This is a genomic window from Pandoraea sp. XY-2 (assembly GCF_004193915.1).
Lineage (GTDB): Bacteria > Pseudomonadota > Gammaproteobacteria > Burkholderiales > Burkholderiaceae > Pandoraea > Pandoraea cepalis.
The window spans coordinates 2,533,256-2,994,628 of the sequence record NZ_CP030849.1 but is presented as its reverse complement, the minus strand read 5'-3'; the positions used below and the strand labels follow the sequence as shown (position 1 = coordinate 2,994,628).

Annotated in this window: 367 protein-coding genes, 4 tRNA genes and 39 pseudogenes (2 of these 410 only partly in view); 241 read left to right on the top strand and 169 right to left on the bottom strand. The window is 64.7% G+C overall.

Going from position 1 to position 461,373, the window contains the following annotated elements; genetic code table 11:
* The 11 genes and pseudogenes from thrS to DRB87_RS13455 all read left to right on the top strand — a co-directional run.
* Nucleotides 1–392: the 3' end of a threonine--tRNA ligase gene (gene thrS / locus DRB87_RS13505; protein ID WP_130026267.1), read on the top strand. 1,516 nt of this gene lie to the left of the window's left edge; only the last 392 of its 1,908 coding nucleotides appear in the window; the start codon falls outside the window, past its left edge; it ends in the stop codon at nucleotides 390–392.
* Between the two features lie 28 nt (nucleotides 393–420).
* Nucleotides 421–963, top strand: coding sequence for a translation initiation factor IF-3 (gene infC, locus DRB87_RS13500; protein WP_017233321.1), 543 nt, complete (start codon nucleotides 421–423; stop codon nucleotides 961–963).
* A gap of 176 nt (nucleotides 964–1,139) precedes the next feature.
* Nucleotides 1,140–1,337 (top strand): 50S ribosomal protein L35, encoded by a 198-nt coding sequence (gene rpmI / locus DRB87_RS13495; RefSeq protein ID WP_010806049.1) that lies wholly within the window; start codon nucleotides 1,140–1,142, stop codon nucleotides 1,335–1,337.
* 25 nt (nucleotides 1,338–1,362) lie between these two features.
* The gene (gene rplT, locus DRB87_RS13490; protein ID WP_010806048.1) at nucleotides 1,363–1,722 is read left to right on the top strand and encodes a 50S ribosomal protein L20; all 360 of its coding nucleotides are present in this window, start codon (nucleotides 1,363–1,365) and stop codon (nucleotides 1,720–1,722) included.
* Between the two features lie 151 nt (nucleotides 1,723–1,873).
* Entirely contained in the window at nucleotides 1,874–2,887 is a 1,014-nt protein-coding gene (gene pheS / locus DRB87_RS13485) for a phenylalanine--tRNA ligase subunit alpha (RefSeq protein ID WP_017233323.1), read from the top strand.
* Nucleotides 2,888–2,973: 86 nt separating this feature from the next.
* Nucleotides 2,974–5,411 (top strand): annotated as a pseudogene (gene pheT / locus DRB87_RS13480) (phenylalanine--tRNA ligase subunit beta).
* 62 nt (nucleotides 5,412–5,473) lie between these two features.
* Nucleotides 5,474–5,866: an integration host factor subunit alpha gene (locus DRB87_RS13475; protein ID WP_017233325.1), complete on the top strand. Its 393-nt coding sequence runs from the start codon at nucleotides 5,474–5,476 to the stop codon at nucleotides 5,864–5,866.
* Nucleotides 5,867–5,945: 79 nt separating this feature from the next.
* Nucleotides 5,946–6,332, top strand: a complete 387-nt coding sequence (locus tag DRB87_RS13470; RefSeq protein ID WP_130026266.1) for a MerR family transcriptional regulator — start codon at nucleotides 5,946–5,948, stop codon at nucleotides 6,330–6,332.
* A gap of 450 nt (nucleotides 6,333–6,782) precedes the next feature.
* Nucleotides 6,783–9,011: an EAL domain-containing protein gene (locus DRB87_RS13465; RefSeq protein ID WP_130026265.1), complete on the top strand. Its 2,229-nt coding sequence runs from the start codon at nucleotides 6,783–6,785 to the stop codon at nucleotides 9,009–9,011.
* Between the two features lie 470 nt (nucleotides 9,012–9,481).
* Nucleotides 9,482–11,065, top strand: coding sequence for a sensor domain-containing diguanylate cyclase (locus tag DRB87_RS13460; protein WP_165385312.1), 1,584 nt, complete (start codon nucleotides 9,482–9,484; stop codon nucleotides 11,063–11,065).
* Nucleotides 11,066–11,289: 224 nt separating this feature from the next.
* Nucleotides 11,290–11,532: a hypothetical protein gene (locus DRB87_RS13455; RefSeq protein WP_240755986.1), complete on the top strand. Its 243-nt coding sequence runs from the start codon at nucleotides 11,290–11,292 to the stop codon at nucleotides 11,530–11,532.
* 64 nt (nucleotides 11,533–11,596) lie between these two features.
* On the opposite strand, the gene DRB87_RS13450 is transcribed toward DRB87_RS13455, so the two are convergent.
* The 3 genes from DRB87_RS13450 to DRB87_RS13440 form a co-directional block, all read right to left on the bottom strand.
* Nucleotides 11,597–11,791, bottom strand: coding sequence for a rubredoxin (locus tag DRB87_RS13450; RefSeq protein WP_130026263.1), 195 nt, complete (start codon nucleotides 11,789–11,791; stop codon nucleotides 11,597–11,599).
* Between the two features lie 190 nt (nucleotides 11,792–11,981).
* A complete protein-coding gene (locus tag DRB87_RS13445; RefSeq protein WP_017233331.1) occupies nucleotides 11,982–12,293 on the bottom strand; it encodes a hypothetical protein in 312 nt (103 codons plus the stop codon).
* Between the two features lie 447 nt (nucleotides 12,294–12,740).
* A complete protein-coding gene (locus DRB87_RS13440) occupies nucleotides 12,741–13,067 on the bottom strand; it encodes a hypothetical protein (protein ID WP_130026262.1) in 327 nt (108 codons plus the stop codon).
* Between the two features lie 870 nt (nucleotides 13,068–13,937).
* Here DRB87_RS13440 and DRB87_RS13435 point away from each other — a divergent pair.
* Nucleotides 13,938–14,171, top strand: a complete 234-nt coding sequence (locus tag DRB87_RS13435) for a DUF3717 domain-containing protein (protein ID WP_130026261.1) — start codon at nucleotides 13,938–13,940, stop codon at nucleotides 14,169–14,171.
* Between the two features lie 226 nt (nucleotides 14,172–14,397).
* On the opposite strand, the pseudogene DRB87_RS13430 reads toward DRB87_RS13435, so the two are convergent.
* The 5 genes and pseudogenes from DRB87_RS13430 to DRB87_RS13410 form a co-directional block, all read right to left on the bottom strand.
* A pseudogene (locus tag DRB87_RS13430) lies at nucleotides 14,398–16,728 on the bottom strand (EAL domain-containing protein); the annotation flags it as partial.
* A 204-nt stretch (nucleotides 16,729–16,932) separates the two neighbouring features.
* Nucleotides 16,933–17,151, bottom strand: coding sequence for an RNA-binding S4 domain-containing protein (locus DRB87_RS13425; protein WP_017233336.1), 219 nt, complete (start codon nucleotides 17,149–17,151; stop codon nucleotides 16,933–16,935).
* 67 nt (nucleotides 17,152–17,218) lie between these two features.
* Nucleotides 17,219–17,800 (bottom strand): TMEM175 family protein, encoded by a 582-nt coding sequence (locus DRB87_RS13420; protein WP_130026260.1) that lies wholly within the window; start codon nucleotides 17,798–17,800, stop codon nucleotides 17,219–17,221.
* A 34-nt stretch (nucleotides 17,801–17,834) separates the two neighbouring features.
* Complete coding sequence (locus tag DRB87_RS13415; RefSeq protein WP_206100020.1) at nucleotides 17,835–19,139, bottom strand: sensor domain-containing diguanylate cyclase; 1,305 nt, start codon at nucleotides 19,137–19,139, stop codon at nucleotides 17,835–17,837.
* Nucleotides 19,136–19,701: pseudogene (locus DRB87_RS13410) on the bottom strand (flavin reductase family protein). The gene DRB87_RS13415 and the pseudogene DRB87_RS13410 overlap by 4 nt, the downstream one beginning before the upstream one ends.
* Before the next feature lie 302 nt (nucleotides 19,702–20,003).
* Between DRB87_RS13410 and DRB87_RS13405 the strand changes: the two are divergent.
* From DRB87_RS13405 to DRB87_RS13395, 3 genes are all read left to right on the top strand, one after another.
* Nucleotides 20,004–21,047 (top strand): DUF72 domain-containing protein, encoded by a 1,044-nt coding sequence (locus tag DRB87_RS13405; RefSeq protein ID WP_130026258.1) that lies wholly within the window; start codon nucleotides 20,004–20,006, stop codon nucleotides 21,045–21,047.
* 130 nt (nucleotides 21,048–21,177) lie between these two features.
* Entirely contained in the window at nucleotides 21,178–21,483 is a 306-nt protein-coding gene (locus tag DRB87_RS13400; RefSeq protein WP_130026257.1) for a panthothenate synthetase, read from the top strand.
* Between the two features lie 177 nt (nucleotides 21,484–21,660).
* A complete protein-coding gene (locus DRB87_RS13395; RefSeq protein ID WP_130026256.1) occupies nucleotides 21,661–22,152 on the top strand; it encodes a cupin domain-containing protein in 492 nt (163 codons plus the stop codon).
* Between the two features lie 75 nt (nucleotides 22,153–22,227).
* Here the strand turns inward: DRB87_RS13395 and DRB87_RS13390 are convergent, their stop codons facing one another.
* The gene (locus DRB87_RS13390; protein WP_130026255.1) at nucleotides 22,228–23,355 is read right to left on the bottom strand and encodes an aminotransferase class V-fold PLP-dependent enzyme; all 1,128 of its coding nucleotides are present in this window, start codon (nucleotides 23,353–23,355) and stop codon (nucleotides 22,228–22,230) included.
* A gap of 285 nt (nucleotides 23,356–23,640) precedes the next feature.
* On the opposite strand from DRB87_RS13390, the gene DRB87_RS13385 reads away from it, so the two are divergent.
* Complete coding sequence (locus tag DRB87_RS13385) at nucleotides 23,641–24,279, top strand: glutathione S-transferase family protein (protein ID WP_130026254.1); 639 nt, start codon at nucleotides 23,641–23,643, stop codon at nucleotides 24,277–24,279.
* A gap of 45 nt (nucleotides 24,280–24,324) precedes the next feature.
* Here DRB87_RS13385 and DRB87_RS13380 read toward each other — a convergent pair whose 3' ends face one another.
* Together DRB87_RS13380 and DRB87_RS13375 are read right to left on the bottom strand one after the other, a co-directional pair.
* Nucleotides 24,325–24,801 carry an OsmC family protein gene (locus tag DRB87_RS13380; protein ID WP_130026253.1) on the bottom strand — a complete coding sequence of 159 codons (477 nt, stop codon included), beginning with the start codon at nucleotides 24,799–24,801 and terminating at the stop codon, nucleotides 24,325–24,327.
* A gap of 29 nt (nucleotides 24,802–24,830) precedes the next feature.
* Nucleotides 24,831–25,700: an IclR family transcriptional regulator gene (locus DRB87_RS13375; protein WP_017233345.1), complete on the bottom strand. Its 870-nt coding sequence runs from the start codon at nucleotides 25,698–25,700 to the stop codon at nucleotides 24,831–24,833.
* Nucleotides 25,701–25,997: 297 nt separating this feature from the next.
* Here DRB87_RS13375 and DRB87_RS13370 point away from each other — a divergent pair, with 297 nt between their 5' ends.
* The 7 genes from DRB87_RS13370 (at nucleotide 25,998) to DRB87_RS13340 (ending at nucleotide 32,925) form a co-directional block, all read left to right on the top strand.
* Nucleotides 25,998–27,098 (top strand): ABC transporter ATP-binding protein, encoded by a 1,101-nt coding sequence (locus DRB87_RS13370; protein ID WP_130026252.1) that lies wholly within the window; start codon nucleotides 25,998–26,000, stop codon nucleotides 27,096–27,098.
* A complete protein-coding gene (locus DRB87_RS13365) occupies nucleotides 27,091–27,996 on the top strand; it encodes an ABC transporter permease (RefSeq protein WP_017233347.1) in 906 nt (301 codons plus the stop codon). The genes DRB87_RS13370 and DRB87_RS13365 overlap by 8 nt, the downstream gene beginning before the upstream one ends.
* A 43-nt stretch (nucleotides 27,997–28,039) precedes the next feature.
* On the top strand, nucleotides 28,040–28,834 hold the full coding sequence (locus DRB87_RS13360) for an ABC transporter permease (protein WP_017233348.1): 795 nt from the start codon (nucleotides 28,040–28,042) through the stop codon (nucleotides 28,832–28,834).
* Between the two features lie 23 nt (nucleotides 28,835–28,857).
* On the top strand, nucleotides 28,858–29,253 hold the full coding sequence (locus DRB87_RS13355; protein ID WP_130026251.1) for a (2Fe-2S)-binding protein: 396 nt from the start codon (nucleotides 28,858–28,860) through the stop codon (nucleotides 29,251–29,253).
* The gene (locus DRB87_RS13350) at nucleotides 29,246–30,670 is read left to right on the top strand and encodes an NAD(P)/FAD-dependent oxidoreductase (protein ID WP_130026250.1); all 1,425 of its coding nucleotides are present in this window, start codon (nucleotides 29,246–29,248) and stop codon (nucleotides 30,668–30,670) included. Before DRB87_RS13355 ends, DRB87_RS13350 begins: the two co-directional genes overlap by 8 nt.
* Entirely contained in the window at nucleotides 30,663–31,799 is a 1,137-nt protein-coding gene (locus tag DRB87_RS13345; RefSeq protein WP_130026249.1) for an FAD-binding oxidoreductase, read from the top strand. The genes DRB87_RS13350 and DRB87_RS13345 overlap by 8 nt, the downstream gene beginning before the upstream one ends.
* A gap of 79 nt (nucleotides 31,800–31,878) precedes the next feature.
* On the top strand, nucleotides 31,879–32,925 hold the full coding sequence (locus DRB87_RS13340) for an ABC transporter substrate-binding protein (RefSeq protein WP_026131833.1): 1,047 nt from the start codon (nucleotides 31,879–31,881) through the stop codon (nucleotides 32,923–32,925).
* 157 nt (nucleotides 32,926–33,082) lie between these two features.
* Here the strand turns inward: DRB87_RS13340 and DRB87_RS13335 are convergent, their stop codons facing one another.
* Nucleotides 33,083–33,478, bottom strand: coding sequence for a BLUF domain-containing protein (locus DRB87_RS13335; RefSeq protein ID WP_130026248.1), 396 nt, complete (start codon nucleotides 33,476–33,478; stop codon nucleotides 33,083–33,085).
* Nucleotides 33,479–33,588: 110 nt separating this feature from the next.
* Between DRB87_RS13335 and DRB87_RS13330 the strand changes: the two genes are divergently transcribed.
* On the top strand, nucleotides 33,589–34,338 hold the full coding sequence (locus DRB87_RS13330; RefSeq protein WP_130026247.1) for a YoaK family protein: 750 nt from the start codon (nucleotides 33,589–33,591) through the stop codon (nucleotides 34,336–34,338).
* A 35-nt stretch (nucleotides 34,339–34,373) separates the two neighbouring features.
* Here DRB87_RS13330 and DRB87_RS13325 read toward each other — a convergent pair whose 3' ends face one another.
* A complete protein-coding gene (locus DRB87_RS13325; RefSeq protein WP_017233355.1) occupies nucleotides 34,374–34,619 on the bottom strand; it encodes a hypothetical protein in 246 nt (81 codons plus the stop codon).
* 284 nt (nucleotides 34,620–34,903) lie between these two features.
* Between DRB87_RS13325 and DRB87_RS13320 the strand changes: the two genes are divergently transcribed.
* Nucleotides 34,904–36,910, top strand: coding sequence for a DUF2849 domain-containing protein (locus DRB87_RS13320; RefSeq protein WP_130026246.1), 2,007 nt, complete (start codon nucleotides 34,904–34,906; stop codon nucleotides 36,908–36,910).
* Complete coding sequence (locus tag DRB87_RS13315; protein ID WP_130026245.1) at nucleotides 36,900–37,376, top strand: DUF934 domain-containing protein; 477 nt, start codon at nucleotides 36,900–36,902, stop codon at nucleotides 37,374–37,376. Before DRB87_RS13320 ends, DRB87_RS13315 begins: the two co-directional genes overlap by 11 nt.
* Nucleotides 37,377–37,414: 38 nt before the next feature.
* Here DRB87_RS13315 and DRB87_RS13310 read toward each other — a convergent pair whose 3' ends face one another.
* On the bottom strand, nucleotides 37,415–38,422 hold the full coding sequence (locus tag DRB87_RS13310) for a citrate/2-methylcitrate synthase (RefSeq protein ID WP_240756310.1): 1,008 nt from the start codon (nucleotides 38,420–38,422) through the stop codon (nucleotides 37,415–37,417).
* The gene (locus DRB87_RS23655; RefSeq protein WP_240756309.1) at nucleotides 38,332–38,676 is read right to left on the bottom strand and encodes a helix-turn-helix domain-containing protein; all 345 of its coding nucleotides are present in this window, start codon (nucleotides 38,674–38,676) and stop codon (nucleotides 38,332–38,334) included. The genes DRB87_RS13310 and DRB87_RS23655 overlap by 91 nt, the downstream gene beginning before the upstream one ends.
* Nucleotides 38,677–38,871: 195 nt before the next feature.
* On the opposite strand from DRB87_RS23655, the pseudogene DRB87_RS24260 reads away from it, so the two are divergent.
* Nucleotides 38,872–39,204: pseudogene (locus DRB87_RS24260) on the top strand (cupin domain-containing protein); the annotation flags it as partial.
* 33 nt (nucleotides 39,205–39,237) lie between these two features.
* Nucleotides 39,238–40,227, top strand: coding sequence for a ferredoxin reductase (locus DRB87_RS13305; protein ID WP_130027863.1), 990 nt, complete (start codon nucleotides 39,238–39,240; stop codon nucleotides 40,225–40,227).
* 154 nt (nucleotides 40,228–40,381) lie between these two features.
* On the opposite strand, the gene DRB87_RS13300 is transcribed toward DRB87_RS13305, so the two are convergent.
* Nucleotides 40,382–40,458, bottom strand: a tRNA-Pro gene (locus DRB87_RS13300).
* Between the two features lie 232 nt (nucleotides 40,459–40,690).
* On the opposite strand from DRB87_RS13300, the gene DRB87_RS13295 reads away from it, so the two are divergent.
* Nucleotides 40,691–42,379 (top strand): AMP-binding protein, encoded by a 1,689-nt coding sequence (locus DRB87_RS13295; protein ID WP_130026244.1) that lies wholly within the window; start codon nucleotides 40,691–40,693, stop codon nucleotides 42,377–42,379.
* Nucleotides 42,380–42,432: 53 nt separating this feature from the next.
* Here the strand turns inward: DRB87_RS13295 and DRB87_RS13290 are convergent, their stop codons facing one another.
* On the bottom strand, nucleotides 42,433–43,206 hold the full coding sequence (locus tag DRB87_RS13290) for a sulfite exporter TauE/SafE family protein (RefSeq protein WP_130026243.1): 774 nt from the start codon (nucleotides 43,204–43,206) through the stop codon (nucleotides 42,433–42,435).
* Nucleotides 43,207–43,478: 272 nt separating this feature from the next.
* On the opposite strand from DRB87_RS13290, the gene gshA reads away from it, so the two are divergent.
* On the top strand, nucleotides 43,479–45,041 hold the full coding sequence (gshA, locus tag DRB87_RS13285; protein WP_240756308.1) for a glutamate--cysteine ligase: 1,563 nt from the start codon (nucleotides 43,479–43,481) through the stop codon (nucleotides 45,039–45,041).
* A gap of 84 nt (nucleotides 45,042–45,125) precedes the next feature.
* Here gshA and DRB87_RS13280 read toward each other — a convergent pair whose 3' ends face one another.
* The 4 genes from DRB87_RS13280 to DRB87_RS13265 form a co-directional block, all read right to left on the bottom strand.
* Complete coding sequence (locus DRB87_RS13280; RefSeq protein ID WP_130026241.1) at nucleotides 45,126–45,449, bottom strand: AzlD domain-containing protein; 324 nt, start codon at nucleotides 45,447–45,449, stop codon at nucleotides 45,126–45,128.
* A complete protein-coding gene (locus tag DRB87_RS13275) occupies nucleotides 45,446–46,159 on the bottom strand; it encodes an AzlC family ABC transporter permease (protein ID WP_130026240.1) in 714 nt (237 codons plus the stop codon). Before DRB87_RS13275 ends, DRB87_RS13280 begins: the two co-directional genes overlap by 4 nt.
* Nucleotides 46,160–46,368: 209 nt before the next feature.
* A complete protein-coding gene (locus DRB87_RS13270) occupies nucleotides 46,369–48,876 on the bottom strand; it encodes a penicillin-binding protein 1A (RefSeq protein WP_240755985.1) in 2,508 nt (835 codons plus the stop codon).
* A gap of 267 nt (nucleotides 48,877–49,143) precedes the next feature.
* Nucleotides 49,144–49,446 (bottom strand): hypothetical protein, encoded by a 303-nt coding sequence (locus tag DRB87_RS13265; protein WP_130026238.1) that lies wholly within the window; start codon nucleotides 49,444–49,446, stop codon nucleotides 49,144–49,146.
* Nucleotides 49,447–49,701: 255 nt separating this feature from the next.
* Between DRB87_RS13265 and DRB87_RS24255 the strand changes: the two are divergent.
* From DRB87_RS24255 to DRB87_RS13255, 3 genes and pseudogenes are all read left to right on the top strand, one after another.
* Nucleotides 49,702–50,145 (top strand): annotated as a pseudogene (locus tag DRB87_RS24255) (Tar ligand binding domain-containing protein); the annotation flags it as partial.
* A gap of 57 nt (nucleotides 50,146–50,202) precedes the next feature.
* Complete coding sequence (locus tag DRB87_RS13260) at nucleotides 50,203–51,282, top strand: methyl-accepting chemotaxis protein (protein WP_370363986.1); 1,080 nt, start codon at nucleotides 50,203–50,205, stop codon at nucleotides 51,280–51,282.
* A 131-nt stretch (nucleotides 51,283–51,413) separates the two neighbouring features.
* The gene (locus tag DRB87_RS13255; RefSeq protein WP_130026236.1) at nucleotides 51,414–51,821 is read left to right on the top strand and encodes a hypothetical protein; all 408 of its coding nucleotides are present in this window, start codon (nucleotides 51,414–51,416) and stop codon (nucleotides 51,819–51,821) included.
* Nucleotides 51,822–51,948: 127 nt separating this feature from the next.
* On the opposite strand, the gene DRB87_RS13250 is transcribed toward DRB87_RS13255, so the two are convergent.
* Nucleotides 51,949–53,673 carry an NADPH-dependent assimilatory sulfite reductase hemoprotein subunit gene (locus tag DRB87_RS13250; protein WP_130026235.1) on the bottom strand — a complete coding sequence of 575 codons (1,725 nt, stop codon included), beginning with the start codon at nucleotides 53,671–53,673 and terminating at the stop codon, nucleotides 51,949–51,951.
* Nucleotides 53,674–53,762: 89 nt separating this feature from the next.
* Nucleotides 53,763–55,604 carry an assimilatory sulfite reductase (NADPH) flavoprotein subunit gene (locus tag DRB87_RS13245; protein ID WP_130026234.1) on the bottom strand — a complete coding sequence of 614 codons (1,842 nt, stop codon included), beginning with the start codon at nucleotides 55,602–55,604 and terminating at the stop codon, nucleotides 53,763–53,765.
* A gap of 403 nt (nucleotides 55,605–56,007) precedes the next feature.
* Between DRB87_RS13245 and DRB87_RS13240 the strand changes: the two genes are divergently transcribed.
* From DRB87_RS13240 to zapE, 4 genes are all read left to right on the top strand, one after another.
* Complete coding sequence (locus tag DRB87_RS13240; RefSeq protein ID WP_130026233.1) at nucleotides 56,008–58,869, top strand: 2-oxoglutarate dehydrogenase E1 component; 2,862 nt, start codon at nucleotides 56,008–56,010, stop codon at nucleotides 58,867–58,869.
* A gap of 90 nt (nucleotides 58,870–58,959) precedes the next feature.
* A complete protein-coding gene (gene odhB / locus DRB87_RS13235; protein WP_130026232.1) occupies nucleotides 58,960–60,222 on the top strand; it encodes a 2-oxoglutarate dehydrogenase complex dihydrolipoyllysine-residue succinyltransferase in 1,263 nt (420 codons plus the stop codon).
* Between the two features lie 97 nt (nucleotides 60,223–60,319).
* Entirely contained in the window at nucleotides 60,320–61,747 is a 1,428-nt protein-coding gene (gene lpdA / locus DRB87_RS13230) for a dihydrolipoyl dehydrogenase (protein WP_017231547.1), read from the top strand.
* 93 nt (nucleotides 61,748–61,840) lie between these two features.
* Complete coding sequence (gene zapE / locus DRB87_RS13225; RefSeq protein WP_130026231.1) at nucleotides 61,841–62,938, top strand: cell division protein ZapE; 1,098 nt, start codon at nucleotides 61,841–61,843, stop codon at nucleotides 62,936–62,938.
* 39 nt (nucleotides 62,939–62,977) lie between these two features.
* Here the strand turns inward: zapE and DRB87_RS13220 are convergent, their stop codons facing one another.
* Nucleotides 62,978–63,265: a hypothetical protein gene (locus tag DRB87_RS13220; protein WP_130026230.1), complete on the bottom strand. Its 288-nt coding sequence runs from the start codon at nucleotides 63,263–63,265 to the stop codon at nucleotides 62,978–62,980.
* 259 nt (nucleotides 63,266–63,524) lie between these two features.
* Here DRB87_RS13220 and DRB87_RS13215 point away from each other — a divergent pair, with 259 nt between their 5' ends.
* A complete protein-coding gene (locus DRB87_RS13215; RefSeq protein WP_130026229.1) occupies nucleotides 63,525–64,175 on the top strand; it encodes a DUF2939 domain-containing protein in 651 nt (216 codons plus the stop codon).
* A 176-nt stretch (nucleotides 64,176–64,351) separates the two neighbouring features.
* Nucleotides 64,352–64,834 (top strand): DUF2147 domain-containing protein, encoded by a 483-nt coding sequence (locus DRB87_RS13210; protein WP_130026228.1) that lies wholly within the window; start codon nucleotides 64,352–64,354, stop codon nucleotides 64,832–64,834.
* Nucleotides 64,835–65,275: 441 nt separating this feature from the next.
* On the opposite strand, the gene DRB87_RS13205 is transcribed toward DRB87_RS13210, so the two are convergent.
* From DRB87_RS13205 to DRB87_RS13185, 5 genes are all read right to left on the bottom strand, one after another.
* A complete protein-coding gene (locus tag DRB87_RS13205; RefSeq protein WP_130026227.1) occupies nucleotides 65,276–66,508 on the bottom strand; it encodes a collagen-like triple helix repeat-containing protein in 1,233 nt (410 codons plus the stop codon).
* 40 nt (nucleotides 66,509–66,548) lie between these two features.
* Nucleotides 66,549–67,280 carry a MarR family winged helix-turn-helix transcriptional regulator gene (locus tag DRB87_RS13200; RefSeq protein WP_130026226.1) on the bottom strand — a complete coding sequence of 244 codons (732 nt, stop codon included), beginning with the start codon at nucleotides 67,278–67,280 and terminating at the stop codon, nucleotides 66,549–66,551.
* Nucleotides 67,281–67,347: 67 nt separating this feature from the next.
* On the bottom strand, nucleotides 67,348–68,511 hold the full coding sequence (locus DRB87_RS13195; RefSeq protein WP_130026225.1) for a collagen-like triple helix repeat-containing protein: 1,164 nt from the start codon (nucleotides 68,509–68,511) through the stop codon (nucleotides 67,348–67,350).
* A 39-nt stretch (nucleotides 68,512–68,550) separates the two neighbouring features.
* Nucleotides 68,551–70,263: a collagen-like triple helix repeat-containing protein gene (locus DRB87_RS13190; RefSeq protein WP_130026224.1), complete on the bottom strand. Its 1,713-nt coding sequence runs from the start codon at nucleotides 70,261–70,263 to the stop codon at nucleotides 68,551–68,553.
* Nucleotides 70,264–70,291: 28 nt separating this feature from the next.
* Nucleotides 70,292–70,612, bottom strand: a complete 321-nt coding sequence (locus DRB87_RS13185; protein WP_130026223.1) for a hypothetical protein — start codon at nucleotides 70,610–70,612, stop codon at nucleotides 70,292–70,294.
* Between the two features lie 922 nt (nucleotides 70,613–71,534).
* Between DRB87_RS13185 and DRB87_RS13180 the strand changes: the two genes are divergently transcribed.
* The 17 genes and pseudogenes from DRB87_RS13180 (at nucleotide 71,535) to DRB87_RS13105 (ending at nucleotide 89,394) form a co-directional block, all read left to right on the top strand.
* The gene (locus DRB87_RS13180) at nucleotides 71,535–71,720 is read left to right on the top strand and encodes a Flp family type IVb pilin (protein ID WP_017235000.1); all 186 of its coding nucleotides are present in this window, start codon (nucleotides 71,535–71,537) and stop codon (nucleotides 71,718–71,720) included.
* Between the two features lie 144 nt (nucleotides 71,721–71,864).
* Nucleotides 71,865–72,065, top strand: a complete 201-nt coding sequence (locus DRB87_RS13175) for a Flp family type IVb pilin (protein WP_130026222.1) — start codon at nucleotides 71,865–71,867, stop codon at nucleotides 72,063–72,065.
* Between the two features lie 13 nt (nucleotides 72,066–72,078).
* The gene (locus DRB87_RS13170) at nucleotides 72,079–72,414 is read left to right on the top strand and encodes a prepilin peptidase (RefSeq protein ID WP_206100019.1); all 336 of its coding nucleotides are present in this window, start codon (nucleotides 72,079–72,081) and stop codon (nucleotides 72,412–72,414) included.
* Between the two features lie 383 nt (nucleotides 72,415–72,797).
* Nucleotides 72,798–73,274, top strand: coding sequence for a TadE/TadG family type IV pilus assembly protein (locus DRB87_RS13165; protein ID WP_130026221.1), 477 nt, complete (start codon nucleotides 72,798–72,800; stop codon nucleotides 73,272–73,274).
* Between the two features lie 155 nt (nucleotides 73,275–73,429).
* Complete coding sequence (cpaB, locus tag DRB87_RS13160) at nucleotides 73,430–74,452, top strand: Flp pilus assembly protein CpaB (protein ID WP_130026220.1); 1,023 nt, start codon at nucleotides 73,430–73,432, stop codon at nucleotides 74,450–74,452.
* A gap of 128 nt (nucleotides 74,453–74,580) precedes the next feature.
* The gene (locus DRB87_RS13155) at nucleotides 74,581–75,915 is read left to right on the top strand and encodes a type II and III secretion system protein family protein (RefSeq protein ID WP_130027862.1); all 1,335 of its coding nucleotides are present in this window, start codon (nucleotides 74,581–74,583) and stop codon (nucleotides 75,913–75,915) included.
* 76 nt (nucleotides 75,916–75,991) lie between these two features.
* On the top strand, nucleotides 75,992–77,332 hold the full coding sequence (locus DRB87_RS13150) for a MinD/ParA family protein (protein WP_130026219.1): 1,341 nt from the start codon (nucleotides 75,992–75,994) through the stop codon (nucleotides 77,330–77,332).
* A gap of 1 nt (nucleotide 77,333) precedes the next feature.
* Nucleotides 77,334–78,707, top strand: coding sequence for a CpaF family protein (locus DRB87_RS13145; RefSeq protein ID WP_130026218.1), 1,374 nt, complete (start codon nucleotides 77,334–77,336; stop codon nucleotides 78,705–78,707).
* Complete coding sequence (locus tag DRB87_RS13140; protein WP_130026217.1) at nucleotides 78,704–79,627, top strand: type II secretion system F family protein; 924 nt, start codon at nucleotides 78,704–78,706, stop codon at nucleotides 79,625–79,627. The genes DRB87_RS13145 and DRB87_RS13140 overlap by 4 nt, the downstream gene beginning before the upstream one ends.
* 19 nt (nucleotides 79,628–79,646) lie before the next feature.
* On the top strand, nucleotides 79,647–80,132 hold the full coding sequence (locus DRB87_RS23645) for a hypothetical protein (RefSeq protein ID WP_240755984.1): 486 nt from the start codon (nucleotides 79,647–79,649) through the stop codon (nucleotides 80,130–80,132).
* Nucleotides 80,120–80,665, top strand: a complete 546-nt coding sequence (locus DRB87_RS23640; RefSeq protein WP_240755983.1) for a type II secretion system F family protein — start codon at nucleotides 80,120–80,122, stop codon at nucleotides 80,663–80,665. Before DRB87_RS23645 ends, DRB87_RS23640 begins: the two co-directional genes overlap by 13 nt.
* The gene (locus tag DRB87_RS13130) at nucleotides 80,662–81,648 is read left to right on the top strand and encodes a Flp pilus assembly protein TadD (RefSeq protein ID WP_130026216.1); all 987 of its coding nucleotides are present in this window, start codon (nucleotides 80,662–80,664) and stop codon (nucleotides 81,646–81,648) included. Before DRB87_RS23640 ends, DRB87_RS13130 begins: the two co-directional genes overlap by 4 nt.
* A gap of 70 nt (nucleotides 81,649–81,718) precedes the next feature.
* Nucleotides 81,719–82,270 (top strand): DUF3613 domain-containing protein, encoded by a 552-nt coding sequence (locus tag DRB87_RS13125; protein WP_240755982.1) that lies wholly within the window; start codon nucleotides 81,719–81,721, stop codon nucleotides 82,268–82,270.
* A gap of 6 nt (nucleotides 82,271–82,276) precedes the next feature.
* Nucleotides 82,277–84,361, top strand: coding sequence for a pilus assembly protein TadG-related protein (locus tag DRB87_RS13120; RefSeq protein ID WP_130026215.1), 2,085 nt, complete (start codon nucleotides 82,277–82,279; stop codon nucleotides 84,359–84,361).
* A gap of 129 nt (nucleotides 84,362–84,490) precedes the next feature.
* Nucleotides 84,491–85,906 carry a sigma 54-interacting transcriptional regulator gene (locus DRB87_RS13115; protein ID WP_130026214.1) on the top strand — a complete coding sequence of 472 codons (1,416 nt, stop codon included), beginning with the start codon at nucleotides 84,491–84,493 and terminating at the stop codon, nucleotides 85,904–85,906.
* Nucleotides 85,907–86,390: 484 nt separating this feature from the next.
* Nucleotides 86,391–87,077 carry a DUF2968 domain-containing protein gene (locus DRB87_RS13110; protein WP_165385310.1) on the top strand — a complete coding sequence of 229 codons (687 nt, stop codon included), beginning with the start codon at nucleotides 86,391–86,393 and terminating at the stop codon, nucleotides 87,075–87,077.
* Between the two features lie 403 nt (nucleotides 87,078–87,480).
* A pseudogene (locus DRB87_RS13105) lies at nucleotides 87,481–89,394 on the top strand (potassium transporter Kup).
* Nucleotides 89,395–89,635: 241 nt separating this feature from the next.
* On the opposite strand, the gene DRB87_RS13100 reads toward DRB87_RS13105, so the two are convergent.
* Entirely contained in the window at nucleotides 89,636–91,984 is a 2,349-nt protein-coding gene (locus DRB87_RS13100; RefSeq protein WP_130026212.1) for a Tex family protein, read from the bottom strand.
* 141 nt (nucleotides 91,985–92,125) lie between these two features.
* On the opposite strand from DRB87_RS13100, the gene DRB87_RS13095 reads away from it, so the two are divergent.
* The 3 genes from DRB87_RS13095 (at nucleotide 92,126) to DRB87_RS13085 (ending at nucleotide 95,646) form a co-directional block, all read left to right on the top strand.
* The gene (locus tag DRB87_RS13095) at nucleotides 92,126–92,968 is read left to right on the top strand and encodes a hypothetical protein (protein ID WP_130026211.1); all 843 of its coding nucleotides are present in this window, start codon (nucleotides 92,126–92,128) and stop codon (nucleotides 92,966–92,968) included.
* 130 nt (nucleotides 92,969–93,098) lie between these two features.
* A complete protein-coding gene (locus DRB87_RS13090) occupies nucleotides 93,099–93,302 on the top strand; it encodes a YdcH family protein (protein WP_130026210.1) in 204 nt (67 codons plus the stop codon).
* Between the two features lie 121 nt (nucleotides 93,303–93,423).
* A complete protein-coding gene (locus DRB87_RS13085) occupies nucleotides 93,424–95,646 on the top strand; it encodes an ATP-dependent DNA helicase (protein WP_130026209.1) in 2,223 nt (740 codons plus the stop codon).
* A gap of 113 nt (nucleotides 95,647–95,759) precedes the next feature.
* Here the strand turns inward: DRB87_RS13085 and DRB87_RS13080 are convergent, their stop codons facing one another.
* Nucleotides 95,760–96,584: an outer membrane protein assembly factor BamD gene (locus tag DRB87_RS13080; protein WP_017234057.1), complete on the bottom strand. Its 825-nt coding sequence runs from the start codon at nucleotides 96,582–96,584 to the stop codon at nucleotides 95,760–95,762.
* Between the two features lie 21 nt (nucleotides 96,585–96,605).
* Here DRB87_RS13080 and DRB87_RS13075 point away from each other — a divergent pair, with 21 nt between their 5' ends.
* The 10 genes from DRB87_RS13075 to DRB87_RS13030 all read left to right on the top strand — a co-directional run bounded on the left by DRB87_RS13075 (nucleotide 96,606) and on the right by DRB87_RS13030 (nucleotide 109,060).
* Entirely contained in the window at nucleotides 96,606–97,766 is a 1,161-nt protein-coding gene (locus tag DRB87_RS13075) for an RluA family pseudouridine synthase (RefSeq protein ID WP_130026207.1), read from the top strand.
* Nucleotides 97,747–98,568 (top strand): peptidoglycan editing factor PgeF, encoded by an 822-nt coding sequence (pgeF, locus tag DRB87_RS13070; RefSeq protein WP_370363090.1) that lies wholly within the window; start codon nucleotides 97,747–97,749, stop codon nucleotides 98,566–98,568. Before DRB87_RS13075 ends, pgeF begins: the two co-directional genes overlap by 20 nt.
* Nucleotides 98,569–99,055: 487 nt before the next feature.
* A complete protein-coding gene (gene phaC / locus DRB87_RS13065) occupies nucleotides 99,056–100,906 on the top strand; it encodes a class I poly(R)-hydroxyalkanoic acid synthase (RefSeq protein WP_240755980.1) in 1,851 nt (616 codons plus the stop codon).
* Between the two features lie 61 nt (nucleotides 100,907–100,967).
* Nucleotides 100,968–102,149, top strand: coding sequence for an acetyl-CoA C-acetyltransferase (locus DRB87_RS13060; RefSeq protein ID WP_130026205.1), 1,182 nt, complete (start codon nucleotides 100,968–100,970; stop codon nucleotides 102,147–102,149).
* A 181-nt stretch (nucleotides 102,150–102,330) separates the two neighbouring features.
* On the top strand, nucleotides 102,331–103,071 hold the full coding sequence (locus DRB87_RS13055) for a 3-ketoacyl-ACP reductase (protein WP_026131972.1): 741 nt from the start codon (nucleotides 102,331–102,333) through the stop codon (nucleotides 103,069–103,071).
* A gap of 164 nt (nucleotides 103,072–103,235) precedes the next feature.
* A complete protein-coding gene (phaR, locus tag DRB87_RS13050) occupies nucleotides 103,236–103,811 on the top strand; it encodes a polyhydroxyalkanoate synthesis repressor PhaR (RefSeq protein ID WP_017234064.1) in 576 nt (191 codons plus the stop codon).
* 256 nt (nucleotides 103,812–104,067) lie between these two features.
* Nucleotides 104,068–105,435, top strand: a complete 1,368-nt coding sequence (gene rimO / locus DRB87_RS13045) for a 30S ribosomal protein S12 methylthiotransferase RimO (RefSeq protein WP_130026204.1) — start codon at nucleotides 104,068–104,070, stop codon at nucleotides 105,433–105,435.
* A complete protein-coding gene (locus DRB87_RS13040; protein ID WP_130026203.1) occupies nucleotides 105,435–106,370 on the top strand; it encodes a sugar kinase in 936 nt (311 codons plus the stop codon). The genes rimO and DRB87_RS13040 overlap by 1 nt, the downstream gene beginning before the upstream one ends.
* Before the next feature lie 238 nt (nucleotides 106,371–106,608).
* The gene (gene bktB, locus DRB87_RS13035) at nucleotides 106,609–107,790 is read left to right on the top strand and encodes a beta-ketothiolase BktB (protein ID WP_130026202.1); all 1,182 of its coding nucleotides are present in this window, start codon (nucleotides 106,609–106,611) and stop codon (nucleotides 107,788–107,790) included.
* Nucleotides 107,791–107,842: 52 nt separating this feature from the next.
* On the top strand, nucleotides 107,843–109,060 hold the full coding sequence (locus DRB87_RS13030) for a cystathionine beta-lyase (protein WP_130026201.1): 1,218 nt from the start codon (nucleotides 107,843–107,845) through the stop codon (nucleotides 109,058–109,060).
* Nucleotides 109,061–109,118: 58 nt separating this feature from the next.
* Here the strand turns inward: DRB87_RS13030 and serB are convergent, their stop codons facing one another.
* The 8 genes and pseudogenes from serB to mfd all read right to left on the bottom strand — a co-directional run bounded on the left by serB (nucleotide 109,119) and on the right by mfd (nucleotide 120,629).
* On the bottom strand, nucleotides 109,119–110,060 hold the full coding sequence (serB, locus tag DRB87_RS13025; RefSeq protein WP_240755979.1) for a phosphoserine phosphatase SerB: 942 nt from the start codon (nucleotides 110,058–110,060) through the stop codon (nucleotides 109,119–109,121).
* A 129-nt stretch (nucleotides 110,061–110,189) separates the two neighbouring features.
* A complete protein-coding gene (locus DRB87_RS13020; protein ID WP_130026200.1) occupies nucleotides 110,190–111,206 on the bottom strand; it encodes a GlxA family transcriptional regulator in 1,017 nt (338 codons plus the stop codon).
* 58 nt (nucleotides 111,207–111,264) lie between these two features.
* Nucleotides 111,265–111,831, bottom strand: coding sequence for a cysteine hydrolase family protein (locus tag DRB87_RS13015; protein WP_130026199.1), 567 nt, complete (start codon nucleotides 111,829–111,831; stop codon nucleotides 111,265–111,267).
* Nucleotides 111,832–111,988: 157 nt separating this feature from the next.
* Nucleotides 111,989–113,014, bottom strand: coding sequence for an ornithine cyclodeaminase family protein (locus tag DRB87_RS13010; RefSeq protein WP_165385309.1), 1,026 nt, complete (start codon nucleotides 113,012–113,014; stop codon nucleotides 111,989–111,991).
* Nucleotides 113,015–113,155: 141 nt separating this feature from the next.
* Entirely contained in the window at nucleotides 113,156–114,184 is a 1,029-nt protein-coding gene (locus tag DRB87_RS13005; RefSeq protein ID WP_130026197.1) for a threonine/serine dehydratase, read from the bottom strand.
* Between the two features lie 103 nt (nucleotides 114,185–114,287).
* Nucleotides 114,288–115,574: an MFS transporter gene (locus tag DRB87_RS13000; protein ID WP_130026196.1), complete on the bottom strand. Its 1,287-nt coding sequence runs from the start codon at nucleotides 115,572–115,574 to the stop codon at nucleotides 114,288–114,290.
* A gap of 218 nt (nucleotides 115,575–115,792) precedes the next feature.
* The gene (gene argE, locus DRB87_RS12995; RefSeq protein WP_130026195.1) at nucleotides 115,793–116,986 is read right to left on the bottom strand and encodes an acetylornithine deacetylase; all 1,194 of its coding nucleotides are present in this window, start codon (nucleotides 116,984–116,986) and stop codon (nucleotides 115,793–115,795) included.
* A gap of 179 nt (nucleotides 116,987–117,165) precedes the next feature.
* Nucleotides 117,166–120,629, bottom strand: a pseudogene (gene mfd, locus DRB87_RS12990) (transcription-repair coupling factor).
* Between the two features lie 108 nt (nucleotides 120,630–120,737).
* On the opposite strand from mfd, the gene ispD reads away from it, so the two are divergent.
* Both ispD and ispF read left to right on the top strand, forming a co-directional pair.
* Complete coding sequence (gene ispD / locus DRB87_RS12985; RefSeq protein ID WP_130026194.1) at nucleotides 120,738–121,460, top strand: 2-C-methyl-D-erythritol 4-phosphate cytidylyltransferase; 723 nt, start codon at nucleotides 120,738–120,740, stop codon at nucleotides 121,458–121,460.
* A 64-nt stretch (nucleotides 121,461–121,524) separates the two neighbouring features.
* A complete protein-coding gene (gene ispF / locus DRB87_RS12980; protein ID WP_130026193.1) occupies nucleotides 121,525–122,046 on the top strand; it encodes a 2-C-methyl-D-erythritol 2,4-cyclodiphosphate synthase in 522 nt (173 codons plus the stop codon).
* Nucleotides 122,047–122,195: 149 nt separating this feature from the next.
* Here the strand turns inward: ispF and DRB87_RS12975 are convergent, their stop codons facing one another.
* The 4 genes from DRB87_RS12975 to ompR all read right to left on the bottom strand — a co-directional run bounded on the left by DRB87_RS12975 (nucleotide 122,196) and on the right by ompR (nucleotide 125,808).
* Nucleotides 122,196–122,723 carry a carboxymuconolactone decarboxylase family protein gene (locus DRB87_RS12975; RefSeq protein WP_130026192.1) on the bottom strand — a complete coding sequence of 176 codons (528 nt, stop codon included), beginning with the start codon at nucleotides 122,721–122,723 and terminating at the stop codon, nucleotides 122,196–122,198.
* 59 nt (nucleotides 122,724–122,782) lie between these two features.
* Nucleotides 122,783–123,331, bottom strand: coding sequence for a peroxiredoxin (locus DRB87_RS12970; protein WP_017234080.1), 549 nt, complete (start codon nucleotides 123,329–123,331; stop codon nucleotides 122,783–122,785).
* 230 nt (nucleotides 123,332–123,561) lie between these two features.
* Nucleotides 123,562–124,902, bottom strand: coding sequence for an ATP-binding protein (locus DRB87_RS12965; RefSeq protein WP_130027858.1), 1,341 nt, complete (start codon nucleotides 124,900–124,902; stop codon nucleotides 123,562–123,564).
* 180 nt (nucleotides 124,903–125,082) lie between these two features.
* The gene (gene ompR / locus DRB87_RS12960; RefSeq protein WP_017234082.1) at nucleotides 125,083–125,808 is read right to left on the bottom strand and encodes a two-component system response regulator OmpR; all 726 of its coding nucleotides are present in this window, start codon (nucleotides 125,806–125,808) and stop codon (nucleotides 125,083–125,085) included.
* 169 nt (nucleotides 125,809–125,977) lie between these two features.
* On the opposite strand from ompR, the gene DRB87_RS12955 reads away from it, so the two are divergent.
* From DRB87_RS12955 to DRB87_RS12945, 3 genes and pseudogenes are all read left to right on the top strand, one after another.
* On the top strand, nucleotides 125,978–126,307 hold the full coding sequence (locus DRB87_RS12955; protein ID WP_240755978.1) for a hypothetical protein: 330 nt from the start codon (nucleotides 125,978–125,980) through the stop codon (nucleotides 126,305–126,307).
* A gap of 111 nt (nucleotides 126,308–126,418) precedes the next feature.
* A complete protein-coding gene (locus DRB87_RS12950) occupies nucleotides 126,419–128,167 on the top strand; it encodes a DUF1800 family protein (protein WP_130026191.1) in 1,749 nt (582 codons plus the stop codon).
* An 85-nt stretch (nucleotides 128,168–128,252) separates the two neighbouring features.
* A pseudogene (locus DRB87_RS12945) lies at nucleotides 128,253–129,476 on the top strand (DUF1501 domain-containing protein).
* 104 nt (nucleotides 129,477–129,580) lie between these two features.
* On the opposite strand, the gene DRB87_RS23960 reads toward DRB87_RS12945, so the two are convergent.
* Entirely contained in the window at nucleotides 129,581–129,922 is a 342-nt protein-coding gene (locus DRB87_RS23960) for a squalene/phytoene synthase family protein (RefSeq protein WP_255501478.1), read from the bottom strand.
* Nucleotides 129,847–130,455 (bottom strand): squalene/phytoene synthase family protein, encoded by a 609-nt coding sequence (locus DRB87_RS12940; RefSeq protein ID WP_255501210.1) that lies wholly within the window; start codon nucleotides 130,453–130,455, stop codon nucleotides 129,847–129,849. Before DRB87_RS12940 ends, DRB87_RS23960 begins: the two co-directional genes overlap by 76 nt.
* A gap of 306 nt (nucleotides 130,456–130,761) precedes the next feature.
* Here DRB87_RS12940 and DRB87_RS12935 point away from each other — a divergent pair.
* Nucleotides 130,762–130,848, top strand: a tRNA-Leu gene (locus DRB87_RS12935).
* Between the two features lie 181 nt (nucleotides 130,849–131,029).
* Here the strand turns inward: DRB87_RS12935 and DRB87_RS12930 are convergent.
* Both DRB87_RS12930 and DRB87_RS12925 read right to left on the bottom strand, forming a co-directional pair.
* Nucleotides 131,030–131,896 (bottom strand): NmrA family NAD(P)-binding protein, encoded by an 867-nt coding sequence (locus tag DRB87_RS12930; RefSeq protein ID WP_130026190.1) that lies wholly within the window; start codon nucleotides 131,894–131,896, stop codon nucleotides 131,030–131,032.
* A 63-nt stretch (nucleotides 131,897–131,959) separates the two neighbouring features.
* The gene (locus DRB87_RS12925) at nucleotides 131,960–133,273 is read right to left on the bottom strand and encodes a serine hydrolase (RefSeq protein ID WP_130027856.1); all 1,314 of its coding nucleotides are present in this window, start codon (nucleotides 133,271–133,273) and stop codon (nucleotides 131,960–131,962) included.
* Nucleotides 133,274–133,560: 287 nt separating this feature from the next.
* Between DRB87_RS12925 and DRB87_RS12920 the strand changes: the two genes are divergently transcribed.
* On the top strand, nucleotides 133,561–134,475 hold the full coding sequence (locus DRB87_RS12920) for a LysR family transcriptional regulator (RefSeq protein ID WP_130026189.1): 915 nt from the start codon (nucleotides 133,561–133,563) through the stop codon (nucleotides 134,473–134,475).
* 602 nt (nucleotides 134,476–135,077) lie between these two features.
* On the opposite strand, the gene DRB87_RS12915 is transcribed toward DRB87_RS12920, so the two are convergent.
* On the bottom strand, nucleotides 135,078–136,757 hold the full coding sequence (locus tag DRB87_RS12915; protein WP_130026188.1) for an ABC-F family ATP-binding cassette domain-containing protein: 1,680 nt from the start codon (nucleotides 136,755–136,757) through the stop codon (nucleotides 135,078–135,080).
* A 317-nt stretch (nucleotides 136,758–137,074) separates the two neighbouring features.
* On the opposite strand from DRB87_RS12915, the gene DRB87_RS12910 reads away from it, so the two are divergent.
* The gene (locus DRB87_RS12910) at nucleotides 137,075–137,329 is read left to right on the top strand and encodes a ParD-like family protein (protein WP_130026187.1); all 255 of its coding nucleotides are present in this window, start codon (nucleotides 137,075–137,077) and stop codon (nucleotides 137,327–137,329) included.
* On the top strand, nucleotides 137,329–138,159 hold the full coding sequence (map, locus tag DRB87_RS12905) for a type I methionyl aminopeptidase (RefSeq protein ID WP_174966597.1): 831 nt from the start codon (nucleotides 137,329–137,331) through the stop codon (nucleotides 138,157–138,159). The genes DRB87_RS12910 and map overlap by 1 nt, the downstream gene beginning before the upstream one ends.
* Before the next feature lie 36 nt (nucleotides 138,160–138,195).
* Here the strand turns inward: map and DRB87_RS12900 are convergent, their stop codons facing one another.
* The 6 genes and pseudogenes from DRB87_RS12900 to DRB87_RS12875 form a co-directional block, all read right to left on the bottom strand.
* The gene (locus DRB87_RS12900; protein ID WP_130026186.1) at nucleotides 138,196–139,023 is read right to left on the bottom strand and encodes a hypothetical protein; all 828 of its coding nucleotides are present in this window, start codon (nucleotides 139,021–139,023) and stop codon (nucleotides 138,196–138,198) included.
* A 226-nt stretch (nucleotides 139,024–139,249) separates the two neighbouring features.
* Nucleotides 139,250–140,364: pseudogene (locus tag DRB87_RS12895) on the bottom strand (HPP family protein).
* 384 nt (nucleotides 140,365–140,748) lie between these two features.
* Nucleotides 140,749–142,329, bottom strand: coding sequence for an efflux transporter outer membrane subunit (locus DRB87_RS12890; protein ID WP_130026185.1), 1,581 nt, complete (start codon nucleotides 142,327–142,329; stop codon nucleotides 140,749–140,751).
* A 12-nt stretch (nucleotides 142,330–142,341) separates the two neighbouring features.
* The gene (locus DRB87_RS12885) at nucleotides 142,342–145,527 is read right to left on the bottom strand and encodes an efflux RND transporter permease subunit (RefSeq protein ID WP_130026184.1); all 3,186 of its coding nucleotides are present in this window, start codon (nucleotides 145,525–145,527) and stop codon (nucleotides 142,342–142,344) included.
* A 64-nt stretch (nucleotides 145,528–145,591) separates the two neighbouring features.
* Nucleotides 145,592–146,929, bottom strand: coding sequence for an efflux RND transporter periplasmic adaptor subunit (locus tag DRB87_RS12880; protein WP_130026183.1), 1,338 nt, complete (start codon nucleotides 146,927–146,929; stop codon nucleotides 145,592–145,594).
* Between the two features lie 29 nt (nucleotides 146,930–146,958).
* Nucleotides 146,959–147,864: an alpha/beta hydrolase gene (locus DRB87_RS12875; RefSeq protein ID WP_130026182.1), complete on the bottom strand. Its 906-nt coding sequence runs from the start codon at nucleotides 147,862–147,864 to the stop codon at nucleotides 146,959–146,961.
* 241 nt (nucleotides 147,865–148,105) lie between these two features.
* Here DRB87_RS12875 and DRB87_RS12870 point away from each other — a divergent pair.
* Nucleotides 148,106–149,118 (top strand): annotated as a pseudogene (locus DRB87_RS12870) (LysR family transcriptional regulator).
* Nucleotides 149,119–149,674: 556 nt separating this feature from the next.
* Here the strand turns inward: DRB87_RS12870 and DRB87_RS23635 are convergent.
* Together DRB87_RS23635 and DRB87_RS23065 are read right to left on the bottom strand one after the other, a co-directional pair.
* Nucleotides 149,675–150,661 carry a glutamate-rich protein 5 gene (locus DRB87_RS23635; protein WP_240755976.1) on the bottom strand — a complete coding sequence of 329 codons (987 nt, stop codon included), beginning with the start codon at nucleotides 150,659–150,661 and terminating at the stop codon, nucleotides 149,675–149,677.
* A gap of 196 nt (nucleotides 150,662–150,857) precedes the next feature.
* Entirely contained in the window at nucleotides 150,858–151,193 is a 336-nt protein-coding gene (locus DRB87_RS23065) for a hypothetical protein (RefSeq protein WP_165385307.1), read from the bottom strand.
* A 706-nt stretch (nucleotides 151,194–151,899) separates the two neighbouring features.
* Between DRB87_RS23065 and DRB87_RS12855 the strand changes: the two genes are divergently transcribed.
* From DRB87_RS12855 to DRB87_RS12845, 3 genes are read left to right on the top strand one after another with little or no spacing between them, the layout of a single operon-like run.
* The gene (locus DRB87_RS12855; protein ID WP_130026181.1) at nucleotides 151,900–152,457 is read left to right on the top strand and encodes a DUF6445 family protein; all 558 of its coding nucleotides are present in this window, start codon (nucleotides 151,900–151,902) and stop codon (nucleotides 152,455–152,457) included.
* A gap of 32 nt (nucleotides 152,458–152,489) precedes the next feature.
* Nucleotides 152,490–152,852: a hypothetical protein gene (locus tag DRB87_RS12850; protein ID WP_130026180.1), complete on the top strand. Its 363-nt coding sequence runs from the start codon at nucleotides 152,490–152,492 to the stop codon at nucleotides 152,850–152,852.
* 25 nt (nucleotides 152,853–152,877) lie between these two features.
* Nucleotides 152,878–154,053, top strand: a complete 1,176-nt coding sequence (locus DRB87_RS12845; protein WP_130026179.1) for a radical SAM protein — start codon at nucleotides 152,878–152,880, stop codon at nucleotides 154,051–154,053.
* Nucleotides 154,054–154,106: 53 nt separating this feature from the next.
* On the opposite strand, the gene cphA (DRB87_RS12840) is transcribed toward DRB87_RS12845, so the two are convergent.
* The gene (cphA, locus tag DRB87_RS12840) at nucleotides 154,107–156,683 is read right to left on the bottom strand and encodes a cyanophycin synthetase (protein ID WP_130026178.1); all 2,577 of its coding nucleotides are present in this window, start codon (nucleotides 156,681–156,683) and stop codon (nucleotides 154,107–154,109) included.
* 152 nt (nucleotides 156,684–156,835) lie between these two features.
* Nucleotides 156,836–159,466 (bottom strand): cyanophycin synthetase, encoded by a 2,631-nt coding sequence (gene cphA / locus DRB87_RS12835; RefSeq protein ID WP_130026177.1) that lies wholly within the window; start codon nucleotides 159,464–159,466, stop codon nucleotides 156,836–156,838.
* 410 nt (nucleotides 159,467–159,876) lie between these two features.
* Here cphA (DRB87_RS12835) and DRB87_RS12830 point away from each other — a divergent pair, with 410 nt between their 5' ends.
* The 3 genes from DRB87_RS12830 (at nucleotide 159,877) to DRB87_RS12820 (ending at nucleotide 163,638) form a co-directional block, all read left to right on the top strand.
* Nucleotides 159,877–162,165 carry an ABC transporter ATP-binding protein gene (locus DRB87_RS12830; protein WP_130026176.1) on the top strand — a complete coding sequence of 763 codons (2,289 nt, stop codon included), beginning with the start codon at nucleotides 159,877–159,879 and terminating at the stop codon, nucleotides 162,163–162,165.
* Nucleotides 162,166–162,183: 18 nt separating this feature from the next.
* Nucleotides 162,184–162,651, top strand: a complete 468-nt coding sequence (locus DRB87_RS12825; RefSeq protein WP_130026175.1) for a DUF1854 domain-containing protein — start codon at nucleotides 162,184–162,186, stop codon at nucleotides 162,649–162,651.
* Between the two features lie 78 nt (nucleotides 162,652–162,729).
* On the top strand, nucleotides 162,730–163,638 hold the full coding sequence (locus tag DRB87_RS12820) for a recombination-associated protein RdgC (RefSeq protein ID WP_130026174.1): 909 nt from the start codon (nucleotides 162,730–162,732) through the stop codon (nucleotides 163,636–163,638).
* Between the two features lie 101 nt (nucleotides 163,639–163,739).
* Here DRB87_RS12820 and DRB87_RS12815 read toward each other — a convergent pair whose 3' ends face one another.
* Nucleotides 163,740–164,444 (bottom strand): SDR family oxidoreductase, encoded by a 705-nt coding sequence (locus DRB87_RS12815; RefSeq protein ID WP_130026173.1) that lies wholly within the window; start codon nucleotides 164,442–164,444, stop codon nucleotides 163,740–163,742.
* Nucleotides 164,445–164,668: 224 nt separating this feature from the next.
* Between DRB87_RS12815 and DRB87_RS12810 the strand changes: the two genes are divergently transcribed.
* Nucleotides 164,669–165,271: a TetR/AcrR family transcriptional regulator gene (locus tag DRB87_RS12810; protein WP_130026172.1), complete on the top strand. Its 603-nt coding sequence runs from the start codon at nucleotides 164,669–164,671 to the stop codon at nucleotides 165,269–165,271.
* Between the two features lie 61 nt (nucleotides 165,272–165,332).
* Here the strand turns inward: DRB87_RS12810 and DRB87_RS12805 are convergent, their stop codons facing one another.
* The gene (locus tag DRB87_RS12805) at nucleotides 165,333–166,238 is read right to left on the bottom strand and encodes a LysR family transcriptional regulator (protein ID WP_130026171.1); all 906 of its coding nucleotides are present in this window, start codon (nucleotides 166,236–166,238) and stop codon (nucleotides 165,333–165,335) included.
* A gap of 181 nt (nucleotides 166,239–166,419) precedes the next feature.
* Between DRB87_RS12805 and DRB87_RS12800 the strand changes: the two genes are divergently transcribed.
* Both DRB87_RS12800 and DRB87_RS23060 read left to right on the top strand, forming a co-directional pair.
* Nucleotides 166,420–167,136 (top strand): SDR family oxidoreductase, encoded by a 717-nt coding sequence (locus DRB87_RS12800; protein WP_174966630.1) that lies wholly within the window; start codon nucleotides 166,420–166,422, stop codon nucleotides 167,134–167,136.
* Nucleotides 167,137–167,358: 222 nt separating this feature from the next.
* Nucleotides 167,359–167,508: a hypothetical protein gene (locus DRB87_RS23060; protein ID WP_165385306.1), complete on the top strand. Its 150-nt coding sequence runs from the start codon at nucleotides 167,359–167,361 to the stop codon at nucleotides 167,506–167,508.
* A gap of 101 nt (nucleotides 167,509–167,609) precedes the next feature.
* Here the strand turns inward: DRB87_RS23060 and DRB87_RS12795 are convergent, their stop codons facing one another.
* A complete protein-coding gene (locus DRB87_RS12795) occupies nucleotides 167,610–167,798 on the bottom strand; it encodes a hypothetical protein (RefSeq protein ID WP_017234163.1) in 189 nt (62 codons plus the stop codon).
* 402 nt (nucleotides 167,799–168,200) lie between these two features.
* Here DRB87_RS12795 and minC point away from each other — a divergent pair, with 402 nt between their 5' ends.
* From minC to minE, 3 genes are read left to right on the top strand one after another with little or no spacing between them, the layout of a single operon-like run.
* Complete coding sequence (gene minC / locus DRB87_RS12790; RefSeq protein ID WP_370363982.1) at nucleotides 168,201–168,899, top strand: septum site-determining protein MinC; 699 nt, start codon at nucleotides 168,201–168,203, stop codon at nucleotides 168,897–168,899.
* Nucleotides 168,900–168,942: 43 nt separating this feature from the next.
* Entirely contained in the window at nucleotides 168,943–169,758 is an 816-nt protein-coding gene (gene minD, locus DRB87_RS12785; protein WP_017234161.1) for a septum site-determining protein MinD, read from the top strand.
* A 9-nt stretch (nucleotides 169,759–169,767) separates the two neighbouring features.
* Nucleotides 169,768–170,022: a cell division topological specificity factor MinE gene (gene minE, locus DRB87_RS12780; RefSeq protein WP_017234160.1), complete on the top strand. Its 255-nt coding sequence runs from the start codon at nucleotides 169,768–169,770 to the stop codon at nucleotides 170,020–170,022.
* Between the two features lie 184 nt (nucleotides 170,023–170,206).
* Here minE and DRB87_RS12775 read toward each other — a convergent pair whose 3' ends face one another.
* The 7 genes and pseudogenes from DRB87_RS12775 to DRB87_RS12745 all read right to left on the bottom strand — a co-directional run bounded on the left by DRB87_RS12775 (nucleotide 170,207) and on the right by DRB87_RS12745 (nucleotide 180,360).
* Complete coding sequence (locus DRB87_RS12775) at nucleotides 170,207–171,205, bottom strand: DUF1571 domain-containing protein (RefSeq protein ID WP_130026168.1); 999 nt, start codon at nucleotides 171,203–171,205, stop codon at nucleotides 170,207–170,209.
* A gap of 14 nt (nucleotides 171,206–171,219) precedes the next feature.
* Nucleotides 171,220–172,933 (bottom strand): annotated as a pseudogene (locus tag DRB87_RS12770) (AMP-binding protein).
* A 117-nt stretch (nucleotides 172,934–173,050) separates the two neighbouring features.
* Nucleotides 173,051–174,367, bottom strand: a pseudogene (locus DRB87_RS12765) (acetyl-CoA C-acetyltransferase).
* Nucleotides 174,364–175,311 carry a MaoC/PaaZ C-terminal domain-containing protein gene (locus DRB87_RS12760; protein WP_130026167.1) on the bottom strand — a complete coding sequence of 316 codons (948 nt, stop codon included), beginning with the start codon at nucleotides 175,309–175,311 and terminating at the stop codon, nucleotides 174,364–174,366. Before DRB87_RS12760 ends, DRB87_RS12765 begins: the two are co-directional and overlap by 4 nt.
* A gap of 2 nt (nucleotides 175,312–175,313) precedes the next feature.
* Nucleotides 175,314–176,765, bottom strand: coding sequence for a 3-oxoacyl-ACP reductase (locus DRB87_RS12755; RefSeq protein WP_130026166.1), 1,452 nt, complete (start codon nucleotides 176,763–176,765; stop codon nucleotides 175,314–175,316).
* A 45-nt stretch (nucleotides 176,766–176,810) separates the two neighbouring features.
* Nucleotides 176,811–179,309 carry an acyl-CoA dehydrogenase gene (locus DRB87_RS12750; RefSeq protein WP_370363980.1) on the bottom strand — a complete coding sequence of 833 codons (2,499 nt, stop codon included), beginning with the start codon at nucleotides 179,307–179,309 and terminating at the stop codon, nucleotides 176,811–176,813.
* A 182-nt stretch (nucleotides 179,310–179,491) separates the two neighbouring features.
* A pseudogene (locus DRB87_RS12745) lies at nucleotides 179,492–180,360 on the bottom strand (TetR/AcrR family transcriptional regulator).
* A 415-nt stretch (nucleotides 180,361–180,775) separates the two neighbouring features.
* Here DRB87_RS12745 and tig point away from each other — a divergent pair.
* The 8 genes and pseudogenes from tig (at nucleotide 180,776) to DRB87_RS12705 (ending at nucleotide 189,827) form a co-directional block, all read left to right on the top strand.
* On the top strand, nucleotides 180,776–182,116 hold the full coding sequence (gene tig / locus DRB87_RS12740) for a trigger factor (protein WP_130026164.1): 1,341 nt from the start codon (nucleotides 180,776–180,778) through the stop codon (nucleotides 182,114–182,116).
* A 126-nt stretch (nucleotides 182,117–182,242) separates the two neighbouring features.
* On the top strand, nucleotides 182,243–182,896 hold the full coding sequence (gene clpP / locus DRB87_RS12735) for an ATP-dependent Clp endopeptidase proteolytic subunit ClpP (protein WP_026131988.1): 654 nt from the start codon (nucleotides 182,243–182,245) through the stop codon (nucleotides 182,894–182,896).
* 235 nt (nucleotides 182,897–183,131) lie between these two features.
* The gene (gene clpX / locus DRB87_RS12730; RefSeq protein WP_130026163.1) at nucleotides 183,132–184,412 is read left to right on the top strand and encodes an ATP-dependent Clp protease ATP-binding subunit ClpX; all 1,281 of its coding nucleotides are present in this window, start codon (nucleotides 183,132–183,134) and stop codon (nucleotides 184,410–184,412) included.
* Nucleotides 184,413–184,606: 194 nt separating this feature from the next.
* Nucleotides 184,607–187,026, top strand: a pseudogene (lon, locus tag DRB87_RS12725) (endopeptidase La).
* Nucleotides 187,027–187,327: 301 nt separating this feature from the next.
* The gene (locus tag DRB87_RS12720) at nucleotides 187,328–187,600 is read left to right on the top strand and encodes an HU family DNA-binding protein (RefSeq protein WP_017234148.1); all 273 of its coding nucleotides are present in this window, start codon (nucleotides 187,328–187,330) and stop codon (nucleotides 187,598–187,600) included.
* A gap of 56 nt (nucleotides 187,601–187,656) precedes the next feature.
* Nucleotides 187,657–187,732, top strand: a tRNA-Val gene (locus DRB87_RS12715).
* 13 nt (nucleotides 187,733–187,745) lie between these two features.
* Nucleotides 187,746–187,822 (top strand) — tRNA-Asp (locus DRB87_RS12710).
* Between the two features lie 82 nt (nucleotides 187,823–187,904).
* A complete protein-coding gene (locus tag DRB87_RS12705; protein WP_130026162.1) occupies nucleotides 187,905–189,827 on the top strand; it encodes a SurA N-terminal domain-containing protein in 1,923 nt (640 codons plus the stop codon).
* Nucleotides 189,828–189,887: 60 nt separating this feature from the next.
* Here the strand turns inward: DRB87_RS12705 and DRB87_RS12700 are convergent, their stop codons facing one another.
* Entirely contained in the window at nucleotides 189,888–190,535 is a 648-nt protein-coding gene (locus DRB87_RS12700) for an arylesterase (protein WP_206100017.1), read from the bottom strand.
* A 52-nt stretch (nucleotides 190,536–190,587) separates the two neighbouring features.
* Here DRB87_RS12700 and DRB87_RS12695 point away from each other — a divergent pair, with 52 nt between their 5' ends.
* On the top strand, nucleotides 190,588–191,310 hold the full coding sequence (locus DRB87_RS12695) for an ABC transporter ATP-binding protein (RefSeq protein ID WP_130026160.1): 723 nt from the start codon (nucleotides 190,588–190,590) through the stop codon (nucleotides 191,308–191,310).
* 23 nt (nucleotides 191,311–191,333) lie between these two features.
* Here the strand turns inward: DRB87_RS12695 and pgi are convergent, their stop codons facing one another.
* The 3 genes from pgi to DRB87_RS12680 form a co-directional block, all read right to left on the bottom strand.
* On the bottom strand, nucleotides 191,334–193,001 hold the full coding sequence (pgi, locus tag DRB87_RS12690) for a glucose-6-phosphate isomerase (protein ID WP_130026159.1): 1,668 nt from the start codon (nucleotides 192,999–193,001) through the stop codon (nucleotides 191,334–191,336).
* Nucleotides 193,002–193,115: 114 nt separating this feature from the next.
* On the bottom strand, nucleotides 193,116–194,858 hold the full coding sequence (locus DRB87_RS12685) for an NAD(P)H-hydrate dehydratase (RefSeq protein WP_130026158.1): 1,743 nt from the start codon (nucleotides 194,856–194,858) through the stop codon (nucleotides 193,116–193,118).
* Nucleotides 194,859–195,160: 302 nt separating this feature from the next.
* Nucleotides 195,161–196,435, bottom strand: coding sequence for a D-amino acid dehydrogenase (locus tag DRB87_RS12680; protein WP_130026157.1), 1,275 nt, complete (start codon nucleotides 196,433–196,435; stop codon nucleotides 195,161–195,163).
* 253 nt (nucleotides 196,436–196,688) lie between these two features.
* Here DRB87_RS12680 and purL point away from each other — a divergent pair, with 253 nt between their 5' ends.
* Complete coding sequence (gene purL, locus DRB87_RS12675; RefSeq protein WP_130026156.1) at nucleotides 196,689–200,720, top strand: phosphoribosylformylglycinamidine synthase; 4,032 nt, start codon at nucleotides 196,689–196,691, stop codon at nucleotides 200,718–200,720.
* Between the two features lie 107 nt (nucleotides 200,721–200,827).
* Here the strand turns inward: purL and DRB87_RS12670 are convergent, their stop codons facing one another.
* The 6 genes from DRB87_RS12670 to DRB87_RS12645 form a co-directional block, all read right to left on the bottom strand.
* Nucleotides 200,828–201,622, bottom strand: a complete 795-nt coding sequence (locus DRB87_RS12670) for a peptidylprolyl isomerase (protein ID WP_130026155.1) — start codon at nucleotides 201,620–201,622, stop codon at nucleotides 200,828–200,830.
* Between the two features lie 70 nt (nucleotides 201,623–201,692).
* On the bottom strand, nucleotides 201,693–201,956 hold the full coding sequence (locus DRB87_RS12665; RefSeq protein ID WP_130026154.1) for a BolA family transcriptional regulator: 264 nt from the start codon (nucleotides 201,954–201,956) through the stop codon (nucleotides 201,693–201,695).
* A gap of 22 nt (nucleotides 201,957–201,978) precedes the next feature.
* Nucleotides 201,979–202,512 (bottom strand): septation protein A, encoded by a 534-nt coding sequence (locus DRB87_RS12660; RefSeq protein ID WP_017234780.1) that lies wholly within the window; start codon nucleotides 202,510–202,512, stop codon nucleotides 201,979–201,981.
* Nucleotides 202,513–202,699: 187 nt separating this feature from the next.
* A complete protein-coding gene (locus DRB87_RS12655; protein ID WP_130026153.1) occupies nucleotides 202,700–203,119 on the bottom strand; it encodes a YgiW/YdeI family stress tolerance OB fold protein in 420 nt (139 codons plus the stop codon).
* A gap of 223 nt (nucleotides 203,120–203,342) precedes the next feature.
* The gene (msrB, locus tag DRB87_RS12650) at nucleotides 203,343–203,765 is read right to left on the bottom strand and encodes a peptide-methionine (R)-S-oxide reductase MsrB (RefSeq protein WP_130026152.1); all 423 of its coding nucleotides are present in this window, start codon (nucleotides 203,763–203,765) and stop codon (nucleotides 203,343–203,345) included.
* Nucleotides 203,766–203,910: 145 nt separating this feature from the next.
* Nucleotides 203,911–205,428, bottom strand: a complete 1,518-nt coding sequence (locus DRB87_RS12645; RefSeq protein ID WP_130026151.1) for a YdiU family protein — start codon at nucleotides 205,426–205,428, stop codon at nucleotides 203,911–203,913.
* 277 nt (nucleotides 205,429–205,705) lie between these two features.
* On the opposite strand from DRB87_RS12645, the pseudogene DRB87_RS12640 reads away from it, so the two are divergent.
* From DRB87_RS12640 to DRB87_RS12590, 11 genes and pseudogenes are all read left to right on the top strand, one after another.
* A pseudogene (locus tag DRB87_RS12640) lies at nucleotides 205,706–206,853 on the top strand (AMP-binding protein); the annotation flags it as partial.
* A 216-nt stretch (nucleotides 206,854–207,069) separates the two neighbouring features.
* Nucleotides 207,070–207,333 carry a hypothetical protein gene (locus DRB87_RS24250; protein WP_370363978.1) on the top strand — a complete coding sequence of 88 codons (264 nt, stop codon included), beginning with the start codon at nucleotides 207,070–207,072 and terminating at the stop codon, nucleotides 207,331–207,333.
* Between the two features lie 291 nt (nucleotides 207,334–207,624).
* Nucleotides 207,625–208,536: pseudogene (locus DRB87_RS12635) on the top strand (branched-chain amino acid ABC transporter permease).
* Complete coding sequence (locus tag DRB87_RS12630) at nucleotides 208,536–209,816, top strand: branched-chain amino acid ABC transporter permease (RefSeq protein WP_130026150.1); 1,281 nt, start codon at nucleotides 208,536–208,538, stop codon at nucleotides 209,814–209,816. Before DRB87_RS12635 ends, DRB87_RS12630 begins: the two are co-directional and overlap by 1 nt.
* The gene (locus DRB87_RS12625) at nucleotides 209,813–210,646 is read left to right on the top strand and encodes an ABC transporter ATP-binding protein (RefSeq protein ID WP_130026149.1); all 834 of its coding nucleotides are present in this window, start codon (nucleotides 209,813–209,815) and stop codon (nucleotides 210,644–210,646) included. Before DRB87_RS12630 ends, DRB87_RS12625 begins: the two co-directional genes overlap by 4 nt.
* Nucleotides 210,639–211,361 (top strand): ABC transporter ATP-binding protein, encoded by a 723-nt coding sequence (locus DRB87_RS12620; protein WP_130026148.1) that lies wholly within the window; start codon nucleotides 210,639–210,641, stop codon nucleotides 211,359–211,361. The genes DRB87_RS12625 and DRB87_RS12620 overlap by 8 nt, the downstream gene beginning before the upstream one ends.
* 113 nt (nucleotides 211,362–211,474) lie before the next feature.
* The gene (locus DRB87_RS12615) at nucleotides 211,475–213,571 is read left to right on the top strand and encodes a 3-hydroxyacyl-CoA dehydrogenase NAD-binding domain-containing protein (RefSeq protein ID WP_130026147.1); all 2,097 of its coding nucleotides are present in this window, start codon (nucleotides 211,475–211,477) and stop codon (nucleotides 213,569–213,571) included.
* A 61-nt stretch (nucleotides 213,572–213,632) separates the two neighbouring features.
* On the top strand, nucleotides 213,633–214,238 hold the full coding sequence (pncA, locus tag DRB87_RS12610; protein WP_130026146.1) for a bifunctional nicotinamidase/pyrazinamidase: 606 nt from the start codon (nucleotides 213,633–213,635) through the stop codon (nucleotides 214,236–214,238).
* 113 nt (nucleotides 214,239–214,351) lie between these two features.
* A complete protein-coding gene (locus DRB87_RS12605) occupies nucleotides 214,352–214,792 on the top strand; it encodes a PaaI family thioesterase (protein WP_130026145.1) in 441 nt (146 codons plus the stop codon).
* A gap of 121 nt (nucleotides 214,793–214,913) precedes the next feature.
* Nucleotides 214,914–215,908, top strand: a pseudogene (locus tag DRB87_RS12600) (NADP-dependent oxidoreductase).
* Nucleotides 215,909–216,184: 276 nt separating this feature from the next.
* A complete protein-coding gene (locus tag DRB87_RS12590) occupies nucleotides 216,185–216,847 on the top strand; it encodes a class I SAM-dependent methyltransferase (protein ID WP_165385433.1) in 663 nt (220 codons plus the stop codon).
* Nucleotides 216,848–216,949: 102 nt separating this feature from the next.
* Here DRB87_RS12590 and DRB87_RS12585 read toward each other — a convergent pair whose 3' ends face one another.
* From DRB87_RS12585 to DRB87_RS12490, 20 genes are all read right to left on the bottom strand, one after another.
* Complete coding sequence (locus DRB87_RS12585) at nucleotides 216,950–218,197, bottom strand: beta-ketoacyl synthase (protein ID WP_130026143.1); 1,248 nt, start codon at nucleotides 218,195–218,197, stop codon at nucleotides 216,950–216,952.
* Complete coding sequence (locus DRB87_RS12580) at nucleotides 218,197–218,676, bottom strand: hypothetical protein (RefSeq protein WP_130026142.1); 480 nt, start codon at nucleotides 218,674–218,676, stop codon at nucleotides 218,197–218,199. Before DRB87_RS12580 ends, DRB87_RS12585 begins: the two co-directional genes overlap by 1 nt.
* 48 nt (nucleotides 218,677–218,724) lie before the next feature.
* A complete protein-coding gene (locus tag DRB87_RS12575; protein ID WP_130026141.1) occupies nucleotides 218,725–219,954 on the bottom strand; it encodes a beta-ketoacyl-ACP synthase in 1,230 nt (409 codons plus the stop codon).
* Entirely contained in the window at nucleotides 219,954–220,679 is a 726-nt protein-coding gene (locus DRB87_RS12570; RefSeq protein ID WP_130026140.1) for a 3-ketoacyl-ACP reductase FabG2, read from the bottom strand. The genes DRB87_RS12575 and DRB87_RS12570 overlap by 1 nt, the downstream gene beginning before the upstream one ends.
* Nucleotides 220,676–221,143: a beta-hydroxyacyl-ACP dehydratase gene (locus tag DRB87_RS12565; protein WP_130026139.1), complete on the bottom strand. Its 468-nt coding sequence runs from the start codon at nucleotides 221,141–221,143 to the stop codon at nucleotides 220,676–220,678. Before DRB87_RS12565 ends, DRB87_RS12570 begins: the two co-directional genes overlap by 4 nt.
* On the bottom strand, nucleotides 221,143–222,348 hold the full coding sequence (locus tag DRB87_RS12560) for a beta-ketoacyl-[acyl-carrier-protein] synthase family protein (RefSeq protein ID WP_130026138.1): 1,206 nt from the start codon (nucleotides 222,346–222,348) through the stop codon (nucleotides 221,143–221,145). The genes DRB87_RS12565 and DRB87_RS12560 overlap by 1 nt, the downstream gene beginning before the upstream one ends.
* Nucleotides 222,345–224,774, bottom strand: coding sequence for an MMPL family transporter (locus tag DRB87_RS12555; protein WP_130026137.1), 2,430 nt, complete (start codon nucleotides 224,772–224,774; stop codon nucleotides 222,345–222,347). The genes DRB87_RS12560 and DRB87_RS12555 overlap by 4 nt, the downstream gene beginning before the upstream one ends.
* Nucleotides 224,771–225,460, bottom strand: coding sequence for an outer membrane lipoprotein carrier protein LolA (locus DRB87_RS12550; protein ID WP_130026136.1), 690 nt, complete (start codon nucleotides 225,458–225,460; stop codon nucleotides 224,771–224,773). The genes DRB87_RS12555 and DRB87_RS12550 overlap by 4 nt, the downstream gene beginning before the upstream one ends.
* Nucleotides 225,445–225,810, bottom strand: a complete 366-nt coding sequence (locus tag DRB87_RS12545) for a thioesterase family protein (protein WP_130026135.1) — start codon at nucleotides 225,808–225,810, stop codon at nucleotides 225,445–225,447. Before DRB87_RS12545 ends, DRB87_RS12550 begins: the two co-directional genes overlap by 16 nt.
* A gap of 81 nt (nucleotides 225,811–225,891) precedes the next feature.
* Nucleotides 225,892–227,529 carry a histidine ammonia-lyase gene (hutH, locus tag DRB87_RS12540; protein ID WP_130027854.1) on the bottom strand — a complete coding sequence of 546 codons (1,638 nt, stop codon included), beginning with the start codon at nucleotides 227,527–227,529 and terminating at the stop codon, nucleotides 225,892–225,894.
* Nucleotides 227,529–229,313 carry a glycosyltransferase gene (locus DRB87_RS12535; RefSeq protein WP_130026134.1) on the bottom strand — a complete coding sequence of 595 codons (1,785 nt, stop codon included), beginning with the start codon at nucleotides 229,311–229,313 and terminating at the stop codon, nucleotides 227,529–227,531. Before DRB87_RS12535 ends, hutH (DRB87_RS12540) begins: the two co-directional genes overlap by 1 nt.
* Nucleotides 229,310–231,241: an AMP-binding protein gene (locus DRB87_RS12530; RefSeq protein ID WP_165385305.1), complete on the bottom strand. Its 1,932-nt coding sequence runs from the start codon at nucleotides 231,239–231,241 to the stop codon at nucleotides 229,310–229,312. The genes DRB87_RS12535 and DRB87_RS12530 overlap by 4 nt, the downstream gene beginning before the upstream one ends.
* The gene (locus DRB87_RS12525) at nucleotides 231,238–231,888 is read right to left on the bottom strand and encodes a hypothetical protein (RefSeq protein ID WP_240755973.1); all 651 of its coding nucleotides are present in this window, start codon (nucleotides 231,886–231,888) and stop codon (nucleotides 231,238–231,240) included. The genes DRB87_RS12530 and DRB87_RS12525 overlap by 4 nt, the downstream gene beginning before the upstream one ends.
* A 9-nt stretch (nucleotides 231,889–231,897) precedes the next feature.
* The gene (locus DRB87_RS12520; protein ID WP_026132055.1) at nucleotides 231,898–232,143 is read right to left on the bottom strand and encodes an acyl carrier protein; all 246 of its coding nucleotides are present in this window, start codon (nucleotides 232,141–232,143) and stop codon (nucleotides 231,898–231,900) included.
* A 20-nt stretch (nucleotides 232,144–232,163) separates the two neighbouring features.
* Nucleotides 232,164–232,439: a phosphopantetheine-binding protein gene (locus DRB87_RS12515; protein WP_130026132.1), complete on the bottom strand. Its 276-nt coding sequence runs from the start codon at nucleotides 232,437–232,439 to the stop codon at nucleotides 232,164–232,166.
* Nucleotides 232,420–233,121, bottom strand: a complete 702-nt coding sequence (locus DRB87_RS12510; RefSeq protein WP_165385304.1) for a lysophospholipid acyltransferase family protein — start codon at nucleotides 233,119–233,121, stop codon at nucleotides 232,420–232,422. The genes DRB87_RS12515 and DRB87_RS12510 overlap by 20 nt, the downstream gene beginning before the upstream one ends.
* A 157-nt stretch (nucleotides 233,122–233,278) precedes the next feature.
* Entirely contained in the window at nucleotides 233,279–234,091 is an 813-nt protein-coding gene (locus DRB87_RS12505; protein ID WP_165385303.1) for a beta-ketoacyl synthase chain length factor, read from the bottom strand.
* Nucleotides 234,092–234,440: 349 nt separating this feature from the next.
* On the bottom strand, nucleotides 234,441–235,274 hold the full coding sequence (locus DRB87_RS12500) for an NRDE family protein (protein WP_130026129.1): 834 nt from the start codon (nucleotides 235,272–235,274) through the stop codon (nucleotides 234,441–234,443).
* Nucleotides 235,265–235,570 carry a DUF4936 family protein gene (locus tag DRB87_RS12495; RefSeq protein WP_130026128.1) on the bottom strand — a complete coding sequence of 102 codons (306 nt, stop codon included), beginning with the start codon at nucleotides 235,568–235,570 and terminating at the stop codon, nucleotides 235,265–235,267. Before DRB87_RS12495 ends, DRB87_RS12500 begins: the two co-directional genes overlap by 10 nt.
* Nucleotides 235,571–235,592: 22 nt before the next feature.
* Entirely contained in the window at nucleotides 235,593–236,708 is a 1,116-nt protein-coding gene (locus DRB87_RS12490) for a folate-binding protein YgfZ (RefSeq protein ID WP_206100016.1), read from the bottom strand.
* Nucleotides 236,709–236,890: 182 nt separating this feature from the next.
* Between DRB87_RS12490 and mltG the strand changes: the two genes are divergently transcribed.
* The 5 genes from mltG to DRB87_RS12465 all read left to right on the top strand — a co-directional run bounded on the left by mltG (nucleotide 236,891) and on the right by DRB87_RS12465 (nucleotide 241,263).
* Nucleotides 236,891–237,886 carry an endolytic transglycosylase MltG gene (gene mltG, locus DRB87_RS12485; RefSeq protein ID WP_130026127.1) on the top strand — a complete coding sequence of 332 codons (996 nt, stop codon included), beginning with the start codon at nucleotides 236,891–236,893 and terminating at the stop codon, nucleotides 237,884–237,886.
* 25 nt (nucleotides 237,887–237,911) lie between these two features.
* The gene (gene tmk / locus DRB87_RS12480; protein WP_130027851.1) at nucleotides 237,912–238,553 is read left to right on the top strand and encodes a dTMP kinase; all 642 of its coding nucleotides are present in this window, start codon (nucleotides 237,912–237,914) and stop codon (nucleotides 238,551–238,553) included.
* A 109-nt stretch (nucleotides 238,554–238,662) separates the two neighbouring features.
* Entirely contained in the window at nucleotides 238,663–239,703 is a 1,041-nt protein-coding gene (holB, locus tag DRB87_RS12475; protein WP_130026126.1) for a DNA polymerase III subunit delta', read from the top strand.
* 29 nt (nucleotides 239,704–239,732) lie between these two features.
* Nucleotides 239,733–240,515 carry a TatD family hydrolase gene (locus tag DRB87_RS12470; protein WP_130026125.1) on the top strand — a complete coding sequence of 261 codons (783 nt, stop codon included), beginning with the start codon at nucleotides 239,733–239,735 and terminating at the stop codon, nucleotides 240,513–240,515.
* 73 nt (nucleotides 240,516–240,588) lie between these two features.
* Complete coding sequence (locus tag DRB87_RS12465) at nucleotides 240,589–241,263, top strand: ankyrin repeat domain-containing protein (protein ID WP_130026124.1); 675 nt, start codon at nucleotides 240,589–240,591, stop codon at nucleotides 241,261–241,263.
* A 95-nt stretch (nucleotides 241,264–241,358) separates the two neighbouring features.
* On the opposite strand, the gene otsA is transcribed toward DRB87_RS12465, so the two are convergent.
* Nucleotides 241,359–242,777: an alpha,alpha-trehalose-phosphate synthase (UDP-forming) gene (gene otsA / locus DRB87_RS12460; protein ID WP_130026123.1), complete on the bottom strand. Its 1,419-nt coding sequence runs from the start codon at nucleotides 242,775–242,777 to the stop codon at nucleotides 241,359–241,361.
* A 55-nt stretch (nucleotides 242,778–242,832) separates the two neighbouring features.
* A pseudogene (gene otsB / locus DRB87_RS12455) lies at nucleotides 242,833–243,531 on the bottom strand (trehalose-phosphatase); the annotation flags it as partial.
* Nucleotides 243,532–243,948: 417 nt separating this feature from the next.
* Between otsB and DRB87_RS23630 the strand changes: the two are divergent.
* The 3 genes from DRB87_RS23630 to DRB87_RS12440 all read left to right on the top strand — a co-directional run bounded on the left by DRB87_RS23630 (nucleotide 243,949) and on the right by DRB87_RS12440 (nucleotide 246,930).
* A complete protein-coding gene (locus DRB87_RS23630) occupies nucleotides 243,949–245,163 on the top strand; it encodes a PepSY domain-containing protein (RefSeq protein ID WP_165385301.1) in 1,215 nt (404 codons plus the stop codon).
* Nucleotides 245,157–246,536: a sulfite reductase subunit alpha gene (locus tag DRB87_RS12445; RefSeq protein WP_165385300.1), complete on the top strand. Its 1,380-nt coding sequence runs from the start codon at nucleotides 245,157–245,159 to the stop codon at nucleotides 246,534–246,536. The genes DRB87_RS23630 and DRB87_RS12445 overlap by 7 nt, the downstream gene beginning before the upstream one ends.
* 109 nt (nucleotides 246,537–246,645) lie before the next feature.
* On the top strand, nucleotides 246,646–246,930 hold the full coding sequence (locus DRB87_RS12440) for an acylphosphatase (protein ID WP_130026120.1): 285 nt from the start codon (nucleotides 246,646–246,648) through the stop codon (nucleotides 246,928–246,930).
* Between the two features lie 16 nt (nucleotides 246,931–246,946).
* Here DRB87_RS12440 and DRB87_RS24035 read toward each other — a convergent pair whose 3' ends face one another.
* Nucleotides 246,947–248,590, bottom strand: a complete 1,644-nt coding sequence (locus DRB87_RS24035) for a methyl-accepting chemotaxis protein (RefSeq protein WP_130026119.1) — start codon at nucleotides 248,588–248,590, stop codon at nucleotides 246,947–246,949.
* A 419-nt stretch (nucleotides 248,591–249,009) separates the two neighbouring features.
* Between DRB87_RS24035 and DRB87_RS12430 the strand changes: the two genes are divergently transcribed.
* Entirely contained in the window at nucleotides 249,010–250,545 is a 1,536-nt protein-coding gene (locus DRB87_RS12430; RefSeq protein ID WP_240756306.1) for a sensor histidine kinase, read from the top strand.
* On the opposite strand, the gene DRB87_RS12425 is transcribed toward DRB87_RS12430, so the two are convergent.
* The 3 genes from DRB87_RS12425 to DRB87_RS12415 all read right to left on the bottom strand — a co-directional run bounded on the left by DRB87_RS12425 (nucleotide 250,536) and on the right by DRB87_RS12415 (nucleotide 252,508).
* A complete protein-coding gene (locus DRB87_RS12425; protein ID WP_130026117.1) occupies nucleotides 250,536–251,180 on the bottom strand; it encodes a hemolysin III family protein in 645 nt (214 codons plus the stop codon). The two genes, DRB87_RS12430 and DRB87_RS12425, sit on opposite strands and share 10 nt — an antisense overlap.
* A gap of 28 nt (nucleotides 251,181–251,208) precedes the next feature.
* Complete coding sequence (locus tag DRB87_RS12420) at nucleotides 251,209–251,766, bottom strand: peroxiredoxin (RefSeq protein ID WP_130026116.1); 558 nt, start codon at nucleotides 251,764–251,766, stop codon at nucleotides 251,209–251,211.
* 265 nt (nucleotides 251,767–252,031) lie between these two features.
* Nucleotides 252,032–252,508, bottom strand: a complete 477-nt coding sequence (locus DRB87_RS12415; protein WP_130027850.1) for an Lrp/AsnC family transcriptional regulator — start codon at nucleotides 252,506–252,508, stop codon at nucleotides 252,032–252,034.
* Nucleotides 252,509–252,680: 172 nt separating this feature from the next.
* On the opposite strand from DRB87_RS12415, the gene ilvB reads away from it, so the two are divergent.
* The 6 genes from ilvB to astA all read left to right on the top strand — a co-directional run bounded on the left by ilvB (nucleotide 252,681) and on the right by astA (nucleotide 259,814).
* On the top strand, nucleotides 252,681–254,531 hold the full coding sequence (ilvB, locus tag DRB87_RS12410) for a biosynthetic-type acetolactate synthase large subunit (protein WP_130026115.1): 1,851 nt from the start codon (nucleotides 252,681–252,683) through the stop codon (nucleotides 254,529–254,531).
* A 204-nt stretch (nucleotides 254,532–254,735) separates the two neighbouring features.
* Nucleotides 254,736–255,515, top strand: coding sequence for a basic amino acid ABC transporter substrate-binding protein (locus tag DRB87_RS12405; RefSeq protein ID WP_017234558.1), 780 nt, complete (start codon nucleotides 254,736–254,738; stop codon nucleotides 255,513–255,515).
* 150 nt (nucleotides 255,516–255,665) lie between these two features.
* Complete coding sequence (locus tag DRB87_RS12400; protein ID WP_017234559.1) at nucleotides 255,666–256,418, top strand: amino acid ABC transporter permease; 753 nt, start codon at nucleotides 255,666–255,668, stop codon at nucleotides 256,416–256,418.
* Nucleotides 256,402–257,124 carry an amino acid ABC transporter ATP-binding protein gene (locus DRB87_RS12395; RefSeq protein WP_130026114.1) on the top strand — a complete coding sequence of 241 codons (723 nt, stop codon included), beginning with the start codon at nucleotides 256,402–256,404 and terminating at the stop codon, nucleotides 257,122–257,124. Before DRB87_RS12400 ends, DRB87_RS12395 begins: the two co-directional genes overlap by 17 nt.
* Nucleotides 257,125–257,331: 207 nt before the next feature.
* Nucleotides 257,332–258,573 (top strand): aspartate aminotransferase family protein, encoded by a 1,242-nt coding sequence (locus DRB87_RS12390; protein ID WP_130026113.1) that lies wholly within the window; start codon nucleotides 257,332–257,334, stop codon nucleotides 258,571–258,573.
* Nucleotides 258,574–258,752: 179 nt separating this feature from the next.
* Entirely contained in the window at nucleotides 258,753–259,814 is a 1,062-nt protein-coding gene (gene astA, locus DRB87_RS12385) for an arginine N-succinyltransferase (protein WP_165385432.1), read from the top strand.
* A gap of 32 nt (nucleotides 259,815–259,846) precedes the next feature.
* On the opposite strand, the pseudogene DRB87_RS12375 reads toward astA, so the two are convergent.
* From DRB87_RS12375 to DRB87_RS12360, 4 genes and pseudogenes are all read right to left on the bottom strand, one after another.
* Nucleotides 259,847–260,823, bottom strand: a pseudogene (locus DRB87_RS12375) (spore coat protein U domain-containing protein).
* On the bottom strand, nucleotides 260,820–263,309 hold the full coding sequence (locus DRB87_RS12370; RefSeq protein ID WP_165385297.1) for a fimbria/pilus outer membrane usher protein: 2,490 nt from the start codon (nucleotides 263,307–263,309) through the stop codon (nucleotides 260,820–260,822). The pseudogene DRB87_RS12375 and the gene DRB87_RS12370 overlap by 4 nt, the downstream one beginning before the upstream one ends.
* A gap of 100 nt (nucleotides 263,310–263,409) precedes the next feature.
* Nucleotides 263,410–264,159, bottom strand: coding sequence for a molecular chaperone (locus DRB87_RS12365; RefSeq protein WP_130026108.1), 750 nt, complete (start codon nucleotides 264,157–264,159; stop codon nucleotides 263,410–263,412).
* A 33-nt stretch (nucleotides 264,160–264,192) separates the two neighbouring features.
* A complete protein-coding gene (locus DRB87_RS12360) occupies nucleotides 264,193–264,720 on the bottom strand; it encodes a spore coat U domain-containing protein (RefSeq protein ID WP_130026107.1) in 528 nt (175 codons plus the stop codon).
* A 747-nt stretch (nucleotides 264,721–265,467) separates the two neighbouring features.
* Between DRB87_RS12360 and dps the strand changes: the two genes are divergently transcribed.
* The 8 genes and pseudogenes from dps (at nucleotide 265,468) to DRB87_RS12315 (ending at nucleotide 277,757) form a co-directional block, all read left to right on the top strand.
* Nucleotides 265,468–265,953: a DNA starvation/stationary phase protection protein Dps gene (dps, locus tag DRB87_RS12355; protein WP_017232245.1), complete on the top strand. Its 486-nt coding sequence runs from the start codon at nucleotides 265,468–265,470 to the stop codon at nucleotides 265,951–265,953.
* Nucleotides 265,954–266,096: 143 nt separating this feature from the next.
* Nucleotides 266,097–268,802, top strand: a complete 2,706-nt coding sequence (locus DRB87_RS12350; RefSeq protein ID WP_130026106.1) for a bifunctional acetate--CoA ligase family protein/GNAT family N-acetyltransferase — start codon at nucleotides 266,097–266,099, stop codon at nucleotides 268,800–268,802.
* A 75-nt stretch (nucleotides 268,803–268,877) separates the two neighbouring features.
* Nucleotides 268,878–269,855, top strand: coding sequence for a magnesium/cobalt transporter CorA (gene corA, locus DRB87_RS12345; protein WP_130026105.1), 978 nt, complete (start codon nucleotides 268,878–268,880; stop codon nucleotides 269,853–269,855).
* Nucleotides 269,856–270,029: 174 nt separating this feature from the next.
* Nucleotides 270,030–271,402 (top strand): annotated as a pseudogene (locus DRB87_RS12335) (CaiB/BaiF CoA transferase family protein).
* Between the two features lie 278 nt (nucleotides 271,403–271,680).
* A pseudogene (locus DRB87_RS12330) lies at nucleotides 271,681–272,468 on the top strand (sulfite exporter TauE/SafE family protein).
* 475 nt (nucleotides 272,469–272,943) lie between these two features.
* Entirely contained in the window at nucleotides 272,944–273,453 is a 510-nt protein-coding gene (locus DRB87_RS12325) for a hypothetical protein (protein ID WP_130026103.1), read from the top strand.
* 210 nt (nucleotides 273,454–273,663) lie between these two features.
* On the top strand, nucleotides 273,664–274,338 hold the full coding sequence (locus DRB87_RS12320; RefSeq protein ID WP_130026102.1) for a response regulator transcription factor: 675 nt from the start codon (nucleotides 273,664–273,666) through the stop codon (nucleotides 274,336–274,338).
* 50 nt (nucleotides 274,339–274,388) lie between these two features.
* Nucleotides 274,389–277,757, top strand: a complete 3,369-nt coding sequence (locus DRB87_RS12315) for a hybrid sensor histidine kinase/response regulator (RefSeq protein ID WP_130026101.1) — start codon at nucleotides 274,389–274,391, stop codon at nucleotides 277,755–277,757.
* A 22-nt stretch (nucleotides 277,758–277,779) separates the two neighbouring features.
* Here DRB87_RS12315 and DRB87_RS12310 read toward each other — a convergent pair whose 3' ends face one another.
* Nucleotides 277,780–278,688, bottom strand: a complete 909-nt coding sequence (locus DRB87_RS12310; protein ID WP_130026100.1) for a LysR family transcriptional regulator — start codon at nucleotides 278,686–278,688, stop codon at nucleotides 277,780–277,782.
* A 113-nt stretch (nucleotides 278,689–278,801) separates the two neighbouring features.
* Between DRB87_RS12310 and hmgA the strand changes: the two genes are divergently transcribed.
* A complete protein-coding gene (gene hmgA / locus DRB87_RS12305) occupies nucleotides 278,802–280,121 on the top strand; it encodes a homogentisate 1,2-dioxygenase (protein ID WP_130026099.1) in 1,320 nt (439 codons plus the stop codon).
* A gap of 100 nt (nucleotides 280,122–280,221) precedes the next feature.
* Entirely contained in the window at nucleotides 280,222–281,505 is a 1,284-nt protein-coding gene (gene fahA, locus DRB87_RS12300) for a fumarylacetoacetase (protein ID WP_130026098.1), read from the top strand.
* A 106-nt stretch (nucleotides 281,506–281,611) separates the two neighbouring features.
* Here the strand turns inward: fahA and ydiK are convergent, their stop codons facing one another.
* The 3 genes from ydiK to astE all read right to left on the bottom strand — a co-directional run bounded on the left by ydiK (nucleotide 281,612) and on the right by astE (nucleotide 286,490).
* The gene (ydiK, locus tag DRB87_RS12295; RefSeq protein ID WP_130026097.1) at nucleotides 281,612–283,165 is read right to left on the bottom strand and encodes an AI-2E family transporter YdiK; all 1,554 of its coding nucleotides are present in this window, start codon (nucleotides 283,163–283,165) and stop codon (nucleotides 281,612–281,614) included.
* 130 nt (nucleotides 283,166–283,295) lie between these two features.
* Nucleotides 283,296–284,837 carry a hypothetical protein gene (locus DRB87_RS12290; protein ID WP_130026096.1) on the bottom strand — a complete coding sequence of 514 codons (1,542 nt, stop codon included), beginning with the start codon at nucleotides 284,835–284,837 and terminating at the stop codon, nucleotides 283,296–283,298.
* Nucleotides 284,838–285,434: 597 nt separating this feature from the next.
* Nucleotides 285,435–286,490 (bottom strand): succinylglutamate desuccinylase, encoded by a 1,056-nt coding sequence (gene astE, locus DRB87_RS12285; RefSeq protein WP_130026095.1) that lies wholly within the window; start codon nucleotides 286,488–286,490, stop codon nucleotides 285,435–285,437.
* A gap of 206 nt (nucleotides 286,491–286,696) precedes the next feature.
* Between astE and astD the strand changes: the two are divergent.
* The 6 genes and pseudogenes from astD (at nucleotide 286,697) to DRB87_RS12255 (ending at nucleotide 291,439) form a co-directional block, all read left to right on the top strand.
* Nucleotides 286,697–288,176: pseudogene (gene astD, locus DRB87_RS12280) on the top strand (succinylglutamate-semialdehyde dehydrogenase).
* A 42-nt stretch (nucleotides 288,177–288,218) separates the two neighbouring features.
* Nucleotides 288,219–289,580 (top strand): N-succinylarginine dihydrolase, encoded by a 1,362-nt coding sequence (gene astB, locus DRB87_RS12275; protein WP_130026094.1) that lies wholly within the window; start codon nucleotides 288,219–288,221, stop codon nucleotides 289,578–289,580.
* A 21-nt stretch (nucleotides 289,581–289,601) separates the two neighbouring features.
* A complete protein-coding gene (locus DRB87_RS12270; RefSeq protein ID WP_130026093.1) occupies nucleotides 289,602–290,171 on the top strand; it encodes an NADPH-dependent FMN reductase in 570 nt (189 codons plus the stop codon).
* 42 nt (nucleotides 290,172–290,213) lie between these two features.
* A complete protein-coding gene (locus DRB87_RS12265; protein WP_240755969.1) occupies nucleotides 290,214–290,672 on the top strand; it encodes a DUF1488 domain-containing protein in 459 nt (152 codons plus the stop codon).
* A gap of 193 nt (nucleotides 290,673–290,865) precedes the next feature.
* Nucleotides 290,866–291,084, top strand: coding sequence for a DUF2964 family protein (locus DRB87_RS12260; RefSeq protein ID WP_017232226.1), 219 nt, complete (start codon nucleotides 290,866–290,868; stop codon nucleotides 291,082–291,084).
* 163 nt (nucleotides 291,085–291,247) lie between these two features.
* Nucleotides 291,248–291,439 (top strand): DUF2964 family protein, encoded by a 192-nt coding sequence (locus tag DRB87_RS12255; protein WP_130026092.1) that lies wholly within the window; start codon nucleotides 291,248–291,250, stop codon nucleotides 291,437–291,439.
* 35 nt (nucleotides 291,440–291,474) lie between these two features.
* Here DRB87_RS12255 and DRB87_RS12250 read toward each other — a convergent pair whose 3' ends face one another.
* Entirely contained in the window at nucleotides 291,475–292,224 is a 750-nt protein-coding gene (locus DRB87_RS12250) for a class I SAM-dependent methyltransferase (protein ID WP_130026091.1), read from the bottom strand.
* A gap of 167 nt (nucleotides 292,225–292,391) precedes the next feature.
* On the opposite strand from DRB87_RS12250, the gene DRB87_RS12245 reads away from it, so the two are divergent.
* Nucleotides 292,392–293,681 carry a TIGR03862 family flavoprotein gene (locus DRB87_RS12245; RefSeq protein WP_370363089.1) on the top strand — a complete coding sequence of 430 codons (1,290 nt, stop codon included), beginning with the start codon at nucleotides 292,392–292,394 and terminating at the stop codon, nucleotides 293,679–293,681.
* Between the two features lie 77 nt (nucleotides 293,682–293,758).
* Here the strand turns inward: DRB87_RS12245 and DRB87_RS12240 are convergent, their stop codons facing one another.
* The 4 genes from DRB87_RS12240 to DRB87_RS12225 all read right to left on the bottom strand — a co-directional run bounded on the left by DRB87_RS12240 (nucleotide 293,759) and on the right by DRB87_RS12225 (nucleotide 298,094).
* The gene (locus DRB87_RS12240; protein WP_130026090.1) at nucleotides 293,759–294,922 is read right to left on the bottom strand and encodes a class I SAM-dependent methyltransferase; all 1,164 of its coding nucleotides are present in this window, start codon (nucleotides 294,920–294,922) and stop codon (nucleotides 293,759–293,761) included.
* A 284-nt stretch (nucleotides 294,923–295,206) separates the two neighbouring features.
* Nucleotides 295,207–297,132: an FUSC family protein gene (locus DRB87_RS12235; protein ID WP_130026089.1), complete on the bottom strand. Its 1,926-nt coding sequence runs from the start codon at nucleotides 297,130–297,132 to the stop codon at nucleotides 295,207–295,209.
* Between the two features lie 20 nt (nucleotides 297,133–297,152).
* Nucleotides 297,153–297,803 (bottom strand): HAD-IB family hydrolase, encoded by a 651-nt coding sequence (locus DRB87_RS12230; RefSeq protein WP_130026088.1) that lies wholly within the window; start codon nucleotides 297,801–297,803, stop codon nucleotides 297,153–297,155.
* Nucleotides 297,804–297,809: 6 nt separating this feature from the next.
* Nucleotides 297,810–298,094 (bottom strand): hypothetical protein, encoded by a 285-nt coding sequence (locus DRB87_RS12225; RefSeq protein WP_130026087.1) that lies wholly within the window; start codon nucleotides 298,092–298,094, stop codon nucleotides 297,810–297,812.
* Between the two features lie 422 nt (nucleotides 298,095–298,516).
* On the opposite strand from DRB87_RS12225, the gene DRB87_RS23610 reads away from it, so the two are divergent.
* From DRB87_RS23610 to DRB87_RS12180, 11 genes and pseudogenes are all read left to right on the top strand, one after another.
* The gene (locus tag DRB87_RS23610; protein ID WP_370363088.1) at nucleotides 298,517–300,001 is read left to right on the top strand and encodes a cellulose biosynthesis cyclic di-GMP-binding regulatory protein BcsB; all 1,485 of its coding nucleotides are present in this window, start codon (nucleotides 298,517–298,519) and stop codon (nucleotides 299,999–300,001) included.
* Nucleotides 299,899–300,750, top strand: coding sequence for a cellulose biosynthesis cyclic di-GMP-binding regulatory protein BcsB (locus DRB87_RS23055; protein ID WP_370363087.1), 852 nt, complete (start codon nucleotides 299,899–299,901; stop codon nucleotides 300,748–300,750). Before DRB87_RS23610 ends, DRB87_RS23055 begins: the two co-directional genes overlap by 103 nt.
* Nucleotides 300,751–301,973 (top strand): annotated as a pseudogene (gene bcsZ / locus DRB87_RS12215) (cellulose synthase complex periplasmic endoglucanase BcsZ).
* 132 nt (nucleotides 301,974–302,105) lie between these two features.
* Entirely contained in the window at nucleotides 302,106–303,077 is a 972-nt protein-coding gene (locus tag DRB87_RS23605; RefSeq protein WP_130026086.1) for a tetratricopeptide repeat protein, read from the top strand.
* Complete coding sequence (locus tag DRB87_RS12205) at nucleotides 302,990–305,809, top strand: cellulose synthase subunit BcsC-related outer membrane protein (RefSeq protein ID WP_370363974.1); 2,820 nt, start codon at nucleotides 302,990–302,992, stop codon at nucleotides 305,807–305,809. Before DRB87_RS23605 ends, DRB87_RS12205 begins: the two co-directional genes overlap by 88 nt.
* A gap of 80 nt (nucleotides 305,810–305,889) precedes the next feature.
* Nucleotides 305,890–306,660: a cellulose synthase operon protein YhjQ/BcsQ gene (locus DRB87_RS12200; protein WP_130026084.1), complete on the top strand. Its 771-nt coding sequence runs from the start codon at nucleotides 305,890–305,892 to the stop codon at nucleotides 306,658–306,660.
* Nucleotides 306,657–308,129 (top strand): glycosyltransferase, encoded by a 1,473-nt coding sequence (locus tag DRB87_RS24245; protein WP_370363086.1) that lies wholly within the window; start codon nucleotides 306,657–306,659, stop codon nucleotides 308,127–308,129. Before DRB87_RS12200 ends, DRB87_RS24245 begins: the two co-directional genes overlap by 4 nt.
* Nucleotides 308,078–309,271: a glycosyltransferase family 2 protein gene (locus tag DRB87_RS24240; RefSeq protein WP_370363085.1), complete on the top strand. Its 1,194-nt coding sequence runs from the start codon at nucleotides 308,078–308,080 to the stop codon at nucleotides 309,269–309,271. The genes DRB87_RS24245 and DRB87_RS24240 overlap by 52 nt, the downstream gene beginning before the upstream one ends.
* A 74-nt stretch (nucleotides 309,272–309,345) precedes the next feature.
* On the top strand, nucleotides 309,346–310,971 hold the full coding sequence (gene bcsG, locus DRB87_RS12190; RefSeq protein WP_130026083.1) for a cellulose biosynthesis protein BcsG: 1,626 nt from the start codon (nucleotides 309,346–309,348) through the stop codon (nucleotides 310,969–310,971).
* 171 nt (nucleotides 310,972–311,142) lie between these two features.
* On the top strand, nucleotides 311,143–312,141 hold the full coding sequence (locus DRB87_RS12185; protein WP_130026082.1) for an aldo/keto reductase: 999 nt from the start codon (nucleotides 311,143–311,145) through the stop codon (nucleotides 312,139–312,141).
* A gap of 268 nt (nucleotides 312,142–312,409) precedes the next feature.
* The gene (locus DRB87_RS12180) at nucleotides 312,410–313,345 is read left to right on the top strand and encodes a universal stress protein (RefSeq protein WP_165385295.1); all 936 of its coding nucleotides are present in this window, start codon (nucleotides 312,410–312,412) and stop codon (nucleotides 313,343–313,345) included.
* An 81-nt stretch (nucleotides 313,346–313,426) separates the two neighbouring features.
* Here the strand turns inward: DRB87_RS12180 and DRB87_RS23600 are convergent, their stop codons facing one another.
* The 6 genes and pseudogenes from DRB87_RS23600 to DRB87_RS12155 form a co-directional block, all read right to left on the bottom strand.
* A complete protein-coding gene (locus tag DRB87_RS23600; RefSeq protein WP_240755967.1) occupies nucleotides 313,427–313,678 on the bottom strand; it encodes an oxidoreductase C-terminal domain-containing protein in 252 nt (83 codons plus the stop codon).
* Nucleotides 313,666–314,685, bottom strand: a complete 1,020-nt coding sequence (locus DRB87_RS12175; RefSeq protein ID WP_240755966.1) for an NAD(P)/FAD-dependent oxidoreductase — start codon at nucleotides 314,683–314,685, stop codon at nucleotides 313,666–313,668. Before DRB87_RS12175 ends, DRB87_RS23600 begins: the two co-directional genes overlap by 13 nt.
* 116 nt (nucleotides 314,686–314,801) lie before the next feature.
* A complete protein-coding gene (locus tag DRB87_RS12170) occupies nucleotides 314,802–315,464 on the bottom strand; it encodes a TetR/AcrR family transcriptional regulator (RefSeq protein ID WP_165385294.1) in 663 nt (220 codons plus the stop codon).
* On the bottom strand, nucleotides 315,451–316,959 hold the full coding sequence (locus DRB87_RS12165; RefSeq protein WP_130026079.1) for an efflux transporter outer membrane subunit: 1,509 nt from the start codon (nucleotides 316,957–316,959) through the stop codon (nucleotides 315,451–315,453). The genes DRB87_RS12170 and DRB87_RS12165 overlap by 14 nt, the downstream gene beginning before the upstream one ends.
* A pseudogene (locus DRB87_RS12160) lies at nucleotides 316,956–320,155 on the bottom strand (efflux RND transporter permease subunit). Before DRB87_RS12160 ends, DRB87_RS12165 begins: the two are co-directional and overlap by 4 nt.
* Nucleotides 320,152–321,362, bottom strand: a pseudogene (locus DRB87_RS12155) (efflux RND transporter periplasmic adaptor subunit). The pseudogenes DRB87_RS12160 and DRB87_RS12155 overlap by 4 nt, the downstream one beginning before the upstream one ends.
* 385 nt (nucleotides 321,363–321,747) lie before the next feature.
* Between DRB87_RS12155 and phbB the strand changes: the two are divergent.
* Together phbB and DRB87_RS12145 are read left to right on the top strand one after the other, a co-directional pair.
* Nucleotides 321,748–322,491, top strand: coding sequence for an acetoacetyl-CoA reductase (phbB, locus tag DRB87_RS12150; RefSeq protein ID WP_130026078.1), 744 nt, complete (start codon nucleotides 321,748–321,750; stop codon nucleotides 322,489–322,491).
* A 41-nt stretch (nucleotides 322,492–322,532) separates the two neighbouring features.
* Nucleotides 322,533–323,123 (top strand): hypothetical protein, encoded by a 591-nt coding sequence (locus DRB87_RS12145; protein ID WP_130026077.1) that lies wholly within the window; start codon nucleotides 322,533–322,535, stop codon nucleotides 323,121–323,123.
* Here the strand turns inward: DRB87_RS12145 and DRB87_RS12140 are convergent.
* On the bottom strand, nucleotides 323,105–324,844 hold the full coding sequence (locus DRB87_RS12140; protein ID WP_240755965.1) for a poly-beta-hydroxybutyrate polymerase N-terminal domain-containing protein: 1,740 nt from the start codon (nucleotides 324,842–324,844) through the stop codon (nucleotides 323,105–323,107). The genes DRB87_RS12145 and DRB87_RS12140 overlap by 19 nt on opposite strands.
* Before the next feature lie 460 nt (nucleotides 324,845–325,304).
* Nucleotides 325,305–326,012 carry a phosphatase PAP2 family protein gene (locus DRB87_RS12135; RefSeq protein WP_130026076.1) on the bottom strand — a complete coding sequence of 236 codons (708 nt, stop codon included), beginning with the start codon at nucleotides 326,010–326,012 and terminating at the stop codon, nucleotides 325,305–325,307.
* A gap of 249 nt (nucleotides 326,013–326,261) precedes the next feature.
* Between DRB87_RS12135 and DRB87_RS12130 the strand changes: the two genes are divergently transcribed.
* The 7 genes and pseudogenes from DRB87_RS12130 to DRB87_RS23595 all read left to right on the top strand — a co-directional run.
* Nucleotides 326,262–327,182 carry a M23 family metallopeptidase gene (locus DRB87_RS12130; RefSeq protein ID WP_130026075.1) on the top strand — a complete coding sequence of 307 codons (921 nt, stop codon included), beginning with the start codon at nucleotides 326,262–326,264 and terminating at the stop codon, nucleotides 327,180–327,182.
* A gap of 64 nt (nucleotides 327,183–327,246) precedes the next feature.
* The gene (locus DRB87_RS12125; RefSeq protein ID WP_206100015.1) at nucleotides 327,247–328,242 is read left to right on the top strand and encodes a metallophosphoesterase; all 996 of its coding nucleotides are present in this window, start codon (nucleotides 327,247–327,249) and stop codon (nucleotides 328,240–328,242) included.
* A 25-nt stretch (nucleotides 328,243–328,267) separates the two neighbouring features.
* On the top strand, nucleotides 328,268–328,657 hold the full coding sequence (locus DRB87_RS12120; protein WP_240755964.1) for a cupredoxin family copper-binding protein: 390 nt from the start codon (nucleotides 328,268–328,270) through the stop codon (nucleotides 328,655–328,657).
* 37 nt (nucleotides 328,658–328,694) lie between these two features.
* Complete coding sequence (locus DRB87_RS12115; protein ID WP_281352568.1) at nucleotides 328,695–329,447, top strand: RNA polymerase sigma factor; 753 nt, start codon at nucleotides 328,695–328,697, stop codon at nucleotides 329,445–329,447.
* The gene (locus tag DRB87_RS23265) at nucleotides 329,434–330,291 is read left to right on the top strand and encodes an anti-sigma factor (RefSeq protein ID WP_206100014.1); all 858 of its coding nucleotides are present in this window, start codon (nucleotides 329,434–329,436) and stop codon (nucleotides 330,289–330,291) included. The genes DRB87_RS12115 and DRB87_RS23265 overlap by 14 nt, the downstream gene beginning before the upstream one ends.
* Before the next feature lie 39 nt (nucleotides 330,292–330,330).
* On the top strand, nucleotides 330,331–331,137 hold the full coding sequence (gene tam, locus DRB87_RS12105; RefSeq protein ID WP_130026073.1) for a trans-aconitate 2-methyltransferase: 807 nt from the start codon (nucleotides 330,331–330,333) through the stop codon (nucleotides 331,135–331,137).
* Between the two features lie 96 nt (nucleotides 331,138–331,233).
* A pseudogene (locus DRB87_RS23595) lies at nucleotides 331,234–332,085 on the top strand (AraC family transcriptional regulator); the annotation flags it as partial.
* Here DRB87_RS23595 and DRB87_RS12095 read toward each other — a convergent pair.
* Both DRB87_RS12095 and DRB87_RS12090 read right to left on the bottom strand, forming a co-directional pair.
* Complete coding sequence (locus tag DRB87_RS12095; RefSeq protein WP_130026071.1) at nucleotides 332,046–333,287, bottom strand: YbfB/YjiJ family MFS transporter; 1,242 nt, start codon at nucleotides 333,285–333,287, stop codon at nucleotides 332,046–332,048. The pseudogene DRB87_RS23595 and the gene DRB87_RS12095 sit on opposite strands and share 40 nt — an antisense overlap.
* A gap of 179 nt (nucleotides 333,288–333,466) precedes the next feature.
* On the bottom strand, nucleotides 333,467–334,393 hold the full coding sequence (locus tag DRB87_RS12090; protein ID WP_130026070.1) for a LysR family transcriptional regulator: 927 nt from the start codon (nucleotides 334,391–334,393) through the stop codon (nucleotides 333,467–333,469).
* 122 nt (nucleotides 334,394–334,515) lie between these two features.
* On the opposite strand from DRB87_RS12090, the gene DRB87_RS12085 reads away from it, so the two are divergent.
* Both DRB87_RS12085 and DRB87_RS12080 read left to right on the top strand, forming a co-directional pair.
* On the top strand, nucleotides 334,516–335,187 hold the full coding sequence (locus DRB87_RS12085) for a glutathione S-transferase (protein ID WP_130026069.1): 672 nt from the start codon (nucleotides 334,516–334,518) through the stop codon (nucleotides 335,185–335,187).
* Nucleotides 335,188–335,416: 229 nt separating this feature from the next.
* Nucleotides 335,417–337,078, top strand: coding sequence for a methyl-accepting chemotaxis protein (locus DRB87_RS12080; RefSeq protein WP_130026068.1), 1,662 nt, complete (start codon nucleotides 335,417–335,419; stop codon nucleotides 337,076–337,078).
* A gap of 38 nt (nucleotides 337,079–337,116) precedes the next feature.
* Here DRB87_RS12080 and dapA read toward each other — a convergent pair whose 3' ends face one another.
* Entirely contained in the window at nucleotides 337,117–338,070 is a 954-nt protein-coding gene (gene dapA / locus DRB87_RS12075) for a 4-hydroxy-tetrahydrodipicolinate synthase (RefSeq protein ID WP_130026067.1), read from the bottom strand.
* 622 nt (nucleotides 338,071–338,692) lie between these two features.
* Here dapA and DRB87_RS12070 point away from each other — a divergent pair.
* Both DRB87_RS12070 and DRB87_RS12065 read left to right on the top strand, forming a co-directional pair.
* Complete coding sequence (locus DRB87_RS12070; protein WP_130026066.1) at nucleotides 338,693–338,941, top strand: hypothetical protein; 249 nt, start codon at nucleotides 338,693–338,695, stop codon at nucleotides 338,939–338,941.
* A 122-nt stretch (nucleotides 338,942–339,063) separates the two neighbouring features.
* Complete coding sequence (locus DRB87_RS12065; protein WP_130026065.1) at nucleotides 339,064–340,464, top strand: diguanylate cyclase; 1,401 nt, start codon at nucleotides 339,064–339,066, stop codon at nucleotides 340,462–340,464.
* A gap of 28 nt (nucleotides 340,465–340,492) precedes the next feature.
* Here the strand turns inward: DRB87_RS12065 and DRB87_RS12060 are convergent, their stop codons facing one another.
* Nucleotides 340,493–341,242, bottom strand: a complete 750-nt coding sequence (locus tag DRB87_RS12060; protein ID WP_232424515.1) for an FRG domain-containing protein — start codon at nucleotides 341,240–341,242, stop codon at nucleotides 340,493–340,495.
* On the opposite strand from DRB87_RS12060, the gene DRB87_RS23050 reads away from it, so the two are divergent.
* Nucleotides 341,241–341,420: a hypothetical protein gene (locus DRB87_RS23050; RefSeq protein ID WP_165385208.1), complete on the top strand. Its 180-nt coding sequence runs from the start codon at nucleotides 341,241–341,243 to the stop codon at nucleotides 341,418–341,420. The genes DRB87_RS12060 and DRB87_RS23050 overlap by 2 nt on opposite strands.
* A 75-nt stretch (nucleotides 341,421–341,495) precedes the next feature.
* The gene (locus tag DRB87_RS12055) at nucleotides 341,496–342,422 is read left to right on the top strand and encodes a 3-hydroxyacyl-CoA dehydrogenase NAD-binding domain-containing protein (RefSeq protein WP_130026064.1); all 927 of its coding nucleotides are present in this window, start codon (nucleotides 341,496–341,498) and stop codon (nucleotides 342,420–342,422) included.
* A 124-nt stretch (nucleotides 342,423–342,546) separates the two neighbouring features.
* Here DRB87_RS12055 and DRB87_RS12050 read toward each other — a convergent pair whose 3' ends face one another.
* Nucleotides 342,547–343,563 (bottom strand): NAD(P)H-binding protein, encoded by a 1,017-nt coding sequence (locus DRB87_RS12050; protein ID WP_130026063.1) that lies wholly within the window; start codon nucleotides 343,561–343,563, stop codon nucleotides 342,547–342,549.
* 96 nt (nucleotides 343,564–343,659) lie between these two features.
* On the opposite strand from DRB87_RS12050, the gene DRB87_RS12045 reads away from it, so the two are divergent.
* From DRB87_RS12045 to DRB87_RS12005, 10 genes and pseudogenes are all read left to right on the top strand, one after another.
* Nucleotides 343,660–344,550, top strand: coding sequence for a LysR family transcriptional regulator (locus tag DRB87_RS12045; RefSeq protein WP_130026062.1), 891 nt, complete (start codon nucleotides 343,660–343,662; stop codon nucleotides 344,548–344,550).
* Nucleotides 344,551–344,645: 95 nt separating this feature from the next.
* Nucleotides 344,646–345,376: pseudogene (locus tag DRB87_RS12040) on the top strand (alpha/beta hydrolase).
* A gap of 61 nt (nucleotides 345,377–345,437) precedes the next feature.
* Nucleotides 345,438–347,063 (top strand): ATP-binding protein, encoded by a 1,626-nt coding sequence (locus tag DRB87_RS12035; RefSeq protein ID WP_130026061.1) that lies wholly within the window; start codon nucleotides 345,438–345,440, stop codon nucleotides 347,061–347,063.
* Between the two features lie 205 nt (nucleotides 347,064–347,268).
* On the top strand, nucleotides 347,269–348,435 hold the full coding sequence (locus DRB87_RS12030) for a PAS domain-containing protein (RefSeq protein WP_130026060.1): 1,167 nt from the start codon (nucleotides 347,269–347,271) through the stop codon (nucleotides 348,433–348,435).
* Nucleotides 348,432–349,079: a response regulator transcription factor gene (locus tag DRB87_RS12025; RefSeq protein WP_130027844.1), complete on the top strand. Its 648-nt coding sequence runs from the start codon at nucleotides 348,432–348,434 to the stop codon at nucleotides 349,077–349,079. Before DRB87_RS12030 ends, DRB87_RS12025 begins: the two co-directional genes overlap by 4 nt.
* A gap of 256 nt (nucleotides 349,080–349,335) precedes the next feature.
* Nucleotides 349,336–350,604: an amidohydrolase family protein gene (locus DRB87_RS12020; RefSeq protein WP_130026059.1), complete on the top strand. Its 1,269-nt coding sequence runs from the start codon at nucleotides 349,336–349,338 to the stop codon at nucleotides 350,602–350,604.
* A 31-nt stretch (nucleotides 350,605–350,635) separates the two neighbouring features.
* A complete protein-coding gene (locus DRB87_RS23590) occupies nucleotides 350,636–350,779 on the top strand; it encodes a DUF1097 family protein (protein WP_240755963.1) in 144 nt (47 codons plus the stop codon).
* Nucleotides 350,776–351,072, top strand: a complete 297-nt coding sequence (locus DRB87_RS23585; protein WP_240755962.1) for a DUF1097 domain-containing protein — start codon at nucleotides 350,776–350,778, stop codon at nucleotides 351,070–351,072. Before DRB87_RS23590 ends, DRB87_RS23585 begins: the two co-directional genes overlap by 4 nt.
* Nucleotides 351,073–351,547: 475 nt before the next feature.
* Nucleotides 351,548–353,098, top strand: coding sequence for a gamma-glutamyltransferase family protein (locus tag DRB87_RS12010; RefSeq protein ID WP_370363972.1), 1,551 nt, complete (start codon nucleotides 351,548–351,550; stop codon nucleotides 353,096–353,098).
* Nucleotides 353,099–353,157: 59 nt separating this feature from the next.
* Nucleotides 353,158–354,045 carry a LysR substrate-binding domain-containing protein gene (locus tag DRB87_RS12005; RefSeq protein ID WP_130026058.1) on the top strand — a complete coding sequence of 296 codons (888 nt, stop codon included), beginning with the start codon at nucleotides 353,158–353,160 and terminating at the stop codon, nucleotides 354,043–354,045.
* Between the two features lie 108 nt (nucleotides 354,046–354,153).
* On the opposite strand, the gene DRB87_RS12000 is transcribed toward DRB87_RS12005, so the two are convergent.
* From DRB87_RS12000 to DRB87_RS11985, 4 genes are all read right to left on the bottom strand, one after another.
* The gene (locus tag DRB87_RS12000) at nucleotides 354,154–354,993 is read right to left on the bottom strand and encodes a bifunctional allantoicase/(S)-ureidoglycine aminohydrolase (RefSeq protein WP_017232174.1); all 840 of its coding nucleotides are present in this window, start codon (nucleotides 354,991–354,993) and stop codon (nucleotides 354,154–354,156) included.
* 147 nt (nucleotides 354,994–355,140) lie between these two features.
* Nucleotides 355,141–355,665 carry an AidA/PixA family protein gene (locus DRB87_RS11995; protein WP_130026057.1) on the bottom strand — a complete coding sequence of 175 codons (525 nt, stop codon included), beginning with the start codon at nucleotides 355,663–355,665 and terminating at the stop codon, nucleotides 355,141–355,143.
* A gap of 79 nt (nucleotides 355,666–355,744) precedes the next feature.
* Nucleotides 355,745–356,248, bottom strand: coding sequence for an inclusion body family protein (locus tag DRB87_RS11990; protein ID WP_130026056.1), 504 nt, complete (start codon nucleotides 356,246–356,248; stop codon nucleotides 355,745–355,747).
* Between the two features lie 355 nt (nucleotides 356,249–356,603).
* Nucleotides 356,604–357,257, bottom strand: coding sequence for a GntR family transcriptional regulator (locus DRB87_RS11985; protein WP_130026055.1), 654 nt, complete (start codon nucleotides 357,255–357,257; stop codon nucleotides 356,604–356,606).
* A gap of 252 nt (nucleotides 357,258–357,509) precedes the next feature.
* Here DRB87_RS11985 and DRB87_RS11980 point away from each other — a divergent pair, with 252 nt between their 5' ends.
* From DRB87_RS11980 to DRB87_RS11970, 4 genes and pseudogenes are all read left to right on the top strand, one after another.
* Nucleotides 357,510–357,815, top strand: a complete 306-nt coding sequence (locus DRB87_RS11980) for a VOC family protein (RefSeq protein WP_240755961.1) — start codon at nucleotides 357,510–357,512, stop codon at nucleotides 357,813–357,815.
* Nucleotides 357,797–357,976 (top strand): hypothetical protein, encoded by a 180-nt coding sequence (locus DRB87_RS23580; RefSeq protein ID WP_240755960.1) that lies wholly within the window; start codon nucleotides 357,797–357,799, stop codon nucleotides 357,974–357,976. Before DRB87_RS11980 ends, DRB87_RS23580 begins: the two co-directional genes overlap by 19 nt.
* A gap of 179 nt (nucleotides 357,977–358,155) precedes the next feature.
* Nucleotides 358,156–359,300 (top strand): annotated as a pseudogene (locus tag DRB87_RS24235) (porin).
* 81 nt (nucleotides 359,301–359,381) lie between these two features.
* Nucleotides 359,382–361,184, top strand: coding sequence for a hypothetical protein (locus DRB87_RS11970; protein ID WP_130026054.1), 1,803 nt, complete (start codon nucleotides 359,382–359,384; stop codon nucleotides 361,182–361,184).
* A gap of 135 nt (nucleotides 361,185–361,319) precedes the next feature.
* On the opposite strand, the gene DRB87_RS11965 is transcribed toward DRB87_RS11970, so the two are convergent.
* On the bottom strand, nucleotides 361,320–362,315 hold the full coding sequence (locus tag DRB87_RS11965; protein WP_130026053.1) for a 2-hydroxyacid dehydrogenase: 996 nt from the start codon (nucleotides 362,313–362,315) through the stop codon (nucleotides 361,320–361,322).
* Between the two features lie 148 nt (nucleotides 362,316–362,463).
* Between DRB87_RS11965 and DRB87_RS11960 the strand changes: the two genes are divergently transcribed.
* The 8 genes and pseudogenes from DRB87_RS11960 to DRB87_RS11920 all read left to right on the top strand — a co-directional run bounded on the left by DRB87_RS11960 (nucleotide 362,464) and on the right by DRB87_RS11920 (nucleotide 371,522).
* Nucleotides 362,464–363,420, top strand: a complete 957-nt coding sequence (locus DRB87_RS11960) for a fumarylacetoacetate hydrolase family protein (RefSeq protein WP_130026052.1) — start codon at nucleotides 362,464–362,466, stop codon at nucleotides 363,418–363,420.
* A gap of 231 nt (nucleotides 363,421–363,651) precedes the next feature.
* Nucleotides 363,652–364,518 carry an ABC transporter substrate-binding protein gene (locus DRB87_RS11955; protein ID WP_240755958.1) on the top strand — a complete coding sequence of 289 codons (867 nt, stop codon included), beginning with the start codon at nucleotides 363,652–363,654 and terminating at the stop codon, nucleotides 364,516–364,518.
* A 34-nt stretch (nucleotides 364,519–364,552) separates the two neighbouring features.
* Nucleotides 364,553–365,881: an ABC transporter permease subunit gene (locus DRB87_RS23570; RefSeq protein WP_240755957.1), complete on the top strand. Its 1,329-nt coding sequence runs from the start codon at nucleotides 364,553–364,555 to the stop codon at nucleotides 365,879–365,881.
* Nucleotides 365,878–366,741 (top strand): ABC transporter ATP-binding protein, encoded by an 864-nt coding sequence (locus DRB87_RS11940; protein WP_130026050.1) that lies wholly within the window; start codon nucleotides 365,878–365,880, stop codon nucleotides 366,739–366,741. The genes DRB87_RS23570 and DRB87_RS11940 overlap by 4 nt, the downstream gene beginning before the upstream one ends.
* A 56-nt stretch (nucleotides 366,742–366,797) precedes the next feature.
* Nucleotides 366,798–367,685, top strand: coding sequence for an alpha/beta hydrolase (locus DRB87_RS11935; RefSeq protein ID WP_240755956.1), 888 nt, complete (start codon nucleotides 366,798–366,800; stop codon nucleotides 367,683–367,685).
* A 245-nt stretch (nucleotides 367,686–367,930) separates the two neighbouring features.
* Entirely contained in the window at nucleotides 367,931–368,734 is an 804-nt protein-coding gene (locus tag DRB87_RS11930; protein ID WP_240755955.1) for a dihydrodipicolinate synthase family protein, read from the top strand.
* A gap of 296 nt (nucleotides 368,735–369,030) precedes the next feature.
* The gene (locus DRB87_RS11925) at nucleotides 369,031–370,095 is read left to right on the top strand and encodes a porin (RefSeq protein ID WP_165385293.1); all 1,065 of its coding nucleotides are present in this window, start codon (nucleotides 369,031–369,033) and stop codon (nucleotides 370,093–370,095) included.
* A 30-nt stretch (nucleotides 370,096–370,125) separates the two neighbouring features.
* Nucleotides 370,126–371,522: pseudogene (locus DRB87_RS11920) on the top strand (amino acid permease).
* A gap of 25 nt (nucleotides 371,523–371,547) precedes the next feature.
* Here the strand turns inward: DRB87_RS11920 and DRB87_RS11915 are convergent.
* The 12 genes and pseudogenes from DRB87_RS11915 to DRB87_RS11860 form a co-directional block, all read right to left on the bottom strand.
* Complete coding sequence (locus DRB87_RS11915; RefSeq protein WP_130026047.1) at nucleotides 371,548–372,876, bottom strand: FAD-binding oxidoreductase; 1,329 nt, start codon at nucleotides 372,874–372,876, stop codon at nucleotides 371,548–371,550.
* Nucleotides 372,877–372,906: 30 nt separating this feature from the next.
* Nucleotides 372,907–373,673, bottom strand: a pseudogene (locus DRB87_RS11910) (ABC transporter ATP-binding protein).
* Nucleotides 373,674–373,744: 71 nt separating this feature from the next.
* A complete protein-coding gene (locus DRB87_RS11905) occupies nucleotides 373,745–374,512 on the bottom strand; it encodes an ABC transporter permease (protein WP_370363084.1) in 768 nt (255 codons plus the stop codon).
* Nucleotides 374,513–374,582: 70 nt separating this feature from the next.
* A complete protein-coding gene (locus DRB87_RS11900; RefSeq protein WP_130026046.1) occupies nucleotides 374,583–375,587 on the bottom strand; it encodes an ABC transporter substrate-binding protein in 1,005 nt (334 codons plus the stop codon).
* 111 nt (nucleotides 375,588–375,698) lie between these two features.
* The gene (locus tag DRB87_RS11895; protein ID WP_130026045.1) at nucleotides 375,699–376,661 is read right to left on the bottom strand and encodes a LysR family transcriptional regulator; all 963 of its coding nucleotides are present in this window, start codon (nucleotides 376,659–376,661) and stop codon (nucleotides 375,699–375,701) included.
* A 568-nt stretch (nucleotides 376,662–377,229) separates the two neighbouring features.
* On the bottom strand, nucleotides 377,230–378,192 hold the full coding sequence (gene hutG, locus DRB87_RS11890) for a formimidoylglutamase (RefSeq protein WP_130026044.1): 963 nt from the start codon (nucleotides 378,190–378,192) through the stop codon (nucleotides 377,230–377,232).
* A gap of 26 nt (nucleotides 378,193–378,218) precedes the next feature.
* Nucleotides 378,219–379,402, bottom strand: a pseudogene (gene hutI / locus DRB87_RS11885) (imidazolonepropionase).
* Nucleotides 379,403–379,448: 46 nt separating this feature from the next.
* Nucleotides 379,449–380,828: an amino acid permease gene (locus tag DRB87_RS11880; RefSeq protein WP_130026043.1), complete on the bottom strand. Its 1,380-nt coding sequence runs from the start codon at nucleotides 380,826–380,828 to the stop codon at nucleotides 379,449–379,451.
* A gap of 141 nt (nucleotides 380,829–380,969) precedes the next feature.
* A complete protein-coding gene (gene hutH / locus DRB87_RS11875) occupies nucleotides 380,970–382,535 on the bottom strand; it encodes a histidine ammonia-lyase (RefSeq protein ID WP_206100013.1) in 1,566 nt (521 codons plus the stop codon).
* A gap of 25 nt (nucleotides 382,536–382,560) precedes the next feature.
* Nucleotides 382,561–384,240 carry a urocanate hydratase gene (hutU, locus tag DRB87_RS11870; RefSeq protein WP_130026041.1) on the bottom strand — a complete coding sequence of 560 codons (1,680 nt, stop codon included), beginning with the start codon at nucleotides 384,238–384,240 and terminating at the stop codon, nucleotides 382,561–382,563.
* Nucleotides 384,241–384,406: 166 nt separating this feature from the next.
* Nucleotides 384,407–385,161: pseudogene (gene hutC, locus DRB87_RS11865) on the bottom strand (histidine utilization repressor).
* A gap of 213 nt (nucleotides 385,162–385,374) precedes the next feature.
* On the bottom strand, nucleotides 385,375–386,532 hold the full coding sequence (locus tag DRB87_RS11860) for a DSD1 family PLP-dependent enzyme (protein WP_130026040.1): 1,158 nt from the start codon (nucleotides 386,530–386,532) through the stop codon (nucleotides 385,375–385,377).
* A 188-nt stretch (nucleotides 386,533–386,720) separates the two neighbouring features.
* Here DRB87_RS11860 and DRB87_RS11855 point away from each other — a divergent pair.
* A pseudogene (locus DRB87_RS11855) lies at nucleotides 386,721–387,422 on the top strand (LysR family transcriptional regulator); the annotation flags it as partial.
* Between the two features lie 30 nt (nucleotides 387,423–387,452).
* Here DRB87_RS11855 and DRB87_RS11850 read toward each other — a convergent pair.
* Entirely contained in the window at nucleotides 387,453–388,748 is a 1,296-nt protein-coding gene (locus DRB87_RS11850; protein ID WP_130026039.1) for an MFS transporter, read from the bottom strand.
* A gap of 61 nt (nucleotides 388,749–388,809) precedes the next feature.
* A complete protein-coding gene (locus DRB87_RS11845; protein WP_130026038.1) occupies nucleotides 388,810–389,784 on the bottom strand; it encodes a LysR family transcriptional regulator in 975 nt (324 codons plus the stop codon).
* Nucleotides 389,785–389,929: 145 nt separating this feature from the next.
* Between DRB87_RS11845 and DRB87_RS11840 the strand changes: the two genes are divergently transcribed.
* Together DRB87_RS11840 and DRB87_RS11835 are read left to right on the top strand one after the other, a co-directional pair.
* Nucleotides 389,930–390,664, top strand: coding sequence for an SDR family NAD(P)-dependent oxidoreductase (locus DRB87_RS11840; RefSeq protein ID WP_130026037.1), 735 nt, complete (start codon nucleotides 389,930–389,932; stop codon nucleotides 390,662–390,664).
* An 81-nt stretch (nucleotides 390,665–390,745) separates the two neighbouring features.
* Nucleotides 390,746–390,955, top strand: coding sequence for a 4-oxalocrotonate tautomerase family protein (locus DRB87_RS11835; RefSeq protein WP_130026036.1), 210 nt, complete (start codon nucleotides 390,746–390,748; stop codon nucleotides 390,953–390,955).
* Between the two features lie 26 nt (nucleotides 390,956–390,981).
* Here the strand turns inward: DRB87_RS11835 and DRB87_RS11830 are convergent, their stop codons facing one another.
* On the bottom strand, nucleotides 390,982–392,283 hold the full coding sequence (locus DRB87_RS11830; RefSeq protein WP_130026035.1) for an aspartate aminotransferase family protein: 1,302 nt from the start codon (nucleotides 392,281–392,283) through the stop codon (nucleotides 390,982–390,984).
* Nucleotides 392,284–392,376: 93 nt separating this feature from the next.
* Here DRB87_RS11830 and DRB87_RS11825 point away from each other — a divergent pair, with 93 nt between their 5' ends.
* Nucleotides 392,377–393,267, top strand: a complete 891-nt coding sequence (locus tag DRB87_RS11825) for a LysR family transcriptional regulator (protein ID WP_130026034.1) — start codon at nucleotides 392,377–392,379, stop codon at nucleotides 393,265–393,267.
* A 277-nt stretch (nucleotides 393,268–393,544) separates the two neighbouring features.
* Here DRB87_RS11825 and DRB87_RS11820 read toward each other — a convergent pair whose 3' ends face one another.
* Entirely contained in the window at nucleotides 393,545–394,237 is a 693-nt protein-coding gene (locus tag DRB87_RS11820) for a C39 family peptidase (protein WP_165385291.1), read from the bottom strand.
* A gap of 405 nt (nucleotides 394,238–394,642) precedes the next feature.
* On the opposite strand from DRB87_RS11820, the gene epsC reads away from it, so the two are divergent.
* Nucleotides 394,643–395,584: a serine O-acetyltransferase EpsC gene (gene epsC, locus DRB87_RS11815; protein WP_130026032.1), complete on the top strand. Its 942-nt coding sequence runs from the start codon at nucleotides 394,643–394,645 to the stop codon at nucleotides 395,582–395,584.
* A gap of 71 nt (nucleotides 395,585–395,655) precedes the next feature.
* Here the strand turns inward: epsC and chrA are convergent.
* Nucleotides 395,656–396,878 (bottom strand): annotated as a pseudogene (gene chrA / locus DRB87_RS11810) (chromate efflux transporter).
* A 367-nt stretch (nucleotides 396,879–397,245) separates the two neighbouring features.
* Between chrA and DRB87_RS11805 the strand changes: the two are divergent.
* The 8 genes and pseudogenes from DRB87_RS11805 (at nucleotide 397,246) to DRB87_RS11770 (ending at nucleotide 411,690) form a co-directional block, all read left to right on the top strand.
* Nucleotides 397,246–400,605, top strand: coding sequence for a deaminase domain-containing protein (locus tag DRB87_RS11805; RefSeq protein ID WP_130026031.1), 3,360 nt, complete (start codon nucleotides 397,246–397,248; stop codon nucleotides 400,603–400,605).
* A gap of 154 nt (nucleotides 400,606–400,759) precedes the next feature.
* Nucleotides 400,760–402,499: an ABC transporter ATP-binding protein gene (locus DRB87_RS11800; protein WP_130026030.1), complete on the top strand. Its 1,740-nt coding sequence runs from the start codon at nucleotides 400,760–400,762 to the stop codon at nucleotides 402,497–402,499.
* A 317-nt stretch (nucleotides 402,500–402,816) separates the two neighbouring features.
* A pseudogene (locus tag DRB87_RS11795) lies at nucleotides 402,817–406,534 on the top strand (nitrate reductase subunit alpha); the annotation flags it as partial.
* A 39-nt stretch (nucleotides 406,535–406,573) separates the two neighbouring features.
* Nucleotides 406,574–408,100 carry a nitrate reductase subunit beta gene (gene narH / locus DRB87_RS11790; RefSeq protein ID WP_017234418.1) on the top strand — a complete coding sequence of 509 codons (1,527 nt, stop codon included), beginning with the start codon at nucleotides 406,574–406,576 and terminating at the stop codon, nucleotides 408,098–408,100.
* Between the two features lies 1 nt (nucleotide 408,101).
* A complete protein-coding gene (gene narJ, locus DRB87_RS11785; RefSeq protein WP_130026029.1) occupies nucleotides 408,102–408,827 on the top strand; it encodes a nitrate reductase molybdenum cofactor assembly chaperone in 726 nt (241 codons plus the stop codon).
* A gap of 24 nt (nucleotides 408,828–408,851) precedes the next feature.
* Nucleotides 408,852–409,535: a respiratory nitrate reductase subunit gamma gene (gene narI / locus DRB87_RS11780; RefSeq protein ID WP_130026028.1), complete on the top strand. Its 684-nt coding sequence runs from the start codon at nucleotides 408,852–408,854 to the stop codon at nucleotides 409,533–409,535.
* A 73-nt stretch (nucleotides 409,536–409,608) separates the two neighbouring features.
* The gene (locus tag DRB87_RS11775; protein WP_130026027.1) at nucleotides 409,609–410,412 is read left to right on the top strand and encodes a peptidylprolyl isomerase; all 804 of its coding nucleotides are present in this window, start codon (nucleotides 409,609–409,611) and stop codon (nucleotides 410,410–410,412) included.
* Nucleotides 410,413–410,422: 10 nt separating this feature from the next.
* A pseudogene (locus tag DRB87_RS11770) lies at nucleotides 410,423–411,690 on the top strand (nitrate/nitrite transporter).
* A gap of 46 nt (nucleotides 411,691–411,736) precedes the next feature.
* Here DRB87_RS11770 and DRB87_RS11765 read toward each other — a convergent pair.
* Together DRB87_RS11765 and DRB87_RS11760 are read right to left on the bottom strand one after the other, a co-directional pair.
* Nucleotides 411,737–412,036, bottom strand: a complete 300-nt coding sequence (locus tag DRB87_RS11765) for a DUF1488 domain-containing protein (RefSeq protein WP_130026026.1) — start codon at nucleotides 412,034–412,036, stop codon at nucleotides 411,737–411,739.
* Nucleotides 412,026–413,482: pseudogene (locus DRB87_RS11760) on the bottom strand (MBL fold metallo-hydrolase RNA specificity domain-containing protein). The gene DRB87_RS11765 and the pseudogene DRB87_RS11760 overlap by 11 nt, the downstream one beginning before the upstream one ends.
* Before the next feature lie 283 nt (nucleotides 413,483–413,765).
* Between DRB87_RS11760 and DRB87_RS11755 the strand changes: the two are divergent.
* The 7 genes and pseudogenes from DRB87_RS11755 to DRB87_RS11735 all read left to right on the top strand — a co-directional run bounded on the left by DRB87_RS11755 (nucleotide 413,766) and on the right by DRB87_RS11735 (nucleotide 417,516).
* Nucleotides 413,766–414,269 carry a universal stress protein gene (locus DRB87_RS11755; protein ID WP_130026025.1) on the top strand — a complete coding sequence of 168 codons (504 nt, stop codon included), beginning with the start codon at nucleotides 413,766–413,768 and terminating at the stop codon, nucleotides 414,267–414,269.
* A 4-nt stretch (nucleotides 414,270–414,273) separates the two neighbouring features.
* The gene (locus tag DRB87_RS11750; RefSeq protein WP_255501191.1) at nucleotides 414,274–414,582 is read left to right on the top strand and encodes a universal stress protein; all 309 of its coding nucleotides are present in this window, start codon (nucleotides 414,274–414,276) and stop codon (nucleotides 414,580–414,582) included.
* On the top strand, nucleotides 414,569–414,739 hold the full coding sequence (locus DRB87_RS23955; RefSeq protein WP_255501190.1) for a universal stress protein: 171 nt from the start codon (nucleotides 414,569–414,571) through the stop codon (nucleotides 414,737–414,739). Before DRB87_RS11750 ends, DRB87_RS23955 begins: the two co-directional genes overlap by 14 nt.
* Before the next feature lie 163 nt (nucleotides 414,740–414,902).
* A complete protein-coding gene (locus DRB87_RS11745; RefSeq protein WP_130026024.1) occupies nucleotides 414,903–415,547 on the top strand; it encodes a response regulator transcription factor in 645 nt (214 codons plus the stop codon).
* Nucleotides 415,548–415,578: 31 nt separating this feature from the next.
* Nucleotides 415,579–416,079, top strand: a pseudogene (locus tag DRB87_RS24230) (cyclic nucleotide-binding domain-containing protein); the annotation flags it as partial.
* 75 nt (nucleotides 416,080–416,154) lie between these two features.
* Complete coding sequence (locus DRB87_RS24225; protein ID WP_370363970.1) at nucleotides 416,155–416,487, top strand: helix-turn-helix domain-containing protein; 333 nt, start codon at nucleotides 416,155–416,157, stop codon at nucleotides 416,485–416,487.
* Nucleotides 416,488–416,523: 36 nt separating this feature from the next.
* A complete protein-coding gene (locus DRB87_RS11735) occupies nucleotides 416,524–417,516 on the top strand; it encodes a zinc-dependent alcohol dehydrogenase family protein (RefSeq protein WP_130026022.1) in 993 nt (330 codons plus the stop codon).
* A gap of 6 nt (nucleotides 417,517–417,522) precedes the next feature.
* On the opposite strand, the gene DRB87_RS11730 is transcribed toward DRB87_RS11735, so the two are convergent.
* Nucleotides 417,523–418,551 (bottom strand): PAS domain-containing sensor histidine kinase, encoded by a 1,029-nt coding sequence (locus DRB87_RS11730; protein ID WP_130026021.1) that lies wholly within the window; start codon nucleotides 418,549–418,551, stop codon nucleotides 417,523–417,525.
* Between the two features lie 8 nt (nucleotides 418,552–418,559).
* Nucleotides 418,560–419,507, bottom strand: a complete 948-nt coding sequence (locus DRB87_RS11725; protein ID WP_130026020.1) for a hypothetical protein — start codon at nucleotides 419,505–419,507, stop codon at nucleotides 418,560–418,562.
* A 228-nt stretch (nucleotides 419,508–419,735) separates the two neighbouring features.
* Between DRB87_RS11725 and DRB87_RS11720 the strand changes: the two genes are divergently transcribed.
* Together DRB87_RS11720 and DRB87_RS11715 are read left to right on the top strand one after the other, a co-directional pair.
* Nucleotides 419,736–420,578, top strand: a complete 843-nt coding sequence (locus DRB87_RS11720) for a universal stress protein (protein ID WP_130026019.1) — start codon at nucleotides 419,736–419,738, stop codon at nucleotides 420,576–420,578.
* 24 nt (nucleotides 420,579–420,602) lie between these two features.
* Nucleotides 420,603–421,637: a zinc-dependent alcohol dehydrogenase family protein gene (locus DRB87_RS11715; RefSeq protein ID WP_130026018.1), complete on the top strand. Its 1,035-nt coding sequence runs from the start codon at nucleotides 420,603–420,605 to the stop codon at nucleotides 421,635–421,637.
* Nucleotides 421,638–421,693: 56 nt separating this feature from the next.
* Here DRB87_RS11715 and DRB87_RS11710 read toward each other — a convergent pair whose 3' ends face one another.
* A complete protein-coding gene (locus tag DRB87_RS11710) occupies nucleotides 421,694–422,638 on the bottom strand; it encodes a ribose-phosphate diphosphokinase (protein WP_130026017.1) in 945 nt (314 codons plus the stop codon).
* Entirely contained in the window at nucleotides 422,599–424,203 is a 1,605-nt protein-coding gene (locus DRB87_RS11705) for a thymidine phosphorylase family protein (RefSeq protein WP_130026016.1), read from the bottom strand. The genes DRB87_RS11710 and DRB87_RS11705 overlap by 40 nt, the downstream gene beginning before the upstream one ends.
* 423 nt (nucleotides 424,204–424,626) lie before the next feature.
* Here DRB87_RS11705 and DRB87_RS11700 point away from each other — a divergent pair, with 423 nt between their 5' ends.
* The 6 genes from DRB87_RS11700 (at nucleotide 424,627) to DRB87_RS11675 (ending at nucleotide 430,806) form a co-directional block, all read left to right on the top strand.
* Nucleotides 424,627–425,136 carry a hypothetical protein gene (locus DRB87_RS11700; RefSeq protein ID WP_130026015.1) on the top strand — a complete coding sequence of 170 codons (510 nt, stop codon included), beginning with the start codon at nucleotides 424,627–424,629 and terminating at the stop codon, nucleotides 425,134–425,136.
* Nucleotides 425,137–425,222: 86 nt separating this feature from the next.
* Nucleotides 425,223–425,930 (top strand): ABC transporter ATP-binding protein, encoded by a 708-nt coding sequence (locus tag DRB87_RS11695; protein WP_130026014.1) that lies wholly within the window; start codon nucleotides 425,223–425,225, stop codon nucleotides 425,928–425,930.
* Nucleotides 425,927–427,012: an HlyD family secretion protein gene (locus tag DRB87_RS11690; protein ID WP_130026013.1), complete on the top strand. Its 1,086-nt coding sequence runs from the start codon at nucleotides 425,927–425,929 to the stop codon at nucleotides 427,010–427,012. Before DRB87_RS11695 ends, DRB87_RS11690 begins: the two co-directional genes overlap by 4 nt.
* Before the next feature lie 49 nt (nucleotides 427,013–427,061).
* On the top strand, nucleotides 427,062–428,186 hold the full coding sequence (locus tag DRB87_RS11685; RefSeq protein ID WP_165385428.1) for an ABC transporter permease: 1,125 nt from the start codon (nucleotides 427,062–427,064) through the stop codon (nucleotides 428,184–428,186).
* 194 nt (nucleotides 428,187–428,380) lie between these two features.
* A complete protein-coding gene (locus DRB87_RS11680) occupies nucleotides 428,381–429,418 on the top strand; it encodes a nitroreductase family protein (RefSeq protein ID WP_130026012.1) in 1,038 nt (345 codons plus the stop codon).
* 74 nt (nucleotides 429,419–429,492) lie between these two features.
* Complete coding sequence (locus tag DRB87_RS11675; RefSeq protein WP_206100012.1) at nucleotides 429,493–430,806, top strand: NRAMP family divalent metal transporter; 1,314 nt, start codon at nucleotides 429,493–429,495, stop codon at nucleotides 430,804–430,806.
* Nucleotides 430,807–430,871: 65 nt separating this feature from the next.
* Here the strand turns inward: DRB87_RS11675 and DRB87_RS11670 are convergent, their stop codons facing one another.
* A complete protein-coding gene (locus DRB87_RS11670; protein WP_165385290.1) occupies nucleotides 430,872–431,699 on the bottom strand; it encodes a universal stress protein in 828 nt (275 codons plus the stop codon).
* A gap of 314 nt (nucleotides 431,700–432,013) precedes the next feature.
* On the opposite strand from DRB87_RS11670, the gene DRB87_RS11665 reads away from it, so the two are divergent.
* From DRB87_RS11665 to DRB87_RS11655, 3 genes are all read left to right on the top strand, one after another.
* Nucleotides 432,014–432,667 (top strand): BON domain-containing protein, encoded by a 654-nt coding sequence (locus tag DRB87_RS11665; RefSeq protein ID WP_130026010.1) that lies wholly within the window; start codon nucleotides 432,014–432,016, stop codon nucleotides 432,665–432,667.
* A 66-nt stretch (nucleotides 432,668–432,733) separates the two neighbouring features.
* Nucleotides 432,734–433,207, top strand: a complete 474-nt coding sequence (locus DRB87_RS11660) for a pyridoxamine 5'-phosphate oxidase family protein (RefSeq protein WP_165385289.1) — start codon at nucleotides 432,734–432,736, stop codon at nucleotides 433,205–433,207.
* A 56-nt stretch (nucleotides 433,208–433,263) separates the two neighbouring features.
* On the top strand, nucleotides 433,264–433,725 hold the full coding sequence (locus DRB87_RS11655; protein ID WP_165385288.1) for a universal stress protein: 462 nt from the start codon (nucleotides 433,264–433,266) through the stop codon (nucleotides 433,723–433,725).
* Nucleotides 433,726–433,788: 63 nt separating this feature from the next.
* On the opposite strand, the gene DRB87_RS11650 is transcribed toward DRB87_RS11655, so the two are convergent.
* Complete coding sequence (locus DRB87_RS11650) at nucleotides 433,789–434,748, bottom strand: universal stress protein (RefSeq protein WP_130026007.1); 960 nt, start codon at nucleotides 434,746–434,748, stop codon at nucleotides 433,789–433,791.
* A gap of 360 nt (nucleotides 434,749–435,108) precedes the next feature.
* On the opposite strand from DRB87_RS11650, the gene DRB87_RS11645 reads away from it, so the two are divergent.
* Nucleotides 435,109–436,164 carry a DUF4010 domain-containing protein gene (locus DRB87_RS11645; protein ID WP_130026006.1) on the top strand — a complete coding sequence of 352 codons (1,056 nt, stop codon included), beginning with the start codon at nucleotides 435,109–435,111 and terminating at the stop codon, nucleotides 436,162–436,164.
* A 125-nt stretch (nucleotides 436,165–436,289) separates the two neighbouring features.
* Complete coding sequence (locus tag DRB87_RS11640) at nucleotides 436,290–436,718, top strand: Hsp20/alpha crystallin family protein (protein ID WP_130026005.1); 429 nt, start codon at nucleotides 436,290–436,292, stop codon at nucleotides 436,716–436,718.
* A gap of 51 nt (nucleotides 436,719–436,769) precedes the next feature.
* On the opposite strand, the gene DRB87_RS11635 is transcribed toward DRB87_RS11640, so the two are convergent.
* Nucleotides 436,770–437,147 (bottom strand): hypothetical protein, encoded by a 378-nt coding sequence (locus DRB87_RS11635; protein ID WP_130026004.1) that lies wholly within the window; start codon nucleotides 437,145–437,147, stop codon nucleotides 436,770–436,772.
* Between the two features lie 41 nt (nucleotides 437,148–437,188).
* The gene (locus DRB87_RS23045) at nucleotides 437,189–437,341 is read right to left on the bottom strand and encodes a hypothetical protein (RefSeq protein WP_165385287.1); all 153 of its coding nucleotides are present in this window, start codon (nucleotides 437,339–437,341) and stop codon (nucleotides 437,189–437,191) included.
* A 460-nt stretch (nucleotides 437,342–437,801) separates the two neighbouring features.
* Here DRB87_RS23045 and DRB87_RS11630 point away from each other — a divergent pair, with 460 nt between their 5' ends.
* Complete coding sequence (locus tag DRB87_RS11630) at nucleotides 437,802–438,449, top strand: response regulator transcription factor (RefSeq protein ID WP_130026003.1); 648 nt, start codon at nucleotides 437,802–437,804, stop codon at nucleotides 438,447–438,449.
* A 64-nt stretch (nucleotides 438,450–438,513) separates the two neighbouring features.
* Here the strand turns inward: DRB87_RS11630 and DRB87_RS11625 are convergent, their stop codons facing one another.
* Entirely contained in the window at nucleotides 438,514–439,299 is a 786-nt protein-coding gene (locus tag DRB87_RS11625; protein ID WP_130027839.1) for a helix-turn-helix domain-containing protein, read from the bottom strand.
* Between the two features lie 366 nt (nucleotides 439,300–439,665).
* Here DRB87_RS11625 and DRB87_RS11620 point away from each other — a divergent pair, with 366 nt between their 5' ends.
* From DRB87_RS11620 to DRB87_RS11560, 13 genes are all read left to right on the top strand, one after another.
* Nucleotides 439,666–440,292, top strand: a complete 627-nt coding sequence (locus DRB87_RS11620) for a phosphoribosyltransferase (protein WP_130026002.1) — start codon at nucleotides 439,666–439,668, stop codon at nucleotides 440,290–440,292.
* Between the two features lie 70 nt (nucleotides 440,293–440,362).
* Entirely contained in the window at nucleotides 440,363–442,153 is a 1,791-nt protein-coding gene (polX, locus tag DRB87_RS11615) for a DNA polymerase/3'-5' exonuclease PolX (RefSeq protein WP_240755954.1), read from the top strand.
* Nucleotides 442,154–442,302: 149 nt separating this feature from the next.
* The gene (locus DRB87_RS11610; RefSeq protein ID WP_130026001.1) at nucleotides 442,303–442,677 is read left to right on the top strand and encodes a YqjD family protein; all 375 of its coding nucleotides are present in this window, start codon (nucleotides 442,303–442,305) and stop codon (nucleotides 442,675–442,677) included.
* A gap of 13 nt (nucleotides 442,678–442,690) precedes the next feature.
* The gene (locus DRB87_RS11605; protein WP_130026000.1) at nucleotides 442,691–443,068 is read left to right on the top strand and encodes a TraR/DksA C4-type zinc finger protein; all 378 of its coding nucleotides are present in this window, start codon (nucleotides 442,691–442,693) and stop codon (nucleotides 443,066–443,068) included.
* A 56-nt stretch (nucleotides 443,069–443,124) separates the two neighbouring features.
* Complete coding sequence (locus DRB87_RS11600; RefSeq protein ID WP_240755953.1) at nucleotides 443,125–443,874, top strand: polysaccharide deacetylase family protein; 750 nt, start codon at nucleotides 443,125–443,127, stop codon at nucleotides 443,872–443,874.
* Nucleotides 443,867–445,135 carry a putative glycoside hydrolase gene (locus tag DRB87_RS11595; RefSeq protein WP_130025998.1) on the top strand — a complete coding sequence of 423 codons (1,269 nt, stop codon included), beginning with the start codon at nucleotides 443,867–443,869 and terminating at the stop codon, nucleotides 445,133–445,135. Before DRB87_RS11600 ends, DRB87_RS11595 begins: the two co-directional genes overlap by 8 nt.
* A gap of 255 nt (nucleotides 445,136–445,390) precedes the next feature.
* Nucleotides 445,391–445,894, top strand: a complete 504-nt coding sequence (locus DRB87_RS11590; RefSeq protein WP_165385286.1) for a BCAM0308 family protein — start codon at nucleotides 445,391–445,393, stop codon at nucleotides 445,892–445,894.
* Between the two features lie 16 nt (nucleotides 445,895–445,910).
* Nucleotides 445,911–447,716, top strand: coding sequence for an adenosylcobalamin-dependent ribonucleoside-diphosphate reductase (locus DRB87_RS11585; protein WP_130025997.1), 1,806 nt, complete (start codon nucleotides 445,911–445,913; stop codon nucleotides 447,714–447,716).
* Between the two features lie 150 nt (nucleotides 447,717–447,866).
* Entirely contained in the window at nucleotides 447,867–448,520 is a 654-nt protein-coding gene (locus DRB87_RS11580) for a nitroreductase family protein (protein ID WP_130025996.1), read from the top strand.
* Nucleotides 448,521–448,630: 110 nt separating this feature from the next.
* The gene (locus tag DRB87_RS11575; RefSeq protein ID WP_240755952.1) at nucleotides 448,631–448,903 is read left to right on the top strand and encodes a dodecin family protein; all 273 of its coding nucleotides are present in this window, start codon (nucleotides 448,631–448,633) and stop codon (nucleotides 448,901–448,903) included.
* Nucleotides 448,904–449,000: 97 nt separating this feature from the next.
* The gene (locus DRB87_RS11570; RefSeq protein WP_130027835.1) at nucleotides 449,001–450,185 is read left to right on the top strand and encodes an acetyl-CoA C-acetyltransferase; all 1,185 of its coding nucleotides are present in this window, start codon (nucleotides 449,001–449,003) and stop codon (nucleotides 450,183–450,185) included.
* Between the two features lie 88 nt (nucleotides 450,186–450,273).
* Nucleotides 450,274–451,548 (top strand): ferredoxin reductase family protein, encoded by a 1,275-nt coding sequence (locus DRB87_RS11565; RefSeq protein WP_130025995.1) that lies wholly within the window; start codon nucleotides 450,274–450,276, stop codon nucleotides 451,546–451,548.
* Nucleotides 451,545–451,916 (top strand): cytochrome b5-like heme/steroid binding domain-containing protein, encoded by a 372-nt coding sequence (locus DRB87_RS11560; RefSeq protein WP_130025994.1) that lies wholly within the window; start codon nucleotides 451,545–451,547, stop codon nucleotides 451,914–451,916. Before DRB87_RS11565 ends, DRB87_RS11560 begins: the two co-directional genes overlap by 4 nt.
* Nucleotides 451,917–452,027: 111 nt before the next feature.
* Here the strand turns inward: DRB87_RS11560 and DRB87_RS11555 are convergent, their stop codons facing one another.
* The 3 genes from DRB87_RS11555 to ftsH all read right to left on the bottom strand — a co-directional run bounded on the left by DRB87_RS11555 (nucleotide 452,028) and on the right by ftsH (nucleotide 456,666).
* Entirely contained in the window at nucleotides 452,028–453,638 is a 1,611-nt protein-coding gene (locus tag DRB87_RS11555) for a methyl-accepting chemotaxis protein (RefSeq protein ID WP_130025993.1), read from the bottom strand.
* A 303-nt stretch (nucleotides 453,639–453,941) separates the two neighbouring features.
* Nucleotides 453,942–454,748 (bottom strand): polyphosphate kinase 2, encoded by an 807-nt coding sequence (gene ppk2 / locus DRB87_RS11550; RefSeq protein ID WP_130025992.1) that lies wholly within the window; start codon nucleotides 454,746–454,748, stop codon nucleotides 453,942–453,944.
* The gene (gene ftsH / locus DRB87_RS11545; RefSeq protein ID WP_130025991.1) at nucleotides 454,720–456,666 is read right to left on the bottom strand and encodes an ATP-dependent zinc metalloprotease FtsH; all 1,947 of its coding nucleotides are present in this window, start codon (nucleotides 456,664–456,666) and stop codon (nucleotides 454,720–454,722) included. The genes ppk2 and ftsH overlap by 29 nt, the downstream gene beginning before the upstream one ends.
* 222 nt (nucleotides 456,667–456,888) lie before the next feature.
* Between ftsH and DRB87_RS24030 the strand changes: the two are divergent.
* Both DRB87_RS24030 and DRB87_RS11535 read left to right on the top strand, forming a co-directional pair.
* A pseudogene (locus DRB87_RS24030) lies at nucleotides 456,889–457,742 on the top strand (YgcG family protein).
* Entirely contained in the window at nucleotides 457,736–458,242 is a 507-nt protein-coding gene (locus DRB87_RS11535; RefSeq protein ID WP_206100011.1) for a TPM domain-containing protein, read from the top strand. Before DRB87_RS24030 ends, DRB87_RS11535 begins: the two are co-directional and overlap by 7 nt.
* Before the next feature lie 99 nt (nucleotides 458,243–458,341).
* Here DRB87_RS11535 and copC read toward each other — a convergent pair whose 3' ends face one another.
* From copC to DRB87_RS11520, 3 genes are all read right to left on the bottom strand, one after another.
* Complete coding sequence (gene copC, locus DRB87_RS11530; protein ID WP_130025989.1) at nucleotides 458,342–458,728, bottom strand: copper homeostasis periplasmic binding protein CopC; 387 nt, start codon at nucleotides 458,726–458,728, stop codon at nucleotides 458,342–458,344.
* A gap of 73 nt (nucleotides 458,729–458,801) precedes the next feature.
* On the bottom strand, nucleotides 458,802–459,692 hold the full coding sequence (locus DRB87_RS11525; protein WP_240755951.1) for a copper resistance protein B: 891 nt from the start codon (nucleotides 459,690–459,692) through the stop codon (nucleotides 458,802–458,804).
* A gap of 17 nt (nucleotides 459,693–459,709) precedes the next feature.
* A protein-coding gene (locus tag DRB87_RS11520) for a copper resistance system multicopper oxidase (RefSeq protein ID WP_130025987.1) crosses the window boundary here: on the bottom strand, nucleotides 459,710–461,373 show its 3' portion. It continues 262 nt past the right edge of the window; 1,664 of the gene's 1,926 nt are visible here — the last part of the coding sequence; its start codon lies beyond the right edge, outside the window; the stop codon is at nucleotides 459,710–459,712.

Sequence of the window (461,373 nt, the reverse complement as noted above, 5' to 3'; positions counted from 1 at the left end):
CGGTCATGCTTCACCGGGCCATCCTGGGGTCGCTCGAGCGTTTCATCGGCATTTTGATCGAGCACCATGCTGGTGCAATGCCCGTCTGGCTCGCTCCGGAACAGGTCATTGTGCTGAATGTGTCCGAAAAAACGGCCGATTATGCCCACGCAGTAACGAAAAAGTTGAAAGAACAAGGGCTTAGGGCTCGGAGCGATTTGCGCAACGAGAAAATTAGCTATAAAATACGCGAGCATTCCTTGCAGAAGGTTCCCTACCTTGTTGTCGTAGGGGACAAAGAGCAGGAAGCGAATACGGTAGCCGTGCGTGCCCGTGGCGGCGTGGATCTGGGTGTGATGCCCGTTGACGCGCTCATCGAACGTCTGGCGCAGGAATGCGCAACGTTCCAATAACGCCTGTCGGACCGCGCGGCTAAATTTTTTGTTTTTTTCGAGGATAAGCAACATCGCTACCGATAAAGCGCATCGCATCAATGGCGAAATCACTGCGCCTGAAGTGCGTCTAACCGGGGTCGACGGTGAACAGCTCGGCATCTTGAAACTTGCCGAGGCTTTCCGTCTGTCCGAAGAGGCCGACGTAGATCTGGTGGAAATCGCGCCGCAGGCGCAGCCGCCGGTGTGCCGCCTGATGGACTATGGCAAGTTCAAGTATCAGGAACAGAAGAAAGCGCACGAGAACAAGCTGAAACAGAAGGTTGTTCAGATCAAGGAAGTCAAATTCCGGCCTGGCACCGACGACGGCGACTACAACGTCAAGTTGCGCAATCTGAAGCGGTTCCTCGAAGAAGGCGACAAGACCAAGATCACGCTGCGTTTCCGCGGCCGTGAGATGGCTCACCAGGAAATCGGCGCTCGCATGCTGGAACGTCTGAAGTCCGATCTCGAAGAGGTCGGCCAGCCGGAACAGATGCCGAAGATGGAAGGCCGTCAGATGATCATGGTCATCGCGCCGAAGAAGAAGTAACGCCGTGGCGGTATCGATCGATACCGCCGGGCTGCAAGGAATTGCCGCCGTGGCCCGCAAGGCCGCGGCAGTGATGCAGGGTGCTGTCTGACCCTGAATACAAGTGGTCTCGGGTTCTACAAGGGGCGCGATTTTGGCGTCACACCTGTGATCATGTTAAAAACTCGGAGTTTTTCATGCCTAAGATGAAAACCAAGAGCGGTGCCAAGAAGCGCTTTCGCGTGCGTCCTGGCGGTACCGTTAAGCGTGGTCAGGCTTTCAAGCGTCACATTTTGACGAAGAAGACCACCAAGAATAAGCGTCACCTGCGCGGTGCCGTCGGCGTTCATGAGTCTGATCTGAACTCCGTACGCGCAATGCTGCCCTTCGCTTAAACCCCGACTTAGATAGGAGAGAAACATGCCTCGAGTCAAACGTGGGGTCACCGCACGGGCCCGCCATAAGAAAGTCATCGCTGCTGCCAAGGGTTTCCGCGGCCGTCGCAATAACGTCTTCCGCATCGCCAAGCAAGCGGTCATGCGCGCTGGGCAGTACGCCTATCGCGATCGCCGTAACAAGAAGCGCGTTTTCCGCGCCTTGTGGATTGCGCGTATCAATGCAGGTGTGCGTCAGCACGGTATGACCTACAGCGTGTTCATCGCTGGTCTGAAAAAGGCCTCGATCGAACTCGACCGCAAGGTGCTGTCCGACATGGCCATCAACGACAAGCCGGCGTTTGCCGCGATTGTCGCCCAGGTGAAAGCCGCCGTCGCAGCCTAAGCTGTAGTTAGCGTATCGCGCGCTTTACCGCGTGCCATTCGCCAGGAGGGGGCTCTCATCGGAGCCCCCTTTTGTTTTTCGCATGCCTTTTCGCTGGTTTTTTCGCTGGCATCTGCGGCCATTCCGACCGCCTAACTTGAGTCTGTAGCATATGGATCTGGAACTTATCGTCAGCGAAGCGCAGCGTGCGTTCGCCGCCGCTCCCGACGCCGCCGCGCTGGAAAACGAGAAAGCCCGCTTTCTCGGCAAGACCGGCCAACTGACCGAGTTGCTCAAGGGCCTCGGCAAGCTTGATCCCGACGCGCGCAAGCATGAAGGCGCACGGATCAACGCGGCCAAGCAACAGATCGAAGGCGCCCTGCAGGCGCGCCGCCAGGCCATGGCCGACGCGCTGCTCGACGCGCGCTTGTCGGCCGAGGCCGTCGACGTCACGCTGCCCGGCCGAGGCCTGGGCGCTGGCAGCCTGCACCCCGTGCTTACCACCTGGGAGCGCGTTGAACAGATTTTCCGTTCCATTGGGTTCGACGTGGCCGACGGCCCCGAAATCGAAACCGACTGGTTCAACTTCACGGCGCTGAACAGCCCGGAAAACCACCCCGCCCGCTCGATGCAAGACACGTTCTACATCGAAGGGAACGACGACGCCGGCAAGCCGTTGCTGCTGCGCACGCACACGAGTCCGATGCAGGTGCGTTACGCGCGCATGAACAAGCCGCCGATCAAGGTGATCGCGCCGGGCCGTACGTATCGCGTGGATTCGGATGCCACGCACTCGCCGATGTTTCATCAGGTCGAGGGCCTGTGGATTGCCGAAGACATCAGCTTCGCCGACCTGAAGGGGGTGTACACCGATTTCCTGCGCAAGTTCTTCGAACGCGACGACATTCAGGTGCGTTTCCGCCCGTCGTATTTCCCGTTCACTGAGCCGTCCGCTGAAATCGACATGCAGTTCGAAACGGGCAAGAACGCCGGCAAGTGGCTGGAGATCTCGGGCTCGGGGCAGGTGCATCCGACGGTCGTGCGCAACATGGGACTCGACCCGGAGCGTTATATCGGCTTCGCGTTCGGTTCGGGTCTGGAGCGTCTGACGATGCTGCGCTACGGCGTGCAGGATCTGCGACTGTTCTACGAGAACGACCTGCGCTTCCTGCGCCAATTCATGTAATCGATGCCGACGGCCCCGGACTGGCGCGCGAAGCCGCTGCCGCCGGGCTCTCGGAAGTGAAGACTTAACTGCGAGCGAACTGATCCATGCAATTCTCTGAATCGTGGCTGCGTACCTTGGTCGACCCGGATTTGTCGACGGACGCGTTGGCGCATGCCCTGACGATGTCCGGGCTCGAAGTCGAGGAAACCGACCCGGTCGCCCCGCCGTTTACCGGTGTGGTCGTGGCCAAGGTGCTCGACGTCGCCCGGCATCCGGACGCCGACCGTCTGAACGTGTGCCAGGTCGACGCCGGTACCGGCGAGACGCTCACCATCGTGTGCGGCGCCCCCAACGTGGCGCCGGGCATCAAGGTGCCGTGCGCGACCGTGGGTGCGGCATTGCCCCGGCCGAGGCCGGTGGCGCCCCATTCCAGATCAAGATCGGCAAGCTGCGCGGCGTGCAGAGTTTCGGCATGCTGTGCTCGGCGCGCGAACTGAAGCTCTCGGAAGACCATGGCGGTCTGATGATCCTGCCGGACGACGCGCCGGTCGGCATGAGCATCCGCGAGTATCTCGATCTCGACGACACGGTGTTCGTCGTCAAGCTCACGCCGAACAAAGCGGATTGCCTGTCGCTGCTGGGCATCGCCCGCGAAGTGGCCGCCATTACCGGCGCGCCGCTCAAGGACTTGCCGGGGCAGGGCGCTCAGCCCGCGACGATCGCCGACACGCTGCCGGTGCGGATCAGCTCGCCGGAAGGTTGCGGTCGCTTCGGCGGCCGAATCATCCGCAATGTGAATGCTGCCGCAGCGTCGCCGCGCTGGATGGTCGAGCGCCTTGAGCGCGCCGGTCAGCGCAGTATCTCCGCGCTGGTCGACATCACCAACTACGTGATGCTCGAATTGGGCCAGCCGCTGCACGTCTACGACCTGAACCGCCTGCAAGGGGGGATCGACGTGCGCTTCGGGCGGGCGGGCGAAACGCTCAAGCTGCTCAACGAACAGACCGTCACGCTCGACGAGAACGTGCTCGCCATCACCGACGCCAGCGGTCCGATCGGGCTCGCCGGCATCATGGGCGGCGACTCGACCAAGGCGGGTCTTGAGACGCAAAACATCTTCCTCGAAGGCGCGTTTTTCTTTCCGCAGGCGATTCAGGGCCGGGCACGCAAGTACAACTTCACGAGCGATGCCTCGCACCGCTTCGAGCGCGGCGTCGACTTCGCCGGTAATGGGCGCGCGCTTGAGCGCGCCACGCAACTGGTGCTGGACATCTGCGGCGGCCAGGCCGGTCCGCTTGAAGACCAGATCGCACAGTTGCCCGAGCGTCAGCCCGTGACCCTGCGCGTCGCCCGTGCCATCAAGATTCTGGGTGTGCCGGTTTCCGAGGCGGAGATGAGCGCGATCTTCACGCGCCTGGGTCTGCCGTTCACCTTGCAGAATGGCGTGTTCAGCGTCACGCCGCCGTCGTATCGATTCGACATCGAGATCGAAGAAGATCTGATCGAAGAGATTGCACGCATCTACGGTTTCGATCGCATTCCGGCCAATCCGCCGGTCGCTGCAAGTGAAATGCGCCCGACGCAGGAAGGCCGCCGCTCGCAACACGCGTTGCGTCACGCCGTGGCGGCGCGCGATTATCACGAGACGGTTGGCTTCAGCTTCGTCGACGTTGAGTGGGAAGCCGATTTTGCCGGCAACGATCACCCCATCAAGCTGCTCAATCCGATCGCCAGCCACCTGGCAGTGATGCGCTCGACGCTTATCGGCAGCCTGATCGCGAGCACGCGCTACAACCTGAACCGCAAGGCGTCGCGTGTACGCGTATTCGAGATCGGCCGCACTTACCATCGAGACAATACGGTCGCCTCGGGCGAACTGAGCGTTGGTGGTTACCGTCAGCCGCTCACGGTTGCGGCGCTGGCCTATGGCCCGGTGTTCGACGAGCAATGGGGCGCGGCAACGCGTCAGGTCGATTTCTTCGACGTGAAGGGCGATCTCGAAGCGCTGTTGTCCCCGCGCACGGCACGCTTCGTGAAGGCCGAGCACCCGGCCTTGCACCCGGGGCGCAGCGCGGCGATCGAGGTCGATGGCAAGCGTGTCGGGATCATCGGCGAGCTGCATCCGCGCTGGCAACAGAAGTACGACTTGCCGCATGCGCCGGTGTTGTTCGAGATCGAGGCGGAAGCGTTGCTGGTGCGCGACGTCGCGAGCTACGAGGACATCTCGAAGTTCCCGCCGGTCACGCGCGACATCGCGCTGGTGGTGGATCAGGCGCAGCCGGTGCAAGGCCTGATCGACGCCATGCTGGCAGCGCGTCACGACGATCCGGCATGCAGCGTCGTGCAATCGGTTCGCCTGTTCGACGAGTTCCGTCCGAAGGCCGGTGCAGCCTCGGGCTCGCTGGGGGCTCAGGACAAAAGCGTGGCGTTTCGTGTTACTCTGCAGGACCCCTCGGGTACGTTGCAAGACGAGACGGTCCAGGGCGCCATCAACGCACTGGTACAACGGGTAGAAGGGTTCGGCGCACGTTTGCGCGCCTGAAACTCAGTCAACATCCGCTTGCGAGTTGGTTATCGCACTGTCATCGCCATCGCGTGGGACGTATGAACGAAATGAATCCTGGTGAATTTGAAGCCATGCTCGCGGCGCAGCGCATCGCGCTGGGTCGCAGCGACACGAACGAGGTCTCGACCGAAGCGCCGACGCTGACCAAGGCCGAACTGGCCGAGTTGCTGTTCGAGCAAGTCGGTCTGAACAAGCGCGAAGCGAAGGATATGGTCGAGGCCTTCTTTGAATCGATCCGCGATGCGCTTGAGTCTGGCGACAGCGTCAAGCTCTCCGGCTTCGGTAATTTCCAGTTGCGCGACAAACCGCAACGACCCGGCCGCAATCCGAAAACCGGCCAGGCGATTCCGATTGCCGCGCGTCGGGTGGTGACCTTCCACGCCAGCCAGAAACTCAAGTCGATGGTGGAATCAGGCGTGCTGGGCAAGTGATTCCCGGCCGCCGCTTTCTGTGGCGGCCGCTGGTCTTTCCTCCGCTGTTTAACCGTCGTCCCATTCCGCTAACGCCGCGATGGATCACGTTGCCTTGCCGCCGATTCCCGCAAAGCGTTACTTCACCATCGGTGAGGTGAGTGAGCTGTGTGGCGTCAAGCCGCATGTACTGCGCTATTGGGAGCAGGAGTTCACGCAACTGCGCCCCGTCAAGCGGCGCGGTAATCGACGGTACTACCAACACCATGAAGTCCTGTTGATCCGGCGTATCCGGGAGTTGCTCTATGAGCAGGGCTTCACCATCAATGGTGCGCGTAATCGCCTCGATGCCGACACGCCGCGTGGCGCCCGCGCGGCTGCGGGGCACGCGGGCGAGTCGGCCGCATTGGCCGAACCCGAGACGACCCTCGACGTGGTTGACTTGCGCCACCGCCTGGAGGCGGTCATCGATCTGCTCAAGTCCTGAACAAGGCGTACGCATCGGTGGTGGCGGTCCTGGCGCGCTTGCGCTGTCTTCTCTTTTGCTGTCAATGCCCGTAGCCACGCGATAGCGAGTGCATGTGACGCATCCCGTGGCATTCAGCTGCTGGGGCGCGCCTCGAACCGTGCCTCGAACTTCGGGATTCTCCTAGTGCGGCGGTCGCCGAAATATCCGTAATCCGACATATGGCACGCCGTGGGGTGGGGCCGTGTTCGCGCCCCCGTCCCCCTGCCGGAACGCGGAAACGCCGAACGACTTCCGGGGGCGCCGCGATTGCCTTACACTTGCCGGAAACCATGGCGTCCGTTGGCGACGACCGCTGGATCCTATTGACGACCGGGCCAACACCGATCTTTGCGCGTTTTGGCACAAAGGCTGAAAGGATCTCCACCTATGGCGGAACCGAGCACAACGGGAGCGCGACACGGGCGTTGGATGACGCCCCATCGCTCGATCGCCGCGATTCTGATTTTTGGTCTCCTGATTCTGATTCTCGTCTGGACGGCGGTGCTATGGCGCATCGCCATCGAGCGTCAGGCCATTCTGCGCGACGCGGCCGCCTCGGCGTCGACCGTGACGACCGCACTCGAGCAGCATACGTTGCGGGCCATCCGTCAGGTCGATCAACTGACCCGTTTCGTGAAATACGAGTACGAGCGACGTCACGGACACCTCGATCTGGCGCAGGCGCTCGCCGAAGGGACGGTCAAAGATCCCTTCATGGTGCAGGTCAGTTTGGCCGATGCGAACGGCAAGCTCGTGGCCACGACGATCGCCGGCGGCGTTGGGGTCAGCATCGCCGACCGGGAGCACTTCCGGGTGCATCAGGAACTGGCGAACGACAATCTGTTCATCAGTCATCCGGTGCTTGGGCGCGTGTCGCGCAAGTGGGTGCTTCAGTTCAGCCGGCGGCTCAATCATCCCGACGGTAGCTTCGCCGGTGTGGTTGTCGTGTCTCAGGCGCCCGACTACTTCACCACGGACTTCTACACAAACGCCGTGCTCGGCCAATACGGCGAGGTCGCCGTCATTGCCGACGACGATGCCATGCTCGCGCGCAGCACCGGCGGCGGCGTTGCCATCGCCGGCACCGGGGAATTGCCGCCGTTCTCGGCCGCCCAACGCCGTTCCGGTATCCAGCGTGATCCCATCGATGGCATCGAACGTATCGTGGCATACCGCCATCTGCGAGACTATCCGCTAGCCGTTCAGGTCGGCCTGTCGCTGGACGAAGCACTGACCGAGCATCGGCATGTCGCGCGGGTCTATTTGACGATGGCCACCTTCGTGTCGGTCGCGCTCATCGTGTTCTTCGTGCTCATCGCCTACCTGATGCAGCGGCTGATCGGACGGGATCAGCAGCTCACGCGACTGATTTCGTTCGACGCGCTCACCGGACTTCCCAATCGCTACGCGCTCATGGAGGCGTTGCGGCGCGCGCTGTCCGTGCCCGATCAGGTCGGCAAGGTGGCGCTGCTGCACATCGACCTCGATAATTTCAAGAGCGTGAACGACACGGTGGGTCATGCGCAGGGTGACGAGATCATCCGTCAGGTGGCCGAGCGCTTTGCCCCGCGCATGCCGCCAGAGGCCATGCTGGCGCGCTTTGCCGGCGATGAATTCATGGTGCTGCTCACAGGCAACGGCGCAACCGACGCCGCCGAGCCGCTGGGCGAGACGCTGCTCGCCACCCTCAAGTCGCCGATGGTGGCGGACGGCACGTCGTTCGCGCTGCACGCGAGTATCGGGGTGACTTTCTGGTCCAAGCCGGAGGAAACCGAAGCCGACCTTATCAAGAAGGCCGATCTCGCCACGTACTCCGCGAAGGAGGCCGGCAAGAGCGTGGTGCGCGTCTATACGCAGCAGATGACGTATCAGGCGCATCAGCTCGTCGTGTGGGAGCGCCAAATGGAGCAGGCGTTGGTCAACGGCGAGTTTTTCCTCGCCTATCAACCCATCGTCGCGCTCGAGTCCGATTGCGTGCGCGGCATGGAGGCGTTGATTCGCTGGCGTCACCCGGAGCGGGGCGTGCTGAGCGCGGGCGAGTTCATTCCCCTGGCGGAGACGACCGGACAGATCGTGGCCATCGGCGAGTTCGTGCTGACGCAGGCGTGCCGCCAACTGGCGGCGTGGCGAGGTACGCCGATGGCGTCGCTGCGACTGGCCGTCAATGTCTCGTCGGTGCAGTTCTGGCGCGGCGACATTGGCGAGCTGGTCGAGCGTCTCATGAGGGCGTACGCCGTCGAGCCGAATCGACTTGAGCTGGAAGTCACCGAGTCGGTCATGGTCAAGAATCCGGCGCTCGTGGAGATGAAGATCAAGCAGTTCAAGCGCGCCGGGGTGCGCATTGCGCTTGACGATTTCGGTACCGGATACTCGTCGTTGTCCTACCTGACACGTTTTCCTGTCGACACGCTCAAGGTCGATCGCTCGTTCGTGGAGTCGATTCCCGATTCGTCACGTTCGTGCCTGATGATTTCGAACATCGTCAACATTGCGCGTTCGCTGGGTATCGAGCTGATTGTCGAGGGCGTCGAGAATGCGCGGCAACTGGATTGGCTGCGTCATTTCGTGCCACTGTGCGCACAGGGCTATCTATTCTCCCGTCCGGTGGAAATCGAACAGATTGATTCGGTCATCGCGCGGTTGGGGATTTGCGAATAAAGCTGACCAATTGAACAACGCGAACAAGCGACGTATTCGGCTAATTAATAGATTAAATAGGTGATCGTAGTAAATTCGTGATTTGATGTTTGGCGGTGCGGGTTCATCGTTGGCGTGCGATAAAATCGGTCGTAGTCATGATGAAGTCGGGCGGCATGAGCGGGTGGCTGTGCGCCGCGCACTGCGCTGGAAAGCGGGGGCGGCTGCCGTTGTCGGGGTGGACAATGTGGAGCCGTCAGGGTCCAGAGGCGTGTGGCGCGACACGCCGTGGATCGCAAAAGGGGGAAAAGGGGAAAAGGGGGAACGAGTTCGACGCGCAGACCAGAATTGGCGGCAATTCGCTGGCACTAAGGATGTCAGTCGCGACCAAAGCTTCTGTCCGGGGAAATGACAGAAGCGCGACACGAACGAAGTGGATACGTCGCCAACGTAAGAAGCGAATAATATTAGAACGAGCGTTTGATTTTCGGATGAGGATTAGGCATTGGCTTTATGCCGCCAGCGTCTCGGTTGCCGTGCTGGTCGCCTGCTGGATGGCGGCGGACAGGACTGCCACGTCGCTGGTCGGCGACAAGCTCGCTCAGAGCGTCGACGCGGGGCAGAGGGTGGCCGACCGCGTCGCCGACGGCATGATTCACGCCATCAACACGGATCTGGCGATGGTGCGCGCCATCCCCGCCACGTTGGCGGAAGTCGGCTTGCTGCGTGACGTGCTGCGAGCGACAGGGGGCGACGCCCCGGCGCCCGAGACCGTGGATCGTGCCAACGAATTTCTGCAAGGCGCTCAGGGATACTTCGGCGTTGACCGGGTGTGGCTGATCGACGCTCATGGCGTGTGCGTGGCCGCAAGCAATTTCCGCGATGAGCCGTCGCCGATCGGGCAGTCCGTGGCCAACATGCCCTATGTCACGAATGCCCTCTTGGGCGGACGTTTCGAGAGTTATGCCGCAGGCTGGGAGCATCAGGCGCCCGGCCTTTATTTCAGCGCCCCGGTGTATCGCGAGGGCGCGCTGATCGGTGTCGTGATGACCAAGATCGGACTCACGCGATTGCGTCACTGGGTGGGCAGCGGAGAGTCGTTCATCGTTGACGGCAATGGCGTGGTCATCATGGCCAACGACCCGCGTTTCGAGGATCATTTCATGCTCGATGGCAAGCTGGGGACGCTATCCGAGGCCGAGCGCATGGCGCTTTACCAGCACGACGATTTCGCGCGCATGCCCATCTCCCCGTTCAAGCGCGCCCCCGGTCGCTCGAACGCCTGGGTGCCTCAGGAATTGCTCGAGCGGATGTCGGCATTCGACGAGTCCCGGAAGCCGTTCGTGATCACGTCGCGTCCGAGTTCGAGCAATGACCTGACCGTCTACGCGGTGGAGGGTGTCGACGCCTGGCAGGCGCTCACGCGCGAGCATGCCAAGGACCTGGTGTTATGTTTTTTGCTGTATCTGGGCGGCGTCATCATCGTGACGCTCGCCGGCTGGACTTACTGGCGTGAGCGTGTGAAGCATCGCGAAGCCCGTCAGTCGAACGAGGTGCTGCGCGCGGCCAATCATCAACTGGCGTTCGAAGCCAGTTATGACGAATTGACGGGCAGTCTGACGCGACGCTACTTCTTCCATCGCTTCGAGCGGTTGCTGGAGAGCACGCAGCGCAAGAACGAGCCGATGAGTCTGATCGTGGCCGATCTCGATCTATTCAAGTCCATCAACGACACCTACGGGCATGCCATCGGCGATCAGGTGCTGTGCCGATTCGTGCTGGTGTGCTCGTCGACGTTGCGCGGCGACGACCTGATCGGCCGCATTGGTGGCGAGGAGTTCGCGATTCTGCTGCCGGGGGCGAGCGAGCGCGATGCGCTGCGCGTGGCGGACCGCATTCGCGAGCGCTGCAAGCGCGAATCTGTAGAGGGCAGTGAGCCGCCGTTGCGTTTCTCGGCGAGTTTCGGCATCACGGAGTGGCAGGACGACGACTCGCCGACAACCATGGTCGAGCGTGCCGACATGGCGTTGTACCGCGCCAAACGCGCCGGTCGCGACCGCTGCTGGGTTTTCTGATGGGACGGGCCCGGCGCCCGTCGAGCGCTCTGCCCGGGGCGCATGCCCGCAGGGTTACCGATGTCACATTTGGTAACCAAAGATGATGTGCCTCAGGTGCATTTCGCGGGAAAACGCATGTCTAATGAGTCAAATCAGGTGCTGCGAAGCTCGACGAGCCGTTGAAGGGCTGACGTCGATCCGTTTCGCGCACGACTCGAACAGCTCATGCGGGAGACTTCATCGTGAAACGCTTACTTTGGCTGGCGGGCGGCGCTGCCGTCGCCGTGATGATGGCCGGTTGCGTGGCCGTGCCTTATGGCGCGCCGGCGTACGGCAACGCCTATTATGACGGATATGGCTATGCACCGGGCTACGCGGTTGCCCCCGCACCGGTCGTGACGTTCGGGATTTCCGGCGGCTATTACGGCGGTGGATATGATCGCGGATGGCACGGCCGGGGCCGCGGATGGGGCTGGCATCACTGAGCTTGCACCGATCGGGCGGACGTCGCGCCCAGCCCCGGCGCCCCGTGGGCGGGCGCTACCGCACTCAGAACTCCGACAGCGCGAAATCCGCCTTCGCCACATCGCATTCCGGGCAACGCCAGTCGGCGGGCACGTCGGCCCAGCGCGTACCGGCCGCCAGGCCGTCGTTCGGTGCGCCTTCGGCTTCGTTGTAAATCCATCCGCAGATCAGGCAGATCCAGTTCTTGAAGTCGGTCGGGGTGTTCAGCGTGGTCGTCATGGTGTCGAGTCAACAGGAAGCGCTTAAGCGACCCGCATTGTAAGGCACACACGGCGCAAGGTCCCGCTCACCCACCAGGGTGTCCGCAAGCAACGTTAATCCAGATCAATGGATCGGCGCGGCAAGCGTGCAAATCAGGATTGAAGCGAAAGAAGCTGCATCGCGCCGGCGACGGCCGGCGCGACAGGCATCACCAGTGAATCTGGTTCAGAAAGATCGGCGCCATCTGCGCGAGCGAATTGATCAGCGAAATGGCGGTGTCGCGGTGCGACACTTCCCGCCACAAGCGGCTTTCCTTGACGACCCGATCACGGTCTTCCGCCGTTTTCACTTCAGGCGAGCGCAACTCGTTGATCAAGTCGATGACGGACGCGCGGTCGACCGTTTCCGTGACCGAGTGACGCGCGAGCAGATCGTCCAGATGGACGCGCTCCGCTTCGGTCGTGGACGCGTCGACAGGCGATGAGGCGGAGGTAACGGACGGCTTGTCGGATTGGGTCATACGAGACGTTCTCCCGGGGTTACTGGAAAGCGAAGCGGCCACTGACGTGCGGATCCGGCGAGGATCCCAAGTCATGCATGGCGAGGTATCGCGCAATTCCATCATAGGCCGATTCGCTTGTGCTGCGAACCCTTCCATGCGTGCGGGGACCCCGCTTTTCACACGAATCGCGGCGGGATTTTCCGCAGGCTTGCGTCACGTCAAAAGGTTTTGCCTGCGCACAGATGCGCGGTGAAACGTCAAGCTTAAAAAATTTATCCAATGCTGATGCTGAAACGGGCAATCCTCTTGACAGCGTGTAACGGCGGGCGTCTCGGCGGGCGAGCGCCCGGTTATCCAGTGGGTTATCCACAGAAGCTGTGGGTAACTCATCGGTCGTTGAGCGCGTAACGAGAAGGGCACGCCGGTCATGGCTTGCCAGCCACACGAACACTCGACGAGGCGTTGTCAACGAAGCAGCGGGCGCAACATCAGCAACGCGAAGAACAGCGCGACGCCGACGGGAAGCAGACCGGTGAAGAAGGCGGGCCATGCCCTTCGTGCGCGGCGACGTGCGCCGAACGATGAGATCAGGCCGGCGCAAAGACACAGTACACCGACGGCCCACGTGGGATGTGGGCTTTTGAGTACCCAGGCGGCAGCGGCCAGCAAGCCGATCCAGGCGAGCGGCAGCGCGCCCGGTGGAGGCATGCCGTCGGCGGGCGAGCGGGGGGTGCCGCGCGACTTGTCGGAAGTGTTGGGCGTGTCGGGCCTGTTGGGCGTGTTGGCGGGCATTGAGGTTCCGGAAACTCTGGGGGCGCAACGACGTGGGCGTGCGAAAGACGCAGGATAGCAAACGTCGTGCGCCGCCGCTCAGGACGCGAGACCGCGCAAAGTGTGTGTCCCGGAAGGCTTGGCGGCCGCGTGCATGTCGCTTGCCGGGGCGTCCACATGCCAGGTGGCGGTTGCGTCGACATCGCGCGTCGGCGCGAACGCGGGCGGTGTTGCGCAGCGGTTGTCGAGGTCGACGTATTGCTTGCGTACCACGCTCCCTGCGGCCGGTATCGTCGCGACGGTCCGAAGGGCAGCGACGCCGTGGCGCATACCGCGTCCTCCCGGGGGGGACGCTTCCGGCGAGGCGCGCACGGCGACACACGGTTGATGAAAGGGATCGGTGGGTGCCGCGCCGGCGGGCGGCACCGATTGGGCATGGACCCGTGGTGCGCCGGATGCGATCAGCACGCAGAGTGCGACGATGCCAAACCTTAGCAGCATCACGCGGCGCACGGCGGATGGGAAAACCGGTAGAACCTGTGGCGTAGCGTGTCTCGGCGGCATGGGTCGGCTCCGTCGGGGCGATCGTTGGGGACGCGAGCAGGGCGAGCATGGCAAGCGGCTGCACGGCGTTTTCACGAAGCTGAAGCCAATATCGTGCCGGAACTGGTAAGTGTTTGATTTTGTGAAGAATGTCGAGGTATGCGGGACCGTTTGTGGCGATGCCCTCGCATCAAGTGTTGCAGTTCCGAAACGCGCGCCTGAGAATCGACGCATGCGCGGACCCGAATCGATCTGGATCGATGCCGGTCATGACATGGGCAACTTACCGATTTCTTGTCCACTGTATATAATCACAGTATTCCACTTCGCGGCGACACAGAACCTCTCATGAAAGCCAACTATTCCATCGCCGAAATCGAGCAGGCGATCAACTACTGGACGGGCCGTCAGGCCGCCGACAGCCACTGGTCGCTGTGCCAGTCGGCGCGCGCGCTGGCCAACATTTATGGCGAGATGATCTACCGTCGTGAGATGAGCATTGGCGCCGACGCGCTCGACGCCGAGCAAAGCCAGGCCATCGAGACGGCCCTGCATCAGATGGAACTCGGACTCGCGCCGTGATGCCCGATGTTTCAGGTGGGGACGGGGTTCGGTGAGGGAGGGCGTGCCGACCATTGTTCGAGCCAGCGTTCGACGTCGACGGCCGACAGGGCGGGGGAGAACAGATACCCTTGCGCGACACGATACCCTTGCGCGAAGAGCAGCGCTCGCTGGGCTTCATCCTCGACCCTTCCGCCACGACCGTCAGGCGCAGATTGCGACCAATGCTGATGATGGCATTGGTCAGCGCCTGCACCGTTTCGTCGCGGGTAATGTCATGGACGAAGCTGCGGTCGAGCTTCAACTCCGAGACCGGCAGGCGGCGCAGATAACCCAGGCTCGAGTAGCCGGTGCCAAAGTCGTCCATCGACAGGCGCACGCCCATGCCGTGGACTTCGTCGATGATGCGCAGCGTGGTCGGATTGTGGTCCATCAACACGCTTTCCGTGATTTCGATGGCGAGGCACGACGGTGGCAGATCGTGATCGGCCAGCGCGTCGGCAATCGTACGCGGCAGGTTGTGATCGTGGAAGTTGGTTGGCGACAGGTTGACCGACACATTGCCGATGCCCACGCCTCGCCGGCGCCAATCCGCCAACTGGCGACACGACTCGCGCAGCGTCCAGGTGCCGAGTTCCCCGATCAGGCCGCACTCCTCGGCCAGTGAAATGAAGCGCGACGGCGACACGTCGCCGTACTGCGGATGCGTCCAGCGCGTCAGGGCCTCGGCGCCGTAGACCGAGTCGTCGGACAGATCGATCTGCGGCTGATAGAAAAGCGCGAGCTTGCCGTGCCGCAGGGCGTCGCGCAGGGCGGTCTCCAGCTCGAGCCGCTCCTGCGCGTGGATGTTCATGTCTTCGTGATAGACGCGTACGCTGCCCGGGCTGGTCATCTTCGCCTGATACATCGCCATGTCTGCACGCTGCAAAAGAATGTCGAATTCCTTGCCGTGATTCGGATACAGGCTGATGCCAAAGCTGCCCGACGGTGCGAGCGTCACGCCATCGATCTGGCATGGCGCGCGCAACGCGCTGCGCATGCGCTCGAGCGCAATATCGAGTCGCTCGGGATCGCACTCGGTGAGCATGGCCACGAACTCGTCGCCAGACAGACGCGCGACGATATCGGCGCCGCGCAGCGAGCGTCTCAAGCGCTGGGCGATCGTGCGCAGCAGGGCGTCGCCTGCCTGATGGCCGAGCGAGTCGTTGACCTGCTTGAAGCGATCCAGGTCGATGAAGATGACGGCCATGCGCGCGTTCAACTCCGCCGCGCTGGCAATGGCTTGTGCCGCGAGCACGCCGAGCATGCTTCGATTGGGCAGACCGGTGAGGTTGTCCGAGAACGCCAGTTGGCGGATGCGCGTGCGCGACTCGTCGCGCTCGAAGGCCAGCTTGCACAGATGCACGCAGACGTCGACGAGTCGTTCATGCAAGGCGTCAGGGCTGCGCGGCGTGCGGTAATAGAAACCGAGCACCCCGAGGACCCGCCCGTCGTTCGCGATGATGGGCATGGCCCACGACGCGGCCAATCCGAATTCGGCCGCCATGTCGCGGAAATCGGCCCAGCGCGGGTCGTTCGCAATGTCGGTCACGATCACCGGGCGCGCATGAAACGCCGCCGAGCCGCAGGTGCCTACGTTCGGTCCAATGGCCAGGCCTTCGATGTTCTTGTGATACTGCGCGGGCAGGCTTGGCCCCGCCTGCGGGCGCAACCGGCCTTCCGAATCGACCCGCACCACCGAGGCCACGACCTCGGGCGCGATCTGCTCCAGTTCGCGGCAGATAAGCGTGAGCACTTCGACGAGGGGCGCATCGCGCACCATCGCGGCGAGCGCCTTGTGTTGCAGCACTTCCTGAATCTTCGATTGCGTGATGTCGGTGAACAGCACTACGGCGTTGAGGAGTTTGCCGTTCGCGTCGAGCATCGGGTTCGTCACGACGGAGACCCACAGCGGCTGGCGCTGCAGCGTACGCACGAGCACTTCGCTATGGCAACTGCGGCCGTCGCGGGCGGCCACGAGGCAATGCGCAAGGGCTTCCTTGATATCGACGGCCGATGCACTGTCGGCGACGTCGCCCGTCGCGGTTTCCCCCAACGGCAGCCGGGTGGACTGGCCGACGACCTCACTCGCGGCGTAGCCGAACATGCGCGTGAACCCGGCGTTGACGTAGCACACGCAACCCTGTGCGTCGGTGATGAGCACGGCATTGTCGGTCTCGTCGACGCCGAGCGAGAGCAGGTGCAGGCGAGCGTCGTCGGCCGCCTGGCGCTCCACGCGCGCGGTCACGTCGACCGCGAGCTTGATCACGAAGGCGAGATTGCCGTCGTCGTCGATGACGGGGTTGTAAGTGGCTTCGAGCCAGATCGGGCGACCGTCGCGGCGGCGACGGCGAACTTGTCCGGTGTGCGAGCGCCGGGTGCTGGCGACGTGGGCCAGGGCGTTGCCGCATGTGGGATCGCCGGGTTCGCACAGGAGTGTGTGCGGCTGGCCAAGCAGGTCGGCGCGCGCGTAACCGAACATGCCGAGCAGCTTGTCGTTGACCTCGACGACGATGCCATCCGGCGTGAGCGTGAGCATGCCCAACGAGTGGTCGAGCGCCGCGAGCAGCGCCTCGCGCCCCGGCGCGGTGCCGGCGACGGACGGTGAACGGGGCACGACCATCGCAACGGCCTCCTCGGACGTCCTGTGGACATTGTCGGGTGTGACTTGGGCTGACACGCCAAAACCGCTTTCAAGTATAGCGGCCTGCGGGGGCAGGCTCACATGGGGGGAAACCGGGTATCAAGCCGCCTTGACGCGAATGCGAACACCGTCGACCGAAACGGTCTGACCTGCGCGGATCTTGCAGGTCTTGCGGGTCTCCTGCCGGCCGTCGACGCTGACCGCGCCGCTGGCTACCATCACTTTGCCCGCGCCGCCCGAATCCACGAGGCCGGCGAGCTTGAGCAAGTCGTTCAGGGCGACGAATTCGCCCGTCAGTTCAAAGGTTACGTTTTGCATGATGGACCGGATACTACGTAAAAACGCGATGCGCGTCGACTGCCACCGTGCTTGCGAGTCCGCGGCGCTACGACTCGATCACCTGTTCGATCCGGCGATCCGGGATCAGCCAGACGGCGGCGACCAGGCCATAGAGCACGAGCGAGAGTGCCGGCATCACGAATGCCAGCCCGATGGCCAGCGCGTAGGCCACGACCGACAGCTTGCCCTTGACGTCGCGCCCCACGGCGGCGGCGAGCTTTGCGTTTCCTCCTGCGCCATGCACGGCGAGCAGTGTTCGCGTGAGGAGGTAGTACGCCACGGCCGCCATGAACAGCACCACGCCGTAGAGCGCCGTCGGCCAGGCGGTGAAATGGTTATCCCCGAGCCAGTGCGTGACGAACGGCACCAGCGACAGCCAGAACAGCAGATGCAGGTTGGCCCACAGTACGCTGCCCGAGACGCGCTGAACCACATGGAAAAGGTGGTGATGGTTGTTCCAGTACAGGCCGACGTAGATGTAGCTCAGGATGTAGGTGAGGAACGTTGGGGCGACCGGCAGGAGATCGGACAGCTCGCTGCCGTGCGGTGCTCTCATCTCCAGCACCATGATCGTGATGATGATGGCGATCACGCCATCGCTGAAGGCTTCCAGTCGGCTCTTGCCCATTGTGTTCGTTGTTGTTGTCAGTCGCGGGTGGGGGTCACATCACGGCCAGGCGGTTGCGCCCGGACTGTTTGGCCGCATACAGTGCGCGGTCGGCGCGTTGCAGCAGGGTGCCGAATTCGGCATCGTCCGGGGTGAGACTGCCGATGCCGATGCTGGCGGAAAAGCGGATGGGTCCGCTGGATCCGCCACTGGGTCCGGGTACGCTGGCGTTGCCGATCGCGACGAGCAGGCGTTCGGCGGCCTGCATGGCGCGTTGGGCGTCGGCCTCGGGCAGCAGCACCGCGAACTCCTCGCCGCCCAGACGGCCGATCGGCGTGCCCTTGCGCAGCGTGGCGCGCAATACCTGCGTCAACTCCACGATGACGCGATCGCCGATGGCATGGCCCCACGCGTCGTTGATCCGCTTGAAATGGTCGAGGTCGAGCATCAGCACGGACAAGCGGCGTTGCTGAGCGCGTGCGGCGGAAAACAGGCGTTCGGCCTGCATCAGGAAGGCGCGGCGGTTGAGTGCGCCGGTCAGCGCGTCGCGCATGGCCATCTCGCCAAGCACTCGATTGACGCGACGCAGCTCGAGCGCGTCGACGACGAGCGCCGACAGATCCGCGAGCAGCGCGCGTTTCTCGTCGTCGAGCGCGCGGGGGCGGCGGTCCATCACGCACAGGGTGCCCAAGCGATGCCCTTCGGGCGTGCGCAGCGGCGCGCCCGCGTAGAACCGGATGTTGGGTTCCCCCGTGACCAGCGGGTTGTCGGCGAAGCGCCGGTCGGCACGGGCGTCGGTCACGACGAGCACATCGTCGCCGAGAATCGCGTGCGCGCAGAAGGCCATCGAGCGCGGGGTCTGCGGCGTGTCGATGCCCTGGCGCGCCTTGAACCACTGGCGCGACTCGTCGATCAGCGAGACGAGCGACATCGGTGCGCCGAACAAATAAGACGCAAGACGCACGATGCGATCGAACGCGGGCTCGGGCGGCGTGTCGAGAATTTCGTACCGACGCAGCGCCGCGAGGCGTTCGGCCTCGTCAACGGGCGCGCCGGGTATCGGCCCATGCCGCGGCGTGGAAGCGGGGGCATGCGATGCGTGGAGGTCGGCTTCGGATGCGGTCATGTCGCGATGGGTGGACGCCAAAGGCGACTCTCGATCGATGATGTCTGTGACGGCGTCAATTCTGCCCCGCCTGTCGTCACTTGGCAAATGCGGCGACGTGGACCCCGTCGTGCCGTGTGTACGCCAGAGCGCGTGGGCGGTCTGCGTGATCGCTTGGGTGAGCTCATCGGCGCCGCGATGGGCGCTGTCGTGCGGCGAGTCGGCGTCACGCGAGGTCGGCGAGGCGTGGCTCATGGCTTGACTTCGAACGCGTCGCCGGTTTCGAAGAAGTTGCCGCCGGCAATATAGTGAAGACTGCGCGCTGCCCCAGGCTCGACCTGCCAGTGTCCGTTGCGGAATGCGCGCGGATCGGCCCAGGCGGCCACGACCTCGCCGAGGAACAGATCGTAGCGATCCTGATTGTGGGGTTCCGGAATGACGCGGCACTCCAGCCACGCGAGGCATCCGTCGATGAGCGGTGCGGCGATGTGCGAGCCTTTGAAGGCCTTCATGCCTGTGCCGTCGGCGAACTTGTCGATATCGCGGCCCGACACCGAGCCGACGGCGAGCGTTTCGCGGGCGATGAGGCGTGTGGGCACGTTCAACGAAAACTCGCCCGAGGCCTCGACCAGTTCGCGCGTGAGCGTATTGCGGTCGATGACGACGGCGACCTTGGGGGCGAGAAATCCAATGGCATGGACCAGGCGGCGGCCATGACGTTGCGGCGCGCGTCGTGCGCACTTCCCACGAGAACGGTCGGGCCGTGATTGAGCAGACGATAGGCTTTTGAGAGTTCGACGGGCAGGCGTTCAGTCATGGCGGGCACTCGGCGGGCGTAACGGGATGACAGGCGTGATGGCAATTGGCCCATGATAGCGTGGCTCAGAACCTGCCGATGGCATCGGTGACGAAAACGGGGATCCGAAAAAGGCGGCCCGCAGGGTGAGCTGCGGGCCGCATAAACGGCACGGTGCGGGTAACGCGTGCCGGATCAGATCAGCGCGCAGTATGGCAGTCGTTCGTCCCAGTCCAGTCCCCATCCACGGCATGCGCGCTCGCCCTATACTGGCGCGACGCAACCCAATGAACGCGACGCTTGCCGCCACGGGAGAATTTGGCATGAGCCGAGTGAAATCGCACACTGCGGGGCCGGCTGATCGGCTGGCGCCCGACGCCTCCGACGCCGACGACGCCTCCGATGCCGCCGACAGCTCCGATGCCGTCGATGCCCCCACAAGCGCCGCGACGGCCGGCCAGAATGTATACATCGGCACGGCGTCGTGGACGGACAAGTCGCTGATTGCGTGCAAGCGGTTCTATCCGCCGGGGCATGCGTCGGCCGAGGCGCGGCTTCGCTATTACGCGAGCCAGTTTCCAATGGTCGAGGTCGATAGCAGCTACTACGCCATGCCGTCGGCATCGAACGCGCAGCTTTGGGCCGAGCGCACGCCGCGCGCGTTCGTCTTCAACATCAAGGCATTCCGTCTGCTCACGGGGCACCAGACGCCCCGCATTGCGCTGCCCAGGGATTTGCAGGCCGAGCTGCCGCCGGGCCCGCGCGCGAACGTGTATTACAAGGACATTCCCGACGCGCTCAGAGACGAGATCTGGCGGCGCTATCTCGAAGCACTCGCGCCGTTGCGGCAGGCGGGCAAGCTGGGGCTGGTGCATTTTCAGTTTCCGCCCTGGCTGACGGGGAATCGCGAGAGCCGCGCGCACGTTGAAGCGTGCGCGCAACGGATGCAGGGTTACGGCGTGGCGGCAGAGTTTCGTCACCGCGGCTGGTTCGACGGGGCGCACGGCGAGGCCACACTGGCGTGGCTGCGCGAGCTGGGCTGGGTCAACACCGTGGTCGACGAGCCGCAGGGTTTCGCGAACAGCATCCCGATGGTCTGGGCGACGACCACGCCGCTCGCCGCTGTCGTCCGCCTGCACGGGCGCAATCAGGCGACATGGAACGCGCGGGATAGCACTGCGGCGTCGGACCGCTTCAACTATGACTATCGCGATGCGGAACTGGCGGCGCTGGTCGATCCGATTCGCGTCATCGCCAAGGAAGTCGCCCGCGTGTATGTGGTGTTCAACAACAATTACGAGGATCAGGGGCAGCGCAATGCAAGGTCGTTGATGAGCATTCTCGGCGCTACTGCCGTCGCGCCGTGAGGGTGTCACTCAGCGACGGGACATGAACGCCCCCGATGGCGCTTTGCTTGCTTGTTGAATAACGCAGCCAATAACGCGACGAACTCCTATCCTTGAAGCGTCCTTTCGGACTCAATCAAGGAGAACGACGATGCGAATGCTTCTCAACATACGAATACCTCACGAGCCATTCAACGGTTTTGTGCGAGATGGCTCCATCGGAGCATTAATAGAGAGGATTCTCGCAGAGATGAAACCGGAAGCAGCCTACTTCACCGAGCAGAACGGTACACGTGGAGCCATTCTCGTCGTGAACCTTGAGGAGCCGTCGCAGATTCCAAAATTCGTGGAGCCATGGTTTCTTGCGTTCAATGCCGACTGTGAGTTTCGCGTGGTGATGGGGGCAGATGACCTCAAGAAAGCCGGACTCGAAACGCTTGGCTCGAAGTGGAAATAGGGAGCGCGGCACGGTGTGTGTGACCTGCCCGGGACAGGCACATCACGCTGCCGCACAACTGGAGCGCCGTGAGTACGCCGTTCAAAAGACTGCGCCGATAGTCGACGTTGTCATGCCGGCGGCGGCGCGACTTGCCATAGAATGGAACGTCACCGTCCACAACGAGCCGCTACTGCAATGAGCACGTACTTGATCAAAAGCGAAGACATCGCCCGGATGGATGGTGTCACGAAAACGCATTTCCGGAACCCGAATGCAATACGTACCAACAAATCGCTGGGCGACGCGACCGGGCTTAGCGGGTTCGGATTTCACCTTGTTGAAGTCGAGCCGGGCCGTGAAACGACGGAGTACCACCTCCATCATCACGAAGACGAGTGCGTTTATGTGTTGAGTGGAACGGCAACCGCCGTGATCGGGGATGAGGCATTCGACATTGGCCCGGGGGATTTCATCGGTTACCGGAAGGGCGGTCTGGCGCATTCGATCCGAAATACCGGTTCAGAGACCTTGCGTTGCATCGTCGTCGGCGATCGACTTCCCCACGATGTTTGCGACTACCCCCGCCAGAACAAGCGGATGTTCCGCAATCCCGGTATCGGGATGCCCTCGAATCTCGTGGATCTTTCAGCGATTGAGGTGGTGGGCGGTAGCGTTGGCAAGAAATGACGCCGTCGGCCGGTCACCCTGGGTTGGAGACCGGCCGATGGGGGGCTGGCGCCTCGCATGCGCCGCAGACGCAAGCTACACAATACTCTGCAACGCCTTGGCGAACCGGGCCACCGCGCCGTCGATGTCATGCAGTTTGTCCAGGCCGAACAATCCGATACGGAAGGTCTTGAAGTCGTCGGGCTCGTCGCATCGCAGCGGCACGCCGGGGGCGATCTGCAAACCGGCATCGGCAAATTTCTTGCCGGATCGAATGCCGTCGTCGTCGGTGTAGCTGACCACGACCCCCGGCGCCTGAAAACCTTCGGCCGCCACGCTCTTGAATCCGTGCCCCGTCAGGAGTGCGCGAATGCGCGCACCGAGTTCAAGCTGTTCCGCTTTCACTTTGTCGAAGCCGTACGCCTCGGTCTCTTTCATGACGTCACGCAATGTCGCAAGACTGTCCGTGGGCATCGTGGCGTGATACGCGAATCCACCGTTCTCATAAGCTTCCATGATCTGCAGCCATTGCCGAAGATCGCAGGCGAAACTGGTGCTCGTGGTGGCGTCGATCCGTTCGCGGGCAAGCGCACTGAGCATGACCATGGCGCAGCAGGGCGGTGCACTCCACCCCTTTTGCGGCGCGCTGATCAGCACGTCGACGCCGCACGCCTGCATGTCGACCCAGACCGTGCCGGACGCGATGCAATCCAGGACCAACATACCGCCGACGGCATGAATCGCGTCGGACACCGCGCGCAAATAGGCATCGGGCAACATCATGCCGGAGGCGGTTTCGACATGTGGGGCAAAGACCAGATCCGGCTTGTGTTCCCGGATTGCCGCGACCACCTCGTCGAGCGGGGCCGGTGCGTAGGCCGCTTGCCTTCCCGGTTCGACGGGACGCGCCTTCAAGACCCGCGATTCGGACGGTATGCCGCCCATGTCGAAAATCTGCGACCAGCGGAAGCTGAACCATCCGTTACGAATGACGAGGCACTTCTTGTTCGTTGCGAACTGCCGGGCCACGGCCTCCATGCCGAACGTCCCGCTTCCCGGGACGATGACCGCCGACTTCGCGTGATAGACGTTTTTCAGCGTATCGGAAATATCGCGCATCACCCCTTGAAAGCGCCGCGACATGTGATTGATGGAACGGTCGGTATACACGACCGAATATTCGAGGAGTCCCTCGCGGTCGACATCGGGAAGTAGTCCTGGCACGTCCGCCTCCGACAATAGACGAGTATGAAAATCAAGCACAGGGGCTCACGAAAGCCGCCTGCAGGTGAGCGGGAAGCCGATTTGCGTCGCTTCAGCGGTATCAAATCATAAATGCGGCTCGCCCGGGGAACAGTTTCGTTCGCTATCTTCGCACGCGAGCGCCGGACCTGTCGGCCAGCGCCCGACGCGATGCAGTAAGATTTCCCGAAATCCGACGGCGGTCGCCTGGGCTCCTTGCCGCCCCGGACATGCCGCTCCCCCTGGCGCTGGACTGGAGACAAGCCCATGACGACTGACCGACGCATCACGTTCTATCACGCCCCCAACACGCGCTCGTCAGGCGTTTTGGTGCTGCTCGACGAACTGCAGGCCGAGCATGATCTTCATCTGCTGCGTTTTGCCACCGGCGAGCAACGCGGCTCGGAGTATCTGGACGTCAATCCGATGGGCAAGGTGCCGGCCATCCGTCATGGCGACGCAATCGTCACCGAGCAGGCGGCGGTCTACATGTATCTTGCCGAGCTGTATCCGGAGAAAGGGCTGGCGCCGATGCCGGGCGATGCGCGTCGCGGCGCCTATCTGCGCTGGATGGTGTTCTACGGCTCGTGTGTCGAGCCGGCCGTGGTCGACAAGTCGCTGGGGCGCGACGGCGCCGAGCGCTCGCGCTCGCCGTATGGCGACTACGATGCCGTCATGTGGACGCTGGAGCGGCATCTGGCGCAGAACGACGGTCCGTGGTGGCTGGGCGAGTCGTTCACGGCGGCCGATGCGTTGTGGGGCAACGCCATGCACTTCCTCACGCAATTCAAGCTCGTGCCGCCGACCCCGGCCGTGATGGCCTACGTGGAACGCTTTCGCGCCCGCGACTCGTTCGTGCGGGCGCAGCAGCGCGATGCCGAGCTGGCGAGACAACTCGCGGCGTAATGACCGGCCAAGCCGGGGCGGGCAACCCATCACCCCATCACCCCATCACTCAGCCAACACGTCGATGCGCGGCTCGCACTCGATGGGGAAGTTGACCGAATTGGCGATGTAGCACTTCGCGTGGGCCTGATGATGGAGTTCGGCCGCCAGCGCGGCGTTACTGCCCGCGCGGATCGTGACGTGCGGGTGCAGCATGATCCGCGCGAAACGGCCTTCCTGTGCGGTGTCGATCATCGTGCCCAGGGCGTGGTCGGTGTATCGCTCGACGATCACACCGGCTTCGGCACACAGGTGCAGATACCAGAGCTTGTGGCAGGCACTCGCGGACGCGACCAGCAGGTCCTCGGGATTCCAGCGCGCGGCGTCGCCACGAAAGGCGGGGTCGGCGGAGCCGGGGATCGTCGGTTTGCCATCGGCGCGAATGTCGTGATTGCGCCCGTACGCGCGATAGCCCGACGTACCGCTGCCCTGATTGTCGGTCCACTCGACGTCGACCTGATATTGATGTTCGCCTGATGCCACGAAGTATCTCCCTGGTAGGCCAGCGTGAGTTACGCCAGCGGTTCTGTCGTCAACGCCCGTGTAAGGCCATGCATCGGGCGGCGCATCGCAACGTCGAACGGGTTCGTTTGCGGGCCGATCAACTCGGCCTGACGCCGCAGCAATTCCACCACCATCGGCAGACGATCCTGCGACAGCCGAGCGGCGAGCGTGCCCACGCTCAGCGCGGCCACCGCGTGCCCGGTGCGGTCGAACACAGGAACCGCCACCCCGGCCATGCCGTCGAGCACGCCGCTGTTGCTGCCCGCATAGCCCAATTGACGCACACGCTCGATTTCGGTGCGCAAATAGACCTCGTCGAGCACCCCATACCCGCGCAAACGCGGCACGTTAAAACGAATGATCTCTTCGCGCTCGGCCTCCGGCAGGAAGGCGAGAATCGCCAGACTCCCCTGGCCGACGCCCAGCGCCACGCGACCGCCGATGTCGCCGGTGAACGAGCGGATCGGGAAGGGCCCTTCGCACATATCGAGGCACACGGCATCGAAGCTGCTGCGCACCAGCAGGAAGATGGTGTCGCCGAGGCTCGCGCAAAGCCGTAGCAGCGACGGACGGCACAGCGTGCGCATGCCGCTTGGGTTGCCAGCCTGCGCCGCCATCGCGAAGAAGTCGATGCTGAGCCGGTAGAGCTTGGAGGTCTCGTCCTGTTCCACAACCTGCTCGGCGATGAGCGCATGCAGAATTCGGTGCACCGTCGCCTGACTGAGGCCCACGGCCTTGGCGAGGTGGGTCACGCGCTCGCCCTCGGGCTTGGCGTCGCCCAATGCGCGGATGACGGCAAAGGTGCGTTGCAGAATGCCCGCGCCAGCCGCGTCCGACGACGGCGACGTCGGCGTGCGGGGTGAATCGATGGTGTTCATTACTGTCTCGAATATTCCGTCAAACGGAATACTAGCGTAAGCCAATACCTCTTGAAAACAGGTGCGATCCGCCGAAACCGTAAAAAACATCCAATATTCACGTTAGCTTAGGGATTGTACCGAGGCGGTGACGCGAAATGAATTCATGTGTTCATTCGTCAAATATTCCATCAAACAAAATAATCTGAATATTTATCTCATTTCACGGAATCGTTATCTTGCGGCGGGCAATTTGGCTCGCTACTGTTCGATGCAATTGCATTTCTTGCGGCGTGTACGCGCCCGAAGGTCGTAACCATGTCTTTTCTGACTTTGACGGATGTTTCCAAGACGTTTGGCGAGCTGAACGCCGTCTCGAACGTCAATCTCTCGGTGGAGAAGGGCGAGTTCGTCTCGCTGCTGGGGCCCTCGGGCTGCGGTAAGACCACCACCTTGCAGATGATCGCGGGCTTTGTGGAAACCACCACCGGGCGCATTACCCTCGATGGGCGCGACATCACGCACATGCGTCCGAACAAGCGGGGCCTGGGTATTGTGTTCCAGAGCTACGCGCTGTTCCCGCATATGACCGTGGCGGATAACGTCGGCTTCGGCCTGGAGATGCGCGGTATCGACAAGGCCGAGCGTCAGGCGCGCATTCGCGAGGCGCTGGCCCTTGTGCGCCTCGATGCGCTCGGCCATCGCTTCCCGCGCGAACTCTCCGGCGGTCAGCGCCAGCGCGTGGCAATCGCGCGCGCGGTCGTGATCGCGCCGCCCGTGCTGCTGCTCGACGAGCCCATGTCGAACCTCGACGCCAAGCTGCGCGAAGACATGCAGTTCGAGCTGCGCGCGATCCAGCGCAAGATCGGCACGACCACGATCATGGTCACGCACGATCAATCGGAAGCGCTGTCGATCAGCGACCGGGTCGTGGTGATGGAGGCCGGGCGCATCACTCAGGTCGACACGCCGTATCGTGCCTACGAGCGTCCGCAAACGCCGTTCGTCTCGAAGTTCATCGGCAAGGCCAACATGCTGGCTGGCCGTGTGGCGGCGCGCGACGATGAGCACCTGCATGTCGAGATAGGCGCGCAACTGACCCAGCGCGCGCGGCTGTCGGACCTCTCGCCACGTGAGCGCGCGATGGCCGTGGGCGATGCAATCACGCTGTGTCTGCGTCCCGAAAAAGTTCGTCTGTGCGCACCCGCCGACGGCCGGATGGCGGCCACGGTAACGAGCCGCTTCTTCCTCGGCAGCCAATGGCTGTACCGCGTGGACAGTCCGCTGGGCGAAGTGCTCGTGTGCTGCCAGAACGAAGGCGGCGAGCCGCTCTCCGAAGGCGCGCCGGTCGGCCTCGACTGGCAGGCCGAGGCCGTGCGCTTCATTACGCCGAACGCCGGAGAACACGCTCATGGCTGAGACATTGCAAGTGGCCAGCCCCGAGACGGCGCCGGCGACGCGTGCGCCCTGGCATGCGTATCTGCCGATGTGGTTGATGAGCGCCCCGGCCATGCTGCTGTTCGTGGCGCTGGTGCTCATTCCGCTGCTCATGACGCTCGCGCTCACGTTCTATCAGTTCGATCCGTCGAGCGGCCCGATCGCGGCGTTCCAGTTCGGTAACTACGCCGAGGTCCTGTCCGACGCGTACTTCCACACGATCTTCCTGCGCACGTTCGGCATCTCGCTCACCGTCACGGCGGTGTGCGCCGTGGTGGGCACGTTCGAAGCCTATGTGCTCTCGCGCATGGGCGACCCGTGGCGGTCGCTCTTCTTGCTGGTGATTCTCTCGCCGCTGCTCGTGTCGATCGTGGTGCGGGCGTTCGGCTGGAGCATGCTGCTTGGCTCGGGCGGCCTGATCAATCAGACGTTCGGCCTCCTCGGCATGGGCCCATACAAGCTGGAGTACACCCACTTCGCGATCATCGTCGCGCTGGTGCACGTGATGCTGCCGTTCATGGTGATTCCCGTTTGGACATCGCTGCAACGCCTCGACCCTCAGACCGAGAACGCCGCGCTGTCGCTGATGGCGTCGCCGGCCACGACGTTGCGCCGCATTGTGCTGCCGCAACTGGTGCCGGGCATTCTGTCGGGCAGTCTGATGGTGTTCGGCCTGTCGGCGAGTGCATTCGCGATTCCGAGCTTGCTGGGCGGACGCCGTCTCAAGGTCGCCGCGACCGCCGTGTACGACCAGTTCCTGAGTTCGCTCAACTGGCCGCTGGGCGCGACCATCGCCGTGCTGCTGCTCGTGGCGAACCTGATCGTGATGCTGACGTACTACCGCCTGCTCGATCGCCGCTATTCGCGCAGCATGGGCTAAGGCCAGGACACGGTCTCCCGCAGAACAGAACCCAATCGCCATCATGCGTAAAAACAGCCCCCTGGCGCTCGCGTTCCATACGCTCGTCATCCTCTTCGTCCTCGCGCCGATGATCATCGTCGTGCTGGTCGCGTTCACGCCCGAGCAAACGCTCTCGCTGCCCACGCGCGGCGTGTCGCTGCGCTGGTTCCGCGCGATTCTCGACTACCCCGACTTTATCGCGTCGTTCTTCACGAGCCTGAAGCTGGCGTTCCTGTCGGCAACGCTCTCGCTGGCGATTGCGTTGCCCGCCGCCCTGGCCATCGGCCGCGCGCGCTTTCCGGGACGCAACTTCCTCAACGGTTTGCTGCTGTCGCCGCTGGTGATCCCGGGCCTCGTGCTCGGTATTGCGCTGCTGCGCTTCTTCGCCATGCTGGGCGTGAGCGGCTCGTTCGCGGCGCTGACCTTCGCGCACATGATCGTCGTGACGCCGTTCATCATGCGCCTCGTGCTGGCGTCGATCAGCGGGCTCGACCGCAGTGTCGAGCATGCGGCAGCCTCGCTCGGCGCGGGCGCATGGACGACCTTCCGCCGCGTGACCATGCCGATGATCCTGCCGGGCATTACGGGCGGTTGGTTGCTCGCCTTCATCAACAGCTTCGATGAGCTGACGATGTCGGTCTTCATCACCTCGCCGCAGACGGTCACGCTGCCCGTGCGCATGTACATGTACGCGACCGAGTCGATCGATCCGATGATGGCGTCCGTCTCGGCGCTCGTCATTGCGGTGACGCTGGGCGCGATGCTGCTGCTCGACCGTGTCTACGGCCTGAACCGCATCCTGATCGGTCAGCATTGAACGTGCGCTCCAAGACGAATCTCATGTCTCACTCTTCCCACGCTTCCCGCGCGTCGCAAGACACCTGCGCGCCGGGGTATCCGCAATTGGCGCGCCTGGTCGAGACGGCGCGCGCGCCCGTCACGTTCTATCTCGACGGCGCCCCGGCGCAGGCGCTCGCGGGCGACACGCTGCTCACGGCCATTCTCATGCACCAGCGCCATGTCCGGATCAGTGAATTCGGCGGCGCACCGCGCGCGGGTTTTTGCCTGATCGGTGCATGCCAGGATTGCTGGGTGCGCTGCGAGACGGCGTCTGGCACCGGTGGCGATGCCCAACTGACGCGTCTGCGCGCCTGCTCGACACCGGTGCAAGCCGGCATGCGGATTCTCACGCGGGCGGCCGATGCCGACGAAGCGCATGGAGGCTCGCATGGTTGAGCATGCTGAGATCGTGATCGTCGGCGCGGGTCCAGCGGGCATTCGCGCTGCGCAGACGCTGGTGGCAGCGGGACAGCGTCCGGTGGTGCTCGACGAAAACATGCGCTGGGGCGGGCAGATCTACCGACAGCCGCCGGTCGGCGCGGGCTTCACACGGACCAAGCAAGCGCTGTATGGCTTCGAAGCGGCCAAGGCCGATGCCATCCACGGCACCATGGCCGCGCTGTTGCCTCAGGTCGACTATCGACCCGAGACCCTCGTGTGGGCTTGTGATCCGGCGCGGCTCCATACGATCCACGACGGTCGGGAAAAGCCGGTGCCGTTCACGCATTTGATCATTGCCAGCGGTGCGACCGATCGCGTCTTGCCGCTGCCGGGCTGGACGCTGCCGGGCGTGTATACGTTGGGCGGCGCGCAAGTCGCGCTCAAGGCACAGGGGTGTGCGATTGGCGAGCAGGTGGTGTTCGCGGGCACGGGGCCGTTGCTGTATCTCGTGGCGTACCAGTACGCGAAAGCGGGCGCGAACGTGGCCGCGGTGCTCGACACGAGCGCGTTTGCCGGCCAGGTCAAGGCCACGCCGCGGCTGCTGAATCAGCCGGCCACGCTCGCCAAGGGGCTCTATTACGTGGGATGGCTGCGCGCGCATGGGGTGCGCATCGAGCATGGCGTCACGCTCGACGGCATTGACGGCACCGCCGGGGTGCGCGCGATTCGCTGGCGGCGCGACGGCCGCGAACACACGCTTGCGTGCAGCGCCGTGGGGCTGGGCTTCGGCCTGCGTCCCGAGACACAACTGGCCGATTTGGCCGGGTGCCGTTTTGTCTTCGACGACCTCAATCGTTGCTGGCTACCCGAGCGCGACGCCGCCGGTCGCAGTTCGCAATCCGGCATCTATGTGGCGGGAGACGGCGCGGGTATCGCCGGCGCCGACGCGGCGGAACTCGCCGGCCGTCGTGCAGCGCTTGCTTTGCTCGAGGATCTCGGCATCGCCGCCCCCGCAATGCCCAACGCGCCCGACGCCGACGCCATCGAACGCAAGCTCGCGAGCATTGGGCGCTTTCGTGTGGGGATCGAGCAGGCGTTTGCGTTGCCCGACGATCCGTCGGCGCGATGGCCGGACGACATGATCGTGTGTCGATGCGAGGAAGTCGATGCGCGCACGCTGCGTGACTGCGTGCGGGAGGACGGTGTGACCGACATCAATCGGCTCAAGGCGCTCACGCGTGTCGGCATGGGGCGCTGCCAGGGCCGCATGTGCGGCGAGGCGGCCTGCCATCTGCTCGCGCGCGAGAGCGGCCAGACGCTGGCACAAGCGGGGCGTCTGCGGGCACAGGCCCCGATCAAACCGATTCCGATCGCGCCGATGTTGTTCGATGAAAACGTTGCGGCCATTCCTGAGGAGGCGCGCGATGAGTGAGACCCTGCATTACGACGTTGTCGTCGCCGGTGGTGGGCTGGTGGGCGCCTCGGCGGCGCGTGCGCTGGCCGAGCGTGGTCTGCGTGTGGCGTTGTTCGAGCGGCGTTATTGTGGGGCGCAGGCCAGCGGCGTGAACTACGGCGGCGTGCGCTGCCAGGGCCGCCCGGAAGAACAACTGCCGCTCGCCATGCGCGCGCGCAAGCTATGGGATCGCCTGCCCGAATTGATCGGGATCGACGGCGAATTCGTGCGCTCGGGACACTTGCGTCTCGCTCGTCGCGAGAGCGATCTCGAACCGCTCGACGCCTGGTCGGCAATGGCCAGCCGCTACGGTCTCGCCTCGACCGTGCTGCGTGGGGCGGCGTTTCGCGAGCGTTTTCCGTGGCTGGGCGACGGCGCCGTCGGCGGCTCGCTGTGTCTGAGCGACGGCCACGCGAACCCGCGTCTCGTATCGCCCGCGTTTGCGCGCGCCGCCCGCGCGCTCGGCGCGGACGTGCACGAACGTACGCCAATCACCTCCGTGGCGCACGATGGCGTGCGCTTCCAGCTCACGGCAAAGCCAGTCGAAGGCGAGCCATTGCACGTGAGCGCCGACTGGCTTCTCAATACGTCCGGCGCGTGGGCGAATCACATCGCGGGCACGTTCGGCGAGCGGGTGCCGATGCATGCCATCTATCCGAACATGTGGGTCACCGAACCGCTGCCGAAGTTCATTGGCCATAACCTCGGCGTGTACGGCGGCGGCGTGTATGCGCGGCAAGTCGAGCGCGGCAACTGTGTGATCGGCGGCGGACGCGGCACCGGCGACGGCGAGTACGCCCAGCCGTCGGCCGATACCACGCGCGCGGTGATGCGCGAGGCATGTGCATTGCTGCCGGCACTGCGCCATGCGTTGCTCATTCGCACCTGGAGCGGCGTGGAGGGCGAGACGCCCGACAACAATCCGATCATCGGCATGAGTCGCACCACGCCGCGTCTGGTGCATGCCTTCGGCTTCTCGGGGGGCGGCTTTCTGCTGGCCCCCGGCGTAGGCGAAGTGCTGGCGGATCTGGTCACGCACGGCGAGACGGCGACACCGATCGAGGCGTTTGCCGTCGACCGGTTCGCGCCAGTCACGGCCGACGCGTGATCGGCAAATGAATCCCGTACGTCCCGAGTTCGTCACAACACTACCTTCCTCACACCCAGGAAACACAAGGAGAACCACGATGAAGCTATCCCGAAAGGTCGTCATGTGCGCTGCGGCGCTGGCATTGGGCGCGAGCAGCGCGGCCTGGTCGCAGTCCAAAACACTGTACGTCGGCATGAATGGCGGCTCGATGGAAAAGGCCTACACGACGCAGGTCTTCCCCGAGTTCGAAAAGGCCAACAATGTGAAGGTCGTGGTGGTGCCGGGGACGTCGTCCGACGTGCTGGCCAAGCTGCTCGCGAATCGGAACAGCCCGCAGATGCACGTGGTGTTCCTGGACGATGGCGTGATGGCGCGCGCGATCAGCATGGGGGTGTGCCAAAAGCTTGACGATTCGCCTACGCTCAAGGAACTGTATCCGTTCGCGCGCGTGAAGGACGACATGGCTGCCGGTGTGCAGCTGGGCATGACCGGTATAGGCTACAACACCAAGATCTTCAAGGAAAAGGGCTGGGCCGCACCGACGTCGTGGAGCGATTTCGCTGATCCCAAGTACAAGGGCAAGGTCGTCTTCCAGTCAGCGTCGAGCAGCACGTTCGGCTTGCATGGTTTCCTGGCGCTGAACCGCATCTGGGGCGGTAGCGAGACCAACGTCGAGCCGGGCTTCAGCAAGTGGGCGACCACCGTGGGCCCGAATGTCGTCGAGTACATTCCGAACTCGGCCAAGCTCTCGGAAATGATCCAGACCGGCGAAGCCGCGATCTTCCCGCTGACGCCGACGGCTGTGAGCGAGCTGCAGGACAAGGGCATTCCGGTGGCGTACGTGGCTCCCAAGGAAGGTGCCGTGCAGTTGCTGGTCGACCTGTGTGTCGTGAAGAACAGCCCGGATAACGCCATGGCGCAGAAGCTCGCGCAGTTCCTGCTCTCGGCCAAGGGGCAGACACTTGCCGCCGCGGCGGGTGCGTATATCCCGACCAATCCGCACGCCACCGTGCCGCCGGCGATGCAGAAGCGTCTGGGCAAGATCGACGAACTGGTCAAGAACATCACCACCGTGGATTGGGACGCCATCAACCAGCGTCGCGCCCAGTGGGATCAGCGCTGGAACCGTCAGATCGAGCAGTAATCTCGATGCCGTGACCCTGGCGCATGTCCAGCATGCGCAGGGGAGACGGAAAACGCCGGGCCGCGCCTGAAGATCGCCCCGGAGGTTGGAGGGATGTCCAACTTTGGGGGGAATTGATCAGGGCGCCCGGCGTTATCTTGCTCAGGTGCCCGGTGGGTCACATCGCGTCCGATTCGGCAGCGAGTGCGGCAAAGGCGCCGACAAGGTCGGTATGGTCGGCGGGGGTCATCAGCGCCTGCAGCGCGTGGGCGGGCTGGTCGAGCATCAGGTAGCCCAGGCTCCACGTCGGAAACGCGCCTGGCGTGTGCGGCGTACCATCGAGCAACACCTGGATGTCACGATGGTGACGCGATGTCTCGATGCGCTGGCGTGCATCGGCAAGCGGCTCGCTCGGTCCTTCGATGTATTGATAGAACATCGTGCCATCGTAGAGCAGCACGCCGGTGATGCCGTAGGTGGCGTTGAACCCGCGTGAGTTGACGATGATCTTGGCGAGCTCCCGCAGATCGAGATCGGGCACGGCTCGGCTCAAGTACGCGTAACACTCGATCATGCTTCGTTGTCTCCGTCATACAGGCTGGGCGTCGACGCGCGATATTGGCGTGGACGCTGCGTCGGCGCGCATTAGAATACCGCATGTGCGAAGCCTGAGACTCACCCGTCATGCCGATCAAATTTCTACGTGGATTCACCCAGCCGGTGCGCACCGATGCCGCGAACCGGCGTCTGGGCTGCTCGCTTGCCTTCGTGGCGGGAGGAGCCAATGCGGGTGGTTTTCTTGCCGTCGGTCAGTACACGTCGCACATGTCGGGCATTGTCGCCTCGCTCTCCGACAATCTGGCGCTCGGGCAGCTCGTGCTCGTGTTGGCCGGATTCAGCGCCTTGTTGGCGTTCCTGTTTGGTGCCGCGACCTCATCCGTTCTCATTCACTGGGGGCGGCGCCATCAGACACACAGCGAATATGCGGCACCGCTGATGTTCGAAGCGGTGCTCCTGCTGGCGTTCGGCGTGATGGGCGCCAATCTTGAAAACCATCGGCTGTTATACGTGCCGGGCACTGTCGCGTTGCTGTGTTACGTGATGGGCCTGCAGAATGCCATTATCACCAAGATCTCCCGGGCGGAGATTCGCACGACGCACGTGACCGGTCTGGTCACGGACATCGGCATCGAACTGGGCAAAATGAGCTACTGGAATCGGCCCGGGGTGGCGCGCCATCTGCCGCGCGTGGCGGGGGATCGTCAGAAGCTGCGTTTGTTGTGCGCGTTGCTGGGCATGTTCTTCCTGGGTGGGTTGGCGGGGGCGCTGGGTTTCAAGCACCTGGGCTTCGTCGCGACGGTTCCGCTCGCAGGGATATTGGTCGTGCTCGCCATCGTGCCGCTGCTCGACGACCTCGCACGAAGCCCCCACTGATCCCTGCGCCGACGAACCCTGACGCTGGTCAGCGCTCAGTCGGCCATGGCGGGAATGGCCCCGTCCTGGAAAAGCACGCGCGGCGCGTCCATCGTGCCGTCTTCCTCGTCGACCAGCACTTCGTAGGCGGCGATGCCCGCGAAGCCGGAGGCCATCGATTGCGCGATGCGCACGGCGCCGAATTCGGTGCTCGCCTGGCGCAATTCGCCGGGCTGCAAGACGCCGTCTTTGTTCTTGCGATAGGGCACGACGATGAACTTGATGGATTTGGCGTCGCTCATGGGGTCACTCACGATGAAATGGCATGATCGGAAATATAGCATGAGTACTGTATAAAAATACAGTGTATTTTTGAAGTCATTCAATTGCCCCCAGCCCTTGGGGCCCGTGCATGCCTCGACGGGCTGTCGTCGGCCCGGTCCGGTCCGGCGGGGCGGCCGGGTCCAAACAACATCCCGTAATGTCTACATAACTAGTAAATGGTCGTATCTTCGCGCGCGTCTTGATAGCCTGCGGGTCGAATCGCGAGTTGCGACCAAATGATGACAAGCATTGAGAGCGTTGAATGAATGCAGGCAATCTGATTTCGGCAAACCGGCTGCAAGACGGCCTGGTCGTTTGGCTGGACAAGCAACACAACTGGGTGGATGACCTGACGCAGGCGCATGTGTTCGACGCGCAGGAACTCGAGCCGGCGCAAGCGGCTGCGAAAAGCGCGCTGGCCGCCAATCTGATCGTCGATCCCATGCCGCGCCCGGCGCAACTGAGCGACGCCGGCCCGGTGCCGGAAGATTTCCGGGAGCAACTGCGCTCGCGCGGGCCATCGGTGCGCGAAGATTTGGGCAAGCAGGCCGAGCAGGGCGGTGAGCCGGCGGCGCTGGCGCACGCGCCGGCATTGACCGTTGCCCCGGAGCACGCCGGCATCTATCGCTACGACCCGTCGGAGCGCGAGTTCCTCAAGGACCGCGCCAAGGAGTTCGGTCAGAAGGTGGCGCGCCGCCTGTCCGGCGAGCTCAGCGAAGACGATTTCAAGGTCTATCGCCTGATGAACGGTCTGTACCTGCAACTGCACGGCTACATGTTGCGCGTTGCCATTCCGTACGGAACGCTGAGCGGCATTCAGATGCGCCAGCTCGCCTATGTGGCGACCCGCTACGACAAGGGCTACGGCCACTTCACCACGCGCCAGAACCTTCAGTTCAACTGGCCGACGCTCTCGGACTCGCCCGAGATCCTGTCGGCGCTTGCCGACGTGGACTTGCACGCCATTCAGACGAGCGGCAACTGCATCCGTAACGTGACCACCGACCAGTTCGCTGGTGCCGCGAAGGACGAAGTTCTCGATCCGCGTGTGTATGCCGAGATCTTGCGTCAATGGTCGACCGACCATCCCGAATTCACCTATCTGCCGCGCAAGTTCAAGATTGCGATCACGGGCGGCCAGGCCGACCGTGCCGCGGTGCGCTTTCACGACATCGGCATTCTGGCGCGCACCAACGAGCGTGGCGAAGTGGGGTTCCAGATTTATGCGGGTGGTGGCCTGGGACGCACGCCGATTGTCGGCACGCTCGTGCGCGAGTGGCTGCCCGAAGCGGATCTGCTGCGCTTCGTCGAAGCGATTCTGCGGGTGTACAACGCGCTGGGTCGACGTGACAACATCTACAAGGCGCGCATCAAGATCCTCATCAAGGAGATGCAGCCCGCGAAGTTCATCGAGATGATCGAGGAAGAGTTCGCGCGCATTGCGCTCACGCATCGGCCGTTGGGCGATGCCGTGATCGAGGGGATTCGCGAGCGTTTCATCGTGCCCGAGTTCGAGACGCTGCCGAGCGAGTCGACGGCGTTCGCGCAATCGTACGAGCGCGATATCGAGTTCCGTCACTGGGTCGATACCTGCACGCACGAGCACAAGGTGCCCGGCTATATCAGCGCGGTCGTCTCGCTCAAGCCGGCCGGTGGCATTCCGGGCGACGCCAGCGCGCAGGAGATGCTGGTGTTGGCCGATCTGGCTGAGCAGTATTCGTTCAACGAGCTGCGCGTCACGCACGAGCAGAACCTGGTGCTGCCGCACGTCAAGCGCGACGAACTGTATGTGCTGTGGTCGCGCCTGAAGGCGGCCGGTCTGGCGACGGCCAACATCGGCCTGATTTCGGATGCAATCGCTTGCCCGGGCCTGGATTATTGCGCGCTCGCCAATGCGCGTTCGGTGCCGGTGGCGCAACGCATTGCGCTACGGTTCTCCGAGGCGCAGCAACGCGATATCGGGCCGGTGACGCTTAATGTGTCCGGCTGCATCAACGCTTGCGCGCATCACCACGTCGCGCACATCGGCATTCTCGGTGTCGACAAGGCGGGCAAGGAAAATTATCAGATCACGCTGGGCGGCTCGGCCGACGAGAACGCCGCCGTCGGCAAGATTCTTGGCCCGGGCGTCAGCTATGAGGACGTGCCGCAGGTGATCGAGAACATTCTCGGACGATATCTCTCGCTGCGAAACGAGGGCGAGCGCTTCATCGATACGCTCGGACGCGTCGGAGCGGAAGCATTCAAGGGAGCTTTGCATGTTGATTGATCGAAACGGGCTGCCGGCGGCAGACGTCTGGACTTATCACGGCGCCGATGCGTCGGCCACGGCAGCGCAGCCGGGCAACAAGGACGTGTTGCCGCTCGACGCCTGGCTTGCCGCGAACGAGAAGGGCGTGGCGCCGGCCGGCATCCGGGTGCAGGGGCACGACGATGCGGCAAGTATTGCGCCGCTGTTGCCGCAGCTGGACCTCATCGTGATCGAGTTCCCTAAGACCCGCGACGGGCGCGGTTTTACGCTCGCGAAACTGCTGCGCGACAAGTGGCATTTCGAAGGCGCGATTCGCGCGGCGGGTCCGTTGTTGCCCGATCAACTGGCGATGTTGTGGGCGTGCGGCTTCGATAGCCTGCTCTCGCCGTCGGACGTGCCCACGGCACGCTGGCATGAGGCCGCCCAGGCGGCAGTGGGTCGCGCCTCGCGTCCCCGCACGCTACTCGAGCGTCTGTCGGCCTGAGGGTCGCAGGTCTGGCCGGAGCGCACTCGGCTCAGTGCTCAGCCGCCGTTGGGGGCTGCAGCAATGTACTTCGCGCGTGGGCGCAGCATGAAGGACTGCATGCGTTGTTCGACGACATGCGCGCACCAGCCAGCCGTGCGGCCGAGAATCCACAATGCCGTGGCACTTCCGGGCGGCATTTGGAGCGCGCGTGTCAGCGGCACCAACGCCAGAGCAAGTCCTGGTGTCATACCGTCCTCGTCGCGTAGCCGTTCGAGGCACCTAAGCGTCTTGCGCAAGGCCGGTTCGTTATCCCCGCACTGACTCGCCAATGAGAGGATCCATTCGGCGCGCGGGTCGCCCTTCGGATAGAGCGGGTGATTGAAGCCGAACAGGCTCGCGCCGCGAGTGCGCGCGAGTTCCAGGCGGGCGTTCGACACGCCGCCGTGTGGCTCGTCGAATAGTTGGGTTTCTACGCGATCAGTAACGGCCCCCGTCGAATAGCCTACATGTGCGCTGATGGCTGCGGCGATGCAGTTGCAAAGACCTGCGTCTATCGAGGCCGCGACACGCGCCGCGAACGTGGCGGGCGCGAGTTCGTGGTCGGCGACGACAACGAGTGCAGCATTGAACGCTTGCACGGCGTTTGGCGTCGTCGGCGCGCCGCTCGCACGCAGTGCCCATGCGGCAAGCGACTCGCCCGGCTTGCGCGCGCAGTATCGTCCGCGCGTCGAAAGAAAGCCCAGGCAACCGGTGAAGGCGTGAAGCATGGTGCGCGCCATCTGTACCGTGGTGCCATCGGCCATCTCGGCCCGATCCCTTGCGCGCATGCCGAGCGACAGGGCGACCATGGCCATCAAATTGCCGATGTCGTCGGGAGTCACCGACTTTGCGTGCGACGCAAGCAATGCGGCCGTGTCGGGAGGTATCTCGGCGAGCGGCCAGTCGGCCTGCGTATCCTGCCACACCCCCGTGATCAGAAAATGCGTAACGACCTCGAACGGCGCGCCCGCCTGTGCCAAATCGAGCGCGCGGCGGTTGCGATAGACGGGGCCGCGCTCGTCGATAAAGGTAATCGATGAGGCAACGACAGGTTCTCCCAGCGCATCGACGTTCCGGCCGTGACGGAGCGCGGCAGCCTGCCGCGTCCGCGTGCCGCGAAACGTTGCACATCGTCGCTCGCGTAAAGGTGGCGCTTTGTGCCGGCGACCGGGACACTGCGAATCAACCCACGGCTTACATACGAATAAAGTGTGGCCACCTTGACGCCAAGCACCGCAAGGGCCTCTTCTCGGGTCAGAAAGTCGTTTTGCTTCTTCATGTCGATTCTGAAAATCAATCTTGATCAATGATCGTTGCGATATCTAGTATCCGTATAGGGATGCTGGAACGAATCGAGTATAGCCACGTTCCTACACCCCGCATGTGCTTCGCTCGATACGCGCGCGGAGTTCAGTCGTTCTGAATCAAGGCTCAGGTGCATTGAACAGCACGAGCCCATTCTGGAGGAGAAAAAATGAGTGTCGCCATGCGCGAAAGCCCGCCGTCCGGCGCGACGACCATGCAAGCGCCGGTCACGTGGCATGTGGATGATGTACCGTGGGTTCCGCTGACCGGATTGTTTATCAACCGGTCCGGGTATAAGGCCATAACCGACACGATGTATGCCGGCAACGCATACAGCATCGAGCTGACGTCGATTGGCCCCGGCGGATTCTCACCGACGCACGTCGAGCCGCACGCGCATCTGTTCTACGTGTTGTCCGGGCACGGCGAAGTCACCGTCGGTGAAGAGGTAAAGGCGGTGACGGCGGGCTCGGTGAGTCCGATTTCTGCGGGCGTGCCGCATTCGTTTCGCAATCTCGGCAATTCGACGTTGGAGATGCTCGTGGTCTACCATCCGCCGCGCGTGCGCAAAAAGCCCGAAACGGCGAAATTGCGAGCGACGGTCCAAGCAATTCGCCATGAGGCGCAGCGCGTTATCAGCATTGAGTTACGACCGCCGCGAGGCTCGATGTTCCCGGCCTTCGACGCCGGTTCGCACATTGATCTTTATCTGCCCAATGGGATGATGCGCAGCTATTCGCTGTGCAACGCCGCAGAAGACAACGACAGATATGTGATCGGTGTGCTCAAGGTCGAAGACAGCCGCGGTGGATCTCGTTATGTGCACGAACAGTTGCGGGTTGGCGCGGAGATCGAAATATCGAGGCCCCGCAACAATTTTCGATTGCACGAAGACGCGCTCCATACCGTGCTGATTGCGGGGGGAATCGGTATCACGCCGATTCTGTCGATGGCTCGGCGACTGTGCGGTCTCGGACATTCGATCGAGTTACTTTACTGTGCGCGTTCGCGTCGCGAGGCGGCATTCGTCGAAGAGATCGACTCGCTCGGAATCCAGGTCAAGTGGCATTTCGATGACGAGCAGGATGAGCGTGTGGATCTCGCACAATTTCTTGCGTCCCGGCGCGGCGACGCGCATTTCTATGCCTGCGGGCCGACCGCGATGCTCGACGATTTCGAGCGCCTCAGCAACGCGCTCGGGCTTACGCAGGTGCACCTTGAGCGATTCGTCGCGCGGGGTGCGCTTGCGCAGTCGACGTCGCCTTACAGGGTCGAGCTGAAGCGCTCGGGACGCAGTCTCGAGGTCGCCCCCGGCAACACGCTGCTGCAAACGCTTCTCGATGCTGGCATCGAAGTCCAGCACGGTTGCAAGCAAGGCGTGTGCGGCGCGTGCAAGACGCGTGTGCTCTCTGGCGAGCCGGACCATCGGGACACGGTGTTGAGTGCGAGTGAGCGTGCGAGCAAGGCGGTGATGACCGTATGCGTGTCGGGCTGCAATGGCGAGTCGCTGACGCTTGATCTTTAGGAGAGAAGAATGCCGCGCTGAGCGTCGTCGAGCGGTGGGCAGACATCAGGGGGCGATGAAAACGCTGTCGGATAGATGACGCATTTTCGCTCGGCATGGACAATACGAGCCCAACAAAAAACCCGCACAGCCAAAGACTGTGCGGGTTCTATTCTGGTCGGGGCGAGAGGATTTGAACCTCCGACCACCTGCACCCCATGCAGGTACGCTACCAGGCTGCGCTACGCCCCGTGAGAAATGCGTCGTCTAGATGCATTGCTCGAAAGAATGCGAGTATAGCAGAGCTTTCCGCGAGAATGAAAGAGGACGTGCGTATCGGACGCATATTTTTTGCGCCTGCCACTCACGGCGCGATATCAAGGATTGGCGAAACCCCATGATGGTTATCCCGAATGTTGCATTCGGGGGCCTCACGATAATGGAATTCTGCCTAATCCTGCCCGACAGGTCTCGGAGACAAGCGATGCCGCAAAACCTGGGATTCGAGGCCGCGCGCGATCTGCTGCTCGCCCAGCGTGCCCACTACGACGTGGCGTACCGTGATTTCCGTTGGCCCGTCCTCTCGCATTTCAATTGGGCGCTGGATTTCTTCGACCCGCAAGCCCAGGGCAACGACCGTGCGGCCCTCTGGGTCGTCGAGGAAGACGGACGCGAGGCGCGGCTGTCATTCGCCGAGATGTCCCTACGCTCGAATCGCGTCGCCAACTTCCTTCGCGAGCAAGGCGTGTCGCGCGGTGACCGCGTATTGCTCATGCTGCCTAATCAGGTTGAACTCTGGGACCTCATGCTCGCCTGCATGAAGCTCGGCGCCGTCATGATTCCCGCGACCACCTTGCTCGCCGCCGGCGACCTCGCCGACCGGCTCGAACGCGGCCGCGTGCGCCACGTCGTCACCACCGCGCGCGATGCCGTCAAGTTCGCCGCCTTGCCCGGCGACTATCGGCGCATCGCCGTCGGCGACAACCCGCCCGAAGGGTGGACGCCCCTCGCGCCCGCCTATCAAGCCTCAGATCGATTCACCCCCGACGGCGCCACGCTCGCGATCGATCCATTGCTGCTCTACTTCACGTCCGGGACCACGTCGCGCCCGAAGCTCGTGCTGCACACGCACCAGAGCTATCCGGTCGGTCATCTCGCCACGATGTACTGGCTTGGTCTACAACCCGGCGATATCCACTGGAACATCAGCTCGCCAGGCTGGGCGAAGCACGCGTGGAGCTGCTTTTTCGCGCCGTGGAACGCGGGGGCCACCATCTTCGTCTACAACTTCTCGCGCTTCGATGCGCGTGCCGCGCTGGAGACGGCCACGCGTTGCGGCGTCACGACGTTGTGTGCGCCGCCCACCGTCTGGCGCATGATGATTCAGGAAGATCTCAAGCGCCACGCGGTGAAATTCCGTGAACTGATCGGCGCGGGCGAGCCGCTCAATCCCGAAGTGATCGACCAGGTCAAACGCGCCTGGCACATCACGATTCGCGACGGCTATGGTCAGACCGAAACCTGTTGCCAGATCGGCAACTCGCCGGGGCAGCCCGTCAAGGCGGGGTCGATGGGGCGCCCCATGCCAGGCTATCGCGTCGTACTGCTCGATCACGACGGCGCCGAAGCCGACGAAGGCGAAATCGCGCTCGTGTTGTCGTCACGCCCGACGGGTTTGATGCAAGGCTACGAGGACGACAGCGAGAAGACCGCCGACGCCATGCGCGACGGCTACTACCACACGGGCGACGTGGCGATGCGCGACGAGCACGGCTACTTCACGTACATCGGTCGCGCGGACGATGTCTTCAAGGCGTCCGACTATCGCATCAGCCCGTTCGAGCTGGAAAGCGAACTTATCAAGCACCCGGCCGTCGCCGAAGCCGGCGTGGTGCCAAGTCCCGATCCGGTGCGGCTCGCCGTGCCGAAGGCCTTCATCACCCTGCGCGCCGGTTTTCACGCCGACGACAAACTCGCCCTCGACATCCTGCGCTTCTGCCGCGATCACCTCGCGCCTTATAAACGTATCCGACGCATCGAATTCTGCGATCTGCCGAAGACCATCTCCGGCAAGATTCGCCGCGTCGAACTGCGGCGCACGGAAGCGGAGCGCGATCTGGATAGCCGCCGCGCGATGGAGTTCTGGGACGTCGATTTCAGCGATCTCAGATGATGCCGTGTGGCCCCGACCAGCACGACCCGCGCGGGCCGCGCCGACCGTTGCGCTTAGCGCAGGTGCTGAATCACCAGTTCGGCACCGAGCATGGCGAGACCCACGAAAAAGCACCGGCGGAAGACGGGCGCACTGAAGCGCCCTCGCACCCATTGCCCGAAGTACATCCCGCCCAGCGCGGGCGCCACCGCCAGCAGCGACACGCCCATCGCATGGCCATGGAAGATGCCGTCGCGCGCCAGCCCGGCGGCAAGCGCCACCGTCGACACGGTGAACGACAGGCCGAGCGCCTGCACGAGGTCGTCGCGCTCTAGATCAAGCGCCTGGAGGAACGGCACCGCGGGAATGACGAACACCCCGGTCGCCGCCGTGACCAGGCCGGTCACCACACCCATGCCCGCGCCGAGAGCGCTCACGCGCGCGGCGGACCAACGCTTGGGCACGTGCAGCCGCACCGCCGCCAGCCCCAATGCCGCATAAGCGAGAAGCGCGATGCCCAACGCCATGCCCGCAACGTTGCCGCCGTTGGCCAGCCATCCGCCACCCGCCCATGTGCCGACGCAGATGCCGACCAGCATCGGCCACAGACGCCTGGCTAGCGCGGCAAAGCGCGGCCCCGCCAACAATTGCCACACATTCGTCACGAGCGACGGCACGATGAGGAGCGCCGCGGCCTGCGCCGTCGGCATCGCCAATCCAAGCAGCCCTACGGCCACCGTGGGCAGGCCCAGCCCGATCACGCCTTTGACGAAGCCCGCGAGCACAAAGGTGGCAAGCCCCAGGAAGAGTAGGGGGATGAGGTCGGTGAGGTGTTGAGTATTCATCATGGCGTCAGTATCGATGTGCCATGCCGGAACGCCAATGCGGCATTCGCGCAGGCGGGCTCAGGCAGGCGCTGAGGCTGCGATGTCGGGCCGAGGTGGCGTCCGGCGCGCTTTGGCGTTTTCAGTTATGCTCAGGCCAAATTCACGCCGTGCCAAAGCATCGCGCCAGTCCAGAGGGATGGAAGTTGGAAAAACAGAATCGTCAACACGAACACACTGCACACACCGGGCCGCATGCCGCCCACGCGTCGCTTGACCGGCGTCTGGCGCTCATCATGCAGCCCGATCACCTCGCGCTGCTCGGCGAAGGTCTGTCGGGCATCGAACGGGAAACCCTGCGCGTCGAAGACAACGGCGCGCTCGCGCTGACGCCCCATCCACGCGCGCTCGGCTCGGCACTGACCAACGAAGAGATCACCACCGATTATTCGGAATCGCTGCTCGAGTTCATCACGCCGCCGCAGCGCGATGCGGCCGACGTCATCGCCCGCCTGGACGAAATTCATCAGTTCGCCTACCGCAAGCTCGGCACGGAATTGCTATGGAGCGATTCGATGCCGCCCGCGCTGCCGCCGGAAGCGGTGATCCCGATCGCCGATTACGGCACGTCGCACATCGGCAAGCTCAAGCATGTCTATCGCCGCGGTCTCGCGCTGCGCTATGGCAAGCCGATGCAGTGCATCGCAGGCATTCACTACAATTTTTCGCTGGCCGAACCGTTGTGGACATTGTTGCGCGAGCACGAAGGCGCAACGCAGTCCGCACGCGATTATCAGTCGGCGCGCTATGTCGCGCTCATTCGCAATTTCCGTCGCTATAGCTGGCTTCTGATGTACCTGTTCGGTGCGTCGCCGGTGCTGCACGCCGAATTCCTGCGCGGACGCGAGCACGGCCTCGACGCTTTCGACGAAGGCACGCTCGGTCTGCCCTATGCGACCAGCTTGCGCATGAGCGATCTGGGCTACCAGAACAGCGCGCAGTCCGAAGTCTCGCCCTGTTACGACTGCCTGCCCAGCTATATCGACGCGCTCACGCAAGCCGTCAGCCAGCCGCATCCCGCCTACGAGGCACTCGGCACCCAACGCGATGGCGAATGGATTCAGCTCTCGACGAATCTCCTGCAAATCGAGAACGAGTTCTACGCCACGATTCGACCCAAGCGGGTGACGTATAGCGGCGAGCGCCCGGTGCAGGCCCTCGCGCGTCGCGGCGTGCAATACGTGGAAGTGCGTTGTATCGACATCGATCCCTTCCAGCCGGTCGGTATCGACGTCGACACGGCCCGCTTCATCGACGCCTTCCTGCTGTTCTGCGCGCTCGACGACAGCCCATCGTGTTCGGACGCCGAGAACAGCGAGAATCGCGACAACTTCGCTCACGTGGTCAAGGAGGGCCGCAAGCCGGGCCTCGTGCTGCATCGCGGTGGCGAAGCGATCACGCTGTTCGATTGGGCCGAGACATTGCTCGATCGCATCGACCGGACGGCGGCCGCCTTCGACCTGCAGCGTGGCGGAGCGCATTACGCCCATACGATGGCGCTGCAACGTGCCAAGGTGCAGGATGTGTCGCTCACGCCGTCCGCGCGTGTGATGGCCGCGCTCGAACCGCTGCGCGGTACGTCAGGCGGCGCGTTCCAGGCGTTCGCGCTCGCGCAGAGCCAGCGTCATGCGCAGACGCTGCGCGACATGCCGCTCGATGCGCGCGTTGTCGAGCACTTCGAAACACTGGCCCGGAAGTCGCTCGAAGCCCAAGCCGAACTGGAACGCACGCAGGTCGGCGACTTCGATGCATTCGTGGCCGATTACCTGGCAGGCACGCTAGGGGCTGCCACCGCCTGACGGACAGTGCGCGGGTACACGAAAAAGCGCCTCATGCGAGGCGCTTTTTTCATGGACGATGCGAATGACGCGAGCGGTGCCTGGTCAGCCCAATACCCCTAGCTGCCACGTAAAAAAGATGGCCAGCCCGGCGCCGATGGTGAGCAACTGATGACGCGTCGCGGCACAGACGGCAATGGCCACGAGGGCTGCGACGAGTTGCGGATTACGCCACGTCAGCTCGAGACCGCTACCATGCGGCGCGAGCGTCATCGGCACAATGATTGCCGTGAGTACCGTCACAGGGACGAACGACAACGCCTCGCGCAGCCACTCGGGAAACCGCACGCGGTCGCCCAGCAAGAAGATTCCCGCCTTGACGGCAAACGTGACGGCGGCCATGCCGCCAATCGCCACGACATAATTCATTGCGCACCCCCGCGACGCTTCGCATGCAGCGCGATCATGCCGGACGCAATGCCGAGCGCCACGGCCACGAGCAAGCCGAGCTTGTACGGCAAACCGTGGCACAGGTACGCGGCCACCCCGGCGACGATCGTCGCGACGGCCCACGGCATGCGGGCCATCTGCGGCACGATGATCGCGATGAACGTGGCGACCATCGCGAAGTCGAGGCCCAGCGTTTGCAGTCGCGGAAACGCGGCGCCGAACAGCAACCCGGCAAGCGTCCACACTTGCCAATTCATGTACATCGACAGACCTGAGCCCAGGAAGTACCAGTGTCCCATCGGATCGTCGGGGTGGCGATGGAAATGACTACTGGTCACCGCGAACGTCTCGTCCGTCAGCAGGAATCCCAGCAGGGCGCGCCACCGAAAATTCAAATGCCCCACATGCGGCAACAGGTTGGCCGCGTACAGCATGTGTCGCAGATTCACGATCAACGTCGTTGCCCACAGCACGAGATAGCCCACGCCCGTCGCGAAAAGGCCGGCGGCGATGAACTGACTGGATCCGGCGAAAACGGTGAGCGACATGAGCTGTCCGTGCCACGTCGCCAGCGGCGTGGTGGCCACCAGCGCACCGAAGATCAAGCCGAACGGGGCCGCGCCGACGATCATCGGCAGGGTGTCACGGGCACCTGCGGCAAAACTAGCCGCACGGGTCGGAGCCAGCATGGAGGCGCTTTCCTGAAGGTAAAAGGTTGAAGAAGAATACGGGAAAGGCGTGAGCATAGCCGCTATGCCGGGCCGCCCGCTTGTACGTTCTTGCGCTTGAGGCCGGAAAGTGGCTCGACCGTGAAAAACGGCCACCCGTTGGGTGGCCGCGTATTGTGGCGGTGCTGGCTCACGTCAGCCGCTTGCGCGGGCTGACGTCGGGCCAAGCGTCATGGGTGCTTGAACATGTCGAGAATGCGCGCTTTCTCGCGGGCGTCGACACCGCCCGGCGACGGGGGCTGACCCTCGGCGGGCGGCGGGGCCGCAGGCGAGGGCGAATTGCTCCCGAAGAACGGCAACGAGAATCCGCTGCTGCTGTCGTCGATCCCGATGCTCGCGACAAATCCGTTGCCCGGCAATTTGCTGGACTCATACAGCTCGCCGTTCACGACGCTGATTCCTTCGGGCATTGCCATTTGTTGCTCAGGCACGCCGTTGAGCGCCACGCCCATGTACTTGGTCCACACCGGCAACGCCAGTTGCGCGCCGAATTCGCGGCTACCGAGCGTCTTGGGTTGGTCAAAGCCGAGCCATGCCACGGCAACGAGCGAATGCTGGTAACCGGCGAACCAGCCGTCGAGGGCATCGTTGGTCGTGCCGGTCTTGCCGGCCAGGTCGGTGCGCTTGAGCACGTTCGTGCCCGCGCCGGTGCCGCGTTGCGCCACCGATTGCAGCAGGCTGTTCATGATGTAAGCGTTCGGCGCGGAAATCGCGCGGGCGGCGTTCACCCCGGCGACCACCGGCGTGGCCTTGTTGAGCAAGTTGCCGCGCGCGTCGCGAATCTCGCTGATCAGGTAAGGGGCGACGCGATAGCCGCCGTTCGCGAACACCGCGTAGGCGCCAGCCAGTTGCAGCGGCGTGGTCTGCCCGGCGCCCAGCGCCATCGGCAGATACGGCGGCACCTTGTCGGCGTCGAAGCCGAAGCGCGTGGCGTAATCCTGCGTGTATTGCGTGCCGGCAAACTGCAGCAGACGAATCGCCACGAGGTTCTTCGAGCGCTGCAGCCCTTCGCGCACCGTCATCGGGCCGCTGAAAGCGTCGTCGTCATGCGGATCCCACGCCTGGCCGCCGGTCTGCGCGGGGGGCAGGTTGAGCGGGCCGTCCATCACCATCGTCGCCGGGCTCACGCCTTTCTCGATGGCTGCCGAGTACACCACCGGCTTGAACGTCGAGCCCGGCTGACGCCATGCCTGCGTTGCCCGGTTGAACTTGCTCTGATTGAAGTCGAAGCCGCCCACCAGCGCGCGGATGGCGCCGTCGTCCGGCGAGAGCGAGACGAGCGAGCCTTGCACTTCCGGCAACTGTGCGATGCGCCACTTGCCGCGTGCATCTTTCATCACACGGATGATCGCGCCCGGACGGATGCGGATCTTTTCGCTGGCCTTCGCCGAGAGCGCCGACGCGGCAAAGCCGATGCCGTCGCCGTTGACGACCACGGGGTCGCCCGAGAGCGGCACGGCCGTGACCTGAGACGTGCTGGCGGCCACCACCACGGCTGCGACCAGATCGCCGTTGTCGGGATGTTCGAGCAGTGTGTCTTCGATCGCCTGCTGACGATCGGGCATCGCGGCGGGCAACTCAACGAAGCCCTCGGGGCCCCGATACGCATGACGGCGCTCGTAGTCGAGCACGCCCATGCGCACGGCTTCGTACGCGGCCTGCTGTTTCTTCGAGTCGAGTGTCGTGATGACGGTCAGGCCGCGGGTGTAGGTGTCTTCCTTGTATTCGTCGTACACGGCCTGCCGCACCATTTCGGCGACGTACTCGGCATGCACGTTGTACTCGTTGCCGGACGTGCGCGTGCGGATCGGCTCATGCAGGGCGTCTTCGTACTGACTGCGCGAAATGTAGCCCAGATCGAGCATGCGCTTGAGAATGTATTCCTGACGAATCTTCGCGCGTTTCGGATTGACGATCGGGTTGTAGGCCGAAGGCGCCTTGGGCAGGCCGGCCAGCATGGCGGCCTCGCCGAGCGTGATGTCCTTCAGATCCTTGCCGAAGTAGATGCGTGCAGCGCTCGCGAAGCCATAGGCGCGTTGACCCAGATAGATCTGGTTCATGTACAACTCGAGAATCTTGTCCTTGGACAACGCCGACTCGATCTTGTACGCCAGCAGCATTTCATAGATCTTGCGCGTGGCCGTCTTCTCGCGCGAGAGGAAGAAGTTGCGTGCGACCTGCATCGTGATCGTACTGGCGCCCTGCGCGGCTCCGCCGTGCAGCACGTCTGAAACACCGGCACGCAGAATGCCGATGAAGTCGACGCCGCCGTGATCGTAGAACCGATAGTCCTCGATCGCGAGCACGGCCTTCTTCATGACGTCCGGAATCTGATCGATAGTGACCAGACTGCGGCGCTCTTCGCCAAACTCACCGATCAGCACGTTATCGGCCGTATAGACCCGCAGCGGTACCTTGGGCCGGTAATCGGTGATGACGTCCAGCGGCGGCAGGTTCGGGCGCATGACGATCAGCGCATAGCCGACGAGCAGCGCGCCCACGACCGCCAAGCCTACCAACGTGGCAAAGATGGCGGCGAGGGTACCGAAACCGCGTTGACGACCTGGGGCGAGCTGCGAGGCGCAGAGTGCAGACGACGCCTGGGACGTTACGACGGGGGACTTGGGAGGCGCCGAATGAGACGGCGCACGAGGCGGCAAACAATGCTTCAAGGACATACCCAACGAAAATTGCAGGATGGGAACAGGCCAGCCGGCCTAGCGCTGCGTGGATCCCCGCCGCGCGGCGAAATCGGAGCAGTATGCCACGCCCGGCGCGAACACGCGCGTTTCGGGCGCTCACCCACTCGCCAACGACACCACGGTGCGCTTCGGCGATCCTGTGCGGGGCCGGCGCATCCAGCGCACCGCTCACCCGCCAGGCCGCACCATACCACGCTAACCGGGGACTCGCCCGATGTGTGACATCGGGCGGGCGATACAACGTCAACCCAACCGTTTGAGAAAGACCGTCATTTCCTTTTCCGCCTGACGGTCCCCGTGCGCCTGCGCGGCGGCGATGCCACGCGTCCACGCGTCGCGCGCACCCTCGCGATCGCCCGCGCCGTGTCGCGCTTTCCCCAACAGCTTCCACGCGGCCGTATAGGCCGGATCGAACGCCACGCAGTGGGTCAGGTGATCGGCCGCGACCGGGAAGTTCTGCGCATCGAGATAGGCCTTGCCGAGCCCGAAACGCAACAGCGCATTGTCTTTGCCGGCCGCCAAAAGCTTTTCGAGTCCTTCGATCATGATTCGAATATATCGAATGAATATATAAAAAATGTAATAGGATCATGCCCGGTTCCCACGTCATCGGCTTGGCGCGCGAAAGGCTCGGAAAGAGGCTCGTATACCCGCAGGACGCTCAAGTCGGGTGCTTGCCACGCCGATGACATAAATAATACCGGCCCGACAGAGGCCGTACAGGGACCCGAACCCACGACACAAGACGGAGACGACAGTATGTTGCGTAGCTTTTCCATTAAGGCGCGCCTCGGCATCACGATGGCGCTGTTGGCGGCGTTACTGATTCTGTTGGGCGCGCTCGGCATTGCGGGCATGACGCGCACGGGCAACGCGCTTCGCGAGACGTACGCCAACCACCTCGCCGCCACGGTGGCGCTCGGCAAAGACAACGCCACGCTTGCGCGCACCCGCGCCATTCTCGATCGCGTAGTGCTGCATCCGGAATCGCCGGATGGCGACAAGATTGCCAAACGCGCACGCGGCATGATCAAGGACGCGAATACGGCATGGGCCGCCTACCAGGCGCTGCCGCGCGGCCCCGAGGAACAGCGGATGGCCGACGAGGTCGCCGCCCGGCGCGCCACCTTCTTCGAGCAGGGCATGAATCCGATGCTCACCGCCATCGACGCGCGCGATCGCACGGCCATGGACGAGATCACGATGAACGTGCTGCCCAAGCGTTACGCCGAGCTTACGAAGGCCAGCGACGCGCTGGCCGCGTACAAGCTGAAGCTCGGGCACGACACGTACGAAGCGTCGATGGCGGAGCTGGAGGCATTCCGCTGGCTGAGCATCGGCGCAACGGCGCTGGGCGTGCTCATGGCCATCGCCTGCTACTTCTCGCTGCGCGGCGCGATCATGCGCCCGCTTGGCGAAGCGCTGGCGCATTTCGAGCACATTTCGGCAGGACAACTCGACAATCCGGTGCACGCGCGCGGCAAGGACGAAATGTCGACGCTCATGCGCGGTCTCGAGGCGATGCAGTCGCGTCTCGCGGACACGATTCGCGGCGTGCGCCGCAGTTGCGATGCGATGGCAACCGCCACGGCCGAAATCTCGGCGGGCAATACCGACCTGTCGGCGCGCACCGAAGAGCAGGCCGCCTCGCTGGAGGAGACGGCCTCGTCAATGGAGCAACTGACGGCTACGGTCAAGCAGAACGCCGACAACGCACGTCAGGCGAGCCAACTGGCGGTCAATGCGTCGGATATCGCATCGCGCGGCGGTCAGGTGGTGGCGCGGGTGGTCGACACGATGCAGGGCATCTCGACGAGTTCGTCGCAAGTGGTGGACATCATCGGCGTGATCGACGGGATTGCGTTCCAGACCAACATTCTCGCGCTCAACGCTGCCGTGGAAGCGGCCCGTGCCGGCGAGCAGGGCCGCGGTTTCGCCGTGGTGGCGGGCGAGGTGCGCACGCTGGCACAGCGCAGTGCCACGGCCGCACGGGAGATCAAGGCACTCATCGAGACGTCGGCGCAGAAGGTGGCCGATGGTTCGACGCTGGTGGCCGAAGCCGGGCGCACGATGAACGACATCCTGCAAGCCGTGCAGCGCGTGACGGACATCATGGGGGAGATCTCGGCGGCGTCCGACGAGCAGAGCAGCGGCATCGAGCAGGTGAACCGGGCGGTCACGCAAATGGATGCCGTCACGCAGCAGAATGCCGCGCTGGTGGAGCAAGCGGCGGCGGCGGCGGCGTCGCTGGAAGATCAGACGCATACGCTTCGCGAGGAAATGGCGCGATTCCGACTGGGCGACGAAAGTCAGGCGAGCGGCGCGGCAAGACGTCCAGCCTTGCATGCCGTGGAATCATCGCCCCTTTCCCTGGCGGCCTGAGCGGTGTGGCCGGTCACCGCCAATCAGGGCGATAGCGGCGCGGCGTGGGCATGGAAGGGGTGTGTTCGTGGCGGCCGTGGGCCGAACCGGGTAACATTGCCCATCTTTTGCTCAGTTGAGGGTGGCGAAGTATGAAGCGAGTGGCGCTGATGGCAGCGGTGGCCGTGCTGGCCGGGGGAGTGGCAGGGTGTGGCCCGGTCAACCAGATGAGCGTGCCTGATCCGGCCGCAGGACGACTGCTCGACCAGGGGACGGGGGCCGATCGCTTCATGGTGCTCAACTGTATCTATCACGGCTGGAGCGAGCTGTCGCCGAACGTCGAATCGACGTCGTACGCCCGTCAGGGGGCCGACCGCGTGCGTGTCTATCGCGGGCAGGGCGCCGACGGCAAAGCGGTCTACAACCCGTACGTCGACGTCATGCAAGGCGGCTTCGGTGCACGTTTGCAATACTTCGAAATTCCCGGCAGCCACCTGCCGCGCGACTACGAAAAGACGGTCAGGCGCTGCATGGTGCCGTATTCGGGCAGCAACGACTGACGTTGGGCCGTCTGACGAGGATCGCTTGAGCGCGATCATGAAAAAACGCCACGGGAGACCGTGGCGTTTTCGTTGGTGCCGTCGACAAGGCCGGCGAGTGCCTGCAACGGGGCTGCGATGACGGCGCTCAGCCGTGGAAGTCCTCGCGCGCTTCGACGACGGCCTTGACCACACCCCGACGCACGAGGAAATCACCGAATTTCTCACCGGCATCGCGCGCCTTCGCGTATTGCGCGAAGAGCGGCGTGAGTTCGGCCACGATCTGATCTTCGTTGAGCGATTCCTTGTACAGCTTGTTCAAACGCTGCCCGTGGAAACCCGCGCCGAGGTACAGGTTGTACTTGCCGGCCGATTTGCCGACCAGGCCGATCTCGGCGATGTACGGACGGGCGCAGCCGTTCGGGCAGCCGGTCGTGCGAATGGTGATCGGTTCGCCCGCAAGCCCCGCATCGTCGAGCACTTTCTCGAGTCGAGTGACCAGCCCGGGCAGGGCGCGTTCGCTCTCGGCCAGCGCCAGACCACACGTCGGGAAGCCGACGCAGGCCATCGAGTTGATGCGCAGCGCACTCTGGTGCTTGCCGTCAAGCAGGCCGTATTCCTTTACGAGGGCGTCGATCTGCGGTTTATCGGCTTCGCTCACGCGGCCAATGATCAGATTCTGGTTGCCCGTGATGCGGTAATCGCCCTGATGCACCTTCGCGATTTCGCGCAGTCCGGTCATCAGGCGGTAGTCGTCCCAATCCTTCACGCGACCGTTCTGGATGAAGAGCGTGAGATGCCAAAGATCGTCCGCGCCCTTGAGCCAGCCATACTGATCGCCGTTGGTCGTGAACGCGAACGCGCGCTCGGGCGCCAGATCCCAACCCAGATATTGGTTGAGGGTTTCCTTGAACCACGCCACGCCACGGTCGTCGAGGGTGTATTTCAGACGCGCATGCTTGCGATTGCCGCGGTCGCCGAAGTCGCGTTGCACGAGCAGCACCTTCTCGGCGACGTCGACGATGCGATCGGCCGGCGTATAGCCGATGACGGTCGCCGTGCGCGGGTACGTTGCGGCGTCGCCGTGAGTCATGCCCATGCCGCCACCGACCGTCACGTTGAAGCCTTCGAGCTTGCCGTCGTCGCCCACGATGGCGATAAAGCCCAGGTCGTTGGCGTAGAGATCGACGTCGTTGTTCGGCGGAATCGCGATGGCGATCTTGAACTTGCGCGGCAGATAGTGCTTGCCGTAGATCGGCTCGTGATCCTCCTTGCCCGCGCCCAGACGCTTGTCGCCCAGCCAGATCTCGCGATACGCCGTGGTCTGCGGCAACAAGTGCCGATCGATCTTCAGGCACCAGTCGAGCGCCTCGGCATGGGCGGGCGAATGGTGCGGATTGTTCGAGACGAGCGTGTTGCGATTGACGTCGCCGCACGCGGCAATGCTCGTCATCGCGACTTCATCGATGCCCTTGATGAGGGGGCGCAACTGGTGCTTGAGCACGTTGTGATACTGCACCGTCTGCCGCGTGGTCAGGCGAATGGTGTTGCCGCCGTACTTCTGGGCGAGATCGTCGAGCTTGAGCCATTGCTCGGGCGTGCACACGCCGCCCGGCATGCGCAGCCGGATCATGAACTGGTAGGCCGGTTCGAGTTTCTGCTTCTGCCGTTCGCTGCGCAGGTCACGGTCATCCTGCATGTAGGAGCCGTGAAACTTCAGCAATTGGGCGTCCTTCTCGAAGATCGCGCCGGTGAGCGGGTCGGCCAGACCTTCGGCGATGGTGCCGCGCAGGTAGTGGCTGGCGTCCTTGATCTTCTCGACTTCGGAGCGCGGCGCCGTCGAGGCGTCGCCGGCTTGCGTGGGTTGCGTCATGTGCTCGGCTCTATCGGTCAGCGCGGGGTGCCGCGCGGGTTTTGTCAGGGTAGACGGCGAAACGCGGTCAGAATCCGCGGCATCCGCGATCAGTACACATCGCGCTGATAACGCTTTTCGCGCTGCAACGTCTTCACGTACTCGGCGGCGGCGTCCGGCGTCAGTCCCCCATGTTGCGCCACGATGTCGATGAGCGCGGTGTTCACGTCGCGCGCCATTGCGTCGGCATCGCCGCATACGTACAGGTGCGCACCTTCCTGCAACCAGGCATACAGTTCCTTGCCTTGTTCGCGCATGCGGTGCTGTACGTAGACCTTGTCTTGCGTGTCGCGCGAAAACGCGAGGTCGATTTTCGTGAGCGCACCGTCCTTCACATAGCGTTGCCATTCTCGCTGATAAAGGAAGTCGGTGCGGAAGTTCCGGTCGCCGAAGAAGAGCCAGTTCTTGCCGGTGGCGTCGAGCGCCTGACGTTCCTCGACGAACGCGCGGAATGGGGCAATGCCGGTCCCGGGGCCGATCATGATGACCGGTGCATGGCTATCCTGCGGTAGCTTGAAGTTACGGTTCGCTTCGATATAGACCGGCACCGTCTGTCCTTCGTGCGCGATGTCGGCGAGGTAAGTCGATGCCACGCCGCGACGCGCGCGGCCGTGGCTGTCGTAGCGAACCGCGCCCACGGTGATGTGCACCGCGCCCGGATTGGCGGCCAGACTCGACGCAATCGAGTACAGACGCGGCTGAAGCGTGCGCAGCGTGCCGACGAACTCGGCCGCCTTCACCTTGCGGGCCGGGAACTGGCGCACGACGTCGATCACGTCGCGGCCATGGAGATAGTCGCGCAGTGCCGTTTCGTTGCCCGCGCCGAGCAGCGCCTTCAGTTCGCCGGATTCCGCCAGCGCCGCGTACTTTTCGAGGAACGCGCGCGAGAGCGTTGTGATGTCGTAGGCGCGCAGGAAGGCGTCGCGCAGCGACAGTGTGCTGTCCTGCGTCGTCGTGGTGGCCTGCGGGTCGAGGGCCAGCGTGTCGATCAGCGTGTCGACGAGCGCCGCGTCGTTCTGCGCGACCACGCCCAGCGCGTCGCCCGGCTCGTACGTGAGTCCCGAGCCTTCCAGCGAGAGTTCGACGTGATGGACTTCCTTGGACGAACCGCGCCCGGAAAGCGTGACGTTCTCGATCACGGCGGCGTCGAACGGGTGCTTGCGGCTGTATTGGCTCGATGCGGTGGCCGGTGCGATACCGCTCGCGAGCGCGGTGAGGCTGAAACCTTCCGTCATACCGGCGCTCTTGCCCGCGGCGGCCGGGGCGGCCACCCGCGACAGCGCTTCGACGGCCTCTTCGATCCAGCGCTCGGCCGGCGCGTCGTAGTCGACGTCGCTGTCGACGCGGGGCACGAGTCGTTGCGCACCCAGCGCTGACAGCCGTGCGTCGAAGTCCTTGCCGGCCTGGCAGAACTTCTCATAGCTCGAATCGCCCAGCCCGAGGACCGCGAAGCGGGTGCCTTCGAGTTGGGGCGCCTTCGCGCCGTGCAGGAAATCGTAGAAGTCGCGCGCGTCGTCGGGCGGCTCGCCTTCGCCTTGTGTCGACACGGCAACGAGCAGCAACTTGTCGTTCTTCAGGCGCGAGGCCTTGTAATCCCCCATCGCGAACAGATCGACCTTGAAGCCTGCGGCGACGGCGCGCGCCTTGGCAAGCTCGGCGACTTCCTGGGCGTGCCCGGTCTGCGAGCCATACAGAATCGTCACCGACGGGGCGGCAGGCCCGGCCGTTGCCGCGACCGGCGCCGGCGCACCGGCGTGTCGCACAGAGTGATTGATGCCCGCGAGATACCCTCGCACCCAGGCGAGTTGCTCGCCGGAAAGGCCGTCGACCAGTTGGCTGAGCATCTGGGCTTGCTGAGCGGAAAGCGGTGTCGTCTCTTGCATGTCGTTCATGACTCCAGGGGCCGGACCTGGACGGACGCCTTGGCGGGGCATACCCGTCGAGCGCCCCCAGACAGACCGGCAAGGGGATACTCAACACGATATCGGCTGGTTCTTAGAAATTAAAATAATAAAATTTAATTTTTATATATCCAATTTACATATAAACATAAGGCGCAAGCGGGCTGGCGCAGCGCGAACCAGCGACGCATGCTGCGGTTACGCCGCAAGTGCCCGTGCGACGGGTTTCCGGGTCGGTGGGCGCTGGGAAAACGTGCTATGCTCCTCGCCGTGATTTATCAGGTCCTTCCAAGCACCACTTGATTCTCGCAATCCGCTAATCGGTCAGGCCGTGTCGCGGAAGGTTTCGTAACCCGCTATTTCTCGAGACACTCGTAGAAAAGGTGAGCGCAAAATGAGTTTGATGGAACAATTCCAAACGAACTCGTACCTCTTCGGCGGCAATGCCCCCTACGTTGAAGAACTGTACGAATCGTATCTAGACAATCCGGCTTCCGTGCCGGACAACTGGCGCCAGTATTTCGACGCGCTGCAAAACGTTCCCGCTGTTGATGGTTCCAACGCCAACGACGTGGCTCACGCCCCGATCGTGGAGTCGTTCGCCCAGCGCGCCAAGGCCAATGCCTTCGTGCCGCACGCCGGCGCCTCCGACCTGGCCGTGGCCCGCAAGCAGGTGCACGTGCAGTCGCTCGTCGCCGCCTACCGCTTCCTGGGTGCCCGCTGGGCCAACCTGGACCCGCTCAAGCGTCAGGAACGTCCGGCCATTCCGGAACTGGAACCCGCGTTCTACGACCTGACCGAATCGGACATGGACAGCGTGTACTCGGCCGAGAACACGTACTTCGGTTTCGAACAGGCCAGCCTGCGCGACCTGCTCAAGTCGCTGCGCGACACGTACTGCGGTTCGATCGGCGCCGAGTACATGTACATCAGCGACCCGGTGCAAAAGCGCTGGTGGCAAGAGCGTCTGGAGAAGGTGCGTGCCACGCCCAACTTCACCGCTGAAAAGAAGAAGCACATCCTCGAACGCCTGACCGCCGCTGAAGGCCTCGAGCGTTACCTGCATACCAAGTTCGTCGGCCAGAAGCGCTTCTCGCTCGAAGGCGGCGAATCGTTCATCGTGGCGATGGACGAACTCGTCCACCACGCCGGTGCCAAGGGCGTGCAGGAAATCGTGATTGGCATGGCCCACCGCGGCCGTCTGAACGTGCTGGTCAACACCTTGGGCAAAATGCCGGCGGACCTGTTCGCCGAATTCGAAGGCAAGCACGTCGACGATCTGCCGGCCGGTGACGTGAAGTACCACAAGGGCTTCTCGAGCGACGTTTCGACGGGCGGTGGCCCGGTCCACTTGTCGCTGGCGTTCAACCCGTCGCACCTGGAAATCGTGAACCCGGTGGTCGAAGGCTCGGCCAAGGCGCGTATGGACCGTCGTGGCGAAGCCGACGCGGCCAGCGTGCTGCCGGTGCAAGTTCACGGTGACGCCGCATTCGCGGGGCAGGGCGTCGTGATGGAAACGCTGAACCTCGCGCAGACGCGCGGTTACGGCACGCACGGCACGGTGCACATCGTCATCAACAACCAGATCGGTTTCACCACGTCGGATCCGCGTGACGCCCGTTCGACGACGTACTGCTCGGACGTGGTCAAGATGATCGAAGCGCCGGTGCTGCACGTGAATGGCGACGATCCGGAAGCGGTCGTGCTGGCCATGCAACTGGCCCTGGACTTCCGCCAGGAGTTCAAGAAAGACGCCGTCGTGGACATCGTTTGCTACCGCAAGCTGGGCCACAACGAGCAGGACACGCCGGCGGTCACGCAGCCGCTGATGTACAAGAAGATTGCCCAACACCCGGGCACGCGCGCGCTGTACGTCGAAAAGCTCGTCACGCAAGGCGTGATTACGGCCGAAGAAGGCAATGCCTTCGTCGCGGCTTACCGCAAGGCCATGGACGACGGCCACCACACCGTCGATCCGGTGCTCTCGAACTACAAGAGCAAGTACGCGGTCGACTGGGTGCCGTTCCTGAACAAGAAGTGGACCGATGCCGGCGATACGGCCGTGCCGCTGAACGAACTCAAGCGTCTGGCCGAGCGCATCACCACGATCCCGGCGAACTTCAAGGTTCACCCGCTCGTCGAGAAGGTCATCAACGACCGTCGCAAGATGGGCGCGGGCGAGCAGCCGCTCGACTGGGGCATGGGCGAGCATCTGGCCTTCGCCTCGCTGGTCTCGTCGGGCTTCGCTGTGCGCCTGACCGGTCAGGATTCGGGCCGCGGCACGTTCACGCACCGCCACTCGGTGCTGCATGACCAGAACCGCGAGCGTTGGAACGACGGCACCTACGTGCCGCTGCAACACGTGGCCGACGGTCAGGCCAGCTTCACGGTGATCGACTCGGTGCTCTCCGAAGAAGCCGTGCTGGGCTTTGAGTACGGTTACTCGACGGCCGAGCCGAACACGATGGTGCTGTGGGAAGGCCAGTTCGGCGACTTCGCCAACGGTGCGCAGGTCGTGATCGACCAGTTCATCTCGAGCGGCGAAGTGAAGTGGGGCCGCGTGTCGGGCCTGACGATGCTGCTGCCGCATGGCTACGAAGGCCAGGGTCCGGAGCACTCGTCGGCGCGTATCGAGCGCTACCTGCAACTGTGCGCCGACACGAACATGCAAGTGGTCCAGCCGACCACGCCGGCACAGATCTTCCACCTGCTGCGTCGTCAGATGATCCGCCAGCTGCGCAAGCCGCTGATCGTGTTCACGCCGAAGTCGCTGCTGCGCCACAAGGAAGCCGTGAGCGACCTGTCGGAACTCGCCAAGGGCGGATTCCAGACGGTGATCGGCGAAACCGATGCCTCGATCGACGCCAAGAAGGTCAAGCGCGTCGTGGCCTGCTCGGGCCGCCTGTACTACGACCTGATCGCTCGCCGTCGTGAAGACAAGTCGACCGACGTCGCGATCGTGCGTGTGGAACAGCTCTATCCGTTCCCGCACAAGGCGTTCGAGAACGAACTGAAGAAATACGAAAACCTTACCGAAGTGGTGTGGGCCCAGGACGAGCCGCAAAATCAAGGTCCGTGGTTCTACATCGAACACCACCTGATCGAAAGCATGAGCGCCGGTCAGAAGCTGGCTTACGCGGGTCGCGCGGCTTCGGCCTCGCCTGCCGCGGGCTACTACGCCAAGCACTACGAACAGCTCAAACAGCTGCTCGACACGGCTTTCGGTCGCCTCAAGGGCGCGACCGTGGTGCAGTAACCGGTTAGGTCTTACAGCGGTCGTCCTCCCCCTGGGGACGGCCGCTGCCGTATTTCCGAATTGAACGTTTATCGAATCCAGGATCCAGAAATGGCCATTGTTGAAATCAAAGTCCCCCAATTCTCCGAGTCGGTTTCCGAAGGCACGCTGCTCGACTGGAAGAAGAAAGTCGGCGAAGCCATCGCCCAAGATGAAACCGTGATCGAAGTCGAAACCGACAAGGTCGTGCTGGAAGTGCCGGCGCCCGCCGCCGGCGTGCTCGTCGAAGTGAGCGCCGCCGCCGGCGACACCGTGACGTCCGAGCAAATCATCGCGAAGATCGACACGGACGCCAAGGCAGGCGCCGCCGCACCGGTCGCTGCCAAGCCGGCAGAAGCTGCCGCGCCGGCCGCTGTTGCTTCGGCCGCGGCGCCCGCCGCCGGTGGCGCATCGGGTGGCATCGCCAGCCCGGCCGCTGCCAAGGTGCTGGCTGAGAAGAACCTGTCGACCACGGACGTGGCCGGCTCGGGCCGCGACGGACGCGTGACCAAGGGCGACGCCCTGGCCGCTGGCGCCAAGCCGGCTGCCGCCGCACCGTCGATCCCGGCACCGGCCCAACGCGCCGCGCTGCCGTCGGTAGCCGCTTCGGTGGGCCGCGACACGTCGCTCGAAGGCCGTCCGGAACAGCGCGTGCCGATGTCGCGCCTGCGCGCCCGTATCGCCGAGCGCCTGCTGCAATCGCAACAGACCAACGCCATTCTGACCACGTTCAACGAGGTCAACATGAAGCCGGTGATGGATCTGCGCAACAAGTACAAGGACAAGTTCGAGAAGGAGCACGGCGTGAAGTTGGGCTTCATGTCGTTCTTCGTCAAGGCCGCGGTCCACGCGCTCAAGAAGTACCCGGCCGTGAACGCCTCGATCGACGGTAACGACATCGTCTACCACGGCTACTTCGACATCGGTATCGCGGTCGGTTCGCCGCGTGGCCTGGTGGTGCCGATTCTGCGCAATGCCGACCAGCTCAGCCTGGCCGACATCGAGAAGAAGATCGCCGAATACGGCAAGAAGGCGGCCGACGGCAAGCTGTCGATCGAAGAAATGACCGGCGGTACGTTCTCGATCTCGAACGGCGGCGTGTTCGGCTCGATGCTGTCGACCCCGATCATCAACCCGCCGCAGTCGGCCATTCTGGGCGTGCACGCCACGAAGGACCGCGCGGTCGTGGAGAACGGCGAGATCGTCATCCGCCCGATGAACTACCTGGCCATGAGCTACGACCACCGTATCATCGACGGTCGCGAAGCCGTGCTGAGCCTCGTCGCCATGAAGGAAGCGCTGGAAGATCCGGCGCGCCTGCTGCTCGACCTGTAAGCGATAGCGCGCATTGCGCGGCGCTGCCCGGCCATCTTCGCATGGTCGGCGCGCCGCGCCTCCCCCTGCCGTCTACCTTCAGTGAGTCACAATCAAAATGGCAAAAGAATTTGATGTAGTCGTAATCGGCGCCGGCCCCGGTGGTTATATTGCCGCCATCCGCGCCGCCCAACTCGGTTTCTCGGTCGCTTGCGTCGAGAAATGGACCAACCCGGCCGGCAAGATGGTGCTCGGCGGGACCTGCCTGAACGTCGGATGCATTCCGTCGAAGGCGCTGCTCGCCTCGTCGGAAGAGTTCGAGAAGATCGGTCATCACCTGGCCGATCACGGTATCACCACGTCGGACGTCAAGATCGACATCGAGAAGATGCTCTCGCGCAAGCAGGGTATCGTCGACAAGATGACGGGCGGTATCGAATATCTGTTCAAGAAGAACAAGATCACGTGGCTCAAGGGTCACGGCACGATCATTGCCAAGAACGACGGCGGCTATCAGATCGATGTGAAGGGTGCCGAGGCCGAGTCCGTCACGGCCAAGAACATCATCATCGCTACCGGTTCGAAGGCGCGTCATCTGCCGGGCATGCCGGTCGACAACAAGCTCATCTCGGATAACGAAGGTGCGCTCTCGTTCGACACCGTGCCGAAGAAGCTGGGCGTGATCGGCGCCGGCGTGATCGGTCTGGAACTGGGTTCGGTATGGCGCCGTCTGGGTGCCGAAGTCACCGTGCTCGAAGCCATGCCGGAATTCCTGGCGGCGGCCGATGCCGGCGTTGCGAAGGAAGCGGCCAAGCAGTTCAAGAAGCAGGGGCTGGACATCAACGTCGGCGTGAAGGTCGGCGAGGTCAAGACCGGCAAGAACAACGTCACGATCAGCTACACGGACAAGGACGGCAACGCCAAGACGCTCGACGTCGATCGTCTGATCGTGTCGGTCGGCCGCGTGCCGAACACCGATGACCTGGGCCTGGGCAACATCGGTCTGGCGACCGACGAGCGCGGCTTCATTCCGGTGGACGACCACTGCCGTACCAAGCTGCCGAACGTGTACGCGATCGGCGACGTGGTGCGTGGCCCGATGCTCGCGCACAAGGCCGAAGACGAAGGCGTGCTGGTGGCGGAAGTCATCGCGGGCCAGAAGCCGCACATCGATTACAACTGCATTCCGTGGGTGATCTACACCTCCCCGGAAATTGCCTGGGTCGGCAAGACCGAGCAGCAATTGAAGGCCGAAGGCCGTGAGTTCAAGCCGGGTCAGTTCCCGTTCGCGGCCAACGGCCGTGCGCTGGGCATGGGCTCGTCGGACGGTTTCGTGAAGGTGCTGGCCGATGCCAAGACCGACGAGATCCTCGGCGTGCACGTGATCGGCCTGAACGCTTCGGACCTGATCGCCGAAGCCGTGGTGGCGATGGAATTCAAGGCGGCGTCGGAAGACATCGGCCGTATCTGCCATCCGCACCCGTCGCTGTCGGAAGTGATGCGTGAAGCCGCCCTCGATGTCGAGAAGCGCGCGCTGAACAAGTAAGTCGCTTTACGCTGACAGGTACGACCAAAGGCGAGGCAACTCGCCTTTGTTTTTTCCCCGATTTCCTCTGCCCCCGGCCGGTCGCCGCACCGCATGAACGTTCGCGAATACTATCAACAGGAACTGGCCGCGCGCGGCTACGAGCCCGATGAGGCGCAGGAGCGCGCCGTCGAGCGTCTGCAACAGTGCTACGACGAATGGGCGGCATACAAGGCCAGGCGTTCGAGCACCCTCAAGAAGTGGCTCGTGCATCCCGATCTGCCCAAGGGCGTGTACCTGTGGGGTGGGGTGGGCCGTGGCAAGAGCTTCCTGATGGACAGCTTCTACTCGGTGGTGCCGCTGCAGCGCAAGACGCGTCTGCATTTCCACGAGTTCATGCGTGAGGTGCATCATCAGTTGCAGGCGCTCAAGGGGCAGCCCGATCCGCTCGACGAATTGGCCAAACGCATCGCCAAACGGTATCGCCTGATCTGCTTCGACGAATTCCACGTCTCCGATGTGGCCGACGCGATGATCCTTCACCGCCTGCTTGCCGAGCTGTTCAAGAACGGCGTGCAGTTCGTGATGACGTCGAACTATCGTCCCGACACGCTGTACCCGGACGGTTTGCATCGTGACCGCGTGCTGCCCGCGATCCGGCTGCTCGAAGAGAAGCTCGACGTGCTCAATGTCGACGCCGGCATCGACTATCGGCGCCGCACGCTGGCGCAGGTGCAGGTCTATCACTATCCGCTTGGCAACGAGGCGAATCGCGCGCTGCGTGCGGCGTTTGCCGAGATCGCCGGGGTTCCCGACGAGAGCCCGCTGCTGCACATCGAGCAGCGCGAGCTGAAGGCCCTGCGTCGCGCGGGCGGCGTGGTGTGGTTCGACTTCCATATGTTGTGCGGGGGCCCACGTTCGCAGAACGACTATCTCGAACTGGCCAATCGCTTCCACACCGTCGTGCTGTCGGACGTGCCGAAGATGACGCCGCGCATGGCCTCGGAGGCGCGCCGCTTCACATGGCTCGTCGACGTCTTCTACGACCACAAGGTCAAGCTGCTGATATCGGCGGAAGTGGCGCCCGAGGAGTTGTACGTGGAGGGCACGCTCGCTAACGAGTTTGCTCGGACGGTATCGCGTCTGGTGGAGATGCAGTCACTGGAATATCTTGAAGCCCCGCGTCGCGTGGTGGATACGTCGCTCACCTGAGCGTTGCGCGCCGCGTGTAGACCGCTCGCGGGTTTGGGCTCAGCGTGAACGCGCGCCGCGATCGCCATGATCGCGCCCGCGCGGGGCGGCGGCGGGCGGTGGCGGGGGCGCTTGCCGCTGTTCGCGCAGATGGTTGTAGATGTCGCCGCGCAAGTCGCCCTGCGGCCGTACGGCCTGAGGAGGCGGCCGTGACGGTCCAGGCCGTGCGCCGCCGCGCGGGTTGCCGCGTCCGTCGGGACGCTCGGCGCCCTGTGCGAACCAACTTTCGAAAAACCGGCTGTTCGACCACGGCTGTGCCGTTGCGCTCAGGGCGGTGACGGCCAGCATGACGCAACACGTCATCCGGACAAGTCGGGCGAGCCGCATGGTGCCACCTCCTTGTCGGTTGAACTGCCGCGTACCTTGCGCGCACCGTGCCCCCGCCGGGTGGGCGAGCGCCGGAACGTGCCACATGTTTGCGGCCACGTTTCCAGAGTAAAAGGGCGCGGCGTCGCTTGCTGTAAAGATTTGTAAAGCAATGTAAGCCGACAGGCGAGCGTTGCGATACGTCGCCTACCATGCGCAGTTTGATCGACGGAGTTTTTCCATGCGTAAGCTGTCAACGATCGCGATGTCCTTCGGGGCACTGGTTGTCGTGCTGGGTCTGCTCTTCGGCACGCCGTACTACACCTTGTGGCGGGCGCGCGACGCGGCCGATGCGCGCGATGCGACGGCGCTGTCGTCGTACGTCGACTATCCGGCCGTGCGCGAAAGCCTGAAAACGAGTCTTCACGACGAACTCTCGCGTCAGATGGACAAGCAGCGCGGCAACGCCTTCGGGGCCCTTGCCCTCGCGCTGGGTGGGTGGGTGTCGGATCGCGTTGTCGAGGCGTTGCTCACGCCGGAAGCGGTGGCGGCCATGCTGCGGGGGGACAGTACCGGATTGCCGCCGGCGCCTGGAGCACCCGCGCCGCGCGATGCGGCGCCGCAGGCGCAGGGCAGTGCCCCGCCGGCGGCTCCGCCGGCCGCAGCCGACCCCTACGCCGCCAACCCGCCCGAGGCGCGCTCAGGTGACGCGTCGCCGTCGTCGGGCAGCACACCGCCGCGCACCACCACGCGGACCGAGTTTCAGGACTTCAATCATTTCCTTGTCCATGTGTCGCGCAGCGACCGTCCGACGCGCATCGTGACGTTCACGCTGACGCGACGCAATCTCGTGCAGTGGCGTCTGACCGCGATTGCCTTGCCGCCGTTGTAATCGTCGACGGCGGGAGGGCGCCCGGAGCGCGCGGCGATTTCGGCTAGAGGACTTCCTCAGCACGGCGTTACGCCTTTGGCGTAATCTGCAAAGCGACTCGCGCGAGTAGCGGTGCGGTGATAACGGCTATCGTGAGTCCTACGACAATCAATTCCGTATCCGGGAGGATGACAATCATGAAGCAAATTTCGAACGCGACGTCGTGGCGACGTCTGGGTGCGCACGCGCTCGTTGCAGTGGCATTGTTGGGTGGCGTTGCCAAGGCGGCAATCGCGGCCAACGACATGTCGCCGGTCGGCGTGTGGAAGACCATCGACGACAATACCGGCAAGCCGAAGGCGCTTGTCACGATCTCGGAAAAAGACGGTGAATACGTGGGCGTCGTCACCAAGGGCCTTGGCGAAAACGACGATCCGGAGCGTGTCTGCACGGCCTGCACTGACGCGCGCAAGGGACAGAAGATGCTGGGCATGCAGATCATTCGCGGCATCCGCAAGGATGGCGAAGTGTATGACGGCGGCAAGATCCTCGATCCGGAAAACGGCATGGAGTACAGCTGCAAGATCACCGTGATCGACGGCGGCAAGAAACTCGACGTGCGTGGCTACCTCGGGATTTCGCTGCTTGGTCGCACGCAGACCTGGATCCGAGACCAGTAATCGGCTTTGGCGTCGCGTCGGCGGTGTTGCTACGATCCTTCTGCACCGCCACTGCGCGATAGGCAGATTCGGCAGGACGCCCAAGGCAAAAAGACCCGGACGAGTACTCGTCCGGGTCTTTTTTCTTGGCGTGCGAGCGCGACGTTAACGCAACACGCAACAACGTCACAGCACGGTGGCCGCAACGTGTCATGAGATCGCGCCGACCTCGACAGCCGCGATCACGTTGACAGCCGTCTGTCGGAATGAGCGACCGCTCGACGCCAGACACGGCAAAGCCCGGCCAGTGTCGCTTCACTGGCCGGGTTTGCCGTCGTCATTGGGCCTGCACCCCGCCGACGTTCCCCCTCTCGCGATCTTGCGACGCTTCGGTACGTGGCGCTACTCTCCCATCCCCTGTCTCGTCACCGTTCCGCTTCCGTCGGGCTTGCGTCCCGCTATTTACTTGGCCACGCCGCCCAGCAGTCCCGTCACCGGCGCGAGCAGGCCGCTTGCGCCGCCCGTGCCGCTGGTGCTACCCGAACCGACACTGGCCAGCGTCGCAAGTGGCGCAGTGACGGTGTTCAGCAGCGTCGTCACGGGGGCCAGCGCGGTGCCCGCACCGCCGCTGGCGCCCGAGGGACTCGTCACACCGCCCAACAGGCCCGTTACGGCCCCCAATGGATTGCTGCCGGATGCGCCCGTCGCACTCGACAGCCCGCCGAGCAAACCGGTGAGCGCGCCCAGCGGATTGTTGCCGCTCGCCGTGGTCGGCGTCACCGTGGTGTTCCCCACGTTGGCGAGCACGTTGCCGAGCGCATTCGGTTGCGTCGTGCTGGTGGTCCCCGAGAGCAGGCCGCCCGCACTCGCGACGGTGTTGCCCAGCGCCATGAGCGGATTGCCAAGGCTTGCGACAACGGCGTTCGGTGCGGCCGCCTTGACCTGCGCGCCGGTCGAATTCAATGCGCCGCCCAGTGTGCCGAGCAGACCGGCCGCCGGAGTGCCCAGGCCGGTGGTGTTGCCGAGCGTCTGCGTTGTCGTCGTGAGCGTATTGGTGATCGGCGTGATGGCCGACGAGAGGGCCGTCGTCGCTTGAACGACAGGGGCGCTCGTCAATGCCTGAGTGAGTGCCGAACCGCCTTGCACGCCCCCCTGGCCGACGGTCGCGACGGTGGTGCCCAGCACGCCCGTGAGCGTGTCGATCGGTGTGTTCGCCAGCGGGCCGCTCTTGCCGATGCCGGCAATGCCGCTGCCGAGCGATACGCCGGCATTGCCGAGATCGGACACGACACTGCCCGTGCTCGCGAGCGTGGTGCCGACCGGGTCCGTGCCGGACGTGCCGAGCTGGCCCAGTCCGCTGCCCACGCCTTTGCCCAGGTCCGTGACGGCGTTACCCGTTTGCGTGAGCGCGCCGCCGAAACCCTGCGTGGCTTGCGTGGATACAACCGGCACCGTCGTGCCGGCGACCTGATTGCCGAGCGCGCTCACCACCGAGCCGACCGAACTGACGACACCGGCGCTGCTCGTGGTCGGATTCGTGGGGTTGGTCGGCGTGACGGGATTCGTCGGGTCCGACGGGTTGGTCGGCGTGTTCGCTGTGGCGCCGCTGCCGCCGCCTGAACTGGAGCAACCGGTAACACTGACGATGCTCGCCACCAGCACGGCAAGCATCGTGGGACGCAAAAGCTTCGACATGACGTTTCTCCTCGTTGGGGTCGTGGTCGTCGAGGCGCGCTCAGACCTTGGTCGACGCGCTTCGACCGTTGGAGACCAGACCGGCGATGTCCTGATCGGCCTCGAAGCGAAGACGGAAGGTTTCGCTCTTCAGGGTGCGGATGCTCTGCACCAGGAAATCGTGAATCGCGGCGAGTTCGCTCTGGTCGTATGCCGCGCTGACCGCCGTGAGTTCGCGCGAGACTGAGGACAGGAACTGTTCGATCTGAGCGCAACGCGCTTCGATGGGGTGGATCATCACCATGCGCCGGTCGTGCGGATTCTTCTCCCGCTCGACGAAGCCCGCGCGCTCGAGCCGGTCGATGACCGTGGTGATGCCGCCCGAGCTCACGCCCATGAGTTCGGCAAGCTGGCCCGCGGTAATCGATTCGATTTCAAGGATGAGATCGAGCGCGTTCAGGTCGGTGACATTCAGGCCGAGCTGCTCGGCTAGCGCTGCGTGATACAGCGCCGTGTACACGGCGAGCCGGCGTCCGAGCGAGCGGACGATGCCGGCGACGAGATCGTTACGGTTCGTGTGTCGGTCGCTCATGGTGCCGTGCGATGTGTTGAGCGGGGAGGCCGTCGACGTCGCCCCGGAGGCAGCGCCCGAATCGACGCCGTATGTGTTGTGGCGGTGGCCGGCGGCGAACCCGTTGCCGGTGTCGCGCATGGCGACGGGCTCGGAAAGTTGCGGGGCGCAATCGCCATGACCGCGCATCAGAACGCTGGTGTCGGGAATGAAGCGGGCCATGGCATCTCCTTATCGATGAATCACGTGGTGCGCGCGCGATTCGCGCGACGCACCATTGGACGGGCGATTACTTGCCGACACTGGCCACACTGCCGAGCAGGCTGGTGACCGGTGCGAGCAGTCCCGTCAGACCGCCCGTTGCGCCGCCCGAGCTACCGCCGGCCGTGCTCGTCACACCGGAGAGCAGGCTCGTGACCGGGGCCAGCGGGCTGCTGCTGCCACCCGACGTGGCGCCACTCACCCCGCCGAGCAGGCCGGTGACCGGCGCGAGCGGGCTGCTGCCCGAACCGCCGAGGCCGCCGAGCAATCCCGTGACCGAACCGAGCGGGTTCGACGAACCGCCTGCGGTCGTCGTGCCCAGGTTGCCCAACAGCGACCCGAACGGATTCGCCGAGCCGGTGGAGGTGCTGCCGTTCAGGAACGTGCCGACGCCGCCCACGGTGTTGCCGGTGGCAATCACCGTGTTGCCGAGTGCGGTGACGACCGGGTTCGACGACGTTCCCTGCATGGTCGTGCCGACCGAGGCGACGCCGCCGCCGACCGTCTGCAGCAAACCCTGTACTGGACTACCCAGGCCCGTGGTCATTCCCACGGTGCGGGTGGTGTCGGACACGACATTGGTGATCGGCGTGATGGCCGACGAGAGCGCCGTGGTGGCCTGAACCACCGGGCCGCCCGTGAAGGCCTGTTTCAGGATCGCACCGCCCGCGATGCCACCTTGGCCGACGGTCGCGACCACGTTGCCAAGTGCCCCGGTCAGCGTATCGACGGGAGTGCCTGCCAGGGGACCGCTCTTGCCGACACCGGCCACGCCGCTGCCCAGCGATACGCCTGCCTGACCGAGGTCGGTCACGACATTGCCGGTGCTCGCAAGCGTGGTGCCGACCGGATCCGACGAGGCGCCGACTTGGCCGAGACCGCTGCTCACGCCGTTGCCGAGATCGGTGACGGCGTTGCCGGTCTGCTTGAGCGCACCGCCGAAGCCCTGCGACGCCTGCGTGGACACGAGCGGCAGCTGGGTGCTGGCCACCTGGTCGCCCAAGGCGCTGACGACGTTGCCGGCGGAACTCACGACGCCGCCGGCGCCGGTGGCGGTCGTGCCGACGGCATTCGGGGTGCCCGAGGTGCCGCCCGAAGCGCCGCTCCCGCCGCCGCCGCTGGAGCAGCCGGTCAGGGCGATGAGGCCGATGGCGGCCGAAGCCAGGAGGGTGCGTTGAAGTACGTTGGTCATGATGTCTATCTCCCTAGATCGTTCTGGATGGATGCCTGATTACTTCTTGGCGCCGAGCAAGCCGCCGAGCAGACTGGTCACCGGCGCGAGCGGGCCGCTGCTGCTGCTACCCGAGCCCGTGGCTCCGCCGACCGTGCCTGTTACGGAACTGAGCAGCGCCGTCACCGGGGCCAGGGCACCGCCTGCTGCCGTGCCACCCGTCCCCGTCGAAGCGCCGCCGGTGGCGCTGCCGAGCGTGCCGGTCAGGCCAGAGACGAGGCTCGTGACCGGGGCCAGCGGGTTGCTGCCCGAAGCACCGCCCGTGGCACCGCCGAGCGCGCCGGTCAGGCCAGAGACGAGGCTGGTGACCGGGGCCAGCGGGTTGCTGCCCGAGGCGCCGCCCGTGGCACCGCCGAGCCCGCCGGTCAGGCCGGAGACGAGGCTGGTGACCGGGGCCAGCGGGTTGCTGCCCGAGGCGCCGCCCGTGGCACCGCCGAGCGCGCCGGTCAGGCCGGAGACGAGGCTGGTGACCGGGGCCAGCGGGTTGCTGCCCGAGGCGCCACCCGTGGCACCGCCGAGCGTGCCAGTCAGGCCAGAGACGAGGCTGGTGACCGGGGCCAGCGGGTTGCTGCCCGAGGCGCCGCCCGTGGCACCGCCGAGCGTGCCGGTCAGGCCGGACACGAGGCTCGTGACCGGGGCCAGCGGGCCGGCGCCTGCGCCACCACCGAGGCCACCCGTCAGCCCGCCAAGGACCGAGGTGAGCGGGGCGAGCGGGTTGGTGCTCGTCGGGGTACCGTGGACCGTGCCGCCCAGGCTGGCCACTGTGTTACCCACGCCCGCAACGATGCCGCCGACGTCGGTGGCCACCGGATTGTTGAGCTGACCGGCGATCTGCGTGCCGACACCGGCCAGGCCGCCGCCGATTTGCGCCAGCAGTCCGGAAACCGGTGTGCCGAGGCCTGTCGTGTTACCGACCGTCTGCGTGGTATTGGTCACGACGTTCGTGATCGGCGTGATAGCGGACGAGAGCGACGTGGTCAGTTGCTGCACCGGGCCGCTCGTGATCGTCTGCGTCAAACCGCTGCCGAGGCTTTGGCCTGCCATGCCTACCGACGTTACGACACCGCCAAGCAGCGTAGTCACGCCATTGACCGGCGTATTGGCAAGCGGGCCGGTTTGCCCGAGGCCGGCGACGGCGCTACCCAGTTGCGTGCCGGCCGTGCCGAGGTCGGTGACAGCGCCGCCCACGCTGGCGAGCGTCGGATTGAGCGGATCGCTCACCGAACCCAGCTTGCCGAGACCGTTCGTGAGGCCATTGCCGAGCGTCTGCACAGCGTTGCCGGTCGAGACGGCGGCGCCGGCGAGACCACTTTGCGTTTGCGCGCTGACCAGCGGCAGTTGCGTGCCGGCCAGCGTGGTGCCCAGATCGCTGACGGTCTTGCCGACTTGCGTCACGACACCCGTGCTCGCGGTGGCGGCCACGGTGCCGATCGGGTTGGTCGCGGCGCTGCTGCCCGTGCCGCCGTTCCCACCGCCGTCTCCATTGCCGCCGCTTCCGTTCCCACTTCCGCCGCCGCTGCCATTGCCGCCGAGGCCCGAACCGTCGGTCACCGTGCCGGCGCCCGTGCCGCCGCCGCTGCCGCTGCCGGCGCTGGTGCCGCTATCGCCGAGCGAGCCGCTGGTGCCGCCGGAGCCGGAACTCGCGCAGCCGGTCATCGTGACGATCGCAAGCAGGCAGGCGGAAGCGAGAAGATGGCGTTGAATGCTTTTCATGATGTTGTCCTCTGGTCTGTATCGGTGGTCAGGCGAGCGCGTCTTGCGCTGCCAATCGGCTGTTCATGCGTTGTGCGATGAGTGCGAACAGGAGCGCGTTGACGACCGCGCTATCGGGGCCCGTCATCGCTTGGGCCGAATGCGTGTGGTCGGCGCGAGCGGCGATGGGCGAATCGGTCGGTGTGGCGGTGGCGCGTACGCCACCGCCTTCTGCACCGCCCCTCCCTGGGCTTGCGCCTCTACGATCGTTCTCGGCAGCAGCGCTGCGCTGCGTTGCCGCGATGCGTTGCTGACCGCCAGACAGGACGGCGGGGCGCGGCATCGTTTGATTGGTATTGCCAATGATCATGGTGTCCCCCGGTGATCTTCAGCGTTGCGATGCAGGGATATGCGCAAGAGCTGTGCCAATCGCCAAGGCTGGGTTTGAACAAAACTTCTAATTTTTCCGGGGCGGGCTGAAAAGCCTGTATTTACTTGCGTTTCGGAAAACAAGAATCTTTCGGATCGAGAGATCGACCGTCTTCGGAAGGGGGATGGGGCAGGGTTAACGCCATCGAAAAATGAGCGGTTTTCGTCGAAATGCCGTTCCCGTTACGGGGGTGTTACGGGGGACGTTACGTAACGTCCCCGGCGAGACCGATGTCGGCGTCGTGTAGAAATACGAACTAAATTGCCAAGCCATGCAATGCTTGAGCGTGCAGGGCGCGCAAAGGCTGGATGCTGGCGTGTCGCAACGCGGGCGAGCCGAATCTCGTTTCTGGGCGAGGCGTGAGTCGGGGGATGTCGGGAGGCAGGGGCGTTGAACGAAGTGCAACGGTAATCAACAGCGACAACACGGGGTGAATCCGTTGAATCAGATGAATCGTTATTTAACGGCGTGCTACAGGTATTGCGCGTGAACGTGTGGCGTGACACCAATCATGGTTTTCCCTCGCGGGCGTTGTATTACCTGGATTTGGAGTATTGTTTGATCCATCGATGTAACGCTTTCTTACATTCTCCAGGGTGATTGGAAGCAAGGCTCTAGTTTTTGTTTGCAGGTTTAAATTAGCATCGAAAAAAGCGTACGCCGCGACAAAAGCGGTATCGACAAGCGTAGAAATATTGGCGTACAACGCAAAAGAGGTTCGCAAGCCTGATGGCGCAACGAATCCGAGGCCGAACTCAAGCATTGATAAGCGATATGGCGCACGTGCGTCGGCGACCGAGAGGCCGTTGATGTCCCGTTGTGTCCGAACGGGCGCTTGGCGCCTTTTTAGTGGGAGCGTGATATGAAACTCGGCAATCGCATTCGACTGTTTGCTCGCGACGAACGCGGGGTCACTGCACTGGAGTACGGCATTCTCGCCGCGATCGTGGCCGTGCTGATCGGTGGCGCGGTTTATACGAACCTGTCAGGGGTATTCACGTCGGTATTTTCGAAGATCACGTCGGTCGTCACGAACGTCGGTTCGTGACGTTCCGGCATCGCACCCTGTTTGGCGCCGGCGTGAGCGCGGTGGCACGGGTGTCGAGATTGGGGTTGGCAATATTGGGAAGGACACCGTAATTTCATGGCATCCTTCAGGGTGGTGACGGCACTATTCGCGAGGACGCGAATCATGCGGGCAAAGCGAACAAGGGAGGCCGGAGGGCAGCGCAGCCTGTCCCGGCAGACAGGGGTCACGGCGCTTGAGTACGGCATTCTGGCCGCCATCGTCGCCCTCTTGGTCGGCGCGACGGTGTTCACCAATTTGACGACCGTGCTCACGAATGTGTTCAGCAACCTCACGTCGGTCGCAACGTCCGCCGTGAACCACTGACGCGAGACGCAACGTGCTCACCTTGCTGTGGCTGTTGTGCCTGCCGATCGTGATCACCGATCTGGTCGCGCGCCGTATCCCGAATGTCTGGCTGTTGGGCGTAGGCGGGCTGGCACTGATCTGGATTGCATGGCGAGCGTGGCATGGCGAGCCTCGGGTCATGTGGGTTCACGGGCTTGGCGCGCTGTTGGGATTGATCGCACTGCTACCTTTCTGGTGGCGCAACGTGATGGCGGCGGGCGATGTCAAGCTTTTCGCGCTGATTGGGCTGGTGGCAGGGTATTCCGCGCTGCTGCCGGTTTGGTGCCTGGCCAGCGTGGCGGCTGGGGGCATGCGCTGGTGTTGTTGACCTTGCGGTTGAAGTGGCTATCGCGATGGTGCGATGGCCTGAGCGCTTCCGCCGCGTGGCAACGCGTTCTGCAGTGGCGAGCCGGACGCATCGGATTGCCCTATGGGGCCTATCTGGCAGCGGCGGCGCTTGTAGTGCGGTAAGTCCGGTAAGTGCGGTCGTAACAACGGTTGCATTGAGTCAGGCAGCGGCAGGTCGTGCGCGTTTCCACGGCACATGCCACAGGCGACGACAGGCGACGACAGGCGACGACAGGCGATGACGAGTGCGGCGGCAAGCGGCACCGAAATAACGAGAGGCGCGGGCGACGCCGCGCAAATTAGTATGACCAATGCGTCGCCAAACACGGCCACACAGTGCCGTGAGCGACGGGGAGCATCGTCATGAAGCGGTTTGGGGCACGGGCAGGGTCAGGGTTGCGATGCACGCGCTCGCGTGGCGTCGCCGCGCTGGAATTCATGCTCATCCTGATGATCCTGCTGCCCGCGTTCTATGTTGCCGTCGCGTTCTCCATCACCATTCTTGCCCGGCAGATGCTCACGCAGGCCGCCTCCGAGGCTGGCCGCGCCATGCTGCGCGCCGGCACCATGGCGCAGCGCCAGGGATACGCCACGCAGGCGATCAACACCACATTGACCTGGCCTTCGGCGTCGGCGGTGAGCACCGGCTTTACGCCCGACGCGACCTACCCGTGTCCGGCGTCGGGCACCAGCGCCAGTTCGCAATGCATTGTTCACGTCACGTTGACGCTGACCCAGCCGATGACCGTCAACTGGCCGGGGCTGGGGGCGCTCGTGCCGCAAAACATTGTCGGGACGGCCGCGATCACGCTCGACACATCGACGTTGGGCGGCAGCTAAATGAGGGACACAAGCGTCAAAGGAGCGCGGTGCGCAGGTGCCGCGAACATTCACCCCGAGCGCCCTAATGAGATGTGCGGTTATGCCAGGTTGTCATGCCGCCGGTTCGCCGGCGTCCCGCAAATTGTGACTGAACGGCCCTCAGGCCCCAAGCCATGAACAAAGCCACCAAGATTCTCGCTGCTGTGTTGGTTGTCGCCGGTGTGTTGCTCGCGCTGTTCGCGCTGCGTCTCGGCACGTCCAACGCGCCGGCGCCGGCCGCGACGCCTTCACCGGTAACCCAGACGCTCACGCAGCGCTATCCGGCCGTGGTGGCGGCCAAGGCGCTTGCGCCGGGCCAACCCATCGCAGCGGACGGCGTGAAGCTCGTATCGTTCGATAGCCAGACCGCGGGCGGCTTCGCCAACCCGGCCGACGTCGTGGGGCGCGTGCCCCTTGTCGCCCTCGCGGCCGGCGTGCCCGTGACGCAAAACGCGCTCGCACGCGGCCTCGCCCTGCAGCTCGCGCCGGGCGAGCGGGCCTTGGCCATTCCGGTCTCCGAGACCGTCGGCGTGAGCAACCGCATCCGTCCGGGGGATTACGTCGACGTCTTCTTCACGATGAAAACCAATCGACCGGCAGGACCGGCCGTGGGCTTGGTGGATGATACGCAAGCGCGTCTGCTGGCCTCCCGCGTGCGGGTGCTGAGCTATGGCAACGCATCGCTCGACGATGTGTCACCGCCGCCGGCCACGCCGAGCGTGGCGTCCAGCGTGCAAGCCGCCACGGCGACCGCCCCGGCGCCTGCGCAACCGGCCATCAATGCGCAGGCGCCCATGCCGGCGACGGCGGCGGTCGTGGCCGTGCCGGTGGCCGACGTCAACCGGGTGGTGCTCGGCACGCAGCAGGGCAAGATCACGCTGGCGCTTCGCAACCCGGGCGACGACGCCAAACCCGACCCGTCGCTGTTCCCGGCGCCACCGCCCGTGCTCGCGGGCAAGGCGGGACTCAAGCCGGACGACAAGGCGGCGCTCGAGACGCCTGAGAATCAGGCCTATGCCGGCATTGCCGCGACGGGGCTGGCGGGTGCACCGACGCGCGCGCCGGCGGGGACCCCCCATTTGGCGGGCGCACGCGGGAGCGGCGGCGCCACGATCGAAGTCGTTCGCGGCGCGCAGCGAAGCACCGCTGCCTATTGACGCCGCCGACGCTTCGAGGTTTGACCTGAAACGCCACGCCAATTAACCCACACAGTGACCGATACAGCCACGCCATGATGAGAAGCCAGGTTCGCACCGCCAGACGACAGACCCGACGCGTGACGGCCATGCTGTTGTGCTTTGCCGCGCTGCTCGCGTGCGCTGCCACGGTGTCGGTGCGTCTGGCCGATGCGGCCGACACCGGCTCGGGCGCCGGATCGCGCTCGCTGACGCTGGGCGTTCACGAGCAACGCGAGCTGCAAGTGCCGGGCGCGCTCGAGCGTGTTGCCGTGGCCGATCCGGCGGTGGCGGACGTCGTCGTGCTCAAGGGGTCGGGCGGACGACGCGGCTCGGTGCTGGTCGTCGGCAAGCAGGCGGGCACCACGCAGATCGCCGCGTGGCCGCGTGGCGGCGAACCGGTGCGTTGGGAAGTGCATGTGAAGGGCAGTCTGCAGGGCGCCCTGGGCGATACCGGCACGGCCAGCGTGGATGCTCGTGGCAGCGCGGCGCTCATCAAGGGGCATGCGAATACCGTCATCGAACACAGCGCACTGCAATCGGCCGCGCTCGATGCGGCGGGCAAGGGCGGCGTCGTCGTCGATCGCTCAACGGTCGGGGACACCGGGGTCGTGCAGGTCGACGTGAAGATCGTCGAGATCAATCGCAACATTCTCAACCAGCTGGGGGCGCGCTTCGGCGCGTCGAAAAAGACCGGCTCGGGCACCTTCGGCGTGAGTTCAGCGCTTAACTCCGCCTTCGGCGGCGCGGGCGGGACGAGCGCCGTGCCGAACTTCGGTTCGTTCTTCGGCTCGGTGACCCGCGGCGCGTTCAGCATGGCGGCGGAGATCGATCTGCTGCAATCGAACGGTCTCGGCCGGGTGCTTGCGGCGCCGACCCTGGTGGCCCTGTCCGGGCAGAGCGCGAGCTTCCTTGCGGGCGGCGAGATTCCGGTGCCGCAGTCGGGCGGCCTTGGCACCACCACCATCGTCTACAAGCCGTTCGGCGTCGGACTCACGGTCACGCCGACGATTCTTGCACCGAACCGCATTGCGCTGAAGGTGGCGCCCGAGGCGTCGGACATCGACTATACGAATGCCATCGTGACCGACTCGACGCAGATTCCCGCCATCACGACACGTCGTGCGGACACGACCGTCGAGCTGGGCGACGGCGAGAGCTTCGTCATCGGCGGCCTGATTTCGCGCACCACCACCGCCGCCGTCGACAAGGTGCCGCTGCTCGGCGACTTGCCGCTCATCGGCGCATTTTTCCGCAATCTGAAGTACAACAGCGCCGAGAAGGAGCTGGTGATCGTCGTCACGCCCCATCTGGTCAAGCCGGTGGCGAAAGGGGTGGCGATGCCGTTACCGGGCGATACGCGCGAGCGTCGCCCGGGCCCCGTGTGGGGCGCCTATTTGATGGGTGTAGCAAGCGACAGCGAACTGCCGGGTTTTTCGAAATAACGTCGCTACAGGTACCAAGATGGTACGGAGCGGCGCGCAGGCGAGAGCCCGGGGCAGGGAAGTCAGGAGTGCATAAATGAACGCACCGACGCGAATACTGGACACCATGACAGAGTTGCATCGCTTCCTCTTTTGCAGCGCGCATGCGGGCCACGGTCAGTGGCTCTCGGCGGCGTTGCGCGAAGAGGGCGTGGTGTTGCAGGAGGCGGGCCGTCCGGCGCAATTGCAGCAGCGCATTGGCGATCTCGATCCGCAGGTCGTGCTGCTCGATTTTTCCGGAGAACCGACCGGCCATGCCGACGACGCCGCCGACGGCGGCTTCGCCGGTGCCATCGAACTCGCGCACATGCTCAAGCGCGTGGCGCCCAAATTGCCTCTGGTGGCAGTGGGCTCGATGGTGCGGGCCGATGGCATGAAGGCGGCCATTCGCGCCGGGGTCCACGATTTCATCGATATGCACTCGACGCACGAGGAGGCGCTCGACGTCATTCGCCGGGTGGTCGATCAAACGCCACCGCCCAGTGTCGCCGCGCCTCAACGTCACGGGCGCTTCGTGGTGCTGCTCGGTGCGCGCATCGGTGTAGGGTGCAGCACGCTCGCCGCGCATCTGTCGCAACTCGGGCAGGAGATGGTCGTGGGCGCGCATCCCGACAAGGCGGTCCGCGCGGCGAAGGTGCCGGCGAACAAGGACGATAAGTTCGATGCCTCGCTACTCGGTCATGTGGCGCTGCTCGATCTCGGTTTGCCGTCCGGTGACGGCCTGTTGTATCTCAATACGCAAAGTCAGTTCAGCTTCGCCGAAGCGGTGCAGAATCTGCGTCGCTTCGACGAAACGCTCGTGCATACAGCGGTCTCGCATACGCCAAGCGGCCTCGCGGTGCTGCCGCTGCCGCTCGATCTCGGCGACATGCGTAGTGTGGCCGCGGCCGATGCGCTGGCGCTGACCGACCGTCTGCGGGCGTTCTTCGATCTGATCGTGGCCGACCTCGGCGGCTTCTCGAATCCCGCGTTCGTCGCGAGCCTCGTGCGCGCAGCCGACGAGGTCTGGCTGGTCGTCGACCAGAGCGTGGGCGCGATCGTCTCGCTCGCGTCGATGTTGCGCGATCTCGAAGAGAAGAGCGTGGAGCGCCATCACCTGCAGCTCGTGCTCAATCGCTACGACCCGCGTTACGGTATGGCGGCCGATCAGATCGCCAAGCGCTTCGAGATTCCGCTGCTCGCCACACTGCCCGATCGTCCCTTGGCCATGCTCTCGGCCACCAATCAGGGCAAGCTGATTCTCGATACCGCGCGCGGCGATCCGTACGTGCGCGCGTTGCAACCGCTCGTCGAACGACTGATCAGCGCGCAACATGCGGGGGCGGCAGCACAACGTCATTCGTCGGGCTGGCTGGGCCGATTCATGGGAAAGCACTGATATGACCGACTCCATCGAATTTGCCGACGACAAGCGCGCGTTTGCCAATTCACAGCAGTTTCAGGACATCAAGACGGCAGCGCACGAACACCTGCTTGCGCGGATCGAGGAACTCGGTGCGGAATTCGGGCGCTGGAGCCGCAGCGCGATTCAGCAGTTCGTCGATCTGGAGATGGACGGCTTCGTGCGTCTGCGCCGCATCCCGATCAACGAATCGGAGTTGCGCCAGATCTCCGATGCGCTTACGAAAGAGTTGGCCGGCTTCGGACCCATCGAGGATCTGCTCGCGGATCCGGCGGTGGAAGACATTCTGATCAACGGGTACAACGACGTGTATGTCTCGCGCGAGGGCGTGCTCGCGCGTGAAGCGTTGCGCTTTTCGGACAATCAGCATCTGCTGCGCATCGTGCGACGCATTCTTGCCCCCATCGGCCGCCGTCTCGACGAGTCGAACCCGATGGTCGACGCGCGCCTGCCCGACGGCGGGCGCCTGAACGTCGTGATCGAGCCGTTGGCGGTCGACGGGCCGGTGGTCTCGATTCGCAAGTTTCGCAAGGACCCGCTCAAGCCGTCCGACCTGCTCGCGCTCGGTAGCTTCAACGAAGAGATTTACGCGCTGCTCGAGGCGGCAGTGCGCTCACGCTGCAACATTCTTGTCTCCGGCGGGACCAGCTCGGGCAAGACGTCGCTACTCAACGCGCTGGCCAGTTTCATTCCGGCGAACGAGCGCGTGGTGACGGTCGAGGATACGGCCGAACTCTCGCTTAACCACCCGCATGTGGTGCGGCTCGAATCGCGTCAGGGCGGCTTCGACGGCGCGGGCGAGGTATCGATTCGCGATCTGATTCGCAACAGTTTGCGCATGCGTCCAGACCGCATCATCGTGGGCGAAGTGCGCGGGTCCGAAGTGCTGGAAATGATGCAGGCGATGAACACCGGTCACGAAGGCTCGATGGCGACGATCCACGCGAACTCGCCGCGCGAATGCCTCTATCGCCTGGAGATGCTGGCGGGCTTCGCCGGGTTTCAGGGCAGCGAGAGCAGCCTGCGCCGGCAGATCACGAGCGCGCTCGATTTCATCGTGCAGATCGGCCGTCTGTCGAGCGGGCGCCGACGCATTCTGTCGATTACCGAGGTGACCGGGGTGTCGGATACGGTGATTTCGACGCAGGAGCTGTACCGTCACGAATCGGTCGTGGGGCCCGACGGCGAAGAGAAGGATCGTTGGGTCTCGCTCGGCCTTCAGCCGCACTCGCCGAAATTGCAGCGGTTCAGGGAGCAGACGCGCCATGCGGCCGCGGCCGCAGCGCAATCGCAAAGCAACACGCCCCCGGATTCGGGTGGCGGTGGCGGCTTCTTCGGACGCCGTCGATGAATGCCATCGTGCTGTGGGTCATTGGCATTGCCCTGCTGCTGATTGCCGCAGGGTTGGAGCTATGGCGCCGCACGCACCAGCGCGTGAGAGCGCAGGCGACGAGCGCGTTTCTTGAACGGCAGCTCGCCCAGAGCGCGCCGCGGTTCGCGGCGAGCGAGGGCGACGCCGCGCGCGCGCCGCGCCGCAAGTCGCTGCCGTGGGAGTTCTTCTTCGAGCGCGCGGGCGTGCAGACCGATCCCACGTTCTACGCGATGCTGGTCGCGCCCGGCCTGCTGATGGTGATGCTGTTCTGGATGTGGCACGGGCCGCTCTCGGCCATCGTCGTACTGTTGATGTACGCCGTCGGCACGGTGCTGCGCTACTGGTTCAAGGCGGCGCGCCGGCATCGCAACATCGTGCGGCAGTTGCCGATCTTTCTCGACGGCATGGTGCGGATGCTGACCGTCGGCAATAGTCTGCCGGCCGCGTTCCAGACCGCCGCGGGCAATGCCGACATGCCGCTGCGCGAACTCCTCGATCGTGCCGTGCGACAGGTGCAGGCCGGTGTGGATCTCGACGTTGCGCTCAAGCAGATCGCGCGTGTCTATCACGTCGAAGAGATTTATCTGTTCGCGTCGGTGGTCGACCTCTCCACCCGCTTCGGAGGACGCGCCGACCAGATCCTGTCGCGCATGGCGGGCTTCATGCGCGATCGCGAGCAGGCGCAAGCGGAACTGTACGCGCTGTCGTCCGAGACACGGCTATCGGCATGGGTGCTGGCCGCGCTCCCGATCATCGTCAGTGCCGTGCTGATGTTGCTCAATCCGAGATTCTTCGAGCCGATGTTCCAGGAGGCGTCCGGTCAGCGGCTGCTCGCGATCGGCCTGGGACTGGAAGTCTTCGGCGGCTTCCTGTTGTACCGGCTCGCCAAGTCGCTGTGAGCGAGAGGGACTGACCGATATGCACCTCGCCAACTCGCACCTGTGGATGATGCTGGGCCTGTTGATGGTCGCGGCAGGGCTGTTGCTGGCGGCGTCGGCGTTGCTGTTGCGTGCGATGCGTCAGGGACGCAGTGAGCGGATGATCGATCAGGTGCTGGCCAGCCGCCAGCAACAGGCGCTGGCGGCACTGCGTGCGGCGAGTGCACCGGGCGGGCGGCATGCGACGCCTGACGAGGACACGCTGGCGACCCATGAGGGCCGACAGCGCGGCTGGCGCGCGTTGTTCGACCGTGCCGCGGCGCTGGGCAAGCAGTGGTCGGAAACGCGCCTGGGTCAGCATCTGATTGCAGCCGAGGATCGCCTGCTGCTCGCGCAATGCGGCTACGACAGCGTGCGGGCCAAGTCGCTGTTCCTGTTCACGCGGGTGGCGCTCGCGGCGGTGTTGCCGTTGCTCATCTGGTTGTGGTTCCCGGGCGGCGGGGGGTTGGTACGATGCTGCGCCTGATCGGTGCGGCCGGGGCCGGACTGCTCATGCCGAAGTTCTACGTGCAACGCAAGGCGACACAGCGCCGTCGCGAACTGATCGAGGAGCTGCCATTGCTCATCGACTTGCTGCGGTTGCTGCAGGGGGTGGGCCTGTCGATGGATCAGAGCCTGTATGTGCTGGTGTCGGATTTTCGCGAAGTGCTGCCGATCCTGTCCAGGGAATTCGACAACGCCAATCGTCAGCACGCGTCCGGGCGCGGTCGCGAGGCGTCGCTGGGCCGCTTGCGCGAGGTCTACGACAACGACGATTTGCGCGCGCTGGTGCGGCTCATCGTGCAGGTCGAGCAACATGGCGGGGCGGTGCAGGAACCGCTGCAACAGTTCAGCGATCGCTTGCGCGAACAGCGCCGGCAGACGATGAAGGAGCGCATCGGCAAACTCACGGTGAAGATGACGCTGGCGATGATGCTGACCCTATTACCCGCGCTGATGCTGGTGGTTGCGGGGCCGGCGATCCTGTCGCTGACGAAATCGATGGAGGCAATGCGGTGACCCGACGAATTCAGACACGACGCCTCGCTCGGGCCGCTGCCGCGACCCGCGTCCCACAGCCACCGCGCGCCCGCCGCGCGATGGCCGGCTCGCTGATGGCCGTGCTGTGCGCGGCGGCGCTTGCCGGGTGCAGCGGGCCGCGTATCGGTGGCTACGGTGCGCCGTCGGCGGCGGCGCTCATGCAGGCAGAGCAGAACGACGAAGCCTTGGCCAAAGCGGCCAAGCCCGACACGCGCGGGTTGTATCTGTCGATGATTCGCCAGATGCAGGAGCAGGGCGCGTATTTTGCGTCGCTGGCGCATATCGACGAGTTTCGGATGCAGTACGGCGCGGCGCCGGACATTGACATTCTCCGGGCCGATGCCTTGCGTGAGACGGGACAGCCCGACGCCGCAGAGCAAGCCTACCGCCCGTTGCTGATCGGGAGCGAAGCGGCGGCGGCGTGGCACGGCATGGGGCTGGTGGCGGCGCAGCGCAAGGATTACGTGGCGGCGGCGCGGGCGCTGCGCGAGGCCGTGACGCGCGCGCCCACGCAGGCGTTCTATCTGAGCGATTTCGGTTTCGCGCTGTTGCGCAGCGGCGATACGGGAGGGGCCCGGGTGCCGCTCGCTCAGGCGGCCGAGCTGCGGCCCGACAGCCGCAAGGTGTTGAGCAATCTGGCGGTGTATCTCGTGGTGACGGGCGAGCGCTCGCGGGCCGAAGAGGTGATGACGCGCGCCGACATGCCCCAGGCGACGCGCGACGCCATCGACAAACTGGCCGCCGACATCCGCGCCGAGGGACAAGCGCGCCGGGCGGCGGCCGATGCAGCGGCGGCACGCGCCGCCGCGCAGGCCGCGGCATCGATTCCGGCACCGCTGGCGCAGGCCCGGCTTGCACGTGCCGCGGTGGCGGCCGATGCCACCTTTGGCACCGATACCACCGATGGGACCCGCAGCGACATGCCGATGTCGCTGATGGACCGTTTCAGCCGCTCGCAGTGATGCGGTGCCTTCCGCCTTCATGCATGGCGCAGGGTGCACGACGAGAATCACGCAATATCAGGGAGACGTGATGATGGCAGGTCAGAAACCACACGGAACATTGGACGCTGGGCCGCGGCGGGCGACGCGGCTCGTTGCCGCTGCGCTCGCGCTTTGGGCGGGCGCGGTCGCGGCGCAACTCAATGCGCCGATCACGGGATCGATGGGCGGCGCTGACGCACGTAATGTCGCCGCACCGGCGCCGGCACCGGCACCGGTTGTCTCGGCAACGCCCGCAGCGCAAACGGCGGCAGCGCCCGTAGAACAAACGAGGCGTGTGCCGCACAACGTCGTTCGGCGCGATACGGCGCTGCGTGTCGGTGAGCATGCCCGCGACGGCATGCTCGGCGACGAAACCGAAGCGTTGCTCGCGCTGCAGGCGGGCAATCTGGCCGCCGGCCCGGGGCTGCCGATGCTCGGCTCGACGGCGTCGCGTGCCTACAAGCGCTATCTGGATAGCTTCACGTATCCGATTCCTCAGTTCTATCCGGCGATCGTCCAGGGCGATACGGGGACCGGCAACAATGGCGGGGGCAGCGCGGGCGCTGCACCTGCCGCAGCGGGGGCTGGCGCGAGCCAGTAACGTGTCATGACTGTGCGTGCGCGTTTGCGCCGAACGAATCGTATTGCCTCGTCACGTGGGGCGCAGCGGGGATCGGTTCCGATCCTCGCGTTCGTCTTCGTGATCGTGGCGCTGATTCTGGCGTTCGCCATCGATGTGGGCTATGCGTTCATGCAACGACGCGATCTGCAGCGCGCGGCCGACATGGCCGCGCTCGCCGGTGCGCAGACGCTGCCGGGATGCGCCAACGCCACGTCGTATGCAAGCGTCGCACAGGCCAACGTGACGTCGAACATGGGCAGCAACGTCACCGGCTTGCAGGTGACGACGTCGTGCGGTATCTGGACATCGCCGTCGGCGTCGGCGACCGGGCCCGGCACGTTCGTCGCGACCAATGCCGGCAATGCGGCAAGTGGTAACGCGGTGTCGGTGAAGTTGTCGTTGGGCGTACCGTCCTTCTTCCAGCTCGCCGGTACCCGCACGATCACGGCCACCGCGATTGCGCGCAAGGCGCCAGCGGTGGTGACGTTCACGGTCGACTCGGGACTGCTGGCGCTCAATACGAGCAATTCGGTGCTCGCGCCGCTGCTTCAGTCGGTCGGTATCTCGCCAACGCTCTACGTCGCCGCGGCGCAGCAACTTGTCGGCGTCAATATCACACCGCAGGGATTGTTGCAGGCGCTTGGGGTTCCGGTGACCGGCGATGTCAGCGTGGCGTCGCTGTCGGGCGTGGCCGCGGTGAAGAACCTGACCGTCGGGCAATTGCTGAGTGCAACGAATATCGCGCTGGCAACGCAGAACGGTGCGCTCTCGGCGTCGGTCACGGCGATGAACAACCTAATCAATGTGTTCGCGGGCAGCCCGGTGCTGAATCTGCCGATCAACTTGCTGGGCACGGCGACGACACCCGGCCTCATCGCCAACATCGACGCGGCGGGGGTGAGCGCAGCGAACGCGCTCACGGCCAATATTGGTGTCGCTGATCTGATTTCCGCAGCCGTCGTCGGTGCTAACGGCAGCAACGCCGTGGCGATTCCGTCGCTACCGATTCTGGGCGGTACGGTGTCGGTCGTGGCTCGGGTCATTTCGCCGCCACAGGTTGGCGTGGGCGGTGTCGGTGCGACAGCGACGACCGCGCAATTGCGGCTGTTCGTGACCGTCAACTCGTCTGCCGGTACGCTGGGCGGGCTGCTCAATGGACTGGGGACGCAGTTGAATCTACCGCTCGTGCTGGAGGCGGCACAATCGACGGCGACAGTGACGGCCTTGCAGTGCGGCGCGCCCCCTTCCGCGACCCTCCAAATCAATTCCGGTCTCGTAAATGCCTGTGTGGGCGGCACGGCCAGCGGCGTGAACATCGCAAACGACGCTGCGAGCTGCACCACCCTCATGACGCAGCGCACGAACATTGCGACGTTGCTGGGATTGATTAACGTGGGGGGAAACGTCAACCTCTCGCTCGTGACCAATTCGCCCGCGCCGCTGACGTTTGCCGGCCCGTTTCCACAAACCGTCGGGCCGGTCGGCTCGAGCGTGAATCTGAGCCAGATCGTCAGCGCGTTGGTCACGGGCCTGTCGCTCGACGTGAGTGCGTCTGGGGCGGCGTCATCCAATACGATCGGTACGGGTCTCGTTGGCAGCGTGCCAACAGCGGCCGTGGGCGCCACCGTCTCGACGGTCAACCTGTTTCTCAGTACCGCCGCCGCAGGGCTCACCACCACGACCAATGCGCTCGGCACCACCTTGGGCGGCGTCGCCACCCTCAACCTGCCCCAAGTAGTCGGTGGCGTGGACGGCCTCATCACCGGGCTGGTCAATACGCTCGGCTCGATCGTGAACGGTTTGCTGGGCGGCGTTTCGGATCTGGTTTGCAATCTGTCGGGCAGCGGGGCAAATCAGTGCCGCGTCAATGCCGTGTCGGGGTCGATCGGTAGCGCCGACGTCTCGCCCGTGCTCGGCAGTGTGGTCTATACCTTGCTCAATCCGCTGCTAGGGCCACTGAGCACGCTACTCAACACGTTACTCACGTCGCTCGGCATCACGCTCGGCACCACCACCGTGACCGTCGACAGCATCAACTGCCAGAACGGACTCGTCCAACTCGTCTATTAGCGAAGCGGCACGATCGCGCAAGCGAACCGGAACAGGAGCGGAACAGCGAGGCCAACAGCGGGCGACGGATATCAGGACTGAAATTCACCATGACGGGCGCCTGGCGCGACCGGCAACCAGCGGACAAGCATGAAAAGCAAGCCAGTACGTGAAGATCTCGATGTGTACGTGTGGGAGGGCAAGTCGGATATTGCCGACCGCGTCGCGCATTGCCTCGCGAGCTTCGACATGGAAGTCATTCGTGCCGACGGTATCGATCTCTCGCGCGAGCGCACCAAGGCGCGTCCGTCCATCGCCGTGGTCAGTGTGTCGGTGATCGAAGGCGCATCGACCAATGCCCAGGAGTGGCAGTTGGGCCACGGCATGCCTGTCATCTGGGTCGCGACCACGCCGCGCGAGAACGATCCGCGCGTCTATCCGCCCGAGTACAGCAATATCCTCACGCTCGACTTCTCCGGCGCGGAATTACGCACGCTCATCTTCAAACTCTCGGGCGCCATCGCGGAAGCCGACCGCGCCCCGGCGCCGGTGGACCCGCTCGTTGCGCAGTCGAGTGCCATGCTCGCCTTGCTCGCGGAGGTCGATGCCTTCGCCGATTGCGACTCGAACGTGCTCATTCACGGCGAGACAGGGGTGGGCAAGGAGCGCATCGCGCGCTTGCTGCACGACAAGCAAAGCCATTACGGGCAAGGCCCCTTCGTCGCCGTGAACTGCGGCGCGATTCCCGACGGCCTGTTCGAGTCGCATTTCTTCGGCCACGCCAAAGGGGCGTTTACCGGCGCGCTGTATTCGCACAAGGGCTATTTCGAGCAGGCCAACGACGGCACGCTCTTCCTCGACGAAATCGGCGATCTGCCGTTGTATCAGCAGGTCAAGCTGTTGCGGGTGCTGGAGGACAGCGCAGTGACGCGTCTGGGGTCGGCGCAACCCGTGAAGCTCGACTTTCGGCTCGTGGCGGCGACCAACAAGCACCTCAAGACGATGGTGCGCGACGAATTGTTTCGTGCCGACCTGTTCTACCGTCTCGCTGTGATCGAGTTGCATATCCCAAGTCTCGAGGAGCGCGGCCCCGTCGACAAGCTCGCCGTCTTCACGGCCTATCTCGGCAAGGTCGTCGGCGACAGCGAGGTTGGCGCGCAAGTGCCGCCGTGGCTGCGCGAACAGGTCGAGGGCGGGGTGTTTCCCGGCAACGTGCGTGAAATGCGCAACATCGCCGAGCGTGTCGGCATCATCTATCGGCAATTGGGGGGCTGGGACGAGCGGCGCATCCGCCCGATCTTCGACGCGCTTTCCATGGGCACCCCCTCACGCGGTGACGATGGCGCACGAGGCGCGGTGCTCACCGATCGCGCCCGTTGGGATGCCACCGAGCGCGCGCGCATCGTCGCGTCGCTCGACGCCAACGGCTGGCGACGCCAGGACACCGCCAACGCCCTGGGCATCAGCCGCAAGGTGCTGTGGGAAAAAATGCGCAAGTATCAGATCGTCGGCAACGATTCGGAACTGGCCAGCGAGTTCGATGCGGGCACCGGTAGCGATCGCTAGTGCGCCGCTACCGGACGGCATTCGGCGCACCTGGTTGGCAAACCGAAGGAAACGACTGAAAAGCCCGCGGCGGTCCGAGAGATGCCATCCGCCCCTCGCCATGGGATCGTGCCCCGATATCGCCGCGTGTTGCGTGGGCAATACCTCGATTCGCGCCTAAATGACGGGATTTGTCTGACATCGAAGTTCCGTCCGGGAGAACTCGCACGGTGCGCGGAGTTGCGCGGTATCAACAGATGAATTCAGGCGGGCACAATAACGCATTCGGCGCTTGGAAGCGGGCGCGTCAATGGATAGAATTGGCGGCTATTGCGGGCGTGCGGTTATCATTCCACAAATACGCAGGTCTCAGATCCTCGGGGCGGAGTCCGGAGGGGGCGAACGAATGCGGCGAACAAGGATCGTGAAACGGTCCGGTCGATAAGAGGAAAACAGATCAGATGAAAATCAGTGATTGCCGGGGCGGTATTGGTTGGGCGTGGGGGTGGCATGCCTGGCAGCCTGGGGAACGCCAGCGGGGGCGGCGGACGCGGTGAAGGACGTGACGGGCGCATCGCCCGCCCAACTCGCGGCGCCGACAGTGCCTGCGCAGTCGGCCAACGCGCCGGCGGCGGCCTCGGGGACGATTCAGGAACTGCGCGATCGCATTCAGAACAAGGAAGTCTCCGAACTTCGCACAACTTACAACGGCCGCTATGGCGCGAGCCTGTTGTTCTATCCGCAGACGTTGGGCTATTACGTGGCACTGTTCCATGAGGGCCAGTTCTGGCGCGTCGTGAAGCTCGGCAACGAGAAAAAGGCGGAAGCCCTGTACGGCGATTTCGTGCGCCAGACGCAGGTGCTTGCCGACGTCGAAATCCGTCGCATCAAGCTCGAAGCGCAAAAGGCGCTGATGGAGCGCCAGCTCGCCGAGAGTGAAGCGCGCCTGAACGCGGTGCAGAACGACCTGACGATTCAACGCCAGCAGGAGCAGGCGCTGGCCGAGAACCAGCAGGCAGTGCGCGAACAGGCCTCGGCACTGGAAACCGAACGTACCGCAGCGCGTCTGCGCCTGAACGACCTGCAAGGCCAGATCCGCTCGCTTGAAGCCGAGCAGAACAGTGCCGATTCGAGCCTCGTGCGCTCGGTCAAGAGCCCTGTCCATCGCGGCAAGGCAACGCGTCATCGTTAAGGCGATGACCTGCCGGGCATCGTTCGGTCGACGGCTCAGATGATGGGAAAACCGCCTTCGGGCGGTTTTTTTATGGGCCGTCGTTTATGGGCCGTCGTACCCGCGCTTCACCCGCGGCGGCGCCGTACACGGTGCACCGGTACACGCAATTGGCGGGGCTGTCGACTCGTGAATGCGCATGCCGGGCATATGTCGCGCATTTGCAACTCGAAACGCGGCGCCGCTCGCCCAATCCCATGGTGCGCCGGGGTGGCAAAACCCTTGTCGCGCCGCACTGGTCACGGCGCACGGCTCGAATTATCCTAGCGTAGCCTGCCATGTCAGACGTCCGGCACTCAGCACCTGTCCGGACTGGCGAGGGAACCGGCGCCCAGTTAGAATAGCGCCCATTTTGTGCAGCGCAATAAAGCGATTACCCAAACCTTATGACGCAAAACATACGACACGGGCAGCGCCCTCAGGCTTTGCCCGCGCTCATGGTGGCGGCCATCGGCGTGGTCTTCGGCGATATCGGCACCAGTCCGCTCTATGCGCTCAAGGAATGTTTCGATCCGCAACACGGCATTCCGTTTACCCAGCAAGCCGTGTTCGGCATCATCTCGCTGCTGTTCTGGGCCCTGGTGATTGTCGTTTCCCTGAAGTATGTGCTGTTCGTGATGCGCGCGGACAACCGCGGCGAGGGCGGCGTGCTCGCGCTCATGGCGCTAAGCCTGCGCAGCGTGCGGGCCGGCAGCCGATGGGCGTCGGTGCTGATGATGCTGGGCATGTTCGGCGCTTGTATGTTCTATGGCGATGCGGTCATCACGCCGGCCATTTCCGTGCTGTCGGCGGTCGAGGGGCTGGAGATTGCCGCCCCGTCGCTCGGGCGCTTCGTGCTGCCGACTACCATCGTCATCCTGATCGTTCTGTTCTGGATGCAGAAGTCGGGCACGGCCAAGGTCGGACGCCTTTTCGGCCCGGTCATGGTCATCTGGTTCGTGATTCTCGGCGTGCTCGGCGTGTACAACATCGCCGCCGCGCCCGAGATCGTTCAGGCGATCAACCCGTATTACGGCATCCGCTTCATCCATACGCACGCCCTGCAAGCCTATATCGTGCTCGGCTCGGTGTTCCTGGTGTTGACCGGGGCCGAGGCGCTCTATGCGGACATGGGGCATTTCGGCATTCGGCCCATCCGATTTGCGTGGTCGCTTCTCGTGTTCCCGGCGCTGACACTGAATTACTTCGGCCAGGGTGCATTGCTGCTGACGACGCCAAAGGCCATCGAGAATCCGTTCTTCCTGATGGCCCCGGACTGGGCGCTGGTGCCGTTGGTGATGGTGGCAACGGCGGCGACCGTGATCGCCTCGCAGGCGGTGATCTCCGGCGCATTCTCGCTGACCAGTCAGGCCATTCAGCTCGGCTATGTGCCGCGTATGAAGATCCTGCATACGTCGGATCGCGAAATCGGCCAGATCTACATGCCGGTGATCAACTGGGCCCTGCTGCTGGTGATCATCTGGATCGTGCTGGCCTTCAAGTCGTCGAGCAATCTCGCGGCCGCGTACGGTATTGCCGTGACCACGACGATGGTCATCACGACCATTCTGGCGTGCGTCGTCATGGTCAAGGTCTGGAACTGGAACAAGTTCCTGGTGGCGTTGATCATCACCGGCTTCCTCGTGGTCGACTTCGCCTTCTTCGGCGCGAACCTGATCAAGGTGGAAGAGGGCGGATGGCTGCCGCTCGCGCTGGGGCTTTCCTGTTCTTCATGCTGATGACCTGGCACAAGGGGCGCCAATTGCTGCGTGAGCGCACGGCCGCCGACGGGATTCCGCTCGCGCCGTTCTTGCAGGGGCTGCTCGCGCATCCGCCGCATCGCGTGGCGGGCACCGCGATCTACCTGACGGGCGGCAACACGCAAGTGCCGGTGAGCTTGCTGCACAACCTCAAGCACAACCGCATCCTGCACGAGCGCACGATCTTCCTTACCTTCCGCACGGTCGATGTGCCGTATGTCGAAGATCTCAATCGCATCGAGGTCCAGGATCACTCCGGCGGCTTGTTCAGCGTAGTCGCAACGTTCGGTTTCAACGAGACGCCCGACGTCAAGGAAGTTCTGAATTTGCTCGAGGGCAAGACGGACATGCACTTCGAGCTGATGGACACGTCGTTCTTCCTCGCGCGCGAGACGGTGGTTCCGACCAAGTTGCCCGGCATGTCGATCTGGCGCGAACGTCTGTTCGCATGGATGCACCAGAACGCGGCCAAGCCGACCGACTTCTTCAGCATTCCCGCGAACCGCGTGGTCGAACTGGGGACCAAGATCGAGATCTGACGGCGAGTCCCGTGCCCTGAGGGGGCGGGCACGCCGCGCCGTCGGACATGGCCGTGCATGAACGCGATGCAACGAACCCCCAAGGATTGGCGAGACCGCCAGCCCTTGGGGGTTCGGTGTTTTGGCGGACCGAAAAAAAGCCCGCCTTCCGGAGAGGGCGGGCCGGTCGCAACGAGACGGGACGCGGCGCGAGGTAACGCTTGCGCGCCGCGCGTCGGACTCGTGAGCGCTGGGGCTCGACTTAGCGCTTGAGCTTGGCGAACGCGGCTGCCATGGCGTTCACCGTCTCCGGTTCACGCTGACGTTGACCGCCGCCGCCACGTTGGCCGCCGCCATTGCCACCGTTGCCGCCGCGCGCGCCGCTGCTACTGCCCGGACGATCGGTCGCCCCCGCCACCGGCAGGTCGTCGTTCAGGCGCATCGTGAGCGAGATACGCTGGCGGCGCGGATCGACTTCGAGCACTTTTACCTTCACGATGTCGCCGGCCTTCACGACCTCGTGCGGATCCTTGATGAACTTCGTCGACATGGCCGAGACGTGCACCAGGCCGTCCTGATGCACGCCAATGTCGATGAACGCACCGAAGGCCGCCACGTTCGTCACCACGCCTTCGAGCTGCATGCCCGGCTTGAGGTCGGTGAGCTTTTCGACCCCTTCCTGGAACGTCGCCGTCTTGAACTCCGGTCGCGGATCGCGGCCCGGCTTCTCGAGTTCGGTCAGGATGTCCTTGACGGTTGGCAGACCGAAACGCTCGTCGACGAATTCGGTCGCCGAGACACTGCGCACGATCGAGCCGTTGCCCATCACGTCGCCAATGGTCTTCTTGATCTTCGCCAGAATGCGTTCGACGACCGGATACGCTTCCGGGTGGACCGACGACCGATCCAGCGGATTGTCGCCGCCGGTCACGCGCAGGAAGCCGGCGGCCTGCTCGAAGGTCTTGTCGCCCAGGCGCGGCACTTTCTTGAGCGCTTCGCGATTCGGGAACGGGCCGTTGCTGTCGCGAAAGTCCACGATGTTCTTTGCAAGCGTGCCGTTCAGGCCCGATACGCGTGCGAGCAGCGGTGCCGAAGCGGTATTGACGTCCACGCCCACGGCGTTCACACAGTCTTCGACCACGGCGTCGAGCATGCGCGCCAGCTCGCGCTGGTTCACGTCATGCTGATACTGGCCCACGCCGATGGCCTTCGGCTCGATCTTGACGAGTTCGGCCAGCGGATCCTGCAAACGGCGGGCGATCGACACCGCACCGCGCAGCGACACGTCGAGTTCGGGGAATTCCTTCGCGGCGAATTCCGATGCCGAGTACACCGAGGCCCCGGCTTCCGAGACCACGATTTTCTGCAGCTTGAGCTCGGGATGGCGCTTGATCAACTCCAGCGCGAGCTTGTCCGTCTCGCGCGACGCCGTACCGTTGCCGATACTCAGGAGTTCTGCGCCGGTGGCAGCGGCGATCTTGGCGAGTCGCGAGAGCGAGCCGTCCCAATCGCGGCGCGGTTCGTGCGGGTAGATGGTGTCGGTGCCCAGCACCTTGCCGGTGCGATCGACCACGGCCACCTTCACGCCGGTACGCAGGCCCGGGTCCAGACCGATCACGCCCTTCTGACCGGCCGGGGCGGCGAGCAGCAGCGCCTTGAGGTTGCGTGCGAACACGCGAATGGCTTCGCTCTCGGCGCTCTCGCGAATTTGCGTGAGCAGTTCCGATTCGAGGTGCGGCTGCACCTTCACGCGCCAGCACCAACGGCAGACATCCCCTAGCCACTTGTCGGCGGCGCGGTTCTGCTGGCGAATGCCGAAGTGCCCGGCGATCACGCCTTCGCACGGATGCGGGATCTGCGTGTCGAGTTCCTCGCCAAGGCCCAGCTTGACCATCAGAATGCCGAGGTTACGGCCGCGGAAGAGGGCCAGTGCGCGATGTGACGGCACGGCGGCGATCGGCTCGGCGTAGTCGTAATAGTCACGGAATTTCTCGCCTTCCTCGCTTTCCTTGCCCTCGACGACCTTCGACGACACGACGCCCTGATGCCACAGATAGTCGCGCAGCTTGCCGAGCAACTCGGCCGTTTCGCCGAATTGTTCCGACAGGATGTCGCGGGCGCCGTCGAGCGCAGCCTTGACGTCCGCCACGCCTTTTTCGGCATCGACGAACTTGGCCGCTTCGGCCTGCGGGTCGAGTGTCGGGTCGGCAAGCAAGGCCTGCGCGAGCGGCTCGAGGCCGGCCTCGCGGGCGATTTGCGCGCGCGTGCGCCGCTTTTGCTTGTACGGGAGATAGAGGTCTTCGAGCGTCTGCTTCGTGTCGGCCGCCTCAATGGCGGTGCGCAGCTCGTCGGTCAGCTTGCCTTGCTCGTCGATGTTCGCGAGGATCGCCGCACGGCGCTCTTCCAGCTCGCGAAGATAAAGCAGGCGTTCTTCGAGCGTACGCAACTGCGTGTCATCGAGGTTATCGGTGACTTCCTTGCGGTAGCGAGCGATGAAGGGCACGGTGGCGCCTTCGTCGAGCAGTTGCACGGCGGCGGCCACCTGACGCGGCTGCACGTTGAGTTCGTCGGCGATGCGTTGAACGATCTGAAGAGCTACGTTTTGCGTCATGAGTGTTGCGAGTTACCCAAGTGCCAGGAGCGGGGCATTTTGCCATAAACCGCGGGCGCGTCCGGGCAGGCAATGTTAAAATTTGGCATCACTCTGCTCAACCTCATGATTTCCTTCGCAAAATTGTTTTCGCGCCAGTCTTTGTGTCGTCATGCCGCGGTGGGCGCGTTCGGCATCGTGACGGCGGCCGCCGTCGTGCCCGGCACGTCGTTCGCGCAGGGGCTCTCGGCGACCGAGGCCGCAGGACGCACGACCGAACAGCTTCGCGTGCCGAAGGTGCCGTTCGATGCCACGGCCGATCGCACACCGTCGCCAGCCAGTGCGGCGAGTGCCGCCATCGCCGACGATGACAAGCCGGTCGCGTACGACGACGCGCTCGATCTGCACCCCGCTGACGACGACTTCGCCGGCCGCCGTGCGGTGCTCGATCGGCAGCGCGCCTGGATCGACTATCGCTTCGAACAGGCGAAGTACGAGTGTGCGTCGAAGTTCTTCGTGAATTACTGCATCGACAACGCGCGTGACGATCAACGCGCGGCGCTCAAGGCCGTTCGCAGCCAACGACTGGTGCTGGAAGACCAGGAGCGCAAGGCGCGGGCGCAGGAGCGCGACGATCGTCTGGCGGAGAAGCGGGCGCAAACGGCGGCCGAAGCGCCGCAGCGCGCGGCGGAGCGTGCGCAAAACGTATCCAATTACCAGACCAAGCAGGCTGAGTATCAGCAGCGTGTGACCGAGCGTACGGGCCAGGCGCCGCAGCGGGCGGCCAACGCCGAGCAGTACAATGCCAAGCAGGCCGGACAGCAGCAGAAGCTCGACGACGCGAAGGCGACAGCGGCTCGCAAGGCGGCAGAGCGCGAAGACAATGTGCGCAAGTTCGACCAGAAGCAGAAGGACGCTATCGAGCGCCAGAAGAAGTCGGATGCGCGCCGCAAGGAATCGGAATCGGGCAACGCGCCGGCGCAGAAGCCGTTGCCGGGACAGTGAGCGATGTCCCGATCCGTGCTGCCGCGTTGCGTGGCGATCCCTCCTGGCGCGTCGTTGGCCGGTACGCCGTCGGGACGGGGTGTGAATGCCGGCCCCGGCATCTTTCGAGAGTCGCAGGAGCGTGACCACGATGCAGCATGATCTTCACTCCGTCGGGCGCCGCATCATCGAGTTGCAGATCGAACACCGCGATCTCGACTTCCTGATCGACAAGCTGCTGACGGAACCGTCCTACGACGAACTCCGGGTCACGCGGCTCAAGAAGCGCCGTCTGAAAATCAAGGACACGATCACCCTGCTGCAAGTGCAGCAAATGCCGGACCAGCCTGCCTGAGCGGGCGTCCCACGCAACGTTTGCGACACGCGTCGGAGAGTCGACGCGATTGCTTTTTTCATTGCCGGTGTCGCGAATCTCGTAGGTGTGATTCGCGGCACCTTTGAGTTCTCTTGCCGTTTTGACCGATTCCGCCGCCTCCAGCGATTTCCCCGATACCTCCCCGAGCCCCGCCGAGTCGCCCACTTTCTATGGACTCAAGCCGCTTGCCGCCAAGCGCGAGCGCGAGTTGCAAGAGATCTTCGGCGACGGCGGGATGCTTGCGCGCACGATCGACGGCTATCGCTCTCGCGAGCCGCAGACCGAAATGGCACGCGCCGTGGCCGCCGCGATGGACACGCACGACACGCTGATCGCCGAGGCCGGTACCGGTACCGGCAAGACCTACGCGTATCTCGTGCCCGCCATGCTGTGGGGCGGCAAGACGATCATCTCGACCGGCACCAAGCACTTGCAGGATCAGATTTTCGCGCGTGACATCCCCACGGTGCGCAAGGCGCTCGCGGTGCCCGTGACGGTGGCCATGCTCAAAGGGCGCGCGAACTACCTCTGCCACTACTATCTGGAACGCGCCCAGCAGGAAGGACGCTTCGCGTCACGTCATGAAGCGGCGCAGTTGCGCGAGATCACGACGTTCGCGCAAATCACGCACAGTGGCGACAAGGCGGAACTGGCCTCGGTGCCGGAGAATGCGCCCATCTGGGCGCAAGTCACGTCCACCCGCGACAACTGTCTTGGTCAGGAATGCCCGCGCTACAAGGATTGCTTCGTGATGCAGGCGCGCAAGGAAGCGCAGCAGGCGGATCTCGTGGTCGTCAATCATCACCTCTTTTTTGCGGACGTGATGCTGCGCGACACGGGAATGGCCGAGCTGCTGCCCAGCGCGAACACGGTCATCTTCGACGAAGCGCATCAGTTGCCCGAGACCGCCACGCTGTTCTTCGGTGAGACGGTTTCGACCGGGCAGATGCTCGAACTGGCGCGCGACTGCGTGGCCGAGGGGCTGATTCATGCCCGCGATGCGGCGGACTGGGTCAAACTCGGTGCGAACCTGGAGCGGGCCGCGCGCGATGTGCGTTTGACCTTCGGGCAGGACAACACGCGGATGTCGGTCGCACAGTTGGCCGACGATCACGCGTTGTTCGGCGCGCTCGATAGCGTGGACGTTGCGTTGCAGGACATGATCGAGACGCTCCAGCACCAGTCCGAGCGAGCCGAAGCCTTGGGCACTTGCTTGCGTCGCGCGCTGGAGTTGCATCAGCAGTTGGAACGTTGGCAGACCGGGGCAACGCCGCCCGTGCCGGGCGAGTCGCCGCTGCCGCTGCTGGATCCGGATGCACCGCGTGTCACCGACGGCAAACGCGAAAAGGCGGCCAAGGCGCGCGAAGCCGAAGCTGCACGGCTGGCGGCCGACGCGAAGGCATCGGGCACTTCGATGGACGAGGGGGCGGCGGAAAAAAACTACACGCCGCCGGAGACGGTCCGCTGGATCGAGGTGTTTTCACAGGCGGTCCAGTTGCATCAGACGCCACTCTCGATTGCGCCGATCTTCTCAAAGCAGCGCGCCGGCGCGCCGAGGGCCTGGATCTTCACGTCAGCTACGTTGTCGGTGAAGGGCAATTTTATGCACTATGCGGCGCAGTTGGGGCTCGATGCGGGCAAGTCGCTCACGCTCGCGAGCCCCTTCGATTATCCGAATCAGAGTCTGCTGTACGTGCCACGCGGATTGCCACAGCCGTCGGCGCCGGGCTTCACCGACGCCGTGCTCGACGCCGCCTTGCCGGTGCTCGAAGTGAGCGGTGGCCGGGCGTTTGTCCTGTGTACGACGTTGCGCGCTGTCAACCGCGCCGCGGAGCGTCTGCGTGAGGAGTTCGACCGCCGTGGCTGGCCGTATCCGCTGCTCGTGCAGGGCGAGGCGAGCCGCACCGAACTGCTCGATCGGTTTCGCGCGCTCGGCAATGCCGTGCTCATCGGCAGTCAGAGTTTCTGGGAAGGGGTCGACGTGCGCGGCGAGGCGCTCTCGCTTGTCATCATCGACAAATTGCCGTTCGCGCCGCCGGATGACCCAGTGCTGGCCGCGCGGCTCGACGCGCTCACGAAGAAGGGACTCAGCCCGTTCGCCGTGCATCAGTTGCCGCAGGCGGTCATCACGCTCAAACAGGGAGCGGGGCGATTGATTCGTTCTGAACTCGATCGTGGTGTGTTGATGATTTGCGATCCGCGTCTGGTCGACAAGCCCTACGGCCGCCGGATCTGGCAGAGCCTGCCGCCGTTCAAGCGCACGCGCGAGCTACCCATCGTGCGCGGCTTCTTCGATGAGATCGCCGCCGACGCGGGCGACTGACTCGCCGACGCATTGCCGTGGCATTCGCCGGAATCGACCCGGCGCATCACGCACCAAAACAAAAAGCCCTCGCGCGAGCGAGGGCTTTTCGATGGGGCAGACCGAAGCGACGTTTACCGCCAGAGCTGCCACCAGGACTTCTTGTCGCCGCTGGTGTCGGTGCGATGGCCGACCGTCAGATAACCGCTCTTCGGATAGGTCTTTTCCATCACGCGACGCGCGTCGTCACGCAGTTCGGTCATGCCGAGTTTATCGTACGACTTGATCATGATGCCCAGTGCGTCTTCCAGCGCCGGTGCCTGATCGTAGTCCTTCAGCGCGCTTTGTGCGCGATTCACGGCAGCGAGGTACGCGCCGCGACGATAGTAGTACTCGGCGGCATGGACTTCATGGGCCGCCATCGCGTTGACGGCGTAGCGCATGCGCAGCGCGGCGTCGTTGGCATACTTGCTGCTCGGATAATGCTCGACCAGATATTTGAAGCTGTCGTAAGCCGCGCGCAGTGCCTTCGGATCGCGCTCGCTGAGATCCTGTCCCGAGAAGCGGCCGAACAGGCCCAGGTCGTCATTGAAGTTGATCAGACCCTTGAGGTAATAGGCGTAATCGATCGACGGGCTGTCCGGATGCAGGCGGATAAAGCGGTCGATGGCGGTGAGGGCCTGCGCCGGCTCGTTGTCCTTGTAATAGGAGTAGGCCGTGTTGATCTGCGCTTGCTGCGCGTGCGGACCGAACGGATCGCGCCCTTCGAGCAACTCGTAGTACTTGGCGGCCTTCGTGTAGTCGCCGCTATCGAAGCTGTCCTTGGCTTCCGAGTATAATTTGTTCGTCGACCAGCCGGCCGTTTCGTCGACCTTCTCCGGCAGAATGCCGCAGGCGGCAAGGCTGCCGACCACGATTGCGGCCAGCGTCAGGTGTTTGACAAGTTTCAGGGCTTGCATGCTCGTTAGCTTCACTTCTCGATGACCCATTCAATTCTGCCGGATTATAGCGTAACCGCCTCATTTGCCACGGAAAATGCGGAGGATTCGTCTGACGACGACCTCGATTCGCTTCCTGAGGCTTTCCCAACGGCAGCCGACGGCACCCATCCCGGTGCTCCCTTGTCCGGTTCCGCCTTGCCGGGCGGGGCTGGCGTCAGCACGCCGCTTAGCGCCACCCTGCCCGAGTCGCTGGCCGGGGAGCGACTCGACAAGGCGCTCGCGCAATGTTTTCCCGAATACTCCCGTAGCCGGTTGCAGGCGTGGGTCGAAGACGGCCGCGTCACGCTCGACGGCGAGGCCGCCAAGGTGCGCCAGAAAGTGGCGGGCGGCGAGGCCGTCGTCATCACGCCGGCACCACTGCCCGATCAACTCGCGTTTGCCCCCGAGCCGGTGCCGCTCGACGCCGTCTACGAGGACGCAACACTGGCCGTCTTCAACAAGCCGGCGGGTCTGGTCGTGCATCCGGCGGCGGGTAACTGGTCCGGGACCTTGCTCAACGGCCTGTTGTATCGCTATGGCCAGGCGGCCGCCGATCTGCCACGCGCCGGTATCGTTCACCGGCTCGACAAGGAGACGTCGGGCCTGATGGTCGTGGCGCGCACACTGGTGGCGCAAACCGATCTGGTGCGCCAGTTGCAGGCCCGTACCGTCAAACGCCATTACGCCGCGCTGGTGTGGGGACGCCCGCCGCAGCGCACGGTGGTGGACGCTCCCATCGGTCGCGACCCGCGTGAGCGCACTCGCATGGCGGTCGTACCGGGGCAGGGCGGCAAGCCGGCGCGCACGCGCGTCGTGACGGTCGCCAGCGCAGAATGGGAAGGTTCCCCGGTGTCGCTCGTGCTTTGTTCGCTCGATACGGGGCGCACACACCAGATCCGCGTTCATCTCTCGCACCTCGGCCATGCGCTGTTGGGTGATCCCCTCTACAAACCCCGTCACAAACGACCGGTGTTGCCGGGCGATTTTGCGCGTCAGGCGCTGCATGCCTGGCGACTGGGGTTGATCCATCCCGAGGACGGCCGTCTCGTGCACTGGCAGGCACCTTTGCCGGATGACCTGCGTGCGCTCGTGGCCGCGCTTGGGCTCGAATTCGATTTTTCAACGCTCCCCGATTCGCTCGATGACTTCTTCCCTGCCTGAGTCAAACCTGATGCCCGCGGACTGGATCGTCCCCGACTGGCCCGCCCCGGCCAACGTTCGTGCTGTCTTCACGACGCGCGCGGGCGGCGTGAGTCAAGGACCGCAAGCCACGTTCAACTTGGGGACCAAGGCGGACGACGAGCCGGCCGCCGTGCGGATCAATCGTGCGTTGCTCGCGGCGCGCACAGGCGTACCGTCGGCATGGGTGGCGCAGATTCACGGCCCGCGCGTGGTCGATGCGCGCGCGGCGCTCGAGGCGGCCGATGCCGGCGACCCGTTGCAGGCCGATGCCAGCGCGACGAGCGAGATTGGCCTTGCGAGCACCATCATGGTGGCGGATTGCCTGCCGGTGCTGCTGTGCGACGCGCAAGGGCGCGCGGTGGCCGCCGCGCATGCCGGCTGGCGCGGACTTTGCGCTGGGGTGATCGAGCAGACAGTGCGGGCATTGCGAGCGCGCTTGCCGAAGGGCGACGCCGACGCGCCGGTCTTGGCGTGGCTCGGCCCTTGTATTGGGCCCCAAGCGTTCGAAGTCGGTCGGGAGGTGAGTGAAGCGTTTCTTGCGGCCGCAACGCCGGACGAGCGTGAAGCGACGCAGTCTGCGTTCGTCCCGCACGGCGATCCCGATGCGGGGAAGTCGTTGGCGGATTTGTGTGCGCTTGCACGGTTGCGACTGGCCCGCGAGGGCGTGACGCAGGTCTCGGGCGGGCAATGGTGTACGGTCGGTGATCCGGCGCGATTCTATTCCTACCGGCGCGACCGGACGACGGGTCGCATGGCGGCACTCGTGTGGCGCGCGGCCTGACGCCGATTACCGCGCAAGCGAATCCGTCCGGGGTTCTGTCACGGCAAAGGCGTGGGCGGTGAGCGCGGTGAGGCGTCGCGATCCGACGATGAAGGGACTGAAGGGACTTGCGCGACGGCGTCGTCGGGTCGCGGCGGGCGGGCACGCCGGAGGCGGGCGCCTGCGATGTACAGTAAGAGCAGCGTCGGGGCGAGGCCACCGCAGACAAAGATGACGACACCCAGTGCGACGGACGGCGCGGTGATGGCGACCATCGCAATGACATAAAGCCAGCCAAGAATGACGATCAGCATTGGGGCAAACGCGCAGGCAAAAATGGGTGGGGCGACGGAAAAATGCACGCAAGACGGACGCTGCAAGCATTGACACACTTGCGCGCGCACGCAAGAATGCTTCGCAGGTGGGGCGTATCGCTAAGCAAGCGCTGCGTGCCGCCGCGTTTCGGGCGCTGGCCCGTGAACGCAACGAACGTGACACTCAGGCTATCATGAATCGCGCCAGTGCCAACTTCGATCCGGCCTCGTTGGCCGCCTCGTTCGCCAAGCAGTTCCCCTCCGCTTCGCTCTCCGCTCAGGACATGTCGCAGTGGTTCACGGCTGCCCAACAACTGTTCGGGGCGCTGCCGGGGGCTGCCGGCTCGTCATTCTCCGGTGCCCCTGGGGCACCGTCCGCCGCAAACCCGTTCGCCGGGCTTTTCGATCTCATCGGCAAGGCCGGCAGCCTGCCGCCGCCGACGTCACCGCACGTCGATCCGGCGCGTCTGAATGCGCTTCAGACGGAATATGCGCGCGAATTTTCCGAACTTGTCGCCAGCTTTACGCAGCCCGGACTGGACACGGCGCCCGCCTTGGGCGACCGGCGCTTCGCGGGCGACGGTTGGCGTAATCCGTTCTACGCGATGCCCGCGGCGCTGTATTTGCTCAATGGGCGCTTCCTGCTGCGCATGGCCGATCTGGTCGACGCCGACGCCAAAACGCGCGAGCGGATTCGGTTTGCGGTAGAGCAATGGGTGGCGGCCAGTTCGCCGGCGAACTTCATCGCGACCAATCCGGACGCGCAGCAGCGCCTCGTGCAAACGAAAGGCGACAGCCTGCTCACCGGCATGCAGCACCTGCTGGCCGACATGGGCAAGGGCAAGGTGTCGCAAACCGATGAGGCCGCGTTCGAAGTCGGTCGCAACGTGGCGACGACCGAAGGCGCCGTGGTCTTCGAGAACGACCTGATCCAGCTCATCCAGTACAAGCCGCTCACGCCGACCGTGCATCAGCGGCCGCTACTCGTCGTACCGCCGTGCATCAACAAGTACTACATCCTCGATCTGCAGCCGGAGAACTCGTTGATCCGCTACGCGGTCGAGCAGGGCAATACGGTCTTTGTCGTGTCGTGGCGCAACCCCGACGCGTCGCTCGCTCACAAGACCTGGGACGACTATGTGGGAGAGGGGCCAATTGCCGCGATCGACGTCGTGCGTGAGATCAGCGGGCAGCCGCAGATCAACGCGCTCGGCTTCTGCGTGGGCGGTACGTTGCTCTCTGCCGCGCTCGCCGTGCTGGCCGCGAAGGGCCAGAAGGGTGCCAAGTCACCGGTCGCCAGCGTGACCTTGCTGACGACGCTGCTGGACTTTTCCGATACTGGCGTGCTCGACGTCTTCATCGACGAGCCGCATGTGCAGTTCCGAGAGCAGACGATCGGCGGCGGCGCCGGGCATGCGCCGGGCCTCATGCGCGGGGTGGAGCTGGCGAATACGTTCTCGTTCCTGCGCCCGAACGATCTGGTCTGGAATTATGTGGTCGACAGCTATCTGAAGGGCAATGCACCCCAGCCGTTCGACCTGCTTTACTGGAACGGTGACGGCACCAATCTGCCGGGGCCGATGTTCTGTTGGTATCTGCGCCATCTCTATTTGCAGAACGAATTGAAGCGCCCGGGTGCGGTGCAAACGTGCGGCGTGCCCGTGGATCTGGGCGGCATCGACGCCCCCGCGTATGTGTTCGGCTCACGCGAGGATCACATCGTGCCGTGGACGTCGGCGTTCCGTTCGCTGCCGTTGTTGGGTGGCGAGCGACGCTTCGTGCTGGGCGCTTCCGGTCACATCGCGGGCGTGGTCAATCCGCCGGCCAAGAAAAAGCGCAGCTACTGGCGCAACGACGACGTGGGTACGGATGCCAACGACTGGCTGGCCGGCGCGACGGAGCACCCCGGCAGTTGGTGGAGCGACTGGAGCGAGTGGCTTGCAGGCTACGCAGGAAAACGCGTCAAGGCGCCAAAAGCGTATGGTAATGTTGTTTATGCCCCTATCGAACCGGCGCCCGGTCGCTACGTGAAGGCCAAGGCCTGAACGGGCGGCACCCACGGGCATCCCCCGCGGGTTCGACTCATTTGGAAACGAGGAAAGAGACATGACGGATATCGTGATTGTGTCGGCTGCGCGTACCGCAGTCGGTAAATTTAGCGGCTCTCTCGCCAAGGTGGCGGCGCCGGATCTGGGCGCCATCGTGATCGACGAGGTGCTCAAGCGCGCCAAGCTCAAGGGCGACGACGTGAGCGAAGTCATCATGGGGCAGGTACTCACGGCTGGCTCGGGTCAAAACGTGGCGCGACAGGCTTCCATCAAGGCGGGACTGCCTGCGATGGTGCCGGCCATGACCATCAACAAGGTGTGCGGCTCGGGCCTGAAGGCCGTGATGCTCGCCGCGAACGCGATCACCGCGGGCGACGCCGACATCGTCGTCGCGGGCGGGCAGGAGAACATGAGCGCCGCGCCGCATGTGCTGCCGGGTTCGCGTGACGGCTTCCGCATGGGCGACGCCAAGCTGATCGACACGATGATCGTCGACGGCCTGTGGGACGTGTACAACCAGTTCCACATGGGCATCACGGCGGAGAACGTCGCGAAGGAATACGGCATCACCCGCGAAATGCAGGACGCATTCGCCGCCGCTTCGCAGAACAAGGCCGAGGCCGCGCAAAAGGCGGGCCGTTTCGATGCCGAGATCGTGCCGGTCCTGATTCCCCAGCGCAAGGGCGATCCGCTGGTGTTCAACACCGACGAATTCGTTCGCCACGGCGTGACGGCCGAGTCGCTCGCGAGTCTGAAGCCCGCGTTCGCGAAAGACGGCACGGTGACCGCGGCGAACGCGTCGGGGATCAACGACGGCGCGGCCGCTGTCGTCGTGATGTCGGCCAAGCGCGCCGAGCAACTGGGTCTTACGCCGCTCGCGCGCATTGTCGCGTACGCGAACGCGGGCGTGGATCCGAAGGTGATGGGCATCGGCCCGGTTCCGGCATCGCAGCGTTGCCTCGCACGTGCGGGGTGGAAGGCCAGCGATCTGGACCTGATGGAAATCAACGAAGCCTTCGCGGCGCAGGCGCTGGCCGTGAACCAGCAGATGGGTTGGGACACTTCCAAGATCAACGTGAACGGTGGTGCGATCGCCATCGGACACCCGATCGGGGCGTCGGGCTGCCGTATTCTCGTGACGTTGCTGCACGAGATGGCGCGTCGCGATGCGCGTCGCGGCCTGGCATCGCTGTGCATTGGCGGTGGCATGGGCGTCGCGTTGGCGGTCGAGCGCGTCTGACGCGTCTCGGCGAGCGTTCGAAAAAAATCGAATCGGTATCGTCCGTGCGTGCAGTGCGCACGGGCGCACGCTGAAGTCGGCAGGAGACGAAAGGCGCGCGCGGGAACGCGCGGCTTGTGCGTCAGTCAATTGGCAGTCGCAACAGGCGGCAGAGATGCCGCTATTTTGGGGGAAGCTTTCCATGACTCAACGCATTGCATATGTGACAGGTGGGATGGGCGGTATTGGTACGTCCATTTGCCAGCGGCTGCACAAGGATGGCTTCAAGGTGGTGGCGGGTTGCGGGCCGAATTCGCCGCGCCGCGTGAAGTGGCTGGAAGATCAGAAGGCGATGGGGTTCGACTTCATCGCGTCCGAAGGTAATGTTGGCGACTGGGAATCCACGACGGCCGCGTTCAACAAGGTCAAGGCCGAGGTCGGCGAGGTCGACGTGCTGGTGAACAATGCGGGCATCACGCGCGATGTCGTCTTCCGCAAGATGACCCGCGAGGACTGGGATGCCGTCATCGACACCAACCTCACGAGCCTGTTCAACGTGACCAAGCAGGTCATCGAGGGCATGTGCGAGCGTGGTTGGGGCCGCATCATCAACATTTCGTCGGTCAACGGGCAAAAGGGGCAGTTCGGTCAGACCAACTACTCGACGGCCAAGGCCGGTATCCACGGCTTCACGATGTCGCTGGCACAGGAAGTGGCGACCAAGGGCGTGACGGTCAACACGGTGTCCCCGGGGTATATCGGGACGGACATGGTGCGCTCGATTCGTCAGGACGTGCTGGACAAGATCGTGGCCACGATTCCGGTCAAGCGTCTGGGCGAACCGGGTGAGATCGGGTCCATCGTGGCATGGCTGGCATCGGAAGACTCCGGCTTCTCGACGGGGGCGGATTTCTCGCTCAACGGCGGCCTGCACATGGGCTAAGCGGGATCGGGGCGTAGGGGGCGCGACGGGCGACACCCGCGCTGCGCGCCCCGTTGCGGGTTAGGGCTTTGCCGCATAGCAGCAAACGTCCTAGAATCGATAATATGTGACTAACCCCGACCGCCGGTCGGGGAAGTCCTTCATAAAAGCAGGAAACCCACCGCATGGCCGCGAGCAAGAAGACTGACGAACGCCTGATCAAAAAGTATCCGAACCGGCGTCTGTACGATACCCAGACCAGCACGTACATCACCCTTGCCGATGTGAAGCAATTGGTACTCGAGACCGAGGAGTTCAAGGTCGTCGATGCCAAGTCGGGTGAGGATCTGACGCGCAGCATTCTGCTGCAGATCATTCTGGAAGAAGAAACCGGCGGCGTGCCGATGTTCTCGAGCGCCATGCTCTCGCAGATCATTCGTTTCTATGGGCATGCGCTGCAGGGCATGATGGGCACGTATCTCGAGAAGAATATCCAGACGTTCATCGAAATTCAGAACAAGCTGGCCGATCAGTCGAAGGGCATCTACGAAGGCGCGTCGTTCAATCCGGACGTCTGGGCGCAATTCATGAACATGCAGGCGCCGATGATGCAGGGCATGATGACCAACTACATCGAGCAGTCGAAGAACCTGTTCGTGCAGATGCAAGAGCAGATGCAGACCCAGGCGAAGTCGATGTTCAATACGTTCCCGTTCCCGGGAGCGCCGGGCGCGCCGGGCGACCCGAACAAGAAGCCCTGACGGTTTGGCCGACGTTGCGATGTGGCACGGGGCGCGCAACGTAACGATCGGCAACATAGTTGGAACGCCCCACGGGCGAACAGGGTAAAATACGCGGTTGTTCGCCGCGAGGTACTTCTTGCGGCGGTTTCGGCGGCAGGCAGGATCTGCGTCTCGCACGGTGTTTCGGCATTGCGGGGGATGCGCCAGGAGTGGCTGAGGTCGCTGCTTCGCCGGCCGATCGTTCCCCGTATTTTCTAGATCAGGATTTCGCCCCATGTCCCGCCCATCGCCCGCCGGCACCCCCAAGGTCGGCTTCGTTTCGCTCGGATGCCCCAAGGCGCTGGTCGACTCCGAGCAAATCCTGACGCAACTGCGTGCCGAAGGTTACGACATCGCCGGTACCTATGACGGTGCCGATCTCGTGGTGGTCAATACTTGCGGCTTCATCGACGACGCCGTTCAGGAAAGCCTCGACGCCATCGGCGAGGCGCTGGCCGAAAACGGCAAGGTGATCGTCACCGGTTGCCTGGGCGCCAAAAAGGACGCCGCCGGTCAGGACATCGTAACGGCCGTGCACCCGAAGGTGCTGGCCGTCACCGGCCCCCACGCCCTGGGCGAAGTGATGAGCGCGGTGCATACGCATCTGCCAAAGCCGCACGATCCCTTCGCCGATCTTGTGCCGCCCGCCGGCATCAAGCTCACGCCGCGTCATTACGCGTATCTGAAGATCTCCGAAGGCTGCAACCATCGCTGCACGTTCTGCATCATCCCGTCGATGCGCGGCGATCTCGATTCGCGCCCGGTGGCCGAAGTGATGCTCGAGGCCGAGAACCTGTTCAAGGCCGGCGTGAAGGAGCTGCTGGTGATCTCGCAGGACACCAGCGCCTATGGTGTCGACGTGAAGTACCGCACCGGTTTTTGGGCGGGGCGTCCGCTCAAGACGCGCATGACCGAACTGGTCACGGCGCTGGGCGAACTGGCCAAGCAGTATGGCGCTTGGGTGCGATTGCACTACGTCTACCCGTACCCGCACGTCGACGAGATCATTCCGCTGATGGCCGAAGGCCACATCCTCCCGTATCTCGACGTGCCGCTGCAACACGCCCATCCGGACGTACTCAAGCGCATGAAGCGCCCGGCCTCGGGTGAGAAGAATCTCGAACGCATTCAGGCGTGGCGCAAGCTGTGCCCGGATCTGACGATCCGTAGCACCTTCATCGCGGGCTTCCCGGGGGAGACCGAGGCCGAGTTCGCGTATTTGCTGGACTTCCTGCGCGAGGCCGAACTGGACCGCGTGGGTTGTTTCGCCTATTCGCCGGTCGAGGGGGCCAAGGCCAACGAGTTGCCGGGTGCCTTGCCCGACGAAGTGCGCGAGGAGCGCCGCGCGCGCTTCATGGAAGTAGCCGAAGAGATCTCCGCGCAGCGCCAGCAGCGCAAGGTCGGCACGACGATTCAGGTCATCGTCGACGAGATCAATCAGGACGGTGGTGTGGCGCGCTCGGCGGCCGACGCCCCCGAAATCGACGGCCTCGTGTACATCGAGCCCACGTCCAAGGCGGCCAAGCGCCTGAAGGTCGGCGAGTTCGTGAACGTGACGGTGACCGGCGCCGACGGCCACGATCTGTGGGGCGAGGTGGTCTGATGGCGCTCACGCATACGTCAGGTCCGCAAGTGCTGGCCATGGGCGAAGCCATGGTCGAGTTCAACCAGTCGCCCGACGACGCCCGCCAGTATTTGCAGGGCTTCGGCGGCGACACGTCCAACTTCGCCATCGCCGCGCGTCGCCAGGGCGTCAGCACGGGCTTCGTGAGCGCGCTCGGCGATGACCGCTTCGGTCGCATGCTGCTCGATTTGTGGCGTGAGGAAGCCGTCGATACGGACGCCGTTCGCATCGATGCGCAGGCCCCGACCGGCGTCTATTTCGTGTCGCACGACGAGCACGGGCACCACTTCGACTATCTGCGCGCGGGGTCTGCCGCGAGCCGTTACTGTCCCGAGGATCTGCCGCGCGAAGCGTTGGCGAGCGCATCGTTCCTGCACCTGTCGGGGATCAGCCTGGCGATCAGCGCGAGCGCTTGCGACGCTGCTTTCGAGGCGATGTCGACGATTCGCGCCGCCGGCGGCAAGGTGTCGTTCGATACGAATCTGCGCCTCAAGCTCTGGCCGTTGGCCCGCGCCCGCGCCACCATGCGCGAGGCCTTCAGCCTGACCGACGTCTGCCTGCCGAGCTGGGACGACGTGACGGCGGTCACTGGGCTGGACGATCGCGATGCGATCCTTGACGCACTGCTCTCGTATGGCGTGAAGGTCGTGGCGCTCAAGCTGGGTCGCGAAGGCTGCTATGTCGCCACGCCGGATGAGCGTCGTATCGTTGCACCATACCCGGTAAAGGCCGTTGACGCCACCGGGGCCGGCGATTGCTTTGGCGGCGCTTTCGTGGCCCGTCTGGCGCTGGGCGACGATCCGTTCGCGGCGGCGCGCTACGCCAACGTCTGCGCAGCGTTGTCGACAACCGGTTACGGCGCTGTCGCGCCCGTGCCGCGTGCCGAGCAGGTGCTCCAGACACTGGCGGGCTGATCCGCATCAATGCTTGACCTACCGGGGCACGTCGATGCTCCGGTTTCCCCTCGCTTCGCGTCCCCCCCCGACTTCCGTCGCTTGCGCCGCTTCCCGCCGCAGCGTGATGCGCGGCGCCCGACACGGCAGCCGCCCCCGCAAGCTCGCTCATCGAAGTTTCCCTCCACTGCGTCTGCCATCGCGGTAACCGCCGCGGCGCTATACTCATTGCCAACTGAAATTCACCCGGAGAAGAGACATGCAACGAGAAGTCGTGATCGTCAGCGGTGTGCGCACCGCGATTGGAGATTTTGGCGGCAGCCTGAAGGATTTCGCACCGACGCAGCTCGGCGCCATCGTCGCCCGCGAGGCCATGCTGCGCGCCCAGGTGGGCGGTGACGACGTCGGCCACGTGGTGTTCGGCAACGTCATTCATACCGAACCCAAGGACATGTATCTGGCTCGCGTGGCGTCCATCGAGGCGGGCGTTAGCCAGCATGCGCCCGCGATGACCGTCAATCGCCTGTGCGGCTCCGGTCTGCAGGCGGTCGTTTCTGCCGCGCAGTCGATTCTGCTGGGCGACACCGACGTGGCGATGGCGGGCGGCGCGGAGAGCATGAGCCGCGCGCCATACGTGATGCCGGGTGCCCGCTGGGGCACGCGCATGGGCGAATCGCGTCTGGTCGACATGATGCTCGGCGCGTTGCACGATCCCTTCGCCAACATTCATATGGGCGTGACGGCAGAGAACATCGCGAAGAAATGGGGTATCACGCGCGACGATCAGGATCGCCTCGCGGTCGAGTCGCATCAACGCGCCGCGCGCGCCATGGCGGCTGGCTATTTCAACGACCAGATCGTCCCTATCGCGATCAAGTCGAAGAAGGGCGAGGTGTCGTTCACCACCGATGAACATGTGCGTGCGGAAGTGACGCTGGCCGACATGGCGAAGCTGCGCCCCGTGTTCGAGAAGGACGGCACCGTCACGGCCGGGAACGCCTCGGGGCTTAACGATGCGGCCGCCGCGCTGATTCTGATGGAGCGCGCCGAAGCCGAGCGTCGCGGCGCCAAGCCGCTCGCGCGCCTGGTCAACTACGCCCACGCCGGGGTCGATCCAAACTATATGGGCATCGGTCCGGTGCCGGCGTCGCGCAAGGCGCTTGAGCGCGCCGGGCTCAAGGTCGGCGACATCGATGTGGTGGAAGCCAACGAAGCATTCGCAGCGCAGGCGTGCGCGGTCACGCGCGACCTCGGATTCGATCCGGCCAAGGTGAATCCGAACGGTTCCGGCATTTCGCTGGGCCACCCGATCGGCGCGACCGGTGCCCTGATCACGGTCAAGGCTTTGCACGAGCTACAGCGTATCGGCGGGCGCTATGCACTGGTGACGATGTGTATCGGCGGCGGCCAGGGCATTGCCGCCGTGTTCGAGCGCGTGTAAGTTACTCCCGGGGGCCGGTGTCGTTGCCGGCCCAAGTCTTTCCGGAGCCGTAATGACGCAAGACAACCGTAAGCCCCTCGACACGCCGGAAGCCAACGGCTGGCACTGGCAAACCAATATTCTGCATACCGACACCCACGTGCCGGCTGGTTTCACCGCGATGCCGGTGCCGGTGGCCCGCGCATCGACGGTGATCTTCCCCGATCTGGCCGCCATGCGCTCGCTCGACTGGAAGAACGACAGTCAGTGGCGCTATGGTCTGCATGCCACGCCCACATCGATGGAGTTGATGCGGCGACTGGCGGCGCTCGAAGGCGGCAAGCACTGCCTGCTGTTCCCGTCGGGACTTGCCGCGATCTCGAACGTGTACTTCGGCCTCGTCAAGAGCGGTGATGATGTCCTGATTCCAGACAACGCCTACGGTCCGAACCGAGAGCACGGCGACTGGCTCGCCGAATCGTTCGGCATCACGGTGCGCTATTACGATCCCATGATCGGTGACGGTATCGGCGCGCTGATTCAGCCCAACACGAAAGTGATCTGGCTCGAGGCCCCGGGCTCGGTGACGATGGAAGTCCCCGACGTGCCGGCCATCGCGCGCGTGGCGCGCGAGCGGGGCGTGCTCACGGCCATCGACAACACGTATTCCGCCGGCCTGGCGTTCCGTCCTTTCGATCACGGGGTGGACATCTCGGTGCAGGCCCTCACCAAGTACCAGTCGGGCGGCAGCGACGTGCTGATGGGCTCGGTCGTGACCGTCGACGATAACGTGCACCACCGTCTGAAGCAGGCGCGCATGCGCATGGGCGTGGGCGTATCTGCCGACGATTGCAGCCTCGTGTTGCGCAGCCTGCCGAACATGCAGCTCCGCTTCGAGGCGCACGATCGTGCCGCGATGACGCTGGCGACGTGGCTGGCCACGCGTCACGAAATCGCAGCCGTGCTGCATCCGGCATTTGAGGATTGCCCCGGCCATGCGAATTTCCGTCGTGACTTCACGGGCGCGGGCGGCCTGTTCTCCGTGGTGTTCGACGAGCGCTACACGCCGGCGCAAATCGACGCATTCATCGAAGCGCTGCGCTTGTTCAAGATCGGTTTCAGTTGGGGCGGCGCGCACAGCCTGGTGGTGCCGTATCGCGTGCCGTCCATGCGCTCGGCAACGCCGTGGCCGCATAAGGGGGCGCTGGTGCGCTTCTATGTCGGTCTCGAAGACGTGCGCGATTTGCGGGCCGATATCGAAGCCAGTCTGACGGCGCACCTCGGCGCCTGAGGCAGGGAACGCGCGCCCACGAAGGGCGCCGCATCGTCGGCGCATCGCGCCGGCGATGTCAGTCCTTGCGGAACAGCGAGAGCAGGGCGTCCAGACCCGCGTAATTCAACGCGACGGACGCCTTCTCCCGCACCACGGGTTTTGCGCGAAACGCCACCGACAGCCCGGCGATGGCCATCATCTGCAGGTCGTTCGAGCCATCGCCCATGACGATCGCCTGAGCGGCGCTGGCGCCGAGCTGCGTCGCCACTTCGGTCACGGTGCGCGCCTTGACCTCAGCGTTGACGATCTCGCCGAGCACACGGCCCGTGAGCTTGCCGTCGACGATCTCCAGCGTATTGGCGCGGGCGACATCCAGGTTCAGACGCGCCTTCAGCCGCTCCGTGAAGAACGTGAAGCCGCCGGATACCAGCAGCGTGCGGATGCCGAGTGCCTGAACGCCGCGCAGCATGGTTTCGGCGCCGGGCGAGAGTTGGAGGCGTTCGTCGAAGACCTTTTCCAGCGCGCTCGCGTCAAGTCCCTTGAGCAGCGCCACGCGCCGCGTGAGGCTCTCGTTGAAGTCCTTGATTTCGCCGCGCATGGCGGCTTCCGTGATGGCCGAGACTTCCGCCTTCAGTCCACAGTAGTCGGCAATCTCGTCGATGCACTCGATGGTGATGAGCGTCGAGTCCATGTCCATGGCCACGAGCTTGAAGTCTGTGAGGCGTCGGTGGCTGTCGACAAGGACCGCGTCGACCTGGTGCTGCTGGGCAAACGTGCCCATCGCCTCGCGCAGGGCGGGTGTATCGACGACGTCGGCAATGCGCGCCGCACCCGGGGTGAACGTGACGTTCGCACCGGGCGCAAAGGCGCCGACCGCCGCTTGCAGGTGAGGCGGGAATGCCGTAGCGGGCAGGGTGGACGGGATGGACGGGGTGGGCGAGGTTGACGGGGTGGGCGTAGCGGACGGGGTGCCGCCCAGAATGACGAGGTCGTGGGCCATCTTGAAGTCGAGAGTCATGCGTTTTGCGTGCGACCCCCATTCTACCGGGTTGCGGCGAGTCGGCGCTGGTTTCGCGAGGATTCACCCGCGTTGGGCCGTCTCGGCCGTCCAACGTTCCCCGCACGCTTCGTCTGGCCTCTCCCGGCCTCAGCGCTCTCGGGCGATGCGCCGTGCGCGGCTCGGCGGGAGCGCGTCGAACTTGTGCCAGACGCGTCGCAGATGCCGGCTCGACCCGAAGCCGGTGCGCTCCGCGATGCGCTCCAGATCGAGCTGGCTGTTGCCGAGCATCTCGCGCGCCAGCGCGATGCGCAGCCGATGCAGATAATCGATGGGCGCGACGCCAGCGTGCTCGCGAAAGAGTCGGGTCACGTGCCGTTCGCTCGCGCAGGCGATGTCTGCCATGGAGGCGAGCGTCCAGTCTTGCGAGGGATCGGCGGCGATGGCGTCTTGCACACGATGCAGTGCCGGGTGCAGATGGTTGCGGCCTTCGAGCCATGGGGACAACTGCGGGTCGGCGCCCGCACGCCGGGCGTAGACGACCATCTGCCGCGCAACGGCCGCCGCGCACATCGGGCCCGTGGCATCGGCGATGAGTGTGAGCATCAGATCGAGGCCGGTGGTCACGCCCGCACTCGTCCAGACATTCCCGTCATGCACGTAAAGCCGATTGTCGGCCACGCGGGCGCTCGGCGCCAACGTGCGCAGGGCGTCGCAACTGCCGTGATGCGTGGTGCAGGCGCGGGCATCGAGCAGTCCCGCGCGCGCGGCGAGCAGGGCGCCGGTGCAGATGCAGGCCAGTTGATGCGTGGGGCGCACGACGCGCCGAAGCCAAGCGATGGCAAGGGCTTCGGCATCGTCGGTGGGCGCCGCCGCAAGATCCGGTGCCGTGCCGCTGTCTGCCGCCTGAACCGGCAGCGGCCTCTCGACCGTTCCCGTGACGACCAGCCAGGCGTCGTCGGGGATCTCGTCGGGCAATACCGCCAGCGGTGCGACGCACAGGCCGATCGAGGTCGCCACCGAGGGCTGCGTGCCGACGTATTGCAACACGAAGCGCACGTCGTCCTGCTGGTGATTGGCGATGCGCAAGGCTTCGGCGGGGGCCGCCACGTCGAGCAGCAGCGTGTCGGGCATGACCAGCAGGTAGACGGGTTGCAGACGCGACATGGCGGCAGGCGTTCAGGTCAGATTCGGACAGCAGGGGCAAGGCGGTTTGATCACGACATTACACCGCGGCGAGCGCTTCCTCAACCGTCACGATGCGCGCGAAGCGATCGACGAGCACCGTTTCCGTGCGCTCCTTCAGCTCCGCCACTGACAGCTCGCGTCCGGTGCGTGGGTGCTGCATCGGGAACGTGAGGGTGGCTTCGGTGACGAAGTCCACGGCGTAACCAGCGTCGGACGCGGCGCGCGTGGTCGTCTCGCAGCACTGCTCGGTACGGATGCCAGAGACGATCAGGCGTGTGATGCCATGTTCAACGAGCCACGCGCCGAGCGTGGAGCCGGCCAGAGCACTGTGCTTGACCTTGTCCACCGTGAATACCGGGGCAACGCGCAATTCTTCGAGCGTGCGAACGAAGCCGGATTCGCGCGAGAAGGCGCCCGACCCAATGTGGAAGACCTGCACGACGGGCACGCCGCGTGCCACCGCGCCGTCGATGAGCGCCTGCTGACGGTCGAAATACGCTGCGAGATCGTCTTCACGCCAATAGGGGCGTTGGCGAAACGATTCCTGGGCGTCGATGACGAGCAGGGCGGTGCGGGAGGTTTGGGCGGCTTGGCTTTGCGACATGAGCGACTCCGTGAGGTCGGGTGACGATGACGCCATCTTATGGCGTGTCCCGACGACACGACAGGCCGCCCACGGACCGGAACCGGACGGATCCAGACATTACGCTGGATGACCCGTCGACCCCGTGGACCGCCCTCGCGTCGGGCGCGTCCGGCGTTCAGATCGCGACGCGTGTGCCAATGCCCGCTGCTTGCGCGCGCTCGTAAAGCGCGGCGGCAAGGGCAACGTCCTGCGCGCCCATGCCAAGCGACTTGAACAGCGTGACGGCTTCGGGGTCGGAGCGCCCGGGGTGTTGGCCAATGACCAGCTCGCCAAGTTCCGCGAGCAGATCGGCCGGCCCGATGCGCCCCTCGGCAGCGGCGGCGAGATAGTCGCCGGATTCGTTGATCGTCGACTCGCGCCGGTCGACGAACAGTTGCGCGCGCGCCATGAGCGCCGTGTCGGCCTCGCGGTGACGCGGCGTGCTGCTGCCCACCAGATTGACGTGCGTGCCCGGCGCGATCCAGTCCGCTTGCAGCACCGGTTCCGTGGCGTTGGTCACCGTGACTACGATGTCGGCGTCGCGCACGGCCGCCTCGACGCTCTGCGCGGCTTCGAGGCGAAAGCCGTAGTTCGGCTGCTCCTTGTCGACAAACGCCTGTGCCGTGGCGAGCGAGCGGCTCGCCACGCGCACGTGCTGCAGTTCGCGCGCCGCGGCGAGTGCCGCGAGATGCCAGTGCGCCTGGTGACCCGCGCCGATCAGCGCGAGACGGCTGGCGTTGTGTCGGGCGAGCTGACGTGTCGCGAGCCCCGTCACGGCGGCCGTGCGAATGCCCGTGATCTCCGCCGCGTTCATGACCGCGAGGAGTTCCCCCGTCAGCCCGCTCATCAACAGGACGCAACCTTGATGCGGATCTTTTCCTTGAGTGCTATTGCCGGGAAAGAAGGTGCCGACCTTCGCCCCATAGACCGGCAGGCCGGACGCCGTGCCGCCCAGGAATGCGGGCATCATCCCGAGCATGCCCTTGGCCCCGAGCGCTTCCGGTGGGCGAATGATCTGACGCAACGGCAGGTGAATCTGCTCACGCGCCAGCGCGCCGAACATCTCGGACATGACGGGAATCGCGTCGGCCACGGGCATGAGCGTGGCGATTTGCGTGGCGTCGAGCAGCAAGACCGGTGGCGTGGGAGAGGTGGCGGACATGGGCAATCCTGGTGACGGTGCTGGAAAACGCCTGAAGCGGCTGGAGGCCGAGCAACGACGCGACCGTTGGGTCGCGTCGGGAAACGGCATGGCTGCGGCGTGGCTGTGGCGCGACGCTGTATGAAGGCAGCGCGAGGCCGCTCAGTCGTTCGCTTCCGCCGCGAGGGCGGCTTCGATGTGCCGGTTGAACGTTGCCGTGTCGGTATTGGTGCCGCACAGCAGGACGCCCACGCGTTTGCCCATGAGCTTTTCGCGCAGCGGCCCCATCAGCGCAGCGGTGGCTGCGGCACATGCCGGCTCCACGGCGAGCTTGAGTTGGCGGAACAGCGTGAGCATGCCCGCGCGCATCTCGTCGTCGGTGACAGTGACCAGTTCGTCGATATGGCGTCGGCATAGCGTGTAGCTGTACTGCTCGGTGTGCGGCGCCATGAGGCTGTCGGCAATGCCGCTCATCGGCCCCATCTTGATCGGACCGCCCGCGGCGAAGCTCTGTGCCATCGCATCGGCACCCGCCGGCTCCACGCCATACACCTTCACGTGCGGAGCGAACAGCTTGAACGCTGTCGCCACCCCGGCAATCAGCCCGCCGCCACCGATGGGCACGATCACGGCGTCGAGGTCGGGGGCTTGCTGCGCCCACTCGTAGCCGAGCGTGGCCGTGCCCAGCACGGTACGGTAACCGTTGAAAGGATGCACGAAGTAACGGCCTTCCTCCTGCTCCACGCGCTTGACCACCTCGAACGCCTCATGCACGTTCTCCGCCAATATCAGATCTGCGCCGTACTGGCGGCACAGGGAGGAGCGTGCCGGGCTGGCCGTCTTGAGCATGACCGTTTTGGCCCCGACGCCCATCGCGCGCGCAGCGTACGCGACCGCCACGGCATGATTGCCGGCGGATACGCACGTCACGCCCGCCTTGCGCTGCGCGTCGTCGAGCGAGAGCAGGTTCGAGAACGCGCCGCGCGCCTTGAACGTACCCGACGCCTGCAGCAGCTCGTACTTGAACGTCACCTGCGTGTCGCCCAGCGTCGGAAAGTCGCTGCGTGTGAAAACCGGTGTCGTTCGCACATAGGGGCGCAACTTTTCGTGGAGTGCGGCAATGGCGTCCCGGGTCGGAACGGGTTGCGTGTCGATGGTGTCGGCGTGCGGGGCAGGGGTCGGTTGCGTCACTTGGACATTGTCTCCGTAGTCGTGGAATCCCCGCAGGCCGCGACGCACACCGGTGAACGCGTGTGCGCCTCGGCGCCCGGAGGGCGCTGGGTCTTCGCTGAAATCAGCGCAGGCCGAGCTTACGGGTGCGCAGCAGCGCGGTAATGCTGATGAGGGCAGCGAAAATCAGATAAAAGCTCGGCGCGAGCTTGTTGCCGGTGGCGCCGATGAGCCACGTGATGATGAACGGGGCGAAGCCGCCGAACACCGTTGCTGCGATGTTATACCCGAGCGAGAGGCCGGTGGTGCGCACCTGCACCGGAAACAATTCCGTGAGCAGGGCGGGCAAGGCGCCGAAGTACGTCGTCATCAGCAGGCCGAGCACGATCTGGAACACCATCAGCGCGCCGAACGTCGGGTGCGCATCGAGGAGGCTGAACATCGGGTAGACCAGTACCAGCAATGCCACGGCGGCCGTGAGCATCGGTTTGATCCGGCCATGCGTATCCGACCAGTGGCCGACGATGGGCGCCACGATCAGTTGCACCACGCCCGTGAGCAGGACCGCCGAGAACGCGGCCGACGACGGCAGTCCCAGTTGCTTGACCGCATACGTCGGCATGTAGAGCACCAGGTAGGTCGCCACGGTGGCCATCACGACCACGCCGATGGCGAGCAGCAGCCGCTCCTTCTGACTCGCGAACGTGTCGCGCAGCGGGCTTTGCGTGGGCTCGATGTCGAGGAACTCGGGCGTCTCGTCCAGACGGCGGCGAATGTAATACGCGACCGGGCCGATCAGCAGGCCGAAGAAGAACGGCACGCGCCAGCCCCACGACATCATGGCCTCCGGTGACAGATTGCCGGTCAGCAGCGCGCCGAAGCCTGCGGCGAGCAGCGTGGTCAGGCCCTGCGAGGCGACCTGCCAGCTCGAGAAGAATCCGCGGCGTTTCGGTGCGTGCTCGGCGAGAAACGCCGTGGCGCTGCCGAATTCGCCGCCCGCGGAGAAGCCCTGCACCATGCGGGCGATGACGATGCCGACCGGTGCCAGCACGCCGACGGTGGCGTACGTCGGCATGAGCGCGATGAGCAGGGTGCCGACCATCATCATCAGAATCGACAGGGTGAGGGCCGCCTTGCGACCGGCGCGGTCGGCATAGGCGCCGATCACGATGGCGCCCAGCGGCCGCATGAAGAACGACACACCGAACGTGCCGAGGGTGAGCAGCAGCGATACCGTGTCGTTGCCGGTCGGGAAGAACAGTTTGGCGATGGTCACGGCGAAAAAACCGTACACCACGAGATCGAACCACTCGAGGGCGTTACCGATCGAGGCCGATACGATCACACGCCACGCGTGCGGGGAAGTGCGGGCGGCCGGGGCCGTCGCGTTGGGGGCTGCGCTTGCGCTCATGGGCGAGATCTCCAATACCTGTCTGGCGTACGTGATTGTTATCGTGCGGAGGAATGTCCTGTGCGCCCTTGCGATAGGCGTCTGCTACTGCGAACTACTCACTGCGTGCAAATTGCGAAAGACATGTTGCAAGGCAACGGGCCGCATCCGGCAATTGGCGGCATACGGCCCGGTCAAACGTTCGTCGATACGCCGGCCTGAGCGAGTCAGGCGTTGATTCATGCGCCGACGGTGTTGCTGCGGATCAGCTTGCGCAGGAACGACTCGCACTGCGCGATCTGTTCGAGCGACACGAACTCATTGGGCTTGTGGGCTTGTTCGATATTGCCAGGGCCGCATACGATCGACGGCACGCCTGCGCGTTGGAACTGGCCGGCTTCGGTGCCATAAGCAACCTTGCGCTTGTCGGTGTCCTTGGTCAGCGCGCGCACGAGTTGCGTGATGGCGTCCTGCTCCGAAGCGTCCAGCGCCGGCGCCGCGGCAATCCGCTTGAACTCGATACCCGCGTTCGGGTGCTCTTTCTGCATCTTCGGGATCAACTCGTCCGTGGCGTATTGCTGAATGCGCTGGAAGATGCCTTCGGCATCCACGCCCGGCAGGTTGCGGTATTCGAACACGAACTCGCACAGCGCCGGAATCGTGTTGAGGGCGATACCGCCCGAGATCGTGCCCGTCTGCGCCGTGGTGAACGGTACGTCGAACAACTCGTCGAACGGGCCGTTCTGCTTGAAGTGATCAGCCAGATCGCGGATGTAGCAGATCAGGCGCGCGGCGTATTCGATCGCGTTCGAGCCCTTCGGCGTGAGCGACGAGTGCGCCGCATGACCGCGCACACAGCACTGGTAGGCGTTGATGCCCTTGTGAGCGACGATCACGCGCATGCTCGTCGGCTCGCCGACGATGCAGCCGTCCGGGCGAATGCCGCGCTCACGCAATGCGGCGAGCATGACCGGTGCGCCCACGCAACCGATTTCCTCGTCGTAGGAGAACGCAAAATGGAACGGCGTCTTGAGTTTGGCGTCGCGCATTTCCGGCAGCAACGTCATGACCGAGCCGATGAAGCCCTTCATGTCGCACGTGCCGCGGCCGTACAGGTTGCCGTCGCGCACCACCGGCTTGAACGGATCGGTGTCCCATGGCTGACCGTCGACCGGCACCACGTCGGTGTGGCCCGAGAGCACGATGCCGCCCTGCGTGTTGCCATCCGCGGCCGGCAGCGTCACGAACAGATTGGCCTTGCGCTGGGTGGCGTCGTAAGACAGCCACGGCTCGACGCCAGCGTGCTTGAGGCTGTCGCGCACCGTCTCGATCAGGCCGAGGTTCGATTCGCGGCTGGTGGTGTCGATGCTGACCAGCTTCGTGATCCAGTCGAGCGATGCCGGCTGGGCCTCGTTGGCACCCTGCGGGGCGATGGCTTGGGGGAAGCGCTTGTCATTCGAATCTCCGGGAATCTCCAGTCATACGTTGCTACGTACCGGTACTGGGGAAATATTACTCAAAAACAATTTAGACGTAAAAGGTTGAGCGAACAACCATTCTCGTCAGGTGGGAAACTCTGCGTCGGGCGCGGGTTGGCCCGCGCATGCGAGTGTCAGGCCGCTTTCGCGTTCGGCGTGCCGAGCGCGCGCAGTGTCTCCTTGATCGCGCGTACGCGATCGGTCAGTTGCACGTGCTTTGCTTCGATGCGCAGCTTGTCCTGTCCCGCGAGCTTGATATGGCGATGCGTCTGCACCAGCGCGATGATGCGCATCGGATCGACGGGCGGGGTCGGCTCGAATTGCAGGGCGATGGCGTCTTCGCTCGCGTCGATCTTGACGATACCCAGTGGCTTGGCGAGCAGTCGCAGGCGGTGCGTCTCGATCAGCGCCTGCGCCTGTTGCGGCAGCTTGCCGAAGCGATCGACGAGTTCTTCCTGGATCGTGTCGATGGCGTCGGCGTGCGTGCCGTTGGCCAGGCGCTTGTAGAGCGAGAGGCGCTCCTGCACGTCGCCGCAGAAGTCGCTCGGCAAGATGGCCGGGACATGCAGATTGATCTCGGTGGTCGCCGAGAGTGGCGCGGTGAGATCCGGTTCGCGTCCGGCTTTCAGTGCGCTCACGGCGTCGGCCAGCATGTCGGTGTAGAGCTGGAACCCGATGTCGTGAATTTCGCCCGATTGCTTGTCGCCCAGCACTTCACCCGCGCCGCGAATCTCCAGGTCGTGCATCGCGAGATAGAAGCCCGCGCCGAGTTCTTCCATTTGCTGAATGGCTTCGAGACGCCGCTGCGCCTGCTTGGTCAACGCCTTCGGATCGTGGACGAGCAGATAGGCGTAGGCCTGGTGATGCGAGCGCCCGACGCGCCCGCGCAACTGGTGCAATTGCGCCAGACCGAACTTGTCCGCGCGATGCATCAGAATCGTGTTGGCGGTCGGCACGTCGATGCCGGTCTCGATGATGGTGGTACACAGCAGCACGTTGGCGCGCTGCGAGACGAAGTCGCGCATCACGCGTTCGAGATCGCGTTCGTGCATTTGTCCGTGCGCCACGACGATGCGGGCCTCGGGCACCAGGGCTTCCAACTGTGCCTTGCGGTTCTCGATGGTTTCGACTTCGTTATGCAGGAAGTACACCTGTCCGCCGCGCTTGAGTTCGCGCAGCATGGCTTCGCGGATGACGCCATCCTCTTCGCGGCGCACGAAGGTCTTGATCGCCAGACGCTTCTGCGGTGCGGTCGCGATGACCGAGAAGTCGCGCAGGCCTTCGAGCGACATGCCGAGCGTACGCGGAATCGGCGTGGCGGTCAGGGTGAGCACGTCCACCTCGGCACGCAGCGCCTTGAGGGCTTCCTTCTGCCGTACGCCGAAACGATGTTCCTCGTCGATGATGACGAGGCCCAGACGCTGGAACTGGATGTCGTTCGACAGCAGCTTGTGCGTGCCGATCACGATATCGACTTGTCCCTCGTTGATGGCCTTCACGCTCGCGTTCACTTCCTTGGTCGTCTTGAAGCGCGAGAGTTCGGCGATGCGTACCGGCCAATCGGCAAAACGATCGGAGAAGGTTTGCGCGTGCTGTTCGGCGAGCAGCGTGGTCGGGACCAGCAGGGCGACCTGCTTGCCGTCGAGCACGGCAATGAAGGCGGCGCGCAAGGCCACTTCGGTCTTGCCGAAGCCGACGTCGCCGCACACGAGGCGGTCCATCGGACGGCCGCTCGTCATGTCGCTCATCACGGCCGCAATGGCGGCCGCCTGATCCGGCGTTTCCTCGAAGCCGAAGCTATCGGCGAACTTCTCGTAGTCGCGCGGCGACAGTTCGAAAGCGTAACCGGAACGCGCGGCACGACGGGCGTACAGGTTGAGCAGTTCGGCCGCGGTATCGCGAATCTGCTGCGCCGCCTTGCGCTTCGCCTTTTCCCATTGGCCCGAGCCTAGCGCGTGCAGCGGTGCGGTATCGGGATCGGCGCCGCTGTAGCGCGAGATCAGATGCAACTGCGAAACGGGCACGTACAGCTTGCTGTCGCCCGAATATTCGAGATGCAGGAATTCGGTCTCGCCTTCGCCGAGATCCATGCTGACCAGGCCCTGATAGCGACCGATGCCGTGCTGGCTGTGAACGACCGGGTCGCCCACCTTGAGTTCGGCCAGATCTCGCACCATCGAGTCGACCGACGTTGCCTGCTCCTGGCGGCGCTTGCCGGCGCGGCGTGCGAGGCCCTCGTAAAGCTCGTTCTCGGTGATGAAGGCGAGATCTTCCGTCGGCAGCAGGAAGCCTGCGGCCAGCGGGGCGATGCCGATGGCAAAGCGCGCGTCGGACGTCAGGAAGTCTTCGAACGACTCGACGGACGGCGCATGCAGGTCGTTATCATGCAGCAGTTGCAGCAGCGTCTCGCGGCGGCCGGCCGAGTCGGCGCACAGCAGCACGCGGGCTGGCGTGCGGGCGAGGTAGGCGCGCAGGGCGGCCAGCGGGTCGTCGGCGCGGCGGTTGATGGCCAGCGGCGGCAACGGGATTGCCCAACTGCCGTCGCCCGGCGTGGGCAGTGTCAGGCGGGCGAACGGCTTGGCGAGCGTGAAGAAGTCCTGATCGAGCAGGAACAGTTGCTCGGGCGGCAGCACCGGCCGCTCGCGATCGTGCGACAGGAAGTTGTAGCGTTGACGCGTGTCGTTCCAGAAACGGTGGATGGCCGCATCGAGATCGCCCACGAACACCAGTTGGGCGTCGGCGGGCAGATAGTGGAACAGGGTGGCCGTTTCGTCGAAGAACAGCGGCAGGTAATACTCGATGCCGGCCGACGGCACGCCGCTGCCGATGTCCTTGTAGATCGGGCTGCGGGTCGGGTCGCCTTCGAACACTTCGCGCCAGCGCCCGCGAAAGGCGGTGCGGGCAGCGTCGTCGAACGGGAATTCGCGCCCGGGCAGCAGGCGGACTTCCTTGACCGGATACAGGCTGCGCTGCGTGTCGGGGTCGAACGCGCGAATGCTGTCGACGGTGTCGTCGAACAGATCGAGACGATAGGGCAGGGCCGAGCCCATCGGGTACAGGTCGATCAGTCCGCCGCGCACACAATACTCACCGGGCCGCATCACCTGGCTCACATGCTCGTAGCCTGCCAGCGTCAGTTGCGACTTCAGGCGTGCTTCGTCGAGCCGCTCGCCCTGCGTGAAGAAGAACGTGTAGGCCGCCATGAAGCTCGCGGGGCCATGCGGTAGAGCGCGGTGGTGGCGGGCACCAGGACGATGTCGCAGCGCTTCTCCCCGAGGTCGTGCAGGGTGGCGAGCCGTTCGGAGACGAGATCCTGATGTGGCGAGAACGTGTCGTACGGCAGCGTTTCCCAGTCGGGCAGCAGCCGCACTCGGGCGTCGGGCGCGTACCACGTGAGTTCCTGCTGCAGGCGCAGGGCATCGGTGGTCTGGGCGCACACGACGGCGAGCAACGGCAGGCGCTCGCGGTTGTCGTTGAAATAGCGGGCGATGAGCAGGGCGTCGCTCGAGGCGTGCGAGCCGGCAAAGGCGTAACGCTGTCCCGCTTTCACGAGCGGCACAGGCGCGGTATTACGGGATAGAGCGTTGGCGGCGGACATAGAGGAACGTTGCAGAAATGGCAAAGCACGGGGCTCCTTTCGCATGGGGCCCCGTGACAGTCAGCGTCTATTATAAAATCCCTGCTTTCCTCTTACCTGCGTTTTATTGTGAGCGACCGACTTTTTGCCGTCATCCCGTGTGCCGGGGCGGGTGTCCGCGCCGGGGCCGACGTGCCCAAGCAATACCGAAGCGTGGGCGGACGCGCCATGCTGCACTATGCGCTCGCCGCGTTCGACGCCTGTTCCGAGTTCGCTCAGACCGTGCTGGTGCTGGCGCCCGACGACAATCATTTCGACGGCAGGCGCTTCGGCCCGCTGCGTTTTGCGGTGCGACGTTGCGGCGGGCCGTCGCGGCATGCGTCGGTGCTCGGCGGGCTGCAGGCGCTCACCGAGTTCGGGGCGCAGGACAGCGACTGGGTGCTGGTGCACGATGCGGCGCGTCCCGGCATTACGCCGGCGCTGATTCGCGCGCTGGTCGAGGCGCTGCGCGACGATCCGGTCGGCGGCATCCTGGCCTTGCCCGTGGCCGATACGCTCAAGCGCGAGCAGGCGCCGACGGCGAAGGGCGAGCTCTCGGCCGTGCAGGCGACCGAGTCGCGCGACGGCCTTTGGCAGGCGCAGACCCCGCAGATGTTCCGCCTCGGCATGCTGCGTCATGCGCTGGAAGACGCGCTCGCCTCGGGGGCCGAAGTGACCGACGAAGCCAGCGCCATCGAACGGATCGGACACGCGCCGAAGCTCGTTCGTGGCAGCCTGCGCAACTTCAAGGTGACGTATCCCGAAGATTTCGCGCTCGCCGAGGCCTTCCTCGGCGCTGCCAAGTCCGTTTGAGGGCTCGGCACGCGCCGCAGCCCCGAAACGACGCCCCGCATTCTTTCGCATTTGGCGACTCTCCATGACTGAACAAGCTGTTTCTCATTCCCCGCTCGCGACGTTGTCGAAGCTGCGCATCGGCCAAGGCTACGACGTGCACGCCCTCGTGCCGGGACGCCCGCTCGTGATGGGGGGCGTGACGATCCCGTTCGATCGCGGCCTGCTCGGCCATTCGGACGCCGACGTGCTCCTGCACGCCATCACCGATGCCGTGCTCGGCGCGGCGGCGCTGGGCGACATTGGACGCCACTTTCCCGACACCGATCCCACGTTCAAGGGCGCGAACAGCGTGGTTTTGCTCCAGGAAGCCATGCGGCGCGTGCGTGAGCACGGCTATGAGATTATCAACGTCGACTGCACGGTGATTGCGCAGGCGCCGAAGCTCGCGCCGCATATCGCCGCGATGACGCAGTCGATTGCCGACGCGCTGGGCGTCACCGTCGGTCAGGTGAACGTGAAGGCGAAGACGAACGAAAAGCTGGGCTATCTCGGTCGTCAGGAAGGAATTGAAGCGCAGGCGGCAGCCTTGCTTGTTGCCGGCTGAGGTGATGGCGGCGCCGCACGCAACATCGTGACCGCCGCGCAGCACAATCCATCACGCACAACGGCGCTACCGGTTGAACCCGGTAGCGCCGTTGTCGCTTTGGCGGTTTGCGCCGGCCTCGGCGCGTGGGTGCGTCGGCGCTTGCGGACTCAGGCAGCCTCGGCGGCGATGACTTGCGCGGCGGCATTGACGACGGCGGCGATACGGCCGACGTCACGCAGTTGCGCGGTGCTCATCCCGTGCTCGGCGGCGAGCAGGTGGGCGTGCGACTGCACACAAAAGTGGCACTTGCCGACGATGGATGCCGCCAGTGCATACATCTCGAAACGGCGCTGATCGACGCCTCCGCGCGTGGCGTAGCCGTTCATGCGAAGCTGGGCCTTCTCGTTCTTCAGTTCGGCGTTGTCGGCCATCTCAAGATACGGATACCACGTATTATTCATGCCCATGAGCGCGGCAGCGGTCAACGCGCCTTCCAGCTCTTCGGGAGCGAGTACGCCGGATTCGCGAATCGCCTTGATGATCGGCTGGCTCTTGGCTGCAAAGGCGGCGGCGAGGGCCACACCCACGGCGTCGTTGCCTTCCAGCGAGGAGCGGACGATGGTGCCGTCGAGGTTCAGGCGGATGTCCTTGGCGTAGTCAGGGATTTGCGCCTTAATCGCGGTGATGAATTCCATAAATTTCTCCTATTGCTTTGGGCTGAAAAAGCCCGCTTTCGCGGGCTTCGAGACGACGCTTACAGCGTTGCACCGCCAACAGCGCGGTTGCACGGGCAGAGTTCGTCCGTTTGCAGACCGTCCAGAATACGCAGCACTTCTTCCGGGTTGCGACCGACGTTCAGGTTGTTCACCGAAACGTGCTGGATGACGTTGTCCGGATCGACGATGAACGTGGCACGCAGGGCCACGCCGGCGGCCTTGTCGCGCACGCCGAGTTGGTCGATCAGGGCGCCCGTCGTGTCGCCGAACGAGTAGTGATTCAGCTTGTTCAGGTCCTTGTGTTCGCGACGCCATGCCAGCTTCACGAATTCGTTGTCGCCCGAGCCGCCGAGCAGGACAGCGTCGCGCTCTGCGAAGTCGTTGGCCAGCTTGCCGAACTCAACGATTTCGGTCGGGCACACGAAGGTGAAGTCCTTCGGGTAGAAGTAAATGATCTTCCACTTGCCCGGGAACGAGGCTTCGGTGATCGTTTCGAAAGCCGAGACGCCGTTTTCTTCGTGGTTGTTGAAGCCAGGCTTGGCAGCTTCTACCGAGAATGCTTCGAGTTTGTCGCCGACAGTCTTCATCGATTGACTCCTAAATTAGTGCGGTTTATGTCGAGATGTCGCTGGGACATCGCAACCAGCAACTGACCGAAATCCGCTGATCCCGGTCAACCTATGCATCATACGCTATCGAATAATCGAGAGCAATAGTTTATTTTTATTCTGGGGATAGTTAAAACAAATCCCGTCGATAGGGTCGCGCTCAACATTGGGCGGGAAAGCCTTGAGCATAGACAAAATTCCGCAAACCGTTATTTAGCAAGCGGAAATGACACGATGATTTCAAGGCCTGGACCCGGCCGTACATTGTGCAACGAGGCGTGACCTTTGTAGCGTGTGGCGATGCGCTGGACGATTGCCATACCGAGGCCGGTGCCGTCTGCCTTTGTACGGGCGGTATCCACCCGATAGAACGGGCGGAAGACCAGTGTGAGTTGGTCCTCGGGGATGCCCGGACCCGTGTCACGCACGCGCATCTCCACGCGTTCGCCGAGAACGCGCGTCGTGATGTGGACGTTGGCGACATCGGTTTTGGCGTCGCGGCCATATTTGCGCGCGTTCTCGATCAGGTTCGTGAGCAGACGCTTGATGTCGGTGCGTTCGGCGAGAATGGGGGCAGCGTCGGCGAGTTCGGTGCTCAGGTTCAGGTCTTCGCGGCCCTCGAAGGCGAGTGCCGTGTCGCGGACGATGTCCGACAAATCGAGCGACTGCATCGTTCGCGATGCCGGACGGGCGTAATCAAGGAATCGGCCGATGATGTCGTCCATCTGTTCGATGTCGCTGATCATGTCGCGCTTGACCGTTTCGTCGGACGGACTCATCTCTGTTTCCAGTCGCAGCCGTGCCAGCGGAGTGCGCAGATCGTGCGAGATGCCCGCGAGCATCAGCGCCCGGTCGGCGTCGAGGCGTTCGAGTTCCTCCACCATCTGATTGAAGCTCCGGTTGGCCTCGGCGGCCTCGCCCATGCCGCGCTCGGGCAGTGGGTCGGGGCGTTGTCCTTCGCCGATGGCGCGAGCCGCGTGGGCCAGCCTGGCGAACGGTCGGTTCACGAGTGCGGTGATGAACGCGGCGCCGATGAGCGAGAGGGCCAGCGCGAACGTTCCCCAACTGAAGAGTTGAAGGCCGGTGGCCGTGTCGATCCGGTCCTGTTCGATGGCGACCCAATAGTCGTCTTCATCGATCTTGAAGCTAATCCACATGGCTGGAATCTCGTTGACCGAGGCGGCGATGACGGTGTCTGTCCCCAGACGGCGCTGCACGTCGCGCGCGATCAGCTCCTGCACCACGCCGCCCGGTTGTTTCTCGATCTTGTCAGCCGGCTCGCGTGGGTACACGCGAATCCCCTCGTTGCTCTCGAGATCCTGCAGCAGGGCGCGACGCAGATCGGGCTCCGAATAGAGCAGCGCGGTGCGCGTCAGCTTGACAATCGACACGAGCTGCTGCGCGACACGCTGCGCGCGCGGCTCACGCTCGATGACGCGAAAGCTCTGGTACCAGGCGGCCAGGCTGACGCCGATGAGCAGTGCGATGAGGAAGAAGGTACGCCAGAAAAGACCGCCGAACAGCCCGCGTACCATCCGGATCGGATGCATGGGGTTGCTCCGTCTAAAGCGTGACTTGCGCGAGTCGGCAGGCCCGACGTGCTGGATGGCAAGTGTCCGGACGAGAGGCGCGGTACGCCGTTGAATTCTGCGTGAGACAAGACCCAACGCCGGTGGGCGAGCGTGTCGCGACCGGCGTTGTTTTGTTGCTTGAGACGCGAAGGTGGACGATCACGCGCCACCGTCCGGAATGAACACGTAGCCGAGGCCCCACACGGTCTGGATAAAGCGGGGGCTGCCCGGATCCGGCTCGATCAGCTTGCGCAGACGCGAGATCTGTACATCGAGGCTGCGATCGAACACTTCGTATTCGCGCCCGCGTGCCAACTCCATCAGCTTTTCGCGCGACAGCGGCTGTCGCGGATGACGTGCGAACACCTTGAGGACCGAGAACTCGCCCGTTGTGAGCGCGATCTCCTGGCCGTTCTTCGTGAGCGTGCGCGTGGCGAGGTTCAGGGAGAAGTCGCCGAACTCGAACGTCTCCATGGTTTCGCTGGGTGCGCCGGGGAGTTCGGGCGGTGCCTGACGGCGCAGCACGGCGTGAATGCGCGCGACGAGTTCGCGCGGATTGAAAGGCTTGGGCAGGTAATCGTCCGCGCCCATTTCGAGGCCGACGATACGGTCGACATCCTCGCCTTTGGCCGTTAACATGATGATCGGCGTGCGGTCGTTGGCGCCACGCAGGCGGCGACAAATCGACAGGCCGTCTTCACCGGGGAGCATCAGATCCAGCACGAGCAGATCGAAACGCTCGCGCACCCAAAGCTTGTTCATGGCTGTTGCATTTTCCGCCACGAAGACATTGAAACCCTGTTCCCCGAGGTAACGACGAAGCAGGTCGCGCAGTCGCGGATCGTCGTCGACAACCAGAATTTTGGGAGAGTTTTTGTTTTCCATGCCACGTATCTTAGCCCGAAATGTTACGAACTGATGGGGCCGCCAAAGCGGGTTACAAAGGGTTACACAATTTACCCTACAGCTTGCGCGCTGACCATAGGCTGTGGGTACACTTGCACCCCTGCCAGGGGGAAAACCTGCCGCATGGCATGAAGGACATACGCACAAGATGAGATGGGCTGCTGAGTGGACGCTACTGATCGGGGGAATCATGCTCTGGGGACACCTGGGCGTGACGTATGCCCGTCCTGTCGCGCATTTCAGTGCGCAGTTGCATCGGGTGAGCGCCCCGCGCTTGCACCACGTGGGGCCTGCGCCATCGCCCCGTAATCCGACGAAGCGCGAGCCGTCGCAGAACGATTCCGGTGCTGCGCGCCGCAACGATGAGTTCCCGCCCGCGCCGCCGGGCCGTCGTCCCAATGGTCATATGTCGCCGGAAGACCGGCGCCTGCTACGGCAACATATTCAGGACGCCGTGCGCGAGTTGTACACTCACTAACGATAAAGACGCGCGCCCTCATGGCTGATGGTTCATGGATCGAGAGGGCACCGCAGCGTCGCCAAACGCTTCCCAAAAACGCCAGTGAAGTCACGATGACGTGAGCGTCCCATGAAGCCCACCCCAAACTTGCCAGCCTGCGTCGACGCCGGCTTTTTTTGCGCCTGCCGAAAGGGCATTGAGGCGACGAACGGTGTCAGGGCGATGATCGCCGTGCTGCGTCGCCTGCCGTCGTCGATGTCGTGGATGCCTGGGCGGCTGACGTCTGGTGTGCTTGCCGTCGTGTGGCTGGCGTGGCCGCTCGTCGGTCACGCGTTGCCGACGCGGCCTGCCGGCGCGGCGCATGCGGCGAGTGCGACGGCGCCACGCGCAACCGGGGCCGCCGGTGCTGCCGATGCCGTTGCCGATCGCGCGACGCGCCCGCTCACTGCCGACGACGCGCGCTATTTGCTAGCACGCACCGGTTACTCGCCTGACGCGCGCGAACTCGCCCCGTTCGTTGGACGCACGCGTGCGCAGGCCGTCGATCTTCTGTTGTCGCGAACGCGCCGCATGGCCGTGACGCCGCCGCCCGCCTGGGTTGAAGATCCGCCGCTGTATGGCGCGCCAGTCAAGTCCATGACAGTCGAGCAGCGTCGCGAGCTGAACCAGCGGCGCAACCGTATGGCGGCGTCGCTGGCGGCATGGTGGGCGCAGGAGATGGCCACGACGCCGTCACCGCTCACGGAGCGCATGACGATGTTCTGGCACAACCACTTCGTGTCGAGCGACGACAAGGTGCGTGAGCCCGTCATGCTTTATCGGCAGAACGTTTTGCTGCGCGCGAACGCGCTTGGCAACTTCGGAACGCTGCTGCATGCCGTGTCGAAGGACCCGGCCATGCTCGTGTATCTCGATGGTGCAGGTAGCCGTAAGGGGCGCCCCAACGAGAACTTCGCGCGTGAAGTCATGGAGTTGTTTACGCTCGGCGAAGGACATTACACAGAGCAGGATGTGCGCGAGGCGGCGCGTGCCTATACCGGCTGGGGCATCGATCGGGCGACGATGACGTATGTCTGGCGCCCCAAACTTCACGATGCGGGCACGAAGACGGTGCTGAACCAGACCGGCGACTTCGATGGCGACCAGATGCTCGACATCTTGCTGGCGCGTTCGGAGACCGCGACGTTCATCACCGGCAAGCTGTGGCGCGAATTCGTGTCTCCTACCCCGGAACCGGTGCAGGTGGAGCGTATCGCGAGCCGCTTTCGCGCGAGCGGCTACGACATTCGCGTGGCATTGCGTGCGTTGTTGCTGACCCCCGCTTTCTGGGATGCCCGAACCCGCGGGACGTTGGTCAAATCGCCGGCTGAATTCGTGACCGATACGGTGCGCGAGTTCGACATCGGCTACGACGATCCGCAGTTGCTGGCGCGGCAGATGCGTGTTCTCGGGCAGGACCTGTTCCGTCCGCCCAATGTGAAGGGATGGCCGGGCGGCGACGCGTGGATCGGCAGCACCACGTTGCTTGCGCGCAAGCAGTTTGTCGAGCGCATGTTCCGCGCGACGGAGAACGCGAATGCGAGCGGTGCGTCGATGGTGTCGCCGACCCTGTCGTTGTCGGCGCGAACGGGGATGCAGCGCATGGCGTTGGGAGCGGTGCCATCGATGGCGAGAACGGTGGCGGGCGTGCGCTTCGATCTGTCGCGCTGGCTGCAACCTTACGCGCTGGGGCCGGTCGACGTTCCAGACGCTGCGTCGCGCGAGGCTTTGCAGCGGGCCGTGTTGCCCCTCAAACCCGCGGCGCCGCAGGCCGCTGGCGTGAACAGCGCGGCCTACTTGCAGGGGTTGTTGATGGATCCCGTGTATCAGTTGAAGTGATGACTCGATAGCGAGCGGTAGGACAAGGGTGTGTCATTGGACGACGACTTCGCAGGGTTGCGAAGCGGGCCGAGAGAGGTGTGAGATGCGTCGACGCGATTTTCTGACTTTCGCCGGTGGTCTTGGCGCGGCGTGGTTCACGCCGATGCCGGTGTTCGGGGCGGCACATGATCTGTCCGGGATACGGCAGGGCACGGGTGGCAACTACGGCAATCTGCTGATCCTTATCGAACTCAAAGGCGGGAACGATGGATTGAACACCGTCATTCCCTATGCCGATCCGCTGTATGCGACTCTGCGTCCCAGCATTGGTATCTCGCGGGATCAGGTCGTGCAACTCGATGAGCGTAGCGGCTTGCATCCGGCGATGGGCGCGTTGCTGCCGATGTGGCAGGCGAACGAGTTGGCGATCGTGCAGGGGGTGGGTATCCGCAGCCGAACCTGTCGCATTTCCGGTCTATCGAGATTTGGAATACGGCGTCGCGGTCGGACGAATATTTGCGCGACGGCTGGTTGTCGCGAGCATTCTCGCAGCGGGCCGTGCCGCCCGGGTTCGATGCCGATGGCGTGATCGTGGGCAGTGCTGAGCTAGGGCCGTTGGGCGGCGGTGCGCGCGCGGTGACGTTGACCAATCCTGCGCAATTCCTGCGCGAGGCCAATCTTGTATCGGCGAATGCGGCGAGGGTGAGCAATCCTGCGTTGGCGCATGTACTTCGTGTAGAGAACGACATCGTGAGGGCAGCGGACGGGTTGCGTCCGCGGCAGGGGCAGTATGTGTTGCGCGCGCCGATGCCGGCGGGGGCGTTCGGCAATGGGGTGAAAACGGCGCTGCAGGTGGTCGCGGCTGCCGATTCGCCGGCGGGCGTGCCGCAGCCCGGGCGTGGGGTTGCGGTGTTGCGCCTGACGCTAAACGGGTTTGATACCCATCAGAATCAGCCGGGACAACAGGCGAATTTGTTGCGTCAATTGGCGCAGGGGGTGATGGCGTTGCGGGCGGGGTTGATCGAGTTGAACCGCTGGCAGTTGACGATGATCGTCACCTATGCGGAGTTTGGTCGGCGCGCGCGACAGAACCAGAGCCAGGGGACGGATCATGGCACGGTGGCGCCGCATTTCATTGCCGGCGGTCGCGTGCGAGGGGGCTTTACGGCGACGTGCCGCGTTTGGATCGGCTCGACGGCAACGGCAACTTGCCGTTCGCCGTCGATTTCCGCGAGGTGTACGCGACGGTGCTGCAGCGCTGGTGGGGCTGGATCCGCAGCCGGTGTTGGGCGGCGTGTTCAAGCCGTTGGACGTGTTGCGCGCCTGATGCGCTGACGTTGACGCCGGCGGACGGGCGTGGCCGAGTGTCTGCGTCGTTGTCGGGTGTCGTGACGAAGTCGCGAGCCAGGGCGTGTTGTCCGCTGGTTCCTGTCAGCGTGCGCGCCAGGCGCGCCAGAATTTACGCAGCGGGGTGAGATCGATCCGTTGATGCAGCACTTGGTAATCGCTGGCGGCGACTTCGTCCATCAAGGCCAATTGCAGCGCGGCGAGGGCGAGCAGCGGCTTTTGTTGGCGGCGATCTCGTTTGGGGATGGCGGCTGCCGCCTCGGTGATGGCACGACGTGCGCGCGCGTGCTGGAACTTCATGAGGTCGACGAACGCGGGCGAGTACTTACCGTTTTGCAGATCGGCGGCGGTCACACCGAATTGTTGCAGCTCGTTGATCGGGAAATAGACGTAGCCGGCACGTGCATCGACGCCTGCGTCGGTGATGCGTCGGCCGAGCGTGATGGCGTGGCCGAGGGCGTGGGCACTAGCGGGGTTTGCGGGTCGTCGAAGCCATAGACGTGGGCCGCGAGCACGGCGGGTGCACCGCCGGCGGCGTCGCAATAGTGGGAGAGGCCGGCGAAGTCGAGGTAGCGCATCTGGGCCAGATCCATCTCTGCGCCATGCAGGACGGCGTCGAACGTGGCGCGGTCGAGCCCGCGTTGCTTGACGACGGGGGCAAGGGCGCGGGAGACGGGGTGCGCCGGGGAGCCGGAGAAGAGTCGCGCGAGTTCCTGGCGCCACCAGTCGAGCTTTGCGTGGGCGACGCCCGGGTCATGGACGGCGGCATGGATATCGGCGATTTCCTGGCAGAACGCGTGGACGGCGTACGCGGGGTCGCGCTTGGACGGCGGTAACTGGAGTAGTGCGTAGTAGAGAGCGGAGCCGGGAGGGCCGGCCTTCTGGCGGCAATACGCGGTGGCCTGCGCGGGACTGGCGGGGGTGCCGGAGGTGTCGTCGGCGGTCTGGTGGGGTTGCATGCGAATGGGGTATCGGTTGGGTCAGGTGCCCGGGTGCCGGTGCGCGGGCGCGCACGTGGGGCAAATGCCGTGAATTGGGGCGAATTCTAGCATTGAGGGCTTGGCGGCGGCGTGGGAAGGGCCGGGCGGGGTTGGGCGCTGCGTGAGATTGCCGGTGATTATCAGTTCGTGTAGAATTCTCGCCTGCTTTGACGCATGCGAGCGGGGCGGCGACGAGTCGCCCTTTTTCATGTCCGACAGGACGCATGCCGTCGACCCGATGCTGGGGTGTCGTACCTGTATCTAGGTGACCGACGCCCACGGGCTGCGAGGATGGCGAAATTGGTAGACGCACCAGGTTTAGGTCCTGACGCCCGCAAGGGTGTAGGGGTTCGAGTCCCCTTCCTCGCACCAACTCCCCGTTTTGGCATCGGTTACGAAGACTTCCAGTGGTTGGCGGGCACAGGTAAAACAGAACGGCGTGCGCGACGGTGGCACGGTCTGCTCGTCCCTGTACCGCCCTTCTTCATACCAACTCATCGTCGGATCAGGAGTAACAAGACCTTGAGTCCGCGCATCGCGCTATCGGCTCTGGTCAGGTGCGACGCGACACAAGCTCTCCCAGAACGGTCTCCAGTTCGACGTGGCCGCGCAAGATTCCATCAGGGCTGCTTTCGAAATCGATCCAGCCTTCGTTGAAGCCGTCCAGCATGCGCATGCGAGGTAGAGGATGCTTCATGCCCTCCGTGCGGAACAGCGCTTCCCAGGTCTGCCTTTCGACCACTTCCGCACGTACCTCACGACGCAACACGCACGCGAAAGCCGCTGCGAGATCGTTCGGACTCACCCGGCGTGGACCTTCAAGCTCGACGACGCGCACACCGCGCCACGTCTGCTGAAGGAGGTCGGCAGCAACGCGGCCGACGTCTGCGGTGGCGACCATCGGCACCGGCTTGTCGAGCGGCTGCAGGTAACTGGCAATCACTCCATCGTCGCTTGCGGACGCAACATCCCATGCGGCGTTCTCCATGAACCAGCCTGGCCGCAGGAACGTCACGGGCATCGGCATCTCGCGCAGCGCCTGCTCCATCAGCGTGCGTTGAGTGAGCAGGTTGACCTCGTCCGCCTGCGCGCCGATCGTCGACAGGCAAACGACCTTGTCGGGCCGTGCCTCCAGGAGAGCTGCGGACACAGCCTCAATTACCGTGCGCGCTTCGGGAAAGCCAGGTTCCGGATCGAACTCCGAAGGCGGCAGGATGAAAACGCCCGTCGCGCCTTCGAACGCAGCGGCGAGCGACGAAGTGTCTTCCATGCGAGCCCTCGCGATCTCGCAACCTCGCTGTGCCCAAGTCTCTGCCCGCGTCGCATCGCGCACGACTGCGCGCACCGACTGACCCGCAGCCAGTAGTTCGCGGGCCAGTGCGCCGCCCACCTTGCCGGTGATTCCTGTGATTACATACATTGCTCGTTCTCCATGTGTGGATAAATCGGTTGGCGCAGCGTGAATGTGCCGACGCTCAATCGCTCAGGCGCGACGCAATCCGTCGTAAAACGCCTGCTCGAACTGTCCGTAGAGGTTCACGACGCGCGCATCGTAGAAGGGCAGCATCTGCGTAAAAAGCGATCCGGCGACCCGCTTGACCGGATCCACCCAGAAGTAGGTGTTCAACAATCCGGCCCAGCTCACACTGCCTGCGCTTCGTCCGTGGGGTCCTGGCTGCATATTGATGTCGAACGACAGCCCCCACTTATGCGCAGTGCCCGGAAACTGATCGAAACTGTTCGACCAGGACGGCTGCGCCGTCTTCATCTCCGTGACCTGCAGGTCGCCAATGTGATTGCGGAACATTGTTGCGACGGTGTCGGCTCGTAGCACGCGTTCGCCGCGATAGGTACCGCCGTTCAACAACATTTGCAGGAACGCCATGTAGTCGCGCGGCGTGCTGAAGAGTCCGCCTCCGCCCATGAAAAATTCGGGGCGCTGGTTGATCTCGAACGGCTCGGGCGCGAGTGAGCCGTCCGCGTGACGCCTGTGCATGGTCGCGACGCGCCGCTTCTGCTCGCTACCGATGAGAAAGCCCGTGTTGCGCATACCCAACGGAGCGAAGATGTGCTCGCGGAAGTAGACTTCCAGCGACTGATCGGTCACGGCCTCGACCAGTTTGCCGAGCCAGTCCATGCTGATGCCGTACTCCCAGCGCTCGCCCGGCTCGAATTCGAGCGGCGCCGCGAATGCACCGTTCATCGAATAGCCGATGTCCGGCATGCCCGTTACTGTCTCGTACCGGCTTAGCTTGTCGCTCCAGATGCTGTAGGTGAATCCGGAGGTATGCGTGAGGAGATGGCGCACCGTAATCGCATTGCGCGCAGGACGCAGCTTGGGCTGCCCGGAGGCGTCGAATCCTTCAAGGATTTGAGGCGACTTCAACTGTGGCAGCATCTCGCCCGCAGGTTGATCCAGCCGCAGTCTGCCCTGTTCGATGAGCTGCATGCACGCGGTTGCGGTAATCGCCTTTGTCATCGACAGAAGCCAGAAGACTGTGTCGGGATTAATGGCCTCAGCAGTACGGGCGTTCGCCCGGCCGCATGCTCCCTCGTAAACCAGTCCGCGGTCGGTTGCGCCCATGGCGACAACACCGGCAACCGTGCCGTCGTCCACCGCCCTCTGCAGGCATTGATCGATCGAACTGTAGGCCGGTTGATCGGCCAGCGCGGCGTCGCCACTCGCGCGCTGCGATACTGCCCGCGCGTCGCGGCTTGCGACGCCACCAAGTGTCGCAAGAGCCAGCAGGCTCGACGCACCCTTCAGAAGACGACGACGATCTGTTTGAACTGCCATTTTCCGTTTCTTCCCGAATGAATGAATGAATCGCGGCACTACAGTGCTTCAGTGATGGCTGAAAGACGTGCGCCGCAAGCGGTTCCCGTTGAAGCGTCCAGCGGATGTCTCGGTGAGACGTATTCTGGCCAGGCACTAAGAAAAACAAAATGACATGGATGTCATAAGATAAGTGACAAAGCGTCATCAATTTGGCATGATCAACGGACATGCCCACTGCTGCGCGGCGCAGCGTTTGCTTTCACGCGGTCGACCGCGCTACGCCACACGTATTAACTCGAGCAACCATGAGATCCAGCAGCGAGAAGCTTTCCGGCAGCATTAGCGTGTTTGCCGCCGTAGTTGACGCGGGAACGTTTGTGGCCGCTTCGGAAGTGATAGGAATGACGCCGCCGGGCGTCAGTCGGGCGATTGCGCGGTTGGAAAAAAGGTTGAACATCCGGCTCTTCAGCCGGACAACGCGCTCCGTATCCCTGACTGAAGAGGGCCGCCGCTTTTACGAGCAGGTCATGCCCCATCTCGCCGGACTTGAGGAAGCTGCGGCCGCTGCGGCAGGCGGCGCGTCCGCTGTGCGTGGAAAGCTGAGAATCAATTTGGATCCTGTCGTCTACCGGACCATTCTCGGGCAACAACTGGATGCGTTCATGGACGCACACCCCGAACTCGAAATCGAGTTCATCGCGCGAGACAGCCTTGGCGACCTCGTCGTGGACGGCTTCGACCTCGCCGTGCGATTCGGCAAACCCAAAGCGTCAACCCTGGTCGCGAGAAAGCTGCTCGACACCCGCATCGTGACGGTCGCAGCGCCCTCGTACATTGCTCGCTGGGGACGACCGGCAAAACCCGAGGACCTGCAAGATCGAAGGCACAGATGCCTTGAATTTCGCAACCCGGAGACAGGCAAGCCGTTCCAGTGGGAATTTCATCGCAAGCAAAAACGCATCGTGGTCGACACTCAGGGACGACTCACGGTCAACGATCCTGGTGCCTTGCTCAACGCATGTCTCGCCGGTTCTGGGATTGCGCAGATGTTGCTGCTTGGTGCGGAGCCCCTGATTGCCGATGGCCGGTTGATCAATCTCTTTCCCGAATGGGTAGACGAACGGTATCCGTTATACGTCTACTACGCATCCCGGCACCACGTGCCGGCAAAGACCCGTGCTTTTCTTGAGTTCGTCGTGGAACTCACAGGCAATCACTAGCGCGCTGGCGCGCTAGTGCTGTTTCGGCGAACTGGCGAACTGGCGAGGCGACATCGAATCGCCGGTTACGTATGCGAAACGGACACTGACGCTCCGTGGTCGACCGTCCGCTTCCGGCCGGAAACGGTCATGAACGAGGGCAGTTTCTGACCCTGAGTTGCCGTTGGGGCCAACACGGCCGGGCGGCGGCTCACCCGGTGTTACGGATGTTGTGTGCCTTTGCGCATACCGCCACGTCCGCGATCACGTACGTCAGGCGTCTTCATCACTTCCCGGATCGATCACCTCGGCGTGTACAGCCAACGGCCACGACGGCTTTCCGCGTTGAGTTAGAGCAACCTGGAACCGATAGGTCAAGTGATCTCACCCGCTTGCCAGCAGTACACGCGATATCCCGGCCAACGTCGATGTGCATTTCCCAACGCCCAGCCCCAAGCGATTTCGAATCGACAAAGTTGCCGAAATCTATGCGCTTAACTCCCGATGCACGACCAGACGCTTAAGAAGTACCAACGCCGCTGAGGTTACACGCGAGCAAAGGGTATCCGGTCGGCGGTGCACGTCGCCTCCCTTGCCACGTGCACCACCCTCCCGCTGGGAGCTCAGGCGATGGCCTGCGGCTCTGCCGCAGTCTGCTCTCGCATGCGGCGAGCTTCGTCGCGCAGGAACTGCTGGTAATCGTCCAGGTCGCCGTCGAACGGCTCGACGCCGCCCTTGGTGACCAGCCAGAACTCATCACATACGGCACGCAGGAGCGCCCGGTCGTGACTGACCAGCATCACCGTGCCTTCGAATTCGTTGAGCGCCACGGCGAGCGCTTCGCGTGTGGCCAAGTCGAGGTGGTTGGTCGGCTCGTCCAACAGCAGCAGGTTGGGGCGCTGCCACACGATCATGCAAAGCACAAGCCGCGCCTTTTCACCGCCGCTCATCGTGCTGACCGCCTGATGGACCATGTCACCGCTGAAGTTGAAAGTGCCGAGGAACGTGCGAAGCGATTGCTCGGTGCCACTCTGACCCGGGGCGCGCATGTGCGCCGGCGTGTCCCTGGCAAGGCGAATCATGTGTTCCATCGGCGTGTCGAGCGGGCGCAGCACGTCGAGCTCCTGCTGTGCGAAGTAGCCGATGTTCAGGCCCTTGCCCTCGCTGATCTCTCCGTCAATCGGCGCCAGCGCGTGGGCCACCGTCTTCACCAGCGTGGACTTGCCTTGGCCGTTGGCGCCAAGAATTCCGATGCGTTGCCCCGCCAGCACGGAACGGTTGATGCCCCGCACGATGACCGTGGGCGGCGTGCCCGGCAGTGCGCCGGCCGGCGCGGGGTAGCCGAAGCTTGCGTCAAGCATTGACAACAGCGGGTTCGGAACGTTGAGGGGCTCCTTAAACTCGAAGTTGAACTCGGCATCGGCGAGCACCGGTGCGATCTTCTCCATCCGTTCGAGCGCCTTGACCCGGCTCTGCGCCTGTTTCGCCTTGGACGCCTGGGCCTTGAAACGATCGATGAATTTCTGCAAGTGGGCCATCTTCTCCACCTGCTTGGCCATCGCGGCCTGCTGCAACACGAGTTGCTCAGCGCGCATCTCTTCGAACTTGCTGTAGTTGCCGCCATAACGCACGAGCTTGGCATGGTCGACGTGCACGGTCACCTGCGTCACTGCATCGAGGAATTCGCGGTCGTGGCTGATCACGACAAGGGTTCCCTGATAGCGCTTGAGCCATGCTTCGAGCCAAACCAGCGCGTCGAGGTCGAGGTGATTGGTCGGTTCGTCGAGCAGCAGAAGGTCGGACGGGCACATGAGCGCGCGCGCCAACTGCAGTCGCATGCGCCAGCCGCCGGAGAAACTGTTGACCGGCTGGCTAAGCTGCGCAGCACTGAAGCCCAGGCCCAGGATCAGCGCTTGGGCACGTGCGGAAGCATCATGAGCCCCGGCGTCGTGCAGGCTCATGTAGGCGTGCGCCATACGCATGCCGTCGTCGCTGGCCTCGGCGGCGGCCACTTCTGCCTGCGCTGCCAGCAGCACGGTGTCACCCTCGACGACGAAGTCGGTCGCGCCCTGCTCGGTCTCCGGCATCTCCTGCGCGACCTGGCCCATCTTCCATGTAGTGGGAATGGAGAACTCGCCGCTATCTTCATGCAGCGTGCCATTGAGAAGACCGAAGAAGGAGGACTTGCCGGCACCATTGCGGCCAACGAGGCCAATCTTTTCGCCGGGGGCAAAGGTGACGGACGCGCTGTCGAGCACGACATTGACGCCGCGGCGCAGCGTGAGATTACGGATGGAAATCATAAGGGGCTACTTCGGGAGGACTGGCATGATAGCCGACCGGACGTGCAGGGCGTTGCAATCGCGTCGATTTGCATCGGCACCGGCAGCGGATTAGACGATAATTGTGTAGGACCACTATGCTTTTCAGGCGGCGCGGCGCTTTGATCATGCGGGTTAGGGCGATCGAGGCGACGAACGCATTTTGAGCAAGCCTGGCGCAAAGCGATTCCCCGTGTGATCGCTCGCGACTTCAAATCGCTTGCACTCGGCCGAGACAACCGGACACAGGTCTGATAATATACGTTTCGTAGCTACTTCGTATATAAAAGGACCGCAACATGGGTATCGTCAAGATATCGGAGCAGATGCACGCGGCGTTGCGCAACACCAGCGGCGCACTCAGCCGCTCGATCAACGCGCAAGCCGAGCATTGGCTGCGCGTGGGCATGCTCGCCGAACTCAATCCCACGCTGAGCTACGGCGACATCTGCCGCAAGCTCATCGAATCCGATGGCGTCCAGGCCAGTGAGGCCGAGGTCGCCGCTTCTCCAGCAACCGGTGCACCCGTCACCGCATTCAACAAGGTGGCGTAATGGTGCGCGAACGCGTTGTCATCCGATCCAACGAAGAAATTGCCCTGTCGCGCCGCGCTGGCGAAATGGCCGCGCAGGTGCTCGCGATGATTGGCGAGCATGTCAAGCCCGGCGTCACGACCGATGCACTCGATCGCCTGTGTCACGACTTCATCGTGGACGAGCTGAAGGCGATCCCCGCCAATATCGGCTATCACGGCTATCCGAAGACCGTGTGTGCGTCGGTGAATCACGTCGTCTGCCACGGCATTCCCGGCGAAAAGACGCTGCATGACGGCGATATCGTGAACATCGACGTCGCCCTCATCAAAGACGGCTGGTTCGGCGACACGAGCCGTATGTATTACGCCGGCAAGCCGAGCATTCTTGCCAAGCGTCTGGTCGATACGACTTTCGAAGCGATGCTCGCAGGCATTCGGGCCGTGCGTCCGGGCGCCACGCTGGGTGACGTCGGCTACGCGATCCAGACGGTGGCGCATCGCGAAGGCTTCAGCATCGTGCGCGACTATTGCGGGCACGGCATCGGCACCACCTATCACGACGACCCGCAGGTGCTGCACTACGGGCGCCCGGGCACGGGGCTCACGCTGCGCCCCGGAATGATCTTCACCATCGAACCGATGGTCAATGCCGGCAAGCCGGACACGAAGCAACTGGCGGATGGCTGGACAGTCGTCACGCGCGACCGTTCGTTGTCTGCCCAGTGGGAGCACATGGTGGCTGTGACGGAGACGGGCTTCGAAGTGCTTACGCAGTGGCCCGATGGCCTTGGCGAGTACGCCCGCTTCGGCACGCTCGAGAGCAGCGCGGCAACGGCCAACGCTGCCTGACAGGAATGACAGCGCCTGGGGCGCGCGGCACGCGCCTCAGACGTCGTCCGGTGCGTCGTCGAGCGTCAGCAACTGGTTGGCGAAGCGCCGGTACAACCATGCGGCGCTCCCCGTGGAGACCGCGATCCATGCCACCGACATCACCGTTTGAAGCACAAGCGTGCCGAGCGCTACCGACTTGGCGGCCGGCGCGACGCGCAGCAACGCTGCGAACAGGGCCGTCACGACAATGCCCGCAATAATCAACGGCAAGACCGTCCCTATCGTCGTGCCGAACATCGCCCAGAAGTGCCCGCGCGAATCCTGCCAAGCGGCGCGCCAGCGCTTGCTGCGTCCGGCGCCAATCTGGGCAAAGATCAGCGATACGCGCGTCAGCACGTAGAGCACCATACAGATCAACAGCACGCAAAATGTGGCAAGCCCCGCAGACGAATTGCCGTGTCCCGTTGCCCGCAGCGCCAACACCAACCCGATGCCGACGACCAGCCACACCGTCGCGAAGCCGACGAAAACCTGGGTTGACGTCCAGAGATAGCGCCAGAGATCGCGCCCATACCACCGCCCTTGCCGGGCGGCGTCGGGGCCGAGAATCGTATAGCGAAAGACATGGATGACGAGCACGGAGAACGCGACGAGATTCGCGAAAAAAACGCCGAACGACATGAGCGCAATGCGCAGACGATAGAGGGCGGGTTCGCCGATTTGCGATGCGGTGCGTGCGAGCTGATCGAGCGAAACGCTAAGTCCAGACGTCACGAGGAAGACGACGGCAATCGCCAGGCTTAGCCAGGGCCGTTGACGCAACGCGTTGAAGCCGTCGCGCCATGCCCCCTTGAAACACTGTTTGAACGTGATCGGTTCCATGCTCTCCCTTGCGCGAATTTCGCTTCGCTAAACGAAGCGCTACGGCGTCGGTACGTCACGCCGCCGCCATTCTTGCAGATCGGCTCAGGACTGACAATTCCACGCAGGGAGGGGCGGTGTCCGACGTGCGCAGTACCACGACGGGCGCCGGGCCAGGGTGAGGCAGGGGAAAGTGCGCTGCGATGCTTGACGCTCAGTGATCAGTTCCTGGCGGGCGATTGGCGTTTCACGCGGCCATGACCTTGCGAAGCACTTCGGCGTGCGTGACAACGCCCACGAGCCGCGCCGCTTCGTCGAGCACGGGCAGGGTGCCGTGACGTTGCGTCATCAGCAGCGGCACCAACTCCGAGAGTGGCATGCCGGCGGTGGCCGACTGCGGCTGCGCTTGCATGACGTCGCGAACCGCCGGGCGCTGCCCCGTGCCGATCGACATGCCAAAGCGCGGCCAACGCTGGCGGCGCGCTCGGCGCGTGTGAAGGTCGTGACGCGTGACCAATCCAATGACGCGAGCGTCGCCATCGACGACCGGCAGGGCGTCCAGCCCGTGTCGCTGCAACAGACGCCACGCCGCCGGCGCTTCGTCGTGCGCCTGGACCTTCGCGAGTGCCGGCGTCATGACATCGGCACAGGTCAACTCGCGGGCGCGGCGCGCATAGGCCTCGCGCTGGGTGTCGCGCAGCAGGCTGGCTAGATCGTCGGCGGAAATGTCGAGCAACTCGCTGCGGCGAGCGAGGGCCTTCTCGGCGTCAGCCGTCGTGACCGGTATGGCGGAGGCATTGACCGGACGCACCGTGGCCTGCGCACGCATGGCGTGTGGGTAGCGATGGCCGGTGAGCGCGTGATAACCGATGGCCGCGCCGAGCAGTGCCACCGACTGCACAGCAATCGGCTCAAGGACGAAACCGTACCCAAGGGCGTGGACAGCCGGGCCGCCGAGCACGGCGGTCAGTGCCACGGCGCCCGACGGCGGGTGCACGCAGCGCAGCGTGAACATCAACGCGATGGAGACGCCGACTGCAGTGGCCGCCGCGGCGATCGGCGACGGAATGTACATCGCGCACGTCACCCCGACGACGGCGGCGACCAGATTGCCCCCGAGAATCGACCAGGGTTGGGCGAGAGGACTGGCCGGTACCCCGAAAAGCAACACGGCGGATGCCCCATCGGCGCAACGAGCCAGGGGATATACGTCGCGGGGCCGAGCATCCAGAGCATCAGGCCACCGGTCAGTGCAATCCCGCACAGCGCGCCAAAGCCCGCGCGCAGTCGTTCGCGCCAGTGAACGGCCACCACGGCGGGCAGAAAACCCGCCAGCCAATCCCTCACGTCGCGTCGTGTCATTGCCATGTCGTCCCGCTCCACCATCTGCACCCGTTTAGGGCGGCGTGTTGATATTTTGTGCATGATATATCGTATATCGATGGATTGGGAGAGTGCGAGCGCGAGATTTTAATGCTGCGCCGCAGCGAAATCTCCGATAGGAACGGGTTGGCGATGAAGCGGCGCACCAAAATCAGGAAAACGAGACGCAAAAGGCGTGATCCTTGCCGGCGGAGGAAGGAGGGAATGCTGTCCGGAGGATGGGCGGATCGGCGGATGCGAAGAGCTCAGGTTCGTCTGGTGCGCACGGAGCAAAAAAAGCCCGGGCACGCCGAACGTCGGTTGACGCAAGGCAGGCACCGGGCAAGCAGGGACGCAGGGAAGAAACTTCGACGCAGATGAAATCTATCGGGCGGCTACCGTGGCGTTGTCGGCCGGCGTCGCCGCCGTAGCGCCGTTGGCCGGCTCGTTGGGCGACCTCGGCGTCGTGGACGTCGTTGGCGCATTGGCCACCGGCACATCGCCCCAGCCGCCGCCAAGAGCGCGGATCAGGTTGACGGTCGAGACCGCGTTCGCGCCGGCGAGTTGGACCGCGCTGCGCCGCGCCTGAAGCACCGTACGTTCCGCATCGATGACATCGAGATAGGCAATCGAGCCTTCCTGATACTGCATGCGCGAGAGTTGCGCGGCACGGTTAGACGCTGTCACGGCGTCGTTCTGTGCACGCGTCTGCGCGGCAAGCAGGCGCAGGTTGGACAAGTTGTCCTCGACTTCCTGGAACGCGACGAGGACTTGCTGGCGATAGTTCGCGACGTCTTCCTCGTAGCGCGCCCGCGCCCGCGACAGATTGCCGCTGCGCGCGCCGCCATCGAAGATCGGCATCGAGAGCAGTCCGCCTACTACTGGGCCGAGCAGGAAGGTACGGCTCGACCAGTTGAACAGGTCGCCCAGCGTGGCCGCTTCGAAGCCGCCCGCGCCGGTGAGCGAGAGCGAGGGGAAGAAGGCCGCTTTCGCCACGCCGATGCGCGCGTTGGCGGCTGCCATGCCGCGTTCGGCCGCCGCGATATCCGGACGTCGTTCGAGCAAGGCAGACGGCAGACCCGCCGGGATGTGCACGGCGACCGGCGTGAGCGGCGACGGCGCGAACGTGAATTGCGCGGGCGCCTTGCCGAGCAGAATCGCGAGGCTGTGTTCCGAGGCGGCCCGCAGACGCGCGACCGCCAGCGCGTCGGATTGCGCCGTGGCCAGTTCGGCCCTGGCGCGCGCCACGTCCAGCTCGTCGATATCGCCTTCGGCAAAGCGTCGCTGCACCAGCTTGAGCGCTGCTTCGCGCAGCGTCACCGTTTGCGTGTAGAGCGCCTGTTCGGCGTCGAGCTCGCGCAGGCTGAAGTAGTTCTGCGCGACATCGGCTTGCAGCGCGAGCTGCACCGAGCGATAGAGGGCTTCGCTCTGCTCGGCGTCCGCGCGGGCTGCAGCAACGTTGTCCGACACGCGTCCGAACAAATCGACTTCATAGCCGACGCTCGCTTGCGCGCGCCACAGCGTGTACGGCGCGATGTTCGTGCCGTCCGGTTGCATCTGCGAGGCGGGCGAGAGCTTCTGCCGTGTGGGACCGAACCCGGCGTCGAGCGTCGGGAACAGCGCCGCACGGGCCTGACGCTGCACCCCTCGGGCTTCCTGCACGCGGGCGGCGGCCGCCTTCAGGTTCTGGTTGGCCGCCAGCGCATCATCCTCGAGCGTGTCCAGGGTGGCGTCGCCAAACACCTTCCACCATTGGCCGCGCGCCATTGCTTCGGCGGGCTCGGCGGGCTTCCAAGTGCCGGCTTCACCGGCCGGGAGCGACGCTTCCTTGAATGCCGTCGGCGTCCCCTTGTCGGTCACCGTCGGCACTTCGTACGTGGGGGCCATCGAGCAGCCCGCCACCACCAGCAGGGCCCCGAGCAGGCTCGAGACACCCAGACTTCGTTTGATCCATTGCGATTGCATGATTGGCATCCTTCAGACTTCGGCCTTGACGTTGGCGGGCATGGTCGATGCGTGAGCGCTGTGCAGCGGCTTCTTGCCCGCCAGCGTGCGCAGCAGCACGTAGAACACCGGCGTCATCATCAGACCGAAGCCGGTCACGCCGATCATGCCGAAGAACACGGCAACCCCCATCGCGTGACGCATTTCCGAACCGGCGCCGGTCGATGTCACCAACGGCACCACCCCCATGATGAACGCGATCGACGTCATCAGAATCGGGCGCAGACGCAGGCGGCTTGCCTCGATCGCGGCGGCCACGGGACTGCGGCCTTGCATTTCCAGCTCGCGTGCGAACTCCACGATCAGGATCGCGTTCTTCGCGGAGAGCCCCACCAGCACCATCAGACCGATCTGCGTGAAGATGTTGTTATCCCCTCCGGTCAGCCACACGCCGAACAGCGCGGACAGAATGCTCATCGGCACGATCATGATGACGGCGAGCGGCAGCGTCAGGCTTTCGTACTGTGCGGCGAGTACCAGGAACACCAGCAGCACCGAGATCGGGAACACCCACAGCGCCGAGTTGCCCGCGAGAATCTGCTGATACGTCAGGTCCGTCCATTCGAACTTCACCCCGCGCGGCAGCGTCTCGGCGGCAATGCGCTCCACGGCAGCCTGCGCCTGACCCGACGAATACCCGGGGGCCGGACCGCCGTTCACGTCGGCAGCGGTGTAGCCGTTGTAGCGCACCACCATTTCCGGGCCGAACGTTGGCGACACTTTCACCAGTGACGAGAGCGGCACCATGTCGCCATTGCTGTTTCGAGTCTTGAGCAGCCCGATGTCGTCGGCATGGGCGCGGAACGGCGCATCGGCCTGAACACGCACCTGATACACGCGCCCGAACTTGTTGAAGTCGTTCACGTACAGCGAGCCGAGGTAGATCTGCATGGTGTCGAACACGTCGGTGATCGGCACACCCAACTGCTTGGCTTTCACGCGGTCGAGATCCACGTTCAACTGCGGCACGTTGATCTGGTACGACGAGAACGTCGGGCCCAGTTCCTTCGTCTGCGAGGCCTTCTTGATGAACGCCTGCGTGGCGTCGTTCAAGGCGGCGTAGCCGAGCGCGCCGCGATCTTCGATTTGCAGCTTGAAGCCGCCGAGTGTCCCGAGCCCCAGCACCGGCGGCGGCGGGAACACGGCGATGAACGAGTCCTTCATCTTCGAGTATGCGCCGTTGAGTTGCCCGGCGATGGCGGCCGCCGAGAGCGTCTTGTCGTGACGCTCGGCGAACGGCTTGAGCGTGACGAACACGATGCCCGCCGACGACGAGTTGGTGAAGCCGTTGACCGACAACCCCGGGAAGGCCACGGCGCTCTGCACCCCCGGCGTTTTCAGGGCAACGTCGGTCATGTCGCGAATCACCTTCTCGGTACGGTCGAGCGACGCGCCGTTCGGCAACTGGGCGAACGCGACCAGATACTCCTTGTCCTGCGCCGGCACGAAGCCGCTCGGCACGACCTTGCTCATCAGCATCGTGGCGCCGAGCAGGACGGCGAAGATCGCCATCATGATCGCCTTGCGCCCGATCACGCGCGTCACGCCTTGACCGTACTTCTCGGAGCCGCGATGGAACACGCGGTTGAACGCATTGAAAAAGCCGCCCAGATATCGGTTCATCTGCCGCGTGAGCCAATCGGGCTTGGCGTGATGGTCCTTGAGCAGCAGCGCGGCCATGGCCGGCGACAGCGTAAGCGAGTTGAAGGCCGAGATCACGGTCGAGATGGCGATGGTCATCGCGAACTGCTTGTAGAACTGACCCGTGAGACCCGACATGAAGGCGAGCGGCACGAACACGGCCACCAGCGTGAGCGCGATCGCGATAATCGGACCACTCACTTCGCGCATGGCCTGATACGTCGCTTCCTTGGGCGAGAGCCCGGCCGCGATGTTGCGCTCCACGTTCTCGACCACCACGATGGCGTCGTCCACCACGATACCGATGGCGAGCACCATCCCGAACAGCGACAGCGCGTTGATCGAGTAGCCGAAGCCGAGCAGCAGGGCGAATGTCCCCACAATCGATACCGGCACGGCGAGCAGCGGAATGATCGACGCGCGCCACGTCTGCAGGAACACGATCACTACCAGCACCACGAGGGCGATGGCTTCAAGCAGCGTGTGCACCACGGCCTTGATCGACGACCGCACGAACTGCGTCGGGTCATACACGATGCGATATTCGACGCCCGGCGGCATGTCTTTTTGCAGCTCCGCCATGGCTTCGCGGACTTGATCGGAGATCTGCAGCGAGTTCGCCCCCGGTGACTGGTTGATGGCCAGCGCCACCGCCGGCTGGTTGTCGAGCAACGAGCGCAGGCTGTATTGCGAGGCGTCGAGCTGCACGCGGGCCACGTCGCCCAGGTGCGTGACGGCACCGTCCGGTGAGGTCTTCAGGATGATGTCGCGGAACTCGTCTTCCGTATTCAACCGCCCACGCGCGTTGACGTTGAGCTGCAACGGCGTGTTCGGACCGGCCGGCGACGCGCCGATGACACCGGCCGCGACCTGCACGTTCTGTTCGCGAATGGCCTTCACCACGTCCGAGGCGGTCAGGCCGCGCTGGGCAACCTTTGCAGGATCGAGCCACACCCGCATCGAGTAATCACCCGCGCCCCACAACTGCACCTCGCCTACGCCCTTGATGCGCGAGAGGCGATCCTTGACGTTGATGAGCGCGTAGTTGCGCAGGTAGGTCATGTCGTAGCGCTGGTTCGGCGAGAGCAAGTGCACCACCATCGTGAGCGTGGGCGAGGACTTGATCGTCGTCACCCCCAGACGCTGCACGTCGTCCGGCAGACGCGGCAGCGCTTGCGAGACACGGTTCTGCACGAGCTGCTGGGCCTTGTCCGGGTCGGTGCCCAGGCGGAAGGTCACGGTCGTGGTGAGGTTGCCGTCGCTGTTGGCCTGCGACTGCATGTACAGCATGTTCTCCACGCCGTTGATCTGCTCTTCGAGGGGCGCGGCCACGGTCTCGGCGATCACCTTCGGGTTGGCGCCGGGGTATTGGGCATGCACCACGACCGACGGCGGAACCACTTCCGGGTACTCCGAGATCGGCAGCTGGAACACGGCGATCAGGCCGGCCAGCAGCGTGATGATCGAGAGCACCCCCGCGAAGATGGGCCGGTCGATAAAGAATTTTGAGATGTTCATGACGAGACTCTTGGGGGTCGTTCAGGGCGCGGTTCGCGCGTGCGCAGGTGAGCGTGGGCGCATTTCACGAACGCGTCGCCGTGGTGGCCGCCGCGACCGAACGGGCCGTGGCCGGCTTGGCGCCCGCGCTGGCCTTGGGGTTGTGCTGAGGCGGCTGGCTCGAGGTGTTCGCGGGCGTGCCGGCGGCAGTGTCGGTAGCGGTGGCGTTGGTGGCCAGGGCCGGCGCGACGATGTCGTGCCCGTCGCCCGTATCACCGGCCATCTTCACGGCCTTCGGCGTGACCGGATCGCCCGGACGCACGCGCTGCAGCCCGTTGACAACGATGCGCTCACCGTCCTTCAGGCCGCCTGCGATCTCGATGAGACCGCCGTGGCGCTCGCCCAACTGTACTTCGCGATACTGCACCTTGTTCTGCGGGTCGACGACGAGCACGAACTTCTTGCTCTGGTCGGTGCCGATGGCGGCCTCGTCGACAAGCAGCGCCGGGTGCGGTTCGCCGCCGCCCACGCGAATGCGGGCGTACAGGCCCGGCAAGAGCGCGCCGTCGGTGTTATCGAAGCGCGCACGCACACGGATCGTGCCCGAGGTCGTATCAAAACGGTTATCGACCGAATACACGGTGCCCTTGCGCGAATAACCGGACTCATTGGCCAGGCCCAGGTCGACGGGGACGCCGTTCGTCTTCGCGGTATCGCGCGCGAGATAGCGCAGATAGGTCTGCTCATCGACGTCGAACGCCGCGTAGATCGGCGAAACGGAGACCACGGTGGTCAGCGCAGGCGATTGTGCGCCGGCCGATACCGTATTGCCCACCGTGATTTCCGCGCGCGAGACCCGACCTGCGATCGGCGCCACGATTTGCGTGTAGCCGAGGTTGATGCGAGCGGTTTCGAGCGCGGCGCGTGCCGCTTTCACGTTGGCGCCAGCCTCGCGCGCGGCGTTTTCCTTCTGGTCGAAGTCCTTCTTTGCGATGGCGTTATCCGCGATCAGCCGCTGCGCGCGGGCGAGGTCGGTGCTGGTGAAGACGTCGCGTGCCTGCGCCGACGCGAGTTGCGCCGCCGTGCGGTCGACTTCGGCCGCATACGGACGCGGATCGATCGTGAAGAGCGCATCGCCCTTTTTCACGAGCTGTCCGTCCCTGAAATGCACGGCGGTGATGGTGCCCGACACGAGCGGCTTGATGTCAACGCGATCCACAGCGTCGAGGCGGCCGGAATAGCTTTGCCAATCGGTCACGGTGCGTGAGATCACGTTGGCTACGTCGACTTCCACTGTCGGCATGACTTGCGCGCTGGGAGGCGTGCTGGCGTCGACGCGCACGACCGTGAGCGTGCCCAGGGCCACGAGCGCCACCGTAACGGCGGCGGCAATAAGAACGGGTTTGCGAGCGAGGGTGGTCATTTTTTTAAAATCTCCGGAATCGGATGGACTCACTGGGGGGCACCGGTGGCGGGTGGCGCCAGCCGGCGTGTCAGGAACGCGGCCACTTCCCGCAGTGCGGCGGGCAGGGCGGCCAGGCCGTGATGGGACGCGCTGCGATGGCGCGTGACCTGTGTCGGCACGCCGGCCGCGATGAGCTCCGCCGCATATTTTTCGGCTTCGACGTGTAGCAGGTCATGTTCGGCAGAAGCAATCAGCGTGGGCGGCAGGCCCGCGAGACGGCGCGATTCGAGCGGCGCGGCATACGGATGCAGACGCTGCGTTGCGTGCGGCAAATAGGCGCGATAGCAGCGGGCGCACTCGCTGGCTTCGATATCGCTTGGCGTGCGCCCGTCGGCCAGGCGCGTCATGCTAGGGTCGAGCAGCGGAGCGAGCAGTACCTGTGCCGAGATGGCAATTTCACCGCGATCACGCGCCATCATCGTCAACGCTGCGGCGATGTTGCCGCCGGCATCGTGCCCGGCCACGGCAAGACGGCGCGGGCTGGCACCGTAGCGCCGGGCGTTGCGGTGCAGCCAGCGCGCGGCGCACCACGCATCTTCCGGCGCGGCGGGGAACGGGTGTGCCGGGGCGAGCGAATACCCCACCGAGACCACCAGCGCGGGGATGTGCAGAGCAAGATAGCGGGCCGTGGCGTCGCCGTCGTTGAGCGAGCCGTGGCAGAAGCCGCCGCCGTGGAAGTACAGCACGACCGGCAAATGCGCTTCGAGCGGCACCACCACGCCCGCCGCCCCGGCGTGGGCGGCATCGGCGCCGGCGTGGCCGGTCGGCCGATACAGACGCAGGGTGACCGGGCCGGCATGACCGGCGATGCTCACCTCTTCGATGCGCAGTCCGTCGTCGGTGCGGTGCGTTTGGCCCGGACGTCCCGAGGGCGACTTGGCGTTGGCTGACATATGGCGTTGGGCTCGCGAGCGCGATACCCCTCTGATGACATTCGATGGATCGAAGTCTAGAGGCGACGGACATCGGGATAAACGCCTATAATTTGGCAACACTATTCGGTCAGATCGACTAATCGATGTCGGCCTTGCCGGTATTGGCTTCTGCCGCCGACCAATTTGCTTATGCACTTGCAATGCGCGTGAAATAAGCCGGATTGGCTGATGCAACCACGTTTTCGAATGGGGAAATGTCATGGATCGCTTGCAAGCGATGCAGGTATTCACGCGAGTCGTCGAGGCAAACAGCTTTTCACGTGCGGCCGACAATCTCGGTTTGCCGCGCACCTCGGTGACCACGATTATTCAGAACCTCGAGGCGCATCTGGGCACGCGGCTGTTGCAGCGTACGACCCGGCGACTCAACCTGACGCCTGACGGGGCTGCGTATTACGAGCGATGCCTGCGCATCCTCGCGGATATCGAGGAAACCGAATCGTCGTTCCGGGAGAGCAGCCAGCGCGTGCGCGGCAAGCTGCGCATCGACATGCCGGGTTCGCTCGGCAAGCTGGTGGTGCTGCCGGCGCTGTGCGAATTTCACGAACGCTACCCGGAAGTCGAACTGATGGTGGGCATGGGCGACAAGCCGGTCGACCTGATCCAGGAGGGCGTCGATTGTGTGTTGCGCGTTGGCACGCTTCAGGATTCGAGCCTGGTCGCGCGACGCGTGGGCCTGTTCCAAAGCCTGACGTGCGCGTCACCGGCTTATCTCGAGCGCATGGGCATGCCGCATTCGCTCGACGACCTGCAACGGCACACGGCGGTGCACTACTTCTCGAGCCGAACGGGGCGCGTCGTCGAGGACCAGTTCCTGGTGGACGGCAAGGAGGTCGAGATCCCCATGACAGGGGCGGTCGCGGTCAACGACGCCGAGGCGTATCTGCAATTGGGACTCGCGGGGTTCGGGACGGTGCAGCTCGCGCGCTTCATGGCGCTGCCGTATCTGCAATCGGGCCAATTGGTCGAGATTCTGCACCAGTGGAAGCCGCCCCCATGCCGATTTCGGCCGTGTATCCGCATAACCGGCATCTATCGCCGAAGGTTCGCGTGTTTGTCGACTTCATCGCCGAACTCTTCGAACGTTGCCCGTTGCTGCAAGGGCTCGACGAAACCGCAGGCTCATGCAAGCCGACCGTGGCGGCCGACGACGCAGACGGACACTGGGCCTCGTACGGCACGCAAATGGCGCCGCAAGACGTCGTGGTTTGACGGATTGGCCGGCGGCGCCGGCCCACCTCGCAACACCGGAAGACGCGCCCGCGCGGCCGCCCATCAAGCGCCGCGCGGGCGCTTCGTTTTGCGCATGATGGCGCCACTGGAGGGGCGGGCGACCGTGGCCGGATGCCGCTGTCACGGTGCTCGGCAGTGCGCGCACGGCCGAGTTGGACCACCTGACTGTCCCTAGCTTCGTGGCGACGTAAAGCACGCCGCGCTTGGGAAAATTCTTAATCAGAAAAGCGCAAACGCGCCGCCGCCAGAATGATTTCGTGTCGCGCTTGCCGCCTGGCGCCCTGTGTCTTGATGCGGTAAGGCACCAGCATTGCCGCAGGTGAGCGGCCGTCCCTCGTACCTCTCTTTCGTCTCTTTCCCGACTTGAATCGATGGCTCTCGCAGTGCGTTTGCGAGGCTACACGGCGTTTGGGTCTTTCGGAATTCATCAGAATCGCTCTCGCAGGTGTCCGATGTTTAATTGATTCAAGGAGCAAAGCACCATGAACGAGAACGATCTGGAACTGCAACTCAACGAAGACCAAATCCGACACATTCAAGCGATCACCGGGCAGCGCATCGGCGCTATCCGAGTCGTGTCGAGCTTCCCGGAACTTCGCGGTGTGTTCGGCGCGCAGGGGCCGGGGTGCAAGGCCATCCGAACGGTCAGGGTTTGCAAGGCGTGCAAGGCGTGCAGGGGCCGCAAGGCGTGCAGGGCGTGCAGGGGCCGCAAGGCGCCCAGGGCGTGCAAGGCCCGCAGGGATATCAGCACGCCCAGGGCATTCAGGGCATGCAGGGACCGCAAGGTATGCAAGGTGCTCAGGGCATGCAGGGACCGCAAGGTATGCAAGGCGTCCAAGGCATGCAGGGACCTCAGGGCATGCAGGGTCCGCAAGGGGCTCAGGGGTATCAGCACGCTCAAGGCATTCAGGGCATGCAGGGCCCACAAGGTATGCAAGGTGCTCATGGCATGCAGGGCCCACAAGGTGTGCAAGGTGCTCAGGGCATGCAGGGTCCACAAGGTATGCAAGGTGCTCAAGGCATGCAGGGCCCGCAAGGTATGCAAGGCATTCAGGGCCCACAAGGTATGCAAAGTGCTCAGGGCATGCAGGGCCCGCAAGGTATGCAAGGTGTCCAAGGCGCGCAGGGCCCGCAGGGTATGCAAGGCATTCAGGGCCCACAAGGTATGCAAAGTGCTCAGGGCATTCAGGGCCCACAAGGTATGCAAAGTGCTCAGGGCATGCAGGGCCCGCAAGGTATGCAAGGTGTCCAAGGCATGCAGGGCCCGCAGGGTATGCAAGGCATTCAGGGCCCACAAGGTATGCAAAGTGCTCACGGCATGCAGGGACCGCAAGGTATGCAAGGTGCTCAGGGCGTGCAGGGTCCGCAAGGTATGCAAGGTGTCCAGGGCATGCAGGGACCACAGGGTATGCAGGGCGTCCAGGGCATGCAGGGTCCGCAAGGGTATCAGCACGGCCAAGGCGTGCAAGGCGCTCAGGGTCTGCAGGGCCCGCAAGGCGTGCAAGGCGCTCAGGGCATACAAGGCTCGCAAGGACTCCACTGATTCGACGTGACACCTTGGTCGGACACGGGCGCGAAACCGCAGGTTTTATCGTCCGCTCGTGTCTATTGCGTGTGATGCGGCTCGCGCCCGTAGTGCGTCGAGTCGCGAATTCCGGGTGTCCTGGCGGGCACCCGGCATGGGAGCCGCGGTGATGTCGTCAACTCTCTTACCTTTGTCAGCAGAACAGCGCGCGCGGTTGTTCAACGCGACCGGCGCGCCGCTGCGCAGACTCCGTGTGGAATCCTCCACTGGCATCGGCGTTGCCGTCGATCGCTACTGTGCCCGGTGCCTGCTCACCGAAGACTTGCCTGGCGTGCATATCGAAGCCGATGGCATTTGTCAGGCCTGTCATGCGTTCGCGGCCGAAGCCGCACGCGGCGACTACACGCAGCGCCGTCTCCTGGAGGTCGTGCAATCCTGTCGCGGAGAAGGCACGCCCGACGCCGTAGTGGCCTATTCCGGGGGCAAGGACAGCGCGCTCACACTGCTCCTTGCCGTAAAGGAGTTGCATTTGCGCCCCATCGCCGTGCTCGTCGACAACGGCTTCATTCCCGATGAGGTCAAGGACAACGCGAGGACGTTCTGCGCGCGCTTTGGCGTAGCGCTGGTGATCGAGACGATCGACATTCGCCAGGTGGCCCGCGAATCGCTGGCGTCCAGTTCCGGCCAGATTCCGTGTGCCTCATGCATCGGCGGAGTGTTTGCGGCGATGGCAAAGGCGTGCAGAACGTACGGTGTCCGACTCATTCTCAGTGGACACCGATTTCCTCCGCTGGCGTATCCGGTGAGCGGATTCACGAAGCGTGACGCCGACAACGGCTTCTTCTGTGCCTCGCCTTTGCTCGCGCGAGGGCTGAGCGAGGCCGAGCAGATGCAGTGGATCCGGCACGCCGGTTGGCAACCCACGGCCATGGCGGGCAACACATCGAACTGCAAGCTGATCGGTGTGGTGGAGCAGCATCTCTATGACGTGCAAGGATTCAATCCCCACATCTACGAGGTGTCGAAGGAGATTCGCGCCGGCTTCTACGATCGACGCACGGGGTTTGGCAAAGTCGATCGTCCGGAGATATCCGCCGAGCACCTGCAATGGGTGCGTGAGCGCATGCTGCCGGATGCGCCCGAGACGCCGACCGCACGCGATGCCGAGCGTGTCCCGGGGAGGCCGCTGTGCGAGGGCGCCAGCGTGACGAACCGGCTACGCCAAAGTGAGCTCCATGCACGACTCCATCATCGTGACCGACGATTTCTATCGCGATCCCGCCGACGTGCGCGATTTCGCGTTGAGGCAGACCTTCGCGGTCAAGGGCAACTATCCCGGCGCGCGTACCGAGGCGTTTGTCCACGACGGCGTCACGTCGGCAATCCAGGACATCGTGAAGTCGCCCATCACCTATTGGCCGGTCGACACCTACAACGGTGCGTTTCAATACAGCGTGCAGCGCGATATCACGTGGGTGCATGCCGACCACACCACAGTGTGGTCCGGCGTGGTCTATCTCACGCCCGATGCACCACCGACGGCAGGAACGGCCTTCTTCCAGCATATCGAAACCGGCTTCGACCTCTACCCCGATGACGACGACCAGCGGCAACGTTGCGACGCCGATGCCGCCGCATGGGAGCGCTGGGAGATGACCGACCGCATCGCGAATCGCTTCAATCGCCTCATCCTGTTTCGCGGTAGACGGTTTCACGCGAGCCAGGGGCATTTCGGCGACTGCAAGGAGAACGGGCGCCTGTTTCAAACGTTCTTTTTCAACACGCAATATTGACGTTCCCCTTCCTTTCGATCGGAGGTACTTTCATGACGGCTTCGGAACTCTTCTTCCCGGTGGGTTCGCTCGACCTGAGCGAGGCGCAATCAGCAGAGATCAAATCGGCGTTCGGGCATGAGATGGCGGCCGTGCCGCTCTATCGGGTAGTGCCTGTGTCGTCCAGTGACCGGTACGTTGCGTTGGAGGGCGTGCCGGGTTTGCCGGGAATTCTGGTGCACTACCGCGACGAAGATCCTGCCCAAGGCGGAAAGATCATCGCGTCGGTCAGGGCGGAAATGGCGCGCGGACCGGACGACTCCGCCGTCTTCGCGGCACACACGAAGCTGATGGCGCCGCGAGCCGAGAGCGAGTCCGCCAAAAGCGGGCCGCCGGCGGCCGGCAAGCGCAAGTGAGCGGCGCCGCGCGTCGTCCCGCACCATGCTGAGCTCACCCGGCGCGACGGCGCACGGCAACGCTAACGCTCACGGCGATCTGTTGGTGATGGTCAAGGTCGCCGAGCGTTGCAATATCGACTGTAGCTATTGCTACATGTATCACGGTGTCGATCAGGGCTGGCGCGAGCGGCCGAAGCGGTTGCACGCGTCCCACCTCGATGCGCTGGTAACGCGCCTGGTGGAACATCGCAGTGCGTATCCGACGGCGCGCATGACGCTGGAGGTTCACGGGGGGGAGCCGCTGCTGCTCGGCAAATCCCACACCGAGCGCTTCTTCTCGAACTTGCGACGGCGCCTGCCGGCGTCGGACCTCGCCATCATCACGCAGAGCAACGGCGTGTTGATCGACGATGACTGGCTGGATATTTACGCGCGGTACGACGCGAGCCTGGGCATCAGCTGCGATGGGCCGCCCGACATGCATGACCGGCATCGGTATGACTTCGCGCGAAAAGGTACGGGCGAGCGCGTCGAGCAAGCGATTCTGCGATGTCTTGCGCATCGCGCATCGCAGCGGGTCTTCAATGGGGTGCTGGCCGTGATCGATCCGAATCATGACCCGGTGCGCATGCTCGATTACTTTCGGTCGCTCGGACTGACGGCCATCGACTTCCTGCTCCCCGATGCCAATTTCGCAGCACCGCCCCGTCACATCCAGGCCTACACGCACGCTCGGCTGCTCAGCTTCCTGTGTCGAGGGTTCGATGCCTGGCTTGCCATCGACGATCCGGGCTTCAGCGTGCGCATCTTCGAAACGTTCATTCGCGGCGTGCTCGGTCGTCGCTCGGAACTCGATGCCTTTGGCGGGGCGCTTGCGCCGATCGTCGTCGTGGAGAGCGATGGCAGTTATCGCTTGCTCGACGTGCTCGCCATCTGCGAGGAGGGCGCAACGCACACCGGGTTCAACCTCACGTCTCACCCGTTGCAAGCCTGCAGCGATTTCGCGCGCACTCGCTACCCCGAGCCCCACGCGACTTGCCTGCAATGCGAGGCATTTGCGGCGTGCGGCGGGGGATACGTCGCCCACCGATTCGACGGGCGCAGTTACGACAACCCCAGTTTTTATTGTCACGCGCTGCTGGGCTTTTATCGCCACGTCCGGGCGCGGGTGCAGGGCGTGACGCCTCCGATCTCGCTCACTGCAAACGCAAAGGGCTGAGTTCGTAACACCTCGAACTCAGCCCTGCCAGGCTCAACGGTGCAAAAGCGTGTTCAGGCGCTCGCCTGCGCCACGCGTTGCGAGAGATGCGCGAGGGCGTCGTCGACCTGATCGATGAGAATCAGGCAGAGATCGCCGGGTTGCAGGCGCGCGAGCGCCGTGTCGATGGCCACGAACTCGCCGTGAATCTCGTCGATGTGGCTGGCGCGTCGCGCGCCGACCAGACCTTCGCGCAACAGGCCCAGCACTTCGCCGTCTTCGCGGCCGCGCTGGCACTGATCCTGGTAGAGCAACACGTCGTCGAACGCATCGCCAAGGATCTGTGTCTGACGGCGGATATCCTCGTCACGACGGTCCCCCGCGCCGGAAATCACGACTGAACGGCGTCGTGCCGGCATCGTCTCGATCGCCTGCGCAAGCGCGGCAATGGCGTCCGGATTGTGGCCGTAGTCGGCAATCACGGTCGCGCCGCGGTAGTCGAACACGTTGAAGCGCCCCGGCGCGGTGCCGGCGTCGTTCACGAAGGTGGCCAGCCCGGCCCGAATCGTCGCCGGATCGAGGTTCAGCGCCCAGGCCGCACCAATGGCCGCCATCGCGTTCTCGACCTGGAACCCGATGCTGCCGCCGCGCGTAAGCGGAATCGCGGCGAGAGCGTAGCGGGTCTCTTTGCCGCCGTGACACGTCACGATACTGCCGCCGTGGACATAGACCACGCGTTTGCCCTTCGCGCGATGCGTGGCGAGCACCGGATGTGCAATGTCCATGGCGAAGTAGGTCACGTCTCCCGGGCAGGCGTCGGCCATGCGCGCCACCATCGGATCGGCGGCATTGAGTACGGCCATGCCGCGCGGTGCCACGTTGCGCACGATCACACTCTTGAGCACGGCGAGGTCTTCCACCGTGTTGATGTACGACAGGCCCAAGTGGTCGCCCATGCCGATATTGGTCACCACGGCCACATCGCATCGGTCGTAGGCCAGGCCTTCGCGCAGCAGGCCGCCACGCGCGGTTTCGAATACGGCCGCGTCCACGTCCGGATGCATCAGCACGTTGCGCGCGCTGCGCGGGCCGCTGCAATCGCCCGTGTCGATGCGCTGGCCGCTGATATAAATGCCGTCGGTGCCGGTCATGCCCACGCGCAGGCCTTGCTGGCCGATGAGGTGGGCAATCAGGCGCACCGTCGTTGTCTTGCCGTTCGTGCCGGACACGGCCACGAGCGGAATGCGGCCATCGTCACCGTCGTCGAACATCGTGGAGACGATGGCTTCGCCGACCGCGCGGCCCTTGCCGTAAGACGGCTGCAAGTGCATGCGCAGGCCCGGCGCGGCGTTGACTTCCACGATGCCGCCCGCCTGATCTTCAAACGGCTTGATGACGGTCTCGCACACGGCATCGACACCGGCGATGTCCAGCCCCACCTGCTGCGCAGCGGCGATGGCGCGCGCGGCGATTTCCGGATGGACGTCGTCGGTCACGTCGGTGGCCGTGCCGCCGGTCGACAGGTTGGCGTTGTTGCGCAGCACGATTCGCGCACCGGCTGCTGGCACGGAGTCGGCGTTCAACCCCTGCTTGGCAAGCGTGGCGAGTGCAATGTCGTCGAAACGAATCTTGGTGAGCGAGGTCGCATGGCCTTCGCCACGGCGTGGATCGGCATTGACCGTTTCGACCAACTGGCGCACGGTGTGCACGCCGTCGCCGGTCACTTGCGGCGGATCGCGGCGGGCAGCCGCGACCAGCTTGTTGCCGATCACGAGCAAACGGAAATCGTGCCCCGGAATATAGCGCTCGATGATGACGTCGCGGCTGATGTCCTGCGCGGCTTCGAACGCTTTCTCAATCTCCTCGCGCGTGCGCAGACGCACGGCCACGCCCTTGCCCTGGTTGCCGTCGCGCGGTTTGACGACAACCGGTGCGTCGATTTCCTGCACCAGCTTCCAAGCGGCTTCGATGTCGCGCACGGTGCCGCCCAGCGGGACCGGCACACCGGCGGCGTGCAGCAACGTCTTGGTCAGATCCTTGTCTTGCGCAATCGACTCGGCCACGGCCGACGTGCGGTCGGTTTCCGCCGCTTGAATGCGGCGTTGCTTGCTGCCCCAGCCGAACTGCACCATCGAGCCTTCGGTCAGGCGGCGATATGGAATGCCGCGTGCGACGGCGGCATCCACGATCGAGCCGGTCGACGGGCCGAGGCGCACGTCTTCATCGAGATCGCGCAGGCGATAGAGAGCATCGGGCAGGTCGAACGGGCCATCGTCGAGGGCCGCGTGGATCAATTGCTGCGCCAGTTCGAAGGCGAGACGTCCGACAGGTTCTTCGCTGTACTGCACCACCACCTGGAACGTACCGGGTTCGATGGTCTGCGTCGTTTGGCTGAATGTCACCGGGCACCCTGCCGCGGCCTGCAGATGCAGGGCCGTCGTGGCGAGGGCGTCTGCCAACGACACCGGACGCTCTTCGGCGTCGGGCGTCAGCGCCGGCAGTTCGGGAAAGCGTGCACGCAGGCGAGCCTCGAAACCGGCCAGATTGCCGATCGAGTATTCCAGATCGGTGCACATCACGATCGCCTCGATGGCGGTGTGACGGCTCCAGAGGTTGGGCCCGCGCAATGCGCGGATACGGGAGACTTCCATAAATTGCAATCCCTGTCTGTCCACTTCGCGTCCCTGTATGTCAGTGGGTTGGCGAGAAAAACGACTGTGGCTTGGGTATTCGGTAACGGGCTAAATACGCGAGGGGACGGCGGCAGATCACCCTGCACGCCGCCCCTCGCGGCTCACGTCGGTCAGGCCGCCAGCGCGCGCGCCGGCTGGCCCATCCACTGATGCACCAGATCGAGCATCGCGGTCGCTCCGCCTTCGTCGGCTTGCAACACGAGCAGGTCACCGCTCACGAGCTGGGCCAGCGCCGCTTCGGCTGCCGCCCGTCGCTCGCCGGCGTCAATCACCTGCACTTTGCGCTCGGCATCGATGCCCGCGCGCAGTTGCGCACGCGACTCGGCCAGCGGGCGCTTGCGCTCGACGCTCAGGTCGTCGCACAGCACGACTTGCTCGAACGTCTGCGCCAGCAGTTTGCCCTCGGCTTGCAGGTCGTCGTCCATCCGGTCGACGCCGGGGCCGTACACCACCATGCGTCGTTCGGCGGGCAGGGTCGCCAGTGCCGCGGCCAGCGCCGTCAGCGCCGGGGCGTTATGGGCGTCGTCGACGATGACCGTCGCGCCTTGCTTTTCAAACAGGGTGAAGCGGCCCGGGGCATCGACCTGACCCACGTCGAACGTGGTCACGCCGGTGCGCAGGACGTCGAGCGTCACGCCCATCGACCAGGCGGCCGCGACGGCCGCGAGTACGTTTTCGATCTGGAAGCCGACACGGCCGGCATAGGTCAGCGGCATGGTGGCCGTCGCGCCGAGCGTGGTTTCCTCGGTACCGTTGGCCAGCATGACGTCGCCGTTGCGCACGAACACCGCGCGCTTGCCCGCGGCGCGATGCGCCACGATGGCCGGCAGGTGTTCATCCAGCCCGAAGAAGATGACGTCGCCGTCGCACAGCTCGGCCATTTCCACCACGAGCGGATCGCGCGCGTTGAGCACGGCCACGCCGTCGGGCAGTACCACATCGATCTGTGTGCGCAACACACTGAACATTCGGTCGACGTCTTCGACGAAGTACTGCCCCAGATGATCCGGACGGTCGATGTTCGTCACGATACCCACCTGGCAGCGGTCGTACGCGAGGCCTTCGGAAAGGATGGCGGTGTTGTCGTTCTCGAACACGGCCGCGCTCACGCTGGCGTTCATCAACACACGGTGCGCGGCGTCCCAGTTGGCACAGTCACCTGCCTGCACCAGACGCTTGTCGAGGAACAGGCCGTCGCTGCAGGCAAGACCGGTGCGCTCGCCCGCGAGTTGCAACACGTGCGTGAGCAGGCGGGCGGTCACGGTCTTGCCGTTCGTGCCGGTAATGCCGACAACCGGAATGCGACCGGCGTCGCCATCCGGGAAAAGATGATCGACGATGGCGCGACCGACGGGGCGGGGGGCGCCATCGGCGGGTTTCAAATGCATGAGCAGGCCGGGGCCGGCGTTGACTTCGACGATGGCGCCCCGCTGTTCGACCAGCGGGCGCGAAATGTCTTCCGCCACCAGATCGACGCCAGCGATGTCCAGACCCACGATACGCGCGGCCAGCGACGCATGCGCAGCCACGCTCGGGTGCACGCGGTCGGTCACGTCGAACGCGACGTTGCCGTTGCGCTGGATCAGCACGTTCTTGCCCTCGGGCGGCACGGCATCGGCGTCGAAACCCTGGCGCTTGAGTTCAAGCCGGGCCGACGAATCGATGCGCACGCGGTTGAGCGGCTGGTCTTCGGCGCTACCGCGGCGCGGGTCGCTGTTGATCTGCAACTCGATGAGTTCCGAGACGGTATGCTGGCCGTCGCCGACCACCGTGGCCAGTTCCCCCATGGCCGCAGCCACGACGCGCCCGCCCACGACCAGCAGACGGTGTTCCAGACCCGGCACGAATCGCTCGACGATCACGCCGCTGCCTTCTTCCAGAGCGACTTCGAATGCCGTGACGACTTCGTCGCGCGTGGTGAGATTGATGAACACGCCGCGGCCGTGGTTGCCGTCATACGGCTTCACGACAACCGGCAGGCCGATGTCTTCGGCGGCTTCCCACGCATCGTCGGCGTTCTCGACCAGGCGGCCTTCCGGCACGGGCACGCCGCACGATTCAAGCAGTTGCTTCGTGAGATCCTTGTCGCGCGAGATGCTCTCGGCGATCGCGGGGGTACGGTCCGTTTCGGCGGTCCAGATGCGACGGGCGGCGGCGCCGTAGCCCAGTTGCACCAGATTGCCGTCGGACAGACGAATATGGGGGATGTCGCGGTCGTCGGCGGCGTCGACGATGCACGCCGTGCTTGGGCCGAGGCAGTGTTTGTCGACCAGGCCGCGCAACATTTCCACCGCGGCATCGACATCGTAGGGGCGGTCTTCGATGGCCGCCATGACCAGATCGCGGGCCGCGAACAGCGCGGCGCGGGTCACGTCTTCGTGCCAGGCCCGCACGATCACTTTATAGACGCCTGAGATCGGGGTTTCACGCGCCTTGCCGAAGCCCCCGGGCATGCCGGCGAGGTTTTGCAGCTCGAGCGTGACGTGCTCGAGAATATGGCCGGGCCACGTGCCTTCACGCAGGCGCTGAAGGAAGCCGCCGCGCTCGCCGATGCTGCAACGGTGCTCGACAAGCGTCGGCAACCATGCCGACAGTCGCTCGGGGAATCCAGGGATCTTGTTGGACGGGAACTCCTCGAGTTCGCCGATATCGACCCATGCCTCAAGCACCGGCCGATATGTCCACATATTCGGGCCGCGCAGCGACAGGACATCGAAAATCTCAATGTCTTTCTTTTTCATACTCAAGGCAAAATCACGCATCAAGGCGGGGTTCGGAGAAGCTGGCGAGGCCGCTTTCAGGCGGCACCGCCGCTTGCGCTCGTGCAGTTAACTGGTTACTTAACGTAAGAATCCGTAAACGGTTGACCGTCGCAACAATATTTCCATGCTGCACTGTGTCATCGCGGAACTCCACGCCGCAAAAGGCGTCGCTGTGGTTATACTTGCGGCAATTTCGCGGACTGACAGGGAAAGTCCGCCTCGTTATTTCCTCGTTTGCCCCGATGTCCGCCCCTTGAGGACACGTCTGCCGCAGCAATGACCGACATCCCCACTCCGACAGCGCCCCCGCGGCGGCCCCGACTGCCCTTTCCGAGGGTAGCCCCTCCGGCGCGGCTGCCGAGTCCTGGTATTCCGACGTCGCTTCGCAACTGGCCGACGACGAAACCGTACTGGCCTGGCTGACGGTCGATCTCGACGCACAGCTGCATTTCGCGCATGGCGTGGTGGTCGCGACCGAGCGCCGGATCCTGGCGCTCGACGCGCGTCGCGACGCACATTCGCAAACAGGCAGTCAGCCCGGTTGGCAGTCGTGGCCGTATCGCGCCGACCTGTCGCTGACACATACCGATCATGCGGGCGTTGGGGCGCTGGAATTGTGCGACGCGCGCGAAAAGCTGGCGAGCTGGCGCTATACGCTGGGCCATAATCCGGCCGCGCTGACGCTGTTGGACACGGTGTTGCGGCAGCGCGACGCGCGGGTGGCGGGCTTTACCGCCAGCGAGGTACCGGACGAAGTGGGTACCTGCCCGATCTGTCAGGCGGAACTGCCGCCGGGTGCCGACGAGTGTCCGCAATGCAACCCGGAAGTCGAACCCCCACCGTCGACGTGGGCATTGCTGCGCCTGTGGCGGTTCGCGCGGCCATACCGCTTCGAGTTGCTGGCCGGCTTCCTGCTCACGCTCTGCGCCACCGGGGCCACGTTGATCCCGCCGTATCTGACGATGCCGCTCATGGACAACGTGCTGATCCCGTTCCAGAACGGCAAGCCGATCGATTACCACCTGGTGGGAATTTATTTGTCAGGCCTGATGGGGGCGGGCGTGGTGGCCTGGATATTGGGCTGGGCGCGCACGTATCTGCTGGCCAAGGTGTCGGAGCGCATCGGTGCCGATCTGCGCACCGCGACGTACTCGCATCTGCTGCGCCTCTCGCTGGAGTATTTCGGCGGCAAGCGCACGGGCGACTTGATGGCGCGTATCGGCTCGGAAAGCGACCGCATCTGCGTGTTCCTCTCGCTGCACCTGCTCGACTTCGCCACCGACGTGCTGATGATCGTCATGACGTCGGTGATCCTCGTGTCGATCAATCCCTGGCTGGCTGCCGTCACGCTGTTGCCGCTGCCGTTCATCGCCTGGCTGATCCATCTGGTGCGCGACCGTTTGCGCCACGGCTTCGAGAAGGTCGACCGGATCTGGTCGGAAATCACCAACGTGCTGGCCGATACCATTCCGGGCATTCGCGTGGTGAAGGCGTTCGCTCAGGAAAACCGCGAGGTCGCGCGCTTCAAGGAAGCCAATCGCCATAACCTGGTGGTCAACGACCGTGTGAACAAGGTGTGGTCGCTATTCTCGCCGACGGTCACGTTCCTCACCGAGGTGGGGCTGCTCGTCGTGTGGATCTTCGGCATCTGGCAGGTCTCGAAGCACGAGATCACCGTCGGTGTACTCACCGCGTTCCTTACCTACATCAGCCGCTTCTACACGCGTCTCGATTCCATGAGCCGTATCGTGTCGGTCACGCAAAAGGCAGCGGCCGGTGCAAAGCGCATCTTCGATATTCTCGATCACGTCTCGAACGTTCCCGAGCCGGTCAACCCGGTGCACCTGAAGGAAGTGAAGGGCGCCATCGACCTGCGCGACATCGGTTTCCGCTACGGCAACCGGGCGGTGATCCGGGGCATGGACCTACGCATCGCGCCGGGCGAGATGATCGGTCTGGTGGGACACAGCGGTTCGGGCAAGAGCACGCTGGTCAACCTGATCTGCCGCTTCTACGACGTGTCCGAAGGCTCGATCCAGATCGACGGGGTGGACATTCGCGCGTTGCCGGTGTCGGACTTCCGCCGCAACGTTGGCCTCGTGTTGCAGGAGCCGTTCCTGTTCTTCGGCACGATTGCCGAGAATATCGCATACGGCAAGCCGGAGGCGACGCGCGCCGAGATCGTGGCGGCTGCGCGCGCGGCACACGCGCACGAGTTCATCCTGCGTCTGCCGCACGGATACGATTCGCTCGTCGGCGAGCGCGGACAGGCGCTGTCGGGCGGCGAGCGTCAACGCATCTCGATCGCTCGCGCCCTGCTGATCGACCCGCGCATTCTGATTCTCGACGAGGCGACGTCATCCGTCGACACGGCGACCGAGAAGGAAATTCAGAAAGCGCTGGACAATCTCGTCAAGGGCCGCACGACGATCGCCATTGCGCACCGGTTGTCGACGCTGCGCAAGGCCGACCGGCTGGTGGTGCTCGATCGCGGCAAGATCGTCGAAGTGGGCAACCATGATGCGCTGATGGCCCGCGAAGGCGCTTACTACACGCTGTACCAGGCCCAGCAGCGCAACGTCGACACGGATATCGACGCGGCACTCGAGACGGTCGAAGCCGCCGCTGTGCTGGCGGCCGTGACCGCGGCACCGGCCCAGCCGCTTTCCGCCAACTGAACGGTCGCGAAGACACTCATGCAAATTGATTTCACCTTGTCTCGTAACGCGTTCGGCCGCCTGGTGCTGACCGACGCGGCTGGCGTCTCCCATGAAGGCGTGGTGCCCGTGCGCGCGTTTCCGATTGCGGCGCCGCAGGACGGCCTCGCGCTCGTGAGTCAGGAGGGGCGCGAGCTGGTTTGGCTCGACTCGCTCGACGTGCTGCCCGCCTCGATGCGCGCGTTGTTGCAAGACGAACTCGCCGCGCGCGAATTCATGCCGGAGGTGTTGCGCATCAAGGGCGTTTCGACCTACGCGACGCCCAGCACATGGACCGTCGAGACGAACCGAGGCGAGGCGGCGTTCGTGTTGCGTGGCGAAGAGGACATTCGTCGCCTGGGCGGCCAGACGTTGCTCATCACCGATAACCACGGCATTCACTTCCTGATTCGGGACACCGGCACGCTCGACAAGCCGAGCCGGAAGATCCTCGATCGCTTTCTCTGACACGATGCGCGTTGCCGAATTTCGCCGTGCCGCCCGGCACTGGTAAAATCTCTGCTTTTGCTTTTTGCGGTGATGCCGATGTGGTTCAAGAATCTTCAGTTGCACCGAATTCCCGCCGGTTGGTCCATGAGCGTCGCGCAAATGGAAACGGCGTTGGAGAAGCACGCCTTCTGCGAAGGCGGCAGCCTCGAAATGCAAGTGCAGGGCTGGGCGCCGCCGCGTGAGGGGGGCGAACTGGTGCACAGCATCAACCGTCAATTCCTGCTCGCCTATCGCGCCGAGAAGAAGCTGCTGCCGTCCACCGTCGTGAATCAGGTCACGCGCGCCAAGGCGCTCGAGTTGGAAGAGCAGCAAGGCTTCAAGCCGGGCCGCAAGCAAATGCGTGAGCTCAAGGAGCAGGTCACCGACGAACTGCTGCCGCGTGCGTTCGGCATTCGTCGCGACACGCGCGTGTGGATCGACCCGGCCAATCGCTGGCTCGTGATCGACGCCGCATCGCCCGCCAAGGCCGACGAAGTGCGCAGCCTGCTGCTCAAGACGCTCGACATCACGCTCGAGAACGTGGAACTCAACGAGGCGCCCGTGGCAATGATGACCTCGTGGCTCGCGGGCAATGACGCGCCGGGCGGCTTCACCGTCGACCAGGACGTGGAACTGCGCTCGAACACCGACGAGAAGGCCGCAGTGCGCTATGTGCGCCACCCGCTCGATGGGGCGGACGTGCGTCAGCATATCGAGGCTGGCAAGCGCTGCACCAAGCTGGCGATGACGTGGAACGACCGGATCTCCTTCGTGTTGACCGACGCGTTCGTCATCAAACGTGTGACGCCGCTCGACGTCATCAAGGATGCCGCCGATCCAACGGCTGAAGGCGAAGCCGAGAAGTTCGACGCCGACGTCGCGCTCATGACCGGCGAGCTCGCCCGAATGCTCGACGATTTGGTCGAGGCGTTGGGTGGCGAGCGTCAGATGGACAAGGCCGCCTGACGCGCAGTCGTCGCTCGCCGCAGAACTGCGAACGCCGCGAGGCCCGTGAGGGTGTCGCGGCGTTTTTTCGTTGGGTGCCTGGTTTGGCGCCCCGGCGGGGGTTATGCCGCGGGTTCTTGCAGGTAGACGCCCAGCGACAGCGCCTGCTTGACCTGTCGCGTGCCTTCGTCGACGCAGACCTCCTCTTCGCCTGCCTCGATGGCGTCGTAAGCCTGACGCACCACGTCGGCCGGGTCGAGCTTGTCGGCGTCGAACCCGCGAGTCAGGTCGGTATCGATGTAACCTGCGTGCAAACCGACCACCTGCGTATTTTGGGCGCGCAACGCGTTGCGCAAGCCATTGGTCAGCGACCACGCGGCCGACTTCGTGATTGAGTATTCAGGGAGCGCGTCTGAACTGATCCAACTCACGATCGACAGGACATTGAGCAGTGCGCCACCGCCGTTGCGTCCCAGGGCCGGGGCGAACGCCTGCGTCATGCCGAGTACGCCGAACAGGTTCGTCTCCAGCGTCTCGCGCAGCAGCTCGGTAGCGCCCGGGCCGGTCAGCCCTTCGGTCAAGCGTGCAATCCCCGCGTTGTTGATGAGCAGCGTGACGTCGCCCGCCAGGCTTGCCGCGGCCGCCACCGCCTCCGGGTCGTTGACGTCGAGCTTGACCGGGATGACACCCGGCAGCGTGACCTTCGACGGATCGCGCGACCCGGCGTACACCTTCTTCGCGCCGCGTTCGAGCGCCTGTTTCGCAAACGCCAATCCCAGGCCACGGTTGGCGCCGGTCACGAATACGACAGCATCTTTGATCTTCATTTCAGAACTCCAGCAAGGTCATCGAGTCACGTCGACCCTGTGGAAGACGTGAGCGTTGGGCTATACTTCATGACGATGGTGATCGTAATCGTCATCGCTGACGCATTGTGCCGAGTCTGGCATCGATATGTCAATGGTGATCGCAATTGTCTTTATCGATGACGACGATAGTTCGATGGTGTGAACGAGTCTGGGCGAGCGTTGCGAGTCCTGAGGAGCGGGGGATGGGAATTTCAAGAGAGCAGGCTGCGGAAAACCGCGAGGCAATCGTCGCGGCGGCGGAGCGGCTGTTTCGTGAGCACGGCGTTGACGCCGTGGGGCTGACGGCGCTGATGAAGGCCGCGGGGTTCACGCAGGGGGGCTTCTACAACCACTTCAAGTCGAAGGATGCACTGGTTGCGGCCGTGATGTCGCGCGCGGTGGCGGCGAGCAACGGGCTGCTCGCAGGCGGCGACGCGGCGGCGGAGGCGGTGTTGTCGCCGACGGCGCGCGTCGAGCGGTATCTGTCGACGGCGCACCGCGATGACGTGGCGTGTGGCTGCCCGATGGCCGGATTTGCGGGGGATGCCCCGCGCATCGGCGACGAAGCGCAAGCATGTTATGCGAAAGGGCTGGCCGACATGATCGGCCGAATGACCGCGGTCGGTATCGAGCAAGGACTGAGTCAGGCGCAGGCGAGTCGGTCTGCGATGGCACGCTTCGCGCAGATGGTGGGCTCGCTCGTGCTGTCGCGCGCGGTCGTCAGTGCGGATCCGGCGCTCTCGGAGGCATTGCTGGCCGCTGGACGTGACGCGCTCAATGGGCGCGATACCGTCGGCGACAAGTGAAAGCCGCGAGGCAGCGCGTCGCCGGCGAAGAGACGTGAGGCGCTGCGCACGGTGTGCGTCGCTAGTGTTGGGGCCAGCGCCATTTGGCGCGCAACCCGTCCCGTAGAAAGTCAACGAAGGCGCGTGTGCGCGGTGCGAGATGCCGGCTGTGCGGATACACGGCATGCAGCGGCGACGCCGGCATTTGCAGCGAGGGCAATACGCGCGCAAGACGTCCCGCCTGGATATCGTCACCCACGTCCCAGATGGATTTCTGTGTGATGCCCGCACCGTGCAGCGCCAATTCGTGCGCGGTATCCCCATCGTCGACAACGTAGGTGTCGCGGACCTGGATGCGCAACGTTTCGGATTGCCACACGAATCTCCAGTCGCCGTGCGGCGCGTGGCCGAACAGAATGCAGTCATGATGTTGCAGATCGCCAGCATCCTGCGGCGTGCCATGCCTTGCCAGATAGGTCGGAGACGCGACCAGCACGCGGTAGTTCGGGGCGAGTTCCTGCGCGACGAGACTGGAATCGGGCAGGGCGCCGACGCGGATGGCCACGTCGATGCCGTGCGCGACCAGATCGACCCATAGGTCGCTGAGTTCAAGATGTACTTTCAGGTCTGGATGCCGTTCGCGAAACGCGACCAGCAGCGGCGCCAGGTGACGACGGCCGAAGGCGCGCGGCGCGCTGATGCGAAGCACGCCACCGACGGTGCCCGCCTGTCGCGTCATCAGCCGCTCGGTCTCGGCAATCTCCGCGAGGATTCGCTGGCAGCACGTATGAAACACCTGCCCTTCGTCGGTGAGCGCCTGTTTGCGGGTGGTGCGATTGAGCAGACGAACGCCAAGGCGCTGCTCGAGCAGCCCGAGCCGCTTGCTCACGACGGCAAGCGACAGCCCCAACTCCCGCGCGGCGGCCGACATGCTGCCCGTGGTGACGACACGGTCGAATAAGGTGAGATCCAGCGTCTGGTCAATCATCTCGGGCAGATTCTCAATGAATTGTAGAGAGTCATTCAGTTTTCAACGGGATTATCGTTCCCCGGGATGAGTATCACAATAGCCTCGTGACATCGCGTGCCGGGGCTGGACGGTCAATCCCCCGGCGGCCACCGTCAGGTCGCGCGATTCCGCTCTCGTTCCGATCGTTTTCAGGAGTTTCATCATGTTCAATTTCGAAGGTCAGCGTGTGTTGGTCATCGGCGGCAGCTCCGGCATTGGTCGTGCCACCGCCCAGGCGTTCGCCAAGGCAGGCGCGGCCGTGACCATTGCCTCGCGCAGTCAGGCGAAGCTCGACGACGCGCTTGCCACGTTAGGCACGACCGCGCGCGCCCTGGTGCTGGACACCGGAGATGCCGCCGCCGTTGAGCGGTGCTTCGCCGATCACGCCCCCTGGCAACACGTGGTCGTCTCGGCCGCGCAAACCCCGACCGGACAGGTGCGCAAGCTCTCGCTGGACGACGCGCATGCCGCCTTTGACAGCAAGTTCTGGGGCAGTTACCACGTAGCGCGCTATGCGCGCATTGAAGACGGCGGTTCGCTCACGCTGACGTCGGGCTTTCTGAGCGTGCGCCCGAGCACGTCGTCGGTCGTTCAAGGCGCAATCAACGCCGCCATCGAGGCGCTGGCGCGAGGGCTGGCACTGGAACTGTCACCCGTGCGTGTGAACACCGTCTCGCCGGGGCTCACCGTCACGCCGCTATGGGACAAGCTGTCAGAGGCCGATCGCGAGGCGATGTATCGCAACGCGGCGGCGCGCTTGCCCGCGCGCCGTGTGGTCGCTGCCGAGGACGTGGCCAACACGATTCTTTATCTGGCGGGCACGCCGAGTGCCACGGGCTCGACCGTGCTGATCGACGCGGGCGGTGCGATTGCCTGACGGCAAGCCTCTCGGCGATGCGAATCCTGCGTCTCGATGGCAAAGATGCCATTGAATAGCGAATGATATGTTGCGTCGCAGCAGGCGAGCGGCGCGATGATGTCGAGGCCCTTGTTGTTGCGCAAACGCGGTATACCCCGATCACTTTCGGGTACCTATTTCGATAGGGATTGCCTAGAATGAAAGCGTGCCATCCCGCCATGTCGAAGTTAGGAGGCCACTATGCTGACAGGGAGCTTGATTGCCATGTTGATCATCGTGCTGGTCGTCGGCGCGGCGGTTGCGTGGCTCGTCGATCGCAATTGGTGCCGGGAGCATCCGGCGGCGCGGCACACGTGGCGGCGTCACTCTCGGGACGTCCGGCACGGTTGAACGCGCAGGTAGGTATCGAGGGAGATATCCCCGCCCAATGACAAGCCCGCCTTCCGGCGGGCTTTTACATCTTACGGACACCTCAACAGCAGGCTGGGCGCTCAGGCAACGGCCTGAAGGACATACTTGCCCTGGACGGTCAGTCGCGGGGATTTTTCACCCGACGCCAACTCTTCCCATTCGATCAATTTGCTTTCAAGCAATGACTCGAGGTCCAGGCGATCATGCTCCACTTGCTCAGGAGCGTCCTTGACCAGCATCAGGGTGGCAAATTCATGATGACTCAGCATCGTCGTCTCCCGGTTTGCGGTTCCACAGGGGGTCCCTCGTCAGGGAATTTAAGGATAGGTCACGAAAATGGCACTTGCGCGACAAAATTCGCATTTTCGATGCTGCTTCGCAGCACGTCGCCTGCAACACTTTCCCACCACCAGCTTAGGCGCTCCCCGTGACATTGGCATGTCAGGGGCGTGTGCTTTTTACCGTCGGAAGCAGGGGTGACGGGGGTGGAATGTTGCGATGCACCAAAGGTGATTATTCAGTCGATGACGGCAGTGACACATTGATTTGCGGTTGGCGTCGCGCCAAGGGACGGTAGAATGGCCCAATTTGCCAGCAATTCGCGCACAACAACCTGACATGCCGCAAAAGAAAACCCGTACTTCGAGTTACGCAGCGGTGCCATCGATACCCTGCATTTCGTGGTCAAGACGCCGCAACTGGAGACGCTGCGCACCGAACTGTCACAACGTTTCGAAGCGACCCCGGAGTTTTTTGCCGGCGACACGGTCGCCATCGACGTTCGGCGCCTGACCGGCGACGAGCGCGTTGCCGTGCCCGCGTTGGCCGACATGCTGGCCGAATTCCGCATGAAGCCGATCGGGGTGGTCGCCAACGCCGAGCAAGCCGAGTGGGCGGTGGTGGACGGACTGCCGCGGCTCGATAGCCACGAGCGTCGCCTGTCGCGTCCGGCGCGGGAGAGTGACGCGCCGGACGAGACGGCTGCCGTGCCAGCCCAGGCGGCACCGGAACCGGTGGTGCCTGACGCCGTGGCCGTCCCATCGACCATCATCGACAAACCGTTGCGTTCGGGCCAGCAGGTCTACGCGAAGGGCGATCTGATCATCCTCGATTTGGTCAGTTATGGGGCCGAGGTGATCGCGGAAGGTAATATCCACATTTACGCACCGCTGCGGGGGCGGGCGCTGGCAGGCGTGAAGGGCAAGCTCGACGCTCGCATCTTCTGTACCTGCCTCGAGCCCGAGCTGATTTCCATCGCCGGTATCTACCGGACCGGTGAGCATGCACTGCCGCCTGATGTGCAGGGGCGTTCGGTGCAGGTGCGGCTGGTAGACGACAAACTGATTTTCGAGCCCCTCGGGCTCAAATGATTCGTAGCTAAATTCATCCTCAAGTTTGGGAAGGCATCGACAGATGGCAAAAGTGATTGTGGTGACCTCTGGCAAGGGTGGCGTCGGCAAGACGACGACCAGCGCCAGCTTTTCCGCCGGCCTCGCCTTGCAGGGGCACAAGACGGCAGTCATCGATTTCGACGTGGGCCTGCGCAATCTCGACCTCATCATGGGTTGCGAGCGCCGCGTCGTGTACGACCTGATCAACGTGATTCAAGGCGAAGCGAACCTCAATCAGGCGCTCATCAAGGACAAGGCCTGCGAGAACCTGTTCATCCTGCCCGCGTCGCAGACGCGCGACAAGGACGCGCTCACGCAAGCCGGCGTGGAGAAGGTCATCAAGGATCTGGCCGACATGGGATTCGAATACATCGTGTGCGATTCGCCGGCCGGTATCGAGTCGGGCGCGCTGCTCGCCATGCATTTCGCCGACGAGGCGCTCGTGGTGACGAACCCCGAGGTGTCGTCGGTGCGCGATTCGGACCGCATTCTGGGCATTCTCTCGTCGAAGACGAAGCGCGCCATTGAAGGCGGCGAGCCGATCAAGGAGCACCTGCTCATCACCCGTTACAACCCGAAGCGCGTCAACGACGGCCAGATGCTGTCGCTCGACGACATTCAGGAAATCCTGCGAATCAAGCTCATCGGCGTGATTCCGGAGTCGGAGTCGGTGCTGCATGCCTCGAATCAGGGCACGCCGGCCATTCATCTCGACGGCACTGACGTGGCTGACGCGTATCGCGACGTGGTGAGCCGTTTCAAGGGCGAAGACAAGCCAATGCGCTTTACCGACTATCAAAAGCCGGGACTGTTGCAGCGTATTTTCGGCTCGAAGTAAGGAGTGCCCATGTCATTCCTGTCTTTCCTCCTGGGGGAGAAGAAAAAGACCGCTTCCGTCGCCAAAGAGCGCCTGCAGATCATTCTGGCGCACGAACGCGCGGGCTCGTCGCCGCCGGCGGACTACCTGCCGGCGTTGCAACGTGAGCTGGTCGCCGTCATCTCCAAGTACGTCAAGATCGCACAAGACGACATCAAGGTCAGCGTTGAGCACCAGGACAACCTGGAAGTGCTCGAAGTGAAGATCGAACTGCCGCAGACCTGATCGGCCGCGGCAGGCCGGCGTTGCTGCGAGCTCGCGACCTCGCGCACGCAGGCATCCGATGTGCGCATGGGCGAAAGCCCGCCACCTCCGTTCAGAGGTGGCGGGCTTTCGTCGTTCATTTATCGCGCGCCGTCACACCGATGCGATCCACGGGGGCCGGTCGTCGCCGACATCAAGTGGGCCATCAGAACTTATAGTCGGGATTTTTCGGATCGAACGTTGCGTCGGTCCATGAGGCCTTGCGCACCTTCTCGAAGCGCATTTCCTCGACCTTTTGTCCCGACGCATCCCACGCTTCGATACCGCGCGGACGGCCGGTCTTCAGGTCGAGCAGCAGGCGTGACTTATACGCGTAATGTTGCGGTGGCCCGGCGGGGGCGTCCCATTCCAGAGCGAGCATGCGCATGCCGTTCGATTCGGATACCGAAATTCTTGCGGGCGTCGCGGGGAGTCCCTCGGCGCGGAAGCTGCGACCGTCGTGCGCAATTCGCTCGGCAATGAACGCAAAGCCCAGATCGCGCACGGTATGGTTGGACTGCGAGCGCGCGAGCGGGCCGTCGATAGTGCTCCAGATCGATGCGAAGCCGAAAATGCCGCCGAGATGGCCATACATCTCCTTGGGATTCTTCGTCTCGTCGTAAATGATTTCCTGACCCGCGTGGGCGCCGCCCGGCAGCCATTTCGCATAGATCTGCAATGGCGCCTCTCGAATCTTCACGAGCATGCGGTCGGGCGTGGTTTGCCACTGGTCATTGATGCGCTCATGACGTGTTAGCTCGTACTGGTATTCGGGCAGCGCGGCTGACTCCGTCTTCAGGAACCGAACGAGCGCGTCGGCGTGGATCGCCTGCATGCGGGCGACGATCCGCTCGTCGCTCAGCCGCGCCAATTCACCGGCCTTGATCGTGCGGGACAGCCATTGGGCTTGCGCGGCGACAGGCATGGCGGCCAGCTTGGCGACCTCGGCATCCGCGGCAGCGGTGTTTGCCGTCGCGTGGTTCGAGGGCGGTGCCGCAGGAGCGGAGGACGTGACAGCCGATAGGCCCGCATCCGACGAGACGTTGCTCTGGGCGAGGGCATTCGACGCACTCAGCGCGCCGGCAACGAGCGCCATGGGTGTCAGTACGAGGGCCAGTGCGACGTGGCCGAGGCGGCCGGCGTGGAACGCGTGGTGCTTGGGCATGTTGTTCGTCTCCCTTACGCGTGACCGAGCGGCGCGCGCAGTTCGCGCCGAAGAATCTTGCCGACGGTCGACTTGGGCAGTTCGCCGTCACGGAATTCGACGATGCGCGGCACCTTGTACGCGGTCAGGTGTTCGCGGCAGTGGGCGAGCAAATCCTCGGCGCTCACCCCAGGGGCCTTTGCGACGACCACGAGCTTCACGCGCTCGCCGGCCACCGGATCCGGCACGCCGACCACCGCGGCTTCCCGAACCCCTGGGTGGAGCATCACGACGTCCTCGATTTCATTCGGGTAGACGTTGAAGCCGGACACGAGAATCATGTCCTTCTTGCGGTCGATGAGCCGTACATATCCGCGTGCGTCCATCACGCCAACGTCACCCGTCATCAGCCAGCCGTCGGCGTCGAACGTGTTGGCGGTGTCTTCCGGGCGCTGCCAATAGCCGCGCATGACCTGCGGCCCCGCACGCATAACTCCCCTGGCTCGCCGAGATCGGCCCACGTGCCGTCATCACGCTTGAAGCGCACGTCGGTCGACGGCGCGGGCAGACCGATGGAGCCGGTGAAATCGACGTCGTCCATATGCGAGAGGTCGACCGGGTTCATCGTGACGATGGGGGAGCATTCGGTGAGGCCGTAGCCCTCGATGATCGGTTTGCCGGTGACCTGCTTCCATCGCTCGGCAATGGCACGCTGCGTGGCCATGCCGCCGGCAAGCGAGAGTTTCAATCGGGAGAAGTCGCGCGCACAGAAGTCCTGGTTCTCGAGCAGACCGTTGAACAATGTGTTCACTCCCGCGACGCCGGTGAACGTCTCGTTGCGGATGATGTAGACGACCTTCTTCACGTCGCGCGGGTTCGCGATCAGGATGTTGCGCCCGCCCAGGCTCATGAACACCAGGCAGTTCACCGTGAGAGAGAGGATGTGATACATGGGCAGCAGCGACAGATTCACCTCGATGTCGCCGTCGAGCTGGCCGGCGGCCCATGCCTCGGTTTGCAACAGGTTGGCCAGCACGTTCCCGTGCGACAGCATCGCCCCCTTGGCCACGCCGGTCGTGCCCCTGTGTATTGAAGGAAGGCGAGGTCGTCGCGCGCGAGGGGCACCGGAACAGGCCTGCGCTTCGCGCCCTCGGCGAGCGCTCGGCGCAGCGGGATCGCCTGCGGCAGATCGTAGGGCGGCACTTGTTTGGCGATTCGCCGCATGAGGAAGTTGACGAGGCGTCCCTTGACGTTCAAGCCGGTGCCGAGCAAGTCGCCGATCTGCGTGACGAGCACGTGGCGCACCTCGGTGCCGGGGATCGCGTCCTGCACGGTTTTCGCGAAGTTCTCAAATGCGACGATCGTACGTGCGCCGCTGTCCTGTAATTGGTGTTTGAGTTCGCGAACGGTGTACAGGGGATTGACGTTGACGACCACGGCCCCGGCGATCAGCGTGCCGAACAGGCCGATCGGGTACTGGAAGCAATTGGGCATCATGAGCGCCACGCGCTCTCCCTTCTGCACACCGTGGGCTTGCAGCCACGCGGCAAAGGCGTACGCCTGGCGGGAGACCTCGCCATAGGTGATTTCGCTCCCCAGACTCACGAACGCAATGCGTTCCCGGTACTTGTCGATCCATTCGTCGAACGCCTGTACCAGCGACGTGTAGCGTGTCGTATCGATGTCGGCGGGAACGCCAGGCGGGTAAGCGCCTAGCCACACGCGTTCGTGCTGAACAGCTGAGTCCATCGTTGTCTCCCTTGAGGTCTTTTGGCACGGGTACCCGAGAGCAGGCGGTGGCTCTGCTGGCAACTCGCCTCCTGCTGCGGGGCCGTGCTTGTGACTGCCCCTGTAACGTCGTTTGCGTTATCGTTCCAGCATGGCGACCACGCCTTGTCCGCCGGCCGCGCAAATCGAGATGAGGCCACGTCCGCCGCCACGCTCGGCGAGCTGTTTGGCGAGAGTGGCAAGCAGGCGTGCGCCGGTGGCCGCGAACGGATGCCCGCAGGCAAGCGAACTGCCGTTTACGTTCAGCCGCTGCCGGTCGATGCTGCCTAGCGGCGCGGCGAGCCCCAGCCGATCGCGGCAGTATTGCGGGTCTTCCCACGCTTTCAATGTGCAAAGCACCTGCGCCGCGAACGCCTCGTGAATTTCGTAGAAGTCGAAGTCCTGCAGCGTGAGGCCGGCCTGGGCGAGCATGCGTGGCACGGCGTACGCCGGCGCCATGAGCAGTCCTTCGCGCTGGGCTTCATCGGGATGAAAGAAGTCGACGGCCGCGGTTTGCGAGTACGTCAGATAAGCGAGCACTGGAATGTCGTGCGCGTGTGCCCAGTCTTCGCTCGCGAGCAGCACGCACGAGGCGCCGTCCGTCAGCGGGGTCGAGTTGCCCGCCGTGAGCGTGCCCGCGGCGCTGCGATCGAACACCGGCTTGAGGGCGTTCAAGGTCTCCAGCGTGACGTCGGGGCGCAGGTTGTTGTCGCGTTGCAGGCCGCGAAACGGCGTCATCAGATCGAGGAAGAACCCGCGTTCATAGGCGGCGGCCAGATGTTGATGGCTCGCGAGCGTGAGTTCGTCCTGTGCGGCGCGCTCGATTTGCCAGCGCTTGGCCATCTGCTCGCAATGCTCCCCCATCGACAACCCGGTGCGTGGTTCGCCGTTGCGGGGTAACGCCGGCTTGAACAACATGCCGGGACGCGCCTTCGCGAGCGCACCGAGCTTGCCCCAGGGCTGCGCTGTCGGTTGGCCTCCAGCAGAATCTTGCGCAGTGTCTCGTTGACTGCGATGGGGGCGTCCGAGGCTGTGTCGACCCCGCCGGCGATCGCCACGTCGATCTGGCCGAGCGCAATTTTGTTGCCGGTCAGGATGGCGGCCTCGAGGCCCGTGCCGCACGCTTGCTGAACATCGTAGGCGGGCGTTTGCGGGGCGAGCGTCGTCGACAGGACGGATTCGCGCGTCAGGTTGAAATCGCGCGCGTGTTTGAGCACGGCCCCGCGGCGACTTCCCCAGGCGCTGATCGTGCAGCGCAAACCGGTCGACGAGGCCCTGAATCGCGGCGGTGAGCATGTCCTGATTCGACGCGGTGGCGTATGCCGTGTTGGCGCGCGCAAACGGGATGCGGTTGCCGCCGAGAATGGCAACGCGGCGCAAGGCGGGGGGCGGCGCGGTAGGCGTGAAGGCGCTCATGAAAGGTCCGGGTCGAGGGGGGAGGACGACACGGTCGGCGCGTGTTGCCACCGTCCGCGCAGATGGGGCACGGTGCCTGCCGCGTCGCGTAATTCGAAGGCGCCGCCGCGCGCATCGCGCCAGAGCGTGACATCCCCCGGCAGCGGCAGCGGCCTTTTGAACTCCACGAGCAGATCGAGGCAGGGCACGTCGGCCGGTAACACGGCCGCGAGGCTTCGGGCGAAGCTCCACATGCCGTGAATGATGGGGTGCGGGAAGCCGAACAGTCGGGCCGTGACCGGCCAGAGATGAATCGGGTTGTAATCGCCGGACACCCGCGCGTACTGGCGACCAAGGTCGCGCGGCACATGCCATGCGGCGGTCTTCGCGAGCGACGGGTCGGCGCTCAACGCGGCGCGATACGGTGCGCCGAGCGGGTCGGGCACACCGGTGCGCAGGTATCCGCTCGCTCCCGACCACACGACAACCCCATCGCGTCGCGCCGTGGTGAGGACCGTAAAGACCTGTCCCTTGTCATGGGCGAACAGCGAGCCGCAACGGACATCCAGATCGAGCCGGTCCCCCGGCGTGAGCGATGCGTGCTGACGTATGTGATTGTCCAGATGCACCATGCCGAGCATGGCGAACGGAAACGCGCGGTCGGTCATCAGCAACATATGCAGCGGGAAGGCGAGCAGATGCGGCCACGTGGGTGGCACCCCGTGCGCCGCGGTGAAGCCGCACAAGCGCGCGTAACGGGCGATGGCGTCGGCGTCGAGCGTGACATTGCGTCGCGTGAAAGCCAAGGGTGGGAGCCGTTGCGCGTTCGCTGGTTTGCGGGACGAGAGCAGTGCCCGCAGAAACAGCGTGTGCGGGGAGGGCAGGCGCGTGACGTCGGCCGGGGTGTGCCCGGTGGCGGACGATAGCGCCTTGTCATGCGGATCGCGAGGGCGGTCGTTGGGCATGGTCATGCACCTAGCAGGCTCTGGCCGCACACGCGCACCACCTGTCCGGTCAATGCGCCCGATGCAGGGTGCGCCAACCAGGCAATGGCCTGCGCCACGTCGACCGGCTGGCCGCCCTGGCCGAGGGAGTTCATCCGGCGCCCGGCTTCGCGAATGGCGAACGGCACAGCGGCGGTCATCTGCGTCTCAATGAAGCCGGGAGCGACGGCATTGATGCTGATGTGGCGCTCGGCGAGCACCGGCGACCAGGCTTCGATCATGCCAATCACCGCCGCCTTCGACGCCGCGTAGTTGGTCTGCCCCCGATTTCCCGCAATGCCGCTGATCGACGCCACACCGACGATCCGGCTGTTGGCGCGCAGCACCCCAGCATCGAGCAGCGCCTGATTGAGGCGTTGCGGCGCACCGACATTGATGTCGAGCACGCTCTGCCATTGCGCTTCGCTCATGCGCACGAGCGTCTTGTCGCGCGTGATACCGGCGTTGTGCACGAGGATGTCGAGGCCGCGTGGCGCATGCGTGGCCAGATGCGCGAGCAATGTCGCCCCCGCCTCGGGCGCGGCGATGTCGCACGTGAGCGCGCTGCCGTCGAGACGCATCGCCACAGCCTCGAGCGCACCCTGTGCTTGCGCGATGTCGACGCACACGACATGCGCGCCGTCGTGTGCCAGCACGGTGGCAATCGCTTCGCCGATGCCGCGCGCAGCGCCTGTCACAACGGCGACCTGTCCGGCGAGCGGACGATCGTCGTGAGTCGGTGGCGTAGTGAATACCGGCGCTTGCAGGGTGATGGCCTGACCGCTCACGTAGGCGGCGCGCGGCGAGAGAAAGAAGCGCAGCGTGGAGTGCAGGGCATCCCGAGCGTGCGGCGCGACATAGAGCAACTGCGCCGTGGCTCCGCGTTTGAGTTCCTTGGCGAGCGATCGCACGAAGCCTTCGAGCGCGCGCTGCGCCACGCTGGCCTGGGGTGTCGGTGCCAGCGCGGGCGGCACGCCCAGCACGAGCACGCGGGCGCATGGGTCGAGGCAGGCGAGGGTGTCGTGGAAGAACGTATAGAGCGCGCTCAGGCCGTCGGTGCTGGCGATGGCGCTCGCATCGAACAGCAACGCCTTGGCACGTACACCTTCGCCGGGATTGAATCGTCCACTCATCGTGCCCGCCTGATTGGCATGGGTGATCCAGTCGAGTCGCTCGGCGTGCGCAAGGCTGGACATGCCGAGCCGATGCAGCTCACGTGCCAGATCCGGCAACAGCGGGGCGTCGCCCGCGCCGCCCACGACCGCGGGGGGTGTGGGCACTGCGCGTGGCGACGCATCGGTGGCCGCCTCGACGCGGCTGTCGTCGCGCGACGGCATCCGCTCGAGCGGCACGGGGCGCGGTAGCCCCAGCGCATTGGCCAGGCGGCTGCCCACGGCGGAGTTGGCGAAAGCCAGATATCGGTCGGACGTCGTCACGGCGCGGAAATCCTCAGAGTGATAGGCAACGGCAGGCGGGCGAGCTCACGGGCTGAGCGCTTCGTCGGCCGCTTCCTGTTGCTGGGCGTGCTGCATGTCGGCAAGGCGACCGAAGTCGGGCGGGAAATCGTCGACGGCCACGGCCCGTCTCGCAAAGTCGGCGTACTGCGCCAGCACCTGGCGCTCGCTGTCGCTCACGAGATGCAGATGCGCGGCCTGCTCCACCCACTCGGCGAATTCAGGCAGGCTTTGGGGCATCGTCGGCAGGCGGCCCTCCTTGACCGCCGTGCGCAAACGCTGCTCGATGGCGGTGACCTGCGGCGTCATCTGGAAAACGATCTCCCCGTAGGCCAGCCCGTCGATCTCGGGGCGCGGCGAATAGCTGCCGGCGATGAGGCGCTCGCGCGCGTCGCCCGGCGTTTGCATCAATTCGGCGACCTGAGTGGCGAGCGCATCGGACGGTTTGGCGTAGGGCAGGCCGAGCGGCATGAGTTTCCAGCGCATCCACCCGGCGACCGCGCGCGACGGATAGTTCGCAAGCACGCCTTCGAACGCTTCGCGTGCCTGCCAGAGCGCGTCCTGCGCCGCCCAGTGCACCAGTGGCAGATCGGCGGTGGGGCGGCCTTCGTCCTCGTAGCGCTTGAGCGTCGCCGTCAACAGGAACAATTGAGAAAGGATGTCGCCCAGCCGGCCCGTGAGGCGCTCGCGGCGCTTCAGCGAGCCACCGAGCACCGCCATCGAGACGTCGGATGCAATGGCGAGCAGCGTCGACAGACGATTCGCGGCGCGGTAGTACCCATGCAACTCCGGCGCGGCGTTCGACGGCACGGCGGAGAAGCGCGCATGCGTGATGCCGTGCAGGGCACCGCGCACGATGTTGCTCGTGACGAAGCTCAGATGGCCGAAGAGGGCGTCGTCGAAGGCGCGCACGGCCGCCGCTCGATCCGCCGTTTGCGCGGCGCTCAGCTCCTTGAGCACGTACGGATGGCAGCGGATCGCGCCCTGACCGAAGATCATCAGGCAGCGCGTCATGATGTTGGCGCCCTCCACTGTGATCGATACCGGGATCTGCTGGTAGGCGCGGGCAAGGAAGTTGTTCGGGCCCATGCAGATGCCTTTGCCCGCGACGACATCCATGCCGTCGTTCACCACTTTGCGGGCGCGTTCGGTCACGTGGTATTTCGCGATGGCGGAGATCACCGAGGGCTTCTCGCCAAGATCGACGGCGAGCGCTGCCATGCGGCGTGCGGCGTCCATCGCGTACAGGTTGCCGCCCATGCGCGCCAGCGCCTCCTGCACCCCTTCGAACTTCCCGATCGGCGTGCGGAATTGACGCCGCACCGCCGCGTAAGCGCCCGTGGCCCGCACGGCGAGCTTCGAGTAGCCGACGTTCGAGGACGGCAACGAAATCGCACGCCCGGCCGCGAGACACTCCATCAGCATGCGCCAGCCTTTGCCGACCTGTGCCTGCCCGCCGATCACCCAGTCGAGCGGAATGAAGACGTCCTTGCCGGCATTCGGACCGTTCTGGAAGACAGCGTTCAGCGGCCAGTGGCGGCGCCCGATCACCACGCCCGGATGGTTCGTGGGAATCAGTGCGCAGGTGATGCCTGGGGCGTCGTCGTCACCGAGCAGATGGTCGGGATCGAGGGCTCGGAAGGCGAGGCCGAGCACCGTCGCGATCGGCCCCAGGGTGATGTAGCGCTTGCTCCACGTGACACGGAACCCAAGCGTTTCGCGGCCCTCGTGAACGCCTCGGCAGACGATGCCGACGTCGGGGATGGCGGCGGCATCCGAACCCGCGTAGGGGCTCGTGAGTGCGAAGCAGGGGACTTCGTCGCCCTTCGCCAGACGCGGCAGATAGTAGTTCTTCTGGGCTTCGGTGCCGTAATGAAGCAGCAGTTCGGCGGGGCCGAGCGAGTTCGGCACCATGACCGACACGGCGGCCGCCGAGCAACGCGAAGCGAGCTTCATTACCACTTGAGAGTGCGCGTACGCGGAGAATTCGAGGCCGCCGTAGCGCTTGGGGATGATCATTCCCAGAAAGCCGGCATCCTTCGCGTATTGCCATGCGTTTGGCGGCAGGTCCTGCCAGACCTGGGTGCTTTCCCAGTCGTTGGACAGGTCGCACAGGTGCTCGACCTCGGTGTCCAGGAAGGCCTGCTCTTCGGCGGACAAGGCAGGCGCGGGCAGCGCCATGAATTTTTTCCAGTCGGGACGGCCGGAGAACAAATCCGCATCCCACCAGACGGTGCCGGCTTCGATGGCGTCTTTCTCCGTCTCGGACATCTCCGGCATGATCGCGCGGAATTTGGCGAGTAGCGGTGTAGTCATCCAAGCGCGCCGCAGCGGGCCGATGCTCAGGACCAGCGCCGGCAAGACAAAGATGACGGCGAGTACGACGCTTGCCACCGTCCCCGTCAGCCCGGTCACCGCGCCCGCGCCCACCCACACCACAGTCGCCAACAACCACTGCCAGGCGTGCGCACGATAAAAGAGCAGGGCGGTTACGCCCCCAATCCACGCAAGAATCCATAGAGCCATCATGCTGTCCTCCCTCTCGGTTCACCCTCCCGGCCGGGGTTGCCGTAGCACCGGTCGGGGACGCCTCAGCGTCGATTGGGCCTCGCCTCCCGATGGGCGTTCGGGCGTCTGTTCAGGTTTGGCCTTCGTGTTCGATCGTCGTCGACTGGCTCGGTCCTTCTCCGGCTGTCGTTGATCTGTGTTCAGGCATTGGCGAGCGAGCGGTCGTCGGCGCCCGGGATCCGAGGCGCGGCATTCGCTTCTGCGGTTTTCGTGAGCGGGGCGGCGACGTGTCCGGCCTCGCGTGGCGGCGTAATGTCCGCGGCCTTCGCCAGCGCGAAGACGTCGGCGAAGCTCGCCAGTTGTTCCTCGCCCGGCATCGGCGCCCTGAGCGCCGCGACCATCAGGGCCGTGAGCCGTGCCACGACCTGCAGGTCGCCCATCGCCTGGCCTTGGGCGAACGTGTCGATCAGTCGAGAGGTGTCGCTGCTCGCGAGCACACCGGACAGGGCCTGAAGCGCGAAGTGCAGACGCCAGCCCAGTTCCTGGCGCGGCAACTCAGGCAACGCGCGGGCGAAGGCGTCGAAGAAGCGCTCGAAGACGGGGGCGTAATGCTGCTGCAAATAGTCCCGGATGAACGGCGACGGATCGGCGTACACCCGCCCGAGCAGGCGCAGGAACGCCGGGCCGCCGATGTCGCGATGATGCGAGATGGCAAGGGCGGGGATGAACATCGCCCCAGCACGTGTTCGCACGTGAGCTGCGGTGCCGGCCACTCGGCTTCGGCACGCGTCAGCAGCGCGAGTCGCTCATCATTGAGCCGGTCGAGCCGACGCGCCAGCATGGCCTGGAGCAAGGTCTCCTTGCTGCCGAAGTGATAGTTGACGGCGGCCAGGTTGACGTCGGCGCGCGACGTGATCTGACGCAAGGACATGGCTTCGTAGCCGTATTCGATGAAAAGGTCTTCCGCGGCATCGAGGATGCGTAGCTTGGTGTCGCCGGCTTGCCGGCCGACGGAAAGGCGTGGGCTCACGAAGCACCTCCAGTGTGATGCGGCGTAAGGCCGCGCCATCGGATTGAACCGATGTTTCATTCAAACGTACGAATGAATCCTAAGCCGTAAGTGGGCTTCCCCCAAGATCTTTTTCTGGGCGCGATCCTCTAAAGCGTGATGCCGGCCTGTGCCGGCCTGTGCCGACCTGTTGCGACATGCCCGGCGGGGCGGGCGGATGTCGGGAAGGTACGTGAAGGCAAAATGGTCCGATTTCCCTGATGTCGGGGTGGAAAGTCGGGAGGCGGGGCAATAGTTTGCTAAAATGTTCCGCTTTGTGTTCAAAACCGTTTTGGCGCTACCCCGCATGTCGGGGGCGGAGGGAAGCCGGCGTCGCAACGTCGGTTCCGGCCCAAGGTTGATTAACTGACAGGGTCCGCTTGTGGCATTCCCTCGCCGCAACACAGAACGACCCTCTGGAAGGACGAATATCCTCATGACTATCGCTGTTGAAAACCTCGGCAAGCTCGAGCGTCGCTTTACCATCGCCCTGCCCAAGCAGGAAGTCGAAAAAGAAGTTGCGGCACGCATTCAGAAGCTGTCGAAGACGGTGCGTATGCCGGGTTTCCGCCCGGGCAAGGTGCCCTTGAAGATGGTCACCCAGCAGTACGGTGGTCAGGTCGAAGCCGAAGTCGTGAGCGACAAGGTCGGCCAGCAATTCTTCGACATCAGCAAAGAACAGGATCTGCGCGTCGCGGGTCAGCCGCGCTTCGCGCCGAAGGTCGACGCGGGCGAGGCCGAGTACGCATTCGACGCCACGTTCGAGATCTACCCGGAAGTCAAGATCGGTGACCTGGCCACGGCCGAGGTGAGTCGTACCACGACGGACGTCTCGGAAGCCGAGATCGACCGCACCATCGACATCCTGCGCAAGCAGCGCGTGCACTATCACGTGCGCGGCGAAGTCGGCGCCCACGGCGACGGCGGCTCGGTCGAAGCCAAGGACGGCGACCGCGTGACGGTCGACTTCGTTGGCAAGATCGACGGGGAAGCGTTCGCCGGCGGCAGCGCCGAAGACTTCGTGTTCGTGCTGGGCGAAGGCCGCATGCTGCCGGAGTTCGAGACGGCCACGCTCGGCCTGAAGGTGGGCGATTCGAAGGATTTCGAACTCAAGTTCCCCGACGAATATCACGGCAAGGAAGTGGCCGGCAAGACCGCCACGTTCACCGTGACGCTGAAGAAGGTCGAGTGGGCGCACCTGCCTGAAGTCGACGGCGAGTTCGCCAAGTCGCTCGGTATCGCCGACGGCAGCCTTGAAAAGATGCGCGCCGATATCAAGGAAAACCTGTCGCGCGAAGTGAAGCGTCGTACGCAGGCCTTGCTCAAGGATCAGGTGATGAACGCGCTGATCTCGGTGTCGGAGCTCGACGTGCCGAACGCATTGGTCGCACAGGACCAGGAGCGCCTGGTGGCGATGGCTCGTCAGGACTTGACGCAACGCGGCGTGCCGAACGCCGGCAACGTGCCGATTCCGGCGGAAATGTTCAAGGAGCAAGCCGAGCGTCGCGTGAAGCTGGGTCTGATTCTGGCCGAGTTGGTCAAGCAGAATGACCTGCAAGCCAAGCCGGAGCAAATCAAGGCCGAAGTCGAAGAGTTCGCGAAGAGCTACGAAGACCCGCAAGAAGTCGTCCGCTGGTACTATGGCGATCAGCAGCGCATGGCGGAAATGGAAGGTTTCGTCGTCGAGAACAACGTGGTCGAATTCGTCCTGGGTAAGGCCAAGGTGACCGACAAGCAGGTCAGTTTCGAAGAGCTGGCCGGCAACTCGCAAGCCTGATCGAACGCGACACGACCGATTGAACCGCCGCGGCCGCAAGGCCGTGGCGGTTCTTTTCCAAAGGGCCCCCGGGCCTCCTCCCTGCGGCGCGCAAAACCATCTCGATAGAAGGGTCGAACCGATATGATTACCCGTTCCGAATTGCTCGCCCAACTCGCCTCCCCGACGTACAACTCCGCCCTCGAGACGCAAGGCCTTGGCCTCGTGCCGATGGTCGTCGAGCAAAGTGGTCGTGGCGAGCGCGCTTACGATATTTACTCGCGACTCCTCAAGGAGCGCATCATTTTCCTGGTGGGCGAGGTCAACGACCAGAGCGCCAACCTCGTCGTCGCCCAGTTGCTGTTCCTCGAGAGCGAAAATCCGGACAAGGAAATCTCGATGTACATCAATTCGCCGGGCGGTTCCGTCTCGGCGGGCCTGGCAATTTACGACACGATGAAGTTCGTCAAGCCGGCGGTCTCGACGCTGTGCCTGGGCATGGCGGCAAGCATGGGCGCATTTCTGCTGGCGGCCGGTGAGAAGGGCAAGCGCTTTGCGCTGCCAAACGCGCGCATCATGATTCACCAACCGCTGGGCGGCGCCCGCGGTCAGGCGTCGGACATCGAGATCCACGCCAGGGAAATCCTGCTGCTCAAGGATCGGTTGAATCGACTGTTGGCCGACAACACCGGCCAGTCGCTCGAGGTCATCGCGCGCGACACCGATCGCGACAACTTCAAGTCGGCCGCCGATGCCGTCGAGTATGGGTTGATCGACCGCGTGCTCGAAAAGCGTCCCTGATTCGGTTTCGAATTCGAGAGCGCGCAACGACAAGGGGTTGGCGCGACACCGGGCAGCGTCGTTACCGAAAGCCGGGTGTTCGCGCCAAGTCGTTGTCGTAAAAGGGAAATTATTGCCGATGCGGCTGGGTCACACGCTCGCACGGCATGGCGTTACAATGGGATTCACGTATGCCGCGTTTGCCGCCCCCGGCGGGGACGACCGGGGCGCAAATTGCTAGCAGGCTGACACAGATATGGTGGATAAAAAAAGCACTTCCAACGGCGAAAAGCTGCTCTACTGCTCGTTCTGCGGAAAGAGTCAGCACGAGGTCAAGAAGCTCATCGCGGGGCCGTCGGTCTTCATTTGCGACGAGTGCATCGATCTGTGCAATGAGATTATCCGCGACGAGGCCGCTGCGGCCGAAGACGAGGGCGGCAGCGGCGGCAAGTCCGATCTGCCGTCGCCGCTGGAAATTCGCGAGAGTCTCGATCAGTATGTGATCGGTCAGGACCGTGCCAAGAAGATTCTGGCCGTGGCGGTCTACAACCATTACAAGCGACTGAAGCACCTCGGCGACAAGCGCGACGAAGTCGAACTCGCCAAGAGCAACATCCTGCTCATCGGACCGACCGGCTCGGGCAAGACACTGCTCGCGCAGACGCTCGCCCGCCTGCTCAACGTGCCCTTCGTGATTGCCGACGCCACCACGCTGACCGAAGCCGGTTACGTGGGGGAAGACGTCGAAAACATCATCCAGAAGCTGCTGCAGAACTGCAATTACGAGATCGAGCAGGCGCAGAAGGGCATCGTCTATATTGATGAAATCGACAAGATCAGCCGCAAGTCGGACAATCCGTCGATTACGCGCGACGTGTCGGGCGAGGGCGTGCAGCAGGCGCTGCTCAAGCTGGTCGAAGGCACGATGGCGTCGGTGCCGCCGCAAGGCGGTCGCAAGCACCCGAACCAGGATTTCATCCAGGTCGACACGACGAATATCCTGTTCATCTGCGGCGGCGCGTTCGATGGTCTCGAGAAGATCATCATGAACCGTACGGAGAAGACGGGCATCGGATTCGGTGCAACGGTCAAGACCGGTGAAGAGCGCGACGCCAGCGAGTTGCTGCGTGACGTCGAGCCGGAAGATCTGATCAAGTTTGGCCTGATTCCGGAGCTGATCGGTCGTCTGCCGGTGGTTGCCACGCTGGGCAAGCTTGACGAAGACGCGCTGGTGACCATCCTCGTCGAACCCAAGAACGCGCTGGTCAAGCAATATCAACGCCTGTTCATGATGGAAGGCGTGGAACTGGAGATTCGGCCGGCCGCGATGCACGCCGTGGCGCGCAAGGCCATCAAGCGCAAGACGGGCGCGCGCGGCTTGCGCTCTATCATCGAGCAGGCCTTGCTCGAAGTGATGTACGAGCTCCCGTCGCTAAAGGGCGTCACCAAGGTGATCCTCGACGAAAACGCGATCAGCGGCGACGGAAAACCGCTTTTGATTTACCAGGAGTCGCCGAAGGTCGCCGGCTCCAATTGAACGGTCAACTCAGCGATACCCAAAGCCGTTCATGGAAACATGGACGGCTTTTTTTCCTTCATACTAGTGCCACGGGCAATGAAACCCCGAGTGGTGCAACTTACCGGCGCAAGGGTTGTTCAACCCCCTTGTAATTCCCGTCGGCGGCCTCAATTAGCTGGAACACAACGGTATCGTTAATTATGGGGAACGAGATGTCAGGCACCCAAATCCTCCCGCCCGAAGCGATTCAACTGCCCCTGTTGCCTTTGCGCGACGTGGTCGTGTTTCCGCACATGGTGATTCCCCTCTTCGTGGGGCGTCCAAAATCGATTAAAGCGCTTGAAACCGCCATGGAAGGCGGCAAGCACATCATGCTCGTCGCCCAGAAGGCGGCGGCCAAGGATGAACCCACGTCGAAGGATCTCTACGAGATCGGCTGCGTGGCGAACATTCTCCAAATGCTCAAATTGCCCGATGGCACCGTCAAGGTGCTCGTCGAGGGGATTCAGCGCGCCCGCACCCTGAGTGTGGACGAAGAGGAAACCCAGTTCACGTCGGAAGTGATGCCGCTCGAACCGGACGACGGCAACTCGCCGGAATCCGAGGCGCTGCGCCGCGCGATCGTGGCCCAGTTCGATCAGTATGTGAAGCTCAACAAGAAGATTCCGCCGGAGATCCTGACGTCGCTCTCGGGTATCGACGAGGCGGGTCGTCTGGCGGACACGATCGCCGCCCACCTGCCGCTCAAGCTGGAGCAGAAACAGAACATCCTGGAAATGTTCCCGGTCATCGAGCGTCTCGAGCACCTGCTCGCGCAGCTCGAGAGCGAGATCGACATTCTTCAGGTGGAAAAGCGTATCCGTGGCCGCGTGAAGCGCCAGATGGAGAAGAGCCAGCGCGAGTACTACCTGAACGAACAGGTCAAGGCGATCCAGAAGGAGCTGGGCGAGGGTGAAGAAGGCGCGGATCTCGAAGAGCTCGAGAAGCGGATCAAGGCCGCGCATCTGCCCAAGGAAGCCAAGAAGAAGGCTGACGCCGAACTCAAGAAGCTCAAGCTGATGTCGCCGATGTCGGCCGAGGCGACCGTCGTACGCAACTATATCGACACGCTGGTCGGTCTGCCGTGGCGCAAGAAGAGCAAGGTCAACAACGACCTGTCGAACGCCGAGAAGGTGCTCGACGAGGATCACTTCGGCCTGGAGAAGGTCAAGGAACGCATCCTTGAGTATCTTGCCGTGCAACAGCGCGTCGAGAAGGTCAAGGCGCCGATCCTGTGCCTGGTGGGCCCCCCGGTGTGGGCAAGACTTCGCTCGGTCAGTCGATCGCGCGTGCGACGAACCGCAAGTTCGTGCGTATGGCATTGGGTGGCGTGCGTGACGAGGCCGAAATTCGCGGTCACCGTCGCACGTATATCGGGTCGATGCCGGGCAAAATCCTGCAGAGTCTGTCGAAGGTGGCCGTGCGCAATCCGCTGTTCCTGCTCGACGAAGTGGACAAGATGGGCATGGACTTTCGCGGGGATCCGAGTTCGGCGCTGCTCGAAGTGCTCGACCCCGAGCAGAACCACACGTTCTCGGACCATTACGTCGAAGTCGACTTCGATCTGTCGGACGTGATGTTCGTGGCCACGTCGAACTCGCTGAACATTCCGGCACCGCTGCTCGATCGTATGGAAGTGATTCGCCTGTCGGGCTACACGGAAGACGAGAAGGTCAATATTGCCCAGCGTTATCTGCTGCCCAAGCAGAAGAAGAACAACGGGCTGAAGGAAGGCGAGATCGATCTGGCCGAAGCGGCGATTCGCGACATCATCCGCTACTACACGCGCGAAGCAGGTGTGCGTTCGCTCGAGCGTGAGATCTCGAAGATCTGCCGCAAGGTCGTGAAGATGCTGTTGCTCAAGCAGGTTGACGGTGCGTCGATCAAGGTCGATGCGGGCAATCTCGACAACTTCCTGGGCGTGCGCAAGTTTGACTTCGGTCTGGCCATGAAGGAAAACCAGATCGGTCAGGTCACGGGGCTGGCGTGGACGGAAGTGGGCGGCGATCTGCTGACCATCGAAGCCGCGTTGATGCCGGGCAAGGGCAACATCATTCGGACGGGTTCGCTCGGCGACGTGATGAAGGAGTCGGTCGAGGCCGCGCGCTCTGTCGTGCGTTCGCGTGCGCGCCGCCTCGGGGTGACGGATGAGCAGTTCGAGAAGAAGGACATCCACATCCACGTGCCGGAAGGGGCGACGCCGAAGGATGGTCCGTCTGCCGGTATCGCCATGACGACGGCGCTGGTCTCGGTGCTCACCGGTATTCCGGTGCGTGCGAATGTGGCGATGACCGGTGAGATCACGCTGCGCGGTGAAGTGTTGCCGATCGGCGGTCTCAAGGAGAAGTTGCTGGCGGCTCACCGTGGTGGCATCAAGCTCGTGTTGATTCCGGAGGAGAACGTGAAGGATCTCGCAGAGATTCCGGATACGGTCAAGAACGCGCTGGAGATCGTGCCGGTGCGCTGGATCGACAAGGTGCTTGAACTGGCGTTGGAACATGCACCGACGCCGCTGCCCGAGGAAGAAGCGAAGGCCGCGCCTGTCACGCCGAATGCGGATGCAAGCGGCAAGCAGGAAGTCATCAAGCACTGACGTTAATTTTTCGTGTGGTGAGCAACGGGCGGATTGGCCGCTGCTCGCTACGCGGGAAGTGCGTAAATAGCCCGGGGTTTCCCCGGGCTTTTTTTTGTTCAGGCGATGCGCTCGAAAATGACACTGGGGAAGCGCAGATTCAGGAGTGCTTCCTAAGCCGCCAGAAGGGCGCAAAACGGCTTGACATCAGGGTTTCCGGCTTGTCTAATGGCAAAGCCGACGGACCTAGCAGATCAAAGTCAAGGCGCGCAAAGAGCGCCTCCGCGGCTCAATCGCCTACTATCCTTGCAAGGGGGTTACAGTGAACAAGACGGAACTGATCGATCATATCGCGGGTGAAGCAGACATCTCGAAAGCGGCTGCCGGTCGGGCACTTGAAGCATTGGTGGGTGCGGTAAAGAAATCGCTGAAGAAGGGAGACAGCGTGACGTTGGTCGGCTTCGGTACCTTCCTCGTGGCCAAGCGTGCGGCGCGTACCGGACGCAACCCGCGCACGGGCGCCGCGATCAAGATCAAGGCAGCGAAGGTTCCGAAATTTCGCCCTGGCAAAGTATTGAAAGATACGTTAAACTGATCAGCTTCCCTGTTTCGGCGGGGAGTTGCAGCAAGAACAACACTTGAATCGGGAACGGGTGCTTAGCTCAGTTGGTAGAGCGGCGCCCTTACAAGGCGTAGGTCGGGGGTTCGAGCCCCTCAGCACCCACCAGTTCCAGATCTTGGGAGCGGTAGTTCAGTTGGTTAGAATACCGGCCTGTCACGCCGGGGGTCGCGGGTTCGAGCCCCGTCCGCTCCGCCAAATTGTGAAAAGGCGAACTTCGGTTCGCCTTTTTTGCCATATAGCGTCTTAAGACGCATCCAGACGACTATTCCGATTTCGTATGTTCGACTTCATCCGCCGTCATCAACGATTGGTTCTCATCTTCCTGACGGTGTTGATCGTGCCGTCGTTCGTGGTGTTTGGCGTACATGGCTGGCAGGAATACGCCGCAGACGCCAGCACCATCGCCAAGGTCGGCGACCAGACCGTGACGCGCCAGGAATACGACGGCGTGCTTCGTGCGCAGACCGAGCGCATGCAACAGATGTTTGGCGGCGCTGTCGATCCCAACCAGATCAACACCCCCGAAATGCGCGCCGCGGTACTGGATAACCTGATCCAGCAGAAGCTGCTCACGCAGGAAACGCTCAAGAAGAATCTCTCGGTGCCCGATGCCCAGGTGCGTGAGGCGCTGCTCGCCATTCCGGCGATTGCCCAGTTGCGCCGCCCGGATGGCTCCATCGATGAAGCGAAGTACGCGCAATTGCTTTCTGCGCAAAACCTCACGCCGCAGCGCCTTGAAGCGCAAATTCGCTTCGAGCTGGCGTCGAACCAATTGCCGTCGAGCGTGCAGGCGAGCGCCATGCTGCCGAAAACGGTGCTCGAACGCTTCGCACAACTGCGTGCTCAACAGCGTGACGTCTCGGTGCTGACCTTCCCGGTCACGGACTACGCCGGCAAGATCGTTCCGACGCAGCCGCAGATTCAGGCGTATTACGATGCGCACAAGGCGGCCTTCCAGACGCCCGAATCGGCTGAGATCCAATATGTCGTGCTCGACCCGAAGGCCATGCCGGCTTCGGCACAGACGCCCGCGAGCGACGACGTGCTGCGCAAGATGTACCAGGACAATCTCAAGCAATACACGACGCCGGAACAGCGCCGCGCATCGCACATCCTGATCGCGTCGCCCGCCGACGCATCGCCGGCCGAGCACGCCAAGGCGAAGGCCAAGGCCGACGCGTTGCTGGCCGAGATCAAGAAGCATCCGGACGACTTTGCCAAGCTGGCCAGCGCCGATTCGGAAGACCCGGGATCGAAGGCCAACGGGGGCGATCTGGGCTTCTTCACGCGCGACGCAATGGTCAAGCCGTTTGCCGATGCCACGTTCGCGCTCAAGCACGAGGGTGACGTGAGCGATGTCGTGAAGAGCGATTTCGGTTATCACATCATCAAGCTGACCGGCATCAAGCCCGAGCAGACCAAGTCGTTCGATGAAGTGAAGGCGCAGCTTGCCGATCAGTATCGACAGCAGGAGTCGGCGAAAGCGTATGCGAAGCTGGCCGACCAGTTCACCAACGCCGTGTACGAACAACCCGACAGCGTGCAGCCGGCGGCCGACAAGCTCAACCTGAAGGTGCAGACGGCCACGGTCACGCGGACGCCCGATCCGTCGCAGGCGAAACTCCCGATCGGCAATGAGAAGCTACTCAAGGCCGTGTTTGGCGACGAGGCGCTCAAGAACAAGCGCAATACCGAGGCGGTGGATGTGGGTCAGGGCGTACTGGTGTCGGCGCACGTGGTGACTTACCACCCGGCCGCCACGCCGCCGCTCGCGCAGATCGAGGCGCAAGTCAAAGAGAAGGTCGTCGCCGATCTGGCCGAGCAGGCAGCGACGACGGCCGGGCAGGCCAAGCTCGAAGCGCTCAAGAAGGGGGGCGACGCCGCATTCGGCGCTGCGCAAACCGTTTCGCGAGACAACCCGGGCAAGCTGCCGGCGACGGCCTTGGGGGCGATCTTCAGTGCCGATACGACGCGGTTGCCGGCGTATGTCGGTGTCGCTTTGGGCGACGGTCAGGGCTACGCGGTGTATCGCATCGGCAAGGTCACTCAGCCGGCCGAGCAGGACGCGCAGCATCTTGCCGCCGAGGCGCAGCAACTCAACCAACTGGCGGCGCAGGCCGAATGGAACGCCTGGCTGGCCGACCTGCGTGCGCGCTCGAAGGTGAAGGTCGTGAACGATGTCACCAAGTCGGGGGCCTGAACCGGCGGCCGACACCGTTGCTGAATGAAACGAGAAACGCGGCCAACCGGCCGCGTTTTTTTATTCGCCGGACGTCTTCGGCGTTCGTGGTTGCGCGGGGCGCGAGGGCGCCTTGCCGGCGGGCTTGAGGAGTGGTTTGACCGCCGGCCAGACATTCTGCAGCATTTGCGGGTGCGCCTTGGCAAGCGGGTGAATCTGATCCTGCTGGAACCAGTCGGGGTGTTCAATGACACCTGCCAACAGGAACGGCACGTAGCCCGTTTTTTCCTGCTTGGCCACGAGTGAAAACATTGTGAAGAACTGCTCGCTGTAGTCGAGCCCGTAATTCGGCGGAATGCGCATGCCGACGACGATCACACGGCTGCCTGCCTTGCGTGCCGCGCCGATCATCTCGCGCAGATTGCTGCGCGTGAGGTCGAGTGAAATACCGCGCAGCGCGTCGTTGCCGCCGAGTTCCAGGATCGTGATGGCGGGATGATAGCGTTCGAGCAGCGGCGCGAGGCGCGCGCGTCCGCCGCTCGTCGTGTCGCCGCTGATGCTCGCGTTCACGACGTTATAATCAAACCCGCTTCGCGTGATCGTCTGCTGCATCAGATTGACCCAGCCGGTGCCGCGCGCGATGCCATATTCCGCCGAAAGGCTGTCGCCGACGACCAAAATCGTTGGCGTCCCCGAACTTGCCGCGTTCGCTGCGGTCCCTGAGAGCATGCACCCGCCTACGAGGGCGGAGGCGGCCATTTTCAAGAACTCTCTTCTTACCATGTCGTTTTCCGAAAACGTGATTGAGGTGCGGGGGCTGGGCAAACGGTTGCGCGACGCGACCGGTGAGCTGGTCATTCTGCAGGATATCGATATCAGTGTCGCCAAAGGGCAAAGCGTCGCCATCGTTGGCGCGTCGGGGTCCGGCAAGTCTACGTTGCTGGGCCTGATGGCGGGGCTCGACACTGCAAGCGACGGCAGTATCACGCTGCTGGGCAAGTCGCTCGGCGATCTCGACGAAGAGGGCCGGGCCGCATTGCGACGCGGTGCCGTCGGTTTCGTCTTTCAATCGTTTCAATTGATGCCGCACCTGAGCGCGCTCGAGAACGTGATGCTGCCGCTCGAGTTGCTGGGTGAGACACGCGACGTGCGCGATCGTGCCATCAAGTTGCTTGAACAAGTGGGGCTGGGCTCGCGTCTGGCGCATTATCCGAAGCAGCTCTCCGGCGGCGAGCAGCAGCGCGTGGCGCTGGCGCGCGCTTTCGTCACCGAACCCGCCATACTGTTTGCCGACGAACCGACGGGCAGTCTGGACACGGCGACGGGGGAGCGCGTGATCGACCTGATGTTCTCGCTCAACAAGGCCCGTGGCGCAACGCTGGTGCTCGTGACGCATGATCAGGCGATCGCGCAGCGGTGCGACACGACGGTGCAACTCGCCGGCGGACGAAGGATCGATGGCCCGTCAGGCGCACGAGACGCGGGGTCGAAAACGCCGCAGTGATGTTGCTGCGGCGATCGCGCGTTTCAGTGCTTGCGTTTCAGGGCGTCGCCTGCAAGGCGAATCAACGACGTGGTCGAGGCGTCGTGCGCGTCGGGCGTGAGCAAGTCCGGATCGGCGAGTTCGGGCTCGATGGCGCGGCTCAGCGTCTTGCCCAGTTCAACCCCCCACTGGTCGAACGGATTGATGTTCCAGATGGCGGCCTGCACGAACACCTTGTGCTCATAGAGCGCGATCAGCGCACCCAGGCGCTCGGGCGACAATTGGTCGATCACGAGCGTGTTGCTCGGACGATTGCCGTCGAAGCGGCGTTGCGCGCCCAGCGGTCCTCCAGCTTGTTCCGCCGTGGCCATCGAGCCGCCTTGCAGCAACGCTTCGCTTTGCGCGAAGCAATTGGCGAGCAGCTTGCGGTGATGATCGAGATAGGCGGGCGCATCATATTGCGGATTCAGGACGGCGATGAAGTCCACGGGCACCAGCGTGGTGCCCTGGTGCAACATCTGAAAGTAGGCGTGCTGACCGTTCGTGCCCGGCTCGCCCCATAGGATCGGCGCGGTTTGCCACGCGACAGGCGTTCCGTCGAGCTGCACCGACTTGCCATTGCTCTCCATGTCCAACTGCTGCAGATACGGCGGTAGTTTCTGCAAGGCGTCGGTATACGGCGCGATGGAAAGCGTCTGGGCGTCGAAGAAATTCCGGTACCAGATGCCGAGCAGGCCAAGCAGCACCGGCATGTTGGACTCGAGTGGCGCACTGCGGAAGTGTTCGTCCATGGCATGCGCACCGGCGAGCAACGCGTCGAAATGCTGCGGGCCGAGATAGAGCATGATGATGAGCCCGATCGACGACCACAGCGAATACCGCCCGCCGACCCACTCGCCAAACTCGAACACGTTCTCGCGGTGAATGCCGAAGCGCATCGCTTCCTCGGCATTCGTCGACACCGCCACGAAGTGCTTGCCGAGTTCGCCCTCAGGAACGCCATGCGCGACAAACCAGGCGCGAATCGTGCGCGCGTTGGTCATGGTTTCGAGCGTGGTGAAGGTCTTCGAGCACACCACGACGAGCGTGGTTTCGGGGTCGAGCGAGGGCAGCGTGCGTGCCAGTTCGGTGGGATCGATGTTGGCGATGAAGTGCGCGCTCAGATCTCGCCGCCCGTAGACGGCAAGCGCGTCGCACACCATGCGCGGACCCAGGTCCGATCCGCCGATCCCGACATTGATGAGATGTCGAATGGGCTTGCCTGTCGCACCGATCCACCGCCCGTCGCGCACGCTTTCGCTGAAAGCACGCATGCGCGAGAGGGTCCCGCGCACCCCGCGGCTGACGTCGCCGGCCGCGTCGCGAAAGGCCATGTCCTGCGGTGCGCGCAGCGCAACGTGCAACGCCGCGCGGTTTTCCGTGATGTTGACGGCGTCGCCGGCCCACATTGCATCGCGTTTGGCCGGCAGGCCGCATTCGCGCGCAAGTTGTGCGAGCAGCGTGCGCGTTGTGCCGGTAATGCGGTTCTTCGAGTAATCGAGGTACAGGCCGGCCGCACGCAATGAGAATTGTTCGACGCGTGCATGGGCGCCGGTGCTCGCGAACCAGTCGCGCATGTGCTGCGCGGCAATGTCGTCGCGGTGCGTGAGCAGGGTACGCCAGGCAGGGAGTTGGTCCAGACGAGTGGCAGGCGCGGATGGCTTGTACGGCATGTGCGATAAGGACATTTCGATAAAGCGGAGTATAACGGGAGTCGTCGCGAAATCACGCAGAAATGCGACGGCGAACGACCGTCTCGGGGGCCCGCATCCACATCACGCGCGACGTCAGGGCGAACCGGCCGGCGCCGTGCGGAGCGTTTGCGTGCTTCGCTTGGCGCACCGGGCCTCGTTCATCAAGTCAGCCAGTTCGGCGCGCATGGCGGGCAAAAGTTCACTTGCGGTCAGTCCCGCAGGGCCGGCCCCTGCGGCGACGCACCGTTCCGCAGCCCGGCCGTGCAGCCAGACCGCGGCCAGTGCGGCTTGCGGCGCTGGCATGCCCTGCGCGAGCAGCGCACCGATCGCGCCCGTGAGTACGTCGCCCGTGCCCGCCGTCGCCAGCCCGGCATTGCCCGTCGTATTGATCCAGGAGTGCGTTCCGTCGTCGATGACACTGCCTGAGCCCTTGAGCACGACTGTTGCGCCAAAGCGTTGCGCGAGCGCCCGTGCGCACGCCAGCCGATCCGATTGAACGCGTGCGACGTCGTCACCTGCCAGGCGCGCCGCTTCGAGCGGATGCGGTGTCAGGACGGTGGGGCCGGCGCGACGGCGCACGCGCTCGGCGAGCGCGGGCTCGGCGGCCAGCAGATTGAGGGCATCGGCATCGATGACCAGGGGCGTGTCGTCCAGGGCGAGCGCGCGCGACAGGCACGCGGCCGATGCGGCGGAGGTCCCGAGCCCGGGGCCGACGGAGACCGTGTGCATCGTCGCGAGGTCGAGGTTTTCCGCATGACGCAGCATCAATTCGGGGTGCTGCGGATCCCAGGCGGGCGCATCGTGCGCGACGAAGCCGACATAGACGCGTCCCGCGCCCGTCATCAATCCGGCACGCGCGCAAAGCAGCGGCGCACCGATCATGCCTTCATGGCCGCCCAGCACCGCCAGCGATCCATAGCTGCCCTTGTGCGACGCATGATGACGCTGCGGCAAATGCGCACGGAACGCGGCCGGCGCGCTCGTCGCGACGGCGTGGCCGTCGGGGCGTCCGGACCGCACCGCGGCCAGCACCTCGTCCGTTCCCAGGGTGGCGATGAGCACCTCCCCGGCAACGTCGCGCCCCATCCCGGTGAGCAGCCCGGGGCTGGCGCCAAGCATTGCCATCGTGACGTCGGCGTGAATGACCGGTCCGTCGACGACGCCGGTGGCCGCCGCCAGTCCGCTGGGAATGTCGATGGCGAGCACTGGTGTGCCCTGTGCGTGGGCCTCGACGACGCGCTCGACGAGGGCCGCGGCCGGGCCTTCGAGAGGGCGCGTCAGGCCGATGCCGAAGAGGCCGTCGACAATCCAGGCGTAATCCGAGGAGCGTTGAGGCCAGAGGGTCGGGGCGGACTGCACGGGCACACCGGCGGCGAGGGCGTGGGCGTGCGCCCAGCGGGCGTCGTCGGTCGACGGCGCCCCAAGTTGCCACACATCGACAAGCACCCCGCGCCGATGCAATTCGCGCGCCGCAACGTAAGCATCGCCCCCGTTGTTCCCGGGCCCTGCGAGCAACAACACGGGTTGACGACCCGCGCTCGCGAGGGCTGGCAAGCGACCGATGAGCCACTCGGCGACGGCAGCCCCGGCGCGGGCCATGAGCGTATGGGCAGGGAGTTGGGCGGCGGCGGCTCGCTCGACCTCGCGTAGCGTGTCGGGAAGCCATAAGTCGAGGGCGTCGCGCGCGCATGCGGCAATGGATGACGTCGCGCAATCGTGTGGCGACCCGATGGATCGTGTCAGGGAATCCGCGCCGACAGTGGCGCTGGCAGCGGCGGGGGTGGCAGCAGGGGTAGCAGGGGCAGCAGGGGCGTCGGCGCGCAATGAATCGGACATGACAGACAAAGCTCCCGGTATCGAGGGGCGGCGAACGCTGCACATCGTCGCATGCCGGCATCGACGGCTTGGGCGCGGTGTGTTCTGCGGGCCATTCGGAGATTATGCCCTCAACGCAACGTTCTGCCTGCCGGTGCGAATCTGGACGCGGTGTCGGTGGTTTCCGACAAGGCCCTGCCGGACCGGGGCTGGCTACCGACGATGGACGATGCCGGCCTGTGAATGCGCGGGCGAGCGTCAGGCCGGGCCAGCCATCTTCATGGGGTGGCCCGTCGGCATCCTCGCACGCCAGCGTGCGTATATCAGTGCGCGTAACGAGCGAGTGTCAGACCGTTCAGATCGATTTCCGGCGTTTGTCCGGAGATGACGTCGGCGAGCACGCGACCGGAACCGCAGGCCATTGCCCAGCCGGTCGAACCGTGGCCGACGTTCAGGAAGATGCCGGGTAGCGGCGTTGCGCCGAGCACGGGCGGGCCGTCGGGGAGCATCGGACGTGCGCCGACCCAGGCGCGCGCCTCCCGGTACTTGCCTGCACCCGGGAACCAGTCCGTCGCCACTTTGTAGAGCGTGGCGATGGCGCGCTCGCGCAGCACGAGTTCGGCATCGCCCAGTTCGGCCGTGCCGGCAATGCGCAGACGGTTGCCTTGCGGGGTGATGGCGGTCTTGTACGACTCGTCCATGACGGCGATGCGAGGGCTGAACAGTTCGGTCTTGACCGGCACCGTGATCGAATACCCTTTGATCGGCCAGAGCGGCAGGTCAATGCCCAGTGGACGCAGCAGCGCCGTGCTGGCCACGCCGGCCGCGATCACGACGGCATCGGCTTCGAGTGTCGTGCGCTGCGCAAGCTGCGCGGTGCTGGCTGTCTCGACCGTGACCCCCGATCGCCCCAGGTTCGGGCGCACCGACAGCACTGTCGTCTCGGTAGCGAGCGTGACGCCCATCTCGCGGGCGATCTGGGCAAGGCGCTTGGTAAAGAGCGGGCAGTTGCCGGTCTCGTCGCGCGGCAGGTGCAGGCCACCCGCCAGTGGGGCATCGGTCGAAATCGCCGGTTCGAGCTTGCGGCACTCGTCGGCCGTGAGCAAGCGGTGCGGCACTTCGTTCTCGGCGAGCATGGCGCGCGCCGGTTCGTTCATCTTGACGTCGCGTTCGGTGCGGAACAGTTGCAGATAGCCTTGCGTGTGCTCGTACTCGAAGACGTGGGTCTCGCGCAGTGCATGCAGGCAGCGCTGGCTATAGAACGCGAGACGCTGCATCCGCTCGCGGTTGGCGCGGTAGCGTTCGAGTTTGCATTCACGCAGCCAACGGGCGGCCCAGCGCCAGGTGCCGGCCGACAGGCCCGGCCGGAAGATGAGCGGGCTTGCCGAGCTGAACAGATAGCCGAGCAGCTTGCGCGGCATGCCGGGCGCTGCCCATGGCGTGACATAGCCGGGCGCGATGACGCCCGCATTGCCGAAGCTGCTCTCTTGCGCCACCGTGCTATTGCGCTCGACAAGGGTGACCGTGTGCCCCGCGGCGGCCAGATAATAGGCGGTACACGTACCAATGACCCCGCCGCCGATAACGATGACCTTCATTCCCAACCGTCTGGTGTGTGGCGAACGCCCGTACGTTCGCTTGTTAGTGTCGTTTTTTGCCGTGCCGCACCCGAATGCCGGTTTCGCGGCCCGTGTTGATGACGGGGCGCATAGGTTACCAGAGAGACGCCCTGGCAGGGCGGGAGGCTCCCCATAATGCGTGTGGCGCACTCGGGTCTAACCCGGGGTAAGCAGGGTATAATCTCGCTTTGTCGTTCCCCCGCGTTTTGAACGCCTCGCCTTCCGTCCTTCCATGACTCACATTGCCTGCTTCGCCGGCGCCTTGGCGCTCTCCGAATTCCGCCAGCAACGTCTTCTGCAGACCCTGCAAGCCATCGACAGTTCGATCGTGCGTGTCGACGCCCGCTACGTGCATCTCGTGGCCAGCGCCGAACCGCTGTCGAGCGAAGACGTGGCCCGCGTCGCCGGTCTGCTCACCTATGGTGAGCCGGTGCGTGAAGAGCCGGTGGGCGACCAGTTGCTCGTGATCCCGCGTCTGGGCACGATTTCCCCTTGGGCGAGCAAGGCGACGGATATCGCCCGCAACTGCGGGATTGATCACGTGCGTCGTATCGAGCGGGCTGTCGAATACACGATCGGTGTGAAGTCGGGCCTGCTCGGCGGGAAGAAATCGCTGGCGGCCGATGTTCTGGCGCGCGTTGCCGGCGTGCTGCATGACCGCATGACCGAGACGGTCGTGGCAACACGCCATGACGCCGAGGCGCTCTTCGTCGAGTTGCCGGCCAAGCCGCTGCAGACGATCGACGTCATCGGCGTGGGCCGCAGCGCCCTCGAAGCCGCCAACCGGGAACTGGGTCTCGCGCTGGCCGACGACGAAATCGAATATCTGGTCGATGCCTTCACGAGCCTGAAGCGCAATCCGACTGACGTGGAACTGATGATGTTCGCGCAGGCCAACAGCGAGCATTGCCGTCACAAGATCTTCAATGCGCAATGGACCATCGACGGTCAGGCGCAGGACAAGTCGCTGTTCCAGATGATCAAGAACACACACCAACTGCACCCGCAGGGGACGGTGGTGGCGTATTCGGACAATGCTTCGGTGATGGAAGGCGCTGAAGTCGAGCGCTGGTATCCGCGTGGCGCCGACGGCCAGTACGGCCGCAGCGTCGAACTTACGCATACGCTGATGAAGGTGGAGACGCACAACCACCCGACGGCCATTTCGCCGTTCCCGGGAGCGTCGACGGGGGCGGGCGGCGAGATCCGCGACGAGGGCGCGACCGGCCGCGGCTCCACGCCGAAGTCGGGTCTGACCGGCTTCACCGTGTCGAATCTGGCGCTGCCTGATGCGCGCGAATCATGGGAGAACGATCTCGACGTGGCAGTGCCGCCGTCGCTTCGCAATCCCGGCGATACCGGCGCCGACTATGGCCGCCCGGACCGCATTGCGTCGCCGTTGCAAATTATGGTCGACGGCCCGCTGGGCGGCGCCGCGTTCAACAACGAATTCGGCCGTCCGATTCTCGGCGGCTATTTCCGTACGTACGAGCAGAATGTGGCCGGCCGCGTGCGCGGCTATCACAAGCCGATCATGATCGCGGGCGGCATGGGCAACATCGCCGCACAACACACCCACAAACACAATCTGCCGGCCGGCACGCTGCTCATTCAGATCGGCGGCCCGGGCATGCGTATCGGTATGGGCGGCGGTGCGGCAAGCTCGATGGCCACTGGCACGAACACGGCCGAGCTCGACTTCGATTCGGTGCAGCGCGGCAATCCGGAAATCGAGCGTCGTGCGCAGGAGGTGATCAATGCGTGCTGGCGTCAGGGTGAGGCCAACCCGATCCTGTCGATTCACGACGTGGGCGCGGGCGGTCTGTCGAATGCATTCCCGGAACTGGTCGACGGCGCCGACAAGGGCGCGCGCTTCGATCTGCGTCAGGTGCAGCTCGAAGAGTCGGGCATGTCCCCGGCGGAAATCTGGAGTAACGAAGCGCAAGAGCGTTATGTCCTGGCGATCGCGCCGGACAGCTTCCCGGCCTTCCAGGCGATCTGCCAACGCGAGCGTTGCCCGGTGGCGGTGGTCGGTATCGCCACCGATGAGCGTCAACTGAAGCTGGTCGATGCGATGCATCCGGAGTCGCCGGACCCGGTCGACATGCCGATGGACGTACTGCTCGGCAAGCCGCCGCGCATGCATCGCGACGTCACGCGCGTGGCGACGACGCTCCCGCCGGTGGACGTGACGGGCCTGTCGCTCGACGACGTGGCACGTGCCGTACTGCGTCACCCGACGGTGGCCAGCAAGTCGTTCCTCATCACGATTGGTGACCGTACCGTGGGCGGCTTGACGGCGCGCGACCAGATGGTCGGCCCGTGGCAGGTGCCGGTGGCCGATTGCGCCATTTCGCTGATGGACTACACAGGCTATCGTGGCGAAGCCATGACGATGGGCGAGCGCACGCCGCTGGCCGTGATCGACGCGCCGGCGTCCGGTCGCATGGCGGTCGGCGAAGCCATCACCAACATCGCGGCGGTGCCGATTGCGTCGCTCGACCAGATCAAGCTGTCGGCCAACTGGATGGCCGCGTGCGGCACCGAAGGGGAAGACGCTGCGTTGTTCGATACGGTCAAGGCGGTCGGTATGGAACTGTGCCCGGCGCTGGGCCTGTCGATTCCCGTCGGCAAGGATTCGCTGTCGATGCGTACCCAGTGGGAAGACGCCGGCCGCAGCAAGGACGTGGTCGCGCCGGTGTCGCTGATCGTCTCGGCCTTTGCGCCGATCGAGGATGTGCGCGGTCATCTCACCCCGCAACTGCGCTCGGTCGCGCAAGTGGGCGAGACGGTGCTGATCGCCATCGATCTGGGTCGCAACAAGAACCGTCTGGGCGGCAGTATTCTCGCGCAGGTCACGCAGCAGATCGGTGACGTGGCGCCGGATCTGGACGATCCGGCCGATCTCCAACGCTTCTTCGACGCCATCCAGACACTGAACCGCGACGGCAAGCTCCTGGCGTATCACGATCGTTCGGACGGCGGCCTCTTTGCGACCGTGGCGGAAATGGCGTTTGCGGGCCACGTTGGCGTCTCGCTCAATGTCGACATGCTCACGCTCGACGACGGCTTCGAATCCGATTACGGCGATGCCAAGGATTGGGCCAAGCAGACCGTGGGCCGTCGCGAAGACAAGACGCTGCGCGCGCTTTTCTCGGAAGAGCTTGGCGGGGTGATCCAGGTGCGCGCCTCGGAGCGCGATGCGGTGTTGCAAATGCTGCGTGAAGCCGGATTGTCCGCCTGCTCGCACGTGATCGGCAAGCCGAACACGAATGACGTCATCGAAATCTATCGCGATGCGAAGAAGGTGTTCGGCGCGCCGCGCGCGGCGCTGCAACGCGAGTGGTCGGAAGTGAGCTGGCGCATCGCGCGTCTGCGCGATAACCCGGCCGCTGCCGATGCCGAATATGAAGCGCTCAACGACACGAGCGACCCCGGTCTCTCGCCGAAGCTCACGTTCGATGCCAGCGAAGACGTTGCTGCCCCGTTCATTGCGACGGGCGTGCGTCCGAAGATGGCCATCCTGCGTGAGCAGGGCGTGAATTCGCACCTGGAAATGGCCTACGTGCTGGACAAGGCCGGCTTCGATACCTATGACGTGCACATGAGCGATCTGCTCGCCGGCCGTCACTCGCTCGAAACGTTCAAGGGCTTCGTCGCCTGCGGTGGATTCTCGTACGGCGATACGCTCGGGGCCGGCGAGGGTTGGGCCAAGACGATTCTGTTCAATCCGGCACTGGCCGAACAGTTCGCCGGCTTTTTCAACCGTGCCGACACCTTCGCACTGGGCGTGTGCAATGGTTGCCAGATGATGAGCAACCTGTCGAACCTGATCCCGGGCGCGGCGGCTTGGCCGAAGTTCACGTACAACCAGTCGAAGTACGAGGCGCGTCTTACGCAGGTGGAAGTGCTGGATTCGCCGTCACTGTTCTTCAAGGACATGGCCGGCTCGCAGCTGCCGATCGTAATCGCGCACGGCGAGGGCTATGCCAACTTCGGTCAGCAAGGAAACCTCGACCAGGCGATTGCCGCCCTGCGTTTCGTCGACCATCGGGGACAGCCGACCGAGCAGTATCCGTTCAACCCGAACGGTTCGCCGCGCGGCTTGACCGCAGTGACCACGGGCGACGGGCGCTTCACGGTGATGATGCCGCACCCGGAGCGCGTGTTCCGCACGGTGCAGATGAGCTGGGCGCCCGAGCAGTGGGGCGAAGACAGCCCGTGGATGCGCATGTTCCGCAACGCGCGTCGCTGGGTGGCTTAAGCGACGATATTCCGCACGTCAGCGCGTGCGGAATAGCACGCTGGAAACAAAAATCCCGCCGGAAGGCGGGATTTTCGTTTCAAAGCCGAACCGGTAGCCGGTAACGCTTACTGGATCTTGGCCTTTTTCTCGAGGCCGTCGATGTAGCCTTTCAGCTTCTCTTCCTGCATTTGCTGCACGAGCTGCGGCTTGACATCGTTGAGCGCCGGGATCTGCGCGTCGCGAACGTCGTCCAGTTCGATCACGTGATAACCGAACTGCGTTTTGACCGGCGTCTGCGAGTACTGACCCTTTTGCAGTTTTTGCAGGGCGTCGGAGAACTCGGGCACGTAGGCGTTGGCCGGTGACCAGTCGAGATCGCCGCCGTTCTGTGCCGAACCGGGGTCCTTCGAGTACTGCTTGGCGAGGTCGGCGAACTTCGCGCCGCCCTTGAGCTTCGCGATGATGTCCTTGGCGGTATCTTCGCTCGGCACCAGAATGTGACGGGCGTGATATTCCTTGTCGCCGAACTGCTTCTTGAGCTGGTCATAACGCGCCTGAACCTCGGCGTCGGTGACCGGCGAGGTCTTCTGGAAGTCAGCGATCAGGGCCCGAATCAGCACGCCTTGCTCGGCCAGCTTGAGCTGCGCCTTGACGTCCGGCTTGGCGGCCAGTCCGTTGCTGACGGCCGCTTGCGCGAGGATCTCGCGCTTGACCAGCTCTTCGCGCACTTGCTGTTGCAGTTGCGGCGAGTTCGGCTGACCCTGTCGGACCATTTCGCGCACCATGGCGTCGGCACGGGCCACGGGCACCGGCGTGCCGTTCACGACGGCGACGTTCTGAGCGAGAGCGGGGAGGGAGACGGCGGTCAGCGACACGGCGGCGCCGAGCGCCAGTGCCGTGCGGGCGAGTTTCAATGCCATGCTGTTTTTCCTAACGAATGACGAAGGCAAGGTTAATCGACGGGGGATACGTCGCATGGTCGCATGCGAGTTACGCTTCGCCGGGAGCGAGCGCAACGATGGCGAGGGCGTGAATGCCGTTTTGCATCAAATCGGCTAGCGCATCATACACCAGGCGGTGCCGCGCCACGCGGTTACGTCCGGCAAACGCTGCAGACACGATTCTGACGTTGTAGTGCCCGCCCGACGCCGCGCCGGCATGACCGGCGTGACGGGCGCTGTCGTTCTCGAGGGCGAATTCCAGTGGGGCGAGCGCCGCGGTGAGGCGCGCTTCGATTTGCTGTTCCATGGTCATGGCAGTGGCTTCCTGACGGACGTTATTCGTCCTGCTTGATGTACTTAGAGAGCCACAGGCTCTGCACGACGATGAACACGACCATCAGGCCCATGCCACCGAAGAGCTTGAAGTTGACCCATGTATCGGTCGAGTAGTGGTAGGCGATGACCAGATTCAGCGCGCCCATTGCGAGGAAGAACAGCGCCCAGCTGAAATTCACCGCCCGCCACAGGGGGTCGGGCAATGCCATCTGCTTTTCCATCATGGCGCGAATCAGATTCTTGTCGAAGATGAGTTCGGCGACGAACAGGGTGATCGAGAAGAGCCAGTAAAGCGCCGTAGGCTTCCACTTGATGAAGGTCTCGTCGTGCAGCAGCATGGTCGCGCCGCCGAACACCACGATGATCGCCAGACTCACCCACTGCATGGGCTCGACCTTGCGGTGACGCAGCCACATCCAGATGACTTGCGCAATCGTCGTCGCGATCGCGATGCCGGTGGCGACATAGATGCCGGCGAACTTGAAGGCGACGAAAAACAAGATGACCGGTAACAGGTCGAAAAAGAATTTCATGAAGTCTCGACTCGGGGGCTTCGGGAGGAATCGCCCTCGGACAACAGGCGCCGGGGCAAACCCGCATTATATTTCAAAGGCCCGTGGCGGGACGCGGTGAATCGCCAAATGCGCGTCGCGGCGTCCGTGCCGCCGCTTCACCTCGGCTTGCCTCCGGATCGCTTCCCGAGGACCCCGGCCGCGTGCCTTACGGCAGGATGTCGATGCGCTTGACGTCGATATCGTTCGCGCGAAGGTGATGGCGGTCGACTTCGCCGGTGATGCGCACGCGCGTCTTGTCGTTGATCTGCTGGCCGGGCGGCAGGTATTTGTCGTCGAGTTCGATGACGAGCGTTCTGCCCGTGTCGTCACGGAACGTGTAGTGCTCGTGCTTGAGCCGGTTGACGATATAGCCCTCGATGACGGCGATCGCATCGTCCGGGGCGGCCAATGCCTGAGCGACGGTCGCGACATGCGGCATGGCCGATGGCACGACCACGCTGCCGGTCGTAGCAGCGCCGGCCGAAGGTCCCATGTACTGTGCGATGGCAGGTGCGGCGCTCACGGTGCCGAAGCCTGCCACCGCAGAGATAAGCAGGGAGGCGCAGCGAATATTCTGGCCAGTCATGAGCGGCGTTTCCTGTGTTTCGTTGAGGGAGCGCCAGCGTAGCAGATGTGCGAATCGCACCGGGGCGTCCGAGCGCGAGGGATATCCCAAATGGGGCGGCGCCCGGTGCGAATTGATCGAATTCACGGGCCGGGCACACACGTTGGACGCACTGAAGACGCGCACTAATGAGGCGCGCTAATGAGGCGCGCTACATTATCCAGGCGCTGGCGCCGTCGCCCGCTCAGTCGTCGGCCGGCTTGTCGGATGGGCCGCCCTTGTCCTCGAAGTCGAGCGACGCCGAGTTGATGCAATAGCGCAGTCCGGTCGGCTGCGGGCCGTCTTCGAACACGTGTCCGAGGTGGGCGTCGCAGTTGTGGCAACGCACTTCCACGCGCACCATGCCGTGGCTATAGTCCATGACCTCGTCGATGCCGGATTTGTCGATGGGCTTCGCGTAGCTCGGCCAGCCGCAACCCGCATCGAACTTCTCCGTCGATTCGAACAGGGGCGCGCCGCAACAGATACAGCGGTAGGTGCCGTCTTGCCAATGATCCCAGTAACGCCCGGTAAAGGCGCGTTCGGTCGCGGCATGACGCGTGACCTGGTATTCGACGTCGTCGAGTTGGGCACGCCAGTCGGCGTCGCTTTTTTCCACTTTGCTCATGAATGAGAGTCTCCTGATGGGGGCGGCCCCGGTGTTGCCGCCACGCGTCGTCTATCGTTGGACCTGGCACAGATGGGGGTGGCGCGCCGTTTTGCAATGCGTGGCGACTCGCCGCCGCACGCCAGCCACCGATGCCGTTCCTCGATCAAGACGAGCAACTGACCTCGAGCTGTCCGGCCCAGTCGGGCGGCAGCGCGGCATAACGTTCGAATTCGGGCTGTTCGTCGTAGGGACGCGAGAGCACCTTGAGCAACGTGTCGACTTCCGAAAAGTCCTTTTCGCGCGCACGCCGGATTGCAATTTCCGCCAGATGATTGCGCAGGATGTACTTCGGATTGACAAGCCGCATCGCGACCGCACGCTTCGCGTCGGCGCTGGCCTCGTGGCGCAGCCGCGCGCGGTAATCCACGGCCCAGGCATCGAAGCCTGCGCGATCGATGAACATGTCGCGCAGCGGCGTGTCGGCGGCCGGGTTCTCCAGTTCAAGCCCCGCCAGCGTGCGGAACAGGTGCGTGAAGTCGACCCGTCCCTCGTGCATCAGCTTGAACAGACGGTTGATGAGCGCTTCGTCGTCGGCATGCGATTCGCGCAATCCGAGCTTCGCACGCATGCGCAGATCGATCTCCTCGGCGAACCGGGTCTTGAACACGGGCAGCACCGACTGCGCCTGCTCGATCGCCGCCTCGCCCTCGCCGAACAGCGGCAACAGGGCCTGGGCGAGACAGAAGAGGTTCCAGTACGCCACGTTCGGCTGGGCCTGATAGGCGTAGCGTCCCTGCGCATCGGAGTGATTGCAGATGTGATGCGCGTCGAAGCCGTCGAGGAAGCCGAACGGGCCGTAATCGATCGTCAGACCGAGAATCGACATGTTGTCCGTGTTCATCACGCCGTGACAGAAGCCCACGGCCTGCCAGTGCGCGACCAGTTCGGCCGTCGCATCGCACACGGCACTGAGCAGAGCGAGGTACGGATTGGCCTCGTCGCGGCAATGGGGGTAGTGATGCTCGATCGTGAAATCAGCCAGCTGACGCAGCGCGCCATGCCGATCGCCTGCCCAGAAATGCTCGAAATGTCCGAATCGGATGAAGCTGGGCGACAAACGTGTGACCACGGCCGCCGTCTCGATGGTTTCGCGACGCACCGGGGCATCGGAGCCGATCACGCATAGGGCGCGCGTGGTCGGCACGCCGAGATGGAACATGGCTTCCGAGCCAAGGAACTCGCGAATCGACGAACGCAGCACGGCGCGTCCGTCACCCATGCGCGAGTAGGGCGTGAGTCCGCCGCCTTTGATCTGGATTTCCCAGCGCCCGCCGGGGCCGTCCGACTCGCCGAGCAGCAGTGCCCGGCCGTCGCCCAGTTGGCCGGCCCACACGCCGAACTGGTGGCCCGAATACACGCTGGCGAGCGGATCGCCGCCGGGCAGCGGCGTATTGCCGGCGAACGTGGTCAGGAACTCGGAGTCGCGTGCGGCTTCGGGCGACCAGCCGAGCAGGCGGGCCGCGTCGGCAGAGAATCCGACCAGGTACGGCTCGGGCAACGCCTGTGGCGCGAGGCGCGTGTAGAAGTCGGGGCCGAGTGCCGCAAACCGGTTCGACAACGACAGCGGTCCGTAAGGCTTGAGTGAGGCGGAAACAGCGGCGGAGCGGTCGGTGGCCGGCATTGGGGACGTTCCTGAAGGTGAACAAACATTCTACTTGAGGTGTCCGTCGCGTGCTGCCGGCTTGCGGCGGCGCACGCTCGCGCGCCGCTGCTGCGCCGCACAACCGATGAGCGTTGACCCGGCGCGCGCCCGCGTCAAGAATGGTTCGGCGCGTTTCGGTGAAGCGCGCCCGACGGCATGCTTCGGACGCGCCAAATGGCGAAGCACGAAACCACGACCGTAGTCTCCGACGTATTCCGTCGTTCCGGTTTTTTCGACTTTTCTGGAGATTCGACGCATGGCAACACCGCTTCTCGGCCAGATGATGGCTGCGCCGCTCCTGATTTCCACGCTGCTCACCCACGCCGCCCGTCATCACGGCGAGACCGAGATCGTGTCACGTCGCATCGAAGGCGACATCCACCGGTATACGTGGCGCGACGTCGAGCACCGTTCCCGCCAACTCGCGCAGGCCCTGCGCCGGTTGGGCGTGGGCGACGGCGAGCGCGTGGGTACCCTGGCGTGGAACGGCTATCGCCACCTCGAGCTGTACTACGCCGTTTCCGGCATGGGCAGCGTGGTGCATACGGTGAACCCGCGCCTGTTTCCTGAGCAGATCGCCTACATCGTCAATCACGCCGAAGATCGGTATGTGGCCTTCGACATCAACTTCATTGGGCTGATCGAGACGATCGCGCCACAGTGCCCCGGCGTGCAGGGCTGGATTGCGATGACCGATCGCGCGCATCTGCCGGCATCGAGTTTGCCGCTGCTGTGCTACGAGGATCTTATCGGTGTTGAAGACGGCGACTTCCCGTGGCCGTCGATGGACGAGAACACGGCCTCGGGACTTTGCTATACGTCGGGCACGACGGGCCACCCGAAAGGGGTGCTCTACAGTCATCGTTCGACGGTGTTGCATGCCTTCGGTGCAGCGCTCCCCGACGCGATGGCCATGTCGGCGCGTGACGCCGTATTGCCCGTGGTGCCGATGTTTCACGTCAATGCGTGGGGGCTACCGTATTCGAGCGCGTTGGTCGGCGCGAAGCTGGTCTTCCCCGGCAAGGATCTGGACGGCAAGTCGCTGTATGAACTCTTCGAAGCGGAGGGCGTTACGTTTTCCGCCGGCGTGCCGACGGTCTGGCTGGGATTGCTCGCGCATGTGAAATCGATCGGCGCGCGCTTCTCGACGCTCGAGCGCACAGTGATCGGGGTTCGGCGTGCCCGCCGGCCATGCTGCATACGTTCGAGACGGACTACGGGGTGCGCGTCATCCATGCGTGGGGCATGAGCGAGATGTCGCCGCTGGGCACGCTATGCCATCTGCGCAAGCATCATCGTGACCTGCCGGCCGAGGCGCAGCAGCATATTCTCGAGAAACAGGGGACGGCGATCTACGGCGTCGATCTCAAAATCGTGGGCCCGGACGGCAAAGAACTGCCGTGGGACGGCAAGGCGTTCGGCGATCTGTACGCGCGCGGGCCATGGGTGCTGGATCGTTACTTCCGTTCGGATACCTCGCCGCTGGTCGACGGCTGGTTCCCCACGGGCGACGTGGCCACGATCGATCCCGAGGGATACGTGCAGATCACGGATCGCAGCAAGGATGTGATCAAGTCGGGGGGCGAGTGGATCAGTTCCATCGACGTGGAAAACGTCGCGATGGCCCATCCCGAGATCCACGAGGCGGCCTGCATCGCGATTCGTCACCCGAAATGGGAGGAGCGGCCGCTGCTGGTGGTCGTTCGCAAGCCCGGCTCGACGCTCACACGCGAGGACGTGCTGGCGTTCTACCAAGGCCGGGTCGTGAAATGGTGGATCCCTGACGATGTGGTCTTCGTCGACGAGATTCCCCACACGGCAACCGGCAAGATGCTCAAGCTCAAATTGCGAGAGGCGTTCCGCGACTATCAGGCGGCATCCTAGGGGTCGGGTTACCGTATCCGGGATGGGGGGCGTTCGCCGAGAACCCGCTCGGAAACGTCTCACCTGGCGCGCGGATGGCGCCCGAAATCCAGCATTGACGCCGTTTTTCGGGCGACCCCGCGCCGCCGTGGTCGCCCGGCCCCTCTATAATGTCAGCCTGAATTTCCCCTCGATGCGGCGGTTTCTGCCGCGTCGTTCATTGGTCTTCCCGAAGGAGATGCAGTGCATCTGCTGAGTGCCACCGCCGGCCTCGTGCTTGTGAACGGCGTGAGCTACGGCCTGCTGCTGTTCATGCTGTCGAGCGGACTCACGCTGATTTTCAGCATGCTGGGCGTGCTGAACTTCGCGCATGCCAGCTTCTACATGCTCGGGCGTACTTTGCCTACACGTTCTCGGCAGCGGTCGGGTTCTGGCCGGCGCTGTTCGCCGCGCCGCTGATCGTTGGCCTGATCGGGGCTGCGTTCGAGCGCGGCGTGTTGCGGCGATTGCGTGCGCGCGGTGCGTTGGCGGAGTTGCTGGCGACGTTCGGGCTCGCGTATATCGTGGTGGAGCTGGTCCAACTCGCATGGGGCCGTGGCCCGGTCGATTACGGCGTGCCGGCGGTCTTCGAAGGCGTGCTCGTACATGTGGCGGGCATCGCGGTGCCCGCGTACCGGCTGTTTCTGATGGGGCTCGCGTGCGCCATTGCTCTGCTCGTGTGGGGCGTGTTTCGCGCGACGCGGGCTGGGTGGATACTGCAGGCCGCACTATCGCAGCCCGCGATGACGCAGGCCCTCGGTTACGACGTACCTGCGCTTTACACAGGCGTTTTCGCCTGTGGCGCGGCGCTGGCGGCGCTTGCGGGGCGGCGGGGGGCAACGTGCTGGTGACCGAGCCGGGCATGGCGGCAACGGTCGGCAGCGTGGTGTTTGTCGTCGTCGTGGTCGGCGGGCTGGGTTCGCTGGGCGGGGCGTTTGCGGCGTCGTTGCTGATCGGCCTGCTCCAGACATGGGCCGTGACGAGCGATGCGAGCCTCGCACGGTGGCTGGCGCAGAGCCCTGGGGAACCGACGGCACCGCTAGTGCTGCGGGGGCCGTCATGAAAGCGCTGGCGCCCATTTCGCAGCTGAGCGTGGCGCAGCTCGCGCCAGCGGTGCCGTATCTGCTGATGGTGGCGGTGCTGTTATGGCGTCCGCGCGGGCTTTTCGGCGTGCGGGAGGGGTAATGGGCAACGCGATTGTCCGTTCGCCGGCGGCGTCGCCCGTATCCTGGCGCTGCCACCTGGGCGCGTGGTCGGCCTTTGCCGCCATCCTCGGCCTGGCGCCGTGGTGCTTTCCTTCCGATGGGGCACTCACCCTGATGACCCAGATGGGGACCGCGGCCATTCTGGCGCTGTCGTTCAATCTGCTGCTTGGTTCGACCGGCTTGTTGAGCTTTTGTCATGCGACATATGCGGGCGTTGGGGCGTATGCGGGCGTGTGGTGCATGAATCGTATCGGGGCGCACGGGCTGCCGGTGTCGATGGCCCTCGTGCCGTTCGCCGGTGCGCTCGCGGCAGGTGTGGCGGGCGCCACGCTCGGTTACGTCACGACACGACGCGCGGGAATGACGTTCGCGATGATTACATTGGGCGTGGCGGAGCTTGTCTGGGTCATGGCCGCGATGCTGCCCGAGTGGTTCGGCGGCGAGCGCGGCATTCCGACTGACCGCACGCTCGGTGCGGCGTGGTTCGGGGTGACGTTCGCAACGCAGCGCGAGGTCTACGGGCTGGTAGCCCTGTGGGTGTTCGTCTGCGCAGCCTTGATGTACGGCATCACGCGCACGCCGCTGGGGTTCCTGGCACGCGCCGTGCGCGACAACGCGGCGCGGGTCGCTTTCCTCGGGCCATCGGCATCGGCGGTGCGCTACCGCATGCAGATCCTGGCGGCGGCTTTCGCGGGCGTGGCGGGCGCGTTGGGGGCGTTGAATTTCGAACTGGTCAGTGCCGACGCCTTCAGTCTTGAGCGCTCCGGCGTCGTACTCGTCTTCACGGTGCTCGGCGGCACAATGTACTTCTCGGGGCCGATATTGGGCGCTGTCGTCGGTGTGTTCGCGACGGTGATGCTGGCAACGCTGACGCGCGCCTGGCAGCTCTATCTCGGGTTGGGATTTCTCGCCGTCGTGCTGTTCGCGCCGGGCGGCATCGCTGGATTGATCGCGGTACACGGGCGCGCCTGGCGCACCGGCATGGCGCGTGCGTTGTGGCGCCCCTACGCGGCGGTCTGTGTCGGCCTGGCGATGTGCACCGGCGGGCTGATCGGCATCGTCGAAATGACATACGGTGCGCGCCTTGCGAGCGACGCCGGGCCGGCGGCGGTGGGCGGCTTCGGCGCGTACGCCGGGCCGGGGGCTTGGGCGCTGGCAACCGTGGCGGTCGTGGCGGGGGCGGTCGTCGTCGCGCGCGCCGGGCGTTGGTTGCGCCACACCGCGGCGGGCGCCCAACGCCCGGTGGAGGACCGGCAATGACGCAGGCGCAGAGGCAAGCGGCGAGGCCAACCCCTCCGTCTGGCGCGGCACTCAGCGTGCGAGGCGTGCGCAAATCGTTCGGGCCCACGTCGGTGCTGTCCGGCGTCGATCTGACGCTCATGCCCGGCGAGCGGCTTGCCATCATCGGGCCCAACGGCGCCGGCAAGAGCACGCTGTTCGACGTCATTACGGGCAGGACACGGCCCGACGACGGGCGTGTTCTGATGAACACGCGCGATATCACCGGCCGGGCATCCCATGCCATCAGCCGGCTCGGCCTGTCGCGCAGTTTCCAGACCTCACAGTTGTTCGGGCAAATGAGCGTCATCGACCATTTGCGTTGCGCCGGGCTCTGGCCGGAAGGTCATCGCTACACGTTCTGGCGGCGAATGCAGGGGCTGAGCGACGTCACACGGCGTAGCGAGCAGTGGTTGACGCGTCTCGGGCTGTCGGCGCGGCGCGACGTGCCGGCGGCGGCCCTGAGCTACGCGGAGCAGCGCGTCCTGGAGATCGGGCTGTGCGCTGCATCGGCGGGCAGCGTCATGTTGCTCGACGAGCCGACGGCGGGGATGAGCCAGTCCGAATCGGCACGGATGGTCGCGTTGATCGCCGACCTCAGCCGGGGACGCTCGCTGTTGATGATCGAGCACGACATGCAGGTGGTCTTCTCGCTGGCCGACCGGATCGCCGTGCTGGTGCGTGGGGTCATCATCGCGTGCGATACGCCCGAGCGGATTCGTGCGCATCCCGACGTGCGTACGGCGTATCTCGGGGAATTTGCGGATGCCATCGATGAGACCGCCCGTGCCGGGGAGGCGCGCGATGCTTGAGTTGATCGACGTGAGGGCCGGGTATGGCGGCAGCCGGGTGCTGCACGGGGTGACGATGCGCGTGGCGCCGGGCGAAATCGTGGCCGTGCTCGGGCGCAACGGGGCGGGGCGCTCCACGTTGGCGCGCGCGATCATGGGGCAGTTGCCGCGCGAGGGAGACATTCGCTGGCAGGGTCGATCGCTGACGTCGCTGGCACCGCATCAGATCGCGCGACTGGGCATTGGCTATGTGCCGGAAACGCGTGATGTGTTCGGGCCGCTGACCGTCACGCAGAATCTATGGCTCGGGCAGCGGGCCGGGAACGGGCGTACGGTGCGACCAAAGTCCGGCAACCATCGCGCACTTACGCTTGCTCAGGCGTTCGATCGCTTCGAAGAACTGGCACCGCGACGTGATGCGCCAGCCGCATCGCTGTCCGGCGGCGAGCAGCAACTGCTCTCCCTGTGCCGGGCGATGATGGCCGGCCCCGATCTACTGATCGTCGATGAGCCGACGGAAGGCCTCGCACCGCGCGTGGTTGCGCGTATTGGCCGGATTCTGACCGATTTGCGTGCCACCGGGGTCGCCATTCTGCTCATCGAGCAGAAGCTATCGCTCGCGCTCAGCTGCGCGCAGCGTGTCGCCGTGATGGGCCGGGGCGCACTTGTCTTCGAGGGCACGCCCGATATGCTGGCGGAGGCTTGCGCGATACGCCGTGAATGGCTCGAGGTGTAGCGCTGCGCTAGAATCCACGGATCGTCTTGCCGCTGCTTGCGCACCCGCAGCGCTCCCAACGACGCACCGCGTCACCGCACATAGCCCCCAAGAATATAAGGAACGAGACAACGATGAGCACGGTTTATGAGGTTCGTGACGGCGTGGCCGTCATCACGCTGGACAATCCCCCGGTGAATGGCTTGGGACATGCCACGCGCGCTGGCATCGCCGACGGGCTCGCGAAAGCCCAGGCCGACGCCCAGGTGCGCGCCGTCGTACTGATCGGCGGTGGCAAGGCATTTTCCGGCGGGGCCGACATCCGCGAATTCAATACCCCGAAGGCAACGCAGAGCCCGCTGCTGGTCGATGTGATTGCCGCGCTCGACGCCTGCGCCAAACCCGTCGTTGCGGCCGTTCACGCGGTGGCGATGGGCGGCGGACTCGAATTGGCGCTCGCCTGCCACTATCGCGTGGGGTTGCCCGGCGCGCAGATCGCGCTGCCCGAGGTCAAACTGGGCCTGCTGCCTGGTGCGGGAGGGACGCAGCGCCTGCCGCGTGCCATCGGTGTGGCACGTGCGCTCGACATGGTGGTGACGGGGCGTGTGGTGAAGTCGGAGTCGCTCGTCGGTACGCTCTTCTCGACAGTGTTTGAAGGCAACCGCGACGACCTGCTTGCGGGCGCCATCGCGTTCGCCGGCAACATCGCCTCGCAAGGCGGCGCATTGCCGCGATTGCGTGACGTGGCGCTCGATGACGCCGACGGCTCGGCGCAGGCCGCGATCGATGCCGCACGTGAAAAGGTGCAACGCGAGCAACCGCATTTCCCCGCGCCGCAAAAATGCGTGGCTGCCGTCGAGGCGGCGCTGCAACGCCCGTTCGATGACGGTGTGAAGTTCGAGCGCGAGTGTTTTGTGGCGTTGGTGAGTTCGCCGGAGTCGAAGGCGCTGCGTCATGCGTTTCTCGGCGAGCGCGCGGCCGCCAAGATTGCGGACGTACCGGACGACACGCCGGTGCGCAACATCGAGCGCGTGGCCGTCATCGGGGCCGGGACGATGGGCAGCGGCATCGCCATGACCTTTGCCAACGCGGGCATTCCGGTGACGCTGGTCGACACGACCGACGCGGCGCTTGCCCGCGGTATCGAAGCGATACGAGGCAACTATGCGCGTGCCGTCACGCGTGGAAAACTCGCGGCGGACGACGCGCAGAAGCGGCAGGCACGTATTCATGGCAGTACCGATTTCGCGTCGGTGGCCGATGCCGACCTGATTATCGAAGCGGTGTTCGAGGAGATGGCCATCAAGCAGGTCGTGTTCCGTGAGCTCGACAAAGTGGCCAAGCCGGGGGCAATCCTGGCGTCGAACACGTCGACGCTCGATCTCGATGCCCTGGCCGCGACCACGTCGCGGGCGCAGGACGTCGTCGGCATGCACTTCTTCAGCCCGGCGAACGTCATGCGCTTGCTCGAAGTCGTGCGCGGTGCGCAGACCGGCAAGGACGTGCTGGCAACGGTCATGAAGCTGGCCAAACGCATTGGGAAGCTTGCCGTGGTGGCACGCGTCTGCGACGGCTTTATCGGCAATCGCATGCTCGAGCCGTATTTCAAGCAGTCTCAGTGGATGGTCGAGCAGGGCGCGACGCCCGCGCAGATCGACGCCGCCATTGAGCGCTTCGGCTTCGCGATGGGGCCGTTCCGTACCAGCGATCTGGCCGGAAACGACGTTAGCTGGGCCATCCGCAAGCGCCGACATGCCGAACATCCCGGCATCGTCTATCCCAAGATTGCCGACGTCGTATGCGAAGCCGGACGCTTCGGCCAGAAGACGCACGCCGGTTGGTACGATTACGCCGAGGGCGATCGCTCGCCTCGTGAATCGGCCAAGGTCGGGCAGATGATCGACGACTATCGCAAGGCGAACGGTATCGCGCCGCGCCCCTTCTCGGACGACGAGATCGTCGATCGCCTCGTCTACGCGCTGGTGAACGAAGGGGCGAAAGTGTTGGCCGACGGCACGGCGGCACGCGCGTCGGACATCGACATGGTGTATCTGAACGGCTACGGCTTCCCATTGTGGCGCGGCGGGCCGATGCACTATGCCGATGCGGTGGGGCTCGACAAGGTGCTCGCACGGGTGCGCGAGTTTGCGCAAGACGCGCACGGCGAAGATTGGATGCCAGCCGCGCGGCTCGTTGAACTTGCCGACGCCGGCAAGCGCTTCAACGGATAAGCGGGACGCGCGCGATGGGGCCAGAATGTGGCGGTCGCTGCGACGAATGAGGGGCAAACCAATGAAACCGATGGACGAAGTGCTGCTCGTGATCGACGTGCAGAACGATTTCATGCCGGGCGGCGCTTTGGCGGTTCCCCAGGGCGACGCCGTGGTGCCCGCGATCAACGCCTTGGCGGGCAAGTTCGCCCGAGTGGTGTTGACGCAGGACTGGCATCCCGCGGGGCATGTATCGTTTGCCGACAATCACGCCGGGCGCCGACCGTTCGAGACGATGGTTCTGCCGTATGGCGAACAGGTCTTGTGGCCGACGCATTGCGTTCAGGACACGCCTGGTGCCGCATTACATGCCGGGCTACGAATTCCGCATGCGCAGGCGGTGGTGCGCAAGGGGTATCACGCGCACGTCGATAGTTATTCGGCGTTTCTGGAGGCGGATCGCAAGACGCCGACCGGCCTGGCGGGATATCTGCGCGACAAGGGCGTGAGGCGGGTGCATTGCGTAGGAGTGGCGACGGATTTCTGCGTGGCATGGAGCGCGCTCGACGCGAAGGCGGCGGGTTTCGATGTCTGTGTGATCGAGCACGCCTGTCGTGCCATCGATCTCAATGGCTCGCTCGCCAACGCTTGGGCTTCGCTGAGCGCGGCCGGCGTGTCGCGCGAGTGAGTCGAAGGCGACTGATTGAATACCAGACGCCGCGCATCATGCGCGGCGTCGCAAGCTGATGAAATGACGATGGACAAGCTTTACCGTAACGGCCGGTGCGGCCGGAGTGCCCGATGAGTACGCTATCGATTCGTTCTGGGTTTGCCGACCATCTCGGCATCGAACTGCTGCGCGCTGAAGGAGGCGAGTCGGAACTGCGTCTCCCGCTGGCGCCTCAGCATCTCAATAGCTGGGAGGTCGTGCATGGCGGCGCGACGATGGCGCTGCTCGACATTGCAATGAGCACCGCCTGCCGGAGCGTGGCGCCGGAAGGCACGGGCGTCGTGACGATCGAGATGAAGACAAGCTTCATGCAGCCGGGCGCCGGTGAGATGCGGGCGTTTGGCTGCCTGCTGCACCGCACGACAACGATGGCGTACTGCGAGGGCGAGGTGCGCGACGCCGATGGCAAGCTCGTCGCCAAGGCGATGGGCACCTTCAAGTATTTGCGTCGACTCGCGGTGGGACGCGCCGTGCGCGAGCAGCGACGTCCGGACGAAGCGCGCGGCGACTGACGGCCATCGATGCTTTGTGTCGTTCCCAGACGACTCACCAATGGGGTCACTGAGACGATGTCACCGCGAGACAACGCGCATTCGAGGTGTCGCGGCGACTCGCTAACGTGGAGGAAATGCCATGACGATCAATCGACAGATTCTGCTGGTTTCACGCCCGAAGGGCGAAGCCACGCTTGACAATTTTCACTTGGCCGCACCCGAATTGCCGGAGATCGGCGAAGGGCAGTTGCTGGTGCGCAACTTCTATCTTTCCCTTGACCCGTACATGCGCGGGCGGATGAACGACACCAAGTCGTACGCGCCGCCGCAACCCTCGACACGGTCATGATCGGGGCGACCGTGGGTGAGGTGATCGAGTCGCGCCACCCGGACTGGCAGCCGGGCGACGCCGTTGCCGCCATGTTCGGCTGGCAGGAATATGGCATCTCGGACGGCAGCAACCTGCGCCGTATCGACGATGCACGCATTCCGATGAGCGCCTATCTTGGCGCAGCGGGCATGCCGGGCGTGACGGCCTGGTATGGCCTGAATCGGATCATCGCGCCGAAGGCGGGAGAGACGGTCGCGGTCAGCGCGGCCTCGGGCGCCGTGGGCAGCGTGGTCGGTCAACTGGCGAAGCGAGCCGGTTGTCGCGTGATCGGGATTGCGGGGGGCGCCCAGAAGTGCGCCTACGTCGTGGAGACGCTTGGCTTCGATGCGTGCGTCGATTACAAGGCGGGTCATCTCGACGAAGCACTGCGCGCTGCTGCGCCGGATGGCATCGACGGCTATTTCGAGAACGTCGGCGGCGACGTGTTCGACGCGGTCATGCGCAACCTCAATGCCCACTCGCGTATCGCGCTGTGCGGCATGATCTCCGGCTACAACGGTGAGCCCATTCCGCTGAAGTACCCGGGGCTGCTGTTGACGAACCGGGTGCGGCTCGAGGGCTTCATCGTGACCGAGCATCTGGACGTCTGGCCACAGGCACTGAAGGAGCTCACCGACGCCATCGCCGCAGGTGAGCTGCGCTATCGCGAAACGATGGCGCAAGGGATCGAGAACGCGCCTGCCGCATTCCTCGGTCTGCTCAGGGGCGAGAACTTCGGCAAGCAGATCGTGAGGCTCGTGTGATGCGGGATTTTTCTCGAATTTAGAAAGCATCCCTGAATTTCAGGAGTATTGCACTTTACGTACTTCTCATGGACGCGTGCAGTGGGCACAATAGCGGGCTTCCACCTGATAAGCCGCCAGGGCGGTATTCGCTATTGTGACCACTGCTGCCAAACCGCCACCGGCGCCACCCGCGCCACCCGCGCCACCCGCGCCACCCGCGCCGCCTGTGCTTCCCCGCGCCCCGAATCGTGTGCACGGGCGTTTGTTCCCGAGACTCGCTTCGGGAACTGGTTTCTGAAGACCTACACCTGGCGTCATCACGTGCTGCGCGTCGCCATCGAAGACCTGGTGAGGCTGGCGCACGGTGCGATACCGCAGGCCCCCGTCATTCTCGATGCCGGATGTGGCCACGGACAATCTCTGCCGCTTCTGCATCGCTATTTCGCACCGTCCCGCCTGATCGGGTTCGACTGCTTCGCCCCGGCGCTGAGCGACGCGCAGACACACGTGCGAAGCGCGGGGATTTCCGTCGATCTGCGCGCGGGCGATTGTGCCGCGATCCCGCTGCCCGACGCCAGTTGCGACATCGTGTTCTGCCATCAGACCTTCCACCACCTCGTGCACCAGGAAGCGGCTCTGTCTGAGTTCTATCGGGTGCTGAAGCCGCACGGTTTGCTGTGTTTCGCCGAGTCGACCGAGGCCTATATCCGCTCGTGGGTGATCAGACTGCTGTTTCGGCATCCGATGCACGTTCAGCGAAGCGCAACGGGGTATCTCGACATGATCCGCGCGGCGGGATTTACCTTTGGTCCCGAGAACGTGTCTTATCCCTACCTGTGGTGGAGCCGAGCCAAGGACTTCGGGCTGCTGGAGCGGTTGAAGTTGCAGCGTCGCCCGGCATTCGGCGCGCGTGAGGAGACGCTGGTCAACGTCGTCGCGAGAAAGCCGCGCGCGTAAGCGTTTAACGGGTTTGGCGTGGTTAACGTGGTCAACGTGGTCAACGTGGTTATGGCGCTTATCGCGTTTAACGTCTAACGCGCGGAAGTTGGGGCCGGGGCGTTAAACCCGAGCGAGCGTCAGCGCGCCGTAAGTGCCGCCGAAGCCAAAGGTGTTGATCAGCACGCGGTTCACCAGAGTCTCTTGCAGGGTTGTCTGGATCGGAAACGGCGCGGCGTCGGGGTCCAGGCATGCCAGATTGGCTACGCCTGGTACGAAACCTTCTTGCATCGCCCAGATCGCGCACGCGATCTGCATTGCCCCCGCTGCCGCCACGGTGTGTCCCGTAAGGCCCTTGATCGAGGTGATGGCCGGGACCTCGACCACCCCACCGAAGGCGTGCGCCAGCGCATGCAGTTCCGCGATATCGCCGTCGATGGATCCGTTGGCGTGGGCGCTGATGAAGGTGGGCGGTGCCGTCAGCCCACGACACGCTGTTTCGACCACCGCGCTCATGGTCGGGATATCCACACCGAACGCTTGCGACGCGCAGGTGGCGGAACCGACCCCCGTGATTTCAGCGAGCGGGCGTGCGCCTCGCGCCACGGCGTGGGCGAGTGTTTCCAAGATGAGGATGGCGGCACCACCGCCGAGGACGAAGCCGTCTCGTTGGGCGTCGAACGGGCGCGAGGCGAGCTCGGGCGTCGCATTGTGGGCACGCGAGAGTACCCCCATCGCATCGAAACACATCGCCGCGCCCCAGGGGGCCTCTTCGCTGCCGCCCGCGAGCATCACATCCTGCCGCCCGAGCCGCAACAAATCGACGGCGTGCCCCACGCAGTGAATCGAAGTTGAGCACGCTGACGAAATAGCGTAGCCGACTCCGCGCAGGTCGAAGAGCGCGGAAAGTGCGGCTTGCGCGGTACTCGACATGGCGCGTGGCACCACGTAGGGCAGCACCCGCGCCGCGCCGCTTTCGCGCGCGACGTCCAGCGCCGCTTCAAAATCCTTCATCGCCCCGGTGCCGGAGCCGACGACAACGCCACATCGCCCGCTGCTCAATGTCGCGGTATCGAGCCCGGCGTCGGCCACGGCGCGAAGGGCGGCATGGCAGGCATACAGCGCCGTGTCCCCCATGAAGCGGCGCAGCTTGCGCGGCACCGCCGCGTCGTCGAGCGATCCGGCGTGAGGGCGTCCGGTGACTGTCGTGCGCAAGTCGTGAGCGACATAGTCGGGCGCTTCATGAACGCCGCTCGTCCGATGTCGCAGGGCGTCCACGATGGCATCGCGCGTGTGACCGGCGGCGGACACCATCCCGATGCCGGTGACGACGACTCGGGGCAATCCGTCAGGGCGATGAAAGGACGTCATCAGAGACGGCGCAGCTCCGTATTGATGTCGCGGATGAGCGTGTCGACCCAACGGTTGTAGTTGGGATGGATCAACGGCGTATTGGGGGGCGGCGCGGAGGGGAAGTCCTCGCGGCGCGCCGAGGCGTTGGGGTGGGAGAGTTGATACTCAAGATTGGTGCTGTCGCGATAGGTCACCGAGTAAGCCGTTTCGGTGTATTTGATCGTCACCGAGGCAAAGTGCTTGTTGCGCACGTTCAGCGAGGCCACGAGTTCTCCCGGATGCACGGGGCTCACCGTCCAGTCGTGCACGGCGGCGCCGCGCGCAATGGCGCCGCGAATCTCGTCGAGCGAGAGTGTTTTGCCGCTGCCGGCGACGATCGGCACGTGATCGTGCGGCACGATGGGCACCGCCGGGCGCGCCGCGTGGGCGGTGGGCGCGAGGACGGCCGAGGCGGTGATGGCAAGCGAGGCGATCAGCCAGTGTCGACGAGTCTGCATAGGTTCTCCTTCTCCGTTGTGAATGGACGTTGCGTTGCGCAACGCCCGTCAACCCGCAAATCGATGAAAGATCAGCGACGTGTTGATGCCGCCAAACGCAAAGTTGTTGCTCATGATTCGCTGCGTTTCCAAATCGCGGCCCTGAGCGCCTGCGATGTGATCGAGCGGCGCACAGGCCGGATCCGGTGTGTCGAGATTGAGCGTGCCGGCAAACCAGTCGCGGCGCATCATCTCAATGGCCCACCATGCTTCGATGGCGCCGCACGCGCCTAGGCTATGGCCCAGATAGCTCTTCATGGCGCTGATCGGCACGTGCGTTCCGAAGAGGCTGCCGGTGGCTTCGCTCTCGGCAACATCGCCGCGGTCCGTGGCCGTGCCGTGTGCGCTGATGTAGTCGATGGCCTGCGGGGCGAGACCCGCATCGTCGAGCGCGAGCCGCATGGCGCGTGCCATCGTGGCCGCGGTCGGTTGCGTGACGTGATTGCCGTCGGTGTTGCAGCCAAAGCCGACGATCTCCGCGAGAATCGTGGCCCCTCGCGCTTGCGCATGTTCGAGCGATTCGAGCACCAGCGTGGCCGCGCCTTCGCCGACCACGAGGCCATCGCGCGCCGCATCGAACGGCCGCGGTGTGAGCTTCGGTTCGTCGTTGCGCGTGCTCGTCGCGTACAACGTATCGAAGACGGCGCTACCGGGGCCGGACAATTCTTCGGCACCGCCAGCGAGCATGACTTTCGCTCGGCCGAAGCGAATCGCTTCGTATGCGTATCCGATGGCCTGGCTGCCCGAGGTGCAGGCGCTCGACGTCGGGATGATGCGGCCTTGGAGTCCGAAGTGCACGCCGATGTTGACAGCCGTCGTGTGCGGCATCATCTGGATGTAGCTCGTCGATGTCACACCGGCCATCGATCCCGTGTCGACCATGACGCCAAAGGCTTGAATCGGCGCGATGCTGCCCGAAGACGACCCGTACGCGACACCGATATCGCCGGGGTCGTGCGCGGCGACATCCAGCGCTGCGTGGGCGAGGGCATGTTCCGTGGCCCGAAGCGCGAGTTGGGCAACCCGTCCCATGGAGCGCAATTGCTTGCGCGGCCAGTGCGGCGGCGGAGCGAAGTCTTCCACCGGGCAGGCGAGGCGCCCGTTGAGCATTTCGAAGTAGTCCCACTCCGGCATGCGGCGCACGGCGTTCTGCCCGGCGCGCAGCGCCAGCTCAATGTCTTCCCAGCGGCTGCCAAGCGCTGTCACTCCGCCAAATCCAGTTACTACGACGCGTGTCATCAGACGATCCCTCCATTCACGCCGATGACTTGGCGCGTCACGTAGCTGGCCCCGTCCGACATCAGGAACGACACCACATGCGCCACCTCGTCAGGGTGGCCGACGCGTTGCATCGGCACCATGCGCAGCGCTTCGTCGAGCGCCACGCCCTCGAGCATGCCGGTGTCGACCAGCCCCGGCGCCACGCAGTTGACGGTAATTCGGCGCGACGCCAATTCGACCGACAAGGCCTTCGTGGCGCCGATCAGACCGGCCTTCGCGGCGCTGTAGTTCACCTGGCCGCGATTGCCCATCACCCCGGAGACGGACGCCACCGTGACGATGCGACCGCCGGTGCGCAGCCGCACCATGGGCATGGTGAGGGGATGGACGACATTGAAGAAGCCGTCGAGGCTGGTGTCGATGACACTGTCCCAATCGTCGTCGGACAGCGCGGGGAACGCGTTGTCGCGCGTGATGCCTGCGCCGCAGACAATGCCGTAGTACGCGCCGTGTTCGGCAACGTCGGCGTCGAGCACCCGTCGGCAGGTATCGCGATGACGGACATCGAACGACACGAGCGTGGCGGTGCCGCCCGCTTCGCGAATCTGCGCGACGGTGGCTTCGCCGGGAGCGATCTGCTCACGGCAATGAACGGTGACGGCAAAGCCGTCCTGCGCGAGGCGCAGGGCGATGGCCCGTCCGATGCCCCGGCTGCTGCCGGTGACGAGAACGCGTCGGGTCATGATTGGGGCTCCATCAAGAAGGCAGAGAAATCGGTTGGCTGATGTACCTTGAGCGTGGCATCGACCACGGTCTCGTCGTCGGCCTGCACGCAGCAGTCGTAGGCACCGTTGCCGTTGTCGTCGCGTAGCACGCATGTGGCACGCACGAGAACCGGCACGCCGGCGGGCAGCGAGGTCACACGCGCTTCGAGGCGGCGTGTGCCGAGCAGCACGCCCGGCGCGGGGGGCAGGCCATCGATACGACGGGTGAGCGCTTCGTGCGCGGCAATCGCCTGCGCCATGAGTTCGATGACGATGTGGACGGGCATGTTGCCGTGCGCATCCGCATACCAGGCGTGAGCATCGGGCGTTGCCTGCACGCAGATCGACTCGGCGTCGTGCTCGCATACGTTATCGATGAGCAGCATCGGCGGCCGGTGCGGCAGCAGCGTCTCGATCGGCGGCCAGACAGAAGCGGCGGGCATCACAGGGCCTCCGCGCGCGAGAGGATGACGCTGACGTTGTTGCCGCCAAATGCATAGGCGTTCGTCATGACGTGGCGAGGGGCGCGACCGAGCGTGGTGCCGGGGGTGACGAGCCGCAGAGCGCTGAGCTCGGGGGCGGCGTCTCCATCCCAGACGTGCGGCGGGAGGCGGCCATCGCCTGAAAGCGTGAGCCAGCACAATCCGATGCCTGTCGCGCCCGCGGCGCCGAGCAGATGTCCGGTCATGGGTTTGGTGCCGCTTGCCCACGCGGTGGCGCCCAAGCAGGCATGTGTGGCAAGGCTTTCCATCGCGTCGTTCTTCGGCGTGCCCGTCGCATGCAGATGAACATAGTCGATCTGCGAGGGCGCCAGGCAGGCGTCGTGCAAGGCGGCCCGCATGGCGTCGATGGCGCCACGGCCGTCCGGCGCGGGGGCCGAGATGTGATAAGCATCGCTCGATTCGCCAATGCCGGACACGACGATGTCGCCGGGCGCTCGCGACATCAGGCAGAGCATCGCGCCTTCCCCGATGTTGATGCCGTCGCGCTGGCGGCTCATCGGGCGTGCGAGCCCCTGCGAGAGCGACTCGAGCGCGCCGAAGCCGCCGAGGGTCAGCGCGCATAGTGTGTCCGCACCGCCGGTCACTACGGCATCGCAGATCCCGCTGTCGATGAGGCGACGCGCCGCACCGAATGCCTTCGCGCTCGACGTGCACGCCGTCGAGATCGTGTAGGCGGGGCCCTGCACGCCGAGAAACTCGGCAACGAACTGCGCCGGTGCCCCGAGGGCTTGCTGGAGATAGTGATACGCCGCCGGTAACGCGCCGCGGGCCGCGAGCGTGCGTAGCGCGGCTTCGCCTTCGGCGATACCCGACGTGCTCGTACCGACCACCACCCCGATGCGCGTGGCGCCATGGCGTGCGATATGGCGTGCGAGGGTGGGGCGCAACGGTTGCGCTGCGGCGACCAGAAACCGGTTGTTGCGACAGTCGTACCGCTGTAGCCGGGCGGGAAGCGAAGGAAGCGCGTCAGTGGCCACGCGCACGGCGCCCACCACGGGGGCGGGGAACGTAGGCGGCAAGGGCACGTCGTCACGAGCCCGCATGCCGGACGTATCGCCGGCGAACAGTCGCGCGGCGATGCTCGGCAGGTCGTGACCCAGCGCATTGATCATGCCAAGTGCGTGGAGATAGACGGGAGACTTCATGAGCGCAGTTCCGGGTAACGCAGGCTATAGGGGGCGAGCCACAACGCAAATGCGATGCCGATCGTCAAGGTCAGGCCGAAGGCATGCAGGCTCGGCATGGCGCTGAAGGCGAGCAGGCCGAACGACAGCAGGGTCGTCGCGGCCGACATCAGCGTGCCGGCGACCGCAATCGCGGCCATGCGCGGGTCGCCGCCGGCACGTAGTTCGCCCTCGCGCAGAAAGATCGCGTAATTCACGCCGACGCCCAGGACCAGCATCAAGCCCATCTGCGCGAACAATGTCAGCGGCAGGTCGAGATAGCCGAACGCCGCGAACACTGCCGCGGTGGCGAGCAACGTCGGAGTGATGGTGGCGATGGCGCCGCGCCACCCGTAGCGACGCGTGAGCAGTCCAGTCACCACGACGAGGGCGGCGGCGAACCAAATTCCGCTTGCGACGCGATACCGGGCAAAAAGCGCCGAGATGGATGCGGCCTTGTCGACGTAAGTCACGCCGGGCAAGTCGGCCGCCACGCGCCCGGCTGCCGCGCTGTCGCGCAGGCCGTGGGGGCGCACGAGGCTGGCGAAATGACCTGCCATCGCCGGGGCGGACGCCGCCGCCCCGGCCGACGTGCTCACCCGGCCCATCCAGAGCATGCGTAGCGGCGTCGAACCGGGCCACGCGAGCCATTGGTCGACCCGAAGCGGCGGCGTGTCGCTCTCGACGGCGTAGGCATCGGCGTATTGCCGTGCGAATGCCGGGCGGAACCCGGCCCGCGTCATGGCGTCGACCAACGCGTCGGGCGCGTCGAAGCGGGCCGCGCCCAACAGCGCCCGATTGTCGAGTTGACGTTGCATGGACGGCACGAACTGGGAGACGCCGGTCCATCCGTCGAAGGGGGCATCGCGGCGGGCCGCCGCGTCGTCAAGGCGCGCGCCGAGCTGTTCCTCGCGCCGGAGCAGCGCTTCTTCGCTGTCGGCTTGTACCAGCCAGAACTGTGTGGCTCCGTCGATACCGGTGATGCGCGAGATCGCCTGCTCTTGCGCGACCAGTGCGGGATCGCGGGCAATGAGCCGGCGAACGTCGTCGTCGACGCCCAGCCGCCACCAGCCCGGCACGCATGCCAGCAGGATCAGCCCCCCCACTGCCGTGCCGCGCCGCCCGGCAAGCGCGCCGCGCCAGATCGCCAGCCAGCGTTGGGCAAGAGCGACGACCGGCGCGCGCAACGCAGGCACCTCGCGCGGCAGAAAGGCGGGCAAGGCCCAAACGACGAACACATAGGACGAGAGCAGGCCCGCCAGCGCAAACACGGCGATCTGACGCAACGCAGGGAACGGCACGGTGCCGAGAATCGCGTAACCCAGCACGCTGGTCGCGAGGGCGATACGCAATGCCGGACGCAGCATCGGCAGGGTCCGCTGGGCCGCCTCCCGCGTCAGACCGCCAACGCCGACGAAATACTGAATGGCATAGTCGACGGTTTCGCCGATCAGGGCCGCGCCGAAGACGAGCGTCAGCAAGTGCAGCTCTCCGAAGATCAGCAGCGTGGCGAGCGCGGCGCACAGCGTGCCGAAGGCGATGGTCGCGAGCCCCATGGCGAGCAGGCGGCCCGAACGGAACGCCCAGAGCGTGAGCAGCGCAATACCGAGCGTTGCAACGATGCCGATGCGATGCAACTCCGTTTCCGCCTGCGATCGTGCCCCTGCCGCATGGAAGACCGCGCCGCTGCGCAGCACTTCCACGCCGGGCGAGAGGTCTACGATCCGCGCTTGTGCCGTGTCGAAGAATTGAGTGATTCGCTGCTGCACCGCGCTGTCGAAGGCCGGGCCTTGCGTTTGCAGCAACACGAGCACCCATGTCTTCCCCGTTTGGCGCGCGCTCAGCCAACCGTCGTCGGGCAACATCCGAAGCTGGCCGAACGGCAGCCGCGTGAGCCAGCGGTCGAGCCAGCCAAAGGGGTCATCGGCAGCGTCGGTCAGTCCGAAGGGAGAATGGGCCAGCGATAGCGGCGGCAAGCTCGCGTCGCCAGACGCATTTCGGCGAAGCTGCGCCTGCAGGTCGCCGCGATCCGCTGGCGAGAGGAGTTGGAAGCGATGCGGCCGATAGAAATTCGAGAGAAAGGCCGGGTCGAACGGCGGTACCCGACCCTGCACGCTCGCGAAGGCACCGCTCGCACGGGCCAGCGCGTCGAAACGCGCCGCGGCGGCGCGCGCCGCGTGGGCGTCGGGCGCGCCGATCAAGACCACGACACGGTCGCTGACGCTGCCAGCCAAATGGTCCACGGCTTGCTCCGCGACGGGATCGCGCTCGGTCGTGGGCAGCAGCGCGAGCACATTCGTCTGCAGCGGCAGATGGCGCACCGCCAGCAGCCAGATGCCCAGCAGCACGAGGCCCGCGACGAGGGCCAAGGTGAGTGTGCGGCGCAATGCCCGAGTACGTGGCGTCATTCGACCATTCGCAGCAGGCGTTGCGCTTGCACGTCGAGCGTCTCGCCGGTGCGCACCTTGTCGAACTGCCACTGGACGGTCTCACCGCGCCGGGTCTCCAGTGTCACGGTGCGCACGGTCGTGTCGCCGCTGAGCGTGAGACGCCGCATCGCTTGAGCGATCTGTGGTTGTGCGGGCGTGAGCACCACCTGCCAGCGACGCAGGGTGCCCGTGACGGAAATGCCGAATTGGGAGGCGAGTCCGCTGGTGTCGCCCTGCATGAATGCATTGGCCCATTCGTTGATCTGCTGCGAGATGGCCGAGGGTTGCGCGTCGAGCGACACCAGCTTGCCGTCGGCATCGATGCGCGCGCTGCGTTGCGGGCCGTAGACATACCCTTGCGGCTGCGGCGACCGCACTTGCCAAATCACACCGCGTTCGCGCGCGAAAACCAGCGTGCCGCGCGTGAGCGCAGGCGCCGTCAGCAAGGCCGAGGTTCGCGTCTGGATGAAATCGGCGTGCACCACGGGATGCGCACTGATCTGCGCGAGAATTCGCTGGAGCAACGCCGAATCGGCCGCCGCTGATGCCGAAACGGGGGCGGTCTCGGTCTCGGTCGCGACGGCTGTTGCCGGCGACAGCCCGACGCCGACCAGTAGCGCGACGGCAAGCACGCTCGCAGCACGCGGCATCAGATGGCGGCCCATACGGCCTCCAACTTGCTCAGCACGACGGGGGGACTCACGAATTGCAGTTCGCCGTTGCGCGCGTCCACCGCGACCTGGACGGTATATCCCTTGGTCATGCGCGTTTCGGTAGCGATGTCGTGAATCTCGTAGGCGATGCGAAGCCGATTCTCATATTCGGTCAGTGATGCCGTGACGCGCACCCGCTGCCCGTAGCGCGCGGGGCGAACATACTTGAGATGGCATTCGACGATGGGCCAGAGATAGCCGGACGCCTGCATCTGTGGATAGTCGTAGTCGAAGCGGCGCAGCAGCACGCAGCGTGCGATCTCGAAATACTTGACGTAGTGGCCGTGCCACGCGACTTCCATGACATCGACGTCATGGAACGGAATCTCGACGTCGGCGAAAGCGCTGAGCCAGGGGCCTTTTCCGGTCGGCGACCGGTCGTGTCAGTCGTCATGAGGCAGATCGCCTCCATCGGCAAGCCAGGCACGCACGGCGCGCAATTCATGTTCAAGCGCGCGATCTTCGTCGACGAACGGCGATCGGGCGGTGACCGTATCGAGCCACGCCCGCAGCGCGGTGGGCAGCGGCGCGGCGTCCGGCGAGCGCCGGAAGCGTAACTTGACGGCTTGCGCCACCGCAAGCGTGTGAGCGGCGCCGACCTGTTCGGTGAGCATCAGCACGCGAAGGCAATCGCGTGCGGCGATCGTTCCCATGCTGACCTTGTCCTGATTGTGGGATTCGGTCGAGCGTGAGAATACGCTGGCCGGCATGGTGTGCTTGAGCGCTTCCGCGGCCCACGCCGATGCGCCGATCTGCACCGCCTTGAAGCCATGGTTGATCGGTGCGCGAGGGCCCGTCGCGCCGCTGAGATTACGCGGCAGGCCGTTGTTGAACTTGTCGTCCACCAGCAGGGCGAGTTGACGATCCATCAGGTCGGCCAGGTTGGCGACCGCCGTCTTCAGGCTGTCCATGGCGAAGGCGATGTGGCCGCCGTAGAAGTTACCGCCGTGATGGACTTCGCCGGTGTCGGGATCGATGAGCGGGTTGTCGTTGGCACTGTTGATTTCGTTTTCGACGTCGCGCCGGACCCAGCTCAGCGCGTCGACGAGCACGCCGATGACGTGCGGCGCGCATCGCAGTGAATAGCGATCCTGGAGGCGCGCTTCTGGCGGTTCCGTGCGTCCGGTCAAGTCGTCACGAATCCATCGGGCGGCGTCGCGCTGACCCTCGTGCGGCTTGGCGTCGAACAGCGTCGGATGGAAGTGCGCGGCGCGGCCGTCGAGCGCTACGGTCGTCAATGCTGTGAGCCGGGCGGCCAGACGCGCCAGCGTGCGACTGCGCGCGAAGGCGAGACTCGCCAGCGCGGTCATGACGGCCGTGCCGTTCATGAGCGCGAGGCCTTCCTTCGGGGCCAGCGTGATCGGCGCGCCCCCCGTGGCGGCCAGGGCCTCCGACGCCGCACAGAGGCGAGCGCGATACGTCACGTCGCGCTCGCCGATGAGCGTAGCCGCGACGTACGACAGCGGCGTGAGGTCGCCGCTCGCGCCGACCGAGCCTTCGGACGGAATGCGCGGCAGCACGTCGTGGGCGAGCAGATGGACGAGCGCCTCGAGAAGTTCCGGGCGCACGGCCGAGTACCCCTGGGCGAGCGACGCCAGCCGGCACGCGAGCACGGCGCGCACGGCCGGGTCGTCGAGCCATTCGCCCATGCCGCATCCATGGTAGCGCGTCAGTTGTGCGGGCAATGCTTCGATGAGCGACATGGGCACGTCGACGACACAGGCATCGCCGTAACCGGTCGTGACGCCATAGACGGGACGACCGGCCGCAAGGTGCGCGTGCAGCGCGCTCACGCCGCGGCGTATGCGGTCTTGCCACACGAGGTCGGTGGACAGACGCGCGCTGCGGGTGCGTCGGGCCAGCGCGAGAATGTCTTCGATCGTCAGACGGGCCTGGCCGAACACGACGGGCGGCGCCGTCGCGCGGCGCGCGTCGGCGTCAGGGGGCGCATCGTGAGGCCTATGGCGCGAGGCCGTGCCGGCGCGCTCATCGGCGTCGCTCAGTGAAGTCGGTAGTTGCATCATGATTGTGGCGACTTGCCTCGCCAGAAATCGAAAAAGTTGAACCACTGCATCGGGTACTGGCGGCAGTAGTGCTCGAGCCGACGCGCATAGCGCTCGGCGTAGGTACGCAGGGCGACCTCGCGTTGGGCGCGCGGCAACGCCACGGCGTCGGCGAACGGTTCGAAATAGAGTCGGTAAGACGCTTTGTCGCGCAGGCAGAAAAGCAGATACACCGGGCACTCGAGCAAGGCGGCGAGAATGAACGGCCCTTGCGCGAACGGCGCCGATGCGCCGAGGAACGGGGCCGGCACGACCCGGCCACCCTCGGTGGAAGGCACGCGGTCACCGACGATGACAAGCCAGTCGCCCCGGTCGATGCGCTCACGCAGCATGATGGCCGTGGCGGGGCCGATGTCGTCGACCTCGATCAGGTTCTCGGCAAACTCGCGGTTCGACCCGGCGAGCATCGAGCGGAATCGCTGGGCGTGACGGGTGTAGACCACGGCATGGATGCGGTCGATGCCGCGCGAACGGGCGAGTGCGCGGGTCATCTCCAGGTTGCCGAGATGCGAGCCGATGACGAGGGCGCCACGCGCATCGCTGGCCGCCGCGTCGAGCGTGGCACGGTCGTCGATCTGGACATGGCGTTCGCCGAGGAGTCCGCGCCAGGCGGCGAATTTATCCAGTGCCGCGTTGGCGAACGCCAGAAGATGCCGGAATGTATGCCATCGCGTGGGTGCCGGCAGCCCAAGTTCGGGGGCCGCATTCCGGAGCCGCTGCTGATAATCGCGTGAGGCCGCGCACGCTTGTGTGTCTTTCAGCGCGAAATAGGCCGCCACGGGAATCAGGCAGACGCGCGCCGTGCGCAGACCGAAGCACCGGCAAGCGAGTGCCAACAGGCGCATGCCCAGCAAGCTGCCACGCTCGGGGCGCCGCCACCACGCCAGACCGTCGTCGACGGCGGGCGTTTCGGCGGATGTCGCGGCGCCCGGCATGGCTGCCACCGCCCGGGCATGAGCACTCGGCTTGCGGCGGCACTTCCGCCACAGCAGTCCCGGCGCGCGCGGGATCATGGCGCATACGAGCCGCGTGTGCATCCAGGAGATGCCGACGTTGTCGCGCAACATCTGGAAGTGCGAAACCCCGTTCTCCGGATAGACGACGCGTGTGCGCCGGTTCTGGATCGGCACGCCGCGCCAGTACAGACGCACCAGAATGTCGGTGTCGAAAGCCATGCGCGATGGTGGCCGGTGGCGCGCGAGCAGCGCGGTGGTGGCCGAAAGCGGATAGACCCGGAAGCCGCACATCGAATCGGCGATGTCGAACGACAATGTCTCGATCCACACCCAGAAGTGAGTGATGTAGCGGCCATACAAACGCCCCTTGGGCACGGACGCGTCGTAGCGTGGCGTGCCGCAGATCACGGCGCTCGGGTGCTGACGGGCGTCTTCGAGAAAGGCGGAGACGTCGCACAGATCGTGCTGACCGTCGGCATCGACTTGCAGGGCGTGCGTAAATCCGAGCGCGTGGGCGCAGCGCAATCCGTGGGAGACGGCGCCACCTTTGCCGACGTTGCGCGGTAGCCGTTCCAGCGTCACGGTCTGCGGGTGGTTGGCCTGAATGGCCGCGAGCAAGTCGCGCGTCGGAGCGTCGCTCCCGTCATCGACCAGCAGCACCGGAAGGCCTTGCGCGAGCAGCGTGTCGACGATGCGTGCGATTTGCGCCGGGTGGTTGTACACCGGGATCAGGACGCACGGCAGGAAAGGGCATGGCGACAGGCCGGGACCGAGCGTTGCCGTCATCGTTGCGCCTCTCCGGCCAGCGCGGGCGGTGCGGCGTAGACGAGATATCCGGTCGCGGCAGTTCCGCGGGCACCTTCGTAGGCGTAGTGCACGCGACGACGTGAGGTATCGAACGTCAGCGTGAGGTCGAAGTGTGTTCCCGGCAATACGGGCGCGGAGAATTTGACTTGATGTAACGACGTTGGCGTGACCGCCCAGCCATGACGTGCGGCGTCTTGCGACGCATGCGCTGCGGCAAACCGCGTTGCCCAGTCGATCAGCACCACGCCGGGTAGCAGCGGCAGTCCTGGAAAGTGACCGTTGAAGTGCGCCAGCTCGGGCGGCACGCGCAGGGACATTACGACCGAACCGTCGAGCGCGGTTGCGGGGGCATGGTCGTCGGCATCGTTCCACCGAGCGCCCAGCACCGAGGGCAGCCACGGGGACGCCGGTGTGAAAAGTGCCGCAATGTCGGCTGCCGTGCGCTTGCCGCGTTCATTGACGGGCAATGCCGTCAGGAAACGCCAGCGCTTCGGGAGCATCGTCGCATCGAAGGTCTCGGCCAACGCGTGACGCAGCGTCTCACGCACGGTCTTGAGCGAGCGCTCGCGCCAGGCGCGCCGGCCGGCAGGGCTGAGGACGACGGCGACGGCGAGGCGTCCCGCGACCACGGCCGCGGCAGCATCGTCGATCCATTCGTGGCGCAGCAGTGCCACTTCAACGCTGGGCAACGAGAGCCGCTTGCCCTCGATCTTGACGGTGCGGTCGAGGCGCCCCGTCAAGGCGAACGACCCATCGGGATGCACGACGGCGCCGTCGTCGGTCGGCCACCAGCGTCCGTGGTTGACACGCGGCGAGCAGATTGCCAGCGCACCGTCGTCGGTCAATCGCACGCGCGTGTCGTCGAGCGGGGTCCACTCGGACGTGCGATCCTGCTGACGCCACGCGATGCCGCCGGTCTCCGTACTGCCGAACACTTCGACCGGGGCGTGCGCCACGTCTGCCGGCAACGAAGGCTGAGCGGTTCGCACGAGGTGGGCGCATTGCAGCGCGGCCTCCTTGGGCAGTGGGCCGCCCGACGAGAAGGTGAGGCGGGGCGCATCGCGCCAAACGTCGTCGCCCAGCCATGCGGGCCAACGCGTCAACTGCGCGGGGCCAGCGATCCAGACGACGGCAGGCCACGTGCGCCACTGCCGCGTTTGCGAGGGTTCCGCGAAGGTATGCCGAGCAAACGGCACGCCAGCGGCCAGCGGCCAGAGCATGCGAAACCACAGCCCGTAGATGTGATGGCACGGCACGCTCGCGACAACGAGCGCCGCTTGCAAATGCGCACCCCAGTGCCGGTGCAGCATCTGCACTTCGTCATCGAGTTGCGCGAGCGTCTTCGTGATGGCTTTAGGCTCGCCGGTACTTCCCGAGGTGTAGACAATCAATTGGCTCGACGCGGGCAGCGCTGCGGCGAGCGCCGTGTGCGCGATCCCTGGCGCGACGTTCATGTCCTCACGACGATCCGCGCAGGAAGCCAGCATGGCCGCATCGATGGCCTCGTCGAAGGCGAAGGCGAAGTCGCGGCGTGTCTGGGCCAGTGCGTTGGGTAACACGACCGGGGTTCGACCCGCGGCCCACGCGGCGAAAAGGGCGCAGCTCATGTCGTACGGATCGTCCAGACACATCGCCAGTCGCAGGGCAGGGCGTGCCGCAAAGACAGCGTGCAACGCCCCGACGCGTGCGCGCCAGGCGCGTGTGGTGAGCGAGCCAAGCGTGCCGAGCCCAGGCGCTTCGTCTGCGCCGGATCGGCCGTCCACACACACGACGAGCGACGGCGCGCGAGGCGCGCACAGCAGTTCGGCCAGCGGCGTACACGCGCAGGGCGCCAGTCCTGCGGAACGCTCGTGTGCGGCAGGCGATGCTGACGGGGCGGACGATTCGATCGAGGCAGGAACGCTCATGCCGCCCCCTCGGGAGGCGACGTGCCTGCCGCGCATGCGGACGCTTTTCGCGCCAACATGCGCCGACGCCACAACCATTCCGCCGCAAACAGCAGGCCGATCAGTACGTATGCGATTCCGCCGTTATAAAGCGACCAGATTTCCCGCGACGCCCAAAGCGCCGTGGCGAGCGCGACGGCGCCGTTGAAGATGAAAAATACGATCCATACGCGAGTGACGTTGCGCAGGTACGGCGTGGCGTCCACCGGCAGGTCGGGCTGATGCAACCGCGCGATGCGCTCGACCATCGACATGGGGGCGCGGAGCGACATCGCGAACGTAAGCCCCATCCCGAGATTGACGGCGACCGGATAACACCGCAGCAACAGCTCGCTGTTGCTCAGCGCCGTCGCGAACGCGAGCGCGGCCAATCCAGCGGCCACCGCCCATTCGACGGGCATAAGCAGCCGATGGGCGCGCAAGTTGCGCTGGTATCGCAGGCCGAGGCCGACAAGGAGCAGCAGTGCCAGATAGCGCGGCGGAACCAGCGAGATTCCGGCGAGGATCAGCACCGGGTAGGCGAGCGCCGCGACGACAGAGGGCCAGCGGACTCGGGCTTGTGGTGTGGGCGGCAATGACGCTGGCGCGTCGGCGTGAAGTCGGGGCATGCCGGACGATCAGTCGTTGAGCAACGTACGCACGGCCGCCACAACGTCGTCGACGGTGCGCACGCTCTTGAACTCGTCGGGCTTGATGCGTTTGCCCGTCAGGCGCTGTAGTTGGATGGCGAGGTCTACGGCATCGATGCTGTCGAGGTCAAGCTCCTCGAACAGGTGCGCCTGCAAGGTCACCCGTTCGGGTTCGATCTCGAAGGTGTCGTGCAGGATGGTGCGCAAACGGGAAAGGATGTCTTCGTCGGACAAGGGCAACGTCAAAGAACTCATCATTCGGTTTCCTTCTGGGCGCAGCCGCGGTCGCGCAGCAACTGGGCGAGGGTGGCAACACTGCGGAACTGGGCGCGCGCGGCGTCGTCGCCCGCTTCGATTTGCAGGCCGAAGCGCTTGCGCAGGGCGATGCCCAACTCGAGCGCATCGATGGAGTCCAGGCCGAGGCCATCGCCGAACAAGGGAATGTCGTCGGCGATGTCGTCCACCGCAATGTCTTCCAGTTCAAGGGACTGGACGATCAATTGCTTGATTTCAAGTTCTAGTGAAGCCATGTTGAGAAATCTGATCGATGAAAAAATGTTCGGCGAGCGCCGTCAGGCGTCTCGCCGCCAATGGCGCAAGCACGTCCTCGTTGGCGGGCGCGAAGCGAACCGGCCTGGCGGGCGTTGTGCGCGCCCGGTTTGCCGGCGTGACGGCCACGTGTTCGCTCAAGTCGTCTTCCAGCACGCGAACGCGCAGGGTCGGTGTAGAGGGGGGCAGCGAGTGCCACCGGTGTTGTTTCGTATAGGCAGGAGGATCGCAGTCGATCAACACGGGCAGGATCGGGCAGTCATGCGCCAGCGCGATGTGCGCGAAACCCCGGGAGAACTTGCCGAGCTGGCCTCGCGACGGGCTGCGTGTGCCTTCGGGAAATACGATGAGGGGCACCTCATCGGCCAGCGCCGCTTCGCTGGCACCGACGAGCGAGGGTCCGCCGTCGTTACGCAGATAGCCGGCCGCGCGTACGATGCCGGCGAACATCGGGTTGCGCCAGTGCCGGCTGGTGACGATGCAGCAGGCGCGCGGCATGAGTGAGAGCAACACCATGACGTCCATGTACGACGGGTGATTGGCGATCACGATGGCGCGGCCCAGGTGCCGCAGTTTCTCGGCATTCTGGATGTCGAAGCGGATGACGCCCAGGGCACGCGAAGCCGCGACTAGCGCGGCGAAGCCATGATGCACGATAGCCATGGCGCAGCGGCGTCGTCGGCGCGCGGACATCGGAAGCAATAGCAGTGCGGGGAATACGATCAGCGAAAAGAGGAGACCGCCGACGGCGAAGCACGACCATAGCCACAGCGACGCCATGCGCCGCCGCAGGAGCTCCCACCGCAGTTGTGTATGGGAATCAGACATCGGCATGACGTGCGTCCTCGTGCCACTCCCACTGCCAATCGTGGCGTTCGCCGCGCCAGAGGTCGCTGCCGCCCTCCAGCAGCGACGTGACCAGACTCTGACATTGCGCGCGGCGCTCAGCGTGCGCCTCGCGAGCGGTCGGCAGATGCATCGTGCAGGTCAGGCGCGCGGTGGCACCGGATTCGATCAGTAGCGCCAGAGCGCTCGCGCTGTCGTCGATCTGGCGCGACGTCGGGCCAAAGCAGGCCGGCGGCGCCTCGAAGGCGTAAATCACCAGCAGCGGCGAGTCGGGGGTCTCCCGATGTTGCGTCCATGCGTCGAGCAATGCGTAGCCAAGCGTATCGTCGAGCGCGGCGATGGCATTGACGGCCGAGCGGTCGTCGCGCGCAATGCTGAGCACGCCGGGGGTCGCATTGAGGACCGACAAACTGAACGCGGTGGGCGAGGGCGGCTCGCCACGAACCAGCGCGTCCAGCATTTGCGTGGTGCGTTGGATCTCGCCGTGCTGAGATGCGTACACGACCCGGCACTTGGGCGGCAGCGGACCGCACGCCGTGGCGGCCGACAACGCCAGTCGGGCGAGCGGGCTCAGACGCCGGCGCAGCATGGGATCGATGTCGCCGACGTCCGGTTTGCGAGCCGACGCCGCGTCATGCTGGCGATAGGCCCACCGGCGCACAGGCAACGCCCAGTGGGCAACGGTGCGGGACGATCCAGCCGTCGCCGAGTGCGCGGGCACCGCGGGTAGCGGCGTCGATTCCCCAGCGGGAACGGCTTCCGAACTCCAGGGTGCTGTGCGACGCATCGTTCGCGGGTCGATGTTGTCTGGCATGGCGTTTGAGTGAAAAAAAGCGATTGCCGCTTTGCTGAGCCACGCGCTGTTTCGCTAAATGCGTTGTCACGGCCGTCGCTCGATACGGCCGGATATGGCGGGAGATTCGATAATGAATCGGGTCGCCCTTCCATAGCCCCCAAAATGGTTGGCGAGCAATTATAGCCAAATGTAAGACAACGAAATATCTGTCAGGCGAAATTTGTGGCGTTTCCGCAGGAAATCAGGAAATGCCTAGTGATCGTTTTGGGTGAACGTCTCGGGCGTCATCCAGAAACGGCGGGCCGCATCCCCTTGAGGCGACAGGCGTGAAGGGGGCGCACTATCGAGCGAGTGTGGCCTGGGCGGTGAAGGTGAAATCGCGACGGCCGGACAAGACCGTGGGCGACTGACCTGGCGTCACGGTGACTTCCGTCATGTCGACGGTGCCGTCACGATGGTAGCGGAGCAGCGTGGTGCAGCGGGTCCCGTACGCGGGCGACGCGATGAATGCCGCCGATAGCGAGCGTTCCCACGCGCGGGAGACCCCCGTCTCCGGCAACGCGCTGTCGGGCGCTTCGCTGGCATCGCGCATGATCCGCAGCAGGCTGGCGTCGTCGGCATTGTGTGTCAGTGCATGGGCGAAAGCCTCGCGGCGGCTGACCAGCTTGGGCCAGGGGGTGTCGAGCACGGCGTTGGACAGACCGTGGACGCCGGGCGCGATGGCCTGAGCGAGTGGCATGGCGAAGGCGGCCGGTGCCGCACCGCCGACGTGGTGGGCGCGATTTCCCAACCAGAACAGCTTGCCCGCCGGCAAGTCTCCCGCGAGAAGATTGAAGCCGGTGTACTCGTGCGCATGCCGTTCGATGCGCACCAGATCGTCGTCGAACGAAGTTGCGTCGAGCATGGCCGAGACGAGCAGGCCGCGCGATGGCGAGTCTTTCGGCGCCATCGGCGCGCGCCCGTCGCGAAAATTCGTCAGTGCGCTGAAGCGTCCCGCACGATTGACGCCCATCCACGTTCCACCGCCGCGCAGATCTCGACCGGCAAGGACGTCCGGGCGATCGCGCCACCAGTGCAACGGTTCGGCGGGACGCTCGAAGAACTCATCGCGATTGGCGAGCAGGACCAGTGGCGTGGCGGCCTCGGGCTGCCAGGAGAAGACGATCAGGCACATGGCGGCTCGGCGTCGACAAAGCACTCGGCGTGACGCTCGCCGTCGATGCGCTCCGTCAAGCCGGCCTCGGCGGCCAACGGCGCCAGCGCCGCGATGAACGCGTCGCTGACGCCGTCGTAGCGCTCCATCCACGTTGTGGTGCCGGCGGTGGTGTCGTGGGCGGAGGCGTCGGCGCGCCATTGCAGGCGCCCCGTGACGCCGAAGCGCGCTGCCGTCAGCGCGAAGAGTTGCGCGACGGCCAGACGGGCCGCGCCGGCGTTGTGCGATGAAACGCGGTAGTAGACGTAGCAGTCCATTCTCGGGCGCGGCGGCGGCCGGTCAGGACGCTGCCGCAGACGAGGCGGGCGACTCCGTCGGGTCCACGATGTCGTACGGCAATTTGGCGAAGGTCAGCGCGGGGCCATCGGCGGCGCCAAGGCGCACATCGTCGGCTTCGCGCGCGGCGAGCTTCACTTCGACGAGCGCGTCGTAGCCGCCGTTCGGTGCCGGTGCCGCGTGCACGACCATGCCGCATGGCTGGTCCGGATCGCTTGTCTCGACGAGTTCCTGACCCGGTGCGAGTTGCGTGGTATCGACGTGCGCCAGATGCAGACGCCGTTTGATGGTGCCGCGGTACTGGCTGCGCGCGACAACCTCTTGGCCCGGATAGCAGCCCTTGCGGAAGTTCACGCCACCCACGACCTCCCAGTTCACCATCTGCGGAACGAACTGCTCCTGCGTCGCGCTCGTGACGCGCGCCACGCCGCTATGCACATCGAGCCATGCCGCGAGGGCCGGGGCAACGGCGACCACCCCGGGGGCCTGCGCCAGCGAGGCCCAGGCCTCGGCGACACGCGCCACCGGCACGCTCCAGAGGAAGCGCGAGAGCGAGCGCGCCGTGCCGGCCGCCGGCAGTCGGATCAGGTGGGTCGCGTCGTCGCCGAGGGTTGCGTGGGCAACGGCCAGCGATTCGGCGGGCAGTGCGGCGAACGTGTTCGCGAGGATGGCCTCCGCCGCCGGGCCACCGACCTGCAGCAATACGTGCGTGGCTGCACCGTCCGTCAGCTTGACCTTGGCCCGCAGGACGAACATCGACAGTCGTTTCTGTACGGCAGCCTGCACCGTGGCGTCGCACGCCAGATAGATCGTGGCGTCGGCGGACGCGTCGCGCCACATCAGGAAGGTGGCGAGCAGGCGCCCCTTTGCCGAGCAGTAGCCGGCCAGGCGCGCCTGTGCGGGCGCCAGGCGCTCGACGTCGTTGGTCAGTTGGCCGTGCAGAAAGCTCGCGGCATCGGCGCCGCTCAGGGCGATCAGGCCCGTGTCGCTCGCCAGCGCGACGAAGCTGCCGGTTTGCAAGGCGTCGAACTGGGCGGCGCGTGCGCTCGCGTTGGACAAAATATCGGGGGAATTCACGTCTGCCGCTTGCGGCAGGAGATCACGCCATTGGGAGGTCATAAACGAAGGTGGCTGTCAATCTGTGAGGGTTCGGCAAGTCAAAGTATTATATTGGGTCTTCCGCCAGAACGTGCGAGCTCGGTTCGACGCGCAAAACGCGCCGCTCGACGCCGTCGGCGCCACGCTGTCTGACCGAGTCCCCCGAACCCGCTGCCGTCGCTGGATGGCTTACCCTGCAATTCATGTCTTTCATCAAACGCCTGTTCGTACTGTTGATTGTCGCTGCGCTCGCGGCGGGCGGCGCATTCTATTATTGGGCGCAAGCCCCCTTGCAGTTGGGCAAGCCAACGCTCGACGTCACGATCAAACCCTACAGCTCGGTGCGCAGCGTGGCGACGCAATTGCGTACCGGCGGCGTGCCGGTACAACCGCTGCTGTTCAATCTGCTGGCTCGCGTCATGGACGTGGGGACCAAGCTCAAGTCGGGCAATTACGAGTTTGCGACCGGCATCACGCCGTTCGAGGTGATGGAAAAGCTCGCGCGTGGTGACGTCAACCAGTATGTCGTGACCATCATCGAGGGCTGGACCTTCAAGAAGATGCGCGCCGAACTGGACGCGAACCCGGCGTTGCGGCACGACACGGCCGGGCTTCCCGACGCGGATCTCATGCAGCTCGTGGGCGCCGATCGTGCGGAAGCCGAGGGCATGTTCTTTCCCGACACCTACCTGTTTCCGAAAGGTACGAGCGATGTCGATATCTACAAGCGGGCCTATCGCCTGATGCAGAAGCGCCTGGACGAGGCCTGGGCCGCGCGTGCGCCCGGGTTGCCCTACACGACACCGTACGAGGCGCTTATCATGGCGTCGCTCATCGAGAAGGAAACCGGGCAGGCGGTGGAGCGCGGCCAGGTCGCGGCCGTGTTCGTCAATCGGCTGCGCAAGCGTATGTTGCTGCAGACCGATCCCACGGTGATCTACGGCATGGGGGATCTGTATACAGGGCGCCTGCGCAAGCGCGACTTGCAGACGGACACGCCCTACAACACGTACACCCGCGCCGGCCTGCCGCCGACGCCGATCGCGCTACCGGGCATGGCGTCGCTTGCGGCGGCGTTGAATCCCGCGTCGACCGACGCGCTGTACTTCGTGGCGCGCGGCGACGGCACGAGCCATTTCTCGGCGAACCTCCAGGAGCACAATCGCGCCGTGGACAAATTTCAGCGAGGTGAGCAATGACGCATTCCCCGAGGCCACGGCTGCGGTGCCGGGCAGGTTCGTCACGTTCGAAGGCATCGACGGCGCAGGCAAGAGTACGCACGTCAACGCCTTTGTCGACACGCTGCGTCAGGGTCTCGCCAGTGTGGGGCGCAGCGTCGTCGCCACGCGCGAGCCGGGCGGCACGCCCTTGGGCGAGGCGTTACGCAAGCTCGTGCTCGATGAGCCGATGGATCTCGAAACCGAGGCGCTGCTGATGTTCGCCGGACGCCGCGAGCATCTGGCGAAGGTGATCGAGCCGGCGCTCGCGCGCGGCGACTGGGTCGTCTCCGATCGCTTCACTGATGCGACGTTTGCCTATCAGGGCGGCGGGCGGGGGCTGTTACGCGACAAGCTGGCGATTCTCGAACAATGGGTGCAGGGCACGCGTCAACCCGATCTGACGATTCTGTTCGATCTCGATCCGGCGATTGCCGCCGCGCGGCTGGCGGGCGCCCGGGCGCCGGACAAGTTCGAGCGCGAATCGGCGGCGTTTTTCACACGGGTGCGAGACGAGTACCTGCGTCGCGCCAAGGCCGCGCCGGAGCGATTCGTCGTGATTGACGCCGCGCAAAGCATCGAGGCCATTGCAGGACAACTCGCGGGCGTATTCGCCCGTCTGGGCGTGCCCGGGCACGGGCCGCGCTGACGCGCGATAATCCGCTTGTTCGACCGACTCGCAGCGTCGGAATTTCGCGAATTCGCCATGGCGTAATTTCTCTGTCTCGCCCGACGCATTTATCGGCCAAGGAGCCCATATGCTGTATCCCTGGCAGTCACAGGACTGGACTCGCCTGAACGACCTGCGCGCCCAGATGCCACACGCGCTGCTGTTGCAGGCGGTGCCCGGCATTGGCGAGCTGGCGCTCGCCCGCACGTTCGCGCAGGCCCTGCTGTGCGAATCGCCGCGCGCCGACCACCTGCCATGCGGCACGTGTGGTGCGTGCCAATGGTTCTCCAGCGGCAATCACCCGGATTTTCGTGCCGTCTGTCCTGAAATATTGGCCGATAGCCTGCCCGGTGCCGACGCCCGCGCCGAAGCCGAGGGCGACAAGAAAACCAAGACACCGAGCAAGGAAATCAAGATCGAGCAGGTACGCGAAGTGATCGACTTCGCGAGCCTGGGTTCGCACCGTCAGGGGCGACGCGTGGTGCTGCTCTATCCGGCGGAGGCGCTCAACGTGCATGCCGCGAATGCCCTGCTCAAGACGCTCGAAGAGCCGCCCGAGGGCGTGGTGTTCCTGCTGGTGACGACGCAGCCTGACCGTCTGCTGCCGACGATTCTGTCGCGTTGCCGGCGCATGGTGTTGACCCGGCCCGATCACGCGCAGGCAACGCAATGGTTGATGGGCGACGCAGGACTCGACGCCGCCACCGCCGCGGCGGTACTGGCCGAGACCGGCGGGGCGCCGCTCGCCGCCCGCGCACTCGCCGAGCCGGACGAGCGCGCCTGGCGCGACTGGCTGGTCGGCCAGCTCGCGCAGGGCGCCGCGATCGACGGCTTTGCCTGTGCCGAACAACTGCACAAGGGCAATTTGCCGGGCATTTTGGAGACGCTGCAACGCTGGTGCTTCGATGTGCTCGCGCAGCGCATGGCGGGCACCGTACGCTTCTTCCCGAGCCATGCCCAGGCGTTGCGCCGCTGCGGTGACGCAACGGACGACGTGCGCCTGCTCGGCTTCCTGCGAGAGCTGGCGCAGCAGCGTCAGGTGCAGAATCACCCGCTCAATACCCGCGTGCTGCTCGAGGCCCTTTTCCTGCAATACCAACAGTTGTTCGGTGGGTCGGCGTCGCTTTGACGCAGGGCACCGGACGCCGATCGCACATCATGTTCATCGATTCGCATTGTCATATCAATTTCCCGGAACTGGCCGAGCAGATGCCCGACTTGCTCGCGCGCATGCGTGAGAACAAGGTGAGCCACGCCCTGTGTGTTTCGGTCGACCTGCCGACGCTGCCGCAGGTGCTGGACATCGCAGCACAGCACGACAACGTGTACGCCTCGGTCGGTGTCCATCCCGATTACGAAGACACGCCCGAGCCGAGCGTCGACGACCTCGTGCGTCTGGCCGCGCACCCGAAAGTCGTGGCCATTGGTGAAACCGGGCTCGACTACTACCGGCTCGAAGGTCGCAGCATCGAGGACATGGCGTGGCAGCGCGAGCGCTTTCGCACGCATATTCGTGCCGCGCGCCTCACCGGCAAGCCGCTGATCATTCACACGCGCGCGGCCGCCGAGGATACGCTGCGCCTCATGCGCGAAGAGCAGGCGGGCGAGCCCGCCGGGGTGATGCACTGCTTCACCGAGAGCTGGGCGGTCGCACAAGGCGCGCTCGATCAGAACTTCTATATCTCGTTCTCCGGCATCGTCACGTTCAAGAGCGCCCGCGATTTGCAGGACGTGGCGCGGCGCGTGCCGCTCGATCGCATGCTGATCGAGACCGATTCGCCGTACCTCGCGCCCGTGCCGTATCGCGGCAAGCTCAATCAGCCGGGCTACGTGCGGCATGTGGCCGAATTTATCGCCGATCTGCGCGGCGAGCCGCTGCAGAAGATCGCCGATGTCACGACGGAGAATTTCTTCCGCCTGTTCGCCACGGCAAAGCCCTGAACCGTACGACCCGTACCCCCAATCGACCGAACTGCTTTTCCGTTATTTACCGGACTACCGACAGGAGCTCCCAATGCGCAAATTTTCGATGATCCGAGCCTGGATGTTGCTCAGCGTGCTTTGTCTGACGGCATGCGCCACGGCCGCCACGTCCAATAGCGCTCTGGTCAAGGCGGTCGTCTTCAACGACACGAAATCCATCGCCCAAGCACTCAAGGCGGGTGTCGACCCGAATTCGACGGACGAGAAGGGCAACCCGCTGCTGGTGATCGCGATGCGCGAAAAGTCGGTGGACGTGGCGCGCCTGCTCATCGACGATAAGCGCACGGATCTCGATGCGACCAACGCGGCAGGCGAGAATGCGATGATGATCGCCTCGCTGCAAGGCCTCACGCCGATGGTCAAGCTGCTCATCGACAAGGATGCCGAAGTCAACAAGAAGGGCTGGGCGCCGCTGCATTACGCCGCGACCAACGGGCACGATGACATCGTGCAGATCCTGCTGGACGCATCGGCTTACGTCGATGCCGAGTCGCCCAACGGCACCACGCCGCTCATGATGGCCGCGCGCGGCGGTCACATCACCACGTGCAAGGTGCTGCTCGATGGCGGCGCGGATGTCCGTCTCAAGAACCAGATCGGCATGACGGCCATCGACTTTGCCAAGCAAACCCACCAGAAGGAAATCGCGGACGGCTTGCAAAAACGTTTGGCGCAGGTGGAGCAGTCGCGTCCGGCGGGCAAGTAAGACCGTCCGCCCGTCGCGACCTTATCGTGGCAGATCCTGGCGGCGCGTCGTGCGGCGCCAGGATCTGGTGACTTTCACCCGTCGACTCAGGCCGCTCAGGCCGCGGCCGGTTGCGTACGCAGCAAGGCTGGTTTAGCGGCGATCGTCGGCGGTCGCAGATCGGCGATGAAGCGGTTGCGCCACGTCGACAGATTGTGCTCGCGCAGCGTCGCCATCATGCTGGCGTGGCGCGTCTGGCGCTCCGAAAGTGACATGTTCAGCGCCGTGCGCAACGCTTCGGCCATGCTGTCGATGTCATAGGGATTCACGATCAGCGCGCCGTCAAGTTCCTGAGCGGCGCCCGCGAAGCACGACAGCACCAGAACGCCGGGATCCGCCGGATCCTGCGACGCCACGTATTCCTTGGCCACGAGATTCATGCCGTCGCGCAGCGGCGTGACGTAACCCACCTGCGACGCCCGGAAGAACGACATCAGGACTTCGTGAGCGTAGCGTTTGTTGATATAGCGAAGTGGTGTCCAGGCCAGATCCGAGAAGCGTCCGTTGATATGCCCCGCCTCGGCTTCCAACTGTTGGCGAATTTCCCCATAGCCCGCCACGTCCGAGCGGCTGGGCGGCGCGACCTGAACGAAACTCACGGTACCTTGCTGGTTCGGCCACAGCTCGAGCAGGCGCTCGAACGCGCGAAATCGTTCGAGCATCCCCTTCGAATAATCGAGGCGATCCACGCTCATGATGAGCTTGCGGTCCTGCAGCCCCTGTTTCAGATCGAGGATGTGCTTGACCGTCGCGCGCGCGGTCGCCTGCTGCGCAATCTCGTCGGGATACACGCCGATCGGATAGACGCCCGTGCGCAGCGTGCGACCGAAGGCCGTGACGGTGCCATCGCCGTGCAGGGTCGCACCGGCGTGGCGCACCAGATAGTCGGTAAACGCCGTGCGGTCGGTTTCGGTCTGGAAGCCGACGAGGTCGTACTCGCACATCGCGCGCACCAGCGCTTCGTGCGGCGGCACGGTCATGAGGACCTGTGGCGAGGGGAACGGAATGTGCAGAAAGAAGCCGAGTCGCTGCTTTACGCCGATCTGGCGACACGCCTGCGCGAACGGCAGCAGGTGGTAGTCGTGTACCCAGATCAGGTCGTCGGGCTCAAGCAGCGGTGCGAGCAGCGCGGCAAAGCGCGCGTTGACGTGGCGGTAGCCGTTGTAATCGTCGCGCTGATAGCGCGCGAGGTCGTCGCGGTAATGGAAGGTCGGCCACAGGGTCGCGTTCGAGAAGCCACGGTAGTAGGTGTTGTAGTCGCGGCGCGTGAGCGGCACGGTCGCGAACGTGACGTTGTTGCGATGGGCGATCTCGGGCACCGTGGCCGGCTCGGCGTCGATTTCCCCATTCCAGCCGAACCACATGCCGCCGGTATCCTTGAGTGCTTCGTACACACCGATCGCCAGTCCGCCTGCGGTCGGTTTGCCCTCGGTGATGGGGGCGACCCGATTCGATACGATGACCAGGCGACTCATGCTCCGTTCTCCTTTGAGGGTGAGGGTGGGCTGGCGGGGGCAATGTCAGCAGCCAGGCCGTGAGGGCCTCGGGCGACGGCAGACGGTGGCGGGCACACGTCTCGCCGTCGCCGATCTTGATCGTGATGCCGCCCAGCGCATTCACCTCGGCAAACCCGGCCTCGTCGGTCAGGTCGTCGCCCGCGAAGAGCGGCGTTCGACCGGCGAACGGCGCCTCTTGCAGCAAGGTGGTAATGGCGCGGCCCTTGCTGACGTGGCGCGCACGCAGCTCGAAGACCAGCTTGCCGGGTTGCAGCACGAAGCGCTCGGCATGCAGCTCGGCCAGGGCGCGCATGGTGTCGCGCGCCACGCTCGCCAGTTCAGGGGCCCCACGGTAGTGCAGGGCCAGCGCGCTGCCCTTGTTCTCCAATAATAGGCCGGGGTGCTGGGCGACGAGCGCGTGCAGCGGCGCGATCATCGACGCAATTCGCTCCGTGTCGACGGCATAGCCCTCGGCGCGAACGCGTTCGCCGTCGGCATGGCGGATTTCCGCGCCGTGCAGGCCGGCGGCGGGCACACGTAACGGGGCGAGCAGGCCGTCGATATTGTCGATGGCGCGCCCCGAGACGACGGCGATGGCGCCGCGCGCGCGGTGGAACAGACTGGCGAGCACATTGGCCGTGTCGAGCGGCAGTCTGACCGCGTCGGGACGCGGCGCGAGCGGGGCCAACGTACCGTCGAGGTCGAAAAAGAAGGCGACCGTGGTGACATCGACGTGGCAAGTGTCGGCCGGTGTCGTGTGCCGTGTGGCGGGCGGGGAAGACGCTGGGGGTTGCATGGCACTCCGTCGCTATCGTGCCGCAGGTCGATGGGTCATAGCCGGGGCCGAGCGGTGGGCGCAGGGGGGGGCGGACGAGACGTGACGTGCGGCGGTTCGGTGGGCGGGAGCGCGGACATCCGCGCTGAAGACATCATCCTACCCCGTCAAAAACCGACAGGAAGTCGTCCATTCAATGAAACGCTTGTCAGATGACGCCTACAAGGTTTGGAAAGTTAAATTGGTATTGAATATGAGAATCGTTTGCAATAACATTCCACAATTGCCGTAAAGTGGACCATCGGGGACGGCGGCACGGCACACCTGCCGCGCATGCGCCGATTCCGGCGCTCGAACGTGCGCCGGACGACAACGATGATGAAAAGACTCTGGTTTCAGTTGCATTGGGGCTTCGGCATTACTGCCGGGCTGGTGTTGGCCGTCGTCGGTCTGACCGGCGCGCTGCTTTCTTATGACGACGCCCTGACTCGGGCCTTCAGTCCGGGCGTGATGACCGTAGCGGTGCGCGACACGGCGCCGCTGCCCATTCCCGAGTTGCTCGCGCGCGTGCATGAGGCGGCGCCCGACCGGCGCGTTCTGCTCATGACGATGACGCGCGCGCCGCAAGACGCGGTCGGCGTGCGGCTGTCCGTGGGCGATGGGCCGCGCGGCGAGACCTATTTCGTCGACCCTTACACCGGGCAGATGCTTGGCCGGTCGCAGGCCGACGCCGTCTTCCGGTTCATTATGGATATTCACCGTTTCCTCACGGTGGACGGAATCGGCAAGCAGATTACGGCGGCGGCCACCTTGCTGCTGTTCGTGCTGGCGCTGAGTGGCCTGTATCTGCGTTGGCCGCGACGGGTGGGTCACTGGCGAGCCTGGTTTCATATCGATTTCAAGAAGCGCGGTCGTCCATTCCTTTGGAACCTGCACGCCGTGATCGGCACGATGGTGCTGGTGCCGTATCTGCTCTCCGCCACGACAGGCTTGTATTGGTCATACGATTGGTGGCGCGGCATGCTGTTTTCAATCGCGGGCGTGTCGCCGCCGGTGCGCAATAAGCCGGCTGCCCCGCCGGCGCGGAGCGCGCACGGCGAAGGCAAGCCGGCGGCGCTGCCGGATCTGGCCGCGACGACGACAACCGAGATGGCCACGGCGTGGCGCAGCTTCACCGGCCATGTGCCGGACTACACCAAGGTGTCCCTGCGTCCGGCGCAGAAATCCGGCGGGCCGCTGCAGGTGACGTGGCTCGACACGTCGGCGCCGCACGAGCGGGCATTCAACCGTCTGGAGATCGATGCGGCGTCCGGCGCGATTCGCAACGACGACCGGTACGCTCAGAAAACCATGGGCGGCCAATGGATGGCGAGCATCTACGCGCTGCATCGCGGCAGCTTCTTTGGACCCGCGGGCGTCGTTGTCATGATGCTCTCGAGCCTGATGATGCCGGTGTTTTTCGTCACGGGCTGGATGCTGTATCTGGACCGCCGCAGGAAGCAGCGCGCGCTGGCGGCATCGCGTCCGGTCGTGGCGAGGTCTGGCTCGCCGGTCGCTGCGGGGGGGCGTTCGCGGACGATGGGGTGCTGATCGGCTACGCCAGTCAGAGTGGCGTGGCGGAAGACCTGGCGTGGCAGACGGCCGGCATGCTCGAAGGCGCGGGCGTCCGGGCCCAGATCCAGCCGTTGGCGCGCATCGGTCAGGCGCAACTCGGCTCGGCCAGGCGGGCGCTGTTCATCGTCAGCACGTTCGGCGATGGCGAGCCGCCCGACAGCGCGCGCCGCTTTGCACAGCAATTGATGAATCGGGCGATGGCCTTGCCGACGTTGCGCTTCGCGATGCTCTCGTTGGGGGACAGTCATTACGACCGATTCTGCGGATTCGGCCGCAAACTCGATGGTTGGCTGCGCGCGCAGGGCGGCGTGGCGGCGTTCGAGCCCATCGAAGTCGACCGTGGCGATCCGCGCGCGTGGGTGCGCTGGCAAGACCGGCTTGGCGAGTGGTTCGGCCATCCGCTGGCGGCGTCGAAGCCACACGACGGCCCTCGCTTTCAGCCGTGGACGTTGGTCGAGCGCGACCTGCTCAATCCCGGCAGCGCCGGTTTGCCGGCCTATCACCTGGCGTTCACCCTGCCGTCGGGCGTGCAATGGATGGCGGGCGATCGGGTCGACGTGCGACCGCGCCACTCGGTCGCACGCGTGGACACCTTCCTCTCGAGGAGTGTCTGGGCACGCGACGTGCGGGTGAGTGTCGCTGGCCGCGAGACGACGCTGGGCGACGCGTTGCGCGAACGCCTGTTGCCCGACACCGCACCGCCGGCAGGCATCGATCTGCAGGATTGGCTGGCGCGTCTGGCGCCGTTGCCCGTGCGCGAGTACTCGATTGCATCGACCTGCGACGAGGGGCGACTGATGTTGCTCGTGCGTCAGGTTCGCCATCCCGATGGCTCGCTGGGCCTGGGTTCCGGTTGGCTCACCGAGGGCGTTGCGCTGGGCGAGTCTGTGTCGATGCGCGTGCGTCCGAATCACGGCTTTCACGGCCCGGCGGCGGGGCGCGGCATGATCCTGATCGGTAACGGCACGGGATTGGCCGGACTGCGAGCGCACCTTGCCGAACGTATTGCTAACGGACAGCGGTGTAACTGGCTGATTTTCGGTGAGCGTCACGCGGCGCACGATGATTTCCACGACACGACGTTGTGTGCGTGGCACGCGCAGGGCGGTATTGCGCGCCTTGACCGCGTCTATTCGCGTGATCAAGCGCAACGCCGCTACGTCCAGGATCGGGTGCGCGAAGCCGCGCAGGACATTGCGGCCTGGGTGGCGCGCGGCGCGTCGATTTATGTGTGCGGCAGCCTCTCCGGCATGGCGCCCGCAGTGGATGCCGCGCTCGCCGATGCCATCGGGACGGACGTCCTGCTCGACCTGTCGGCGCAGGGGCGCTATCGCCGCGACGTGTACTAGACGGGCCCCGGCGGTGTGCTAACGTAGTGACAAGGCTCGGTCTCGATCGGGCCCTTCGTCCGTTGGTTTCGCGTGGACTTGCCCATCGTCCATCATCGTAGGAGGGGCCATGACGGCAACGTGGCAGATCGTAGTGCATGGGCTGGTGCAGGGCGTCGGCTATCGCGCCGCGTGCGTGGACGAGGCGCGCCGGATCGGACTCAGCGGTTGGGTGCGCAACCGGCGCGACGGTACGGTCGAGGCCATCGCGCAGGGGGAGGCCGATCAGCTACTCGCGTTGTGCGAATGGATGCGCGAGGGGCCGCAGCACGCGCAGGTCTCGTCGTGCGAAGTCGACAAGGCCTGGGTTGCGGATGCGCCGATCAAAGGCTTCGAGCAGCGCGCGAGCATTTGATCGGCGGTGGCGATCCTCAAGCTGCGAGCGCCAGTCTGCCCGGGGGCGGGTCGAGCGTCGCGACGGTCTCATTGAGCGCGGGGGGCCGCGCGGCTTCGTGAGCCGACAGCCGGAACAGTGCGACTGACTCGCGCAGGCGCATGGCCTGCGTTTCCAGCGCGGCAGCCGCGGCGGAGGCCTCTTCCACGAGCGCGGCGTTCTGCTGCGTCATTTCGTCCATTTGCGTCACGGCGCGGTTGACTTGTTCGATGCCGCTCGACTGCTCCACACCGGCCGCCGAGATCTCGCCCATGATGTCGGTCACGCGTTTGACCGACTGCACGACATCCACCATCGTCTCGCCCGCGCGCTCGACCAGGCGGGTGCCCGTCTCGACGCGGTTGCCCGACGCCTCGATCAAGCCCTTGATTTCCTTGGCCGCCGACGCGCTGCGCTGCGCCAATGTGCGGACCTCGCCTGCCACCACGGCAAAGCCGCGGCCCTGCTCGCCAGCGCGGGCGGCTTCGACCGCTGCGTTGAGCGCCAGGATGTTCGTCTGAAAGGCAATGCCGTCGATGACCGTCAGGATATCGGTGACTTTTTGCGACGCCGCGGCGATGTCGCGCATCGTCGTCACGACCTCCTGCACCACGTCGCCACCGCGCGACGCGGTCTCCGAAGCGGTGACGGCGAGTTGGCTGGCGGCTCGGGCGTTTTCGGCATTTTGTTTGACCACGGCGGTCAGCTCTTCCATGCTCGCCGCTGTTTGCTCCAACGACGACGCTTGCGCTTCCGTGCGCTGCGAGAGGTTGGCGTTGCCTTCGGCAATCTCGTGAGCGTTCGCGTGAATGGCTTCCGTACTCTCGCGCACCGTGCCGACCGTGCTGGCGAGACCGTCGCGCATCCGGCCGAGGGCGCCGAACAGTTGGCCCATCTCGTTACGCGTGTGTTGCTCGACGCGCTGGCTCAGATCGCCGGCGGCCATCCGCTCGAAATGCGCGATGGCGTCGCGAATCGGACGCAGCACGGCGCGCGCGAGCATGGCGCGGCCCCACAGCGCGAGGAGCAGCGCAACGGCCAGGGTTGCCCCCAAGGTGATGCGCATGACGTTGTAGCGGTGCTGGGCCACGTCGAATCGGGCCTTTTGCCGCGCGATCTGGATTTCCTGCAACTCGCGCATGGCCGCATCGAGCGCGGCATAGGCCGGCGGGGCGACGCGCGCCTGAATCTGATGGAACCCAGCCACATCGCCTTGTTTCAGGGCGTTGAGCGCAGGCGTGACGACCTGATCGAAAAAGGCGCGGCGCTTGGCGTCGGTTGACTTGGCCAACTCCGCTTCGTGCGCATCTTCTTTGGGACGTTTCAGATAATCGCTCCACAGGGCGTCCGACGCAGCGATGTATTGGCTGCCCCGCTTGAGGACTTTCTCCGACTCGTCCGGGTCGGCGCCCAGGCTGACGTAAGAGGCATAGGCCGCCATCGACAGGCGGTTGCGCAGCATCTGCTCTGCAGTTCCCTTGACCTCGGCCAGGGCAGGCGTGTCCTGCGTGGCCATCTCGCTCAGGGAGGCATTGCTGGACCCTAGCGCCTGGAGGCCCAGGACGCTAACGAGGACGAGTAGTGCGCCAAGCAAACCGAGGACCAGTGTCAGACTGGCCCTAATCGTAATGTTCTTATACATAGGGATCGATAGTTTGAATGCCTGGGCCGCAGAGTTAGCGCGCGCGGCCTCCCTGCCCGTCGGTGTCTCCAGAACGGGTCATAGGGATTATCGGCAGATGAGAGGCAGAACTTGAACCGTTCTGCTCGGGCGATTCCGAAAGTGCGGCGTCCACAAGAGAAGATCGGAATTTGCGCAGTCGCAAACGTCTTGCAAAAGGCCAGACTTGAAGACTCTTACGGTTTCTTCAGTACGCCAAAACGCGCGAATCGTGATGCGGCGTCAACGACGCGATGAATCTCGACAAATTCAAATGCCCGCGCGGCGGCCGCGATGTCGGCGGGTTTGCCTCCGACGGGGCACACGTGGCAACGTCAAGCGGGCCGGAGGGGTGGGGCAGTGATGCCCCATGGGCTGCCAGTACCTTTCGACTGGCATTGGTGCACGAATTGCGCGCCCCGTTGCAGGTACTGCAAGGGCATCTGGATGCGCTTTGGGGCGAGGCCGGCAGCCTGGAGGACAGGCGTGCCCCGGGTGACCCGCCTGTCGATGCGGGCGCGATGGCGCCAAGGGAACGACTTGGCGCCATGCGCAATATGCTCGGCGTCGTTGCGAGCGCGGTGGACGACGTGCTGCACCTGGGGCAGGACGACGTCACGGAACTCCCGCTTCGCGAGGCGGCTTTCGAGGTGCGCGCGTGCCTCGACGCGGAGGTCGACGGGTTTGCTGGGGCGGCGCACACCAAAGGGCTCGTGCTCGAGTGCCATATTCCCACCGAGGTGCCCGTCATGATTCAGGGAGACGCTGCCCGCTTGCGCCAGATCCTGCGAACGCTGCTCGACAATGCGCTGAAATACACCGTCTGTGGCGGTGTGGCGGTCAAGGCATCGTGGCACGCCGCTGCGACGCACGACGCTGCGTTGCCCGGGAAGCGGCGCGACGCCGGTATGGGACAACTGACGATTCACGTCTGCGACACCGGGCCCGGCATTCCGGCGGGCATGGAAAACGCCGTCTTCGCGGCATTTGCCCGTGCCGACCGCTCGGTGCCCGGCTCCGGGCTGGGATTGTGGATCGCTCAGCAATGGGCGCGGCGCATGAGGGGCGCGCTCAGCGTTGAGCCGTCGACGACCGGCGCCCGCTTTCGGTTATCGGTACCCTTTGCCACCCCCGATGCCGTGCCTTCCTCCGGCGTCGCTCGCGCTGACGCATGCGAGTCGCCCGCGTCGCCCGCGTCGCCCGCGCCGACCATGGCTTCGCCGCCCGCGTCGACGCCGGCGGTGCCTGTTGCGCACGTCGACGTGCGTCCCGGGTTGCGTGCGCTGGTGGTGGACGACCACGTCATGAATCGCAAGATCCTCGGCGAACAGTTGTCGTCGCTCGGTTGCGTTGTCGCGCGTGCGGGCGATCTGAGCGAGGCGTTGCTCCATTGGACGGCGCAAGAGGTCGATGTCGTGCTCACCGATGTGCAGCTCGGCGGTGCATGCGGCCTGACGCTGGCGAAGACGCTTCGCACGTTGGCCCCGGTGCTCGGTCGCGCATCGCCCGTGGTGTTCGCGGTGACGGGGTCGGTCGTCGGCGCGCGGGCAGCACGAGACGCCGGTATCGACGGCGTGTTGACGAAGCCGGTATCGCGCCAACGGCTGGCGCAGACCTTGGCGGTGCGGTGGCCGTGCGAGGTGAGCGAATGCGTTGCGCCGCCGAATGCGGGTGAGCGCCCGAAGGCATCGCGGCCGCCGCTGCATGACGATCCATACGCACGTCGCGTGATGCGCGAGGAAATGGCGAAGGATCTTGCGCGCTTTCGCCGCCTGATCGCCTCACGTCGCGCGGAGGACATCGACGCGGCGCAGGCGCTGCTGCATCGCATGCGCGGGGCGTGCCGGATGTTCGGCGATCCGGCGTTGACGGCGCGATGCGATCGGCTGGCCGAGAAGCTCACGGACTGCCGGATCGCGCTGGACGATCAGACGTAGCGGTAGACGGCGAGAAAGTGACAGGCCGTGCCGCCGATGGCAAATAGATGCCAGACCAGATGGCCGAATTTGATATGGCCGTCGAGCGAGTAGAAAAGGGCGCCGACGGTGTAGGCAACGCCGCCGGCGTACAGCCAGTCTGCGCCAGGGCCGGGGATGGCGGCGAGCACCGGACCGGCGACCAGCACGGCGATCCAGCCTAGCCCAACATAGAGCAGGGTGGAGACGAGCGGCCGGTCGAGCAGGCCGAGTCCCTTGGCGACCAGCCCGGCAATGGCCATGGCCCATACGCCGGTCAGCAGCGGCCAGCCCCAAGGGTCGTGAAGGATCTTGACGGTAAAGGGGGTGTACGTCCCGGCAATGAAGAGAAAAATGGCGCAATGATCGACACGCATGAACAGCCGTTTCGCACGGCCATCGGGCAAGCCGTGATATAACGCGGACGCGAGATAGACGATCACCATGGTGATGGCGAACACGCCGATGCCGATCTGCTCTCCCGTACTTGGCAACGGCGGGCGGACCGCCGTGAACAGGGCGGGCGTGGCGGCGAGGGCGGCCATGCAGGCAATGCCGTGGCTCGCGCTATTGGCGAGTTCTTCGCCGCGCGTCTGTGCGCGTCCGGTCGCTTTCATGCCGCCTTCTCCTGTGTGGATGTCGCGATCACGACGGATGTGCGTCGCGCCATTTGCGAACCGCTTCCATCGTATTGGTGACGTGTTTATCCGGATTGAGGCTCACATAGCTGTAGATCACCCGGCCGTCGGGGGCAATGACATACGAGACGCGATTGGCATAGTCGGGTTTGAGCGAAAGCACGGCGTCGTAGGCCCGCATGATGCGCTGATCCGTGTCGGCCGCCACGGCAAATTTGCTGCGGCACTCGGACACGGAGAACTTGTTGAGCGTTTCGATGTTGTCGTGCGAAACGCCGATGACCGTGGCGCCCATCGCCTTGAACTTGTCGGTGGCCTCTGCGAAGTCGTGCGCTTCGATCGTGCATCCTTCGGTGAACGCGGCCGGGTAGAAGTACAGCACGACGGGGCCCTTCTTCAGGGCGTCGGCCAGCGAGAACGTGAAGACCTTGCCGCCGAGCGAGGCTTGTGCAGAGAAAACAGGGGCGGGGGTGCCGTTCTTCAGGGCGGCGTGAGCGGGGATGAAGCACCAGGCCGTCACCCCGACAATGGCGGCTGCGGCAGCGATTCCGAACCAACGTTTCATGCAGGACTCCTGGAGTGAATGCTTAAGCATAGAGGCTCGCGACGGCGGTGTCCAACGGGGGACGATATCCTTCGCGGATGCCCTCCATGCCGCAGCCATCGGGGCAGGGCAGTCAGCAGTCTACTGCGGAAATCGTGACACGATTCGGTCACCGTAGTGTCATGAAGCGCGCGGGGTCGAGCCGGCATGCTCGCCAAGATCGCGGCCGCCCTGCCTGAGCGTCGCCTACGGCGTATTGCCGCTTCTTGGCGCTCCTCACTGCTCGTTACCGTTCGGTACCGTTGCCGATCGGCAGAACCGTCGTCGACTTGATCTGCGAGAGCGCGATCATCGAGTTGACCTCCTGGACCATCGGCAATTGCGAAAGACGTTCGAAGAAGAATCGCTCATAAGCCTCGACATCGCGTGTGACGATGCGCAGCAAAAAGTCGACATTGCCCATGAGCACGTGGCATTCGAGCACTTCCGGAAAATCCTGAATGGCCTTCGAGAACTCGGGCAGCGCGTTGCGATTGTGGCCGGCCAGTTTTACGTGAGCGAACAGCATCACGTTCAATCCGACCTTCTTGCGGTCGATAAGCGCAACGCGGCGCTCGATGACGCCTTCGGCATCGAGCCGATCGATGCGACGCCAGCACTGTGATTGCGACAGACCGATGCGCTCGCCGATTTGTGCGGCCGAGAGCGAAGCGTCTTCTTGAAGCAGTGCGAGAATTTTCTCGTCGAATTCGTCAATTTGCATGATTAATTCAAAATGGCTTTGATATTTGAATGAATCATGTGAAATCAATGGCGTTTTGTCAACGATACGCGAAGCATTTGCTGGCCGATCCCGGTAAGCTGGGTTCTCATTGGGCCGAATGGCCGCCACAATGCCTCCCGATTCGATGGATCCCGCAGGAATACACGTACCCATGAAACTTGATCTGACGCTCCCCGCTGCCGAAACCGCGACCGGCGCCGTCGCCCAGCCTGTTGCCCCGTTGTCTGCGAAGGGGGCAGAGCTGATTGCGCGGACCTTGGTCGAGATTGGCGTGGATACCGTCTTCTGCTATCCCGGTGGCGCCAACCTCGAAATGCTCGACGCGCTCTCGCGCGTGGCCATCACGCTGGTACGAACAGAGCACGAACAAGGCTCGGTCTTCGGTGCGCAAGGCTATGCGCGTGCCACCGGGAAGCTCGGCGTGTGTCTGGCGACGTCCGGCCCCGGCGCGACGAATCTCGTCACAGGCATTGCCGACGCCGCCAGCGATTCCGTGCCGATTCTCGCCATCACCGGCAACGTCGCCACGCATTGGCTCGGCAAGAACGCGTTCCAGGAAGTCGACATCGTCGCTATCACCAAGCCGGTGACCAAGCTCGCCCGGCAGGTCCGCGAGGCGCGGGACATTCCCGCCGCGTTGCGCGAAGCGGCCGCCTGCGCAATGGCGGGCCGGCCGGGGCCGGTCTTGCTCGATTTTCCGAAGGATATTCAGCAGGCGCGTCCCGATCAGCCGACCGACAAGCGTTTCACAGCGCCGGTGCCGGCGGGCATGAGCGACGAGACCGCCCAACGGATCGCCGCCCTGCTTGCCCGAAGCGAACGCCCGGTGATCTACGCCGGGGGCGGCGTCATCGCCTCGGGGACCGGGTCGCAGCTCGCGGCACTGGCCGAAGTGCTCGATTGCCCGGTGGCGCTCACGATGATGGGTCTGGGTGCGATGCCCGACGACCATCCGTTGCTGCTGGGCCCCCTTGGCATGCATGGCGCCTACGTGGCCAACGTCGCGGTCAATGAAGCCGACCTCGTGCTGGCGCTCGGCGTGCGTTTCGACGACCGGGTGATCGGTGATCCGGCCTCGTTCGCGCGGTATGCCACGATCGTCCATATCGATGTCGACGCCGCCGAAATCGGTAAGAACAAGCCCGTCGCGCTCGGCGTGCATGCGGATCTGCGCGACGCCTTTGCCGGCCTGCTGGCCCACGCGTCGCGCCGCAATGTGCCGGACTGGCACGCCTACTTGCGCGAGCGGTGCGAGGCCCATCCGCTGCGGGCGCCCCGGCACGCGGCCGCAGCGGATGCGGTCGATGCGGTCGATGAGGCAGACTGTGCGGGCGCGCTGACGGGCGTCGCTGTCATCACGGCGCTCGCGGCGCTATTGCCGCCGCAAGCGGTCGTGACCACGGGCGTCGGACAGCACCAGATGTGGGCGATGCAGCACCTGCGACTCCGCCAGCCGCGCACGTTCCTGTCGAGCGCGGGGTTCGGCACGATGGGCTTCGGCTTGCCGGCAGCGATCGGTGCCAAAGTGGCGTTGCCGGACGTCCCGGTCATCGACATCGACGGCGACGGCAGTCTGAACATGTCCGTCAACGAACTGTCGACCTGCCGCCGCTATGGGCTGGGCGTCAAGGTGCTGGTCATCAACAACCAGTGGCTGGGCATGGTGCGCCAATGGCAGGACATGATCTACGCACGCAATCGCGTTGCGTCATCGCTTGTCGATCCGAACGCACCGGACGGGGCCGGCGACGGGCGTCCGTATCCGGACTTCGTCACGATTGCGGCGGGGTATGGAGTGGCGGGCGCCCGGGTGACCCGGGCAGACGCGTTGCCCGCCGCCCTCGCCCGCATGCTCGAAGACCCGAGCGAGCCGTATCTGCTGGACGTCCTCGTCGCCCGCGAGGACGACGTTTATCCGATGATTCCCGCAGGCAAGTCGTATCGCGATATGGTCTTCGGTCCCGGCCAGACGGCAGGCCCCATCGCGGCGGGGGCGTTCTGACGCACGGGCCCGGCAGGCGAGGCGCGACCGTGCGGGCGGGCACTGGCGCGTGCTGACTCTGCATTTTCATTCTCATCTGGTGGGAATTTGAGCGCACGTCGCGAGATCGCAACGTCCTGAACCGAGGCGGCGGCTTTTTTTCATTTCGGTGACGACGCGGAGTATCATTGCGCTCTTTCAAGAATTCTCGCCAAGGAAATCAACATGTTGACGAAGCGCCTCGTGCTGGCCGCCGCCTGTTTTCTGACGACCTTCGCCGCGTTGCCGGCAGCGCAGGCCGCCGATCCCACGTACACGGTGGGCGCAGGCGGTACGTATCGCCCGTTCGAGTTCGAAACGCCGCAGAAGGAGCTGGCCGGGTTCGACGTCGACATCATCAAGGCAATCGGCAAGGCCGGCGGGTTCAATGTGAAGCTGGTCAGCACGCCGTGGGAAGGCATCTTCGCCACGCTCGACCAGGGCGATCGCGACATCATCATTTCGGGCATCACGATTACCGACAAGCGTCGTGAAATGGTGGACTTCTCGGCCCCGTACTTCCCGGCCGATCAGGTCATCATCACCTCGCCGGGCGCCAAGGTCGCGGGTCTGGCCGATCTGAAGAAGCTTCAGGTGGGGGTGGTCAACTCGAGCACCGGCGACATTTCCGTGTCGGAAGAACTGGGCCGCACGAGCACCGCGATCCGCCGCTTCGACAATACGCCGCTGATGCTCGAAGAGTTGTATCGCGGGGGCGTTGACGCCGCCGTGGGCGACGTGGGCGTCATCAAGTTCTACATCAAGAGCCATCCGGAAAAGCCGTTCAAGCTGGTCTACGACAGCAAGTTCAAGCGCCAGTACTTCGGCATCGCTGTGAAGAAGGGCAATAAGGTCGCGCTCGACAAGATCAACACCGGTCTGAAGAAGATCGTGGCCGACGGCACCTACGCCAAGATCTACAAGCAGTGGTTCGACGCCGACGTGCCGTCGCTGCCGCAACAGTAAGCAACGCGTGTAAGATTCGCGCCACGCTCGCCAGAGACCTGGCCACTCGCGGCCCGTGAGCTGATCGTCGACTTCCGACGTCAACCCCCGGGCCGCGAGCGTTTTTCTGCCGGCCCGCCGGTTCGTTTCATTTTGTGAGAAAGGTGCTTCATGGGTGGGTTCCAGTGGAACATCATCAGCGAATACATGCCCCTGTTCGTCGAGGGCACGCTGATGACGCTCAAGTGCACGGTGATCTGCGTGATCGCCGGCACGTTACTTGGGCTCGTGCTGGGCGTCGGCCGACTGGCCGAAGCGCGTCACGGCTTCTATAAGTATTTCCTGCGCTACGCGGTGCAATACCCGGTGCGCTTCTACGTCAGTTTTTTCCGCGGCACGCCGCTGTTCGTGCAGATTCTGCTGATTCACTTCGCGCTGATGCCGGTGCTGATCAACCCCTCGGAAGGGTTGCTCGTGAGTGGCGACCTCGCGCGGGAAATCCGCTCGCAGTACGGCGCCTTCATGTCGGCGGTGCTGGCCATCTCGCTGAACGCGGGGGCCTACGTGTCCGAAATTTTCCGCGCCGGGATTCAGTCGATCGATCGCGGTCAAGCGGAAGCGGCGCGCTCGCTGGGCATGACCTATATGCAGACGCTGCGCAAGGTCGTGCTGCCGCAGGCCTTTCGCCGCATGCTGCCGCCGCTGGGCAACAACGCCATTGCGATCGTGAAGGATTCGTCGCTGGCGTCGGCCATCGGGCTGGCGGAACTGGCGTATGCCGCGCGCACGGTGTCGGGGGCATATGCTCGCTACTGGGAGCCGTATCTGACGATTTCGCTCATCTACTGGGTGATCACGCTGGTGCTGTCGGCATTTGTTCAACATCTGGAATCGAGGTACGGCAAAGGTGATCGTCGTCAATAACCTGCAGAAGCAGTACGGCGAGGCGCACGTACTGCGCGGCATTTCGTGCCGCATCGAAGAGAGCGAAGTCGTGTGTGTGATCGGGCCGTCGGGCTCGGGCAAGAGCACGTTTCTGCGCTGCCTGAACGGCCTGGAGGACGTGAGCGGCGGTGAAGTGCTCGTCAACGGTTTTCACGTGGAAGACCCGAAGACGGACATGAACGCCATGCGCGCGAGCGTGGGCATGGTGTTCCAGCGTTTCAATCTGTTTCCCCACATGACGGTGCTCGAGAACCTGATCCTCGCGCCGATGCAGGTCAACGGCATCAAGCGTGGCGAGGCCGTGACCATCGCCGAGCAACTGCTGCGCAAGGTCGGCCTGATCGACAAGATCGATGCCTTCCCGAACCAGCTCTCCGGCGGTCAGCAGCAGCGCGTGGCGATTGCCCGCGCGCTCGCGATGCAGCCCAAGGTCATGCTCTTCGACGAGCCGACCTCGGCACTCGATCCGGAGCTGGTGGGCGAAGTGCTCGAAGTCATGAAGTCGCTGGCCGACGAAGGCATGACGATGGTCGTTGTGACCCACGAAATGGGGTTTGCCCGTGAAGTCTCCGACCGCGTCCTGTTCATCGATCAGGGCGTGATCATGGAAGAAGGCAAGCCGGCGCAGATTTTCTCGGCCCCGAAGCACGAGCGCACGCGCGAATTCTTGCGCAAAGTCCTGTAATTCTCACGATGGCGAGGCCCGCGGAGGTATATCCGAGGGCCGCATCTGATTACAATGCGAGGGTACGCGCGCCAAGTGCCATTGCCGTCCGGCATTGGCGCGCCGCCGGTCCCCTGAGCCCCCAGCCAGGTTCTTTTCACAGGGCAGTGACCTTTGTCCAGGCCTGCCCCGCAATCGACGATTGCACTCCGATTTCACGAGGTAGTCATGAGCCAGCCAATCGCTGTGACCCGCCAGACGTTCGATGACGTGATGGTGCCCAATTACGCTCCCGCCCAGATGGTGCCCGTGCGCGGCGAAGGCTCGCGCATGTGGGACCAGCAGGGTCGCGAGTATGTCGATTTCACCGGCGGTATCGCGGTCAATGCGCTTGGCCACGCCAACCCCGAACTGGTGAAGGTCATCGAAGCGCAGGCGCGCAAGGTCTGGCACATCGGCAACGGCTACACCAACGAGCCGGTGCTGCGTCTGGCGACGGCCCTGACCGACGCCACGTTCGCCGACAAGGCATTCTTCTGCAATTCAGGCCTCGAAGCCAACGAAGCGGCACTCAAGCTCGCGCGCCGCTACGCTTACGACCATGCGGCCGAGCGCGGCGGCAAGGAGAAGAGCGAGATCATTTCGTTCTACAACTCGTTCCACGGTCGCTCGCTCTTCACCGTGAGCGTTGGCGGTCAGGCGAAATACACCGAAGGGTTCGGCCCGATCCCGGCCGGCATCATGCACCTGCCGTACAACGATCTGGCGACCGTCGAGGCGACCATTTCGGACGCCACGGCGGCGGTCATCGTCGAGCCGGTGCAAGGCGAGGGCGGCGTGCTGCCCGCCGATCCGGAATTCCTGCAGGGCCTGCGCGCGCTGTGCGACAAGCACAACGCCTTACTGATTTTCGATGAAGTGCAGACGGGCGTCGGCCGCACCGGCACGCTGTACGCGTATGAGCAATATGGCGTGACGCCGGACATTCTGACCACCGCCAAGGCGCTGGGCAATGGGTATCCGATTGGCGGCATGCTCACCACGAACAAGATCGCCGCGAGCTTCTCACCGGGCACGCATGGTTGCACGTACGGCGGTAATCCGCTTGCCACGGCTATCGCCGGGCGTGTGCTGGAACTGATCAACACGGCGGAGACGCTTAACGGCGTGAAGGCGCGTCACGATCATTTCATCAAAGGCATCGAGGCGATCAACGCGCGTCATGGCGTGTTCGACCACGTGCGCGGCATGGGGCTGTTGATCGGTGCGGTGCTCAAGCCGGCATTCGCTGGCCGCGCGAAGGACATCGTGGCGGAATCCGAAAAGCACGGGCTGATGGTGCTCGTGGCCGGGGGCGACGTGGTGCGCTTTGCGCCGTCGCTGAACATTCCGTTCGCCGACATCGATGCCGGTCTCGCGTCGCTGGAGAAGGCGGTCGCAGTCGTGGCGGCGACGGTGAAGGCGAACTGATCGCACCGGCCGACGTCACGACCTGACGGTATGCAGGACTTCGGGCCGGACCGACGGATGACGTCGCTCCGGCCTTTGTTTTACTCAATTCGCCGAAGGTGCTCATGACCCGTCAATCGAACATGGCGACGCCCCCGGCCGCCGACACGGACTCGCCCGACGCGGCAGCGACGACCTCGCTGCGCGTCGTGCGTCTGGCGCGTCGCGGCGATCTTCCCGCGCTGTTGAAGCTGGCGGCGCAGGCCGGCCCCGGCATGACGTCGTTCAAGCCTGATGAAGCCGCGCTCGAGGCGCGTCTGGCCCGAGTTGCCGCCACCTTGGCGGGGCAAGCCCCCACGGCCGAGCAAGGGTATCTGTTCGTGATGGAGGACGTCGCCACCGGCGAGATCGCCGGCGTGTGCGGTCTAGAGGCGGCAGTCGGGCTGGAGCAACCGTTCTATACGTATCGCAAGGATACGATCGTGCATGCGAGTCGCGAGCTGAACGTCTGGTCGCGGATGCTGACGCTCTCGCTCTCGAACGACCTCACCGGTTATAGCGAACTGTGCTCGCTGCTGCTCGATCCGTCGTGGCGCGGACATGGCAATGGCGCACTGCTCTCGAAGGCGCGTTTTCTGTTCATGGCGCAGTTCCCCGAGCGTTTCGGTCCGCATGTGTGTGCCGAGCTGCGCGGTTTTTTCGATGACAACGGGCAGAGTCCGTTCTGGCAGTCGCTCGGGCAGCATTTCTTCAAGATCGATTTCGATCAGGCGGATTACCTCACCTCGATCGGCAAGAAGTCGTTTGTGGCCGAGTTGATGCCGAAGTACCCCATCTACGTCGACTTTCTCTCCCCGCAGGCGCAGGCCGCCATCGGGGTCACGCATCGCGATACGCTTCCGGCGCGCCGGTTGCTGGAACAGGAGGGCATGCGCTCCGGGGCACATGTCGACATCTTCGACAGCGGCCCGGTACTCGAAGCGCGCGTGGCCGACTTGCGCGCCGCACGCGACAGCCGTTATCTGAGCGTGACCCTCGCGGCCACGGCCGGCGACGACGAGGCGGCGCCGGCCGTCCCCAACGCGGAGCCCTACCTCGTGGCGTGTCTCGGGCTGGACGGCTTTCGCGCCACGCTCGTCACGGGGCGTCCCGAGCGACGGGCGTTCGCGCTCAGCCCGCTCGCGGCGCAGGCGCTTGGCGTGAAGCAGGGCGACCGCATTCAGGTGTTGCCGCTCAAACCGCCGCGCGCCGACGCGATCTGACTGCGCGATGGCGGCGGTTCGACACCGCCGCCTCAGAATTGAATCGTTGCTGTCACCGTGTCCGTGTAGACGCCGGGGGCCGGTGTCGATTGCGACGGCACGCGCGCGTAGATCGGAATGAACTGAACGAGGCCGGTGCCGATGCCGGTCAGTGGCGACGTGCCCGATGAGCCATCCCCCAGATCGTGGCGTAACCACTGTCCAGGTAGAGTTGATAGGCGACGTTGGCGCCGGTCTCGCCAGCCATCAAGCGCGACGTGACCGTGCCCAGCAGCCCGCCGGACAGGCTGACGCGATACGCGTCGTTTCGCGTGCATTGCACCATAAGCTGGCCCGCACCGGTCACCGGGCGGTCGAGCGCCGTTTGCGTGGCGAACGTGATGTTCGTCGCGGCGATCGTGCAGTTGTTGATGACGCTCACGTTCACGGTGAACGGCGTGCCCGGCACGGCGGTCATGGCGCTGCCGCAGTCCGGGACGGGCGACAGCGGGCCGTAGGGCGCATAGTGCAGGCTCGTGTCGGCCGACGTAAATGTCCGCGTGTAGACCGTGTTGCCGTTGCCGGACGTCGGCACCGTGGTCTGCGCCGCTGCGATTCTCCCGTAGACATTGACGTTCTGTGTCACCGTCCCGCCCAGAAGGTTGCGGGTCATCGTGAACGCGATCGCCTGACTCGGACCGCTTCCCCATGGGTTGGCAAATGAGGGATCGACATAGAGACCGAAATTGATGGCATCGCCCGCGTTCGTCAGCGTAAGGGGCTGACTCGCATTCAGCGCGAGGCACACCTTGACGTTGGCGCTGCCGCCGAGCAACGGCCACGTGCACGAAATGGGCACCGTGCCCGTTGCCGAGAGCGCGGCGCCGGAGATCGGACTGAAGGCCGCGAACGCGAGCGTCGGCGCCCCGACCGAACAGGTCTGCGCCTGCGCGTACGCGCACAGGAATGCGACTCCGACGGCGGCGATAGGGCGCCGCCGCCTCGGCAGGGTCCCGGTGGGGGGTGTCATGATGGATCCTCCTGTCGCCAGCGGACGGGGACGGGGCCAAAGGGCGCTGGGCGCTCGGTGGCGAGCGTGCCGAATGCGACGCATGCCAGCGGACCGATGCGGGCGATCCGGCCTTCGGCGGGCGCGGCCCATTCAAACGAGACTCGGCAGCGCTGCCCGGCGTCTCGGGACTCCAGGGTGTTGCTCGGCGCGAGCGCATCGACAAAGACTTCCCCGTCATAGCCGACCACCGTCGCGACGCCGCTCTGCACATGGCGCACCGCCGTCCCGGGACGCAGCGGCTGCCCCGTGGCGCCTGTGAGGGTGACAAGCGCCGCACGGTAGCGTCGCACCGGGAAACGCACCAGCACGCCGCTTCCCGCCTGAGGCGCAATGCGGCGCTCGGTCGTCAGCACTTCCATATCGACCGGAAGCTGCATGGGATCGATGCCGATGCGCGCGGCTTCGAAGCCATTCAGATCCGGCACGAAATAGTAGCCGCGCGAATCGGTGCGGCCGATGGGCACCGATTCGCGCAGCACCGGCACGTCGACCTGCCGATCGGCACTCACGAGGGCGAACGCATCGTAGGTGCGCCGTGTCGCGTGCACGCGGTTGTCCATGACGACCAGCGCGCCGGTCATGCCGAGGGCGGTGCCGGTACGTCGTCCCACCTGTTGCGCGAGGGCGGAGATCTGGCCGTGTCGCCCGAGATACTGCAATTCGCCTTGCACAGTGCGTTGCGAGAAGGCGCGTCCGCCAATGACCTGCCAACCCCAGCCACCGCTGTAGTCTGGGGCGCGGCTGGCGCCCACCGATGCCTGCATCTGCCCGTCTTGCTGGTTGAACGACGCACTACCCAGCGCGCCGGCACCGAGCAACACGCTCAGCATGGCAAACACCCCATGGGCGCGATGGCGAGCGAAGTCGTGAAATCCGCCGACGGAGAACATGCCGCGCGTGCCCGCCGGCAGTGTGAGGCTGGCCGACAGCACCCGGGTGGCCGGTTGGCCCGACACGCGCTGTGAAAACCAGGCAAGCGAGGCCGTGCGGCTGCGTCCGAACGGCACGGACACACTCACACGGTCGCTGGCGCGTGGCGCGGGCGCACCGTCGAGCGACGCGATATCGCGATAACGTCCGGTGGTCCGGATCATTTGCACGTCGACGCCGATCCGTCGCGATAGGTATTGGTATCCCGCGCTCCACTGTGTGCCGGTGCCCCGGCCGCCCGAGAAAGCGGCCGACGCGCTGACGACGCCGGTCTGGCCGAGCGCCATCAGGGCGCCCGCGCCGCCCAGCGCGAGTCGGCGTCCGGCTTGTGCCTGCGCTTCCACCGTGACGGCATTGGTCGCGCCATAGCGCGCGGTCGCCGACGCCACAGGGTGGCGTCGATACGAGAATGAGCGCACGCCGTAATCGTCGCGCGGCAGGCCCGCTTCCACTGAAAAGCTCGACAAGCCGCTGGCCAGCCGCCGAGGGTCGATGTAGAGCGGGACGGTGGTGACCCGCTCGCGCCCGAGCGCGTCGCGCGTCACGACACTCGCCTGCAGGTCGCCGGTCAGACCGGGAGCATCCTGAATGACGAAGGGTCCGGGCGGCACGTGTGCGCTCATGCGGCGCACACCATCGAGATAGACGTCGACCGACGACGGCACCACGGCGCTGCCGTGCAGCGTCGGTATCGGGAAGGTCACGAGGTCCGGACGCAGGCTGAAGTTGCGCCGCCATTGCAGGCCGGCAATGCGCAGCGAGCGCGTCCACGCGAGCGAGCCGGTGATGAGATCACCCGCCACCCAGGTCGTCAATCGGGCCGGGTCGTCGTGCTGCCACCATGTGTCGTAGCGCCGATAGCCGTGGCGCCAGGCGGAGTGCTCCGCCAGCCCTGTCTGACGCACCGTGCCGCCGGGCCAGAAGCCGCGAACTTCGCTCCAGACGGACGCCCGCGTGAAGCGATCCCGCTGCACATACCCGTCGTAATTGATCAGCACGCCCGTGCCGGACGTCGCGGCCATGACGACCGGGGGCGGACGGCCCAACGCATAGGGCGTGAGCCACGCGTCGCCGACCTGCAGGGCGAGCGTCTGGTGTGCGGCGTCGTACGTCGCACGCACGCCGTCGAGCGAATCGAGCGCGACGTCGGTCGCGTCGCGTGGCGGCAGTTGGGGCGAGGTCAAGCCGAGCAGGCGCAGATCGCCCGCACGCACGAACCATCGCCCCTTCCGACGCAAAAACGGCGCGATCCGGCCGGTCGACTCGCCATTGACGATGACCTCCAGCACATAAGTTCCGTCAAGGCGGGACGCGCTGCCGGCGCGCGGCGCAGACGGCGTGGCCGTGCCAGACACCGCGGCATTGTCTAACTGCGCGGTGCCTACGACGTCCGGTGCAGAGGTTGCGGACGTTCCACCCTCCGACACCGTCGCGGCAGCGGCAGCGCGTGCATCGCCGGCCTTGCCGAAGGCGGCCGCGCCCAGCGCCATCGACGTGGCGAGCGCCGTGGCCACCGCTCCAGACGTGGCACCGCTCCATCCCTGTGCCCCGGGCGTTCGCGAGTGGCAGACCCGGGGAGTCGAGAGGGTAGCGGCAGGGTCCCGGCGGACACGCTTAGCGCTCGCCATCCGGCGCGGCGCCCGCGGCAAAGCGCATCGGTACGGCGTCGACGCGCGACTCGACCGTGAACGGCGCAACCGGCGGGGCGCCAGCGGGCCAACGTACGGCAAAGCGGCGCGTCTGCCCCGCGAGGACATAACCGAGCAGGCCGCGCGTCAACTGGACGCTGCGCCCGGAGGCGTCCAGCACGCGCGTGGCGCCAAGTTGCGCGTGCCGTTCGCCATCGTTGTGCACCTCCAGTTGGCCTTGCGAGAGGCGCACGTCGAAGCGCAACGACGGCGCCCGCGCATCGCTTGCCTGCACGAAAACCGGCAAGGAGTAACGCAGGCGGATCGAGATGCCCTCGACCGGCGTGGCGCCGGTCGAGGGCAGTTCGTCGACGAGTAGCCGGTAGCTCTGCTCTTGCGGCTCGGCGACCTGCGCCATGCGCACGAGCCGCACGATCTGCCGCTCGCCGGGTTCGATGCGCAGGATCGGCGGGCTGGCGACGAGCGCGTCGCTCGGGGTGAGCACGTTGTCGCCATGGCGCTGCGTCCACGCAAACAGCCGGAGCTGACCGTGAATCGGCACGTCGCCGGAGTTGCCCAGCGTCAGCGTGGTGGCCGGCTGCGTGGGCAGGAAATTGACGATGACCGGCGAGACTTGCAGCGTGGCACCGCTACCGTCGGTCACGTACAGCGTCAACAGCGCGACGAACGCGCCGCCGCAGGCGTAAGCCGTTGGGCGGCGAACGGCCGGGCGCATGGGGCTTCTTGGGCGCATGATCGATCCCGTTTCTCAGAAGTACACCGTGGCGGTGACCGTCGACGAATAGACGTCCGGGGCCGGCATCGTGGCCGAGAGCGTCGCTTGTCCGTAGACGGTATGCACCTTCACCGCGCCGGTGCCCGAATCGCTCAAGGTATTCGCCCCCTGCGTGTTGCCCCACGGCGTGGCGTAGCCGGCGTCCTGATAGAGACCGAACGGAATGGTGGTGGTATTGCCGGAGAGGGTGCCGGCCAGCAGACGATCCGCCTCCGTCGAGTTCGGCACCGTACCGGCATTCAACCCGATGTTGTACCCCGTCGTCGCCGTGCAGGTCACGCTCAGCGACGACGTACTTGCCACCGGTCCGGTCGCGGATCCCTGCACTGCGTTGAACGTCATCGGTGTGGCGGCAATGGTGCAGCCAGGGAGAATCGTCAATTGCACTCGCATTTGCGCCGTCGCCGACCCGTTGGTATAGACGGCGGCGCGTGCCGGTGCGCCGTGCGCCAGCAGGTAGATGATTCCGGACAGGGCCACGCACAGTAGAGATCGATGCATCGTCATTCTCCTTTGGAGTCCTACGGGAGGTTGCGGAAGTGAGACTCGGGAACTACGTAAATTGCGTCTGTTCTAACGTCCTTCGTGGCCGCTTTTTACGTAGTCTATGAAGGAATTTGCCTGATTTCGGCGTTGACGAATGGCTTTCGGAATCATCCCATCGTTGCGGCGGGACGCCGCACATCGCGTATCGACCGAATACGCGCAAAGCGCATGTTTCGGTGTGACGCAGTGCGCACGGCGCTGTCCGCGTCGGCCCCGTCTGGGGAACGCCGTGGCGAAAGTTTCATCACATGGATGAGCGGTTGCGTCGTTGCTTGCGGAGTTGGCAAGGCGAAATTCCCGCGGAGGCGAGTGCTGGCGCGACGAGAAAACGGCGGCGCGATGATGTCAATCAAAGCGCGTGAGGATGGCACTCGACGACGCGCATATTTCACTTGATCTCGAAAGTAAGCAGTCTCTAGAATGACTTGGTGCTATGCATCGGACATCCTTCGCGCCAACGGTGTGATATAGGCCATCGCGCTGCGGCCCATGTGCTTGTAGGTGTCGTAGGTGATGGCAGGCTTCACGTTGCGGGGCGTCATGCACGGCGCGTCGCAATCCCGCTCGGACATCGGCTGATGTGGTCACGCCGAGGTGCCGAGTCTTGCGCGGTTCCCTTCGTCCGCATGGGGTGGTCTGCGACGCCCCGATGCCGACGCCTTCCCCGGCAGCCCCCGGGCTGCCAGACGTCAGGAGTGTGAAATGGCTCTGAATCATACGCGTAACACCCTCGGTGAAAAGATTCGTATCGAATCGGTCAACCTGCTGAATCGCGGACTGGTCAACGGCATCGACGTCCAGCGGCAGGCCAAGCAAGCGCACTGGAACGTGCACGGTCCGGGCTTCATCGAACTGCACTTGCTGTTCGACGACGTCTACAACGCGGCCCTCGAATGGGCTGACCTGTGCGCGGAACGCCTGGTTGCCCTTGGCGGTGTGGCCGACGGTCGCGTGAAGTCCGTTGCCGAGAAGACCGAACTGCCGGTCTACAAGAACGAGTTCAAACGCGGTCTCGATCACGCGGCCGCGCTGGCCGAAGCGCTCGCGGCCTACGGCGAGATCATTCGCGGCCTGATCGACGCCTCGGCAGAGATCGGCGACGCCACGACGTCGGACGTCTTCACAGAAATCTCGCGTGGCGTGGACGACCATCTCTGGAAGGTCGAAGCGCACCTGCGGGGCGATTAATGGCGATGACGACGGGCGCCCTTGCGGGAGCCCGGTCGCAGCCCCGCTAGACCGCCTGCCCGCGAAGCGACAATGAACGCGCGCCCCGGCCATGCCCGGTGCGCGCGTTCGCGTGCGTTCCTCTCGATCCCCCCGGAGTTTCCATGACCACTCGTAATCTGAGCCAGATGTTCGCGCCGAAGTCGGTTGCCGTGATCGGTGCGTCGCTGCGCGAGCGGCGAGTGGGCACGACGGTGCTGAAAAACGTCGTCGACGGCGGCTTCAGGGGCGAGATCTATCCGGTCAACCCGAAGTATTCGACGCTCGCGAATCTCAAGTGCTATCGACACATTGGCGAATTGCCGCAGGCCCCCGATCTGGCGGTGATCTGTACGCCGCCGGCGACGGTGCCCGACTTGATTCGTGAGCTCGGCGATCGCGGCACGCGTGCCGTCGTGGTGCTGACCTCGGGGCTTGCCCGCGAACGCGATCGCCACGGCGTGACACTACAGGAGCGCATGCTCAGGCACGCGAAGCCGCATGTGCTGCGCATCCTTGGGCCGAATTGCATCGGGCTGCTCAGTCCCGGCATCGGGCTCAACGCCAGCTTCTCGCACATGGGCGCGCGCGAGGGCAAGCTCGCTTTCGTGTCGCAATCGGGCGCGCTCACCACGGCGGTGCTCGACTGGGCCGACGCGCGCGAGATCGGCTTCTCGCATTTCGTCTCGCTGGGCGACAGTGCCGATGTGGACTTCGGCGACATGCTCGACTATCTGGCGAGCGATCCCGGCACGGACGCCATCCTGATGTACATGGAATCGATTCGGCACGCGCGCAAGTTCATGTCCGCCGCACGTGCCGCGGCCCGCAACAAGCCGGTGGTCGTCATCAAGTCGGGGCGGGTGCCGGAAGGGGCGCAAGCCGCGGCGTCGCATACAGGGGCACTGGCGGGCTCGGACGATGTCTACGACGCGGCGATCCGGCGGGCGGGCATGTTGCGCGTCGACACGACCGACGACCTGTTTGCGGCAGTGGAGACGCTCGCACGGCTGCGTCCGTTCTACGGGGACAAGCTGTCGATCATGACCAACGGCGGTGGCGCGGGGGTGATGGCCACCGACGCTCTCGTGCTCGATGGCGGCAAGCTGGCGCATCTGACCGACAAGACGCGTGCCGCCCTCGACGCCGTGCTGCCGACAACGCTCGGCCGTGTGAATCCGGTCGACATCGGCGGCGATGCCGATCTGGCGCGCTATACGGCCACCTTGGAAGCGTTGTGCGAAGACCCCGACACGGCGGCCGTGCTGTTTATTCAAGCGCCCACGGCGGTCATGCCGAGCCTGGAAGTGGCGAACGGCCTTGCCGCGCTGCCGAAGCCGTCGAAGAACGTGTTCACGTGCTGGCTGGGCGGCCAGACGGCCGAGCGCGCGCGGCGCGTTTGCCGCGAAGCCGGATGGCCGACATACGACACGCCCGAGAACGCCGCCCGCGCGTTTCTGGAAGCCGTCAACTATCGTCGCAACCAGTCGCTGTTGATGGAGACGCCGCCGTCGATCCCGCCCGGTTTCGCGCCCGATGTGGCCCGCGTGCGCGCAATGGTCGAGCGCGCCATGGGCGAGGGCCGGGCATTGCTTACCGAGCCCGAAGCGAAGGGCGTGTTGGCCGCGTACGGCATCCCGGTCGTGGAGACGCTCGTCGCCACGACCCCCGAGCAAGCGGGCGAACTGGCGCAAGGGATCGGTTTCCCGGTCGCGGTCAAACTGATTTCGCCGGACATCACGCACAAGTCGGACGTTGGCGGCGTGGTGCTCAATATCGAATCGGCCGAGCAGGCACGCGAGGCGGCGTGCCAGGTTCGCAAGCGCGCGCTCGCGGCCAAGCCGGAGGCGCGCGTTACGGGCTATTCCGTGCAACGCATGGCCAACGGCGCGGAGGCGTTCGAATTGATCGTCGGCGTGGCGACGGACAACGTGTTCGGGCCGGTGCTGCTCTTCGGGCAGGGCGGCACGGCGGTGGAAGTGATCGCCGATCGTACGATCGGTCTGCCGCCGCTCAACCTCAATCTCGCGCGCGACATGGTGGCGCGCGCGCGCGTGGCGAAGCTGCTCGCCGGCTATCGCAATCGACCGGCTGCCGATCACGAAGCCATCTACCTCACGCTCGTGAAGCTCTCGCAACTCGTGTGCGACGTGCCCGAGATCGCAGAGCTCGACATCAATCCGTTGTTCGCCGACGCGCACGGCGTGCTCGCGCTCGACGCACGTATCGTGGTGCGGCCGCCCGCCTTGCCGGGGCATGGGCGTCTGGCGATCCGTCCCTATCCGCAGGAACTGGAGTCTACCGTGGATGCGGGAGGCCGGCCGGTACGGGTACGTCCGATCCGGCCGGAGGACGAGCCTGCCTATAAAGCGTTCTTCCACACGCTCACGCCACAGGACGTGCAGTTCCGTTACTTCGGCCTGATCAAGGAACTGTCGCATTCGCAGATGGCGCGTGTGACGCAGATCGATTACGACCGTGCGATGACGTTCGTCGCCACGGAAAAGGACGAAGCGGGTACCGTGTGTCTGCTTGGCGTGGTGCAGGCGCTCGCCGATCCGGACAACACGGTGGCCGAGTTTTCCGTGACAGTGAGCCCTCAGGCCCAAGGGCGCGGGCTCGGGCGGGCGCTCATGGAGCATATCGTCGACTACAGCCGCAAGCGCGGCACCGGGGAACTGATCGGCTATGTGCTCACGGCAAATACGCGTATGCTGACCCTCGCCCGTCATCTCGGCTTTGTCGAGGACAAGGAAATGGAGGCGGGCGTCCTTCATATCCGGCTGCCGCTGCAACGCACGGCGCAGGCGCAGGACACCCGCGGGGCATGACGGTCGAGGCCGGCCGGCTCACGGTGTCCCGGGCTCGCGCCGGGGGCAGGGCGGTCGCCTAGACCAGGAAGACGAATGCTAGTGAATTGCGTGGCCTATGAGGATGGCCGCAAGATTGCCGATCTGCATCCCGATGAAATCTCGGACTATCTACAGCGCCCGCACTGCTTCGTCTGGGTGGCGCTCAAGGACCCCGGGCCCGGCGAGTTGTCGCAGATGCAACATGAGTTCGGTCTGCACGACCTGGCCGTCGAAGACGCGCAGCACGGCCACCAGCGACCCAAAATCGAGCAGTACGGCGACTCGCTGTTCGCCGTGCTGCACGTGCTGAACAAGGACGCCGACGGGGATTTTTCGACGGGTGAGGTGGCGATTTTCGCCGGGCACAACTACGTGCTTTCGGTGCGCTCGAACGCCACGCAGGGGCTCGGCATCGTGCGGGCCCGCGCGGAGAAGGAGCCCAATCTGCTGCGTCAGGGCTCGATCTTCGTGCTCTACGCGCTCATGGATGCCATCGTCGATAGCTACTTCCCGGTACTCGACGAGCTCGAGGCACAGCTCGAAGCGATCGAGGAGGAGATCTTCACGCCGAATGCCCCCGCGAAGGGACGCGCGATCATCGAAGACCTGTATCAACTCAAGCGCCGGCTCATCACGCTGCAGCACGCTTGCGTGCCGCTGATGGAGGCGGTCAGCAGGCTGTTCGGGGCGATGGCGCCCAAGCTCTGCGGCGGCATGCAAGAGTATTTTCGCGACGTCTTCGACCATCTTCAGCGCATCACGAAGAACATCGATCTGCTGCGCGAAATGGTCACGACCGCGCTGTCGGTCAACCTCGGCATGATCTCGCTGTCTGAGAACGAGACAACCAAGCGCTTGGGTTCGTTTGCGGCGCTCTTCGCCGTGCCCACGATGATCGCGGGAATCTACGGCATGAACTTCGCCGATATTCCCGAGCTGAAGTTCCAGTACGGCTACCCCCTGTGCATTGCCGTGATGATCGCCATCGATGCGCTGCTGTTCGTCAAGTTCCGCAAGGCCGGCTGGCTGTGAACGACGGGGCCGCGAGCGGGTGCAGATATGAGGGTTCCCCGTACGTCCCCATGCACGGCGTCTATGTCAGACGCATGTTGCGATGCCCGCTTCGGCAGCCCTGTTGCCCGGTGGCAACGTGCCTCGTTGATGCCGCATTTTCTGCCGTGACCAGCGTGGAATATTTGCTCTAGAATGCGTGAACGCCGCGTCAGACGGTTGCCAAGGGTTGAGAACTACAAGAAACGCCAGGCAAATAGGGGTCAGATATTGAACGCACCACTCTCGGGGATCCGCGTCATCGAGTTCAGTCGTGGCGCGGCCGCTGCTTACTGCGGCTTGCTGCTGGCCGACATGGGCGCAGACGTCATCTTGGTCGACGATCCCGTCGACGACAATGCCAACGGCAACGCGAGTCCGCTCGGCGCATCGGCCCAGATCGGCCTGCGGCGCAACAAGCGCTCCGTCGCACTTGATTTGCTCACGCTCGACGGCCGCAACCTTGCCCATTCCCTGGTGCGCGGCGCGGACGTCGTCGTCGAATGTTTGCCACCGGGAACGCTCGCGCGCGCCGGACTCAGTTACGACGCGTTGTCGGCCGCACAGCCGCACCTGGTCTACGTGTCGATCTCCGCGTTTGGTCAGGATGGCCCGCGCGCGGCGCCGCAGTCGGGCGTGCCGGCGCTCGACGCGTTGCGACGCATGCTGGGGGCGTCGCCGGGGGGCTGGAGCCGCCCCGCGACTTGCCGGTTGCCGATCTGGCCGCGGGACTCTATGCCGCGTTCTCCGTGTCGTCGGCGCTGGTCGCTGCCCGAGAGCATGGCCGCGGTGTTCACATCGACGTGCCGATGCTCGGCACAACGCTTGCCATCGCGTCACTCCACGCGGGTGAGCAGGGCGCGCAAGCCGCGCAGCGCGCCGGGTTGGTACCCGGGGAGGCGCCGGCCGCCGCCTTCGATGTCGCACAGGGTGCGGGACGGCATCGGTACGGCGGGACGGTGGCTGCCACACGAAGCAAGTGGTCGCCGCTGGCAATTGACGATGAGGATGCCGCGCGCTTCGGTGGGCCGTCGGCACCGTGGCCCACGTTTCGGGCCAGAGATGGCTATTTCGGCATGGATCTCGATGGACAAGCGCATTGGCAGGCGATTTGCGCGCTGATGCATCGCGTCGATCTGCTCGACGATTCGCGTTTCGTCAACGCGCGCGAGCGAGCGCGCCATCAAGCCGCGCTGCGCGACGTGCTGGAAGCCGTTTTTGTGCAGGAGGATCGTGGCGAGTGGCTCGCCCGGCTGGTTGCCGTGGGCGTGCCATGTACGGAGATCAGCACCTATTCGCGTGTTCTGGCCGATCCGCAGGTGGCCCATATGGGCTGGGTGCGGCCGGTGGTGTTGCCCAGCGGCGAGACGACTCACACCATCGTTTCGCCCGTCCGGCTTAATGGCCAGCGCCCGGTCACGTATCAGGATCCGCCTGCGCCAGGGGCGCATACGGGCGATATCCTCGCCGAACTCGATGCCGCGGATGGGTCGTCGGGCCAGCGCGATGGATCACCACAAGGCGGGTAACCTTTCCCTCATTGTTTGCGGCTTGCCGCTTCCCGGTACGGCGACGTCTGAACGACGTTGCCTGCTTTTGCCATGCCTGATTGACGCCTCAGGCCTCGCGATTCCCCACCGGTTGGGACTTTTCCGTTGTTCGCGGACTCTATATAATCCACAGTCATAAGTATATGACTAATAGTGATTTGGGCCGCCAAGTCGCTTTCCGCTGGATTCCCTGCCATGTCCCTAGAACTTTTGAGTGCTTCCCCGATGGCTGCTTTGCTCGGGCCGCGGTCGGCCTCGTGCTGGGTTTGACCGGTGCAGGAGGCGGCATTTTTGCTGTGCCCGCGCTGGTCTTCGGGCTGGGGTGGGGCGTGCCGCAAGCCGGCCCGGTGGCCCTGCTCGCCGTAGGCGCAAGTGCCGCCGTGGGGAGCGCCCATGGACTGCGTGTCGGCCTCGTGCGCTATCGCGCGGCAATGCTGATGGCCGGGATCGGGGTCGCCGTGGCGCCGCTTGGCACGTGGATGGCTCACCGACTGCCGGAACGTTGGCTCGTTGGACTCTTTGCCATCGCAATGATGGTCGTGGCGGCGCGCATGTATCGCGCATCGCGTGCCGGGACAGCGGGCACCGATAAAGGCACCGATCTGGCGGCGTCGGCCGGTGCCGCGCCGCAACCGCCATGCCGGATGAATCCGGAGACGGGACGGTTGCATTGGACGCGGCGCGTCGCCGCCACGCTCGGCCTCATCGGCGCGGTGTCGGGCTTCGCGTCGGGACTGCTAGGCGTGGGGGCGGATTCGTGATCGTTCCCGCGTTGCGGCGTTTCACCGACATCACGGTACACGGCGTCGTGGCGACGTCGCTTTTCGTCATCGCGTTGATTTCCGCGGGTACCGTGGCCAACGCCTGGTGGAACGGCATGCATCCGGGGCCCCAAGGGTGGATGTTCGTGGTCGGCGGCATCGTCGGCATGTTGCTCGGGCGCGCCCTGACACCGCACATCGCGGCGTCCAGACTGCAGCAACTCTTCTCGGCACTGATGGCCGCAGTCGCGCTGGGCATGTTCGCCAAAGCCTTCGGCGTCTGACATGCCGCACCGGCGGTTGTGCCATCGCGCGGCACACGCAGATCCTTCAAAAATCGCTACGCCTTGCGAGTGACTCACGACGTCACTTGCATTCTCGTACCCCGCTGCGTACCCATTGTGGTTGACATCCCGGGAAGGCATGGAATGAATTTTTCCGTCGCCCGGTTGTCCACTGAGACGTGGTGCTTGCATGACGGGTACGTAATCCGAGTTGTTCCCGCATGGAGGCGCCGCATACTGCGTGTGCTGAGTGCCTCGCATTCGGTAATCCGCCTAATTTGGACTAGGATGTTTCCCATAAGGAGATCCAAAATGGCTGGATTTTGTAGATTTATCCTATATTTCTGCTGGTCGCAAATCAGCGCGTGACGTTGAAGTGTCACGCGGCATGTCGATTGGCTTTGCATCGATGACCACGACATACGTTGACGCTTCGGCGTCCTCCTCGTTCCGCTGTTCGAGTGCCAAGCGAGCCATGGGCCACCTGACTTTTGCAACGCTGACACGCCTGAGCGGCGCCTTTCTGATGACGTGGCTCGCGGGATGCAGTGAATACCAGGCATCGACACCGGGTGTGTCGGCCGCGGGGCAGGCGTCGGCACGCGTCGACACGCCGCCGTCGGTGGCAGCGCAACTGGCTGCGGCCCCGCGTGAGGTTGAAGCGCGGATGCGGCCGGTCGCCGCCGCCGTGGCGATGAGTGCCACGCCGAAGGTCGGTCAGGTGGTGAGCGGGACGTATCGATGGATGGCCGATTGGCCTGAGACTCACAGCGTGCATCAATGGGAAGCGGCGTCGGGACCGACGCGTATTCGCGTTGTCGCACGAGCACGCGAGATGGTGCCGTCGGCGGGTTTGCGCGGCGTGCGCCTTCGATATTGCGTCAAGCCTGTCATGGGCACTGGTGCGGCGCGCTTGACGGGCCACAAGACGTGCTCTGGCTGGACGACGGTCGAGGGCGCGGGCGCAGCGGGCGTTGCCGGATAGCGACGACGTGTTCGGCGCGCCGGGCCGGAGGTGGCGATGCGCCGCCGGGGCGCGGCCTGCCGGCGTCCACAGTAGTAACGCGGTCACGCCTTCGTGACCACCGAGTGTGTTGGCTCGACCCACATTCCTCTTTTGGGAAGCCATGACGCGTAGACACGGCGAAGGATCGCGCGCGCCCACGGCTGACTTCTTTTAAAAGGATTCTGCAAAATGATGGTAAAAATTCTGATCGCGGATGATCATCCGATCATCGCCTCGACACTGCGTGAAATGCTGTCCCCGGATCCGGGTTTTCACGTGCTGCCGCCCGTCACCAACTCGACGGAGCTCTTCAAGGCACTGGAGACGAATTCGGTCGACGTGCTGATTACCGACTACTGCATGCCCGGCGGCACCTTTGGCGACGGCCTGGTCATGATCAATCGTGTGCGTCGCAAATATCCGGACGTCAAGATCATCGTGTTCACCTCGATCGAGCAACCGGCCATCATTCACGCGCTCGACAGCTGCGGTGTGCTGGGCGTGATGACCAAGTCCGACGATCTGCGCGAAATCACGGTGTGTGTGGAGCGTTGCCGACGCGGCATGAGCTATCGTGGGGGGCGCGCCGAACAGATTCTCGACGAGCAGATGCGCCGCAAGCCGACCGCTCGCCGTCCGCTTTCCCCGAAGGAAATGGAAGTGCTGCGCATGTACCTGGACGGCCTGAACGTGTCGCAGATTGCCGATGCCCTCAAGCGTTCGGCCAAGACGATCAACAATCAGAAGCGCATGGCGATGAGCAAGTTGGGCTGCCGTACCGATATGGAGCTGTTCAAGCTGCACGTCTCGAGCCCGGTTCAGTTTTCGCGTGACGGCGAAGTCGAAACGCCGAGCGCCGTCTGAGTTTGGCTCGACATACGACATTGGCGTCCGCGTCCGCGTCCGACGCGACGATGACGCGTGACATCGCGATTGCCGGCCGCTTGCTACGTGTCGGTGGCTTGCTGGCCCTGCTATTTGGTTTGTCGGTCTGGGTCGCTGTGGTGTCCTACGCGTTGTTCGGCATGGTCTGGCAAGGGGGGCAGAAGACGGCCACGTTCTTCGCGACCGTCGGCCACGAGATCCGCGACGTCGAAATTTTCAACGAGCAGGCCAGTACGATGGCGCAAGCCACACTGGCGAGCAACGTTCGGCCGGGCGGTGTCACACAATCACTCACCGACCGGATTCTGAACCCGCTGCTCACCATGCCGGTCGGCACGGCGAAGCGCGTTGCCGGCGTGGGGTTCGATGGCGACTTCCAGATTGTCAAGCTGGCGGAGATCCCGACTGAGCGAGCGCAGCGATTGGCGCGCCTTACCCTTCGGTTGATGATTCTCGATGCCAACTTCTGGAGTGCGCTGGGTGGGCAGGACGAAACCTTCATCATCTCGGCGGATGGCGCGTTTGCCGCTCGCCGCACGTCGTTCGACCTGCAGTCCGTCGGCGCGACGGATCTCGCGCGCGACACCAACGCGACGCTCGCCGAGATCAACAAGGTCGAGCGTTATGCCACGCGTCGTCCCACGAGCAACGACGGTCCGTTCTGGACCTACAACTACCAAAATGCACTTTCCGGTTTGACGGCGGTCTCGAGCTTCGTGCCGATTCGCGATCTCGATGGTCATCTGATGGCCTACGTCGGCACCAGCATGGCGCCCGACAGAATTGTGCCGCCGCGGCTGCGAACGCTGGAGCACACGGGCGAGGCCCTCCAATTGGTGTCCGCGGACGGGTTCGTGGTGGCAAGCGCCGGCGCGTCGCTTTCGTCGTTGGGGCATCTGCGTACGCTCGCCACGTTGCCGCTCTTTGGTGACGCTCAAATGGCGGTGCGTTACGACGGCGAGCGTCTGGTCTTCGAGCGTCATCTGGCGTCGTCGCCGTGGTTCGTCCGGTATGCCGTTCGTCCGATAGATTTACTGCAGCAAAATGCCACGCTGCTGATCGGCGCGACGTTGCTGTTGTGTCTCTATGCGGCGGCCGTTTATGCGGGCATGCGCTACATGCGCCAGCGAATGATCGAGCCGGCGCGTCGACGTACGACGGCCCTGCTCGAACGAGACGCCTTCACGCAGACCCTGATCGAGACGGCCCCCGTCGGCATGGCGATCATCGATCCGTTCGAGCCCAGTGTGGTGATGAGCAATCCGGCGTATGCGGGCACTGTCGATTTGCTTCGACATCTTGGCGATGGCGAGTTGACGCGCATGTACCGCCAACTGCACAGCGGTGTGGTGGCGCGTCCGGTGCGGCGTTTGCTGAGCGCGATCGACGATGCCGGCGAGCGTCACTACGCCGTGAGCTTCGTCGATACCGTCTTTCGTGAACAGTCGGTGCTCATCGCCACACTGTCCGACGTGACAGAGCAACGCCGCTTCGAACTGGAGCAACGCAAGGCGCGGCTTGCCGCCGAGAGCGCCAATCGCGCCAAGGATGTGTTCCTGACGACCGTTAGCCACGAAATGCGTACGCCGTTGTATGGCACGCTCGCGTCGCTCGAACTGCTGAGCGCGCAGCGTCTGGGCGACGATCATCGCTATTACGTCGATGTGATGGAAAGTTCGACGCGCAATCTGCTCGATCTCATCAATGATCTGCTGGACTATTCTCGGATTCAGGTCGGTCGCTTTGAACTGAATAGCCGCGATGGCTCGTTGCTAAAGGAGCTCGAAGCCATCGGCTTGTCGTTTACGGGACGTGCGCGGTTGCAGGGACTCACGCTGGACTGGATGATCGACCCGCAGCTCTCGCGTGCCGTGCATACGGATGCGCTGCGACTCGGACAGGTGGTGACAAATCTCGTCGGCAATGCCATCAAGTTCACCGAGAAAGGGTACGTCGCCTTCAGCGCCATGGTGACGCGCACTGATCCGCAGGGCTGTGACGTGGCCTTCTCGGTCAGCGACAGTGGCGTTGGCATTGCGCCCGCCGATCTGGCGGACTTGTTCCGGCCGTTCGGCAAGAGTACGTCGGAGCCGGGCATGCAGCATGGCACCGGACTGGGGCTGGCGATCTCGCATCAGTTCGTGGGTATGCTCGGCGGCGTGCTGCAGGTCGACAGTCAGCAGGGCGAGGGCACGACCATGCGCTTCACGCTCCGCCTGCCCTGGGCGTCGGACAGCGACATGTTGCCCGTCGTCGGGAGAGGCGAGACGTTTGCGTATGTGAGCGGACTCACTCGCCGCCATGCGTATCTCGATGCATTGATCCGCCGGGCGGGTTACCTGCCGGTCAGGTATGACGACGCGGTATCGTGGTCTTCGGGTAGTGGCCGCGCCCAGGACGCGGGCTTGCTCATGTTTGCCGACGAATGGCCGGTGCGTGGTATGGCGGGCTCGGAGGTGTATCTGCTGCGCTCGACACCGGTCGATCGTCCAGCCGGCAGCGCCCCCGCGTGGCCGCGAGACATCGCATTGTTCCAGCAGGCGGAGCTCTGGGATGCGCTCGGCCTGGTGTCGGCGCCCGGGCTCGCCGCGAGCGGTGACTTGCCGGGCGCTCCCGGCGCGCAGGCGCGTATCAAGCCGCTGGCCGGATGGTACGTGCTTGTCGCGGACGATCATCCGATCAGCGGCATGTTGCTGTCCCGGCAGCTGGAAGGACTGGGCGCGATGGTCGATTGCTATCACGACCCGCGCGAGGCGCTTGACGCGTTCGATGCGGAATCGCACATGCTGGTGATCACCGACGCCAACATGCCGCACCTCTCCGGGCATGCGTTGGCTACGCAGATCAAGGCGCGAGCGGCTCATGTGCCGGTGATCGTCGCGACGGCCGACGTCACAATGCGCACCGACCGTGACGAGACGTCCCCGTTCGACGCCATCGTCTACAAGCCGGTGGATGCGCGCTCGTTGTTGCGCGTGATTGAACTGGTACGGGCGCGCTATCCCTCGCTGTGCGTGGACATCGCGCCGCTTCCAGCGTCATCGGACCAGATCGACGGCGGGCCGACGCCGTCCTCCGACTCGACATCGGCGAAGGACTGGCGGCCACCGCTGTCCGACATGCTCGACACGTTCGTGAAAATTGCCGATCAGGACATCGCCAATTGCCGGGCAGCGTTGGTCGACCCATCGCGCGACACCCTGCGTCATTCCGCGCATCGTTTGCGGGGCGGTTTCATGGCATTCGGGCTGAGTTCGCTGGCATCGCTCGCGGCGCAGGTGGAGCATCTGGCGCCCCAGGCGTCCGTCGGACAGATGGAATCGGCGTTCGACGTGCTCGATGCCGCGTGGAACGACTGGCTGCGTGCGCAGGGGCATGCCATTGCCAACGACGCCTGACGGCAGCGTCAGGCGCACGTCGTCACGACTCGGCGAAGTGCTCCGAAATCAATTGGCGTAGCCACTGATTCCCGCCGTCCTGATGATAGCGACGGTGCCAGAACACATTCGTTTGCAGCGCGGGCAGCCGGAGCGGCGGTTTGACGAAGCGCAGCCCGAACGGCGCGGCGGCACGCTCTGCAAACTTCTGCGGCACGGTGACCACGAGATCATTGACGCTCACGACGTACGGCACGGCGATGAAGTGGGGGACCCAGACATTCGCGTCGGCCCCGAAGCCGGCCTGTGCCAAGAGTTGATTCACGCGCGCATAAGGATTGTCGCCCGTGGCGACGAACAGATGGCGTGCGGCCTGGAATTCCGCCAGCCCTGCATGCGGCGTGTCGAGGGCATGGCCGACGCGGAACAGACTCACATATTGCTGACGAAACAACCGGCGCTGGAAAAATGGGCCGGTCAGATCGTCGAACGCGCCCACCGCGAGATCGATGCGCCCCGACGCCATCGCGTCCTTCAGGTCGGGCAGCGTCGCCCGGACGGTGCGCAGGTGTACCCCAGGCGCAAGCCGGGTGCATAGATCGACGAGCGCCGGCATGAAGTACACCTCCCCCACATCCGTCATTGCCAACGTAAACTCCCGCTGACTGCTCGCCGGATCGAACGCCTCCCGGTGATTGATGGCGCGCGCGATGCCGGCCAGGGCCACCGAGACCGGCTCGGCGAGCGCCTCGGCGAACGGCGTGGGTTGCATGCCCGCGCCGGTGCGCGTGAAGAGTTCATCGTCGAACGTCTGCCGCAGGCGGGCCAACCCGTTGCTGACTGCGGGTTGAGACAGGCCCAATTCGCGTGCGGCCTGAGAAATGCTCCGATGCGTGAGTACCGCCTGAAAGACGACCAACAGGTTCAAATCGACGTCGCGTAACGAAATCATGAGGCGGGGATATTATTCGCGTTATGAATAGAGTGGATTCATCTATTTATATCGCAAAATGTCATCGCTTGCCGGACAATGTTTCCATTCGACATCAGGAGACGAGGCCACTCATGCGTCAAGCAGACCAAATCCAGGGGGAGCTGGGCTATCTGTCCGGCTTTGCCAACGAGTTCGCGACCGAGGCGTTGCCTGGCGCGCTGCCGATCGGGCAGAACTCGCCGCAGCGTGCGCCGTATGGCCTCTATGCGGAACAACTCTCGGGAACGGCGTTCACGGCACCGCGCGGCCATAACCGTCGCTCGTGGGTGTATCGCATCCGGCCCGCCGCGATGCACAAGCCGTTCACCGCCCTTGCGTCGTCGCGCTGGCTGAGCCGTTTCGACGACGTGCCGACGCCGCCCGACCAGTTGCGTTGGGACCCACTGCCGATGCCCGACGCGCCGACCGATTTTGTCGACGGCATGGTGACGATGGCCGGCAATGGCGGCCCGGATGCTGGGCGCGGTTGCGGCATTCATCTGTATGCAGCCAACCAGTCGATGGACGGTCGCTTCTTCTACAACGCCGACGGCGAGTTGCTGGTCGTGCCGCAGGAGGGGCGTTTGCGTATCGCGACGGAATTCGGCGTGCTCGACGTGGCACCCTATGAAATCGCCGTGCTGCCGCGTGGCGTGCGCTTCCGTGTGACGCTGCCCGATGGCCGCGCGCGTGGCTATGTATGCGAGAACTATGGCGCGTTGTTCCGTCTGCCGGATCTTGGCCCGATCGGCTCGAACGGCCTGGCGAATCCGCGCGACTTCCTCACGCCCGTGGCGGCCTATGAGGATGTCGAAGGCGACTTCGAGCTGGTGGCGAAGTTTGGCGGGGCGCTGTGGCGTGCCGACATCGGTCATTCGCCGCTTGACGTTGTGGCCTGGCATGGCAACTACGCGCCCTACAAGTACGATCTGCGTCACTTCAACACGATCGGCTCGATCAGCTTCGACCACCCGGATCCGTCAATCTTCCTGGTGCTGCAATCGCAAAGCAATGCGCCGGGTGTGGACGACATCGACTTCGTGATCTTCCCGCCGCGCTGGCTGGCGATGGAAAACTCGTTCCGTCCGCCCTGGTTCCATCGCAACATCGCCAGCGAGTTCATGGGGCTGATCCAAGGCGTCTATGACGCCAAGGCCGAGGGATTCGTACCGGGCGGCGCCAGTCTGCACAACTGCATGACGGGCCACGGCCCCGATGCGGACACGTTTGAAAAGGCCTCTGCCGCTGACACGAGCCAGCCGCACAAGGTCGACGCGACGATGGCGTTCATGTTCGAGACGCCGGCGATCATCCGCCCCACACGCTTCGCGCTGGAGACCCAGCAGCGGCAGGACAACTACTACACCTGCTGGCAAGGGTTGAAGAAGCACTTCAACCCGAACCAGAAGTAAGCGGCCTCGCGTCGCAACGTCGCCAACCCCTGACACGGCCGGCCGCACCCTTCGATGGTGCAGAGCCGGCCGATGCGCTATCTCAAACAAGGAATTCCCTATGTCCGCACTCCCACAAAGCTGGGTCGCGTCCGCCAACACCGGCGTCACTGACTTCCCCCTGCAAAACCTGCCGTACGGCGTGTTCAACACCGCGTCGCAACCGACGCCGCGCGTTGGCGTGGCCATTGGCGATCAGGTACTGGACCTGGCGGCGCTCGAAGCCGCCGGCGTGCTCAAGGTCGCCGAGGCCGGTGGCGCGACGGTCTTCTCGCAGCCCGCCATTAACGCGTTCGTGGCACTGGGCAGCGCGGCGTGGCGCGCCACGCGCGCGCGCCTGACGTCGCTGCTCGCCGTGGGCGGCGATGCCGCCCTGCGTGAAAACGCGGCGCTGCGGGCTCAGGCACTTGTGCCGCTCGCACAGGTCACGTTGCATCTACCGGTGCAAGTGCCCGGCTACACCGACTTCTATTCGTCGCGAGAGCACGCGACCAACGTGGGCAGCATGTTCCGCGATCCGGCCAACGCGCTGCTGCCGAACTGGTTGGAAATCCCCATCGGCTATAACGGCCGGGCCAGCTCGGTGGTCGTGAGCGGCACGCCAATTCATCGCCCGAACGGACAGATCAAGCTGCCCGATGCGCCGCGTCCGATTTTCGACGCCTGCCGCAAGCTCGACTTCGAACTCGAAACCGGCTTCATCGTCGGTCGTGAAACGTCGCTGGGCGACAGCCTGAGCGTGGACGTGGCCGAAGCGGCCATCTTCGGGATGGTGTTGCTCAACGATTGGTCGGCGCGTGACCTGCAGCAATGGGAATACGTGCCGCTCGGTCCGTTCAACGCAAAGTCGTTCGGCACGTCCATCTCGCCGTGGGTGGTGACGATGGAAGCGCTCGAACCGTTCCGCGTGGCCGGCCCCGAGCAGAATCCGCAGCCGGTCTCGTACCTGCAGCAGAAGGGCAAGCATGCCTTCGACATCGCGCTGGAAGTACTGATGCAAGCCGACGGCGACGCGCAGGCGACGTCCATCTGCCGCACCAACTTCCGTCACATGTACTGGAGCATGGCGCAACAGTTCGCTCACCATACGGTCTCGGGCTGTAATGTGCGTGTTGGCGACCTGATGGGCTCCGGCACGATCAGTGGCCCGACGCCGGACTCGTTCGGCAGCCTGCTCGAACTGACGTGGAACGGCCAGAACCCGATCACGCTGGCCAGCGGTGCGAAACGCACGTACATCGAAGACGGCGATACCGTGGTGATGACCGGCTGGTGCCAGGGCGACGGTTACCGCGTGGGCTTCGGCGAAGTCTCGGGCCAGATCCTGCCCGCGAAGGCGAAATAACCGCGGCCGGCGTGAGTTGCCCACGTATGCCCGGAGGTTTGCCGGGCGTATTGACGGATGCACCCGCGACGCGTCGTTCCGGTTCTCCGGGCGGCGCGTTTGTCGTTTATGGTCGTGTCGACATCTCGCAGATGTGGGTGTGATCGAGGTGTGCCTGCGACAGTTGTTGCCACCACGGATTGATGCGGCCGACGATCAGGCTCGCGCTCACGCGGCAACGCGTGGGCGTATATGCCAGTTCGTTGCCGACGCGGCGCAACAGCGGCGGGTCGCCCAAGCGGGCGCGGCGCGGCACGCGCGGCGAGCGCTGTGCGCGCGCAACAGGTGGCGGGGAGGCGGTGACGTGTGACATTTGATACTTCCCGTGTTCATGTGAGGACGGGAAGTATTTAGCCACGTCGCGGCGAGCGGCGACAGGTGAAGACATCCGAAAAATGCGTCCGATGGGCGTGACAGCGCACCGTCGCAGACCGGGGCAATCATCGATGTTTGTCGTCTGGCACTGCCGGGGCGGCTTGGGCGCCACCGCGCCAGTCGGCGACGCCTCCGGTACCGGCGCGTCGGTCGTTGGCGCTGGCGGTGCGCCGCTCGGCGACATCGGCGGACGGGCCAGACCCTCATTGATCCACGCGTTCAGCAGCGTATAGGTCACAGCCAGAATCACCGGCCCGACGAACAGGCCAACGATTCCCAATGTCAACATGCCCCCCAGCACCCCCGCGAGAATCAACGTCATCGGCAGATCGGCTCCCCGGCGGATCAACATCGGTCGCATGACGTTGTCCAGCATGCCGATGAAGACCGAGAGCACCAGCAGCAGCGTGGCGAGCGTCGGACTGTCTTGCCAGTAGAGCCACGCCACGCTCGAGAGCAACACGGGGAACGGACCGATCTGGGCGACACACAGCACCAGCATCAGCGCCGTCAGGAAGCCCGACAGCGGCACCCCCGTCAGCCATAGGCCGAGGCCGCCGAGCAGCGACTGCGTCACGGCCGTGACCACGATCCCGAGCGCCACCGCGCGAATCGACATTCCGGCAAGCCGGACCGATTCTTCTCCCCGATCACCGCCGAGGCGCCGCGCCATGCGAATCAGCGCGCGCGCCGCACGCTCTCCCTGCATGAAGAGAATGCCGGAGATGATCAGCGTGAGGCCAAGGTGAACCACGAGCAGGCCGATCGACCCCAGCTTGGAGAATCCCCACGTCGCCGCCTTGACGGCATAAGGCTGAATCCGCGCGACGAGACCGCCGGGGCCGGCCGCTGCAAGCGCTTGCCACTCTTCGCTGGCGCGTTGACCCACCACGGGGATGCGGATCAGCCAGTCGGGCGGCATCGGCAGCCCGCGTTGCCCGATGGAGTGCACTTGCTCGCTGATGTCGGAGGCGTGCCCAATCAGCGTGCCGATCGCGGCGGACAGCGGCGCGACGACGATCACGAGCATGCCGAAGATCATGACGGTGGTGGCGAGCCACCGTTTGCCCCACAGACGGCGTTGCAGGCCAACGAGCAATGGCCAGGTGGACGCGACGATCGTCACCGCCCAGATGAATGCCGGCAGAAACGGGAGCAGGACCCATAACGTGCCGATCATCAGCAGGCTGAGCACGAGAATCACGAGCAGGTTACGGGCGAGTTCGCTCGGGGTGGTGGAAAGCATGGGCGCTCCGACAGGCAGGGGGGCGAACGCGCATCAACACGCGTCCGGACGTACGGGTTGCACGAAGTGTGCAGGTGAGAAGCACCATGCCACGGCTGTGCAGGCACGGCAAGTGCGCCGCGCAGGCGCCTCACAGGGGTGTTGTTTCGCGGGGCTCGTCGTCAGAGTCGTCGGATGATGCGCTGGGCCACCTTGTACGGCGCAGCGGTGGGCTCAGCGCGCCGGGCGCCGTCGTCGTGCCGTGTCGGCGTGACCCCGGCGGGCGAAGGCTCGCATGCCCGTCATCGACGTGGCGGTTGCCTGCGACGGGCGGCGAAGCGGTGTGCGATGCGCGCGGGGCGAGGAGGGCGCGGATGGCGAGCGTCGGCGTTGGGACCTTGTTGTTGTTGACTTCTCCGGTAACGGCGCCGTGCGGGCTGTTGGGGCGCATCGACATGGCGCTTGCCGTCGATACGCCCGAGTCGGCCATCGTGACCACCGTGATGGTGCTGATTTTCGGTCGCGGTGCACGACGTTCATGCGCAGTGCGAATGTCCTCGCGCTGCGCGGCGCTATGGCCGATCGAGAAGATGAGGCCGATGAGACCGTAGAGCACGTCGAGCACCGCAAAGACATGAGCGTCTTCCACCAGACTCGGAGAATCTTCGTCAGGCGCGAGCTGCGTGGCGTTCAGGGCGTTGGCGCCGTCGTCCCATCGCGTCGCGTTGTCGCGGCCATGGCCGTGCGCCGAGCCGTCGCCCATCCATGCAAGGTAGTAGAACGTGGCCGTGAGCGCGAACCAGATGAGCCGGGGCGGGGCAGAGCGAAGCATGCCACGGACATCGCGGACGAACGCCTCCAGGCTTGCGGGTGCTTCCCGGTCGTCGGGCTCACGTCGCGCGGTCTCGATCAGCAATTCGGCCAGATTGTCCTGCGCGAGGATTTGCAGGCTGGCGTTATGCCGACTCGTGCCCAACTGGTGGATGATCGGCAACAGCGTCGATCCTGGGATGGGCGCCAGTGGAATTTCCAGCGCGGCGTGGAGGGTGTCGCCGAATCGCCGGGTGAAAATCCCCGGAAACCAGCGCGACACGCCGCGTTCGATGCCGTATCGGGCCCCGTTGCGCAGCACTCCGTAACAAAACACGAAGCCGAGCACTTGTGCAAAGGCTGCCCGATAAGGGGTCGAGAGGATCGCGCTCAGTCCTTCCAGGTCAGGCGCCGGCGTCGTGCGCGCGATCCGGTTGCGGTACTGCCGCTGGGTCACGTTGAAGCCCGCCATGCCGAGCAGATTGATCAGCACGATCGCCAGTGCGGCCACCGGCGGCCAGAGCGTGGCTTGGGAACGGGTGGGATCGGTCGTCTCCGTCAACAACGAGGCGAGCGTCGAGCCGACGGCGAACGGCAGCGCGTCGCGCAGGGTGCCGATGCAGAAAGTGCGCCAGGAGAACGCCGGTCGCTGCTCGCGCAAGAGCGCTTCCAGACGATCGCTCACGTTGTCAACGTCGAACCCATGGAGGGCAAGCGTTCGGGCCTGGCGATGCAGATGCGTGTGCAAGGTGTCGTGCCACGGCTGCGTCGCCATGTCGCCGGGCGCTGGCAGGCCCTCAGGCCAAGGAGGCGCAAGCGGCGTGAGTGGGGTGCGCCATCCGTTGGTGACGGCGGGCGGACCCAACGCATTCAGGGCCGGCAAGGCAACCTCCTGCCATAGCGCATCGAAGATACGTAGCGCGCGGCTTGCGCCCGGTCCCGCGTACATGTCGATCGTGAAGGTGGGGGCGTCGACTGTCGACGGCCGAGTCGGGGCGGGGGGGCCGAGGACGTCCGAAGTGCGGGGCGTGGTGCGAACTCCGCAGGCTCTCTGAGCGCGCCTGGTCTCAGGCACGCGTACGTCCGTGTCATGGGCGCGGTCGGCGACCCGGCCGCGAGGCTGTCCTGCGCGGCAGCTTGCTGGGCGCGCGCGAAATCCTCCTCCAGCGGGGTGACGGGCTCGCGTCGCTCGGCGTCGGTCACTTCGGTGGTTGCGAGCGGGGTATCGGACGCAAGAAGGATGGTTGGAAGGCACGAGAAGCAGTTGCGGAGCATGGCGTCGTGGGCAGGACTAGGCTGGCGGCGAGTTGCCGGGCCTCAGGCAGGAAGGGACGAAATGAAGCGGGCGATGCTACGCCCGTCTGCCCTTGACGGCCACGCCTGAACAGTCGTTTGAAGTCGTTCATTCGCGAAGTTGCGTAGCGGCTTCAGGCCAGTCCGCGATGCGTGATCGGGCATTGACCAGCCTTTGCGTCACACGTTACGCATCGGGCACGACCATGACCCCGGCACGAAGTCCGTTCGCGACATCGGGATTGGGAAACACGATGCGCTCCTCCGGATGCGAAACCGTATAGGTGGTCTCGCCGTCGCGCGCCAGCACAGTGCCGGCGACGTAGGGCGTGAAGTTCGGTGTGTCGGCCGGAACGTCGAGCACGAATGCGTCCGTGCGGCGCACGATCTCGGCGGCCACGCGAAAGCGTCGGGCGCGCGGCACCTTGCCGTCGTCGCGCTTGCCCATCTGCGCGCCGCACAGCCAACGACGCAGGGCGGCGTTGATACCGGCAAATTCGTCAAGGCGGTTTTGCCCGAAAGGCGCGACTTTTCCCAGCTCGAGCGTGCAGCTCTCGGCGCCGAAGTTCGCACAGGTGTAATACGAGAACGTGACGGACGGCTGCTCGGTCAACATCACCGCTTCGATATCGGCCGCGGCAAGTGTCTCGATCCAGTCGTCGCTTGCTGGACGCTGCGGCGGGCTCGGTACCACCGCGAAACGGGGGAAGAGTGACGCGCGAATCGCCGTGTGCATGTCCACGTGCCGACGCAGGCGGCGTACGTCGCGCGTCTCGGCGAAGAACTGCGCCACGATCACTTCGAGTTCACGCGCGCGCTGCACGGCGGGCGACTCCGCACGCTTGGCGTGAGCGCCCTGGAACAGCCGGTTCAGGTCGTATTCGAGATAGCGCTTGCCGGCACGTACGGCGTCCGGGTTGCCAAGCACGACGAGCACACGCTCGCGCAACGTCAGGCGGCCGTCGGCAATGTCACGCAGAATGCCGTCAACGATCTCGATTGGGGCGGTTTCATCGCCGTGAATACCGCACGAGAGGATGGCGTCGAAGCGTTGACCGCCGGGCGCGTCGATCGTGCCGGTGACCTGACGCGCGTCGGCGGGTGTCAGTTCGAGCACCCCTTCAGCGTGGCGTTGCCAGCGTACGCCACAGGGCTCGATACCTTCGCTGGGGACACTGTCGTGCGATTCGCGCACGTCGCTTAGCCAGTGGCGCAGGGCCGAACGATTGGCGTCGGTCATCATGAAGGATCTCCAGAAATGCAGACTCGTATTTTATGCGCGTCGTTGGCCGGTTCGGTGTATCGCGTCGCGCATGCAGCGCAACGCCCTGTTCATGCGGATTTGCCGCTTCGCTCTGTGCGCTCGCATTGTTCCGGCGGTCGAATCCATGTCATCATGACCCGCATCGCACGCCGTTCCATCGAGCGTGGCCTTGGGGATTGCCGTTCATGACCGATCTGTACGTCGAAGGTGTCTGGCGCACTGCCAACGGGGCGCAATTCCGCGCGCTCGATCCCATGTCGGGCGATGTCGTGTGGCAGGGCCATGCGGCGGATGTGGCCGATGTCGACGCCGCCGTCCAGGCCGCGCGTCGTGTGCAGCGCGATTGGGCGCGTCGAAGTGTCGACGAGCGACTGGCCGTGTTGCAGCGCTTTGCGGCGATCGTGACCGCGCAAACCGAAACGCTTGCCGACGCCATCGGTCGAGAGACCGGCAAGCCCCTGTGGGAAGCGCGCACCGAAGTGGCGACGATGGCCGCGAAGGTCACGCATTCGGCAAAAGCCTACCAGGAGCGCACGGGCGAGCGACGCAGCGCCGTGGCGGACGGGCAGAGCGTCGTGCGCCATCGGGCGCATGGCGTGATGGCCGTTTTCGGACCGTACAATTTCCCCGGGCATCTCCCTAACGGGCATATCGTGCCGGCGCTACTCGCGGGCAACAGCGTCGTATTCAAGCCCAGCGAACTGGCGCCCGGCGTGGCCGAACGAACGATGCGGTGCTGGATAGAAGCGGGCCTGCCGCCAGGGGTATTGAACCTCGTGCAGGGCGGGCGCGAGACAGGGGCGGCGCTCGCCGCGCATGACGGTATCGACGGGCTGTGCTTCACCGGCAGTTCCGCCACGGGCCGCGCGCTGCATCGGCACTTCGCAGGGCGTCCCGGCAAGCTCCTCGCGCTCGAGATGGGCGGCAACAATCCGCTGATCGTCGATACGCCTGCCGATATCGACGCTGCCGTCCATGTGACGGTTCAATCCGCTTTCCTCTCGGCAGGGCAACGTTGCACCTGTGCCCGACGCTTGCTCGTGCCGCGGGGGCCGCACGGCGACGCGTTCATCGAACGGCTGGCGTGGGTGACGCAACACATCGTCGTCGGACGTTACGATGCCGATCCGCAGCCATTCATGGGCGCGGTCGTGTCGCTTCAGGCGGCGCGTCGCATGACGGCGGCTCAGGCCGACCTGATGACGCTTGGCGCCCGATTGATCCTTCCGCTCGCCCAGCCGGACGGTCGCTCGGCATTGCTCACGCCGGGGCTGATCGACGTCACGTCGCTGGCCGCGCGCGATGCGCTACCCGACGAAGAATATTTCGGCCCGTTGCTCCAGGTGCTGCGCTACGACACGTTCGACGAGGCCCTCGCGCTGGCGAATCGCACGCGCTATGGGCTGGCGGCCGGCCTGCTGTCCGACGATCCCGCGCGTTACGAACAGTTTCTCGCCGACATCCGCGCGGGTATCGTCAACTGGAACCGGCCGACGACGGGCGCGGCCGGGGCGGCGCCGTTCGGGGGATCGGCGAGTCCGGCAACCACCGTCCCAGCGCGTGGTACGCGGCCGATTATTGTGCTTACCCAATAGCGTCGATGGAGGCCCGCGGGTGATCCTGCCCGAGCACCTCAGTCCGGGCCTGGACTTTGCCGCGTGCTGATCTTTCTATCTCGACTTTTTTTCCGCTTTCCCAGGAATGGATATGACGCGTTTTGCCCTCGAAGCCAACTTCGATGGACTAGTGGGTCCCACGCATAATTATGCGGGGTTGTCTTTCGGCAACGTTGCCTCCGCAAACAACGCCAATCGCGTATCGAATCCGCGCGAGGCAGCGCTGCAAGGGCTTGCCAAGATGAAGGCGTTGGCCGATCTGGGCTACGCCCAGGGCGTCTTGCCGCCGCAAGAGCGTCCGTCGGTTGCCTTGTTGCGCACGCTTGGCTTCTCGGGCGACGACCGGGCGGTCATACGCGAGGCGGCTCGCACGGCGCCCGAGGTGCTCGGTGCGGCAAGTTCGGCCGCGAGCATGTGGACGGCCAACGCCGCCACCGTCAGCCCCTCGGCGGACACGGCTGACGGCCGGGTGCATTTCACGGCGGCCAATTTGTGCAGCAAGTTGCATCGCGCGTTCGAGCACGACACGACGTCACGCGTGCTGCGTACTGCGTTCCCGGACGAAGCCCGCTTTGCTCACCATGACGCCTTGCCGGGCTGGCCGTCCTTGGGCGACGAGGGCGCGGCGAACCATACGCGGCTGTGCGGAGCCTACGGGGAGCGCGGGGTCGAGTTCTTCGTCTACGGACGAGACGATCTGGCGAACGCGCCAGCACCGCGCCGGTTCCCTGCACGCCAGACGCTGCAGGCGAGTCAGGCGATTGCCCGTCTGCACGGGCTGGCGTCTGACGACGTGGTGTTCGCACAGCAGCATCCCGACGCCATCGACGCCGGCGTCTTCCATAACGATGTGATTGCCGTGGGCAATGGCAACGTGCTGTTCTGCCATGCCCGTGCGTTCGTCGATCAGGCGGCGGTGCTTGCGACGCTTCGCGAGCGGCTGGCGGCCCGGGGCACCTCGCTGGAGGTGGTGGAGGTCGGCACGGACGACGTCTCGATCGAGGACACCGTCGGCAGCTATCTTTTCAACAGCCAGTTACTTGCGCGTGCACCCGCCGCGGGCGGCGGGATGTCGCTGGTGGTGCCGCAGGAGTGCCGTGAGCGTCCGGCCGTGTGGCGCTTTCTCGAATCGCTGGTGGCCAGTGGCGGTCCGATTCGCGAGTTGCACGTGTTCGACTTGCGCGAGAGCATGCGCAACGGCGGCGGGCCGGCGTGCCTGCGTCTGCGTGTGGTGCTGACCGACGACGAGCGCAAGGCTACCCACCCAGGGCTCTGGATCGACGATGCACGATACGCCACGCTCACCGAATGGGTGAAGCGCCACTATCGTGACCGGCTGGCCGTGGGCGATCTTGCCGACCCAGCCTTGCTCGACGAGAGCCGCAGCGCCCTCGACGACCTCACGCAATTGCTCGATCTGGGCAGTCTGTATTCATTTCAACGCGGCGCGTAAGCGCCATCGGGAGTCGACGCGATGACGACGATCATTGGTTTGTCCGGCAGCCTGCGCAAAGGCTCATTCAACACGGCGCTGCTGGCGGCGGCGAAGGCGGTGGCGCCGGCCGGCGTCACGCTGGACATCCGCACATTGCATGGCATTCCGCTATATGACGGCGACGTGGAAGAAAGCGAGGGCATTCCCACCGCCGTCGCCACGCTGAAGGACGCCATCGCACAAGCCGACGGCTTGTTGCTCGCAACCCCGGAGTACAACAACGGCATGCCGGGCGTGTTCAAGAATGCGCTCGACTGGCTATCGCGGCCACCTGCCGATAGTGCGAGAGTGTTCCGCGACAAGCCCGTGGCGATCATGGGGGCATCACCCGGCGGCTTCGGCACGATTCTGAGCCAGAACGCATGGATGCCGGTGCTGCGCACGCTGCAGACCACGCCCTGGTGGCAGGGGCGCCTGATGGTGTCGCACGCGAACAAGATCATCGATGCCGACGGGAATCTCCAGGACGACGCCGTTCGTCAGCAACTGACCGCGTTCGTCACGGGATTCGTCGAATTTCTCGAGTGCAGAGCGGGTATGAATGGGTAATTACTGATATAAATCAATTGGTTGCATTAATTTTCTCGCGTGATGGATGCGATGATGGGGCGTGCGGAACCTTGTCCAATCGCCAATGACGAACCGATAAGCGATGCGACTCACGGATTGTTCGGCGATGCACTATGCTGGATGCAACGTATCAGCCGATGCGTCGAACGCGTCCTTTCGTCAGCCGGGGGTGCAACCATGCAAATCGAGTTTCCGGATCACCGTCCCGTATTCAACTATGAAGATCTGACGATTGAGTTCGCGGTTGTCGTCAATGGTCGGCCGATCGATTGCGCCGTGTCGGCCGAAGCCCTGGAAGATCATTTCGGTGCCTACTCGGCACGCGCGGACGATTTGTTGCACGCCTTCGAACACGGGCGAACGGATATTCATGCGCTCACGCGTGAATATCTGACGATGGGGCTTTCGGGCCCCGTATTGTTACGCAGCGGGCACTTTCGCTGGGTACGCGAAGCCAGGCGGCAAGCCGCCCGGCGTTGAGCGACGCACATCGTCGTGCACCTCCGACGTTCCGCCAAGGGAAGACTTTTCTTTGCCGACTTGATTCGTGTCAAACCCGTGAATGTTTCGTCATACGACGCAATAGGCGAGCCGCAAGGATCGGCGTAAGCTGACGTTGCTGCTTGAGCGGTTACGTCAGCGGCACCCTCGTCGATCACGATCAGGAGTCGCTATGGGTTCGGAATTTCGCGTCGTCATCGCCTCGATCGCGGCCTTCATGACGCTGGCCGGCGCGTTCGCCACCATCCACGGTTTGCTCTACGACCAAACGCACGTCATGAAGGGCGGCGTGGTGACGGTGCTGTTCGGTATTCTGTTTATCGTGGCGATGCTCACGCCTTGGCCGAGCGACGACGAGCGCGATTCCAAGGATACCCAGCGCAAGCCCTGAGTCGGGCTAACCGTTTGGTTCACCGCGTTCTACACTGCTAAGTGAGGGACGCCGTCGAAGTCAGCCGAAAGTCGTGCAGCCCTGGCCGGGCAAGCCCCGGATCGGGCCGATTTCCCCGCATGAAACGCTTCGCAACGCGCGTGGTCTCGTTGCGAGGTGCCATATGTGTTCCGATACCCGCGTCGTGATTGCCTCCATCGCCGCATTCGTGACGCTCGGAGGCATATTCGCCACCATTCATGGTCTGCTGTTCAACCTGCCGGAGGTGTCGCGCTACGGCGTGGCCGCGGTTTTGGCGGGGGCGACGTGCACGGCCACGATGCTTATTCCCTGGGGGTCGCGCGACGAGTCGTGACGTGACGCGTCGTCAGACGCGTCCACGCGGGCATTTCAGCCCGCCGGTTTGGCCAGGCGTGCCCGCAGGCAAAGGAAGGCGGGCGCTTGCGAGAGTTCGCGGTAAAGTCTTGGGTCGACGGTGGCCATCTCCGGCAGCGGCAGCGGTTCGACCATGCGCTCGAGTTGCCAGCCGGCGTCTGCCGCGGCATTCAGAATGGCCGCGAGCGGTCGCCGGTATGACTCCACATAGGGCTTCGGCTCCCCGAAGCCGCTCCAGTACATGCCAAATCGCGTGACGTCGAAGTAGGAGCGGTTGCGCCGGGTGCGCTCGTCAAGCCAGTCGCGCATCGGATGCCCCATCGACCAGACGAGCGTCGCGCCGGGCTTGGCAACCCGCGCGAACTCGCGAAACGTCGGTCCGAGGTCTTCCACGTAATCGAGCGCGAGGGCGCTGACGATGGCGTCGAAGCGATGGTCGGCCAGCGAGGAGAACGGCGCGCCCAGGTCCTGCACGTCGAACGTCGCCGCCAGTCCTTCGCAGCGCTTTCTCGCCAGCGCGATCATCTCCGGTGTGACGTCGATGCCGTGCACGCTCGCCCCTTGTTCGGCGAGCCACACACTGTTGATACCCGGGCCGCAGCCGGCATCGAGAACATGCAGGCCGCCGACGTTGCCGAGCAGGTGGCGCGTGGCAGGGCGCTCGTAAAGGGCGTTATGCGGTTTGGTCACGGCAATCTCGGCGTAGCGCTCGGCGAAACCTGCGTAAGCGGTGCGTCCGATCGACGTGGGATCGGCTGAGGACATGCGCGACTCCAGGGGGAAGCATGAATGGGGGGCGATTGTAACGCCAAAGCACGGACGGTCTTGCCGGTGCTGTGGGACAATAGCGGTCTTCGCCGCCGCGCCTGCGCGTATCCCGCGCCCGCCCGGCATCGTGCGACAGCCGTGATTTCGCGACACCATTTCCAAGCATGCCCCCATCCAGCGCTTCTCTCTCGCCGTCTGACACTTCGACCCTTGCCCTCGCCGAGACGATCGACGTGGCCGTGATCGGGGCGGGCCCCGCGGGTCTGATGGTGGCCGAGGTGCTGTCGGCGGCGGGGTGGCGCGTCGATGTGTACGACGCCATGCCGTCGGTCGGGCGCAAGTTCCTCATGGCCGGCAAGGGCGGTATGAATCTCACGCACAGCGAGCCTGCGGAGCCGTTCGTGGCCCGGTACGGCAAACGTGCGGTCGCAGTGGCACAGTGGTTGCGCCGGTTCAGCGCGGACGATGTGCGCTCATGGGCCCATCGGCTGGGCATCGATACCTTTGTCGGCAGTTCCGGTCGCGTTTTTCCCGTCGACATGAAAGCGGCACCGCTGTTGCGGGCATGGCTTACCCGGTTGCGCGCGGCGGGGGTGCGGCTCCATGTGCGGCATCGCTGGCTGGGCTGGGACGCCCGGGCGTCGGCCGGTCCGGACGATTTACGGTTCGCCACACCCGGGGGCGAGCGCCGCGTGCGGGCGAGGGCCGTGGTGCTGACGCTGGGCGGCGCGAGCTGGCCGCAACTGGGCTCTGACGCCGCCTGGGTGACGTGGCTACGCGATCACGGCGTGGCGGTCGCACCGCTGTTGCCGGCCAATGCGGGCTTCGAGACGGACTGGACGCCGCACATGCGCGAGCGGTTCGCGGGCCATCCGGTGAAGTCGGTCACGATGACCTTGCGTGACGGCACGACGCGCAAAGGCGAGTTCGTCGTCTCGGCGCAGGGTATCGAAGGCAGTCTGGTGTATGCGTTGTGCGCCCCTATTCGCGATGCGATTCGTGCCGAGGGCAGCACGCAGGTCTATCTGGATCTGTTGCCGGACTGGGGTCTCGAGCGTGTCGTCGAGGAAGTGGGCCGGCCACGAGGCTCGCGCTCGATGGCGAGCCATCTGCAGAGTCGCCTGGGGCTTGCGGGCGTGAAGTCGGCGTTGCTGCGCGAGTGTCTGCCGCGTGAGGCGTTCGACGACCCGGCGGCACTGGCCGCCGGCATCAAGCGTTTGCCATTGACGCTGTTGCGAACGCGCCCGATTGCCGAGGTCATCAGCAGTGCCGGGGGTGTCGCGCTGGAAGCGCTGGACGCGCGGTTGATGGTCAAGACATTGCCCGGCGTGTTTTGCGCTGGGGAGATGCTCGATTGGGAAGCGCCCACCGGCGGCTATCTGCTCACGGCGTGCTTTGCGAGCGCTTGCGTAGCGGGCGACGGCGCCACTGCCTATCTTCAGGCCCAGCGCTGATATCGCGCGAGCCCGGTGGCGGGGTGGCCGCCGGGCGTGGTCTACGTCAACCGAACGTCAGCCGAGATCGCTGACCCTCAAGCCGGACGAACGCCGAGACGCCACAGCGAGGTCACTTCGGCGGCGCGCGCCGCATGCAGCGGATCGTTCGCGTCGCTGGCCTTGGGATGATGCGGGCGCACGTCGTGACGCGCGAGCACCACCAGGCCAGCGCCGTGAATCCACGAGAGCAAGGTCTCGCGCGTGCGCAAGCCCAGATGTTCCGCCAAGTCGGACAGTACCAGCCAGCCTTCGCCGCCAGGACTCAGGTGGGCGGCGAGGCCGTTCAGAAAGCCCTTGAGCATCTGACTGTCCGGATCGTAGATCGCATGCTCGATGGGTGCGTTTGCCTTGGCCGGCACCCACGGCGGGTTGCAGACGATCAGCGGTGCGCGGCCCTCGGGAAACAGGTCGGCATCGACGATCTTCACGGCGCGGTCGAAACCAAGCCGCGAAATGTTCTCGCGGGCACACGCCAGGGCGCGCGCATCGCGCTCCGTACCGACGACCTGCTGCACGCCGCGACGGGCAAGCACTGCGGCAATCACGCCGGTGCCCGTGCCAATGTCGAACGCCAGCGTCTTGGCGGGCAGCGGCGCCTGGTCGATCAGTTGGAGATACTCGCCACGTACAGGGGAATACACGCCGTACCAAGGGTGAATCGACGCGGCCAACGCGGCAATCGGCACACCCTTCTTGCGCCATTCATGGGCCCCGATCAAGCCGAGGATTTCGCGCAGCGATGCCACCGAGGGGGTGGCGTCCGGCGCGCCCCAAGCTTCGGCGCACGCCTCGCGAACGTCCGGCGCGCGACGCAACGGAATGCCATAGTCAGCTTCCAGCGGTATCAGCACCATGCCAAGAATGCGAGCACGCTGCGCTTGCGCCATCCGATACTTGTGGAAGGCGTCGGCCGGACTGGCGACCACCGCCTCGCCCTTGGCCGAAGGCTTGCGACGCGCACGATGCGGCGGACGATCCACCCGCCTCGCCATCGCCTGCAGCAACTGACGCGCATTCTGGTAGTCGCCTCGGTACAGCAACGCCGTTCCGCCACAGGCAAGATGATAGGCCTCGTCTGCCGTCACGGTGTCGTCAACGACTTCCACTCGGCGCGGTGGCGTTACGCCAGCTTCGGAACGCCAGCGTGCAGTCACGGGGCGACCGTCTTCGGTCCAGGCTAGCGTCGGGGTAGTGTTCATGCGATGTCTTATGAATAGCGTGGCGGCGCACGGAAGCTTGGGCGGGGCACCCCCCCTCTGACGGGGAACCTGTCTCTGTCGGGAGATCAACTTCTGTCGGGAAGCCCGCCCCAGACGGACCGGAGCCCCTTTCCGCCTCTCAAACATAAACCCAACTCGCTGCAGAAAGGGGCTCCGGTCCGTCTTCTTCACTTCCCTCAGGATGCGCCGGAAGCCCGCATTATGCCTGCGTTGTCTCCCCTCCGACCGGAATCAGTGCCGCCCGGTTGCCGCCAACATGCCGCTCAGCCCGCCTTTTTCGCATCGCCGAACAACACGCCAATGGCCGCGCGCAAAGCCTCGTCCAACCCCGGATCTATGCCCGCTGCCAACGCCGACGGCATCGCCGGCCCCAACCCACCATGCCGAATCGCCGCCGCCATCCGCGTGAGCACCGCCGCCCCCGGATTGACCTGCGCGTCATGCGCCCCCGCCCGGGGAACGATGTCCGTAATGGCATTGGCCACCCGCTCCAAGGCCATGAGCGCCGGCCACCAGCGCGCCGCCCGACGACTCACCATCGGCGGTTCGGACAACGCCCGCTGTAACGCAATACGCGCGTCGTCGAGCGCTTTGTATGCCACCCGCCGAGCACCAAACGCTGCATCGACATCTTGCGTGTCGGCAAGCGCCGCATATCGACCCAGCGCATCGAGTGCATTGGCAACGCGCTCGTCGAGTTGATGCCGCTCCCACTTGGCCCAGGGTAAATACCCCACGAGCAACACGATCGCGCACGCCGCCACGGCATCGATGAACCGCGCAAATGCAATGCCCTGACTGCCCGGCTGCAATGCGCCCATCACCAACATCAGGATCGGGAGCAACAAGGCGCTGAATAACCCGTAATTGCGCCGCAACGCCCACGGCAGACACGCCGCCAGCGGGACAAGCACGGCAAGACTGACCCACCCGTTCCGGTCGATGGCAACGACGGCCGCCGAGACGGCAACGCCGACGATACTGCCCAGTCCACTCTGCAACGCGCGGGCGAACACGGAGCCATAGTTCGGCTTGAAGATGACCACGACGATGAGCGGCACCCAGTAAGACCGCGGCAGCGCCGTGAGCGCAATGAAGATCTGCGCGGCCAGCACGCACAAGCCAATTCGCAGCAAGTACCGCCATACGTCGGGCCACGGCCACTTCGGTATCCATTGCCGTCCGGGCGTGGCACGCGCCCGATGGCGCGCCAAGGCAATCAGGGGTGCTTCGGCTGCACGCACAGTGCCAGTGAGTAACGGCTCGGCGCGATGCAACGCCGCCGCGAGCGCCGGCGCATGGTTGTCTTTCGCCATCGCCACCGTCGCCGCCATGTCGAGCTGCCCATCGCGCGCAATGCGCCGGGCAATACCGTACAACGCGCGTCCGAGTGGTGCGGGAAGCGGCCTGCCGCCCTGTGCAAGGCCGATGACGGCCGAGGTGATGGGCTCGGCCGCCAGAATCTGGGCGGCCCTGCGCTCAAGCACTTCCCACCCGCCCGCTGTGCTCGCACGCGCGCTCAACAGCGTGTCGTAGGCCGCAGCAATGGCGTTCTCGAGCGAGCGGCGCGCGAGCCTGACGCGCGGCGTACCGCTCGCGTCGAGCACGTTGGCCAGTTGCTGGTAGACGGCGGCGACGGCGTCGCGCTCGGCGGCGCCCGGGTGCCGCAGCCAGTGAACGGCCATGAGCAGCACGCTGAAGACCCCGCCCGCCGCAAGCAACAGCGGTGCGCGCCATTCGGGCGGCGCAAGGGCCAGGCCCCAGCCGACGATCAGGTAGACGGCGCCCTGCAAGGTCGCCGCCGACGCGACGTTGCCGAACGTGCCGATGAAGCTGAGCAGCAGGATCGCCGCTTGCAGCAGCCCATGCGCGGCCCACGGGTGCGACATGCCGAGATCGTGGATGAGCATGCCGGTGTAGAAGCCCATGACGCCGGTAGCGACGGTCAGCAATATGGAGCGCGCCCGCGTGCGATAGGGGCCGGTTCGGTCGCCGACGATGGCGGGCAGCGCGCCGAGCGCGATGAGCGAGGCCTCTGCGCCATGACCGATGGCCGCGCCGATGGCGGTGGGCACGGCAACGGAGAGCGCCGCATGCACCGCGTCCCATCGGGAGAATGCCACCGGTTCGAGTCGCACCAGCCGCGACAGCCAGGCAACGCGGCGGCCGGGCTCTGGCGTCGTGGGCATGTGCGAACGATCCGTCGTCGTCAGGATGCCTGCCGCGATGCGTCGGCATCGGGCAGTGGCATGAGCTTGCCCTGACCACGGATCCAGGCGTAATCGGCGCGCTCGGCCATCTCTTTGTCGCCACGGCTGTCGCCATAGACGAACAGCACGCGTGGCGGCGACGCCGCCCACCAGGCTTCGAGACGCCGCACTTTTTCCGGTCCCCAGCAATTCGGCTCGGCAAATTGGCCGGAGAAACGACCGAGTTCGTCATACGCCAGCTCGGTAGTGAGAACGGCGTCGAAACCGACCGAGGTGGCCCATAGGCGCAAGTACAAGCCGGGTGAGGCGCTAACCAGCACGATGCGGTGCCCCATCGCCCGGTGCTGTCGCAAACGCGCGAGCATCTCGGGACGAAGCAGGCGGGGCAAATGTTGCGTGATGAACCGCTTGGCATCGTACTCGAGCTGAGCCCGTGTGCGTGCACCCAGCGACGCACGCAGGAACGCGGCCTTAGCGGTGCCCCGGTCGACCACACGCAGCGCCGCGCCGATCAGCCATGGCGAAGCGAGCAGGGCGCCAGCCACGAAGCGCGGCGTGCCGACCGTCTCGCGCACGAAGATGCGAAGACTGTCGGTAGTGGAAAGGGTGCCGTCGAAATCGAAGGCGGCGACGATCGAGGTGTCTCGCATCCGAGGTCAGCGCGCGCTGGAGCACGGCGCGGCAGTCGCCGCCGCCGATGCTGCGCCGCGTGAGTCGGCGAAGGCGACCAGATGCGGCCAGCGTTCGCGCGCCTGCCGGTTGGCAACGATCGCTTGTTCGTCGCGATAGAACGGCAGCACATCGACGCCGACGACCTCGCGCAACCGATCGATATCCGACGGATAACGATGCTCGATCGTCGCGTCGGCGGTTTGCGGGTTGGGCGTGACAGTTGTCATGGGCAACGTGACCTTGGCGGATGAGGGTTCGGTCTGGCGCATGCAAGGCATTGTATAGGTGCCTCGAAGGCAGGGCAATTTCGCAGCCGGCCGGTCAGCCGGTGCACCGGGCCTTCAGTGACCGAAGCCCAAGGTTCGCTTGATTCCTTTTACTCAGGCAGGCTAGCATGGTGCATCTACCGCTGTCAGACACGCATGCTGTGCAGTTCCTCAGGACACCGGCAACCTTCGGATTGCCGGACAACGACGTGGTGAGACGTCGCGTCCTTCGGGCCAGCCTCATGTGAGAGCGGCAATAATGCAGCACAAGAACAGATGAGGCATCGCATATGCAGCTTCGAGCGTCTTGGTCGCGTTACAAAAAGATCTATGCCATCTGTCTGCTAGCTGCCACAGCGATGGACCTTGCGGGCACGCGGCTGGCGATAGCGGCACCGGCGGAAAGCCGGGCTGCAAAGGCGCCGATGGCGCAGCCGACAGGCGCCGTCACCGTGCTGGGCGCAGCGTCGGGCGCCGCGGCGTCGCCCGACCCGTCAGGTACCACCGTGGCGCTCACCGCGGCATCGGCCGCTACCCGCCAGCGCACCGTCACGTTTGCCCAGTTGGGCCAGACCGATGGCCTGCGATTGCGGGGCACCGAAGGATCGGGCGACGTCAACTTCGGAATCCGACTCGATCAGACGGTCGCCTCTGCACTGTTGCGGCTGCGCTACACCTATTCGCCCGCACTGATTCCCGATCTCTCGCAACTCAAGATATATCTGAACGACGAGCTGGTTGCCACGCTGCCGTTCAACAAGCAGGACGGCGGCAAGAACCTCGTGCGCGAGATTGCACTCGACCCCCGCTTGCTCTCGGGCTTCAACCGCGTGCGGCTGGTGCTGATCGGGCATTACACGATGGAGTGCGAGGATCCGATGCACTCCAGTCTATGGGCGGATATCAGTCCGCAGAGCGAGATCGTCACGAGCACGCAGGCGCTCACGCTGCGCAATGATCTGGCCTTGCTGCCCGCGCCGTTCTTCGACCGTCACGACAACCGCGACCAGACCCTTCCGTTCGTCTTCGGTGCGCCGCCGTCGCTCGCCGTGGTGCATGCCGCCGGGGTGGTCGCGACGTGGGCGGGCGCCATCGGCGACTATCGTCGTACGCGTTTCCCGGTCAGCGTGAAGACGTTGCCGTCGAAGCACGCCGTCGTGTTCGTCACGAACGACACGATGCTCCCGGGACTCGATTTGCCGAAGGTCGATGCCCCGACACTGCGCATGATGTCGAATCCGGACGATCCGTCGCTCAAATTGCTGGTTCTGCAGGGACGCGACGCCAAGGATCTGGAGACGGCCGCGCTCGCGCTCGTCTCGGGACGCGCCGCATTGTCGGGCGACGCCATGCGCATCGACGCGCTCACGCCGATGCCACCGCGCGCGGCGTACGATGCGCCGCGCTGGGTGCGCACCGACCGCCCCGTGAAGTTCGGCGAACTGGTCGACAATCCGAGCGACTTGCAAGCGAGCGGCTACATGCCGTGGCCGATTCGCCTCCGGCTCAATCTTCCCGCCGATCTGCTCACGTGGCAGAACACGGGCGTGCCGATGGACCTGAAGTATCGCTACACGCCGCCGGCGAAGCCCGACGATTCGTCGATGAGCGTGTCGATCAACGATCAGTTCGTGCGCGCCTATCGTCTTCGCGCCTCGGGGGCCAGTATCGACAAGAGCCACATGCTCGTGGAGTTGCTCTCGGACGGCACCCTGGCCGATCGCAAGGAAGTGCGCATCCCGCGTTCCAGGTGGCGTCGCGCAATTCGCTGTCGTTTCAGTTCGCGATGGAACCGCACAAGGACGGGATGTGCAGTCAGTCGATCACCCACGCGGCACGTTCGGCCATCGATGCCGATTCGACCATCGATTTCAGCGGCCTGCCGCACTACGCCGAGATGCCGAACCTGAGTTTCTTCGTCGGCAGCGGATTCCCCTTCACGAAGTACGCCGATCTTGCGCAGACGGCCGTCGTGATGTCAAAGACGCCGGACACGGCAGAGCTGGAAACCGTCTTCTCGACGCTCGGCCAGTTCGGCCGGTCGACCGGTGTCTATGCCGATCGCTTCGAGGTGCTCGACACAACGCAGACCGACCGCTTCAAGGATCGCGACCTCTTGATGGTTGGCGGCAAGGAGGTGGCCGACCTTCTGGTCAAGTGGGGCAAGAATCTGCCGCTGATCATCGACCAGACGCGTCGGGTCATGACGGCTCAGCCACAGGCCTCCCAGGGCGACGGGGTGATAGGCTCGGCGCTCGCGGCAAGCCCTGTCGGGCCGGCGCGCATGGATGCCTTGTCCAAGGGGCCGCTCGCCGCACTCATCGGCTTCGAGTCGCCGGTGACCCGCTCGCGCTCGGTGGTCGCGATCAATGCGTCGAGCGACGATGCCTTGCTCGGCGTGGTCAATGCCATCGACGACAACGCCCGACGGGCGGAGATCCATGGCGATCTGGCGGTGTTCAGCGGCGAGCGGGCCGATTCGTTCCGCCTTGGCCAGCGCTACTTCGTGGGCGATGTGAGCTGGTGGACCCGCATTCGCTTTCACCTTTCAAGTCATCCAATTCTGGTGGGGCTGGTCGCACTGCTTGCGGCGTTCGCCATTGCGCTCAAGTGCTTCGGTTGGTTGCAGCGGCGTGCTGCGCGTCGTCTGGAGCAGTAAATGACCCGCGCCGACGCTTCGGGCCGACGCCGTCGTGTCGTGCTGCGTGCGTTCGCCGCATGCGGTGCGTTGCCGGTGCTCGGCGGATTGACACGCATTGCGCACAGCGCACCGGCGAATGCTGCGTCCGCGCCGACCGCGACCGGGCGAACGTGTGCCCCGGTCGACTGGCCTGACTGGGCACGCTTCAAGGCGGCTTTCATGAGCGACGACGGGCGCGTGATCGATCGCAGCATGGAGGATCAGCGCACGGTGTCGGAAGGCCAGGCCTACGCGCTGACCTTCGCGCTGATGGCCAACGATCGCGCCACGTTCGACAAGGTGCTCGACTGGACCGTCAACAATCTGGCGAAGGGCGATTTGACCGCTCACCTGCCCGCATGGCTCTGGGGCAAGAAGGACGACGGGCAATGGGGCGTGCTCGACCGCAACCCGGCGAGCGACGCCGATATGTGGATCGCCTACGCGCTGGGCGAGGCAGGGCGATTGTGGAACGTGCGGCGGTATACCGCGCTGGGGGCCCTCGTTGCACGCCGCATTGTGTCGGAGGAGACGGATGTCGTGCCCGGTCTCGGGCGCACGCTGTTGCCGGCGCCGGTCGGCTTTCATCCTGCGAAGGATCTGTGGCGGCTCAATCCTAGCTATGTGCCGATGCAAGTGGTGCGCTATCTGGCTGGGCGCTTTCCCGAGAGCGGCTGGGCCCAACTGATCCCGTCATCGCTCAAGCAAATCACGCTGACGGCGCCACCGCTGGGATTCGCCCCGGAATGGGCGATGTACCGTGCGGGCCGCGGTTTCGAGATCGATCCGGACACGAAGGGAGAGGGCAGCTACAACGCAATTCGTGTCTATCTATGGGCCGGCATGCTCGCGCCCGGCAGTGATGACTTTCACGCATTGATGCACACCTTCGGGGCATGCTGAAGTTTGTCGCGGCACACGGTGCGCCGCCCGAACGGGTCAACACGCGCGACGGCACGGCCGGTCAATCCGGCGGGTCCGGTTTTTCGGCGGCCCTTGTGCCGCTGCTTCAGGCGGTGGGCGATACCGCGCAAGCGCAGGCGCAAGTGACGCGTGCGCGCGCGCTCGAGGCGCAATCGGCGCCCGGCTACTACAGCTCGGTGCTCTCGTTGTTCGGTCTCGGCTGGCGCGATGGGCGCTTCCGTTTCGCCGCCGACGGCATGTTGCAGGTGCCATGGGAGGCGACTTGCGCAACACGGTGATTCGCTCCGCGTGTCTGACCTGCGTGCTGATGGCCGCCGGTGTTGTCCCCGCGCGCGCCGCGACCAGCCCGGGCGAGGGCGGCAAGCCGGATGTCGTGGCCGCCAATCGCGATGTGAGCCGTCTGCTCGCGAGTGCCACGCTCTGGCACGCCCCATCGCAACGATCTTGCTCGCGCCGCGCTGGAAAAGGCGCTGCTCGTGCAACCGGAGCAACCTGACGTGCTGTCGCTGCTCGGCCAGATCGAGATTGAAGAGAATCACCCACAGCAAGCAAACAAGGCCTTGCAGACGTTGCAGGCGCGCTATCCGAACGCGCCCGCCACCAAAGCGCTGGCCGACGTGATTCGCGTGAACACCGTCGACAGATCCCGCATGGCGCGCGCGCGACTGCTCCAGCGCAGCGGACAGGCCGACGCGGCCTTCGCGCAATACCAGGCCCTCTTTCCCGACGGTCCGCCCAGTGGCGATCTTGGCGTCGAGTACTACCGGGCACAAGCCAATGCCACCCACGGCTGGCCCGCGGCGCAACGAGGGCTGGCAGCACTTGCGAAGGACTCGCCTGGCGATTCGCGCGCGTCGCAATCGCTCGCCGAGTTGATGATCGACCGTCCGGCGAGTCGTTTGGCGGGCACGCGCATGGTGGCGGCACTCGCCGCGCGTCCGGACGCCGACCTGAACGCCTTGCTGCCGCTCTGGCAGAAAGGACTGTCGCGGGCGGACGGCGATCTGGCCTGGCTGCCCCTCTATCAGCGCTATCTCGCGCTCTCGCCGAACGATACCGAGATCCGCGCGGCGTACGACAAGCTCAATGCACAACAGGCTGCCCGAACGCGCATGCTCAACGACCCCGCGTATCAGGCGAGGCAGGCTGGCATCAAGGCGCTCGATGAGGGGCGGCTGAGCGACGCGCAGACGTCGCTCGACGCGGCGCGCGCCAAGCGTCCCAACGACGGCGAATTGCTCGGCGCGCTGGGCTGCTCAAGATGCGTCAAGGCGATCACAAGGCGGCACAGGCGCTGTTTTCGCAGGCGCTGCGCAAGGATCCGGGAAACGCGAACAAGTGGCGTGGGTTGCTCCAGACGTCGCGCTTCTGGGGCGCGATGAGCGAGGCGCGCGAGGCGCGCGACGCCGGTCATCTGGCCGAGGCCGACCGGCTCGCGCGCAGCGCCCTGGCCAGCGACCCGCGCAATCCCGACGGTCTGGCATTGTTGGGCGAGATTGCGCTCGACGACAAGCGCGACGACGATGCCGAGCGGCTCTTCCAGCAGGCGCTGACGATCGAACCGGATAACGACACGGCGTTGCGTGGCCTGATTACCTTGTATTCGCGTCAGCAGCGCCGTGCCGAACTGGCGACCCTGCTCGGCGATCTGCGGAGACGCTTCCCGCAGGATAAAGCGCGCTTCGACAAGGCCGAGGCCGCCGCCTTGTCAAACGATGCCGAGCGCGCGATTGCACAGGGTCACAACGGTCCGGCGCTCGCGGCCCTGGAGCGCGCCGTCGCGCTTGACGCGGGCAATGCCTGGACCCGCTACGCGCTGGCAAGTCTCTACCGGAAGCTGCGCTTGCCGCAGCTCGGGCGCGACGTGATGGCCGAAGGCCTGCGCCAACCGCTCCCACCCGACGACCGCGCGCAGATGTTGTACGCACAGGCGCTCTACTTGAACGTCATCGACGACGAAGCCGGGGCTCGCGCCGCGCTCGCGCAGATCCCAGCCACGAACGTCACGCCGTCGATCCGGCGCCTGCAGACAACGCTTGCGATTCGCGACACAGCGCGTCTGGCACGGGAGGCGCACGCGGCAGGCGACGATGCGCAGAGCGAGCGACGCTATGCCGATGCCTTGGCAATGGCCGGGGACGACCCGGAACTGATCGGTGAAGTCGCGCGCGCCCGCATGGCCGCGGGACAGCCCGAGCCGGGGCTGGCGCTCATGCGCAACTGGCTCGCGGCACACGCGGACAAGCCGCAGCCCGATGCACAACTGCGCTACGCGGAATTGCTCGACACGGCGCAACGCGATGCGGAACTCGGCACGTTCCTGGCGACCATCGATCCAGCCACACTCGGAGCGGATCAGCGTGCCGAACGGCAGGATTTGCAGGATCATCTCGCCCTGCGCGAGGCCGACCGTGCGCGGGCACTGGGCGACTTCACGACCGCGCGCGCGAAGCTCGATCCATTGCTCTCGCGTGACCCGCCCGACCAACGCGCGCTGTCGACGCTCGGCGATCTGTACTTCGACGAGCGCCGCTTCGACGACGCGCGCAAGATCGCGCAAGCGCAGCTTCGCCGGGATCCGAACGATCAGGACGCGCGCCTGTCGCTCGTGCGCGTGCTCTACGAGATGCAGGACGACGCGGCGGCCAACCGCGAACTCGATCGCGCACTGGCCGAGGCGCCGCCCGACGACGTTTGGACACAGCTCGCCGCTGTGCGACGGCTCACGGCCATGCAGCGCTTCGACGAGGCCATCGCACTCAACGACACGCTGCGCACGCAATTCCCCGATACGCCCGCCGTGACCGTGCAGCGCGGGCGCATCGCACAGTCGCAGCGTCATTACCAAGAGGCGAAGGGATGGTACGACCAGGCGCGCAAGGAGGAAATCGTACAGGGCGCACTACCGGGCTACGACGGCATGACGTCGGCCGAGTCGGCCATCGACTCGCTGGAAGCGCGCCGTAACAGCTATGTCGCGGCGGGTTACGAAATCGACGAGAAGAAGGGCGACGGCGGCATCTCGATGTTCAACGCCCGCGCCGTACCGGTGTACGGCCAGTACGCGGTTGGTTACGACGGCCACGTGTTTGCCCAGACGGATTACGTCAGTGCGGACTCCGGCGACTTGCCGCTCAATGGCACCTCGGAGTTCGGCACATTGCCGCTGCTCAATGTGCCGGCGTTCCGGGCCGCCAATCCTGGCGTGCAAGGCGACTACGGCACGAAACGTCAGAAGGCGCACGGGCAGGCGCTCATGCTCGGCTATCAGAACGACTGGATTCGGGCAGACATCGGCCATACGCCGGTGGGCTTTCCCATTTCCTATGTGACAGGTGGTGTGCGTCTGTTCGGCAACGTCGGCCGCTACGACTACTGGGTCGACGCGTCGCGCCGACCAATGACGGGCAGCATGGTGTCATACGCCGGAGCGTCCCTGCCGTTGCCCGAAATCTTCGGCGATGGCAAATGGGGCGGTGTGCGGCGAGATGCGCTCACGTTCCACGCGTCGCGCGACTTCCTGAGGTGGGGTATTTTTGGCGAAGCGAGCGTGGCGCGACTGACCGGGGAGAATGTACTCAACAACTCGGAGGTATCAGCGCGCGCCGGTGTCGACCTGCCGCTCATCTACCGGCGCGACATGCGCATGAACACCGGCCTCACAGTGTTCTTCGACAGCTTTGCGCAGAACGAGCGGTTCTACACTTATGGCCATGGCGGGTATTACAGCCCGCAAACCTATGTGTCGCTGACGCTGCCGCTGGAATGGTACGGCCGCATGCAACGCTGGTCGTATTACCTGCGCGGGTCGGTGTCCGTCTCGCAAAGTCAGGAGAAAGCGATGCCGTACTTCCCGACGGACGGTGCGCTGCAAGCGGCCAGCGGCAACTTGACGTACGGCTCGGGCGGTGGCTTCGGCGTGGGGTTCTCGCTTCTCGGGCGTGCCGAATACTGGGTCAACCGCCATTGGGTGATTGGCGCTCAGGCGCAGTTCGAGCGTTCGGACTATTACGCGCCGAATCGCTTCCTCGTCTACCTGCGCTATCACTTCGACGCCCGCCGTGGTGATGTGCCGATGCCGCCGTCGCCGGTACGCCCGATCTGGAGTTACTGACCCATGCGCGCTCTCGTCGCTTTTGCCTTTGCCGCCGTTGTGTCCGACATCTCCGATGCCTGGGCCGGGAAGGGGGCCACATGCTGACACTCATTGCCGTTGTTTCCAGCGCCGGTGGCGCGGGGCGCAGTACGGTGACGGCCCATCTGGCCGCAGAACTCGCGCAGGCATCGCATCCGGTCGCCGTGCTCGAACTCGACGCACAAAACAGCATCGGTGCGCTGCTCGGATTGCGCGAGACGTGCGCGGCAGGCGTGCTGTCGCCGAACGTTGCGCCGGACGGCTGGCATAGTGTGCTGCGCGAGACGCCGGCGCACGTGCCGCTGCTGCCTGCCGGTCGCAGCGAGGCGGCGAGTGTGAGCGCCATTGGCCAATGGCTGCGCCAGGACGCCGGCGGGCTGCGTCGTCATCTCGACGCGATGGGTTTGCCCGAGGGCACGCGCGTCCTCATGGACACGCAGCGCTTGCCCGATGCCATCGCCCAGGCCGCCGTGGCGGGGGCCGACCTCGTCCTTGGCGTGGTGCCCGTGACGACGACCGGCTATGTCACGCAGCCGGACCTGATCGCGGCATGCGCGGGCCGCGCGCGGATGGTGCCGAACTTCGCTGCCGCCAATTCTGCGCTCAACAACGATCTCCTCCATCTGATCCAGTCGCGCGCGGGCGACGCCAGTGTGCCGTTGCGCATTCACCGTGATGACGCGATCGGCACGGTGGCGGCCAGCGGCCAGACGCTGGCCATGGGAGGACAGGGCTCGCAGGCTGCGCTCGATCTCGCCCATTTGGCCGCGTGGCTGCTACGCGCCACGTCGCCGATTGATGCCGCGACCGGCACCAGGGGCAGCGCATGATAAGCGACGCACTGGGCTCCCTCTACCGGCTCGGCCGCGAGATTCTGGTGGTGCGTCTCGCGGTGCCGCCGCGCGCGGACGGACGCCCGCCAAGTTTTCTGCAATGGACGCTTGCGGCGACCTTGCGTTCGCCAGGTCATCGACGCTGGGTCACGCAGGTCGGCGACCATGCGGTGACGCGCCTGGCGATGCGACTTGAGGTGAATCGGTTGGATCAATGGCGCGACTGGTGGTTGCGTCTCCTGTTTCCGCCGCCTCGCGCCGGACGCACCGATTATCCCGCGCGCGCACTGGCTTGGATCAACGCACGTGTCACGCATCGGCTCGACGTCCCGGTCGATGCGAGCGTCGGGCAGATGATGCAGGCACTGGTGTGGCGCCGGGCCGATCGGCGCCCGGCATTCCCACCGTACGTTGGCTGGCTGGCGCTCCGGGACAACAACGAACGCGTGCGACTGTGGCTGGTGCAGACGCTCTTCGGCATTCCGCCCGACACGCCCGCGCAACTCGCCCATCGCTTCGACGCGCAACTCGAGCGTGTGATGCAGTGGCGTGTCACATCGGCCGTTGTCGCGCTGCTCGGCATGATCGGCGTGTTCTGGATCGTCACGACACCGTTCGCGCCGTTCGAGCAGTTGCTGTTTTCTATCTGCACGCTAACGCTGGCGTTAGTATTCCGCCGGCTCGACAGTCAGTATTCGGTGCTTGTGCTGATCGGCTTGTCGTTGATCTCCACGATCCGCTACGTATGGTGGCGTCTCACGCAATCGCTGGCGTTCGACACGTTGCCCGAGGCAGTGGTCGGCTACACGCTCGTGGCCGCCGAGATGTACACGTGGATGATCCTGCTGTTTGGCTACATCCAGACGGTCTGGCCGTTACAGCGCCGCATCACGCCGCTGCCGCCGGACACGCGTGAGTGGCCCAGTGTCGACATCTATATTCCCACGTACAACGAGGGCCTCGACGTGGTGCGCCCGACGGTGTATGCCGCCTGCGGGATCGACTGGCCACCCGAGAAGCTCAATATCTACCTGCTCGACGACGGACGCCGCGACGAGATGCGTGAATTCGCTGCGCTCGCGGGCGTGCACTACATGACGCGTCCCGACAATCGGCATGCCAAGGCGGGCAACATCAACCATGCGCTGGGCAAGACACAGGGCGAGTTCGTCGCCATTTTCGACTGCGATCACATTCCCGTGCGCTCGTTCCTGCAGACGACGATGGGTGCCTTCCTCAAGGACCCGCGCTGCTCGCTCGTGCAAACCCCGCACCACTTTTTCTCCGACGATCCGTTCGAGCGCAACCTCGCCACGCGCGGGCGGTGCCCAACGAAGGGCGACTGTTCTACGGGATCGTGCAGGACGGCAACGACTTCTGGAATGCCTCGTTCTTCTGCGGCTCCTGCGCCGTATTGCGACGTACCGCACTCGACGAAGTCGGGGGTGTCGCCGTCGAGACGGTGACGGAAGACGCCCACACGGCGCTCAAGATGCACCGTCGCGGCTGGAACACCGTGTACCTGAAAGTGGTGCAGGCGGCGGGACTTGCGACCGAGTCGCTCTCCGGTCACGTGGGCCAGCGCATTCGCTGGGCACGCGGCATGGCGCAGATCTTCCGCGTCGACAACCCGCTCTTCGGACGCGGATTGAAGTTCGGACAGCGGATCTGCTACGCGAACGGCATGCTGCATTTCTTCTACGGCATTCCGCGCATCATCTTCTTGCTCGCACCGATCGCCTATCTGTTTTTCGGATTGCATATCGTGCAGGCGGCGGCCCTGAGCATCTGCGCCTATGTGTTACCGCACATTGCACACGCGAATATCGCCAACTCTCGCATCCAGGGCAAGTATCGCCATTCGTTCTGGTCAGATGTCTATGAAGCCGTGCTGGCGTGGTACGTGGCGTTACCCACGACGGTGGCGTTCATCAACCCGCGTTACGGCAAATTCAACGTGACGGCCAAAGGCGGCCTGATCGAACAGAGCTTCTTCGACTGGAATATCTCGAAGCCTTACCTGGTGCTGCTCGGGTTCAACGTCCTGGCCTTCCTCGCGGGCGTCTTGCGCTACTTCTACGGGCCGGCGCATGAGATGGGCGCGTTGATCTTCAACGTGGGGTGGGTGACGTTCAATCTGGCGGTGCTGGGCGCGGCGGTGGCGGTAGCGACCGAGGTGCGGCAGGTGCGCCGCACGCACCGGGTGTCAATGCGCATGCCCGCCACGCTGTATCTGCCGGACGGGCGCGCGATGGCGTGCTACACGCGCGACTTCTCGGGCGGTGGTCTGGCGCTGCAACTGCCCGTGCCCTCGCGTTGCGCGAGGGCACCGAGGCGCAGGTCGCACTCGCGCGCGGCGCCACGGAGTATGGTTTTCCGGTGCGCGTGGTCGGGGTGCGCGGGCAGGCGCTGTTTCTCTCGTTCATGCCGCTCACGGTGGCGCAGGACAAACATCTTGTGCAATTCACGTTCGGCCGTGCCGACGCCTGGCGCGACTGGGATGTCGAGCGCACGCGCGACGAACCGATCAAGGCGCTCTTCGAGATGCTCGCGATGGGGCTGCGCGGTTATCAGGTGCTGGCGAATTACTTGCTGGGCAAACTCGTGACGCGCTGGCAGGATCGCCTGCGCAGCGCACGCCAGACGTAAGCCGGACAACACCGGCACTCAGGGACGCATACGATGGGCATCTGGAACCTCTATTTCATCCTGAAGCTGCTGCTCCTGTGGGCCGGCATCATCGGCTTTCACGTGCTGCCGAACTTCCTCTTCGCGGTGCTGCTCGCGATCCGGCTGCGCCCGCGCTGGGCGCGCATCGGGCGACAGGTGATCGCTCTGCCGGCCGGCGCGGCGCTGCTCTATTACGATTCGAACCTGCCGCCGTTCGCCCGTTTCGTCGAGCAGTTGCCGGCGCTGCTGCAATTCCGGTTCTCGTACCTGATCGAGCTGCTCGGACGCTTCGTGCCGACGCAATTCTGGCTGCTGCTCGCGATCCTGACGCTCGTCTACTGGATCGTGAACCGCTGGGTTCGCGTGACGACCTTCGTGATGCTCGCGCTCGTGATCGTGCCCCTCGTGCTGCGCTTTGGCGCGCTCGGGCCGGTCGCGCCGGTAGTCGCGGCGCAGGGCGATACCCCGGCCGCGCAGCCAGCGGGAGAGGGCGCAGCGACCGCCGGCGTGAACGAATTCGTGTCGGGTGACGGCGAGGTGCCGTTGGCCGCGAGTCCGGATGCCGCACTCGATGGCTTCTACTCCCGCGAACTGACGCGCGCCGTCGCGATGCCCGCGCAGACCGGGGCCGGCCCGGACTTCGACATCATCTTCCTGCACATCTGTTCGCTCGCGCAGGACGATCTCGACGTCGACAATCTCGCCAACCTGCCGCTGCTCTCGCGCTTCGATTTCGTCTTCAAGAACTTCAACTCCGCGGCGAGCTATAGCGGCCCGGCCGCCATTCGTGTGCTGCGCGCCGGCTGCGGCCAGCCGACGCACAAGGCACTGTACGATCCGGCCGGCCCGCAATGCTACGTGATGAGTGACCTGAAGCAGCTCGGCTTTACGCCGTCGCTCGCAATGAACCACGACGGGCATTTCGACAACTTCATGCAGGAGGTTCAGCAGAACTTCGGCATGCAGGGCATCACGCCGTTCGATAACACGCGCACGCGTGTGGCCATGCGCTCGTTCGACGAAACCCCGGTCCGCTCGGATGGCGACGTGCTGCAAACGTGGTGGCAGCAGCGTATGGCCATGCCCGACAAGCGCGTCGCACTCTACTACAACACGATCTCGCTGCACGACGGCAACCGTCTCGAAGGCTCGCGACTGCCCAGCGCGCAGAGCTATCCGATACGCGTGAAGGCGATGTTCGACGATTTTGGTCAGTTCATCGACACCATTGCCCGGTCGGGCCGCAAGGCGGTGGTGGTGTTCGTGCCCGAGCACGGCGCCGCGCTGCGGGGCAGCAAGCTGCAGGTCTCGGGCATGCGCGAGGTGCCGCTGCCGCAGATCACGCATGTGCCGGTGGCGGTGAAGCTCGTGGGCTTCGGCAACGGGGCGGGGGCCAGCCACGGCACGCCCATCACCATTTCCACACCCACGAGCTATCTGGCGCTGATGACACTGGTTTCGCATCTCATCGCGAACAACCCGTTCGCGGGAACGCCCGATCTGGCGTCATATGCGGCTGATTTACCGCAGACGGCCTTCGTGTCGGCGAACGAGCAGACCACCGTCATGAAGTACGGCGGCAAGCAGCTCATTCGAGGCACGGACGGCGTCTGGGTGGACCTCAAATCGATGGAGTGACGCGCCGACCCTGCGCGAGTCCTCGCCGGATCCGCACGCGAATGCGTGTTCGGGCTCGCGCACGCGTTTTCCCGGAATCGCGCATACTGTGCGCTCTTGCCAGCGCGCGTGGCCGGCGAGGCCCGCGATCGTCGCCTGGCATGGACGCATTCGAAACTTCCGGGAGTTACTGTGCAATACACCAAATTCGGCCGCACCGGCCTGAGCGTTTCCCGCTTGTGCCTGGGTACCATGACGTTCGGCCTGCAAACCGAGGAAGCCGCCAGCCATGCGATTCTCGACCGTACCGCCGACGCGGGCGTCAACTTCATCGATATTGCCGACGTCTACCCGCTCGGCGCCGACATCTCGTTGTCCGGGCGTACCGAGGAGATCGTCGGTCGTTGGCTCAAGGGGCGCCGTAGCCAGTTCATCGTCGCGACCAAAGCTTGCGGCCAGATGGGACCGTCACCGTGGGACAAGGGGGCGTCGCGCAAGCATCTGCTCGATGCCATCGATGCGTCGCTGCGCCGCTTGGGAACCGACTACGTCGACCTGTACCAACTGCATTCCGACGACACCGACACGCCCATCGACGAAACGCTCGAGGCGCTCGACACCATAGTGAAGTCGGGCAAGGCCCGCTACGTCGGCGTGTCGAATTACCTCGCCTATCGCCTCGCACGTGCCCTGGGCCGCGCCGACGTGCTGCGCGTGGCACGCTTCGTGTCGGTGCAGCCGCGCTACAACCTGCTGTTCCGTCAGATCGAGCGCGAATTGCTGCCGCTGGCCAGTGAAGAGGGTCTGGCGGTCATCCCTTACAACCCGCTCGCCGGCGGATTGCTGACGGGCAAATACCGACACGACGCCGCGCCGAGCGAGGGTCGCTTCACCACGGCGACGGTCGGCAAGGCCGGCTCGATGTACCAGCAGCGCTACTGGCACGAGCGTGAGTTCGAGACGATCGAGTCGCTCAAAGGCATTGCGAAGGACGCGGGTGAGTCGCTGACGCGTCTGTCGCTCGCCTGGGTGCTGGCGAACCCGGTGGTCACGTCGGCGATTATCGGCGCGAGCCGCGTCGAACAATTGACCGAAACACTCGGCACCGTCGACTACGCGCTCGACGCCGGCCTCAAGGCGAAGCTCGACGACGCGTCGCATGCTTATCGCTGGGGCGACGCCGCCCGATAAGCGCAACGTCCCGCCCCCGGCTTTCTGCGGGACTCACACCGTACACAGGCCCGACGCGTCGGGCCTGTGGCGTTTTTGCGTTGCATCAAGCAAGCGCGTCTTAAGGGCGATTCCCGAGCCCGCGAACGTAGTCGTCGGCTACGATCGAGCGCTATAGTAGCTGCATCGTGTCACGGTTCGACAGTCGAAGCGACTGACGCGGCGGCACGATGCCGGACACGCTGCCTGCGTGCGAGGCCTTCCTCTGATGCTCCTTGCGAGGCTGCTCATGACAAAACGCATTCTGCTGGCGACCGACGGTAGCGAATCGTCACGCCGCGCGCTGCGCGAGGCGGCCGCCTTTGCGCGCAACGGCGACATGATCCGCGTCATCCACACGGTGGAAGATCCCGTCACGCCGGTGACTTCCGCCTTCGCCAAGCTCATCGATCTGGAACAGGTGCGTCGCGACATGCAGCGCGAGGGCGAGGAACATCTGGCGCGCGCGGTGCTTTATCTGCGCGAGGAAGGGCTCGACCCACAGGCGCATTTGCTCGATCTGCGCACGACCGGCGAGACCGTGCCCGAGGCCATCACCCGCGAGGCCAACGAGTGGGGCGCCGACATCATCATCGTCGGCACGCACGGCCGGGGTGGTGTGCGACGCGCCATGCTGGGCAGCGTCGCCGAACAGATTCTGCGCAGCGCGGAGGTGCCGGTGATGCTGGTGGCGGGCGAGGCACGCCCGCATTCGCCGTTGCGTGCGGGCGGACACTACGAACGGATACTCGTCGCGCTCGACGACAGCGAGACGTCGCGCCGTGCCTTCGAATACGCGCTGTCGCTCGCCCGCGCGCATGCGGCGTCGTTGCGCGTCGTCCATGTACTGGATATGCCGGGGCCATTTCCCGAAGGCTTCGACTCGGCCCCGATGCTTGGCGCGGTGCGCGCCGTGGGCGAGCAGGCGCTGAAGTGGGCGACGCGACGCCTGCACGAGGCGGGCGTGCCCGGCGACGTAGAGTTGCGAGAGGTTCAGCCAGTCGGCGAGGGGGTTGCCGATCAGATTATCTGCGCAGGCAAAGAGACCGACGCCGATGTCATCGTGCTTGGCACGCACGGGCGGCGCGGGTTCCGGCGCTTCACGCTGGGCAGCGTCGCGGAGGACACGGCCCGTCACGCAGGTCGGCCGGTGTTGCTGTTGCCCGCGCACGCACCGGTGGAGTGACACGCATGCCGTCAGGCGGCGCGTTGATCGCCGGGCGGAAGCGCCCGGCGTGTTTGGCACATCAGAAGGAGGCGTTCGGCCTCAGGCGGCCGGACCGAGTTCTGCGAGAAGCGTTTTGAGAGGCGTGGCGGCGTCGGCCAGACGCACCGGGTCGACCACGGCGCGGCGACCGACGAGTTCGCGTGCCGCCAGAAACTCCTGTGCCCGATTGATGCTCACGGCCGCCACGACGGCACCTTCGCGCAGATAGAAGCGCATGAACACGGCGGCCCCTTGCGCATCCGGCAAGCGGCGCTCGATCATGGCGTCATGGCCGTCGGTCAGGCCAACCATTTGCAGCTTCGCGTTGAACTGATCGGACCAGAACCACGGCGCGGTCGCGACGGCCTTGGGGCATCGCCATGAACCACACTCGCGGCCACCTTGGCCATTTCGCTCGCGCTCGGCACCGATTCCAGACGAATGCGGCGGCCCAGCGCCGGGTGTTCGTGATGCGCACAGTCGCCCACCGCCAGAATGGCCGGGTCGCTCGTACGAGCATATTCGTCGACGACGATGCCGTTCTCGACGGCCAGCCCCGCAGCCTGCGCCAGCTCGGTGTTCGGAACGAGACCAATGCCAACGACCACTACATCGGCCGGCAGGCGCTTGTCGCCGGCCACGACCGCGACCACTTGGCCAGCCGCATCCCGCTCAAGCGCCGTCACGCCGACACCGACCTGCACGTCGACGCCGTTCTCGCGGTGCAGCGCTGCGAAAAAGTCCGCCAGATCGGCTTCCGCCACGCGGGCCAGCAGGCGGGGGGCCGCTTCGAGCACGGTCACCGCGGAGCCCGCCTTGACGGCGGTTGCCGCCACTTCCAGCCCGATGTAGCCGCCGCCGACCACGACGACACGCTTGCCCGGTGCGAGCGCTTCGCGCAGACGCGTCGCGTCGGCGATGTTGCGCAGGTAGTAGACGTTCGGGGCGTCGCCGCCCGGAATGGGCAGATGGCGCACGCGGCCGCCAAGCGCCAGCACCAGATGGTCGTAGCTCAGTGCCTGGCCGTCGTCGAACGCGACGGTGCGCGCCGCGCGGTCGATGGCAGTGGCCGTCACTCCCAGACGCACGTCGATCTCGGCCTTCTCCCAGGCGTCCGCTGGACGGATCAGCAGGCTGGCTTCATCGGCCTGACCGGACAGAAACGCTTTCGAGAGCGGCGGGCGGCGATACGGCAGATGGCTCTCGCTGCCGGCGAGCACGATGCGCCCGGCATAGCCCAACTGACGCAGGGCGAGGGCGGTTTCGCCGCCGGCTTGACCGGCGCCGAGAATGACGGTGGTGGAGATAGCTTCTGACATGAGGATGAAAGCAAAAGAAGGCGGCCGCCAGTGTAATGCATCGGCGCGCCTGTCGCGTCCCGGATACCGTCAAGATGTGTTCGTGACACTGCCGCGTCGCTTGGCGCTGACGGGCGTCAGTCCTTTGGGCCGTTGGGTTCGGCGAAGAACAGGCTTTCGACCTGCTTGATCAGGGCCGGCCCGAAGGCGTCGCCGCCGACCTGCGGCGCAATCAATTGCATCAGCACCGGGGAGCCGGGCGGTGGGTGCAGGGCGTGAACAAGCACGCAAAAGTACATGGCCGGATGTTCGGCACGCACGACACCCGCCTGCATGCCCTGCACGATGAGGGGCTCCATGCAGTCGTAGACGGGCATCACCAGATGGCGGTGCAGGATGGCACCGCGCTCGCCGGTCTCTGATGCGTGCTGCGTGATGAACTGCTTGTGCTCCGGATGGTTGATGGCGTGGGCGGCGATGATCGCAATGGCTTCCTTGAGACGATCGGTCACCGGGCGCGCAGTGTCGAGCGACAACGCGCGAAGCCGCTCGCTCGGGCCCGTGAGCGCGCCTTCGAGCGTGTCCACGCATGCGCGCCACAGTTGCTCCTTCGAGCCGAAGTGCACGCGCACCAGGCTGGCGTCGACCTTCGCCGCCCGCGCGATGCCACGCAGGTTGGCGCCGTCGTAGCCCAGTTGCGAAAAGGCGTCGATGGCGGCGGCAAGCAATGCCGCACGGCCTTCGGGCAGGTGTTTGGGGCGACGGCCCGCGGGGTCGATATGGCAGTCATTGTCGGACAACGTCGTGCGCGGGGCGTGTGGCCTCAGCGGTCTGGGCCGTATCGGCCGCTGGCGCCGGCGGCACCCCCATCGCGTAAAAGAGGAGGGCAGTATCCGACAAACGTGCGCCGGTTGCACGCACTGTCGTGAGATAGGCGCTCCAGTACTGCTGTTCGCGCCCGCGCGCGGCCGACACCGGCAGGGCGCCCAGGCGCACGCGGGCGGCCGTGTCGCGATAGATCTGCTCGGCCGCTGCGCTGGCAAGGTCCGCGTGCCGCAGCGATGTGTTGTCCGCTTCGAGCGACGCCAACGTATCGGCCACGTTCTTGAAGGCGGCGAGTACCGTCTGCTTGTATCGGTCGAGCGCGGCCGCATAAGTGGCACTCGCTGCCCGACGCTGCGCGAGCAATGCGCCACCGTGGAAGATCGGCTGCGAGATCGACGCGGCTACGCTCCAGAGCGCCCCGGCGCCGGAAAGCACCATCGGCCAATGGAAACCGCCTTTGCCCATCGACGCGCTGAGCGTCAGACTCGGGAACATCTGCGCCGTGGCCACGCCGACCTCGGCCGAGGCCGCCTTGAGGGCCATCTCTGCCGCCTGGATGTCGGGCCGCGATTGCAGCAACGTCGACGGCACGACGACCGGCACCCGTTCGGGAACCTTCAGCGCGCCCAGCGGCACATCGTCGGGGGCGCGATCGGGCGTGCGGCCCAGCAACACGGCCAATGCGTGGCGCGTGGACTGCCACTGCGCGCGCAGGCCGGGTAGCGACGCCGCGAGCGTCTCGGCGTTTTGTGCTGACGCCAGCGCGTCGGCGCGGGAGACGGCGCCGAGCCCCTCTCGCCGGGCCATCTCCGTGGCGTCGGCCTGCGCCAGTTCGACGAGCCGCTCGGTCGCCTTGACCTGTGCGCCGAGCACCGACGCCCCGATGGCGCCGGAGACGATATTCGCTGCGAGCGCCTGCCGCGCCGATTCGAACTGGAACGCCTGCTGATCGACCTGGGCCGCCAGCGCCGCATCGGCGAAGCGAGCGGCGCCGAATAAGTCGAACGTGTAGCGTGCCTGCACCTGTCCCACGAACATGTTGTATAGCGCCGTCGGCGGTCCGAGATTCGGGATGCCGAGATTGCGCTCGCGTGCCGCTTCACCGCCAAGGTCGATCGACGGGAAGAGCGACGCGCCGATCTGCGCCTTCAACTGCTCGCGCGCGCCCTGCAAGGCATGCTCCGCCGAGGACAGGGAGGGGCTGTTGCGCAGCCCTTCGTCGACGAGGGCATTGAGGGTGTCCGAGCGATAGGCATGCCACCACGCGCTCACGGGGGCCGCGCCCACGTCGAACTGCTGTGCCGTGCCCTGCGCCATGTCGGTATGCGCGGGCAGCGCGCTGGCGCCATAGTGCGCGGGTGAGGGCATGACCGGCGGCGTGTCGCCCGGGGTGAACGCGCAGGCGCTCAGCCACAGTGGGAGGATCGGAACGAGCGGGGCGCACCAGCGCCGGGCGAGGCGCGGCATCATGAGCGGTCTCCTTGCGGGTTAGCCGCGTGTGCGGGGTCGGCGGGCGAGGCACGTTCGTCGTGACGCACGCGGAATGCCGTGGCGTACAGCGCCGGCAGGAAAAACACGGTCAGGATCGTGGCGCTGGTGATGCCGCCCATCAACGCCGTGGCCATCGGGCCGAAGAAGTTGCTGCGCAGCAAAGGGATCAGCGCGAGCACGGCGGCGGCGGCGGTGAGCGTGATTGGCCGGAAGCGCCGTACCGTGGCGCTCACGATGGCGTCGAAGCGCGGGTGTCCAGCGGCGATGTCCTGTTCGATCTGGTCGACCAGGATCACCGAGTTTCGCATGATGATGCCGAACATCGCGATCACGCCGAGCATTGCCACGAAACCGAACGGCTTGCCGAACAGCAGCAACGTGGCGACCACGCCGATCATGCCGAGCGGGGCCGTGAGCACCACGAGCAAGGTGCGCGCGAAGCTCTGGAGCTGAATCATCAGGAGTGTGAGCACCGCGATGATCATGATCGGCATCTGCGCCATGATCGACGACTGTCCCTTGGCGGACTCTTCGACCGATCCGCCGATCTCGATGCGATAACCCACCGGGAGGGCCCGGCGAATGTCGCCGAGCGATCGGTAGACTGCGTCGGTCACGTCGATCCCTTGCTTGCCCGCGCGCACGTCCGAGCGCACGGTGAGCGTCGGCTGCCGGTCGCGCTCCCAGATCACGCCATATTCCAGGTCGTTCACCACGTGCCCCAGCGTGGCCAACGGCACCGGGCCGTTCGGCGTGGGCATGGCGAGCGTGGCGAGCTTCGCCGGATCCACCCGCTCGGCCTTGGGCGCGCGCAGTGTGATCGCGATCAGCTTGTCGCGTTCGCGGTATTGGCTGATGTCGTAGCCCGTGAGCGTCATGGCGATGAAGTTCGAGATATCCGTCGAACTCACGCCCAGTGCACGTGCCTTCTGCTGGTCGACTTCAAAGCGCACCGAGCGTTGTGAGGGTTCGTCCCAGTCGAACTGGACATCGGCGGTGTCACCGTTCTTGCGCATGACGGCCGCCACCTGCTCGGCAATCTTGCGCACCGTGCCAATGTCGTCGCCGCTCACGCGAAACTGCACGGGAAAGCCGACGGGTGGTCCGTTTTCCAGTCGCGACAACCGGGTGCGCACACCGGGCATGGCCTCGCGCAGCGTCGGCTCGAGCCATTGGGCGAGCGCCTCGCGATCGTCCACGGACTTGGCGGTAACAACCAGTTGCGCGAAGTTCGGCGTGGGCAGTTGCTGATCGAGCGGCAGGTAGAAGCGGGGCGCGCCGGTGCCGACAAAGCTCACCGTGTGATCGATCTCTTTCCGACCCTTGAGCAATTTTTCCAGACGTTGCGTCTCGCGCAGAGTCGCTTGATACGACGCCCCTTCCGGCAGACGGAGATCGACCATCAGTTCGGGCCGATCGGAACTCGGGAAAAACTGCTGGGGCACGAGCGAGAAGGCAGCCATCGAAATCAGGAACAGCACGACGGTGACGGCGAGCACGATGAAGCGGCGCTCGATGCACCATGTCAGCCAGCCGCGCAGGCGATTGTAGAAGCGGGTGTCGTAGACCTCGTGCTCATGATCGTCGCCGTGATGGGCCTCGCGGGCTCGCTCGGGCAACAGCTTGTAGCCGAGCAGCGGAATGAGCACGACGGCGGCCAGCCACGATGCGAGCAGCGCAATGGCCGAGACCTCGAAGATCGAGCGCGTGTATTCACCCGTGCTCGACTTCGCCAGAGCAATGGGCAGAAAGCCGGACACGGTCACGAGCGTGCCGGTCAGCATGGGGAACGCCGTGCTCGTGTAGGCGAAGGCGGCCGCACGCTTGCGATTCCAGCCTTGGGAGAGCTTCACGGCCATCATTTCGACGGCGATGATGGCGTCGTCCACCAACAGCCCGAGCGCCAGGATCAATGTGCCGAGTGACACCTTGTGCAGCCCGATGTCGAAGAGGTACATGAACAGCGACGTCACGGCGAGGACGACCGGAATCGAAATGGCCACCACCATGCCGGTGCGCAAGCCAAGCGAGACGAGGCTCACGATGAGCACGATGGCGACGGCTTCGGCCACCGCTTCGAGGAAGTCGTCGACGGACTGTGACACGGACTTCGACATGCTCGCGACTTCAGTGAGCGTGAGGCCTGCGGGCAATTGAGCCCGCAGCTCGCCCATCTTGCCGGCCAGCGCCTTGCCAAGGTGAACGACGTCCTGCCCCTTTTGCATGGTGATGCCGATGCCGAGCACGGGCTTGCCACCGAAGCGCATCTCCGAGACGGGGGGTCTTCATAGCCGCGCTTGATCGTGGCGATGTCGCCCAGCCGGAAGGATCGGTTGTTCACGCGGATGAGCGTGTCGGCAAGGTCATCCACGCTGCGGTACTGGCCGCTCGGGCGCACGACCAGCCGGTCGTTGGGCGTGTTGATCGTGCCCGCCGGCGAGACCGCGTTCTGCGCGCCCACGGCCTGGTCGATCTGGCTGGGAGAAATGCCGAGTCGCGTCAGTTGTGTGTTGTTGATCTCGACGTAGATGCGCGGCTCCTGGTCGCCGAAGTAGTCGACCTTCGCCACGCCCGGCACCCGCAGCAGCACGGTGCGTAACGAGTCGGCGTAATCGCGCAACTGGGCGGGACCGAAGCCGTCGCCCTGGAGCGTGAAGATGTGCGTGTAGACGTCGCCGAATTCGTCGTTGAAGAACGGCCCTTGCACGCCCTGAGGCAAGGTGTACGCGATGTCGCCGACCTTCTTGCGCACCTGGTACCACTCTTCGGGCACGTCGCTCGCGGGCGCCGAATCCTTCATCGAAAAAAACAGCAGCGACTCGCCAGGGCGTGAATAGCTGCGTTGGAAGTCGATCGCCGGCATCTCCTGGAGCTTGCGCGCGATCCGGTCGGTGACCTGCTCCTGCACCTGTTTGGCGGTCGCGCCCGGCCAGTACGTGCGGATGACCATCACGCGGAACGTGAAGGGCGGATCTTCGGATTGCGCGAGGCGCGAGTAGGCCAGAATGCCGAAGATCGTGGCCATCGCGATCAGGAAGATCACGAGCGCGCGATGCCGCAGGGCCCATGCGGAGAGATTGAAACGACCCTCCTCGTGACGATAGTCCTTGGGTGCGGCGGGCGGCGCGGCGGGGGATGCCGCGGGCACAGGCGGCTTGCCGTCCTGCGGGCTCATGACGCGAAGTCCTCGGGGTGCAGCGGCGCAATCACGCGAACCTTCTCGCCGGCGGTGACGGTGTGCGCGCCTTGCCAGACGACGCGCTCACCGGGTTGAATGCCGCCCGCGACGGTGACGGTGCGCTCGCCGTAGCGAGCAATCTTCACGCGTCGCAGCACCAGCGTGTCGTCGGATTTAACGACCCACACCGCGGGTTGATCGCCCTCGTGAAAGAGCGCAGTCGACGGCAGCGTGATGGGCGGGCCGTCGGCGAGCGGGGGGCGGCGGGCTCGCCGGACACCATTGCGGCGGGCGTGGCCGATATCGTCGCCGGTGCCGCAGGTGGGGCGACCGGCGGCGCGAAGGGTTGTGCGAATGCGACGTTGGCTGTCATGCCGAGTTTGACGTCGGGACTGGGTGAGAGCAGCGAGAGCTTGGCCCGGTAAGTGCGGCTCGTGGGATCGGCCGCCGGCGCGATTTCACGCACCCGCGCTTGCCACGTCTTGCCCGGCACGGCGGGCAGCGAGACCGTCGTCATCTGCCCGACGCGCAGGGCGCCGAGCACGACTTCGGGCACGTCGGTAATCACATCGACGTCGCCCGTCCATGCCAACTGGTAAACCGGCTGACCAGCGCTGACGTTCTGCCCCGTATCGGCTTGCTCGGCGGTGATCACGCCGTCGCGATCCGCCTTGAGGCTGCCGTAGTTCAACTGATCGCCGGCGAGTGCGGCCTGCTGGGTCGCCTGATTGCGCTGGGCGAGCGCGCTCGCGTAGGCATTCTCTGATTGTTCCAGTTGCGCCGGGGCGATGAGGTTTTCGCGCGCTTGCGCGCGGTCACGGGTGACGGTTTGCGTCGCGTAATCAAGTTGGTGCTGCGCCGCGTCGAGCTGAGCGCGCGCACTGGCGGCCTGCTTCGACAGATCGCCCGGATCCAGACGGGCGACGATCTGGCCCGCCTTGACGGCGTCGCCGAGTCGCACGTTGCGCTCGATGATCTGGCCTGCAACACGGAATGAGAGCGGCGTGACGTAGCGCGCCTCGATTTGCGCCGGTAGCGACACAACGGGTGCGCGCTCGGCGACCTTGGCCGCCACCGCCACGACCGGGCGCGGGGGCACCTCTGGCGGGGCTTTGCGCGAACACGCGCTCAATATGGCGGCAATGGCCGTGATGGCGACGGCCTGGGCAAGGCGGCGTGGTGCGATGTCGGGCAGAAGGGGCATCGTGCGCTCGTAGCTGACAAAGGGAGACATCAAGATTAAATCTACGGGCGATGATATATGGATTGCCCGCGTGGCGCAACGGCGCTGCACACGACTTTTCACTGCCCTGTGACTATCGACGGGGGGCGTGTCATTGGATTGTTGTCGGCAAGCCGGGAAAGGCCAACCGCCGAATTAATTTGGAGTACGATGCCTAGCGAGTGCCCGCCGCAACCGCCGCGGACATCGGTGAGTCTTCGCGCGCACGATGCCACGTGGGACGGCGACTTTGACCCAAGTCAAGCGAAGGGCATGCCGGGGGATCGCGCGCGGCGGAAAGCCGGGGGTTCGCGGCTATGCTGGAGGTATCTGACGTTTCGCGATCATTCACCGGAGACGGATAGCCATGACAACACGCATTGCTTTGGTCACAGGCGGTATGGGCGGTTTGGGTGAGGCCATCAGCCTGCGCCTGGCCGATGCCGGGTATCGGGTTGCGGTCACCTGTTCGCCACAGAATCACGATTGCGAAGGGTGGGTCGAGCGCATGCGCGCCGCGGGCCGCGAGTTCACCGCGTACCGTGTCGACGTAGCCGATTTTTCGTCATGCGAGGCTTGCGCGAAAGCCGTCGAATCCGATACCGGTCCGGTGGACATCCTCGTCAATAACGCGGGAATCACGCGCGACGCGACAATGCGCAAGATGACATCCGAAGACTGGCAATCGGTATTGCGCACGAATCTGGATAGCGTATTCAACATGACCCGGCCGCTCTTCGGCGGCATGGTCGCGCGCGGCTGGGGCCGCATCATCAACATTTCGTCGGTCAATGGCAGCCGTGGGGCGTTTGGACAAGCGAACTATGCCGCAGCGAAGGCCGGCATGCATGGGTTCACCAAGTCGCTGGCGCTGGAGGTCGCCAAGGCCGGGGTGACCGTCAACACGATCTCGCCGGGATATCTCGCCACGAAGATGGTCACGGCGGTCCCGGCCGATGTGCTCGAATCGCGCATCCTTCCGCAGATTCCGGTCGGCCGGTTGGGACGCCCGGATGAGGTGGCCGCCCTGGTGGCCTTCCTTGCCTCGGAAGACGCGGGTTTCATCACCGGCAGCAACCTTGCCATCAACGGTGGCATGCATATGGAGTGACTTGCAGCGACGCTGCCTACTACTTATTCAGGAGAGTCACGATGTCAAAGGAAACGAATCCGGCACTGACGATGGTCAAGCTCGGCACCGCGAGTGCGTTGGGCGCCTACGGCATTTTGCTGGAAGCGGCGCAACACATGCACCAATTGCAGGCAGAGCGCGATACCGAATTGCTCAAGGCCCATGCGGACGCCGCCAAGTCGCTCGGCGGCGCCAAGGACTTCAATGGGCTGTTGACCGCGCACTTGCAAATGCTCAACGGTCAGCTCGCGCAACAGAACGAATTCTGGCGCGAGTGGCTGGCGGTGTGCGCGAACAATCAACTGCTCTGGACCGAGCATTTGCGCAAGACGGGCGAAGAGCTGCAGCACGGCATGGCCGGTGCGATGATGCTGCCCGATTTGATGGGGGCGGGCACAATGCCCGGAGACGCCGCCAAGGCCGCCGAAGCGCCGTTGCAGAAGTGGTTCCAGGCATTCAACGACGCGACGCTGGGTACGATGGACGCCTGGCGACGCTTGTCGACGCAAGCGGCACAGGCCACCGAGGCGGCCGTTTCTCAGCAGTCGCCACTCAACGGGCGCGTACCGCCCAAGCGCGGCGGCGCTCCGGCTCAACGCTCGAGCACGTAAGCGCCGGGCGCATCGCATAGCGAGTGCGTCGGTGGCCAGGCGGTGGCGACGGATTTGCCGCTGCCCTGCGCGAGCAGCCACGCCTGCCATGCCGGCCACCAGGAGCTTGGCTTGGCGGGCGTGGTGACGAACCATTCGTCGGGATCGCGATACGCCGCGCCTGCCACGCGCGTCGCGACGCGATGGTGACTGGTCGGATGTCCCGGCTCACAGACGACCCCCACGTTGTGCCCGCCCGAGACGAGCGCAAACGTCAGATCGCCGTTGTAGAGCAGATGCATCTTGTAGACGGAGCGCCACGGGGAGATGTGGTCGCGTTCCGTCGCCACCACGAACATCGGCACGCGAATGTCCGATAGCGCGACGGGTAGGCCGCCCACCTTCAGGGTTCCCGTTGCCAATGCATTGTTCAGATACAGTTCGCGCAGGCACTGACTGTGCAGCCGCGCGGGTATCCGTGTGGTGTCGGCATTCCACACCGTAAAGTCGGTCGTTTGCGCCGGTTTGCCGAGCAGGTAGTCGTGCATGAGCCGCGACCAGATCAGATCGCGCGAATTGAGCAGTTGGAACGTTCCCGCGAGTTGCTCACCGCTGATGTATCCCTGGCGCCACATCATCGCTTCGAGATACGCCACCTGGCTGGCGTCGATAAACAAGCCCAACTCGCCAGGTTCGCTGAAGTCGGATTGCGCGGCCAGCAGCGTCACGCTGGCGAGCCGTTGGCGTCCTGCCTCGCCGCCTTTCGAATGTCCGTCCCCGCGTCGGTGATCGCGACTGATCTCGCTTCCGTCTTCTCCGCCGTTCGCGTTTTCGCGCGCAAGCGTCGCTGCCGCGATGGCGAGCAGCGTGCCGCCCAGACAGTAGCCGCAGGCATGCACGGGCACGTTGTCCGTCAGGCGATGGACCTCCCGCAGGGCGGTCAGCAGTCCGGCGTTCAGGTAGTCGTCCAGTCCGCGGCCACGAGCCTTCGGCCCGGCGTTGTGCCACGACATCATGAAGACGTTATGCCCCTGCGCGACCAAATAGCGCACGAGTGAATGCTGCGCTTCCAGATCGAGGATGTAGTACTTCAGCAGCCACGACGGCACGATGAGGATCGGTTCGCGCCACGTCTGCGCCTGCGCCGGGGCGTAGTGCAGCAACTCGAAATACGCGTTGCGATAGACGACCTTGCCGGGCGTCGCGGCAATGTCGTGGCCAACGCAGAACGCTTTGCACGCCTCGGGCCCCGCACCCGGCGCGTGGCCCGCCGCCATGTCGCGCAGGTCGGACCACCAGCGTTGCGCGCCACTGACGAGGTTTTGCCCGTGCGTGTCGCGTACCGCGTTGATGACTTCCGGATTCAGGAACCAGACGTTGGCTGGCGAGAACACATCGAGCCATTGCCTTGCCATGAAGCGCACCACGTCGCGGTGGTGCCGCTCGACGCCCGGGATTTCGCCCGTCATCGTGTCCACGAAATCCTGCGTTCGCAGGAAACGTTCACGCCACCAGGCGAACGGGAGTTGATCCCAAAGTGGGTCGCGGAAACGCCGGTCGGCGACGGAGGGGCCGCCGGCCTTCGCCCGATCACTGGCCGTGGGCTTGTCGATGGCGGCGAAAGCCTTGAAGACGTTGAGCTGATGCCCGGGCGCCGTCGCGGCGTGCATGGCCCAGTCGGCCCAGGCGAGCGCCACCGCTGCGGGCGAGACATTGCCGGTAAACCGCGCGGTCCCGGCCATCGCGGCGCGGTCCAGGCTGTCCGTAAATGAGGTGGCCGACGATGGAAACGCGACCTCGGGCGTCTCCACTGGCGCAGGTGTGCCTCCCGTCGTGGTAGAGACAGGGCTCGCTGCGGCGGCCGGCGCCGGGCCAGGTGGCGTCGCACGGCGCGTCGGCGGATTCGCCGCTTTGGGCGTGCCGCGCGAGCGCGATGCGGAGGAAGACTGGGACGATGGGGACGACGGCGATTCGGAGGTCTTGGCAGTGCGAGCGGGCATGGCGGACTCCGTTCTACCTCGCCACGATCATGCGAACGCGCGCGGCGGACGTCGAAGCGAGGAGGATGCATTGGGCAACGCCCCCGGTGTCGCGACGTCAATGCGTCACGGGGCGTTTCGGCAAATATATCGCAGACGTCATGCACGTATCGTGATCTGCGACAAATTGCGCAGGGACGACGACGTCATTGCGTGGGGTCGTTCATCGTGGCGGGGCTGGCGTCGGGGCATCGGGCGCGGTGGCGGGTTTCGCCGGCGAGGGGTGCGAGGGCCGCAGAGTCAACGGGGCCATGGGCTTTCGTGCGTGCCAACTGATGCGACGGAACGGCTGCTCGCGTCCGGACAGCGTGAGCGCGACGTGGGTGATCCAGCGCTGCGTCGGCACGCGCTCGCCGTGCAGCCACATGACAAGCACGAACAGGCTGGCCGCCATCGGCAGGGTTTTGAGATTGGGCGTGGCGTCGCGACGCGTATGCCAGGCAAAGGCGGCGCAGATGGCGAAGCCCACGACACAGCCGGCCACCGTCTCCGAAATCGAGTGCGCCGACAGGGCGACGCGCGACGCCCCGACCGCCACGCTACCCGCCGTGGCGGCGGCCATGCCGAGCACGCGCCACGGCCACGCGAGGTGGCGCAGAAGCAACCATGCAATGACCGGGTACACGGTGGCGGCGAGCATCGTATGGCCGCTCACGCCGGTGAAATCGAGTTCGCGCCACCCGAGGCCCCAGCCGAGAAACATGACCTTGGAGGCCGCCACGACAAGCGCACCCGCCGCAAACAGGGCGACCCAGGTGAATGCCATGCGCCACGCACGGGCCGAGAGCAACCAGAGGGTGAGGGCGGCGGCGGCGGGCACCGTCACGGCGGCACCGCCGAAATTGGTAATCGTGATCCAGAAGCTAGACATGACTGGCAAATGACGGCCCGAGGGCGGAGGGCTTCGGGCGAAAGCGCTATCTTACGCGCGCGACGCTGGGGAGAACAAATGCCGGTCCGGCATCGCACGGAGGTAGGGTGCGAAACGAGGGTTCGCGCCGGGTTATTTCCCAAATAGCGACATTTCGCTGGGTGTTGATGGATATTTTGCGCGTTTTCCCGTCAATTATCGCCACGATGCCCCGTAGACTGCGTCGTTTTCGAACAGGTTTCTCGAGCGATGTCTTTCTCTTCTCCTTCCTCCAAGCGCAGGTGCGCCGCGTTGGACGGCGGCGCGCAAGGCCTGCGGGGGCAAGGCGAAGGCCGCCGCGCCCGCTGGCGCGCCGCGTGCGTCTGGCTGTACATGGCGCTGCCGGTGGCTGCGATGGCCGACACTGGCGGCATGGCCGACACATTGCGCCTGCACCCGCGTCTGACCCCTTCGTTTTCCTTCTCGCCGGCGACACCGACCGCGTCGGCCGACGCATCGTCGCCGCACGCGAACGTGGCATTGCCGCAATCCGTCTGCGGCAAGGTAACGCCGCTGTATGCCATGACCATGACGGTGCGGGCGCCGAAGCCTCTCGTCATGCCGGTGACCTATTCGCGCGTTTCGTCGGATTTCGGCACGCGCTCACACCCGGTGCGACGCGTGAAGCATCGGCACACCGGCATCGATCTCGTGGCACCGTCGGGCGCGCCGGTGCGCGCGGTGGCGCAGGGCGTGGTGAAGTCCATCGGCTTCGAGCGCCGCGGCTTCGGACGTTACATCGTGATCGCGCATCGAGACGATAGCGAGACGATCTACGCCCACTTGTCCGCCACGGCGCGCGGGCTGCGTGTCGGTGAGACGGTGGCGGCGGGCCGCGTCATCGGGGCGGTCGGCAAGACGGGAATGGTCACGGGCCCGCACCTGCATTTCGAACTGCGCCGCCAAGGCGTGCCCGCCGATCCGCGCCCGTTGCTGCGCCGCACGGCCAAGATGAGCGAATCGCCGGCGGGCACAGGCAACCCTTGCCTGAGCGTGCTCAATGGCGTGCCGTCGGGGCATCTTCACGGGGGGGCGGGGTGGCCACTCGATGGCAGTACTCGCCGCTCTGAGTGGCGCGTCGAGATCGTCTTTCCGGGAATAAAGCGGCACGTGCACCGGTATTACGGATAGGGGCGCTCTTGCGACTCGTCACGACGACGGGCGGGGCAGCGCACGTAACGTAGGGAGGTGCGCGATGAGCCATCAAGGGGAAGTCAAGCCGGAGACCGGTTCCGATGCCCGTTCGTTCGACGCGGGCAACCCGTCGCGACGCATGTCGCGTCGCCGGGCGATGACATGTCTTGCGTGGGCGGGCGCGGGTATCCTGTGGACCCTCGACGGGGGCGTACCGCGCGGCCTGTCGCTGGGGGCGCCGGCTGCGGCAGCCGACAAGGCGACACGTCGAGCACTGTCGTTCGTGCAGATCAGCGACAGCCATATCGGCTTCAACAAGGCGGCCAATCCCGATCCGGCGTCCACGCTGCAGTTGGCCATCGATCGAATCCGCGGTGCATCGCAGCGTCCCGCGTTCCTGCTCCACACGGGCGACGTCAGTCATTTGTCGCGCGCCGAGGAATTCGATACCGCGCAGCAGATCGTAAGCAGCGCGGGCCTGGAAACCCACTACGTTCCCGGCGAGCACGATGTGATCGCCGACGACGGGCGCGCCTTCTTCGCACGCTTCGCCCCCGACAGCCGGGGTGTCGGCTGGTACAGCTTCGATCGGCAAGGCGTGCACTTCGTCGCGCTGGTCAACGTGATCGGGCTCAAGGCCGGCGGCATGGGCTATCTGGGCGACACGCAGCTCGCCTGGCTCGCGGCGGACCTGAAGGGGCGCTCGCGCAGCACGCCGCTCGTCGTGTTCACCCATATGCCGTTGTGGTCGGTCTATCCCGCCTGGGGCTGGGGGACCGACGACGGCGAACGCGCACTTGCCTTGCTCCGGCCGTTCGGCTCGGTGACGGTGCTTAACGGGCATATCCACCAGGTCCTGCAAAAAGTGGAGGGCAATGTGCGTTTGCAGACAGCCATGTCGACGGCGTATCCGCAGCCCGCGCCGGGCGACGGCCCCGGCCCGGGACCCTTGAAGGTCGACGCGTCGCAACTGCGGCAGGCCCTCGGCATTCGTCGCGTCGACTTCACGGCGCTCGACGCAACGCCAATGCTCAGTGACACCTCGTTGGCGTCGTGACGCCCACGGCTTTCGGAGCCCTTCCATGAAATCGTCTCTTCTGAACGCTTGCGGTGCACGGCGTCGCGCATGGCTGCGTGGCGTCGCCGTGGCGTCGGCCGGCATGCTCACGCTCCGTCTGCCGGCGCTCGTGGGTGTCGTCAACGCCGCCAACGCCGCCAACGCCAGTGCCGTCAATATCGACAACTTTGCGTTCTCGCCCGCGACGCTCACCGTCCGCGCGGGCACGCGTGTGACATGGACCAATCACGACGAGGACCCGCATACCGTGACCAGTTCGGACAATCCGCATGTGTTTGCGTCGGGCGCGCTCGATACCAACGGCACGTTCTCAGTTACGTTCGACAAACCGGGAACGTATCCCTACTACTGCGCGATTCATCCTCACATGACCGGTGTGATCATCGTGAAGTAGTCGCGAAATCGTCGTGGCGAAAGGCAGATGTGATTCAATGAGGCCATTGACGTCGTGTTCGCGACGACAGACCGATTCACCCGGGCACCGCGTTGCCCGCACTGGGGAGACTCCGGTGACCGACGCTGAAACATCCGGCGCGCCTGCGTCGGAACGGTTCGATGCACTGGCGTTGCCGCACCTCGATGCGGCGTACAACCTCGCGCGCTGGCTGTCGGGCAGTGCAAGCGACGCCGACGACATCGTGCAGGAATCCTACTTGCGCGCGTTGCGTTTCTTCGACGGTTTTCGTGGCGACAATGCGCGCGCGTGGCTGCTGGCCATCGTGCGCAATACCTGGCTGACGGAGTGGCGTCGCCGCGCCGATGAGGCGCTCGGCACGCCGTTCGACGAGGCCAGGCACGGCCTGCAGGATGACGCCCGTCTGCCCGGTTGGGATGACGCAACACCCGGTGACCCTGAGCGTCTCGCCGTGCAACGTGACGAGTGCGCGCTCGTGCGCGGGGCGTTGGCCTCGTTGCCGGTGGTGTTTCGCGAGGTGCTGGTGTTGCGCGAGATGGAGGATCTGAGCTACCGCGAGATCGAGACGATCGTCGGGGTGCCGGCGGGCACGGTGATGTCGCGTCTGGCGCGCGCCAGGCAGATGCTGGCGGCTGCCGTGCTCGATGCACAGGCCGCCGCGCGCACGAGCGCCAGGACCACACCGCGCGCGCCGTCGGCGCAGGTCGCACGTCTGACACGTCTGCCGCTCGACGGCACCACGCGGGGAGGACCCGATGAACAAGCCTGACGACCCCAACGATACGATGTCGGGAACGAGCGCCGGCGAAACCCCCGTCGCTGGCGAAGCCACCACGCTGGGCAAGCTGTTGCGCGACGGCTCGTTGCGCCATGCTGCCCCGCAGGCGTTGCGCGAACGCCTGCGCGACGACGTGGCACTCGCCGAACGTCAAGCGCGCCTGACGTCGGCGCCCGCCACGGCAGCGCCTGCACAGGATGCCAAGCCCGGGGCCGATCCGACGAATCCGGCCCATCCGGCGTCGCCGACGAAGCCTCCTCACGTGAACCGACCGGCCGAGCTGGCGTGGGGGCCGAGCCTTGCCCCTTGGTTGTTCGGCGGTGCCGGCGGCGCGATTCTCGGCGGGCTCGCGGTCGCGATGGCGTTGCTGGTGGCGCGTCCGCCCGTGACGCCGCAAGGGGTCGAGGAACCGGCCGCCATCGGCCTGCATCCGCAGGAGATCGTGGCGAGCCATGTGCGCGCGTTGCTGTCGCAACATCCCATTGACGTGGTCTCGACCGATCAGCATACCGTCAAGCCGTGGTTCAACGGACGCATCGACTACGCGCCACCCGTCACCGATCTGTCGGCCAAGGGGTTCCCGCTGGAAGGCGGACGCGTCGACTACGTTGGTGGACGCACGGTGGCCGTGCTCGTCTACCGCACGGACAAGCATCCGATCGATGTCTACGTGTTTCCGGCGCGCGACATGGCCGCGGCGGCGCCGACGATCACGGGGTCCGATGGCTATGCCATTGCGCGCTGGCGGCGCGGCGGTATGACCTACTGGGCGATCACCGATGCCGAGCCGTCGCACCTGCGTGTGTTTGTCGAGGCATTGCAGGCGGCGACCTGATATCGTAAGGCGCTTGCCCCATCCCCCATGGAGAGCGTCATGTCGAAAGTCCCCTCGTCGAATGCCCCGGTGAATCCTGCGTGGCAGGCCGAACAATACGTCAAGTTCGAAGACGAGCGCACGCGTCCCGTGCGCGATCTCGTAGCCGCCATTCCGCCGCTTGTGGGGCGCGGAGTGGCCCGCGTGGTCGATATCGGCTGCGGCCCCGGCAACTCCACCGAAGTGCTCGCCGCTCGTTACCCACACGCTGAAGTGCTCGGTCTCGATAGTTCGCAGAACATGGTCGATGCGGCGCTTGCGCGACTGCCGCAATGCCGCTTTGACGTGGCCGATATCGCGACCTGGGCCGATGGCCCGTTCGACGTGATTCTCGCCAACGCGGTGTTGCAATGGTTGCCGGATCACGAGACCCTGTATCCGCGCCTGGTCGATTGTCTTGCGCCCGGCGGTTCGCTGGCCGTGCAGACACCCGACAATCTGGACGAGCCCGCGCACCAGCTGATGCGCGAAGTGGCGGCCGATCCGCGTTGGGCCGCAACGCTCAAAGGGGTGGAGCGCACGGCACGCCATGGCGCGACGTTCTACTACCCGCTGCTGCGCGCGCTGTGCTCGCGCGTCGACATCTGGCGCACCACGTACTACCACCCGCTCGCGGGCGGGGCACCGGCCGTCGTGGAGTGGTTCAAGGGCAGTGCGTTGCGGCCGTTCCTCGCGAAGCTCGACAACGCATCGCGAGAGGCGTTTCTGGCGCGCTATACCGACGCGATTGCCAACGCGTATCCGGCGCTGGCCGACGGTACGGTATTGCTGCCGTTTCCACGCCTGTTCGTGGTGGCGACGCGATGATGGACGGGATAGGGCAAGATCGCCGCGCACAGAGGACTCAAACAGGCAAGGTGCACGCTCGGCAAACTGCCTGACGCCCGGTGTAAAGTAGTGCACATGAATGTCCCGTCTCCGCCGATTCAGCCGTTTCGCAACGCCCCTCACTACTGGCGCTCGTCGCTAGTCCCCGGTGGCGATATGGTCACCGCTGAGTACAACGACCACACCTTCGCACCGCATTGGCACGATGCATATACGTTCGCGTGCATCGTGGAAGGGGCCGAGCGCTATGCTTACCGGGGCGGCGAGCATGTGGCGCACGCCGGATCGGTGGCCGTCATTCATCCAGGGGAAGTGCATACCGGCGCGCGCGAAACCGATTTCGGGTGGCGTTATCGCGTGTTTTACCTGCCGGTCGGCTTCGTGCAAGGCGTGCAGCGTCAGGTGACGCGTCCGTTGGCGGGGCTGACGACGCCGGGCGACGCGCATCCCTGGTTTGGCGAGCAGGTCATCCGCGACGCGCAGGCAATGCATCGGCTGACGACGGCGCATCGTCTGCTTCAGGTCGGCGCCGACCCGTTGCTGGCGGAAAGTGTACTGATCGAGGCCGTGTCGTTCATGCTGGCGCGCCATGCGCAGGCGCGGGTGCCGGACACGCCGGTACATCGCGATGCGGTGCGGGTCGAGACCATGAAGGCCCGGCTCTCGGCCGATCTCACCGAGCCATTGTCGCTGACGGCCCTGGCCGAGGCGGTCGACCTGTCGCCGTTTCACGCCGCGCGGCTGTTCTCGCGCGAGACGGGCCTGGCGCCGCATGCCTGGCGCAATCAGTTGCGTCTGGTGCGTGCCTTGCCCGCGTTGCGCGCCGGCGCGCCGGCGACCGACGTTGCCGTCGCGCAAGGCTTCAACGATCTGTCCCACTTCACCCGCTACTTCCGGCGTGCGTTCGGTGTGTCGCCCGGGAAGTGGAGCGCCAGGCGAGCGGAGGCCACGTTGACGAGCAGCCCGATCGCCATCGCGACACCGCCCACCATGAACAGCAGCGCGTAGTTGCCCGACGTCGCGGCGAACACAAACGATAGTCCGTAGGCGGCACCTGCCTGCAACGTCGCGAAACTGGTCGTGGCGGTGCTCCACGCGGCTTTTTGCCCGGCAGGATGATGGGCGAGTAGTTCGTTCACGCGTCCGAGCACCAGCGGCACGATGCCCGGGGTGAAGGCGCCCATGACCACGCTGGACACCATCAGCGCGGGCAGGCCGAGGCCGAGCACCGGCAGCAGCACCGCACAGAACTGCGCGACGTAAGCGACACGCAAGGCTCGTGCAAAGCCGATCCGGTCGGCGAGGTGCCCGGCGAAAAGCGGACCGACGATCGCCCCCAGTCCGTACAGCACCCAATAGTTCGCGCCGGCGTCGAGTCCCTTGCCCAGCCCGCGGGCGACATAGTCGACGAGAAAAATCATGTGAGGCACCAGTGCGACGGCGTTTAGTGCGTACTCGATATAGAGTGAGCGCAGCGCCACCGGAGTGGCGAGCGGGCGCCTGATGGGAGCGGGGGCGCCGGCGGCCGTTGCCGTCGGCGTGCCGTCGGGCCAACCGCGCCACGCCACTGCCGTGAGCACGAGCGAAAGTACGCCGAGGCCGCTCCACGTCTGGGCAAGGCCGTCGCGCAACAGGAGCGGCACGAGCGTGCCCGACGCGGCGATGCCCAGCCCGAGGCCGGCGAAGATTGCGCCGCTCACGATGCCGCGCCGCGAGGCAGGCACGTGCGCCAGCACCGACGGTGCGGCCGTGACCATCAATACGCCGCCTGCAAACCCCGAGGCGAAGCGCCATCCGAAAAACCAGACGAACGAGAGGGGCCAGGCGCAGGCGAAGAAAGCGAAGACGGCGACCAGCATCATCGTGCGCACGAGTCTCACGCTCGACACATGCCGCGCAAGCACGCGGGCCCCCAAGGCGCCGGCCAGGTAGCCGCCGAGATTGGCCGCGCCAAGATAGGCCGCGGTCGCGGGTGCGAACCAGTGCGCACCGATGATCGCGGGCAGAAGCGCCGTGTAGGCGAAGCGGGCAAAGCCGATGCCGATGAGACTGGCGCAGGCGGCCGACAGCGTGGCTCGCCAGGCGTTGAAGGCGGTGGTTGTGGGGCTGCCAAGGACGGCGTGGGGCATGAGGACTCCGGAAGCACCGGCTTCGCCTCGGCGTGGGTCGGTGCGAGGCGTCGCGGCAATGGCCTCAGTCTAGGCGCTGGCGGCGCGCCGGGGAACGGCTATGGCTCGGAAGTCATTCTTCCGCACGGCGTAACAATGTCGGGGCGGCAGGACGCCGCTTTATCGGCACCGCCCATCCCTTATGCCCGGCTCGCCAACTTGTGTACGCGTGCGAAATGCTTGCGCAGACGCGGTACCGCGAAGTCGACGAAGGCGCGCACCTTGGGCACGGCCAACCGTCCTTGCGGTGTGATGACGTGAACCGGCATGGGCGGGTGTTCGTAGTCCTGCAAGACGATGCGCAGCGTGCCGTGCGCCATTTCGTCGACGATGTGATACGTCAACATTCGCGCCACGCCGTGTCCTGCAACGACCGAGGCAATCGCAGCCCGGATCGAATTGACGACCAGCCGCGGGGTGAACTGTACGATCTGTGGTATCGAACCGCGTCCTGTGGCGGGGAAGCGCCACGCGTCGATGCCGAAGTACGTCATGGACACGATTTGCTGCTTCGACAGATCCGCGGGGGACCCGATAGGATCGTGGGTCGCCAGATAAGCGGGCGAGGCGGCAATGATTCTTCGAACCTCGCCCACGTGCGTGGCCACGAGCGAGGAGTCGGGCAGGTGGGCGACGCGCATCGCGACGTCGATGCCCTCGTCGATCAGGCTCACGGGCAGGTCGCTCAGCTGCAGGCGGACGACGACTTCCGGATAGCGTTCGATGAAGGCGTCCACGATCTCGCGCATGAACGTTTCCCCGGCGGCGAGCGGCGCGGAAACGGTGAGCAGGCCGCGTGGGGCCGAGCGTTCCCCGGCGGCGATCACATCGGCTTCGTCCAGATCGAGCAGGATGCGCCGACATGCAGCGGCATAGCGCTCGCCTGCAACGCTTAGCTTGACCGAGCGCGTCGTGCGATGGAGCAGCGCCGTGCCGGTATGCGCCTCGAGGTAGCCGATGGCGCGACTTACCGCCGCGGCAGAGCGCCCGAGGCGCCGGGCTGCACCGGCGAGGCTTCCTTCGTCGACGATCGCGACGAAGACTTTCATGGCATCGATTCGGTCCATGAGGGATGAAAGAGAGGGAGAGGGCGCAGAGTCGATTCCGGATCGGCCGATGGACAAGATTACCCTTAAACCCGGCGTTGCGGCGACAATGGCGAGCGGACGTCCCGCCGGAGCCAGACCCTATGCTGACGGTTCACCATTTGAACAACTCGCGCTCGCAGCGCGTACTGTGGATGCTCGAAGAGCTGGGCATTCCCTACGACCTGCGTCGATATACGCGCGACCCGAAGACGATGCTCGCTCCGCCGGCACTGCGCGAGGTGCATCCGCTGGGCAAGTCGCCGGTCGTGACCGACGGTGAACTGACGCTCGCCGAGTCGGGCGCCATCATCGAGTATCTCGCCGATCGCGACGAACTCGGGCGACTGGCCCCGCCGCGAGGCACACCGGAGCGGCTGCGTTGGACCTACTGGTTGCACTACGCAGAGGGGTCGGCCATGCCGCCTTTGCTGCTCAAGCTCGTCGCCCTGCGCATCGCGAGCGCGCCCATGCCGTTCTTCGCTCGCCCCATTGCCCGCAAGATCAGCGACACGCTGCAGTCGAGCTTCGTCGATCCGCAACTGCGCCTGCACTTCGACTACGTGAACGACGTGCTCACGAAGACCGGTTGGTTCGTCGGCGATCGCTTCAGCGCAGCGGACATCCAGATGAGTTTCCCGCTGGAAGCCGCGAGCGCGCGCGGCAACGCGCAGGGGCGCTGGCCCGCGATCGCCGATTTTCTGCAACGCATTCATGCGCGTGATGCGTATCAACGCGCCCTGGCCCGTGGCGGCCCCTATCAGTTGCCAGGCTGACAGGCGTCGTTTGCGCCGTTTTGGTGCGGACATCCCCCGATGGCCGCCTGTCTGAGCGGCGCCGACGGAAGATTCGGCGAATTCGTCGCGCAGAGGCTCAAGTTTCGTCAAATGCACTCGTTATACCTCCACAGAGGTACAGAGAGAGGCACTGGCCTGCCAGGCTTGCCGGCGGCGGGCTGAAGTCACGACAACACCGCAGGACGAATCGCTTAACGCGCGCAAGGCAATGTTCAAGAACCTGAGTATCAGCAAACGGCTCGCCGCCGCCTTTTCCGTCAATGTATTCATGCTGTTGGTCGTGGCGGTGGTGGCCGTGACGAAGATGGCGACGATGGATACGAATACCCAGCTCATCGTCTCCGACCTGAACAACAAGATTCTTGAATTTCATGGCCTGAAGGATCGCGCGGCGCACGTTGCCGTCCTCCTGCGCGATATCGTGATGTCCGAAGACAACACGCAACTCGATGCCCGTCTGGCCAAGATCGACGAGATGCGCCAGACCAACAACAAGAGCATCGCGGGCATGGCGACGATCTTTTATACCGACAAGGGCAAGGCGCTCTACCGCACGCTGGCCGACACGAACGCGGACTATGGAAAGCAGCTCGACGCGGTCGTGGCGCTGGTTCGCAGCGGCAATTTTGCCGAAGCCAAGACCGAACTGATGGGGCCGCTGCAGAAGGTCCAGGTGGCATACTTCGCTCCCCTCGACGGTCTGATGGAGGTCGGCAAGGTGGTCAGCGCGAAGGAGGCGGCCGATGCGACCGCCGCATATGGATCCGCCCGCCTGTGGCTGCTCGCCACGATGCTCGCGTCGGTCGTGCTGTCCGTGGTGTCGGCGGTGGCGATTACGCGCTCGGTCACGCGCCCGGTGCGTGCAGCGGTGGCGGGGGCCTCCGCGCTCGCGCGTGGCGACCTGACGCATCGTGTCAATGCCGAGCGTGCCGACGAAATCGGCCAGATGGCGAGTGCGCTCGACACAGCCGTCGAACAACTGGGCCATCTCGTGCGCAATATCCAGGGTGCGTCGGGGGCGATCGACAACGCGGCACGCGAAATTGCGCAGGGCAACACCGACCTGTCGCAACGCACCGAAGAGCAAGCGGCCTCGCTGGAAGAGACGGCAGCGTCGATGGAAGAGTTGACATCGACCGTGCGTCAGAACGTCGAACATGCGATGGAGGCGCGGCGCCTGTCGCACGAAGCGACCGGGGTGGCGGATGCCGGGGCGCAGAGCGTGCGTGCCGTCGTCGAGACGATGCAGGCAATGGCCAGCGCGTCGGCGCGCATGAGCGACATGATCAAGGCCATCGAAGGCATTGCTTTCCAGACCAATATTCTCGCGCTCAATGCGGCCGTGGAAGCGGCGCGCGCCGGCGAACAGGGACGTGGCTTTGCCGTGGTGGCCGGCGAGGTGCGCACGCTCGCCCAGCGCTCCGCAGGCACCGCCAAGGACATTCGCGAATTGATCGCGGCATCGGTGCAGCAGGTCGAAGACGGCACGTCGCGCGTGGAAGTCGCCGGTCGTACCATGGACCAGATCGTCGTGTCGGTGCGACGCGTGAGCGAGCTGATCGCCGAGATCGCTGCCGCGAGCGACGACCAGGCGCGCGGCATCGAGCAGGTGGGGCAGGCCGTCACGCAGATGGATCAGGTCACGCAGCAGAACGCCGCCCTCGTGGAACAAGCCGCGGCGGCGGCGGACCACCTGCGTCAACAGGCCGCCGACCTGGTCAACGAGACCGCGAAGTTCCGCGTGGAAAGCGACGGCGGCGCGCGCCCGGGCATGACGCCGCGTGTGCCGACATTGGCGTTGACAGGCGCATTGTCGTCCCGCGGCGAGCGCGGCACGACGGCGCCGGGACGACAGCGCGCGGCGGCCTGACGTCCGCGGTTCCACACCCCCTCAACTTCTATCTCGCTTCAGGCGGCATTGGCCGCCTTCGCGCCCAACGCGGCGTCGATGGCGGCAACGGCCGCGACCAACTGCTGTGTCAGGGCGGGTGACGCGCTTGTCATCGGCGCGCGCAGCACATCGGCTATCAGGCCCTCATGGGCAAGCCAGGCCTTCACCGGTCCGGGATTCGCCTCGGCAAACATGAGACGCACCATCGGCATGAGCGCATGGAACAGCACGCGCGCGGCATCGAGCTGCTGCGCTTGCACCGCGCGATACAATGCCACGAAATGCGCCGGCCGGCAGTGCGACGTCGCAATGATCGCGCCATGGCCGCCCATCGCGAGCGTGGATAGCAATTGAGCGTCCTCACCTGCCAGCACCGATAGGCGTGCGTCGGCGATGAGTGCCTGCGTGGTGTGCGCGTTGCCCGCGCAATCCTTGATGCCGCGAATATTGTCGTGACCCGCGAGCGTGAGCAGTGTCTCCAGCGTCAGGGGGGTACCCGTGCGATACGGAATGTCGTACAGCACCACCGGTGCACGCGAACGATCCGCCAGCGTCTGAAACCAGTGGACGAGCCCGGCCTGTGCGGGCCGGATGTAATACGGCGCCGGCGTTAGTACGCCCGCCAGGGGCAGGGTGTTAAAGGCGTCCAGGCGCGCCAGCGTGTGACCCAGGTGATTGCCGGCGAGCCCGGCGATCACCGGCAGGTCGCCGGCCTCGGTCAGCACGGTGTCGAGCACGGCAAGCTGTTCGGCGTCGTCAAGGGCTGCCGCTTCACCCGTCGTACCACACACGACAAGGCCGGCGATGCCCGAGCGACGATAGTGCGCGACCAGTCGACGTAATGCCGCGTGATCGACCGGCGTGTCGGCGCCATCTCTGGCGAAAGGCGTGACGAGCGGTACCCAGATGCCGCGAAAGAGCGGGGCGCGAGATGAAGCGAGCGACTGGGGTTGGGACTGTGCGACTTGCATAAGTGTCTCCCTGGACGTTACGTACGAAACGAACGTGCGTTGACCGGTATGAAAACCGTTCAGCAGGACGACGGGCAATGGCCGGCGCGTGGGAGACTTCGAGGCAGGCGCGCCGGGTGAGGCAGGGCGGCGCGAGGTGAGGACTGCCGGGTCCACGTGGCTGTTCCGTCGCTCAACTGACGGAACAGCACGCCCCAGTCAGTTGAGCGACTGTTTTTTGCTTTTGACGAACGCACCCCGCTGTCCCATCGGGACAACGCGCAACCACGGCGAGCAGGGGATTCGGAAATTCGTCATGGGCAGACTCTATCCGCTGTACGCAAGTGGCGTCAAGTACAACGATCCGCGATGGCGCCGCAATGCGCGAGGGTCATGTCGATCATGCCGGCATTTGCGCGGCGCAATTTAAAACGTCCTTTAATTCTCCGTTTAATCGATTTAATCGAAAATCGATGTTCGGCTAACGGCGGATTGCGGTGAACGCCCCGTGGTACGACTGCCACGGGGGGACTTTCCCGGTTGCCAATTTGAATCCGTCAAGTGACAATCGCACTCACACCCCGTAACGCAAAACAATAATGGGCACACTGGGGCGGGGAAAACTGAAAAGTATTGAGACAAGATGGCAGCCAAAGTCGTGAAGTATTCGCGTGACGGGGTGACGTATTACGAAATTCGAGGCCCCTTGCCCGACGGTACCCGATATGAGGACCGGGTGGGATTCAGCGAGCGCGAGTTGGCATTCCGGCGTCTCGTCGCGGCGAGAATCAAGCTGCTGCGAAGCGAATACGAGACCGCGTGCCGGAACGTGCGGGCGGAATGTGCCGCAAACGTCGCAGCGCCGGGGTGGCTGAAGCAACTGATTTTTTGAGGAGCGCGGGATCGTAGTGCGGCGAGGAAGCGATCGCAAGTTTTGCGTCGTTAAGGTGACGAAATATTCACATATTGAGATTGCCTTATACTGCGCGGAGCCTTCGTGTCCGTTCGAGATACATGGAATTTGTCACAAAAGACGTCTTGGCAAGCTGTATGGCGTTGCTGCTCGACGCTGTGTTTCTTGTCGACAAGGCTGGGGCGCTCGTCTACGTGAGTCCGGCCTGCGAGCGCATTCTCGGGTACACCCCGGAGGAATTGCTGGGGCGCTCGATGATCGATTTCGTCGTGAAGGAAGATCGCGAGCGCACGATTGAAGAATCGAAGTTCGTGATGGCGGGACTTCCCCGGATCGGGTTCGAGAATCGGTATATCCACAAGGACGGCCATTACGTCCACATCATGTGGTCCGCCCGCTGGTCCGAAGACTACGAACTGCGCATTGGCGTGGCACGCGACGTGTCGGCCAAGAAGCAGGCCGAAGCGCTGCAGCGCGCCACGTACTCGATATCCGAAGCAGCCCACGACGCCGCCGATATTCGCTCCCTGTGCAAGGCCGTCCACGACACGCTGGCCACGCTGTTTCCCATCGATGCCATTGTCGTGGCGACCTGCGATGCGGCACTGATGACGTGGGAGAAGGCGTATCAGTATCGCGACAGCGCCGACATTCCCTTGCTCGACTGGCCGCAGGCGCGGGGCCTCTCGACGCAGGCTGCGCAAGCGCAACAATCGCTGTGGCACCTGATCGAAGCGATCCCTATCGACGGCGCGGGGCAATCGATCCCCCACCTATGTACCGAACCGTTCGCGCCAGACGCGCTTGCCGAGCCCGGCGCGCAGGCGCTGGTGATTTTGCCGATGCGCACGGCGCGCCGTGCCGTGGGCACGCTCATGCTCTACGGCCCGGCCTGCGCGCTGCGCGCGGAGGCCGCGCAGCGGCTGCTGGCGTTCGTCTGCGACCAGACCGCGTTGGCCATCGAGCGAAAGCAACTGATCGACGACCTCTACAAAGCGGCGCGATTCGATGAGCTGACCGGACTGCCGAACCGTCGCACGTTTGGCGAGTTTGCGAGCGAGGCCGTGCGCCGTGCACAGCGCACCAACGGGAAGCTGGCGCTCCTGTTCGCCGATATCGACGGTTTCAAGGGGGTCAACGACAGCCTGGGGCACGCGGTCGGCGACTTGTTGCTCAAGGAGATTGGTCAGCGCATGAAGGCCGGAGTTACGGGAAGCGGCTTCGTGGCGCGTCACTCGGGCGACGAGTTCGTCGCCATTGTCCAGGATGCGGAGGTCGTCGAGCGGATCGACGTCGCAGTCACGCGTCTGCGCGCCGAGATCGAACAGGTCATCTCCGTCAACGATGCCAGCCTGAGCGTGCGCGTAAGTGTCGGGGTGGCGGTGTTCCCCGACGACGGCGAATCGATGAGCGAACTCATCCGCGTGGCCGATCAGCGTATGTATGCCAACAAGTCCGCGCGCAAATCCGGTGGGTCCAGTTTCTTGCAGCGCTTGATCTGACGCCCGACTGACCCGCGCGCCGGGCCATTCATCCCAGCGTCTGCGTTGGCCAGATCATTTCGATTTCGATGGCAATCGAGCGGGCGAGGCCGTCGAGATCCGGAAACAGCGATGCGTTCGTGACGTTCATCCGATAAAGCCATTTCATCGCGTCCGCGCGCAGCGCCAACGGCAGCACGATCTTGCGCAGCAGGGGTTCGTCGCTCTCATAGCCGTCGAGGATGCGGTGCATCGGCCGGTCGATCACGCCGGGTACCACGAAGGTGCCGGATTGCGCGATCAGACGACCGTCCATTTCTTCCGGCTCGCCGAACCAGACCACCTCGTTGTCATTGCCGAGGAAGTATTTCTCCATGTTCCCCTTGACGCGGGGATCGATCGTATCGCGGGTGAGCCACGGTGCATGACGCGGACGGGCACGGTCGTCGTACAGCGCGGGGGTGTTGAGCGCGAAAATGGCCGAATCGCTCGTGGCGCGCTCCAGTGCAAAGAACGCGGCGACAAAGGGCGATTTCGTGAAGTCGAGCAAACGGGTTGGGGCACCATGGTGCTGCATCAGCCCAAGGCAGCGCAGATCGTCGTGCAGCAAGTCGGGCCAGGGCACATGGTTGTGCGCCTTGCGCCGAAAGATGCGAATAGCACGTGCCTCACGGCTGCGCCACTGTTCCTTGTCCGCCACATAGGCGTGCAGGTACCGCGAGAGCGAACTTTGCAGATGCCAGCGTGCGTCCTGCTGCCCGCGAAAGGCCCAGCCTTCGAAGCGGGAGGACAGCTCCATGAAATCCTTCCAGCTTTCGACGACGGTGGTGTCCATAGTGAGCGAAATCCTTGAGTTGGCGTGCGGCGCCGACGTGCCGCTGATCGAGCACGCCAAGGCAATGCGAGCGATGCATGGCGTCGGCCACTATAGTACGGTGTTGGTGACAGCTCAAGCGCGTGCGTCGAGCATGCGATAGATGTGAACGAGCGACACGCATTCTCAGGCCGGGCGGCACGTGAGTTGCCCCGCCTCTATCCTTTCGGAGACAAATGTGAAATACGACAACATCGAGCAGGTCGCCGTCATCGGCACGGGCGTCATTGGCGCGAGCTGGGCGGCTTACTTTCTGGCGCGGGGTCTGCGCGTGAGTGCCTGGGATCCGGCACCGGGCGCCCGCGAGCGCTTGCGCGAGGCAGTCGATGCGCATTGGCCGACGCTGATTCGGATCGGCCTGACGGCGGGCGCCTCGCGCGACGCGCTGACGTTTCACGACACGCTCGACGCGGCGCTCGCCGGCGCCGACTTCGTGCAGGAGAGCGGTCCCGAGCGCGAGGACCTCAAGCAAGACCTCTTTCGCACGATGGACGCTGCCTTGCCGCCGTCTGTCGTGATCGCTTCGAGCTCGTCGGGACTGCTGATGAGCCGCGTGCAGTCGGTGTGCATCCATCCGGAGCGCGTGGTGCTTGGACATCCATTCAATCCGCCGCATTTGATTCCGCTGGTCGAGGTCATCGGCGGCGAGCGATCGTCGCAGGCCGCCATCGACACGGCGATGCAGTTCTACCGCGCCATCGGCAAACGGGCGATCCATGTGAAGAAGGAGGTCAAGGGCCACATCGCGAACCGGCTGCAGGCGGCGCTTTGGCGTGAGGCCATTCATTTGGTCGATACCGGGGTGGCCTCGGTGGCTGACATCGACGACGCCATCGCTTATGGTCCGGGCTTGCGCTGGGCGGCGTTCGGGCCGTTCGTGAACCTGCATCTGTCGGGCGGCGCGGGCGGTATCGCCCATTTTCTCGAGCACCTCGGGCCGCCCGTGGAATCGTGGTGGGCCGATCTCGGCGAGCCGGTGCTGACGGACGACCTCAAGGCGCGCATCGCCGCAGGGGTCGACGCCGAACTGGCCGGGTGCGGCAGCGCGCGGCTCGAAGCGCAGCGCGACGCCATCATTCTCGGTATTCTCGCGGGCAAGGCGTAGGCATCGCGGGCGGGCCCGCGCAACCGGGGCGGGACGCCGGCCGTTCGCGGCGGGCCAACCGCGCGGTGATCCTGGCGCCGTTGCCGCTGCTCGAGCCCGACGCGATGACCTGGAGGGGGGGCCGTCAATCGGCGAGCCGTGTTGTCTGAAGGCCTCCGCCTGGCAAGCATCCGAGCCCTTCGAGCGTAGCGCTGAGCGCGACGTCCAGCGGCGTGTGAGGCTCATGCCCGAGCGTCGCCACGAGTCGCGTGTTATCCATGCGCACCGGCTGCTGCCACAGATAGCGCATCTCGCGCAACTCGCGAAGCGTCGTGACGAAGGGCGATGCCGCCCACATGAGCCACCACGGGAATCGACGGAGTTTGACGTCGATGCCGTGTCGCGCCATGACGCGTGTGATCGCGGTCGCCATCTGAGTGCCATCGGCATCCCAATGCCCGGCCATGTGGAATGTGGCGAAGGCGTCAAGCGTACGACGACGTTCGATGAGCATGACCATCGCGCGGCCGACATCGGGCAAATAGGACCATTGATGACCCACGCCGGGTGTGTTGGGCACCTGGACGACGCGCGCAATCCGCCCCGGCTTCACCAGTCCTTGTCCAAACCAGCTATTGCGCGATTGCGCACCAAAAAAATCGCCGGCGCGAACGATGATCGTCTGCACGCCATGGCGGCTCGCGTCGCGCAGACGGGCTTCCATCGTCGCGCGGATGCGCCCCTTGCGCGTGCGCGGCCGCTGCGCGGCGTCATCGCGCAGGACCGGGAATGTCTCGGGGCCGTAGTTGTAGACCGTGCCCGGCAGAACGATGGTGGCGCCATGCATCGTGGCGGCCGCGAGCGTGTTGTCGAGCATCGGCAACACTTGCGTGTCCCAGTGGCGATAGCCGGGCGGGTTGACGGCATGCACGATCACCTCGCAGTCGCGTGCCGCCGCGAGGACGTCGCCGGTCTGCATGGCGTCGCCGTCGAGCCACTCGATGCCGGCGGACGATGCAGCGGCACGCGGCGCACCGCCGCGACGCAACGCGCGCACATGCCAGCCGGCGGCGAGCAACTGACGCGCGACTTCGCCGCCGATACCACCGGTCGCCCCGAGGACCAGCGCGCGAGAGACTTTGTGTTGGGACCCGTAGTGCATGATGCCGCTCCTTGAATGTTGTCGGTGACGCCATTCTCCGCGCGAGGCAATTCAATTAAAATTACCTAAAACCATCTATCGACTATACATTTTTGTATGATGACGCCCCTGAACTGGGATCTCTGCCGGACGTTTCTCGCTGTGCTGACCGAGGGCTCGCTCTCCGGCGCGGCGCGTGCGCTGGGCATTACGCAGCCGACGGTCGGCCGTCATATCGCCTCGCTGGAGGCGGTGCTGGGGCAAACGCTCTTCACGCGTTCGCAGACCGGCTTGCTGCCCACCGATGCCGCGGCATCGCTACGGCCCCATGCGCAGGCGATGCAACACACCGCGCAGGCATTCGAGCGGGCGGCGGCAAGCCAAGGGGAGGGGGCGAACGGCGTCGTGCGCCTCTCGGCGAGCGAGGTCGTTGGCGTGGAGGTGCTGCCACCGATCCTGAGCGCGCTGCGACGCGCCCACCCGCACCTCGTCATCGAACTGGTACCCACGAACCGCATTCAGGATCTGCTGCATCGCGAGGTCGATATTGCCGTGCGAATGGCGCCGCCACAGCAGGACGCGCTGATGGCGCGTCGCGTCGGAAACATCGACGTCGGCCTGCATGCGCGCGACGATTACCTGGCGCACCACGGCGTGCCGACGTCGCTGGCCGATCTCGCGCATCACACAATGATCGGCTTCGATCAGATGACGCCGTTCATCCGTGAGGCCACACGGGGCATGCCCGTCTGGTCACGCGATAGTTTTGCGTTTCGCGCCGACAGCGATCTGGCGCAACTGGCCATGATCCGGGCAGGCTACGGCATCGGTGCGTGTCAGGTGCCGCTGGCGCAACAAGATGCCCGGCTCGTGCGCGTGCTGCCCGATGCCTTTCGCTTCTCACTGCAAACGTGGGTCACGATGCACGAAGACTTGCGTCAAAGTCCGCGCTGCAAAGTCACCTTCGACGCGCTCGTGGCAGGATTGACCGCCTATATGGCCGAATAACGCGGCTGTCCAAAGGCATACCGGATGTCGGCGGAGATCTGTGTTGATATACAATATATCAATAATATCAACGATCACGAGACAATCTCCTCGCTATGTTCGACCCTTCGTTGTTCGGAAGAATGCCACCGGACGTTCTGACGTCCGCCTCTCCCGACGTTGGCGCAGCGGTGCCTGCGCCGGCGTCATCCGGCGCGGCCTTGCCGTCCCACTGGCCGTCCGGCCGTCACGCACTTGGGTTGAGTGAGCAGCGTGACACTGTGCTTTACGTGCCGCCCGATCTCCCCACGGACACCGCCGTTCCTCTGTTTGTCATGTTTCATGGCGCGGGTGGCTTTCCGGAAAAGGTGTTGCCGTTCATCGAGCCGCATGCGCAGCGTCACAAGTTTCTCGTACTCGCACCGCATTCGACCTTTCCGACGTGGGACATCGTGATCGGCGGCAACGGCCCCGATCTGGCGCGACTTCAAGCGGCGCTGCGCGAGGTCGCCAGCCGGTATCGCATCGACACAGGGCGTGTGGCGTTCGCGGGCTTTTCCGACGGGGCGAGTTACGCCCTGTCCATCGGGGTGACGAACGGCGACATCGCCACTCACGTGATCGCGTTCTCGGGGGCTTCATGTCCATCTTCGTTCAGGAAGGGCAGCCCAGCGTCTTCATCGCGCACGGACGCGTCGACGAACAACTGCCCATCGAGACAAGCGGCCGCCAAAACGCCAGCAAGCTCGCGGCGGCGGGCTACGACGTGCAGTTCGTCGAGTTCGACGGACGGCACATCATCGAGCCGGACGTCGTTGCGCGTGCCATCGACTTCTTCCTCGCCTGACACGCGCCTTGCCACGGGGCAACGTACGCACGGGCCATACGCCTTACGGGGAGTGCCGTTCATGGATTTCGAAATTCCCGAGTCACTGATTCATCCGCTGCTGCAACTGATCGGCAGCGATTCAACGCTGGGCAAACAACTGACGGCTTACGGCGTGTGTCGCGGCAACCTGCGGGTGTCGAGCCACTGGTTCGACGCCAAGTCGCTCAATACGCTCTACGTGCTGTGCAAAACGCAGAACGAACGGGCGCTGATGTTCCAGATGCTCGCGCTCGACAACGTCTTCAATGCGCCGCAGGCGCGCGTGATCCCAAGTCTGGACAAGCTGGTGCCGGGCCTCGTCGCCTATCTTGCGCGCGACGTCATCGACGGCTGGGTGTACCAACGTCACCGTGACGGCGCCCTGCTGCCGTGGCTCGTTCGCCGCTTGCGCTACGTGGAGCCGGAGCAGGGATCGCCTTATGTCGTGATGGACATGCTGGCGAACACAATGCAGTCGGCCAATTCCAATCTGACGGAGCATCGCCTGCGCCGCTCGGGCATGACCACGTCGCTCGTGTTCACGCGCGACGACATCGCCAATCGCACCATTCCCGAGCTGCTCGCCGAGTTCGGTTTCTATAAGGAGTGCGCCGAGTTCAAGCGCGAATACGAACAGCATGCGCAGCGGTTTCTGCGCGTGCAGCGTGCCTTCGGCGCGCAGTTCGTACTGCGCCGCGCGGCGTTCTCCGTCGATGCAAAAGGCGCGACCGAGTTGATTCGCGTGGTGGACGGCACGGCCGCGAAGTGCGTGAACGACGAAGAGCGCCTGGAGCGCAATTTCGAGATGGCGTGCGATGCGGACTTCTGGCGCAACGCCGAGGTCGCGCAGGGGTTCGAGACCATTCCACTACATTGCTATGTGCATGTGTTTCACCTGGACTGGCATCGCAACCTCTGGGTGCACGTGCAGAACATGACCGAGTATGCGTATCAGCCGGGGCTGCGCGACAAGCTCGTGCTGCCGGCGCATCATCACGACCTGATCGACATCCTGACATCGAACATGGATGTGATGATGCCGGACTTCGTGCCGGGCAAATCGGGCGGTGCGACCATCCTTTGCCAGGGCGCGCCGGGACTCGGCAAGACGCTCACGGCGGAGATCTATTCCGAAGTCGTCGGCAAGCCGCTCTACCGTGTGCATTCGGGGCAATTGGGGACGACGGCGGCGTCGGTCGGGGCCACGCTCATGAGCATTCTGCGTCGGGCCATGCGCTGGAATGCCATCCTGCTGCTCGATGAGGCGGACGTGTACATCCGCCGGCGCGACAACGATCTGGAGCACAACGCCATCGTCGCGGAATTCCTGCGTTCGCTGGAATACTTCCATGGCCTGTTGTTCATGACGACCAACCGGAGCGGCGACGTCGACGACGCCATTTTGTCGCGCTGTATCGCCACGATCCATTACGAGACGCCATCGCCGTCGCATGCGCGCCGGCTCTGGCGGATGCAGGCCGATCAGGTCGGTGCGCCGCTCGACGACGCCCTGATCGAGTCGCTCGCGAGCCGTTACCCGAACGCGAGCGGACGCGACATCAAGGAACTGATGAAGCTGGCGAGCCGCTATTGCAAGGTCAAGGGCACGCCATTCACGGAAGATGTATTCCGACTGTGCGGGCTGTTCCGGGGGTATGAGCGCTGAGGTGCCGGGCGTGCGTCAGCCCCGCAGCACGGCAATATGCGGGAAAACTAGAGGCGCGCCCAGGCGCCGGTCTGGCTATATTGGGGGCGGACCGGCACCGACGTCACGACGTGCTGTCGACGGGGCGAGCGCCCCGTTCGCGAGCGCGTGAGGGCGTGACGTCGCCGCGCCGCTGCGGCAGTCCGTTGCCAGCCAAGGAGACGAAGTGGAGACGCATGGAGAGCTGCACCGGGCGATTCTGAACAACATTCCTGACCAGGCCTGGCTCAAGGACACCGAGTCGCGCTACATCCTCGTCAACGACGCTTTCCTGGTGGCTTGCGGCCGCACGGAAGCCGAGATCATCGGCAACACGCCCGACAAAGTCTGGTCGTCGGAATGGGGGAAGGTCTACCTTGCCACCGACAAAGCGGTCGTGGCCAGCGGCGAGCGCCGGCGCTACGAAGAGAGCCGGCCGGGGGCCGACGGCGCGCCGCGCTGGTTCGACACCGTCAAGATGCCGGTGCGCGACGCGGCTGGCCGTATCGTGGGCACCGTTGGGATTTCTCGCGACATCACCGACCGCAAGCGCTCCGAAACCGCATTGCTCGACTCGCGCGCGCAACTGCGTCAGCTCTCCGCCTATCTCCAAACGGTGCGAGAAGCGGAACGCACGCGACTCTCGCGCGAACTTCACGACGAACTCGGGCAGTGGCTGGGCGGCCTTCGGCTGGGCCTGAGCTACCTGGACACGCAACCCGTCGCGTCGCCGGCCGATCGGTCCGCCCATATCCAGATGCTCAAGGACCTGGTCGACGAGACCATCGACGCCGTGCATCGCATCGCGGCCGACCTTCGGCCCGCGGTGCTCGACGAGCTGGGCCTGCACGCGGCGCTGGAGTGGCTGACCGAATCGTTCGCGCAGCGGCATGGGTTGCCGTGCGAGCTGGACATGCCGGAAGCGCTGACCACGCGTCTCGACAGCGAATGCAGCACGGCGATCTTCCGTATCGTGCAGGAGTCGCTCACGAATGCCAGCCGACATGGGCAGCCGTCGCAGGTGCGTGTGGCGCTCGAGCTGCGCGACGGCGATTGTTATGTGAGCATCGCGGACGATGGCCGGGGCATGGACACTGCACGGGCCGGAGACGGTCAGCGCCTCGGTCTGATGGGCATGCGCGAACGCGCGCTGATGCTGGGCGGCGCGTTCGAGATCGAAAGCGCCCCGGGACAGGGAACGCGCGTGCGGGTGAGAATTCCTGCGCGCGCACCTGCGGCAGGGGTGAGCGACGATGACGCCGCCAGCGTGATGAACGCAACGACCCCGGCGACCCCATCGAACCTCACGAACCCTACGAACCTGACGAACCTGACGAACGAGAGGGAGTGGTGATGCGTGTCATGATTGCCGACGACCACGCGATCATTCGCGATGGGCTGAAAAAGATCATCTCGATGGCACCCGACATGTGCGTGGTGTCGGAAGCCGTGGACGGCGCGGATGTCCTCAACCGGCTTCGCCTGATCGCCGTGGACGTGCTGCTGCTCGATATGTCGATGCCCGGCAAGAGCGGCATTGCCCTCATCGCGCAGATCAAGGCAACGTATCCGGCGCTCCCCATACTCGTGCTCAGCATGTATCGCGAATCGCAATACGCGGTGCAGGCCATCCGCGCCGGGGCCGCCGGCTACCTCACCAAGAACGCCGAGTCGGAGCAGTTGATGAGCGCCATCCGGCGCGTGGCACGCGGCGGCACGGTCGTCTCGCCCCTGGTCGCGGAAAAGCTCGTGCGTCAGTTGCAGCAACCGGCCGAGGCGTTGCCGCACAGCGGGCTGACGGCCCGCGAATTCCAGATCTTCCAGATGCTCGTCGAGGGCCATGGCATCAACGAGATCGCACGCTGCCTGTCGCTCTCGGCCAAGACCGTGAGTACGCACAAGGCCAATATCCTCACCAAGATGGACATTCCGTCGACGGCGGGCCTCGTGCTCTACGCCATCGAACACGGCTTGATCGTCGCCGGCACCGACGCCTGATCCCACACGCGACCCACGCCCCCAACGCGCCCGACATTCCCGACGCGACCATCGACCACACGCGTTCCCGCTCGGTTTCGCTTGCTGCACTGCGTCTAGGGAAATTCTTAGACGAAAACCAGCAAATCCCGATGCCCCGCCCGCGGGCACTCCCCTAATCTTGCTTCAAGCCCCGAAGGCGGGGCACCGACTCACTGCCACCCGGCCGGCGCTTGCCAGCATTTCCTTCAACCCTGAGACGTAAGGAGACCGCACCATGCATGTGGACCTGCTGATCAAACACGTGTGCGTGCGCGACGATGCGCCGCTCGTGGACATCGCCATCAAAGACGGACGCATCGCTGCGATGGAGCCCGGCATCGACGCCAGCGCGACCGAGGAGATCGACGCGCAAGGCCGCGCGGCGATTCCCGGACTTATCGAGGCGCACCTGCACCTGGACAAGGCACTGCTGCATCGCCGTCTGCCCGCACGCTTCGGCACGCTCGACGAGGCCATCCGCGTGACCGGCATTCTCAAGAGCCGGCAGGAGCGCGAGGACGTGCTCGATCGCTCGCGTCAGGTGCTCGACATGGCGATCAAGAACGGCACCGTCGCCGTTCGCGCCCATCCGGACGTCGATCTGATTCAAGGGCTGATCGGCGTCGAGACGCTGCTCACGCTCAAGGATGAGTACCAGAGCTTGCTCGATCTGCAGATCGTGGCGTTCCCGCAGGAGGGCATTCTCAAGTCGGCGGGCACCTACGAGCTAATGATCGACGCGCTGCGCATGGGGGCGGATGTGGTCGGCGGATGTCCCTACAACGAGCTGAACTGGGAAGACACCAAGCGCCACATCGACATTGTGTTCGAGCTGGCGCAGCGCTTCGACGCGCCCATCGACATGCATGCGGACTTTGCCGACGACACCAGCGATCAGCGTTTCGCGGCCATCTCGTACATTGCGCGGCGCACGATCGATACCGGCTACCAGGGCCGGGTCTCGCTGGGGCACGTCACAAGCCTGGGCGCGCTCGACAACGACGAACTCGCGCCCGTGATCGAGCAGATCCGTCTCGCCGGCATCAGCATCGTCACGCTGCCCGCGACCGATCTCTACCTGGGCGGGCGTAAGGACGTGCAGAACCCTCGGCGCGGTCTCACGCCCGTCAAGGCGTTGCATGCCGCAGGGGTCAACGTGGCGTATTCGTCCAACAACGTGCGCAACGCCTTCACGCCGTTCGGCAAGGCCGACATGTTGCAGATCGGCAATCTGCTCGCGCACGTGGCGCAATTCGGCGTGCCGGAGCACCAGCAGGCGATTCTGGACATGGGCACGCATAACGCCGCGCGCGCCATTGGACTCTCGCACGACTACGGCATCGCGGTGGGCAAACAAGCCGATCTCATCATTCTCGACACGTTCAAGGTGGCCGATGCGCTGCTCGACATCCCGCCACGCCTGTGGGTGATCAAACGTGGCCGGATCACGGTCGTGACGCAGCATCACTGCGAGATTCACCGGCATTCCTGTTGTTGCGCGTAATGCAGTTCTCATCACACTCAAGGAGACACTCATGAAGAAGCTGCCTGCGGAAGTCGTTGCCTCGTTACTGGCCGTCACCACCATCCCGATCGCGATGCTGCCGTTGCATTTGCCGCCCTGGGCGATCTTTATCAGTTGGGCCGCCACCTTTGCCATGGGGGCCCCACGTGGGTGAACCTCAAACGGATCTGGGCGACGCTGCCGGTGGGCGCGTGCTTCGCATGCCTCATCGTGCTGGGGTTCAAGCAAGCGGGCGCCCAGTTCAGCGGCAACACCCTCGTCGCCGCGGAGATGGTGATTCTCTTCGCGGGCAACGGCTCGATGATGGCGCTGGCCCGCGTGTTCCCGGCACTGAATTTCATTCCGGGCATGTTCTTCGGGTTCGCGACGTACTTCGCCACGCTGTTCGGCGGCTTCGGCCCGGTGGCGCAGGACCCGTTGGCGGCACTCGGGCGGCCGTCGCCATGAATGCCCTCGGCCCGGTCTACGCCTGGGTGAAGGAGCGCTTCTCGGCCCCGGAAGTGACGCATCAACGCCACTGGAAGGGCTGGAAGGCGGAAGTCTGACGCAAGCCTGCCGTTTCGCGCATCAAGCCGGGGCGGCGGCACGGTGCGAGCCGGTTCCGGCTCGACGCACGGACGGGATCGAGGCGAAGCGTCTGCCGGTGTCGGGCGCGCTTCGCCTTCCAATGACATTGTTTGGGGAGACGAACGGCATGACGTTCGCACAAGACATGGCCGATGGGCTGACCACGACACCTCCGGTCGCGACGGGCGACGCCGCCGGTAGTACCACGCGGCGAAACTTCCTGCGGGGCACGGCCGCATTGGCCGGTAGCGCGGTGCTGCCCGCGCCGTCGGCCGACGCCGCCCAAGCCGCCCAAGCCGTCCACAGCGACGCGCGAGCCGACGCCGGCCCGCGCCTTGCGCAATCGACGCGGGGCATGGTCACGAGCCCGCACGCGCTGGCCAGCGAGGCGGGACTCGAAGTGCTTCGCGCGGGCGGCAACGCCATTGAAGCCGCGATTGCGATCGGCGCGGTGCTGAGCGTGACGTATCCTCACTTCACCGGTCTGGGCGGCGACGCCTTCATGGTGATCAGCGACCGCGAAGGCAACGTGCGCACGCTCTCGGGCATCGGACAAGCCGCCGCACAGGTGCCGGCCTACCGCGGCGCCATCCCCGTGCGCGGCCCGGGGGCGGCGCTGACGACGGCCGCGACCGTGGCGATCTGGGACAAGGCATTCGACCTCAGTCGCCAGCAATGGGGCGGGCAACAGGCGTGGTCGTCGCTGTTCTCACGCGCCACCGAATACGCGGCAAACGGCTTCCCGGTCACCCCGTCGCAACACTTCTGGCAAACATTGCGCGCGGGCGAATTGTCGGGTTGGGAAGGCTTCGCCTCGGTCTTCATGCCGAACGGCCGCATTCCGCAGGCGGGCGAGCGCTTTCATCAGCCGGCACTGGCGCGCAGCCTCGATCGCATTGCCACCCATGGCGGGCGCGAGTTCTACGAAGGCGATCTGGCCGGCCGCATCGCGGCAGGCCTCAAGCAGGCCGGCTCGCCGCTGCGCGCCGGCGATCTGTCACGGGCGCAGGCGCGCGAGGAAGTGCCGCTGCGCGTGGCCTATCGTGACGGCGAGCTGCTCGGGCTGCGTCCGCCGACGCAGGGCGTGACAACGCTGGAGATCATGGGCATTCTCGATCGCTTCGATCTGAAGTCGATGCCCGAGGGCAGCGCCGACTATTATCACGTGCTGGTCGAAGCGGTGAAGCTCGCGTTCATCGACCGCAATCGCTATGTAGCCGACCCCGATTTCGTCGATGTGCCGGTAGATCGCTTGCTGGCAAGCGCCCACCTTGACGCGCATGCCCGCAGCATTCGCATGGATCGCGCCATGCCGTGGCCGCATGTGTTCAAGACCGGCGACACGGTGTACATCGGTGCCGCGGACAGTCACGGCAACTGCGTGAGCATGCTGCAGACGGTCTACTTCGATTGGGGCAGCGGTGTGGTGCTGGGGGACACGGGCGTGCTGTGGCACAACCGGGGCGCGTCGTTCAGTCTCGACGCCAGGAGTCCGAACGTGCTGCACGGTGGCAAGCGCCCGTTCCATACGCTCAATCCAGGCATGTATCTGAAGCAGGGACGCCCGCAACTGCTGTACGGTACGCAGGGCGCCGACGGGCAACCGCAGACGCTGGCCGCGGTGCTCACCCGCCTGATCGATTACGAGATGGATCCGCTCACCGCGCTGGGACGGCCGCGCTTCCTGCTCGGCAAGACCTTCTCCGACAGCCGCGATGCCCTCAAGCTCGAACAGGATGCCGGTGCCGATGTGTTCGCGGCGCTGGCGGCGCGAGGGCACGAGATGAGCGAGCTGCCGCCGCAGAGTCAGTTGGCGGGCCATCCCGGTGCGATTCGCATCGGTGCGCAAGGGCAGATGAGCGGTGCCCACGATCCTCGCAGCGATGGTCGGGCACTGGGGCTTTGACGCCCGGTTGTTGCGCGTGATACAAGTGCTGCCATCCATTGGCAACGTAAATACTTCACATGGCTGGCAGTGCAAAATCGAATCGCCCGCTCTTCGATCTGGATCTGCTGCGCTCGATCATCACGGTGGCGGATTGCGGCAGCTTCACGGCGGCGGCCGCGCGTCTGCATTCGACGCAATCCACCGTGAGCCAGAAGGTGCGGCGACTCGAAGACCTGGTCGGGCACAAGTTGCTCGAACGCGGCAATCGCGACGTCCATGCCACCGATGCGGGCGAGCGATTGCTCGGCCATGCGCGACAGATGCTCGCGCTCAACGACCAGATGTTCGAGGCACTCTCCGGGGCCGTGATAGTGACGGTGCGGCTGGGCGTGCCGGAGGATTTCGCGACCGGTGCCACGACGCAGGTGCTCGCGCGTTTCAATCGGCAGTATCCGCAGGTCAAGCTCGAAGTCACGAGTGGCCTGAGCCGCGATTTGTTCGCGAGCTACGATCGCGGCGAACTCGATCTCGTGCTGGTCAAGCAGCGTCGCGGCAGTCGCGAATCGGTGGCGAGCCGCCCCGAGAAGCTGGCGTGGATCGACAGCGCGGCACATCCGTCGTTCGGATGCGATCCGGTGCCGCTTGTGACGTTTCCTGCGCGCGGGTTGTATCGCGACGACATGATTCAGGCGCTTGAGACGATGGGACGCGACTGGCGCATCAGCTTCACCAGTTCCAGCCTGAGCGGCATTCAGGGGGCGGTGGCCGACGGAATGGGAATCAGTCTGGTGCCGCCGCGCGCTGTGCTGCCGCGGCATGCGGTGCTTGGCCGTGCGCAGGGGCTACCGGTCATCGACGCCTTCGAGCTGGCGATCTTTCACCGACCGACGGCGCACGCCATGGTGATGGCGCTCGCCAAAGTGCTCGTCGCGATGCTCGCGACGAAACCGCGCGCGCCGAAGTGAGCGACGCGCGCGGCGGGGTGCGTGCGGGGATGGGCGCCAAGGGGCACGCAGCGCAGACGCTGACTTCGGCGCCTGCTCCGGCACCTGTTTCAGCGCGTGTTTCGGCCCTTACTTCGGCTGGGCGCCCAGCGTCAGGTTCATGTGACGGTTGACGTCCTTGTACAGCAAGTAGCGGAACGGGCCAGGGCCCCCGGCGTAGCACGCCTGCGGGCAGAAGGCGCGCAGCCACATGAAGTCACCGGCTTCGACTTCCACCCAATCCTGATTCAGGCGATAGACGGCCTTGCCTTCGAGCACATACAAGCCGTGCTCCATGACGTGGGTTTCCGCGAACGGGATCACGCCGCCGGGCTGGAACGTCACGATGTTCACATGCATGTCGTGGCGCATGTCCTGGATGTCGACGAAGCGCGTCGTCACCCAGCGGCCGTCGGTGCCTGGCATCGGAATCGGCTCGACGTCCTGCTCGTGCTTCACGAACGGCTCGGGGGCCGGCAAACCTGGCACGGCTTGATAGTGCTTGCGAATCCAATGGAAGCGGGCGGTGCCCTGGCTGTGGTTGCGCACTTGCCAGTCGGTCGCGGGCGGCAGGAACGCATAGCCGCCCGGGGTGAGGCGGTTCGCCTTGCCCTGGATCGTCACCGTGATCTCCCCTTCGACGACGAACAGCACGCCCTCGGCGTTTTCATCCTGCTCGGGTTGGTCGCTGCCGCCCCCCGCACCGACTTCCATGATGTATTGCGCGAACGTCTCGGCGAAGCCCGAGAGCGGACGGGCCAGCACCCACAGGCGCGTGTTGTCCCAGAACGGCAGATGGCTCGTGACGATGTCGCGCATCACGCCCTTGGGAATGACGGCGTACGCTTCGGTGAACATGGCGCGGTCGGTGAGCAATTCCGATTGGCTCGGATGCCCACCCTGCGGCGCGTAATACGTGGTCTTCGACATGATTGATGGCTCCTGTGTCGTTCTGATCGCGGAGTTTCGTGGGGGCGAAACCATCGGGAAAGATGCACAAGATAGCGAACCCGCCATCCATCGACAAATTAAATATCAAAATGTATGGCATTCGATTTTTGAATGAATGACCGACGCTCAGGGCACAACCACGCGCACTGGCCAGCGAAATCGGCCGAGCACATTGGCATCGCGGTCCGTGACAATGGCCTCGATCGTCAGCGCCGCGGTGCCGCTGCCCGCGACATCGGCTTGCCAAAAGGCATCCGGGGCGTCGCGCGCGACGGCGACCTGCGGCGAACCCGACTGCGGCGCGTAGCGCGTGGCGTGCGCCAGGCAATGCAACTGCAGGCCGCTCAGCGTTGTCTCGTCATCGAGGCAAAGATGGAGCATCACGGCATGTTCGCCACGCATGGCGAGCGGCGTCCAGCGCAGCCGCAAGCGGTCGCCGGGGCGAACGGCGACACGCCATTGCGCCGCATTGACACCGGTGAGCGCCGCGCTATCCGCGGCCAGCCCATAGCAGCAATCGGCGTCTACGCCCACGGGCGCGTCGGTCGCTTCGGGGTGTTGGTCAAGCAGCGTCACGGTATCGATGACAAGCAGAACGTCGGCAATCGCACGGCATGCGCCATCGCCGTCGGAGGGGGTTGCGTCGGACATTGGGATTCCTTGCCGTGAGCCGAGGTGACCGCGATCGGGCGCCCGGATTGGCGCGTCGTGGATCGCGGCGCGGCGCTCGTCAGTGATTGCGAATGGTGATGAACGGATCCCACTGGTAGCAGCCGCACAAATTGCCGCTGCGATCGAGGATCATGAACTGGAAGTGGTAGGTGACGCGACCGGTCTTGAGCGTTTCGCACGACCAGAAGTAGTTCGAGCAGGTCTGCTTCTTCGGATGGGTCGGGTCGGGCGGATTCGGCACGGGGATCGTGACCTCCGCTTCCCGTGGCGAGGGCGGGGAGATCAGGTCGTTGCCCTGATTGCCGATGAACTTGTAGAAGATGCACGATTGCTCGAAGCCGAGCGAGAGCGAGCATTCGCGCCACCGGATGACGTCGCCGACGGTCGCCGCGACGTCCAGCTCGCCGCCCGCCTGTCCGCTCACCACATTACCCTGCGCCACGATCATGAAGACGTGCTTGAAGTCGATGAGCGGGGGATTCGCCATGCTGGAGTTCTTGCCGTACCGGTCGACGATCGTCTTGGTGTCGATGCTGACCAGCACATCGGTGATTTGCGACATGTGTTTCTCCACGAAAGGCTGAGTTGGATGCCGTCCATCGGACGATGGCGGTCTCTAAGCCAGCGGCCTGCCGGCCGCGCGCGAAACGCGGCAACGCGCTTCACGGATGGAGCCTAGAAACGGCGACGGCAATGTTCAACCTCGCGCGGGCTGCGCTTTATGAGTGACAGTTGCGTGCCAAGCGGCGTCGCGACTCGCGTTGCGCGGATGGGCACCGATATACCAATCGGGGAATTGGAGCGAGGCCCCCAGAAAAACCGATGCGTGCGTGTGGGCATCGGGGGCGTCAGCGTCAGCAGCGCATCGGCCGGCCGTGTGAACGAAGCCGGCCTGGACAGACGAGCGGGGGCGGGGCTTAACTCAGCTTGCGGCTGTGTTGCAGGCGTTCGAGCACATGAATGCTCAACCGCGCCGTGTGGCTGCGCATGGCGTTATAGGCGGCTTCGGCGTCAGCCGCGAGCACGGCCTCGACGACGCGCTCGTGCTCGTCGAACGACACGGCGAAGCGCTCTTCGACATCGGATTGCGCCGCGCGGAAGGGCGCCAGACGTTCGCGATGACTGTCGATCAGCGCCATCAACGTCTTGTTCTGCGTGCCCGCGCTCAGCAACTGATGGAACTCGCGGTTGAGCGCGAGATAGCCGGCTTCGTCGCCCGCATCCATGCACTGCTTGCTCTGGATGTGAATCATCTCGAGCTGCTTCTTCTGCATCGCGCTCATGCGCTGGGCACTCAGCCGGCAGCACAGGGCATCGAGCTCGCACATCGCTTCGAGCATGTCGGACAGGTCGTCGACGCTGATGCTCGCCACCACGCCGCCCTTGTGCGGGGTGAGTTCAATGAGACCGCGTGCATTGAGTTCGCGCAGCGCTTCGCGAATGGGCGTACGCGACGCCTTGAAGCGCTCGGCCAGTGCGACTTCCTCCAGTTTCTGTCCCGGCGGCAGGCGTCCGTCGATGATCTCGCCGGTCAGCACCCGGCAGATTCGTGCGGCAATGGTTTCGGCCATGCTTGTCTATCTCGCTCCGTGGATGTGTCTTTTTGATTCGATTGTATACATGGGGATTATACGAGTATTTTCCTTCGCCATTACGTCTGGAGGCGCCATCGGGGTGCCATCCCCAGATGGAAAGCGCAGCGGGTTGATCCAAGTGCATTCAAAAATACGTTTTTGGATGCAATATGCTGAGATAGTATACATGAGCGTTTGCCGGGCGTTCCGGCACGCGTCGACACCTCAATTCGAAGGAGACATCTCATCATGGCCAAACTGCGTCACATTGCGCTTTCGGTGCCCGATCCGTGGAAGGCGGCAGAGTTCTATATGCAGGCATTCGACTTCAAGAAAGTGGGCGAGACGGACTCATCGCTCGCCCGGGGCGTTTATCTGTCGGACGGCGTTATCAACCTGGCGTTGCTCAATTACAAGAACGACGAAGCCGCAGGTGATCGCGGCCGCGAGTACGTGGGGCTGCATCACATCGGCATCTGGGTCGAGGATGTCGAGGCCACGCGCACGAAGATCGAAGCTGCGGGGGGCGCTACTACATGGGCGAAGTGCCGGTGAAGAGCAACATCTTTTATGAAGTGAAGTTCTTCGATCCGAATGGCGTGATCTTCGATGTCACTGCCCACGGCTGGGGCGGTGCGTCGAAGGACGGCACGGGCAAGGACAACGCGCCGGCGCTGCGTCACGAAGGGCTGCAAGCCGATCGCACGGGGCTCTGATACCGCGCCGTCCTCGCTCGGCGACAGCGTTCGCAACACCGCCTCTCCGCGCCGGACGCCTAGCGCCGGCGGCGCTTGGCGTCCGGCGCTCACGGGTCAGTGGCCATCCGGGGTGACCCGCTATAAAAAAATCGACCGTTTGTATAAACAAATAGCGGTAGAAATTCAATTTCTTTGCTATGTATAATCATTCGACTGATTGTATACATGTAGCGCGGGCGGCAGACACCCGGTCAGGGGCGCCGCGACAAAAACGAAAAAACTCAGGAGACAGCATGAAGAAGCGAGTGTTGTGTGCATTGTTGCTGGGCGCACTGCAGTGCGGTGCGTACGCGCAATCGTCCGGGGGCGTGACGCTTTCGGGGTTTGTGGACCTGAACGTCGAGCAGTTGTGGGGATCGGGGGCCAATGGCGGCAAGGTCGCGCGGGTCTCCAGCGGCGGGCTGAACACCTCTCGCTTCAATTTGAGCGGGTTCGAGGACCTGGGTGGTGGCAACCGCGCATTCTTCACGTATGAGCCCATGTTCTCGGCCGCGAACGGCACGCAATCGGCGCAGGCGCGCCAGTCGTTCGTCGGCCTGAAGGGGCGTGGGGCGAAGTGTCGCTCGGCCGTCAGTTCACGCCGTCGTACTGGATTGCCGGTTACGCCGATCCGAGCTGGGCGGCGGACTTCAGTATGGTCAACAACATGGAGTTCTTCTATGCGTCGTATCGCGTCGACAACTCCATTCAGTACAACACGCCCCGGTGGCACGGGTTGATGGGCCGCTTCATGGCGACGACCGGCGTGGGCGACGGCACGCGTTCGGGCCGTTTCTACTCAGCCGGCCTCGATTACCGCAACGGCGGCATCTTCCTGGGCGCCGTCAGCGAACTGCAATACACGCGCGACATCTACTCGTCGAGCCAGATCCACTCGTCGCGCGACAACTACTTCGCGGCGACCTACAAATTCGGCAGTGTGGAGCCGACCCTGATCTACCACACGTACAACGGCTACTACGCCTATCCGCCCTACGTCGCATTCAATGTGCGCGGCTGGGACATTCAGGCCGGTGTCAGGTATGCGCTGACCGACCGTCATCGCTTCTACGCGAGCTTTGTCCATCGCCAGGACGAGGACAACAAGGTGCTCTCGAACGGCAACGGCTTCGTGATCGGCTATATGTACGGCTTGTCCAAACGCACCACGCTGTACGCCACTTATGCCCGTGTGCAGCACAGCAACGACACAACGGTGCATTACCCGGTGACGTTCCAGGTCACGCCGACCGGCACACAGAACCCGTCGGGCGTGCAGTTCGGCATCCGCCACGCGTTCTGACGCGTTCCGATCGGCGACATCACGCCGCCAGCGCCTGACTGACGCGCTGGCGAGAAGATTTTTGAGACGAAGGAGGAAGACATGTTTCGCAAGCCCACACTCGGCGTTTCGTTGACCGCGACGGCATTGCTCGCCGCGCTCACGATGACGCTCGCGGCCCACGCGTCGGCACCGGACAGCGCGCCGGCGGCGCCCGCTGCCACGCCGTCGGACGCACAGCCCACCGGTACGCCCGGTATGCCGAACGTCAAGGATCCGTACCTGGCGGGATGGTTGCGCCTCACGCCGGATCGCGAGCCCAAGCCGCTCAAGGCGGGCGTCGATTACGGCATGGATCCGGCAACAGGCAAATTCATCTGGCCGAAGGCCACACCGGAAGTACACACCGGTCAGCGCTTTCCCGGTGAACTGACGACGTGGGACAAGAAAAGCTACACAAAGAACGTGAAAGTCCTGGCGTTCTACCCGGGCGTCAATTCGCCGTTCCACGCATGGAACAACATCGCCGACTTCAACGGCAAGCGCTACCTCTATATCCACGATCGCGACTACCTGCGCATCATGGACGTGACCGATCCCGCGCATGGCAAGGTGGTGTATTCGACCGGCGGCGTATGGGGCCCGAAGGGATCGAGCGAGAAGTTCGATCCGAACAATGTGCACGGCTATCTGGGCGGCGCCACCATCGTGTGGAACAAGACGCGGCGCAAGCCGATTCTCGTGGCGTCGTTCGAAATCGGCCGTTACGGCCTGATGACCGACAAGTCGAAGCAGCCGGACAAGGTGGCCGCGCAACGCCACTACAACTCGCTCAAGGGCTTCAAGGTCTTCGAGATGGATGGGCCGCTGCCGTCCGACTGGAAGCTCATCGCCACGCGCACCACCGACTACCGGCATCCGGACGCGCCGGTCGGGCAGCAGCAGGGCTCGGGCTCGCTCGATTCGCCGGAGTTCTACGGCGGCAAGTACATGATTCTCTCGTCGGCGCCGGACGACAGCTACGCACTCACCGAGTACCCGAACTATCTCTACTCGCCGGGCTACCAGGTGTGGGATATGTCGGATCCGGCCAATCCGAAGTTCGTCTCGCAGATCTCGGTGCCGGGGCAGATTCTTGGCAATGCGGCGCACGAACAGGCCTATTTGCAGAATCCGCGGGCGGGCAACCGCACCTCGTGGATGGGCTCGCGCATGCCGATCTTCCTGCCCAAGCCGCTGGAGCAGGGCGGCAAGGTGGGCTTCGGCGCGATGGGCGGTCTGGGCCTGTGGTCGTTCGACTTGTCCGATCCGGCGCATCCGAAGGTACTGGGCAACGTGAATACGGCGCCGAGCTTCGCGGGCACCGAGTACGACAATGCGGACGTGAGCCAGTACGAGCGCACGGGGTACGTGCTGACCAGCGGCTACCCCATGAACCGCGACTGCTATGAGCCGTACAAGGACATCTTCGTGGTCGATGCGCGCAACCCGGCCAAGATGAAGGTCGCGGCGAAACTGCCCGAGCCCGACGTCCCCGAAGGCGCGCCGTTCACCAGCTTTTGCCAGCGCGGCGGTAACTTCGGTCCGAAGCGTTCGAATTCGATCGGCCAGCCGGGTACGTGGCGCCAGGGCATCGTGCCGTACTCGTTCTACAACGCGGGGGTGCAGATTTTCGACGTGAAGGATCCGGCCAAGCCGCGCATTGCGGGCTACTTCGTGCCGGGGCTGGCCGACGAGTCCGAGCTGCCCGTCTACACGCTGGGCAAGGGGGTGTTCGCGATGTACACCGAGTACGACCGCAACATCATGTGGGCCTTCACCGAGAACGGCGCCTACGCCCTGTCGAGCCCGTTGCTGGGTGAGCCCGTGATGGGTGCACCGGCGAAACCCTGGCCGGCACGTTAAGCACAGCGTCAAGGCGGCACGACACGTCGTGCCGTCGCCGCGCACGACTTCACAGGGCCTCCAAAGCGTGAAGTGTTGAGGCGGGCAACCTCCGAAGGTCTCCTGGTTGCCCGCTTCTTTTTTCACCTGAACCCGTTATCGCGCGACATGCCGCGCCACCGCATTGACGGGGGACGCCAGCGGCGCGCCCGCGAGATGGGCGTGAAGGCTGGCGAGCAGCGCGTCGATCTGTGCGTGCAAGGCGGCCGGCGAGCGTCCGGAGACATGCGGCGTCAGCACAACGTTCTCCAGCATGCGCAATGCCGACGGCACCTCGGGTTCGTGCTCGAACACGTCGAGCGCGGCCCCTGCAATCACGCCGTCGCACAGGGCCTCGATCAGGGCCACGGTATCGACGACGCTGCCGCGCGACACGTTCACGAGAAAGCCGTCGGCGCCGAGCCGCGCCAGCACGTCGGCGTTCACGAGGTGATGTGTCGCGGCACCGCCCGGGCAGGCGAGCACGAGAAAGTCGCTGGCGTCGGCCAGAGCGCCGACGTCAGCGACATGGTGCCAGCGGCAGTCGCGGCGTGGTGTGCGCGTGTGATAGCGGATGGACATGCCGAAGCCTTCCGCGCGCGTCGCAATCGCGTGACCGATGTGACCCAGTCCGACGATGCCGAGTCGCGCGCCATGCAGCGTCGGGCGCGGTGCGCGGTGTTTCGCCCAGCCACCGGCTTTCACGGCGCGATCGAGCGTGATGAGGCCGCGTGCGGTGGCGAGCATGAGGGCCAGGGCGTGATCGGCGACGGTCTCGCCGTTGGTATTGGGCGCGTGCGCGACGGCGATGCCACGTGCGGTGGCGGCGGCGACGTCGATGTTCTCGTAGCCCGCCCCGAAGGCGCAGACGAGTTCGAGCTTCGGTAGCGCATCCATCTGCACGGCCGTGAGGCCTGTCGTGCCATTGGTGAGCACGAAGCGAACGTTGGACGCATTGGACATGAGCCGGATGGCATCGGGCCGATCGACGGCCTCGCAACCGGCGTCGATCTCGTGCAGACGCAGTCCCGCGGCGATCAATCGGGCGCGGGCGATCGGCGCAAGCGGGATGAGGGAGAGGAGTGGCGAAGCATCGGTCATGGAGGCCTTCATCGTGAGGATCGTTTGGATAGGAAAATAAAATACAAATCAGTTGCTATGTATACATATGCTATGTATTGTATGTCCACATGGCAATCAAAAAAACGACCGATGCGCAACGCGCCACGTCGGTTCCCTGAGGGAAGACAAGGAGGAAGGTGTGACCTGGTTTGGACTTGCAACTTATGAATCGCTGGCGCCGGGCGCCGTTGCCGCGCGGCGTACCGCGCTTGTGCAACATGGGCATTTGTACGATCTGGAAGCCGTGCTGCGCCACATGGGCGCGGACGTGGACGATGCGGTGCTGGCGGCGCACGATCTGACGGCGCTGCTCTCGGACTGGGATGTGCACGGCGAAGCGATCAACGCCGCTGTGCGCCGTGCGCTGGACGCGGGCGTTCCGGCGAAGGTCGGCGCGCTGGCGGGCGACGCCTATCGCCTGTGCGTGCCCTATCAGCCGGGCCGCATCTTTGCGACGGCCTCGAACTATTACGAACACGCGGCCGAAATGGGTACGAAGCTCGCGCCGCGCAGCGAGAGTTCGCCGTACATGTTCATGAAGGCGGAGACGAGCGTGACGGCGACCGGCACGGACGTCGTGCTGCCGCCGCATGCGCAGCGCGTGGACTGGGAGGTCGAGCTGGCGGTGGTCATCGGCCGTCCGGGACGGCATATTCCGGTCGAGCAGGCGCATGAATGGATCGCGGGCTACACGGTCATCAACGATGTCAGCGCGCGCGACCTGAACCGCCGCACCGACTATCCGTTCACGCACGACTGGTTTCGCGGAAAGAGTTTCGATACCTTCGCCCCTCTGGGGCCGTGGTTTGTGCCGCGCGAGGTGATTCTCGATCCCCAGCAACTGCGTATGACGCTGTCGGTGAATGGCGAAATGATGCAAGACGACACGACGTCGGGGATGATCTTCAATATTGCGGAGCAGATCGCCTATCTGTCCGACATTCTCACGCTCAAGCCGGGCGATCTGATTGCCACGGGCACGCCGACCGGTGTGGGCATGGGACGTGGCGTCTATCTCAAGGCCGGCGACGTGATGGTGGCGGGCATCGAGGGCATTGGCGTCATCGAGAACCGCGTCGTTGCGCAGCAAAGATAACAACGGTCGCTCAGGTAGCGGCCAGGAGGAGGCGGCAATGGAGCAGTGGCAGTGGGCAAGGCGGTGGTGGACGGTGCTTGCGTGTGCCGGATCGATCGGTGCGATGGGAGCAATGGGGGCGATCGGCACGGTTGGTGCGATCGGTGCGGGCGCGCTGTGGCCGACGCCGGCCGTCGCGCAGGAGAAGGTCAAGTTCAACCTCTCGTGGCTGCCACAGGGTAGCACCGGGGGGTGCTCGTTGCCATTCACCAGGGCTTTTACCGCGAGGCAGGCCTCGAGGTGTCGGCGGTCGTTGGCCATGGCGGGCAGCGCACCGTCAATGAAGTCGATCAAGGCCTGTTCGAGTTCGGCTACGGCGATCCGATCAGCGTGATGCTCAACCGCGCGCAGGGCGGCAAGACGAAGATGGTGGGCGCGATCAATGCCGTCTGGCCCGGCGCGATCTGCTACCTCGTCAAACCGGGGCGGACCCTTGCGAAGCCCGCCGATCTCAAGGGTTTGTCGATGGGCGGCGGCGGTGCGTCGCCGTTACAGAACATCGTGCCGGCCTGGCTCAAGGCCAATGGCTTGCCGCCGACGGCGATCAAGCTGTTGCGGCTCGACCCGTCGACGATCAATCCGTCGTTCCTGCAAGGTCGCGTGGATCTGACCGAATGCTGGGAAGGCGCTAACCTGCCGGTGCTCAAATCGCTCGCGGCGAAGCAGGGGCGCGAGATCGGATCGCTGCGCTACCGAGATTTCGGGCTCGACATGGTTGGCAACGGCATCGTCACGACCGAGACCATGATTGCGAAGAAGCCTGACGTGGTGCGTCGCTTCGTGCAGGCCACCTATCGCGGCTATGCGTGGATGCGCGAGCATCCGGAGGCGTCGGCGGGGGTGATCGTGTCCCAGTACCCCATGCTCGACAAACAGGTCATGGTCGAACAGATTCGGCAGATCGGCGTGCTGGAGACCGACCGCGAAACGCAGGGGCACAAGCCGGGTTGGCTGCCGGTGGCGCGCATGGCGACGACCGCGCAGTTTGTGCGCGACGCCTTCAACCTGCCCTCCACGCTGAAGGCCACCGACATCTATACCAACCAGTTCGTCGAATGACGGTCGCTGAAACGCTGCAATGCAAGGAGTCGAGATGACTAGCCTCAAACCCAAGCTCAACCCGAAGCGCCTTGGCCACCTGGTGTTGGTGGTGCGTGATATCCAGAAGTCGGCGAAGTTCTACACCGAAGTGCTCGGATTGACCGTCTCCGACTGGATTGGCGACCAGATGGTGTTCCTGCGCGCGGGCACCGACCACCACGATCTGGCGCTCTCGCAGATTCCGAAGGATTCGCCGGACATCGACGATCTGCCGCGTTACGGCCGTCCCGGCATGGAGCACTTCTCCTACCTCGTCGACAGTGTCGAGGAGATGGAGCAAGCCGTGGCGGTGCTGCGTGCGCATGACGTCGAGATCGTGCGTGGGATCGGGCGTCACGGGCCGGGGGCGAACTATTTCCTCGTGTTCAAGGACCCGGATGGCAACAACGTCGAGTTGTATTGCGAAATGACGCAGATCGACGACGACCACCCGTACGAGGCGAAGGTGTGGGAGCGCTCTATCGAGAGCTTCGACCGGTTCCGCTTCGAACGCTTCGTCGTGCCGCCCCGCCGGGCATGGTCAAGGACAAGTCGGGCGGAAAGACCTAGCCAGCCGAGATTCCGGAGGAGACATCGAATGAAACGCATCGCACAGACGATCGTATTTTGGGGCGTGCTGCTCGCCCTGTGGGAATTGGCCGTGACGTACTTCAAGGTGCAGTCGTACTTGATGCCGCCGCCGTCGGCGATCTTTCGCGCGGCCTGGGAAGTGCATCCGCAAATGCTGGAGGACACCTGGATCACGACGGTCGAAGTGCTGACCGGCTTCGTGGCGGCAGTGGCGGGTGGGCTCGTGATTGGCGTCGTCATCAGCTACAGCGCGTTTGCGCGTCGCACGCTGTACCCGCTCGTCACCGCCTTGCAGAGCATGCCGAAGATCGCGCTCGCGCCGCTGATGATCGTGTGGTTCGGATATGGGTTTGCGTCGAAGCTGGCGTCGACCTTCCTGTTCGCGTTCTTCCCGGTCGTCGTGGCGACCATGAGCGGACTCGCCAGTGTCGCGCGCAACCTCGACGAGCACTTCCGCGCGTTGGGCGCGAGCCCGTGGGACACCTTCTGGCGCCTGTACCTGCCGGCGGCGCTGCCCGCGTTCGCCGATGGGCTGAAGATCGCCATGCCGCTCGCGGTGATCGGCGCGATCGTGGGCGAGTTCATCGGCTCGGAAGCGGGGCTGGGGCATCTGATCGTGTTCGCGTCGGCGGCGGCGCGCACCGACGTCATGTTCGCGGCCATCCTCATGGTGACGCTGCTGGCGGTGGTGCTCTACTGGGTGATCGAGCGTCTGGCGCGCTTTGTCTGGTGGCGAGGGATCAACGTATGACTATCTCGACGACTACGGTGACGCCGTTCCCCGCGCCGTCGCGCCCCGCCGGCGACACGAAAGTGGCACCGGCGGGCGCCGCACAGGTCCAGGACGCGATGATCGAAGTGCGCCACATCGACAAGACCTTCGCCGCCAAGCAGCGCAAGGCCTCACCGGTGAAGATACTCGACGACGTATCGCTCTCGATTGCGAATCGCGAGTTCGTGTCGATTCTCGGCGCGAGCGGTTGCGGCAAGAGCACGCTGCTGCGCATCGTTGCCGGCCTTGTGCCGCACGACGGCGGCGAGGTGCGGGTGGCGGGCCAGCGCGTGACGCGGCCGGCCCCCGAGATCGGCGTGGTGTTCCAGACGAGCAATATGTTGCCGTGGCTCACGGTGCGGCAAAACCTGCTGCTCGGCACGCGTCTGCGCAAGATCCCGAAAGCCAAGAGCGAGCCGCGCGTGGCGGCGCTGCTGGAGATGCTGGGGCTCGCCCAGTTCGCCGATCATCATCCGCACGAGTTGTCCGGCGGCATGCGCCAGCGCGCGTCGATCGGCCAGATCCTGGCGCTCGAACCGAAAGTGCTGCTCATGGACGAGCCGTTCGGTGCGCTCGACGCCCTCACGCGCGACAACCTGAACGTCGAACTGCTGCGCATCTGGCAGGAGCATCGGCAAACGGTGTTGCTCGTCACGCACAGCATCGAGGAGGCGGTGTTCCTGTCGGATCGCGTGATCGTGATGTCGGCGCGTCCGGGTAAGGTCCAGCAGGAAGTCGTGATCGATCTGCCGCGTCCGCGCTCGCCGCAGACGATCAAGCAGCACCCGCGTTACGCCGGGTATGTCGCGCAGCTCTCGCAGCTGATGGGGGTCTATTGATGACCGGGCAGACGATTGCGGCGACGGCAGACGGATGGGCGCGAGCCCGAGCGCGCATGCGCGCGCTCGGGCCGCGCTGGGCCGACGATATCGCTGCCGGACGGCGCCTCGTGCTGGAGACCTACACGCCGCTGCTCGCGCAGGCGTCGACCGACGCGTACACCGTCGTGCGTGATCTGGCCTATGGCCCGCATGCGCGGCATCGGCTTGACGTCTATCGGCCGGCGTCGCGTTTGCGCGAGCCCGCGCCGGTCGTCATCTTCGTGCATGGCGGCGGATTCGTTCGCGGCGACATGAACGCCAATGCGCAGATCTACGGCAACGTGCCCCGATACTTCGCGCGTCACGGTTGCGTGGCGGTCAACGTGGAGTATCGGCTCGCGCCCGAGGCGCCGTTCCCGGGCGGCGCGCAGGACGTGGGCGCCGCGGTGCGCTGGGTGCGCGAACATATCGGCGAGTATGCGGGCGAGGGTGGGGCCGACGTAAGGCGCATGCTGTTGATCGGTCATTCGGCCGGCGGCTCGCACGTGGCCAGCTATCTGTGCGATCCGCGGGTGCGGCCGGCGCAGCCCGAGGTGGCGGGGACCGTGCTCATCAGCGCGCGACTGCGTGCGGACGTGCTGCCCGACAATCCGAATGCCCCCGGTGTGGTGGCGTATTACGGCGACGCGCCTGCACGCCACGAGGCCGACGCGCCGATGGCGCATGCCGAAGCGATGCCGGTGCCCGTGATGACCGTCGTGGCGGAGTTCGAAAATCCCCATCTCGACACCTACGCGCTTGAGTTCTGTCATCGGTTGGCCAAGCGCGACGCCCGCGCGCCGCGCTGGCTACAGGTGCGCGACCACAACCATACGTCGGTGGTTGCGCATCTCGATTCCGGCGACGAGTCGCTCGGTCGCGAAATCCTGCACTTCCTGCACGACATCGACCCATCGCCCTGATGCGGTCCGCGCCTGCCTGCGCCGGTGAGCCATTGCGCCGTTGAGCCCTCGAACCGTTGATCGAATCAGCGGCGGGTCAGCAGCGAACAGGCGGCTCTCGGCGCAGGCAGCGCCGTTCATCTCTCCCTCCCTCAAGGAACTGTCATGGTCGATCACGAATTGACCGGGGCGTTTGCGCCCGTCGTCACGCCGTTTCAGGCGGATATGACGCCGGATGCCCCCGTTTTCTCGCGCATTGCGAATGGTTGCTCTCGCACGACGTGGGCCTGGCCCCGTTTGGTACGAACAGCGAAGCGAATTCTCTCGACGCCCGCGAGCGCATGGCGTTGCTCGATCATCTGGTCGACAACGGCCTTGACGTGCGGCGCATGCTGCCCGGCACCGGCTGCTGTTCGTTGCCCGAGACCGTCACGCTCACGCGTCATGCGATCGAGCGAGGATGCGCGGGGGTGCTCATGCTGCCGCCGTTTTTCTACAAAGGTGTCACCGACGATGGCGTGTACGACTACTACGCCCGCGTGATCGATCAGGTGAACGATGCACGTTTGCGGCTGTACCTCTATCACATCCCGGCGCTCTCGGGCGTGCCCATCACGCTGCCGGTGATCGAGCGGCTCAGGCGCGACTTCCCGCAGACCGTGGTTGGCATCAAGGACAGCTCGGGTGACTGGACTCACCTGAGTGCGATGCTCGACGCCTTCCCCGGCTTCGGCATCTTCCCGGCATCTGAGTCGCTGGTGTCGCGCGCGTCGGCCAAGGGCGCGAAAGGCTGCATTTCCGCGACGGTCAACATCAATGCGCCGATGATCGGGCGCTTGTGTCGCGAGTGGGCGGACGATGCCGGCGCAGCGCTTCAGGCACAGGCTGACGTCGTTCGCGGCATCGTGCAGTCGTTCCCGATGATTCCGGCGCTCAAGGCGGTGCTGGCCTCGCAGCGTGACGATCCGGCGTGGGCGCGAGTGCGCGCGCCGCTTACGCAACTGACGAGCGACCAACACGTACGGCTGCACGCGCGGTTGTCCGCTTGCGGTTTCACGTTGGCAGGGTAAGCGGACATGCGCGGCACGTTACGGTATCGAGGGGCACGTCGTGGCTGGCGGTGTGTCGGGACCACGCGGCACCTGACGACGCGGGTGGGCACGAGGCTGGCGGCGGCATGGAGCCTTGCGTTGGCGCTGGGTCCGGGCGCTTGCGAGGTGTCGCACGCTCAGGTGCAGGTCTACGGCCACCTCACGCCGATGACCGATTGGGTCAGTGTGAGCGGGCGTCAGGCGAGCGCGTCTGCGCCGCGTCCGACCCAGGCGCCGTCGGGGCCATCAATGCGCCGACGGCGAGCGGTGCGCGCATGCTGTCGAGCATTTCGTACTTCGGCCTGCGCGGCAAGGAAGATCTTGGCGACGGGTATGCCGCGATCTGGCAGATCGAGACACCTGTCGCGCTCGACGGAAAATCCACCGGCACGATCGCGGGACGCAATACGAATGTGGGCCTGAGCGGGCCGTTCGGTACGGCGTTTCTGGGCAACTGGGACACGCCGTATCAATGGTCGACGCTCGCGGTCGGCTCGCCGGTGCGCAATCCATACACCGGCGACCTGAGCACGATCCTGAGCAATCCCGGATTCAACGTGCCGAACACGACGACGCAATCGGGGCGGGTGGGCAGTGCGGTCGATGCCACGTTCAACCGGCGGCAGGGCAACAGTCTTCAGTACTGGACACCGACGTGGGCCGGGTTGCAACTGCGGTTCTCGTACTCGCCGTCGAACAGCAAGGTCGTCACGCCGGCGGGCGAGATCTCGCCACATATGTTCGGGGCCGGACTGGAGTATCTGAACGGCCCGCTGCGCGTGCGTTACGCGTACGCGCTGCACAAGGACTACTTCGGGCTGGCATGGCTCGGCGCGCCGTCGTCCGCCAATCCGTCCAATGTCGGATCGCACGCCACGGGGTCGCGCGACGACGCGCACAAGGTGCTTGTCGTCTTCACCTACGCGCAAACCAAGTGGGTCGCGGGCTGGGATCGGCTCACTTACCACACGGACGACGGCACTGTCGGCAATCTCAACCGCTACCGGCGCGATGCGTTCTACGCCATGGTCCAGCACTGGTTTGGCGGTGGCCGTCACTCGGTCTGGCTCGGCGGCGGCTATGCGACGAACGGCGCGTGTTCACGCACGGGCGGTGCATCGTGCAGTACCGACGGGCTTGGCGCGACGCAGCTCAATCTTGGCTATCGCTACGACTTTTCACGGCGCACGGACGTGTACGTCGCGTACTACCAGGTCATCAATCGCGCTTGGGGCCGCTACGGCGTCTCGCCGCGTCCGACGCTCGGCGCGAACGGCGCAAGCGCACCGCCGGGCGCGCACTACCGGGGCATCGGCTTCGGCATCGAACACAGCTTTTGAACAGCACCATCCGACTCACAGGAGACGAAATTGAAGACGACACAAGCGAGCTTCGACAGCATTGTCGAGCGAGAAAAGGGGCTGCATCGCGGCCTGAGCAGTGGGCAATTGTCGATGATTGCCATTGGCGGTGCGATTGGCACCGGCCTCTTTCTGGGCAGTGCGTTCGCCATTGGCTTTGCCGGGCCGAGCGTGCTGGTGAGCTATGCGATCGGCGGCTTGATCGCGCTGTTGCTGATGGGGTGTCTGGCGGAGATGACCGTGGCGCACCCGACGTCCGGGTCATTCGGCGCCTATGCCGAGCACTACATCGGGCCGCTGGCGGGGTTTCTCGTGCGTTACGGCTACTGGTCGTCGATCGTGTTCGCGGTCGGCACCGAGGTCACGGCCATTGCCGTCTACATGAAGTACTGGTTCCCGACAGTGCCCGGCTGGTACTGGATCGTCGGCTTCTCGGCGGGCCTGATCGGCATCAATGCGGCGAGCGTGAAGGTGTTCGGTGCGGTCGAGTACGGATTTTCGATGCTCAAGATCGCGGCCATTGTCGTGTTCCTGATGCTCGGGGCCTATGTGGTGTTTCGGGCGCCGGTGGACAGCGGCATCGGGTTGGCCAACTACACGTCGCACGGCGGATTTTTCCCGAAGGGGGATGGGGGATGTGGGTCGCCGTGATCGTGTCGATCTTCAGCTACCTGAGCATCGAGATGATTGCCGTGGCCGCTGGCGAGGCGCAGGATCCGCAGCGGGCGATCACGCGCGCCTTCCGGGCGACGATGTTCCGTCTGGTGTTCTTCTATCTGCTCACGCTCGCGTTGACGCTTGCCATCGTGCCGTGGAGCGCGGCGGGTGAAGACGGCAGTCCGTTCGTCAAGGTGATGGCCGCGACGCATATCCCGGGCGCGGCGGGGGTGATCAACCTGGTGATTCTGGTGGCCGCGCTCTCCGCGATGAACAGTCAGCTCTACATCACCACGCGCATGATGTTCAGCCTGTCGCGGGCAGGGTACGCGCCGCGCCGGTTCGGCGAGGTGAGTCGTAACGGCGTACCGGTCGCGGCGCTCATGCTCTCGACCATCGGCATCGGGCTGGCGGTCGCGCTCAACGTGTTCGTGCCGCGGGCGTCGTTCACGCTGATGATGTCCGTGTCGATGTTCGGTGCGATGTTCACGTGGCTGATGATCTTCGTCACGCACCTGTACTTCCGCCGTGCGCACGAGGCAGCGTCGCTGAGCTTTCGCATGTGGGGCTATCCGTATGCGAGTCTGGCGGGCGCGCTGCTCATGCTGGCGACACTCGTGACCACCTATTTCACCGACGAATTCCGCCTGACGCTGGTCTACGGCGTTCCGTTTGTCGTGGCGTTGTCAGTGATCTATGCGGTCTGGTATCGCCGGCATGCGAACGTGGCGGCGGCGCAGACGCAATAAGCCGCGCTCGCCGTTGCGTGTCGGCCTATCGCTCCCTTCCGGCGCGATGCTTCTGATAGTGAATCGCCGACAGGATCGCCACGCGTCGGATCGGCTCGGGCGGCAGCCACGTCGGCCGCTCGAACCCCAGCGCATCGGCCAGTTCGGGCGACTGCCGGCCGCAGGCCATCTCGCCGAGCAGCTTGCCGAACATGCTGCCCTTGAGCACCCCCGCGCCGTTGCAGCCGAGCGAGGCGAACAGGCCCTTGCGGATCTCGCCGAAGTAGAGCGCACCGTTGCGGGTGAGCGCCGTCACACCGCCCCAGACAAACGCGAACTTGTGCGAGTCCAGCTGAGGATAGCGGCGTCGATACGCGTCCGTGAGCATGGCGCGCACCTCGGCCATCGGACGTTCCTTCTCGTACGAATAGGCGCTCCGCACGACAAACCGGCCGCCGTGGGTCTTGCGCAGCGTCGTGCCGAGACGATTGGCCGGAATCACGCCCCATTCGCGCGCGGGGCCGAGCTTGGCCAACTCTTCGGCCGCCAGCGCGTCGGTCATGGCCGCGTAAGTGTAGATCGTGAAGACGCGGTCGCGGGCCAGCCCAAGCTTGCGTGCAAACCCGTTGTTCGCCACGATGACTTGCGCGGCGTGCAGTTGCGTGCGCGCCGTCGTCACAGTAAAGGGTCCGGTGCCGTCGAGCGACAGGACAGGCTCGTTTTCCCACAGCCGGACGTTGGCGGGCAGGCTATCGGCCAGACCGCGCACGAGCGCGGCAGGCTGTACGAAGACATTGTTCTCCGAGTGATAGCCGTAGCCGTAATAGTCGGTGCCGATCTCGCTTTGCAGGGCATCGCGCGACAGTTCCCGGTAAGTCACCCCCCATTCGCGATATTGCGCGAGCGTGGCGCGCAGGCGCTGCTCACCATCGGGCGTGGCGGCCGCGTGGTACTTGCCGACCGGGTTCCAGTCGCAATCGATGCCATGCGTGGTGACGAGTTCATGCAGCCACCTCAGGCCGATGTCATAGAGCCGGATCTGCTTGCGCGCGACTTCCACGGGACTGCCGTGCCCGCCCATGCCGGTGTTGTGCGGCAGGTTGATGAGAAAGCCTGAATTACGGCCTGCGGAACCATTGCCGACCGTGGTGGCGTCGATCACGAGCACCGACGCCTCAGGACGCAATTCCGCTACGCGCCGTGCGGCGGCCAGTCCGGTGAACCCCGCACCAATGACGATGACGTCGAAGCTGCGGGCGACGGGCGGGTGCGTGTGCACCGTGCGCGCCGGCAGCAGGGCGTTCCAGCCGGCCCCCGCCTGATACGCAGGGAAAGTGTCCCGCGCGCGGCGGGAGGGATTGACTTGATTGGGCATGACGATAGAAGGACGGGGGCTCACCGAACGTTATGCAGCCTGGCTTTCCAGGCTGCGCATCACTTCGGTCTGCACGGTGTTCCAGATTTGCGACTTGAGTTCGTTGTAGCGCGGCGAGAGCTGAACCTGGGCGTCGCGCGGCATCGGTAGATCGTTCGGCAGGTCGCAGGCCACGCGCCCCGGTCGCGCGCTCATGATCACCATGCGCGTCGACAGCATCAGGGCTTCGTCGATGGAGTGCGTGATGAAGACGATGGTCTTGCCGCTCTTCTGATAGATCTGGAGCAACTCTTCCTGCAACACCTGACGCGTCATCGCATCGAGTGCGGCAAACGGCTCGTCGAGCAGAATCACGTCCGGGTCATTCGCGAGCACGCGGGCGATCGACACACGTTGACGCATGCCGCCCGAGAGCGCCTTCGGATACCGATCCTCGAAGCCCCTCAGGCCAACCATGTCGATGTAGCGTCGTGCCGTGGCGTAGCGGGACGCCTTGTCGAGGCCCTTCATCTTCAGGCCGAACGCCACGTTATCGAGCACGCTCAGCCACGGGAACAGCGCGTACTGCTGGAAAACCATGCCGCAATGCGGGTCGATGCCCTTGACCTCGCGGCCGTTCACGCGGATGCGGCCGGTGGTCGGGGCATCGAAGCCCGTGATGAGGTTCAGCAGCGTCGACTTGCCGCAGCCCGATGCCCGAGCAACACCACAAACTCGCCGCGTGCAATATTCATGTCCACACGCTCGAGTGCCTGAAAATCGCCGTAACGCTTCGACACGCCATCGATGGCGATCATGGTTTCGGCGCGGCTTGCAGACGCGGCACCACTCGCGTGCGCAGCCCCCATGTGGGAATCGATTCGATCGTTCATGCCTGCCACCTCAACACCTTGCGCTCGATGGCGCGAAATACGATATCCGTCACCAGCACGGTGACACTGATCATCACCATGCCGAGCACGACGACTTCCGTCTGGAAGAACTCCTTGCCGTTCATGATGAGAAAGCCCAAGCCCTCGCGCGCAGCGACCAGCTCGGCGGAGATCACGCACGTCCACGACAGGCCGAGAATGATCTTCATCCCGCTAATAATCTGCGGCAGACTCGCGGGCAGGATCACTTCACGCATCACTTGGGCGTTGCTCGCCCCCAGATTCTTCGCGGCGCGAATGAGCAGTGGGTCGACATTGCGCGTGGCTTCGATAACGTAGACGAGCGCCGGGGCGAACGTTCCCATGAACACGATGCTGTACTTCTGCGTCTCCGAGATGCCGAACCACAACAGGGAGAGCGGAATCCAGCTCATTGACGGCAGCGGTCGCAAGAACGACAGAATCGGGTCGAACGCTGCACGAGCGTAGCTCGACGTGCCGAGCACGATGCCCAGCGGAATGGCCACGGCGGTCGCGGCGATGAAGCCGGTCATCACGCGGCGCGTCGAGGCGAGCACGTTGGCGAGCAGCGTGCCGTCCGACAGCATCGAAACGATGCGTTCCCCGACGGCCGACGGCGGTGGCAGGAACAGAGGATCGACGATCCCGGTGCGGCAAGCCGTTTCCCATGCGAGAAGGAACACGACGACGGACACAAATCCCACCCCCAGCAACGTGGCGCGGGACGGTTGACGATGATTCACAATCAGACTCCTCGAGCGCGCGCCGATACCGCGATAGACCGGCACCGGCGCACTGATCCAGCCGCGGGGCTTACAGATACGACGTGTTGATCCACTGGCGCACGGCCGGCGCCTTGTCGATCTGCTTATACGTGACGAGCATTTCCGCCAGACGTTGCAGGCCGTCGACATAGCTGCCGGGCGACTTGAGCAGTTGCGTTTGCTGCGCGAGGCCGTACCACTCCGCGCCCTTGATCGTCTCGAGCTGATCGAGCGCCGACATGCCGGTCAGCGCGATCAGCGAGCGCGCGGCGTCGTCCGGCTTGTCGTGCAGCATCTGACAGGTATCGAAATACACCTTGAGGTACTTGCGAACCGCGTCGGCGTTCTTCTCGGCCCAGGCATTGCGCACGATGAGCACGTCAGGGCCCGGCGTGACGTGGTACTTCTTGTAGAGCGAGAACTGCGTGTCGTCGGCCAGCAGCTTCATGCCGGACATCGCGCGGATGCGATTGAACTGCGGCGTCCACGCGGCGGCGGCATCGATCTGGCCCGATTGAATCGCGCCGGGCAACTCAGGGGCGGGCACGTTGAGCACCGTGACGTCGTTCGACAGACCGGCGTTGCCCAGCAGATCGAGCACCAGCAGGTGCGCGCTCGATGCAAACGTGACACCCAGCTTCTTGCCCTTGAGGTCCTGCAGCGAATTCACGCCTTCACGCACGAACAGCCCCTCCACGCGGCCGAAACTCTCCGGTACTGCGACAATCGAGAAGTGCTTGGAGCCCCGCGCCATCAGCGCGAGCGCCGACACGATGCCGGTGCAGGCGATATCGATCCCGCCGGAGAGCACAGCGCTCATGCGGGCCGACGAGGTGCCGAAAGACTGCCATTGCTGATCGATGCCGGCGCTGGCCAGCGCCCCCGACTTCATCGCGAGGTAAGCCGGGTAGTGTCCAAGCCATGCCGAGCCGCCGTACTGAACGGGGATAGCGTCTGCGGCGCGGGCGAGACCCGGCAGGGACAGAGCGCCCGCGGCAGCGGCAGCCGACAGGGCGGCACTGGTGTGGAGAAAATTGCGTCGTGACAGGTTCATGCGTGTCTCCTTGGAAGGTTATGTGTTATTCGCGTTGAACGACGGGCGCACTTCAGGTGAGATTCAGCTGGCCCGGCGCCCGGGGCAGTGGCTGGCATTCGTTGGCCGGGCTCAGCAAAGCGCCAGCCGTTCCCCCAGCCAGGGCATGACGCGGCGCAGTTCCGGAAAGGCTTCCTGCGCGAGGGCCATTCGGCTGGCGAGAAAACACTGCGAGGCCATCTCCGACACTTCGCCCTCGCGCGATACCTGATAGATCGTGCGAGACAGGGTCGGGCCCGGCAGTGGCAGTGCGGCCACCTGCGGCAGCGACGCGCGTCCCTGCAACAGGCACAGCGGCGTGGCAATCGTGAAGCCCAGGTCGGCGGCGACCATCGACATCACGACATCCGACGTATCGATCTCGAGATGCATGCGGGGCGAATGGCCGGTGCGGCGCAAGTGCCGTTCGATCACGGCACCGAAGTGCGAGCGGCCGGAAAAGCGAATCAAGGGCAACGTGCGGATCAGCTCACTCAGATCGGCTTGCGCCAAATCGGCCTCGCGGGCCTTGGGCACGACGACGATGAACGGTTCCGTGAAGATAGGGCGGCGCACGAGACGCTCCATGTCGTGCATCGGGTCGCTCGTCACGATCAGATCGAGTTGACGGGCGAGCAACGCTTGCGCGTGGCCATTGGCGAGGCCTGACCAGAGTAATAGCTCGCTGGTGCTGTCTGACATCTGCCGCACGATGGATGGGCCGACCGTCGCGGCGAACGAATCGATCATGCCCACGCGTACGGCGGCGCGGCTGGCGACGTCGGCGTCTTGCACCTGTGCGATGAGCCGGTCCATGTCGTCCACGATCTGGCGAGCGTGACGTGAGAGTGCGAGTCCGGCGGGGGTGAGCTTGAGTGGGCGGCGTGAGCGATCGAGCACGCGCGTGCCGACGGTCTGTTCGATTTGCGCGATGGCTTGGGAGATGGCGGATTGGGTGACGCCCAGGGTGTCGGCGGCGGCAGAGAGACTACCTGCCGACGCGACGGCCTCGAAGATCCGTAGCGATCTGACGTCGAGGTCTGCGCGCTTTTTCATCCGCGTGTCTCCAGGTCTTGCGGCGCGTACAAGAGGGCGAAAATGGCCATCCTGTCGAGTCGCGATGAATCTGTATAAGAATTTTTAAGAATTGTAGGTTTTGAGGGGCGCAAACCAAAACCAAAATAAGAAAAACTAATACTTTCTATTAGGGCGTGGGAATAGGAAGACGTGAAGAGGAAGAGGTGACGTTCGTCTCGGTGGCTGGAGGCTGGAGGCTGGAGGCTGGAAGTTTGAGACGGAGGGGGAGGTATCCGTGGAGGCGTTGGGGGCGAGAGGGTAAATGAAGGGATAAAAGGGGAAGGGATAAAAGGGGAAGGGATAAAGGGGAAGGGATAAAGGGGGGGAGGGGTTAAGGGCGTTGAGAGAGATGGACCGGGGCCCCTTTCTGCAGCGAGTTGGGTTTATGTCTGAGAGGCGGAAAGGGGCCCCGGTCCGTCTGACAGTAGACGATAGAAGCGGGTGAGGCGGGTCGTGCAAGTGGGGCGCGTGAAGTGCACGAAGCACGTGGATTGGGGAAAGAGAAAGTGGGGCGCACGACGGCGCCCCGGATATGGCAAATGAGTTGTTACAGCAGACGATAAGCGAGGCGGGCGGCGACGCGAGCCCCTGCGCCTTGTGGGTCGAAGCGCGGGTTGTACTCGGCGAGGTCGGCCACGCGCAGCTTGCCCGAGCGGCGCACGTGCGAGACGATGGCTTCGACGACGGATATCGGCACGCCATACGCGGCGGGTGCGGATACGCCCGGCATGACCGGTGCCGGAAGCACATCGAGATCGATCGTCAGATAGACGTGCGAGACGCCTGCGATCAGTGCATCGATCTGTGTGAGGCGGGCGTCCAGATGCCGGTCTTGCATCTCGGTGTCTTCCACGTACGTCACCTTCAGCGCACGGGCACGTTCGAACAGCGATGCCGTATTGCTCAACCGGCTCACGCCCAGGCAGGCGTAGTCGAACGGAAGTCCGGCCGCCTCGCAGGCCTGCGCGATCTGATCGAACGGTGTGCCCGACGTGCCCGGCCGTGCCGTGCGCAAGTCGAAGTGGGCGTCGAGATTCAGGATCAGCACGCGCGAGCGGTCTTCATGGGTGTCGAGATGCGCGCGCAGTCCTTGCCACGTGCCCCACGCAATTTCATGGCCGCCGCCGAGAATCACCGGTTGCGCGCCCGCATCTAGCTGGCGGTGGACCGCGACGGCCAGTGCCGTTTGAGCCGTCTCCAGGTCATCGCCGTCACACGTGATATTGCCCGCGTCAAACAGGCACGCGATCTCGTGCGCCGGCAGGTTCGCCAGCGCTTGCCGGATCGCTCGTGGCCCCTGCGCGGCACCAACCCGCCCCTGATTGCGTTTGACGCCCGCATCGCAGGCAAAGCCGAGCAGCACAGGCGCCCCGCCGGCCGCGGCTTCAGTGCGCAAATCGATCTCGCGCACGACGTTGAACAGCCGGCGCGTGTCGCCACGCTCGCCGATATCCGTGCGACCGCGCCAGACCGGAGGATCGCCGGGGACCGGTTGCAGTTGCATTGCCATGAAAGTCTCCTGTGTGCTCAGTGGGATCAAACCGTGGCGAGGTCGCGCCATTCGCCGTGGCGCACGGTCCTTGAGGGCAACTCGCCGCCCAGCCAATAGGCGAGTTCCGCCGGCCGGTCGATTTCCCACGCCACAAAGTCCGCTATCTTCCCGGCTTCCAGCGTGCCGTGCGTGCCAAGCATGCCCAGGGCTTTGGCCGCATTGCGTGTGACACCCGCCAGCGCTTCCTCCGGCGTGAGACCGAAAAGCGTACATGCCATGTTCAGCATCAGCCGCAGCGACAACGCCGGCGAAGTGCCCGGGTTCAGATCCGATGCCACCGCAATGTCGACACCGTGGCGGCGAAGCAAATCCACCGGCGGACGCCGCGTCTCCTGCAACATGTGGAACGCACCCGGCAGCAACACGGCCACCGTGCCGGCACGCCCCATCGCGGCGGCGTCGTCGGCGCTCATGTATTCCAGATGATCGGCTGAGAGCGCGCCCAGTTCCGCCGCGAGGCTCGCTCCCCGAGCGGGGAGAGCTGCTCGGCGTGCAGCTTCACGGGCAGCTTCAGCTTCTGCGCACGCAGCAGCACGCGCATGACTTGCGACGGCGAGAAGGCAATCGTCTCGCAGAACGCATCGACCGCGTCGACCAGACCTTCCTCGGCGAGTGCCGGCAGGATGTCGCTGCACACGTAATTCACATACTCGTCGGCCTTTCCAGCGAACTCCGACGGCACCGTGTGCGCCGCCAGACACGTGGTTTTCACCGTGACAGGCAACGCCTCGCCCAGCCGCCGCGCCACCCGCAACATCTTGCGCTCGCTGTTCAGATCGAGACCGTAACCGGACTTGATCTCGACCGTGGTGACGCCGTCGCGCATGAGCGCAAGCAGCCGCTTGCGCGCCGATTCGAAGAGCGCATCTTCGGTGGCGTCGCGCGTGTGCCGCACCGTGTGCTTGATGCCGCCGCCAGCCGCAGAGATGTCCGCATAGCTCACCCCCTGCAGCCGCTGCTCGAATTCGAGACTGCGGTTGCCGCCAAACACCAGATGCGTGTGGCAATCGATCAGGCCGGGCGTGACCCACGCGCCTTGCAGATCGATGCACGCATCCGTGTCCACGCTAGAGGCCGGGCGCTCGCTGCGCGCGCCAATCCACTCGATGTGCTTGCCATGCGTGACGATCGCGGCGTCGTCGATGGCGTGGTATCGGCCGTCGCGCATCGTGGCGACGCGGCAGTGCTTCCAGTAGGTACGTTTCATGAGAGGCTCATTCCAGGCTCATTGGGCCGCGCACCTGCGCTTCCTTGGGTTTCACGCCGAACTGATAGGCCACCGACATCAGCACGATCCAGCCGGCACCGACATACAACGCAACACGGGTGTCCTCCATATAGCCCAGCACCCCGATCACGAACAGCATGAACGCGATGGCCAGCGCCGGACCGACCGGCCACAGCGGCACCTTGAACTTGAGCGCGGCGACTTCCGTGGCAGACAGGCGACGGCGCATCGCCACCTGCGAGAGCAGGATCATCAGCCAAACCCACACGGTGGCAAACGTGGCAATCGAAGCAATGATCAGGAACACGCCTTCCGGGATCAGGTAGTTGAGCACCACGCCGCCGAGCAGCGCGGCCGTCATCACCAGCACCGTGACCCACGGCACGCCATGACGCGACGTCGCCGAAAACGCGGCCGGCGCCTGACCGTGTTCGGCCATGCCGAACATCATGCGGCCCGCGCCGAAAATGTTGCTGTTGATGGCCGAGATGGCGGCGGAAATCACGATCACATTGAGGACGGCGGCGGCGGACTTGATGCCCAGCCCCGAAAAGATCTGCACGAACGGACTGCCCTGGCTGCCAATGCCGGTCCACGGGAAGATCGCCATGAGCACACACATCGTCAACACGTAGAACAGCAGAATGCGCATCGGCACGGCGTTGATGGCGCGCGGGATCACGGTTTCCGGATTCTTGGCCTCCCCGCCGGTAATGCCGATGATCTCGATCCCGCCGTAGGCGAACATCACCACGGCCAGCGACGCCACGAGTCCGCCCCAGCCATTGGGCAGGAAACCGCCGTGCGACCAGAGATTGCTTACCGCAGGGGCATGCTCGCTATGGAGTTGCACGCCCGCGAACAGAATCACACCGCCCCCCACGATCATCGCGACGATGGCGAGAATCTTCACCAGCGCCAGCCAGAATTCCATCTCCCCGTACACCTTCACGTTGCACAGGTTGAGCCCGCAGATCAGCATCACGATGCCAAGCACCCAGATCCATTGCGGCACGTCCGGGAACCAGAAGCCCATATAGATGCCGAACGCGGTCACGTCCGCGAGACAGACGATGACCATCTCCAGAATGTAGGTCCAGCCCGTGAGAAACCCCGCCAGGGGGCCAAGGTTGTCGCTCGCATAGCGGCCGAACGAGCCGGAGACGGGCTGGCGCACGACCATCTCGCCCAGCGCGCGCATCACCATGTACACGGCGGCGCCGCCCAGAACATAGGCCAGGATGACGGCCGGACCGGCCAGTTGGATGGCGGACGCCGAGCCGTAGAACAGGCCCGTGCCGATGGCGGAGCCGAGCGCCAGAAAGCGGATGTGCCGCGCGCTCAGATTGCGTTGCAGGTTTTTCAAGCTGTCTCCTGAATGCGTGATGAGCCAGCCCGCGATCGCGGGCGGCAAGGGGATGCGGGGGGACAGGCAGCCCTGTCCCCAACCGCCGGTGGCGCGAATCGCAGCTCGCTTCGCCCCGGCGGGGGAAGAGGCCTGTGCGATTTAAATGACTGGCGCGCTAGGCAACGTGCCTGACGGCACCAGCGCACTGAGCTGCCGCTGGGCGATCAACGCGCTGGCTCCCTCGATGTCGGGCGCAAAATAGCGGTCCTTATCGTAGAACGGAACCGACTGGCGCAGGAGAGCGCGGGCGCGCTCAAGTGCCGGGGTCGACTTGACCCCCTCGCGGAAGTCCAGCCCCTGGCAGGCGCTAAGCCATTCGATCGCGATAATCCCCTTGACGTTATCGGCCATCTCCCAAAGCCGCTTGCCGGCGTTGGGGGCCATCGACACATGATCTTCCTGGTTGGCCGAGGTCGGCAGACTGTCGACACTGGCCGGATGTGCCAATGCCTTGTTCTCGGAGGCGAGTGCGGCGGCCGTCACCTGCGCGATCATGAAACCGGAGTTCACGCCGCCGTTGGCCACGAGAAACGCGGGCAATTGCGACATGTGCTTGTCCATCATCAGGGAGATGCGACGCTCGCTCAGCGCGCCGATTTCGGCCAGCGCCAGCGCGAGGTTGTCCGCGGCCATGGCGACCGGCTCGGCGTGGAAGTTGCCGCCGGAGATCACGTCGCCCTGTTCCCAGAACACGAGCGGGTTGTCCGACACCGCATTCGCTTCGACGGCGAGCACCTCGGCCGCCTGACGGATCTGCGTGAGACACGCGCCCATGACTTGCGGCTGGCAGCGCAGCGAGTAGGGGTCTTGCACCTTTTCGCAATGCGCATGCGATTCGCCGACCTCGCTGGTCTCGCCGAGCAGATGACGATAGAGCGCTGCGGCATCGATCTGGCCACGCTGGCCGCGAGCGGCATGAATGCGGGCATCGAACGGGGCGCGCGAGCCGAGCATGGCTTCGACCGTCAGAGCGCCGCAAACACTGGCGGCCGCGTACATGTCCTCCGCTTCGAAAAGACCACGCAGGGCATAGGCCGTTGAGACTTGCGTGCCGTTGAGCAGCGCGAGGCCTTCCTTGGCAGCGAGCGTGAGCGGTTCGAGTCCGGCCACTGCGAGGGCTTCGCGGGCGCTGATCCACTGACCGCGATAGCGTGCCTGACCTTCACCGAGCAACAGCAGCGACATGTGGGCGAGCGGGGCGAGATCGCCGGAGGCGCCGACCGAGCCCTTGAGCGGGATACGCGGATACACCTCGGCGTTCACCAGCGTGACGAGCGCATCGATGACTTTACGGCGAATGCCCGAGAAGCCCCGCGCCAGGCTGTTGATCTTGAGCACCATGATCAGGCGCACGAGCGCGTCGTCGAGCGGCGCGCCCACGCCGGCGGCGTGCGAGAGCACGAGCGAGCGTTGCAGGTTTTCGAGATCGTCTTTGGCGATGCGCGTCGTGGCGAGCAGACCGAAGCCGGTGTTGATGCCGTAAGCCGTGCGGCCTTCGGCGACGATGCTTTCCACGCAAGCCACGCTGTTGTCGATGGCCGCATAGGCGGACTCGTCGAGCGTGACGGTGGTCGGGTTCTGGTAGACGTCGCGCAGCTGCGTCAGCGTGAGCGTGCCGGGCGTCACAAACAGTTTTGCCATGGACGGATTTCCTTGATTCGACATATTCGGGGGGTGTGGCTTGTCTTGCTTATTTCGAGGTGCCCAGCATGGGCAGGTTCAGGCCGTGCTCGCGCGCGCATTCCACGGCGATGTCATAGCCGGCATCGGCGTGGCGCATGACGCCCGTCGCCGGATCGTTGTTCAGCACACGCGCGATGCGCGCGGCAGCGGCGTCGGTGCCATCGCACACGATCACCACGCCCGAGTGCTGCGAAAAGCCCATGCCGACGCCGCCGCCGTGATGCAGCGACACCCAGGTCGCGCCGCTTGCGGTGTTGAGCAGGGCGTTAAGCAGCGGCCAGTCGGACACGGCGTCCGAACCGTCGCGCATGGCTTCCGTTTCACGGTTGGGGCTGGCGACCGATCCCGAGTCCAGGTGGTCGCGGCCGATCACGATCGGTGCGGAAAGCTCGCCTGAGCGTACCATTTCGTTGAACGCCAGTCCGAGCTTCGCGCGCAGCCCCAGCCCGACCCAGCAGATCCGTGCGGGCAGGCCCTGGAAGCTGATGCGCTCGCGCGCCATGTCGAGCCAGCGGTGCAGGTGCGCGTCGTCGGGAATCAGCGCCTTGACCTTCGCGTCCGTCTTGTAGATGTCTTCCGGATCGCCCGACAGCGCGACCCAGCGGAACGGCCCGACGCCACGGCAGAAGAGCGGACGGATATAGGCGGGCACGAAGCCGGGGAAATCGAAGGCGTTCTCGACGCCTTCCTCCTTGGCCATCTGGCGGATGTTGTTGCCGTAGTCGAAGGTCGGCACGCCCATCGCCTGGAAGTCGAGCATGGCCTTGACGTGCACCGCCATCGACTGCTTCGCGGCCTTGACGACTTCGGCGGGTCTGGCGCGGGCGCGTTCGCGGTAGTCGTCCCAGGTCCAGCCGATCGGCAGATAGCCGTTGAGCGGATCGTGGGCGCTGGTCTGATCGGTGACCATGTCCGGACGCACGCCACGGCGCACCAGTTCCGGCAGAATTTCGGCCGCATTGCCGCACAGGGCGACGGACACGGCCTGACCGGCCGCGGTGTATTTGGCGATGCGCGCGAGGGCGTCGTCGAGATCCTTGGCTTGCTCGTCGACGTAGCGCGTGCGCAGACGGAAGTCGATGCTGGTCTGCTGGCACTCGATGTTCAGCGAGCAAGCGCCGGCCAGCGTAGCGGCCAGCGGCTGCGCGCCGCCCATGCCGCCCAGGCCGGCGGTGAGCACCCAGCGGCCCGTCAGATTGCCGTTGTAGTGCTGGCGGCCGGCCTCGACGAAGGTCTCGTAAGTGCCTTGCACGATGCCCTGACTACCGATGTAGATCCACGAGCCGGCGGTCATCTGGCCGTACATGGCCAGCCCCTTGGCGTCGAGTTCGTTGAAATGTTCCCACGTCGCCCAGTGCGGTACCAGATTCGAGTTGGCGATGAGCACGCGCGGCGCGTCGGCATGCGTCTTGAACACGCCCACCGGCTTGCCCGACTGCACGAGCAGCGTCTCATCGTCACCCAGCGTCTTGAGCGTTTCGACGATCCTGTCGTAGCACTCCCAGTTGCGGGCGGCGCGGCCGATGCCGCCGTACACAACGAGCGCGTTCGGGTTCTCGGCGACGTCCGGGTCCAGATTGTTCATGAGCATGCGCAGCGGGGCTTCGGTGAGCCAGCTACGGGCATTGAGCTGCGTGCCGCGCGGGGCGCGGATCGTGACATCGCGGTATCGGGTGACTTGACTCACAACGTGTTCCTCTAATTCGGAGCGGAGAATGACTTGTACAGTATTGTATATACAAGTTACCGTGAACTAGGGTTTTTACGTACTTCTGTGAGCCAGGAGGAGGGGCTTGAGGGGGATGCTCGGGCCCGATGCGCCGGCGCCGGCTGATCGTTGGCTTGCCGCTCGCTTATTCGGTCGCGCCGAAACGGCCTTCCAGTCGGTGGCGAGAACCGGGGTGCAGCAGCCGGGCAACGGAGACCACGCGCTTGCCCGTCCACGTGCGCCGACGGATGAGCAGGCACGGTTCCGTGCGTGCGATGTGCAGCAGTTGCGCTTCTTCGGGGGTGGCTGTCACGGCTTCGACCACATGCTCGCCCGACGTGAGCGGCGAGAGCCGCTGCAGATAGGCGTTGGGCGTCAGTTGGGTGAAGTCTTGTTCGAGGTAGTGTGGCGCGAGCGTGGGATTGACGCAGCGATCCTCGATCTGAACCGGCACGTTGTCCTGGTAGTGAACGATCACCGAGTGGAACAGCGTTTCGCGCTCCTGCAGGTCCATCGCAAGCGCGCGTTCGGGCCAGCGAGTTCTTCGCGCAGCAGCTTCACTTCGGCGCGATGGCGATGGCCATGCTCGGCGATCTCGTCCGCGATATTGTTGACGGCCAGCAGCGGGGAGTGAGATTTCGGCTCGGCCACGAACGTGCCGACGCCCTGCATGCGTACGAGACGCCCCTCGGCGCTGAGTTCTCGCAGCGCGCGATTGACCGTCATGCGACTTACGCCCGAGAACTCGACCAACTCGTTTTCCGACGGAATGCGGTGATGCGGGGGCCAGGCGCCACTGTCGATCTGTCGGCAGATGAACTGCTTGAGTTGCAGATAGCGCGGTGCCGGCCCTTGTTCGTTGAGCGTTTCGACAGTCGGTTGGGCGGATTGACGTGGCACCTTGATGGCTTCTCCGGTCACGGGCGTGCGGGTGGGAAAGCCTGAAGCATAAGCCAATCGCTTGCTGCGCAGGAGAAAAAAGCGGAACGCCGCACAAGGCACTGAACCAGACGAAGTCGCGCACGAGCTGCACCAAGACGTGCCCCGCGTCGACATGCCCCCGCATCGAAACGCCCCCGCATCGAAACGCCACCCGATGACCAACTTTTTCGCTCACCAACCGTGCAATCGTGGCCAGACCTCCAGGTCGCGATCCGGGGCGATGGCGTGGTATTCCGGGAATTGCGCGCCTGTCGCGCACGCGTGATTGGGCAGGATGCGCAACAGCGTGCCGATGGGGAATCGCGCAACGACGTCGCGGTCCGGTTCGCCATCGCGCGACAGGATGCCGTGCTCCTGGTTCACGCCGCTCAACTGATATCCGGGTACGAGGCTGCCGTCGATGCGGCACACTTGTCCGTAGCCGAAATCGCGCTTCTGCTTCTGCGTGCCCCGGTCGCGGCTCATGGCCATCCAGCCCGCGTCGACAATGGCCCATCCCTTGTCGGCCTGATGTCCGATCACCGTCGTGAGCACGCTCAGCGCCAGTTCGTCGGTCGTGCATACGCCGATGTTGTGCATGACCAGATCGAAGAACACGTACACGCCTGCACGCACTTCGGTCACGCCGTCGAGATGCGCGGCGGTGAGGGCGGTCGGCGTCGAGCCGACGCTGACCACGGGGCACGGCAGCCCGGCCTCGCGCAAACGCGTGGCGGCGCGCACGCAGCCGGCGCGCTCCTGCTCGGCGATGGCGGCGAGTGCTTCGGGCGTGTCGACGTCATAGCTGGATCCGGCATGCGTCATCACGCCGCCCAGCGCCGCACCGCCGTCATGCAGCACGCGCGCCACGTCGAGCAGCGCATCGTCGTCGGGCGCGATGCCCGATCGGTGACCATCGGTGTCGATCTCGATCCACACGTCGAATGTCTCGCCGAACTCGGCACCGAACGCCACGATTGCCTGCGCCGATGCGAGGCTGTCCGTGAGGATCTTCAGGTCGCAGCCGCGGCGTCGCAAGGCGAGGGCGGCCGGCAGCTTGCTCGCGACCATCCCCACGGCATAGAGGATGTCGGTCACGCCATCGTCGAAGAAGCGGGCGGCTTCCTTGAGGGTGGAGACGGTGATGCCAGCGGCCCCCGCTTCGATCTGTGCGCGTGCCACTTCCACGCACTTGCTGGTCTTGACGTGGGGACGAAAGCGCACGCCCATCGCGTCCATGCGGGACTGCATCCGGCGAATGTTGTGCTGCATGCGCGGCACGTCGATCACGGCGGCCGGTGTGTCGAGCATGGGCAACGAGGTCGGGGGAAGGGCGGGTTTGGCGGTCATGGTGCGGTGTCTCTGGCGGTGGGCACGGGCACAGGCCAACGGCGTCGCGCGTGCGCGGGATAGCACGGTGGCGCGGTGGCAGAGTGGCAGAGTGGTGGATTGGTAAGGCGTCGTCGAAGCAGGTAGTGTAGGAACTATAGGGGGCCTCGCCGTTAAATGTCGCAACATCAAACATTAAGCTCAAATGAATGATCCAGCTCGAGGACCCGCGTCTGGTCGAAGCGCTCGCGCAGTCGGCGTCGCTCAGTGCGGCGGCACGCCTGCTCAACTTCACGCCACCCGCATTGTCGGCGCGGCTGCGAAAGCGGGAAGCCACACTGGGGCTGCGCTTGCCACGCGCACGTCGCGTCAGTTGCGCCTGACCGCCGAGGGGGAACGGCTGGCGCGAGGGTTCGGCGTTGCTCGCGCAGCTCGATGCGCTGAGCGAATCGTTCCGTCGTGAGGACACGCGCCTGACCGGCACGCTACGGGTGGCGGCCCCGTTCGGCTATGGCCGTCACCACGTGGCGCCCGCGTTGCTGCAGCATCGTTGCGTTTGCATTCGCGAGAACGACGAGGACGTGACGTTGTGGCGCTTTCATCGCCGGGCGAAGTCGTCTGCCTCGTCGGCTTCGTCAACCCGGCGCGCATCGACGCGCAACAGTGTTCGCGTCGCACCTGCCTACACGAGCAACGATGGCAGCGTGGCACGCGAATGGGCGGAGCAGGGGCTGGGTCTGGTCTTGCGCTCGGAGTGGGATACCCGCGAGTCGGTCGCGTCGGGCAAGTTCGTGCGCGTGTTGGCGGACTGGGCGTTCGACAGTGCGCCGGTCATCTTGCTGGTGCCCACGCGGCGAGGGCCGACTGCACGGCTTCAGGCGTCGATAGCGTTTCTGGAGGACGCGTTGGGTGCTCCGGCAGCCCGTGTGTCGCTCCCGCCCTCAGGCGAGTCGATGGGCGCGTTCGGCACTTCGGGTCCGCGCGCCGTTCGCCAACACACTGCAAGCAAGGAGTAACAGCGCCGTCATGAAAAACACCGACGGCAATCCGAACGCGACGGCGATCTGGCCACCGACGACGGGCCCGATCACCTGGCCGCTGAATTGTGCCGACTGAAGATAGCCGAGCATCTTGCCGGTGTGGCGCTCGCCAACCGAGTGACGGGCGAGTTTGCCGATGGCGGGCAGCAGTCCCGCGAGCGTCATGCCCATGAGCACACGCAGTGCGGCCAATTGCCACCAAGTGGTGACGAACGCTTGCGGCACCATCACCAGTGCCGTCGCGATAAGGCATCCAACGATGACGCGCCAACTCCCGACGCGGTCCGCGAGCGCGCCCAAGCGCGCTGCCGTGAGAATGCTACCCAGCGCGGAGCTTGCCATGACGACGCCGGCGACCCGCGTGAGATGCGCGCTGTCAACGCCCAATTTCGCGATGTAGACCGTAATGATCGGCTCGATGGACATGTTCGCCAGCAATACCATCATGGCCGTCGCCAGAATGGCCGCTATGTTTCCGGCGCGAGGCGAATGATCGTGGGTGCGCGTCCCGGATGGAGCGTGGCGTTTGCCGTCGCGCGACGCATCGAAGTCTTCGCGAATCCCGAAAATCGTCAGCAGTGCCGTGACCGCAATCATCGCGCCGCCGGAGAAGAAAGTGCCGCGAATACCCAATAGCGGTGGCAACATTCCGCCGACCAGCGGCCCGACCAGACTACCCGCGAGGGCGCCCGTCGACAGGACGCCGAGTGCCCAACCTGCGCGTTCGCGCGGTGCCTGTGTCCCCACCATCACCGTCGCCGCCGACGCATAGCCACCGATCAGCCCGGCGATCAGACGCAGCCCCACGAGTTGGTAGACATTGTGCGCGACGCCGATGAGCGACATCACGATGGCCATGCCGACGGCCGCGCGGATGAGCATCGGCTTGCGGCCAAAACGGTCCGCGAGGTGGCCCCAGAGGGGGGCGGTCACGGCGGTGCCGAGAAACGTTGCGCTGAACGCGACGCCCGACCATTGAATGACGGCGGACTCCGAGGCAACGCCAAGCTGCTGGACATAGAGTGGCAGGAACGGCAACAGCATGCTCAAGCTTACCAGCGTGGTAAATGACCCAAACACACCAATGACCAGATTACGATGCCAGTACCGGGCATGACGGTCGGTGTAACTGGCGGTATGGGTGGCGTTGGCGGTATCGGCACTGACGGATTGGGACGACTCGGCGGGGGGCTTCACAGCAACCTCTGCATTGTGCAATGTGTTCGTGGGTAACCGGGGGGCGGCGCTACTGCCGAGTCTAGTCCGAGCCCCGCGGCGCTGGAATGGCCGCCGTGCGGAAGTCAGTGTTACGAGGCGCGGACGAATGCGCCAACGTTTGCAGCAAGAAATCGATGAAGACGCGGGCGCGAGACGGCAATGTCTTGCCGTGGGGGTACATCAAACTCACCGGGCGCGAGCGTCCCCCGTAAGCGGTCAGCACCTCCACCAGACGCGCGGCCGCCAGATCTTCCTCGACGATGAAGCGATAGGTCTGGAAAAGACCGGCGCCGGCCTTGGCGAGCGTGACGCCCGAGAGCACATCGTCACTGCAACGAAAGTTGCCATCCACGGCATGCTCGATGTCGCGGCCCGCCTCGCGGAACAGCCACGGTATCGCTCGCCCGGTGCTCGGCAGGTCAAACTCGATGCAGTCGTGCTCGGCCAAATCGTCAAGAACCTGCGGCGTCCCCGCGCGAATCAGGTAATCCGGGTGGGCGACGACGACGAGTGCGGCGTCTTCGAGCGGGCGCGCCACCATACTCGACTCGGGCTGGGCGCGAAAGCGGATGGCGAAGTCGAAGCGCTCCTCGTGAAGGTCGACGTTTCGGTTGCTCACGTGCACGTGCACCTTGATACGCGGATATTGCGCCTGGAACGTGGGCAGCAGCGGCAGCAGTCGATAGTGCGCGTAGGTCGTCGGCACACTGATACGCAGGGTGCCGGACGGCTGCGACTGGGCGCCAGAGACACGGTGCTCGGCTTCGGAGAGCATGCCAAGGGCGGATCGGCATTCGTCGTAGTACGTGCTACCGCTTTCGGTCAGACGGATGCGCCTTGTCGAGCGGACAAAGAGACGTACCCCGAGGCGTTGCTCGAGACGGGCGATCGACCGGCTGACGGCGGCCGGCGTCACCCCCGCCAGGTTAGCGGCCGCCGTGAAGCTGCCCGCTTCGGCGGCCAGACAGAACAACTCTATGCTGCCAAGCAGGATGTCGCCGAATTGCCGCTGCATATCGATTATTTACATCATGTAAAAAGACAAGTGTATCCGGATGTGTTTTTCGCGTCTTCATTCACGAATAGAGTGGTGCTCAACCCGCGGGGCGTGTGGATGATCCGCCGTCCCGGCAGGCCACTTCAAGTTGAGGATAGACATCATGAACCATTCGGAACGCACGGCCATTATCACGGGTGCCTCAAGTGGCATCGGCCTCGGGTTGGCGGAAGCTTTCCTGAAGGAGGGTTTCAACGTCGTGGGGACTGGGCGGAGCAGCGCTCGGCTCGACGCGGCGCGCACGGCGCTCGGGGTGGGCGAGCGATTCCTGCCGGTCGCGGGCGATGTGGGTGACCCCAAGGTGGCCGAAGCGGCCTTCGCACGCGCCATCGAGGCGTTCGGTCACGTCGATGTGCTCGTCAATAACGCGGGCATCTTCACGGCGAAGCCGTTTGTGGATTTCACGCCGGACGAGATCGACGAGCAGATCGCCACGAACCTGAAGGGCGCGTTGTACTTTTCACAGGTGGCGGCGCGCCATATGAGCGAACGCCGTCGCGGCGCGATCGTCAACGTGACCGCGTCGATCGCGTTGCAGGCGCATTCGAGTGTTCCCGCCTTGATGGCTGCCGCGCTCAAGGGGGGGCTCAATCAGGCGACGCGTGCACTGGCCCTGGAGTTGGCGCCCTACGGAGTAACGGTCAACGCCGTAGCCCCCGGGGTCGTGGACACGCCGATGCATGCTCCTGAAACGCACGACGCGCTGGGGCAGATGCATCCGCTCGGACGCATTGCTGATGTATCGGACATCGCGCGGGCGGTGCAGTACCTCGTGCAGAGCGAATATGTGACGGGGACGATTCTTCCGGTGGACGGCGGTTTCAGCGCCGGACGCTGATCGACACGGCGCTTCGCCTTCGTTGTTCATGGCACAGCGGTTCGGTGAATTCACCGGCCGCGGCATCTTGAGGAGTCAATCATGCCGTTCGTCAGCATTCGTATCACTCGAGAAGGGAATACCGCCGAGCAAAAAGCACAGGTGATCCGTGAAGTCACCGAGACGCTGGAGCGCGTGTTGCACAAGCCGCCGCACCTCACGCACATCGTGATCGAGGAGATCGACACGGACAACTGGGGCTATGCGGGACAAACCACGACGGTCGTGCGCCGTGCGTCGTCGCCGGGGTGAGTGGGGCCCTGACGACGCGCTCGACCTCACAGCGATCGCTCGATGGCCTGTCCGAGCAACGCCAGCCCGAGGTCGATTTCGTCTTCGCTGACGGTCAGCGGCGGGGCGATGCGGAACACGCCGCCCATGCCCGGCAGTTGCACGATGTTCATGCTCAGGCCGAGGTTCATGCACTCGCGTGTGATCTTCGCGCCGAGTCCGTCGGCCGGCGCTTTGGTGCGACGATCCTTGACGATTTCCATGCCGAGCAGCAGGCCGCGTCCGCGCACATCGCCCACGCATTCGAAGCGGTCCATCAGCCCCAGCAATCCGTTGCGCAAACGCTGGCCGATGACGTTGGCGCGCGCGACAAGCCCGTCGCGCGCGACGACGTCAAGTACGCGTAAGCCGACGGCGGCGGGCAGCGGATCGGAGACGTGGGTGGTGTAGAAGAGGTAGCCGCGTTCGTGGGCGCGTTCCTCGATCTCGGCGGACGTCACGATGGCGGCGAGCGGTAGTCCGGCACCGAGGGTTTTCGAGAGCGTCAGGATGTCGGGGGTGACCCCGTCGCGCTCGAACGCGAACATCGTGCCGGTGCGGCCGATGCCGGTCTGCGCTTCATCGAGAATGAGCAGCATGTCGCGTTCTTCGCACTTGCGCTTGAGCGCTGCGAGATAGCCCGGCGGCAGCTCGATGATGCCCCCCGAGCTGAGGATCGGTTCCGCGATGAAGGCCGCGAGGTTGCCGCTGGACTGGCGATCGATCAGGTCGAACGCGTAGTCGAGTTCGGCGAGGTAGTCGTACTGATCGGCCGGGCCGAAGCGGGGGCGGTAGGTCAACGGCGCGGGAATTGCAAACGAACCGACCGCGGCCGGCCCGACGCCTTTACGTCCCGCGCTGTAGGTCGCGGCGGCGGCGCCACCGGTCATGCCGTGCCACGATTGCGCGAACCCGACGATTTCGAATTTCCCGGTGACGAGCTTGGCCATGCGAATGGCGGCCTCGTTCGATTCGGCGCCGGTGCTCAGCAGCATGACCCGGTCGAGGCCCTCGGGGGTAATGTCGGCGAGCCGCGTGGCGAGGTCGACCACGGGGCGGGAGAGCATGCCGCTGAACAGGTGGTCGAGCGTGCGGATGGATTCGGTGACGACGGCGACGATGTCCGGATGGCTATGACCGAGCACGGCGCTCATCTGTCCGGAGGTGAAGTCGAGGATGGCCCGGCCGTCGGCGTCGTAGACGAAGCTGCCTTGCGCCCGCTCGATGATCATCGGTTCGAAGGTGCCGCCGTAACGAATCAGATGCTGCCGGGCGTTGCGCCAGAAATCGGCGTCTTGGTTCTTGGACATGCAGGTGTCTCCGATGGGCAACGGCGATGGGGCGGGGCATTTACCGCTTGCAGTCTAGGCAGCGCTCTGATTTCATGGAAGCGAATAATGCTAATGGAAGATAGAAGCGAGCCTAATATCTTGAGCCTGTCCCTGGAAATCGATTTGCTGCGTTCGTTCGTTGCCATTGCGCAGGCGGGTTCGCTCAGCCGTGCGGCGCAGCGCATCGCGCGAACGCAGTCGGCGCTGAGCCAGCAGATGAAGCGTCTGGAAGCGATCGTCGATCAGCCGTTGTTGCAGCGCACGGGCCGCGGCGTGGTGTTGACGAGTCCTGGCGAGCGTTTGCTAGGGCACGCCCAGCGGATTCTGCGGGTGCACGACGAGGCCATGGCGGAGATGTCGGGCCGCGGGTTGAGCGGCACGATTCGATTCGGGTGTCCGGACGATTACGCCGCCGCGTTTCTGCCCCATCTGTTGCGTGAGTTTGCGGTGGCGCATCCGCATGCGTTGGTGGAGGTGATTTGCGAGCCAACACCGCGCTTGATGGAGCAATTGTCGCGCCATACGTTGGATCTGGCGCTGATTTCGTTGCCGGACGGCATGGACGATGAGGGCGTCATCCGACGGGAACCGTTGGTCTGGATCGGGAATCCGGGCCTGGAGGCGGTGCTTTCGAATCCCGACGTGGCGCTGCCGCTGGCGTTGTCCGACCCGGATACGCTGGATCATATGGCGGCATGCGAGGCGTTGGCGCGGGCGGGCAGGGCATACCGCATTGCCTATGCGAGCAGCAATCTGGCGGGATTGACGGCGCTGGCGCGCTCGGGGCAGGCGTTCGCGGTGATGACGCAAACGGCCGTGCCCCAGGATTTACGCATTGTTACAGGTGATACGTTGCCGCCATTGCCGTCGGTCGGGATTACGGTAAAGTTCGATCGCGCGCGTCCGAATCACTTGAGTGTTGCGTTTGCCGATCACATTCGGCGGACGCTGGCGGTGTTGTAGGGCGGGGACGTGGGGCTTTCATGTTTGCCCCGGTTCAGGTGAATTTGAAGCACAATTGCGCATCGTTTTGAGGCGAGGGTAGTCGCTTCCTCGCTCATCAACAAGAAGCCGGGTTCCGGGCCTTGGGAGGCTCCGATGGTGGCCGGAAACTCGTGGTTATTTCGTTTTTTGTATCGAGGTCGATATGTTGGCGCGTATTTTGGCGGTTTTCCTGGTGGTCGGTTCGCTGCTCTCGTTAGCAGGCTGCAATACGGTCGATGGCGTCGGGCAGGATATTTCAGGCGCAGCGCGCACGGTCAAGCGGGCCCTGTAAGGGTCTGGTTCGGGCGAGGGGGACGTTTGCGCCTTCGCCAAAATCAATCAGCATGCCGCGTCCAGCATGAAAGCGCTCTGCGTGGTCGATCGCAAGGTTAGCGTCACATTGGAACGGCGGTATGCCGGACGGATTGTGAAACCAGATGTGGCCGGCATCCGCCCCATGAATCAGCACCAGATGCCCGCCGCGTCGATGGTTCGGTTGCTGGGGTGTGGCAATCTCGGGACTGACCGACGCCATGATCATGCAAGTCGGGGAGATCTCTTGCGTCACCGATGCTAGTGGCGCGCCCTCATAGATGCGGGCATTCAACCGATACCGCGAACGAATCCATCGGCAAAATGGGCGGTATATCAGTCCTTTGACGGAATCTTCTCCGTCTATCTCATAGACGCCGTGATCGATCGCCTCGCCAAGCATGCGCTTTCGATTTTCATGTGCAATGCCTAGAAAATCGAGAATCGACTCAAGGCATGCGATGCCGCATACCCTTCGGCTCCAGAATCGATACGCTGTTTCATCCCTGAATCCTGTGTTTCTCCAAGCAGGGTCGTCGCATGGATCCATGCATCCATTTCTTATCTCTCGGTTCAACGCCGGATCGCCCCACTGCGATCTGTAGGGAACGTCGAGGTGTCGGAATTGACGCTTCATATCTGGCATCTCCGGTTCTTCCCACGCGACGTACGCAACGATCGCCTGCCATTCGGTGCCTCCGTTGCGCTGGTTGTCCGCCTCGTTGGCACCTCGTTGGCACCGCTTTGGCGCGTTTTGACGCTTTCCACACCTGCCCCCCAGACGGACCGGGGCCCCTTTCCGCCTCTCAAACATAAACCCAACTCGCTGCAGAAAGGGGCCCCGGTCCGTCCCCCCTCCACGCCCCCAGTCCCTCCACCCAACGACCTAAGCCCGGCACCGCCCAAATAAACCACTTCGCCACTGATGCTTTGGAAACCCGTTATCCTTCTTTGGCTGACGCGCTTTCGGGCGCCTCCCCTTTCTTTCGCTTTCCGCCGAAGACACCGTCCCCGGCACCCGCTTTTCAGGAGTTCCCCCCTCGTGGCCGCTTTCGACATCGACGACATCGTCTCCTCCCTGCACTCGGCTCGCCTGCGCTGGCGCGACGGCCAACGCCGCCTGCTCGAATCCGGTGGACGCGATCTGCCCTCCCGTGAACACCTCGCCGACATCATCGGCGCCCTCAAAGGCGTGCTCTTTCCCATGCGCCTCGGCCCGCCAGACCTGCACCAGCAAGGCGAGAACTATTTCGTCGGTCATACCCTGACCAGCGTGCTCAACGGCCTGGCCGAACAAGCCCGCATGGAATGGCGCCACAAGGCACGCCACGACGCCAACCTCACGCCCGCACGCATCGAGGAACGCGCCCACGCCACCATCCAGCAATTCGCCCAACGCCTCCCGGCCATCCGCGAATTGCTCGACCGTGACGTGCTCGCCGCCTATCAAGGCGACCCAGCCGCCGGCAGCGTCGACGAGGTACTGATCTGCTACCCAGGCATTCACGCGATGATTCACCACCGCGTCGCCCACGAACTCTATCGACTGGAATTGCCGCTGCTCGCCCGTATCATCGCCGAGCAAGCCCATTCGGAAACAGGAATCGATATTCACCCAGGCGCACAGATCGGTGCCGGCTTCTTCATCGATCACGGGACAGGGGTGGTCATCGGGGAAACCGCGATTCTCGGCGAGCGCGTGCGCGTCTACCAAGCCGTCACGCTCGGCGCCAAGCGCTTCCCGGCCGACGACGACGGCAATCCGCGCAAAGGCCTACCGCGTCACCCGATCGTGGAAGACAACGTGGTCATTTACGCCGGCGCAACGATCCTCGGTCGCGTCACTATCGGACAAGGCTCGGTGATCGGCGGTAACGTCTGGCTCACGCAAGACGTCCCGCCGTTCAGCAACATCACGCAAGCAAGATCGCGCACGGAGGCCGGCTCGCCCCCGGTGTCCGGATGCGATAACGAATCGGCCTGATGCACCCCGCGTGGCCCACGCCGCGCACGGATCTGTCAGGCGGTATTCAACGTCGCGCCCTGTCAGGCCCGTCAGGCAAGCCCCGCCGCCCCGGCGAGAGCGCATAGCGCAACCACGGCAAGCGGCGGTGCCTTCCACCGCGTCAACAGCACGAACGCAATCGCGGCCACTGCGAAATCGGCGGCGCTGTGCACCGCGCTTGTCCACACCGGGGAGTACAACGCCGAGGCCAATATGCCCACGACGGCCGCATTCACCCCGGCAAGCATGGCCGCCGTCGACGCACGCTCACGCAGCGCCTGCCAATGCGGCAGCGCAGCCACGACGAGCAAGAGCCCGGGAAGAAAGATCGCCGCCGTCGCAAGCACGGCGCCAAGCCACGGATGCAGCGGGCTCCCGAGCGCCACCCAAGGTAGGTCGCGAACGTGAAGAGCGGGCCCGGCACCGCCTGCGCCGCACCATAACCGGCCAGGAAGTCGCCGTTCGACACCCATCCGGTCGCCACGGTCTGCGCCTGTAGCAGCGGCAGCACGACATGACCGCCGCCGAACACCAACGCGCCGGATCGGTAGAAGCCGTCGAATATGGCCACGGACCGCGCGTCGGTGAGATGACGCAAGAACGGCAACCCAGCCAGCAGCACGCAGAAGAGGATCAGCGCCACGGCGCCCGCCGTACGTGAGATTCGAAATCGCGCTGACCAGGGCAACGGCGGTGCAGCCATCGCGTGGCCCGAGCGCAGCAGCAGAACCCCAAGCCCCGCGCCCAGCGCGATCACGATGAGCTGCGCAAACTGGGTGGTCGTCAACGCGAGCACTGTCATGGCAGCCAACGCGATCCCCGCGCGGCGTGTGTCGGCACATAATCGCCTCGCCATGTCCCATACGGCCTGCGCCACGACGGCGACCGCCACCAGCTTCAAGCCATGCAGCACGCCATCGCCGACCGGACCGCCCAGGTGCGGCGCCACGACGGCAAACACGAGAAGCAGCAGCGCCGACGGCAGCGTGAACCCGCACCACGCGGCGATGCCGCCCAGCCATCCGGCCCGCTGAAGTCCAATGGAGAACCCGACCTGACTGCTCGCCGGTCCGGGCAGAAACTGGCACAACCCCACCAGATCGATGAAGCTCGCGTCATCAAGCCAGCGACGCCGCTCCACGAATTCGCGACGGAAGTAACCGATGTGGGCGACCGGTCCGCCAAAGCTGGTCACGCCCAGCAGGAGAAACGCACGCAGCACTTCCAGGGCGGCGCGCCCGTGCCTCGTGGCGGGACCCGGGACGGTCTCGATGTCGGTTTTCAAGGGGGACAACTCACGTTAAGCAGCACAAGGTTGCACATCTTAACGCTGACGCGTTGACGTCGGCATGACCGTCAGTAGGATGGGGACACGCAGGGGCATCGCAGGCGCGCGCCACGCCCGCCGTGGGTGCCACCGGTCGCCGGGGTTCATGGCGCGGCGGCCATTTGCAACGCGGACAGCGATTTCCGCATTTCTCCCCCCGTGGCGGTGAAGTGGGTGAGGACTGCCACAATCGCCGGTTCGTTTCAGCAATCGCAGGTTCGCGTGCCGCGTTAGCGTTTCCCCCTCGCTGCGGATGTTGTCTTTCGCGATCTCGCGATGGCACAACGCCGCCGAATTCACGGAGAAACGCTGAATGACTCGATTGCATTACGCCATGCCGCACCACGCGCATCGACCGGCCGCCAATGCGCACCATACAAGACGGGGCATCGCTCGCCCCGCATTCGTCGACGACTGGCGGGCCGGTGTTTCGGTGCCCCGTCGTCGCGCTGTCCAGACGCAGGCGCCTCTGCGTTCGGCCCCGCAACCGCTGCCGACCGAACCCGTCGCTCGCGCAGCGGTTGGCGCAACGGGCCGTGAGACCGCCAATGCGGCCTTCGCGCTGGGCTTGTTGGCGGTGGTCTGTACGACAGGCGTAGCGGTCGCGGCCGTCGCCCCGGGGGCCTCGGTTGCCGGGCCACGGTCGATCAGCCGCAGAGAGGTTCGTATCGAGACGGGACCAACCACGGCGCCGATAGCGTTGCCGCATTCTGACGCGGTGTTCGGCATTCACGCGTTGCTGCGCGTGTGGCCTTACCGCCCCGACGGCGGTGGGGTGATGGCGCAGTGCCTGCCGGCACCGCACGCCCGATCGCTCGGTCGCCCGCCGGCGCCGGCCGACAGCCGCGAGGCCCTGAGCGCGGGACTGGAAGCCTACCGGGGGGATATCGAGCACGCCGTCGTCGCGCTGATCCGGGAATCCGTCGCCGCTTCGGACGCTCAAACGCGCGCGGCGTTTGCCGAGGCCGAGGTTCTGCTCCCAACCCGCATGTCGATGCTCGTCGAGCGCGCGGGGCGGCCGGGTTTGCCCCCGAGAGGGATCGTCTACGACGCGTCTCACGCGATTTCCCTGCACTTGAGGGGCGAGGACGGCGTCTGGCGCGAGTTTGCCCTCTCGCTCGCCCACGATGCACCCGCGCTCATCACACCGTTACATAACGTCGACTCGACCGACGGCGTGGGTGGCAGAAGCCTTGCCGAGACCTATGGGCCTGTTTTCTGGGGCGAGCGCTGGTCGTCGATCGAGTCCCGCATCGGCGAAGGCGACAAGGTGCGGTTCACGTTGGCGGTCGCCGGCGCCACTATCTCAGCGGGCTGGCCGCATCCCGATTCGTCGGTCCTGGATTCGCCGGACATGGAGGAAATCGCCGAGCTGCTGATCGATACCGTCGTGAAGCGTGCTCCCCGCGACCGCCGCGGTCTGCCGGATGCGTCTTTGAGCGCACGCTCGCGTCGGCACGCGGCGGCCGACATCGGCGGGTCGGGCGCATTGGCATCGCGCCTGACGATGTCGGGGCTCGAGTGTCTTGCCGCCATGGTGCGCGCCGATACGCTCCATCAGGATGCCATCGCGCTGCTGCAACACCTCTGGCCGGAAACGCCCATCCCGGCATCCGCACAGGCATTGCCCCAGGTGTCCTCTCACGCAACGCCACAGGCAACGCCACAGGCTGCGCCGTTGCCGCGCGTCATCAAACATGAGCCGTTCGACGGCCCCCTTGGCCGAGGCGTGCAATGGTCATTGCCGCCCAACGTCCGTGTCGAATTCCTCCCGGACCTGACGCAAAACGGGGTGAAGGTGTTCGACATCGACGGCGTTCTGTACGGTGCGACGGTGGCGCACACGCGCAAACACGCTTCGGATCTCCGGCCGCTCGATGACATTCGCCGCGAGCGAGGCCCGGAGTCGCTGTGCCGCATCTCGCGCGGCACGGGGATCGATATCGACGGCATGTGTCTGGAATGCCACTCGGAGCGACACGACGAGGTGACGGTCACAGAGCAGGGAGCAACCTTGACGCAGCATCAGGCGTTGGACGCGTCGCCGCTCGTACGCCTGCGTGTCGCCGTGTATTCGCGCTTGATGCCATCGGCGGACGGCGGCCAGGTGTTTTTTGCGTTCGGGCGTCTGGGGCGCATGGACGAGCATGGCGTGCCGCGCGTCTCGGCGGACTCGCCGCTCGTCGATCCGTCGGTGTATGCGCCGGAACTGAACGGCGAACTGGCCTACTACGAGCAGCCGACCACGGAGGGACCGGTCGGCGGGCGCCGCGTGCGTCTCACGCTCGGCGGCATGCGCATCGCGGCCCCCTTCGGGACGTATCGGGATAGCGAAGGCGCGCTGCACGGCATCGTGCAACTGTCCAGCGACGTCTTCTACCGCTTCAGGCTGCCCGAGCGCGACGAACACGACGAATACGGTGAACACGAATCGGCACGTCAGGTACACCTGCACTTTCGCCAGGCGACGCACCGTGACATTCGCGCGTACCGCACGGCACAGAACCATCGCGCGGCGGCCGAAAACGTCGTAGTGATGCCGGCGATCGCCTATGGCGAAGGCCGCACGTTCCTGCAGTTGTATCTCAAGCTCTGGCAGCAGGCACCGTCGCCGGCGGATGTGTGGCGCGGGCTCGAGGACATTTCGCTGTCCGTCGTCGAGGCCAGGCAAGCGGTTCGCGACCTGACGCAAGCGATCGAACATCGGGTGGCCGCGTCCAGAACACCCGAGGCATCGCCCGGCGCCAGTGGATTCGCGGCGCCGCCGGGGATCGATACCACACTGATGCCGATGTTCAATCGTCTGTGGAACCACTGGCAGCACTACCCGGCGCAAGCGGAGGCGTTCATCAATGCGATCGCGAGGGACTTCGTCTCGCGGCCCGCGCCGTTGGCCGTATGGTCGCAGTTGCCGTTCGTCGGGGACGTGCAGACGACCCGCGAGGTGCTGTCGATCTTCGAGACGCTGTTTCCCGGCATGTCGGGGATCCAGGCACTGGTCGGCGGTACGGCGCGCGCGGCACGCGATGTCGGCGACCGGATGCGAGAAGTCTCGCGTAACGCGAATATTGCGGTGGCGGAGGTCACACTCGTCGACGGGACGAGAACCCTCTACTACTGCCTGTCGGGGCTCCAGCGCACCACGCTGCGCACGAACACGCCGAGCGTACGGATCGTGGACGCGGGCAGGGCGTATGCGCGGCGTGAGCACAACGTCATCGCACAACGCAGCAAAGCGGCGCGCTCGGGGGAGGAGGCCATTTTCACCGAGCCGCCCGAACTACGCCTGGCGATGGCCGACGCGGACCTGCCGACGTTCAACGCCGCCACCGGCGGAGCGCAGTCCCGCACGCTCGATACCGAGCGAATGATTCTGGCGCAGATCTATGCGGATTACCCGGTGGGCGAGAACGTCGTTCGCTCGATCGTGCTGTGCTCGCGCCTGCCGTTCTGCGACTCGTGCGCCGTCAATCTCGCCATGGTCCCCTATCACTATCCCGACGCGGCGTTGCGCTTCCATTATGTGGCCCCTTCGCCGCGCGATCGCCGAACGCGACCCGACACCACGCCGGCGCCCCCTGCCGTGACGGCGTCGGCAGCAGCGACCGGGCAAGCGAGAACCCACGCACACGCGCGCGACCCAGACGAACGGCACGCGCATTCCAGCCTGTGAGCGCGACGCCTGGTCGATTTTCCAATATATTGACCGCACTCGACGCCACTTCTGGCGCCACCTCCGGCGCCTGACGACTTCCCGGTTCGCCGTCCGCCCGTCGAGGGGCATGCGGACCAGGGGCTGAGCCTAACGGCGAAGGAACGATGCACGCATGACGGTGCCTGACGCTCCAGTACAACCGCCCGCCATCGGGTTGGGTGGTGCGGCGCGAGATCTCTACCGCGCGCTCTGGCGCCACGCCCACGGCGTGCGGCTGCATTTGCTCGGCGCCGCCGGGCTGTTGTCGGCCGCGCAGTTATTGCGTCTGACCCTGCCGTGGCTGGCGGCACAGGCGATCAATGCGCTGCAGCAAGGCGACATGACGACGGCGGGCCGCTGGATCGTCTACCTGGTCGGCGTCTATCTGGTGTCATGGCTGCTCCACGGTCCGGGCCGGATACTGGAGCGCAACGTCGGGGTTCGTGTGCGTGTCCGGCTGGCCGATCAACTGTACGCGCGGATCGCCACCGCACCGCTGGCATGGCGCGATGGCCGACACTCCGGCGAGTTGCAACACCGCGTGGTGCAATCCAGTCGCGCGCTGTCCGACTTCGCCCAGAATCAGTTCGGCTATCTGCAAAGCGCCTTTAATTTCGTCGGGCCGCTGGTGGCGCTGGCGTTGCTGTCTCGCACGAGCGGTGTGATTGCCGTGACGGGCTATGTCGTCGTGGCCCTCATCATCCTGCGTTTCGACCGCGTACTGATGCAACTCGCCCGAGCGGAGAACGATGCCGAACGACGCTACGCCGCGGCGCTGCTCGATTTCGTCGGTAATGCTGGCACGGTGATCGGCCTGCGTCTGCAGGCCGCATCTCGCAAAGTGCTGGGGCGTCGCATGGAGACGGTGATGGCGCCGCTGCGCCGCGCCGTCGTGGTGAACGAGGGCAAATGGTTCGCCGTAGATATTCTCGGCATGGGGCTGACGTGGATCCTGGTCGTCGTCTACGTGTTGCAGTCGCGCGTGCCGGGGCAGGCAGTGTTGCTGGGAACGGTGTTCATGATTTACCAGTATGCACAGCAAGCGGCGACAGTGGTTGGCTCGATGGCGTCGAACTTCCAGAGCTTCGCCCGTATGCACACGGATTACGGCAGCGCCGAGCCGATCTGGGCGGCGCCGGGCGATCCCGAAGCGACTGTGCGCCGCGTCGTGCCCGATGCGCCGTGGGAGACGCTGACACTGCGCGGCGTGTCCTGGCTTTACGCCGACGACGCGCGCGGCGGACTTCGCGGTATCGATCTCGTGCTCCGGCGCGGCACGCGTGTGGCACTGGTCGGCCCGAGCGGGGGTGGCAAGAGCACCCTGCTGCGCACACTGGCCGGTCTCTATCTCCCGCAGCAGGGTCAACTGCTGCGCGACGGCGCGGCGGCACAGTGGGCCGATCTGCGCACGCTGGCCACGCTGATCCCGCAGGAAGCCGAAGTGTTCGAGGCTAGCGTGGAGGAGAACCTGACGTTCGGGGAACCGGCCGCCGCGCAGTCCGTGCAGGCCGCTGTGCATGCGGGGGCATTCGACGACGTCCTCCAGCATCTTCCCGACGGCATGGCCAGCCTGCTTAATGAGCGCGGTGGCAACCTCTCGGGCGGTCAGCGACAACGGCTCGCGCTTGCGCGGGGCGCGTTGGCGGCCCAGGGGAGTTCGCTGTTGCTGCTCGACGAACCGACCAGCGCGCTCGACCCGCTGGCCGAGGCGCGGGTATTCGATCGCCTGTATGAAGCGTTCCCGAACGCCTGCATCGTCGCGTCGGTGCACAGGCCGAGCCTGCTTGACCGGTTCGACACGCTCGTGGTGATGGACGCAGGCCGCGTCGTCGACGCCGGCCCGCGCGACGAGGTGCTGGCCCGACGGGCCTAGCCAAAACCGTTATATCGGATTGAACATAGCGGTTCGCACGCCCGCGAGGGCCGTCAACGTCAAGCAGAGTCAGGGCGCGGCTTATATAGCACTACAAGAAATATCGCCACGTGTTGAGCCAAGGCAAACCTTCGATGCGACGCGCTTTACATGTCACAAACGAAGGCGAATAATCGCCTCGTGTTCGAAGACCCGACTGCGCAGTCGTTGCCTTAAGCCGGCGGGAACCGCCCCCCAACACTTCGGAATCGTGTGGCGTTCCCGCTTTCGCTCGCCTGTCGGCGCCATCTTGCGCCGACTCATGCCAGGGAAACGCCATGAGTCATTTCGTTGACCGTCTTCGTTTTTTCACGTCTTCACGTCCCCAGTTCTCCGAGGGGCACGGTGCCACGACCGACGAAGACCGCGGCTGGGAAGACGCGTACCGTCAACGCTGGCAGTTCGACAAGATCGTGCGCTCCACGCACGGCGTCAATTGCACCGGGTCTTGCTCCTGGAAGGTGTACGTCAAAGGGGGCATCGTCACCTGGGAAACGCAGCAGACCGATTACCCGCGCACGCGCCCCGACATGCCGAACCATGAGCCACGTGGCTGCTCGCGTGGCGCGTCGTACTCCTGGTATCTCTACAGCGCCAATCGTCTCAAGTATCCCCTCGTGCGAAGCGCACTCGTGTCGCGCTGGCGCGAGGCGCGCAAATCGCTCGCGCCTGTCGAGGCATGGGCCTCCATCGTGGAAAACGAGGCGTCGCGCCGGGCCTATCAGGCGCGTCGCGGCCTGGGCGGCTTTGTGCGCGCCTCGTGGGACGAAGTCAACGAGATCGTCGCCGCCGCCAACGTCTACACGGTCAAGCGCTATGGCCCGGATCGCGTCACCGGTTTTTCGCCGATTCCGGCGATGTCGATGGTGTCGTATGCCGCCGGCGCGCGCTATCTGTCGCTGATCGGCGGCGTCTGCCTGAGCTTCTACGACTGGTACTGCGATCTGCCGCCGGCCTCGCCGCAAACGTGGGGCGAGCAGACGGACGTGCCTGAGTCGGCCGACTGGTACAACTCGACGTTCATCGTGATGTGGGGCTCGAACGTGCCGCAGACGCGCACGCCGGACGCCCACTTCATGACCGAGGTGCGCTACAAGGGCACGAAGATCGTGTCGATCTTCCCCGACTATGCGGAAGGGGCGAAGTTCGGCGACCTGTGGCTGCATCCGAAGCAGGGCACCGACGCCGCACTGGCGCTTGCCATGGGCCACGTGATCCTCAACGAATTCCACCTGGCCGGCAAGAGCGATTACTTCATCGATTACTGCCGACGCTTCACGGACATGCCGTGTCTCGTGCGGATGGTCAAACAGGGCGACGGCTACGTGCCGGAGCGCCAACTGCGCGCGGCCGATTTCGACGGCGCGCTGGGCCAACCGCACAACGCCGACTGGAAAACGGTCGTGATCGACGAGTTGAGCGGCGAGTTCGTGGCGCCGGTCGGCTCCATCGGCTATCGCTGGGCGCAAGGCGACGATGCCAACAAGGGCAAGTGGAACCTGCGCGAAGAGGGTCCCGACGGTAAACCCATCCAGCCGCGCCTCACGCTGGTGGAGGGTCACGACGAGGTCGTACCCGTGCTGTTCCCGTACTTTGGCAACCAGCCGCACGCGCATTTCACGTGCACGTCGCACGCGTCGGTGCAGCGCCGCAATGTGGGGGTGCGCCGTGTCCAGACGACCGAAGGCGAAGTGCTGGTGGCGACCGTCTACGATCTATTCATCGCGAACTACGGGCTTGATCAGGGCCTGGGTGGCGAGCACATCGCCCACACCTACGACGACGATGTGCCCTACACGCCGGCATGGCAGGAGGCGATCACCGGCGTCAAGCGGGAAGACGTGATTTCGGTGGCACGCCAGTTCGCCGAGAACGCGCACAAGACGCAGGGCAAGTCGATGGTCATCATCGGGGCCGGTATCAACCACTGGTTCCACATGGATATGTCGTACCGCGCGATCATCAACATGCTGGTGATGTGCGGATGCATCGGGAAATCCGGCGGCGGCTGGTCGCACTATGTCGGCCAGGAAAAGCTCCGCCCGCAAACGGGCTGGACGCCGCTGGCGTTTGGGCTCGACTGGCACCGCCCGCCGCGCCAGATGAACGCGACGTCGTACTTCTATGCGCACACGGACCAGTGGCGTTACGACAACAGCGATCCGTCGGGCCTGCTTTCGCCGCTCGCGGACAAGGCCCCGTTCCACGGCCGCCCCATCGACTACAACGTGCGCGCCGAGCGCATGGGCTGGCTGCCAACGGCGCCTCAACTGCAAACCAATCCGCTCGATGTCGGCCGCTCGCTACCCGATCCGTCGAAGGCCGGGCAGTATGTCGCGAACGCCCTCAAGGACGGCACGCTGCGCATGGCGTGTACCGACCCGGATCACCCCGACAACTTCCCGCGCAATCTGTTCGTGTGGCGCTCGAATCTGCTCGGGTCGTCGGGCAAGGGCCACGAGTACTTCCTGAAGCATCTGCTGGGCACCACGCACGGCGTGCAGGGCGAAGACATCGGCAAGACCCACGGCGCGCGTCCGGAAGAGGTCAAATGGCGCGACGAAGCGCCCAAAGGAAAGCTGGACCTGCTCGTGACGCTGGACTTCCGGATGTCCACCACATGCATGTACTCGGACGTCGTGCTGCCCACGGCCACGTGGTACGAGAAGGACGATCTGAACACGTCCGACATGCATCCGTTCATTCACCCGCTCTCGGCCGCCGTCGATCCGGCGTGGCAGGCGCGCAGCGACTGGGAGATCTTCAAGGGCATCGCCAAGCGTTTCTCCGAGCTGTGCGACGGCCATCTCGGCACGGAGACGGACGTGGTGCTCGCGCCCATTGCCCACGATGCCCCCGGCGAACTCGCGCAACCTTACGAGGTGAAGGACTGGGGTGCCGGGCAGTGCGACCCGGTGCCGGGCAAGACGGCGCAAGGCGTGGTCGTCGTCAAGCGGGACTATCCGAATACCTACCGGAAATTCACGTCGCTCGGGCCGTTGATGGATTCGCTCGGTAACGGCGGCAAGGGCATCCAGTGGGAGACGCACGAGGAAATCGACCTGCTCGGGCAGCTCAACTACAAGGTCTCGGAGGCCGGAGTGTCGAATGGTCGGCCGCGCATCGAGTCGGCGCTCGACGCCGCCGAGGTCATCCTCGCGCTGGCGCCCGAGACCAACGGCGAGGTGGCCGTGCGGGCGTGGCAGGCGCTCACGAAGGTGACTGGCCTGCCGCACGCGCACCTTGCCGAAGCGCGCGCCGACGAGAAAATCCGCTTCCGCGACATTCAGGCACAGCCGCGCAAGATCATTTCGTCGCCCACGTGGAGCGGGATCGAGTCGGAGCACGTGTCGTACAACGCCGGTTACGTCAACGTCCACGAACTGGTGCCATGGCGCACGTTGAGCGGACGTCAGCAGCTCTACCAGGACCATCCGTGGATGCGGGCGTTCGGTGAGTCGCTGTGCGTCTACAAGCCGCCCATCGATACGGGCAGCTACGCGCACATGCTCGGCCAGCGCAGCAACGGCAACCCCGAAAAGGTGCTCAACTTCCTCACGCCGCACCAGAAGTGGGGCATCCACAGCACCTACACCGACAACTTGCTGATGCTGACGATGTCGCGCGGCGGACCGATCGTGTGGATGTCGGAGGCCGATGCGCGCTCGCTGGACATCGTCGACAACGACTGGATCGAGTGCTTCAACGCGAACGGCGCGTTGTGCGCCCGTGCCGTGGTGAGTCAGCGGATTCCGAGCGGGGCCGTGATGATGTACCACGCGCAGGAGAAGATCGTGAATACGCCAGGCTCGGAGATCACCGGCACGCGCGGCGGCATTCACAATTCGGTCACGCGCATCAGCGTCAAGCCCACCCATATGATCGGCGGCTACGCCCAGCTTTCGTACGGCTTCAATTATTACGGCACCGTCGGCTCGAACCGCGACGAGTTCCTGGTAGTGCGCAAGATGAATCGTATCGACTGGCTCGACGATACCGCCGACCAGGTGCTCGTGCCCCGACCGGAGAACGCCAATGAAAGTGCGCGCGCAGATTGCCATGGTGCTCAATCTGGACAAGTGCATCGGTTGCCATACCTGTTCGATCACCTGCAAGAACGTCTGGACGAGCCGCGAGGGCATGGAATACGCCTGGTTCAACAACGTCGAGACCAAGCCGGGCATCGGCTATCCGAAAGACTGGGAGAACCAGAAACGCTGGCGCGGCGGCTGGACGCGCAAGGCCAACGGCAAGCTCGAACCGCTGCAGGGCGGCAAGCTCAAGCTGCTCGCCAGCATTTTCGCCAATCCGCATCTGCCGGAGATCGACGATTACTACGAGCCGTTCACATTCGACTACGGTCATCTGCAGACCGCCTCGGATGCGAAAGCCATGCCGGTGGCACGGCCGCGTTCGCTGGTGACCGGCGAGCGCATGGAGAAGATCGAGTGGGGACCGAACTGGGAAGAGATTCTCGGGGGCGAGTTCGCCAAGCGGTCGCAGGACTACAACTTCGAAGCGGTGCAGAAGGACATCTACGGCCAGTTCGAGAATACCTTCATGATGTACCTGCCGCGCCTGTGCGAGCACTGCCTGAACCCGGCCTGTGTCGCATCGTGCCCGTCCGGGTCGATCTACAAGCGCGAGGAGGACGGCATCGTGCTCGTCGACCAGGACAAGTGCCGCGGCTGGCGCATGTGCGTGTCGGGCTGTCCGTACAAGAAGATCTACTACAACTGGCACAGCGGCAAGGCCGAGAAGTGCATCTTCTGCTATCCGCGCATCGAAGCCGGGCAGCCGACCGTGTGCTCGGAGACGTGCGTGGGCCGGATTCGCTATCTCGGCGTGCTGCTCTATGACGCGGACCGCATCAGCGAGGCGGCCGGCGTGGCCGACGAGAAAGACCTGTACGAGTCGCAGTTGTCGGTCTTTCTGGACCCCAACGATCCGGCGGTGATCGCTCAGGCACGGCTCGACGGCGTGCCCGACGCGTGGATCGAAGGCGCCAAGGCGTCGCCCGTCTACAAGATGGCGGTCGACTGGCGCATCGCCTTCCCGCTGCATCCGGAATATCGCACGCTGCCGATGGTCTGGTACGTGCCGCCGCTCTCGCCGATCAACGCCGCCGCCAACAGCGGCGATCTCGGCATGAACGGCGCGCTGCCCGACGTGGCGTCGCTGCGCATTCCGCTGCGCTATCTCGCGAACTTACTGACCGCCGGCGACGAAGCGCCGGTGAAGCTTGCGCTTGAGCGCCTGCTCGCCATGCGCGCGTTCATGCGCGCACGGCACGTCGACGGCGTGCAGGCGGACGACGTACTGGCGCAAGCCGGTCTGTCCGTGGCGCAGGTCGAGTCGATGTACCGGTATCTGGCGATCGCCAACTACGAGGACCGGTTCGTGATCCCGACCGCCCACCGCGAATACGCTGAAAACACGTTCGACATGCACGGCGAGTGCGGCTTCTCGTTCGGCAATGGATGCTCGTCGGGCAACGACACGGGCAACCTGTTCAACCCGGTCAAGAAGAACAAGCGGACCATTCCGATTCAGGAGATTTGAGATGTCCGCCTCCGATACCCCCCTCGGCTTGCAGTGCCGCCTGCTCGGTGCGCTGCTGCATTACCCGGACGACGAGGTGGCCCTCGCGTTGCCCGAGATCGAGCAGACGTTGCTGGGCAGTCCGCGCATTGGCGGCGCCGCACGGCGTGAGCTTGACGCGTTCTTCGCCTACTGGCGCGAGCGCGATCTGCTCACGTTGCAGGAGAACTACGTGGCACAGTTCGACCGTGGCCGCGTGACGTCGCTCTACCTGTTCGAGCACGTCTACGGCGAGTCGCGCGATCGCGGGCAAGCGATGGTCGACCTCATGCAGACGTACGAGCGCAGCGGCATCTACCTGGCACCTGGCGAGTTACCCGACTATCTGCCCGCGTTTCTCGAGTACGTCGGCATCCTGACGGAATCGGAAGGCTTGGCGCGTCTCAAGGATATCGAGCATCTCCTGCAGGCCATCGATGCCGGGCTCGCCAAACGCGGATCGCCCTATGCCGGACTCACGCGCGCGCTGCTCTGGCTGTGCGGCGCAACCACGGCGCAGCGCGAGACGCAGACGCCGCCCGAACACGTCGACGACGCTTCGCATATTCCGCGTGCGGCGGACTACGATGCCATCGACGCCAGCTATCAGGATGCCCCGGTGCGTTTCATGGGCGCGGGCCATCCGAGCGGGCAGGGCAATACCGTCGGTGAACCGATTCAGTTTCATGCGCGCCGTCCCGGGCGCTGAGTTCGGAAGGCAAGGAGTGTGACCATGCAAGCTTTCTTTCATCAGTTTCTGTTTGGCGTCTATCCGTACATTTGCCTGACGGTACTGCTCCTCGGCAGCCTGATCCGCTTCGACCGCGAGCAGTATTCGTGGAAGAGCGATTCGTCGCAATTGCTCAAGCACGGCATGCTGCGCCTGGGCAGCAACATGTTTCACTGGGGCGTGCTGGTCGTCGTGGCCGGGCATTTTGCCGGGTTTCTGGCGCCGCACTGGCTCGTTTCGCCATTTCTGACGGCGTCGCAGCACCAGTTGATCGCGATGGTCGGTGGCGGCGCCGCGGGCGTGGTCGCCATCATCGGCCTGACGATCCTCATCGCCCGTCGCATCGGCACGCCGCGCGTGCGCGCCACGAGCCGCACTTGGGACATCGTCATCGTGTTCATGCTCTGGATTCAGCTCGCGCTGGGACTCGGCACGGTGTTGCTCTCGATGCGCCATATGGATGGCGCGATGTTCGAGCAACTGACCGATTACGTGAAAGGCATCGTGACGTTCCAGCCGGGCGTGGCGACCTTGCTTGAAGGCGTGCCGCTGACCTATCGCGCGCATATCGCGCTCGGCTTCACGATCTTCCTCGTATCGCCCTTCACGCGCATGGTGCACATCTGGAGCGGTCTGGCGTCCGTGGTCTATCTGATCCGCCCGTATCAACTGGTGCGCAAGCGCTGAGGCGCGGCGTTCTTAATCGCCGCTAAACGTCGATAAGCGTCGAACAACGTCCCTACGGCCAAGGACCCTTAACATGCAAACCTTGTTGACAGCCGCACGCGCGCCGCTGCGCGTGAACGGTATCGAGATTCACGCCAGCGCCATTGACGAGGCCATGGCAGAACTTGCCGATGCCCCGACTGCCGCCGCCGGCCCGGCATTTGATGTGGAGACGACGGCCCGCTATGCGCTCGCGATCCGCGAGTTGTTGCGGCAACGCGCGGTCGAGTTGGGCCTCGCGCTTGACACCGACCCGCCCGATGCGATGGCCGATGCCGTGTTCGCGAAGGAGGTCGCTACGCCTGTCGCCACCGTCGAGGAATCGCGCCGCTATTACGATCAGCACCGCGAGCGCTTTACCAGCGGCGAACTGGTGCACGCGAGCCATATTCTGTTCGGTGTGACCGGACGGGCACCGCTCGCGCTGGTGCGTGCCAAGGCGGAAGAAACGCTGAACGCGATCCTGCAATCGCCGGACCAATTCGAAGCGATGGCGGCGCAGCGGTCGAACTGCCCGTCCGCACAAGTGGGAGGGAGTCTGGGGCAGCTTGAGCGCACGAGCTGTGTGCCGGAGTTCGCGCAAGGCATTTTCGGTTCAGACGAGACGGGCGTGCTGCCGCGGCTGATCAAGACCCGCTTCGGCTTTCACGTGGTGCGAATCGATCACCGGGTGCCGGGTGCGCTGGTGCCGTTCGAGGCCGTGAAGGACGACATTGCCACGATGCTCACCGAGCAGGTACGCCTGCGCGCCACGCGTCAGTATGTGCAACTGCTTGCCGCGCAAGCCGATCTCGAAGGCGTGACCTTCGCGAGCGCCGACGGGCCGCTGGTCCAATAAGGGAGAGGGCATGGATACCGCACGCGTTGCCACGGCACCTCCGGTCGCCGGCCAGGGGCCCGCGCCGGGCGTCAAGGCGTACTCGGTGTTGTTCGCGAGTACGTTCGCGTTTCTCGTTTGTTTCGTGGTCTGGATGATGTTCGGCGTGCTGGGCATCCAGTTGCGTGAAGACCTTGGCCTGAACAGCACGGAATTCGGTCTGCTCACTGCGACACCGGTGCTGACCGGCGCGGTGATGCGCCTGCCGCTCGGCATCTGGACGGACCGCTTTGGCGGGCGCCTCGTGATGACCGTGTTGCTGGTGACGTGCGCGATTCCGGTGTATGTCGTCAGCTACGCGACGCAGTTGTGGCAATTCCTTGTTATCGGGCTATTTCTTGGGTGCGTGGGCGCGTCGTTCGCTGTGGGTACCCCCTACGTCGCACGGTTCTTCCCGCCGGCCAGGCGTGGTTTCGCGATGGGCTTTTTCGGGCAGGCACGGCAGGGGCGGCCGTCAACCTGTTCATCACGCCGAGCTTGGAGGCGGCGTACGGCTGGCGTGCGGTCCCACGCATCTATGCGGTCGTACTGCTCGTCACGGCAGTGATCTTCTGGCTGGCGTCCGCGCCGGACCCGGGTGCGGGGAAGAAGGGCGGATCGATTCTGGCGTCGTTCAAGGTTTTGAGCAATGCACGCGTATGGCGGCTGTGCCAGTACTACTCGATCACCTTCGGCGGTTTCACGGCGTTGTCGCTATGGATTCCCCAGTATCTCAAGGCCGAATACGGCATGACGGTGGTGATGGCCGCGGCGGTGGCGGCCGGTTTTTCGCTGCCCGGCTCGGTGCTGCGCGCGGTCGGCGGCGTGCTCGCCGACAAGTTCGGCGCGCACGCGGTCACGTGGTGGTGCCTGTGGGTGGCGTGGATCTGCCTGTTCCTGCTGTCGTATCCGAAGACCGATTTCGTGATCTACACGATCCAGGGACCGCAAACGTTCCACATCAGCGTGTCCGTGGTGGGGTTCGTGATGCTCGCCTTCGTGCTGGGCGCCGTGTTCGCGTTCGGGATGGCCTCGACGTTCAAATACGTGGCGGACGAGTTTCCCGAGAACATGGGGGTGGTGACCGGTATCGTGGGGTTGGCCGGTGGCCTGGGCGGGTTTCTGCTGCCGATTCTGTTCGGCGCGCTGCTCGACATCGTCAAGATCCGCTCAAGTTGTTTCATGCTCCTTTACGGCGTCGTGTGGGTCTCGCTGATCCTGATTTATCTTGCCGAAGTGCGACGTGCGCGAGTGATGTAGGCGAGTATGGGGTGGCGTTGCCGATGAGAGGTGTGGCGCGGACACACTAGCCATCCCGGGACGGCGGACATTCCATGCCCCACCGGAAATGGCCGCTGCGCAGCAGCACCGGCGCGCCGAGGCACAGCCCGAGGTAGCGCTCGGTCATTTTCTCGATGGCCGGGCGATTCGCCCGGAATGCCGCCATCAGATCGTCGACGTTGCACGACTTCGCGCCGAAGTGATCCTCCAGCGCTTCGGCCGAGATCGCACACAGCACACGCTTGTGGTTAAGATCGGCCGCGAACTCGATCGTCATGTCGTCGCCGTTATAGGCCGGCGCGACGCGCGGAAACTCAATCTTCATGACCCAACTCCTCGGATGCGCGCGGGCGGCGGTGGCGTTCGTCGGACTCGCCGGTCGCGGTGGGGGTGTGGCCAGGAACGGCTTCATCTCCCTCCAGGTAGGCCTGCTCCATCGGTTCCACGACATGGCAAGGCCAGCCGAGGCGCTCCGCAATTCGCCGGCGAAGGCTGTCCGATGCGGCCGGCTCGCCATGATTGAGAAAGATATGCCGGACCGGTTTGTCGAATTTCGAAAGCCAGGCGAGCGTCTCGTTGTAGTCGGCGTGAGCGGACAGCGTGTCGAGCTGCACGACTTCGGCCCCCACATGAACGTACTCGCCGAAAATCTTGACCTCGCTGCCGCCACTGACCAGGGTCGCGCCGCGGGTGCCGGGCGCCTGGAAACCGGTAAAGAGCACGGTGTTGCGCCAGTCGCCTGCCATCGCCTTGAGGTGGTGAAGTACGCGCCCGCCGGTGGCCATGCCACTCCCCGCAATGATGACCAAGGGGACGGCGCGGGTATCGAGCCATTTCGACTGCTCCACACCGGAGACGAAGGTCGCCGCGCCACACATCTCCGCGCATTCGACCGGGTTCAGTCGGTGATCGGTCCGGTGCGCCGCGTAAGTGTTCGTGACATTGATCGCCATGGGGCTATCGAGATAGACCGGCACGTCCGGAATGCCACCAGACGCCTTCTGCTTCGCAATCCAGTAAAGCAGGCTCTGCACACGACCGACGGCAAACGCCGGCACGATCACGGTGCCCCCGCGGGCGAACGTTCGGTTCAGGATTTCCGCCAGTTGCGCGCCGGGATCGGTCCGGTCGTGCAGCCGATCCCCATACGTCGACTCCAACACCAGGAAATCCGGTGACTCGGGGACTGCCGGCGCCAGCATGATCGGGTCGTCCTGCCGTCCCAGATCGCCTGAAAACAGCAGCTTCCGGCTACCGACATTGAACTGCGCCATCGCCGCGCCCAGAATATGGCCGGCATGCCAGAAGTGCAGCGTGATCTCGGGGACACTTGAAACGGCGTATCGAATGGCAGCGGCTTGAGCAGCGCGATCGCGCGGTGTGCGTCTTCAGCGGTAAATAGCGGGAGGGCAGGCTGATGCTTCGATTTTCCGTGACGGTTCACGAACGCCGCCTGTTCTTCCTCGAGTCGCGCACTGTCGAGCAGCAGAATCTCGCATAAATCGCGCGTTGCGGATGTGCAATACACGGGACCTTTGTAGCCATAACGCGCGAGCACCGGCAGGTAACCGCTATGGTCGATATGGGCGTGCGTGAGCACCACGGCGTCGAGACGCTGGACGTCGAACGCGGGCGCCGCCCAGTTGCGAGCACGCAAATTCTTCACACCCTGAAAGGCGCCGCAGTCGATCAGAACTTGCCTGCCGGCGGCCGAAAGCAGGGTCTTGGAACCGGTCACGGTGCCGGCGGCCCCCAGGAAGCGCAACTGCATGAACACACCTCGCACGATGTCCGGGAGGCCAGATGCCGTCCGGTATTGGCAGGATAGCCCGCTCGTGCCGGATCATCCTCCGACGTGGCCGTGGACGTTGATGTGTATCAAGGACCGTGTTCGCGTTCGCCCACCGCTCGCTTAACTGCCGCTACCGTGTAATCGTCATGATGGCAGGCGGTTGACTCGGCCCGCGCGAACTTCGCCGCTGCCGCGTTTTACGCGCTCGCTGTGCCCCGGCCTGTCGTCGAGTTCACCCGTTGACCCTAGTGAGGACGACGCAATGCCTCATCGAATTCTTCTTGCCACGGACGGTAGTGAGACGTCTTGGCACGCCTTGCATGAAGCCATCCGATTCGCGATGCCCGACGACGTCGTTCGGGCAGTCAATGTGATCGACGATCCTTTTGCCCACTATCAGGCCGCGTTCGCCTCCCATATCGATCTCGAAGCGGTCCGCGACGCCTTGATTTCCGAGAACCAGCAGACGTTGAGCGATACCTACAAGACGCTGCGTGAAGAAGGGATCCAGGCCGACACGCGTTCCATCGATCTGCGCGCATGGGGTGGCACGATTGCCGACGCCATTATTCGGGAAGCCGAGCGGTGGCATGCCGATCTCCTGGTGCTCGGCACGCACGGACGCAAGGGCGTGCGGCGGCTCTTGATGGGCAGCGTTGCCGAGCAAGTGCTTCGCCAGACGCATCGGCCCGTCATGTTGGTGACCGGGCCCGCCCCATCGCCGCAGGGCCCGTCCACGGCGGCAACCGCCACCGATCAGGGGTGAGATCATGTTGAAGCGTATCCTGGTCGCCATCGACGGCAGCCCCACGGCCGATAAGGCGTTTGACTATGCGCTGGCGCTCGCCAAGGCGCGTAACGCGCACCTGCATGTTCTGTTTGTCGTGGACATCCCGGTGGCCTACGTGGCCGATGCCGATCCGCTTCCCTTTATCGAAGCGATGCGGCTACAGGGCAAGGCGATTCGCGATACGGCCACCCAGCGGCTCAAGGGGAGGGCGTTGACGGTGACGTCGAGATACGGGAACTCCTGCCGCTGGGGGCGATGTCGCGCACCAGATCAACGTGGCAGCCGATGAAGACCAGGCCGATGTGATCGTCATCGGGACGCACGGCCGACGCGGCTTTCAACGCTTGGCGTTGGGGAGTGTGGCGGAGAACTGCGCGAGACAGGCGCAGCGCCCCGTCATCCTCGTTCCCCCGGCTGCGGCCGAGGCGGGCAATGCGGTGTCGTGAGCCTTCGGTAGCGGTAGCCGAGGTCGCACAGGCATGGCACGATGCGAGAGGACCGCGAACGGCCCACGCGTGTAGAATCGTCGGGCGGGACGTGCGATCTCACACCCGTGCGTATCGCGAAGGCGATACCTCCGAATTCAATACGCGACGCAGGGGACGGCGCATGACTCGCATCATCGTAGCGGACGATCACACGCTGGTCAGGGCGGGGTTGCAGCGCATCCTGGCCGGCAGCGAGAACCTTGAGATTGTGGGAGAGGCGGCGAACGGCGCGCAGGCGATGGCGCTGCTCGAGCAGACCCCCTGTGATGTCCTGCTGCTGGATCTCTCGATGCCCGGACGCAGCGGCGTCGACCTGATCGTGCAGATCAAGGCGTCATTTCCTCGCGTTGCGATTCTCGTACTCACCATGCACGGCGAAGAACAGTACGCCGTGCGTGCGCTCAAAGCCGGCGCGGCCGGATATATGACGAAGGAATGTGCACCGTCCGAGTTGGTGCTGGCCGTCAGGAAAGTCGTTGCCGGTGGCGTTTATCTGAGCCTGGCGATGGCCGAGCGGATCGCACAGGATCTGGCGAGCACCGTTGGCGATACGCCGGGCTATCGGCGCCTGTCCGACCGGGAATTCGATGTGTTCCTGATGCTGGCACGGGGTCTGAGCGTGAGCGATATCGGCGATACCCTGTGCGTGAGCGCGAAGACCGTGAGTACCTACAAGGCTCGCGTGTTGCAGAAGCTTGACCTCAGGAGCCAGACCGATCTGGTCCATTACGCGATCAAGCACAATTTGTTACGGGACAGCCTCTGACCGGGCAGTTTTACAGCGCGGTCTGTCAGCCATGGCCTACAGAGCGCCGTCACGGCTGACAAAAGATCGCGTCGCGCGCTTATTTTCTTTCCGGTGTCCGTCTCCAATACTGAAGGCGTCGATTGCACAGGCCAGTCCACCGGAGTTCGCCATGTATGCTTCCTTCCGCCCGCTCGATCCCGCCCCCGAGGCCTACCCACAGAGCATTCGCGTGCATCGGGCATTCAACGATATCGATGACGGTGTGCCCCGGTGCAGCACCTGCGTCCTGCGTCAGCTTTGCCTGCCGGAAGGCCTTTCCGATGCATCTGCCCGCGGTCTGGACGGCGTGACCCGGGTGCGTCGTACCGTTCGCCGAGGTGAAGTGCTGTTTCGACCGGGCGACCCTCTCGAACATCTATACGCCGTGCGTGCGGGCTCGTTCAAAACGGTCATCATGCACCCGGACGGCCGGGAACAAGTCACGGGGTACATGATGGGCGGGGAACTGCTTGGGCTGGGCGCCATCGCCAGTGGCCGGCAGGTGTCGGAAGCGGTGGCGCTGGAGGATAGCCAGGTCTGCGCGATCAAGTTCGCGGATCTGGAAGCCGTTGCCGGGCAGGTGCCCATGATCATGCGACAGATGCATCGGCTGATCGCGGCAGGCATTGTGCGAGAGCAGAACCAGTTATTGCGCCTGGGCACCGCGCGCGGCGAGGCCAGGTTGGCCGGCTTCCTGCTGGACGTCTCGGCGCGGCTCGCCGCCCGTGGGTACTCCCCCAGTTCGTTCCTGCTGCGCATGACGCGTGAGGAGATCGGCAGCTACCTCGGCCTGCAGTTGGAAACGGTCAGTCGAATGCTCTCGCGCATGCAGGCGCAGAATGCGCTGCGCGTCAGGCAACGCGAAATCACGCTGCTCGATACCAAGCGCCTGGGCGAGATGGCGGCCCTGTCGCATTAGCCGCGCCTCTTTCCCCCATTTCCTTGGCAGGCCCGAATGCGAGCAATGCAGTTGTCGAAGCGGGACGGCACGCTCTCGCTCGTGGATATCCCGATTCCTGTCCCGGGGCCCACGCAGGTCTTGGTGCGCGTGAGCGTGTGCGGCGTGTGTCGCACCGACCTCCATGTGGTGGATGGCGACCTGCCGGACGTGCCCGACACGATCATCCCCGGACACGAGATTGTTGGGACGGTGGCGGCACTCGGCGCGCAGGTTTACGGACTGGCGGTCGGGAATCGGGTCGGCGTGCCTTGGCTGGGCGCGACATGCGGCCACTGCCGGTTTTGCCAGAGTCGTCGGGAAAACCTATGTGAGGCCGCACGTTTCACTGGGTATACGCTTAACGGCGGCTATGCGGAATACGCGGTGGCCGAAGCCCGCTTCACCTTCAAGTTGCCAGAGCGCTACGACGACGCCACCGCCGCGCCGCTGCTGTGTGCCGGGCTGATCGGCTACCGCTCGCTCGGCATGGCAGGCGATGCACGACGGATCGGCCTGTACGGCTTCGGTGCCGCCGCCCATCTGATTGCCCAGATCGCCCAAGCCCAATCGCGGGAAGTTTATGCCTTCACACGCCCCGGCGACGAAGCGGCGATGGCCTTTGCGTTGGCCAATGGGGCTTGCTGGACGGGCGCGAGCGACGCGCCGGCACCGCGCCGTCTGGATGCGGCGATCCTCTTTGCTCCGGTCGGCGATCTTGTCCCGCAAGCCCTTGCGGCTGTGGATCGGGGCGGCACCGTCGTGTGCGCCGGCATCCACATGAGTGATATCCCCGCGTTCCCCTACCGGCTGATTTGGGGTGAGCGGCAGGTCAGATCGGTCGCCAATCTGACGAGAGACGATGGGCTGGCGTTTCTGGCGCTCGCCGAACGAATCCCGTTGCACGTCACGACGAAAATCTACCCGCTCGAACAGGCAAATGTCGCCTTGAGCGATCTGCGGCGAGGTGCCTTTTCAGGTGCCGCGGTACTCCAGATTCGCACGCCATAGCCGGATTCAGGCGTCGCGCGAGTGGGCCGGTGGCGACGTTTCCAGGGGAATCACGGTGGTGACAACTGTTCCGCCCTCGGATGGGCTGCGGACTTCCAGCGTACCGCCCAGCAACCGTGCCCGCTCACGCATGCTGATGAAGCCGAGCGATTCCGATTTCGGGCGCGTTGGGGGCAGGCCTCGACCGTTGTCGGAAATTCGAAGCCGACATTCGCGATCGCATGACAATTCGATCGTGACCGACGTCGCCCTGGCGTGTTTCGCGACGTTGTTCAGGGACTCCTGAACAATCCGGAACAGCGCCGTCGCGACCGGGGCGGGAATCGGGGGCAGACTGTGTGCCTCCGTAAAATCGACGGCCACGCCATACCGGCGTGCAAAGTCCCGGGTGTACCACTCGATCGCGGGACCGAGCCCCAAATCATCGAGCATCGGGGGGCGCAGATCAGCGGCCATTTGGCGCACGGCGGCGACCATACCGTCAATAGATTGCTCGATTCTCTTGACATCGCCGCTGACGGGGGCCTGAACGCCCAGGGCGCGCTTGAGCAGCGCAGTGTCCATTTTCAAGGCGGTGAGCCGTTGGCCCAGGTCGTCGTGCAACTCCCGGGCGACCCGTAGCTTTTCCTCCTCCCGAACCGCTTCGAGACGTGCATTGAGCTTTTCGAGTTCAGTGCGAGACGTTTGCAGCGCATTCGCAATTTGTCGTTGTTCGGTCACGTCACGCAATACCACTGTATAGAACTTGCCGGCCGCGTCGGTGCTTTGCGAAATCGACGCTTCCATCGGAAACTCCTCGCCGTCCGAGCGCAATCCCCAGAGCGGCCTGCCTCGCCCCATCAGGCGCTCCGACACGCCGGTCATGCCAAAACGCTCGATATGCTGATAATGCGCCTCCCGAAACCGCGCCGGGATGAACCGCGCGAGCGGCTCGCCGATCGCTTCCATGGCGCTGCATCGGAACACGCTTTCCGCCGTCGGATTGAAGATCTGAATCCGCTGCTGATCGTCGATGGTGATGATGGCCTCGCGCACGGATTGAATCACGCTGAAAAGTCGGCTTTCGGAGCGTCGCTTCTCCCCGCGTCGCGCTCGCTGAGCCGTTGCGCGTGACGCCGCGCCAGCAAGGCGAGGGCCCAGGCGAACGTCGTCACCGCCGTCATGAACAGCCCCAGACCGAGGGCCCAATTGGCCACGCCGGCCCCGCGCAGCGAGGCAAATTCATTGGACGCGGTGAAGGTGAGGAACAGCGCAGGTTTTTCCCCGTACGGCAGACTCGCTTGCGTTTGGTAGTCGATGGGGGGACGGGGCTCGCCGGGCGCCCGGGGATAGAGGCTGTCGAAGATGGGGGTGGGTTGGTTCGCGCCGTCCCGGGTACTGACGGTCAACGCGATGTCATGGAGAAGCGGCCCGATGGCGACGTGTACGAGCGCGTCGATATCCGCAACCGCGTACGCGCATACCGACGGGCGGCTGGTGTCGGACAGGAAAATCCAATACGCGCGTCCCGTCGCCGGCGATGTCCTCGTAAAAAGGTTCCCCGTTGTTTTTGTACCACTTGGCAGTGCCATCGAACCGCTCGGACCGAACACCGTGTCGTCGCCGATGGTGTAGGCAACAACGCGCTCGATGGTGTCGCCCGTGCGCTGACATCGGGCGAAGCTCACCAGACCGGGCAATCGCTCCGCCACCCGCATGTTTTGCGCATACGCTCCCCAGGCATTTTCGTCGGGGCGAGGCGCCATCGCCAGCCGGTCGAGCGCGCTATGCAAGGTGTCGCGATAGGCAGAGAGGGCGATCGCGAGCTTGTCCGTCGCGGCTGTTGTGCGCAAGTCGAATCGCGCGTCGACGTTGGCCTGCATCGTGGTGCGTACGGCGACCCAGTTCCATGCCGCAAGCGCGAGGCAGATCGAACACAACAGGGCGAGGGTGATGCCATCGGTCTGCTGCGAAAGCGATTGTATTACCCCACGAAACGTCAATTTGGTCATGTACGTTGCCCCCTGTCGGTTCTCATGCCGAGGATTCCGTCTTTGTAGCACTGCTGGCGTAATTTTCCCATCCTAGTCAATCCGGAAGGCATCGTGCGTGACAAGCCCAAAACCCCGGAGCGCGGACGTAAAAGCGGCGGCGTCGTCAAGTCAGGCCTTGATCCGCGTCAACGGAGGCGGCCGGCGTCGAACTAGAGTACAAGGTGATCGCCCCATTGGAGAGTCACCATGACCTACCGGACGCTGCTTGTACACGTCGATAACAGTCAGCAATGCCGCGCACGCGTCGAGCTTGCCGTGGACTTTGCCTGTCGGCTACCGGCCCACCTCACGGCCATCTACCTGCCGTTCCACATGCCGCTATTTTCCGACGTCACTGATATTGGGGGCATGGGGGTACCGCCGCCGTCATCGCCGGAGAGCGACGCCAAGCGACTTGAGCAGGCGGAGCAGATGTTCATGGAGATCTGTCGCCGTCAGGCGGTCAGTCCCGAATGGCTGGCGCCCCGATTCGACACGATTCGCGAGATGCAAACCCATGCACGCTATGCGGATCTGGTGATCGTCGGACAGGAAGACCAACGCGACCCCGAAACGATACCGGCCATGGGGTTCGTCGAATCGGTCGTGCTCGCCGCTGGCCGGCCTGTCCTGATCTTGCCGTATGCGGGCAAGGTCCCGCGCGCGTTCAATAACATCCTGCTCGCGTGGGACGGCGGGCGTGAAGCGGCGCGCGCCGCGGCCGACGCCATGCCTTTCTTGCAGGCGGCGAAGACCGTCCATGTGATGCACGTCAGTCGAGGAAACAAAGCGGACGTTCTCGGGCCGATTCCGGGGCTCGATATCGCCATGTTCTTTGCCCGTCATGGCGTCAATGTGCGGGTGACGCCCGAACGCGGCGCCAACGACGTCGCCGTGGGCGAGGATTTGCTCTCCCGCGCGGCCGATATGAACATCGACCTCATTGTGATGGGCGGCTACGGCCATTCGCGAATGCAGGAATGGGTGCTGGGCGGGGTGACCCGCACGCTACTTGAAACCATGACGGTGCCGGTGCTGATGTCGCACTGACGCCACGTGATACGGAGTTCGAATATGAAAGCGCTGGTATTCCACGGTCCACAGCAAATCGCGCTGGAGGACAGACCCATACCGGAGGTGATCGCACCAACCGACGCTATCGTCCATGTTTCCAAGACGACGATATGCGGTACCGATTTACATATTCTCAAGGGCGACGTGCCGACCGTGGCGCCGGGGAGAATCCTGGGGCATGAGGGCGTGGGCGAGGTTGTTCAGATAGGCGCCGCCGTGACCGCGTTCAAGCCCGGCGACCGCGTGCTGATTTCGTGCATTTCATCATGTGGGAAGTGCGAGGCTTGCCGACGTGGCATGTATTCGCATTGCGCGGCCGGTGGCTGGATTCTCGGCAATCGGATCGACGGCACACAAGCCGAATATGTCCGCACGCCGCACGCCGACACCAGTCTTTACCATGCGCCTGTCGGCGTCGATGACGACGCGCTGGTCATGCTCAGCGACATTCTGCCGACCGGATTCGAGTGCGGCGTGCTCAACGGCAAAGTCAAGCCGGGCGACAGCGTGGCGATTGTTGGCGCGGGTCCGATCGGTCTTGCGGCCCTGTTGACCGCGCAGTTCTTCACGCCGGCTCAACTGATCGTCGTGGATCCGGATGCCTCGCGGCTGGAAGTGGCGACGCGACTCGGCGCCACGACGGTGCTGTCTCCCGGGAAAACTGCCGAGGAGACCATCCGGAACCTGACCGGCGGGCGCGGTGTCGATACGGCCATCGAAGCCGTCGGCGTGCCGGCGACGTTCGAGTTCTGCGAAGCCATCGTCGCGGCCGGGGGCGTCATCGCGAATGTCGGCGTGCATGGCAGCAAGGTCGATTTACATCTCGAATCGCTGTGGGACAGGAACATCAGCATCACGACCCGGTTGGTCGACACTGCGGCCACGCCCATGTTGCTCAAGACGGTGCAGTCGGGACGTCTTTCGCCCAGCGTGCTGATCACTCACCACTTCTCGCTCGCCGATATTCTCGATGCGTACCGGACGTTCGGTGACGCCGCAAAGACGCGCGCGCTAAAGGTCATCATCTCGCCGTGAGGGGTGCGATGCACGGCAGAGCGGACGTCTAGTCTGCCTGCCGCCGCCGGTGCCGCTCACGGACGTTTCGGAAGACTCTGAAGCAAGTCACGCAAGGCTTCGGCCAGCGCTGGCGTCACATCGATGGCGTTGGACGCGTGCGGCACCGTATTGGCGGTCACGACCCGGCCGGCGCCAGCGGCGAGGAGATCGTCGACGCTGATGCCGTCGAACAGTCCATGAACGGCAATGCAGATCGGGTTGCCGAAGCCGGCGCGAACCAGCGCCTCGACGGTGGCCACCATCGTTTGCCCGCTCGCCAGAATGTCGTCGACGATCACTGCCGTGCGCTTCGCAAACGCCTCTGGAACCTGCAACCGAACATCGACCTTGGCGTCGGCCTCGCGGGTCTTGTGCGCGACGACCGACGGCGCGCCAATGCGCTCGCCGATTTGTGCCACCCAAGCCGCGCTCTCGTCGTCCGGCCCCACAATGAGCGGATTCGACACGTTCGCCCCGATCCATTCGGCCGTGGCGGCTACGGCATGAGGAGAGCGCACCGGAACGGCATAGGCCGCCGAGAGCGATGGCAGCCGGTGCAAATGTGGCTCAATCGTCACCAGACCATCGATGTGCGCGCTGAGTAACTGTCCAAAACTATAAGCGGACACGGATTCGCCGGGATGGAAGCGCGCGTCCTGGCGTAGATAGCACAAGTAGGGCGCTACCAGCACAACGTGGCGTGCACCGAGGTCCCGCGCGGTGTCCGCCGCGAAAATCAGCGGCAGTATCTTGGCATCGGGGCGGTGGAGCGAGCAGACTATGACGACCGCCTTCCCGCTCAGCGGCCCTTCGAGCGCCACTCGTTGTTCGCCATCGGGAAATCGATGAATATCCAGGCGCTGCACCGGACAAGCGAGGCTGCGAGCGAGCGATCGTGCCACGGATTCGTCCCCGGGCATGGAATAGACCACGACATCCTTCATGATTCCCCCACGGCGACGATGGCTGGAAAGCGACACGCGTACTCGTACGCGTAGTCGAGTTCTCCCTCGCTTTCCGCATAGATGGTGAACAGGGGCTGTCTCGAAGCCACGTGGGTTCCGATCGGTGCTTCGAAGACCACCCCAGCCCTCGGCGCGGCCGGTGCGCCCGCCAGCTTGGCCACCCGCGCCAGATGGCGATTGTCGACGGCGGTCACCACGCCACTGTGGCGGGCCGTTACGGGTTTGCTATGCCGCCCGACCAATGGCTCGCGCATGCCGCCCTGAGCCTCGCAGATTCTCTGGAATTGCCGCCACGCGAGCCCACTGGACAGAATGCGGTGTGCACATGCCTGGCCTTCGCCGGGCAGGGCCTTGCCGCCCATTTCCAGGAGTCGGCCGGCGATATCCACGCTCTTGTCGGCGAGATCGGCCGGGGCATTGCTGCGATTTTGCAGCACGGACAACACGTCGCGCGCCTCCAGACTGGGGCCGATCCCGCGGCCGATCGGTTGAGCGCCCGCACAGACATAGGTCGAAACGTCGAGTCCGAGCGCCCGGCCGATCGTGCGCAGCCGTTCGGAAAACAGGGTGCTGGCGTACTGAGACCGAATCTTGGCGGTCAGGCCGACCGGCACGTCGATCAGCACGTGCGTGGCGCCGGCGGCCAGCTTCTTCGACAGGATGGAGGCCATCATCTGCGCTTCGCTGTCCAGATCGAGCGGGCGCTCCACCTGAATCAGAATGTCGTCGGCCGGGCTGAGGCCCGCCGCGCCGCCAAAGACGATGCAGCCCCCCACGGCGTCCACGACCCGGCGCATCTCGTCGGCACGCAGATCGACCGGGGCCAGCGTTTCCATGGTGTCGGCGGTCCCCGCGGGCGACGTGATTGCGCGAGACGACGTCTTCGGCATGATCAACCCTTGCGACGACACGATAGCGACCACGATCGGGGTGGTGCGATTGCCCGGCAGGCCACCAATGCTGTGCTTGTCGACGATGCAGTCCGCCTGCCAATGGAGGGTCTCGCCCGTGGCCACCATCGCGCGCGTGAGGGAAATGATCTCGTCGTCCGAGAGCCGATTCCCCGTGCATGCGGTCAGAAATGCCGAGATATGGATGGAGGAATAGCGGCCGGCGGCAATATCACCGATCACCTCATCGAGTTCTGCGGGCGTAAACGCCTCGCCGAACATCCGGCCTCGCACGTGGCGAAAGGACTCGATCGGCGGCATGTGACGCACGCGCACCCATTCGCCCTCGGACACATCGAGCGCGGCCAGGGCGGCTTCGCTCAAACCGATCTCGTCGAGTTCCACCCAATCGCCCGTCACGGTCTGTAGCGTTGCGACGACGCTTGCCGTCCGGTATTCAAGCTGCAGACGCGTCTGTGCCGCGAAACCTTCCGAGCGACAGATCAGGCTATCGCGCCGAAGGTAGGCAACGGCTTCGCGCAACGTGTCGATTTGGACTCTGCGGGCGCGCAGCCGGCGTCCGGTGAACGGAAGGTCGGCGTGGGTATCGGCTTCTCCCGGCGACGAGCCTCGCAGGTCGGGACGACCGACGGCCTCAGCTTCCGGTGACTTCTCGATGTCGTCTGACACAGTGCGTATTCCTTGCAGAGCGCTACGGAGGCGCGTCCCGTCAGCGCGGATTCAGGGCCGATATCGGCGGTGCCTTAGGTTCCCAGCGTAGTGCCGGCAGGCGCGGTAGGCGGCGGGTGTCCGGTGAGACGTTGATGTGCATCAAACGGTGCCTCTCCACGTGTTTCTTGTGAACAACGCATCGGCCGACGTTGAGATATGTCAAGGCCCGGGCCGCGGCAACGGACTATCGTGGAGACATCGCCGGTTCCAGCACAACCGACGCAAGCGACACCCGATCTTGCCGGTCCTCCGGCACTTGCGTTCGGATACGGCCCCGTTCCGAACGCAGGCAAGTTGGGTTTGTGCCCGCTTCGGCGGGCGATTTTTTTCGCGCGTTGCGGTCGCGTCGTGTGACTCGCAATCCATTCGGGAGACGCGACGATGTCCAAGGCCCTGATTCCCCCCTTGAGCCTGTGCAAGGCGCAAGTGTTCGCGGCGCTCGATGCTCACAGGAACTGGGTTGAGAACGTGCAGTGTCTGCGGCAGATGCAGCTAAAGGCCGACGAAGGTCTGATCGAGGCTGACAATGCGTTCGCCAGTGCACTGGAAAGTGCGTCGGATTTCAGTGCGCTCTTCAATAGCCAGCTCGCCTTCATGAACCAGCAGTTGGCGATGCAGAACCTGATCTGGCAAGGGCTGGTGAAAATGAGTGCCCGCGGGCCCACGGTCTGGGCCGAACAGTACTTGGCGGCGCAGAAGGCATGGCAACGGGTGCTCTCCGAGACGGCGGGCGAGGCGATGGATACGCAAAGCCCCGCCAATTGGTGGACGGCGTGGGGCGAACTGACCCAAACGGCGATGAGCGCGTTCGGCGCACTCTCGGATCCGGTTGAACAGAGCGCGCCGCGTGCGAGGCCGGCGGCGTCGGCGCATAACGCCGCGCGCGGCTGATCGGCGGCGGGGCGTCGTCGCCAATCGCGCGAGTCCCCCTGGCGTCCCGACGTTACGCTCGCTCGTCACCGTGGAAGCTCATCCCTATGCCCGGCGCACCCGCCACCGAAGCCATCGTCGCCACCGGACTGAGCAAAGGGTTCGGGGAAGGGGCGGCCCGCACGACAGCCGTCAATGCGGTCGACCTGGTCGCCCATTATGGCGAGATGCTCTTCATCGTCGGACCGTCGGGAAGCGGGAAAACCACGCTCCTTAGCCTGCTCTCCGGCATCCTGCGTCCCGATGCCGGCAAGGTGTGGGTGGGCGGCAGCGATATCTGGGCGTTGTCGAAAGACGATCTGGCGGATTTTCGGCTGAACACGATCGGCTTCGTGTTCCAGGACTATCACCTGTTCCCCAGGCTGACGAGCGCGGAAAATGTGGCGATACCGCTCGTCCTCAAGCACCAGAACTGGAACGAAGCGCTCGAGGCGGCCCGCCAGAGTCTTGCGATCGTCGGCCTGAAAGACCGTGCAGAGGTGGTGCCCGTCAAGCTCTCGGGAGGCGAGCAGCAACGCGTGGCAATTGCTCGGGCGATCATCGGCTCGCCTCAGATACTGGTGCTCGACGAGCCAACGGCGTCGCTGGACGGCGATACGGGCCGGATGATCATCGCCTTCGTCAAGCAGAAGATCCTGGACCGGAACCGATGCATCGTCATCGTGACGCACGACGCCCGCATCAACGAATACGCGGACCGGATCATTCATATGGAGGACGGACGCATCGTCTCGGCGAATGGGGGGCACCCTTGAGAAATCGATGGCTCTTCGTTGTCTCAGGGGCGGGTATTCTCGCTGCCTTGCTGGGCGCTTACGTTTTCTCGCTCGAGCGTAAGCCGGAAGCGCCTGTCTTCACGCCCGTGAGCAATCCGTATCCGACGGCAATCTACGCAACCGGTATCGTGGAAAGCGAGCAGGGCGGGGGCGCCAATATCAACATGTACCCGGAGGTCTCGGGCGTCGTGACGCAGGTGCTCGTGCATGAAGGCGATAAGGTGCGCGCTGGCGCGACGTTGCTGCGGATCGACGATGCGGTCCAGCGCGCGACGACGGAGCAGTTGCACGCGCAAATGCTCGCGGCAGGTGCCGTCCTCGACCAACTGAAGGCTGAACCCAGGAAGGAAACCCTGGCCGTTGCCAAGGCGCAGGTTGACCAGGCGCGCGCGAATCTGACGGCAGCGCAGGACCAGTACGACAAGCGGCGAGCGTCTTACGAGATGGACAGCCGATCGATCAGCAAGGACGTGCTCGATACGGCCCGTGACGCGGTCGGTCAGGCGAAAGCGGCACTGGAAGTCGCGCAAAGTCAATATGCGCTGACTCGCGCAGGCGCGTGGCGCTACGACGTGGACAATCAGGCGCACCAGTATGACGCACTGTCCCAGGCCTATGGCGCGGCCAACGCGCTACTGCAAAAATATGCGATCACCGCCAAATCCGACGGCGTGGTGCTGGCCCTGAATGCCACCGTGGGCAGCTATGTCTCCTCGCAGGGCGTCTACGATACGTACACAGCAGGGTTCGATCCCCTGATTGTCATGGGCGGGCCCCAAGACTATCTAGCGGTACGTTGTTATGTCGATGAAATCCTGGTGTCGCGGCTGCCGGCTGCCGGTCACATGCGCGCGCAGCTTTCCGTGCGAGGCACCGATCTGAAGGTGCCGCTGGAGTTCGTTCGCGTACAGCCGCTCGTATCGCCCAAAATCGAGTTGGCCAACCAGCGGCGGGAAAAGGTCGATCTGCGTGTGCTGCCGGTCATTTTCCGGTTCAAGGCAGCAGACTTGCCGAGGGTGTATCCGGGACTTCTCGTCGACGTCTTCATTGGACAGCAATGATGGACACCTCCGATACCCGGGGAGGGTGAGCGTGCGATCCACCGGCATCATGCGCATCGGCTATCGGTTGCTCGTCAACGATAAGGCCAAGTTCTCCGCCTTGCTGGTCGGCATCGTGTTCGCTGTCTTCCTGATGACACAGATGACGGCGATGTTTGCGGGCATCCTGAACCGCGCCCATTCGACCATCACCAATGTCGGCGCCGAGATGTGGGTCATCGATCCCGCGGTCAATACACCGAGCTCCGCCATTCCGCTGCCCAATTTCCTGCTGGACGCGGTACTGAGCATGGACGGTGTCAAATATGCCGCGCCGTTGTTCATCGGCGGCGCCCAGGTCAGGCTGGCCAGCGGCGTCTACCAATCGGTGAGCGTGGTCGGCCTCGACGATGCGAGTCTGTTTGGCCGCCCGCATATGGAAAAGGGGGACATTCTGGACATCTATGCCGACAACGCGTTTCTCGTCGTCGACGATCCCGAAATCGCCAAGCTGGAGCATCCCACGATCGGAACCACGTTCGAAATCAATGACTTTCGCGGCGTTGTCGTGGGTTTGGCGAAGGTGTCCGCGAACGGGTTGAACGGCGTGCCAACGCTCTATACCACCTACAGCAGGGCCGCCGAGTACATTCCGGGCACCCGATTCACCCTTTCTTACATTCTGGTGCAGCCGAAGTCGCCTGCGGCGATTCCGGCCATCAAGCGGCAGGTGGCACAGCTCGGCTACATCGCGCTCACCAATGACGAGTTCAACCAGCGAGTGGCAAATTTCTATACGTACCGGACCGGCATCGGCACCAATATTCTGCTCATGACCATCATCAGTTTCATCGTGGGGGTCTCCATTTCGGGCCAGACGTTCTATTCGTTCGTGCTCGAAAACCTGGACAAATTCGGCGCGCTGAAAGCGATCGGCGCAAAAGGCAGCGAACTGGTGAAGATGATTCTCTTCATGGCCGCATTTACCGCGTTGACGGGATATGGCATCGGCGTGGGCCTGGTCACGCTGGTGATTGCGCTTGCCAAGCGCGTATTGCCCAACTACGCGGCCATCACCACGTTCTGGAATCTCGCGTTCTCCTTCACGATGGTGTTGCTGATTGCGGCCATTTCCAGCTATATCGGCATTCGCAAAGTGTTGCGGATCGAACCGTTCGACATTTTCCGCGGATAAGCCCGCGGCCCGTTGCGGGCGGCGCTGCCGCCCATTGATGTTCGTCAATGCGCAATCGCGCCCGTTGCACCAGACTTCAGGCAATACGATCAATAGGCTTGAAACGCTCGCCAAACTCGCTCACCAAGCGCCTGCCGGGCCGATATCACGTCGCGGTACCCGCGTCGTCGTGCCCTACACCGAAGGAGGCTCTCGTGCCCCGATCCAAGGACAACTTACTCCAGGCGTGGACCGTCGACGATCAGGCATTCGCCAAGACCGCGACGGCCGCAGAACGGCTGCGGTTCTGCCTGCAATACGCCATCCTCGCGCCTTCCACGCATAACACGCAGCCTTGGCGCTTCGTGCTCAGCGACGACACGGTCCTGTTGTGCGCCGACCGCACCCGGGCGTTGCCGGTCAGCGACACCTATGACCGCGAGCTGGCGATCAGTTGCGGGGCGGCCGTGTTCAATCTGCGCGTCGCCCTTAGCCACTTCCGTTGTCCGTATGTGATCCGGATCATGCCCTCGAGCGCCGAGCCCGACGTGCTCGCGAGTGTGCAAATCTCGGACGAGGGGTTCGTGGACGGACAGATTGCAACGCTGTTCGCGGCCATCCCCAATCGGGTGACCAATCGTCAGGCCTTCGACCCGGCGCCAGTGCCTGTAGCGACGATCGCGTCGCTACAGGCGGCGGCCGAGGCGGAAGGCGCCCAACTCGCCCCGATAGCGAACGACGCAGAGCGCTTGCGACTGGCGGACCTGATCGATCAGGCGGATCGAATCCAACTGGGGGATCCGCGCTTTCGCCGCGAACTGGCGTTGTGGGTCAATGCCGCGCGGCGCGATGACGGCATGGCGAGCTACTCGGCAAGCGCAGCAAGCCTGCTCGACTTCGCTTCGCCGATCCTGGCCACTGTTGTGCGCACATTTGACGTCGGCGGCGGATTGGCGGCGAGCCACCGCCGTCTTGTGGAGGGCTCGCCCTTGCTTGTGTGTCTCGCAACGCGCTCGGACAGCCCTGAAAACTGGTTGCTGGCCGGTCAGGCCATGCAGCGGGTGTTACTGACGCTCACGTCCCAGGGGTTTGATGCCTCGTTCCTCAACCAGCCGATCGAAGTCGAGACATTGCGCTCGGCTATCGGTGCCATGACAGGCAGCGGGGACTATCCGCAGATCCTGCTGCGCGTGGGCCGAGGCCCCTCGCAGGCCCACGCGCCAAGGCGCGCCCTGGAATCGGTGGTTTCGTAAGTGTGACGTTGCCCGAAATTACGAGTTCGCGCCAAGGGCGGGCGCGCGAGGCGTCTTGAGTCGCGAGGGCGGGAATGGGGCTGGAAACACAGGGTGCGCGGTCGTCGATTTGGCTTCAGGGGCTGCGCAAAAGACTGAGCGAGCATCCGCTCAGGCGAGTGGGCCCCGGGCTGATCACGGGCGTCGCGGACGACGATCCGAGCGGTGTCGTCACCTACACCCAGGCGGGCGCGCAGTATGGATTCAACATGCTGTGGACCATGCCGCTCGCGTTCCCCTTGATGGCGGCCATGCAGTTGATCTGCGCGCGCATCGGTCGCGTCACGGGCAAAGGGCTTGCCGCCAATATCGGGACGTCATTTCCGCCGATCGTCCTGCGCGGCGTGATCGTCCTGCTCCTCTTTGCCAATACGCTCAATATTGCGGCCGATCTGGCCGCGATGGGCGAGGTGGCGGAACTGACCAGCGGCATCGATCGACACTGGATGACCATCGGCTTTGCACTCGGCTCGCTGCTCCTGCAGGTCTTCGTGCCTTACCACCGTTACGTTGTCTTCCTGAAATGGCTGACCGTGTCGCTGCTCGCCTACGCGGCCGTCCTGCTGACGGTGCATGTGCCATGGCGACTGGTGGCAATGCGTACGCTGTGGCCCGATCTCACCATCGATTCGGCCAGCGCGGCCGTCGTTGTCGGAGTGTTCGGAACGACCATCAGCCCCTATCTCTTCTTCTGGCAGACGTCGGAGGAGGTGGAGGAGATGGAAAGGAACCCTGCGGCACTGCCGTTGAAGGACGACAACGTGGCCGCCGTTGCCGCCAGCGGCGAGCTTCGGCGAATCGGATGGGACACCTGGACGGGGATGTTCTACTCGGACATCACCGCCTATTTCGTGATCCTTGCAACGGCCGTCACGCTCCATGCGAGCGGTATCCGGGGCATCGACACCGCGGCGCAGGCGGCCAGTGCGTTGCGGCCGTTGGCCGGCGACCTGGCGTATGCATTGTTCAGCGTCGGGATCGTGAGTGTGGGTCTGATAGGGGGGCCGGTGCTGGCAGGGTCCGGCGCCTATGCGATGGCGGAGGCTATGCACTGGAAGGAGGGGCTCGAGCGCAAGCCCAGCGCCGCGCAGGGCTTCTACGGCATCATCGCGCTCAGCTTGCTCGCCGCCACCGGCATTCAGTATTCGCCGATCAGCCCGATGAAGGCGTTGTTCTGGAGTGCCGTCATCAACGGTGTCGTGGCGGTGCCGCTGATGGTCGTTGTGCTGTTGCTCGCCTCAAAGAAATCGGTGATGGGTAAATACACGGCGAGCTGGCCCATTCTCACCTTGGGATGGATGGCCACCGGGGTGATGGGCGCGGCGGCTCTTGCGATGCTGCTGATGTAGTAGTCGGCGGGAAGCCACTGCAGCCGACAGCGCTGGCGCGCCGACGACTGCAGTGCAGGATCACGTCAGTGAGACAGCAGCACCGGCGTGGACATGTGCTTGAGCACCGTGCGTGTTGCGCCACCGAACACGAGTTCACGCGTCGGACCGTGTCCGTAGGCGCCCATGACCAGCAAGTCCGCTTCGTACTCCTCGGTAACGGCCAACAACTGAACACCATCGCTGGCTTCGGTATCCTGTCGGACCGACACCGGCTTCGCGCGCAATCCGTGTTTCTCCAGCAGGTGCACGATATCGGTCAGTGACGGATCGTCGCCAGCCGGGGAGCGATTGATCCCGACGACGAAGATGTCCTGTGCGCGTCCGAGCAGTTGCCAGGCGTCGCCGATCGCACGTCTGGCTTCACGCGAGCCGTTCCAGGCAATCACGATGCGCCGGATTTCCTGCGGCAGCGTCACGTTGTGCGGAAGTCCGAGCACCGGCACGCCCGCCGAGACGACGATGTCGCCGATGCCATCGACACCGAGGGCGGCGACCCCACCCGGCGAGTCGGGTTGACCGACGATGCACAGGTCAGTGCTTTTGGCGAAGGTCGACAGGATGGTCGTCGGCGCGCCGAACGGCGCATGCCAGTCTCCGGCGATATCGTGTTCGGCACAAACCTCCTGGAACAAATGCTCGGCCGCGTGCAACGCCGTCTGAGCGCGCCCCTCCGTCCGGTAGTGGTCTCCAGACGATTCGCGTTGTCCTGAATGCACCGCGCCCGGGCGGTGGGGCACGTAGATGCCCGCGAGACTGGCGTCATGGTGGCGGGCAAGCAGCCCGCTGAAGCGCAGCCGTGCCGCGCTCGTCGCGGTGTCGTCTATGTGGACACAAATTCTCCGTAAGCTCATTTCCTTCCTCCTCGCATGGGTCACCCGCGCATTCGCCTGCGTCAAGGCGGATTGCCGCGCAGGCATGCTTTGTTATAACGCGGCCAGCCCGCTCGGCGGCGAGATTCCCGCCATCGGGTTGATGCGAATCAAGCTCGCGCGGCTTGCGTGCGGCGCGTGACGTCCTGCATGAAATTGATGTCGGTCAAGCGCTGCTGAGAGAGGCCGGCAATGCGCCCACCGAGGCGCTAAGGTGAAAGAACCCGGCGCGATACCCGCAACTGTCAGCGACGTTTGCGATGGCGCCATCCCAATTCTGTGGCACGGAGTACCCCATGAAGACTGATGCTCAACTGCAGCGCGACGTGATGGACGAACTCGCGCGCGACACGAACGTTCATGCCAGCGAGATTGGCGTCGAGGTGCGCGACGGCATTGTCACGCTCTCGGGCGAGGTCGCGAGTTTCTTTGAGAAGTGCGAAGCCGAGCGCGTCGCGGCGCGGGTCGCGGGGGCGCGCGCGATTGTGATCGGACTGGAAGTCGTGCCGATGTCGAAGGATCGTCATACCGATGCCGATATCGCAAGAGCCGCGCTTGCCGTGCTGAAGTGGCACGCCGGCCTGCCGGACGATGGCATGCACGTCAAGGTCGAGAACGGCTGGGTCACGCTGGCGGGCGACGTCGAGACCTACACGCAGCGCGTGTTGGCCGAGAGTGCCGTTCGTACGTTGCGAGGCGTCAAGGGCGTCATCAACGACATCAAGGTGCTCAGTGGGCCCCATCGCACGGAGATTGTCGGGCATATCGCCGCCGCGCTGGCGCGTCAGGCGCAGCGCGAGGCGCGCCACCTCGACATCTCCGTCCTGGGCAATGGCGAGGTGCTGCTGACCGGCACGGTCCATTCGTTGGCGGAAAAGGAAGCCATCCGGGGCGCGGCCATGACCACGCATGGCGTATGCGCCGTCGTGGATCGGCTAACGGTCGAGTAAGCGCGTCAGGTGATGCCCATGGGGCGGCGCACGCAACGCGGACACGATAGACACAGGAGAGGCCTGATGAACGCAGACCTGGAGGCCGTCATTCTGGACGTGCTGGACTCGTGCCGGGAGTTGTCGCTCGCGACGCTCATGGCGGACGGGAACACGCAGTCCGATGTCGTTTGTTTCGTCCATCACGGACTCGACATCTATTTCGCCACCGGGCGCGATAGCCGCAAGATGGCGAATATCGAGCGCGCCGCACAGGTCTCGTTCTGTCTTTACAAGCCCTATATCGGATGGCCGGACATCAAGGCCCTGTCGGGCCACGCCTTTGCCGAAATCTTGTCGGATGAATCGTCCGAGCGCGTACTGGCGATGCGACTGCTCGATGAGCGTTTTCCAGACGCGTGGACACGCGTTCCCGAACACGGTTCGAGCCGCTCCACCATTGTGAAGCTTGAATGTTGGGCGCTTCAGGTGCTCGACTACAGCCGCGGGTTTGGTCATGCCGATATCGTTACCGTTCCATCGAAACGTCGCTGCGAATAGTGAGAATGGCAGTGGCGTCGGCGGTTGGGGGAATGCAAAACCAGGGGGAAGAAATCATGTACCGCAACATACTGGTGGCTTTCGATGCCAGTCCGCCCTCGGAAACCGCGCTGACCCACGCCGCAAGGCTCGCCAAGGCGCTCGGGGCGAGCCTTCGCGTCGCTTACGTCGAAGTCGACCCGGCACTTTATTTCCCCTTGATGGCGGCAGCGCTGCCGTCGGTGGCCGAGATGCAGAACGCGCTCAACGCCGAGACGCTGGCCGTTCGGGAAGCGGCATTGGACATTCTGGCGCGCGAGGGCGTTGCGGCCGATTTCGCGACGCTACCGTTGATGGACAGCCATATGCACATCGCCGATCGGCTGCTGACGGAGGTTCGGCGCGTGGGCGCGGATCTCGTGGTCACGGGATCGCACGGCCGCCGCGGCCTCGCGCGCGTCACGCTCGGTAGCGAGGCCAACCGCCTGCTGCAGCGTGCCGATCGGCCCGTGCTCATCATCAAGTCGCCCGCGCCATAGCGCGTGCGTGGCGTGCGGCGGTGTGGTCAACCCGGGGACGCGCGGGGGTCTCGCCCCGACGCGTCAGCCCGCCTGATTGACGACCAGCAACGGGCGATCGATCGCGCGGGCGACCCGCTCGTTCTCATGACCGTTGAACCATGAGAACAACCCGTGACGATCCTGCGCGCCCACGACGACGAGATCCGCATCCCATTCCTGCGCCTCCCGGAGCAGGGCGGCGGCCACGTCTTCCGCCAGGCGCGTGTGCGACACACGGCGCTCGATGTTCCCCTTGGCGCCCAGTTCAGTCATGATCGCCGAGGCTTGCGCGAGCGCATTTGCAGCATGGGGAACGCTGGGCGCCGGCGTGAGAAGGGATTCCTCCAATTCGGACACGTCGACCCCGCGGTCCTCGACATAAATAGCCAGCAGGCTCGAATGCGGCGGCGCCACCTGCATCCCCACGCGCACCGCGTGCAGCGATGCCTCGCTACCGTCGACCGCAAACAGGATCCGGCGCGCGTGGTGCAGCGACGATTCAGTCGCTTTTTTGGGAATCATGAGGATGGCGCGGTGGGTGTGCTCGGCCAGTGCGGCGGAGACCTTGGTACCCAACAGGGCGGCAATGCCGGCGGCCGGTTCGGCGCCGACGACCACCAGGTCGGCATTCCATTCTTCGGCCACTCGGGCAATACCCGCCGAGATTTCGCGGTTGCCCAGCGCGGGCCCGAGCAGCCGCTTGTTCACCTGTGCGCCAGTACGTTGCAAGACCGCCTGCGCGCCCTCCAGCGCCACGAGTTCGTCGCGGCGGAGTTCGTCGAACGCGGCGCTGACATCGGCCGGCGTACGGGAGTGGGGCGTCAGGTAGGCCTCGGGATCCTCGAAGAATCCCAAGACCAGCACTTGCGTGTCCGGCGAACAGAAATGGGCGGCATACGGAATGGCGTTCAGCGACGCGCCACTGGGATCGACGGCAACGAGGATCCGCCGGAATGGCTTGGGAAAGCCATGGGGCGACAGCAGTTGGGAGACAGGTTCCATGGTCGAAGTCGCCGGGCACGGCGATCCTTATCGATGAATCGTTAATAGCATAGACGGTACGCGGGCAGCGCCATTGCGTTCGATCAACATCGCACGCCACGACGCGGCGCCGACGCTCCCCGTCACTTATGCTATACCGTGCACTAAACGAAATAAACGGGCGCGCGATGACCGAAGCCATGCTCGACATTCTGCCGTATGCGACCGCACTGGCGATCGGCTTGCTCATCGGTGCCGAACGTGAGCGGCGCAAGGGGGCGAGCCGCGAGCGGGCGGCGGCAGGCATCCGGACGTTTGCGCTGACAGCCGTTCTGGGGCGGCGGCCTTGGCATTGGGGGCGTTTGGCTGCTGGCCGCGGTGGTGCTGGCGCTCAGCGCCGTGTTGATCGCCGCCTACCTGCGTCCCCACGACGATCCGGGGATCACGACCGAGATCTCGCTGATGCTGACGCTGCTGCTCGGTGCGATGGCGCAACGCCACCCCGCCTTGACGATCGCGATCGCCGTGGCCGTCGCGAGCGTGATGCAGGTGCGCTTTCACTTGCATCGGCTCGTGACGCGCGTCGTGACGGAAGCCGAGTTGCAGGATGTGCTTCTGCTCGCGGTCGCTGCCCTCGTGATCCTGCCGATCCTGCCGAATCGGCCTATCGATGCCTTCGACTCGGTCAATCCGTCCACGATATGGCGCTTCACCGTCGTCATGCTCTCCATTGCCGTGATCGGTCATTTTGCCCAACGCGCGCTTGGGCCGAACGCGGGATTGCCGGTCATGGGGTTCGCTTCCGGGTTCGCGTCCAGCATCGCCACCATCAGCGCGATGGGCCTGCAGGCCAGGCAAAACCCGGCCTTGTTGCTGCCCGCCGTCGCGGGAGCCGCGCTCTCCAGCGTCTCGACCATGATGCAGTTGGCCATTGTGATCGGTACGGTCTTCCCGGCCGTGTTGCTCCATCTTGCGTTGCCGCTCGGCGCTGGCGCCGTTGTCGCGCTGTCGTACGGCCTTTGGGCGCTTTGGCGCGCGAACCGGTGCGCCACGCCGCAATTGGTCCACATTGGAACCGCCATTGATTTGAAGTCCGCGTTGGTGCTGACCGCGAGTGTGTCCGTCGCCATGTTCGCTTCGGGGGCGCTCTCGCATTGGTTCGGGAGATCGGGCTTGCTGGCGGTCGCCTTGGTGGGCGGCTTGGCGGACGCGCATTCCATCGCGGCCAGTGCCGCCGCGCTGGCCGAACAGGGCCGGCTCAGCGTCACCGACGTTGGCCTTCCGATACTGGCCGGAGCCTCGACAAATGCCATGGTCAAGGGGATTGCCGCGTTCGTATCCGGGGGGCCACGTTTCGCGAGGCTCGTCGTTCCCGGCATCGTGCTGGTGATCGCCGCCCTCTGGCTCGGTTATGCCGTCGCGCCGTCGATTTCATGAGCGCCGGCGAGGTTTCTCTTGATGTCAGTCAATTCGTCGGCGCGCTCGCGAACTAGATTAGACAACGTGCGACATGGATCGCAGCCCCCTGGGCGCACTGCGCCCCTTATCCCTCGGAGTCAGTCATGGCAAACCTCACCCGATTCGATCCACTGAGTTTCGACGAACCGTTCGAGAACCTCATTCGTAACGCGTTCTGGCGTCCGCTTGCGCTGGAGAGTTCGAAGCGTATGCAAATCAAGCTCGATGTCGAAGAGGACGACAAGCAATTTACCGTACGCGCCGATATCCCCGGTGTGAGCAAGGAAAACATCAAGGTCGCGCTCGACGGCAACCAGGTGTCCATCAGCGCGCACCTCAGCAACACCACGGAAAAGAAGGACAACGGTAACTTCGTGCATCGGGAACGGTATGAAGGCGATATGTACCGCAGCTTCTCGTTGTCACAGGCGGTGGACCGGGACAAGGCCGTTGCGAATTATCGCGACGGGGTATTGGAACTGGTACTGCCAAAGCGGGCCGATGCCGGTCAGCGGGAGTTGACCATTCAGTAAGCCGCACAGGCGGCATGTGAGGGTGCCGCTCAGGCACCCTCGCGAGGCGGACTAGTGCAGCGTTTGCGGAAGCGGGATGAACGCGACGCCGCGCGGCATATCTTCAAATTCGGGCGACCGCAGCCCGTCGATCACCTGACACGCATAATCGATCGCGCATCGGAGCGCGCGATAGGGGTCTGCGTCCAACCGCTCGTTCAATGTGATCTGAATCACAACGCCTTCGGCCGGCGCGTCATCCGACAGAGAGCCGTCGTGCCTTGCCGTTGCGCCGCGCACGATCGCCACAGGCAGATAGCGCCGATCGTGGCTCGGTACGGCAAATCCGCCGCAACCGACAAGTTGTGCGTGAGCTTCGATGACGAATGCCTTGTAATGTTGTCGCAGCGTAGACATGAGAACCTCATAAACACTTGGGATCGCTGGCACGATCCGGAGGGATTGACGAGCGCGTCTGTATTCGGCATTTATTAGCCGGTGCGGGGAGGCGCCATGACCCAAGTCAATTCGTCACGATGCAGCGTCTTGAAAACGTGGCGCGAAACCGCATCGACGCCGCCAGCGCGCCAATAAACGGCATCCCGCTGTGCCAAGCGTGTGGTCGATGGATTGACGACTTTCATTCGCAAATCAGGTCGTCTTCGCGCTCGGATTCGCTGCGATTCTCCCGCGTGCCGGGACGAACTGTCCGTTGGGCGCACTTGCTCGATGCGATACCGCCGGATCGTGCTTCCCATGGGTTGTTTGGAAGGATTCCTCTCATCTTTTCGGCTGATACGCCTGCCGATCCTGGACGGTAATATCTCTTGAAAGCTGAGAGAAATGCGCTTTAGTTAATAGAAGAACGACTGCGGGTCCGAAGCGCACTCGCAAACCGTTGAATAAGCGAATCCCGAGCGGTGGTTTGCGCTCGGTGATTCCCGCCGTAAATTGGGGGCGTGGGTCACTGAATAGCTCAAGATCGGACGGCTGCGGGTCATCCGCAACGTGCCACCGCCTCGTCGGTGTCGCTGGGTACGCGAATCGAAGGCTCTGCCGGGCAGCCCTCAGGGAAGCGGTTGCCACCAAATTCGGAGGCAAGGCATGACGCGTATCATGATCGCGGACGATCACGCCGTAGTGCGAGACGGACTCAAACATATCCTGGAGGGGGCGGGCATGTTTGACGTCGTCGGCGAAGCGGCGGACGGCGCTGCGATCCCGTTGATGGTCAACGATTGCTCTCCCAACGTATTGCTGCTCGATCTGTCGCTGCCGGGAAGAAGCGGTCTGGAACTGATCCGGCTGCTGCGCGATTCCCATCCGGCGTTGCGCATACTGGTGCTGACCATGCACTCGGAGGAGCAGTACGTCGTGCGTGCGTTTCAGGCGGGGGCTGCAGGATATCTGACCAAGGAAAGCGCGGCCGACGAACTCGTCACCGCCATCAACCATGTGGCGATGGGCGGCACCTATGTCAGCCAGTCGATCGCGGGCAAGTTGGCGTCGAGCTTCCAGGGAAATGGCGACGACGTGCCGCATCGGCGCCTGTCCAACCGCGAACTGGAAGTCTATCGTCGTCTGGTGCGTGGCGAACCGCTCACCACCATCGCCAATGCGCTGTGTGTCAGCCCCAAGACCGTCAGCACCTACAAGATGCGTCTCATGGAGAAAATGCAGATGCCCAATGAGGTGCAACTGGTGCGCTACGCGCTTCGCCATCATCTCTTCGACGAGGGCGATAACCTCTGACGTCTGCGCGACCAGCCTCGCATGGCGTGGCGTCGCACGTTCGACCGCCCTCACGTCGGCATCGTCAGCATGCGCCAAGCGCGTCGCGGTCCAGAAGCGTAATCCGCTTTCCCGCAACGAGAATCAAGCCACCGCGCTGAAACCGCGATAACGACCGGCTGACCGTCTCGAGCTTCATGCCGAGATGGCTTCCGATGTCTTCGCGCGTCATGCGCAATGTAAACTCGCGGGGCGAGTACCCCCGCTGCTCGAAGCGATTCGAAAGATTCAGAAGGAAGGTCGCGACCCGCTGATCGGCACTCATGCTGCCCAATAACACCATTTGCGCCGTCTCTCGAACGATCTCGGCACTCATGAGCCGGTGAATATGCTGCTGGAGCGGCGTCAATTCGCGGCACAGCACCTCCAGGGGCTGGAATGGAATCACACAGACGGCGCTATCTTCCAGGGCGAAGGCATCGCAGGGGTGTGACTCGGCGACGATGCCGTCCAGCCCGAGCAGTTCGCCGGGAAGATAAAATCCCGACACGTATTGTCGCCCCAGCGAATGTTGCGCCACGGTCTTGAACGACCCCGAGCGGACCGCGTAGAGACTCTGAAACGAATCGCCGGTCCGGTAAAGCGCGTGTCCCTGCCGGACCATCCGCCAGGTACGCACCACAGATTTCAGGCGTGCCGCATCGTGGTCGTTCAGCTTCGACGCAACACAGAGGTGTCGCAATACGCATGTGCCGCATTGGGCGGGGGGATGCGCGATCAGCCCGCTCGACATGCCGTCATTGACCGTCGAAAACGCCTCGCCGGCACCGAAGCGACGCTCGGCGTGGGCCAAAAAATGTGATTCGTACATCGCCATCTCCCGGCCAGCCATTGGCCTGCATGCACCGATTGCGCGCGCCCGGGCGCCCAATGTTCCGGTTGTCTTCCTGCATGTGCCTACCCACACTCGCGCACTGTCTGGCGCTGCCCTCAAGTGGCATGTTTTGTCTTCGGGGTAGGGGCTTGAAACCCAGTATCGCGACACCCGCGTCGGGGGGAAAGCAGGCGCGGCTGAGATCTCTGTAGGCAGACGCACGCCCCGTGTCAGGCAATCCTTACGCAGACCGTTTCGTGCGAACACCTGACGGGAATGCTTGACCTTGGCTAAACCGGCACCTGCCCCGATGACTAGGATGATCTTATGGGGGCGCTCAGCCGCCGTTCGAGGAGAACGTCAATGCCATTTATCGACAGGGCCGATGCCGCACGCCAGCTAGCCAAGGCACTCAATGCGTACTCGGGCAAGCACCCGTTGATCCTGGCCGTGCCACGCGGTGGGGTGCCGATTGGCGCCATCGTGGCCGATGCCCTCGGCGGCGATCTGGACATTGTGCTGGTGAGGAAGTTGGGCGCTCCCGGCAATCCCGAACTGGCGGTCGGCGCCGTGGACGAGAGCGGCTGGACGTACCTGACGCCATACGCGAAGCTGGCGGGCGGCGAGAGTGCCTATGTCGAACACGAACGAATGGTGCAACTCGACACCCTCCGGCGTCGCCGTGCCCGCTTTACGCCGGGAAGACAGCGCACGAGCGCCGACGGCCGGTTGGCGATTGTCGTGGACGACGGCATCGCCACGGGGGCATCGATCATCGCGGCGTTGCATTCGGTACGACAGCTCGGGCCAGCACGACTGATATGCGCGGTGCCGGTGGCGCCGCGAGATGCCTTGCGCGACATCGCGCCCTATGCCGACGAAGTGATCTGTCTGGAGACACCGGCCGATTTCAGCGCGGTGGGCGCCTTCTACCGAAAATTTCCCCAAGTCAGCGATGACGAGGTCGTCGCCTGCCTGCGCTCGCGCTAATGGCCCACGCATCGCCTATGCAATAGCCGGTGTCCTGCGTGTCGCGCCCCATGTCTGCTGGAGTCAAGGCGTGAAAGAACCCTCTGAGAAGCCTGAAATTATCACGAAGGAAGTTGCCGCCACCGTGGTACCGCGCGCGGGCGTGACCAACGACCGGATCGTTGCGATCTTCAACGAAATCGCCGACCTCCTCGACGTCGAAAACGCGAATCCGTTCAGGGTTCGGGCCTACCGCAACGCGGCCAGGTCGATCGGTGCGCTGACCGAAGACGTGGGTGTCCTGCTGGCGCGCGGCATCGACCTGACTACACTGCCGGGCATCGGCGCCGATCTCGCGGGAAAGATGCGCGAGATCGCCGAAACCGGCGCAAGCGAACTACTGACGCGCCTGCGCCGAGAAACGCCTGGACAGATTCAATCGCTGCTCAGTCTGCCGGGCCTGGGGCCGCGTCGTGTACACCGGCTCGAGCACGACCTGGACGTACATACGATGGAGGATCTGGCCGCCGCAGCCCGCGAACACCGCATTGGCACGCTGCCCGGATTCGGCCCGCGCACGGAACAGCGCCTGCTTGACGCCGTGCAGGCGCGGCTCGACCGGCACCGCCGCTTCAGCCTCGATATCGCGATGCGCGCCGTCGACCCCCTCATGGCGTATCTCCGTGCAACCGGCGCGGCGCAGGAGATGGCGGTCGCGGGCAGCTACCGGCGTGGGCGGGATACGGTGGGGGACCTCGATATCGCAGTGGCTTCCGGCCGGCCGCGAGCCGTGATTCACGCGTTCCTCGCCTACGATCAGACGCGGTCGGTGATCTCCGCCGGAAGCACGCGGGCAAGTACGGTGCTGATGAACGACATGCAGGTCGACCTAAGGGTGGTGGCCGCGTCGAGCTATGGCGCGGCGCTCGTTTATCTGACCGGTTCGAAGGCGCACAACGTGGCGCTTCGCAAGATGGCGCAGGCACGCGGGCTGAAACTGAACGAGTATGGTGTGTTCCGGCAAGGGCGAAAAGTCGCTGGCCGCGACGAGGCGTCGATCTACGAGGCGCTCGGCTTGCCATGGATTACGCCGGAATTGCGAGAGGACACCGGGGAGTTGGAGGCGGCGCGCGATGGCACACTGCCGCGCCTGGTCGAAGCCCGCGAGATCCGGGGCGATCTTCACGTTCACACGAACGAAAGCGACGGTGTCGACAGCCTCGAAGCCATGGCCATGGCGGCCGGCCGTCAAGGGCTTCAGTACCTGGCCATCACGGATCACTCGCCGCGTCTGGGCATCACGCATGGGCTGAGCGCCAGCCGTCTCGCCGCGCAGTCGGACGCCATTGACGCGCTGAATGCAAAGGGCGGATTGCCGGAGATTCTCAAGGGCGTAGAGGTCGATATCCTGGAAGACGGATCGCTCGATCTTCCCGACGCTGTGCTGGGGCGGCTCGACCTGGTCGTTGGCGCGGTTCACAGCCATTTCGATTTACCCGCCGACAAGCAGACCGCGCGGCTGTTGCGGGCGATCGACCATCCGCACTTCAGTATCCTCGCACATCCCTTTGCTCGTTTGATCGGCGAGCGCGACGCTTGCCGGTTCGACGCCGCACGCGTTTTCCAGGCGCTTGCCGAGCGCGGTGCTTTCGTGGAAGCCAACGCACAGCCGCGCCGACTGGACCTGTGGGACGCCGGCTGCCGGCTGGCGAAGTCGAGCGGTGTGCGGGTGAGCATTGCCTCGGACGCGCACCGCACGGCCGACTTCAACCATCTGGCGTTGGGCCTCATGCAGGCCCGACGCGGCTGGCTCGAGGCCGCCGACGTCCTCAACACCCGCCCGCTGTCCCGGCTGCGCGCCATGCTCAAAAAGACGATGTAGCCCCGGCGGGCGGTCGTCTCCCCTGAACCCCATACACGAAGATCACGCCGATTTGCGCCATGTCATGGCACGCCGTGCGCAGATGTCTATAGTGAACCTGGCCCGCGCCGACCACGGCGGCGCATTGTCGAATTCGATGGGAGCGAGAGATGAACGACATTCGGACTGAATTCATGAATCACCGTCAGACCTTGGTCAACGACGCTGAGGCCCTCCTTGCCGATATCAAGGCGTTGCTGCGGGATATCGCCGACGAAGCCAATCCGGCATCCGACGAAGCGCGTCCCGCACTCACTGCCAGGCTCCAGCAACTGACCGCACAGCTCGATACGCTGCGCAAAACGAGCCAGCAGCGCGTGTCGGGATGGGCGCGAACCACTGACCATTACGTGCACGACCATCCCTGGCAGAGCGTAGCGGCCGCGGCATCCATCGCCGCGTTGGCGGCTGTCGCGGGCGCGGTGGTGGCCCCGATGATCGCTCGAGGCCGGCGTACGCCATCCGATGCCGATCTGCGCCTTTGATGGGAGACCAACGATGGAAAGCCTCAAAAACCCGGGACTTGGCGCGTTGGAGACGCAGATGGACACGGAGGAAAAGCGCATTCAAGCGGCGGTAGCCACCACCGAACCGCCACTCGGCGAGCTCGCGGCATCGGAGCCTCACGACGACGCCGACCTCGCGAACGAGGAAACCGCTGAACGCCTGCAAGATGCCATGCTCGACCACTATCGCCAACAACTCGCGGATATTGAGGCGGCGCGCGATCGCATTCGCCGTGGCGAGTACGGCATCTGCATCGATTGCCGCCAGAGTATTCCGTTTGCCCGGCTGAAGGCGTATCCGACGGCGAAGCGATGTGCCGCTTGTCAGCATCGCCACGAGCAACTTTTCGCGATCGATCGCGCGAGGTGACAGGCGTGCGCAGGGGCGCTCGCCGACGCGCGCTTGCCCTCCTGGCCGGCGCTCTGATGGGCTTGACGTGTGCTGGCATCACGAATGCCGCCCCCGCGCGACATGACGTCCTGATTCTCGTCTATCACCGCTTCGCGGAGCGCGTCACCGATTCGACCACGGTGCGCACGGAGACCTTCGAGTCGCAACTGCGCTTTTTCGAGGAGAACGGCTATCGGGTGGTACCGCTGGCCGACGTCATCGCCTGGCATGCCGGCAGGCAGGACAACCTGCCGCCGCGCGCACTCGTCCTGAGTGTGGACGATGGCCACCGGTCCGTCTACCAGGTGCTGTGGCCGCTGCTAAAGGGGCGCTCGGTACCCGTCACACTATTCGTTTACCCGTCGGCGATCTCCAATGCGTCATATGCCATGACGTGGGATCAGTTGCGCGCGCTTGCGCGATCGGGGACTTTCGACATCGAGTCTCACACCGAATGGCATCCCAATTTCAAGACGGAACGCGCGCGGCTGGCGCCTGCGGCTTACCGGCGCTTCGCGCACGATCAGCTTCGCCGTTCCCGAGATCGGATCGAGGCCGAACTGCATCGGTCCGTTCGTCTACTGGCGTGGCCGTTTGGCATTTACGATACTGAATTAGAGGCCATGGCACGCGACGAGGGCTACACGAATGGGTTCTCTCTCGATGCCAAACCCGTCACGCCGCAGTCGAATGCCATGGCGATGCCGCGATATCTCATGACGCAGCACTGCGACATGACGTGCCTGCGCGGCATGTTGCGCAACGCACAAACGCATCATGATTAGCCGATGGATCGTCTGGAGTCTTTCGCTCCTGTGCCTGCAACCCGTGCCGCCGGCCACGGCAGACACCGTCGCGGCGACCGTCGTCGACGTGGCGACCCGCGAGCCGATCGCGGGCGCGACGCTCGTGAGCGGGGGCCGCGCCTGGACAAGCGACCGCAGCGGTGAGATCGTGCTCCCCGATATTGCGCCGGGCGCGCCGATGGCCGTCTCGGTGCGCGCGCCGGGGTATGCGAGAGTGCAAGCCTCGCTGCGCGAGGGAGGTCGCGCGAGCGTTGCCATGACGCCCATCCACCCCAAAGCCGTCTATCTCTCCGTGTACGGCATCGCGAGCCGTGCATTGCTCAATGCCGTGCTGGCGTTGCCCGAACGTACCGCCATTAACGCGCTTGTCATCGATGTCAAAGGCGATCGCGGCATGACGCCTTATCGCAGTCCTGCGCGGGAGGGCATCGGTGCGCAGGCGCATGTGCCCGCGAACGCGCCACGGGTAAAGGACCTGCCGGCACTGGTGAAATCGCTGCATGATCGCGGCCTGTACCTCATTGCCCGAATCGTGGTGTTCAAGGACGATCCTTTGGCGCGGGCCCATCCGGAGTGGGCGGTGCGCGATGCCGAGGGCAACGTGTGGCGTGACCGCGAACAGCTCCGATGGATCGATCCGACGATCTCCGCCGCATGGACGCACAATCTTGACGTCGCCGAGGAGGCGGCGCGCATGGGGTTCGACGAGATCCAATTCGACTACCTGCGATTCCCGGACGCGCCCGGGTTGCAATTTCACGAGACCAACACCGCAGAGCACCGGGTCGGCGCCATCACCGGCTTCCTGAGCGCTGCGCGCGAGCGCTTGCTGCGCTACAACGTGTACCTGTCGGTCGATATCTTCGGTTACGTGTGCTGGAACCTCAACGACACGGCGATTGGGCAGCAGCTCGAGACCCTCGGCGAACAGGTCGATTACGTGTCCCCCATGCTCTACCCGTCGGGATTCACCTGGGGTCTCCCGGGATCCGATCCGCCGACCGATCATCCGGGCGAGATCGTGTCGCGCTCTCTCGCGCAAGCGATGCGCCGCACCGGACTGCCCGGCGTGCGTTTCAGACCCTGGCTGCAAGCGTTTCGGGACTACGCTTTCGACCGTCGAAATTTCGGCGCCGTCGAGATTCGCGCACAAATCGATGCCGCCGACGCAGCGGGGACCAACGGGTGGATGTTGTGGAATCCGCGCAATCGATACGACCCGATGACCTTGCCGCGCTGAAGGCGCCGTGTGTGCCGCGCGTGCCGATGGTCCATGAGAGAGGGGCCTCTGCGCTCGCATCACGAAGCGTCGCGAGAGATGTCGCGCCATTTGATCCAGGCCAAGTTCTCGCGCGCGCAACCGCTTACTGTATCTATATCTGGCGGGCAAGCATGGCGGGTCGCGTTCATGTCGACCGCCTGGCATCTGTCGGTGGCGTCTGCGGCGGACGCACATTCGACACGAGCCTGCGCCAGCGTTTCAAGGAGTCACGCCATGAAAGTCAGAGCCAGGTCTGCCATGGTCCGGCCCACAAGGTGGGATCGTTTTCCGGACGAGCATGTCCCCGACAGTTACAAGCAACCCTCAGCGTCCCCCGCACTCGCGGCTTGCCCGGTGTGTCACGCCGTCTACCTGCGCGGGCATTGGCAATGGCGCGCCGTGCCGCCCGACGCGGTCACCGTCACTTGCTCGGCCTGTCATCGCATCGCCGACGGCGTGCCCGCGGCCCGTCTGGTACTGGATGGCACCTTCGAGGCTGCGCATCGACAGGAAATTCTCGGTCTGGTGAATCATCGCGCGCAGCGGCTGCACCGGGAACATCCGATGGAGCGCGTGATGGCAATCACGTCGGGCGAGGACGGTACGGCGATTACGACCACCGGAATGCACATTGCGCGCGATATCGGCAATGCCATTCACCATGCCTATGGCGGGAAGCTGGATCTCGACTACGGGCACGCGGAATCGGAACTTCACGTGCGCTGGCATCGATCCTGACGCAGGAGCCATCCCCATGCCGGTCATTCACGATTCGGCGTCGACCGTCTGCGACGCGGTGCTGGCGGATCGCTATCTTGCGCCAGGGGAGGCGGCGCGCGACGACGTCTTCCGACGGGTAGCGCGCGCGCTGGCCGACGCTGAGCCACCGGATCGACGTCGCGATGCGGCGCGACAGTTCTATGGCAACATGCTGCGCGGCGCGATCGGGGCGGGCCGGATCATGGCCAACGCGGGCACCGGCAAACACGCCACGATGGTGAACTGCTTCGTGCACCCGATCGTCGGTCCGGACGTGCAGGTGGCCCGTCAGACCGACATCGCGCGCGCGCTCGCGCAGGCCACGACCACCCTGCGCATGGGCGGTGGTGTCGGGTACGACTTCTCGTCAGTGGCGCCCGTCGACGCATTGGTGTCTGCGTCGGATCATGGCACGGGCGATGTTTGCGACGTTATCGAGCGGTTCGATCTGGCCTGCCAATCGTTGGCCTTGACCGATACGCGCGGCGGAGCGCAGATGGCGGTGTTGCGCTGCGATCACCCCGATCTGGACGAATTCATCAATGCCAAGCGCGGACGCCGGCGCTGGGCGACATTGAATGTGTCGGTGGCGGCGACCGCCGAGTTCATGCACGCCGTTGCTCGCGATACCGAGTGGCCGCTTCAGCATCGCGCGGCCCCCAATCGGCAACGACTGGCGGCGGGCGCGCATTTGCTCGATAACGGCAACTGGTGCTACGCCCGGGTGCCCGCACGGCAATTGTGGGCGCGGATCGTCGAAGCGGCCCACGGAAGCGCCGAGCCGGGCTTGCTGTTCATCGACACGATCCGCGAATCCAATGACCTTGCCGGCATCGAATCGATTGTCGCGACGAATCCATGCGGTGAACAACCGCTCCCGGCGTGGGGAAGTTGCGTGCTAGGTCCGATCGATCTGTCGAGGCGCGTCAGGCATCCGTTCGGCGTGGGGGGAACGCCGGCGTTCGATTTTGCGGGTCTGGCGCGGCTCGTCCATGTCCAGGTCAGAATGCTCGATAACGCAATCGACGTCACGCGATGGCCGTTACCGGAGCATGGACACGAAGCTCGAAGCAAGCGAAGGATCGGTGTGGGCGTCACGGGGCTGGCCGATGCGCTGACGATGATGTGTCTGCGCTACGACACGCCGCAGGGCAGGGACCTTGCCAGCGCCATCGGACGATGCCTGCGCGACAACGCTTATGCGGCGTCTGCGGCATTGGCGCGCGAGCGCGGGGCGTATCCGCTGTTCAGCGGCGAGCGCAGCCTGTCGACGGCACGCTTTGCGTCGGCGTTGCCGGATGCCGTGCGCGCCGATATTGCGCGTTATGGGCTGCGCAATAGCCATCTGCTGTCGATAGCCCCCACAGGCAGCGTCAGTCTGGCGTTCGGCGGCAACTGCTCTAGCGGTATCGAGCCGGCCTTCGCCTTGGCGTATCAGCGTCAGTTGCGCTTGCGGCATCAGGCACCGCGCGCCTACCGTATCGAGAATCACGCGTATCGGCGCTTCCGCGCCTTGGTTGGCGAGCAGGCGGCATTGCCGGACTACTTCGTCACGGCCAACCAGGTCAGCGGAGACGACCATTTGCATATGGTGGCGGCGATGCAACCGTTCATCGACGCAGGCATCTCGAAGACGGTGCTGGTGCCGAGCGGGGTGTCGCGCGAGCGGGTAGGGGAGTTGCTCTTTCGCGCATGGCAACTCCGGCTCAAAGGCGTGACGATTTTTCGGCCTGACCGGGCTGCCGACGCGGTGCTGAGCGTCTTGCCGGCGTCGGCCGGGCGCCCGGCATGCTTTTGCTGAGTGAGATGAACGAACCGAGCAAAACGCTGCCTGGAATCCGGCGTGCCTTTGTCCGTCGTTGACCCGTATCAAGGTCGAATGAGATCGGCTGTCTATGCTCCAAACAGCCGGGCAACATCGCCCGCCGTCGGTCTTTCGAGGATTCTTGCGATGAATGAGGCCAAGCTACCTGCGTACGCCATCGTGCACAATGCATCTCCTGTTCCGGTCGCCTGCGAGTCCATGCCGGTCATTGCGCTACCGCCGCCGAATCTGGATGACGGTGCCAACTTGATGATTTCACTGGCCCGTCGCAAGAGTGTGCGTGAATTTGCGCCAACACCGCTTTCCCTTCAGCAGCTCGGCGATCTTCTCTGGGCGGCCGACGGCGTCAATCGCGCCGACACAGGCGGGCGCACCGCGCCCTCTGCGCACGGGGTGAACGAAATCGACGTCTATGTCGCCCTGCCTGAGGGCGTGTATCAGTACGAACCGGCATCGCACAGACTGCGCCTCAAGCATGCCGTCGACGCGAGAAACCTCACCGGATATCAGGACTTCGTCGGTTCGGCGCCGCTCGATCTCGTGTACGTGGTCAATCACGTGCGCGCGGATCAGTTTCCGCAGTCCCAGCGAGACTCGTTCGCCGGCATCGCCGTCGGCGCGATTGCACAGAACGTCTCCCTGTACTGTGCGTCGGCCGGGCTGGCGTGTGTCGTCCGTGGCTGGTTGAATCATCGGCTGCTGGCCAATGCGATGTCGCTCAACGAAGACGAAATTCCGGTGCTCGCCCAGACGGTAGGCCATCCGTTGGTGAAAGGGTGAACGGATGAGGCATGGGCGCGCTTTATAGGCGCGGGTTGGCTGACCTGTGACGGGCGTCTTCGTTTGACGTCGGTCAACACGGCAGATGCGCCAACGACCATGCTTGGCTCATGGCAATCGCCAATTTTCCCCGGGAACCTTCCCATGAGTTGCCATGCGCCTTAGCGGGAGCCGTCATGTCAAAGAACGTTGTCAAAGTCATCGAAATTCTCGCCGAGTCCCCCAAGAGTTGGGAGGACGCCGCGGCGAAAGCCGTCGCCGCGGCCCAAAAGTCCCTTCGCGATGTCAAATCCATCTACATCGAGGATTTTTCGGCCGAGGTGGCCGACGGAAAGATCATCAACTATCGAATCACTGCCAAGCTGAGCTTCAAGCTTGAATAGCGGCCTGTCTCGGGTCAACCGATGCGGCATCGACGCTCCTGACGTTGTCGAGCCGCTGCCGCAAACAGTGCGCGCCAAGACCGTCTGGAGCAAGTCCATGAAAATCATCGAGGTCGTTTTGTGTAGCCCGGTCCGTACGGCGATCGGCACGTATGGCGGGACGCTCAAGGATATGCCGGCGCCCGAGCTCGGCGCCGTGGTGATACGAGAGAGCCTGAAGCGTGCCAACCTGTCCGCGGACAAGGTTCAATCGCTGGTCATGGGGCATGTGATTCAGGCCGGTGCAAAGATGAACCCATCGCGCCAGGCGGGCATTGCTGGTGGCTTGCCGGTCGAGGTGCCTGCGCTCACCGTGAACCGGGTCTGTGGCTCGGGCGCGCAGGCGATCGCCAGCGCAGCGACCGAGATCTGGTCCGGCATGATCGATTGCGCCGTCGCCGGTGGCATGGAGAACATGGATCGTGCGCCCTACCTGTTGCCGCAGGGACGCTGGGGCGCGCGCATGGGCGATGTGACGTTATTCGACAGCATGCTAATGGATGGACTCAACGATGCCTTCAGCGGCCAGCATTCCGGCTGGCATACCGAGGACCTCGTGACAAAGTGCGGCATCTCCCGGGAAGATCAGGACCGCTGGGCGCTGCGCTCGCAGCAACGCTTTTCTCAGGCCCAGGCTGCGGGTCTGTTCGACGCCGAGATCGCTCCGGTCGACGTTCCTGCTCGAAAGGGCGTGATCGTGTTTGCCCGGGACGAACACAATCGACCCGACACCACCGCGCAGTCGCTCGCTGCACTGAAACCGGCATTTCGCAAGGACGGCACGATCACGGCAGGCAACGCGCCCGGCCTGAACAGCGGCGCCGCCGCCATGATCGTTGCCGGACGTGACTGGGCCGAGCGCAACGGCCTGAGTCCAATGGCGCGCCTCGTCAGCTATGGAGTTGGCGCCGTGGCACCGGGCTTCTTCGGCCTCGGACCGATTCCTGCGGTGCGGCAGGCGATGGAGCGCGCCGGCTGGTCCACGCGCGACGTGGACCGGGTGGAGATCAACGAGGCGTTTGCGGCGATCGCTCTGGCGTGCCTGCGCGAATTGGGATTTGCGGAGGACGTTGTCAATACGGAAGGCGGTGCGATTGCCCACGGGCATCCGATTGGTGCGAGCGGCGCGGTTCTGACGACGCGTCTTTTGCACCAGATGGCACGCGGCGGCGGCCGGCGCGGGATCGTGACGCTGTGCATCGGAGGGGGGCAGGGCATTGCGCTGGCACTTGAGATGTTGTGATGGGCGGGCGCACGCCACTGGCAATCGGCCGACGTGATCGGGGACGCGACGCAACTGACGATCCGGCTCCTGCCGGGAGGGCGGCCCCATGAGCACGTGGAACTGGCACACCGGGGCCGGTGGCTTGGTCGCGCCGGCCTTCCTTGTCGTGCTCAGCCTCGCCGGCGTCGCATGGACCTTCCCGACGCATTTGCCGCACTGGCGTGCCGTCTCGATCATGGCTGGCTGGGCCGGAACTGGATTGTTGGTGGGCAGTCTCGCCCTGATGGTGCGCGAGCCGCGTTGGTCCAGGATGCTGGGGGGCCTTGACACCATGTACCGCTGGCATCACCGCAGCGGTGTCATTGGCTATGTGCTCCTGCTCTGCCATCCCTTGGCACTGGGCGTGGCAGGGCTGACGACGTCGTTTCGCTCGGCATGGCGAGCCATCGCGCCCTGGTATGGCAGTTGGCCCGAGTGGCTGGGCTGGGTGGGTCTCCTTCTCCTCATGGCCGGACTCGCCAGTACCTTCAACCAACACCTGGGCTACCGACGCTGGAGGGCGCTTCATTACCTCGCCGCGCTGGGGATTGTCAGCGGGCTCTCGCATATTGTCGCGATGCGGGGCGAAGTGGGGGGCTTTCTCGCGGTCATTGGACTCGCAGCGATAGCGCTCGCGTGGCGCTTGCTGGTGATCGATCGCGGCCTGAGCGCCCATCTGTTTCGCGTCACACGCGTCGCATCGAAGGCGGCGGATACGATCGAGGCCACCTTGGCGCCGTACAGCGGGGCTTTTCGGGTCCAGCCAGGAAAATTCGTGCTGGCGGCCTTTGGCGACAGTCCCACCTATCGCGGCTGTGAGGAATTCCACCGCTTCTCGGTGAGCGGTATCGGTCCGGGCGGCGTGCTCTCGGTGGGCGTCAAGGCGCTCGGGCCGTGCACGCAACGTATACAGACACTGGCACCGGGCGCACTGGTGCGACTGCAAGGCCCCTTTGGACATCTCCTGGCGGATAACGCCGACAAGCCCCAACTCTGGATCGCCGGTGGCATTGGCATTACGCCCTTCATGGCAGCGATCCGTCGCGGGAAGCTACCTCGGACAACGACACTGATCTACCTGTTCCGTCATGAACGCGATGCGGCGTTCCTCGACGAGTTGAAGGCGCTGGCACACGTTGAATCGAATTTCGAACTGATCGCGCAAGCCAGCGGCGAATCGCTCCCCGATGTGCCAGCCGTACTGTCGAAGGTGGCTGGCCTCGCACAAAGGCAGGTGCAAATCTGTGGGCCAGCAGGGCTGGTGCAAGCCGTCACGGCGCGACTCCACGAACTCGGTCTGCCCGCTCGATCCATCCACTACGAGCGCTTCGACTTCCGATGATGCGGCAACTTTTCAATGTCTCGACGATTCTCTTCTTCCTTGCCATCGGCGGATTCTGGATGGCCGGCGTTTTCGTGCCCGAGGCGCCCGATACTCGGGCGGAGGCAGTCCGAGAGGTCGGCTATACACTGCAGGATGTCGCCCGGCACGCCACCGGGCGAGACTGCTGGATGGCAATCCGTGGACAGGTTTACGATTTCACACCCTATGTGCCCCAGCATCCCGCGGATCCGTCGCTCTTTCTCGCATGGTGCGGAAAAGAAGCCACACAGGCGTATTTGACCAAGACGAAGGGCCGCCCCCATTCACCCTATGCCGACCAGACGATGCTCAAGTACAGAATCGGCACGTTGCGCTCGGCCAACTGAGCGCCCGTGTGTCGGCGGGCGGTGGATCGCCAGACGTCGGTGGCATAAAAAGACGTCAGGGCGGACGTTTCGGACTCATCCGGAATCCACCGCCGTTGGGGATGCGCGCGCTCAGGCCGCCAGTTTTTTGCTTCCGACCAGATACGGGCGCTCGGTGACTCGGACGGCTTCGGGCTCGGGCGCGATACGGAATTCCGTGACGGCCCCTTGCAGGCGCATCGCCTGCTCTTCCATTGACGAGGCGGCGGCGGCCGCCTCTTCGACGAGGGCGGCATTCTGTTGTGTGACCTCGTCCATCTGCGTCACGGCACGATTGACCTGCTCGATGCCATGACTTTGCTCGGTCGACGCGGCGGATATCTCGCCCATGATGTCGGTGACGCGTTTCACCGCCTGGACGATGTCTGTCATCGTTTGGCCGGCTTGCTCGACCAGCATCGATCCTTCTCGAACTTGCTGAGCCGAACTCTCGATCAGCGCCTTGATTTCCTTGGCGGCCGCCGCACTGCGCTGTGCCAGGGTTCGGACTTCGCCTGCAACCACGGCGAAGCCTCGGCCTTGCTCGCCGGCTCGCGCCGCTTCGACCGCGGCGTTAAGGGCAAGAATGTTCGTCTGGAAGGCAATGCCGTCGATCACGCTGATGATGTCGACGACCTTGCCGGAACTGTCTGAGATGCCGTGCATCGTGCCCACGACCTGCCCGACGACATTTCCGCCGCGCTCTGCGATTTCCGAGGCATTCACCGCCAGCGCGCTGGCCTGCCGCGCATTGTCGGCATTCTGCTTGACCGTGGCGGTGAGTTGCTCCATGGACGATGCCGTCTCCTCCAACGACGCCGCCTGTTCTTCGGTACGCGCCGACAGATCGGTGTTGCCGGCGGCGATCTGGCGTGCGGCCGACGTGATCGATTCGGTACCGCCGCGAATACGGTCGACCGTGGACGAGAGGCTTTCCTGCATGGTGCGCATGGCGGCAAGCAGGCTGGTGGTGTCGCCCGGTTGCGTTTCGATCGTCATGGCAAGATCGCCCTGGGCAATTCGCCCGGCAATCTCGACGGCGTAGCGCGGCTCGCCGCCCAGGCTCTTCTTGATGTTGCGAATGATCAACAACATTGCCGCCGACACAATGGTGCCGAGCGCCACCAGCAGTCCGGCCCATTCGGCGAGAGAGCGGTAAAACGCATCGTTGATGTCGTCCGTGTACACCCCGCCCGTAATGCACCAGTCCCACGGCGCGAAGTATCCGACACGGCTGATCTTGCCAACCGGCTTGTCGTGACCGGGCTTTGGCCATTGGTAGGTGAAGTACCCGCCTCCGGCCCGGCCGACGTTCGAGATTTCCCGGAACACGTATTGGCCCGTCGAATCCTTGAAGTCGGAGAGGTTCTTTCCGTCCAATTCCGGTTTGATGGGATGCATCACGACATTCGCGTGCGTGTCGGAAATGGAGAGATAGCCACTGTCGCCAAAACGCATGGCGCGCACTTCGGCAATCGCGTCGCGTTGCGCATCGGCTTTGGTGAGCGTGCCTTTGTCAGCGGCATCTGCATATCTCTTAATCACGCTGGTCGCGGAATCCACGACGTTCTTGAGGCCGAGCTCGCGCTCTGCAAACATGGTCTGACGCGTGTTGATCGAGCCCCAGGCGCAAATGACCAGTAGGCTGATCCACATCAGGCCCAAGGCCAACAGCAGTTTGGTGTTCAGGGTAAAACGGTGCACGACTACCTCCAGGACTGGCAGTGGGGGCAAGAGGTTGACTTTGGGAGCGCGGCATCGCAATGGTGCGCCACGAATGGCGGACGCTTCGCAAGTCAGTTGGCCGACACTTTATCGACAGGTGACCCAAACGTCTGCCGGTGTTTTCGCTCATAGACTGAATTGCCCGGGGCGCGGACGCCCACGTCGATCAGAGCACGTTGCTATTCCGCCACGGCGTGCGTTTGGAGCGCGCGGAAGACGATCCACGCGGATGACGCCGATCTTCATCGCATCACACGGCGTGCGTTCGTCACTGGCGCCGCATTACTTCGCGATCGCGCCGCTCAGCAGATGCGCCTCGGCATAAGGAAACACGATGTCCGGATTCGGGCGAATCAGCTTCGTGTCCTTGCCGGCGTAGTGCAGGCGCGCGAGCAGGTCCTTGATGACATTGAGGCGCGCGACCCGCTTGTCGTCGGCTCTGACCACATTCCACGGCACGCCGTCGTTCGTACGGGAGAACATCTCGTTTCTCGCCTTGCTGTATTGCTTCCACAGCGCCACCGCTTGTTCATCGATGGGGCTGACCTTCCACTGCTTGAGGGGGTCCCGACGACGCGACGCAATGCGCCGCTGCTGTTCGTCCTTGGTGATGTCGAGGTAATACTTGATAAGGCGGATTCCCGAGCGCACCAGCATGCCTTCAAATGCCCCGACGCTCGACATGAATTCTTCATGCTCCGTCTTGGTGCAAAACCCCATGACGTGCTCAACGCCTGCGCGGTTGTACCAACTGCGATTGAACAGCGTGAATTCGCCGGGGGCGGGGAGTTCGGCAACGTACCGCTGGAAGTACCACGAGCCACGTTCGCGGTCGGAGGGCTTTCCGAGCGCGACCACGCGCGTCTCCCGAGGGCTGAGATGCTCGACGATCCGCTTGATGGTGCCGTCCTTCCCGGAGGCGTCCCGGCCTTCGAAGATCACGAGGATTCTTTCGTTTGCATGGCTGAGGAAGTGCCGCTGCAGCTTGACCAGTTCAATTTGCAGCAAACGCAGTTCCCGCTCGTAGTCGTCCGCCGTGACGGAACTGACCTCCGCCTCGTCAGGATGATCGTGTGTCTTCGTCTTCATGCGGCTGCCCCGATTCACGCTGCACTGACACCACGGGCACCGACGGCCTCGTGGGCGATAGCTGAGTCACCTTTTCGGACAGCAAGAGTTCAAGCTCGCTGCGTCCGACCACTTCCTGGACAAGGAGGCGTTTAGCCAAGGCGTCGAGCTTGGGGCGACAGGCCTGAAGCGTTTGTCGCACCCGTGCACTGGCCTCCGCCAGAATCTTCCGAACCTCCGAGTCGATCAGTCGCGCGGTTTCCTCGCTGCACGCCCTGCGCTCATGCGGCATCACACCGATGCCGTTGAAGAGCGGATTCGGCATGTCCTCGTAAGTGGCCAGCCCAAGCGGCTCGCTCATACCGAACTGGGTAATCATCTGGCGCGCAATATCCGTCGCGCGCTGCAGGTCGTTCTGTGCCCCGGTGGACACATCGCCGAAGACAAGCTGTTCAGCCACGCGCCCGCCGAGCAGCACGTCGAGCCGGTCGAGCAGCTCACTTTGCTTGAGCAGATAGCGATCCTCGGTAGGCGTCTGCTGGGTATAGCCGAGCGCCGACACGCCACGCGGAATGATGGACACCTTCGACACACGGTCTGCGTGGGGGCGCATTTCCGCCACGATGGCGTGACCCGCTTCATGGAAGGCGATGGTCTCCTTCTCCTGTGGATTCATCACGCGATTCTTCTTTTCCAGGCCACCGACGATGCGGTCCAGCGCCTCGTCGAAGTCGACCATTTCCACGGCATCCTTGCCCTTGCGCGCGGCCAGCAACGCGGCCTCGTTGACGAGGTTGGCGAGTTCGGCGCCAGCGAAGCCGGGGGTACGCGCCGCGAGCACAGCCAACTCGACAGAGGGCGCCAGGACAACGTGCCTGACGTGAACCTTGAGAATTTGCTCGCGGCCCTTGAGATCGGGGCGGTCCAGCGCGACATGGCGGTCAAAGCGTCCGGGGCGCAACAGCGCCGGGTCCAGAATCTCGGGCCGATTGGTTGCCGCCATGATGATGACCCCCTTGTTGGTATCGAAGCCATCCATCTCGACCAACAATTGGTTCAGCGTCTGTTCGCGTTCGTCGTTGCCCGTAAAAGTGCCCAGGGCACGGGTCTTGCCGAGCGCGTCGAGTTCGTCGATGAAGATGATGCAGGGGGCCTTGGTTTCGGCCTGGTTGAAGAGGTCACGCACTCGCGCCGCCCCGACGCCGACAAACATCTCCACGAACTCCGAGCCACTGATGCTGAAGAACGGGACAGCCGCCTCGCCCGCGACCGCCTTGGCCAGAAGTGTCTTGCCGGTGCCGGGGGCGCCAAGCAGCAATACCCCCTTGGGAATCTTGCCGCCCAGTCGCCGGTAGCGGTCGGGATCTTTCAGGAAGTTCACGATTTCAGCGAGTTCTTCCTTCGCTTCGTCGATGCCGGCAACATCGGCGAAGGTCACACCGGTCTCTTGCTGCATGTAGACCTTGGCCTTGCTCTTTCCGATCTCCATGACTCCCCCGGCGGCCCCGCCAACGCGCTTGCTGAGGAAGCTCCAGAAGGCAAAGAACAGCGCTGCGGGGACAATCCATGACAGCACTGCGCCGATCCACTTGTTGTCGGCCTGCCCGACGAAGCGCACCTTTGCCGCTTCGAGTTCCTGGACCAAGGCGGGGTCATTGACGCGGATCGTCGAAAAGGCGTGCTCGCCCTTTCCCTGATGCTGCATCGCGTCAGCCTGGGGTTTGGGGAGCAAATTCTCGATGCCGTCGGTATTGAGCGTCCCCGTGATAGCGCCTTCGCCGAGCGTAATGTTCTTGAGCTTGCCCGCCTTCAATAGCACCTTGAAATCACTGTACGGCAGCGTCTCGACGTCCGAAGGGGAAATGAAACTCTGAAGGATCAGCATCGCCGTGACGGCCGCGAGCAGGTACCAAAGGGAAAACTGTTGACGGGTTTCCATGGGATCCTTCCATCTTGCGGTCAGATTCATCATAGGCAGCGCGCCAAGCGCACCGCTTGACGGAGGTCAAGCCGCGATCTCGCCTGTCGCGGCGCATGTCGCACGCAGCGGCTCACCCGAGGCGCTCGCCGTCTCCGTCATGGCGATGCCGACCTTTGACACGCGTCAATGTGAGAGGGTGGGGAGCGGCGATAGTGAATAGGTTCGCCCCGGGAGGTCAACGTGAAATGGCATCTGGCCGTCAAAGGCTTGTTTCCGGCGCTCCTGCTTTGCCTGTGCCTTGGGGCAAGTGCCGAGGTTGCCATTCCCCATTGACCGCCCGAGTCACCGACCTGACCGGCACATTGACCCGCGAACAGACGGCCGCCCTGGAGGAAAAGCTGCAAGCCTTCGAGGCCGCAAAGGGCAGTCAGATCGGGGTGTTGATGGTACCGACCACGCAATCCGAAGACATTGCGCAGTACTCCATCCGCGTCGTCGAACAATGGAAGCTCGGGCGCAAGGGCACAGATGACGGTGTACTGCTGATTGTCGCCAAGGATGACCGGCGAGTGCGCATCGAGGTCGGCTACGGTCTCGAGGGCGTGCTCACCGACGCCATCAGCAACCGGATCATCAACGAAGACATCGTTCCACGTTTCGAGCAAGCTGACTTCTATGGCGGCGTGAGTGCTGGCGTCGAACGCATCATGAGTGTTGTCAACGGCGAGCCGCTACCGCCGCCGAAGCGCGCCAGCGATGACGGAAGCGGCTCGGTGCGCGCCTTCCTGCCCGTCCTTCTGGTGCTCACGCTCGTCCTCGGCGGCGTGCTTCGATCGATCCTCGGTCGTGGCCCCGGCGCCGTCGCCACGGGGGGTGTTGTCGGCGTCATAGGCTGGATTCTATCGGGCACCATCGTCCTGGGTGTGCTCGCCGGCGCGATCGCACTTTTCTTTACGATGTTTGGCGGCTCCCATCTCGGTTTCAGGGGGATCGGTGGGATCGGTGGCGTGGGCGGCTTCGGCGGGTCAGGGCGAGGCGGCTTCGGTGGCGGCGGCGGTGGATTCGGCGGCGGCGGCGCCTCGGGGAAATGGTGATGCCAAGCTTGCGGCGCATGGGGCGACACCTGCTGATGACGCACTGGAAAGTGGGGCAAGCCTTCCCGCGCAAGGCGCTGCAGGCGATCGAGCGGGCCATCTCGGCGGGCGAAGCCAGCCATATCGGTCAACTCTGCTTCGTCGTGGAGGGCGCGCTGAGCTGGGCCGGATTGCTCAAGGGGCTCACCGCCCGCGAACGTGCCATCGAAGTGTTCTCCCAGCAGCGCCTATGGGATACCGAATACAACACTGGCGTTCTGATTTACCTGCTACTGGCGGACCGCAGCGTGGAGATCGTGGCGGATCGCGGCATCCATCAAAAAGTCGGGGCGCGAGAATGGAGCGCCGTGTGCCGGCAGATGGAAGCCGCCTTTCAGAAAGGCGAATACGAAGCCGGTGTCATCGCCGGCGTCGAGTCCATTGGCCGGCATCTGCGGCAACACTTTCCGGCACAAGGCGTCGGCAAGAACGAACTGAGCGACAAGCCGGTGGTGTTGTAACGAGGCGCGGGGGGCGCTATTGGCCGACGGGTTGGCTCCGACAAGCTACGCATTGGCGCACGAACCGAACGGCAACGATTGCCCAACGGTTCGCGCCGATCACTTCACCGTGAATGAAAGCTTCCCGGTCACCGGATGCGTGTCGGAAGAAATGGCGCGCCAGTCGACGCGATAGGTGCCAGCCGGCAGGGGCTGCGACGGCGCGATGACCATGACCTTGGGATCGTCACTGCCGGACACCTTCGCGGCAACCCGCATCGGCGCATGGCTGGACATGCCCGGCATGCCCGTCATGACGAGCGCCGCGCCGGAAAATTGGGTCATCAGGTTCTCGGAAAAGTGCAGTTCGATCTTTTCGGGCGCCGCGCCTTCGGCATTTTCCTGCGGCGTCGAGGACAGCAGCTTGGGATGCGCGTAGGCGGCCGAGGCAAGGGTCGCCGTGGCGGCGATCACCGCGAAGCGAGCGGCGACGTGTCGAAGATTCATGGGTAACTCCGTGGGTAATGGGCGAGACAAAAATGGGAAAGCTCGGCGTGCGCCGGACTTTCGAGCGTCGACATCAGAACCAGGCGCGAACGCCCGCGACAAAGGACACTTCGCTGCGTCGCTGGCCCTCTTGTTCTGCGAAACGCGCCGTATTTCCGTAGCTTCGGTCCCAGTTGACGCCGATATATGGGGCGAACTGGCGATCGAGTTCGTATCGCAAGCGCAAGCCGAGCGAGGTCGATGACAAGCCCGCACCGATACCCCGGCTCGCATCGTTCTTGCCGTAGATATTGATTTCCGCCGTCGGTTGAAGCACCAGTCGGTTGGTAATGAGCAACTCGTATTTGCCTTCCAGCCTGGCGGCGGCCTGCCCGGCCTGGCCGACATAGGCGGTTGCCTCCACGTCGAAGTTGTACAGCGCGAGCCCCTGCAGGCCTAACGCGGCCCACGTCTGGGACCGTCCCGGCTTGAAGTCGTGGCGAACGCCCCCGACCACGTCCCACCATGGACTGATCGCATGACCCCAAAGTGCCTGGACTTCCGCGTCCTCCAAACCATGTCCCGTCCGCTTGCCTTCCGAACGGATCCACAAGCGGTCGATATCGCCGCCCACCCAGGCTGTGCCTTCCCAGTTCAACGCACTGCCGCCGCCGGCGCGTTGCCATTCCAGTTTGTCGAACAGCACCAGGTAGTTGATCTGCGCGTCGCCCATATCGTGCATATGCCCGCCATGGAATACGGCATTGCGATCCGCGTCGGTGAGCGGCGGGACCGGAGACGCGGTCGGGGTCGATGCGGCGGGTTGCATGGGTTGAATCTCCACGTCCCCCGACGCGGCCGGATCGTGCGCGTGCGCCGGGGAAGCCGCCGACTGCGCAAGGACAGGAACGGCGTGACCGAAGGCGGCCGCCACGCCGAAGGCCAGGGCGATTCGGTGGAGGCGCCGCGGGATCGTCGACGACATCGGTTTATCCATTCGCATCATTCTTCCACGCGTACTTCGCGAAACATCCCCGTCTCCATATGGAAAAGCAGGTGGCAGTGATAGGCCCACCGCCCAAGGGCGTCGGCCGTGACGCGATAGCTTCGCTTCGACCCCGGGGCGATATCGATCGTATGCTTGCGCACCATGAACTTGCCTTCTTCGTCCTCCAGATCGCTCCACATGCCATGGAGATGAATCGGGTGCGTCATCATCGTGTCGTTGACCAGCACCAGCCTGACCCGCTCGCCGTACTTGAGGCGAATCGGCTTCGCGTCCGCAAACTTCACGCCATCGAACGACCAGGCGAACTTTTCCATGTGGCCGGTCAGGTGCAGTTCGATCGTGCGCGTCGGCTCACGTCCGTCGGGATCGGAAAATGTGCTCTTGAGGTCGGCATAGGTGAGCACGCGACGTCCATTGTTGCGCAGTCCGATCCCTGGATCGGAGAGCCGTGGCGTGGGGCTCATGGCTTGCGCATCGACCAGCGGATTTCCGCTTTCCGTTGCGGGATGCGATTGCATCGCACCCATGGCGCCCATGCCGGACATGGCTCCGTGATCCATGCCAGACATGCCCGCAGCAGCTCCGGTGGCCGATCCCGACATGCCGTCCATGCCCGGCATCGCCCCCGGATCCGCGCTCGACGTGCCGTCCATGGTCTGCAGGTTTTCACCGCTCATGCTGGACATATCCATGCCCGGCATGGCGTTGGGATCCTTGGCAGGCGTGCCATCCATGGTCTGTATCGCTTCGTCGCTCGTGCTCGACATATCCATGCCGGGCATTGCGCTGTGATCCATGCCTCCCATGCCCATATCATCCATCGTGAGCAGCGGGCGCGGGTCGAGGGAGGGCACCTCGGCCGCCAAGCCTTCGCGCACGGCCAGCGTGCCGCGGGCAAAGCCGGTTCGATCCATCGACTGAGCAAAGATCGTATAAGCCGATCCATTTGCCGGTTCAACGATCACATCGTACGTTTCGGCGACCGCGATCCGGAACTCATCCACGCTGACCGGATTGACGTATTGCCCATCGGCCGCCACGACCGTCATCTTCAGCCCGGGGATTCGCACGTCGAAATAGGTCATGGCCGACCCATTGATAAAGCGCAGGCGGATGCGCTCGCCCGGGCGAAAGATGCCCGTCCAGTTGCCGTTGGGCGCCTGCCCGTTCATCAAATACGTGTACGTGTAGGCGCTGACGTCCGCCAGATCGGTCGGGCTCATGCGCATCTCTGCCCACATCTTTCGGTCGGCGATCGTCGCGCTCCACCCTTGGGTTCTGACGTCGTGAAAGAAGTCGGCGATCGTGCGCTGGTGAAAGTTGTAGTAATTGGACTGCTTCTTGAGCTTTGCCAGGATTCGCCGCGGGTCTTCATCCGTCCAATCGGAGAGCATGACCACGTAATCCCGGTCATACTTGAACGGCTCCGGATCCTTCGCGTCGATGACCAACGGGCCGTACACGCCCGTCTGCTCCTGCAAGGCCGAATGGCTGTGGTACCAATAGGTGCCGTGTTGCTTCACCCTGAAGCGATAGATGAACGTTTCGCCGGGGTCGATACCGTTGAAGCTGAGCCCCGGAACCCCATCCATGTTGCTCGGCAGCAGGATGCCGTGCCAGTGAATGGAAGTCTGCGCCTGAAGCTTGTTCGCGACGC

Bases quoted from the DNA above. Each gene is read 5' to 3' on its own strand.
- rpmI (WP_010806049.1), top strand. From the start codon at position 1,140: ATGCCTAAGATGAAAACCAAGAGCGGTGCCAAGAAGCGCTTTCGCGTG.
- rplT (WP_010806048.1), top strand. From the start codon at position 1,363: ATGCCTCGAGTCAAACGTGGGGTCACCGCACGGGCCCGCCATAAGAAA.
- pheS (WP_017233323.1), top strand. From the start codon at position 1,874: ATGGATCTGGAACTTATCGTCAGCGAAGCGCAGCGTGCGTTCGCCGCC.
- DRB87_RS13475 (WP_017233325.1), top strand. From the start codon at position 5,474: ATGAACGAAATGAATCCTGGTGAATTTGAAGCCATGCTCGCGGCGCAG.
- DRB87_RS13470 (WP_130026266.1), top strand. From the start codon at position 5,946: ATGGATCACGTTGCCTTGCCGCCGATTCCCGCAAAGCGTTACTTCACC.
- DRB87_RS13465 (WP_130026265.1), top strand. From the start codon at position 6,783: ATGACGCCCCATCGCTCGATCGCCGCGATTCTGATTTTTGGTCTCCTG.
- DRB87_RS13460 (WP_165385312.1), top strand. From the start codon at position 9,482: ATGAGGATTAGGCATTGGCTTTATGCCGCCAGCGTCTCGGTTGCCGTG.
- DRB87_RS13450 (WP_130026263.1), bottom strand. From the start codon at position 11,791: ATGACGACCACGCTGAACACCCCGACCGACTTCAAGAACTGGATCTGC.
- DRB87_RS13445 (WP_017233331.1), bottom strand. From the start codon at position 12,293: ATGACCCAATCCGACAAGCCGTCCGTTACCTCCGCCTCATCGCCTGTC.
- DRB87_RS13440 (WP_130026262.1), bottom strand. From the start codon at position 13,067: ATGCCCGCCAACACGCCCAACAGGCCCGACACGCCCAACACTTCCGAC.
- DRB87_RS13435 (WP_130026261.1), top strand. From the start codon at position 13,938: ATGAAAGCCAACTATTCCATCGCCGAAATCGAGCAGGCGATCAACTAC.
- DRB87_RS13425 (WP_017233336.1), bottom strand. From the start codon at position 17,151: ATGCAAAACGTAACCTTTGAACTGACGGGCGAATTCGTCGCCCTGAAC.
- DRB87_RS13420 (WP_130026260.1), bottom strand. From the start codon at position 17,800: ATGGGCAAGAGCCGACTGGAAGCCTTCAGCGATGGCGTGATCGCCATC.
- DRB87_RS13415 (WP_206100020.1), bottom strand. From the start codon at position 19,139: ATGAGCCACGCCTCGCCGACCTCGCGTGACGCCGACTCGCCGCACGAC.
- DRB87_RS13405 (WP_130026258.1), top strand. From the start codon at position 20,004: ATGAGCCGAGTGAAATCGCACACTGCGGGGCCGGCTGATCGGCTGGCG.
- DRB87_RS13400 (WP_130026257.1), top strand. From the start codon at position 21,178: ATGCGAATGCTTCTCAACATACGAATACCTCACGAGCCATTCAACGGT.
- DRB87_RS13395 (WP_130026256.1), top strand. From the start codon at position 21,661: ATGAGCACGTACTTGATCAAAAGCGAAGACATCGCCCGGATGGATGGT.
- DRB87_RS13385 (WP_130026254.1), top strand. From the start codon at position 23,641: ATGACGACTGACCGACGCATCACGTTCTATCACGCCCCCAACACGCGC.
- DRB87_RS13375 (WP_017233345.1), bottom strand. From the start codon at position 25,700: ATGAACACCATCGATTCACCCCGCACGCCGACGTCGCCGTCGTCGGAC.
- DRB87_RS13370 (WP_130026252.1), top strand. From the start codon at position 25,998: ATGTCTTTTCTGACTTTGACGGATGTTTCCAAGACGTTTGGCGAGCTG.
- DRB87_RS13365 (WP_017233347.1), top strand. From the start codon at position 27,091: ATGGCTGAGACATTGCAAGTGGCCAGCCCCGAGACGGCGCCGGCGACG.
- DRB87_RS13360 (WP_017233348.1), top strand. From the start codon at position 28,040: ATGCGTAAAAACAGCCCCCTGGCGCTCGCGTTCCATACGCTCGTCATC.
- DRB87_RS13355 (WP_130026251.1), top strand. From the start codon at position 28,858: ATGTCTCACTCTTCCCACGCTTCCCGCGCGTCGCAAGACACCTGCGCG.
- DRB87_RS13350 (WP_130026250.1), top strand. From the start codon at position 29,246: ATGGTTGAGCATGCTGAGATCGTGATCGTCGGCGCGGGTCCAGCGGGC.
- DRB87_RS13345 (WP_130026249.1), top strand. From the start codon at position 30,663: ATGAGTGAGACCCTGCATTACGACGTTGTCGTCGCCGGTGGTGGGCTG.
- DRB87_RS13340 (WP_026131833.1), top strand. From the start codon at position 31,879: ATGAAGCTATCCCGAAAGGTCGTCATGTGCGCTGCGGCGCTGGCATTG.
- DRB87_RS13335 (WP_130026248.1), bottom strand. From the start codon at position 33,478: ATGATCGAGTGTTACGCGTACTTGAGCCGAGCCGTGCCCGATCTCGAT.
- DRB87_RS13330 (WP_130026247.1), top strand. From the start codon at position 33,589: ATGCCGATCAAATTTCTACGTGGATTCACCCAGCCGGTGCGCACCGAT.
- DRB87_RS13325 (WP_017233355.1), bottom strand. From the start codon at position 34,619: ATGAGCGACGCCAAATCCATCAAGTTCATCGTCGTGCCCTATCGCAAG.
- DRB87_RS13320 (WP_130026246.1), top strand. From the start codon at position 34,904: ATGAATGCAGGCAATCTGATTTCGGCAAACCGGCTGCAAGACGGCCTG.
- DRB87_RS13315 (WP_130026245.1), top strand. From the start codon at position 36,900: ATGTTGATTGATCGAAACGGGCTGCCGGCGGCAGACGTCTGGACTTAT.
- DRB87_RS23655 (WP_240756309.1), bottom strand. From the start codon at position 38,676: ATGAAGAAGCAAAACGACTTTCTGACCCGAGAAGAGGCCCTTGCGGTG.
- DRB87_RS13305 (WP_130027863.1), top strand. From the start codon at position 39,238: ATGCTCGTGGTCTACCATCCGCCGCGCGTGCGCAAAAAGCCCGAAACG.
- DRB87_RS13295 (WP_130026244.1), top strand. From the start codon at position 40,691: ATGCCGCAAAACCTGGGATTCGAGGCCGCGCGCGATCTGCTGCTCGCC.
- DRB87_RS13290 (WP_130026243.1), bottom strand. From the start codon at position 43,206: ATGATGAATACTCAACACCTCACCGACCTCATCCCCCTACTCTTCCTG.
- gshA (WP_240756308.1), top strand. From the start codon at position 43,479: ATGCAGCCCGATCACCTCGCGCTGCTCGGCGAAGGTCTGTCGGGCATC.
- DRB87_RS13280 (WP_130026241.1), bottom strand. From the start codon at position 45,449: ATGAATTATGTCGTGGCGATTGGCGGCATGGCCGCCGTCACGTTTGCC.
- DRB87_RS13275 (WP_130026240.1), bottom strand. From the start codon at position 46,159: ATGCTGGCTCCGACCCGTGCGGCTAGTTTTGCCGCAGGTGCCCGTGAC.
- DRB87_RS13270 (WP_240755985.1), bottom strand. From the start codon at position 48,876: ATGTCCTTGAAGCATTGTTTGCCGCCTCGTGCGCCGTCTCATTCGGCG.
- DRB87_RS13265 (WP_130026238.1), bottom strand. From the start codon at position 49,446: ATGATCGAAGGACTCGAAAAGCTTTTGGCGGCCGGCAAAGACAATGCG.
- DRB87_RS13260 (WP_370363986.1), top strand. From the start codon at position 50,203: ATGGCGGAGCTGGAGGCATTCCGCTGGCTGAGCATCGGCGCAACGGCG.
- DRB87_RS13255 (WP_130026236.1), top strand. From the start codon at position 51,414: ATGAAGCGAGTGGCGCTGATGGCAGCGGTGGCCGTGCTGGCCGGGGGA.
- DRB87_RS13250 (WP_130026235.1), bottom strand. From the start codon at position 53,673: ATGACGCAACCCACGCAAGCCGGCGACGCCTCGACGGCGCCGCGCTCC.
- DRB87_RS13245 (WP_130026234.1), bottom strand. From the start codon at position 55,604: ATGAACGACATGCAAGAGACGACACCGCTTTCCGCTCAGCAAGCCCAG.
- DRB87_RS13240 (WP_130026233.1), top strand. From the start codon at position 56,008: ATGAGTTTGATGGAACAATTCCAAACGAACTCGTACCTCTTCGGCGGC.
- odhB (WP_130026232.1), top strand. From the start codon at position 58,960: ATGGCCATTGTTGAAATCAAAGTCCCCCAATTCTCCGAGTCGGTTTCC.
- lpdA (WP_017231547.1), top strand. From the start codon at position 60,320: ATGGCAAAAGAATTTGATGTAGTCGTAATCGGCGCCGGCCCCGGTGGT.
- zapE (WP_130026231.1), top strand. From the start codon at position 61,841: ATGAACGTTCGCGAATACTATCAACAGGAACTGGCCGCGCGCGGCTAC.
- DRB87_RS13220 (WP_130026230.1), bottom strand. From the start codon at position 63,265: ATGCTGGCCGTCACCGCCCTGAGCGCAACGGCACAGCCGTGGTCGAAC.
- DRB87_RS13215 (WP_130026229.1), top strand. From the start codon at position 63,525: ATGCGTAAGCTGTCAACGATCGCGATGTCCTTCGGGGCACTGGTTGTC.
- DRB87_RS13210 (WP_130026228.1), top strand. From the start codon at position 64,352: ATGAAGCAAATTTCGAACGCGACGTCGTGGCGACGTCTGGGTGCGCAC.
- DRB87_RS13205 (WP_130026227.1), bottom strand. From the start codon at position 66,508: ATGTCGAAGCTTTTGCGTCCCACGATGCTTGCCGTGCTGGTGGCGAGC.
- DRB87_RS13200 (WP_130026226.1), bottom strand. From the start codon at position 67,280: ATGGCCCGCTTCATTCCCGACACCAGCGTTCTGATGCGCGGTCATGGC.
- DRB87_RS13195 (WP_130026225.1), bottom strand. From the start codon at position 68,511: ATGACCAACGTACTTCAACGCACCCTCCTGGCTTCGGCCGCCATCGGC.
- DRB87_RS13190 (WP_130026224.1), bottom strand. From the start codon at position 70,263: ATGAAAAGCATTCAACGCCATCTTCTCGCTTCCGCCTGCCTGCTTGCG.
- DRB87_RS13185 (WP_130026223.1), bottom strand. From the start codon at position 70,612: ATGATCATTGGCAATACCAATCAAACGATGCCGCGCCCCGCCGTCCTG.
- DRB87_RS13180 (WP_017235000.1), top strand. From the start codon at position 71,535: ATGAAACTCGGCAATCGCATTCGACTGTTTGCTCGCGACGAACGCGGG.
- DRB87_RS13175 (WP_130026222.1), top strand. From the start codon at position 71,865: ATGCGGGCAAAGCGAACAAGGGAGGCCGGAGGGCAGCGCAGCCTGTCC.
- DRB87_RS13165 (WP_130026221.1), top strand. From the start codon at position 72,798: ATGAAGCGGTTTGGGGCACGGGCAGGGTCAGGGTTGCGATGCACGCGC.
- cpaB (WP_130026220.1), top strand. From the start codon at position 73,430: ATGAACAAAGCCACCAAGATTCTCGCTGCTGTGTTGGTTGTCGCCGGT.
- DRB87_RS13155 (WP_130027862.1), top strand. From the start codon at position 74,581: ATGCTGTTGTGCTTTGCCGCGCTGCTCGCGTGCGCTGCCACGGTGTCG.
- DRB87_RS13150 (WP_130026219.1), top strand. From the start codon at position 75,992: ATGAACGCACCGACGCGAATACTGGACACCATGACAGAGTTGCATCGC.
- DRB87_RS13145 (WP_130026218.1), top strand. From the start codon at position 77,334: ATGACCGACTCCATCGAATTTGCCGACGACAAGCGCGCGTTTGCCAAT.
- DRB87_RS13140 (WP_130026217.1), top strand. From the start codon at position 78,704: ATGAATGCCATCGTGCTGTGGGTCATTGGCATTGCCCTGCTGCTGATT.
- DRB87_RS23645 (WP_240755984.1), top strand. From the start codon at position 79,647: ATGCACCTCGCCAACTCGCACCTGTGGATGATGCTGGGCCTGTTGATG.
- DRB87_RS23640 (WP_240755983.1), top strand. From the start codon at position 80,120: ATGCTGCGCCTGATCGGTGCGGCCGGGGCCGGACTGCTCATGCCGAAG.
- DRB87_RS13125 (WP_240755982.1), top strand. From the start codon at position 81,719: ATGATGGCAGGTCAGAAACCACACGGAACATTGGACGCTGGGCCGCGG.
- DRB87_RS13120 (WP_130026215.1), top strand. From the start codon at position 82,277: ATGACTGTGCGTGCGCGTTTGCGCCGAACGAATCGTATTGCCTCGTCA.
- DRB87_RS13115 (WP_130026214.1), top strand. From the start codon at position 84,491: ATGAAAAGCAAGCCAGTACGTGAAGATCTCGATGTGTACGTGTGGGAG.
- DRB87_RS13100 (WP_130026212.1), bottom strand. From the start codon at position 91,984: ATGACGCAAAACGTAGCTCTTCAGATCGTTCAACGCATCGCCGACGAA.
- DRB87_RS13090 (WP_130026210.1), top strand. From the start codon at position 93,099: ATGCAGCATGATCTTCACTCCGTCGGGCGCCGCATCATCGAGTTGCAG.
- DRB87_RS13080 (WP_017234057.1), bottom strand. From the start codon at position 96,584: ATGCAAGCCCTGAAACTTGTCAAACACCTGACGCTGGCCGCAATCGTG.
- DRB87_RS13075 (WP_130026207.1), top strand. From the start codon at position 96,606: ATGACCCATTCAATTCTGCCGGATTATAGCGTAACCGCCTCATTTGCC.
- pgeF (WP_370363090.1), top strand. From the start codon at position 97,747: ATGACTTCTTCCCTGCCTGAGTCAAACCTGATGCCCGCGGACTGGATC.
- phaC (WP_240755980.1), top strand. From the start codon at position 99,056: ATGAATCGCGCCAGTGCCAACTTCGATCCGGCCTCGTTGGCCGCCTCG.
- DRB87_RS13060 (WP_130026205.1), top strand. From the start codon at position 100,968: ATGACGGATATCGTGATTGTGTCGGCTGCGCGTACCGCAGTCGGTAAA.
- DRB87_RS13055 (WP_026131972.1), top strand. From the start codon at position 102,331: ATGACTCAACGCATTGCATATGTGACAGGTGGGATGGGCGGTATTGGT.
- phaR (WP_017234064.1), top strand. From the start codon at position 103,236: ATGGCCGCGAGCAAGAAGACTGACGAACGCCTGATCAAAAAGTATCCG.
- rimO (WP_130026204.1), top strand. From the start codon at position 104,068: ATGTCCCGCCCATCGCCCGCCGGCACCCCCAAGGTCGGCTTCGTTTCG.
- DRB87_RS13040 (WP_130026203.1), top strand. From the start codon at position 105,435: ATGGCGCTCACGCATACGTCAGGTCCGCAAGTGCTGGCCATGGGCGAA.
- bktB (WP_130026202.1), top strand. From the start codon at position 106,609: ATGCAACGAGAAGTCGTGATCGTCAGCGGTGTGCGCACCGCGATTGGA.
- DRB87_RS13030 (WP_130026201.1), top strand. From the start codon at position 107,843: ATGACGCAAGACAACCGTAAGCCCCTCGACACGCCGGAAGCCAACGGC.
- serB (WP_240755979.1), bottom strand. From the start codon at position 110,060: ATGACTCTCGACTTCAAGATGGCCCACGACCTCGTCATTCTGGGCGGC.
- DRB87_RS13020 (WP_130026200.1), bottom strand. From the start codon at position 111,206: ATGTCGCGTCTGCAACCCGTCTACCTGCTGGTCATGCCCGACACGCTG.
- DRB87_RS13015 (WP_130026199.1), bottom strand. From the start codon at position 111,831: ATGTCGCAAAGCCAAGCCGCCCAAACCTCCCGCACCGCCCTGCTCGTC.
- DRB87_RS13010 (WP_165385309.1), bottom strand. From the start codon at position 113,014: ATGTCCGCCACCTCTCCCACGCCACCGGTCTTGCTGCTCGACGCCACG.
- DRB87_RS13000 (WP_130026196.1), bottom strand. From the start codon at position 115,574: ATGAGCGCAAGCGCAGCCCCCAACGCGACGGCCCCGGCCGCCCGCACT.
- ispF (WP_130026193.1), top strand. From the start codon at position 121,525: ATGACTGAACAAGCTGTTTCTCATTCCCCGCTCGCGACGTTGTCGAAG.
- DRB87_RS12975 (WP_130026192.1), bottom strand. From the start codon at position 122,723: ATGGAATTCATCACCGCGATTAAGGCGCAAATCCCTGACTACGCCAAG.
- DRB87_RS12970 (WP_017234080.1), bottom strand. From the start codon at position 123,331: ATGAAGACTGTCGGCGACAAACTCGAAGCATTCTCGGTAGAAGCTGCC.
- DRB87_RS12965 (WP_130027858.1), bottom strand. From the start codon at position 124,902: ATGCATCCGATCCGGATGGTACGCGGGCTGTTCGGCGGTCTTTTCTGG.
- ompR (WP_017234082.1), bottom strand. From the start codon at position 125,808: ATGGAAAACAAAAACTCTCCCAAAATTCTGGTTGTCGACGACGATCCG.
- DRB87_RS12955 (WP_240755978.1), top strand. From the start codon at position 125,978: ATGAGATGGGCTGCTGAGTGGACGCTACTGATCGGGGGAATCATGCTC.
- DRB87_RS12950 (WP_130026191.1), top strand. From the start codon at position 126,419: ATGAAGCCCACCCCAAACTTGCCAGCCTGCGTCGACGCCGGCTTTTTT.
- DRB87_RS12940 (WP_255501210.1), bottom strand. From the start codon at position 130,455: ATGCAACCCCACCAGACCGCCGACGACACCTCCGGCACCCCCGCCAGT.
- DRB87_RS12930 (WP_130026190.1), bottom strand. From the start codon at position 131,896: ATGTATGTAATCACAGGAATCACCGGCAAGGTGGGCGGCGCACTGGCC.
- DRB87_RS12925 (WP_130027856.1), bottom strand. From the start codon at position 133,273: ATGGCAGTTCAAACAGATCGTCGTCGTCTTCTGAAGGGTGCGTCGAGC.
- DRB87_RS12920 (WP_130026189.1), top strand. From the start codon at position 133,561: ATGAGATCCAGCAGCGAGAAGCTTTCCGGCAGCATTAGCGTGTTTGCC.
- DRB87_RS12915 (WP_130026188.1), bottom strand. From the start codon at position 136,757: ATGATTTCCATCCGTAATCTCACGCTGCGCCGCGGCGTCAATGTCGTG.
- DRB87_RS12910 (WP_130026187.1), top strand. From the start codon at position 137,075: ATGGGTATCGTCAAGATATCGGAGCAGATGCACGCGGCGTTGCGCAAC.
- map (WP_174966597.1), top strand. From the start codon at position 137,329: ATGGTGCGCGAACGCGTTGTCATCCGATCCAACGAAGAAATTGCCCTG.
- DRB87_RS12900 (WP_130026186.1), bottom strand. From the start codon at position 139,023: ATGGAACCGATCACGTTCAAACAGTGTTTCAAGGGGGCATGGCGCGAC.
- DRB87_RS12890 (WP_130026185.1), bottom strand. From the start codon at position 142,329: ATGCAATCGCAATGGATCAAACGAAGTCTGGGTGTCTCGAGCCTGCTC.
- DRB87_RS12885 (WP_130026184.1), bottom strand. From the start codon at position 145,527: ATGAACATCTCAAAATTCTTTATCGACCGGCCCATCTTCGCGGGGGTG.
- DRB87_RS12880 (WP_130026183.1), bottom strand. From the start codon at position 146,929: ATGACCACCCTCGCTCGCAAACCCGTTCTTATTGCCGCCGCCGTTACG.
- DRB87_RS12875 (WP_130026182.1), bottom strand. From the start codon at position 147,864: ATGTCAGCCAACGCCAAGTCGCCCTCGGGACGTCCGGGCCAAACGCAC.
- DRB87_RS23065 (WP_165385307.1), bottom strand. From the start codon at position 151,193: ATGCAACTCCTTTACGGCAAGGAGCAGTGTGAGCGCGCTGTCCTTGCC.
- DRB87_RS12855 (WP_130026181.1), top strand. From the start codon at position 151,900: ATGCACGACTCCATCATCGTGACCGACGATTTCTATCGCGATCCCGCC.
- DRB87_RS12850 (WP_130026180.1), top strand. From the start codon at position 152,490: ATGACGGCTTCGGAACTCTTCTTCCCGGTGGGTTCGCTCGACCTGAGC.
- DRB87_RS12845 (WP_130026179.1), top strand. From the start codon at position 152,878: ATGCTGAGCTCACCCGGCGCGACGGCGCACGGCAACGCTAACGCTCAC.
- cphA (WP_130026178.1), bottom strand. From the start codon at position 156,683: ATGGAAGTCTCCCGTATCCGCGCATTGCGCGGGCCCAACCTCTGGAGC.
- cphA (WP_130026177.1), bottom strand. From the start codon at position 159,466: ATGAAAAAGAAAGACATTGAGATTTTCGATGTCCTGTCGCTGCGCGGC.
- DRB87_RS12825 (WP_130026175.1), top strand. From the start codon at position 162,184: ATGCAAATTGATTTCACCTTGTCTCGTAACGCGTTCGGCCGCCTGGTG.
- DRB87_RS12820 (WP_130026174.1), top strand. From the start codon at position 162,730: ATGTGGTTCAAGAATCTTCAGTTGCACCGAATTCCCGCCGGTTGGTCC.
- DRB87_RS12815 (WP_130026173.1), bottom strand. From the start codon at position 164,444: ATGAAGATCAAAGATGCTGTCGTATTCGTGACCGGCGCCAACCGTGGC.
- DRB87_RS12810 (WP_130026172.1), top strand. From the start codon at position 164,669: ATGGGAATTTCAAGAGAGCAGGCTGCGGAAAACCGCGAGGCAATCGTC.
- DRB87_RS12805 (WP_130026171.1), bottom strand. From the start codon at position 166,238: ATGATTGACCAGACGCTGGATCTCACCTTATTCGACCGTGTCGTCACC.
- DRB87_RS23060 (WP_165385306.1), top strand. From the start codon at position 167,359: ATGCTGACAGGGAGCTTGATTGCCATGTTGATCATCGTGCTGGTCGTC.
- DRB87_RS12795 (WP_017234163.1), bottom strand. From the start codon at position 167,798: ATGCTGAGTCATCATGAATTTGCCACCCTGATGCTGGTCAAGGACGCT.
- minD (WP_017234161.1), top strand. From the start codon at position 168,943: ATGGCAAAAGTGATTGTGGTGACCTCTGGCAAGGGTGGCGTCGGCAAG.
- minE (WP_017234160.1), top strand. From the start codon at position 169,768: ATGTCATTCCTGTCTTTCCTCCTGGGGGAGAAGAAAAAGACCGCTTCC.
- DRB87_RS12775 (WP_130026168.1), bottom strand. From the start codon at position 171,205: ATGCCCAAGCACCACGCGTTCCACGCCGGCCGCCTCGGCCACGTCGCA.
- DRB87_RS12760 (WP_130026167.1), bottom strand. From the start codon at position 175,311: ATGCCCAACGACCGCCCTCGCGATCCGCATGACAAGGCGCTATCGTCC.
- DRB87_RS12750 (WP_370363980.1), bottom strand. From the start codon at position 179,309: ATGGCTCTATGGATTCTTGCGTGGATTGGGGGCGTAACCGCCCTGCTC.
- tig (WP_130026164.1), top strand. From the start codon at position 180,776: ATGACTATCGCTGTTGAAAACCTCGGCAAGCTCGAGCGTCGCTTTACC.
- clpX (WP_130026163.1), top strand. From the start codon at position 183,132: ATGGTGGATAAAAAAAGCACTTCCAACGGCGAAAAGCTGCTCTACTGC.
- DRB87_RS12705 (WP_130026162.1), top strand. From the start codon at position 187,905: ATGTTCGACTTCATCCGCCGTCATCAACGATTGGTTCTCATCTTCCTG.
- DRB87_RS12700 (WP_206100017.1), bottom strand. From the start codon at position 190,535: ATGCTCTCAGGGACCGCAGCGAACGCGGCAAGTTCGGGGACGCCAACG.
- DRB87_RS12695 (WP_130026160.1), top strand. From the start codon at position 190,588: ATGTCGTTTTCCGAAAACGTGATTGAGGTGCGGGGGCTGGGCAAACGG.
- pgi (WP_130026159.1), bottom strand. From the start codon at position 193,001: ATGCCGTACAAGCCATCCGCGCCTGCCACTCGTCTGGACCAACTCCCT.
- DRB87_RS12685 (WP_130026158.1), bottom strand. From the start codon at position 194,858: ATGTCCGATTCATTGCGCGCCGACGCCCCTGCTGCCCCTGCTACCCCT.
- DRB87_RS12680 (WP_130026157.1), bottom strand. From the start codon at position 196,435: ATGAAGGTCATCGTTATCGGCGGCGGGGTCATTGGTACGTGTACCGCC.
- purL (WP_130026156.1), top strand. From the start codon at position 196,689: ATGACTCACATTGCCTGCTTCGCCGGCGCCTTGGCGCTCTCCGAATTC.
- DRB87_RS12670 (WP_130026155.1), bottom strand. From the start codon at position 201,622: ATGGCATTGAAACTCGCCCGCACGGCACTGGCGCTCGGCGCCGCCGTG.
- DRB87_RS12665 (WP_130026154.1), bottom strand. From the start codon at position 201,956: ATGACCATGGAACAGCAAATCGAAGCGCGCCTCACCGCGGCGCTCGCC.
- DRB87_RS12660 (WP_017234780.1), bottom strand. From the start codon at position 202,512: ATGAAATTCTTTTTCGACCTGTTACCGGTCATCTTGTTTTTCGTCGCC.
- DRB87_RS12655 (WP_130026153.1), bottom strand. From the start codon at position 203,119: ATGACTGGCCAGAATATTCGCTGCGCCTCCCTGCTTATCTCTGCGGTG.
- msrB (WP_130026152.1), bottom strand. From the start codon at position 203,765: ATGAGCAAAGTGGAAAAAAGCGACGCCGACTGGCGTGCCCAACTCGAC.
- DRB87_RS12645 (WP_130026151.1), bottom strand. From the start codon at position 205,428: ATGCCGGCCACCGACCGCTCCGCCGCTGTTTCCGCCTCACTCAAGCCT.
- DRB87_RS24250 (WP_370363978.1), top strand. From the start codon at position 207,070: ATGGCCCATCCCGAGATCCACGAGGCGGCCTGCATCGCGATTCGTCAC.
- DRB87_RS12630 (WP_130026150.1), top strand. From the start codon at position 208,536: ATGGGCAACGCGATTGTCCGTTCGCCGGCGGCGTCGCCCGTATCCTGG.
- DRB87_RS12625 (WP_130026149.1), top strand. From the start codon at position 209,813: ATGACGCAGGCGCAGAGGCAAGCGGCGAGGCCAACCCCTCCGTCTGGC.
- DRB87_RS12620 (WP_130026148.1), top strand. From the start codon at position 210,639: ATGCTTGAGTTGATCGACGTGAGGGCCGGGTATGGCGGCAGCCGGGTG.
- DRB87_RS12615 (WP_130026147.1), top strand. From the start codon at position 211,475: ATGAGCACGGTTTATGAGGTTCGTGACGGCGTGGCCGTCATCACGCTG.
- pncA (WP_130026146.1), top strand. From the start codon at position 213,633: ATGAAACCGATGGACGAAGTGCTGCTCGTGATCGACGTGCAGAACGAT.
- DRB87_RS12605 (WP_130026145.1), top strand. From the start codon at position 214,352: ATGAGTACGCTATCGATTCGTTCTGGGTTTGCCGACCATCTCGGCATC.
- DRB87_RS12585 (WP_130026143.1), bottom strand. From the start codon at position 218,197: ATGACGTCCTTTCATCGCCCTGACGGATTGCCCCGAGTCGTCGTCACC.
- DRB87_RS12580 (WP_130026142.1), bottom strand. From the start codon at position 218,676: ATGCAGACTCGTCGACACTGGCTGATCGCCTCGCTTGCCATCACCGCC.
- DRB87_RS12575 (WP_130026141.1), bottom strand. From the start codon at position 219,954: ATGACACGCGTCGTAGTAACTGGATTTGGCGGAGTGACAGCGCTTGGC.
- DRB87_RS12570 (WP_130026140.1), bottom strand. From the start codon at position 220,679: ATGACCCGACGCGTTCTCGTCACCGGCAGCAGCCGGGGCATCGGACGG.
- DRB87_RS12565 (WP_130026139.1), bottom strand. From the start codon at position 221,143: ATGCCCGCCGCTTCTGTCTGGCCGCCGATCGAGACGCTGCTGCCGCAC.
- DRB87_RS12560 (WP_130026138.1), bottom strand. From the start codon at position 222,348: ATGAAGTCTCCCGTCTATCTCCACGCACTTGGCATGATCAATGCGCTG.
- DRB87_RS12555 (WP_130026137.1), bottom strand. From the start codon at position 224,774: ATGACGCCACGTACTCGGGCATTGCGCCGCACACTCACCTTGGCCCTC.
- DRB87_RS12550 (WP_130026136.1), bottom strand. From the start codon at position 225,460: ATGGGCCGCCATCTGATGCCGCGTGCTGCGAGCGTGCTTGCCGTCGCG.
- DRB87_RS12545 (WP_130026135.1), bottom strand. From the start codon at position 225,810: ATGGAAGTCGCGTGGCACGGCCACTACGTCAAGTATTTCGAGATCGCA.
- hutH (WP_130027854.1), bottom strand. From the start codon at position 227,529: ATGCAACTACCGACTTCACTGAGCGACGCCGATGAGCGCGCCGGCACG.
- DRB87_RS12535 (WP_130026134.1), bottom strand. From the start codon at position 229,313: ATGACGGCAACGCTCGGTCCCGGCCTGTCGCCATGCCCTTTCCTGCCG.
- DRB87_RS12530 (WP_165385305.1), bottom strand. From the start codon at position 231,241: ATGAGCGTTCCTGCCTCGATCGAATCGTCCGCCCCGTCAGCATCGCCT.
- DRB87_RS12525 (WP_240755973.1), bottom strand. From the start codon at position 231,888: ATGCCCCGACTTCACGCCGACGCGCCAGCGTCATTGCCGCCCACACCA.
- DRB87_RS12515 (WP_130026132.1), bottom strand. From the start codon at position 232,439: ATGGCTTCACTAGAACTTGAAATCAAGCAATTGATCGTCCAGTCCCTT.
- DRB87_RS12510 (WP_165385304.1), bottom strand. From the start codon at position 233,121: ATGGCTATCGTGCATCATGGCTTCGCCGCGCTAGTCGCGGCTTCGCGT.
- DRB87_RS12505 (WP_165385303.1), bottom strand. From the start codon at position 234,091: ATGCGTCGCACAGCACCCTGGAGTTCGGAAGCCGTTCCCGCTGGGGAA.
- DRB87_RS12500 (WP_130026129.1), bottom strand. From the start codon at position 235,274: ATGTGCCTGATCGTCTTCTCCTGGCAGCCCGAGGCCGCCACGCCACTG.
- DRB87_RS12495 (WP_130026128.1), bottom strand. From the start codon at position 235,570: ATGGACTGCTACGTCTACTACCGCGTTTCATCGCACAACGCCGGCGCG.
- DRB87_RS12490 (WP_206100016.1), bottom strand. From the start codon at position 236,708: ATGACCTCCCAATGGCGTGATCTCCTGCCGCAAGCGGCAGACGTGAAT.
- mltG (WP_130026127.1), top strand. From the start codon at position 236,891: ATGTCTTTCATCAAACGCCTGTTCGTACTGTTGATTGTCGCTGCGCTC.
- holB (WP_130026126.1), top strand. From the start codon at position 238,663: ATGCTGTATCCCTGGCAGTCACAGGACTGGACTCGCCTGAACGACCTG.
- DRB87_RS12470 (WP_130026125.1), top strand. From the start codon at position 239,733: ATGTTCATCGATTCGCATTGTCATATCAATTTCCCGGAACTGGCCGAG.
- DRB87_RS12465 (WP_130026124.1), top strand. From the start codon at position 240,589: ATGCGCAAATTTTCGATGATCCGAGCCTGGATGTTGCTCAGCGTGCTT.
- otsA (WP_130026123.1), bottom strand. From the start codon at position 242,777: ATGAGTCGCCTGGTCATCGTATCGAATCGGGTCGCCCCCATCACCGAG.
- DRB87_RS23630 (WP_165385301.1), top strand. From the start codon at position 243,949: ATGATGAAAAGACTCTGGTTTCAGTTGCATTGGGGCTTCGGCATTACT.
- DRB87_RS12440 (WP_130026120.1), top strand. From the start codon at position 246,646: ATGACGGCAACGTGGCAGATCGTAGTGCATGGGCTGGTGCAGGGCGTC.
- DRB87_RS24035 (WP_130026119.1), bottom strand. From the start codon at position 248,590: ATGTATAAGAACATTACGATTAGGGCCAGTCTGACACTGGTCCTCGGT.
- DRB87_RS12425 (WP_130026117.1), bottom strand. From the start codon at position 251,180: ATGAAAGCGACCGGACGCGCACAGACGCGCGGCGAAGAACTCGCCAAT.
- DRB87_RS12420 (WP_130026116.1), bottom strand. From the start codon at position 251,766: ATGAAACGTTGGTTCGGAATCGCTGCCGCAGCCGCCATTGTCGGGGTG.
- DRB87_RS12415 (WP_130027850.1), bottom strand. From the start codon at position 252,508: ATGCAAATTGACGAATTCGACGAGAAAATTCTCGCACTGCTTCAAGAA.
- ilvB (WP_130026115.1), top strand. From the start codon at position 252,681: ATGAAACTTGATCTGACGCTCCCCGCTGCCGAAACCGCGACCGGCGCC.
- DRB87_RS12405 (WP_017234558.1), top strand. From the start codon at position 254,736: ATGTTGACGAAGCGCCTCGTGCTGGCCGCCGCCTGTTTTCTGACGACC.
- DRB87_RS12400 (WP_017234559.1), top strand. From the start codon at position 255,666: ATGGGTGGGTTCCAGTGGAACATCATCAGCGAATACATGCCCCTGTTC.
- DRB87_RS12390 (WP_130026113.1), top strand. From the start codon at position 257,332: ATGAGCCAGCCAATCGCTGTGACCCGCCAGACGTTCGATGACGTGATG.
- DRB87_RS12365 (WP_130026108.1), bottom strand. From the start codon at position 264,159: ATGCGCCCGGCCGTTCGCCGCCCAACGGCTTACGCCTGCGGCGGCGCG.
- DRB87_RS12360 (WP_130026107.1), bottom strand. From the start codon at position 264,720: ATGCATCGATCTCTACTGTGCGTGGCCCTGTCCGGAATCATCTACCTG.
- dps (WP_017232245.1), top strand. From the start codon at position 265,468: ATGGCTCTGAATCATACGCGTAACACCCTCGGTGAAAAGATTCGTATC.
- DRB87_RS12350 (WP_130026106.1), top strand. From the start codon at position 266,097: ATGACCACTCGTAATCTGAGCCAGATGTTCGCGCCGAAGTCGGTTGCC.
- corA (WP_130026105.1), top strand. From the start codon at position 268,878: ATGCTAGTGAATTGCGTGGCCTATGAGGATGGCCGCAAGATTGCCGAT.
- DRB87_RS12325 (WP_130026103.1), top strand. From the start codon at position 272,944: ATGGGCCACCTGACTTTTGCAACGCTGACACGCCTGAGCGGCGCCTTT.
- DRB87_RS12320 (WP_130026102.1), top strand. From the start codon at position 273,664: ATGATGGTAAAAATTCTGATCGCGGATGATCATCCGATCATCGCCTCG.
- DRB87_RS12315 (WP_130026101.1), top strand. From the start codon at position 274,389: ATGACGCGTGACATCGCGATTGCCGGCCGCTTGCTACGTGTCGGTGGC.
- DRB87_RS12310 (WP_130026100.1), bottom strand. From the start codon at position 278,688: ATGATTTCGTTACGCGACGTCGATTTGAACCTGTTGGTCGTCTTTCAG.
- hmgA (WP_130026099.1), top strand. From the start codon at position 278,802: ATGCGTCAAGCAGACCAAATCCAGGGGGAGCTGGGCTATCTGTCCGGC.
- fahA (WP_130026098.1), top strand. From the start codon at position 280,222: ATGTCCGCACTCCCACAAAGCTGGGTCGCGTCCGCCAACACCGGCGTC.
- ydiK (WP_130026097.1), bottom strand. From the start codon at position 283,165: ATGCTTTCCACCACCCCGAGCGAACTCGCCCGTAACCTGCTCGTGATT.
- astE (WP_130026095.1), bottom strand. From the start codon at position 286,490: ATGATGACCGACGCCAATCGTTCGGCCCTGCGCCACTGGCTAAGCGAC.
- astB (WP_130026094.1), top strand. From the start codon at position 288,219: ATGACGCGTTTTGCCCTCGAAGCCAACTTCGATGGACTAGTGGGTCCC.
- DRB87_RS12270 (WP_130026093.1), top strand. From the start codon at position 289,602: ATGACGACGATCATTGGTTTGTCCGGCAGCCTGCGCAAAGGCTCATTC.
- DRB87_RS12265 (WP_240755969.1), top strand. From the start codon at position 290,214: ATGGATGCGATGATGGGGCGTGCGGAACCTTGTCCAATCGCCAATGAC.
- DRB87_RS12260 (WP_017232226.1), top strand. From the start codon at position 290,866: ATGGGTTCGGAATTTCGCGTCGTCATCGCCTCGATCGCGGCCTTCATG.
- DRB87_RS12255 (WP_130026092.1), top strand. From the start codon at position 291,248: ATGTGTTCCGATACCCGCGTCGTGATTGCCTCCATCGCCGCATTCGTG.
- DRB87_RS12250 (WP_130026091.1), bottom strand. From the start codon at position 292,224: ATGTCCTCAGCCGATCCCACGTCGATCGGACGCACCGCTTACGCAGGT.
- DRB87_RS12245 (WP_370363089.1), top strand. From the start codon at position 292,392: ATGCCCCCATCCAGCGCTTCTCTCTCGCCGTCTGACACTTCGACCCTT.
- DRB87_RS12240 (WP_130026090.1), bottom strand. From the start codon at position 294,922: ATGAACACTACCCCGACGCTAGCCTGGACCGAAGACGGTCGCCCCGTG.
- DRB87_RS12235 (WP_130026089.1), bottom strand. From the start codon at position 297,132: ATGCCCACGACGCCAGAGCCCGGCCGCCGCGTTGCCTGGCTGTCGCGG.
- DRB87_RS12230 (WP_130026088.1), bottom strand. From the start codon at position 297,803: ATGCGAGACACCTCGATCGTCGCCGCCTTCGATTTCGACGGCACCCTT.
- DRB87_RS12225 (WP_130026087.1), bottom strand. From the start codon at position 298,094: ATGCGCCAGACCGAACCCTCATCCGCCAAGGTCACGTTGCCCATGACA.
- DRB87_RS23610 (WP_370363088.1), top strand. From the start codon at position 298,517: ATGGCGCAGCCGACAGGCGCCGTCACCGTGCTGGGCGCAGCGTCGGGC.
- DRB87_RS23055 (WP_370363087.1), top strand. From the start codon at position 299,899: ATGTGCAGTCAGTCGATCACCCACGCGGCACGTTCGGCCATCGATGCC.
- DRB87_RS12200 (WP_130026084.1), top strand. From the start codon at position 305,890: ATGCTGACACTCATTGCCGTTGTTTCCAGCGCCGGTGGCGCGGGGCGC.
- DRB87_RS24245 (WP_370363086.1), top strand. From the start codon at position 306,657: ATGATAAGCGACGCACTGGGCTCCCTCTACCGGCTCGGCCGCGAGATT.
- bcsG (WP_130026083.1), top strand. From the start codon at position 309,346: ATGGGCATCTGGAACCTCTATTTCATCCTGAAGCTGCTGCTCCTGTGG.
- DRB87_RS12180 (WP_165385295.1), top strand. From the start codon at position 312,410: ATGACAAAACGCATTCTGCTGGCGACCGACGGTAGCGAATCGTCACGC.
- DRB87_RS23600 (WP_240755967.1), bottom strand. From the start codon at position 313,678: ATGGTTGGCCTGACCGACGGCCATGACGCCATGATCGAGCGCCGCTTG.
- DRB87_RS12175 (WP_240755966.1), bottom strand. From the start codon at position 314,685: ATGTCAGAAGCTATCTCCACCACCGTCATTCTCGGCGCCGGTCAAGCC.
- DRB87_RS12165 (WP_130026079.1), bottom strand. From the start codon at position 316,959: ATGATGCCGCGCCTCGCCCGGCGCTGGTGCGCCCCGCTCGTTCCGATC.
- phbB (WP_130026078.1), top strand. From the start codon at position 321,748: ATGACAACACGCATTGCTTTGGTCACAGGCGGTATGGGCGGTTTGGGT.
- DRB87_RS12145 (WP_130026077.1), top strand. From the start codon at position 322,533: ATGTCAAAGGAAACGAATCCGGCACTGACGATGGTCAAGCTCGGCACC.
- DRB87_RS12140 (WP_240755965.1), bottom strand. From the start codon at position 324,844: ATGGCCGGGACCGCGCGGTTTACCGGCAATGTCTCGCCCGCAGCGGTG.
- DRB87_RS12135 (WP_130026076.1), bottom strand. From the start codon at position 326,012: ATGTCTAGCTTCTGGATCACGATTACCAATTTCGGCGGTGCCGCCGTG.
- DRB87_RS12130 (WP_130026075.1), top strand. From the start codon at position 326,262: ATGTCTTTCTCTTCTCCTTCCTCCAAGCGCAGGTGCGCCGCGTTGGAC.
- DRB87_RS12125 (WP_206100015.1), top strand. From the start codon at position 327,247: ATGAGCCATCAAGGGGAAGTCAAGCCGGAGACCGGTTCCGATGCCCGT.
- DRB87_RS12120 (WP_240755964.1), top strand. From the start codon at position 328,268: ATGAAATCGTCTCTTCTGAACGCTTGCGGTGCACGGCGTCGCGCATGG.
- DRB87_RS12115 (WP_281352568.1), top strand. From the start codon at position 328,695: ATGAGGCCATTGACGTCGTGTTCGCGACGACAGACCGATTCACCCGGG.
- DRB87_RS23265 (WP_206100014.1), top strand. From the start codon at position 329,434: ATGAACAAGCCTGACGACCCCAACGATACGATGTCGGGAACGAGCGCC.
- tam (WP_130026073.1), top strand. From the start codon at position 330,331: ATGTCGAAAGTCCCCTCGTCGAATGCCCCGGTGAATCCTGCGTGGCAG.
- DRB87_RS12095 (WP_130026071.1), bottom strand. From the start codon at position 333,287: ATGCCCCACGCCGTCCTTGGCAGCCCCACAACCACCGCCTTCAACGCC.
- DRB87_RS12090 (WP_130026070.1), bottom strand. From the start codon at position 334,393: ATGGACCGAATCGATGCCATGAAAGTCTTCGTCGCGATCGTCGACGAA.
- DRB87_RS12085 (WP_130026069.1), top strand. From the start codon at position 334,516: ATGCTGACGGTTCACCATTTGAACAACTCGCGCTCGCAGCGCGTACTG.
- DRB87_RS12080 (WP_130026068.1), top strand. From the start codon at position 335,417: ATGTTCAAGAACCTGAGTATCAGCAAACGGCTCGCCGCCGCCTTTTCC.
- dapA (WP_130026067.1), bottom strand. From the start codon at position 338,070: ATGCAAGTCGCACAGTCCCAACCCCAGTCGCTCGCTTCATCTCGCGCC.
- DRB87_RS12070 (WP_130026066.1), top strand. From the start codon at position 338,693: ATGGCAGCCAAAGTCGTGAAGTATTCGCGTGACGGGGTGACGTATTAC.
- DRB87_RS12065 (WP_130026065.1), top strand. From the start codon at position 339,064: ATGGAATTTGTCACAAAAGACGTCTTGGCAAGCTGTATGGCGTTGCTG.
- DRB87_RS23050 (WP_165385208.1), top strand. From the start codon at position 341,241: ATGAAATCCTTCCAGCTTTCGACGACGGTGGTGTCCATAGTGAGCGAA.
- DRB87_RS12060 (WP_232424515.1), bottom strand. From the start codon at position 341,242: ATGGAGCTGTCCTCCCGCTTCGAAGGCTGGGCCTTTCGCGGGCAGCAG.
- DRB87_RS12050 (WP_130026063.1), bottom strand. From the start codon at position 343,563: ATGCACTACGGGTCCCAACACAAAGTCTCTCGCGCGCTGGTCCTCGGG.
- DRB87_RS12045 (WP_130026062.1), top strand. From the start codon at position 343,660: ATGATGACGCCCCTGAACTGGGATCTCTGCCGGACGTTTCTCGCTGTG.
- DRB87_RS12035 (WP_130026061.1), top strand. From the start codon at position 345,438: ATGGATTTCGAAATTCCCGAGTCACTGATTCATCCGCTGCTGCAACTG.
- DRB87_RS12020 (WP_130026059.1), top strand. From the start codon at position 349,336: ATGCATGTGGACCTGCTGATCAAACACGTGTGCGTGCGCGACGATGCG.
- DRB87_RS23590 (WP_240755963.1), top strand. From the start codon at position 350,636: ATGAAGAAGCTGCCTGCGGAAGTCGTTGCCTCGTTACTGGCCGTCACC.
- DRB87_RS12010 (WP_370363972.1), top strand. From the start codon at position 351,548: ATGGTCACGAGCCCGCACGCGCTGGCCAGCGAGGCGGGACTCGAAGTG.
- DRB87_RS12005 (WP_130026058.1), top strand. From the start codon at position 353,158: ATGGCTGGCAGTGCAAAATCGAATCGCCCGCTCTTCGATCTGGATCTG.
- DRB87_RS12000 (WP_017232174.1), bottom strand. From the start codon at position 354,993: ATGTCGAAGACCACGTATTACGCGCCGCAGGGTGGGCATCCGAGCCAA.
- DRB87_RS11995 (WP_130026057.1), bottom strand. From the start codon at position 355,665: ATGTCCGACGCAACCCCCTCCGACGGCGATGGCGCATGCCGTGCGATT.
- DRB87_RS11990 (WP_130026056.1), bottom strand. From the start codon at position 356,248: ATGTCGCAAATCACCGATGTGCTGGTCAGCATCGACACCAAGACGATC.
- DRB87_RS11985 (WP_130026055.1), bottom strand. From the start codon at position 357,257: ATGGCCGAAACCATTGCCGCACGAATCTGCCGGGTGCTGACCGGCGAG.
- DRB87_RS11980 (WP_240755961.1), top strand. From the start codon at position 357,510: ATGGCCAAACTGCGTCACATTGCGCTTTCGGTGCCCGATCCGTGGAAG.
- DRB87_RS23580 (WP_240755960.1), top strand. From the start codon at position 357,797: ATGGGCGAAGTGCCGGTGAAGAGCAACATCTTTTATGAAGTGAAGTTC.
- DRB87_RS11970 (WP_130026054.1), top strand. From the start codon at position 359,382: ATGTTTCGCAAGCCCACACTCGGCGTTTCGTTGACCGCGACGGCATTG.
- DRB87_RS11965 (WP_130026053.1), bottom strand. From the start codon at position 362,315: ATGAAGGCCTCCATGACCGATGCTTCGCCACTCCTCTCCCTCATCCCG.
- DRB87_RS23570 (WP_240755957.1), top strand. From the start codon at position 364,553: ATGACTAGCCTCAAACCCAAGCTCAACCCGAAGCGCCTTGGCCACCTG.
- DRB87_RS11940 (WP_130026050.1), top strand. From the start codon at position 365,878: ATGACTATCTCGACGACTACGGTGACGCCGTTCCCCGCGCCGTCGCGC.
- DRB87_RS11935 (WP_240755956.1), top strand. From the start codon at position 366,798: ATGCGCGCGCTCGGGCCGCGCTGGGCCGACGATATCGCTGCCGGACGG.
- DRB87_RS11925 (WP_165385293.1), top strand. From the start codon at position 369,031: ATGCTGTCGAGCATTTCGTACTTCGGCCTGCGCGGCAAGGAAGATCTT.
- DRB87_RS11915 (WP_130026047.1), bottom strand. From the start codon at position 372,876: ATGCCCAATCAAGTCAATCCCTCCCGCCGCGCGCGGGACACTTTCCCT.
- DRB87_RS11900 (WP_130026046.1), bottom strand. From the start codon at position 375,587: ATGAACCTGTCACGACGCAATTTTCTCCACACCAGTGCCGCCCTGTCG.
- DRB87_RS11895 (WP_130026045.1), bottom strand. From the start codon at position 376,661: ATGAAAAAGCGCGCAGACCTCGACGTCAGATCGCTACGGATCTTCGAG.
- hutG (WP_130026044.1), bottom strand. From the start codon at position 378,192: ATGGCAATGCAACTGCAACCGGTCCCCGGCGATCCTCCGGTCTGGCGC.
- hutH (WP_206100013.1), bottom strand. From the start codon at position 382,535: ATGTCGAATCAAGGAAATCCGTCCATGGCAAAACTGTTTGTGACGCCC.
- DRB87_RS11860 (WP_130026040.1), bottom strand. From the start codon at position 386,532: ATGACCGCCAAACCCGCCCTTCCCCCGACCTCGTTGCCCATGCTCGAC.
- DRB87_RS11845 (WP_130026038.1), bottom strand. From the start codon at position 389,784: ATGCAGCGGCAATTCGGCGACATCCTGCTTGGCAGCATAGAGTTGTTC.
- DRB87_RS11840 (WP_130026037.1), top strand. From the start codon at position 389,930: ATGAACCATTCGGAACGCACGGCCATTATCACGGGTGCCTCAAGTGGC.
- DRB87_RS11835 (WP_130026036.1), top strand. From the start codon at position 390,746: ATGCCGTTCGTCAGCATTCGTATCACTCGAGAAGGGAATACCGCCGAG.
- DRB87_RS11830 (WP_130026035.1), bottom strand. From the start codon at position 392,283: ATGTCCAAGAACCAAGACGCCGATTTCTGGCGCAACGCCCGGCAGCAT.
- DRB87_RS11825 (WP_130026034.1), top strand. From the start codon at position 392,377: ATGGAAGATAGAAGCGAGCCTAATATCTTGAGCCTGTCCCTGGAAATC.
- DRB87_RS11820 (WP_165385291.1), bottom strand. From the start codon at position 394,237: ATGAAGCGTCAATTCCGACACCTCGACGTTCCCTACAGATCGCAGTGG.
- DRB87_RS11805 (WP_130026031.1), top strand. From the start codon at position 397,246: ATGACTCGATTGCATTACGCCATGCCGCACCACGCGCATCGACCGGCC.
- DRB87_RS11800 (WP_130026030.1), top strand. From the start codon at position 400,760: ATGACGGTGCCTGACGCTCCAGTACAACCGCCCGCCATCGGGTTGGGT.
- narH (WP_017234418.1), top strand. From the start codon at position 406,574: ATGAAAGTGCGCGCGCAGATTGCCATGGTGCTCAATCTGGACAAGTGC.
- narJ (WP_130026029.1), top strand. From the start codon at position 408,102: ATGTCCGCCTCCGATACCCCCCTCGGCTTGCAGTGCCGCCTGCTCGGT.
- narI (WP_130026028.1), top strand. From the start codon at position 408,852: ATGCAAGCTTTCTTTCATCAGTTTCTGTTTGGCGTCTATCCGTACATT.
- DRB87_RS11775 (WP_130026027.1), top strand. From the start codon at position 409,609: ATGCAAACCTTGTTGACAGCCGCACGCGCGCCGCTGCGCGTGAACGGT.
- DRB87_RS11765 (WP_130026026.1), bottom strand. From the start codon at position 412,036: ATGAAGATTGAGTTTCCGCGCGTCGCGCCGGCCTATAACGGCGACGAC.
- DRB87_RS11755 (WP_130026025.1), top strand. From the start codon at position 413,766: ATGCCTCATCGAATTCTTCTTGCCACGGACGGTAGTGAGACGTCTTGG.
- DRB87_RS11750 (WP_255501191.1), top strand. From the start codon at position 414,274: ATGTTGAAGCGTATCCTGGTCGCCATCGACGGCAGCCCCACGGCCGAT.
- DRB87_RS11745 (WP_130026024.1), top strand. From the start codon at position 414,903: ATGACTCGCATCATCGTAGCGGACGATCACACGCTGGTCAGGGCGGGG.
- DRB87_RS24225 (WP_370363970.1), top strand. From the start codon at position 416,155: ATGATCATGCGACAGATGCATCGGCTGATCGCGGCAGGCATTGTGCGA.
- DRB87_RS11735 (WP_130026022.1), top strand. From the start codon at position 416,524: ATGCGAGCAATGCAGTTGTCGAAGCGGGACGGCACGCTCTCGCTCGTG.
- DRB87_RS11725 (WP_130026020.1), bottom strand. From the start codon at position 419,507: ATGACCAAATTGACGTTTCGTGGGGTAATACAATCGCTTTCGCAGCAG.
- DRB87_RS11720 (WP_130026019.1), top strand. From the start codon at position 419,736: ATGACCTACCGGACGCTGCTTGTACACGTCGATAACAGTCAGCAATGC.
- DRB87_RS11715 (WP_130026018.1), top strand. From the start codon at position 420,603: ATGAAAGCGCTGGTATTCCACGGTCCACAGCAAATCGCGCTGGAGGAC.
- DRB87_RS11700 (WP_130026015.1), top strand. From the start codon at position 424,627: ATGTCCAAGGCCCTGATTCCCCCCTTGAGCCTGTGCAAGGCGCAAGTG.
- DRB87_RS11695 (WP_130026014.1), top strand. From the start codon at position 425,223: ATGCCCGGCGCACCCGCCACCGAAGCCATCGTCGCCACCGGACTGAGC.
- DRB87_RS11685 (WP_165385428.1), top strand. From the start codon at position 427,062: ATGCGCATCGGCTATCGGTTGCTCGTCAACGATAAGGCCAAGTTCTCC.
- DRB87_RS11675 (WP_206100012.1), top strand. From the start codon at position 429,493: ATGGGGCTGGAAACACAGGGTGCGCGGTCGTCGATTTGGCTTCAGGGG.
- DRB87_RS11670 (WP_165385290.1), bottom strand. From the start codon at position 431,699: ATGAGCTTACGGAGAATTTGTGTCCACATAGACGACACCGCGACGAGC.
- DRB87_RS11665 (WP_130026010.1), top strand. From the start codon at position 432,014: ATGAAGACTGATGCTCAACTGCAGCGCGACGTGATGGACGAACTCGCG.
- DRB87_RS11660 (WP_165385289.1), top strand. From the start codon at position 432,734: ATGAACGCAGACCTGGAGGCCGTCATTCTGGACGTGCTGGACTCGTGC.
- DRB87_RS11655 (WP_165385288.1), top strand. From the start codon at position 433,264: ATGTACCGCAACATACTGGTGGCTTTCGATGCCAGTCCGCCCTCGGAA.
- DRB87_RS11650 (WP_130026007.1), bottom strand. From the start codon at position 434,748: ATGGAACCTGTCTCCCAACTGCTGTCGCCCCATGGCTTTCCCAAGCCA.
- DRB87_RS11640 (WP_130026005.1), top strand. From the start codon at position 436,290: ATGGCAAACCTCACCCGATTCGATCCACTGAGTTTCGACGAACCGTTC.
- DRB87_RS23045 (WP_165385287.1), bottom strand. From the start codon at position 437,341: ATGAAAGTCGTCAATCCATCGACCACACGCTTGGCACAGCGGGATGCC.
- DRB87_RS11630 (WP_130026003.1), top strand. From the start codon at position 437,802: ATGACGCGTATCATGATCGCGGACGATCACGCCGTAGTGCGAGACGGA.
- DRB87_RS11625 (WP_130027839.1), bottom strand. From the start codon at position 439,299: ATGTACGAATCACATTTTTTGGCCCACGCCGAGCGTCGCTTCGGTGCC.
- DRB87_RS11620 (WP_130026002.1), top strand. From the start codon at position 439,666: ATGCCATTTATCGACAGGGCCGATGCCGCACGCCAGCTAGCCAAGGCA.
- DRB87_RS11610 (WP_130026001.1), top strand. From the start codon at position 442,303: ATGAACGACATTCGGACTGAATTCATGAATCACCGTCAGACCTTGGTC.
- DRB87_RS11605 (WP_130026000.1), top strand. From the start codon at position 442,691: ATGGAAAGCCTCAAAAACCCGGGACTTGGCGCGTTGGAGACGCAGATG.
- DRB87_RS11600 (WP_240755953.1), top strand. From the start codon at position 443,125: ATGGGCTTGACGTGTGCTGGCATCACGAATGCCGCCCCCGCGCGACAT.
- DRB87_RS11595 (WP_130025998.1), top strand. From the start codon at position 443,867: ATGATTAGCCGATGGATCGTCTGGAGTCTTTCGCTCCTGTGCCTGCAA.
- DRB87_RS11590 (WP_165385286.1), top strand. From the start codon at position 445,391: ATGAAAGTCAGAGCCAGGTCTGCCATGGTCCGGCCCACAAGGTGGGAT.
- DRB87_RS11585 (WP_130025997.1), top strand. From the start codon at position 445,911: ATGCCGGTCATTCACGATTCGGCGTCGACCGTCTGCGACGCGGTGCTG.
- DRB87_RS11580 (WP_130025996.1), top strand. From the start codon at position 447,867: ATGAATGAGGCCAAGCTACCTGCGTACGCCATCGTGCACAATGCATCT.
- DRB87_RS11575 (WP_240755952.1), top strand. From the start codon at position 448,631: ATGGCAATCGCCAATTTTCCCCGGGAACCTTCCCATGAGTTGCCATGC.
- DRB87_RS11570 (WP_130027835.1), top strand. From the start codon at position 449,001: ATGAAAATCATCGAGGTCGTTTTGTGTAGCCCGGTCCGTACGGCGATC.
- DRB87_RS11565 (WP_130025995.1), top strand. From the start codon at position 450,274: ATGAGCACGTGGAACTGGCACACCGGGGCCGGTGGCTTGGTCGCGCCG.
- DRB87_RS11560 (WP_130025994.1), top strand. From the start codon at position 451,545: ATGATGCGGCAACTTTTCAATGTCTCGACGATTCTCTTCTTCCTTGCC.
- ppk2 (WP_130025992.1), bottom strand. From the start codon at position 454,748: ATGAAGACGAAGACACACGATCATCCTGACGAGGCGGAGGTCAGTTCC.
- ftsH (WP_130025991.1), bottom strand. From the start codon at position 456,666: ATGGAAACCCGTCAACAGTTTTCCCTTTGGTACCTGCTCGCGGCCGTC.
- DRB87_RS11535 (WP_206100011.1), top strand. From the start codon at position 457,736: ATGGTGATGCCAAGCTTGCGGCGCATGGGGCGACACCTGCTGATGACG.
- copC (WP_130025989.1), bottom strand. From the start codon at position 458,728: ATGAATCTTCGACACGTCGCCGCTCGCTTCGCGGTGATCGCCGCCACG.
- DRB87_RS11525 (WP_240755951.1), bottom strand. From the start codon at position 459,692: ATGTCGTCGACGATCCCGCGGCGCCTCCACCGAATCGCCCTGGCCTTC.